Origin of the sequence: Buttiauxella sp. WJP83 (assembly GCF_027594725.1) — a bacterium.
Classification (GTDB): domain Bacteria; phylum Pseudomonadota; class Gammaproteobacteria; order Enterobacterales; family Enterobacteriaceae; genus Buttiauxella; species Buttiauxella selenatireducens.
On sequence record NZ_CP110080.1, the window covers coordinates 2,991,641 to 3,453,013 of the forward strand.

At 50.5% G+C, this 461,373-nt stretch carries 390 protein-coding genes, 9 tRNA genes, 3 pseudogenes and 1 riboswitch (1 of these 403 running past the window's edge); of the genes and pseudogenes, 196 read left to right on the top strand and 206 right to left on the bottom strand.

The genetic code is table 11. The annotated features are described in order from the left end of the window. A protein-coding gene (locus OH773_RS14010; RefSeq protein WP_270139412.1) for a lysozyme inhibitor LprI family protein crosses the window boundary here: on the top strand, nt 1-322 show its 3' portion. The gene continues 71 nt to the left of window position 1, outside the view; only the last 322 of its 393 coding nucleotides appear in the window; the start codon falls outside the window, past its left edge; it ends in the stop codon at nt 320-322. Here the strand turns inward: OH773_RS14010 and rutR are convergent, their stop codons facing one another. From rutR to OH773_RS14025, 3 genes are all read right to left on the bottom strand, one after another. Further along, nucleotides 323-961, bottom strand: a complete 639-nt coding sequence (rutR, locus tag OH773_RS14015) for an HTH-type transcriptional regulator RutR (protein WP_270139413.1) — start codon at nt 959-961, stop codon at nt 323-325. A gap of 1 nt (nt 962) precedes the next feature. Continuing rightward, nucleotides 963-1,889, bottom strand: coding sequence for a DMT family transporter (locus OH773_RS14020; RefSeq protein ID WP_270139414.1), 927 nt, complete (start codon nt 1,887-1,889; stop codon nt 963-965). A 179-nt stretch (nt 1,890-2,068) separates the two neighbouring features. Continuing rightward, on the bottom strand, nt 2,069-2,245 hold the full coding sequence (locus tag OH773_RS14025) for a general stress protein (RefSeq protein WP_034456279.1): 177 nt from the start codon (nt 2,243-2,245) through the stop codon (nt 2,069-2,071). Nucleotides 2,246-2,636: 391 nt separating this feature from the next. On the opposite strand from OH773_RS14025, the gene wrbA reads away from it, so the two are divergent. After that, nucleotides 2,637-3,233 carry an NAD(P)H:quinone oxidoreductase gene (gene wrbA, locus OH773_RS14030; protein ID WP_270139415.1) on the top strand — a complete coding sequence of 199 codons (597 nt, stop codon included), beginning with the start codon at nt 2,637-2,639 and terminating at the stop codon, nt 3,231-3,233. Nucleotides 3,234-3,244: 11 nt separating this feature from the next. Continuing rightward, nucleotides 3,245-3,472 (top strand): YccJ family protein, encoded by a 228-nt coding sequence (locus tag OH773_RS14035; protein ID WP_183273188.1) that lies wholly within the window; start codon nt 3,245-3,247, stop codon nt 3,470-3,472. A 318-nt stretch (nt 3,473-3,790) separates the two neighbouring features. Here the strand turns inward: OH773_RS14035 and OH773_RS14040 are convergent, their stop codons facing one another. The 4 genes from OH773_RS14040 to agp all read right to left on the bottom strand — a co-directional run bounded on the left by OH773_RS14040 (nt 3,791) and on the right by agp (nt 8,857). Then, nucleotides 3,791-4,318: a hypothetical protein gene (locus OH773_RS14040; RefSeq protein ID WP_270139416.1), complete on the bottom strand. Its 528-nt coding sequence runs from the start codon at nt 4,316-4,318 to the stop codon at nt 3,791-3,793. Then, a complete protein-coding gene (locus tag OH773_RS14045) occupies nt 4,315-4,830 on the bottom strand; it encodes a transglycosylase SLT domain-containing protein (RefSeq protein WP_270139417.1) in 516 nt (171 codons plus the stop codon). Before OH773_RS14045 ends, OH773_RS14040 begins: the two co-directional genes overlap by 4 nt. 50 nt (nt 4,831-4,880) lie before the next feature. Beyond that, nucleotides 4,881-7,301 (bottom strand): type VI secretion system Vgr family protein, encoded by a 2,421-nt coding sequence (locus OH773_RS14050; protein ID WP_270139418.1) that lies wholly within the window; start codon nt 7,299-7,301, stop codon nt 4,881-4,883. Between the two features lie 305 nt (nt 7,302-7,606). After that, nucleotides 7,607-8,857: a bifunctional glucose-1-phosphatase/inositol phosphatase gene (gene agp / locus OH773_RS14055; RefSeq protein WP_270139419.1), complete on the bottom strand. Its 1,251-nt coding sequence runs from the start codon at nt 8,855-8,857 to the stop codon at nt 7,607-7,609. Between the two features lie 173 nt (nt 8,858-9,030). Here agp and OH773_RS14060 point away from each other — a divergent pair, with 173 nt between their 5' ends. Together OH773_RS14060 and OH773_RS14065 are read left to right on the top strand one after the other, a co-directional pair. After that, the gene (locus tag OH773_RS14060) at nt 9,031-9,486 is read left to right on the top strand and encodes a winged helix-turn-helix transcriptional regulator (RefSeq protein ID WP_270139420.1); all 456 of its coding nucleotides are present in this window, start codon (nt 9,031-9,033) and stop codon (nt 9,484-9,486) included. Between the two features lie 201 nt (nt 9,487-9,687). Continuing rightward, nucleotides 9,688-10,479, top strand: a complete 792-nt coding sequence (locus OH773_RS14065) for an SDR family NAD(P)-dependent oxidoreductase (protein ID WP_270139421.1) — start codon at nt 9,688-9,690, stop codon at nt 10,477-10,479. An 80-nt stretch (nt 10,480-10,559) separates the two neighbouring features. Here the strand turns inward: OH773_RS14065 and OH773_RS14070 are convergent, their stop codons facing one another. Then, nucleotides 10,560-10,841, bottom strand: a complete 282-nt coding sequence (locus OH773_RS14070) for a SemiSWEET family sugar transporter (protein ID WP_270139422.1) — start codon at nt 10,839-10,841, stop codon at nt 10,560-10,562. Between the two features lie 573 nt (nt 10,842-11,414). Here OH773_RS14070 and OH773_RS14075 point away from each other — a divergent pair. From OH773_RS14075 to OH773_RS14120, 10 genes are all read left to right on the top strand, one after another. Beyond that, nucleotides 11,415-12,833: an MFS transporter gene (locus OH773_RS14075; protein ID WP_270139424.1), complete on the top strand. Its 1,419-nt coding sequence runs from the start codon at nt 11,415-11,417 to the stop codon at nt 12,831-12,833. 28 nt (nt 12,834-12,861) lie between these two features. Continuing rightward, nucleotides 12,862-14,166, top strand: a complete 1,305-nt coding sequence (locus tag OH773_RS14080) for a glycoside hydrolase family 28 protein (protein WP_270139426.1) — start codon at nt 12,862-12,864, stop codon at nt 14,164-14,166. Between the two features lie 332 nt (nt 14,167-14,498). Further along, nucleotides 14,499-15,263: a bestrophin-like domain gene (locus tag OH773_RS14085; protein ID WP_270139428.1), complete on the top strand. Its 765-nt coding sequence runs from the start codon at nt 14,499-14,501 to the stop codon at nt 15,261-15,263. A 95-nt stretch (nt 15,264-15,358) separates the two neighbouring features. Next, nucleotides 15,359-25,009 carry an autotransporter outer membrane beta-barrel domain-containing protein gene (locus tag OH773_RS14090; RefSeq protein ID WP_270139430.1) on the top strand — a complete coding sequence of 3,217 codons (9,651 nt, stop codon included), beginning with the start codon at nt 15,359-15,361 and terminating at the stop codon, nt 25,007-25,009. A gap of 245 nt (nt 25,010-25,254) precedes the next feature. Then, the gene (locus OH773_RS14095) at nt 25,255-25,731 is read left to right on the top strand and encodes a WbuC family cupin fold metalloprotein (protein ID WP_270139431.1); all 477 of its coding nucleotides are present in this window, start codon (nt 25,255-25,257) and stop codon (nt 25,729-25,731) included. A gap of 77 nt (nt 25,732-25,808) precedes the next feature. After that, entirely contained in the window at nt 25,809-27,461 is a 1,653-nt protein-coding gene (locus OH773_RS14100) for an ATP-binding protein (RefSeq protein WP_270139432.1), read from the top strand. Beyond that, the gene (locus OH773_RS14105) at nt 27,454-28,152 is read left to right on the top strand and encodes a response regulator (RefSeq protein WP_270139433.1); all 699 of its coding nucleotides are present in this window, start codon (nt 27,454-27,456) and stop codon (nt 28,150-28,152) included. Before OH773_RS14100 ends, OH773_RS14105 begins: the two co-directional genes overlap by 8 nt. 176 nt (nt 28,153-28,328) lie before the next feature. Then, complete coding sequence (locus OH773_RS14110) at nt 28,329-29,417, top strand: ABC transporter substrate-binding protein (RefSeq protein WP_270139434.1); 1,089 nt, start codon at nt 28,329-28,331, stop codon at nt 29,415-29,417. A gap of 91 nt (nt 29,418-29,508) precedes the next feature. Then, nucleotides 29,509-31,278, top strand: coding sequence for an ABC transporter permease (locus tag OH773_RS14115; protein WP_270139435.1), 1,770 nt, complete (start codon nt 29,509-29,511; stop codon nt 31,276-31,278). After that, nucleotides 31,271-32,341 carry an ABC transporter ATP-binding protein gene (locus OH773_RS14120; RefSeq protein WP_270139436.1) on the top strand — a complete coding sequence of 357 codons (1,071 nt, stop codon included), beginning with the start codon at nt 31,271-31,273 and terminating at the stop codon, nt 32,339-32,341. The genes OH773_RS14115 and OH773_RS14120 overlap by 8 nt, the downstream gene beginning before the upstream one ends. 48 nt (nt 32,342-32,389) lie before the next feature. On the opposite strand, the gene arnF is transcribed toward OH773_RS14120, so the two are convergent. The 17 genes from arnF to OH773_RS14205 form a co-directional block, all read right to left on the bottom strand. Beyond that, the gene (arnF, locus tag OH773_RS14125; RefSeq protein ID WP_270139437.1) at nt 32,390-32,770 is read right to left on the bottom strand and encodes a 4-amino-4-deoxy-L-arabinose-phosphoundecaprenol flippase subunit ArnF; all 381 of its coding nucleotides are present in this window, start codon (nt 32,768-32,770) and stop codon (nt 32,390-32,392) included. Beyond that, nucleotides 32,770-33,093 (bottom strand): 4-amino-4-deoxy-L-arabinose-phosphoundecaprenol flippase subunit ArnE, encoded by a 324-nt coding sequence (arnE, locus tag OH773_RS14130; RefSeq protein ID WP_270139438.1) that lies wholly within the window; start codon nt 33,091-33,093, stop codon nt 32,770-32,772. Before arnE ends, arnF begins: the two co-directional genes overlap by 1 nt. Next, nucleotides 33,090-34,751, bottom strand: coding sequence for a lipid IV(A) 4-amino-4-deoxy-L-arabinosyltransferase (arnT, locus tag OH773_RS14135; RefSeq protein WP_270139440.1), 1,662 nt, complete (start codon nt 34,749-34,751; stop codon nt 33,090-33,092). The genes arnE and arnT overlap by 4 nt, the downstream gene beginning before the upstream one ends. A 4-nt stretch (nt 34,752-34,755) precedes the next feature. Beyond that, nucleotides 34,756-35,652 carry a 4-deoxy-4-formamido-L-arabinose-phosphoundecaprenol deformylase gene (gene arnD, locus OH773_RS14140; RefSeq protein WP_270139441.1) on the bottom strand — a complete coding sequence of 299 codons (897 nt, stop codon included), beginning with the start codon at nt 35,650-35,652 and terminating at the stop codon, nt 34,756-34,758. Next, nucleotides 35,649-37,631, bottom strand: coding sequence for a bifunctional UDP-4-amino-4-deoxy-L-arabinose formyltransferase/UDP-glucuronic acid oxidase ArnA (gene arnA / locus OH773_RS14145; protein ID WP_270139442.1), 1,983 nt, complete (start codon nt 37,629-37,631; stop codon nt 35,649-35,651). The genes arnD and arnA overlap by 4 nt, the downstream gene beginning before the upstream one ends. Further along, nucleotides 37,631-38,626 (bottom strand): undecaprenyl-phosphate 4-deoxy-4-formamido-L-arabinose transferase, encoded by a 996-nt coding sequence (gene arnC / locus OH773_RS14150; RefSeq protein WP_270139443.1) that lies wholly within the window; start codon nt 38,624-38,626, stop codon nt 37,631-37,633. Before arnC ends, arnA begins: the two co-directional genes overlap by 1 nt. 1 nt (nt 38,627) lies before the next feature. After that, nucleotides 38,628-39,767, bottom strand: coding sequence for a UDP-4-amino-4-deoxy-L-arabinose aminotransferase (gene arnB, locus OH773_RS14155; RefSeq protein WP_270139444.1), 1,140 nt, complete (start codon nt 39,765-39,767; stop codon nt 38,628-38,630). Between the two features lie 1,206 nt (nt 39,768-40,973). Further along, on the bottom strand, nt 40,974-41,789 hold the full coding sequence (iolB, locus tag OH773_RS14160; RefSeq protein ID WP_270139445.1) for a 5-deoxy-glucuronate isomerase: 816 nt from the start codon (nt 41,787-41,789) through the stop codon (nt 40,974-40,976). A 9-nt stretch (nt 41,790-41,798) separates the two neighbouring features. Beyond that, entirely contained in the window at nt 41,799-42,689 is an 891-nt protein-coding gene (iolE, locus tag OH773_RS14165; RefSeq protein ID WP_270139446.1) for a myo-inosose-2 dehydratase, read from the bottom strand. A gap of 14 nt (nt 42,690-42,703) precedes the next feature. Beyond that, the gene (locus OH773_RS14170) at nt 42,704-44,608 is read right to left on the bottom strand and encodes a bifunctional 5-dehydro-2-deoxygluconokinase/5-dehydro-2-deoxyphosphogluconate aldolase (protein ID WP_270139447.1); all 1,905 of its coding nucleotides are present in this window, start codon (nt 44,606-44,608) and stop codon (nt 42,704-42,706) included. Between the two features lie 12 nt (nt 44,609-44,620). Continuing rightward, the gene (locus OH773_RS14175) at nt 44,621-45,754 is read right to left on the bottom strand and encodes a Gfo/Idh/MocA family protein (RefSeq protein ID WP_270139448.1); all 1,134 of its coding nucleotides are present in this window, start codon (nt 45,752-45,754) and stop codon (nt 44,621-44,623) included. An 11-nt stretch (nt 45,755-45,765) separates the two neighbouring features. Then, nucleotides 45,766-46,794, bottom strand: a complete 1,029-nt coding sequence (locus OH773_RS14180; RefSeq protein WP_270139449.1) for an ABC transporter permease — start codon at nt 46,792-46,794, stop codon at nt 45,766-45,768. A 10-nt stretch (nt 46,795-46,804) separates the two neighbouring features. Next, nucleotides 46,805-48,352, bottom strand: coding sequence for a sugar ABC transporter ATP-binding protein (locus tag OH773_RS14185; protein ID WP_270139450.1), 1,548 nt, complete (start codon nt 48,350-48,352; stop codon nt 46,805-46,807). Between the two features lie 52 nt (nt 48,353-48,404). Next, a complete protein-coding gene (locus OH773_RS14190) occupies nt 48,405-49,334 on the bottom strand; it encodes a substrate-binding domain-containing protein (protein WP_270139451.1) in 930 nt (309 codons plus the stop codon). Nucleotides 49,335-49,372: 38 nt separating this feature from the next. Further along, nucleotides 49,373-50,359, bottom strand: coding sequence for an inositol 2-dehydrogenase (iolG, locus tag OH773_RS14195; protein WP_270139452.1), 987 nt, complete (start codon nt 50,357-50,359; stop codon nt 49,373-49,375). A gap of 277 nt (nt 50,360-50,636) precedes the next feature. After that, nucleotides 50,637-52,562: a 3D-(3,5/4)-trihydroxycyclohexane-1,2-dione acylhydrolase (decyclizing) gene (gene iolD / locus OH773_RS14200; RefSeq protein ID WP_270139453.1), complete on the bottom strand. Its 1,926-nt coding sequence runs from the start codon at nt 52,560-52,562 to the stop codon at nt 50,637-50,639. Nucleotides 52,563-52,573: 11 nt separating this feature from the next. Then, nucleotides 52,574-54,079 carry a CoA-acylating methylmalonate-semialdehyde dehydrogenase gene (locus OH773_RS14205; RefSeq protein WP_270139454.1) on the bottom strand — a complete coding sequence of 502 codons (1,506 nt, stop codon included), beginning with the start codon at nt 54,077-54,079 and terminating at the stop codon, nt 52,574-52,576. 275 nt (nt 54,080-54,354) lie between these two features. Here OH773_RS14205 and OH773_RS14210 point away from each other — a divergent pair, with 275 nt between their 5' ends. Further along, the gene (locus tag OH773_RS14210; RefSeq protein ID WP_270139455.1) at nt 54,355-55,197 is read left to right on the top strand and encodes a MurR/RpiR family transcriptional regulator; all 843 of its coding nucleotides are present in this window, start codon (nt 54,355-54,357) and stop codon (nt 55,195-55,197) included. A gap of 33 nt (nt 55,198-55,230) precedes the next feature. Here OH773_RS14210 and OH773_RS14215 read toward each other — a convergent pair whose 3' ends face one another. From OH773_RS14215 to OH773_RS14265, 11 genes are all read right to left on the bottom strand, one after another. Beyond that, nucleotides 55,231-55,587, bottom strand: coding sequence for a DUF1937 family protein (locus OH773_RS14215; protein WP_270139456.1), 357 nt, complete (start codon nt 55,585-55,587; stop codon nt 55,231-55,233). Between the two features lie 16 nt (nt 55,588-55,603). Further along, entirely contained in the window at nt 55,604-57,115 is a 1,512-nt protein-coding gene (locus OH773_RS14220; protein WP_270139457.1) for a M81 family metallopeptidase, read from the bottom strand. Next, nucleotides 57,115-58,551 carry a xylulokinase gene (locus OH773_RS14225; RefSeq protein ID WP_270139458.1) on the bottom strand — a complete coding sequence of 479 codons (1,437 nt, stop codon included), beginning with the start codon at nt 58,549-58,551 and terminating at the stop codon, nt 57,115-57,117. The genes OH773_RS14220 and OH773_RS14225 overlap by 1 nt, the downstream gene beginning before the upstream one ends. A gap of 183 nt (nt 58,552-58,734) precedes the next feature. Then, on the bottom strand, nt 58,735-59,517 hold the full coding sequence (locus OH773_RS14230) for a DeoR/GlpR family DNA-binding transcription regulator (RefSeq protein ID WP_270139459.1): 783 nt from the start codon (nt 59,515-59,517) through the stop codon (nt 58,735-58,737). Between the two features lie 185 nt (nt 59,518-59,702). Next, nucleotides 59,703-60,938 carry an NAD(P)/FAD-dependent oxidoreductase gene (locus OH773_RS14235; protein WP_270139460.1) on the bottom strand — a complete coding sequence of 412 codons (1,236 nt, stop codon included), beginning with the start codon at nt 60,936-60,938 and terminating at the stop codon, nt 59,703-59,705. Beyond that, nucleotides 60,931-62,322 (bottom strand): NAD(P)/FAD-dependent oxidoreductase, encoded by a 1,392-nt coding sequence (locus OH773_RS14240; protein WP_270139461.1) that lies wholly within the window; start codon nt 62,320-62,322, stop codon nt 60,931-60,933. The genes OH773_RS14235 and OH773_RS14240 overlap by 8 nt, the downstream gene beginning before the upstream one ends. Continuing rightward, the gene (locus OH773_RS14245; RefSeq protein WP_270139462.1) at nt 62,319-63,293 is read right to left on the bottom strand and encodes an ABC transporter permease; all 975 of its coding nucleotides are present in this window, start codon (nt 63,291-63,293) and stop codon (nt 62,319-62,321) included. The genes OH773_RS14240 and OH773_RS14245 overlap by 4 nt, the downstream gene beginning before the upstream one ends. 16 nt (nt 63,294-63,309) lie before the next feature. Further along, the gene (locus OH773_RS14250; protein WP_270139463.1) at nt 63,310-65,772 is read right to left on the bottom strand and encodes an ATP-binding cassette domain-containing protein; all 2,463 of its coding nucleotides are present in this window, start codon (nt 65,770-65,772) and stop codon (nt 63,310-63,312) included. Nucleotides 65,773-65,884: 112 nt separating this feature from the next. Then, nucleotides 65,885-66,919 (bottom strand): sugar ABC transporter substrate-binding protein, encoded by a 1,035-nt coding sequence (locus OH773_RS14255; protein ID WP_183273014.1) that lies wholly within the window; start codon nt 66,917-66,919, stop codon nt 65,885-65,887. A gap of 591 nt (nt 66,920-67,510) precedes the next feature. After that, complete coding sequence (locus OH773_RS14260; RefSeq protein ID WP_270139464.1) at nt 67,511-70,354, bottom strand: CHAT domain-containing protein; 2,844 nt, start codon at nt 70,352-70,354, stop codon at nt 67,511-67,513. 107 nt (nt 70,355-70,461) lie between these two features. After that, a complete protein-coding gene (locus tag OH773_RS14265; protein WP_270139465.1) occupies nt 70,462-71,778 on the bottom strand; it encodes a DUF4384 domain-containing protein in 1,317 nt (438 codons plus the stop codon). Between the two features lie 123 nt (nt 71,779-71,901). On the opposite strand from OH773_RS14265, the pseudogene OH773_RS14270 reads away from it, so the two are divergent. Further along, a pseudogene (locus OH773_RS14270) lies at nt 71,902-72,045 on the top strand (Fe-S cluster assembly protein HesB); the annotation flags it as partial. Nucleotides 72,046-72,181: 136 nt separating this feature from the next. Here OH773_RS14270 and OH773_RS14275 read toward each other — a convergent pair. From OH773_RS14275 to OH773_RS14290, 4 genes are all read right to left on the bottom strand, one after another. Further along, entirely contained in the window at nt 72,182-75,784 is a 3,603-nt protein-coding gene (locus OH773_RS14275) for a peroxidase family protein (protein WP_270139466.1), read from the bottom strand. 452 nt (nt 75,785-76,236) lie between these two features. Continuing rightward, nucleotides 76,237-76,324, bottom strand: a tRNA-Ser gene (locus OH773_RS14280). A 152-nt stretch (nt 76,325-76,476) separates the two neighbouring features. Next, nucleotides 76,477-76,564 (bottom strand) — tRNA-Ser (locus OH773_RS14285). 151 nt (nt 76,565-76,715) lie between these two features. After that, nucleotides 76,716-78,344 (bottom strand): ABC transporter substrate-binding protein, encoded by a 1,629-nt coding sequence (locus OH773_RS14290; RefSeq protein WP_442865612.1) that lies wholly within the window; start codon nt 78,342-78,344, stop codon nt 76,716-76,718. A gap of 226 nt (nt 78,345-78,570) precedes the next feature. Between OH773_RS14290 and yccA the strand changes: the two genes are divergently transcribed. Further along, entirely contained in the window at nt 78,571-79,230 is a 660-nt protein-coding gene (yccA, locus tag OH773_RS14295; protein WP_183273017.1) for an FtsH protease modulator YccA, read from the top strand. Between the two features lie 107 nt (nt 79,231-79,337). After that, the gene (tusE, locus tag OH773_RS14300) at nt 79,338-79,670 is read left to right on the top strand and encodes a sulfurtransferase TusE (protein ID WP_270139467.1); all 333 of its coding nucleotides are present in this window, start codon (nt 79,338-79,340) and stop codon (nt 79,668-79,670) included. Here the strand turns inward: tusE and yccX are convergent. Further along, the gene (yccX, locus tag OH773_RS14305; protein WP_183273019.1) at nt 79,667-79,948 is read right to left on the bottom strand and encodes an acylphosphatase; all 282 of its coding nucleotides are present in this window, start codon (nt 79,946-79,948) and stop codon (nt 79,667-79,669) included. The genes tusE and yccX overlap by 4 nt on opposite strands. 90 nt (nt 79,949-80,038) lie before the next feature. On the opposite strand from yccX, the gene rlmI reads away from it, so the two are divergent. Both rlmI and hspQ read left to right on the top strand, forming a co-directional pair. After that, nucleotides 80,039-81,229, top strand: a complete 1,191-nt coding sequence (gene rlmI / locus OH773_RS14310) for a 23S rRNA (cytosine(1962)-C(5))-methyltransferase RlmI (protein WP_270139468.1) — start codon at nt 80,039-80,041, stop codon at nt 81,227-81,229. A 60-nt stretch (nt 81,230-81,289) separates the two neighbouring features. Next, on the top strand, nt 81,290-81,607 hold the full coding sequence (gene hspQ / locus OH773_RS14315; protein WP_270139469.1) for a heat shock protein HspQ: 318 nt from the start codon (nt 81,290-81,292) through the stop codon (nt 81,605-81,607). Nucleotides 81,608-81,636: 29 nt separating this feature from the next. Here hspQ and OH773_RS14320 read toward each other — a convergent pair whose 3' ends face one another. Continuing rightward, a complete protein-coding gene (locus OH773_RS14320) occupies nt 81,637-82,050 on the bottom strand; it encodes a CoA-binding protein (RefSeq protein WP_183273022.1) in 414 nt (137 codons plus the stop codon). Nucleotides 82,051-82,235: 185 nt separating this feature from the next. Between OH773_RS14320 and csgI the strand changes: the two genes are divergently transcribed. Then, nucleotides 82,236-82,898, top strand: a complete 663-nt coding sequence (gene csgI, locus OH773_RS14325; protein ID WP_270139470.1) for a curli synthesis inhibitor — start codon at nt 82,236-82,238, stop codon at nt 82,896-82,898. A 109-nt stretch (nt 82,899-83,007) separates the two neighbouring features. Continuing rightward, nucleotides 83,008-83,466 (top strand): methylglyoxal synthase, encoded by a 459-nt coding sequence (mgsA, locus tag OH773_RS14330; protein WP_270139471.1) that lies wholly within the window; start codon nt 83,008-83,010, stop codon nt 83,464-83,466. Here the strand turns inward: mgsA and helD are convergent, their stop codons facing one another. Beyond that, complete coding sequence (helD, locus tag OH773_RS14335; RefSeq protein ID WP_270139472.1) at nt 83,467-85,521, bottom strand: DNA helicase IV; 2,055 nt, start codon at nt 85,519-85,521, stop codon at nt 83,467-83,469. Between the two features lie 132 nt (nt 85,522-85,653). Between helD and OH773_RS14340 the strand changes: the two genes are divergently transcribed. Both OH773_RS14340 and yccS read left to right on the top strand, forming a co-directional pair. Beyond that, nucleotides 85,654-86,100, top strand: a complete 447-nt coding sequence (locus tag OH773_RS14340; RefSeq protein ID WP_270139473.1) for a YccF domain-containing protein — start codon at nt 85,654-85,656, stop codon at nt 86,098-86,100. 24 nt (nt 86,101-86,124) lie between these two features. After that, nucleotides 86,125-88,260, top strand: a complete 2,136-nt coding sequence (gene yccS, locus OH773_RS14345; RefSeq protein WP_270139474.1) for a YccS family putative transporter — start codon at nt 86,125-86,127, stop codon at nt 88,258-88,260. Here yccS and OH773_RS14350 read toward each other — a convergent pair. After that, entirely contained in the window at nt 88,257-88,871 is a 615-nt protein-coding gene (locus OH773_RS14350; RefSeq protein WP_183273028.1) for a TfoX/Sxy family DNA transformation protein, read from the bottom strand. The two genes, yccS and OH773_RS14350, sit on opposite strands and share 4 nt — an antisense overlap. A gap of 304 nt (nt 88,872-89,175) precedes the next feature. Here OH773_RS14350 and sulA point away from each other — a divergent pair. Together sulA and ompA are read left to right on the top strand one after the other, a co-directional pair. Next, nucleotides 89,176-89,601: pseudogene (sulA, locus tag OH773_RS14355) on the top strand (SOS-induced cell division inhibitor SulA); the annotation flags it as partial. A 360-nt stretch (nt 89,602-89,961) separates the two neighbouring features. Continuing rightward, nucleotides 89,962-91,032, top strand: coding sequence for a porin OmpA (gene ompA, locus OH773_RS14360; RefSeq protein WP_183273030.1), 1,071 nt, complete (start codon nt 89,962-89,964; stop codon nt 91,030-91,032). Between the two features lie 106 nt (nt 91,033-91,138). Here the strand turns inward: ompA and matP are convergent, their stop codons facing one another. Next, nucleotides 91,139-91,591: a macrodomain Ter protein MatP gene (gene matP, locus OH773_RS14365; RefSeq protein ID WP_270139475.1), complete on the bottom strand. Its 453-nt coding sequence runs from the start codon at nt 91,589-91,591 to the stop codon at nt 91,139-91,141. A 175-nt stretch (nt 91,592-91,766) separates the two neighbouring features. On the opposite strand from matP, the gene OH773_RS14370 reads away from it, so the two are divergent. Then, nucleotides 91,767-93,521 carry a Lon protease family protein gene (locus tag OH773_RS14370; protein WP_270139476.1) on the top strand — a complete coding sequence of 585 codons (1,755 nt, stop codon included), beginning with the start codon at nt 91,767-91,769 and terminating at the stop codon, nt 93,519-93,521. A 68-nt stretch (nt 93,522-93,589) separates the two neighbouring features. Then, a complete protein-coding gene (fabA, locus tag OH773_RS14375) occupies nt 93,590-94,108 on the top strand; it encodes a bifunctional 3-hydroxydecanoyl-ACP dehydratase/trans-2-decenoyl-ACP isomerase (protein WP_034456318.1) in 519 nt (172 codons plus the stop codon). A 71-nt stretch (nt 94,109-94,179) separates the two neighbouring features. Here fabA and rmf read toward each other — a convergent pair whose 3' ends face one another. The 6 genes from rmf to rlmKL all read right to left on the bottom strand — a co-directional run bounded on the left by rmf (nt 94,180) and on the right by rlmKL (nt 102,112). Next, nucleotides 94,180-94,347, bottom strand: a complete 168-nt coding sequence (gene rmf / locus OH773_RS14380) for a ribosome modulation factor (RefSeq protein ID WP_183273033.1) — start codon at nt 94,345-94,347, stop codon at nt 94,180-94,182. Nucleotides 94,348-94,603: 256 nt separating this feature from the next. Next, nucleotides 94,604-95,170, bottom strand: a complete 567-nt coding sequence (pqiC, locus tag OH773_RS14385; RefSeq protein WP_270139477.1) for a membrane integrity-associated transporter subunit PqiC — start codon at nt 95,168-95,170, stop codon at nt 94,604-94,606. Continuing rightward, on the bottom strand, nt 95,170-96,807 hold the full coding sequence (gene pqiB / locus OH773_RS14390; protein WP_270139478.1) for an intermembrane transport protein PqiB: 1,638 nt from the start codon (nt 96,805-96,807) through the stop codon (nt 95,170-95,172). Before pqiB ends, pqiC begins: the two co-directional genes overlap by 1 nt. After that, on the bottom strand, nt 96,797-98,065 hold the full coding sequence (gene pqiA, locus OH773_RS14395) for a membrane integrity-associated transporter subunit PqiA (protein ID WP_270139479.1): 1,269 nt from the start codon (nt 98,063-98,065) through the stop codon (nt 96,797-96,799). The genes pqiB and pqiA overlap by 11 nt, the downstream gene beginning before the upstream one ends. Nucleotides 98,066-98,081: 16 nt before the next feature. Continuing rightward, the gene (locus OH773_RS14400; RefSeq protein WP_183273037.1) at nt 98,082-99,989 is read right to left on the bottom strand and encodes an ABC transporter ATP-binding protein; all 1,908 of its coding nucleotides are present in this window, start codon (nt 99,987-99,989) and stop codon (nt 98,082-98,084) included. A gap of 5 nt (nt 99,990-99,994) precedes the next feature. Further along, complete coding sequence (rlmKL, locus tag OH773_RS14405; protein ID WP_270139480.1) at nt 99,995-102,112, bottom strand: bifunctional 23S rRNA (guanine(2069)-N(7))-methyltransferase RlmK/23S rRNA (guanine(2445)-N(2))-methyltransferase RlmL; 2,118 nt, start codon at nt 102,110-102,112, stop codon at nt 99,995-99,997. A 114-nt stretch (nt 102,113-102,226) separates the two neighbouring features. On the opposite strand from rlmKL, the gene OH773_RS14410 reads away from it, so the two are divergent. Beyond that, nucleotides 102,227-103,339: a YcbX family protein gene (locus OH773_RS14410; protein ID WP_270139481.1), complete on the top strand. Its 1,113-nt coding sequence runs from the start codon at nt 102,227-102,229 to the stop codon at nt 103,337-103,339. Here the strand turns inward: OH773_RS14410 and zapC are convergent. Next, nucleotides 103,336-103,878: a cell division protein ZapC gene (zapC, locus tag OH773_RS14415; protein WP_270139482.1), complete on the bottom strand. Its 543-nt coding sequence runs from the start codon at nt 103,876-103,878 to the stop codon at nt 103,336-103,338. The genes OH773_RS14410 and zapC overlap by 4 nt on opposite strands. A 294-nt stretch (nt 103,879-104,172) precedes the next feature. Continuing rightward, nucleotides 104,173-105,183, bottom strand: a complete 1,011-nt coding sequence (gene pyrD, locus OH773_RS14420) for a quinone-dependent dihydroorotate dehydrogenase (protein WP_183273041.1) — start codon at nt 105,181-105,183, stop codon at nt 104,173-104,175. Between the two features lie 247 nt (nt 105,184-105,430). On the opposite strand from pyrD, the gene ssuE reads away from it, so the two are divergent. Genes ssuE through ssuB form a run of 5 tightly spaced genes read left to right on the top strand, consistent with a single transcriptional unit; the run spans nt 105,431 to nt 109,681 of the window. After that, nucleotides 105,431-106,006, top strand: a complete 576-nt coding sequence (ssuE, locus tag OH773_RS14425; protein WP_183273042.1) for an NADPH-dependent FMN reductase — start codon at nt 105,431-105,433, stop codon at nt 106,004-106,006. After that, nucleotides 105,999-106,967 (top strand): sulfonate ABC transporter substrate-binding protein, encoded by a 969-nt coding sequence (locus OH773_RS14430; protein ID WP_270139483.1) that lies wholly within the window; start codon nt 105,999-106,001, stop codon nt 106,965-106,967. Before ssuE ends, OH773_RS14430 begins: the two co-directional genes overlap by 8 nt. After that, a complete protein-coding gene (gene ssuD, locus OH773_RS14435) occupies nt 106,964-108,109 on the top strand; it encodes an FMNH2-dependent alkanesulfonate monooxygenase (RefSeq protein ID WP_270139484.1) in 1,146 nt (381 codons plus the stop codon). Before OH773_RS14430 ends, ssuD begins: the two co-directional genes overlap by 4 nt. 10 nt (nt 108,110-108,119) lie before the next feature. After that, the gene (ssuC, locus tag OH773_RS14440) at nt 108,120-108,911 is read left to right on the top strand and encodes an aliphatic sulfonate ABC transporter permease SsuC (protein WP_270139485.1); all 792 of its coding nucleotides are present in this window, start codon (nt 108,120-108,122) and stop codon (nt 108,909-108,911) included. Then, on the top strand, nt 108,908-109,681 hold the full coding sequence (gene ssuB / locus OH773_RS14445) for an aliphatic sulfonates ABC transporter ATP-binding protein (protein ID WP_270139486.1): 774 nt from the start codon (nt 108,908-108,910) through the stop codon (nt 109,679-109,681). Before ssuC ends, ssuB begins: the two co-directional genes overlap by 4 nt. A gap of 92 nt (nt 109,682-109,773) precedes the next feature. On the opposite strand, the gene pepN is transcribed toward ssuB, so the two are convergent. Then, complete coding sequence (gene pepN, locus OH773_RS14450) at nt 109,774-112,386, bottom strand: aminopeptidase N (protein ID WP_270139487.1); 2,613 nt, start codon at nt 112,384-112,386, stop codon at nt 109,774-109,776. Nucleotides 112,387-112,652: 266 nt separating this feature from the next. On the opposite strand from pepN, the gene pncB reads away from it, so the two are divergent. From pncB to OH773_RS14470, 4 genes are all read left to right on the top strand, one after another. Beyond that, nucleotides 112,653-113,855, top strand: coding sequence for a nicotinate phosphoribosyltransferase (gene pncB, locus OH773_RS14455; RefSeq protein WP_270139488.1), 1,203 nt, complete (start codon nt 112,653-112,655; stop codon nt 113,853-113,855). Nucleotides 113,856-114,050: 195 nt separating this feature from the next. Then, entirely contained in the window at nt 114,051-115,451 is a 1,401-nt protein-coding gene (gene asnS, locus OH773_RS14460; RefSeq protein WP_270139489.1) for an asparagine--tRNA ligase, read from the top strand. A 602-nt stretch (nt 115,452-116,053) separates the two neighbouring features. Then, nucleotides 116,054-117,208, top strand: coding sequence for a porin OmpC (ompC, locus tag OH773_RS14465; RefSeq protein WP_442865687.1), 1,155 nt, complete (start codon nt 116,054-116,056; stop codon nt 117,206-117,208). Between the two features lie 189 nt (nt 117,209-117,397). After that, nucleotides 117,398-118,588: an amino acid aminotransferase gene (locus OH773_RS14470; RefSeq protein ID WP_183273050.1), complete on the top strand. Its 1,191-nt coding sequence runs from the start codon at nt 117,398-117,400 to the stop codon at nt 118,586-118,588. Nucleotides 118,589-118,646: 58 nt separating this feature from the next. On the opposite strand, the gene OH773_RS14475 is transcribed toward OH773_RS14470, so the two are convergent. The 7 genes from OH773_RS14475 to cmoM form a co-directional block, all read right to left on the bottom strand. Continuing rightward, a complete protein-coding gene (locus tag OH773_RS14475; RefSeq protein ID WP_270139491.1) occupies nt 118,647-119,294 on the bottom strand; it encodes an MBL fold metallo-hydrolase in 648 nt (215 codons plus the stop codon). A 40-nt stretch (nt 119,295-119,334) separates the two neighbouring features. After that, nucleotides 119,335-119,883, bottom strand: a complete 549-nt coding sequence (locus OH773_RS14480; RefSeq protein WP_270139492.1) for a YcbK family protein — start codon at nt 119,881-119,883, stop codon at nt 119,335-119,337. 182 nt (nt 119,884-120,065) lie between these two features. After that, nucleotides 120,066-121,946 (bottom strand): L,D-transpeptidase, encoded by a 1,881-nt coding sequence (gene ldtD / locus OH773_RS14485; RefSeq protein ID WP_270139493.1) that lies wholly within the window; start codon nt 121,944-121,946, stop codon nt 120,066-120,068. A gap of 161 nt (nt 121,947-122,107) precedes the next feature. Then, nucleotides 122,108-126,556, bottom strand: coding sequence for a chromosome partition protein MukB (gene mukB / locus OH773_RS14490; RefSeq protein WP_270139494.1), 4,449 nt, complete (start codon nt 126,554-126,556; stop codon nt 122,108-122,110). Continuing rightward, nucleotides 126,553-127,269 (bottom strand): chromosome partition protein MukE, encoded by a 717-nt coding sequence (gene mukE / locus OH773_RS14495; RefSeq protein ID WP_183273055.1) that lies wholly within the window; start codon nt 127,267-127,269, stop codon nt 126,553-126,555. The genes mukB and mukE overlap by 4 nt, the downstream gene beginning before the upstream one ends. Continuing rightward, on the bottom strand, nt 127,250-128,572 hold the full coding sequence (gene mukF / locus OH773_RS14500) for a chromosome partition protein MukF (RefSeq protein ID WP_270139495.1): 1,323 nt from the start codon (nt 128,570-128,572) through the stop codon (nt 127,250-127,252). The genes mukE and mukF overlap by 20 nt, the downstream gene beginning before the upstream one ends. Then, a complete protein-coding gene (cmoM, locus tag OH773_RS14505) occupies nt 128,565-129,353 on the bottom strand; it encodes a tRNA uridine 5-oxyacetic acid(34) methyltransferase CmoM (RefSeq protein ID WP_270139496.1) in 789 nt (262 codons plus the stop codon). The genes mukF and cmoM overlap by 8 nt, the downstream gene beginning before the upstream one ends. Nucleotides 129,354-129,486: 133 nt before the next feature. Between cmoM and elyC the strand changes: the two genes are divergently transcribed. Then, complete coding sequence (elyC, locus tag OH773_RS14510; protein ID WP_270139497.1) at nt 129,487-130,263, top strand: envelope biogenesis factor ElyC; 777 nt, start codon at nt 129,487-129,489, stop codon at nt 130,261-130,263. Here the strand turns inward: elyC and OH773_RS14515 are convergent. The 14 genes from OH773_RS14515 to OH773_RS14580 all read right to left on the bottom strand — a co-directional run bounded on the left by OH773_RS14515 (nt 130,243) and on the right by OH773_RS14580 (nt 146,153). After that, nucleotides 130,243-131,136, bottom strand: a complete 894-nt coding sequence (locus OH773_RS14515) for a YcbJ family phosphotransferase (protein WP_270139498.1) — start codon at nt 131,134-131,136, stop codon at nt 130,243-130,245. The two genes, elyC and OH773_RS14515, sit on opposite strands and share 21 nt — an antisense overlap. 156 nt (nt 131,137-131,292) lie before the next feature. After that, nucleotides 131,293-132,039, bottom strand: a complete 747-nt coding sequence (kdsB, locus tag OH773_RS14520) for a 3-deoxy-manno-octulosonate cytidylyltransferase (protein WP_270139499.1) — start codon at nt 132,037-132,039, stop codon at nt 131,293-131,295. Then, on the bottom strand, nt 132,036-132,218 hold the full coding sequence (ycaR, locus tag OH773_RS14525; protein WP_034494329.1) for a protein YcaR: 183 nt from the start codon (nt 132,216-132,218) through the stop codon (nt 132,036-132,038). The genes kdsB and ycaR overlap by 4 nt, the downstream gene beginning before the upstream one ends. Nucleotides 132,219-132,264: 46 nt before the next feature. Continuing rightward, the gene (locus OH773_RS14530) at nt 132,265-133,500 is read right to left on the bottom strand and encodes a winged helix-turn-helix domain-containing protein (RefSeq protein WP_270139500.1); all 1,236 of its coding nucleotides are present in this window, start codon (nt 133,498-133,500) and stop codon (nt 132,265-132,267) included. A 50-nt stretch (nt 133,501-133,550) separates the two neighbouring features. Next, complete coding sequence (lpxK, locus tag OH773_RS14535; protein WP_270139501.1) at nt 133,551-134,534, bottom strand: tetraacyldisaccharide 4'-kinase; 984 nt, start codon at nt 134,532-134,534, stop codon at nt 133,551-133,553. Further along, nucleotides 134,531-136,279 carry a lipid A ABC transporter ATP-binding protein/permease MsbA gene (gene msbA / locus OH773_RS14540; RefSeq protein ID WP_270139502.1) on the bottom strand — a complete coding sequence of 583 codons (1,749 nt, stop codon included), beginning with the start codon at nt 136,277-136,279 and terminating at the stop codon, nt 134,531-134,533. Before msbA ends, lpxK begins: the two co-directional genes overlap by 4 nt. Before the next feature lie 36 nt (nt 136,280-136,315). After that, the gene (locus OH773_RS14545; protein ID WP_270139503.1) at nt 136,316-138,586 is read right to left on the bottom strand and encodes a ComEC family protein; all 2,271 of its coding nucleotides are present in this window, start codon (nt 138,584-138,586) and stop codon (nt 136,316-136,318) included. 202 nt (nt 138,587-138,788) lie between these two features. After that, the gene (gene ihfB, locus OH773_RS14550; RefSeq protein ID WP_034494322.1) at nt 138,789-139,076 is read right to left on the bottom strand and encodes an integration host factor subunit beta; all 288 of its coding nucleotides are present in this window, start codon (nt 139,074-139,076) and stop codon (nt 138,789-138,791) included. 90 nt (nt 139,077-139,166) lie between these two features. Further along, nucleotides 139,167-140,843, bottom strand: a complete 1,677-nt coding sequence (rpsA, locus tag OH773_RS14555) for a 30S ribosomal protein S1 (RefSeq protein WP_183273283.1) — start codon at nt 140,841-140,843, stop codon at nt 139,167-139,169. A 195-nt stretch (nt 140,844-141,038) separates the two neighbouring features. Continuing rightward, a complete protein-coding gene (gene cmk, locus OH773_RS14560; RefSeq protein WP_183273284.1) occupies nt 141,039-141,725 on the bottom strand; it encodes a (d)CMP kinase in 687 nt (228 codons plus the stop codon). A gap of 179 nt (nt 141,726-141,904) precedes the next feature. Beyond that, nucleotides 141,905-142,663 (bottom strand): M48 family metallopeptidase, encoded by a 759-nt coding sequence (locus tag OH773_RS14565; protein ID WP_270139504.1) that lies wholly within the window; start codon nt 142,661-142,663, stop codon nt 141,905-141,907. A gap of 188 nt (nt 142,664-142,851) precedes the next feature. Continuing rightward, a complete protein-coding gene (aroA, locus tag OH773_RS14570) occupies nt 142,852-144,135 on the bottom strand; it encodes a 3-phosphoshikimate 1-carboxyvinyltransferase (RefSeq protein WP_270145880.1) in 1,284 nt (427 codons plus the stop codon). Nucleotides 144,136-144,214: 79 nt separating this feature from the next. After that, nucleotides 144,215-145,300: a 3-phosphoserine/phosphohydroxythreonine transaminase gene (gene serC, locus OH773_RS14575; protein WP_270139505.1), complete on the bottom strand. Its 1,086-nt coding sequence runs from the start codon at nt 145,298-145,300 to the stop codon at nt 144,215-144,217. A 160-nt stretch (nt 145,301-145,460) separates the two neighbouring features. Further along, on the bottom strand, nt 145,461-146,153 hold the full coding sequence (locus OH773_RS14580; RefSeq protein ID WP_183273287.1) for a DUF421 domain-containing protein: 693 nt from the start codon (nt 146,151-146,153) through the stop codon (nt 145,461-145,463). A 138-nt stretch (nt 146,154-146,291) separates the two neighbouring features. Between OH773_RS14580 and ycaO the strand changes: the two genes are divergently transcribed. The 4 genes from ycaO (at nt 146,292) to pflA (ending at nt 152,586) form a co-directional block, all read left to right on the top strand. Next, nucleotides 146,292-148,049 (top strand): 30S ribosomal protein S12 methylthiotransferase accessory factor YcaO, encoded by a 1,758-nt coding sequence (gene ycaO / locus OH773_RS14585; protein ID WP_270139506.1) that lies wholly within the window; start codon nt 146,292-146,294, stop codon nt 148,047-148,049. A 406-nt stretch (nt 148,050-148,455) separates the two neighbouring features. Beyond that, nucleotides 148,456-149,313, top strand: coding sequence for a formate transporter FocA (gene focA / locus OH773_RS14590; RefSeq protein WP_270139507.1), 858 nt, complete (start codon nt 148,456-148,458; stop codon nt 149,311-149,313). Between the two features lie 53 nt (nt 149,314-149,366). Further along, entirely contained in the window at nt 149,367-151,649 is a 2,283-nt protein-coding gene (gene pflB / locus OH773_RS14595) for a formate C-acetyltransferase (RefSeq protein WP_183273290.1), read from the top strand. 196 nt (nt 151,650-151,845) lie between these two features. Beyond that, complete coding sequence (gene pflA, locus OH773_RS14600) at nt 151,846-152,586, top strand: pyruvate formate lyase 1-activating protein (protein ID WP_270139508.1); 741 nt, start codon at nt 151,846-151,848, stop codon at nt 152,584-152,586. Between the two features lie 33 nt (nt 152,587-152,619). Here pflA and OH773_RS14605 read toward each other — a convergent pair whose 3' ends face one another. From OH773_RS14605 to lrp, 9 genes are all read right to left on the bottom strand, one after another. Beyond that, nucleotides 152,620-153,768 (bottom strand): MFS transporter, encoded by a 1,149-nt coding sequence (locus OH773_RS14605; protein ID WP_270139509.1) that lies wholly within the window; start codon nt 153,766-153,768, stop codon nt 152,620-152,622. A gap of 289 nt (nt 153,769-154,057) precedes the next feature. Then, nucleotides 154,058-154,918 (bottom strand): dimethyl sulfoxide reductase anchor subunit family protein, encoded by an 861-nt coding sequence (locus tag OH773_RS14610; RefSeq protein WP_270139510.1) that lies wholly within the window; start codon nt 154,916-154,918, stop codon nt 154,058-154,060. A gap of 1 nt (nt 154,919) precedes the next feature. Further along, entirely contained in the window at nt 154,920-155,537 is a 618-nt protein-coding gene (locus tag OH773_RS14615) for a DMSO/selenate family reductase complex B subunit (protein WP_034494312.1), read from the bottom strand. A 10-nt stretch (nt 155,538-155,547) separates the two neighbouring features. Continuing rightward, complete coding sequence (gene dmsA / locus OH773_RS14620) at nt 155,548-157,992, bottom strand: dimethylsulfoxide reductase subunit A (protein WP_270139511.1); 2,445 nt, start codon at nt 157,990-157,992, stop codon at nt 155,548-155,550. Nucleotides 157,993-158,348: 356 nt separating this feature from the next. Beyond that, entirely contained in the window at nt 158,349-159,641 is a 1,293-nt protein-coding gene (serS, locus tag OH773_RS14625; protein WP_270139512.1) for a serine--tRNA ligase, read from the bottom strand. 92 nt (nt 159,642-159,733) lie between these two features. After that, a complete protein-coding gene (locus OH773_RS14630) occupies nt 159,734-161,077 on the bottom strand; it encodes a replication-associated recombination protein A (RefSeq protein WP_270139513.1) in 1,344 nt (447 codons plus the stop codon). Between the two features lie 8 nt (nt 161,078-161,085). Next, entirely contained in the window at nt 161,086-161,697 is a 612-nt protein-coding gene (gene lolA / locus OH773_RS14635) for an outer membrane lipoprotein chaperone LolA (protein ID WP_183270889.1), read from the bottom strand. A 163-nt stretch (nt 161,698-161,860) separates the two neighbouring features. Next, nucleotides 161,861-165,613 carry a DNA translocase FtsK 4TM domain-containing protein gene (locus tag OH773_RS14640; RefSeq protein WP_270139514.1) on the bottom strand — a complete coding sequence of 1,251 codons (3,753 nt, stop codon included), beginning with the start codon at nt 165,611-165,613 and terminating at the stop codon, nt 161,861-161,863. Between the two features lie 121 nt (nt 165,614-165,734). After that, nucleotides 165,735-166,229: a leucine-responsive transcriptional regulator Lrp gene (gene lrp / locus OH773_RS14645; RefSeq protein ID WP_000228469.1), complete on the bottom strand. Its 495-nt coding sequence runs from the start codon at nt 166,227-166,229 to the stop codon at nt 165,735-165,737. Between the two features lie 501 nt (nt 166,230-166,730). Between lrp and trxB the strand changes: the two genes are divergently transcribed. The 5 genes from trxB to infA all read left to right on the top strand — a co-directional run bounded on the left by trxB (nt 166,731) and on the right by infA (nt 172,651). Next, entirely contained in the window at nt 166,731-167,699 is a 969-nt protein-coding gene (gene trxB, locus OH773_RS14650) for a thioredoxin-disulfide reductase (RefSeq protein ID WP_183270891.1), read from the top strand. 208 nt (nt 167,700-167,907) lie between these two features. Continuing rightward, complete coding sequence (gene cydD / locus OH773_RS14655; protein WP_270139517.1) at nt 167,908-169,674, top strand: heme ABC transporter permease/ATP-binding protein CydD; 1,767 nt, start codon at nt 167,908-167,910, stop codon at nt 169,672-169,674. Further along, nucleotides 169,674-171,395 (top strand): heme ABC transporter ATP-binding protein/permease CydC, encoded by a 1,722-nt coding sequence (gene cydC, locus OH773_RS14660; protein ID WP_270139518.1) that lies wholly within the window; start codon nt 169,674-169,676, stop codon nt 171,393-171,395. The genes cydD and cydC overlap by 1 nt, the downstream gene beginning before the upstream one ends. 53 nt (nt 171,396-171,448) lie before the next feature. Continuing rightward, a complete protein-coding gene (gene aat, locus OH773_RS14665) occupies nt 171,449-172,141 on the top strand; it encodes a leucyl/phenylalanyl-tRNA--protein transferase (RefSeq protein WP_270139519.1) in 693 nt (230 codons plus the stop codon). 291 nt (nt 172,142-172,432) lie between these two features. After that, entirely contained in the window at nt 172,433-172,651 is a 219-nt protein-coding gene (gene infA / locus OH773_RS14675) for a translation initiation factor IF-1 (protein WP_002211347.1), read from the top strand. Nucleotides 172,652-172,750: 99 nt separating this feature from the next. Here the strand turns inward: infA and clpA are convergent, their stop codons facing one another. After that, entirely contained in the window at nt 172,751-175,024 is a 2,274-nt protein-coding gene (gene clpA, locus OH773_RS14680) for an ATP-dependent Clp protease ATP-binding subunit ClpA (RefSeq protein WP_270139520.1), read from the bottom strand. A 27-nt stretch (nt 175,025-175,051) separates the two neighbouring features. Then, a complete protein-coding gene (clpS, locus tag OH773_RS14685; protein ID WP_034456405.1) occupies nt 175,052-175,372 on the bottom strand; it encodes an ATP-dependent Clp protease adapter ClpS in 321 nt (106 codons plus the stop codon). 324 nt (nt 175,373-175,696) lie between these two features. On the opposite strand from clpS, the gene cspD reads away from it, so the two are divergent. Continuing rightward, nucleotides 175,697-175,924: a cold shock-like protein CspD gene (cspD, locus tag OH773_RS14690; RefSeq protein WP_183270896.1), complete on the top strand. Its 228-nt coding sequence runs from the start codon at nt 175,697-175,699 to the stop codon at nt 175,922-175,924. Nucleotides 175,925-176,014: 90 nt separating this feature from the next. Here cspD and macB read toward each other — a convergent pair whose 3' ends face one another. Beyond that, nucleotides 176,015-177,961, bottom strand: coding sequence for a macrolide ABC transporter ATP-binding protein/permease MacB (gene macB, locus OH773_RS14695; protein WP_270139521.1), 1,947 nt, complete (start codon nt 177,959-177,961; stop codon nt 176,015-176,017). Then, the gene (gene macA, locus OH773_RS14700) at nt 177,958-179,073 is read right to left on the bottom strand and encodes a macrolide transporter subunit MacA (protein WP_270139522.1); all 1,116 of its coding nucleotides are present in this window, start codon (nt 179,071-179,073) and stop codon (nt 177,958-177,960) included. Before macA ends, macB begins: the two co-directional genes overlap by 4 nt. A gap of 140 nt (nt 179,074-179,213) precedes the next feature. Between macA and OH773_RS14705 the strand changes: the two genes are divergently transcribed. Further along, the gene (locus OH773_RS14705; protein ID WP_270139523.1) at nt 179,214-180,161 is read left to right on the top strand and encodes a VirK/YbjX family protein; all 948 of its coding nucleotides are present in this window, start codon (nt 179,214-179,216) and stop codon (nt 180,159-180,161) included. Between the two features lie 13 nt (nt 180,162-180,174). Here the strand turns inward: OH773_RS14705 and OH773_RS14710 are convergent, their stop codons facing one another. After that, nucleotides 180,175-181,830, bottom strand: a complete 1,656-nt coding sequence (locus tag OH773_RS14710) for an ATP-dependent endonuclease (RefSeq protein WP_270139524.1) — start codon at nt 181,828-181,830, stop codon at nt 180,175-180,177. A gap of 483 nt (nt 181,831-182,313) precedes the next feature. On the opposite strand from OH773_RS14710, the gene aqpZ reads away from it, so the two are divergent. The 8 genes from aqpZ (at nt 182,314) to OH773_RS14750 (ending at nt 192,318) form a co-directional block, all read left to right on the top strand. Continuing rightward, on the top strand, nt 182,314-183,009 hold the full coding sequence (gene aqpZ, locus OH773_RS14715; protein ID WP_270139525.1) for an aquaporin Z: 696 nt from the start codon (nt 182,314-182,316) through the stop codon (nt 183,007-183,009). 159 nt (nt 183,010-183,168) lie between these two features. Continuing rightward, nucleotides 183,169-184,068 (top strand): lysine exporter LysO family protein, encoded by a 900-nt coding sequence (locus OH773_RS14720; protein ID WP_183270902.1) that lies wholly within the window; start codon nt 183,169-183,171, stop codon nt 184,066-184,068. Between the two features lie 143 nt (nt 184,069-184,211). Continuing rightward, nucleotides 184,212-185,864 carry a hydroxylamine reductase gene (gene hcp / locus OH773_RS14725; protein WP_270139526.1) on the top strand — a complete coding sequence of 551 codons (1,653 nt, stop codon included), beginning with the start codon at nt 184,212-184,214 and terminating at the stop codon, nt 185,862-185,864. Nucleotides 185,865-185,873: 9 nt separating this feature from the next. Continuing rightward, entirely contained in the window at nt 185,874-186,842 is a 969-nt protein-coding gene (gene hcr, locus OH773_RS14730; RefSeq protein WP_270139527.1) for an NADH oxidoreductase, read from the top strand. Nucleotides 186,843-186,944: 102 nt separating this feature from the next. Then, entirely contained in the window at nt 186,945-188,666 is a 1,722-nt protein-coding gene (poxB, locus tag OH773_RS14735; RefSeq protein ID WP_270139528.1) for a ubiquinone-dependent pyruvate dehydrogenase, read from the top strand. Between the two features lie 81 nt (nt 188,667-188,747). Continuing rightward, nucleotides 188,748-189,749 carry a low-specificity L-threonine aldolase gene (gene ltaE, locus OH773_RS14740; protein ID WP_270139529.1) on the top strand — a complete coding sequence of 334 codons (1,002 nt, stop codon included), beginning with the start codon at nt 188,748-188,750 and terminating at the stop codon, nt 189,747-189,749. Nucleotides 189,750-189,766: 17 nt separating this feature from the next. Continuing rightward, nucleotides 189,767-191,215 carry an SDR family oxidoreductase gene (locus OH773_RS14745; protein ID WP_270139530.1) on the top strand — a complete coding sequence of 483 codons (1,449 nt, stop codon included), beginning with the start codon at nt 189,767-189,769 and terminating at the stop codon, nt 191,213-191,215. A 92-nt stretch (nt 191,216-191,307) separates the two neighbouring features. Then, a complete protein-coding gene (locus tag OH773_RS14750; RefSeq protein WP_270139531.1) occupies nt 191,308-192,318 on the top strand; it encodes an NAD-dependent epimerase/dehydratase family protein in 1,011 nt (336 codons plus the stop codon). 37 nt (nt 192,319-192,355) lie between these two features. Here the strand turns inward: OH773_RS14750 and OH773_RS14755 are convergent, their stop codons facing one another. Together OH773_RS14755 and OH773_RS14760 are read right to left on the bottom strand one after the other, a co-directional pair. Continuing rightward, the gene (locus OH773_RS14755; RefSeq protein ID WP_270139532.1) at nt 192,356-193,201 is read right to left on the bottom strand and encodes an N-acetylmuramoyl-L-alanine amidase; all 846 of its coding nucleotides are present in this window, start codon (nt 193,199-193,201) and stop codon (nt 192,356-192,358) included. Continuing rightward, nucleotides 193,198-193,521 carry a heavy metal-binding domain-containing protein gene (locus OH773_RS14760; protein ID WP_183270910.1) on the bottom strand — a complete coding sequence of 108 codons (324 nt, stop codon included), beginning with the start codon at nt 193,519-193,521 and terminating at the stop codon, nt 193,198-193,200. Before OH773_RS14760 ends, OH773_RS14755 begins: the two co-directional genes overlap by 4 nt. 107 nt (nt 193,522-193,628) lie before the next feature. Between OH773_RS14760 and OH773_RS14765 the strand changes: the two genes are divergently transcribed. From OH773_RS14765 to artJ (OH773_RS14790), 6 genes are all read left to right on the top strand, one after another. After that, nucleotides 193,629-194,156 (top strand): lipoprotein, encoded by a 528-nt coding sequence (locus OH773_RS14765; RefSeq protein ID WP_270139533.1) that lies wholly within the window; start codon nt 193,629-193,631, stop codon nt 194,154-194,156. A 212-nt stretch (nt 194,157-194,368) separates the two neighbouring features. Beyond that, on the top strand, nt 194,369-195,097 hold the full coding sequence (gene artP, locus OH773_RS14770) for an arginine ABC transporter ATP-binding protein ArtP (protein ID WP_064557670.1): 729 nt from the start codon (nt 194,369-194,371) through the stop codon (nt 195,095-195,097). A gap of 19 nt (nt 195,098-195,116) precedes the next feature. After that, on the top strand, nt 195,117-195,848 hold the full coding sequence (gene artJ / locus OH773_RS14775; protein WP_064557457.1) for an arginine ABC transporter substrate-binding protein: 732 nt from the start codon (nt 195,117-195,119) through the stop codon (nt 195,846-195,848). A gap of 5 nt (nt 195,849-195,853) precedes the next feature. Then, nucleotides 195,854-196,570, top strand: coding sequence for an arginine ABC transporter permease ArtQ (gene artQ / locus OH773_RS14780; RefSeq protein WP_270139535.1), 717 nt, complete (start codon nt 195,854-195,856; stop codon nt 196,568-196,570). After that, nucleotides 196,570-197,238, top strand: coding sequence for an arginine ABC transporter permease ArtM (gene artM, locus OH773_RS14785; protein WP_270139536.1), 669 nt, complete (start codon nt 196,570-196,572; stop codon nt 197,236-197,238). Before artQ ends, artM begins: the two co-directional genes overlap by 1 nt. A gap of 163 nt (nt 197,239-197,401) precedes the next feature. Beyond that, the gene (gene artJ / locus OH773_RS14790) at nt 197,402-198,133 is read left to right on the top strand and encodes an arginine ABC transporter substrate-binding protein ArtJ (protein ID WP_183270914.1); all 732 of its coding nucleotides are present in this window, start codon (nt 197,402-197,404) and stop codon (nt 198,131-198,133) included. Between the two features lie 194 nt (nt 198,134-198,327). Here artJ (OH773_RS14790) and rlmC read toward each other — a convergent pair whose 3' ends face one another. From rlmC to OH773_RS14855, 13 genes are all read right to left on the bottom strand, one after another. After that, a complete protein-coding gene (gene rlmC / locus OH773_RS14795; RefSeq protein ID WP_270139537.1) occupies nt 198,328-199,455 on the bottom strand; it encodes a 23S rRNA (uracil(747)-C(5))-methyltransferase RlmC in 1,128 nt (375 codons plus the stop codon). A 45-nt stretch (nt 199,456-199,500) separates the two neighbouring features. Continuing rightward, nucleotides 199,501-199,935, bottom strand: a complete 435-nt coding sequence (locus OH773_RS14800) for a YbjO family protein (protein WP_255459255.1) — start codon at nt 199,933-199,935, stop codon at nt 199,501-199,503. 111 nt (nt 199,936-200,046) lie between these two features. Then, a complete protein-coding gene (gene potI, locus OH773_RS14805) occupies nt 200,047-200,892 on the bottom strand; it encodes a putrescine ABC transporter permease PotI (protein WP_270139538.1) in 846 nt (281 codons plus the stop codon). Further along, complete coding sequence (gene potH / locus OH773_RS14810; RefSeq protein WP_270139539.1) at nt 200,889-201,842, bottom strand: putrescine ABC transporter permease PotH; 954 nt, start codon at nt 201,840-201,842, stop codon at nt 200,889-200,891. Before potH ends, potI begins: the two co-directional genes overlap by 4 nt. 9 nt (nt 201,843-201,851) lie before the next feature. Next, nucleotides 201,852-202,985 carry a putrescine ABC transporter ATP-binding subunit PotG gene (potG, locus tag OH773_RS14815; protein ID WP_270139540.1) on the bottom strand — a complete coding sequence of 378 codons (1,134 nt, stop codon included), beginning with the start codon at nt 202,983-202,985 and terminating at the stop codon, nt 201,852-201,854. Nucleotides 202,986-203,155: 170 nt separating this feature from the next. Continuing rightward, the gene (gene potF / locus OH773_RS14820; protein WP_270139541.1) at nt 203,156-204,268 is read right to left on the bottom strand and encodes a spermidine/putrescine ABC transporter substrate-binding protein PotF; all 1,113 of its coding nucleotides are present in this window, start codon (nt 204,266-204,268) and stop codon (nt 203,156-203,158) included. 391 nt (nt 204,269-204,659) lie between these two features. Further along, entirely contained in the window at nt 204,660-205,142 is a 483-nt protein-coding gene (locus tag OH773_RS14825) for a YbjN domain-containing protein (protein WP_270139542.1), read from the bottom strand. A gap of 117 nt (nt 205,143-205,259) precedes the next feature. Next, on the bottom strand, nt 205,260-206,162 hold the full coding sequence (rimK, locus tag OH773_RS14830; RefSeq protein ID WP_270139543.1) for a 30S ribosomal protein S6--L-glutamate ligase: 903 nt from the start codon (nt 206,160-206,162) through the stop codon (nt 205,260-205,262). A 64-nt stretch (nt 206,163-206,226) separates the two neighbouring features. Continuing rightward, nucleotides 206,227-207,144, bottom strand: coding sequence for a LysR family transcriptional regulator (locus tag OH773_RS14835; protein WP_270139544.1), 918 nt, complete (start codon nt 207,142-207,144; stop codon nt 206,227-206,229). 68 nt (nt 207,145-207,212) lie between these two features. Continuing rightward, a complete protein-coding gene (locus OH773_RS14840) occupies nt 207,213-208,469 on the bottom strand; it encodes a nucleoside permease (protein ID WP_270145883.1) in 1,257 nt (418 codons plus the stop codon). A 43-nt stretch (nt 208,470-208,512) separates the two neighbouring features. Beyond that, nucleotides 208,513-209,346 (bottom strand): xanthosine phosphorylase, encoded by an 834-nt coding sequence (gene xapA / locus OH773_RS14845; protein ID WP_270139545.1) that lies wholly within the window; start codon nt 209,344-209,346, stop codon nt 208,513-208,515. Between the two features lie 152 nt (nt 209,347-209,498). Further along, entirely contained in the window at nt 209,499-210,221 is a 723-nt protein-coding gene (nfsA, locus tag OH773_RS14850) for an oxygen-insensitive NADPH nitroreductase (protein WP_270139546.1), read from the bottom strand. After that, a complete protein-coding gene (locus tag OH773_RS14855; protein WP_270139547.1) occupies nt 210,205-210,504 on the bottom strand; it encodes a YbjC family protein in 300 nt (99 codons plus the stop codon). Before OH773_RS14855 ends, nfsA begins: the two co-directional genes overlap by 17 nt. A gap of 242 nt (nt 210,505-210,746) precedes the next feature. On the opposite strand from OH773_RS14855, the gene OH773_RS14860 reads away from it, so the two are divergent. Then, nucleotides 210,747-211,019, top strand: coding sequence for a GrxA family glutaredoxin (locus OH773_RS14860; protein ID WP_034456459.1), 273 nt, complete (start codon nt 210,747-210,749; stop codon nt 211,017-211,019). A gap of 39 nt (nt 211,020-211,058) precedes the next feature. Here the strand turns inward: OH773_RS14860 and OH773_RS14865 are convergent, their stop codons facing one another. Next, nucleotides 211,059-211,421 (bottom strand): inner membrane protein YbjM, encoded by a 363-nt coding sequence (locus tag OH773_RS14865; protein WP_270139548.1) that lies wholly within the window; start codon nt 211,419-211,421, stop codon nt 211,059-211,061. 299 nt (nt 211,422-211,720) lie between these two features. Here OH773_RS14865 and OH773_RS14870 point away from each other — a divergent pair, with 299 nt between their 5' ends. Together OH773_RS14870 and OH773_RS14875 are read left to right on the top strand one after the other, a co-directional pair. Then, nucleotides 211,721-213,403 carry an aspartate:alanine antiporter gene (locus OH773_RS14870; protein WP_270139549.1) on the top strand — a complete coding sequence of 561 codons (1,683 nt, stop codon included), beginning with the start codon at nt 211,721-211,723 and terminating at the stop codon, nt 213,401-213,403. 292 nt (nt 213,404-213,695) lie between these two features. Continuing rightward, entirely contained in the window at nt 213,696-214,493 is a 798-nt protein-coding gene (locus OH773_RS14875) for an SDR family NAD(P)-dependent oxidoreductase (RefSeq protein WP_270139550.1), read from the top strand. Nucleotides 214,494-214,600: 107 nt separating this feature from the next. Here the strand turns inward: OH773_RS14875 and OH773_RS14880 are convergent, their stop codons facing one another. Both OH773_RS14880 and OH773_RS14885 read right to left on the bottom strand, forming a co-directional pair. Continuing rightward, on the bottom strand, nt 214,601-215,836 hold the full coding sequence (locus OH773_RS14880; RefSeq protein ID WP_270139551.1) for an MFS transporter: 1,236 nt from the start codon (nt 215,834-215,836) through the stop codon (nt 214,601-214,603). Nucleotides 215,837-215,994: 158 nt separating this feature from the next. Further along, nucleotides 215,995-216,540, bottom strand: coding sequence for a TetR/AcrR family transcriptional regulator (locus OH773_RS14885; RefSeq protein ID WP_270139552.1), 546 nt, complete (start codon nt 216,538-216,540; stop codon nt 215,995-215,997). A 106-nt stretch (nt 216,541-216,646) separates the two neighbouring features. Here OH773_RS14885 and OH773_RS14890 point away from each other — a divergent pair, with 106 nt between their 5' ends. Continuing rightward, nucleotides 216,647-217,870 carry an MFS transporter gene (locus OH773_RS14890; RefSeq protein WP_183270933.1) on the top strand — a complete coding sequence of 408 codons (1,224 nt, stop codon included), beginning with the start codon at nt 216,647-216,649 and terminating at the stop codon, nt 217,868-217,870. After that, nucleotides 217,867-218,682, top strand: a complete 816-nt coding sequence (locus OH773_RS14895; protein WP_270139553.1) for a Cof-type HAD-IIB family hydrolase — start codon at nt 217,867-217,869, stop codon at nt 218,680-218,682. Before OH773_RS14890 ends, OH773_RS14895 begins: the two co-directional genes overlap by 4 nt. A gap of 37 nt (nt 218,683-218,719) precedes the next feature. On the opposite strand, the gene OH773_RS14900 is transcribed toward OH773_RS14895, so the two are convergent. After that, nucleotides 218,720-219,838 carry an SLC13 family permease gene (locus tag OH773_RS14900; protein ID WP_270139554.1) on the bottom strand — a complete coding sequence of 373 codons (1,119 nt, stop codon included), beginning with the start codon at nt 219,836-219,838 and terminating at the stop codon, nt 218,720-218,722. 2 nt (nt 219,839-219,840) lie between these two features. After that, a complete protein-coding gene (gene mntR / locus OH773_RS14905; protein ID WP_064548362.1) occupies nt 219,841-220,308 on the bottom strand; it encodes a manganese-binding transcriptional regulator MntR in 468 nt (155 codons plus the stop codon). Nucleotides 220,309-220,498: 190 nt separating this feature from the next. Between mntR and mntS the strand changes: the two genes are divergently transcribed. Beyond that, nucleotides 220,499-220,627, top strand: coding sequence for a manganase accumulation protein MntS (gene mntS / locus OH773_RS14910; protein WP_183270983.1), 129 nt, complete (start codon nt 220,499-220,501; stop codon nt 220,625-220,627). 319 nt (nt 220,628-220,946) lie between these two features. After that, entirely contained in the window at nt 220,947-222,533 is a 1,587-nt protein-coding gene (locus OH773_RS14915; protein WP_270139555.1) for a sulfatase-like hydrolase/transferase, read from the top strand. Between the two features lie 68 nt (nt 222,534-222,601). On the opposite strand, the gene ompX is transcribed toward OH773_RS14915, so the two are convergent. After that, complete coding sequence (gene ompX, locus OH773_RS14920) at nt 222,602-223,108, bottom strand: outer membrane protein OmpX (RefSeq protein ID WP_183270985.1); 507 nt, start codon at nt 223,106-223,108, stop codon at nt 222,602-222,604. A 369-nt stretch (nt 223,109-223,477) separates the two neighbouring features. On the opposite strand from ompX, the gene rhtA reads away from it, so the two are divergent. From rhtA to glnQ, 5 genes are all read left to right on the top strand, one after another. Next, on the top strand, nt 223,478-224,365 hold the full coding sequence (gene rhtA, locus OH773_RS14925) for a threonine/homoserine exporter RhtA (RefSeq protein WP_270139556.1): 888 nt from the start codon (nt 223,478-223,480) through the stop codon (nt 224,363-224,365). A gap of 400 nt (nt 224,366-224,765) precedes the next feature. Beyond that, complete coding sequence (gene dps / locus OH773_RS14930) at nt 224,766-225,269, top strand: DNA starvation/stationary phase protection protein Dps (RefSeq protein WP_270139558.1); 504 nt, start codon at nt 224,766-224,768, stop codon at nt 225,267-225,269. Nucleotides 225,270-225,633: 364 nt separating this feature from the next. After that, a complete protein-coding gene (gene glnH / locus OH773_RS14935) occupies nt 225,634-226,380 on the top strand; it encodes a glutamine ABC transporter substrate-binding protein GlnH (protein WP_183270988.1) in 747 nt (248 codons plus the stop codon). Between the two features lie 85 nt (nt 226,381-226,465). Continuing rightward, the gene (gene glnP, locus OH773_RS14940; RefSeq protein ID WP_183270989.1) at nt 226,466-227,125 is read left to right on the top strand and encodes a glutamine ABC transporter permease GlnP; all 660 of its coding nucleotides are present in this window, start codon (nt 226,466-226,468) and stop codon (nt 227,123-227,125) included. Then, the gene (gene glnQ, locus OH773_RS14945; RefSeq protein WP_183270990.1) at nt 227,122-227,844 is read left to right on the top strand and encodes a glutamine ABC transporter ATP-binding protein GlnQ; all 723 of its coding nucleotides are present in this window, start codon (nt 227,122-227,124) and stop codon (nt 227,842-227,844) included. The genes glnP and glnQ overlap by 4 nt, the downstream gene beginning before the upstream one ends. A 97-nt stretch (nt 227,845-227,941) precedes the next feature. Here glnQ and rlmF read toward each other — a convergent pair whose 3' ends face one another. Beyond that, complete coding sequence (rlmF, locus tag OH773_RS14950) at nt 227,942-228,883, bottom strand: 23S rRNA (adenine(1618)-N(6))-methyltransferase RlmF (protein WP_270139559.1); 942 nt, start codon at nt 228,881-228,883, stop codon at nt 227,942-227,944. A gap of 90 nt (nt 228,884-228,973) precedes the next feature. On the opposite strand from rlmF, the gene OH773_RS14955 reads away from it, so the two are divergent. From OH773_RS14955 to ybiJ, 3 genes are all read left to right on the top strand, one after another. Next, nucleotides 228,974-229,600, top strand: coding sequence for a flavin reductase family protein (locus OH773_RS14955; RefSeq protein ID WP_270139560.1), 627 nt, complete (start codon nt 228,974-228,976; stop codon nt 229,598-229,600). A 178-nt stretch (nt 229,601-229,778) separates the two neighbouring features. Beyond that, entirely contained in the window at nt 229,779-230,039 is a 261-nt protein-coding gene (mcbA, locus tag OH773_RS14960) for a DUF1471 family periplasmic protein McbA (protein WP_270139561.1), read from the top strand. Between the two features lie 430 nt (nt 230,040-230,469). Further along, complete coding sequence (gene ybiJ / locus OH773_RS14965; protein WP_270139562.1) at nt 230,470-230,730, top strand: DUF1471 family protein YbiJ; 261 nt, start codon at nt 230,470-230,472, stop codon at nt 230,728-230,730. Nucleotides 230,731-230,828: 98 nt separating this feature from the next. On the opposite strand, the gene ybiB is transcribed toward ybiJ, so the two are convergent. After that, the gene (ybiB, locus tag OH773_RS14970) at nt 230,829-231,797 is read right to left on the bottom strand and encodes a DNA-binding protein YbiB (RefSeq protein WP_270139563.1); all 969 of its coding nucleotides are present in this window, start codon (nt 231,795-231,797) and stop codon (nt 230,829-230,831) included. A 14-nt stretch (nt 231,798-231,811) separates the two neighbouring features. Then, nucleotides 231,812-233,974 (bottom strand): ATP-dependent DNA helicase DinG, encoded by a 2,163-nt coding sequence (dinG, locus tag OH773_RS14975; protein ID WP_270145886.1) that lies wholly within the window; start codon nt 233,972-233,974, stop codon nt 231,812-231,814. 166 nt (nt 233,975-234,140) lie between these two features. Between dinG and OH773_RS14980 the strand changes: the two genes are divergently transcribed. The 3 genes from OH773_RS14980 (at nt 234,141) to OH773_RS14990 (ending at nt 236,402) form a co-directional block, all read left to right on the top strand. Further along, nucleotides 234,141-235,262, top strand: a complete 1,122-nt coding sequence (locus OH773_RS14980; protein ID WP_270139564.1) for a ribosomal protein uL16 3-hydroxylase — start codon at nt 234,141-234,143, stop codon at nt 235,260-235,262. A gap of 202 nt (nt 235,263-235,464) precedes the next feature. Beyond that, a complete protein-coding gene (locus tag OH773_RS14985) occupies nt 235,465-236,220 on the top strand; it encodes a MerR family transcriptional regulator (protein ID WP_270139565.1) in 756 nt (251 codons plus the stop codon). A 74-nt stretch (nt 236,221-236,294) separates the two neighbouring features. After that, nucleotides 236,295-236,402 carry a membrane protein gene (locus OH773_RS14990; RefSeq protein ID WP_034494204.1) on the top strand — a complete coding sequence of 36 codons (108 nt, stop codon included), beginning with the start codon at nt 236,295-236,297 and terminating at the stop codon, nt 236,400-236,402. On the opposite strand, the gene OH773_RS14995 is transcribed toward OH773_RS14990, so the two are convergent. From OH773_RS14995 to bglX, 5 genes are all read right to left on the bottom strand, one after another. After that, nucleotides 236,383-237,114, bottom strand: coding sequence for an ABC transporter permease (locus tag OH773_RS14995; RefSeq protein ID WP_270139566.1), 732 nt, complete (start codon nt 237,112-237,114; stop codon nt 236,383-236,385). The two genes, OH773_RS14990 and OH773_RS14995, sit on opposite strands and share 20 nt — an antisense overlap. Next, on the bottom strand, nt 237,098-238,057 hold the full coding sequence (locus OH773_RS15000) for an ABC transporter ATP-binding protein (RefSeq protein WP_270139567.1): 960 nt from the start codon (nt 238,055-238,057) through the stop codon (nt 237,098-237,100). Before OH773_RS15000 ends, OH773_RS14995 begins: the two co-directional genes overlap by 17 nt. Continuing rightward, nucleotides 238,054-239,211: an ABC transporter permease gene (locus OH773_RS15005; RefSeq protein ID WP_270139569.1), complete on the bottom strand. Its 1,158-nt coding sequence runs from the start codon at nt 239,209-239,211 to the stop codon at nt 238,054-238,056. The genes OH773_RS15000 and OH773_RS15005 overlap by 4 nt, the downstream gene beginning before the upstream one ends. A gap of 13 nt (nt 239,212-239,224) precedes the next feature. Then, a complete protein-coding gene (gene osmF / locus OH773_RS15010) occupies nt 239,225-240,136 on the bottom strand; it encodes a glycine betaine ABC transporter substrate-binding protein OsmF (RefSeq protein WP_270139571.1) in 912 nt (303 codons plus the stop codon). A gap of 145 nt (nt 240,137-240,281) precedes the next feature. Continuing rightward, complete coding sequence (bglX, locus tag OH773_RS15015) at nt 240,282-242,579, bottom strand: beta-glucosidase BglX (RefSeq protein ID WP_270145888.1); 2,298 nt, start codon at nt 242,577-242,579, stop codon at nt 240,282-240,284. Nucleotides 242,580-242,772: 193 nt separating this feature from the next. On the opposite strand from bglX, the gene dld reads away from it, so the two are divergent. Beyond that, nucleotides 242,773-244,497, top strand: coding sequence for a D-lactate dehydrogenase (gene dld / locus OH773_RS15020; RefSeq protein ID WP_270139573.1), 1,725 nt, complete (start codon nt 242,773-242,775; stop codon nt 244,495-244,497). Nucleotides 244,498-244,616: 119 nt separating this feature from the next. Next, on the top strand, nt 244,617-245,168 hold the full coding sequence (locus tag OH773_RS15025; RefSeq protein ID WP_270139575.1) for a GNAT family N-acetyltransferase: 552 nt from the start codon (nt 244,617-244,619) through the stop codon (nt 245,166-245,168). Nucleotides 245,169-245,174: 6 nt separating this feature from the next. Here the strand turns inward: OH773_RS15025 and pbpG are convergent, their stop codons facing one another. Then, the gene (gene pbpG, locus OH773_RS15030; RefSeq protein ID WP_270139577.1) at nt 245,175-246,116 is read right to left on the bottom strand and encodes a D-alanyl-D-alanine endopeptidase; all 942 of its coding nucleotides are present in this window, start codon (nt 246,114-246,116) and stop codon (nt 245,175-245,177) included. A 141-nt stretch (nt 246,117-246,257) separates the two neighbouring features. Further along, nucleotides 246,258-246,845 carry a Yip1 family protein gene (locus tag OH773_RS15035; RefSeq protein WP_183271014.1) on the bottom strand — a complete coding sequence of 196 codons (588 nt, stop codon included), beginning with the start codon at nt 246,843-246,845 and terminating at the stop codon, nt 246,258-246,260. Between the two features lie 107 nt (nt 246,846-246,952). On the opposite strand from OH773_RS15035, the gene OH773_RS15040 reads away from it, so the two are divergent. Next, entirely contained in the window at nt 246,953-247,516 is a 564-nt protein-coding gene (locus tag OH773_RS15040; protein WP_270139579.1) for a DedA family protein, read from the top strand. A gap of 2 nt (nt 247,517-247,518) precedes the next feature. Here OH773_RS15040 and OH773_RS15045 read toward each other — a convergent pair whose 3' ends face one another. The 3 genes from OH773_RS15045 to OH773_RS15055 form a co-directional block, all read right to left on the bottom strand. After that, a complete protein-coding gene (locus OH773_RS15045; RefSeq protein ID WP_270139581.1) occupies nt 247,519-248,292 on the bottom strand; it encodes an SDR family oxidoreductase in 774 nt (257 codons plus the stop codon). Between the two features lie 64 nt (nt 248,293-248,356). Beyond that, the gene (gene mdtQ / locus OH773_RS15050) at nt 248,357-249,802 is read right to left on the bottom strand and encodes a multidrug resistance outer membrane protein MdtQ (protein WP_270139583.1); all 1,446 of its coding nucleotides are present in this window, start codon (nt 249,800-249,802) and stop codon (nt 248,357-248,359) included. 156 nt (nt 249,803-249,958) lie between these two features. Then, on the bottom strand, nt 249,959-250,792 hold the full coding sequence (locus tag OH773_RS15055) for a helix-turn-helix domain-containing protein (protein WP_270145890.1): 834 nt from the start codon (nt 250,790-250,792) through the stop codon (nt 249,959-249,961). Between the two features lie 202 nt (nt 250,793-250,994). Between OH773_RS15055 and OH773_RS15060 the strand changes: the two genes are divergently transcribed. The 5 genes from OH773_RS15060 to OH773_RS15080 all read left to right on the top strand — a co-directional run bounded on the left by OH773_RS15060 (nt 250,995) and on the right by OH773_RS15080 (nt 255,916). Beyond that, nucleotides 250,995-252,569 carry an alpha-L-rhamnosidase-related protein gene (locus OH773_RS15060; RefSeq protein ID WP_270139585.1) on the top strand — a complete coding sequence of 525 codons (1,575 nt, stop codon included), beginning with the start codon at nt 250,995-250,997 and terminating at the stop codon, nt 252,567-252,569. A 24-nt stretch (nt 252,570-252,593) separates the two neighbouring features. Further along, a complete protein-coding gene (locus tag OH773_RS15065; RefSeq protein ID WP_270139587.1) occupies nt 252,594-253,934 on the top strand; it encodes a glycoside-pentoside-hexuronide (GPH):cation symporter in 1,341 nt (446 codons plus the stop codon). Beyond that, on the top strand, nt 253,934-254,671 hold the full coding sequence (locus OH773_RS15070; RefSeq protein WP_270139589.1) for a class I SAM-dependent methyltransferase: 738 nt from the start codon (nt 253,934-253,936) through the stop codon (nt 254,669-254,671). Before OH773_RS15065 ends, OH773_RS15070 begins: the two co-directional genes overlap by 1 nt. 106 nt (nt 254,672-254,777) lie before the next feature. Then, nucleotides 254,778-254,861, top strand: a complete 84-nt coding sequence (gene yohP / locus OH773_RS15075) for a small membrane protein YohP (protein ID WP_072009412.1) — start codon at nt 254,778-254,780, stop codon at nt 254,859-254,861. A gap of 140 nt (nt 254,862-255,001) precedes the next feature. Continuing rightward, the gene (locus OH773_RS15080; RefSeq protein ID WP_270139591.1) at nt 255,002-255,916 is read left to right on the top strand and encodes a LysR family transcriptional regulator; all 915 of its coding nucleotides are present in this window, start codon (nt 255,002-255,004) and stop codon (nt 255,914-255,916) included. A gap of 102 nt (nt 255,917-256,018) precedes the next feature. Here OH773_RS15080 and OH773_RS15085 read toward each other — a convergent pair whose 3' ends face one another. The 7 genes from OH773_RS15085 to rhlE form a co-directional block, all read right to left on the bottom strand. Beyond that, the gene (locus OH773_RS15085) at nt 256,019-257,413 is read right to left on the bottom strand and encodes a glycoside hydrolase family 1 protein (protein ID WP_270139593.1); all 1,395 of its coding nucleotides are present in this window, start codon (nt 257,411-257,413) and stop codon (nt 256,019-256,021) included. A 15-nt stretch (nt 257,414-257,428) separates the two neighbouring features. Next, entirely contained in the window at nt 257,429-259,288 is a 1,860-nt protein-coding gene (gene bglF, locus OH773_RS15090) for a PTS beta-glucoside transporter subunit IIABC (protein WP_270139595.1), read from the bottom strand. 246 nt (nt 259,289-259,534) lie between these two features. Further along, nucleotides 259,535-260,383: a BglG family transcription antiterminator LicT gene (gene licT, locus OH773_RS15095; protein ID WP_270139597.1), complete on the bottom strand. Its 849-nt coding sequence runs from the start codon at nt 260,381-260,383 to the stop codon at nt 259,535-259,537. A 152-nt stretch (nt 260,384-260,535) separates the two neighbouring features. Next, nucleotides 260,536-261,420 (bottom strand): 5'/3'-nucleotidase SurE, encoded by an 885-nt coding sequence (gene surE, locus OH773_RS15100; protein ID WP_270139599.1) that lies wholly within the window; start codon nt 261,418-261,420, stop codon nt 260,536-260,538. 26 nt (nt 261,421-261,446) lie between these two features. Then, nucleotides 261,447-262,772, bottom strand: a complete 1,326-nt coding sequence (locus OH773_RS15105; protein WP_270139602.1) for an OprD family outer membrane porin — start codon at nt 262,770-262,772, stop codon at nt 261,447-261,449. Between the two features lie 313 nt (nt 262,773-263,085). Beyond that, a complete protein-coding gene (dusC, locus tag OH773_RS15110; RefSeq protein WP_270139604.1) occupies nt 263,086-264,018 on the bottom strand; it encodes a tRNA dihydrouridine(16) synthase DusC in 933 nt (310 codons plus the stop codon). A 152-nt stretch (nt 264,019-264,170) separates the two neighbouring features. Beyond that, nucleotides 264,171-265,541 (bottom strand): ATP-dependent RNA helicase RhlE, encoded by a 1,371-nt coding sequence (rhlE, locus tag OH773_RS15115; RefSeq protein WP_270139606.1) that lies wholly within the window; start codon nt 265,539-265,541, stop codon nt 264,171-264,173. 252 nt (nt 265,542-265,793) lie between these two features. On the opposite strand from rhlE, the gene cecR reads away from it, so the two are divergent. From cecR to OH773_RS15140, 5 genes are read left to right on the top strand one after another with little or no spacing between them, the layout of a single operon-like run. After that, nucleotides 265,794-266,489, top strand: coding sequence for a transcriptional regulator CecR (gene cecR, locus OH773_RS15120; protein ID WP_270139608.1), 696 nt, complete (start codon nt 265,794-265,796; stop codon nt 266,487-266,489). Continuing rightward, complete coding sequence (gene hlyD / locus OH773_RS15125; RefSeq protein ID WP_270139610.1) at nt 266,479-267,477, top strand: secretion protein HlyD; 999 nt, start codon at nt 266,479-266,481, stop codon at nt 267,475-267,477. Before cecR ends, hlyD begins: the two co-directional genes overlap by 11 nt. Then, entirely contained in the window at nt 267,470-269,218 is a 1,749-nt protein-coding gene (locus OH773_RS15130; protein ID WP_270139612.1) for an ATP-binding cassette domain-containing protein, read from the top strand. The genes hlyD and OH773_RS15130 overlap by 8 nt, the downstream gene beginning before the upstream one ends. After that, nucleotides 269,205-270,344: an ABC transporter permease gene (locus OH773_RS15135; protein ID WP_270139614.1), complete on the top strand. Its 1,140-nt coding sequence runs from the start codon at nt 269,205-269,207 to the stop codon at nt 270,342-270,344. Before OH773_RS15130 ends, OH773_RS15135 begins: the two co-directional genes overlap by 14 nt. Nucleotides 270,345-270,352: 8 nt before the next feature. Then, nucleotides 270,353-271,459: an ABC transporter permease gene (locus OH773_RS15140; RefSeq protein WP_270139616.1), complete on the top strand. Its 1,107-nt coding sequence runs from the start codon at nt 270,353-270,355 to the stop codon at nt 271,457-271,459. Nucleotides 271,460-271,547: 88 nt separating this feature from the next. On the opposite strand, the gene OH773_RS15145 is transcribed toward OH773_RS15140, so the two are convergent. Next, entirely contained in the window at nt 271,548-271,949 is a 402-nt protein-coding gene (locus OH773_RS15145) for a YbhQ family protein (RefSeq protein WP_270139618.1), read from the bottom strand. Between the two features lie 132 nt (nt 271,950-272,081). On the opposite strand from OH773_RS15145, the gene OH773_RS15150 reads away from it, so the two are divergent. From OH773_RS15150 to OH773_RS15160, 3 genes are read left to right on the top strand one after another with little or no spacing between them, the layout of a single operon-like run. Continuing rightward, nucleotides 272,082-272,840 carry an endonuclease/exonuclease/phosphatase family protein gene (locus OH773_RS15150; RefSeq protein ID WP_270139620.1) on the top strand — a complete coding sequence of 253 codons (759 nt, stop codon included), beginning with the start codon at nt 272,082-272,084 and terminating at the stop codon, nt 272,838-272,840. Further along, complete coding sequence (clsB, locus tag OH773_RS15155; RefSeq protein WP_270139622.1) at nt 272,837-274,081, top strand: cardiolipin synthase ClsB; 1,245 nt, start codon at nt 272,837-272,839, stop codon at nt 274,079-274,081. Before OH773_RS15150 ends, clsB begins: the two co-directional genes overlap by 4 nt. Then, complete coding sequence (locus OH773_RS15160) at nt 274,081-275,040, top strand: lysylphosphatidylglycerol synthase domain-containing protein (RefSeq protein WP_270139624.1); 960 nt, start codon at nt 274,081-274,083, stop codon at nt 275,038-275,040. The genes clsB and OH773_RS15160 overlap by 1 nt, the downstream gene beginning before the upstream one ends. Nucleotides 275,041-275,170: 130 nt before the next feature. Here OH773_RS15160 and OH773_RS15165 read toward each other — a convergent pair whose 3' ends face one another. The 6 genes from OH773_RS15165 to moaA all read right to left on the bottom strand — a co-directional run bounded on the left by OH773_RS15165 (nt 275,171) and on the right by moaA (nt 278,707). Further along, on the bottom strand, nt 275,171-275,881 hold the full coding sequence (locus OH773_RS15165) for a Bax inhibitor-1/YccA family protein (RefSeq protein ID WP_270139626.1): 711 nt from the start codon (nt 275,879-275,881) through the stop codon (nt 275,171-275,173). Between the two features lie 88 nt (nt 275,882-275,969). Further along, nucleotides 275,970-276,422 (bottom strand): molybdopterin synthase catalytic subunit MoaE, encoded by a 453-nt coding sequence (moaE, locus tag OH773_RS15170; RefSeq protein ID WP_270139628.1) that lies wholly within the window; start codon nt 276,420-276,422, stop codon nt 275,970-275,972. Nucleotide 276,423: 1 nt separating this feature from the next. Beyond that, nucleotides 276,424-276,669: a molybdopterin synthase sulfur carrier subunit gene (gene moaD, locus OH773_RS15175; protein WP_270139630.1), complete on the bottom strand. Its 246-nt coding sequence runs from the start codon at nt 276,667-276,669 to the stop codon at nt 276,424-276,426. After that, a complete protein-coding gene (moaC, locus tag OH773_RS15180; RefSeq protein WP_270139632.1) occupies nt 276,662-277,147 on the bottom strand; it encodes a cyclic pyranopterin monophosphate synthase MoaC in 486 nt (161 codons plus the stop codon). Before moaC ends, moaD begins: the two co-directional genes overlap by 8 nt. A 3-nt stretch (nt 277,148-277,150) precedes the next feature. Then, the gene (moaB, locus tag OH773_RS15185; RefSeq protein ID WP_183271037.1) at nt 277,151-277,663 is read right to left on the bottom strand and encodes a molybdenum cofactor biosynthesis protein B; all 513 of its coding nucleotides are present in this window, start codon (nt 277,661-277,663) and stop codon (nt 277,151-277,153) included. Between the two features lie 54 nt (nt 277,664-277,717). Next, nucleotides 277,718-278,707, bottom strand: coding sequence for a GTP 3',8-cyclase MoaA (moaA, locus tag OH773_RS15190; protein WP_270139635.1), 990 nt, complete (start codon nt 278,705-278,707; stop codon nt 277,718-277,720). Beyond that, a riboswitch (molybdenum cofactor riboswitch) is annotated at nt 278,695-278,823 on the bottom strand. (Overlaps the previous gene by 13 nt.) Before the next feature lie 205 nt (nt 278,824-279,028). Between moaA and yvcK the strand changes: the two genes are divergently transcribed. Then, entirely contained in the window at nt 279,029-279,937 is a 909-nt protein-coding gene (yvcK, locus tag OH773_RS15195; RefSeq protein WP_270139637.1) for a uridine diphosphate-N-acetylglucosamine-binding protein YvcK, read from the top strand. A 56-nt stretch (nt 279,938-279,993) separates the two neighbouring features. On the opposite strand, the gene uvrB is transcribed toward yvcK, so the two are convergent. After that, a complete protein-coding gene (uvrB, locus tag OH773_RS15200) occupies nt 279,994-282,009 on the bottom strand; it encodes an excinuclease ABC subunit UvrB (RefSeq protein ID WP_270139639.1) in 2,016 nt (671 codons plus the stop codon). 816 nt (nt 282,010-282,825) lie between these two features. On the opposite strand from uvrB, the gene OH773_RS15205 reads away from it, so the two are divergent. Then, entirely contained in the window at nt 282,826-283,536 is a 711-nt protein-coding gene (locus tag OH773_RS15205) for an ABC transporter ATP-binding protein (protein WP_270139641.1), read from the top strand. A 44-nt stretch (nt 283,537-283,580) separates the two neighbouring features. Here OH773_RS15205 and OH773_RS15210 read toward each other — a convergent pair whose 3' ends face one another. From OH773_RS15210 to bioB, 6 genes are all read right to left on the bottom strand, one after another. After that, a complete protein-coding gene (locus OH773_RS15210) occupies nt 283,581-284,099 on the bottom strand; it encodes a helix-turn-helix transcriptional regulator (RefSeq protein ID WP_270139643.1) in 519 nt (172 codons plus the stop codon). A gap of 17 nt (nt 284,100-284,116) precedes the next feature. Next, a complete protein-coding gene (locus OH773_RS15215; protein ID WP_270139645.1) occupies nt 284,117-284,380 on the bottom strand; it encodes a hypothetical protein in 264 nt (87 codons plus the stop codon). 171 nt (nt 284,381-284,551) lie between these two features. Continuing rightward, the gene (gene bioD / locus OH773_RS15220; protein WP_270139647.1) at nt 284,552-285,235 is read right to left on the bottom strand and encodes a dethiobiotin synthase; all 684 of its coding nucleotides are present in this window, start codon (nt 285,233-285,235) and stop codon (nt 284,552-284,554) included. After that, entirely contained in the window at nt 285,228-285,986 is a 759-nt protein-coding gene (gene bioC / locus OH773_RS15225) for a malonyl-ACP O-methyltransferase BioC (protein ID WP_270139649.1), read from the bottom strand. The genes bioD and bioC overlap by 8 nt, the downstream gene beginning before the upstream one ends. Continuing rightward, nucleotides 285,970-287,121, bottom strand: coding sequence for an 8-amino-7-oxononanoate synthase (gene bioF / locus OH773_RS15230; protein WP_270139651.1), 1,152 nt, complete (start codon nt 287,119-287,121; stop codon nt 285,970-285,972). The genes bioC and bioF overlap by 17 nt, the downstream gene beginning before the upstream one ends. Next, a complete protein-coding gene (gene bioB / locus OH773_RS15235; protein ID WP_270139653.1) occupies nt 287,118-288,158 on the bottom strand; it encodes a biotin synthase BioB in 1,041 nt (346 codons plus the stop codon). Before bioB ends, bioF begins: the two co-directional genes overlap by 4 nt. Nucleotides 288,159-288,246: 88 nt before the next feature. Between bioB and bioA the strand changes: the two genes are divergently transcribed. The 4 genes from bioA to OH773_RS15255 all read left to right on the top strand — a co-directional run bounded on the left by bioA (nt 288,247) and on the right by OH773_RS15255 (nt 292,181). Further along, nucleotides 288,247-289,536, top strand: a complete 1,290-nt coding sequence (bioA, locus tag OH773_RS15240; RefSeq protein WP_270139655.1) for an adenosylmethionine--8-amino-7-oxononanoate transaminase — start codon at nt 288,247-288,249, stop codon at nt 289,534-289,536. Nucleotides 289,537-289,604: 68 nt separating this feature from the next. Next, on the top strand, nt 289,605-290,285 hold the full coding sequence (locus tag OH773_RS15245) for a type 1 glutamine amidotransferase domain-containing protein (protein ID WP_270139657.1): 681 nt from the start codon (nt 289,605-289,607) through the stop codon (nt 290,283-290,285). Between the two features lie 15 nt (nt 290,286-290,300). Continuing rightward, complete coding sequence (locus tag OH773_RS15250) at nt 290,301-290,777, top strand: kinase inhibitor (RefSeq protein WP_183271050.1); 477 nt, start codon at nt 290,301-290,303, stop codon at nt 290,775-290,777. Nucleotides 290,778-290,888: 111 nt separating this feature from the next. Beyond that, nucleotides 290,889-292,181 carry a putative acyl-CoA thioester hydrolase gene (locus tag OH773_RS15255; RefSeq protein WP_270139660.1) on the top strand — a complete coding sequence of 431 codons (1,293 nt, stop codon included), beginning with the start codon at nt 290,889-290,891 and terminating at the stop codon, nt 292,179-292,181. A gap of 69 nt (nt 292,182-292,250) precedes the next feature. On the opposite strand, the gene pgl is transcribed toward OH773_RS15255, so the two are convergent. Beyond that, complete coding sequence (pgl, locus tag OH773_RS15260) at nt 292,251-293,249, bottom strand: 6-phosphogluconolactonase (RefSeq protein ID WP_270139662.1); 999 nt, start codon at nt 293,247-293,249, stop codon at nt 292,251-292,253. A 142-nt stretch (nt 293,250-293,391) separates the two neighbouring features. On the opposite strand from pgl, the gene OH773_RS15265 reads away from it, so the two are divergent. Further along, nucleotides 293,392-294,210 carry a pyridoxal phosphatase gene (locus OH773_RS15265; protein ID WP_270139664.1) on the top strand — a complete coding sequence of 273 codons (819 nt, stop codon included), beginning with the start codon at nt 293,392-293,394 and terminating at the stop codon, nt 294,208-294,210. A gap of 48 nt (nt 294,211-294,258) precedes the next feature. On the opposite strand, the gene modC is transcribed toward OH773_RS15265, so the two are convergent. The 9 genes from modC to OH773_RS15310 form a co-directional block, all read right to left on the bottom strand. Further along, on the bottom strand, nt 294,259-295,317 hold the full coding sequence (gene modC, locus OH773_RS15270) for a molybdenum ABC transporter ATP-binding protein ModC (protein WP_183271054.1): 1,059 nt from the start codon (nt 295,315-295,317) through the stop codon (nt 294,259-294,261). Further along, nucleotides 295,317-296,009, bottom strand: coding sequence for a molybdate ABC transporter permease subunit (modB, locus tag OH773_RS15275; RefSeq protein ID WP_270139667.1), 693 nt, complete (start codon nt 296,007-296,009; stop codon nt 295,317-295,319). Before modB ends, modC begins: the two co-directional genes overlap by 1 nt. After that, the gene (gene modA, locus OH773_RS15280) at nt 296,009-296,788 is read right to left on the bottom strand and encodes a molybdate ABC transporter substrate-binding protein (RefSeq protein ID WP_270139669.1); all 780 of its coding nucleotides are present in this window, start codon (nt 296,786-296,788) and stop codon (nt 296,009-296,011) included. Before modA ends, modB begins: the two co-directional genes overlap by 1 nt. Nucleotides 296,789-296,910: 122 nt before the next feature. Then, the gene (mgtE, locus tag OH773_RS15285) at nt 296,911-298,338 is read right to left on the bottom strand and encodes a magnesium transporter (protein ID WP_270139671.1); all 1,428 of its coding nucleotides are present in this window, start codon (nt 298,336-298,338) and stop codon (nt 296,911-296,913) included. 97 nt (nt 298,339-298,435) lie between these two features. Continuing rightward, nucleotides 298,436-300,082 (bottom strand): multidrug ABC transporter permease/ATP-binding protein, encoded by a 1,647-nt coding sequence (locus OH773_RS15290; protein WP_270139673.1) that lies wholly within the window; start codon nt 300,080-300,082, stop codon nt 298,436-298,438. Between the two features lie 204 nt (nt 300,083-300,286). Further along, nucleotides 300,287-300,928, bottom strand: coding sequence for a DNA oxidative demethylase AlkB (gene alkB / locus OH773_RS15295; protein WP_270139675.1), 642 nt, complete (start codon nt 300,926-300,928; stop codon nt 300,287-300,289). Continuing rightward, a complete protein-coding gene (gene ada, locus OH773_RS15300) occupies nt 300,928-301,998 on the bottom strand; it encodes a bifunctional DNA-binding transcriptional regulator/O6-methylguanine-DNA methyltransferase Ada (RefSeq protein WP_270139677.1) in 1,071 nt (356 codons plus the stop codon). Before ada ends, alkB begins: the two co-directional genes overlap by 1 nt. 82 nt (nt 301,999-302,080) lie before the next feature. Then, on the bottom strand, nt 302,081-303,121 hold the full coding sequence (gene apbE, locus OH773_RS15305) for an FAD:protein FMN transferase ApbE (RefSeq protein WP_270139679.1): 1,041 nt from the start codon (nt 303,119-303,121) through the stop codon (nt 302,081-302,083). A gap of 138 nt (nt 303,122-303,259) precedes the next feature. Continuing rightward, complete coding sequence (locus OH773_RS15310; protein WP_270139681.1) at nt 303,260-304,351, bottom strand: porin OmpC; 1,092 nt, start codon at nt 304,349-304,351, stop codon at nt 303,260-303,262. Between the two features lie 703 nt (nt 304,352-305,054). On the opposite strand from OH773_RS15310, the gene OH773_RS15315 reads away from it, so the two are divergent. The 3 genes from OH773_RS15315 to rcsB are packed head-to-tail and all read left to right on the top strand — an operon-like array spanning nt 305,055 to nt 308,540. Next, a complete protein-coding gene (locus OH773_RS15315) occupies nt 305,055-305,213 on the top strand; it encodes a hypothetical protein (protein WP_183271063.1) in 159 nt (52 codons plus the stop codon). Between the two features lie 2 nt (nt 305,214-305,215). Further along, complete coding sequence (gene rcsD, locus OH773_RS15320) at nt 305,216-307,873, top strand: phosphotransferase RcsD (protein ID WP_270139684.1); 2,658 nt, start codon at nt 305,216-305,218, stop codon at nt 307,871-307,873. A gap of 16 nt (nt 307,874-307,889) precedes the next feature. Further along, entirely contained in the window at nt 307,890-308,540 is a 651-nt protein-coding gene (rcsB, locus tag OH773_RS15325) for a response regulator transcription factor RcsB (RefSeq protein WP_270139686.1), read from the top strand. 85 nt (nt 308,541-308,625) lie between these two features. On the opposite strand, the gene rcsC is transcribed toward rcsB, so the two are convergent. From rcsC to gyrA, 3 genes are all read right to left on the bottom strand, one after another. Next, on the bottom strand, nt 308,626-311,475 hold the full coding sequence (gene rcsC / locus OH773_RS15330; protein WP_270139688.1) for a two-component system sensor histidine kinase RcsC: 2,850 nt from the start codon (nt 311,473-311,475) through the stop codon (nt 308,626-308,628). Nucleotides 311,476-311,598: 123 nt separating this feature from the next. Continuing rightward, nucleotides 311,599-311,985 (bottom strand): ASCH domain-containing protein, encoded by a 387-nt coding sequence (locus tag OH773_RS15335; protein WP_183271075.1) that lies wholly within the window; start codon nt 311,983-311,985, stop codon nt 311,599-311,601. A gap of 114 nt (nt 311,986-312,099) precedes the next feature. Further along, nucleotides 312,100-314,748 carry a DNA topoisomerase (ATP-hydrolyzing) subunit A gene (gene gyrA / locus OH773_RS15340; protein ID WP_183271076.1) on the bottom strand — a complete coding sequence of 883 codons (2,649 nt, stop codon included), beginning with the start codon at nt 314,746-314,748 and terminating at the stop codon, nt 312,100-312,102. Between the two features lie 159 nt (nt 314,749-314,907). Here gyrA and ubiG point away from each other — a divergent pair, with 159 nt between their 5' ends. From ubiG to OH773_RS15365, 5 genes are all read left to right on the top strand, one after another. After that, nucleotides 314,908-315,627 (top strand): bifunctional 2-polyprenyl-6-hydroxyphenol methylase/3-demethylubiquinol 3-O-methyltransferase UbiG, encoded by a 720-nt coding sequence (ubiG, locus tag OH773_RS15345; RefSeq protein ID WP_270139691.1) that lies wholly within the window; start codon nt 314,908-314,910, stop codon nt 315,625-315,627. A gap of 354 nt (nt 315,628-315,981) precedes the next feature. After that, complete coding sequence (gene nrdA / locus OH773_RS15350) at nt 315,982-318,267, top strand: class 1a ribonucleoside-diphosphate reductase subunit alpha (RefSeq protein WP_270139693.1); 2,286 nt, start codon at nt 315,982-315,984, stop codon at nt 318,265-318,267. 95 nt (nt 318,268-318,362) lie between these two features. Further along, nucleotides 318,363-319,493, top strand: a complete 1,131-nt coding sequence (nrdB, locus tag OH773_RS15355) for a class Ia ribonucleoside-diphosphate reductase subunit beta (protein ID WP_183271079.1) — start codon at nt 318,363-318,365, stop codon at nt 319,491-319,493. Between the two features lie 3 nt (nt 319,494-319,496). Continuing rightward, the gene (gene yfaE / locus OH773_RS15360; protein WP_270139696.1) at nt 319,497-319,751 is read left to right on the top strand and encodes a class I ribonucleotide reductase maintenance protein YfaE; all 255 of its coding nucleotides are present in this window, start codon (nt 319,497-319,499) and stop codon (nt 319,749-319,751) included. Between the two features lie 24 nt (nt 319,752-319,775). After that, nucleotides 319,776-320,675 (top strand): LysR family transcriptional regulator, encoded by a 900-nt coding sequence (locus OH773_RS15365; RefSeq protein WP_270139698.1) that lies wholly within the window; start codon nt 319,776-319,778, stop codon nt 320,673-320,675. On the opposite strand, the gene OH773_RS15370 is transcribed toward OH773_RS15365, so the two are convergent. The 3 genes from OH773_RS15370 to glpT all read right to left on the bottom strand — a co-directional run bounded on the left by OH773_RS15370 (nt 320,667) and on the right by glpT (nt 324,461). Further along, the gene (locus tag OH773_RS15370) at nt 320,667-321,896 is read right to left on the bottom strand and encodes an MFS transporter (protein WP_270139700.1); all 1,230 of its coding nucleotides are present in this window, start codon (nt 321,894-321,896) and stop codon (nt 320,667-320,669) included. The genes OH773_RS15365 and OH773_RS15370 overlap by 9 nt on opposite strands. A 45-nt stretch (nt 321,897-321,941) precedes the next feature. Continuing rightward, complete coding sequence (locus tag OH773_RS15375; protein WP_270139702.1) at nt 321,942-322,940, bottom strand: aldo/keto reductase; 999 nt, start codon at nt 322,938-322,940, stop codon at nt 321,942-321,944. Between the two features lie 168 nt (nt 322,941-323,108). Continuing rightward, a complete protein-coding gene (glpT, locus tag OH773_RS15380) occupies nt 323,109-324,461 on the bottom strand; it encodes a glycerol-3-phosphate transporter (protein WP_270139704.1) in 1,353 nt (450 codons plus the stop codon). Nucleotides 324,462-324,814: 353 nt separating this feature from the next. Between glpT and glpA the strand changes: the two genes are divergently transcribed. From glpA to glpC, 3 genes are read left to right on the top strand one after another with little or no spacing between them, the layout of a single operon-like run. Then, nucleotides 324,815-326,446: an anaerobic glycerol-3-phosphate dehydrogenase subunit A gene (gene glpA / locus OH773_RS15385; protein WP_270139706.1), complete on the top strand. Its 1,632-nt coding sequence runs from the start codon at nt 324,815-324,817 to the stop codon at nt 326,444-326,446. Further along, nucleotides 326,443-327,702 (top strand): glycerol-3-phosphate dehydrogenase subunit GlpB, encoded by a 1,260-nt coding sequence (gene glpB, locus OH773_RS15390; RefSeq protein WP_270139708.1) that lies wholly within the window; start codon nt 326,443-326,445, stop codon nt 327,700-327,702. Before glpA ends, glpB begins: the two co-directional genes overlap by 4 nt. Further along, a complete protein-coding gene (gene glpC / locus OH773_RS15395; protein ID WP_270139710.1) occupies nt 327,699-328,898 on the top strand; it encodes an anaerobic glycerol-3-phosphate dehydrogenase subunit GlpC in 1,200 nt (399 codons plus the stop codon). The genes glpB and glpC overlap by 4 nt, the downstream gene beginning before the upstream one ends. A 3-nt stretch (nt 328,899-328,901) precedes the next feature. Here glpC and OH773_RS15400 read toward each other — a convergent pair whose 3' ends face one another. The 4 genes from OH773_RS15400 to tctD all read right to left on the bottom strand — a co-directional run bounded on the left by OH773_RS15400 (nt 328,902) and on the right by tctD (nt 332,971). Beyond that, a complete protein-coding gene (locus OH773_RS15400; protein ID WP_270139713.1) occupies nt 328,902-330,098 on the bottom strand; it encodes a nicotinamide mononucleotide deamidase-related protein YfaY in 1,197 nt (398 codons plus the stop codon). A gap of 89 nt (nt 330,099-330,187) precedes the next feature. Continuing rightward, the gene (locus OH773_RS15405; RefSeq protein WP_270139715.1) at nt 330,188-330,730 is read right to left on the bottom strand and encodes a YfaZ family outer membrane protein; all 543 of its coding nucleotides are present in this window, start codon (nt 330,728-330,730) and stop codon (nt 330,188-330,190) included. A gap of 173 nt (nt 330,731-330,903) precedes the next feature. After that, nucleotides 330,904-332,310 carry a sensor histidine kinase gene (locus OH773_RS15410; protein WP_270139717.1) on the bottom strand — a complete coding sequence of 469 codons (1,407 nt, stop codon included), beginning with the start codon at nt 332,308-332,310 and terminating at the stop codon, nt 330,904-330,906. After that, a complete protein-coding gene (gene tctD / locus OH773_RS15415; RefSeq protein WP_183271089.1) occupies nt 332,297-332,971 on the bottom strand; it encodes a transcriptional regulator TctD in 675 nt (224 codons plus the stop codon). The genes OH773_RS15410 and tctD overlap by 14 nt, the downstream gene beginning before the upstream one ends. Nucleotides 332,972-333,092: 121 nt before the next feature. Between tctD and OH773_RS15420 the strand changes: the two genes are divergently transcribed. The 3 genes from OH773_RS15420 to OH773_RS15430 are packed head-to-tail and all read left to right on the top strand — an operon-like array spanning nt 333,093 to nt 336,053. Beyond that, complete coding sequence (locus tag OH773_RS15420; protein ID WP_270139719.1) at nt 333,093-334,073, top strand: Bug family tripartite tricarboxylate transporter substrate binding protein; 981 nt, start codon at nt 333,093-333,095, stop codon at nt 334,071-334,073. Between the two features lie 12 nt (nt 334,074-334,085). After that, nucleotides 334,086-334,517, top strand: a complete 432-nt coding sequence (locus OH773_RS15425) for a tripartite tricarboxylate transporter TctB family protein (RefSeq protein WP_270139721.1) — start codon at nt 334,086-334,088, stop codon at nt 334,515-334,517. 24 nt (nt 334,518-334,541) lie between these two features. Beyond that, entirely contained in the window at nt 334,542-336,053 is a 1,512-nt protein-coding gene (locus OH773_RS15430; protein ID WP_270139723.1) for a tripartite tricarboxylate transporter permease, read from the top strand. Between the two features lie 16 nt (nt 336,054-336,069). Here OH773_RS15430 and menE read toward each other — a convergent pair whose 3' ends face one another. The 9 genes from menE to OH773_RS15475 form a co-directional block, all read right to left on the bottom strand. Next, nucleotides 336,070-337,443 (bottom strand): o-succinylbenzoate--CoA ligase, encoded by a 1,374-nt coding sequence (menE, locus tag OH773_RS15435; protein WP_270145892.1) that lies wholly within the window; start codon nt 337,441-337,443, stop codon nt 336,070-336,072. A gap of 10 nt (nt 337,444-337,453) precedes the next feature. After that, complete coding sequence (gene menC / locus OH773_RS15440) at nt 337,454-338,419, bottom strand: o-succinylbenzoate synthase (protein ID WP_270139725.1); 966 nt, start codon at nt 338,417-338,419, stop codon at nt 337,454-337,456. Continuing rightward, entirely contained in the window at nt 338,419-339,276 is an 858-nt protein-coding gene (gene menB, locus OH773_RS15445) for a 1,4-dihydroxy-2-naphthoyl-CoA synthase (protein ID WP_270139727.1), read from the bottom strand. Before menB ends, menC begins: the two co-directional genes overlap by 1 nt. Then, on the bottom strand, nt 339,273-340,055 hold the full coding sequence (gene menH, locus OH773_RS15450) for a 2-succinyl-6-hydroxy-2,4-cyclohexadiene-1-carboxylate synthase (protein WP_270139734.1): 783 nt from the start codon (nt 340,053-340,055) through the stop codon (nt 339,273-339,275). Before menH ends, menB begins: the two co-directional genes overlap by 4 nt. Continuing rightward, nucleotides 340,052-341,722: a 2-succinyl-5-enolpyruvyl-6-hydroxy-3-cyclohexene-1-carboxylic-acid synthase gene (gene menD, locus OH773_RS15455; RefSeq protein ID WP_270139736.1), complete on the bottom strand. Its 1,671-nt coding sequence runs from the start codon at nt 341,720-341,722 to the stop codon at nt 340,052-340,054. Before menD ends, menH begins: the two co-directional genes overlap by 4 nt. Before the next feature lie 80 nt (nt 341,723-341,802). Further along, entirely contained in the window at nt 341,803-343,104 is a 1,302-nt protein-coding gene (gene menF, locus OH773_RS15460; RefSeq protein ID WP_442865613.1) for an isochorismate synthase MenF, read from the bottom strand. A gap of 122 nt (nt 343,105-343,226) precedes the next feature. After that, nucleotides 343,227-343,526: a stress response protein ElaB gene (gene elaB, locus OH773_RS15465; protein WP_183271099.1), complete on the bottom strand. Its 300-nt coding sequence runs from the start codon at nt 343,524-343,526 to the stop codon at nt 343,227-343,229. Nucleotides 343,527-343,596: 70 nt separating this feature from the next. Next, nucleotides 343,597-344,046 carry a GNAT family N-acetyltransferase gene (locus OH773_RS15470; protein ID WP_270139739.1) on the bottom strand — a complete coding sequence of 150 codons (450 nt, stop codon included), beginning with the start codon at nt 344,044-344,046 and terminating at the stop codon, nt 343,597-343,599. Nucleotides 344,047-344,133: 87 nt separating this feature from the next. Beyond that, on the bottom strand, nt 344,134-344,340 hold the full coding sequence (locus OH773_RS15475) for a YbfA family protein (RefSeq protein ID WP_270139741.1): 207 nt from the start codon (nt 344,338-344,340) through the stop codon (nt 344,134-344,136). Nucleotides 344,341-344,648: 308 nt separating this feature from the next. Here OH773_RS15475 and kdpF point away from each other — a divergent pair, with 308 nt between their 5' ends. The 7 genes from kdpF to OH773_RS15510 all read left to right on the top strand — a co-directional run bounded on the left by kdpF (nt 344,649) and on the right by OH773_RS15510 (nt 353,038). Next, on the top strand, nt 344,649-344,738 hold the full coding sequence (gene kdpF / locus OH773_RS15480) for a K(+)-transporting ATPase subunit F (protein ID WP_183271101.1): 90 nt from the start codon (nt 344,649-344,651) through the stop codon (nt 344,736-344,738). Continuing rightward, nucleotides 344,738-346,426, top strand: coding sequence for a potassium-transporting ATPase subunit KdpA (gene kdpA / locus OH773_RS15485; RefSeq protein ID WP_270139744.1), 1,689 nt, complete (start codon nt 344,738-344,740; stop codon nt 346,424-346,426). The genes kdpF and kdpA overlap by 1 nt, the downstream gene beginning before the upstream one ends. A 13-nt stretch (nt 346,427-346,439) precedes the next feature. Beyond that, nucleotides 346,440-348,488: a potassium-transporting ATPase subunit KdpB gene (gene kdpB, locus OH773_RS15490; protein WP_270139746.1), complete on the top strand. Its 2,049-nt coding sequence runs from the start codon at nt 346,440-346,442 to the stop codon at nt 348,486-348,488. A 10-nt stretch (nt 348,489-348,498) separates the two neighbouring features. Beyond that, a complete protein-coding gene (kdpC, locus tag OH773_RS15495; RefSeq protein WP_183271104.1) occupies nt 348,499-349,083 on the top strand; it encodes a potassium-transporting ATPase subunit KdpC in 585 nt (194 codons plus the stop codon). A 128-nt stretch (nt 349,084-349,211) separates the two neighbouring features. Then, complete coding sequence (kdpD, locus tag OH773_RS15500) at nt 349,212-351,899, top strand: two-component system sensor histidine kinase KdpD (RefSeq protein ID WP_270139749.1); 2,688 nt, start codon at nt 349,212-349,214, stop codon at nt 351,897-351,899. After that, on the top strand, nt 351,896-352,573 hold the full coding sequence (kdpE, locus tag OH773_RS15505; RefSeq protein WP_183271106.1) for a two-component system response regulator KdpE: 678 nt from the start codon (nt 351,896-351,898) through the stop codon (nt 352,571-352,573). The genes kdpD and kdpE overlap by 4 nt, the downstream gene beginning before the upstream one ends. Nucleotides 352,574-352,609: 36 nt before the next feature. Continuing rightward, nucleotides 352,610-353,038 (top strand): EamA family transporter, encoded by a 429-nt coding sequence (locus OH773_RS15510; protein WP_270139752.1) that lies wholly within the window; start codon nt 352,610-352,612, stop codon nt 353,036-353,038. Between the two features lie 42 nt (nt 353,039-353,080). On the opposite strand, the gene pgm is transcribed toward OH773_RS15510, so the two are convergent. Then, nucleotides 353,081-354,724, bottom strand: coding sequence for a phosphoglucomutase (alpha-D-glucose-1,6-bisphosphate-dependent) (gene pgm, locus OH773_RS15515; RefSeq protein ID WP_270139754.1), 1,644 nt, complete (start codon nt 354,722-354,724; stop codon nt 353,081-353,083). A 25-nt stretch (nt 354,725-354,749) separates the two neighbouring features. Beyond that, nucleotides 354,750-355,295, bottom strand: a complete 546-nt coding sequence (gene seqA / locus OH773_RS15520; protein ID WP_270139756.1) for a replication initiation negative regulator SeqA — start codon at nt 355,293-355,295, stop codon at nt 354,750-354,752. A 184-nt stretch (nt 355,296-355,479) separates the two neighbouring features. Between seqA and ybfF the strand changes: the two genes are divergently transcribed. The 4 genes from ybfF to fur all read left to right on the top strand — a co-directional run bounded on the left by ybfF (nt 355,480) and on the right by fur (nt 358,090). Further along, nucleotides 355,480-356,256: an esterase gene (gene ybfF / locus OH773_RS15525; RefSeq protein ID WP_270139758.1), complete on the top strand. Its 777-nt coding sequence runs from the start codon at nt 355,480-355,482 to the stop codon at nt 356,254-356,256. A 135-nt stretch (nt 356,257-356,391) separates the two neighbouring features. Next, nucleotides 356,392-356,673: a LexA regulated protein gene (gene ybfE, locus OH773_RS15530; RefSeq protein WP_121814107.1), complete on the top strand. Its 282-nt coding sequence runs from the start codon at nt 356,392-356,394 to the stop codon at nt 356,671-356,673. A gap of 151 nt (nt 356,674-356,824) precedes the next feature. After that, the gene (gene fldA / locus OH773_RS15535) at nt 356,825-357,355 is read left to right on the top strand and encodes a flavodoxin FldA (RefSeq protein WP_183271111.1); all 531 of its coding nucleotides are present in this window, start codon (nt 356,825-356,827) and stop codon (nt 357,353-357,355) included. 282 nt (nt 357,356-357,637) lie between these two features. Next, the gene (gene fur, locus OH773_RS15540) at nt 357,638-358,090 is read left to right on the top strand and encodes a ferric iron uptake transcriptional regulator (protein WP_034456677.1); all 453 of its coding nucleotides are present in this window, start codon (nt 357,638-357,640) and stop codon (nt 358,088-358,090) included. Between the two features lie 90 nt (nt 358,091-358,180). Here fur and chiQ read toward each other — a convergent pair whose 3' ends face one another. From chiQ to nagE, 4 genes are all read right to left on the bottom strand, one after another. Then, a complete protein-coding gene (gene chiQ / locus OH773_RS15545; protein ID WP_270139763.1) occupies nt 358,181-358,507 on the bottom strand; it encodes a ChiQ/YbfN family lipoprotein in 327 nt (108 codons plus the stop codon). 47 nt (nt 358,508-358,554) lie between these two features. After that, the gene (chiP, locus tag OH773_RS15550; RefSeq protein ID WP_270139765.1) at nt 358,555-359,952 is read right to left on the bottom strand and encodes a chitoporin ChiP; all 1,398 of its coding nucleotides are present in this window, start codon (nt 359,950-359,952) and stop codon (nt 358,555-358,557) included. Nucleotides 359,953-360,412: 460 nt separating this feature from the next. Further along, complete coding sequence (glnS, locus tag OH773_RS15555; protein WP_270139767.1) at nt 360,413-362,080, bottom strand: glutamine--tRNA ligase; 1,668 nt, start codon at nt 362,078-362,080, stop codon at nt 360,413-360,415. A gap of 197 nt (nt 362,081-362,277) precedes the next feature. Beyond that, nucleotides 362,278-364,299 (bottom strand): N-acetylglucosamine-specific PTS transporter subunit IIBC, encoded by a 2,022-nt coding sequence (gene nagE / locus OH773_RS15560; protein ID WP_183271115.1) that lies wholly within the window; start codon nt 364,297-364,299, stop codon nt 362,278-362,280. A gap of 334 nt (nt 364,300-364,633) precedes the next feature. Here nagE and nagB point away from each other — a divergent pair, with 334 nt between their 5' ends. The 11 genes from nagB (at nt 364,634) to OH773_RS15615 (ending at nt 371,616) form a co-directional block, all read left to right on the top strand. Then, entirely contained in the window at nt 364,634-365,434 is an 801-nt protein-coding gene (gene nagB, locus OH773_RS15565) for a glucosamine-6-phosphate deaminase (RefSeq protein WP_270145896.1), read from the top strand. 150 nt (nt 365,435-365,584) lie between these two features. Beyond that, complete coding sequence (gene nagA / locus OH773_RS15570) at nt 365,585-366,733, top strand: N-acetylglucosamine-6-phosphate deacetylase (RefSeq protein ID WP_270139770.1); 1,149 nt, start codon at nt 365,585-365,587, stop codon at nt 366,731-366,733. 7 nt (nt 366,734-366,740) lie between these two features. Beyond that, complete coding sequence (gene nagC / locus OH773_RS15575) at nt 366,741-367,961, top strand: DNA-binding transcriptional regulator NagC (protein WP_270139772.1); 1,221 nt, start codon at nt 366,741-366,743, stop codon at nt 367,959-367,961. Between the two features lie 62 nt (nt 367,962-368,023). Then, nucleotides 368,024-368,776, top strand: coding sequence for an HAD-IIA family hydrolase (locus tag OH773_RS15580; protein ID WP_270139774.1), 753 nt, complete (start codon nt 368,024-368,026; stop codon nt 368,774-368,776). 338 nt (nt 368,777-369,114) lie between these two features. After that, nucleotides 369,115-370,779 (top strand): asparagine synthase B, encoded by a 1,665-nt coding sequence (gene asnB, locus OH773_RS15585; RefSeq protein ID WP_270139776.1) that lies wholly within the window; start codon nt 369,115-369,117, stop codon nt 370,777-370,779. A gap of 250 nt (nt 370,780-371,029) precedes the next feature. Continuing rightward, nucleotides 371,030-371,106: transfer RNA gene (locus OH773_RS15590), tRNA-Met, on the top strand. Nucleotides 371,107-371,123: 17 nt separating this feature from the next. Beyond that, nucleotides 371,124-371,208, top strand: a tRNA-Leu gene (locus OH773_RS15595). Nucleotides 371,209-371,230: 22 nt separating this feature from the next. Further along, a tRNA-Gln gene (locus tag OH773_RS15600) sits at nt 371,231-371,305 on the top strand. Between the two features lie 54 nt (nt 371,306-371,359). Then, nucleotides 371,360-371,434: transfer RNA gene (locus tag OH773_RS15605), tRNA-Gln, on the top strand. Between the two features lie 24 nt (nt 371,435-371,458). After that, nucleotides 371,459-371,535 (top strand) — tRNA-Met (locus OH773_RS15610). A 6-nt stretch (nt 371,536-371,541) separates the two neighbouring features. Beyond that, nucleotides 371,542-371,616: transfer RNA gene (locus OH773_RS15615), tRNA-Gln, on the top strand. Between the two features lie 99 nt (nt 371,617-371,715). Here the strand turns inward: OH773_RS15615 and ubiF are convergent. Continuing rightward, a complete protein-coding gene (gene ubiF / locus OH773_RS15620; protein ID WP_270139778.1) occupies nt 371,716-372,891 on the bottom strand; it encodes a 3-demethoxyubiquinol 3-hydroxylase in 1,176 nt (391 codons plus the stop codon). Nucleotides 372,892-373,026: 135 nt separating this feature from the next. Between ubiF and miaB the strand changes: the two genes are divergently transcribed. From miaB to OH773_RS15665, 9 genes are all read left to right on the top strand, one after another. Continuing rightward, nucleotides 373,027-374,454, top strand: coding sequence for a tRNA (N6-isopentenyl adenosine(37)-C2)-methylthiotransferase MiaB (miaB, locus tag OH773_RS15625; protein ID WP_270139780.1), 1,428 nt, complete (start codon nt 373,027-373,029; stop codon nt 374,452-374,454). A 200-nt stretch (nt 374,455-374,654) separates the two neighbouring features. After that, nucleotides 374,655-375,716, top strand: a complete 1,062-nt coding sequence (locus OH773_RS15630) for a PhoH family protein (protein ID WP_270139782.1) — start codon at nt 374,655-374,657, stop codon at nt 375,714-375,716. Next, on the top strand, nt 375,713-376,180 hold the full coding sequence (gene ybeY / locus OH773_RS15635; RefSeq protein WP_183271123.1) for an rRNA maturation RNase YbeY: 468 nt from the start codon (nt 375,713-375,715) through the stop codon (nt 376,178-376,180). The genes OH773_RS15630 and ybeY overlap by 4 nt, the downstream gene beginning before the upstream one ends. 100 nt (nt 376,181-376,280) lie before the next feature. After that, nucleotides 376,281-377,159, top strand: a complete 879-nt coding sequence (corC, locus tag OH773_RS15640; RefSeq protein ID WP_064548673.1) for a CNNM family magnesium/cobalt transport protein CorC — start codon at nt 376,281-376,283, stop codon at nt 377,157-377,159. A gap of 7 nt (nt 377,160-377,166) precedes the next feature. Then, nucleotides 377,167-378,708, top strand: coding sequence for an apolipoprotein N-acyltransferase (gene lnt / locus OH773_RS15645; RefSeq protein ID WP_270139788.1), 1,542 nt, complete (start codon nt 377,167-377,169; stop codon nt 378,706-378,708). A 365-nt stretch (nt 378,709-379,073) separates the two neighbouring features. Then, complete coding sequence (locus OH773_RS15650; protein WP_270139790.1) at nt 379,074-379,985, top strand: amino acid ABC transporter substrate-binding protein; 912 nt, start codon at nt 379,074-379,076, stop codon at nt 379,983-379,985. A gap of 202 nt (nt 379,986-380,187) precedes the next feature. Beyond that, the gene (locus OH773_RS15655) at nt 380,188-380,928 is read left to right on the top strand and encodes an amino acid ABC transporter permease (protein ID WP_270139792.1); all 741 of its coding nucleotides are present in this window, start codon (nt 380,188-380,190) and stop codon (nt 380,926-380,928) included. Continuing rightward, nucleotides 380,928-381,602, top strand: a complete 675-nt coding sequence (gene gltK / locus OH773_RS15660; RefSeq protein ID WP_270145898.1) for a glutamate/aspartate ABC transporter permease GltK — start codon at nt 380,928-380,930, stop codon at nt 381,600-381,602. Before OH773_RS15655 ends, gltK begins: the two co-directional genes overlap by 1 nt. Continuing rightward, complete coding sequence (locus OH773_RS15665; protein ID WP_183271128.1) at nt 381,602-382,327, top strand: amino acid ABC transporter ATP-binding protein; 726 nt, start codon at nt 381,602-381,604, stop codon at nt 382,325-382,327. Before gltK ends, OH773_RS15665 begins: the two co-directional genes overlap by 1 nt. 37 nt (nt 382,328-382,364) lie before the next feature. On the opposite strand, the gene OH773_RS15670 is transcribed toward OH773_RS15665, so the two are convergent. Then, the gene (locus OH773_RS15670) at nt 382,365-382,847 is read right to left on the bottom strand and encodes a zinc ribbon-containing protein (protein WP_183271129.1); all 483 of its coding nucleotides are present in this window, start codon (nt 382,845-382,847) and stop codon (nt 382,365-382,367) included. Nucleotides 382,848-383,099: 252 nt separating this feature from the next. Here OH773_RS15670 and leuS point away from each other — a divergent pair, with 252 nt between their 5' ends. From leuS to nadD, 4 genes are read left to right on the top strand one after another with little or no spacing between them, the layout of a single operon-like run. Beyond that, on the top strand, nt 383,100-385,682 hold the full coding sequence (gene leuS, locus OH773_RS15675) for a leucine--tRNA ligase (protein WP_270139795.1): 2,583 nt from the start codon (nt 383,100-383,102) through the stop codon (nt 385,680-385,682). A gap of 14 nt (nt 385,683-385,696) precedes the next feature. Beyond that, nucleotides 385,697-386,314 (top strand): LPS assembly lipoprotein LptE, encoded by a 618-nt coding sequence (gene lptE / locus OH773_RS15680; protein ID WP_270139798.1) that lies wholly within the window; start codon nt 385,697-385,699, stop codon nt 386,312-386,314. Then, nucleotides 386,311-387,342, top strand: a complete 1,032-nt coding sequence (gene holA / locus OH773_RS15685) for a DNA polymerase III subunit delta (protein WP_270139800.1) — start codon at nt 386,311-386,313, stop codon at nt 387,340-387,342. Before lptE ends, holA begins: the two co-directional genes overlap by 4 nt. Next, nucleotides 387,335-387,988, top strand: coding sequence for a nicotinate-nucleotide adenylyltransferase (gene nadD / locus OH773_RS15690; RefSeq protein ID WP_270139802.1), 654 nt, complete (start codon nt 387,335-387,337; stop codon nt 387,986-387,988). The genes holA and nadD overlap by 8 nt, the downstream gene beginning before the upstream one ends. Here nadD and cobD read toward each other — a convergent pair. Further along, nucleotides 387,960-389,054 carry a threonine-phosphate decarboxylase CobD gene (gene cobD / locus OH773_RS15695; protein WP_270139804.1) on the bottom strand — a complete coding sequence of 365 codons (1,095 nt, stop codon included), beginning with the start codon at nt 389,052-389,054 and terminating at the stop codon, nt 387,960-387,962. The genes nadD and cobD overlap by 29 nt on opposite strands. Before the next feature lie 91 nt (nt 389,055-389,145). Between cobD and OH773_RS15700 the strand changes: the two genes are divergently transcribed. The 11 genes from OH773_RS15700 (at nt 389,146) to lipA (ending at nt 399,955) form a co-directional block, all read left to right on the top strand. Next, the gene (locus OH773_RS15700) at nt 389,146-389,757 is read left to right on the top strand and encodes an adenosylcobalamin/alpha-ribazole phosphatase (protein WP_270139806.1); all 612 of its coding nucleotides are present in this window, start codon (nt 389,146-389,148) and stop codon (nt 389,755-389,757) included. A gap of 253 nt (nt 389,758-390,010) precedes the next feature. Then, entirely contained in the window at nt 390,011-390,328 is a 318-nt protein-coding gene (gene rsfS, locus OH773_RS15705; RefSeq protein ID WP_183271136.1) for a ribosome silencing factor, read from the top strand. Nucleotides 390,329-390,331: 3 nt separating this feature from the next. Beyond that, nucleotides 390,332-390,802: a 23S rRNA (pseudouridine(1915)-N(3))-methyltransferase RlmH gene (gene rlmH / locus OH773_RS15710; RefSeq protein ID WP_034456714.1), complete on the top strand. Its 471-nt coding sequence runs from the start codon at nt 390,332-390,334 to the stop codon at nt 390,800-390,802. 27 nt (nt 390,803-390,829) lie between these two features. Continuing rightward, the gene (gene mrdA / locus OH773_RS15715) at nt 390,830-392,731 is read left to right on the top strand and encodes a peptidoglycan DD-transpeptidase MrdA (RefSeq protein WP_270139810.1); all 1,902 of its coding nucleotides are present in this window, start codon (nt 390,830-390,832) and stop codon (nt 392,729-392,731) included. Between the two features lie 2 nt (nt 392,732-392,733). Then, nucleotides 392,734-393,846: a peptidoglycan glycosyltransferase MrdB gene (gene mrdB, locus OH773_RS15720; protein ID WP_183271138.1), complete on the top strand. Its 1,113-nt coding sequence runs from the start codon at nt 392,734-392,736 to the stop codon at nt 393,844-393,846. Between the two features lie 16 nt (nt 393,847-393,862). Beyond that, nucleotides 393,863-394,990, top strand: a complete 1,128-nt coding sequence (gene rlpA / locus OH773_RS15725) for an endolytic peptidoglycan transglycosylase RlpA (protein ID WP_270139812.1) — start codon at nt 393,863-393,865, stop codon at nt 394,988-394,990. Between the two features lie 143 nt (nt 394,991-395,133). After that, entirely contained in the window at nt 395,134-396,345 is a 1,212-nt protein-coding gene (gene dacA, locus OH773_RS15730) for a D-alanyl-D-alanine carboxypeptidase DacA (RefSeq protein ID WP_270139814.1), read from the top strand. A 110-nt stretch (nt 396,346-396,455) separates the two neighbouring features. Beyond that, complete coding sequence (gene ybeD, locus OH773_RS15735; protein ID WP_183271141.1) at nt 396,456-396,719, top strand: DUF493 family protein YbeD; 264 nt, start codon at nt 396,456-396,458, stop codon at nt 396,717-396,719. Between the two features lie 84 nt (nt 396,720-396,803). Further along, nucleotides 396,804-397,445, top strand: coding sequence for a lipoyl(octanoyl) transferase LipB (gene lipB, locus OH773_RS15740; protein ID WP_270139817.1), 642 nt, complete (start codon nt 396,804-396,806; stop codon nt 397,443-397,445). A 322-nt stretch (nt 397,446-397,767) separates the two neighbouring features. Then, a complete protein-coding gene (locus tag OH773_RS15745; RefSeq protein ID WP_270139819.1) occupies nt 397,768-398,688 on the top strand; it encodes a YbeF family transcriptional regulator in 921 nt (306 codons plus the stop codon). 301 nt (nt 398,689-398,989) lie between these two features. Continuing rightward, entirely contained in the window at nt 398,990-399,955 is a 966-nt protein-coding gene (lipA, locus tag OH773_RS15750) for a lipoyl synthase (RefSeq protein WP_183271144.1), read from the top strand. 100 nt (nt 399,956-400,055) lie between these two features. Here the strand turns inward: lipA and tatE are convergent, their stop codons facing one another. Beyond that, a complete protein-coding gene (gene tatE / locus OH773_RS15755; RefSeq protein WP_183271145.1) occupies nt 400,056-400,259 on the bottom strand; it encodes a twin-arginine translocase subunit TatE in 204 nt (67 codons plus the stop codon). Nucleotides 400,260-400,387: 128 nt separating this feature from the next. Beyond that, entirely contained in the window at nt 400,388-401,176 is a 789-nt protein-coding gene (locus OH773_RS15760) for a deaminated glutathione amidase (protein WP_270139822.1), read from the bottom strand. A gap of 107 nt (nt 401,177-401,283) precedes the next feature. Here OH773_RS15760 and crcB point away from each other — a divergent pair, with 107 nt between their 5' ends. After that, a complete protein-coding gene (crcB, locus tag OH773_RS15765; RefSeq protein ID WP_183271147.1) occupies nt 401,284-401,667 on the top strand; it encodes a fluoride efflux transporter CrcB in 384 nt (127 codons plus the stop codon). Nucleotides 401,668-401,879: 212 nt separating this feature from the next. Here crcB and cspE read toward each other — a convergent pair whose 3' ends face one another. The 7 genes from cspE to OH773_RS15800 all read right to left on the bottom strand — a co-directional run bounded on the left by cspE (nt 401,880) and on the right by OH773_RS15800 (nt 409,761). Continuing rightward, the gene (gene cspE, locus OH773_RS15770) at nt 401,880-402,089 is read right to left on the bottom strand and encodes a transcription antiterminator/RNA stability regulator CspE (protein WP_004100146.1); all 210 of its coding nucleotides are present in this window, start codon (nt 402,087-402,089) and stop codon (nt 401,880-401,882) included. A gap of 200 nt (nt 402,090-402,289) precedes the next feature. After that, the gene (pagP, locus tag OH773_RS15775; protein WP_442865689.1) at nt 402,290-402,811 is read right to left on the bottom strand and encodes a lipid IV(A) palmitoyltransferase PagP; all 522 of its coding nucleotides are present in this window, start codon (nt 402,809-402,811) and stop codon (nt 402,290-402,292) included. Nucleotides 402,812-403,034: 223 nt separating this feature from the next. Continuing rightward, nucleotides 403,035-406,154, bottom strand: a complete 3,120-nt coding sequence (locus OH773_RS15780) for an efflux RND transporter permease subunit (protein ID WP_270139825.1) — start codon at nt 406,152-406,154, stop codon at nt 403,035-403,037. Beyond that, a complete protein-coding gene (locus OH773_RS15785; protein WP_270139827.1) occupies nt 406,151-407,605 on the bottom strand; it encodes an efflux RND transporter periplasmic adaptor subunit in 1,455 nt (484 codons plus the stop codon). Before OH773_RS15785 ends, OH773_RS15780 begins: the two co-directional genes overlap by 4 nt. Continuing rightward, a complete protein-coding gene (locus OH773_RS15790; protein WP_270139829.1) occupies nt 407,602-408,861 on the bottom strand; it encodes a TolC family protein in 1,260 nt (419 codons plus the stop codon). Before OH773_RS15790 ends, OH773_RS15785 begins: the two co-directional genes overlap by 4 nt. A gap of 11 nt (nt 408,862-408,872) precedes the next feature. After that, nucleotides 408,873-409,226 (bottom strand): copper-binding protein, encoded by a 354-nt coding sequence (locus OH773_RS15795; RefSeq protein ID WP_270139831.1) that lies wholly within the window; start codon nt 409,224-409,226, stop codon nt 408,873-408,875. Nucleotides 409,227-409,311: 85 nt separating this feature from the next. Beyond that, nucleotides 409,312-409,761 carry a DUF2946 domain-containing protein gene (locus tag OH773_RS15800; RefSeq protein WP_270139833.1) on the bottom strand — a complete coding sequence of 150 codons (450 nt, stop codon included), beginning with the start codon at nt 409,759-409,761 and terminating at the stop codon, nt 409,312-409,314. Nucleotides 409,762-410,251: 490 nt separating this feature from the next. Here OH773_RS15800 and dcuC point away from each other — a divergent pair, with 490 nt between their 5' ends. Continuing rightward, nucleotides 410,252-411,634 (top strand): anaerobic C4-dicarboxylate transporter DcuC, encoded by a 1,383-nt coding sequence (gene dcuC / locus OH773_RS15805; protein WP_270139836.1) that lies wholly within the window; start codon nt 410,252-410,254, stop codon nt 411,632-411,634. 13 nt (nt 411,635-411,647) lie between these two features. On the opposite strand, the gene dpiA is transcribed toward dcuC, so the two are convergent. Both dpiA and dpiB read right to left on the bottom strand, forming a co-directional pair. Continuing rightward, the gene (dpiA, locus tag OH773_RS15810; protein WP_270139838.1) at nt 411,648-412,331 is read right to left on the bottom strand and encodes a two-component response regulator DpiA; all 684 of its coding nucleotides are present in this window, start codon (nt 412,329-412,331) and stop codon (nt 411,648-411,650) included. After that, entirely contained in the window at nt 412,300-413,937 is a 1,638-nt protein-coding gene (dpiB, locus tag OH773_RS15815) for a sensor histidine kinase DpiB (protein ID WP_270139840.1), read from the bottom strand. Before dpiB ends, dpiA begins: the two co-directional genes overlap by 32 nt. Before the next feature lie 376 nt (nt 413,938-414,313). On the opposite strand from dpiB, the gene citC reads away from it, so the two are divergent. The 8 genes from citC to rna all read left to right on the top strand — a co-directional run bounded on the left by citC (nt 414,314) and on the right by rna (nt 421,911). Further along, the gene (gene citC / locus OH773_RS15820) at nt 414,314-415,387 is read left to right on the top strand and encodes a [citrate (pro-3S)-lyase] ligase (RefSeq protein WP_270139842.1); all 1,074 of its coding nucleotides are present in this window, start codon (nt 414,314-414,316) and stop codon (nt 415,385-415,387) included. After that, complete coding sequence (citD, locus tag OH773_RS15825; RefSeq protein ID WP_270139844.1) at nt 415,384-415,680, top strand: citrate lyase acyl carrier protein; 297 nt, start codon at nt 415,384-415,386, stop codon at nt 415,678-415,680. Before citC ends, citD begins: the two co-directional genes overlap by 4 nt. Beyond that, nucleotides 415,677-416,573, top strand: coding sequence for an aldolase/citrate lyase family protein (locus tag OH773_RS15830; RefSeq protein WP_270139846.1), 897 nt, complete (start codon nt 415,677-415,679; stop codon nt 416,571-416,573). Before citD ends, OH773_RS15830 begins: the two co-directional genes overlap by 4 nt. A 9-nt stretch (nt 416,574-416,582) precedes the next feature. Beyond that, complete coding sequence (citF, locus tag OH773_RS15835) at nt 416,583-418,097, top strand: citrate lyase subunit alpha (protein WP_270139848.1); 1,515 nt, start codon at nt 416,583-416,585, stop codon at nt 418,095-418,097. A gap of 3 nt (nt 418,098-418,100) precedes the next feature. Next, a complete protein-coding gene (gene citX, locus OH773_RS15840) occupies nt 418,101-418,652 on the top strand; it encodes a citrate lyase holo-[acyl-carrier protein] synthase (protein WP_270139850.1) in 552 nt (183 codons plus the stop codon). Then, nucleotides 418,624-419,520: a triphosphoribosyl-dephospho-CoA synthase CitG gene (gene citG / locus OH773_RS15845; RefSeq protein WP_442865614.1), complete on the top strand. Its 897-nt coding sequence runs from the start codon at nt 418,624-418,626 to the stop codon at nt 419,518-419,520. Before citX ends, citG begins: the two co-directional genes overlap by 29 nt. Before the next feature lie 36 nt (nt 419,521-419,556). Then, entirely contained in the window at nt 419,557-421,020 is a 1,464-nt protein-coding gene (locus tag OH773_RS15850; protein WP_270139852.1) for an anion permease, read from the top strand. 87 nt (nt 421,021-421,107) lie between these two features. Beyond that, nucleotides 421,108-421,911, top strand: a complete 804-nt coding sequence (gene rna / locus OH773_RS15855) for a ribonuclease I (RefSeq protein ID WP_442865615.1) — start codon at nt 421,108-421,110, stop codon at nt 421,909-421,911. Nucleotides 421,912-421,969: 58 nt separating this feature from the next. Here the strand turns inward: rna and OH773_RS15860 are convergent, their stop codons facing one another. Next, complete coding sequence (locus OH773_RS15860) at nt 421,970-422,260, bottom strand: hypothetical protein (protein ID WP_270139854.1); 291 nt, start codon at nt 422,258-422,260, stop codon at nt 421,970-421,972. 301 nt (nt 422,261-422,561) lie between these two features. Here OH773_RS15860 and OH773_RS15865 point away from each other — a divergent pair, with 301 nt between their 5' ends. Genes OH773_RS15865 through ptsP form a run of 5 tightly spaced genes read left to right on the top strand, consistent with a single transcriptional unit; the run spans nt 422,562 to nt 428,820 of the window. After that, nucleotides 422,562-422,891: a PTS fructose transporter subunit IIB gene (locus tag OH773_RS15865; RefSeq protein ID WP_270139856.1), complete on the top strand. Its 330-nt coding sequence runs from the start codon at nt 422,562-422,564 to the stop codon at nt 422,889-422,891. Nucleotides 422,892-422,915: 24 nt separating this feature from the next. Continuing rightward, nucleotides 422,916-424,163 carry a PTS fructose transporter subunit IIC gene (locus tag OH773_RS15870; protein WP_270139858.1) on the top strand — a complete coding sequence of 416 codons (1,248 nt, stop codon included), beginning with the start codon at nt 422,916-422,918 and terminating at the stop codon, nt 424,161-424,163. Nucleotides 424,164-424,175: 12 nt separating this feature from the next. Further along, on the top strand, nt 424,176-425,261 hold the full coding sequence (gene ypdF, locus OH773_RS15875) for an aminopeptidase (RefSeq protein WP_270139860.1): 1,086 nt from the start codon (nt 424,176-424,178) through the stop codon (nt 425,259-425,261). After that, nucleotides 425,261-426,301, top strand: a complete 1,041-nt coding sequence (gene ypdE / locus OH773_RS15880; protein ID WP_270139862.1) for an aminopeptidase — start codon at nt 425,261-425,263, stop codon at nt 426,299-426,301. Before ypdF ends, ypdE begins: the two co-directional genes overlap by 1 nt. Nucleotides 426,302-426,324: 23 nt before the next feature. Further along, entirely contained in the window at nt 426,325-428,820 is a 2,496-nt protein-coding gene (gene ptsP, locus OH773_RS15885; RefSeq protein ID WP_270139865.1) for a phosphoenolpyruvate--protein phosphotransferase, read from the top strand. Here ptsP and OH773_RS15890 read toward each other — a convergent pair. Next, nucleotides 428,817-429,674 carry an AraC family transcriptional regulator gene (locus OH773_RS15890; RefSeq protein WP_270139867.1) on the bottom strand — a complete coding sequence of 286 codons (858 nt, stop codon included), beginning with the start codon at nt 429,672-429,674 and terminating at the stop codon, nt 428,817-428,819. The two genes, ptsP and OH773_RS15890, sit on opposite strands and share 4 nt — an antisense overlap. Before the next feature lie 150 nt (nt 429,675-429,824). Between OH773_RS15890 and OH773_RS15895 the strand changes: the two genes are divergently transcribed. Next, nucleotides 429,825-429,974, top strand: a complete 150-nt coding sequence (locus OH773_RS15895) for a hypothetical protein (protein WP_270139869.1) — start codon at nt 429,825-429,827, stop codon at nt 429,972-429,974. A gap of 43 nt (nt 429,975-430,017) precedes the next feature. Here the strand turns inward: OH773_RS15895 and OH773_RS15900 are convergent, their stop codons facing one another. Next, nucleotides 430,018-430,848: an alpha/beta fold hydrolase gene (locus OH773_RS15900; protein WP_270139871.1), complete on the bottom strand. Its 831-nt coding sequence runs from the start codon at nt 430,846-430,848 to the stop codon at nt 430,018-430,020. 370 nt (nt 430,849-431,218) lie between these two features. On the opposite strand from OH773_RS15900, the gene OH773_RS15905 reads away from it, so the two are divergent. Both OH773_RS15905 and rnk read left to right on the top strand, forming a co-directional pair. Continuing rightward, nucleotides 431,219-432,595, top strand: a complete 1,377-nt coding sequence (locus OH773_RS15905; protein WP_270139874.1) for a GntP family permease — start codon at nt 431,219-431,221, stop codon at nt 432,593-432,595. Nucleotides 432,596-432,755: 160 nt separating this feature from the next. Further along, nucleotides 432,756-433,166 (top strand): nucleoside diphosphate kinase regulator, encoded by a 411-nt coding sequence (gene rnk, locus OH773_RS15910; RefSeq protein WP_270139876.1) that lies wholly within the window; start codon nt 432,756-432,758, stop codon nt 433,164-433,166. Between the two features lie 30 nt (nt 433,167-433,196). Here the strand turns inward: rnk and malI are convergent, their stop codons facing one another. The 4 genes from malI to OH773_RS15930 form a co-directional block, all read right to left on the bottom strand. Beyond that, nucleotides 433,197-434,213 (bottom strand): Mal regulon transcriptional regulator MalI, encoded by a 1,017-nt coding sequence (gene malI / locus OH773_RS15915; RefSeq protein WP_270139878.1) that lies wholly within the window; start codon nt 434,211-434,213, stop codon nt 433,197-433,199. A gap of 91 nt (nt 434,214-434,304) precedes the next feature. After that, entirely contained in the window at nt 434,305-435,804 is a 1,500-nt protein-coding gene (locus tag OH773_RS15920; protein WP_270139880.1) for a PTS transporter subunit EIIC, read from the bottom strand. Between the two features lie 326 nt (nt 435,805-436,130). After that, complete coding sequence (locus tag OH773_RS15925; protein WP_270139882.1) at nt 436,131-438,188, bottom strand: beta-galactosidase; 2,058 nt, start codon at nt 438,186-438,188, stop codon at nt 436,131-436,133. A gap of 11 nt (nt 438,189-438,199) precedes the next feature. Beyond that, on the bottom strand, nt 438,200-439,432 hold the full coding sequence (locus OH773_RS15930) for an oligosaccharide MFS transporter (RefSeq protein WP_270139885.1): 1,233 nt from the start codon (nt 439,430-439,432) through the stop codon (nt 438,200-438,202). A 346-nt stretch (nt 439,433-439,778) separates the two neighbouring features. Here OH773_RS15930 and OH773_RS15935 point away from each other — a divergent pair. Continuing rightward, nucleotides 439,779-440,768, top strand: a pseudogene (locus OH773_RS15935) (LacI family DNA-binding transcriptional regulator); the annotation flags it as partial. Nucleotides 440,769-440,830: 62 nt separating this feature from the next. On the opposite strand, the gene ybcJ reads toward OH773_RS15935, so the two are convergent. Further along, on the bottom strand, nt 440,831-441,043 hold the full coding sequence (ybcJ, locus tag OH773_RS15940; RefSeq protein ID WP_121265615.1) for a ribosome-associated protein YbcJ: 213 nt from the start codon (nt 441,041-441,043) through the stop codon (nt 440,831-440,833). A 1-nt stretch (nt 441,044) separates the two neighbouring features. Continuing rightward, nucleotides 441,045-441,911, bottom strand: coding sequence for a bifunctional methylenetetrahydrofolate dehydrogenase/methenyltetrahydrofolate cyclohydrolase FolD (gene folD, locus OH773_RS15945; protein ID WP_183271170.1), 867 nt, complete (start codon nt 441,909-441,911; stop codon nt 441,045-441,047). A gap of 198 nt (nt 441,912-442,109) precedes the next feature. On the opposite strand from folD, the gene OH773_RS15950 reads away from it, so the two are divergent. Next, nucleotides 442,110-442,186, top strand: a tRNA-Arg gene (locus OH773_RS15950). Nucleotides 442,187-442,347: 161 nt separating this feature from the next. Continuing rightward, a complete protein-coding gene (locus OH773_RS22455) occupies nt 442,348-442,401 on the top strand; it encodes a hypothetical protein (RefSeq protein ID WP_442865690.1) in 54 nt (17 codons plus the stop codon). Between the two features lie 20 nt (nt 442,402-442,421). Here the strand turns inward: OH773_RS22455 and OH773_RS15955 are convergent, their stop codons facing one another. Together OH773_RS15955 and OH773_RS15960 are read right to left on the bottom strand one after the other, a co-directional pair. Beyond that, the gene (locus OH773_RS15955; protein WP_270139893.1) at nt 442,422-443,861 is read right to left on the bottom strand and encodes a capsule assembly Wzi family protein; all 1,440 of its coding nucleotides are present in this window, start codon (nt 443,859-443,861) and stop codon (nt 442,422-442,424) included. Between the two features lie 29 nt (nt 443,862-443,890). Then, nucleotides 443,891-444,532, bottom strand: coding sequence for a helix-turn-helix transcriptional regulator (locus OH773_RS15960; RefSeq protein ID WP_270139895.1), 642 nt, complete (start codon nt 444,530-444,532; stop codon nt 443,891-443,893). 1,013 nt (nt 444,533-445,545) lie between these two features. Between OH773_RS15960 and OH773_RS15965 the strand changes: the two genes are divergently transcribed. From OH773_RS15965 to OH773_RS16005, 9 genes are all read left to right on the top strand, one after another. After that, nucleotides 445,546-446,007: a multidrug/biocide efflux PACE transporter gene (locus OH773_RS15965; protein WP_270139897.1), complete on the top strand. Its 462-nt coding sequence runs from the start codon at nt 445,546-445,548 to the stop codon at nt 446,005-446,007. A gap of 119 nt (nt 446,008-446,126) precedes the next feature. Beyond that, nucleotides 446,127-447,356, top strand: a complete 1,230-nt coding sequence (locus OH773_RS15970; RefSeq protein ID WP_270139899.1) for an amino acid permease — start codon at nt 446,127-446,129, stop codon at nt 447,354-447,356. Between the two features lie 211 nt (nt 447,357-447,567). Continuing rightward, complete coding sequence (locus tag OH773_RS15975) at nt 447,568-450,306, top strand: 2-oxoglutarate dehydrogenase E1 component (protein WP_270139901.1); 2,739 nt, start codon at nt 447,568-447,570, stop codon at nt 450,304-450,306. A 22-nt stretch (nt 450,307-450,328) separates the two neighbouring features. Continuing rightward, entirely contained in the window at nt 450,329-451,492 is a 1,164-nt protein-coding gene (gene odhB / locus OH773_RS15980; RefSeq protein ID WP_270139903.1) for a 2-oxoglutarate dehydrogenase complex dihydrolipoyllysine-residue succinyltransferase, read from the top strand. Nucleotides 451,493-451,503: 11 nt separating this feature from the next. After that, nucleotides 451,504-452,922 carry a dihydrolipoyl dehydrogenase gene (gene lpdA, locus OH773_RS15985; protein WP_270139905.1) on the top strand — a complete coding sequence of 473 codons (1,419 nt, stop codon included), beginning with the start codon at nt 451,504-451,506 and terminating at the stop codon, nt 452,920-452,922. A gap of 24 nt (nt 452,923-452,946) precedes the next feature. Further along, complete coding sequence (sucC, locus tag OH773_RS15990) at nt 452,947-454,116, top strand: ADP-forming succinate--CoA ligase subunit beta (protein ID WP_270139907.1); 1,170 nt, start codon at nt 452,947-452,949, stop codon at nt 454,114-454,116. A 12-nt stretch (nt 454,117-454,128) separates the two neighbouring features. Then, the gene (gene sucD, locus OH773_RS15995; RefSeq protein WP_270139909.1) at nt 454,129-455,001 is read left to right on the top strand and encodes a succinate--CoA ligase subunit alpha; all 873 of its coding nucleotides are present in this window, start codon (nt 454,129-454,131) and stop codon (nt 454,999-455,001) included. 217 nt (nt 455,002-455,218) lie between these two features. Beyond that, nucleotides 455,219-456,718, top strand: a complete 1,500-nt coding sequence (locus OH773_RS16000; protein ID WP_270139911.1) for a DASS family sodium-coupled anion symporter — start codon at nt 455,219-455,221, stop codon at nt 456,716-456,718. 11 nt (nt 456,719-456,729) lie between these two features. After that, nucleotides 456,730-457,803 carry an Ldh family oxidoreductase gene (locus OH773_RS16005; RefSeq protein WP_270139913.1) on the top strand — a complete coding sequence of 358 codons (1,074 nt, stop codon included), beginning with the start codon at nt 456,730-456,732 and terminating at the stop codon, nt 457,801-457,803. Here OH773_RS16005 and OH773_RS16010 read toward each other — a convergent pair. Together OH773_RS16010 and OH773_RS16015 are read right to left on the bottom strand one after the other, a co-directional pair. Then, nucleotides 457,792-459,150: a sigma-54-dependent transcriptional regulator gene (locus OH773_RS16010; protein WP_270139915.1), complete on the bottom strand. Its 1,359-nt coding sequence runs from the start codon at nt 459,148-459,150 to the stop codon at nt 457,792-457,794. The genes OH773_RS16005 and OH773_RS16010 overlap by 12 nt on opposite strands. Beyond that, nucleotides 459,140-460,888 carry an ATP-binding protein gene (locus OH773_RS16015; protein ID WP_270145906.1) on the bottom strand — a complete coding sequence of 583 codons (1,749 nt, stop codon included), beginning with the start codon at nt 460,886-460,888 and terminating at the stop codon, nt 459,140-459,142. The genes OH773_RS16010 and OH773_RS16015 overlap by 11 nt, the downstream gene beginning before the upstream one ends. Between the last annotated feature and the right edge of the window lie 485 nt (nt 460,889-461,373).

Sequence of the window (461,373 nt, forward strand, 5' to 3'; positions counted from 1 at the left end):
CGCCACTTCGCAGGCTGGACTCAACGAGTGCTACGGCAACGAATATAAAAAGCAGGATGATTTGCTCAATCAGACATACCAGGAGGCGATGAAACTCGCCACCGACACACAAAAACCCCTGTTAAAAGCAGCGCAAAATGCGTGGATTGCCTTTCGCGACGCTGATTGCGCATTGATGGCATCCGGGGCTGACGGTGCATCCGTTGCGCCGATGGTTCATGCCCAGTGCATGGCAGACAAAACCCGCGAACGCACGGAACTGTTGAAAAGCACACTGCATTGTGAAGAAGGCGATGTCAGCTGCGTGTTCCCACAGCACTAGTTAACGCACCCGAATCCCCTCAATAATCATCCGCTGCACGTTTTCTACTGTGCGGCGGAAAAATTCTTCATTTTGTAAATTACTGCCTGTCACGGCCTCGACCTGGCTTGCAAAATCGGCGTAGTGCTGCGTCGTCGCCCAAAGCATGAAAATCAGATGATGCGGATCAACCGCCGCCAGTTTGCCACTTTCGACCCAACCCGCAATGATTGCCGATTTATCATCAATCAGAGATTTCAAATCCCCGGTCAACTCCTCTTTAAGCAGAGGCGCACCTTGTAGCATTTCCAGGCAGAACAAGCGTGAGGCCTGCGGATAATCACGGGACACTTCGAGCTTCAGGCGGATGTATTCGCTGATGGCCACCAGCGGCTGTAAATCCTCGCGAAACGCGCGTAGTGGCGCAAGCCAGATATCCAGGATCTGTTTAAGCACCGCAATATAGAGCGCTTCTTTTGACGGAAAATAATAGAGAAGGTTCGTTTTAGACACTTCTGCGCGTTCCGCCACCTTTTCGATACTTGTACCGTGAATGCCGTATTGCGAGAAATACTCCAGTCCTGCTGCAAGAATAGCCTGCTTTTTTGCCGCTACGGCGCGGACACGCCGTCCGGTTTCTTTCGTTACTGCCGCACACATATCAGGACTCCTGCCCGTTGAGTTCATCATCCGATATCGGTGCCTTTTTCATACGTTTAAGTTTTAGCTCGCTCACCAGAACGCCCAACACAATCAGTGCGCCACCTAGTAACGCCAGCATCGGTAAGCGTTCACCCGCTAGTCGGCCAAAGATCCCCGCCCACACCGGCTCGCCGGTATAAATCACTGTCGCACGGGTGGGTGAAACGCTGCGCTGCGCCCAGTTCATTGTGACCTGAATAATGGCGCTAAAAATGCCGAGTCCCAGCGCGATGCCCCACAAACCAGGCGTCAACGCAGGGGTACTTTCACCCGCCGGAATCATAGTGGCAAACGCCACTATCGAGGCGGTGGCAAGCTGCACAATGGTCACGCGCTTGATATCGACTTTACCGGCCCAGGCGCTAATCAGGATAATTTCTGCGGCAATGGCCAACGCGCTGATAAGCGTGATGATTTCACCGGCCCCCAGCGTTAGCGACGTCCCATCTGGCCCCGCGAGGAATATAAGGCCGATAAATGCAAGCAGAACACCAATCCAGGACATGATCCCCGGCATTTTGCCCAGACAAATCCATTGCAGCACCGGCACCAGTGGAACATACATCGCCGTGATAAAGGCCGATTTGCTGCTCGGGATGGTCTGCAAACCCCAGGTTTGCAAGCTGTAACCGATAGCAATCGAAATACCGATAAACACACCGGCTTTGACTTCAAGCCAGGTCAGGCCGCGTAACGTTTTAAGCGAAAGGAGCGCCACCGCTAACGCCGCAGTAGCAAAGCGTAAGCCAACGAAGAAGAACGGCCCGCTCATCGTCATGGCATATTGCACCGCAAGGAAAGTCCCACCCCAAAACATGGTGATGAGGATCAAAATGGCTTCCTGGGGTTTAACGGTAAATGAGTAACGACGCAAAAAGGCAGACATGGAAGTACCAGCACAAATTCAAATGTAACAAAGAGGTCATTAGTTTGCGTTCAGGCGAACGGTGCTGCAATGGGCGAGTGAAAATAAAAACCGCCGGTCAAAACCGGCGGTGGGGATGGCAATCAGCTATCTAAAAAGGGAAAACAGATAACTTAGCGAATTGCGAAAGCTTGGCTGGCTTACTTACTGCTGCCTTTGCCGTGACTATTTTTGCCCCCTTTTTGGCCTGCTTCCGAGGCGCGTTGCGGGTCATTCTTGAAATTCCCGCCACTATGCTGGCCACCTTTTCGACCTGCTTCTGATGCTCTCTCACGGTCTTCAGCGAAATTACCTGAACCACCACGATGGTTTGCCATTTCTAACCTCCAGATTAGTGAAATACTTAAGTCATCATATTGCATTCAGTCAAAGAGAACTCTTTCACTGCGCGGCTTAGATAGGCTTCATTTCACAACACCGCGTGGAACTAAGCTTAGTGCAGACAGGGTAATTGACCAGTTAATCGTAATATTTAGCAACATGTAATCGCCGGAATGGGTGATTTTTTCACCCCCTAATCCATAAGACATTCTTATTTTTAATGAAATAGTCACTCAATGAAAATGTGACGTAATGCGACATTTGCTCAGCCTCTCCTTTCTATTGTGAAGGATCAAGGAATCGGCACTCTAAGTTGCACTCTGGGCCACAGCACATATCTTTAGTTCAGTGCAGCAAAACGCTGCGTCAAGGTAGGAGTGATGCGAAATGGCTAAAGTTCTGGTGCTTTATTACTCAATGTACGGACACATCGAAACCATGGCACACGCTGTGGCAGAGGGTGCGCAGAAAGTTGATGGTGTAGAAGTCACGGTGAAACGCGTCCCGGAAACCATGTCAGCAGAGGCTTTCTTAAAAGCGGGAGGGAAAACGCAAAATGCTCCACAAGCGACTCCGCAAGAGCTTGGCGATTACGACGCAATCATTTTTGGCACCCCCACTCGCTTTGGCAATATGTCCGGGCAAATGCGCACCTTCCTCGATCAGACAGGTGGCCTTTGGGTTGCAGGCGGCCTGCACGGCAAACTTGCCAGCGTGTTTAGTTCTACCGGCACGGGCGGCGGCCAGGAACACACAATTTCATCCACGTGGACAACGCTTGCGCATCACGGAATGGTGATTGTCCCTATCGGTTATGCGGCGCAAGAGTTGTTTGATGTTTCACAAGTTCGCGGCGGGACGCCATACGGTGCCACAACGATTGCCGGTGCTGATGGTTCGCGCCAGCCAAGCCAGGAAGAGCTGTCTATCGCTCGTTACCAGGGTGAGTACGTGGCGAGTTTAGCAGTCAAATTAAACGGTTAATGGAGGAGAACATGCAGAATCAACAATCCAAAATTCATCATGTTGGTGAATGGGCGAGTTTGAGAAACACCTCTCCTGAAATAGCAGAAGCTATTTTTGAAGTCGCAAAATTCGACGAAAAAATGGCGGAGAAAATTTGGGAAAATGGTAGCGATGAGGTGCTGTCGTTAGCATTTGAAAAAACCGATAAAGACTCGCTGTTTTGGGGCGAGCAGACGATAGAACGGAGAAACGTGTAGATATATTTATCATTTCCCCCGCTATATGCGGGGGAATTCCCGTAATATACCTATCGATGTTGTAGGCATTATCGAGAATATTAGCATCCTCTCTTAAAATCATTTTCTATTCTTCAGACTTGCACTTTCATCTCTCTTTGAATCTATAAGTTCCCTTATTTCATTCTGTGTAATTTCATTTACATTCATTCGAATTTATAGTCAACATTTTCAATTCAACAATCCACCAGCCTTTAGAACCAGATATTTTATAAAAATCCACCACCCATGCACCTTCAGCATTAAAGGAACTCGCACACAAAATTAATCATTAAAAAATCACGATGCTAATTTGATATAAGAATAAAATTTAGCATCCGGCAATAAATCACTGCCTTTATATTCGATTAGCGAGTTTTTATATTTGTATATTATATACTCACCTTCTACCTCATTTCCCAAGTTAGGAATAACTATACCTACCTCATCTTTATTTTGAAAAATATAAACAGGAATTTCTTTTTCGGAAAAATCAATTCTCTGTATGTTTGACTTATATTCCCTCAGCAAAAAACCAACCTGGTATGGCGGCCCATAATTTATTACAAATACAAACACTCCTCTTATGCATTTACTCATAACAATGCTGACAGGTTCAGGAAATCCTTGATATGATGCAACAGGAAAAGCACTTCCCTCTACTCCATTGATAATTAATCTAAAACTTACACCACCGTCAACACTATGAACAGAGTTTATTTTTACCAATGTATCATTGCTAATCTTACATTCCTGTATATTTTTAGCATATAATGAAGAACAAAATGTGCTACATGCAAGCAATATAAAAACATACATATGTTTCATTTTGTTTTCACCATATCCAATAGAGATTGCATTGAGTTAGGTTCTTTAACTAATTTATCGGCACAACTTTTAATTTTTTTATAATAAACCCCCTCCCCACGACCATAAAGCCCACGATACTTTATATATGCTTGTTCTACCGAACCACTTACATCTAACCAATACTGCATATATTCAGTACCAATTTGAATATTTATTCCCTCATCAAACATTTTTTCGCTGTCATGAAAACTCTTTCCCTTTGAAAACTCATCATCCTGCTCGATCTTATTTACCTTCCTACCTATTTCTTTTTCCTTCCGATATTGAAAAACTTGTTTTACAGCATTAGTTTGCATTTGCATTAAGCCTTTGGCATTGTGCGCAACTTCGGCATGAGCATCAAAACGTGATTCCATATAAATTTGGCAAATAACAAGATTACTATCAAGTGTAGACTTATTATTCTTTTCAACTAACAATCTTATTTCTCGAAGACGTGCAGAATCGTCAACTTTTACTTTTTCTGACAATGAATCCTTCGCTGGTTGCAACGTTGCAACATGAGATTTGTTTATTTTTTTTACCCATGATAGCTATCCCACTTTGGATCGATAGGTGTAACTTTAGATTCGTATACTCTGATAGTTGCGAAAATAGGCTGCTCAGATGTAATCACTTCGGTTTTTCCTTCATTATTCGTCCGACCAGTAATTACAGTTCCATCAGCCAACTCAATTTCATATTTTCTATCTACTAATATTTCATCACTGAACTCATCAGTAACGATGAAATATAAACTATACAGTTCAGATTCATCTTTTCCATCTACTGAATCATCGCATCCATCATCTCCCCCAGAACCCCCGTTACCTGAGTTTCCGTTATCCCTACCGGAATCGCCGCTATCCGAGCCACCATCACCCTCATCCGCCAACGCCTTCAGAACCGCTGGTTTCAACGTCGCCACCGGACTTCCCGCACTGCCACCCCCGTTGAGATTGATCATCGGCCCCATGATGTCCACGCCACCGGCATGTATCGTCACAAACGAAGCGCCCACCTTCAGGCTGATCTGACTGCGGCTTTCCAGCACGATAGCGCCGTTAACTTTAATGCCCAGCGCACCGCTGACTTTCTGAGCCTGGTCGCCTTTTACCTCAAGGCTGTGTTTCCCTTCCACCAGACTGGCGTGATTACCGGTCGTTTTATGGTGCTGACTGCCCTCCACGGTCACTTTCCGATCATTCGCCACATACAGACCGTCGTCGTGACTGATGTTGGCGCTGCGGTCGTTTGTCACTTTCACGGTCTGGTCGTTGCCGACGTTCACCTTCCTGTCATGAGTGACGGTAATTTTCTGGTCATGGCCGCCCGCATTCTCTTTTCCCACCGTCACCGTTTGCCCCAGCCCTACGACTATCTTCTGGTTGTTGCCGATGGTTTCGCTGTGATCGACTTTCAGATCTGTGGTGCGGTTGTTCAGCACTTCCGTATCCATGTTTTTCTGCGCATGGATATAGACCTGCTCCTTGCCGGTTGCATCATCGAATTTCAGTTCGTTAAACCCACTACCTTTGTAGGTTTTCGAACGAATGGTCATCTGGGTTTTGGTACCCGGTAGATCGCCTGGCGAACGGTTGTCTTCGTGATAGGCCCGCCCCATGACGATCGGCTGGTCAGGGTCGCCATGGAGAAAATCAACAATCACTTCCTGGCCGACGCGTGGGATGGCGAGATTGCCAAACCCAGCACCCGCCCATGCCTGCGAGACGCGTATCCAGCAGGAGCTGTCTTCGGTGGTGCCGTGATAACGGTCCCAGATGAATTTGGCCCGAATGCGTCCGTATTCGTCGCAGAATATTTCTTCTCCCGGAGGGCCGGTGACGACAGCGCTCTGCGGGCCATCCACTTTCGGCTTCGGCAGGGGCGTGGAGCGCCAGGTCCGGTCGGCAGGTATCACCTCAAACTGGTTGCTGAGCGTGGTGCCTTTTCGCTGGCTGCCGTGCAGCGCCTGCGGTTGTTCTCCCCTGAGCAGACTGCGCACCACCTGCCATTTGCGGTTCATGTTTTCCTGCGGATGTCTGGTCAGCGTAAAGCGTACGCCGGGCCACAATTTTGGCGTATTAGCCGAGCCGCTGGCTTTTTCTGCATCATTGCGCAGGCCGTCCATGCGGTAGCGGGTAAAATCTTTGCCGTGTTGCTCGTCTTTATAGCGCCCCGGATAATTAAAGATTTTATATTGCGAACGCTGGCCGTTGAGATGTCTGGCATCGTGGTCATAGAGACCCGGCCAGTCCGGTATTTTAAAGGTGTAGTCCCGGCTTATTACCGATGAGGGGCTGATGCAGGCTTCATAACGAAATACGCTGACGCATTCATCGGTGACTTCTCGGGTGTTCGGGTTAAACGGGAAGGAGGATTCAGCCCGGGCCAGACCCGCCTTATCATCACACAGCGTTAATGTCTGGCTCGCACCGTCCGGAGAGTGCTTGTCAAAGAAGAAAATCCCCTCTTCAGCCCACAGGCGTGACAAAAATGCCAGGTCGCTTTCGCCGTACTGGACGCAGAACTCGCGATCGGCATGGTCTTCATAAAAGTAAGGCTGCCAGTCGGTGATGCCGTTTTCCTGCAGCAGGAGAGCTGAAATAGTCTGAATATCCTGCTGCTGGAAAATACGGAAATTTTGCCGCAAACCTGCGCGCCACAGCGGCGGGTGAATCGTGAAGCGATACAACATCTGCCAGCCGGTGTTTTCTTTCATTCCGAAGGTGGTGATTACACCCGTGACATAACGTTGAGGCGTATCGCCCTGCCAGATGGTCAGAGTGGCGTTTTTCTCCAGCACCCTTTCCGCTGTCAGCCGGAAAACGTCGCTGGCAACATCAACCTCGAGCACAAACGGGAAGGAATAATGCTGGGCCAGACTAAAGTTCACAACCGCGAAGCTCTCGGGCGACAGGCCGTCAACATCGAGGGTGAAACGTAATCCATTGAGTGACATAAAACTATCCTTGTTACAGAGAAAACGGGTGAAATAAAAAGCAGCACAAAATGCGAGGGAAAGAAATATGCGGTTTTAGGATTTGGTTCTGTGACAGGTGTCAGTATTGCGGAGGAATAGCTGAAATAAGTACGGAATAAACAGTTATTTATCAAATAATTAATAGCCGAATCGTATGCCGAGGATATTCAAATTCACGGCGTAAATACGATAGTCTCCATTCGGGCTGCCCCACCGCTTAAGCGGCTACGTGAACGCAGCCAGCGAAGAGGCAGCTCGAATTATTTAGGGAAATCCTTCTTCTATTATTTCCCCTGATTTACGGTCTGCGTTAACACTTCAGTAAATTTATCCCACGGACAAAAACCATTCGCATCAGTCGGGCAACCATTGAGTTGTAGCGTCACTCTCTGCGGTGGCTGTTGCAGACTGAGTACATCCGCTTTGCGCAGTTGGTCGCTACTTTGATAAACGTACTCCACTTTCATCAAATCATGGTTGGTATTGGCATCATGCCAGCGCTGGAACATGATTTTCCCACCGATGGGTGTGCGTTCATATTGGCCAGGCAATTGATAAGGCTTGAAGTCCAGTGCCGTCAGCAATGACGCAATGTTGGAGTCATGCCCCACCAGCAAGGTAATTTTTGGCCCTTTAGCGTCATTTCCGACCAGTGCTTTCTGAATATATTTAATCAGCGGTGCCGCCACATTTCGCGCAACTTGTGGCGAGGTAAACAGCGTATCCTGATAGCCATTTTTCAGCTCCGATAACACCTTCCACTGCTGGTCAGTTTTGATTTGTCCCCATGCAACATTGTCCAGCGGGAAACCTTCGTAATATTGCAAGGTAAAGGCATCAACCAGCGAGTTCCCCACTTTAAGCGGGCCGCTAACACCCGGTTCTTCCCTGGCATTAGCGCTAAATTTATCTTTCTCGGCGGTCAAATCGCACTTCTGTTTTTCTTTACAGCTCGGAGAGTCTTTGAAAGCAACGATTTGTTCAAGAAGCTGATAGCTGTCATCGAGTTTGTAGTGCTCGCGTTGCGTTTCCATCGCCTTCAACGCGGCTTCTTTGAATTCCGGCGAGTCATTAGTGATCACCGGATTAAAGGTCGGGTCCATGGTGCCCATTTTTTCCTGATGATGGACAGGAATATCACATCCAGGAAACGCGCCCGTGATAAAGAACTGCGCTGTGGCCACCGTACGCTGCAAGCTGTTGGCGTAGGCATAAACGCTTTGTGGTGTTGGGCATTCGCCACTTTTCACCATCCCCTGCTCGGCCAGCCACTCGCGCAGGTAATGCCCCATGTAAACTTCCAGCACGCCACCTTTAGTGGTGAGTTGGCCACCGGGAACATCCCACTCCGGCCAGGATTGCGCCGTGGATTGTTCCAGCACGCTGCCATTATTCGCCAGCGGTGCGCGCAAGTTATGGCGACTCATTAACAAAACTTGTTGGAGCTGATAACCCTGCGGTGTGGTTTCGGCTTGCGCCAGAGCAGGAGCGAAGTAAGCCATTGCCAGTAAAACTGCGATCGTCTTTTTATTCATCTCTTAATCCTCAAGATGTTATTGCACAAAAGTGCAGGATCCATTCTGGCAGAAAATATCAATGCCGCCTTTTGGGCCGATCGCAAAACGAAGCAGAGAAGGCAGGAAAACTACTCAATCCTGGCAATAGGTTTTATAATAAAACTATCTGGCTATATGCCCATGGAGGATCAATGAAACGCAAAAGTATGCAAGGTAGTGTCTGCCCGGTCGCCCGTTCGCTGGATATCATCGGTGACTGGTGGTCGTTGCTTATCGTGCGCGATGCGTTAAATGGCCTGACACGTTTTGGTGAGTTCCAAAAAAACCTCGGTATTGCCAAAAACATGCTCACTCAGCGACTAAAACAACTCGTGGAGCAAAATATTATGACCGTGCGTCCGGCAACTGACGGCAGCGCGTGGCATGAATATGTGCTGACTGAAAAGGGGCGCGCTCTGCAAACCGTTCTGGTCGCCCTGGCGCAATGGGGTGGCGATCATTTGTATGCCAGCCATGAAAAATGCAGTGTGCTGGTCGATGATGAAGGCCATCAGCCGCTGCGAAAACTGATGCTGCAAGCGCAGGATGGCCGTGTGCTTACACCAGACGAAGTTGTTGCCCAACGCCCTGATGTCCCTGTGGAGTAACGTGATTATCGGATGGATGAGCGCCGCGACATCCATCCATTCCCTTTCATTTTTAATCTGTTAGCCATTCAACAAGCCTTCCGTTCATTGCAGAATTAAAAAAAGACGCGCGATTTGGTTGCATTATAAAACCATGACATCTATTTTTAATTAAGTTTCATTATGAAACCATAATTCATCTTTCATCGACGAGGCTTTACCATGACCACATCCCCTTCAGTTGCAGTAATTACCGGCGCATCTTCCGGCATTGGCGCGGTTTATGCAGAGCGTTTCGCCGCGCGTGGCTACGATTTGTTGTTGGTTGCACGCCGCGAAGAGCGCCTGCGCGACCTGGCCGCGAAGCTTGAATCGGCATACGGTATTTCAGTGCAGACGTTGCCTGCGGATCTGGCTCGTGATGAAGGGATTCAAATCGTAGAAGAAGCGTTACGCAGCAATGATCGGATAAGTGTATTGGTGAATAATGCGGGCACCGCACACCTCGCCCCTTTCACTGCAGGCAGTGCTGAGTTACATCAAGCAGACATTATGTTGAATATCACGGCGCTGACTCGCCTGAGCCTTGCCGCCCTCACCCGTTTCCAGGCACATAACAGCGGCACCATTATTAATATCGCTTCAGTTGTTTCCCTTCATGCCATCGCCGGTAGCGCCGTGTATAGCGGTACAAAAGGATATGTGCTGAACTTCACCCGTGGGTTGCAACAAGAGATTACTGGCAGCAATATCCGCATTCAGGCGGTTTTGCCTGCGGTTACGGCAACGGAAATTTGGGAAGTATCGGGTGTATCAATGGATCATTTACCACCTGAATCCATCATGACTACAGAAAACATGGTAGATGCTGCACTTGCAGGGTTAGATCAGGGTGAAGAGGTCACCGTGCCACCGCTGCATGATCTGACGCTTTGGGAGGCTTATGAATCGGCGAGGCTGGCGATTTTCGATGCTTCACGTACAGGTATTCCTGCACCGCGTTATCAGAAATAACCGGCATCAAAGCCGGTAACTGTTATCGGTTCGTTTTATCCATTCAGGATGTCAACGAACCGATATACATCTTTTCTTATTTATCCCCTCACCTGTTTCCCTGTGAGAATATCGTTTTTTATTTTCATGAAAAGAATCGAACCAGCAAGAATAAAGGTAATGAGATTTGGAATAAGAACGGGCAGCGCATTAGACATAAATCCATACGCCAACCATAAGAAAACCCCAAATACAAAAACGGAATACATTGTTAAAGATATGTCTTTTGTTGACTTATTTTTTATAACCAAAACCACCTGGGGAATAAATGAAACAGTGGTACAAGCACCACCAATAAACCCCACCATGTCAATCGTATTCATAGTGTAAACTCGTGTAGACCCTCGTTAGAATAAGGTGGAAACCAATCACGTTGTCAGACCAATTCCTCATCCTGCCTGACAATTATCAGGCACACCTCTTCATTCAACCTTTCTTTCTCACAAAATATCAACAAATCATTCATAATTAATCTTATAAAAAAATCATAACTCAATGATCAAACTGACATTTTGCATTACACCAACAGATAAACCATCATAAAAACCAAGACTTACAGCAATTTTATGATTTATTAACTTTCGAAAACAATAAGAAATTCATTCCAGAAAAACAATAACAGATTCGTTTAATAATAAATTATTGGTGAACCACCATCCCTTTATTTTGCAAAGACAAAATGAAACACGGACAGATATACATCAATCGTGTGAATGAAATCACAATTATTAAAATAATCACGTTCAGTTATTAATTGTGTGACAGCGAGCAATAAACAATGATGTCATACCAATTATTCTTTCCACCACTTACATGTATGACACCAATACAAACTGGTCTACACATTCACATGTTTTATTAAATTTTTAGCACATGAGATTAAAGGGGTTAACTCTATGGGTTCCAATGTTTTGATTGATGAAAAAACAAAAGCAGCAATAATAAGGCCTTTTGGCATAAGAGATAAAATTGGTTACTTATGCGGTGATTTAGGTACCTGCTTTATTCTAGGTCTGGTTAATAGCTTCCTTATGATCTATTACACCAACGTATTAGGTGTTTCAGGAATAATTGTTGGTTCACTGTACTTTGGCACAAAACTGTTTGATGCATTTGTTGATGTCACTGTCGGTCGCATGTGTGACACGTCAAAATTGACAGCAACAGGTCGTTTTAACCCGTGGATTCGGAGAATGAAGTATCCGTTTTGTGCCATTGCTGTCATGTTATTTTTGCCATTTGCACAAGAGCTCTCCTATACAGGCAAAATAATTTATATCTGCGTTTCGTATTTTTTATACGGCGCCCTGTTATCGACCATCAACATCCCATACGGCGCAATGTCAGCGGCGATCAGTTCAAGCCCTGACGATCGCGTGTCACTCTCTACATACAGAAGCGTAGGGTCGGCAATCGGTGGTGGTGCAACAGGCTTCTTTATCCCTATCCTGATGTACAAAACCCTTGTTGATGGCAGCCAGGTTATTTCTGGGCAGCACTTCTTCTGGATCTCTATTGGTTGCGCATGTCTTGCTTTCATCTTCCTGACATTGACCTGCAAATTAACAACCGAGCGTGTCCGTGTTGAAGCGAAAGAGAGCGTACCCGTTTCACAACTGGTTAAAGGCTTGCTGAAAAATAAAGCACTGATCGTTCTGGTCGTGGTTGACCTGCTCATTGTCATCAACCAGGGCTTATCCGGTACCAACATGACTTACCTGTTCAATGATTATTTCCATGATAAACAGGCTATGTCCGTCGCACTCTTGTTTACCTTTGGTTCTCTCGTATTACTGGCACCTTCTGCCTCTTATTTAACCAAGCGATTTGGGAAGAAAGAAGCCAGCGTTTGTGCACTGATGTTCTCCGTCGGCATGTATCTGCTGATGTATTTCTGCCACATCACCGATCCGAAGATCTATTTGGTGCTTCTGTTCCTGGCCACACTGGGTGCAGGCCTGTTTAACCTGATGATCTGGGCATTTATGACAGATGTGTGTGACTACCATCAGTATGTCACTGGCACTCGTGAAGACGGCACCGTGTACGGCGTCAATTTCTTCGCCAGAAAAATTGGACAAGCGTGTGCAGGTGGAATTGGTGGTTTCATGTTGGCATTAATTAACTATCAGTCTTCTTCTACCGGTGGATCAGTACAAAGCCTCGAGGTTCAAGAAAGTATTTATACCATGGCAAACCTTCTTCCAGCATTTTGCTTGTTCGCTTCAGCAGTCATTTTGATTTACTTCTATCCATTGAACAAGAAAACCACTCTGGATATGGAAAAAACTTTGAATAAGATCAACGGCATTTAACCGTTTAATTGATTAAGGGAGAATTAGCATGACAACTCAACTCGATATTAAAGACTTTGGTGCAATCGGAGACGGGATCGAAAAAGATACCTTCGCTATTCAGCAAGCGATTAACCAGGGTGCAGAACAAGGTGTGACTGTTTATATTTCAAAAGGGATTTATTTGGTTGGTGCGCTATTCTTAAAAGAAGGAAGTAAATTAAAATTTGAGAAGGGAGCAACGCTGTTAGGTTCAACCGATATCTCTGATTATCCGGAAATTAATACCCGCGTGGCCGGTGTTGAAATGCTATGGCCTGCCGCCATTCTGAATGCTATCTCTGCAAATAATGTCGAGATTTCAGGTGAAGGGTTGATTGATGGGCAAGGCCAACACTGGTGGGATATCTATTGTGGTGCCGACAAAAACAGCGGATTGCGCGTTGACTACGATAAGAAAGGCCTGCGCTGGATCGCCGACTATCTCGTTAAACGCCCGCGCTCTTGCTTGATTTATGAAGCTGAAAATATCAAGATTTCTGATCTTACATTTGAGCGTGCTGGCTTCTGGAATTTGCAGATTACCTACGCAAACAATGTCCTGGTTCGTAAAGTAAAAATTGGTGATAACCACGGCCCAAGTACTGATGGCATTGACATTGACTCCTCCACAAATGTGCGTGTCACCGAATGCGAAGCCTCATGTGGTGATGATTGCATCGTTATCAAATCCGGTCGTGATGGCGACGGTCACCGTGTAGGCAGAATCGCTGAAAACATTGAAGTGGATAAGTGCAAAATCAAATCTGGCTACGGTATTACGCTGGGCAGTGAAGTCAGCGGCGGTATTCGTGGTGTACATATTCATGATATCGAATTTGAAAATTCGGATTGTGGATTCAGAATGAAATCATCCAAAGAACGCGGTGGTTTTATTGAAGATGTCATTGTAGAAAACCTCCATATGAAGAATGTTCAATTCCCATTCTCATGGATTATGGACTGGCATAACTCGTATAACAGAAAGCTCTTTGAAAATATTGAGCAGTTACCGACTATGTGGCAAGCCGTGGCTTTACAAATACCAGAAGACATGCAAATGACTAAGGTCAGAAATATTAGTATCTCTAATGTTAATGCCACCTTAGATTCTGATTATGCTTTACCTGCAAGGGCATTTGATCTGGTCGCATTCCCAGAAAAACCAATGGAGAATATTCGATTCAGCCAATGCAACATTGAGGCAAAAGAATTCGGACGCATCGTGGCGGTTAATGGCCTTCAATTTAATGACGTCACCGTCTCCGTTGCAGAAGAAAATGATTACTCTAACGATACATTTGATAATCGATAGTCGTCATTAAATTCAAAATACACATATTATCGAGGCTAGCGTCAGGCCATATGATGGTTTTACGTTTCTCGGTAATATGATGTATTTATTATGATGTCACCTTCTTAATGTTTATTACAGGAGGGTGACATGCTAACCATACCACCAAAATATAACCCCACTCGCACTGAGCCATTAGAAGTAACCCATCCCCTCTCTTGTAATAATTTCCAACTAAAACAGTTAGCGCCTGATTTACATAAATATTCTATGTATTTACTACCTTTTTTTTAGAACTGTGCAACGCTTAAGAAACCTGTACAACTTTCTCTGCAGCCAGGGGATAAGAAGTAATGCTAAGCACTATAATCAACCATCCGCTTTATTTATTTGTTGCAATGCTTGTTATCTTGCCACTGGCATCAGGAATTGGTGTTTACTGTTTGAATCGTAAAGGGAATCTTGATGAGGAAACGCTGAAAGATTTCAGTATTGTGCAAGCCGCCACGCTGACTCTGCTTGCCTTATTGATTGGCTTTAGCTTTTCCGTTGCGGTTAATCGCTACGACCAGCGAAAAGATTGTGAATCAGAAGAAGCCAATGCCATAGGGACAGAATATTTACGCACTGACTTGCTTTCTTCTGCAAATGCGTCTAATGCCCGAGAACAATTAAAAAAATATCTCGATTTACGTATCAGCTGGTATCAATTAGCGGACCGTGAAGAACTTGCGCAGGTAGACAAAAAAACCGCCGCTATTCAAAACGATCTATGGCAAACCATGAAAAATGAGGCCGGTCTATCAACCACACCTGTTACCGCGCTGGCGATTTCCGGAATGAACGATGTTATTAACACCCAGGGCTATACTCAAGCAGCATGGATTAAACGTTTCCCCGTTTCGGCCTGGGTGTTACTTATTACGATAGCCGTATTTTGCAACATTCTCATTGGTTATGGCTCGCATAGCCGCAAAAGTAATAAGGTTTATTTGTTTATTCTTCCGGTAATGATTGCCACCTCTCTGACGCTTGTCGCTGATATATCAAGCCCGCGAGGAGGATTAATCCTTATCGAACCGCAGAACCTCATATTACTAAAGCAATCACTGCAATAAAAAACTCAGGCAGTTCAAAGAGTAATAAATACCGAATGGCTCAGCATTAATAAAAATCATCATAACAGTATTGATTTGCGTCGGGAGCTCTGGATATGAACCGTATTTATCGTCTCGTATGGAACGAGAGCCAACAGGCGCTCGTTGTGGCTTCAGAAACCACCAAAAGCCGTAAGAAAGGCCGGGGTAAAGTGCGCCATGCTGTCGCCTTAAGCGTTTCGCTATTAATGGCCGCTCCGGTTTACGCAGATGAAGTCAATTGGTCGACGGCATACCCTTCCTATTTATTCCCACCGTTGGTGAATTACGATCAGGTCAGGGACACGGGTATCGCGTTTACCATTGATAACAATACCGCCACGGCCAACCATTATGCGGCAGGCACCACGCTGGATATTCTGGGCCCTATTCCACAAATCGCACCGGGTGTGAACGGCAGTGCGACGTCGGTACTGGTTCGTGATGCCCTTACAGATAGCGGTGGCCCGGAAGCCGGGCGCATTACGTCAATCGTCGCCACGGATTCGCAGGGCAATACCACCCCAATCACCTCGGCCAACATTGATACGTTTAGCTACTCCACTAACCCTTCTACCCCGCTACAAAACCAGGAACTCAATGTTGAGGTGCCGGGCCTTGAAGGCAGTTTTTCGGTGATTAAAGTCTATGACTCCGGGACTTTTGCCGCACCGGGGACGTCGCTGGTTGGCGATCTTTCCCTCAACGTTTACGATCCCAACTCTTTTCGCATTTATAACAACTTTGGCATTGCGGCGGTCACCGACGTAGGCGGCATAGCCAATATTAATATCGGCGATGACACCAACGGCACGAGCCCTATTGCCGCACCGACCAACACCATTGAGCTGTTGGCAAAAAACTCGATTCTTGCTCAGGCATCCGCAACTGGCACGCCAACCAGTAGCACAAACTGGATCTCTGATAACTATATTCATTTTGCCCCCGCGGCGGTTATCTCAAGCGATATTTCAGGATTGCAGGCCGTGAGTTCGGAGTACAGCGACAGCATTACGCTGCCGAATTATATCCAGGTTGGGCCTCAGGTTATTTTGGATCCCCTCCAACCCTCAATTACCTTCACGATTAATTCCGCCCAGGATATTGCCACCGTCAACGACTTTTTACTGGGCCAGGGGGCGTATGCGGGTCGACAAAGCCAGCTTCAACTGTGGTTAACCGGCGGAGTACAGCTCCCGCCTGCATATGGCAGTGTGGTGATTGATTCCAGCACCATCGCGCAAAACACTTACAACGGCATCATTGCAGAGTTGCTGGGCGATGAGCAGCAGAACCGCGTCAACCTGACTTACCACGTCTGGAATGACCAACTGGCGCATACCAATAACGCCACGCTCTCCACAGGCGAGCTGAATGTCATCTACGCCACGGGAGCCAACGCCTCCGGCACCGTGACCACACAAGGCAGCCTGGGTGTTGACGGCGCTTCAGCCGTGATGCGCGGCGACAACAACGCAGTGCTGACCAATAACGGCGCAATTAATGCCTGGAGCAGCAGCGGCTCCAGCCCGACGGCGATTGCGATGAAGGTCACTGACGCCACCGCATTGAACACCGGAACGATAAACGCAGGCCTGTTTATTGAAAAGGATGAGACCAACCAGAATGTCCATAATCAGGGCAGCATCGGTATTCAGGGTCTGGGAGCCAGTACTGTCAACAACCAGGGGTTTATCAACATCGCATTGACCGATGGCAGTTCCGCCAGCGCGGTTGGGCTTCAGGCGCGTGGAACCACAACGGCAACCAATAGCGGCACCATTACCTTAACCGGAAACAGTTTTAACGCCGATGGGCGGGCGTCGGGACATGCCGTGGATATTGGCGATGACGCAACCTTCACCAACGCGGCTTCAGGGAATATTTTTATTGGCAGCACGCCCATTACCGCAACCAAAATTTATACGCCGGTCTTAATGGTGGGTGGGCAGGAGCAATCAGCGGGTATTGTGACCAGCAGCACGGGAGACGTCACCAACGACGGCACCATTACGCTCGGCGCACAAACCCGCAATGCGGTCGGGATGCTGGTTAACGGCGCAACAGGCCAGGTCACCAACAACGGCATCATTAATGTGTTGGGGCAACTGGCGGGCGGGGCCGCTGCGCCTAACTATGGGCTTTCCGTTATTGATACCCAAAATGTCACCAATAACGGGTTCATTAACGTGTTTGGTGATAACAATGCCGCCATCAGTATTCTGGCCTCCACTCAGGCTGCCACCGCTGTTTCTACAAACACCGGGGTAATCACCGTGGGCGCCGCCGGAGACGCAGGCGGCTCCGATAACAACCCACTGACCTACCGTAATTACGCGGTCTATGCCGAAGGGCTAAAAGGCATCCAGGCCACCGCGAATATTGATTCAACGATGAATCTCCTCGCCGCGGGTGCCATTGGCGCTCATGCCCGTGGAAGTGCCACGATTAACGTTGGGCCTGATGCGGCGTTGAATTTCAATAACAATGACCAGATTGGCTATTACGCCTACGGGCAAGCCGCTCAGATAAACCTCGCCAATGCAGTCATTGATGATAACGACCAGACACACGCGTTTTTGTTCCTTATCGACCACGGTGCCACTTTCGACGGCGATAGCGGCACGTCGGCGGGAGCTTATCAACTCACCCTGACGGGCGATCGCTCCATTGGGGTGTTTGCGCATGGTCTGGACGATGGCCCGGACGGGCAAGTCGGTACGGGCGATGATGTGCTCTCAACCCTCAATACCGGCGCTGCCACCATCAATGTGAATGGTGAAAATGCGGTTGGCGTAAAAGTCGCCGGTGGTGCGCAAGGCACGATCAACGACGGCGGGATCATCCTCAGCCACGACAATACGACAGGCGTCGTGGTTGACGGGCGTATCTACACCATTGATGGAAACGTCAGCAACGCAAACGATGCCCGCAGCACGCTGGTCAGTTCAGATGTTGCCATCACCACCAGTGCCGCACAAAGCGGCATTACCGGTTATGACGTGTCTTACAAAGGCCAGGTTACGCTGGGCGGTGCGGGCATAAATCTGAATGGCGACAACAGCACCGGCCTGCGGTTGCATGACGGCGGTATCGGTATTAATAACGCGCCGATCAGCGTCTCAGGCGCTAACAATATTGGCGTCCATATTCAGAACCAGGGCACGCTGACAAACACCGGCGCTATTGCGGTGAGCGGTGCTCCCGGCAGTGGCAATGTGGGTGTGAAGGTCCAGGGTGTGGGTGCACAGGTGACACAATTGGGGATTGTCACCGCCAATGGCGGGCTTGCCGCCGTTCAGCTTATCGATAACGGTGCAACGCTGACTATCAACGGTACAGGCAATCACATCACCGCCAGCGGTGGCGCGGACGGTATCCGTATGGATGCGGGCGCGGCGTCCCTCACCGCCAGCAATACAGTGATTGATATCTCAGGTTCGGGCGCGGGCATCAACAACAACGCTTCCACCTCAAACATTAACCTGAATACCGTGACGATTAACGCCTCAGACGGGCCAGCCATTCGCACCGCCGTGACGTTTAACGCCGAAGGGACAGGAAATATTCTCAACGTTTCTGGCAGCGGCGCGGGCTTTGCGTTTGAACAGGCCGATGGCAGTAATACCACCGGCAATCTCAGCATCGGCACCGGTTACACGATTAACGTTCCAGGAACAACGGGCGCAAATGGCAACGGTATTCTGGCAAAAACCAACGGCTCCGTGACGTCCAGCGCCAATATCACTATGGGGGCAAGCAGCGGCTCGGCAATCTCAGCCATTGACGCCAGCGCAGTGACCAATGGTGGGAATATTCAAACCACCAGCGACGTGAACAGTAGCGTGCGAGCAGACAACGCCGCATCGTTTACCAACACCGGCACGATTAATTCCACCAGCACGGCAAACACCCAGGCACTGGTGCGTGTGAACGGCACCGCTTCAGCGCGCACGATTTTGAACAGCGGGACGATTACCGATAGCAGCCAGAATTCAGTGGCTATCGACGCCAGTGGAGCCGCCAATAACACCATCACGAACCAGGGAACGCTGAGTGCGGCAAGCAACACGGCAACCGCCATTTTAAGCGGCAGCGGCAACGATCTGATTACCCTTAACGGCGGGTCGACGCTCGGCCTGATTACCGCTGGCAGCGGTACAGATACCTTCACCTGGAACAGCGGCACCTTTAACGGCGCGGTAGATTTTACCGAGGCCGATGGCAACGATAAGGCACTGATTGGCAATGTCGATTTAGGCAACACGCGCCATATCCTGAGCGAGGGCGGCACCAATAATCAGCTCACGCTCACCGATACACATCTGTGGAACGGCGGCGCAGGCCCAGCGTTAATTGGCACGCTGGCGGCGGATGACGTGGCCACAGCAACCAACATCGGCACTGGCTGGAGCACACTTTCAGTTAACGGTACACAAGGTCATGTACGCGTGGTCAACGACCTTGTGCTCTCCGGAACGCCATCAATTAGTATCACGGGTGGATCCAGACTGCGCACCGGCGACAACGCGGTGACCGCCAATAATGCCACCATCAATAACTACAACGTGAACATTGACGGCCTGGAAAGCCGTATCGTTTTCGATGGAACATCAGCCGCTCAACTGTACTCAGGCATTATCAGCGGAACGGGTCAGTTGAATCGCGCAACCGGTGGCACCACGATCCTGACCGGTGAAAACAGTTATACCGGCAATACGATTATCGACACGGGCGGCACCTTACAATTGGGTGTGGGTGGCGTCGAAGGCGCACTTTCCCCGGCCACTGACATTATTGATAACGGCATTTTGATCATTAACCAATCTGATGTCGTGAACCTCGGCGGTGTGATTATCGGTACTGGCGCATTTCATCAGGTTGGCACTGGCGTCACCCGTTTGACGGGTGCTAACACCTACGCCGGCGTCACCCTGGTGAATGCGGGCACATTGCTGGTCAATGGCAATCAATCGGCTGCAACGGGTGATACGACCGTAGCAGGAACCCTGGGCGGTACAGGCATTATCGGCGGCAACGTTCTCTTTACCGGCTCGACCCTGGCGCCAGGCGACGGCGGCGCAGGCACGCTGACCATCAACGGCAATTTGACGCTGGCCCCCACCACCAACAACCAGTTTGAGCTGGGGGAGCGTTTTGTACCCGGTGGTACTTTAAACGACCTGGTAAACGTGGGCGGCAATCTGACGTTGGATGGTGACCTCAACGTCACCACGTCGGCGGGTGGGATATTCGCGCCAGGCGTCTATCGCCTGTTTAACTACAATGGCTCACTCGTCAACAACGGGCTGAGTATTGTGTCGCTGCCCCCGAACAACTCCGCTATTTATAATGTCCAGACCACGCTACCCAATCAGGTTAACTTAATTTTAGGCTTTGCGCCGGATACCACGAACCTCCAGTTCTGGGATGGGGATGACGTGGCAAACCACGGCCCGACAGGCATTGAAGGGAATAGCGTGGTTAACGGTGGGAATGGGATATGGAGCTCAAGCGCAGGCGTCAATGACAATAAATGGACGCTTTCCGATGGTGTCGGTAACGCACCGTGGCAGCAGCAAGCATTTGCTATATTCCAGGGCGATGCGGGTACGGTTGTGGTCAGCAATGCCAATGGCCCGGTGGTGACTTCCGGTATGCAATTTGATACCGATGGCTATTTGCTAACGGGCGGCACGCTGGATATTGCCCGCAGCATCAGCCAGGTCCCGACGACACTCTATGCTTCCCAGGGCGAAACGCCGGCAGATGCCTTTTTTGCAATCCGAGTCGGGGCTGGCGGTGCGGGTGCTGACGTGACCACCACCATTAATACCACCCTGCATCAGACCAGCCTGTTAGATACGCTCAAGCTGATTAAACTCGACCCAGGCCGCTTAATTCTGACCGGTAGTAACGATTACCGGGGTGGCACCGTGGTTTACGATGGCACACTTAACGTGTCCTCCGACGCCAACCTCGGCCTTGCGGGCACGTCGATTCTGATTAACAACAATTCCACGCTACAAATCGGCGCAGATTACGCCACCGCGCGCCCAATATTCCTGAGTGCGACTGGCGGCGGGCAGTTCGACCTGTTCGGACACACCTTCACGCCAACCTTGATTGGCGGGGATGGCGGGCTGACCGTGCGGGACTCATCAGCGGGAACCGATGCCAGTAATCTGGAGCTCAATAACGCCAATACGTATCAAGGCGCCACCACTATCACCGGTAAAAATGGCACCGCTGACGTGAACGTCAACGCCAATATCACCGGCGCACTTGGCCCAGCGGCCAGCGTGCTGACGGTCAACAACCAGGCGACATTGAATTTCAATAACAGTGCATCGGCGCAAACGCATACCGTCAACCTCGACAATTCAACACTGAACTTCAATGACAGTGCGAATGCAGAAGGCAGCGTGATTAACGCGGCAAACGGTGCCGATGTTAATTTCGCAAGCTCTGCTAACGGCGGCAATTCAGCCATTACGTTGGCGGCAGGCACATCGCTAAACCTGAATGACACGGCTAACGCGGGTTCTGCGACCGTCGCGAATAGCGGTCTGGTGACTTTCGCCGGTAATGCGCAGGCGCAGAATGCGAAAATCGCCAACAACACCGGCGGCGTGGTGAATATCGCCAGTTCCACCAGTGGTACCACGGTCGGCTCGCTCTCAGGTGCTGGGAACGTTGAGCTGGGCGCACAAACGCTGAGCGAGGGTTCGCTTAACCTGAGCGATATCATCAGCGGCGTGATTTCGGGTGTGAATGGCGGGCTCGCCAAAATCGGTAGCGGCACCTTAACGCTGACCGGCGATAACACCTACACCGGCAGTACCGCCGTGCAGCAAGGCGTTTTACTGGTGAACGGTAATCAACAGGCGGCAACCGGGGATGTGACCGTCGATGCCCTTTCCACTCTCGGCGGCGCGGGAACATCAGGCGGCAAAGTCACCGTGGCAGATAACGCGCATCTTGCCGCAGGTGCCGATTTGGCAAGCGTTGGCGTATTGACGCTTGGCGGCCTGACGCTGGCTAACAATGCCCAGGTCGATTTCCAGTTCGGCCAGGCGTTTACGCCCGGCGGCACGCTTAACGATCTGATTAATATTAACGGCGACCTTAACCTCGACGGTAAGCTCAATATCACCCAAACGCCAGGCGGCGTCTTCAATGTGGGGCTTTACCGCGTGTTTAATTACACGGGTAATTTGATTAACAACATTATGGATATCGGCACCGCTCCAGACGCGGCCGACGATTTGTATGTCCAGACGTCGATTGCAGGCCAGGTCAACCTGGTGAACAGAACGGGCGTGGTCCTGCGCTTCTGGGACGGCGACCTTATGGCCTCCAAAAATAACGGCGGAATCGACGGCGGTAACGGCATCTGGCAAAACAGCCGCGGCAACGACAACTGGTCAACCGATGCCACTGACCCGGATGGGCTGTTTAACGCCCCCTTCAGCGACGGTTCGTTTGCGGTATTTGGCGGCGAAAAAGGCACGGTCACGGTGGATAACAGCCTGGGTGAAGTGCTGATCAGCGGCGCGCAATTTGCCACAGACGGCTATGTGATTAACGACGGAACGATTACCACCAACACCGCCGACACGTTGATTCGCGTCGGCGATGGCACCGCACCGAGTGCCAACTACACCGCGACCATCAACTCTGTCATCGCGGGCACGGGCGGTATTGATAAAGCCGACGTAGGGACGTTACTGCTCAACGGCAATAACACCTACAGCGGCGGCACGACGGTTTCTGGCGGTACGTTGCAGGTTTCGCAAGACGCGAATCTGGGCCAGGCGGGAACAAGCATTACGCTTAACGGCGGGACGTTCCGTTATGGTGCGGCATTCAATACCGACCGCAACCTGACCGTGGCCGCAAACGGCGGCACACTCGATACCAACGGGTATAACGTGTCGCTGCTCGGCGCAGCTTCCGGCAGCGGCGCATTGACCAAAGCCGGTGCAGGCACGTTAACCCTGACTCAGGACAGCTCTTACACGGGTGGCACCACCATCAGCGAAGGGAACCTGCAACTGGGTACCGGCGGTGAACAGGGTAGCGTTATCGGCAATATCGTCGATAACGGCGTACTCCAGGTTAACCGTTCTAATGAGCTTGCACTGACAGGCAATATCTCCGGAACCGGTCAGCTGTGGCAGCAGGGTTCTGGCACCACCGTTTTGGGCGGAACGAACACTTATTCGGGTATTACGCTGGTGGAACGCGGCACGTTGCAGGCGCAAGGGGCGAACCGGTTTAGCGCCGCTTCAAGCCATATCGTCAGTAGCGGTGCAACACTGGATACCGGTGGAGAAAACCAGACCGTCAACTCGTTGGTGAACCAGGGCACAGTGAATCTGCGCGGCGGCGATGTTGGTTCTACGCTGACGGTCAACGGCGATTATGTTGGTCTTAACGGCGTACTGAAAATCGCCGCCCAGCAGCATAGCCCAGGCGTGGCTGACCATCTGGTGATTAACGGCGGCACGGCGACAGGCAAAACGTTACTCGATATCGACGTCAGCCAGTTGGGTGAACAAACCGAGGGCGACGGTATTCTGGTGGTTGACGCAGTCAACGGTGCTACCACCACCGCGCAGACCACCAAAGACGCGTTTACCATTGGCGCGGATCACCTGGAAGCGGGCGCGTGGGAATACCGCCTGTTTGCTGGCAACGGGCTGGGAGAAGGCGAAGACTGGTTCCTGCGCACCTCGTATCGCCCGGAAGTGCCGATCTTCGTAACCATTCCATCAACGATTCGTCAGGGCGATCTGGCGGTGCTTGGCACCCTGCACCAGCGCGTCGGTGACGAACAACCGTGGAATACCAGCGTCAGCCAGGATAACGACCAGCGCTTCTGGGCGCGTTATATTTCTCAATCCACCCATCAAGCGTTTAATGATGCCACCGCGTCACAAACAGACAGCAATATCAACGGCATGCAGATTGGTTTCGATTTGTACGTCGATGAAAACTGGCGCGCCGGGATGTACACCGCCATTGTGGATAACGACACCAGCATCCAGGGCGCGAACTCTGGCGGCTATGGCACTGCGGGGTACAACTCCACCCTCTCCACTTATGTTGCCGGTTATGCGACATACACCGCACAAAGCGGTTTCTACGTCGACAACGTGTTGCAGTATGGCAACCACAGTATCGACCTGAAAAACGCGCAAAATCGCAACAGCTACAGTCCGGACGGCAACAGCTTTGTGGCCTCGGTCGAGACGGGTTACCCAATTCGCTTTGGTGACACCAACTGGGCATTTGAGCCGCAGGCGCAGCTCATCTGGCAGCACAGCGATTTCGACAGCGTGATTTTGCAGGGCGACGCCAAAACGCGCGCTTCGGTGGATGCCGACGACGCCATCATCGGGCGTATCGGCGCACGCCTCACGGCGGAATATGAAACCGGCGTCGGCAAAGTCAAACCGTACGTGCGGGTTAACCTGTGGCAACAGCTTTCCAACGGACAGGACACCGCTACATTTGAAAACACCACCAATAACGCAGGTAAATCAGTGATTACCGCAGACCAGAAATACAGCACCACTGAAGCCGCCGTAGGCGCAACATGGACCATTTATAAAAACGCCGAAGCCTATACGGAGGTGGGTAAAATGTGGAGCAACGGCGGCAGCGATACCAGCATCAGCAGCGATATCAATGCATCAGTGGGGATGAAAATTCGTTTCTGAGGCCGCTAAAAACGCAAAGGCCTGCGGCGTTGTCTATACCGCAGGCTTTTTTATTTGGTGAGTCTGGTCCTGGTGGGTTTAGCATTCCTCTTACTCCCCCCATCAAAGCTTTAATAAGTTGCTGGATTAATGAACGCTCCAAAGAAAAGCGATAACGAAATTAAGCAATCTGCCGTACAAATCCCGGAAAAGCTTCCATATCAATGACATTATCCAGTGACAGTCCAACGAACCAGGCAACTAACATGAAATCAATCACCCTGAATGACATGCAAAAACAGAGCGAAGCCGCAGCAAACTCTCCACGCCTGCGCGCACACCGAAATTTTCACCCTGAATTAAGCGACCCTGTACAGCGACTGGCTGTCGCCATGGAACCGGGTACTTATGTTCGACCGCATCGCCACCCACATACTTTTGAGCTGTTGTTTGCACTCCGTGGGCGCTTCCTGGTGTTGAATTTTGATGACAATGGGACGGTGACTCATCGCGTGGTGTTGGGCGAAGAATGCAAAGCGCTGGAGATGGATGCCGGAACCTGGCATACGGTTCTGTCTTTGGATCATGGAGGCGTGATTTTTGAAGTGAAGCAAGGTGGCTATCAACCCGTTGCGGAAAAAGACTATGTCTCCTGGGCACCTGCCGAGGGTGATAAAGGAACAACTGAGATGATGAAGTGGTACGCGCTGGCACAGGTTGGTGACGGAGGTTTTACTTTGTAAGACTGGCTGTGCATTCATGCAGGTGTCGCGTGTTACGCTCATTCCACGTGACTAAATGTGTGCCCACAGCAGGTTGTATGAAACGCAGATTACCTTTTCAGGTGAAACTCTTTTTATCTTTGGTAGGGTTTTCCTGCCTGCTGTTAGCCCTGTTGGGGGCGATCTTGTTTCATGTTCTTGACCGCCAGCTTCATCGAGATCTTGGCCAGCGCGCACGGGTTCAGGCCACTCAGATTGCATTGATGCCAGGGCTTGCTGAGAAAGTCGCCGCCAGGGATGTGTCAGAGATTGCACGTTTGATTCAACCCCTGCGCAATCAAAGTGATGCCAGTTATATCGTGATTGGCGATGTGCGTGAACAGCATCTCTATCACTCCGAATCACCGGAGCGGCTACATCTGCCGATGATTGGCGGTGATAACGCAGAGGTTTTGCAGGGGAAAACCATTATCTCCATGCGTAAGGGGGGAATCGGTGTTTCATTGCGCAGCAAAGCCCCTATTCTCGATGCCAACCATCAGGTCATTGGTATTGTTTCAGTCGGCTACCTCACCTCTTACATCGCCAATATTAATGCGCGTCTGCTCTGGCAAGCCGGTTTATACGGCCTGTTGCTTTTAATACTGCTGTTTATTTTTTCGTGGATGTTTACCCGCAACGTGAAAAGACAGATGTTTTGGCTGGAACCCAAAGAGATCGCATCACTGGTGCTACAACAAAAAGCGCTGCTGGAAGCGATGTATGAAGGGATATTTGCGGTTAACGCCGAGAAACAGCTGATCTTAATTAACCGTGCCGCACGGGAATTACTGGATATTCGCCAGCCCGAAAATGAACTCATTGGCAAACCCATTGAGAAAATCGTGCAAACCCCGCTGACTTTTTTTGACCCAACCAGCGCGGTAGATAACCGTAGTCTCCACGATCAAATCACGGTATTGAATCAACGCGAAGTTATCGTCAACCGCGTGCCTATCGAAGTGGAACCCGGCGCTGAAAGGGGTTGGGTGTTTAGCTTTCGCGACAAAAATGACATCAACACCTTGAGCAGCCAGTTGAGCCAGGTGAAGCGCTATGCCGACAACCTGCGGATCATGCGCCATGAACAACTGAACTGGACCGCAACACTGGCCGGTCTGCTGCAAATGCAGCGTTATGACGATGCAATGCGCTACATTCAGGCGCAATCCGAGGGCGCACAGGCGGTGCTGGATTTTGTCTCCACGCGCATTACTTCCCCCTGTTTGTGCGGTCTGTTATTGGGAAAATTCGTCAGCGCGCGGGAAAAAGGGATTGAGCTGGCGTTCGATCCCGCCTGCCAGCTCACCCGCATTCCTTCGAGTATCAGCGAAACGGCACTGATGTCGGTGATTGGCAATTTGCTGGATAACGCGGTCGACGCCACGCTAAAAGCCCACAATAGTGCAGCGCCTGTAGAGCTTTATATTTCGGACAGAAATCAGGAATTGTTGATTGAAGTCGCCGACCAGGGGGTCGGTATTGATGATGCATTAAAACCCCATATCTTTGAGCAAGGGGTGTCGAGCAAACCTTCAGACGTTCATGAGATGGCAGGCTCGGATCATGGCATCGGCCTGTATCTGGCTGCGGGATATATCAATCAGGCCGGCGGCAGTATCGAAGTCACAGACAATTCGCCACAAGGTACGATATTTTCTGTTTTTATTCCGTTCCCCGCTCCCGTTTCAACAGGACAACACCATGAGTAACAGCAGCGCGTTTGATGTCGTCATCGTGGAAGATGAACCCTACCTCGCCAGTTTGCATCGTGACTTTATCGAGCAAAATTTCAAACTGCGCGTGGTGGGGATTGCCGCAACGCTTGAACAGGCTCGTGCCCTGGTGGAATTACATCAACCCCCGTTGCTGTTGCTCGATAACTTTTTACCTGACGGACAAGGCGTGGAGTTAATTGATAGCCCCTTACTGAAAAGCTTCGATTGCTCCGTGATTTTCATTACGGCCGCAAGCGACATGCAAACGTGCAGCCTGGCCATGCGCAGCGGCGCGTTTGACTACATCATCAAGCCCGTCTCTTTCCACCGTCTGCGCAGTTCACTTGAACGGTTTATGCAACTGGTAGAAACAAAGCGCCATGTGAAAGTGGTGGATCAAACCGCGTTGGACCGGCTTTTTAATCTTCCTGCCATTAATATCCCGTCAGCCTCGTCAACCAAAGGGATTGAACCCAATACGCTTGAGCGAGTACAGGCTGTTTTTACCTGTAAGCCTGATATCTCCTGGTCCGTAGAACAGGTCGTGCAGGAGGTGGGGATCAGCAAAACGACCGGTCGCCGCTATCTGGAGTATTGCGTCGAAATGGGGTTTATCGTGGTGGAGATGCAGTATGGAAATATCGGCCATCCGCGACGGCTTTACCGCAAAAAAATCGGGGTGTAAAAGCCCCCTTTTGGGGTCTGATTGAAACCACTTTCCGTGGTGTTAATGGTGTTAATTGCCTGGAAAAAGCCCCGAATCACAATTCAGGAAGATATAAAAATCCCCCCATTGCCTGAAAGATGGCTTGCGTTATGTTTACCTTTAGTTTTTCAAATGTAACTAGAAGGTTAAAAATAATGTCGAATAAATTACGCATCTCTCTGATTACTGCCGCTGTCCTTATGTCTTCATCTGCAATGTCTGCTCTACCGCAAGGCTACCCGGCCGACTATCAAAAAATCGTCGATGCCGCGACCAAAGAAGGGAAAGTGGTTATCTATTCCACGACCGACACAAAAGCCGCAGGCCCGCTTATTCAGGGGTTTGAAGCCGCTTATCCGGGAATAAAAGTTGAATATAACGACATGAACAGTACCGAACTGTACAACCGTTATATCAGCGAACAAGCCGCGGGTGGCAACAGCGGTGACGTGGTCTGGAGCTCTTCAATGGACACCGCGCTGAAACTGGCGGTGGACTATGCGCAAGAATATAAATCCCCTGAGCAGAGCCAGTTGCCGAAATGGGCAATGTGGAAGGATAAAGCCTACGGTACAACCTACGAACCGGTGGTGTTTATCTATAACAAACGTTTAATCCCGGCGGGTGAAGTGCCTGATTCCCATAGCGCACTGGCGAAGCTGATTGCCAGCCAGACCGACAAGTTCAGCAAAAAAGTCACCACCTACGATATCGAGAAATCGGGTCTGGGCTTTATGCTTTCCGTTCAGGACTCCAAAACCGATCCCAATTATTTCAAAACTCTGGCTGACGTCGCCAAAGGTGGGTTAGCGGTGCAGTCTTCAACCGGCACCATGATGGAACGCGTGTCATCCGGCGAAAACCTGATTGGTTTTAACATCCTCGGCTCATACGCAGAAGCCCGAGCGAAAACCGATCCTTCGCTCGGCATCTCTTATCCAAAGGATTACACGCTGGTGTTGTCACGCGTGTCTTTCATCAGTCAGCAAGCGCAAAACGGCAACGCCGCGAAACTGTGGCTGGACTATGTGCTGTCTGAAAAAGGGCAGAGTATTCTGGCAAATCAGGGTGATATCCCGTCCATCCGCAACGATATCGAAGGCAAAAACGATATTGATGGCATGACCAAAATGTTAGGCAGTGCGCTCAAACCTATCCCGGTCGATGAAAGCCTGCTTGAGTATCTGCAACCTAAAAAGCGTCTCGATTACATCAAGCAGTGGCGTGAAGCTGCTCAAAAATAATTTACCCGTCATCCTTCAAGCTGCGAGTGCGTTGACCGCACTCGCTCAACCGAATCACTGACCTGTGGATTCCTAACCGAAGGGAAGTTGTATGAGTGCATTACTCAGAAAGTGGCAGAGCCTGCCGCGCGGTATTGTGGTGTTGCTAACCGCGCTGGTTATCTACATCCCACTCTCGTTTATCGTTATCCAAAGCTTTCTTTCCGCGCCCTTCTTTGCGCCGTCAAAAGAGTGGAGCCTCGAATCCTTCGGGTTCATTTTTACCGATCCTGATTTCTACAAAGCGCTGAAAAGTGGTTTTATTCTGGCATTCGGACTGGTGATTATTGCCATTCCGCTTGGCGGGATTCTGGCGTTTCTGATGGTGCGCACCGATTTACCCGGCAGACGTTTGATTGAGCCGCTGATCCTGGTGCCCATTTTTGTCTCACCAATGGTTCTGGGGTTTGGCTATGTGGTCGCCGCCGGTCCCGTGGGTTTCTTCTCGCTGTGGGCGCAGTCGGTTCTCGGTTTCGTGCCGTGGAACATCTACGACATGTCGAGCATCGTGGTTATCGCGGGCCTGACACACGTTCCGCACGCCTATCTATACATCTCCTCTGCGCTACGCAGTGTGGGTTCCGATGTTGAAGAAGCGGCACGAATCGCTGGGGCATCACCGTTACAGGTGATGACGGCAGTCAGTTTGCCTATGGTGCGCCCGTCGATTCTCTATGCTTCGGTTTTGCTGTTCTTCCTCGGTCTGGAAGTGTTCGGGCTGATGCTGGTACTCGGTGATCCGGAAGGCAACATGGTGCTGGCGACTTATTTGTATCAGTTAACCAATAAGCTCGGCACGCCGTCATATCACTTGATGGCTGCGGTTGCTGTGGTGCTGATTTGCATCACGATTCCGCTTGTGATGCTACAACGCCGCCTGATGCGTACCGCCAACCGCTTCGTCACGGTCAAAGGTAAAGCGTCGCAGGCGCGTGCATTGCCGCTGGGGAAATGGCGCTGGGTGGCGGGTGCGGTGGTCGCATTCTGGCTGACGGTGACCATTGGCGTTCCATTGATGGGTGTCGTGCTGCGCGCTTTTATCTCCAACTGGGGCGTTGGGGTTTCCCTTTGGGATGAGCTGTCGCTCAACACATTCCGCAATATCTGGGAACAACCCAATCTGCTGCGCGCCATCATCAACTCCATGGCGATTGGTGTTATCGGCGGCGCACTCGCCGTGGCCTGTTATCTGTTTATCGGTATCGCCATGCATCGCAAACCTGACAACGTGACGCGTTTTCTGGATTACAGCGTGCTCGTGCCTCGTGCGGTTCCAGGTCTGTTGGCCGGTCTGGCATTCTTGTGGGTGTTCCTGTTCCTGCCAATGTGGCTCGATAGCGCGCTTAAATCTGGCTGGCTTTCCGGAATGCCGTGGTCGCAATGGCTGCGGGATAACCTGGTGGTCTGGTTACGTTCACTGCGCAGCACTATTTTCAGCGTCTGGCTGGCCTACACCGTGGTGTGGATGGCGTACGGCTTACGACTCATCTCCTCAACGTTATTGCAAGTTGGGCCAGAGCTTGAAGAGGCCGCACGCAGCACCGGGGCGACTCGCGGGCAAATCACTCGCCACGTCACGATCCCGTTATCACGCTACGGTCTGATTGGTTCATGGCTGCTGATGTTCCTGATTTTCGAACGTGAATATTCAACGGGTGTGTACCTGCTTTCACCGGGGACTGAAACCATCGGCTCAATGCTGGTGTCCCTATGGGCTGCGGGTGCCATTGATATTGTCGCGGCACTTTCGTTTATTAACATCCTGCTGGTGGTGGTAGGTCTGGGTATTGCCCTTCGTTTTGGAGTCAAATTACATGATTGAATTATCGGTCGACAATCTTCATTTAACCTACGGCGACAACCCGGTGCTAAAAGGCGTTTCGATGAATTTGAAACGCGGCGAAGTGGTGTCTTTGCTCGGGCCTTCCGGTAGCGGAAAAACCACGTTGCTGCGGGCCGTAGCCGGCCTTGAAAAGCCGACGCAGGGCGCTATTACCATTGGCAACAACAAAGTGTATGACGGCACACCGCGCAGTGAAATTCCTGCCGAAGAACGTAACCTCGGGCTGGTGTTTCAGTCGTACGCGTTATGGCCGCACAAAACCGTGTTTGAGAATGTCGCCTACCCGCTGAAACTGCGCAAAGTGTCGGCCGCTGAAATCTCCCAGCGAGTGCAGGCGGTGCTGGATCAACTTGGCCTCGGGCATCTTGGCAAGCGCCATCCGTATCAGCTTTCGGGTGGGCAGCAACAGCGCGTGGCGATTGGCCGGGCACTGGTATACAACCCACCGGTTATCCTGCTTGATGAGCCGCTGTCGAATCTCGATGCTAAGTTACGCGAGGAAGCCCGTGTCTTCCTGCGCGAACTGATTATCAAACTCGGTTTATCGGCGTTGATGGTGACGCACGACCAGAACGAAGCCATGGCGATTTCCGACCGCATTCTGCTGCTTAACAACGGCAAAATTGAGCAGCAAGGCACGCCGCAGGAAATGTACGGCTCACCAAAAACCCTGTTTACCGCTGAGTTCATGGGGAGCAACAACCGCTTGCACGGCAAAGTGACTGAGGTTCGTGACGGCAAAGCCCGCATTGAAGGAAAAGGTTGGAGTCTTTGGGGGCAGGCAGGAGAAGGCGTACAGGTCAGCCAGGAAGCGACCGCTGTTATCCGCGTGGAGCGAGTGGAACTGGTGGACGGCCCGGGAGAAAATCAACTTGAATTGCCGCTGTTGACCAGCATGTATCTCGGCGACCGCTGGGAATATCTGTTCCGTACTTCAGGCGACGATTTTGTCATCCGGGCTTACGGCCGCGAGGTTCGTGACCCGCAACATTGCCATCTGGCGTTACCCGAGCAACATGTCTGGATTTTCCCTAAAGTCTGACCTTTTCAGGGGCGGTCATTTGCCGCCCCTGAAATTCATAAACTCATCTCAGCGTTTTCTCTGTGGCAGGCATACCAGCAGAAGTCCGACAAAAATGACGCCCACCCCAACCAATTTCCCCATACTAAAACCTTCATGTAACCAGGGCAGCCAGATCGCGGCAGCCCACACCAGCACGTAGCTTAAACTGAGCAACGGATAGGCTTTACTCAACGCCACTCGGCGCAAAGCCAGAAACCAGCAGCCCATCGAACAGACATAAGCAAACAGGCCAACCATCAGCGCCACAGCACCGGGGCTAAGGGCTAAAAATGCCGTCAGCAGTTCATAGGGATGATTAACCAGAGGCAACGTCATCATCGCCCATTTCATAATGAGCTGAGCGCAACTGACTAACAGCACGCTCATCAATGCCCAGAAGTAGCCCATCAGGCAGCCCCTCCGAGGATGGAGATCCCGGCAATGATCAGCACCACGCCCAACCAATGCCGCAGAGAAATTTTTTCACGCCAGATAAAACGGGCAGCCAGCGTAATCAGGATAAAATTAAGGCTGAGCATCGGATAAGCCACGCTGACCGGTACACGCTGTAAAACCAGTAGCCACAGCAGCATGGCGCAGCCGAGCAGCACAACACTGAACGCCAGCCAGCCCAATAAATGCCGACGACCGCGCCTGTAAGTGGCCTGTTTCTGGCAAAGCTGGCCGCCACAACTCAGCAGGCTGGCCAGCATAATGAACAGATAACTCATGGTGTTTTTTCGTAGAAGAAGAGCACGAAGCGCCCTTTGCGATAAAGCTGATCGGGCTCTGGTACAGAGTGGTCTTCCGGCAGTTTATCTTTCGACAGTAGCATCACCAGCGAGACATTCCCCTCTTTTCGATGAACCGACAGCCAACGGGCAAAATCCTCACGGGAAACCAGGTTGTCTTTTGCATCATCAAAATTTGTCAGGCCATAATTCAGCTCACCGGGTTTGGCATACATCGTGATATCGCTACGCTTTAATTCCCAGGCAATACCTGCGCCCACACCTACGCTATCGGCAAGAATGTAGCGGCTGCTTTCGAGCTCCGGACGTACCACGTCGATAAAGACCTGCGGGTGTTTGGAATCGATAACTTTGTCAGGGATAACGCCGCCCACTAACAACGCCAGACCCAGTGGACATAACGCCGCCCACTGCCAGAGCCTGTTGTTATTACGCAAGGTGAGATAGCCCACCAGCGCCCACACCAGAAACGCAACGCTCGCCTGAATCACCTTCAGAACTTCATGATTGGCATAGACCGGATGCTTTGCCACGCCCCATGGTGCCAGTCCCACCAGCACGACCAGCGTACAAACCCCACCAAAAACGATGTTTATCCAGCTATTGATTTTTAGCGTACGAGACGATGAAACCAACTGCGTAGCATGGCGTGCCAGCAAAATAGCCAGAGGAGCAAAACACGGCAGAATGTAGGTCGGCAGCTTTCCTTTCGCGATGCTAAAGAACAGCAACGGCATCACCACCCAACCCAACAGATAAAGCGAACCGCTTTCAATTTTGCGCTCCTGCCAGCCGCGTTTTAATGCGCCAGGCAGCAGTGCCAGCCACGGCAAACACCCGGCAATCAGGAACGGTATGTAGTACCAGAATGGTGCTTTATGCTGAGCATCTTTTTCCGCGAAACGCTGAATATGCTCAACCCAGAAGAAGTAGTGCCAGAAATCAGGTTCCGCTTTGGCGATAGCCAGCGCCCACGGCAACGTAATGAGCGTGGCGCTGATGACCGCCAGCGGCCCAAACAGCAGAACCTCTTTCCAGCGTTTCTGAGCGATTACCCACGGCAACACACCCAGCACAGGCACAGCCAGCGCAAGGAAACCTTTGGTCATTACGCCCATTCCGCAGGCAAGCCCCAGCAGAATATAGCCGCCCGCCTTTCCCGCTGTCGTTTGCGCATTCGCCCCAAGCCAAAAACTGCACATTGCGGCCACCAGCCACAGCGTGATCATCGGGTCGAGTACGGCGTAAGAGCCCACACCATAAACCAGCAGACAGGTCAGGAAAATCACACCCGACATGACGGCGACGGTTTTATCGCGCCACAAACGAAACGCCAGCCACGACACCATCAGCGCGCTTAACGTAATAGAAAAGACCGAACCAAACCGCACCGCGAAGTTGTTATGGCCAAAAATTAACTGACTGATGTTGTTTATCCAGTAGCCCGCCACCGGCTTTTCGAAATAACGCACATCCAGAAAGTGCGGCACTATCCAGTTTCCTGCCGCCAGCATCTCACGGCTAATTTCCGCATAGCGGGTTTCATCCGGCTGCCACAGGGCGCGAAACTCGAGGGGGAGCAGGTAAAGCAGTGCAAAACCGAATAACAGAAGCGCCCAGTATTTTGTTGATTTCATCCGTTTAACTCTTAATGTGCTGTTGGCAGCCTAACCACCCTTCACGGCCAGGGATCACATCGCGCACCACTTTACCTAGCGGTAAAGTGGATAAATCTTCCGGTAACAATTCGCTTAACGGGCAGAACTGAATACCTTCCTGCGCGGCCAGGGTCAGCAATTGACTAAAGTCCCGACGCATGACAATCCCCTCCACTTCTGCGTGAATGGTGTACACCGGAGTTCCCGTATCTTGCTTGATGCGATCCAGGATAAAACGGTTGTAACCTTCACGGCTGACGTCTGGGCCAATCACTTCATCCCAGGTGGGAAGCGTCACCGGAATTTGCACCGTCCCGGTACTGCCGTCGGGTAATAACGGACGAAACGGCGTGGTGCCCCGGCAATCGCTATTGTAGGTAAAACCAAACGACTCCTTCGCCCGCACCACACGCTGATCGGCACGCCATCCGGCAACGGCTGAGCACGTCACCGGTTGTTCGATAATCGCGCTTAACATATCAAGCCCGAGGCGGATTTGTTTTTCCAGATGCGAGTTGTCCCAGACACCCGCCCAGGTTTGCCAGGCAAAATGGTCCCAGGCGTGCAAGCCCACTTCGTGGTGATCCGCCGCGGCAGAGATGATCTCCGCGTTTCCCTCACCGATTTTACGGCCCGGCCATGCGGTGCCGGCCAGTAAAATATCCCAACCGTAGAGCGATGCTGCTTTTGAGCGCAGCATCTTCCACAGAAACTGTGGCTTCACCAGCCGCCACAAATGGCGGCCCATATTATCCGGGCCGACACTGAAGAAAAATGTGGCCTGAATACTGTGCAAACTTAAGATCTCAAGAAGATGCGGAACCCCTTGCTGGGTGCCCCGCCATGTATCTACATCAATGCGCAGGCCAACTTTTCTCATGCCTGAGGTTCCGTCAGTTCAACTGTTTTCAGGAAGAAATCCAGCGTTTCGTCGATGGTTTTTTCCATCTCGACCCCTGGAGTCCAGTTTAGCAAGCGCTGGGCATTACGAATGCTCGGTTTACGGTGTTCCACGTCCTGATAACCTTTGCCGTAATAGGTGCTGCTTTCTACTTCGCGGAAGCCAGCAAACGGTGGGAAGTGGCTGCGCAATGGGTGCTTCTCAAAGCTTGCCAACAGCATTTCAGCCAGTTCTTTAATGCTCGCTTCGTTATCGGGGTTGCCGATATTGATGATTTGCCCGTCGCAGTTGCTGTTTTTGTTTTCGATGATGCGGAACAGCGCTTCGATACCGTCGCTGATATCAGTGAAGCAACGTTTTTGGCGACCACCGTCAATCAGCTTAATCGGTGATCCTTCTACCAGGTTGAGGATTAACTGAGTGATAGCGCGCGAGCTACCGATACGCGCCGCATTCAGGTTATCCAGGCGTGGCCCCATCCAGTTAAACGGACGGAACAGCGTAAAGCGTAAACCTTCTTTCTCACCGTATGCCCAAATCACGCGGTCAAGAAGCTGCTTGGAAACCGAGTAGATCCAGCGTTGCTTGTTGATCGGCCCAACAATCAGGTTCGAGTTATCTTCATCGAAAACTTTGTCGGTGCACATGCCGTACACTTCAGAAGTAGACGGGAAGATAATGCGTTTTTGATACTTCACGCAGTCACGAATAATCTTCAGGTTTTCCTCGAAATCCAGCTCAAACACGCGCAGCGGATTACGGGTATATTCAATTGGCGTGGCAATCGCCACCAGCGGCAGAACCACGTCACATTTCTTGATGTGATATTCAATCCACTCGGAGTGAATACTGATGTCCCCTTCCACAAAGTGGAATCGCGCATTGCCAATGAAACGGCTGATCGCATCAGAACTAATATCCAGCCCGAAAACTTCAAAGTTATCGTCCTGCAACAGGCGCTCGGTCAGGTGGTTACCGATAAACCCGTTCACGCCGAGGATTAACACCCGGGTGCGGCGTTTGATGACAGACGCAGGCTGGCTGCTAAGCAATGCGCCCGCCACCAGACCGAGGCTTTGCGCCAGTTGTGAACCCTGCATATAAACGCCATTTTCGGTTTGCCCGGTCAGGATTTCCAGCGCACCGCCGCCGGTGGCAATCACTAACGGACTCGCAGACAGCACGGTTCCCGCTTTCGCTGCCTGTAAACCTTCCAGCACGCGCGCTTTCCAGACGATGAATTTGCTGCCGCCGACATAGCTAAAAGCACCAGGCCACGGGTCAGTGACCGCGCGTACCAGGTTATTAATTTCACTGGCGGTTGATTGCCAGCTGATGCAGCCATCCTGCGGTGTCCTGCGGCCAACCACGGTGGCTTTCGTGTGATCTTGCTCGAACTGCGGGAAATGCCCGGTTTTGATAACGGGCAGAATGTCTTCCAGTAAGTCAGACGCCGTCTTAGTCAGTTTATGGTGCAGCGTTAATGCCGTGTCTTCCGGGGTAATCTGCACCCGGTTTTGTGCCACGATCGCACCTGCATCGGCACGTTTAACCATGCGGTGCAACGTGACACCGGTTTCAGTTTCGCCATTCACCAGTACCCAGTTCAGCGGGGCACGGCCACGATATTCAGGCAACAGTGAACCGTGCAAATTAAATGCGCCAACGGATGCGCTATTTAAAATTTCATCACACAGCAAGTTGCGGTAGTAGAAAGAGAAAATCACATCAGGCTGAGCCGACTGAATGCGGTCAACCCACAGCGGATGATTCACGTCATCCGGGGCATACACCGGGATGCCGTGTTCGGCAGCCGTTCGCGCCACTGAGCCAAAGAAATGGTTTTCAGCAGGTGAATCAGGATGGGTATAAATCGCGGCAATGTCATAACCGGCGGCGACCAGTGCGTTAACGCCCGCGCACCCCATGTCGTGATAAGCAAAAACGACAGCTTTCATTAATGATTTTCCTCTGAAGAAGTTGAAACGGGATCGCGGCTAACATCATGGCTAACGACGCGTTGAATAAAGTAACGAGGGCGGGCTCGGACATCGGTGTAAATACGGCCAATGTATTCACCGAGCAGCCCCATGCCGACAAACTGCGCACCGATAAACATAAACAGGACGGCAAAGAGCATGAACACCCCTTCCGCTGCCCACTGCGGCCCGAAGGCAAGGCGTAAAACCACCAGCAGTACCGAAAGCGCAAATCCCATTACCGCGATGATGCTGCCGAATACGCTAAGCATGCGCAGCGGCGTGGTCGTCAGGCAGGTGACCAGGTCGTACATCAGATTGATAAGGCGCATAAAGCTGTATTTCGAATCACCAAACTCGCGTTCGGCGTGATGCACTGGGATCTCAGTGGCTTTACGGGCAAATGTGTTGGCAAGGATCGGGATAAACGTGCTGCGTTCGTGGCAATTGAGCATCGCGTCGATAATATGGCGGCGATAGGCGCGCAACATGCAGCCGTAGTCGCCCATCGCTTTACCGGTGGTGCTCTGGATCAGGCGGTTAATCAGGCGTGAAGCGCGTTTTCGGAACCAGGTATCCTGACGGTTCTGACGCACGGTGCCGACCACGTCGTAGCCCTCATCGGCTTTTGCCACCAGGCGTGCTATTTCTTCTGGTGGGTTTTGCAAATCCGCATCGAGCGTGACGATTAAATCTCCGGTGACGTGGCTAAAGCCCGCCATAATCGCGTTGTGTTGCCCATAATTTCGGTTGAGCAAGACGGCAACAATATGGCTGCCTGGCGCTTCGGCCGCATCGCTTAACATGTCCGCAGAATTGTCACTGCTGCCATCATCTACCAGCAGAATTTCATAATCTTTTCCCAGGGTTTCGCAGGCAGCCGTTGTCCGTCTGATAAGTTCAGGCAAACTTTCCTGCTCGTTATAAACCGGGATCACCACAGACACTTTGTGAATGGCTTCGGGTTTGGTCATATTATTTTCCTGCCACTTCGCGTAAGGCGGTAATCACGCGAGTAACATCGTCATCCGTCATCGTTGGGAATAAAGGAATGGAACAAATACGTTCACTGTTCCATTCAGTTTCAGGTAAAGAGAGTGCCGGGTAGCGTTCACGGTAATATTTCTGGGTGTGGGCGGCGCGGAAATGCAAACCGGTGCCAATCCCTTTTGCTTTCAAAGCATCCATAAGATCATTGCGGGAAATACCGCAGCGGGCTTCATCAACACGAATAATAAAAAGATGCCAGGCGTGTTTGTGCGCCCAGTTTGGGTGGATAAGGGGTAAATAAGGCGTGTTCACCAGTTCAGCCAGATAACGCTCGGCTATTTCGGTGCGGCGTGCATTATTTTGTTCCAGTTTTTTTAACTGCACCAACGCGATGGCCGCGTTAATATCGGCAAGATTGTATTTATAACCTGGGCTAATCACTTCAGCCTGTGGCGCACGTCCGAGCGTTTGTCTGTCAAATGCATCAACACCTAAACCATGAAACTTCAGGCTCCGCATCTTGTTTGCGAACGACTCATCGTCAGTGACAATCAATCCACCTTCGGCACAGGTCATGTTTTTAATGGCGTGGAACGAGAATATTGCCGTCCCACGGTCGCCCACATGTTTGCCTTTATACCCGGTTCCAGCAGCATGTGCCGCGTCTTCAATCACTGGAATACCGTGGCGTTCACCTACCGCGCGGATAGCGTCAATGTCCACTGGCGCACCGGCATAATGGACCGGAATAATCGCGCGAGTACGCGGGGTTATCGCGGCCTCAATACTTTCTGCGGTCACCATCAGCGTGTCGCGGTCAACGTCGATCATCACCGGCTCAGCGCCCAGCAGCACAATCATATTCAGGGTCGAAACCCAGGTCAGCGAAGGTGTTATCACCTCATCACCCGCCTGTATTCCCAACGCCATCAACGCGACGTGCATCCCCGCCGTGGCGGAACTGACGGCTATCGCGTGTTTATTCCCGGTCAGTTCGCAAAATGCTTGTTCAAGCAGCTGATTTTTTGGCCCTGTGGTAATCCAGCCTGATTGCAAAACTTCACTGACAGCGGACAGCTCTTCTGGCCCCATAGCGGGACGCGAGAACGGTAGAAATTCACTCATTAGATAATCCCATCATTGGCAAGCACAGCATAAACGTTGTCCACATCGTGATTCGCCCATTAGAAAACGCATGAAGGCATTCATCATGTAATAAATAATATAAATAAAAGTACAACATGACTGATTCAACAAGCTGCTATCTAAACCGCAGCTAAATTAAAAACAACCTAACAGAGTTTTCTTAGCTCAATATTAAGAATGGGGAGGCTGGAATAAATAAATTTGCGTGATTAAAATAAGTGACGGGCATCTCAAATTTGTCACAAATTCACATAACTGCAAGAATCCTTTCATCTTTCAGTCATCTGCGGGGAGTGAGGAGAAGTTAACTGTTTTAAGTGAATAAATTAAGGTTAAATTAAGGTTGGTGGGGAGTAACTAAAATTTCTGTTATTTACCTCCGGTTGCGAATTACCGATTGCACGGTTAAAAAGCGGGCAGCATTGGAAACACAGCAATAAAGTAAGTGTCGAATTTTGAGGGGCAATCTGAGCAATCGCCTTTTTTCTCTTAGTCACATATTTGAGATGAGAGTGAAGGGTTTATATTGGAATTTGTGATGGTTCCGTTCACTCGAAGTCTTCCGTTTTATGTGGCCACCGAACCGGTGAACGTATCAAGGGTGCCGCCGCGGCACCCTTGATAATCCCGGCTCCCGGCTCTAAATCGCCGCTGCGCGGGGACCTCCATTTTTCCTTCACCGTCCTGGGTCGGTTGTGATTCGCTCCCGGCGATCACAACCTCACGTCGTTCCCGACGACGTGACCCGTCCGTTAAAGTAAAAATGAAGGCGATTTATGCCGGACTCAAAGGTCAACATCAAAACACACAGTCAAAAGCCCAACCGGTGTTGACTTTGTTCCCGGTATAAATTGCCCCAGCGTTCCCCATAAGTCAGGGTGGCGTGGTCGGGAACCACGCCAGTGAGCGATCGTCGGACAAAAATGTCAGGAACATTTTTGAACAACGTTTACGTTGGCCACGAAGTGGTTCGTCACAGGGATGTGACGAATAAACGAGTCGCGAACGACCCTGAACGTTGGGGATAAGCTGGGGTTTACCGCGTAGCGGCAATTTAAAACCGGGCGCCGAGGTTGCCAGGAGGATGGCGTAATCCTCCTGGCACGTTCACCGTGAGCTGTGGTGACAGAGATAACCAGTCGTACGGGTGAACGGAAAACCTGAGAGGCTTACCGATCCCACGGTTTACTCTCGCGGATAGTCATGATTAATCCACGCGTGATCCGCTTCCCACGTAAACATCCATTTGCGTACCGGCCCGGCCATCACGTTGAGGTAGTAACTGTCGTACCCCGCCATCGTTGCCACCGGGTGATACCCTTTCGGCACCATCACCACATCACGATTGTAGACAGCCATACATTCATCGAGCGTCCGGTCATCGGTATACACGCGCTGCATGCAGAACCCCTGCTCCGGATTGAGACGATGATAATAGGTCTCCTCAAGGTAGGTTTCCTGCGGCGGATTGTCGGTGTCGTGTTTATGGCTGGGATACGAACTGGTGCATCCTTCGTTGGTCCAGACCTCCACGACAAGCAGGCTATCGGCGGCTTTATCCTCCGGCAGAATATTGTGTACATAGCGCTGGTTATGCCCCTTACCGCGGGCTTGCGCGTTAATGTCCTGCGGTGCGATAAGCCGGGTCGGCCAGGTTCCTTTGCCAGGGGCTGCGCACACAGCCAACTCCAGTCGGGTCAGCGCCTGTATATGCACGGTTTCACCAGACGTAACGTAGACCGCCCACGGTTTTTTACGCTCAAACGGGCTCATCCTTTCACCGATATCGGCAAAGTCTGCCGTCGGCGTGCTGATGGACGCACGTCCGGCGACCAACACCAGACAGCGCTCTTCACCCACCGCAGGCAAGTTCAGTTGCTGACCTTCTGTGAGCTCAAAAACCTCAAAGCCAACATAGCCCCAGCCCGCGCGCTCCGGCGTGACACATTGCGTGCGTCCTTGTGCATCCGGGGACTGCCAGCGCGATAATAAACGCGACATACAACCTCCTTAGATAAGCCCGGCGTTACGCGCAAAGCGGCTCAGATTGTTATAACCGAGCGTTGCATACGTCAGTGGATGCGCTATGGCCGGATCCTGCTCGGCTTCCACCACTAACCAGCCCTGATAGTGGTGCTCTTTGAGCAGTGCCATGATCGGCGCGTAATCCACACAGCCGTCGCCGGGCACGGTGAAGACACCGTTGAGCACCGCATCGAGGAAGCTGGTTTTACGGTTTTTGACTTCTGCCAGCACATCGGCACGCACGTCTTTGCAATGGACATGGTTAATACGCGAAGCCCAACGCTGTGCGACCTGTAGCGGGTCAGCCCCGGCAAATGTCAGGTGGCCGGTATCCAGCAACAGCCCCACTTCTTCGCCCGTGTGGGTCATCAGGTTATCGACATCCTCTGCGGACTCAATCACCGTACCCATATGGTGATGATAGGCAATCTGCACCCCCTGCTTCTGGGTGTATCGCGCGAACTCGGTCAGCTTTTCGCCATACTCCGCCCAACGTTCGTGCGGAAAACGCGGGCGCAGATGTACGGGGGTTTGCTGCTCGCCGTGGATACATTGGCTAACCTCAGCAAACACCAGCACCTTAGCCCCCAGTTCACGCAGTAGCGTCAGATGCGGCTGTACGGCGGCAATCTCCTCTTCCACGCTGCGCTCCAGCAAGCGGCCCGAGTACCAGCCAGAGACCAGTTGCAGGTTATGGCTTTGCAGAATCGGCCCCAGCAGGCGCGCTTCACGTGGGAATTTGTTACCCAATTCAAAACCCGCAAAACCGGCTTGTTTACCTTCGCTCAAACAGGTTTCAAGGGAGGTTTCCGCGCCAAGTGATGGCAGGTCGTCGTTGGTCCATGTCAGTGGATTAATGCCTAATTGCACAGTCATAGTCTTCTCCTGAATTATGCTTGCCCACGCTCGCGCCACCAGGCGATAAGCTGTAAGTAGTTGTCCCGAATACGCTCGACGAGCTGCGCATCGTTAATGTCATGTTTCAGCCATGCGAGGGAAGCCTCGCCAAACAGTGTGCGACCGACGGCAAACCCTTTCACCAGCGGGTGTTCGGCGACCGCTTTAAACCCGATGCGCAGCTGTTCCGCCGGTGCATCCAACCCGAGGATAACCACACCGCGGCAGTGCGGATCCCTGCGTTCGATGATGTCACTCAGCGCCGACCAACTCTCAGAGGCAAGCGGCGGCAGTTTCCACCAGTCGGGGTAAATGCCCAGGTTGTAGAAACGGGAGACGGCTCGCAGATAGAGATCGTCACTGGCAGGCATCCCGGCAGGCAAAATCACCTCCAACAACAGCTCATGCCCTGACTGGCAACAGGCATGATAGACCTCTGCCACCTTTTGCTCTTGCTCGAGGCGCAAACCGTGCGCATCTTCCGGATGGAAGAAAACCAGGCATTTCACCACATGTTCCTGCGGCCAGCTGATCAGCTGAGTGCCGATGTTGCCGTGTTCCATTTCCAGCGGACGTGAACCTGGCAGTTCAATAGGCCGCCCAATCCACCAGCCCTCCCCAGTTATCGAATTCAATGCTTCCTGACCGAAGGTGCCGTCGCATAGCAGCCCTGCTTTCCCTTCAAGGCTTGCGCGTTCAGCCGCTTCACGGCTGGCTTTCAGGATGAGTGTTTTCAGCGTCGGTATACGTTTCAGGCTGGCACCACACTGCAGTGCCATCTCTTCAAGTTGGCTGCGATGGTCGAAAGCCATCACGCACAGTTCCGGCCACTCGCGGCGGCGGGTAGTGACCCGGTGCAGGTGGTTAAGACGCGCGTCGAGATCCGGGCGCGGCACCTCGCTTGCGCGGGAGAGATAATCATCGAGTTCGATTTTGCTCGGCATGGCAGGCGCACAGCCATGACGTGATACCACCAGCGCACCGCAGGCATTAGCGTAGCGGCAAGCCTGCTCCCAGCCTTCGTCATTCAGATAGCCGCGCAGCAGCCCGGAGATAAAGGCATCCCCGGCCCCCAGCACATTGAGCACGTCCACCCGCACGCCAGTGACGGTCAGGCCATCATCCAGCTGTGAAGGAATGTCCCCGGTATAGACCGAGCAGCCCAGCGCCCCGCGTTTGCACACCAGTACCGCCTGGCTGACCTGCCGTACACGGCCAAGCGCCTGCAAGGTATCGGTGTGGCCACCGGCAATATGAAATTCTTCTTCGGTGCCGACAATAACGTCAAAAAGATGCAGCACTTCTTGCAGTTCGTGAGTCACCTGTTCGGCGGCGATAAAACGCGTCTCGCCATCACCGAGCGAAGTCAGCCCCCACAGTACCGGGCGATAATCAATATCCAGTACCGTGCGCACACCGTGACGGCGGGCATATTTCAACGCCGTCAGCACCGCATTGCGGGTTTGCGGGTGTGAAAGATGCGTCCCGGTGATGGCAAGGCATCGTGAAGAGGCGATGTAGGCCTCGTCCACGTCGCTTGCGACAATCGCCATATCAGCGCAATTTTCACGGTAGAAAATCAGCGGAAAGGTGTCCTGATCTTTAATTCCGAGCAACACCAGCGCCGTCAGGCGATCTTTATCAGTGATCAGATGACTGGTGTCGCAGCCCACCTGGTTTAGTTCTTCGCGCAGGAAGCGCCCCATGTGCTCGTCACCGACACGCGCCAGCATGGAGGAACGCAATCCCTGGCGTGCCGTACCGTAAGCCACGTTACCCGACGAGCCGCCAAGGTATTTGGCAAAACTCGACGCATCCTCAAGTCGCGCACCTATTTGCTGGCTGTATAGGTCAACCGCGACCCGCCCCATGCATATCACATCAAACTTTTTTTCCACGTTGGATCCTCGTCAGACAATGTCAGTCACGTTCAGCCAGCGGCCTTCACGGTGAGAAAGAGCGATAGCGTCCAGCACGCGCGACACCTTCCAGCCCTCTTCGAAGTCCGGCCACAGTGGCGCATCGGCAGCGATGCCATCCACCAGGTCGCGCACTTCCACCGTTTTCTGATCGTTAAAGCCAATGCCATGCCCTGCCCCGAGGCAAAACGCGGCGTATTCAGGATGCGCTGGCCCCACCAGCAGCGTGCGAAAACCCTGACGATTCACCGGGTCGTCGTGCAGATACAGCTTGAGTTCAGCCATTCGCTCCTGGGTAAAACTGATGGTCCCTTTGGTGCCGGTTATCACATACGACAGCCCCATTTTGCGCCCGCAGGCGACTCGGGAGGTTTCAATCACCCCTTGCGCACCGCCCGTAAAACGCACCATCGCGTGCGCCTGGTCTTCATTCTCTACCGGGACCATGCGCAAGGTACCGGCGTGCGCCGGGCGTTCAGGGACGACGATTTTTAAATCGCCGCACACCTGCTCAATCTCGCCGACCAGGTAGTGCGCCATATTGACGATATGCGCGGCTAAATCCCCCAGAGCCCCCAGCCCGGCCGTTTCCTTGAAGCAGTGCCAGTGAATGGGGGAAAGAGGGTCGGCCATGTAATCTTCGTTGTGCGTGCCGTAAAAATGGATGACCTCACCGATTTCACCTCGGGCGATAATCTCTTTGGCTAACGTGGCCGTCGGGTTTTTCATATAGTTAAACCCCACCAGCGTTTTTACACCGGCGTGTTTTGCGGCTTCCACCATTTCACGCGCGTCATGGGCATTAAGAGCCAGCGGTTTTTCCGAATAGACATGTTTGCCATGAGCGATGGCCGCCAGCGCCATCTCTTTGTGCAGATGGTTCGGCGAGCAGATATCCACGACATCAATGTTCGGATCGGCCACCAGTTCGCGCCAGTCACCGGTTGAACGGTTAAAACCAAAGGCCTGCGCCCGCTGCTCTGCAAGTTCTGGCGTCACTTCCGCCACCATTTCGCGCACCAGTTTCCCGCGCAGGTTGAATACGGTTGGTGCCTGGGCATAAGCAATGGCATGTGCTCTGCCGATGTACCCGGTACCGATGAGTCCAATGCGTACGTCTTTCATGTTCAGTTCCCTCACAATGCACCACGACGGCTCTTGGCATAGGTGTCAAAAGCAACAGCCAGCACGATAATCAGCCCCGTTATAATTTGTTGGTAGTACGCCGACACGTTCATCAGCACCAGGCCGTTAATCAGAACGCCCATGATGATGGAGCCGATAACGGTACCGGCAATGCGGCCATAGCCACCCATTAGCGATGTCCCGCCAATCACCACTGACGCGATCACACGCAGCTCAAACGAGATCCCGGCGACCGCTTCAGCACTCCCCAGACGGGCGCTGAGGATAAAGCCCGCAAGCCCAGCGAGGCAGCCAATCAGGACATAAACACTGACCAGCACACGCTTGACGTTCACTCCGGCAAGACGTGCCGCTTCCGGGTTGCCGCCAATGGCGTAGACAAAACGTCCCCAGCGCGTTTTGTGCAGCGCCAGATACCCGCCAATGGCCACCAGGGCGAAGATCCAGATAGGAATCGAGATCCCCAATAGTTCCCCGCGCCCCCACCAACGGTAACCGGCGTCGAAACCGGCTATCGGTGCGCCGTCGTTCACCACTAATGTCAGGCCGCGCCAGATGGTCATCCCACCGAGGGTGACGATAAACGGTGGCAGACGCAGGCGGGTCACACCAAGACCGTGCAGAAAACCAATCACCGTCCCCATGCCAAGGCAAATACCCAGACCAATCAGCCAGCTCATTCCGCCCCAGGCGTCAGGGTCAACGGTGGTGAAGTTATCCCCTTTAATGACATAAGCCGCCGTCATGGCGCACACCGCCAGAATGGAGCCGACGGAGAGGTCTATCCCGGCGGTCAGAATGACGAAGGTCATTCCCACCGCGATGATCCCGTAGATGGATACCTCGGTCAGAATATTGAAAATATTGCGTTCAGACAGGAAGTTGCTGTTCTGCAACTGGAAGAAAATCAGCAGCAGGAACAAGAAAATCAGTACCCCAAAGCGCTCGAAAAAAGCGATCAGGTCGAGACGTCCGGCGCGTTTCACCGGTGTCTGGGTTTTGGAATCTATCTGCGTCATGGAAACTCCGTTATGCCGCGTTCAGGGCGTTGTGGTTGATGGCCATCATCATCATGAGACGTTCTTCGGTAGCGTCATCCCCGTGAATTTCGCCAGTCACCCGGCCTTCGCTTAGGGTGATAATTCGGTCAGACACGGCCATGACTTCCGGCAGGTCGGATGAAATCACGATCACCGCCACGCCCTGTTTCGCCATATCAAAGAGCACCTGATGCACTTCTGATTTGGTGCCGACATCAATACCGCGGGTCGGCTCATCAACGATAAGCACACGCGGGTTGAGCGCCATGCAGCGCGCGAGGATCACTTTTTGCTGATTGCCACCCGAGAGCTTGCGCACTTCCTGGTCGCTATTGACCATTTTTATCTGCAACGCCTTGCGGTAAGACTCGATCAGGTCATTCTCTTTGCGGGGATTAACAAAGTAGCGCCAGTGCAATAGCGAGGAGAGACAGGAGAGCGAGAGGTTGTCGCGAATGGACAGCCCGAGAACCGCGCCTTCTTTTTTGCGATCTTCGGGGACCAGCGCGATGCCCATGTCCAGCGCGTGCATCGGATCGCGCGGTTGGTACGCCACGCCATCAAGTTCAAACGCACCGGAGGTGAAGCCGTCTGCACCAAACAGGCAACGAGCGACTTCGGTACGTCCGGCACCCACCAGCCCGGCGATACCCAGCACCTCACCCGTATGAACGTGGAAGCTGATATCGTGAAGCGCGATACCATGCGGATCCATCGGGGGTTTTACGCGGCTCAGGCCTTTCACCGCAAGGCGTACCGGTTTGTCCTGATGATGTGTTTCACTCGCCGGACGGCGGTTAAATGCCACATCACGCCCGACCATCAGGCGAATCAGTTGTTCGACGGTCGTCTCCTCCACCAACCCTGTGCCCGTGAAGCGACCGTCCTGGAATACGGTGAATTTATCGCAAAGCTGGAACACTTCATGCAGACGGTGGGTCACATAAATAATGCTGACCCCACGGCCTTTGAGTTCACGCACCACCCGGTGAAGGCTTTCCACTTCGCTATCGCTAAGGGCTGCGGACGGTTCATCCATAATGATGAGTTTTGCATTGAGCGTCAGTGCGCGGGCGATTTCTACCATCTGCTGCTGCGCCACACTCAGCCGGGCCACCGCAGTGGTCGGTGCAACGTTCAGCTGCAGGTAATCCAGAATCACCTGCGCTTCCCGGTTAACGGCATTTTCATCGACGATCAGATTGCGTTTACGTGGCTCACGCCCGAGAAACATGTTCTCGGCAATGGTCATATTGGGCAGCAGGTTAAATTCCTGATAAATATTAATAATGCCCTTGTTTTGCCGGTCTATTGGCGAGTCTTCCACCGACAGTGTTTCGCCGTTGAACCAGATTTCACCGCTTGTTTGCGGCTGCGCGCCAGCCAGGGCTTTGAGCAACGTGGATTTCCCCGCGCCGTTTTCCCCCAGCAGTGCATGAATTTCGCCCACGCCTACATCAAGCTGTGCGCTACTCAGCGCCCAGACGCCAGAAAAGCTTTTCGCCAGATTGCTTACGTTGAGTAAAGGTTGCGGCATTGACCTGCTCCTTCTTCAAGATGGGCCGCCACAACGGGCGGCCCAGGACAAATCAGTTACCGACCTCATTAATGCGCTCGGCCTGCTGTAGATTTTCTTTGGTGATAAGCGTTGGCTGGTAGTCAGCACCGGTGATCGCTTTCTTCTCACGCACGCTGGCAACCAACTGGCTCATCGCCGTCTGTACAGCAAAACCCGGGCGTTGATCCGCAGTCGCCGCCATCCAGCCGTCACGTACACGGGCCAGCGCTTCCGGCACCGCGTCAAAACCCGTCACCAGGACTTCACCCGGTTTCAGCCCCTGCCCCTGTAATGCTTCGATAGCCCCTAACGCCATATCGTCGTTAGCCGAGAGGATCACCTGCGGACGCTTTTGCAGCGACGGTAGAACGCTCTCAACGATGCGCATCCCTTCAGAACGCATCCAGTTGCCTGTCTGATCGGCGACGATCTTATATTTCTCGCCACCGGCCTTCAGGCTGTCGCGGATACCTTTAGTACGTTCAATGTTGGAAGAGGAGCCTGGTTGCCCGGTCAGCAAAATAATGTCCGCGCCATTGGGGAATTTGGTTTTCACAAAGTCACCAATCGCCTGGCCGCCTTTGTAGTTGTTAGCACCGAAGTGCGGCACTTTCTTCTGGCTGTCGACGGAACGATCGAGGGTAACGACCGGCAGCTTCGCATCCTGAATTTCATCTACCGCGCTGGAGATGGCATTGACATCATTTGGCGAGACGATAAACCCCTGAGCGCCACGGGTGATGGCATTTTCCAGGTCGGCAACTTGCTTGGGTGAACTACCCTGCCCGTCCAGCACCTGCAAATTCACTCCCATCTCTTTCGCGGCTTTCACCGCTGTGCGCTGCATGTGCACTTCAAACGGCATCGCCAGGTTCGGCGTACTGAAAACAATCTGCTCGTTCTCGGCAATGGCCGCCCCAGATGTCACGGCGATGAGGGCAGCTAAGATCAGTTTTTTCATTTTTATGTCTCTCTGTGTAGGGGAAGCTATCAAACTTATTAGAGGGAGACTTCTCGCTTGCTGTGCAGCGACTCCAGCGCTTTATCTGCCAGGTAGAGCGCCCGTTCACCATCATCACCACTGCATTGAGGAACGGCATCACCGCGCATAACGGCAACAAAGTGTTCCCATTCCGCGGCGTAGGCAGATTTGTAACGTTGCAGGAAGAAATGCTCAGGCAGAGCGCTGGTGCAGCCCTGCTGACCGTAGTGCTGAACCTGGTTTTCCAGAATATTGCCCGCACACAGCAGCCCTTCAGAACCGTGCAGCTCAAGGCGCTGGTCGTATCCGTAGGCAGAGCGGCGGCTGTTGACGATTGTCGCCATTGCGCCAGATGCATATTTGAGGACGATAAATGCAGTATCGATGTCGCCCGCTTCACCAATCGCCGGGTCCACCAGATTGCTGCCCTGGGCGTACACCGAGACCGGTTCTTCACCCATGATAAAGCGCGCCATGTCGAAGTCGTGGATGGTCATATCGCGGAACATACCGCCGGACACGCGGACGTATTCAGCCGGTGGAGGTGACGGGTCACGGGAGATAATCATCAGCGATTCAGGTTTACCGATACGCCCGGCCAGGACTTCATTTTTCATCTTGCGGAACTGCGGGTCGAAGCGGCGGTTAAAACCGATAAACAACGGTACGTCATACTCTTTAACCACTTTCAGGCAATCACGTACGCGCGCCAAATCCAGGTGGACCGGCTTTTCGCAGAAGATAGCCTTGCCATGGCGGGCAGCAAGTTCAATCAAATCAGCGTGAGTATCAGTCGCCGAGGCGATCAGCACAGCGTGCACGTTGGGATCGGTCATCGCTTCGTCGATGGTCTGCAAACGGGCCTGATATTGCGTCGCAAGACGCGCAGCGAATTCCTGGTTTGGGTCAACGACGGACCACAGCGTCGTCTCGCTGTGGGTGGCGATGTTAGCGGCATGTACCTGGCCAATTCGGCCTGCGCCCAGTAAAGCAATGTTAAACATAACGGCTCCCGGTGTTGGTGGATGCGGTGAACTTGCTACCCTTCAAATAAAACATTTATTTCGTTTTTATAAATAGCGGAATATTATTTTTGAGTTGAAGTTAACACTTTTGAGACAAATGAGGTTATTTTTGTTATCAACATCACAACATTAAAGAAGCATTTTGGCGGTAAAAGCGTTCAGGGATGGGGAAGAAACTTACCCCATCCCTTGTGGGAGTGAGGTAAGTTGAAAGGACAGGAGAGAATGAAATGAATATTTCGTTATGCAGACAGACTTAGTACTGACGAGCGTTCTTCACCTGCGCTCGTGTGTGTTCCGCCGCTTCACAGACAGCGGAAGATGCCGCTATTTGTGCATCACCGGTGCGCCACCAGGCGTCGTAATCATGCGTCATGGTCTTAGGTAACACTTTAATATCGAGTAGCGTTGGTCCTGGATGCGCGCGTGCTGCGGTGAGTGCGGCCAACAGGCTTTGTTCATCATTCACCCGCCACGCACGACAGCCATAACTCTCGGCATTTTGCGCGAAATCGACCTTCACCAGTGGGCCGTCAAGCTGCCCGGTACGCGAGTTTCGATGACGGTTTTCGGTGCCGAAACTGCCCATGCCGTGCCCCATCTGCAGGTTATTGATGCAGCCGAATCCGGCGTTATCAAACAGCAAGATGGTGATTTTTATCCCCTCCTGCACCGCGGTTTGCAACTCGGAATGAAGCATCATGTACGAGCCATCCCCCACCATGGCGTAGACCGGTTGCTCTGGCATCGCAAGCTTTGCCCCGAGAGCGGCGGCAATCTCGTAGCCCATGCAGGAATATCCATATTCCAGATGATAGCTATCGGGGGTTTTGACCTGCCAGATGCGTTGTAAATCCCCCGGCAGCGATCCCGCCGCGCCCACCACAATAGCGTTATCTTCGACATGTTGATTGATAAGCCCCAGCACCCGCGTCTGAGTCAAATGGGTGTTGAGCGTCTCGCTGTACTCGGTCAGTTTTTCATCAAAATGACCGGCTATTTCCGGCGAGCCATCGGGCTGCCACTCGCGCGCCCACAGGCGGTGACACTCGTCTCGCCAGACAGATTTGGCTTCAGCCACTTCATTACCCCACTCACTACGGTAGTGAGCAAGCGACGCGGTCAGCATCGTTAATCCGACACGGGCATCGGCCACCAGCGCGGTGGCGTCGAGTTTTAAGGCATCAAATTCGGCGACGTTCAGTAATAAAAACTCGACATCCGGGTGTGAAAACAGCGCTTTCGAACCGGTGGTAAAATCGGTCAGACGTGTGCCGATGCCGATCACCAGATCAGCCTGCGGTGCCAGCTGATTTGCCGCTAATCCCCCCGTGACGCCGATGCCTCCCATGTTCAGCGGATGATCGCTTGCCAGCGCACCTTTCCCGGCCTGAGTTTCAGCAAAAGGCAGTTGCAGCGTTTCAACAAACTCACTGAACGCCTCATGAGCACCCGAGTAGCGCACCCCGCCGCCACACACCACCAGCGGCTTGCGCTTGCGGGCAATCAATTCCCGCGCCATCTCCAGGCGTCGGGCGTCCGGTGGACGACGTTCGATGAGGTGTACCCGGCGGGCAAAGAAGCTTTCCGGGTAATCCCAGGCTTCGCCTTGCACGTCCTGCGGCAAGCAAATCGTCACGGCACCGGTATTCGCCGGGTCGGTGAGCGTGCGCATCGCACTTAGCATCGCGCTCATCAACTGTTCCGGGCGGTTGATCCTGTCCCAGTAGCGGGAAACCGGACGGAAGCAGTCATTGGTGCTGATGCTGAGATCGTGATACTGCTCGATTTGCTGTAATACCGGGTCCGGCTGGCGGCTGGCGTAGATGTCGCCTGGCAGCAGCAACAGAGGGATGCGGTTCGCCGTGGCGGTGGCCGCAGCCGTCACCATGTTGGCCGCACCTGGTCCCACGGATGAGGTCACGGCGTAAATTCGCAGGCGGCGGTGCTGCTTGGCGAATCCCGTCGCCATGTGCGCCATTCCTTGTTCGTTACAGCCCTGCATTACCTTTAAATGGCCGGCATCTTGTTCCAGCGCCTGGCCGATGCCGAGCACGTTTCCGTGGCCAAAGATGGTCACCACGCCCTCCACGAAGGGTGTTTCCTGTCCGTCGACACAGACATATTGTTGATTAAGGAATTTGACCAGCGCCTGTGCCATGGTCATGCGTTCGGTTTTCATAACTACTCCTGTCAGCCTAGCGTTGGCATGGAGAATGCGGCACCTGTATCTTGTTGCATTTCGGGCCAGCGGGCGGTCACTGTTTTCATCCGGGTGTAGAAACGTACGCCGTCGCTGCCGTGAACGTTGAGCGGACCGAAAATGGAACGCTTCCAGCCACCAAAACTATGGAACGCCATCGGCACCGGGATCGGTACGTTGATGCCGACCATACCGGCCTGAATCTCTTCGCTAAAGCGACGCGCGCAGCCTCCATCCCGGGTGAAGATAGCGGTGCCATTACCATATTCATGACGGTTAATCAGTTCCACTGCACTGTGGTAATCTGCAACGCGCACCACAGAAAGCACCGGCCCAAAAATCTCTTCTTTATAGATGGTCATCTCAGGGGTGACGTTATCGAACAGTGTCGGACCAACGAAGTAGCCCTGTTCGTGATTTTTAACCTGATAACCCCGACCGTCGACGCGCAGTTTCGCGCCCTGAGCCTCGCCGCTATCGATGTAACTAAGCACTTTGCTGCGATGCGCGGCAGAAATAAGCGGCCCCATCTCATTTTCCGGTACCTGGTCAAGACCCGGCCCTACGCGTAAACGGGCAATTTGTTCTTCCAGCCGCGCACAAAGGTCATCGGCCGTTTCATCACCCACCGCCAGCACGACGGAGAGCGCCATGCAACGTTCGCCAGCTGCACCGTACGCCGCACCCATAATGGCGTTTGTCGCCATGTCCATATCCGCATCCGGCATCAGAATGCAGTGGTTTTTAGCTCCACCCAGTGCCTGGCAGCGTTTGCCGTGCGCCGAGGCGGTCTGATAGATGTATTCGGCGATCGGTGTCGAGCCGACAAAGCTGACCGCCTGTACCCGTGGGTCGGTCAACAGAACATCTACTGCCTCTTTGTCACCCTGCACCACGTTGAAAACACCGTCTGGCAAACCAGACTCTTTCAGCAGTTTTGCCAGCTCCAGCGCAAGCGAAGGGTCCTTTTCCGACGGTTTGAGCACGAAGGTATTACCGGTTGCCAGCGCTATCGGGAACATCCACATTGGCACCATCGCCGGGAAGTTAAACGGGGTGATCCCAACACAAACCCCCAGCGGCTGCATTAGCGAGTGGCTGTCAACACCGGTTCCCACATTGGCTGAGTGCTCCCCTTTTTGCAGATGCGGGATCCCGCAGGCAAATTCCACAACTTCAAGGCCGCGCGTCACTTCCCCCACGGCATCAGAGTACACTTTGCCGTGTTCTTCGCTGATAACCCGGGCCAGTGCATCCATGTTTTGCTCAAGCAAGGCTTTAAAACGGAACATCACTCGTGAACGTTTTAGAGGCGACTGGCGAGCCCAGCCAGGGAATGCCTGTTCAGCGGCGGTGATCGCTTGCTGCGTTTCCTGCACGGTGCTCATCACCACCTGACGAATTTGCTCGCCCGTGGCGGGGTTGAAAATGCCCTGAACGCGCTGACCTGAACCGGTGGTACATTTGCCGTGAATAAAATTCGCTACCGTCTCCATCCTGAACCTCTCGCTGTTGATGTGTGTTTGTGACCAGAACACTGTATACGAAATAAACGTTCCATTTTTATAAAAAATAAAACATAAATTAATTATTGTGATCAATAGTTGGTTTTTATGTTACAGCTATGAATCAGGGACGCAGAGGCCGCTACCTTCAATTTCAGGTGAACCGTTACTGAAGTTGTTGTTTCATTTAGACGTGTTTTGAATCGTCGACATTTAAAAAGTGCGGTCTAATGTTTAGAATGAAGGAATAACACCATGGGGGTAAAATGACGACAGCATCCAGCCTGAATGAGCTACAGCAACAAATTCGCGACCGCTACGATAACCTGAGCAAAAGGTTGCAGCAGGTTTCCCATTATGTGCTGGACAATACCAACAGCGTGGCCTTCGATACGGTTGCCGTCATCGCCGAACGCGCAGGGGTTCCTCCGTCGACGCTAATCCGCTTTGCCAACGCCTTCGACTTCACCGGTTTTAACGAGATGAAACAGTTGTTCCGTATGAATCTGGTTGAGGAGACCGCAAGTTACAGCGACCGCGCGCGAATGTTTCGTGAAATGGAAAACGAAGCCATACCGGAAACACCCCTGGATATTCTGCAGGAGTTCGCCCGCTCCAACGCCCAGGCGTTGCAGCAACTTGCTGCCCGCACCGAACCGGAGATGCTTCAACGTGCGGTCGATTTGTTGGCGCAGGCCGACACCATTTACATCGTTGGGTTACGTCGTTCGTTTAGCGTCGCCACCTACTTAACCTACTCGTTAAGCCACCTCGAGTGTCGACCGATTTTGCTTGATGGTATGGGCGGCATGCTGTCTGAGCAAATTAACCGCATCAAGGCACAGGATATTGTGGTTTCAATCAGCTTCTCACCCTATGCAGAAGAGACGTTAAAGGTGAGTGAAACTGCCGCCAACGCAGGCGCACGGCAGATTGTCATTACTGACAGCCAGATTAGCCCGCTCGCGACCTTCAGTGATTTGTGCTTTGTGGTGAAGGAAGCGCAGGTGGATGCCTTCCGTTCTCAGTCCGCTACGCTGTGCCTGGTGCAGTCACTGGTCGTCGCACTGGCGTATCAGTTGGGGAATGTGAATAATCCGCCGTCATAAATGATGAGGGCGCTTTACGCGCCCCTCTTTGTATCAGTCAAATTCTTTAGCGGCATCAGACCATAAACTCACCCGCTGATTTCGTCCCTGGTAAAATTCAATTTCTCTTTTGATTCCCGCACTCTTATCCCAGCCTTCAAGGTCCAGAATAATAAGCTCTTCCATGGCATCAAGAAAAACAGCATCAACAGGAGCCCACATTTTACCCACGTTTGCTTTTTCCGTTTTTTCCAGCGCCAGGTTTATTGGATGTGACATCGTTACCTGGCTAAAGACGGTATTACCTGACTCTACAATTTTGGCGGCTACTTTATTACATGCCAGGAATCGATGGTGGATAACATTTTCGTCGGTATGGCTGTAGGGGCAAGCAAGAAATATTTTACGCATAATGACCTCATCGTGTTTATTCAGCAATCGGTGCAAATACCACAGACCAATCCAAAATATTCTCATCCGTCCAGGGATAGATATTTTTTGGCAACCGTTCGAAAGGTAAAGACTTCAGATCAGAACTGGCCGACCCTGGCGTATTTGCTTCACAAATAACACCCGCTAGTTTTTCGTACGCAACCCGGAACGAGGTTGATGCTTTGACCACCACCAGGTCATATAACGTCGGTTCAATACCGTGGGCGCGATAAAGTTGCGGATCGCCATTACCAGCCATCCACTCACAAACTACGATATCCAGATTACCTACGCTTAGGACTGCCGTGAGCCCGATCCGCTGCGTCATGCCCCTTCCGGCAGGCCCTTCTTGTCTGAAGACGCCATCATGGAGTGATTTTACATAGGCCTGCACCGTGACGGCCTGCGAGCGCTTGTCGCGAGAGGCCCCTAAGGTAAACTCAGCGCGAGCCCCCACACCTAATTGATGTGCTTTCTGCGCCGCCTTTTCATCATTTACCACCGTTGCGGCACGAAACTCGCAGCCTGACGCAAGAATTTCTGCCGCGACCGCCATATTGTCTCCGGCAGCCCCTGCATTACAGGAATCAGCGGAGTCCACTAATATTACAGGCTTCGTTACATGTGGATCATTGGCACGTTTAATCACCTCAGCAATGGGCATGAGTTGCAAACTAAATTCGTGACGTTTGGCATACAGTAATTCTGCCAATTGTTGTGCATATTTTGCTGCGTCTTCTTGTGAGTACGCCGCAACAACGACTGACGAATTAGGTGTGGATATATCCAGCCACGGCTGCATTTGATAGACCGAGAAATCAATAATTTTTCGCTGCTGCTTAAGGTTATTTCCAAAATCAATAATCTCTTTAAACGCACCTTTAAGCGTATTATAAGCCGCGGCAGGAACAATCATCGGCACAGGCACCCAAGCCGTTACCGGTTTAACCGCGCTGGTAATACACTCAAGCCCTAACTTTGCCACGCGATAACCCGTTTCAAAGTAGTCCACATGCGGGTAAGTAAGATATGCCAGCACAACATTAGTATTACGGACTAATGTTTCTGAAATATAAGCATGCAGATCCGTCGCGACGGCAATTACAGCAGAATGGCCGACCAGTTCACGCACTCGCCGGGTTATTTCACCTTCTGGATCATCATATTCCGTGGTGACCAGCGCGCCATGATAAGAAATGAAAACTCCGTCAAGTGGGAGGTTTGCGGTTATTTGTGGTATCAGTTTCGACATATAATGATCCATCACCGATTGCTCGGCAACCCCACCACTTTGACAGGCCATCACTGTCCCGCAGATAACTTCTGGTTTATGCTCCGACTCATCAAGAGCGTGTAAGAATCCGCCTATCGCGCAGGGATATCCGTCAAATTGTGCACGGACATCGGCACCTTCATACTCGCCAGTTTGCATCCAGAATTCTAAAGTAGAGTTTGTAGGGTTAAATGAATTACTTTCCTGGCGGAATTCAGTAATAAGAATTTTCATTAATATTCACCATTAAGTTCATTATATATTTCTTTCAGAGCCGGATGGATTTTCATATAAACACGGTAGTTTCTGTCATAGATTTCACGATGCGCTGGATTCGGAGTAAACACTTTTCCGATATTGACCTCGCGGCCCATGGCATCATCGTTATTAAGCCAGCCTAATCCTCGTGCAGCACAGTAATACGCGCCAAGCGTTCCGCTATATCGCGGGGATTCAGGAACCTGAACACTGATATTCAAAATATCCGCCAGCATCTGCATCCACATATCGCTTACTGCGCCCCCACCCACAACGCGAATATGGCTCAATTGCGTGTTGCTATGCTCTTGTAAGGTGGAAATATTCCGACGATGCGTAAAGCACACACTCTCCATCATGGCCCTGACCATATGGCGGCGGTCATGATTTGTCGTGAGATTAAAGAACGATCCTTTCGCATTTTTAGATAAAGGCGCCAGTTCCCCGCTCAGCCAATGGGTGGCAATAACGCCGTCGCTTCCCGGTGAAATCTGGCTGACTTCATTGCCAATGAAGCGATAGATGTCTGGACCCAAAGCCGTGCGTTCAGTGCGATAAACCTGATCTATCACCCAGTCTAGTGCCAGGCATCCCGTCTGCAGAGCGTATACCGCACCTTCTTTATCCTGGTTAATAGAGAAATAGAGTGGCGCCTCTAATTCTGAACGGTTTTTTATAATGCTCACCAGCCAGGAAGAGGTGCCAAAATAAAGATGTGCATCGCCCCGTTGCGCTTTGCCAGCACCCCAGGTAATGGCGACTAAATCTCCAAACCCTCCAATAACCGGCGTACCCACAGCCATACCGAGTTGCTGCGCTGCCGTTTCGGTCAGATTCCCGACTATGTCGGTTGCGTCTTTGGCTGTGGGAAATTTTTCTGTATCCGTTAATAGATCTGCGGCTTTCAATATAGTCTGATAATAATCATTTAATTCTGGATTGGCTGAGCGAATAAAATCATCCGAGGGTTCGGTATAGACCTCACCCGTCGCCCTAAATTTAAAATAGGTATTAAGACCGATAATATGACGAGCCCGATGCCATAATTCAGGTTCTTGCTCTTTCATCCACATCAAACGCGGCCAATATTCTTGCCCGCTACCAACAAACTTACCGACGGATTGATTCAAACGTTCTGCTTGCTCGGCCGCGCGTGCGTCCATCCAAATAATGCTATCTCGTAATACTTTGCCTTGGTCATCAAGCGCAATAATATTTTTCCATGGCGCAACAAATACCACCGCGCTAATTTCATTCGTACTGACTGCGCTTTGGCTAATAACATCCTGACTTGTTGCACAAATATGGTTCCAGATTTCTTCAGGATCTTGTTCGGCCCAACCTGGTTTTGGATGAGAAACGGTATAACTTGTCCCACCTCCAGCCACCACCTTTCCCGATTGATCAATCAATGCGGCTTTCAGGGAAGATGTCCCTATATCAAACGTCATGATGTGCATGGGCATAAGACCTCCGGTATAAGGTGGGTTATATATTGTTTTGATAATTCTTTTTATTATTACTATTAATAATGACTAAATTGAGGGTGTACGGTACCGCAACTTATTTGCAGGCACAGCCACCACCCTCTCAGTTCAGGATTTTCCGTTAATCGCGTTGGTCGTCAAAACTTCAACACCCGCTTCTTTAAGCGCCGCCAGTAAGTCATCATCCGGCACGGCATCCGTGATGAGCCGATCAACCTGATTGAGTGAACAAACAGAAAACAGTGCTGAGCGCCCCAGTTTACTGTTATCCGCCAGAACGGTGACTTTTTTTGCCATGGAAATCATAGCCTTGGCAATTTCCGTTTCTTCCAGGTCATAGTCCATTACACCATTGGTATCAAGCGCCCCAATCGTCATAACGACATGAGCGGCCTGGAACTGCTTAATTTGAGCGACGGCTATCGGGCCAATATTCTCAGCCGCATCATCACGATATTGCCCGCCAATCAAGAACACACGATGATTGCCACCACTGGATGCAAGTATCTGGGTAATGGAGACAGAATTAGTAAAAATCGTGAGCTCTTTTGCGCTGACTGCCAGTTCTCGGGCAAAGGCTAATGTCGTGGTTCCGGTATCAATAAATAGAGAGTCACCTGTCTGAAATAACGTTGCAGCCAGCTGAGAAATAGCTTTCTTTTCATGTGATTGCTCACTCAGTCGGGTACTGAATTTACCTTCATGAAAGTTATCCAGTACCGTTGCCCCACCATGAAATTTGCGCAGCTGCCCATTGATGGCCAGATCGGTTAAATCACGGCGGATAGTCTCCCTTGATGCACTGAAATTTTCCGACAAAAAGTCAACCGTCACTTTTCGTTTCTCATTGACCAGTGTGAGGATCTCTGCACGTCGTTGCTCAGGTCGCATGACCACTTACCTCCCAAAAACATGTCGCGATATTATTAGCAAGCGTAACAAATAACCCAAGCTACCCCAGCTTCATTTGAAATGTTTTTCAGGCGAAAATCCCGCCTGAACCACTATCATCCGAAGATAATGCATTTATTCTGTGTAATAGTCAGCATCATTAATATGATATTGCTTCCTGTTTATCAGTTGTTTTTCAGTGAGATGCTTATCTTGCTGAATGAATCCGTTAACGGAATTTGCTGCAACGGGATTAAAATTCGCCGCTCTGGTAATAACTTCATTTCTTTGCTCCAGATAACGCGGCCATTCTGGATGAGCTGTAATTCTCCTTGCGCCGATTGCAGTGCCCGAAGTTGTAGATTATCCATGCCTCTGTCTTTTTCAGTCGCCACAATACGTTGTGGGACTATCCATTTAATCTGCTTATCCGCCACCACCAGCTGTACATATTCCTGAGATGATTTCCTTTCACCCGCTAAATCACTGGCTACCATTTCACCTACACGATTGCCTTCACGGAAAGACCAGCCTGCGGTTTCCAGTGCTCTGAGCATATTTCCGGTAGCGTAGTAAGAGGGGTCGCTGCAACGCCCAAACTGATCGATTTCAGGGCCACCACTGGACGGATCCAATTGTAGATGACTCCCCCGGATAAGGGCCGAATCGGGAATAAAACGCCCGGTAAACAGCACACCATCACAGACTATTTCACGCTCTTTCCCTTCCTGACGAATCAGCACTGACTCCACACGCTTCATCCCATTAATGCGTGCAATCTCGCAGTTATAATGCAACGGCACGCCCAGCAAACGGGGTAATAACATCATCGGGCGTCTGGCTGTTGGCCGTTGATTGGCTTCCACCATGGCAGCCGGTTTGATACCGGCCTTGCGACAGGTCAGCAAGGCGGACAGTGAAACCAGCTCAGTGCCGACAATTAAGGGCCGTTTGAACGGGAGCAGACCACGTAAATAAACCCAGGACTGCAAAGCACCCGTATTGAGTACGCCCGTAGGGCGATCACCAGAAACCAGCAACGCGGAGCGTGGCGATTCACGAACACCGGTTGCCATAATCACACGCAGGCCTGTAAGACGGCGCAGGCCTTCATGGTTACTCACCAGAAGTGTCGCATTAGGTTCCACATTGATAACCGTGGTATTTGTCATTATTTCAATTTGATGTTCTCTGGCTAATTGCACCAAACGGCGCGCATAGTCAGGCCCGGACAGAATGCGCCCAAATTCCCGCATACCAAAAGGAGGATGGCCACAATGACGCGGAATACCGCCAGCTTCTGGCTCGCGTTCAATAATAATCACGCGTTTTATCCCTTTGCGTCGCAATGCGACTGCAGCGGAAATGCCAGCAGGCCCTCCCCCGATGACCAACACATCAGCATCAAATTCGTTATTCATTGACGTCTCCTACAATGAGGGATTCACCCCATTTTTCCCGGCTCAACTCAGCAACCCGACTACTGCAATAGAACCCCTGGCAGCGCCCCATACAGACGCGAGTTCTTCGTTTCAGCCCCCCAAGATCCCTGGCAGGCACCGGGCCATTGAGTGCTGCGTCTATTTCGCGCCGTGTGACACGTTCGCAATGGCAAACCATTTCGTGACTGCCTGGCATCTGCCAGTCACGAGGTAAATGTTCAGCCAGGTTAGGGACTGCGTTCGCTACTGGATCGAATAAGGGAGTTAATGTCGTTGAAGGTTGAGTGCTGTAGAGGTCAAACAAATGTGCTGCCAGCCCAAGTGAAGCCGTCAGACCGGTGGAGCGAATTCCCCCCGCCGCCAGATAACCGACATCGGCGTCATGATAGATACGATACTCTTTACGCTCCGTTGCAGGGCGTAACCCCGCATAAACCGCGGTAACCGGCACACCCGACAGCGCAGGGATCAGGGAAACTGCTTTAGCGATTAGCTGCTCAAGCATCGGCTTTTCAACCGCCGCATGCAGACGATCGTCTTGCTCCTCGGCAGTTGGCCCAACCAGTAGATTGCCAAATATGGTTCTGACGAGCACCACACCTTTGGTGCGCTCATTCGGGACCGGCAATAAAATGGTGTTAAGCAAGCTTGAGGCGACTTTATCGAATACCACGAACTGGCCTTTACGCGGTTTAATCGTAAAGCGCGATGTCCCCAGCAGAATTGATTCCACCTTATCCCCCCAAACACCGGCGCAATTGATAACCGTTGAGGCGCGAATCTCTCCCTGATTCGTTGTGAGAACCCATTCGTTCCCCTCTCTTATGGCGGAGAGGAGCTCGGTGTCACACATCACCTGGCCACCGTTCTCGACGGCCTGCCGTAAATAGGCCAGCGGCGCACTCCATGGGTCAATCACATGTTCTTCAGGGACTAACAATCCACCCAATACTTCAGGAGACAGAAAAGGTTCGCGTTTTAGTAAGCTTGCGCGATCCAGCATTTGCACATCTGCAACACCATTTTGTTTGGCCTGCGCCATTATGCCTGGCAGCCTTTCCATCTCATCCTGATTCCAGGCGGCCACCACTGCGCCCGTTTTTAATATCGGCAGATTCAGCTGACCGGAAATTTCCAGATACTCGCGGTAGCCTCGTTGCATACAGGATAATTCGGTGCTGTCTGGCGGAGCATCAAACCCGGTGTGCAAGATGGCGCTGTTGGCTTTGCTGGCACCCGACAGAATATCGCTGCTTTTTTCAATCAGCAGAACGCGTGCCCCCTCGAGGACAAAGCGGCGAGTGACCGCGCAACCGACAACACCGGCACCAATCACGACGACATCAACGTTCAATTTCTTCATTGCGTCACCTGCTTACGGTGGTTGCGAGCAAAGTTAATGCTCTGATCGAGAAGAAGAATGCAAATAATGATTGCACCTTTATAGAGGTCCAGACTGGAAGGTTCGACACCTAAGATACGCAGTGCAGCAGTGAGTAAACTGATAATAAGCGCACCGCAAATCACGCCGCCAACGCTCCCACGACCACCGAATAAACTCGTACCGCCAATGACCGCCGCCGCTATCGCATCCAGCAGCAGACTGACACCGCCAACGTTCGGATTGACGACAGGGATACGTGAAATGAACACGGTTGCCGTCAGGAAAACAAACACGGAAGATAGAACAAAAACGCCAATCTTCTGTTTTTTCACAGAAATACCTGCCAACTCGGCGCGTTCAGCTGACGAACCGACCGCGTAGGTCTTCAAACCGAAAGCAGTACGGCGTGAAATCCACCAGCACAGGAGCGCCATTAAACAGACAAACACGACGGTTGGTGGAAACCATAGTGAAGAAGTAAATGCCCCAAAGCTGCGCAGCAGTGGGTTAAACACGAGAATGGTGCCGGTTTTCGCTACCATCAATGTTGCGCCCTGCAGGAACAACATTGTGACTAAAGTGGCAATAAATGACGGCAATTTGAGTACAGTCACCATCAGACCGTTTAGAAAACCAAAGGTCAGACACGCAAAGAAGCCAATCGCTAACGCGGGTACCAAACCCGTCCCGGATGAGAGCAACGTACCCATGGTGACGGCGCAAAATGAAACCAGGTGACCGGCTGATAAGTCAATTTCGCCTGTCAGTAGGATCCAAAATAATCCCAATCCCATCAGCGCAACTGACGTTGCCTGTAACATGATGATGTTTAAATTATTTAATGAAACAATTCTGTTATCCACCACTCCGAACACCAGCAGCAGAATGATTAACAGCAGTATCGGAGCCAGGTCCAACACCAGATTTACTCGCGAACGCGATGACTTCATGATGGTTTTTCCTTGTTTAAACATATTTAAAGGCCAGACTCATCACCTGTTCTTCTGTAGCCCCACGGGGTAATTCCCCGGCAATACGCCCTTTGCTAAGAACGATTATTCTGTCGGCTACCCCCAGAGCTTCCGGCAGTTCGCTGGAAACCATCAAAATGCCCATGCCCTGCTGTTTCAATTCGGCAATTAAATTGTGAATTTCAAATTTTGCGCCCACATCAACACCGTTGGTCGGTTCGTCGAGCAGCAGTAATCGGGGTTTGGTTGCCAGCCATTTACCGATGACAATTTTTTGTTGGTTGCCACCGGACAAACTGGCAACAAGGTTTTCAGGATTGGATGGACGCACACCTAATTGCGTAATGATATTTTTGGCTAATTTGGCAATGGCTTGCCTGCGCAGGATTCCGACAAAGCTGTTATGCAAAATCCAGCGTAAGGAAATGTTATCTTTCAGGGACATGCTGCCAATAAAGCCTTCTTTGTGACGGTCCTCTGGCACATAAGCAACGCCTAACTGACTGGCCCGGCGGGCATGCCCGGACGTCATCTTCTGGGCATCAAGCGTGATAGTGCCGTGATTAAAGTGACCCAGCCCGGCGATGCATCTCATCAACTCAGTACGGCCACTGCCCATCAAGCCGGTCAATGCCACCAGTTCACCATGACGAACAGAGAGGCTGATGTTTTGTAGCAATCCACCCGCTGAAAGCTCTTTCACCTCGAGCAATGTCTCTCCCGGAACGGTTTCACGCCATGGGAAAACATTGCCGATATCGCGCCCAACCATCATATTGATCAGCTCAGATTCTGAGGTTTCAGGTAAAGGGGCCTCGCCCACTTTTTGCCCATCACGTAGCACCACGGCGCGACTGGCCAGGGTATAAATTTCCTGCATTTTGTGCGAGATATAGAGGACGCTGCAGTTTCTTTTCAGCAGACGATCAATCAGTAAATAGAGTTGATCGCGTTCAGGGTTAGTTAACGCACTGGTCGGTTCATCCATCACAATCAGCCAGGCATCAGCCATCATTGCCTTGGCAACTTCCACCATCTGGCATTGCCCGATGGTCAGTTCTGCAACTTTCGCATCCGGATCGACATCAAGCTGTAATTCGTTAATTAATGTTCGTGCATGCTGGCGCATTTTTTTCCGGTTAAGCGCAATACCGAAATACCGTGGAAGTTTTGTCTGCGCCAGTGCCAGATTCTCTGCCACTGTTAATTCTGGGATCAGGCTGAAATGCTGGTGAATAATCGAAATACCCGCCCGACGGCTTTCTGCCGGTGATGTTAATTTGATTTCGTTATCATCGAGCCATATTCCACCCTCTTCCGGGTGATATATCCCTGACAATACTTTTACCAGTGTGGATTTACCCGCACCGTTTTCCCCCATTAACGCTACCACTTCTCCACGATTCAGGCGCAATGAAACGTTAGATAAGGCCTTCACCCCAGGGAAGATTTTAGAAATACCCTTTAATTCAATGCTATTAACCGACTGGGTAATATTTTCACCTGAAGACAAACTGACGTTTTTTGGCGGAAATAACGCTTTAAAGCTCATTCCTTGCAGGAGGCCACGCTGGCTGAGCAATACTGCGACCAGCACAAATCCCCCGGTGACGAAGTAATTGACCTGTTGGGAAACTTGCAAAAAGGAGAGCCCGGTATTCACCACGCCCAGTAACAGTGCGCCCAGCGCCGTACCTAAAATAGAACCCTGCCCACCTGCCAGTCTCGCACCACCGATAATGGCAGCAGTAATGGCAGAAAACTCCAGGCCAAACCCAGCCAGTGGCTGTGCTGAACCGACTCGCCCCGTGGTGAGCAATGCGCCAATCCCGGCGCTGGCACCTGCAAATACATAAATTAGCGTACAGGTGACTCGCACCGGTATTAATGATGCATGAGCAGCCTCTGTATTTCCGCCAGTGGCGTACACCCAGCGGCCAAATATGGTTCGATTAAGCAAAAACATCCATAATACAGCTAATAAAACGGCAATAAGTAAACTGACTGGAATACCTGCAATATCGGTATGACCAAACCATAAATATAATGGCGATTCGACAGCAACTGACTGTGAGCCAGAAAAACTCAGCGCGACACCGCGGGCAAAAGCATAAACAGCAAGAGTCGTAACAAAAGGACTGATACCAATGACACTAATGAGTGTGCCATTTAACAGGCCAAATCCTGCACCTATCATTATCACAACGATGATACCCAGCCAGCCCGGTATGCCTGTATTCTGCATCACCAATGCTGCAAGAATTCCGCTTGCTGCAAGAACGCTGCCGACGGAAATATCAATACCTTTACAGATGATGACCGCCGTTATCGCATAGGCAACAGTCGCAATCACTGAGGTTTGCTGGCCGATATTAAGCAGATTTTCCGGGGATAAATAATCGGGCGTAGCAATACCAAACACCGCCACGGCAATAAGGATAATGACAAATAAAACCATTTCCTGATTGAGTCTCAGGCCCTTTAACCCCGGGGAGATGGGGGTACTCTCACTGTTTTGCGACATCGTGGGATACTCCAAAGCCCGGTTATTCACCGGGCAACAGTTTTTATTACTGTTCAGCGACTGTCATGGCTGAGTCAGGTTTCGAAGGTGACATTTCTGTACGGTATTCCTTCGCAACCAATTCGGCCTTAGACGGAGTGATATAGGGGAAGCTCAGACCATTAGCTTTTAATTCAGCCGCCGTTTTATCTGATGTAACAAAATAGGTAGGCATAAACAGATCTGTTGGGTATTTCGCCCCTTTGGCGAGACGAGCAGCAACGGCAATATTCCAGTAACCCACTCGAGATGCACCGTTTAATACATCAACGACATTCGAGCCATCGCTGACATGAGGGAACATTTCAGGGTCGCCTTCATAGCTGGCAAATGAAATAGGACGGCCATTAGCATCCGCAATGGCTTTTGCCGCAACGCAGATTGAATCGGCGAAACAACCCACGCCTTTTAAATTTGGATAGGTTGATAACCATGTTTGCATGGCATCAGAAGAGCGCGTGCTATCCCAGTTGGTGGCTTCGACGCCCACCAGTTTGATACCAGGGAACTCTTTTGACATCACATCGCGAAACGCTTTTTCGCGAGTGTCAGAGACATAGTTGCCTTTTCCGCCAACCAGTAGAGCCACCTCACCTTTGCCGTCGAGCTTCTTAGCTAATGCACGGGCGACCGTACTCATATTGGAATAGTCGGGATAAAGCGTGTTGTAATTCCAGTTACCATCAACTTTATTACCCATGGCAACCACAGGAATATTTTTTGCTTTCGCTTTTTGAACCGCATTGGCAATAGCAGCACGATCAAGTGGGTCAACTAAAATGACATCGACGCCCTGGTTAACAAAGTTTTCAATATTTGAGATTTCTTTCTCAAGGCTACCTTCAGAACCCTGCCATATAACCTTAACGCCATAATCTTTTGCCGCCTCATCACCCGCCTGTCTCATCCGTACAAAAAATGAGTTTTGCAGATCAATGGCAACCACACCGATTACCGGTACTTTTTCCGCAGCAAAGGTTGAAGCCGAAGCAACTAACGCCAACATCACAGCACTGGCAACACCTGTCTTGTTTATGAACATGTTTACCCCTTGATTGAAATCCCAACGTTACTGAAATGAAGCCTCATACCTGGCTACTGGTATTAAACGGCTATAAAAAAAGCACCTCACGACTGAAAGGTACATCTTGAATTACCAAACGGTCAATTACGATGTTATGAAAAAGTGATCAATACGTAATATTTTTACTACTAATGGGTAAACAACATCTTAAAACAAGCTCTGAGTCGCATAAATGCGCATAATTTTGGCGAGAATTGTTTTTAGATAGAAATGACCGAACGGTCATTAAGGAATGGTGTTTCTAGCCAGGTGATTACCGGTATCGGGTTTGTCGGAAAGAAAGGTCAACATCCGGTGAAGTCATCTTCACAGGGTTTTTAGACGAGGAAGTTTCAGATGCCGAGGTACATAGCACCCCGACGAGTTATTGCTTTACCAGAGAGTTAGGTTATGTATGTTGGCTTAGGGGTAAACTGATTTGTAATCAGTTGGCAATCTTCCCCGCGTATTCGTGACCCACATAAAGATGAAATGCTGACAGCAATCCAGTCTGGATGTGAGGGTGCCATCTCAGCATGGTGGTGTCACGGGGTAGCTATCTCCTGAGTATCATTTTCCCCTGTGCATTGACACCGTGGAACTGAAAGACGTTTTTTTGGACGCACTCAGCGGTTCAATAGCTGGATCACCGATGATGACATAGGGTGCCCAATAGTAGGGATGTTTCTCCCGTCCATGGCCGTTTTTCAGTGCCATCAGCATGGTTTGCTGTAATAGCGATGCTATCGACGCCTGCTTTTTCCTGGAAGATTGCCCAATTACTGTAACTCCCATCGTTGTCGCCGCATGATCGTTAACTGACCACAATGAAGCAATCACCGATCGGGCACCAGAGAAGAAAAACGCATTCGTCATTCCTGTTAAGGATTCAGCACCCGGCATTCCATCACTACCGGCTGTATTGCAGGCGTTGAGCAATACCAGATTGGCATCAATACGCATCGAGGCAATATCATTAACTGTCAGAAAAGCGGGTTTACTTTCCTGAGAAGTGGTGGACATCAGCAGCGCTGGCTCGCCAATTTCTGATAAATCTGATGCAAGATAACCATGCGTTGCAAATAAAAGAATTTTATAGTTTTCAGGCTTGGCCTTATAAAAATTAATATTGGTTGCATCCGGGCCAATGAGTATTTTCCGCTTCGCTGGTGCGAAAAATTTTTCCACTTGCTCAAGTTCCCCAACAGCAACTGCTCCGGTCAAATTTTGTATGTCTGGCTGAGGGAGCAAAGAAGCAACAAAAGCCCCCCGTGTGGGAGACCTAGGAACCAGACCGACGGGGCTGCCAATACCCAAAATATCATCAGGAGCCTTAGAGAGAGAACGGGTCCTTAACCTAGCCAGAGAGGCAGGCGAAGGTAAGTAAGCAATCTCATAGCGGCGTATCAGCCAATCGACCTTGTCATAATCGTTAATCTCTATTGACTGCTCATGACGGCCTTCAACCAGCACACTAAACGGGAACCCATCCCAGACGTCATCGGCGACTAGTAGTAAGCGTTTTGCCTGCGGAAATTTACTGAGTACATTAGCAAGCGATTGCTCATACAGCGTGTTGGCAATATTCAGGGAAAATTTCATGGTATCACTTGGTAAATGAGATACCTCATACAGCAAAGTTTCTACGTCTTTTCGAAATGCCATCCGCCCTCTTTTAATAATAGCAATGTGCTGTTGCTGGCGTGTCGTAGCCAGCACATAACCATGTACGTTATTGAAGGCAAATTGTAACAAGACCTCCCCAGGTAATAACTTCTTTTGGAATTCCATGAAGTTATTGTGACTCGTTGTATCAGTGGTGCTCAGGACCCCCGCCTTATTGAGTTTATTCCTGAGACGAATCACTTCACCTTGCTGAATTTGGAGTTGTTGAAGAAGATTAATAGCTTCGATCTGCTTGGTATCAACGTTTAACGAATTTGACTCCAGACGTGCATACCAACTACGAGTAGTTGCTAGTTTACGCGTCGCCGTCTGGTAATCATCCAGTAATTTCCGATGTTCGAGGTTTGTTTGGTTCAAGTGCAAACTTGCCGAGGATATGGATGACGCAGTGAATTGTCTGTGCAGGCATTGAAATGCTTCAAACAGAACCTGCATGCGCAGGGATTCTGGTAGAAGCTGCGGCGACGAGTACAATAAATCGATTATTTCAAGTGCAATCTTATTTCTGTTTCCCATCAGCTCTATAGCATTACCACTGGGCAACAAGGCCGCATCCTCAGCATTGGCAATAACCATCGCGAGCGCCTTACGTAACAGAGCTAAAGAAACTGTTAGCTTACCCTCTTGCCGTTCAGTTAACGCCAGTTCATAAATGATATTGGCTGTCTCGTTGCTGTCCTCACCGGATGTAAATTGCGTGCCTTTTAGTGCTGTATTGAGGAAGCGCCGAGCTTGAATAACATTCCCCTCGACACGATAAACGCGCCCAAGACTCATTATGGCACTCGCAATAACACCGCTGTGACTGGCGTCACCAAATAATGCCACCGCGCCAGGATTATTAAACGTCGTGGGCAATGGGTCCGGAGCATCAAAGGAATAACCAATATCTAATTTTGCAGTCCCTTTTGCCAGGGTTAAATACTTTGTAGCCTCTTCAGGTCCCCCTTTATTCACCAGATAATAGTAACCCGCTAATGCCTCGGATGAATTCATAAATTTTCCATTATATTTAGCTGATAAAATGGCTATTGCCCGAAGTAATGAGAATGCTTTGTCAGCATCTCCTGATATATTAGCAATATGCCAACGTTTTCTGACAATACTCAAATGTAATTCCAGGGTGGACTGGTCATAGTTTCTGCTGAGAAAACGTGTTACCACTTTTTGAAATTCATCATTAATCTTTTGTAGTTGATGATTCTTTTCTTCATCATCAACACCAGCAGAAATCAACTGCTGAATTTCTTTTTCCAGTTTGTTCATATAAGGCTGCTCTTCCTGATTGAGGCGGGAGGCCTGCTGGTGATCTTGGGTGCTTTCTGGTATCAGTGGAATGACGTCGCTTTCAAGTGCGTCTTCGGCCTTTTGCAGGACTTTATCAGCAATTAAGAAATAACCTCTTTCCTGGTAAAGATTGGCAAGAACCAGGAGTTTACTCGCATATTTACTGCGTTCCTTCCCGGTCAGATGCTCAGAATCAGCCACCGACCTAATAATGATAGTTTCAGCCCGGTCAAAATGACCTGACATCAGGCTGCTTAGTGAAATGCATTGAAGTGCACCATCTTTTACACTTTCTGAGTCACTTCCCTGATACAGGGCTGTGCAAATTCTATAGGCCTCCTCGCTGCGGCCGGAAGCGAGGTATCGATAAACAAATAACAATATAGGTACTGACTGAAAAGATGAAAATTTATCACCCGGTTGGATTAGTTTGCCAAACATTTTAATTTCATCTTGTTCTATGGTTGGCAAGTTCGAAGCATGGGAAGATTCGAAAATAATACCGACTATAGCCACACAGAGTACTAGCAACCGACATAGCATCTTTATCATGGTTTATGCTCAAAAATTAGTATATCTGTTGCGGAGTCACCTTTTGAAGAAAGTATGGTCTCACCTGAGGTTGATATTTTTTGCGGGGATACATAAGCTCCTCGAGTTTTTGTAGTTATGGCGTTATCAAGAGCTACTCTGGCCGTAATACCTACAGCATGGTGTTCTTTTTCGAGCTGTTGATCTGCATTTTCCAGAACAAAAAAGTACAAACGTTCAATGCCCGTATTGTTATCCAATGTCATGAATTTTTGGGGATCGCCGGGAACACGAAGAGACGTTACGGGTTCATATTGTAAACCCGCAACATCACCGTTGGGGAAATATCTTTCTCTATAACCTGTACTGTCAATATTAAAAACATAAAACCATGCTGGTTTACGAGTATGAATTTCAATCGCATATTGATCTCCACTACGCACATTATCTCCCGCCTTTATTAATGACCCATCGGGTTTAACCAGTTTGATTACCACTCGCTGAGGTATTTTGTCATCAGTGGAAAGGCTTTCCAAAATGCGAGCACGTAAATATTTGTGTATTTCATCATCGGCAGACAAAGGCTTGACAATCGTAGAGTGATTGCGAGCAAACGCCACTGGCGTTTCATCACACCCCCGTTCAGAACCAGAGCGAGGAACAACAATCACTGGCCATAAGGCTTCTGTTTCGTAGGCGCAATAGCTTTTTGGGAAGGGGGCATCGACGGTTCGAGCACGGAGCAAACTATTCCAGTCATTATCCAAAACCTGAAGGAAGGGATTGAAGTCTGACGGTTTCATATTTTCAAATTGTGGATTGTTGCTGATCCATTTTGCCATTGCTGCTAAATCTGCGCCCTGGGCAGGGGTCGAGAAAAAAATCACACTTTTCACTTTATGAAAACTTTCGGGAGTGTTCACCTGCAACATGCGAAGCATTCTCTTGGTAATTAATCCCCCCATGCTATGCACCACAAACACAACATTGTCGTATCGCTTAAAGATCTGTTCATCTTCAATGGATCGCAACATACTTACCGCAATTTCTTCAATGTTGGACGTTCTTGCTAATGGCCCCGATTTGTAACCTACTGCATATACGTCCACTGGTTGCAACTGTTTGTCGTTAAATACAATATCTGGCCATTCAGGTTTTCCCGTACCAGTAGCCCAAGTCTCATGTGAATCACCGAGAACTCCATGAATAAAAATAATAACTGTCTTAGATCTATCACCAGGCTGTTTAAGCCAATATGAATCAGAACTAACATCAGTACCATGGCAGCCAAGCAGTGAGAGCGCTATCATCACGATTATTATAAGAGATTTCATGAAAATAACTCCAAGTATGTTTATTGGAACATAGTTTAATACTTTGGAAAACTCACTCATATAAACTGATGAATTGGAGATAATAATTCGTTGGTATTAAAAAATTTTTAATTTTATAGCAAAGCAAGTTTCAGTGATTTGTGCTTTGTGGTGAAGGAAGCGCAGGTGGATGCCTTCCGTTCTCAGTCTGCTACGCTGTGCCTGGTGCAGTCACTGGTCGTCGCACTGGCGTATCAGTTGGGGAATGTGAATAATCCGCCGTCATAAATGCTTTGAATACCTGACCCTGGCGCCAGCATATTGATAACAAAACTATAAAGAACAGCATTATAAAGGTGAATTTCGTTCCCTTTAATAAATCCTTTAGTTCTGTTGGCCTATGCTGGCGCACATGGTCTTCTCCTTATCCGATTAGAATAAAATCATGAATATCGATACTTTTCGCGTTTACGTTTTCTAAAGTAATGACATTGTCATTAACAGGATTGCCGATGCTAATAACGGTGCTGTTACCGGCTCCCCCAGCAATCGTGACGTTACTGGCAAAATTGGCCACACTGATGCCTAATAAACTCAGATCGAGGTAGTCCTGTCCGCCGCTGGGATTGCTATCGAAACCGCTGGTAATACGGTCTCGCCCAAAGCCTTCGCTAAAGACGAAGGTGTCATTTCCGGCACCACCTGACATGATATCAGCGCCCTGGCCACCATCGAGTCTATCGTCACCCGCTCCGCCTATCATGTTATCGTTGCCAGCCCCGCCCTGAAGGCTATCGGCACCGACACCCCCATCAAGGGTGTCATTTCCTGCCCCACCGTTCAGTTGGTCGTTTCCTCCCATCCCATACAAAAAGTCATTACCGCTGCCACCGCTGATGGTGTTGGCAATGGCATTCCCTCTTCCGGTGAAAGAACCTGTCCCGGTGAATACCAGTGTTTCAACGTTATTGGTCAACGTGTAATTTTGGAGGGTGGTCTGGACAACATCCATCCCGCCATCAAGACCTTCTTTGACAATATCCAATGCATTATCAACCAGATAAACATCATCTCCTGAACCACCTGTCATGCTATCGGCTCCCTGGCCACCATCGAGTCTGTCGTTACCCGCTCCGCCTATCATGTTATCGTTGCCGGTCCCGCCCTGAAGGTTATCGGCACCGTCACCCCCATCAAGGGTGTCATTTCCTGCCCCACCGTTCAGTTGGTCGTTTCCTCCCATCCCATACAAAGAGTCATTACCGCTGCCACCGCTGATGGTGTTGGCAATGGCATTCCCTCTGCCGGTGAAATTGCCTGTCCCGGTGAACACCAGTGTTTCAACGTTATCGGTCAACGTGTAATTGTTGAGAGTGGTCTGGACGACATCCGTCCCGCCATTAAGACCTTCCGTGACAACATCACCCTTATTATCAACGATATAGGTGTCATTGCCGTGGCCACCCGCCATCGCATCGGCACCAAGGCCGCCGTTGAGGGTATCGTTGCCGGCCCCACCGTTGAGTGTGTCGTTGCCGCCTCCTCCATTGAGGGTGTCGTTGCCGAGACCCCCATTGAGGACATCAATGCCGTTCCCACCATTGAGGACGACGTTGAGGTTGACAACGACCGGTGGATTATCGAGCTGACTCGTCCCGAAGATATTCTCGGGAAGATTGGTTAGGCCCGTGTTGCGTGCCACGATCCCGGCAAAGCCTTGCTCCTCAATGGCCTCGTAGAGGTCCAGATGCTCCACGCGGTCGAGATAATAGAGCCGGTCACCTTCCTGGATCCGGTCAAGTTGCTCGTGGATGATGACCCAGAAGGTCTGGCCCACCACACCGCCATTGATGTGCTTCTCGGCGAGTCCGCCAACGAACAGATCCACTCTGTCGATGCCTTTGACGGTGTTTCCGTTGACCAATTTATAGCCAGGGTTAGCCGCCAGGAAGTCTGCAATTTGAGCATCCTCCAGCACGAGGTCTGGATAGGCCTGCTTGAATTGCGCAATGACGGTGTCACTGAGATTGTTCCGTGCCTGGAAGTCCTCCCATGAACTGTATGGTGTGAGATCGCCGGCAAAGCTGACCGCCTCCTTCACATACGGATCGAGAGAGGCCATCAGGTCGGCCCGGATCTGGTTCATCGAACCCAGACCGACATCCCACTCGCGGGCAACGTCGAAGGCGAACACGTCAGCACTGATACGAATGAGGTCATTTCGGACAGCATCGACGATATTGACGTCGACTTCTTCCGCAGGCTGGACAACACCACCGGCAATGATCCCGGCGACGCCCAGTTGCTCGAAGCCTGGTTGTGGAGAGTACGGCAATTGCGCTTTGGGGAAGGTGAACGCGCTCGTATCGTTGGTCGGGTTGAGGAACGCGTCGAACAGCGGCACCTGTGTTGCATTGCCCTGAGCATCGAGCACCGTCAGCGTCTGCCCTATCAGCGAATGACCGAACCGGTAAGCTGCAGTCGCGAACTCGTGCGAGACTCGTGCATCCACTTCCGGATTGTACCCAGCGAAGCCGTGATCGCCCTCACCTCTCATGCCGCCAAGCAACTTGTTGGCAAAGTCGGTGTAAATAACCCGCTGATACTCAGCTTCGTTGATGATCTTGGCAGCCTGGAACAGCTCTTCAGCTGTTCCATTAAATCCGGCTTCGAGCAATCCGTTGACATGGAAGTTATGATTCCGCTCCCAGATGTTGTGGATCGCAGTGAGTGCGATATTCTCGTTCGCCCGTCCATCACCCGCTACGTAGTGGTCAAGCAGATTGATAAAGGGGTTGGTGTCGAGCAGCAGCGCAAAGCCACTTCCCATGAAATTAGAAGTCATGGCAGGGAGCATCGATTGATTAATAACGCCATTGCTGTCGACCAGTCCGGCGAAGTACTCCCGGAAGGTCACACTGTGGTCGCCCGGCAGTGAGCTGTCGGTGAACAGCGTGTTGTTGTTCCAGTGATGCTGGATCAGTTCCCTCAGCGTGGGCAGCAGCTTGAAATTCGGATTTGATGGATCCAATCCGCCCTCCAACAGCTTGCCCGTAAACCCGCCCTGTCCGTCGCCTTCACGCAGGAACTGGCCGACGAGTTCGTTCGAGCCATACGTTTGGTTCTGGTCAACAAATGGCGATGTCTTATTGAGATGCTGCGGGATGCCATTGGCATCAATGCTGTCAACGGTGCCGCGAGTCAGGTCCGCGGGATTTGGAACCGTGCCAGGAGCGCCAATCTGGATCGTTCCGTTACCTCCCTTACCGAGGAAATCGAGACCGTGATCGAAGTACTGACCGAAGGCCGTGAACAAGCTGTTCACGCCAGCGGCGTTGCCGGAAAGGTTTGCTTCCTGTGCGCCAAGGACGTTGCTGATGGCACGCGGATCCAGCCCGGAGAACAGGGGATTGATGTCGCGGTTGTGAGTCGTCTCATTGTAAGCGCCGTAGTGCGCGTCGGTGAGTCGTATGAACGGTTGATCGGCCGAACCATAGTCAAGGTGAACACGGTTATTGCCGGTGCCTTCGAGATCGCGGATCCCGAGCGCATCGTTGTCTTCACCGCCTTCAAGCCCGTTGACGAGATTCTTCAGATTGGCAACATCACTGGCGTTGAGCGGGAAAGCACCGTCGCCGCCGACATCGTCATTGTCATCGTCATCCTTCGACGTTGCCTTGCTCGCTAAGAGAGTGGGCTCGGTGCCTTTGTTCACTTCAACTGTGGATAAGATGTTGGCGGGCTGGTTACTGATAATCCTTGACGGCGGATCTATAACCGACCATATCCCATCGTATCCCGCATTAAACGTGGAATCATAAAAGCGCAGAAAGGAATGGTCGGTAGCCCCAAACTTGCCTTGTCCTGTGACCAGGTGGTTAAAGCTACCCTCGAAGGTGCGCATACCGAATGGCAGCAGATGGTTGGAGAATATATTGACGTTGACATCGTCGACATCCGTTTGTGTTAAAGAGACTTGCTTGAGGATATATTTCAGGTCAGACTTTTTGGCATCGGTCATTTTCATTTCTCTCAATAATGATTATGAAAAGGCACGAAAAGCCGAAGCCGGTACGCGGCACTCGAATTACGCGCCTGGAATTGTTAAATGAGCGAATAGACAGAGCAGCTCAGCCCCCACAGGACAATCGCGACGACTGACTTTGCCAAAGTGATAGCAGGCTTCAGACAAGCGATCCCCTAACATTTAATAAAGCCAAAAAGTTAACAACCGTCAATTATTTGTAATTACCCTCAACAACTTTCAATTTTTCAAACGAATATTGAACCAATTTTAAAGATATTAATTATTAATATAGCCACGCTAAAATCAATAATATAAAAGTTTATAAAACAAATCTGAAAATAATACTTTATTAGTACCGCTTCGTTGATATACCGAAACTAACTTATATTTACCTGTCATCAACCTCAGAAACGAAAAAGCCCCAACTCATTACTGAGCTAGGGCTTGAATGTTGGTGGAAGCGTAGAGATTCGAACTCTAGAACCCTTTCGGATCGCCGGTTTTCAAGACCGGTGCCTTCAACCACTCGGCCACGCTTCCAACGAGGCGAACTATAAACATCCCTTTAACTCTTGTAAAGCCTGACTTTGTTCGTTCGCCTGAAAAAACACCAAATCGGTGTTTTTTGTTTGAAACAGCAACAATCGAAAACGAAAAAGCCCCAGCTCATTACTGAGCTAGGGCTTGAATGTTGGTGGAAGCGTAGAGATTCGAACTCTAGAACCCTTTCGGATCGCCGGTTTTCAAGACCGGTGCCTTCAACCACTCGGCCACGCTTCCAACGAGGCGAACTATAAACATACCCATACTTCATGTAAAGCAAGATTTTGTTCGTTCGCCTGATAAATCACCAATCCTGTATTGTTTGAATGAAACATCAGCAATTTGATTGGTTTAACACCAGAATCATTGTGGGCTCCGCTTCCCAGCTTTAGTGTTTTTTGATGTACATATCTTTGGTGTAATAGAACGCGAGGTTATTTGGCGCATATCCACCGACATAAGGTTTCACCAGCTGGGCTGAAACATAGTGATAAACCGGAATGGCTGGCACATCCTCCGCCAGTTTGTCCTCGGCTTGTTGGTAGAACTTACCGCGTTCTGCCACAGTTTTCGCTTTCGATGCGTTTTTCAGCGCCTGATCGAAATCTGCATTGCTGTATTTCGTGGTATTTCCGCTATCTCCGGTGCGGAAATTATTCAGGAAGGTGGATGCGTCGTCGTAATCAGCAACCCATGCATAGCGAACGGCCTCAAAATTGCCGTTGTGCATCGTGTCGAGCATGGTTTTCCATTCCTGGTTTTGCAGTTTCGCTTCAACACCCAGATTTTTCTTCCACATTGAACTGGCGGCAATCGCGATGCGCTGATGGGATTCAGAAGTGTTGTACAGTAGATTAAAGCTCAAAGGATGAGCGGCATTGTATCCCGCTTCTTCAAGCAGCTTTTTGGCTTCTGCTATACGCTTCTCCTGGCTCCAGCTTGCATAATCAGGGGATTTTAGTTCAACGCCGCCAATTTTCCTCTGACTGATAACCCACGCAGGAAGCTGGCCCTGGCCCAGCACTTTTTCAGCGATGATGTCTTTATCCAGCCCCATATTCAGCGCCCGGCGCACACGTGCATCATTGAATGGAGGTTTGCTGGTATTAAATTCGTAGTAGTAGGTCGCCAGTTTTGGGGTCACGTGGACCTGGTCTGGAATCGATTTTTTCAATGCCGCAAAGAGGGTTTGCGGCACAGTCAGAACAATGTCGATTTCCCCCGCTTTATAGCGGTTGATGTCTGCCGTTTCGGAAGCAATAGGAAGATAAGTCACTTTATTAATAACCGTATGGCTGTCGTCCCAATATTGCTTGTTACGCACACCAACGACTTTTTCGTTCACCACCCATTGCGAAAGAGTGTATGGACCACTGCTGACAAAATTGCCCGGCTGCGTCCATTTATCACCAAACTTCTCAACAACCGCTCTTGCAACTGGCACCAGTGAGGTGTGCCCCAGCATTGAAAGAAATTCGGCCGTTGGCTGAGTCAGCGTGATTTGCAGCGTCGAATCATCCAGCGCTTTGATGCCTAATGTGTCTGGTGCTTTTTTGCCATCAGCAATTTCTATGGCATTTTCTACATGCATATTGCCGAGATAAGTGCCATACGGCGACACGGTTTTCGGGTCAACCAGTCGCTGCCAGCTCCAGACGACATCCAGTGCCGTAACAGGAGCGCCGTTTGACCATTTAACACCGGGGCGAAGATGGAACGTCCAGACGGTATTGCCCTTTTCTTCCCATTTTTCCGCAAGCCTTGGTTCGATAGAACCATCGTTACGCACGGCCACCAGCCCTTCAAAAAAGTCACTGATAATGGCCGATTCAACGGTACTCTCTGCTTTATTAGGGTCAAGAGTGGCGGGTTCACTACCATTATTTCGTACAAGTTCTTGAGTATCAGCCAGTTCAGTCCCTGCTGGCACATTTGCCGCCCAGGCGCCCGAGATGGCACTCGCCAATCCAATAGCAATAAAAGATTTCATCACTGTGTTGTGGTTGTTTGCTTTCATTACACACGCCTTATTTGAGTTATTAACGACGGTACGGTTAATACTCTTAGCACCCGAATGAATTTAAGCAATAATTTTCAGTTACATATAAGTGAGTTTTATGACGTATGTCTTGTCTGTTATTTTCATTCGAGCAAGGTAAAGATGGGTAAAATGACTTCCTTGCAATAAAGGAGGCCATTATTCTCAGTCACTATAACCACCTGCTATAAGAGAGAGATTCTGAATGGATCGCATAATTACTTCCTCGCGTGACCGTTCGTCACTGCTGAGTACCCACAAGGTACTGCGTAATACTTATTTTCTACTCAGCCTGACGCTGGCGTTTTCTGCGATTACCGCAACTGCCAGCACCGTGTTGATGCTGCCGTCTCCTGGCCTGATTTTGACGCTGGTTGGCATGTATGGCCTGATGTTTTTAACCCACCGTCTGGCGGATAAACCAACGGGCATTCTTGCTGCTTTTGCTTTCACCGGTTTCCTGGGGTACATCCTCGGCCCAATGCTTAACTCCTTTATTTCGGCAGGTATGGGTGATGTGATTGGAATGGCGTTAGGCGGTACGGCGCTGGTGTTCTTTAGCTGCTCCGCATATGTGCTGACTACCCGCAAGGACATGTCCTTCCTGGGCGGTATGCTGATGGCGGGTGTTGTCGTCGTGCTGGTCGGTATGGTTGCTAACATCTTCCTGCAACTGCCTGCTCTGCACCTGGCAATTAGCGCAGTGTTCATTCTGATCTCTTCTGGCGCCATTTTGTTTGAGACCAGCAACATCATCCGTGGTGGTGAAACTAACTATATTCGCGCAACAGTGAGCCTGTACGTTTCTCTGTACAACATCTTCATCAGCCTGTTGAGCATTCTGGGCTTCGCAAGCCGCGATTAAACGCGAGCCAGCCGAAACCTTACAAAGCCTCGCGAATGCGGGGCTTTGTTTTTTCTGACTCGACAAAATTTGCTACACTGCGCCCAGTTTGTCTGGAGCAAAGAATAATGACGTTGATGTTTGAAGGCACAGAAATAGAAACCGATGCCGATGGTTATTTGAAAAATAGCCAGGAATGGAGCGAGCCGCTTGCGGAAGTTATTGCGGCAAAAGAAGGTATTACGCTTTCAGTAGAGCATTGGGAAGTGGTGCGATTTGTACGCGAATTTTACCTGGAGTTTAATACCTCTCCGGCAATTCGTATGTTGGTCAAAGCGATGGCGGCTAAATTTGGCGAAGAGAAAGGCAATAGCCGCTACTTATATCGTTTGTTCCCCAAAGGGCCGGCCAAGCAGGCAACAAAAATTGCCGGTCTGCCAAAGCCGGTGAAGTGTATTTAGTAACGGATACTAAAATCTGCCCATTGACGGTCGGGTTGATGAGGTTCAGTCAGCACTTTATCAACCCGGGCACTGCGCGGCCCGCCGGCTTTTAGCCACGCGATAAGTTTTTCCACCTGCGGTGCATCACCGCAGGCTAATACCTCAACGCTTCCATCATCCATGTTACGGGCGTAACCGGTTAAACCCAGTTTTAACGCCTCACGCTGTGTGCTGTAGCGAAAACCAACCCCCTGAACCAGGCCGTGGACCCAGGCAAGTGTGCATACTGTGGTCATAACTTCCTCCGTTTCGGGTTCTTACGTTGCATTTACCCGGTGTTAACCGGAAAATGACGCCAAATTCTTAGCAAGAAAGCATAGCAAATTATGAGTGTACGTTTAGTGTTAACCAAAGGGCGTGAAAAGTCGTTATTGCGCCGTCATCCGTGGGTGTTTTCTGGTGCTGTCGCACGCATGGAAGGCAAAGCCAATCTCGGCGAAACAATTGATGTTGTCGATAGCCAGGGCAAATGGTTGGCACGTGCCGCCTACTCCCCTTCATCGCAAATCCGTGCTCGCGTCTGGACTTTCGATGCCAATGAAAGCATCGATATCGAATTCTTCACGCGTCGTTTGCAGCAGGCACAACAGTGGCGCAACTGGCTGGCCGCTCGTGATGGATTGGACAGCTATCGCCTGATCGCTGGCGAATCTGATGGTCTGCCCGGTGTGACAATTGATCGCTTCGGTAACTTCCTGGTTCTGCAACTGCTTTCTGCTGGCGCTGAATATCAACGCCCGGCGTTGGTCGCCGCACTGCAAAATCTCTATCCAGAATGCGCGATCTATGACCGTTCGGACGTGGCAGTGCGTAAGAAAGAAGGAATGGAATTGACGCAAGGTCCGGTGAGCGGCGATTTGCCACCTGATCTGCTGCCAATCGAAGAGCACGGCATGAAGTTATTGGTTGATATCAAGGGTGGCCACAAAACAGGTTATTACCTTGACCAACGCGACAGTCGTTTTGCAACTCGCCAGTATGTGAAAGATAAGCGTGTGTTGAATTGCTTCTCCTACACCGGTGGTTTTGCGGTTTCTGCTCTGATGGGCGGCTGTCGCCAGGTGGTCAGCGTCGATACCTCTCAGGACGCTTTGGATGTCGCTCAGAAAAACGTCGAGCTGAACAAACTCGATTTGAGCAAAGCGGAATTCCTGCGTGACGACGTGTTCAAACTGCTGCGAAAATATCGCGACCAGGGTGAGAAATTCGACGTTATCGTGATGGACCCACCGAAATTTGTCGAGAATAAGAACCAGCTGATGGGCGCATGTCGTGGCTATAAAGATATCAATATGCTGGCAATCCAGTTATTGAATCCGGGTGGCATTTTGATGACGTACTCATGTTCAGGATTAATGACGACAGATTTATTCCAGAAAATCATCGCCGATGCCGCCGTAGATGCTGGGCGTGATGTACAATTTATAGAGCAGTTCCGTCAGGCCGCCGACCACCCAGTGATCGCGACCTACCCGGAAGGCCTGTATCTGAAAGGGTTTGCCTGTCGCGTCATGTAACTTGAAAAATGGAATGTTGCCCGCACATTAATGGCAGGTAATGTTTCTCAGGAGGTGACTATGATTGCCAGCAAATTCGGCATCGGCCAGCAAGTACGACATTCTTTGCTGGGCTATCTGGGAGTCGTGGTCGATATCGACCCGGAATACTCTCTGGATGAACCCGCAGAAGATGATCTGGCCGTTAACGATGCCCTCCGGAGTGCCCCCTGGTATCATGTAGTGATGGAAGATGATGATGGCCAGGCGGTGCATACTTATCTTGCTGAAGCCCAGTTAAGTGGGGAGTCACAAGACGAGCATCCCGAACAACCGTCGATGGATGAATTGGCGGCTTCGATACGGCAGCAGCTTCAGGCACCTCGCCTGCGTAATTAGCAAAAACCCCGCAACGCGGGGTTTTTTTATTATTTCGCCAGGCCCAGCCGAGGAATTTCAATCGCCGGGCATTTGTCCATCACCACGTTTAAACCGGCATCCTGTGCCAGCACCGCGGCCTGTTCATTGATGACACCTAGCTGCATCCACAACGTTTTTGCACCGATGGCGATAGCTTCTCTCGCCACTTCCCATGCCGCTTCTGAGTTTCGAAACACGTCGACCATATCCACTTTTTGCGGAATATCTGCAAGCGATCCATAGCCTTGCTGACCCAACAGGGTTTTACCAGCCACTTTTGGTGACACGGGAATCACTTCATATCCTTGATCCAGCAAATAAGCCATCACCCGATAGCTTGGGCGATCCGGTTTATCACTGGCTCCCACAAGGGCAATTGTTCGGGTGTTTTTTAAAATAGTTTGAATATCTGCCTGTTTCATCACACTCTCCGCTGGGACTTCGTAATCAAAATTGTATGCCATCCCTTACTGACTCACCATCTTTCCCATACACAGGTAGTAGAGCAATTTTATGAAATATGTCTATATGTTAATGAACTGTCCTTGTGAAAAATTTTGATACATTAAGTCAAGGATAGTCCCATTTACCCTGGCAGGAGAAATTGATGAGAACAGTGTTCTTTATCGCGATATGTTGGTTACTTCTTTTGCCGCTTGAATCGTGGGCGACAACGTTACGTCTGTCCACGGATGTCGATTTGCTGGTGCTTGATGGGAAAAAGGTTTCCAGTTCTTTATTAAGAGGGGCTGATAGCCTCGAACTGGATAACGGCCCACATCAATTGGTGTTTCGCGTTGAAAAAAATATTCGTGCCAACGCCCGCGAGCAGCGTCTTTATATTTCCCCTCCTTTAATAGTCAGTTTCGATACTAAGGAGGTCAGCCAGGTCAATTTTAATTTACCCCGCATTGAAAACGATAAAGAGAGCGAAGAGTTTGACCAGGCACCGCATCTTCAGTTGCTGGACGGTAATGCCGCAGTCATTCCTGTGAAAGTTGATGTTTTGCCGGTAAAAGTGACACCGCAAGGAATTGATTACGAACAAGACACCCAGCTTTACAACAAATCTGGCAAGGTCGCGTCGATAAAAGGCTTCGCCACGATGATGGCAGATGATAGTACGTTACTGTCACGGACGTCCGAACTTGATGCACCGCCCCAGTCAGAAACATTGACCGAACAACGGCTCAAGTATTGGTTCTTACAAGCAGACAAACCCACTCGCGAGCGTTTCTTACAATGGGTGAAGGACAACCCCGGCCAATAATTGCCTTTCAATTCCCGCATTTTTGACACCCTTCTCTTGCAGCATCAGTGGCTTCCAGTAAGCTGTAGACATTATTAATCAATCAATATTAATCAATCAGGATTAACCAATGGAATTAACAACCCGCACCCTGGCGGAAAAAAAGCATATTGCACTGGTTGCGCACGATCACTGCAAAGATGCGTTGTTGAAATGGGTGGAACGCCACAAGTCGATTTTGGCCCAACATGTGTTGTACGCCACCGGGACCACCGGGAATCTCATTCAGCGCGGCAGCGGTCTTGATGTCAATGCCATGCTAAGCGGCCCAATGGGCGGTGATCAGCAAGTTGGCGCGTTGATTTCTGAAGGGAAAATTGATGTGCTCATTTTCTTCTGGGACCCGTTGAATGCCGTTCCACACGACCCAGATGTTAAAGCATTACTGCGTCTGGCGACGGTGTGGAACATTCCTGTAGCGACCAATTTATCCACCGCCGATTTTATTATTCAATCGCCGGGCTTTAATCAATCAGTAGAAATTCTGATCCCCGATTACGCACGTTACCTTGCAGAACGACTGAAATAATTACGGTCGATTCGCAGCGGGCACGCCAAGGTGTTTCAGGATATCGACAAAACTGGACGGTTCTTTTTTGTTGAATAGCAGCCAGACACGATGACGGGCCCGCGTCATTGCCACATATAACAATCTCCGCTCCTCAGCATCCGGATAATCTTCTGGCTGCGGCAGTAATGCTTCTTCCATGACAGATTCACGCGCCACCGCAGGGAAACCATCTTTCCCTTCTTGTAAGCCCAATATCACAACATAATCAGCTTGTTGCCCTTTACTGGCGTGAATGGTCATGAACTCAATCGCCAGTTTTGGCCAACGTGTCGCAGCCTTTTCCAGAATGGCCGGGCGTAAATGATGATAACGCGCCAACACCAGAATTCGCTGCTGTGGCTGCACATAGCCGCTCATCTTATCGAGCAATGCTTCAAGCTGATCATCGGCTAATAACGTGACGGCTTTTTTATCACCTTTAGACAGGCTGTTTAACGGCTTGGCAAGTTGATGTGGGTTCTGCTGCACGAATCGGTTCGCGATTTCACCGATGCGGTCGTTGAAACGGTACGTGGTATCCAGCGCGCACTGATCTGCATCGCCAAAGTGGTGAGCGAAGGCGGTCGTCAGCGACATTTCTGCTCCGCTGAAACGATAAATCGCCTGCCAGTCATCGCCGACGGCATAGAGCGATGTGTGCGAGTTTTGCTTTCTCAATGCTGCCAGTAGTGCTGCGCGTTGAGGTGAAAGGTCCTGAAATTCATCCACCAGAATATGTTTCCATGGGCTGATAAATCGCCCCTTTTCCAGCACATTGACAGCCTGATGAATCAAGCCTGAAAAATCGACGGCTTCTTCGGACTTCAGCGCCGTTTTCCAGGTTTTTAATAACGGAGCCATAAGTTTGACGCGTTTCGCAAATACATCCCGGATTTCCTCTGGTGCGGAGGCAATCATTTCAGCCTGAGATCCCCCATGCATACGCATTAATCCCAACCAACGATCTAAGCGGCTGGCAAGGCGTTTGGCTAAACGTTCATCTTTCCAGTATTCGCCTTCTGGCACTTCCCATTGCAACTCTTCGCTTAGCCACTCACGCCACCCTTTTGCCTGCGCTTTTTTCTCACGACATTGTTGCTGCCAGCTTTCAATGAGCAGTTGATGGCGTGCATGGGTATCAGATTCCAGTTCACTAACGCGCGGTACTTTTTTGCTGCCTTGCTGAATAATATGCAATGCTAACGCATGAAATGTGCGGGCTGAGATCGCATCCGTATGCAGGCGTTCAGCGATGCGCTGATCCATTTCTTGCGCGGCTTTGCGGCCAAATGCCAGCAATAAAATTTGATCTTCACTGGCCTCGCCGCGTTGTAACAACCAGCCGGCACGCGCAACCAGGACTGAAGTTTTGCCACTCCCGGCTCCCGCCAGCACTAACAACGAATCTTCACCATTTACTACAGCGCGAGCCTGGGAAGGGTTCAGTGGCGAGCTTTCTATTTTCTGGAAGAAATCAGCATACTTTTCAAGCATGTGTTTGGTAAAAGCAGTATTGCGTTGACTGCGGCGTTGCTCGCCTTGTTCAAGCCACGCTTTGCACTGTAGCCAGACTTCACGGCAATTCTCGAACTCTTCTAATCGCGCCTGAGGCAGTGGCAATCCAGTAAATGCAGCACGAACATTTTGTTGTAATGCCTGCATATCGCTGCGTTTAAACCACTTTTCCTGCTGAATTCGTCGCGTAATTTCAGCGTACTGCTGATGGAGAACCTGAGCCGCAACGTCACTCATCTCAGCGCTCCAACTCTGCCATAGCGCATCGAGATGATGATAAAAGCGCTGCGTTTCACTCCATTCTGTCCCATGGAGACGCACGACTTTGTCATCTGGCAGGACAAACTCAAGCTCCCCCCATACCAGGCCGCGCTTGCAATTAACCGCAATTAACTGATTGAATGGAATAAGGTATTCATGACGGTCGCCCTTTACCTCGACACCAGCAGTCAACAATCTCACCCGATTGTAGGGATGTTGTGCTAAATGTTTGCCTAAAGAGGTCGCTTTCAGTTCCATTACGCTTTGCCTGATCCAATATAAGGGTTGTGGTTAAGTTTACCCGCCGAAGGAATGACGCTCCAGGGTAAAAACGCGTTACAATTGTTGTGGTTATTCATTTATCTATATTCAGACCAACGAAGAGTAAGTATGCGTACAGTCCTGAACGTTTTGAATTTTGTACTGGGTGGCTTTTTGACCACCCTGGCCTGGTTGCTGGCAACGGTTGTCAGTATCATTTTTATCTTCACGTTGCCGCTGACCCGCTCCTGCTGGGAGATAACCAAACTCTCATTTGTACCGTACGGTAACGAAGCCATTCATGTTGATGAACTCAATCCACAGAGCAAAAGTGCCCTGATGAATACCGGTGGTACATTGCTGAATATTGTCTGGCTGGTGTTTTTCGGCTGGTGGCTCTGTGTGCTACATATCTGCACCGGTATCGCACAATGCATCACTATTATTGGTATTCCTGTTGGAATCGCTAACTTCAAAATAGCGGCTATCGCGCTTTGGCCTGTTGGCCGTCGCGTGGTTTCTGTTGAAACTGCGCAAGCTGCACGTGAAGCCAATGCCCGACGTCGTTTCCAGTAAATCAGAAAAGAATAGTGAGTATTAATGCTTAGTCCAATTCTGCGCCGTTATACCTGGAACAGCACCTGGCTCTATAACTTGCGCATCTTCATCGCGCTAACGGGGACTGCCGCCCTCCCCTGGTGGCTGGGTGACGTTAAGTTGACTATCCCATTAACACTCGGTGTCGTTGCCGCAGCGCTCGCAGATCTGGATGACCGGCTGGCTGGGCGCTTGCGCAATCTTCTGATTACCTTAGTGAGCTTTTTTATTGCGTCAGCATCAGTAGAGTTATTGTTCCCGTGGCCGATATTTTTTGGCATCGGGCTAATGGTTTCCACCAGTGGCTTTATTCTGCTGGGTGGATTAGGTCAACGTTACGCCACCATTGCCTTCGGGGCATTGCTTATCGCCATTTATACCATGCTAGGTATTTCTTTATACGAGCACTGGTATCAACAACCGATTCTGCTGTTGGCAGGTGCGATCTGGTACAACGTGCTGACGCTCGCCGGGCATCTCGTCTTCCCGATTCGGCCGCTTCAGGATAACCTGGCGAGATGTTATGAAAGTCTCGCGCATTATCTTGAAGTTAAAGCGATGATGTTCGACCCCGACATTGAAGACGAAAACCAGGCGCCAATGCTGGAACTTGCGATGGCTAACAGCCAACTGGTCACCACGCTGAATCAGACGAAAGGGTCATTATTGACGCGTTTGCGTGGAGATCGTGGGCAACGAGGCACGCGTCGTACTTTGCACTACTATTTTGTCGCGCAGGATATTCACGAACGCGCCAGTTCTTCGCATATCCAGTACCAGGCATTACGCGATACGTTCCGCTACAGCGATATTATGTTCCGCTTTCAACGCCTTCTGACCATGCAGTCACAGGCCTGTTTACAACTATCGCGTTCAATTTTATTGCGCGAGAAGTATCAGCATGACCTGCGTTTTGAACGTGCGTTTACGCATCTTGATGCCGCGATCGAAAGACTGAAAGCCGACCAATATCTGGCAAGTGAATTTAAAGCGATCGGCTTCCTGGTCAGTAACTTACGCGCCATTGACGCCCAACTGGCGACAATTGAATCCGAGCAAGCGCTTGCCGCTCCACAAAGTGATATCGAAAACCGCCTGGCTGATGATCATATAACTGGGTTTGGCGATGTCTGGCAGCGATTGAAACGCAACTTAACACCGGAGTCGGCGTTATTTCGCCACGCGGTGCGGATGTCGCTGGTGTTGTGTGTCGGCTACGCATTCATTCAGTTTACCGGGCTAAAACATGGCTATTGGATCCTGCTGACCAGCCTGTTTGTTTGTCAGCCAAACTACAACGCCACTCGCCGCCGTTTGGCATTGCGTATCATCGGCACGTTAGTGGGGGTAGCGATAGGGCTCCCGGTGCTGTACTTCGTGCCCTCAATTGAAGGCCAGTTGGTTTTAATCGTGATTACTGGTGTACTCTTCTTTGCGTTTCGCAACGTGCAGTACGCGCATGCCACGATGTTTATCACCTTACTGGTATTGCTGTGCTTCAACTTACTCGGTGAAGGGTTCGAAGTCGCCATGCCGCGTATATTCGATACTCTGTTGGGCTGTGCCATTGCATGGGCAGCGGTAAGTTTCGTTTGGCCTGACTGGCGCTTTCGCAGATTACCGTTGGTCGTTGAGCGTGCTTTTAACGCGAACTGCCGCTATCTGGATGCGATTCTTGAGCAGTACCATCAAGGGCGAGATAACCGCGTTGAGTACCGAATCGCACGACGCGATGCACATAACAAAGATGCGGAGCTGGCATCAGTAGTGTCCAATATGTCATCTGAGCCGCGCGTTTCGCCAGAGATGCAGGAAACTGCGTTTCGCTTATTGTGCCTCAATCACACGTTTAACAGCTATATTTCGGCGTTAGGTGCACACCGCGAACAGTTAACCAACGAGGATATCTTGTTATTACTTGATGACGCTGTGTGTTACGTAGATGACGCACTGCATCATCTGCCTGCCGATGAAGAGCGGGTTCAAAAGGCGCTACGGGGGCTTTCAGAACGTATCAACTTGCTTGAGCCGCAACCAGATACCAAAGAGCCATTGGTGCTTCAACAAATTGGCCTGCTGGTTGCGCTGCTGCCAGAAATATCACGCCTTCAGCAACTTGTTTCGCAGCAACACGTTTAACGAGGCTGCCGTTTCGCGTAAAGATGCCCCCACTCGACTAACTCCCGGCGCGTTGCTGCCGGGAGTGCCGCTTCATGAACACCGCAGATTGCACCTGCTAACGCCAACAATACTCGTACACCCAGCCCTTTCTTCAAATGTCTCAATTTTATCCATGACCGTTTTGCGCCATAGGCGTGAAGTGTCCGCACATCAGCAATTCCCACTTCCCATAACATCATTTCCAGACTGTGGGTTAAATTGGGTAAATCTTTGAGCCGTTGCTGCGCTTTCAGGCGCGATTTTTCTCGTCGTGCGCTATACAAAGCATCGGTTGAAAGCTGCAATAGTTTTTCCCGATCGGACCACAGTGCTTCGTCAACATGATAATAATTGAGCGCGATTGCTCGTCCGCGCTTTTGATAAACCAGGGACTCTGATGCTTTTTCAACGAAGTAAACTTCCGATTGTTCACTTGCCCGGAGATAAAGTTCCCCCTCAGAAACCATGGCAAACACCACATTCTCGACGGTCAAACTATATCCACCAAATAGCGAGCGATAACTGATATCGCCTAACGGAGATAGACATTCCTTTGATTGATGAATCCTTGCATAAGACCGCTTCTTCATGAATATATCCTTAAATATCAATCTATAGCGCAACGTAACGATTTATTACCGCATCCAGTAACACGAAAATAAGTAACATGATGACCGACGGCAATCACATTCTCTCTTTCCGACGATTTACATGTTGAAATTGCGATATGCTTTCCGAAATTTAGATTGATCTTTGTCCGAACTGGTATTACTGTATATTCATACAGTAACCCATCAGGCGGGATTAACTATGCAATCACATAACGTTCTAACTCACGTTGCCAATGTTCCAGATTCTGCGTCTTCATTGACTCAGCCATCAGCGGGTAACAACATAAAAGGGTTGATCAGTGAAGTGATCTACAGTGAAGATCAGCCGTGGATTACGCAGTTGGTACTCCTGCCCCTGCTCCAACAGCTTGGTCAGCAGTCGCGCTGGCAGTTGTGGCTAACGCCGCAGCAAAAATTGAGTCGTAAGTGGGTACAATCTGCGGGTCTTCCGCTGACAAAAGTGATGCAGGTAAGCCAGTTAGATCCACTTTTCACCGTAGATGCTATGGTAAAAGCACTGCAGACAGGAAATTACAGCGTTGTGATCGGTTGGTTACCTGAAGAATTGACTGACGAGGAGCATATTCAGTTGTCATCTGCAGCTGAAATGGGTAACGCAATTGGCTTTATTATGCGTCCAACACGTACTTCGAAAACAGGTGATCGACCACGAAGTGGCTTAAAAATTCATTCTAGTTTGTATCATTAAGTAAATTTAAGAGAATTCCTGGAACTTTTTCTTTCCTGCTGACAATTCATTGTGAATTATCAAGAATCCGCGCTACAAGCCGCTCCAGGCGGCCTTCCGCCCTATTCGCATAGTCCATTTTTTACACAAATCTGTTAGAAAGTGTGAACGTAAATCGTTTTTTTTCATATGCCTGAGGGACTTCACACTTGTAAGTTTTCAACTACGTTGTAGACTTTAGCTCGCCAGGGTTGCTCTTCCATAACACCGATTGATCGGTAGAGTAACAAGTGAGCATAAACTCGGGCGAAGGATTTAACCCTGGGCTTTAGAGCGATTTTAAAGCTCATGGCCTTTTTGGATGATAATGAGGCGCAAAAAATGAAAAAGACAGCTATCGCGATTGCAGTGGCACTGGCTGGCTTCGCTACCGTAGCGCAGGCCGCACCGAAAGATAACACCTGGTATGCAGGTGGTAAGTTGGGTTGGTCCCAGTTCCACGATACCGGTTTCTACGGTAACGGTTACCAGAACAACAACGGCCCTACTCACAGCAGCCAATTGGGTGCTGGTGCGTTCGGTGGTTACCAGGTTAACCCGTACGTTGGTTTCGAAATGGGTTACGACTGGTTAGGTCGTATGCCTTATAAAGGCAGCGTTGATAACGGTGCTTTCAAAGCGCAAGGCGTTCAACTGGCTGCTAAACTGAGCTACCCAATCAATGACGACCTGGACATCTACACTCGTCTGGGTGGTATGGTATGGCGTGCAGACTCTAAAGGTAACTACGCTTCTACTGGCGTTACCCGTAGCGAACACGACACAGGCGTTTCCCCACTGGCAGCAGTTGGTCTGGAATACGCAATCACCCGTGATATCGCAACTCGCCTGGATTACCAGTGGGTTAACAACATCGGTGACGCGAATACCGTAGGTACTCGTCCAGACAACGGCATGCTGAGCCTGGGTGTTTCTTACCGTTTCGGTCAGACCGAAGCAGCTCCAGTTGTAGCTCCAGCTCCAGCTCCAGCTCCAGAAGTACAGACCAAGCACTTCACTCTGAAGTCTGATGTTCTGTTCAACTTCAACAAAGCAACTCTGAAACCAGAAGGTCAGCAGGCACTGGATCAACTGTATACTCAGTTGAGCAACCTCGACCCGAAAGATGGTTCTGTTGTAGTTCTGGGCTTCACCGACCGTATCGGTTCCGACCAGTACAACCAGAAACTGTCTGACAAACGTGCACAGTCTGTTGTTGATTACCTGATCTCTAAAGGTATCCCAGCTAACAAGATCTCCCCACGCGGTATGGGCGAATCTAACCCAGTTACTGGCAACACCTGTGATAACGTAGCTCCTAAAGCTAAACTGATTGATTGCCTGGCTCCAGATCGTCGCGTAGAGATCGAAGTTAAAGGTATCAAAGACGTTGTAACTCAGCCTGCTGCATAAGCTAGTTTAAGTTACCGTTATAAAAAAACCCGCTTCGGCGGGTTTTTTGTTTTTAAAATTTCGGAACATAACAACACAATAAAGCCCAGTAACAATTCACTGCGCGCTACTCTTTGCCAAGCATCGCCTGAAGATCTTGTTTCAGTGATGACATCTGATTAGCGTACTGTTCTTTACGCTCAGCATCTTCAATCAGCTGCACAATAGTTTCTGAGAGTGTGCATCCTCGTCGATGAGCAAGCCCTGCTAACCGCTGCCAGACCAGATACTCAAGGTCAATGGACTTTTTACGCGTATGCTGGTGTTCGGCATTAAAGTGCCGTTTACGACGCGCGCGGATAGTTTGCTTCATGCGGTTGTGAAGTTCTGGATTCATATGCTTCTCTATCCAGCTCAACACGTGCACAGGCTCATTTTCAAAGCGTAACAGCTCATCAACAGCTTCTTTCGCAGCGCTCGCCTCGATATAACGCGTGATAAGCTCGCCTTCACGGTGTTTTTTAACCAGATACTTCCACTTCCAGCCGCTCTCGAGATTTTCCAACTGTTGATATTTCATTGTTGTCTCAGTGTGACCGTGTAACTCATTTCAGGATAACAGTTTTTTTTATTTTCGCTTACCTGAAAAATGAAAGCTGTGAGCTAAGTAAACTTGCCGCTCCGCATAAACCGTGTGCTGCTCGGCCTATTCTTGTATAATCGCGCCTTTGACATCTAATTAATAAATAGCGACTTTGACGACTAATCGACTTGAATGGCGTGCACTTGTACCTGATACCGAAAGCTATCAGGAAATTTTCGCACAGCCTTATGATTCCGAAACTGCCCCTTTCTCCGCTGTGCAACCCCGTCTGACTTATGGACTGGTGCAACTCAGCCAACCGGTAGCCTCGGCCGGTCTGATGCTGGTAAAAGCCGCTGAAGAAGCCGAATACCTTAATCTTATTGCGAGCGCTGCGCGCGATTGCTGGTCCCCGGATAACACATTAACCGGCGGACATTATCTGATAGAAGGCTCGCGAGTCACGTTACGCCCAGCCGAGACGGCTGAAGACAATTTTGCTGGTCAATCCGAAGTCGTCGTGGCTGACTGGATTGAAGCCGAGCAACTGTTTGGTTGCGTTCGTCAGTTCGCCGGTGAAATTAGCCTGACGCCTGGTTTAGTTCACAAGGCTAATGGTGGCATTCTGGTACTGTCATTGCGTAGCGTGTTGGCACAACCGCTGCTCTGGCTACGTCTGAAGCAAATGGTGATTCAGGGCCGCTTTGACTGGATTTCGCCTGACGAAACGCGTCCGTTGCCAGTTAGCATCCCGTCATTACCGCTGAATCTCAAACTGATTCTGGTTGGCGAACGCGAGTCGCTGGCTGACTTCCAGGAGATGGAACCTGAACTGGCAACCTCCGCTATTTACAGCGAGTTTGAAGAAAATCTGCAAATTGCCTCCGCCGATGATATGGCTTTGTGGTGCCAGTGGATTTACGCCGTCGCGAAATCTAAAGCGCTCCCTGCGCCTGCAACTGATGCCTGGACTGCTTTCATTCGTGAAGCCGTGCGTTACACGGGTGATCAGGAAACGCTGCCGCTGTGCCCATCGTGGATTGGCCGTCAACTGCGTGAAGTGGCCGCTTTTACTGAAGAAGAAACCTTCGGCGCGGCTGAACTGATCCAAATGCTGACCCAGCGTGAATGGCGTGAAGGTTATCTGGCGGAGCGCATGCAGGACGAAATTCTGCTTGAGCAAATCCTGATTGAAACTGAAGGTGAGATGGTTGGCCAAATCAACGCGTTGTCGGTGATTGAATTCCCAGGCCATCCACGCGCATTCGGTGAACCTTCCCGAATAAGTTGCGTCGTCCATGTAGGTGATGGTGAATTTACTGACGTTGAGCGCAAAGCAGAGTTGGGCGGCAATATTCATGCGAAAGGCATGATGATCATGCAGGCATTTTTGATGTCTGAATTGCAGCTTGAGCAGCAAATCCCCTTCTCAGCATCACTGACTTTTGAACAGTCCTACAGCGAAGTTGATGGCGACAGCGCGTCAATGGCTGAACTGTGCGCATTGATAAGCGCGCTGGCGAATGTGCCGATTTTTCAGCATATCGCGGTGACAGGGTCAGTCGACCAGTTCGGGCGTGTGCAGCCTGTTGGAGGACTCAATGAGAAGATTGAAGGTTTCTTCCGCATCTGCCAGGAACGCGAATTTACCGGCAAGCAAGGCGTGATAATCCCCCTGTCCAACGTCCGCCACCTGTGCCTGCATCAGGATGTTCTGGATGCCGTTGAGCAAGGACAATTCACGATTTGGGCCATCGACGACGTCACAGATGCGCTACCATTATTAACAAATCTGCCCTGGGATGGTGAAGGGCAAAATACGCTCATGCGTGCGGTACAAGAGCGAATTGCTCAGGCATCGGCGCAAGACATTCGGCACCGTTATCCATGGCCACTGCGTTGGCTCAGCTGGTTCAGTCCAAACTGATCGGACTTGTTGAGCGTACACGTGTTAGCTAACATGCGTGCTTCATTATAAAAAGGCTTACTGTAAACATGGTAGATAAACGCGAATCCTATACAAAAGAAGATCTTCTTGCCTCTGGTCGTGGCGAACTGTTTGGCGCTGAAGGCCCACGGTTACCTGCGCCATCCATGCTGATGATGGACCGCGTGGTCAAAATGACCGAAGACGGCGGTAACTTCGATAAAGGTTACGTTGAAGCAGAATTAGATATTAATCCTGATCTGTGGTTCTTTGGCTGCCACTTTATCGGCGACCCGGTAATGCCTGGTTGTCTGGGCCTGGACGCGATGTGGCAGTTGGTTGGTTTCTACCTCGGCTGGCTCGGTGGCGAAGGTAAAGGTCGTGCTCTGGGCGTGGGTGAAGTTAAACTCGCAGGTCAGATTCTACCAACCGCGAAAAAAGTTACCTATCGTATCCATTTCAAACGCGTCATCAATCGCCGCCTGATCATGGGCCTGGCAGATGGTGAAGTGCTGGTTGATGGTCGTGTCATTTACACGGCTACCGATCTGAAAGTAGGTCTGTTCAAAGACACAACTGCTTTCTAAGCCCTGTTTTCACAGTGATGAAATGCGAAACCTCCGCAGTGCGGAGGTTTCTTTTTCTAAAGAGACAGTGATTACGCGGTAATCGCCCTGTCCTCCATGGCTTCTCGCCAGCCTCCCATCCAGTACGACCTCTGGTTCAGTGTCTGATAAGGACACATCTCTTTAGAGCGTCCGACGATTCCTGCTTGATAACCACGTTGATGAGCCCGTTCCAGGCGATCTCGTTTTTGTCTCTTCATGCCTCGTTTCCCTCATTTTTTGAGTCTGGTGGAAAAGAAAACAGTGGCCACAAAACGTGCAACCACATATAACGAATACCCTCAAAAACCGTTATCGTCAATGCGCAAAATTCACGCCAATGTCATAAATGTGAGCTACGTGGGATATGATTTTTACAAAAAACGTGAGCCAGGAGAGATAACAAATTCATGCCAAAAGAAAAGCTGCGCTTCGCTTGATTGCGAATGACGCAGCTTTTTTGTGCTATTGAACGGATTAATTAAAGCGGGTTAACTGGCTGGCAATGCTTTGGGACTCTTGCTGCCAGGCCTGAGCTAACGATTTCACCATCGCATCATAACCATCAGCTTCCTGCTTCAACTCAACATGGAACGGGCGCTTTATCAGTTGCCCCTGATGATTGAGCAGCCATTCACCGCTCACAATCACTTTCCCATCGTAGCGTCCATGGAAACCCGTCACGTTAACACTCAACGTATCCTGAACACTGCCAAGCGGCTGTGATGCCACCACCCAACCCGGAAGCGCGCTACTTAAATTGCTCACCAGGGTATTGCGCAGTTGCTGATCCAATGGGCTCGCCCACAAATTGTTGTTGGCAATGACGTATTGCACATCGCTGGTTTGATAAACCACGCCGTTTCCGGCGAGGTAATCAGGAACCGCAACCTGCTCTACCCATAACAAATGGGTACCAGGCTGGCTCACAGCCTGCATAGCAGGCGCGGAGCTTTGAGGCAGTTGGTAATACGTTTTTCCATTATCGGTGCTGCTACAAGCCGTTAAAACCAAAGCAGCAATTATCGGAAGCCATTTTTTCATTATTGTGCCCTCTTCGGCTGGGGATCTTTTTTATCCTTCGATTCAAAGATCAGCGAATTGCTCTTATCGTTCAACGTGCGCAGGACAGGCTGCAACTCGCGCAGAACTTGATCAAGCCGCTGCATATCGGCAACCATCTTGTTGTAAGCCGCAGAGCCTGGCTGGAAGCCCTGCATGCTACGATTGAGCTCACGCAATGTTGTTTGCATATCCTCTGGCAACGACTGCATAGATTTATTCGACGTAATCTTGTTCAGATTATCCAGTGTCTGCTGCAAGCGCTTCATGGTGCGTTGGCTTTCAGCAAGCGAATTGGTTGTCTCCTGAATCATTGGATTCAATGGCAAGTTGTTAATCTTATCCAGAGTCTCCAGCAAACGTTGTTGGATTTGCGCCAAACCACCACTCATCGTTGGAATGATCGGGTAACCCCCAAAGGTCGGCAAATCAGTGACCGCCGGTGCTTTAGGATTGAAATCAAGATCGATAAACAGTGCACCGGTGACCAGGCTGCCCGTTTTCATCGTAGCCCGCAAACCACGTTTAATCAGCGACTGCATGTTGTCCTGGATACGGATGTCGTCGCCAACGAGATTCTGCAAGCGTTCAGGTTCAAGACGGATCAGTACCGGAATACGGAAGTCATCATTAATTTTCTGACGCATTTCCGTCGTAAAGAATGGCACCTGAGCGACTGTGCCTAGGCGAATACCGCGGAATTCAACCGGAGCCCCAGGCTGCAAGCCACGTACAGAATCTTTGAAGAACATCAGGTAATCAATGTGATCGGTATAGAGGGAATCCTGAATGCTTTTCTGATCGTCAAACAGTCGATATTCGCTGCCAGGTAGTGCAGGTTTACCGAGATCCCACCCTTCAGGGATATCAAAACTTACGCCGCCACTAAACAGCGTCGTAAGCGATCCCATTTCGACACGCATGCCCTGGGAGGATAAATCCACTGCGATCCCACTGTCCTTCCAGAAACGCACGTTGCTGGTCACCAGGCGATCGTTTGGTGCCGCGATAAACAGTTGATAGCTGATACTACGTTTAGCCGGATCGAAGTTACTGGTTTCAACCGAGCCTACCCGATAACCACGGAACAGGACCGGGTCGCCAGGGGAGAGTTGACCGGCTTTTTTACTATCGAGAGTAATACGGATCCCTTTTGCGTCAGGCGGAGCCAGTGGAGGAGAATCCAGCAAATCATACTTCCCTTGTTTCGAGCCTTTTGTTCCCGGTTGCAATTCGATATAAGCCCCGGAGAGCAGCGTTCCCAGCCCGGAAATACCTTCACGCCCGACCTGCGGTTTCACGACCCAAAAAACCGAATCTTTATGAAGCAGCTTTTCCATGCCGGCATTCAGACGGGCTGTAATTTCGACATGCAGCAAGTCATCAGACAACACCGCACGTTCCACAACACCCACATTAACGCTGCGGCTTTTGATGGTGGTTTTCCCGCCTTCAATACCTTCGGCATTGGTGGTGATTAGCGTAACTTCAGGGCCCTGATGACTATAGTGGTAGAATAAAATCCACGCGCCAATGAGCAGCGTAACAATAGGGAAAATCCAAACTGGGGACCAGTTTTTAACCTTTGTTACTTTTGCTTCCCCGCTTTTATTTTCCATGCTCAGACGACTCCTCATGAGTTGAATCAGGTGCGCGATCCCAGGACAAGCGAGGGTCAAAGGTCATCGCCGCAAACATTGTCAAAATAACTACTAATGCAAACATAACTGCGCCAATTGCCGGGTAGATACTCATCAATCCCCCCATCCGCACCAGCGCCGATAAAACGGCAATAACGAATACATCGATCATCGACCAGCGTCCGACAAACTCGACGACCTCGTAGATCAAATGCATCCTTTCACTGTCACGACGACCGTGGCCCTTGGCATCCCAACACAACCACGCAATCGCCAACATTTTTAGCGTTGGGACCATGATACTGGCGATGAATATCACCCCAGCCACTGGATAAGATCCTTCACTCCACAACAAGATAACCCCGGCAATAATTGTCGAGGGAATTGGGCTTCCCAGGACTTCGGTTATCATGATGGGTAATATGTTCGCAGGCAGATAAAGCATAATTGAAGTCAGCAACAGAGCGAGCGTCCATTGCAGACTATGGCGACGACGGATGTATCCTTTCGTTTCGCAACGCGGGCAGATTTCCTGAGCTTCCGGCACGATCGCCGTGCAGCACGGACAAGAACGCAGCCCTTGACGAATCCCCGGCACTCCAACTTTAAGCGGTGCATCTATAACCGGTTCAGGGGCAATATCATCCCAAAGCCAACGTCTGTCTACACACTGGAAGGCCCGTAACTGCAACACACAAAATAAACACCACGGAATAAAGCTACTGCCGACGCCAAGATCGCCATACGCCATCAGTTTGACGAAACTCACCAGTATCCCAGCAAGGAAGATCTCGGCCATGCCCCAGGACTTTAACTGAAACAGAATACGAGCAAGGCGCTTTTTGAGCGATAGCGGCAATTTAACCCGGTTAACCAACAACAAAATTGTGATTAAACAGAAGGCCGGCACCACCTGCACAAAGGCGATGAAAAAGGTGCCCAGGCTTGCGTAATCTTCATTAAAGAGAACGCCGGGTATTTCAAGCAGTGAAACTTCGCTGTTAATACCCGCGACTTTCATACTGATGAAAGGAAAAAGGTTGGCGAGCACCAGCATAAACAGGGCTGCCAGAGAATAGGCTGTAGGCCGTTGTCGCGGCGACGCCCACTGGGTGAGTAGCGTGGTGGCGCAACGCGGACAGACGGCCTTATGGCCGTCTTCTAATACTGGTAGAGCGACCAGTAAGTCACATTGTGAACACAATATGTGTGAACGATGGTGATGCGTGGCACACATATCGTGTCTCCTTGCGTTATGCGCCGTTTTTCAGAGCTTCAAGATATTCCCAGCGCTCAAAAGCATCTTCCAATGCTTTCTCAGCTGCAGACAGGTCGCCCAAGGTTTTTTGCGTGACATCATGCGGTTGGTTGAAAAACTCTGCGTCGCCGACTTTCGCTTGTAGCGCTTCCAGCTCGGTCTCAAGCTGCTCAAGACGTTGCGGCAATTGCTCTAATTCGCGTTGCAAGTTATAGCTTAGCTTGCTGCTTGCACGTTTAACAACTTCAGCTTTAGCTGCAGTGGTGTTTTGAGCTTTATCTGCTACAGACTGGCGCAAAGATTGAGCAGAAGCCTGTTGGCCTTTAGCATCATGGTAGCCACCCACGTAGCGACCAATTTTGCCTTCACCTTCGAAAATCCAGCACTCGGTAACGGTGTTATCGACAAATTGACGATCGTGGCTCACCAACATTACAGTGCCCTGATAACCATCAATCAGCTCTTCCAGCAATTCAAGCGTTTCGACATCCAGGTCGTTTGTTGGTTCATCGAGAATCAACAGGTTACTTGGTTTCAGGAATAAGCGGGCCAGCAACAGACGGTTACGCTCACCCCCTGACAATGCACGAACTGGCGTCATCGCACGCTTTGGATGGAACAAGAAGTCCTGCAAATAACCCAGAACATGGCGCGGCTTACCGTTCACCATCACTTCTTGTTTACCTTCCGCGAGGTTGTCCATCACGGTACGATCCGGATCCAGCTCAGCACGGTGCTGGTCGAAGTACGCGACTTCCAGTTTAGTACCGCAATGCACACGGCCGCTATCAGCCTGCAATTGGTCGAGCATCAGTTTCAGCAGCGTCGTTTTACCGCAGCCGTTTGGCCCCACCAGCGCGATTTTATCGCTGCGTTGAACCTGGGCCGAGAAGTCTTTCACCAGCGCACGTTCGCCAATGGAGTAGCAAACGTCTTCCATTTCAAAGACGATTTTTCCTGAACGAGCCGCTTCTTCAACCTGCATTTTGGCACTGCCCAGCACTTCACGACGCGCACTACGTTCGTTACGCATGGCTTTTAATGCACGGACGCGACCTTCGTTACGGGTACGACGGGCTTTAATGCCCTGGCGAATCCAGACTTCTTCCTGCGCAAGTTTGCGATCGAACTCGGCATTTTGCAGATCTTCAACGCGCAACGCTTCTTCTTTCGCCAGCAAATACTGATCGTAATCGCCAGGGTAAGAAACCAGTTTCCCACGGTCAAGATCGACAATACGGGTTGCCATATTGCGGATGAATGAACGGTCATGGGAAATAAATACGATGCTGCCCTGGAACTCTTTCAGGAAGCCTTCCAGCCAGTCGATCGCTTCAATATCCAGGTGGTTCGTCGGTTCATCAAGCAGCAATACCCTAGGGGAGCTGACCAGTGCACGCCCAAGTGCCGCTTTACGCAACCAGCCACCAGACAATGCTGACAGTTCGGTATCCGCATCCAGGCCGAGTTGTAGCAGCACTTCATTGATACGGCTTTCCAGTTGCCAGAGATTCTGGTTATCCAGAATTTCCTGAATACGCGCCATCTCGTTGAGATTTTTCTCGCTCGGGTCGGTCATCACTTTATGAGAAATATCGTGATACGCCTTGAGATGTTCAGCCTGTTCTTCAACGCCTTCAGCAACGAAATCGTAAACGGTTCCCGCAACATTACGCGGAGGATCTTGCTGTAAACGCGCCACGATCAAGTCTTGTTCATAAATCATGCGCCCATCATCTAACGGGATTTCACGATTCAGGATCTTCATCAGCGTGGATTTACCCGCACCGTTACGACCGACCAGACAAACGCGTTCGTTTTCTTCAATGTGGAGTTCAGTGTTATCTAATAACGGTGCGTCACTAAAGGACAACCAGGCACCGTGCATACTAATTAATGACATGACAATTAATCCTTGGCTACGTGAGTAACGAGCCAGCAGTTATGAATTTGGCGATTACGGGCAAAGTCTTGCGACTGGGTTTTCTGAGTGATTTCCTGAGCGCTCAAGCCCAGTTTATCCAGCCCGTCAAAGTCCATTTTGAAGCCACGTTTATTGTTGGAGAACATAATGGTGCCGCCCTGACGCAGCAGGCGCTTCAGGTCTTTCATCAGCAACAGATGGTCACGCTGGACATCAAAAGATTCTTCCATACGTTTTGAGTTCGAGAACGTCGGTGGATCGATGAAAATCAGATCAAACTGTTCATCCGTTTCACGCAACCAACCCAGGCAGTCCGCCTGAATCAGACGGTGAGCGCGGCCACTCAAGCCATTAAGGCGCAAGTTACGCTCTGCCCACTCCAGATAAGTACGGGACATATCAACGGTAGTCGTGGTTTTCGCACCACCTAAACCCGCGTGAACCGTCGCAGTGCCGGTATAAGCAAACAGGTTAAGGAAGTCCTTCCCTTTGCTCATTTTGCCCAGCATATGGCGCGCAATTCGGTGATCGAGGAATAAACCGGTATCCAGATAATCCGTCAGGTTAACCCACAGACGAGCGTTATATTCGCTCACTTCCATGAAGTCGCCTTTCTCGTCCATTTTCTGATACTGACTTTTGCCCTTCTGACGCTCACGGGTTTTCAGAATCAGTCGGTTGGACGGTAATTCAAGAACAGACAGCGTTGCGGCAATCACGTCAAACAGACGCTGGCGCGCTTTGTTAGCATCAACCGTTTTAGGCGGCGCGTATTCCTGCACCACAACCCATTCACCATAACGGTCAACGGCAACGTTATATTCCGGCAGATCCGCGTCGTAAATTCGGTAGCATTCGATACCTTCCTGACGCGCCCATTTGTCGAGTTTTTTAATATTTTTGCGCAGACGGTTCGCGTAATCGTCAGCAATTTGGCCAGATGCCGCGCCAGTGCTGTTTTCGGCTAACTGGTAGTTTTTCTGCACGCAATCCAGCGGGCCGTTCTTCGCTTTAAACTGGCGCTCTGCGCGCAACTGCAAGCAGCTGAGCAGATCTGGCGAGGCGCTAAACAGTGACAGATTCCAGCCGCCGAAATGGTTTTTCATGTTGCGGCCTAACAGGCTGTGTAATGCAATCAGCGCAGGCTCACTGTCAAGACGCTCACCGTAAGGCGGGTTGCTAATTACCGTACCCACTGGCCCTTCCGGCAGAGGATTGCTCAGTTTAGCAACGTCTTTCACTTCGTAACTGATGATATCGGCCAGGCCCGCACGGCGGGTGTTGGCGCGAGCGCGTTCGATAACGCGTGAATCATTATCTGAGCCATAGAAACGAGAGGTATATTCGCCCAGGCCTTTACGGGCACGAACCTGCGCTTCGGTGGTGACTTCTTTCCACAATTCCACATCGTGGTTCGCCCAGCCGAGGAAACCCCAGTGCTTGCGATGCAGACCAGGTGCACGATCGGTCGCGATCATCGCGGCTTCAATCAGCAACGTACCAGAACCACACATTGGATCGAGCAGCGGTGTACCCGGCTGCCAGCCTGAACGCATCACAATAGCGGATGCCAGGGTTTCTTTAATCGGAGCCGCACCGGTGCTGTCACGGTAGCCACGCTGATGCAGGCCATCACCACTTAAATCCAGCGCAATGCTGGCGGTGTCTTTATTCAGCCAGACGTTAATGCGCAGATCCGTCTGTTCTTTATCGACGTTTGGACGTGGCAGATTTTTACGGGTGAAGGAGTCAACGATCGCATCCTTCACTTTTAATGCGCCGTACTGGCTGTTACGAATAACGTCGTTCAGGCCGCTGAAATGCACAGCGAAAGTGGCATCCGGTCCAAAGAGCGCTGGCCAGTCGATGGTTTGTACTCCAAGGTACAAATCCAGATCGCTATACACTTTGCATTCGTTTAATGGCAGCAGAATGCGGGACGCAAGGCGGCTCCACATCAGGCTTTGATAGAGCAGACGTGAGTCCCCCTGGTAATGTACGCCGCCCTGAACCACCTGGCATGCTTGCGCACCAAGGCCCTCCAGTTCAGTTTTTAATAGCTCTTCAAGCCCACGCGCCGTACTGGCAAACAGAGAATTCATATCGTCACTTAATCAGGTGTAAAAAGAAAATTGTGGCGCATTATAGCCAATCTGCCACGCATGTCATAAAGTTGGCTTCCTTTATTGCCTATTTATTTCTGCCAAGGGAATGCGATGATCACCTTATCCCAACTTTATATTCACCCGGTGAAATCGATGCGTGGGTTGGCGCTTTCTCATGCACAAGCCACCACCAGCGGTTTAGCTTTTGATCGCATTTTTATGGTAACGGAACCTGACGGCACGTTTATTACCGCGCGCCAATATCCGCAAATGGTGCTGTTCACTCCCGCTATCATTCACGATGGTTTGTTTCTGAGTGCACCGGACGGCAGTTCCGCCACCGTGCGCTTCGCTGATTTTCAATCTGAATCCGAGCCGACTGAAGTCTGGGGAAATCATTTCACCGCGCAAATAGCACCAGATGAAATCAACCAGTGGTTAAGCGGCTTCTTTTCGCGACCGGTGCAATTGCGCTGGCTGGGTGAAACATTAACCCGCCGAGTGAAACGTCATGAAGAAGTGCCATTATCGTTTGCCGATGGTTTCCCCTTCTTGCTGGCCAACGAAGCCTCTTTACGCTCTCTGCAAAACCGTTGTCCGGCAAGCGTGAAAATGACGCAGTTTCGCCCGAATATTGTCGTGACAGGCGCACAAGCCTGGGCGGAAGACACCTGGCAAGTGGTGCGGATTGGTGGCGTGACGTTTGATGTCGCCAAACCTTGCAGCCGTTGTATTTTCACGACCGTCAGTCCAGAAAAAGGCCGCAAACATCCTTCAGGTGAACCGTTGGCCACACTGCAAAGTTTCCGCACAGCGCTTGATAATGGTGATGTCGACTTCGGGCAGAATTTGATTGCCCGCAACAGCGGCGTGATTCGCGTCGGTGATGAGCTCGAAGTATTAGCCAGCAAACCGGCGAGGGTTTATGGCGCGGGCCTGGTTACGCAGAGCATTGAACCTGAAGTACAGCCTGAAAGTACGGTTGAGATTAACTGGCAGGGTCAACAATTTCGCGGAAACAACCAGCAAATACTGCTTGAACAGCTCGAACAACAAGGCATCCGTGTGCCCTACTCTTGCCGTGCCGGGATCTGCGGTAGTTGCCGAATTACCTTAGTCAGTGGGGAAGTCAAAGCGTTGAAGAAAAGCGCTATCAACAATGATGGCACCATCTTGTGTTGTAGCTGTATTCCGGCGGGTGATGTCAAGCTCGAAGAAATTTAAACGGCCTGGTCGAGACTCAAGTCGCTACTCATTGGTTGCGGCCTTAATCTGTCGTTCATCACTTTAATGGCATCACCAAGTTGCATGGTTCGGCCTGCAAGTTGTAAACCCGGTTGTGCCAGCAAACACAGTGCAGCGTTATCACCGGTTTCAACCACCAGCAAGTTAACCTGCTGCATATCATCACTCAACCAGACACAAGCAGAATCGCCAGGGCCAGGCTGCCAGCACTCTCCATGAGAGACGAAATGCCAGCTTTTTGGCATTTGCGGCTTGAGATAACGAATCGCAACCAGTGCATTTAATACCAGCTCAGCACGCTGTTCTTTACTTAATATCAGGTCGCGGCATTTCTCTTCAAAGGAGAAGAATAGAGCTGCATCATCGACACAAAAACCAGTGTTTTCAAAGGCATCGGGGGTGAGCATTTTACGAGGGAAACGTGAACGGAATAGCATGCCATTGGCCAAATCGAGCATCATACGATCATGCTCTTCATCAAAATACCAACGCCAATTATCGTCAGGTTTTATCCGCATAACTATTTGCCCTTTCGTTTATTCCCACGATATACCCGTCATACTTCAAGCTGCTTATGCGTTGACTGCACCCGCTCACCCCAGTCACTTACTTGAGTAAGCTCCTGGAGATTTACGGCCTTGCCGCCTTCAAGCAACTCGAATTATTTAGGGTATATAAAAATCCTTATCGCCGCTTCGTTAAAGACCATATTAATAAAAGACCAATATGTATAATTTAGCAACAGTGGTGAAATATAAAACAACCGGGGCTGAAAATAAAGCCCCGGTTGTCTGAAAGGTAAAATGTGAGAACTAGATTCCTGAGACGATTTCTTTTATCAAAGGTGGGCCTTTAAATATGAAACCAGAATATATTTGAACCAGTGAGGCACCTGCTGCCATCTTCTCGCGAGCAGCAATCACCGAATCAATACCGCCGACACCAATAATCGGTAAACGACCATTTAATTCTTGCGACAATCGGCGAATAATTTCTGTGCTCTTCAGTTGCACTGGGCGGCCACTTAATCCCCCCATTTCATCGCAATATTTCATCCCCTGAACCAGGCTACGATCCAACGTTGTATTGGTCGCAATGACCCCATCAATATTATGACGAACTAAACTATCGGCAACCTGGATCAATTCTTCTTCAGAAAGATCCGGCGCGATCTTCACCGCAACTGGCACATATTTATGGTGCAATTCCTGAAGCGTTTGCTGCTTATTTTTAATCGCGACTAACAGATCATCTAACGCTTCGCCGTATTGCAAGGTGCGTAATCCAGGGGTATTTGGCGAGGAAATATTGATCGCGATATAACCGGCATAAGGATAAATTTTATCCATGCAGATCAAATAGTCGTCTTTACCCTGCTCAACTGGAGTGTCTTTATTCTTACCAATATTGATACCCAGCACCCCATCAAAATGGGATTTTTTGACGTTCTCAACCAGGTTATCTACACCCAGATTATTGAAGCCCATGCGGTTAATCAAACCTTCTGCTTCTACCAGACGGAAGATTCGCGGCTTATCATTTCCTGGTTGTGGACGAGGCGTTACGGTACCAATTTCAATGGAGCCAAAGCCCATGGCACCCAGTGCATCAATACACTCACCGTTTTTATCCAGGCCGGCAGCAAGCCCTAAAGGATTCTTAAACGTCAGACCCATGCAGGTCACAGGTTTAGAGGGCACATTTTGCCGCACCAGCCATTCGAGTGGTGTACCTGTTACACGACGCAATTGCTGAAATGTCACTTCATGAGCGCGCTCTGGATCGAGCTTGAAAAGGGCTTTACGAACGAAGGGGTAGTACATGAACACTCCAGAATTCCCAGTATGCAAACTGGGGCAGTATTATTAACGATAACGTCAATGAATGGAATTGACCTGCAACAAAAAAGGCCGAATCAGCGCAAACGTTTTCTTCTCAACGTTGTTTATTCGTTTTTTGGCATTCCAAACCCAAAAAAATCATTTAGCGGAATAACACTTCTGCGCGACTATCACACTCAATTGTTATTAATGTTACCTAAAAGCAAACATTTAGTTATAAGGAAACAATATGCGTGTGATAACCCTGGCTGGAAGCCCGCGCTTCCCCTCTCGTTCCAGTGCGCTGCTGGAATATGCCCGCGAAAAATTAAGCGCTTTGGATATCGAAGTGTGTCACTGGCATCTACAGAATTTCGCTCCTGAAGATTTACTCTACGCCCGGTTTGATAGCCCCGCACTGCTGGCCTTAAACGAGCAATTACAGCAGGCCGATGGCGTGATTATCGCGACACCTGTTTATAAGGCTTCATTTTCTGGCGCACTGAAAACGCTGCTCGATCTGCTTCCTGAACGAGCACTGGATAAGAAAGTCGTTCTGCCATTGGCTACCGGTGGCACCGTGGCACATATGCTGGCGGTCGATTACGCCCTGAAGCCGGTACTTAATGCGCTGAAAGCACAAGAAATCCTGCATGGCGTATTTGCGGATGATAGCCAAATAGCCGATTACCAGCACAAACCCGTGTTCAGCAACAACCTACAACAGCGTCTCGATGGTGCACTGGAGACCTTCTGGCAGGCGCTGCATCGCCGGGACTTTATCGTCTCTTCTCCGTTTAAAACTCAAGGAGTTGCTCATGTTTAATCTGTTAAAACGTACCGCTCCCTGGCTGATGCTAACAGGCGCTTTGAGTCTGAGCGCCACGCTCCACGCCGCAGAAACCGGGCCAGACCAACTGCGTATTGGCTATCAAAAAGGGTCGGTCAGTATGGTGCTGGCAAAAAGCCACCAGCTTCTGGAAAAAGAGTACCCGCAAACTAAGTTTCAGTGGATTGAATTCCCCGCAGGCCCGCAAATGCTGGAAGCACTGAATATTGGCAGTATTGATCTCGGCAGTACCGGAGATATTCCACCCATCTTCGCTCAGGCGGCGGGAGCGGATCTGGTTTATGTCGGTTCAGAACCACCAAAACCAAAAGCCGAAGTGATTCTGGTACCGGAGAACAGCCCGCTGAAAACCGTGGCCGATCTTAAAGGGCATAAAATTGCTTTCCAGAAAGGCTCCAGTTCTCACAACCTCGTCCTGCGCGCATTACAAAAAGCCGGGCTGAAATTTACCGATGTCCAGGCCGCCTATTTAACCCCTGCTGATGCGCGCGCTGCATTCCAGCAAGGCAATGTTGATGCCTGGGCAATTTGGGACCCGTACTACTCCGCAGTCCTGTTAAACGGCGGTGTTCGCGTGTTAACCGACGGCAGTGAATTAGTTCAAACCGGTTCGTTCTATCTCGCCTCGCGCCCTTACGCTGAGAAAAATGGCCCGTTCTTGCAACACGTTCTCAAAACATTTAGCGACGCTGATGCGTTAACCCGAAGCCAGCGTGAAGCAAGCGTTGCGTTACTGGCAAAAACTATGGGGCTACCTGAAAACGTTATTGCCACCTATTTCGACCACCGTCCACCGACAGTCATTACCCCAGTCAGTGCAGAAACGGCTGCCAAACAGCAGCAAACCGCTGACCTGTTTTACGACAACCATTTAGTGCCTAAAAAAGTCGATATTCGCACCCGTATCTGGCAACCCACTTCAGGAGACAAGTCATGAGCCTTAACTTATTCTGGTTTTTGCCCACCCACGGCGATGGACACTATTTGGGTAGTAACGATGCAGCACGTCCGGTTGACCACGGTTACCTACAACAAATCGCTCAGGCGGCGGACAGACTGGGCTTTACCGGTGTACTGATCCCGACGGGCCGTTCATGCGAAGACGCGTGGCTGGTTGCTGCATCCATGATTCCGGTCACGCAGCGCTTAAAATTTCTGGTCGCCCTTCGCCCAAGCGTGACATCTCCTACGGTGGCTGCACGCCAGGCCGCCACGCTCGACAGACTTTCTAACGGGCGCGCTTTGTTCAACCTGGTGACAGGCAGCGACCCGGAAGAGTTAGCCGCAGACGGCGTGTTCCTGAATCATCAGGAACGCTACGAAGCCTCCGCTGAATTTACTAACATCTGGCGACGCCTGCTGGAAGGCGAAACGGTGGATCACGAAGGTAAACACATTCAGGTTAAAGGCGCGAAACTGCTGTTCCCACCGGTGCAGCAACCGCGTCCCCCCCTCTACTTTGGCGGCTCGTCAGATGTGGCACAAGACCTAGCCGCCGAGCAGGTTGATCTCTATCTCACCTGGGGAGAACCACCGCAACTAGTGAAAGAGAAAATCGAGCAGGTTCGAGCCAAAGCCGCCGCCCACGGGCGCACCGTGCGTTTCGGTATTCGCTTGCACGTGATTGTGCGTGAAACCAATGAAGAAGCCTGGAACGCCGCTAATCGCCTGATATCCCAATTAGATGATGAAACCATTGCCAAGGCGCAGGCCGCTTTTGCCCGCACCGACTCTGTTGGCCAACACCGCATGGCGGCGTTGCACGGTGGCAAACGCGATAATCTGGAAATCAGCCCAAACTTGTGGGCGGGCGTAGGTCTGGTGCGTGGCGGTGCGGGAACGGCGTTAGTGGGTGATGGTCCAACGGTCGCAGAACGCATTAACGAATACGCCGCATTGGGCATCGACAGCTTTATTCTTTCCGGTTATCCGCATCTGGAAGAAGCTTATCGCGTCGGCGAACTGCTGTTCCCGCATCTTGATGTTGCCATTCCACAAATACCACAGCCACGCCAGATTCATGAGAAAGGCGAAGTGGTGGCGAATGACTTTATCCCACGCAAAGTCGCGCAAAGTTAAGGAGCCGCTAATGACCCCTTCAACGCACAAATTGTTGTTGAAACTTGCCCCGTGGGCGTTGCCGGTTGCCATTATTGCAATCTGGCAACTCTCTTCGAGTGCAGGCTGGCTCTCTAATCGCATCCTCCCTTCGCCAGAAGGGGTGGTTGTCGCATTCTGGAACCTCTCAGCCAGCGGCGAATTGTGGCAGCACCTGGCGATCAGTTCGTGGCGTGCGGTGATTGGTTTCAGTATCGGCGGCTCTCTGGGGTTAACTCTCGGGCTAATCAGTGGGCTCTCACGTTGGGGAGAGCGTTTGTTGGATAGCTCAATTCAAATGTTACGTAACGTCCCACATCTGGCGCTGATCCCGCTAGTGATTCTGTGGTTCGGCATCGACGAGTCAGCAAAGATTTTCCTTGTGGCACTCGGCACCCTGTTCCCGATTTACATTAATACCTGGCACGGTATCCGCAATATCGACCCCGGTTTGCTGGAGATGGCGCGCAGCTATGGGTTATCCGGCTTTAGCCTGTTCGCCCAGGTGATTTTACCCGGCGCGCTGCCTTCTATTATGGTCGGGATTCGTTTCGCCCTCGGTCTGATGTGGCTGACTTTAATTGTGGCGGAAACCATTTCAGCCAACTCAGGGATTGGCTATCTGGCGATGAATGCTCGGGAATTCCTGCAAACCGATGTGGTCGTTGTCGCCATCATCCTTTATGCCTTGCTCGGCAAACTCGCTGATATCAGCGCGCAATTACTCGAACGTGTCTGGCTTCGCTGGCACCCGGCTTATCAGTTGCAGGAGGAGAACGCATGAATACCGCTCGTTTAAATCAGGGGACTCCCCTACTCCTTAACAACGTGACCAAACGCTACGGCAACAAAACGATTCTGGATGAACTGGAATTACGCATTCCTGCGGGGCAGTTTGTCGCAGTGGTTGGGCGCAGCGGCGGTGGCAAAAGTACGTTGTTGCGCCTGCTTGCAGGGCTGGAAAATCCCTATGGCGGATCGCTGATTGCCGGAAATGCGCCGCTACGTGAAAGCCAGGATGAAACACGCTTGATGTTTCAGGATGCGCGTTTGTTGCCATGGAAATCCGTCATTAATAACGTTGGGCTGGGGCTCAAAGGAAACTGGAAAGAAGCGGCAACCAAAGCGCTGGAGTCCGTTGGGCTAGCCAACCGCGCAACCGAATGGCCTGCTGCACTTTCGGGTGGACAAAAGCAGCGTGTGGCACTGGCTCGTGCGCTAATTCACCGCCCACGTCTGTTGTTGCTTGATGAGCCGCTGGGTGCGCTGGATGCCCTGACGCGTATCGAAATGCAGGAGTTAATCGTTTCTCTGTGGCAGGAACACGGCTTTACCGTGTTATTGGTGACACACGATGTCAGCGAAGCGGTTGCCATGGCCGACAGGGTTTTATTGATTGAAGAAGGGAAGATTGGCCTCGATTTGACCATTGATTTACCTCGCCCACGTAAGCTCGGTGTGGTCCGGCTGGCTGAACTGGAAGCGCAGGTATTAGAACGTGTGATGAAACGGCAGGTGGTTGAAGAGCCGGCGCGCGTGGTGCGCACCGGTTAGCAATAGAAGCCCTCACCCCGGCCCTCTCCCCCAGGAGAGGGGGAAAAACGGACAATCCCCTCTCCCAAAGGAGAGGGGAAAACGATGAAATCCTAAGCCAACGCTTTAGTGATTTTCTCGAACAAATCACCGGACAGGTTTTCCAGCCCTTTCAGTTGTACCAGTGCCGCACGCATCATTTCCTGACGTTTCGCATCATAACGTTTCAGTCGAATTAACGGCTCAATCAGGCGCGACGCTACCTGCGGGTTACGGTGGTTTAGCTCGCTGAGCATTTCCACCATAAATTGATAACCACTGCCATCAGGTGCATGGAAGGCAGAAGGGTTAGCAGCCGCGAATGCGCCAATCAGCGAACGCACGCGGTTCGGGTTACCCATGCTAAACGAACGGTGCTTCAGTAATTCACGCACGGTGTTCAATGTGCCTGCCGCTGGGCTTGTGGCCTGCAATACGAACCACTTGTCCATCACCAGACCATCCTGATGCCACTTCTCATCAAATGCTGCCAGCAGTTCACCACGGCAAGGTAATTGCGCCGCAACGCTTGCTGACAAGGCCGCGATAGAATCGGTCATGTTATCGGCGCTTTGATACTGATGACGCACCAATTGTTCAGCTAACTGTTGTTCACCAAACGCCAGATAACGCAGACAAGTATTACGCAACGCTCGTTTGCCAATATCCGAATGTTCCACACGATAAGTATCGAGTTTATTGGCGTTGTAAACCGCAAGGAATTCATCCGCCAGTTCGTTTGCCAGAGTACGCATCAATGCTTCATGCACTGCGGCAATCGCATGGGGATCGATTATCTGGAACAGTTCGGCAATTTCGTTTTGCGAAGGCAGCGTCAGAATTTCTGCCGCCAGTGCCGGGTCAATTTTCTCGTCCAACAAAATGGCGCGGAACGCATCGGCCACATGCAGCGGCAGTGAAAGCGGCTGCCCCTGCTGGCAACGGTTTACGTTGAGCTTAATGTAAGTCGCCAGCAGACTTTGCGCGGCATCCCAACGGGAGAAATCGTTGCGAGCATGGCGCATCAGGAACGTCAGTTGCTGGTCGCTCCATTTGTATTCCAGTTTTACTGACGCCGAGAACTCACGCAGTAAGGAAGGAACCGGCTGGAAATAAACATTATCAAAGACAAATGTCTGCTCTGCCTGCGTCACATTCAGCACGTGGTGAATCGGATGGCCATTTTTTTGCAGCGGAATGACTTTGCCTTCGTTGTCATACAGTTCGATGTCGAACGGAATATGTAACGGCTGTTTTTCTTGTTGTTCAGCAGTTGGCGGCGTTGTCTGGCTGATAGTCAGCGTATAGAGCTCTTTTTCCGGATCGTAGTCATCACGCACAGTGACGACTGGCGTGCCTGCCTGGCTATACCAACGGCGGAAATGGGACAGGTCAACGTTTGACGCATCTTCCATCGCTTGTACGAAATCATCACAGGTTGCAGCACTACCGTCATGACGTTCAAAGTAAAGCTGCATGCCTTTCTGGAAGTTTGCCTCGCCCAGCAAAGTATGCAGCATACGGATAACTTCTGAACCCTTTTCATACACGGTCAGCGTGTAGAAGTTGTTCATTTCAATCACTTTATCCGGGCGAATCGGGTGCGCCATCGGGCTTGCGTCTTCGGCAAACTGCATTGCGCGCATGGTGCGCACGTTTTGAATGCGGTTTACCGCACGTGATCCCAGATCAGAGCTAAATTCTTGATCGCGGAATACGGTCAGCCCTTCTTTCAGGCTTAACTGGAACCAGTCGCGGCAGGTCACACGGTTGCCAGTCCAGTTATGGAAGTATTCATGGCCGATCACGCGCTCAATATCGAGGTAATCTTTATCGGTCGCCGTTTCTGCCCGCGCCAGCACATATTTGGAGTTAAAGACGTTCAGGCCTTTGTTTTCCATGGCGCCCATGTTGAAGAAGTCGACGGCGACAATCATATAAATGTCGAGGTCATATTCGAGGCCGAAGCGGGTTTCATCCCATTTCATTGATGCTTTCAGCGACGTCATCGCCCAGCTTGCACGGTCCAGGTTGCCACGGTCGACAAACAGCTCCAGTGCGACATCACGGCCAGAACGCGTTTTATAGGTATCTCGTAGAACGTCGAAATCACCAGCCACCAGCGCAAACAGGTAACACGGTTTTGGGAACGGATCTTGCCATTGCACCCAATGACGACCATTTTCCAGTTCACCTTCGGCAATACGGTTGCCGTTAGATAGCAGGAATGGGTACTGTTTTTTATCGGCAATGATTTTAGTGGTGAAGCGCGCCAGAACGTCTGGTCGGTCGAGATACCAGGTAATGTGGCGGAAACCTTCGGCTTCACACTGGGTGCAAAGCGCGTCGCCTGAAAGGTAAAGCCCTTCCAGCGCGGTATTGGTCGCAGGGCTAATTTCATTAACGATGGTCAGGGTGAAGGCGTCTGGCAGTGATTCGATAATCAATGCACCTTCTTCCAGGCGGTAATCTTCCCAGGCAGCCCCGTTTACAGCAACAGACACCAGCGTCAGGTCTTCGCCATCAAGACGCAATGGCGCACCTACTGTACCCTGGCGGGTTATCTGGCTAATGGCTGTGACCAGGGTTTTTGCGGCATCAAGGTCAAAGGTCAAATCGATATCGGTAATCGTGTAATCCGGCGCACGGTAGTCGTGGCGATATTTGGCTTGTGGCTGTTGTGTCATAAAAAACCTTATACATCATCCGTAAGTTTGCGGAGTTCAGTCTATTCCTGTTGCCCGAATGTTGCCACGCAGAATCTTCAACTTTTCTGGGCTTCTCACGCGAATTGCTACATTTATGTAACAGAGGCACGAATTGCCATCGACCATTAACTGCTCGTATGTTGTGATCCAGGTTTAATAAACAGATAATCAGGGTATACTCCTGCGTCTTTTATCTGCTTAGCCCTTGATGGAAACGCTCCTGTGAGAGGATGCTGCAACGCGCCATGACACGACACGCTTCCCCTATTTTGCAAACGCTACTGGATACTGACGCCTATAAGCTTCATATGCAGCAGGCGGTATTCCACCGTTATCACGACGTGAGCGTCGCTGCCGAGTTCCGTTGCCGCGGTGATGATCTGCTGGGCGTCTATGCAGATGCCATCCGTGAGCAGGTTGATTTAATGCAGCACCTCGCACTGACCGACGAGGAGTTCGCCTTTTTGGAAACTCTGCCGTTCTTTAAGGCAGATTATCTCTCGTGGCTGCGTACTTTCCGCTACGACCCCTCCCAGGTGCATATCAGCAATAACAACGGTCATTTAGATATTCGTCTAACCGGCTCTTGGCTGGAAGTGATTATGTGGGAAGTCCCTTTGCTGGCTGTGATCAGCGAAGTGGTGCATCAACACCGCTCGCCGGGTGTGACCCCGCAAATGGCACTGGAGAGTCTGGAAAGCAAATTGATTCAGTTCAATGAATTGACGGCTGATATCAATCTTGACGCCTTCCGCCTGATGGATTTTGGCACCCGCCGCCGTTTCTCGCGTGAGGTTCAGGAGGCTATCGTTAGCCGTCTGCAACAAGAATCGTGGTTTGTTGGCACCAGTAATTACGACCTGGCGCGTCGCCTGAATTTAACCCCGATGGGCACGCAAGCTCACGAGTGGTTCCAGGCGCATCAGCAAATCAGCCCGACGCTTGCGAACAGCCAACGTGCTGCACTTCAGGCGTGGCTTGACGAATACCCCGATAAGTTAGGTATCGCGCTGACTGACTGCATCACCATGGATGCCTTCTTACGTGACTTTGACCTCGCGTTTGCCAGCCGTTATCAAGGGCTGCGACACGACTCAGGGGATCCCGTTGAATGGGGCGAGAAAGCTATCGCTCATTATCAGAAACTGGGTATCGACCCTAAAACCAAAGTACTGGTGTTCTCTGATAACCTGGATTTACCTAAAGCCATTGAGCTGTATCGCCATTTCTGCGACCGGGTCAATCTGAGTTTTGGTATTGGAACTCGCCTGACCTGCGATATTCCACACGTTAAGCCGCTGAATATTGTGATTAAGCTGGTGGAGTGCAATGGCAAACCGGTCGCCAAACTTTCTGACAGCCCAGGCAAAACCATTTGCCACGATAAAGCCTTTGTTCGCGCGCTGCGTAAGGCCTTCGATTTACCGCAGGTAAAGAAAGCAAGTTGACTCAATAAACCTGAAGGGCGCTGTCCACCTCCCTTCAGGTTTTCCTCTTTATATCCCAGACTTCCCTCTTTATTGTATTTCTTCATCTCCTTTGATTTTTCTGCTTGTCTGTAATCTCGTGGCAGGTAACATAGATAACCCCCCATTGTGGGTAATTATTTTTTATGTCACTGACCATTTAATAGAGAGAAAATTATGAGCGTTGTGCCTGTAGCCGACGTACTCCAGGGCCGCGTAGCCGTTGACCAAGAAGTCACCGTGCGCGGATGGGTGCGTACTCGTAGAGATTCAAAAGCTGGTATCTCCTTCCTCGCCGTCTATGACGGTTCCTGCTTCTCTCCTGTACAGGCCGTCATTAATAATTCTCTGCCTAATTACAATGATGACGTTCTGCGCCTGACAACCGGCTGTTCCGTTGTCGTGACGGGTAAAGTTGTGGAGTCTCTTGGTCAGGGCCAGAGCTTTGAAATCCAGGCCACCGAAGTGGAAGTGACCGGCTGGGTTGATGATCCTGACACTTACCCAATGGCGGCAAAACGCCATAGCATTGAGTACCTGCGTGAAGTCGCGCACCTACGCCCGCGCACCAATATGATTGGCGCTGTAGCTCGTGTGCGTCATACCCTTGCTCAGGCACTGCACCGTTTCTTCCATGAAAATGGTTATTTCTGGGTATCCACTCCGCTGATTACTGCGTCAGATACTGAAGGAGCAGGTGAGATGTTCCGCGTTTCTACGCTTGATCTCGAAAACCTTCCGCGTACAGATGCAGGTAAAATTGATTTCGATAAAGACTTCTTTGGTAAAGAAGCGTTCCTGACCGTATCCGGCCAGTTGAACGGCGAAACTTATGCGTGTGCGTTGTCCAAGGTTTATACCTTTGGCCCAACCTTCCGTGCTGAAAACTCGAACACCAGCCGTCACCTGGCCGAGTTCTGGATGCTGGAGCCTGAAGTCGCTTTCGCAAATCTTGACGATGTCGCAGGTTTGGCTGAAGCCATGCTGAAGTATGTCTTCAAAGCTGTGCTTGACGAGCGTATGGATGACATGGAGTTCTTCGCTGAGCGCGTTGACAAAGATGCAGTGGAACGTTTACAGCGCTTCATCGACGCTGACTTTGCGCAGGTTGATTACACCGACGCTGTTACAATTCTCGAGAATTGTGGTCAGAAATTCGAGAACCCAGTTTACTGGGGCGTAGACCTTTCTTCAGAGCATGAACGTTACCTTGCTGAGCAGCACTTCAAAGCACCGGTGGTTGTGAAAAACTATCCGAAAGACATTAAGGCCTTCTATATGCGCCTTAACGAAGACGGTAAAACCGTTGCCGCAATGGATGTGTTAGCGCCGGGAATTGGTGAAATCATCGGTGGTTCTCAGCGTGAAGAGCGTCTGGATGTGCTGGATGCGCGCATGGCCGAGATGGGTCTGAATAAAGAAGACTACTGGTGGTACCGCGATCTGCGTCGTTACGGCACTGTTCCGCACTCCGGTTTTGGTCTTGGTTTTGAACGCCTGATTGCCTATGTAACCGGCGTGCAAAACGTTCGTGACGTGATTCCATTCCCACGTACTCCACGTAACGCGAACTTCTAAAACCACATTTTTTTTCTAAGGCCAGCACTGCTGGCCTTTTTTACATCTGCGGGTCAAACGTCTTTTTTCTTCAACGAAAGTTAAACAAACGTCAATTTCAACCCCATTCCACAACTCCCCCGTTACGAAGTGTGTCTGCGAAACAGATAAACATAAAATATCCACACTTTCCGCTCGCGCTCTTACTCTTAGCGTTGACTTAGCACATTTGGCCAAAATTCACACAGATGTCTGGACATCCAAAAATCACTCAAAGAATGTACAAATGTAAGGGGAAAATTCACTCTTCATTTCATTATGCAAATTAAACATAAGTAATTCATATATATAGGATAGGAAAGGTGTTTTTTTAGGCGAAGCGGCAAAGAAGTTTGAGTTAGTTCACAAAGTTCCACAAAATACACATTTGGTTACACATAGTTTCTTTTTGTAACTCACTCTCGATGTTTGTAGCACTTTCTGGCTAGCGAAACGGTTTCATGGATGGAAAGATGCCTGACAGATACAGAAAGACACCAAACTCTCATCAATAGTTCCGTACAGAATTATTGACGGCAGTGGCAGGTGTTCACAAAAAAAACCAATGAGGGTAATAAATAATGATGAAGCGCAATATTCTGGCAGTGGTAATCCCTGCTCTGCTGGTAGCCGGTGCAGCTAACGCTGCAGAAATCTATAACAAAAACGGCAACAAACTTGATTTCTACGGTAAAGCTGTAGGCGAGCACGTATGGACAACTAACGGTGACACTGATAGCAATGACACCACTTACGCTCGTATCGGTTTCAAAGGCGAAACTCAAATCAATGACCAACTGACCGGTTACGGCCAGTGGGAATACAACATGAACGCCTCCAACGCGGAAGGTGGTCAGGGTACAGCTACTCGTCTGGCATTTGCTGGTCTGAAATTTGGTGATGCAGGCTCCCTGGATTACGGCCGTAACTACGGTGCAATCTACGACGTAGCTGCTTATACCGATATGCTGGTTGAGTGGGGCGGCGATACTTGGGCTGCAACCGACAACTTCATGAACGGTCGTTCTAATGGCCTTCTGACTTACCGTAACAGCAACTTCTTCGGTCTGGTTGATGGCCTGGCATTTGCTCTGCAATACCAGGGCAAAAACGAGCGTAGCAACGCTGTTGGTAACTTTGTAGATGACAACGGTGTTCCACAATTAGGTCGTGCTGGTAACGGCGCTAAAGCTAACGGCGACGGCGTAAGCACTGCTGTAACTTATGACATCGGCGAAGGCTTCAGCCTTGCTGCAGGTTATGAGTCTGCAAACCGTACTTTCGAACAGCGTGAAGCTGCAACTAACCCATCATGGGCAAGTGCTGGCGGCGACCGCGCTGAAGCATGGTCTACTGCGGCTAAATACGATGCGAACAACATCTACGCAGCAGTGATGTATGCAGAAACTCTGAACATGACTCGTGAAGCTGACAGCAACTTCGCTAACAAAACTCAGAACTTCGAAGCTGTAGCTCAGTACCAGTTCGACTTCGGTCTGCGTCCATCCATCGCTTACGTGCAGTCTAAAGGTAAAGACCTGATCGCACGTGGCACCTTCAACGGTGGCGATGCTGACCTGGTTAAATACGTAGAAGTGGGTACCTGGTACTACTTCAACAAAAACATGAACGTATACGCTGCGTATAAGTTCAACCTGCTGGACGACAACAACTACAGCGAATCTGCTAAACTGGCAACAGACGACCAGGCTGCAGTGGGTATCGTTTACCAGTTCTAATTATCCAGCAACATTGTTGCAAGGATGGTTCAAAAGACAGGGCTTCGGCCCTGTTTTTTTATGCCTGAAAAGTTAAAAAAAATAACTTGTGACCAGGGTGGTTTCTTTTTGTTGCAAACGGTTGGCATTTACTAAAACAGCAGTTAACCTGAGAGCGTTACTCCCTCGATATCACAATGGAAACTCGTCATGTTTGAGAACATTACCGCTGCTCCAGCTGATCCAATTCTTGGTTTGGCCGATCTGTTTCGCGCCGATGACCGTCCGACTAAAATTAACCTCGGCATTGGTGTTTATAAGGATGAAACGGGTAAAACTCCGGTTTTGACCTGCGTTAAAAAAGCAGAGCTTTATCTGCTGGAAAATGAGAACACCAAGAATTACCTCGGTATTGACGGTATTCCAGAATTCGGTAGCTGCACCCAGGAATTACTGTTTGGGAAAAATAATGCTCTGAGTGCAAATAAACGTGCTCGCACTGCACAAACCCCAGGTGGTACAGGTGCGCTGCGTGTTGCCGCTGATTTCCTCGCGAAAAACACCACCACTAAACGCGTCTGGGTGAGTAATCCAAGCTGGCCGAACCACAAGAGCGTGTTTAACTCTGCTGGGCTGGAAGTGTGCGAGTATGACTACTATGACGCACAGAACCACTCTCTTAATTTCGATGGCCTGATTAACAGCCTGCAAGCCGCACAAGCGGGTGATGTGGTGTTGTTCCACGGTTGCTGCCATAACCCAACCGGTATCGACCCAACGGCTGAGCAGTGGAAAACGTTGGCAGAAATGTCCCTGGCAAAAGGCTGGCTGCCACTGTTTGACTTCGCCTATCAGGGCTTTGCTCGTGGTCTGGAAGAAGATGCTGAAGGCCTGCGTATCTTTGCTGCAAGCCACAAAGAACTGATTGTTGCCAGCTCTTACTCTAAGAACTTTGGCCTCTACAATGAGCGCGTAGGTGCTTGTACGCTGGTTGCTGCTGATGCAGATACCGTAGATCGCGCGTTCAGCCAGATGAAATCTGTTATTCGTGCCAACTACTCTAACCCACCAGCACACGGTGCATCTGTTGTTGCAACTATTCTGAGCAACGACGCGCTGCGTACTATTTGGGAACAAGAGCTGTCTGACATGCGTCAGCGTATTCACCGTATGCGCCAGCTGTTCGTGAATACCCTACAAGAGAAAGGCGCTAACCGCGACTTTAGCTTTATCATCAACCAGAACGGCATGTTCTCGTTCAGCGGCTTAACCAAAGAGCAGGTGCTGCGTTTACGTGAAGAGTTTGGTGTGTATGCCGTTGCTTCCGGACGTGTGAACGTTGCGGGGATGACGCCAGACAATATGGCTCCGCTGTGCGAAGCCATTGTCGCTGTGCTGTAAGAGCAAAGCAGATACAAAAAGAGCCGCACAATGCGGCTCTTTTATTTTTAAGACTACCTTACCAGACTGGTAATTCGTCTTGCAGGAAGGGATTATGCAAGCGCTCGTAGCCCAGAGTCGACAACGGACCATGGCCTGGAATAAACGTCACATCATCGCCAAGTGGCAACAGTTTACGTTTAATCGAGTCAATCAGTGCGGCGTGGTCGCCACGCGGGAAATCACTTCGCCCTACTCCGCCTTTGAAAATCACATCGCCGGAAATCAGTAACTGAGATTGCGCATCAAAGAAAACGACATGACCTGGAGTATGACCCGGGCAATGCAGCACTTGTAAGGCCACATTTCCCACCGATACGCTATCACCCTCATTCAGCCAACGATCTGGCGTCAGTGGCAAACACTCTTCAAGCCCAAACATTTGGCTTTGCGCCGGTAGGCCTTGTAGCCAGAATTCGTCTTCTTTTTCCGGCCCAATAACAGGAACACCGTAATGCTTTGCCAGTTCAGCTGCGGCTCCAACATGATCAAGATGGCCATGCGTTAACAGGACCTGCGTGACCGTCACGCCTTTCGCCGTGACTTGCTGGATGATTTTTTCAGCTTCGCCGCCCGGATCAATCACTGCTGCTTGCAGCGTTTCTTCACACCAAACTAATGAACAGTTTTGGGCAAACGCAGTGACCGGAATAATGTGATAGTTCATGACACTCCAATACCGGCAACAATCGCCGGATTCCGTTGTTTTACCAGTGCCTTAGTGGCCCGGTATCAATATGCACAAAGTTGCTGCTGGGGTAGTATCCTACACCACCTGCGCGCATAGATAATGCTGCTTTGCGAACATTGCTCAACGAAATCCCTTCAATATGGAAATCCATTGCCTGCCCTTTTGTGTGATAGCTTTTTTTCGCCACCCCACGACTACGGGCTCGAAGTTCATTATTAGTGTCTAAAGAGCGATAACCTGATACCAGTTGCACGGGTTTGTTGGTCCCCAACAAGCCTTGCAGGCGATAAAGCTGGTCGAATAATTTAGGGTCGATGGATTTAATTTTATTCGCGCGATAATCACGGAAGAAATGATTAAGTCTTGCTAATTCATCCTGAATATAGCCTTTACCATCGAAAAATTCGGCTTTTAATGACTCACCGGTATGCAAATTATTGAGAGTCAGAATGCGCGGGCGCGGTGTTGATAGCATAGCAAATGCTTGTGTTGGCAACAGCGAGGCACCTAAAGCCACGCCGCCCAACGCCAGCAACTTGCGGCGGTTTGCGTCAAATTTGTCCATGATGTCCAGGTCTACATGTAAAAAACGATCGAATAATATGCACTTCAGGCGCACTGCCCGCACCTTAACTGCCAAAACAATATGAGTCAAGGCACGCTAAAACCCATATAAACCGGGCCCTGTAGAGGGCCCGGATGAGTTTCACAATTATTACGACCGCTAATTCATTAGAATTACTGCATTTACCGTATCAATAATTCAGCTTTCGACAGGATTTGTGCGCCAGATCGCGCGGCGAGATCATAATTGTAAATGTCTGTCCGATATTGCGTGCGGCCATCATCACCGACAAACGCAGTCAGATAGTAGAGATTGACCGGGATGGTCTGCCGAATGTTCACATACTTGGTGTTGCCATCTTTGAGCTGGCTGGAAATCCGCGCATCGTTCCAACCCGCATCTTGCAACAGCATGTTTGCCAGTTCAGAGGCTTTATTGACCCTTACGCATCCAGAGCTCAGCGCACGCGCATCTTTCTGGAACAGGTTGTGATTCGGCGTGTCATGCAAATAGATAGCTTCAGAACTCGGCATATTAAACTTGTAGCGCCCTAACGAGTTCTGCACCCCAGGTTTTTGCTGGAAGCGGAAAGGCAAGTTGCTGGCGGTGATGGTTCCCCAATCGACACGCCACGGGTCGATTGACTCCGCATTGTTGCTCCAGCCGCGTAGCACGCTATAACCATGCTTATCGAGGTAGCCTGGGTCCTGACGCACCTTTGGCAGAATATCGTTACGCGCCAACGTTGGCGGAACATTCCACGGCGGGTTAACCACCACATTGTTAAGCGCGCTGCTCATCATTGGCGTTTTGCGGTCAGGTCGCCCAACAATCACACGTGAAGCCAATACTTCACTGCCGTTAAGGTAATAGCTCAGCGAATAGTTAGGGATGTTTACCATAATGCCGGTATCGAGTTTATTCGGCAGTAATCGCAAACGTTGAATATTTAACGCCACCAGTGAAGCTCGCTGTTGTGGCGTCATATTCAGCCAGTCACGTGTTAATTGCCCAATTGAGCCATCTACGCCCAGCCCCTGCCATTTCTGGAAGCGTTTCACCCCTTCCACCAGCTCTTTGCTGTATACACTTCGGACCGCTGGAGTTGATTTCTTTTTCTTCCCGGCAACCGCAGCAGGTACCTGTTGAGCGATTTGCTCACTGTCTTGCTGAATGGCTGAAGGACTGACTGCAACATCGGCAATAGCCGTACTTGAGCGTGACGGAAGCGGTTTCGCAGACTCAGCTTGCAGCATGCCGGTGCGAGCCAGAATCTCTCTTAGCGCTGGAATATCATTACTCCACTGGCCAGGGCGGAGCGTTTCGCTGCCAGTCAGCTGTGGCCAGGGCCGCGAATCACTTAACAAATGCACCAATGATTGACGCAGCTTGGCGTATTGCGGATGTGATGGCGCAAGTGTTTCGACAAAATTCACCAGCGTTCCTTGATCAACTGCCACTTGCCATTGGTTAATCACAGAAATTGGCGGTGTTTGCATCTTGTAAGGCTTGGTGCCGTACAACCAGCGATTACCTTCCGTTGGGATGCCATAAACAAATTGCAGATAACCCATCATCGCATCGGACAACACAATATCGCGGGTTAAACCCGTTACGGACGGATCGGTGAGCAGCTCAACCCAAGTCGTGAATTGTGGTTGAATACCCGCAATCGCCAGTTCCGCGAGCTGTTGCTGGAAAGCCTTAACGGCATCGCGGTTCTCCCACATAGGCTTCATTTCGCGCGCAGCATAGAACGCTGAGAGGGCATTCAGGTAAACGGGTGTGTAACCCGTCGGCAAATGGGCGATCAGTTGAGAACGACTTTGCGCAGCAGACATGCCTGTCGAATTGAGTGGTAATACGCCCACCATCGTAGCGGTAGCGGTAGATTGTGGTAGCGGCTGGTTTGGTGAATTTGCGGGTTCAATGCTCACCGCAGAACTGTCAGATTGAACGACTGCTGGCTCATCTGCATGCGCCATAAACAGTGGAGCGAAACTGAGCGCCAGCCCAAACGTAAGCGCTGACAGTCGAAAACCGTGCAATTTTGTAAGCAACATCCCTTGCCCCCTGTTTAAAACTTCATTTTTCGCCCAGATTTTCGCGCTGGGTTTTAATATCAGTATATAAACAGCGAATACTAATTGCCCGTATAAATGTAAATAAAATTAAAGATTAAGAACTTTCAAAAGAGAAAACGCGGGCCGTAGCCCGCGTTTCTTTATGATGCATCTAATGTGTCAGCAACTGGCTCGGGAAGCGGTGGCGCAAAGCCTCGCAGCCCTACAACGTGAACGTGTTCATGGTTCTGAACAACCTTACGTACCAGCTTATAAGTGGTGCCTTTTTCTGGACTGATGTTCTCAGGTGCTGCAATGATCAGTTGCATTTCAAGGCGTTCGCACAATTCAAAGAGCGTAGCAATCGACTTCGCATCCAGTCGTGCCGCCTCATCGAGGAACAGCAAACGGCATGGGGAAATGTCTTTACCACGCAGTCGACGTGACTCTTCTTCCCAGCTCTGAACCACCATCACCAGAATAGACATCCCGGTACCGATAGCTTCACCGGTGGACAACGCACCACTTTCCGCACGCAGCCAACCATCCGAGCCACGGTTAACCTCAACTTCCATTTCGAGGTAGTTACGGTAATCCAGCAGTTCCTCACCGATCGTCTGCGGCGTGCGCTGGCCCATGTCAATTTGCGGATTCAGGCGTTGATACAGTTTCGCTAATGCTTCAGAGAAGCTCAGGCGATTGCTGTTAAACAGATCCTGATGCTGCTCATGTTGTTCTGAAAGCACATCCAACAACATCGCATGAGTTTCACGCACGTTGACATTCAAGCGCACACTGTTCACCTGGCCGAAGGAGACACTTTGCAGACCCTGGTTCAGCATGCGGATACGGTTTTGCTCACGCTGAATCGTCTTACGAATGATATTCGCCACACTGCGTGAACTGATCGCTAGTTTTTGCTCGCGTGAAGTCAACTCTTCCGTCAGGCGGCTCAGTTCAATCTCCATCTGCTCGATAGCTTCAACAGGATCATCGGTACGAATAATATCCTGACGAATACGTTCGCGAAGATGCTGATATACCGCAACAAAGAATTGAATCTTACGTTCAGGTCGCTTTGGATCTTCAGACATGCGCAGTACATCGCGCAGGTGTTCGTTATCCGCAACAGCTAAACGCAACGCACCCAATGCTTTATCCGAGATAGAACGTAGCTCGTCACCAGTGACATAAGCCAGTTCACGGCGATGCAGACGGCGCTCAACACCATTTTCTTTCACCATACGCATCACGGCACACCAGCCCGCTTTTGCGGTGACAACTTGTTCACGCATTTCAAAATAGCTGCGTTCCAGCTGTTTGAGTTTGCGGGTTAAGTTGTTCATTTCCGCTTCGCAATACGTCAGCGCTTTTTCGAGCTGATTACGACGGCTACGGTTGGTGCTCAATGCGGTGTGTAATTCATCACGACGTGAGCGGGCACGCTCTTCAGCACCAATATCGGCACGAACACCGATGTCCTGGAGCTCTTTGTGCAGATCGGTTAACAGCTCTTTTTTGGTATCAAAGGAGCTTTTCAGTGACGCCATCAACTGGCTGAACTGACTTAATTGCTGTGCATGGCTGCGTAATGCTTCACGTGAACGCGTACGTTCAGCTTCAGCTTGTTCCAGACGACTGCGCAATTTTTCATTTAAATCGCTGTTGCCGTCGAGCATGGCTGCGGAGTCAGAGTAGCTGAAGTGTGCACGACGCTGCACCACTTCAGTTAAGGCAAACGCCTGCTGACGAGCATCACGCTGCACTTGCTGCGCGTACTGATAATCTTCTTTTAGCTGCTCAAACTGCTCAGGGTCACTTTGCAGCACCGACGCCACCGCTTCGAGTTTTGCAAGTGGGTTACCAAACTGATGCAGGAAGCGCGCGGCTTCTTCCGCTTCGTCGAGACGTTCACGGATTTCATCGCAGCGGTCAGCCAGCGTTTCATCATTGAGTAAACTGATACGTGGCAACAGGCGGTTAAGTTGGTCAACCCCTTCTTTCGCCTGATCGTATTGCTGACGCTGCTGCTGATTGTCGTTTTCATGGCTGCTGATAGCGCGTTCAACTTCGCCACGACGGGTGTTGAGCTGGCGAATCTCCGCTTCCGGATCGTCATCAAATGCCACACCCAAATGCTGGCCAATAAAACGACTGAATGCCTGGTGTAAACGCTGTGATTTCTGCACATCGAACGACAGTGTCGCAAAACGCTCTGCCAGGGTTTCACGTTCTGCATGCAGATTTTCAAGGCGATTTTCACGTGCAGCGCGGCCAAATATTGGCAACTCAGGCAGACGAGAATAACGCCACTGGCGTTCGGCGGTTTTCACCAGGACGGCTGCGTTTAACTCTTCAACCGTAAAGACGTTGTCATCAAAGGAAGACGGGTCACCTTCGATTAAATAAAGGTCTTCCGGGCAATCTTCCAGGTTGTCTAATTGCTCGCGAACCAGCGATAAATCTGGCACCACGATGGCGTGACGCGACGGGCCATACAAAGCCGAGAAATAAGGGGCATCATCGAGGCTGATGTCGTCATAAATTTCGGACAGCAGCACACCACCAAAGCGTTCAGCCAACGCATTTAAGCGAGGGTCTTCGGCACCGCCAGGTTGGCTAAGGCGTTCGATCTCTTCGTCAATGGCACGTTTACGCGCACCGACTTCATCACGTTCAACCGTAACGTCACGCTCACGCTCCAGCAATTGCTGCATGTATTCGGTTACATGCTGGCTGCTTTCAAATTGCTCATGAGTCTGCTCGCAAAGCTGAGTGAGGCTGGTTTGTGCTGCTAACCAAATCGGCGCACGCAGTGACAGACGTTTAATACGAGCCTGGATCTGCTCTTGTTCCTGGCGCAGATTTGCACGTTGATCGCTGGCATCAGACACGCGTTGCTGCAAGGTCTCGATACGTTCGGTGAGCTCTTCATGCAACACTTCCAGATCTTCAGGATCAAAGTGTTTACCTTGACGCTTACAGAATTCAGCGAACATGCGTTCAGCTTCTTGCTGCTCGCGTAAGCGTTGCTCAAGTTCGTTGAGGCGCGCTCTGAGAGGCTGAACTTGCTCCATCAAATGGCGTTGGTTATTGCTGTCACGCAGTAATTCACGTGCAACACTCCACGCTTCACTACGACTCACAGGGCCATTAATAGCGGTAACAAGCTGATAAGCATGTTCAAACTGGCTATGTGCCGTTTGAGCCACACTCATTTTCTGCTCAAGCGTCAGCAGTTTTTCTGTCGTTTCCTGCTCTTTTGCCTGGAAAGTCTCTAACCATTCTTCCGCGCTTTCGGCGGTCAGGTCTGGCAGATGGCAGAGCGAACGCGCACGTTCCAGAGCCTGTAGCGCTTGTTGATACTGAATGGCTCGCGTTTGCTGAACATCAAGCGCTTGCTGGTAATCGGCAAGCTGGCTTTTCAGCTCATCCACTTCCAGCTCAGCAGCTTCTGCACGGGCTTCATTCTCTTCTTGCTGCTCGGAGGCTTCGGCAACAATTTCATTTTGTTCTTCGAGGCGCATTTGCAGTTCGTCGAGGTCAGCTTCATAACGCTCGATTTTTTCCTGCTGGCGAATCGCCGTTTGCACCAGGTTCAGGTGGTCGCTGGCCGCCTGATAATCCGTTTCCAGATCCCCTTCCGCACCGCTATGTTCAGCCAGTTCACGTGCCATTTCGACATGTTTATATTGTTCAGCAGCCAGTTGCTTACGGCTGGTGAATAATTCACGGCGGAACTCGAGCGCTTTATCCAGGTGGATGCGACGTTCATTGGCGTGACGCATGTAGTCCGCTGCCACATAGTTGGTGGCCTCAGTAATCAAATGCTTAAACAGATCACGATCCGACTGAGTAACGCGAATCGCTTCCAGCGTCATGCGGTTTTCGCGCAGTGCGGCTTCCATATCCTGGAAGGCCTTACGCACACCACCGTTTTCAGGCAACAGATAGTCACGCAGCGAGCGAGTGATGGCGCTGGAAATCCCGCCGTACAGCGAAGCTTCGATCAGTCGATAGTACTTGCTACGATCCGAGGCACTGCGCAGACGACGCGCAACAATGCCCAAATCGAACATCAGTGAGTGGTAATCGGTAATCGAGTTGAACTGTTTAAATTGAACGCCTTCGATGGCTTCCACTTTATCTTTCAGTTCTTGCAGGCTCAGTACGCGAGCCTGACGTTCATTAAGTGTTTCCGTCAGCAGTTGCGTCGGCTGAATGGAAGTAGGTAAACCCTGAATCGCGAACGGTTTGATATCGACTTTACGATCGCGGCCCGCCACTTGTTGCAGACGCACACCGACGACAACCCGCTGGTGGCGCGAGTTAACGACATCAAGCAGTGAGTAACAGACGCCTGCTTTTAACTTACCGTGCAGACCCTTGTCGCGCGAACCGGATGTCGCCCCCGCTTCCGTGGTATTACGGAAGTGCAGCAGCGTTAAATCGGGAATAAGCGCCGTAACAAATGCTGCCATGGTGGTGGATTTACCAGCACCGTTACCGCCAGAAAGTGTTGTTACCAGTTCATCTAAATCAAAAGTACGCGCGAAGAAACCATTCCAGTTAATCAGCGTTAGCGAGCGAAACTTTCCGCGTTCAATCATTCCTGTTCATCCTCCGCGTTATCCTGAACAGCTTGCGACTCTTCAGTTTCATCATTGAGTTGCAAACGAGTTTCTACCGGCATCGCTTCACCATCGCGGATCATGCGTAATTGCGCTTCACGCGCGTCGTCACCGGCGCGCACATCGGCGCCAAAGCGGAATACAGATTCAGAGATACGGAATTTGCTGCTGTCGTGTCCCATAAACCAGATCATGCCGAGGCGGCGTAAACGGGTTAACGAAGCACGGACTTTTTCTTGCAGTTTTTGGCGATCCAGATCCGAGCCTGTAGAACGGTTATTCACAAGTTTGAGTAACTTGTTTTCATCCGCAAGTGTTAACAGCTCATCGTACAGTTCTGCCTGCGTGAAGATACCTTCGTTCGCGAGGCGTTCCGGGCTGAGGTAGAGGTAGCAAAGAATTTTACCGACCATCATATCCAGTTCGGACAGCACAGAACGTGGAATCAGCGTAGTGGAGCGCGGGCGCAAATAGAAGAAACCTTCCGGGGCGCGAATCAACTCCACGTTATAGCGGGTGTAAAACTCTTCCAGTTCATCCTGGAAGTCCATCAAATAAGCATGATTATCGAGCTCATCAAGCCCAACGTGCCTACCTGCGCGTAACTGGCTATCGAGTGCCGGAAATAACGGATTGGCCAACGCCTGTGCCAGTTTTACCGGCATCACTTTTTCAATATTTGTTGATGACATGCGCCTGTACCTTGGCTCCGTAATCGTTAATTGCCTGCCACTGTGGCGGCAAGCCAGTAAAATCTGCTTCAGCCACACCCAGACGTACCGCCTGGTCGACTACGATTCTCGCCACATCAAAATGGCGGGCGCGTGGGTATTGCGCCAGATAGTCCCGCATTACTACGCCTAAATCTAGCGGCACTTGTCTGGTTTTGTAGACCTGAAGAGCAGCTTCGATGAGCGCGGCGAGTTGTTCGCGGATCTCATTAAACTCTTCGAATTCCAGATCGCTTGGCAGTTCACCCGTCACTTCATCATCACGTAATGCCATTTCTTCATCGCGCATATCGAGTAAGCGGTCAGCATTGGCATACGTCAACGCCCAAGGCGCATCGAAATAGTTCTGTACCGAAACACGCAAACGCTGTGCAAAGACACGGTTTTTATCCATGTCGATGGCGGTACGAATGAATTTATGAACGTGGCGGTCATAACCAATCCACAAGTCGATTGCCTGTTGGCCCCAACTGACGATACGGTCGAGTTTGCTTTGCAGATCAAACACCAGCCGGTCAACAAAGTGCAGATCGTCACGTCCCAGTATCGCATCCTGAATACGCAGCAAGTTTGCCTGTAATTTATCGCCTGCCGCTTCGAGTGTGTCTTGCAATTCGCGTAATGTGCCAGAGGTTTCCGATAACAGCATTTCACAACTGGAAATGGCGGCACGCCAGTCTTTGTTAAGGAGTTGCGCGATATCATCCTTAACCTGTTGCTGGTGCTCATCCATGATGCGTTGGGTGAGATCGATGCTGTCGAAAATCTCAGCAACCGAGTATTTCAGAGGGGCAAAGACGTTACGGTGCCAGTGGAATTCATCACCACCTTCGTCGGCCGAATCGGCGGCACGTTTAAGTTCACCCGCCACAATCGATAGCTGCATGGATAAACGCAGCGTGGAAAACTCACGTTGGCGAATGTAGTAATCTGTAATGCCAATGCCGAGCGGAGTCAGGCGATAAATCGCATTGCCTTCATTGATTTCGCTGACAAAACGGTTAATCAAACGCTGGCGCACCATGTCATTGATAGCGTTGTTGGCACGAACACTAATAGTTTCGCTGGTTTGATCAAAACCTTCGCTGACATGGCGGAAAGCGTCAATCAATTCGCCTTCACTCATTTCACCGTCGAGCCGCTCACCATTTAACGTGGCGATCGCCAACAGAAACGTCAAACGCTCTGTGGGCAGCGAAATCGAATAGTCATTTTTCCTGGCCCAGGCAACCAGTTCCGGCACTGTCTGGGAAACATCACTCATAATTTGTCCTTGGCTCAAGCGGCTTGATAGCTGTCACGTGGATATAGCGGCCGAGGCTCACAAAAGGCTCCTGCCGGCAATAACGCGTTTCAAGTTCAAGCAAATCGTCAAAACCATCGCGTTGTTTGTGCTTATCGCGCAAGTAGTCGTGGAACACTCGCACACCGGTTTTACCGGTAATCTGCCAGCCAATTTGCTCCAGCCAGTGATAAACCTGTTCTGGCTGCAGCGGATTGTCAGGCGAAAGTGTTTTTCTCTTATTCTTTTTCATACCCTGAAGAACATATTCGAAGTTGCCGACAAACATGTTTCGCATCAGTAGGCCGTTAGCATTGTAGAACATCAGGGATAAAGCACCGCCAGGTACAAGGTTGTCCCACAAAGTTTTAAGCACAGCTTGCGGGTCGACGACCCATTCCAACACAGCGTGAAACAATATCAGATCAACCGGTTTTTCCAAATGTTGACCAATATCCTGGGCTGCAGAATGTATGAATTGCATGTTGCTGCTCACACCTTTTTCGTGGGCCAAAGCCTGAGCGCGGGAGATCATCTCAGCAGAAACATCACAAAGCAGCACGTCATGGCCACGTTCAGCGAGACCACACGCGGTTTGCCCTTCGCCGCCGCCCGCATCCAACACGCGTAATTTTTCAGGTAACGTGGCAAGCAAAGCATCAAGATCTTGCCACAAGATGGCCTGGCGGAGCTGTCCTTTAGTTGTACCGTAGATGTTGCGTGAGAACTTCTCAGCAATGTCGTCAAAATTGCGGTCACGCACGGGTACGGCTCCATGGGGAAAGGGTTCATCTAAGAAAGTCGCTATTTTGGCACAGCCGAGCCAAGAATGAACCCGTCTGGTGTAATATCACCCGCGTTTACCTGCTGTATGGCTAAAAAAGGACCCATAATTCATGCTTTTTATCCTGAAAAAATATATCGGCGGGCTGCTGCTCCCCTTACCCTTTTTGTTATTGCTGATGGGTCTTGCACTTTGCCTGCTTTGGTTCAGCCGCTGGCAAAAAAGCGCAAAAGCATTGTTGAGTGTGAGTTGGTTAGTTTTGCTGCTGATTAGCCTACAGCCTGTCGCTGACAAAATGCTCAAACCCATCGAAGACAGCTATCCAACCTGGCGCGGTAGCGAAAAAGTGGATTACATCGTGGTGCTTGGCGGTGGCTATACATGGAACCCGGAATGGGCACCAAGCTCTAATCTCATGAACAATAGCTTGCCGCGCGTGACCGAAGCGATTCGTCTATGGCAGGCAAATCCCAGCGCAAAAATGATCTTTACTGGTGCGCGAGCGACAACAAATCCGGTCAGCACTGCGGAAGCAGGAGCGCGGGTAGCGGAGAGTTTAGGTGTACCACGTTCGCAGATAATCACCCTGGATTCGCCAAAAGATACCGAAGAAGAAGCGGCTGCGGTGGCAAAAACTATCGGTCAGCAGCCATTCTTGTTGGTGACTTCCGCATCTCACTTGCCACGAGCGATGATTTTCTTCCGCCATGCTGGGTTGAATCCGATCCCCGCTCCTGCCAATCAATTGGCCATTGCGTCGCCACTTAACCCATGGGAGCGAATTATCCCAGCACCGGTTTGGTTAATGCACAGCGATCGCGCCATTTACGAAAGTGTGGGGCGTGTCTGGCAATGGTTAAAAGGATCGTCAGGAGAGCCAGGGCAGTAAGTTTTTCGACGCAATATCAAAAGCGGGTCGATTAAGTCGGCCCGACTGCAACAGCTGTGCGACGCAATCCCACAAGACGTACATCCACCGCCGCCACAAGAACGACTCAGCTACCGGGGCTCGTTGTAAATAATGCCAAAGCAGGCTTTCCGCTTGCCCTTGTTCATACAGGCGGAATATTTCATATTCACGCGGTGCCCAAAGCATCATACCAGGATTGACCATTGCCAGTAATTGGTCGCTGCGCCCGTCTTTCAGCATGCTGCTGAGCGTAAAGTTGCCATGTATCAGCACGCAATTATCGTTAAAATCTTCGAACAAGCGCGGCAAACATTCTCGAGTACGAAACAGGATCCGGCGATCCTGCATGGTCAGGCCATTATTGGGGTACTGATTGAGAGTTGCCCACAGCGTTTCGACACGCTGTCGATACCATGAAGGCCAGATATTCTCTTGAGTGCTGTCGACGTTACCGACACAACCCCGGCTATCGACGCGATGCCAGGCGAGTAATCCTTCTACGATTTGATCTTTAAGAGGCTCCCAGCGATCAGGCGTGCGGGTGGGCGCTTCGACCGGTACACCACGCAAACGCTCCATCAAAAGGACGTCTGGCCCCGGTGTGTCATCATGCGTCACCACACCGTAAACCACAGGCAAACGCACCGTGCCGGACCGTGCAAGCAGGGACATTTTCCAGGCAAGCTGCGCAGCAATACCTCGGATACTAAAGCTTTTTGCCAACAACGACATCGCATTCCCGTCGCTGTCATATAGCGACCAAAGCGAGGTGTTTGGCTGTTCGTTGATACATTCGATCCGGCTTAGTTTCTCACCCAGCAGATGACTCAATTCCTTGCGTAGCAACTCCATGACTCATTACCCCTTACAACACTGGTGTTTTTATAATGAGCTTGCTGGCACAGGATGTCATCACCTCAGATCAATATGCCTTGAGATAATAAAAAAACCGGCGCTGAGCGAACCGCGCCGGTTTTTCAAAGTAAGAGAGCTCACCTAAGGCTATGGCTACTTCATCGCCTGGCGTACACGCTCTAAATCCTCCGGTGTATCAACGCCAATACTCGGGATTTCTTTCGCGACGGCAACATGGATTTTTTCGCCATTCCACAGCACGCGCAATTGTTCGAGCATTTCGATCTGCTCGAGCTGACTTGGTTCCCAGGTCACATAGCGACGAATAAAACCTGCGCGGTAGCCGTAGATACCAATGTGACGCAGCAGGGAATCACCAATCGTTTCACGAGACTGTACAAAACGGTCTCTGTCCCATGGAATCGTCGCACGGGAGAAATAAAGCGCATAGCCCTGCGCATCCATCACCACTTTTACCGCGTTCGGATTGAAGGCTTCTTCCGCAGAGTCGATTGGCACTGCAAGAGTCGCCATGCCTGCCTGGCTATTGGCCAGATTGCTGGCTACCTGACGAATGATAACCGGAGGGATCATCGGCTCATCACCCTGCACATTCACAATCACGGTATCATCGCTAAAATTATATTTTTCAATAACTTCAGCAAGTCTTTCCGTGCCTGACTGGTGATCAGCCCGCGTCATGCACACTTCGCCACCCGCCGCTTCAACGGCGCGAGCTACTTCTTCATGATCGGTTGCTACGATGATACGTTCTGCGCCCGATTCGCGGGCACGTTCCATCACGTGAACGACCATCGGTTTACCGTTAATGTCTTTTAACGGCTTGCCCGGCAAGCGAGTGGAAGCGAAGCGCGCTGGAATGATTGCCACAAAACTCATGGGTTAGTCTCGTCAGAAGTCAGTACTCGGGCTTCAGTTTCCAGCAGCACTGGAATGCCATCGCGCAGAGGAAACGCCAGATGATCAGGTTTGCAGATAAGCTCCTGCTTTTCCTGATTAAAGTAGAGCTTACCGTTACAAACCGGGCAAGCGATGATTTCAAGTAATCGATGATCCATGGTTACTCCAGAATGGCCGCCATCAAAAGCGAAAGAATAACATATCTCACGCACTCTCCTGGCTAATTTCCCAACCTTCACCCCACGATGTAGCGAATGCCGCTGGAATATTGCCCAGACGAATCTGCTTAGCACCTTGCCAATGAGCAAATTCAGTAAACGCTGTGCGCAAGCTCTTTATCAAAGACAGGCTGGAATTAACTCCATCCTCAAGATACAGACTGATAATTTCAAGCTCTTCGATTTTACGATGCATCTTTGCATCGATTCGCCCCACAATTTCCCCTTGATGCAGCAACGGCAGAACAAAATATCCGTACTTACGTTTTGGTGCGGGGGTATAGCATTCAAGGCGATAAGAGAAGTTAAAAAGAGTTTCAGCACGCTTACGATCCCATACAACAGGATCAAAGGGTGATAACACTGCTGTGTGAGTGGCTCGCAACGTGTTTTGTTCTGCTTTCGCCAGCAAAGGGAACAGGTCGCCGTGCAGCCACATTTCGCCAATACCCTCAACGTTAACCTGCATAGCGTTGCCATTTTCCAGCCATTTGGCAAGCAACGGCTTGAGGGATATTTTCTTCAACCGGTAATAATCAGCCAACCATTCAGGGCGAAAAATACCGAGACTGCGCGCACTGTTTTCCAGCATCTGCTGTTCGGCATCATGCTGATGAATAAGATGCAAATCATCATTCCAGTGCGGCAATACACGCGAGGTCAGATCATAAACACGCTGAAAATTGCGCCGTTCAATCACCATGACTTTTCCGGCCGTGAATAACCCCTCAAGATGTTTCTTATGAGGCTTCCACTCCCACCACCCGCTCGCGCCTTTACGTGGATGTTCAAAGTCAGCAGAACGTACTGGGCCATTGTGCTCAATATAAGCCAGGAGTTTTTCTATCTCTTCGGCATGTTCGATCATCCATTCAGGACGATATTTCCAACCCATATTTTCGGGATTAAGCATCCGATGACGAATCAGCGAAAAATCTTTTCTCGGTAAAAAACAGGCTTCGTGTGCCCAATACTCCATTAAATCGCCGTTAAGCAAAGCATCATCCAGCCAGTTTTGCGGATATTGACCTAAGCGACTGAATAACACCAGATAGGGGCTTCGAGCGACAATGTTGATAGTATCGATCTGGAGTAACGACATGCGGTTAATGGCCGCGACAACATCGGTAGATTTTGTGCAGCGTCGAGGCTTGAGGAGCAAACCCTGCGCCGAGAGATGGAGGTTACGAGCAGCACGTAAAGTCAGTTGCGGTACGGACATAAAAGAGTCCTGTATTTAGCAAACTCGAATTCTGGCGCAGTAAATAAAGTTTATCGCACCAGCGCCAATAATGACTGCAATAACGCATCGGCTTGAGGCTCTGCAAGATGAGCATCCACCGGCAAAAACCACCAGTTATCGTGGCCGTTAACGAAGACACGGCATTTGACTGCGTCTTTTTCCGTCATTAACAGAGTTTGCCCCGGTTGCACTAACTTCACGACATCGCTTTCACTCAAGGCCTGATGGTCTGCGAGACTGACGGTTTTCATCGGGGTCAAACCACATTGCTGTAAAGTAGCGAAAAAACGCGGAGGATGGCCAATTCCAGCCATAGCGACCACATTTTCCAGCGTATGCACTGGACGGCGTTCGCCAGTCAACAAATTAACTGCGTTGTCTGGCTGCAATGTCATGCTAATTTCCCCAGGCTTTGCTTCACCACCATTGGTGATGACTGCATCAACGGAGGCCAGACGAGTCGTTCGTTCGCGCATCGGCCCGGCAGGAAGCCACCAGCCATTGCCAAAGCGTCGAATCCCATCAACAACCACGATTTCTTTGTCACGCGCTAACGCATAGTGCTGCAAACCATCATCAGTGATGATCAGTTGCGGTTGTGCTTTTTCCACTAACATTTGCACGGCTTCACTGCGGCGCGGGGCTACGGCAACAGCAGCGCCAGTACGCAGATAGATCAGTACTGGCTCATCGCCTGCCTGGGAGGTAGTGGTATTATCATCGAGCAACAAGGGATAGTGTTCAGCTTTACCGCCGTAACCACGGGAGACCACCCCAACACGGATACCACGCTGCTGAAGTTGTTCAACCAACCATATCACAACAGGTGTTTTTCCATTGCCACCGGCCGTCAAATTGCCCACCACCACTACCGGCACCGGAGCACGCCAGGACTTTTTTAATCCTAACCGGTAACAAAGACGTATTGCACCGCTCACCAGGCCATACAGCCAGGCGAGCGGCAAGAGCAAAAGGTAGAGGGGAGATTTTCCCGACCAAATGCGTTCGATCATGAGCCGAATTGCATTCTGTGCAGTTGCGCGTAAACCCCACGATGCTCAATCAACTCTGCGTGAGGACCGCGTTCCACGATACGTCCATCTTCCACCACCACAATTTCATCAGCCTGTTCAATGGTTGATAAACGGTGAGCAATGACCAGCGAAGTACGGTTTTTCTGCAGTTCATCCAACGCAGCCTGAATGGCACGTTCTGACTCTGTATCTAAAGCGGAGGTCGCTTCATCAAGAATCAGAATTGGGCTATCACGCAATAATGCACGCGCAATCGCAATACGCTGGCGTTGACCACCCGAGAGCAACACACCATTTTCACCAATAATGGTATCCAGACCATTTTCCATCTTGCTGATGAAGTCCATGGCATACGCCATACGCGCAGCATTCTCAATGTCGGCTCGGCTGTACTGTTGAGTACGCGCGTAGGCAATATTGTTAGCAATGGTGTCATTGAACAAGTGAACGTTTTGCGAAACGAGAGCAACCTGATTACGCAGAGAAGATAAGGTGTATTCACGAATATCCACCCCATCAATCGTAATGCTACCTTCCTGAATATCGTAAAAACGCGTCATCAGGCTGGCGATTGTTGACTTACCGGAACCAGAACGTCCAACCAATGCCACCGTCTTACCGGCAGGTATATTGAGGTTGATCTTACGCAGTGCCGGTACTTCGCGACCAGGATAGGTAAAGGTCACGTCACGGAATTCAACATCGCCTTTAGCACGTTCAATCACACGCGTCCCTTCGTCTTTCTCTTTTTCTGAATCAAGAATAGAGAACAGAGTCTGGCACGCAGCCATTCCGCGCTGGAATTGGGCGTTGACGTTAGTCAGTGATTTCAGTGGACGCATCAATGCAATCATTGAAGAGAACACCACGGTAATCGTACCGGCGGTCAACGTTTCCATCACACTCGGGAAACTCGCAGCATAAATCACGAAGGCCAGAGCCAGAGAAGCAATAAGCTGAATGATTGGGTCAGATATGGACGAAGCAGAAACCAGTTTCATCCCCTGGCGACGCATACGGTTACTGACGTTATTGAAACGTTCAGTTTCCACTTCCTGGCCACCGAAGATCAGGACTTCTTTATGGCCTTTCAGCATTTGCTCAGCACTGGTGGTGACTTGCCCCATCGTGTTTTGCATATTTTTACTGATATTGCGGAAACGTTTGGAAACCATACGAATCGCAAACGAAACGATGGGTGCCAGTACAATCAGGATTAACGAAAGCTGCCAGCTATACCAGAACATCAGCACAAACAGGCCGATGATGGACGCGCCTTCACGTACAACGGTGATTAACGCGCTCGAAGATGAGGAAGCAACCTGTTCAGAATCGTAGGTAATACGTGAGAGCAGCGTGCCCGTGGATTGTTGGTCAAAGAACGCAACTGGCATCCCCATCATGTGGCTGAACAAACGACGGCGCATGTTCATGACAACCTGCCCGGAAACCCAGGAGATGCAATAGCTGGAGACGTAACTCGTCGCACCGCGAAGCACCATTAGCCCGATAACAACCAGCGGCATCCATAGCAGCACTGATTTATCCGTTTTTCCAAAACCATCATCAAGTAACGGCTTAAGCAAAGACAACATATAGGTATCACTGGCAGCGTTCAGGATTAACGCAATACCTGCCACAATCAGACCCGGCTTGAAAGGAGCAATCATCGGCCAGAGGCGGCGGAAGGTCTGCCATGTGGAAAGATCTTTATCGTTATGCATTCAGTAAACCAGCATTAGATGAAATAGCCGCATATTCTACCCATTATCCTGGGATACACCAAACCACTGATGATACCAACGGGGTGAAATTTGCTCTCTGAAGCTATTGATTTGCCATTTATCACTATTTATATCGATAGTGAGCTGGCCTGATTGCGCTGTGCTGTACCATTTATACCCTTGAGATTTGTAGCGTTGAACCACTTTTCCTGAGGGCAAATGCCATGCGTTGTAGCGCGATGTTGATGCAAGCGCCGCACTTGCGGAAACGGCACGCAACAGCGGCGCGCTAGATGATGTACGGCTTCCATGATGTGGGACCTGAATAATATCAGCATGTAAGATACCCCACCGCCCCTTGAGCATAGCCAATTCAGCCTCAGCTTCCATATCACCGGTCAATAAAATCCGAAAGTGCCCGTCACTGACCATCACTACACATGAACCATTATTACCCGTCATTACCGGCTGAGTTGGGGGCCATAACGCGGTAAACTGCAATCCCCGCCATTGCCACATCTGCCCTTGAAAACAGGGATGATGCCCTGCCCATCGCAGCGGGCTGAGAATTTTTAACGTGGGCCATTCGCTCTGCAAACTGTTTAATCCACCGCGATGATCAAGATGCTCGTGGCTAATGACAACTTGCTCAGGGGTAAGATTGTGCCAGCGCAACCATGGAATGATCACTTGCTGAGCCGCATCGCCAGCAGGCCAGGCATTCCCTGTATCGTAGAGTAAAACTTTTCCCTGCCGAATAAAGGCAATAGCCAGCCCGTGCCCAACATCCAGCATCGTGATTTGCCATGCACCGTCTTTTTTCTCCGTCCGTATTGTGGAAGCAACCAGAGATATCAGTAGAGCTAACACTGATAGTGAAGAACTGCGCCATAACGATAACCGATGGATGATGACTGCAATCCAGCCACTCAGGCTCAAAAGCTGGAAACGTTTATCCACTTCCCTCCAGCCGTCAGGAAGCAGTGACAATGAAGTAAAAAGCAGCGCCAGCAGACGATCAACACCCCACCACAAATGCTCACCTAACCACGGAATAGTGGTTAGCACTAACCCCGCTAACAGTAATGGAACAACAGCGAAAGTAATCAGCGGTACTGCGAGTAAATTCGCGATTAATGCACTGAGGCTAACGCCGTGGAAAATGAAAATTTGGAGAGGCATCAGCAAAAGCATGATGCCAATTTGTAAGTGCAGTAATGAGAGCAGGTAGCGGTATAAGCCTTTTGCTTCAGCAACAAACCCAGGAAGCGGCATCCATTGATACCAGAAAATCAGTGATGCAACAGCCAGCACCGATAGCCAAAAGCTGTCAGACAACACAGTAAGAGGGTCATAAATCAGAATGCCCGAGATACAACAAAGCCAGACTTCCCACCCGGACCAGCATCGGCCCTGAAGCCGCAAAAAAAGCCAGATAACGACCCCAATCAGCGCTCTTGCAGCCGGAGGATTTCCACCAGCGAGCCAGGTATAAACGCCCGCTGCGATAACACTGGCGAGTAAAGGCATTCTGAAATGAATTCGATGTGCAGGAAAACTCAGCTGTATCACGCGGGCTATTAGCCAGCCAACCATCGCAGCCAGCGAGATATGCATCCCTGAAATGGCCATAAGGTGTGCCGTTCCGCTCTGGCGAAGTAAGTTTTTCTGCTCATCGCTCACTCCTGAGCGGTCGCCAAACGCTAATGCCATAATTACGCCTTGATATGGCAGCGATTGAGACGCAAATTGAACGGCAGCCATCCATTGCGCGCGTAAACTGCATTGCTGAGTGACAGGCTCAGCCGAGATAATTCGTGCGCTCAAAGGTTGGTGCTGTGCAAGAGCATATCTTTGACTATCAAATCCCCCGTCGTTCAATTGACCATGTACTGGTCGCAGTTGCAGTTTCATGCGCCAGCGTTGTCCAGCACAGACGCTGCCGGGTAAGTAGCTACCCCGACTCTTGACACCGACAGGGGGAAATATGAGCCTCCCCTCTACCGAAGCCATTTCCCAATCGTGGTTTTGCTTGCCATCAGTACTCGTGATTACCGCATCAACCGTAACAGGTTTGGCGATCCATTGCTCAAATGGCGCCAGGCTTTCCCTTGCGTTGAATAGCGCCCAGCAAAAACACAACAGACCAAAAGCAACATAGCGTGCAAACAGGCGTGGAATGAGCCCCAAACAGAATGCCGCAAAGAAAATTGCTGTGATAATTGGCAGTCCAGGAATACAGGGCAACCACAACAGCGGCTGGATACCAATAATTGCACTGAAACCTAATCTGATTGTATTTCTCACGCCACTCTCCTTGTTGAAGTGAGTGTGGAGTATCAAAAAGATGTCGTCAGCTACGGATAACTTGTTCTACGAGGAGGGTTCCAGGCTTTCGGCGCCGAATGTAATACGGCCGAGAAATTTGCGGGCAACATCGAAAACTGTGATTTTGAGCATAAAAAAACGGCACCCGTAGGTGCCGTTTTTGAGGATCAAATCCGAAGATTTAATTACCGTAAATATTGGCGCGGTCACGCAATTCTTTACCTGGTTTAAAATGTGGAACGTACTTACCTTCCAGATCAACTTTATCGCCAGTTTTTGGATTACGTCCGGTGCGAGGTGCGCGATAGTGTAAGGAAAAACTGCCGAAACCCCGGATTTCAATACGCTCACCTTGGGCGAGTGTAGAGGCCATATGCTCCAGCATCTCTTTCACTGCATCTTCTACAGCTTTCGCCGGGATGTGAGATTGCGAAGTTGCAAGTCTTTCTATCAATTCTGACTTGGTCATGATTCCTCCGGTTTCCTTTCAGGAAAATTAACTTACAGCTATCAATCGAACAAGGGCGGCCGTAGCCGCCCTGATTTAGTGCTCAGACGATTACTCGCCTTTAGCTGCTTTGAATGCTTCAGCCATAGCGTTAGAGAAGTTCGGTGCATCTTCCTGTTTGTTGTTAACAGAAGCGATTGCATCTTTCTCGTCAGCTTCGTCCTTAGCACGAACAGACAGGCTTACAACACGGTTTTTACGGTCAACGCCAGTGAATTTAGCTTCAACGTCGTCGCCTACGCTCAGAACCAGAGTTGCATCTTCAACGCGGTCACGGGAAGCTTCAGAAGCACGCAGGTAGCCTTCTACGCCATCTGCTAATTCAACTGTAGCACCTTTCGCGTCAACTGCTGTTACTTTACCAGTAACGATAGTACCTTTCTTGTTCAGTGCAACGTAGTTGTTGAACGGATCTTCTGCGAGTTGTTTAACACCCAGGGAGATACGCTCACGCTCTGCGTCAACTTGCAGAACCACAGCCGCGATTTCGTCGCCTTTCTTGTATTCACGAACTGCTTCTTCGCCTGTAACGTTCCAGGAGATATCAGACAGGTGAACCAGGCCGTCGATGCCACCGTCCAGGCCGATGAAGATACCGAAGTCAGTGATAGACTTGATTTTACCTTCAACGCGGTCGCCCTTGTTGTGGGTTTCAGCGAACAGCTGCCATGGGTTAGATTTGCACTGCTTCAGACCCAGGGAGATACGACGACGTTCTTCGTCGATATCCAGAACCATAACTTCCACTACATCACCAACGTTAACAACTTTGGATGGGTGGATGTTTTTGTTGGTCCAATCCATTTCGGAAACGTGAACCAGGCCTTCAACGCCTTCTTCGATTTCTACGAAGCAGCCGTAATCAGTCAGGTTAGTCACGCGACCAGTCAGTTTGGTACCTTCTGGATAACGCTTAGCGATAGCGACCCATGGATCTTCGCCCAGTTGTTTCAGACCCAGAGACACACGAGTACGCTCACGGTCGAACTTCAGTACTTTAACGGTAATTTCATCGCCAACATTCACGATTTCGCTTGGATGCTTAACGCGTTTCCATGCCATATCAGTGATGTGCAGCAGGCCGTCAACGCCGCCCAGATCAACGAATGCACCGTAGTCAGTGAGGTTCTTAACGATACCTTTAACTTCCATGCCTTCTTGCAGGTTTTCCAGCAGTTGATCACGTTCTGCGCTGTTTTCAGATTCGATAACTGCACGACGAGAAACAACAACGTTGTTACGCTTCTGGTCCAGCTTGATGACTTTGAACTCAAGCTCTTTGCCTTCCAGGTGCAGAGTGTCACGTACCGGACGAACATCAACCAGGGAACCTGGCAGGAACGCACGAATACCGTTCAGCTCTACAGTGAAGCCACCCTTAACTTTGCCGTTGATAACACCGACCACAGTCTCAGCTTCTTCGTAAGCTTTTTCCAGCGTGATCCAAGCTTCGTGACGCTTAGCTTTTTCACGGGACAGCAGAGTTTCGCCAAAGCCATCTTCAACAGCGTCCAGAGCAACATCAACTTCGTCACCAACCTGGATTTCCAGTTCGCCAGCAGCATTTTTAAACTGCTCGGCTGGAATTGCAGACTCAGATTTCAGACCGGCGTCAACCAGTACTACGTCTTTGTCGATAGCAACTACAACGCCACGAACGATGGAACCCGGACGGGTTTCGATTGTTTTCAGGGATTCTTCAAAGAGTTGAGCGAAAGATTCAGTCATGTTGTTAATCTTCAAGGTTCTTTAGTTTAACGTCCATTTAGCATCCCGCCGAATGGGGTTGTTTCACATACCCCGCCATTGGCTCCATGCCGACAGGGTTTAGGTTACAGGGGTAAAAAACTACCCGATATGTCAGGATACCACTATGGCAATATCATGACAAATATGACAAAACTTCCACCAGCGCAATAATCTCTATTGCGCTGGTGTTAAAATTTTCTGCGCATATGTCAGCGCTTGTTTGATGACATCGTCAATGGACATACTGGTAGAATCCAGCACCAGCGCATCAGCAGCTGGGACTAACGGTGCTATTGCACGGTTGCGGTCACGGTCATCACGTTCTTTAATTTCTGCCAAAAGGCGCTCAAAGTTAACACTAAAGCCCTTCTCCTGCAACTGTAGCATACGTCTGTGAGCACGCTCTTCAGAAGATGCATCAAGGAAGATTTTTACTGGTGCATCAGGGAAAACGACGGTCCCCATATCTCGACCATCAGCAATCAGGCCTGGCGCATCTCTGAATGCACGTTGACGGCGCAATAACGCTTCACGCACGCGAGGAAAAGCTGCAACTTGAGAGGCAGCATTAGCCACTTCCTGTGTACGGATTTCGGCGCTAACATCTTCCCCTTCGAGGATAACTTCCAGATTGCCATTGTTGGCAACAAAGCGCACATCAAGGTGTGCTGCCAGGGGAACCAACGCGTCCTCAGAAGTCACATCAACCTGGTGATGCAAAGCCGCTAATGCCAGAACTCGATAAATTGCTCCAGAATCAAGCAGATGCCATTGCAACGCTTCCGCCATGGCTTTACACAGCGTGCCTTTACCTGCGCCGCTTGGGCCATCAATCGTTATTACCGGGGCGGGTGCCGTCATCGTACTCTCCTCTCGCTGGAATTGCGGACCTAAAATAGAAACGCCGCATATTATACGCCGCCACAATCCTGACCGTTATCTTTCCTGCCAATTATCGTCGTTAATGAGGCTAAGTGTAGAATAATTGTGCGACTGGAGGCAGGGCTGGTAAAAACCAGCCCCAAAATCAGAGAGGGTGATTATTTTTTATCAGCTGCTATACGATCGCGAATATGCTGAGCTCGTTCAGTTGAAGGTGGGTGTGAATTAAACATCGATTTTGATTCTCCACCACTGAGCGTTGCCAGTTTGTCAAAACTGGTAGCGAGGCCTTGGGTATTAATTTTGCGTTTTTTAAGCAAATCGTAAGAGAAGTCATCAGCTTCCGACTCTTCACTACGTGAGAATGTGGCATTAATGACACCTTCCGCCAAATCACCGAGCTGCGACTGGGATAGCTGTGAAGCAACACCACTGGTTGCAGAAATGGCGTCACGGGCAGCCATTGTGGCATAAGCCGTTTGCATTTTTTCAAGCGAATGACCCAGAGCAACATGCCCCATTTCATGCCCTAATACGCCTTCAACCTCGTTGTCAGACATCATGTCCATCAGGCCGCTGTAAACGCGTACGCAGCCGTTTGCCATGGCCCAGGCATTCACATCACTGGTCAAATACACTTTGTAATTGACTGGGGTGCCATTTATTTGATTACCCAGTGATTTGGCGATTTTATTAAGACGCTTCGTGTACTTGCTTGACTTGCCTGCAATCTGGCTTTCGCTATCCATCTCTTTGCAGGAATTATTTGATATAGCTCTAACGTCTGCGTCACTCAATGTTACCGCTTTATAAGCTGACATGGTCGAACTTGCCAGTTTGTCGCCGTTCATGTTCTTACATCCTGCCAGAACACCCGCTATCAGAGTAATCAGCAATACTGCTTTAACATTCTTCATAATTATCTTCCGTTGACTAATCATAATCAAAACAACTCAGTGATTTATAAAATAAATCTTAAAGAGGTTAACAGCGGAATAGACTGATGCAATACAAGAGGGGGATTCGAATTCGGAGTTGCACAACGGTGGTATTACACATAGAACACGCTCCGACTGTTAATCTGGCCGGAGCGTGAATTAAAACATTATGCGAGGGTACTAATGCGCGCTAACTGCTCGAAATAGTCCGGGAAGGTTTTTGCGGTACATTTCGGGTCGAGGATCGTGACCGGAGTCTCTGACAACGCCACCAGGGAGAAGCACATCGCCATGCGGTGATCGTTATAAGTTCCGATTTCAGCAACTTGTAACTGGGCTGGCGGAGTCACAGTGATGTAATCCTCCCCCTCCTCCACTATGGCTCCCACTTTACGCAATTCAGTCGCCATCGCGCTCAGTCGGTCAGTCTCTTTTACACGCCAGTTATAAATATTACGCAGCGTGGTGGTGCCTTTGGCAAATAAGGCAGCAGTAGCGATAGTCATTGCCGCATCAGGGATATGGTTCATGTCCATATCGATAGCATTGAGTTCGCCACGTTCGCAGGAGATAAAATCATCGCCCCAGGTCACTTTAGCGCCCATTTTTTCCAGTACATCGGCAAAGCGAATGTCGCCCTGGACACTGTTGCGACCGATACCCGTTACTTTTACCGTACCGCCTTTAATTGCACCGGCAGCCAGGAAGTAAGAAGCCGAAGAGGCATCACCTTCAACCAAATAAGCACCTGGGGAGACATACTGCTGACTACCGCGAATGACAAAACTACGGTAGTCGCGGTTTTCCACATCAACACCGAAGGTTTTCATCAGATGTAAAGTGATGTCGATATACGGTTTTGATACCAACTCACCTTTGATAGTGATTTCAGTGTAGTTTTTCGCCAACGGAGCCGTCATTAAAAGCGCCGTCAAGAACTGGCTGGAAACACTGCCATCGACGGCCACCTGACCACCGCTAAAACCGCCGCGTAAACGCAACGGTGGATAATTTTCTTGTTCCAGATAGTCAATCTGAGCGCCACCCTGGCGCAAAGCATCAACAAGATGGCCAATCGGACGCTCTTTCATGCGTGGTTCACCGGTCAGCACAATATTATTGCTACCGAGGCATAATGCCGCCGCAAGCGGGCGCATTGCTGTTCCTGCATTACCTAAGAACAATTCCAACTCACCTGTCGCATGCAATGGGCCGCCCATGCCAGTGACTTCGCAACGCGTACGATCGGCTGAAAGTGTATAGCTGACCCCCAATGCTTTCAGCGCGTTGAGCATATGACGCACATCGTCGCTATCGAGCAAATTAGTCAATTCAGTAGTGCCATGCGCCAGTGCAGCAAGTAGCAGCGCGCGGTTGGACACACTTTTTGAACCAGGAAGGTTAATCGTGCCGTCGACCAGTGCGATGGGTTGTAACGTCAGGGATTCCAGCATGGGGAAAATACTCTCAACTCAAACAGAATAAAAACCCCGCGCACTCTGTCGCGGGGAGAATAACAACGAGCAACGATTAACCGTGGCGACGTTCGAAGTCGACCATGAAAGCGGTTAACGCTTTAACGCCTTCTAATGGCATCGCATTGTAGATAGAAGCTCGCATCCCACCCACAACGCGGTGGCCTTTCAATGCATGCAAACCAGCAGCAAACGAGTCTTCGAGGAAGACTTTATCCAGCGCGCTATCGGCCAACTGGAACGGTACGTTCATACGCGAACGGTTGGCAGGTGCAACATCGTTACGATAGAAATCGCTTTTATCGATAACGCTGTACAACAGGCTGGCTTTCTCACGGTTGATTCTGTCCATAACTTCCACACCACCTTGCTCTTTCAGCCATTTAAAGACCAAACCTGACAGATACCAGGCAAAGGTAGGCGGAGTGTTGAACATGGATTCGTTTTCATTTAGCACGGTGTAGTCAAGAATTGACGGGCACGCTTTGTGCGCCTTGCCGAGCAAATCTTCACGCACGATAACCAGCGTTAAACCTGCCGGGCCGATGTTTTTCTGTGCGCCCGCGTAAATTACGCCAAAACGGCTAATGTCCAGAGAGTGCGACAAAATGGAGGATGAGAAGTCCGCAACTACAACTTTATCGCCAAAATCTGGCGTTTCGTGAGTGGCAATGCCATCGATGGTTTCATTCGGGCAGTAATGCAGGTAAGCACTATCTTCAGAAACCTGCCATTCGCTCATCGGCTTAAGTGCGCGCAAGCCGTCAACCGTCACTTTCGCATCAATAACATTTGGGGTGCAGTATTTATGCGCTTCTTTTACTGCACTGCTCGCCCAGTAACCACCATCCACATAATCAGCGGTCGTTTTGTCACCCAGCAAATTTAAAGGTACGCCAGCGAATTGACCGCGGCCGCCACCGTGACAGAACAAAACTTTGTAGTTCGAGGGGATTTGTAGCAGATCACGAAAATCTTTTTCAGCTTCAACAGCCACCTGAATAAACTCTTTACCACGGTGGCTTATCTCCATCACGGAGGTGCCTAAACCTTGCCAGTCGCAGAGTTCACTTTGCGCACGACGAAGCACATCAGCCGGTAGCATCGCCGGGCCGGAACTAAAATTGTATACCTGAGTCATTTCCCCTCACCACGCTTAGAGCAATAAGATTTTTCACGATATCGGTTTTATCACTCAGATGAAGAGGCTGCAATGGTTAATCAGGCAAGACCGAGTAATGTGCGCAAAATCACACAACAGAATCAACCAGTCGCTGATTGAAACACCCGATATATTCCCGTCAGGTCACTCTCGAGGCGGTACTGGCCTTTACCCAAACTTTATGAGTACAGCGCGGGCAAGTGGATTCATCCCCGGCCTTCAACGTAATGACTTCACTGCAATGAATACAGGCATAATCAGCATCTTCTGGCATTTTGATGAACCGTTCACAGCAATGCTCGGGCAAAATAGGTAAACCCGGTCTGACGAGTTTATCAGGGAAGAAATAGACGCTTATTTGGCCATTGGTTTCCAGTATCGCCAGACGGACTTGCCCAAGATGCTCGACGCCCAGCAAGCGAAGTTCCATAAAAAACTCAAATTCCGTCATGTTTTGCGACTTCATTTTTTCCCAGGAAAACTCCCCTTCCTCAATAATGACTGAAGGTTTGCCCTCAAACAGGTTTTCGAGTTTTTCGCTGTGACTCATCAGCCACATCACCAAACGATATAGCAGGCCTAACGTGACGAAAACAATCAGTACCGGTAGCATCGGTACGTCATGATAAAACGCCACATCCCCCGCCGCTGAGCCAAGGGTTAAGATTATCAACACTTCAAACAAAGACATCTGCCGAACGCCGCGCCGTCCCGTTATCTTTAAAAACAGAAACACCAATATAAAGGTGTAGAGGCTGCGAAAAGCGACTTCCCAAAGGAAATCGAGTGGGACGTCGTTTAAAGCCATCCGCTGGAGATCAAAGGTCTTCATTTTTACCGCCATAACAGTAGGTTACTGACAGTAAGCATAGCCTGTTATGCTATTGCCGCCTGCTTGCTGCTGACAATGGCGTCAGTCTGCTAAAACCCGTATCATTGCGCGCTTTGCGTACGACAAAAGTGAAACCTCATGACTCAAACCTTTATTCCTGGCAAAGATGCCGCACTGGAAGATTCCATCGCTCGCTTCCAGACCAAGCTCGCCGACCTTGGCTTTAATATTGAAGAAGCCTCCTGGTTAAACCCGGTCCCTAACGTCTGGTCGGTTCATATCCGTGATAAAGACAGCGCGTTGTGCTTTACCAATGGTAAAGGTGCAACTAAAAAAGCTGCGTTAGCTTCCGCTCTGGGTGAATATTTCGAACGCTTGTCGACGAACTATTTCTTCGCTGATTTCTGGTTGGGCAAGACCATCGCCAATGGCCCGTTCGTGCATTATCCAAACGAGAAGTGGTTCCCGATCCCAGAAGATGAGCAACTGCCAGAAGGCATTCTGGACTCTCGCCTGCGCGCATTTTACGATCCAGAAAATGAAGTCACTGCGGGTATGCTTATCGATCTGCAGTCAGGTAATGAAGAACGTGGTATCTGCGCCCTGCCATTTACTCGCCAGTCCGATCAAGAAACCGTCTATATTCCGATGAACATTATCGGAAACCTGTATGTTTCAAACGGGATGTCTGCAGGGAACACCGCTAATGAAGCCCGTGTACAGGCACTTTCTGAAGTCTTCGAGCGCCATATCAAGAATCGTATTATTGCTGAAAGCATCAGCCTGCCAGAAATCCCGCAAGAAGTGCTGGCTCGCTACCCAGGCGTTGTTGAGTCAATTGCGACACTGGAAGCTGAAGGTTTCCCTATCTTTGCGTACGACGGTTCATTAGGCGGAAAATACCCGGTAATCTGCGTGGTGTTGTTCAACCCAGCCAATGGCACTTGCTTTGCCTCATTCGGCGCACATCCAGACTTTGGTGTGGCACTGGAGCGTACAGTTACAGAACTGCTTCAGGGTCGTGGCCTGAAGGATCTTGACGTGTTCACCCCACCAACGTTTGACGACGAAGAAGTGGCTGAACATGCCAACCTCGAAACTCACTTTATCGACTCCAGCGGTCTGATCTCCTGGGATATGTTCAAGCAAGATGCTGACTATCCATTTGTTGACTGGAGCTTCTCCGGGACGACTGAAGAAGAGTTCGCCACGTTAATGGCAATCTTTGACGCTGAAGATCAAGAAGTCTACATCGCCGACTACCAACATTTAGACGTTTACGCTTGCCGTATCATCGTGCCAGGCATGTCTGATATTTACCCTGCAGAAGACCTGCTGCTGGCAAACAATAATATGGGCTATCACCTGCGTGACACTATTCTGGCGCTGCCTGGAAGTGAGTGGGAAAAACAAGATTATCTGGATCTCATCTCTCAGTTGGATGATGAAGGCCACGATGATTTTACCCGCGTACGTGAGTTGCTTGGCCTGGCAACAGGTAAAGACAATGGCTGGTACACTTTACGTATCGGTGAATTGAAAGCGATGCTGGCACTGGCCGGCGGTGACACTGAACAGGCACTGATCTGGACAGAATGGACGATGGAGTTCAACGCGTCTATTTTCAGCGCCGAACGGGCTAACTACTATCGTTGCCTGCAAACGCTATTGCTGCTTGCAATGGAAGAAGATCGCCAGCCGCTGCAGTATCTGAATGCCTTCATTCGTATGTATGGAGCAGAAACAGTAGAAGCTGCGAGTGCAGCATTGAGTGGTGAAGCACCATTCTATGGCCTGCAAGCCGTTGACAGCGATTTGAAAGCCTTCCCAGCCCATCAGGCTTTGTTAGCGGCATATGAAAAACTGCAACGCGCAAAAGCGGCTTTCTGGAAATAAAGCAACAAACTAAAACTCAAGCTGCGTAAACCTTAAGATTTACGCTATATTACGGGGCAATTTTTTATTGCCCCGTGTTTTTATTGGCCGCGTTATAATTTCACTTGTGACTCAATAGTTAAATATTGGTGAAATATTATTATTTTAAGCTACAAATAATGTTGCGAAATTACTGAAATACTCCATTCTAATTAACCTGACACAGGAGCTTAAAGGCTAAATATCAAATTACATTATAAATTTTAAACTTTATTTTCACCATTAAAATCAACAATTTAAACTGAAATCCAGGTAATCACCTGCTTTTTTCAGGCCTATAAGCTTGGCGAGATATGATCCATATCAAATTTTACTCTATAATGCTTTGTTAGTATCTCGTCGCCGAATTAAATAAGAGAGAGTTAGTGTGAAAGCTGACAACCCTTTTGATCTATTGCTCCCAGCCGCTATGGCTAAAGTCGCCGAAGATGTTGGCGTCTATAAAGCAACTAAACACCCACTGACTACGTTTTATTTAGCGATTACAGCGGGCATGTTCATCTCGATTGCCTTTGTCTTTTACATCACTGCTACAACCGGCACTGCAACTATCCCGTTCGGGATTGCAAAGCTGATTGGCGGTACTTGCTTCTCCCTGGGGCTTATCCTCTGCGTTATCTGCGGCGCCGACCTGTTCACCTCTACGGTGTTAATTGTGGTCGCTAAAGCCAGTGGACGTATCACATGGGGTCAACTCGCGAAGAACTGGATTAACGTTTATGTCGGTAACCTGTTTGGCGCGTTGATGTTCGTCGCATTGATTTGGTTGTCAGGTATGTATATGACTGCCAACGGTGCGTGGGGTCTGAATGTGTTACAAACCGCAGACCACAAAATGCATCACACTTTTATTGAAGCTGTGTGCCTCGGTATTTTAGCTAACCTGATGGTCTGTCTGGCTGTCTGGATGAGCTACTCTGGCCGCACTTTGATGGACAAGATGTTTGCTATGATTCTCCCGGTCGCCATGTTTGTTGCTTGTGGTTTTGAGCACAGTATCGCAAACATGTTCATGATCCCTTTGGGTATCGTAGTACGCAACTTTGCAAGCCCGGAGTTCTGGACTGCAGTAGGGTCGTCTCCGGACAATTTCTCTCACTTGACCGTGTTGAACTTCATCACCGACAACCTGATTCCAGTCACTATTGGGAACATTATCGGTGGCGGCGTACTGGTTGGGTTGACGTACTGGGTAATTTATCTGCGCGGTGGTGATAAGCACTAAGTGCTCACCAACGTGTAGGGAATAAGAAATCCACATTAGAAGGTAGGTGTTAAATGTCCGAGCTTAATGAGAAGTTAGCCACAGCCTGGGAAGGTTTTGCCAAAGGTGAATGGCAGAATGAAGTCAACGTGCGTGACTTTATTCAGAAAAACTACACCCCTTACGAGGGTGACGAATCCTTCCTGGCAGGTGCTACTGAAGCAACTACCACGCTGTGGGACAACGTCATGGAAGGTGTTAAACAGGAAAACCGCACTCACGCGCCTGTTGATTTCGACACTGACCTCGCTTCCACCATCACCTCTCATGATGCTGGTTACATCAACAAGTCCCTCGAAACTATCGTCGGCCTGCAAACTGATGCTCCACTGAAACGTGCAATTATTCCGTTTGGTGGCATCAAAATGGTTGAAGGTTCTTGCAAAGTATACGGTCGTGAACTTGACCCAATGCTGAAGAAGATCTTCACCGAATACCGCAAAACCCACAACCAGGGTGTGTTTGACGTTTATACCAAAGACATCCTGAACTGCCGTAAATCAGGCGTAATCACCGGTCTGCCGGATGCTTATGGCCGTGGTCGTATCATCGGTGACTACCGTCGCGTTGCGCTGTACGGCATCGACTTCCTGATGAAAGACAAATTCGCTCAGTTCAATTCTCTGCAATCCAAACTGGAAAACGGCGAAGACCTGGAAGCGACAATTCGTCTGCGTGAAGAAATCTCCGAGCAACACCGTGCACTGGGTCAGATCAAAGAAATGGCTGCTAAATATGGCTGCGATATCTCTGGTCCTGCTAAAAACGCTCAAGAAGCTATTCAGTGGACTTACTTCGGCTACCTGGCTGCGGTTAAATCTCAGAACGGCGCTGCAATGTCCTTCGGTCGTGTATCCACCTTCCTGGATGCATACATCGAACGTGACCTGAAAGCAGGCAAAATCACTGAAGTTGAAGCACAGGAAATGATTGACCACCTGGTCATGAAACTGCGTATGGTTCGCTTCCTGCGTACCCCTGAGTATGATGAGCTGTTCTCTGGTGACCCAATCTGGGCAACAGAATCTATCGCTGGTATGGGCGTAGATGGCCGTACTCTGGTTACCAAATCTAGCTTCCGCTTCCTGAACACCCTGTACACCATGGGTCCTTCTCCGGAGCCGAACATCACAATTCTGTGGTCTGAAAAACTGCCACTGAACTTCAAGAAATTCGCTGCTAAAGTGTCCATCGATACCTCTTCTCTGCAATACGAGAACGATGATCTGATGCGTCCTGACTTCAACAACGATGACTACGCAATTGCTTGCTGCGTAAGCCCAATGATCGTTGGTAAACAAATGCAGTTCTTCGGTGCTCGTGCAAACCTTGCGAAAACCATGCTGTATGCAATCAACGGCGGCGTTGATGAAAAACTGAAACTGCAGATCGGTCCTAAAGAAGCACCAATCATGGCTGATGTTCTGGACTACGATAACGTCCTGGATCGCCTTGATCACTTCATGGACTGGTTGGCTAAACAGTACGTCACCGCGCTGAACATCATTCACTACATGCATGATAAATACAGCTACGAAGCGTCGCTGATGGCTCTGCATGACCGTGACGTTGTTCGCACCATGGCTTGTGGTATCGCAGGTCTGTCTGTTGCAGCTGACTCCCTGTCTGCAATCAAGTACGCGAAAGTTAAACCAATTCGTGACGAAGATGGTCTGGCTGTAGACTTCGAAATCGAAGGCGAATACCCGCAGTTCGGTAACAACGATTCTCGCGTAGATGACATCGCTGTTGACCTGGTAGAACGTTTCATGAAGAAAATTCAGAAACTGACTACTTACCGTAACGCTATCCCGACTCAGTCTGTTCTGACCATCACTTCTAACGTGGTTTATGGTAAGAAAACCGGTAACACCCCAGACGGTCGTCGCGCTGGCGCTCCATTCGGTCCAGGTGCTAACCCAATGCACGGTCGTGACCAGAAAGGTGCTGTTGCCTCTCTGACTTCCGTTGCTAAACTGCCGTTTGCTTACGCTAAAGATGGTATCTCTTACACCTTCTCTATCGTTCCTAACGCACTGGGTAAAGACGACGAAGTTCGTAAAACTAACCTCGCGGGTCTGATGGATGGTTACTTCCACCACGAAGCGTCCATCGAAGGTGGTCAACACCTGAACGTGAACGTTATGAACCGTGAAATGCTGCTGGATGCGATGGAACACCCTGAGAAATATCCTCAGCTGACCATTCGTGTTTCTGGTTACGCTGTACGTTTTAACTCCCTGACTAAAGAACAACAGCAGGACGTTATTACCCGTACCTTCACTCAAACCATGTAATTCACGGTTTGTCTGAAAAGGCGTAGAATATAAGGCTCCACTTAGGTGGGGCCTTTTTAATACCCTCTTTACGCCAGTCTCTTTTGCCCGTTATCTATATACTTAATGGATAACCGTCAAAACAGTCTCGACATAGCCGAATGAGCTATGCATATAAACAGACCCCGGACGGGTCAAATCTGGAGATATCACCGCAATGTCAACTATTGGCCGAATTCATTCCTTTGAATCCTGCGGTACCGTGGATGGTCCCGGTATTCGTTTTATCACCTTTTTCCAGGGCTGCCTGATGCGCTGCCTGTATTGTCATAACCGTGATACATGGGACACGCACGGCGGCAAAGAGATTACTGTTGAAGAGCTGATGAAAGAAGTGGTGACCTATCGCCACTTTATGAACGCTTCTGGCGGCGGAGTTACAGCTTCAGGTGGCGAAGCTATTCTGCAAGCAGAATTTGTGCGTGACTGGTTCCGCGCCTGCCGCAAAGAAGGCATTCATACCTGCCTTGATACTAACGGTTTTGTCCGCCGCTACGATCCAGTGATTGATGAGTTACTGGAAGTGACCGATTTAGTCATGCTGGATTTGAAACAGATGAACGACGAGATCCACCAGAACCTGGTCGGCGTGTCGAATCATCGTACACTTGAGTTTGCACGCTACCTTTCTGATAAAAACATCAACGTCTGGATTCGCTACGTTGTTGTTCCTGGCTGGTCAGACGATGATGATTCTGCGCATCGTCTTGGTGAGTTCACGCGTGATATGGGCAATGTAGAAAAAATTGAATTGTTGCCGTACCACGAGTTGGGCAAGCACAAATGGGTAGCCATGGGCGAAGAGTACAAACTTGATGGTGTACATCCACCGAAGAAAGAGACTATGGAACGCGTAAAAGGCATTCTGGAACAATATGGTCACAAAGTAATGTACTAAACAAAGCCCCTCTCAAGAGGGGCTTTTTGCTTATCAGGCGTGTGCGACAGGCGTAGTGTGGTGTCCGGCTTTGCGCAGCAGCATCAGTAAGTAAACAAATGCCACACCAGCAATCATGACAAACAATAAACTGTCTGAGTAGCTTTGCATCAACATCGATGTAAACGTCGGCCCCAGCAAGCTGCCAACGGTGTAACTTAGCAGCAGAGCCTGGTTCATCGCGACCAGTTGGTGATGTTCAACTTTCTCGCAGGCCCATGCCATCGCCACCGGGTAGAGTGTAAAACCTGCCGCACCCAGAACAAATAATGTCGGCCCCATGGCGGCGTGACTTAGCATCGCCATGCAACCCAGAATCACAATAAACACCTGAACACGCAGCACTAATAGACGACCAAATCGATCGGCCAGGCGACCTACCGGCCACTGCCCAACAATCCCTGCACTCACCATCACCGCCATCCAGAAACCAATTCCGGCATCACTGACGCCCTGATGGTTTAAATACAGTGGCATTAATCCATACAGCGAACCGAGAACAATCCCTGAAATGATGCAACCGTTCACCCCCAGGCGCGCGTGACGCAGACGCAGCATAGGCCATACGGGTGTCGCTTCCTGGTTTTCATTGCGATCGTTCACAATACGAGTGAACAGCAATGGAAGAATAGCCACCAGGGTTAAGGCGGTAACCCATGGTAAGACACTGGCTAAATCGGTCGGCATTTTGCTAATCATCAATTGGCCAAGTACCGTGCCAACGTAATAAACCATCATGTATGCTGCCAGCAGGCGTCCACGGTTACGCGACGTACCACTGCACATCAGTCCGCTCTCGACAACCACCCAGATCATCGCGCAACCAATACCCGCGATGAATCGCCACATCATCCAGCTCCAGAACCCGGTCATTAAGCCCAGACCTGCGCACCCTGCCGCGAAAATCAACGATGCAAGATAGTAGCTGCGGTTGAATCCCTGGCGCTTAATCAGCCACCCGGTCATCAGTGTCCCCACCAGATTTCCAGTAAAGTACGAAGATCCCACCATCCCGACTTGCCAGGTTGGAAGATTTTCGTGAGCTAACCAAAGTGGAACCAGCGTGTTTAGCACCGCAATCGCCAGGGTCAAAAGCATCAGACCGCAGAGCAAAAGCATTACTGGCTTTGTATAGGTGGACATGTAAAAAACCGAGAGGAAGAGAGTAAATTTGTGCGCATCATGCCACTGGAAAAATGATTGTCAATCCAGCGCTGACGGGGCTTTTCGCAATTTGTCAGGTGTCGATTTGTAAAACTAATCTAACGGGTAAGCGAAGCACGATGCGTCAAAGCTATCTCTCTGTTTTTGATGAGATCACGGATTGTGAACCGAAGCGGATTGGATGAAATATTTCATGGAGAATGGGATGATATTTTCTTATGCGAAGATAAAAAATGCGCCCGATGGCGCATTTCATTTTGATGGTTTGTTAGCTAGCAATCGCCATGCCGACGGTCATATGCAAGCCGTAGAACACACCACGCCCAATCAGTTCGCCAGCAATCACCAGCACAAAGGCCAAAGCCAGCACCGCAGCACTTGCCTGCCCGCCTTTAAGTTGCGGAATGATCCAGCACACCAGAGCGGCGGCCAGCGCCAGCAAACGCCACGACATTAATGCTCCATACTGCGGTACCAATGCTGAAGCCTGCGCAATAGAGCTTTGAATCGTTGCAAGCTCCATGCCTTGAAGCATGACAACCATGCTACTAACCAGCACTGCAAGCAGCGAGATTGCCGGCAGGATACGCATTCCCCAACCCGTTACCCCCGCGATACGCAGCAACAGATATCCCAAAAGCGGCCCACCGATAAACATCGTCAGGAAGAAGCTCAGCGGTGTGTAAGCGCTATACCAGGTGGGTACGGTATCAATCAGGTAAACTTTGCACATCATCCAGACAAAGACAACGCCCAGAATCATAGTCAAAACCATCCAGATCTTTCCCAACGCCTGGGGCATTTTGCCCAGCACGGTAACCAGCCACCAGAAACCGCCGGCAGCGAAGAACACCGAACCACTGGCAATTTCATTACTCAACGCTGAATCACCAATGCGATTGAGTGAATTGAAGGCGCGCAACGGGGAGCCTAAGTGCAAAACTGAGGCTATAAAACCAATGCCCATGAGAACCCAAAGTACAATCATTGCCCAATGGACTCGTTTTTGTTGCGCGCGTTCTGAAATACCCGTCATTAATGCCAGTGCCATGACGATAAAACCACCCGCAACGCACTGCCCCAAAACTGTAAAGACCATTAACGGCCATTCATGCCATCCGTTTCCCATCTCACACCTCCTTTGGGTTTGCCAAATAGCCGGTTTTATCCCCACAAGGACGGCTGTTGGCGTTGGGTTTAATGACAATATTTGGCTTCGTGAAATGTGCTGATGGTAGAGGAGCAATCGCTGCTTGCTCGCCATACTTTTCACGCAGTTCCGCTATTGGCGCCATATCCAGAGCACGCAATGGGCAAGATTCCACACAAATAGGTTTCTTTCCTTCAGCAATGCGCGAATAACAGCCATCACACTTCGTCATGTGTCCTTTTTCTGCGTTGTACTGTGGTGCACCATATGGGCAAGCCATATGGCAATAGCGGCAACCGATACACACGTCTTCGTTTACCACCACAAAACCGTCTTCACGTTTATGCATCGCACCGCTTGGGCAAACCTTGGTACAGGCAGGGTCTTCGCAATGGTTACAGGCAATCGACAAATAGTAGGCAAACACATTTTGCTGCCAGACACCGTTATCTTCTTGCCAGTCACCGCCAGCATATTCATAGATGCGGCGGAAGCTGACATCCGGCCCTAAGTTTTTGTAGTCTTTACAAGCCAGCTCACAGGTCTTACACCCTGTGCAGCGGCTGGAATCTATATAAAATCCGTATTGAGTTGTCATCAGCTATTCCTTACGCCTTCTCGACCTGGACGAGGTTACTGTGGGATGGGTTACCTTTCGCCAGAGGCGACGGACGTTGGGTGGTTAACACGTTAATGCAGCCCGCGTGATCCACTTTGTTGGCATCCGGGCTGTACCATGCCCCTTCCCCCATCGCGACAACACCAGGAATAATGCGCGGCGTGACTTTAGCGTTAATATTGACTTCGCCACGTCCGTTGAAAACGCGCACTATATCGCCGTTTTTAATCCCACGATGCTGTGCATCGATTGGGTTGATCCACATTTCCTGACGACAAGCAGCCTTAAGTACTTCCACGTTGCCGTAAGTTGAGTGCGTACGCGCTTTATAATGGAAACCGGTCATCTGCAATGGCCATTTCTCTGCGAGCGGATCGCCATAGTTTTCAAAACCGGCGCTGTATACCGGCAGAGGATCGATGACATCCCCTTCGTTGAGTTGCCACGTCGCGGCAATCTCTGCCAGTTGCTCAGAATAGATTTCAATTTTCCCGGACGGCGTCGTCAGCGGGTTAGAGGCAGGATCTTCACGGAAGGCTTTATACGCCACGTGATGCCCTTCTGGATCACGCTGCTTGAAGATGCCTTGTTTGCGGAATTCATCGAAGCTTGGTAATTCTGGAATTGCTTCCTGAGATTGTTGATACAAGTGACGCATCCAGCCTTCTTGTGTGCGGCCTTCAGTAAACTTATCCTCAACGCCCATACGTTTTGCCAGTTCACTGGTCATCTCGTAGATAGTTTTGCATTCGAAGCGCGGTTTAATCGCCTGATCTGCAAAAATCACATAGGACATATTGCCGCACGACGCATCGAGACAGAAGTCCATCTGTTCAGAGGCAGTGCAGTCTGGCAGCAGAATATCTGCGTATTTAGCGGAAGACGTCATGTGATTATCGATGACCACAATCATTTCGCATTTCTTGTCGTCTTGCAGAATGTCATGGGTACGATTGATCTCTGAATGCTGGTTAATCAGACAGTTACTGGCGTAGTTCCAGACCATCTTGATCGGTACATCAAGTTTATCTTTGCCACGCACACCATCACGAGTTGCCGTCATTTCCGGGCCACGCTCGATGGCATCAGTCCACAGGAACATAGAAATGCTGGTCTGTACTGGGTTTTCTAACGTAGGCATACGAACGAACGGTAAATCGTAAGAGCCTTCGCGTGCGCCACTGTTACCACCGTGAATACCCACGTTACCCGTGAGGATCGACAGCATCGCGATAGCGCGAGAAACCAACTCACCGTTTGAGTGACGCTGTGGTCCCCAACCCTGGCTGATAAATGCCGGTTTTGCTGTAGCGATTTCGCGGGCCAATTGTGTAATGCGTTCCGCAGGAATACTGGTGATTTTCGCTGCCCATTGCGGCGTTTTCGCCACCCCATCCGCACCATTCCCAAGAATATAGGCTTTATAGTGACCGTTAGCAGGCGCAGTTTTTGGCAGCGTTTTTTCGTCGTAACCGACGCAATATTTATCGAGGAAAGGCTGATCAACGAGGTTTTCTGTGATCATTACCCACGCTAATGCAGAGATAAGGGCGGTGTCAGTCCCAGGGCGAATCGGAATCCATTCGTCTTCACGTCCTGCACCCGTATCGGTATAACGCGGGTCAATGATAATCATGCGAGCGTTAGATTTTTCGCGCGCTTGCTCAAGGTAATAAGTCACCCCGCCGCCACTCATACGTGTTTCGCCTGGGTTATTGCCAAACAACACCACAAGTTTGCTATTTTCAATGTCTGAAGGGCTGTTGCCATCCGCCCAGCCACCGTAGGTGTAATTCAGGCCAGCGGCAATCTGAGCGGTTGAATAGTCACCATAGTGATTCAGGTAGCCACCGCAACAGTTCATGAGACGGGCAATCAGGGTTGAACCCGGCGGCCACGAACGCGTCATCGTGCCACCCAGCGTACCGGTACCGTAGTTCAAATAGATGGCTTCGTTGCCATGCTCTTTGATGATGTCTTTCATGCTATTCGCGATGGTATCGTAGGCTTCATCCCAGCTGATTCGCTCAAACTTACCTTCACCACGCGCACCAACACGCTTCATTGGATATTTCAGGCGATCGGCATTGTAGACACGGCGACGCATCGAACGGCCACGTAAACAAGCACGAACCTGATGCAGTCCTTCGTAATCATCGTTACCGGTATTATCTGTCTCAACGTATTTTATTTCACCGTCCACAACATGCATGCGCAGTGGGCAACGGCTACCACAGTTGACGGTACAGGCACTCCAGATAACTTTTTCGGATGTGTTGACGGCTTCAGTCACGTTTTGCGCTAAAGCCAGGCGGCTAAAGGGAAGTGTTAATGCACCACTCGCAGCAGCAAGCCCACCAATAGCCGTGGTTTTCACCAGCTTACGGCGGCTCACATGGGCGGTCAGAACCGCATTAGAAATTTTCTCTTTCATAGGACCCACTTGTTTCGTGCTCACATTTAAACAAGCCGGCAAGGGTTATTCAGGTAGTTACGGCCTGCGTTTCCGTTGCTCAGCCAAAAAGAGAAAGGAGTGTCATAATCTTTGCCAGTATCACGACTGACGGCCCGGTTAAGTCATTTAACCTCTGGCCACCAAATGATAAGAATACTGAATGAGTTGTTGTAGTAATCATCACTCGCTTTCTGGAGCCGATAATACTCATTTGGGGGTATTTGGTATTGTTTGGTGTCAATAAAGTCAGATTGACTCTGGGAATGAGAATATTTACGGCAAAAAAAAAGCGCCCGTAGGCGCTTTATAGAATTAAATCGAACTTACACATTACATTAGCCGATGTACTCAAGCCCTTTCATGTAAGGACGCAGTACTTCAGGCACTTCGATACGACCGTCTGCTTGCTGGTAGTTTTCCAGCACCGCAACCAGAGTACGGCCTACAGCCAAACCAGAACCGTTCAGTGTATGTACCAGACGGGTTTTCTTATCTGATTTACTGCGGCAACGAGCTTGCATACGACGAGCCTGGAAATCCCCACAGTTAGAGCAAGAGGAAATTTCACGGTAAGTGTCCTGCGCTGGCAGCCACACTTCCAGATCGTAAGTTTTTACCGCACCAAAGCCCATATCACCGGAGCACAGCAGTACTTTACGGTACGGCAGATTCAGCAATTGCAGTACTTTCTCAGCATGGCCAGTCAGTTCTTCCAGAGCATCCATAGAATTCTCAGGAGGCACTATCTGAACCATTTCGACTTTGTCAAACTGGTGCATACGAATCAGACCACGGGTATCACGGCCATAAGAACCCGCTTCAGAACGGAAGCATGGGGTATGAGCAGTCATTTTCAGTGGCAGAGATTCATCATCCAGAATTTCGTCACGCACCAGGTTGGTCAACGGAACTTCAGCCGTAGGGATCAACGCATAGTTGCTGGCACCGGCTTCTTCTTCCAGTGGGCGCGTATGGAACAGATCCCCTGCAAATTTAGGCAACTGCCCTGTACCGTACAACGTGTCGTGGTTCACCAGATACGGAACATAGTTTTCAATGTAACCATGTTGTTCGGTGTGCAGATCAAGCATGAACTGGCTAAGAGCACGATGCATACGAGCGATTTGCCCTTGCATCACAACAAAGCGAGAACCGGTCAGTTTAACTGCGGAGGCAAAATCCAGGCCTTTAGCCATTTCGCCCAGCGTCACGTGGTCACGCACTTCAAAATCGAATTTACGCGGCTCACCCCAGCGGCTGACTTCAACGTTTTCGCTGTCGTCTTTACCCATCGGCACGCAATCGTCCGGAATGTTCGGCAGGGTCAGCGAGATGTCGCGGATTTCTGCCAGCAGGGCGTCAAGCTCAGTTTTCGCTGCATCCAGGTCTTCACCCAGCTGGTTAACCTGCAAACGCAGTGGCTCGATGTCTTCCCCGCGCGCTTTCGCCTGGCCAATGGATTTCGATCGCGAGTTACGTTCAGCCTGCAGATTTTCAGTTTTGACCTGCAATACTTTACGACGCTCTTCTAAAGAGCGCAGCGTTTCTACATCCAGCTTAAAGCCTCGGCGTGCCAGTTTTTCAGCGACTGCGTCTGGCTCTGTACGCAGCAGATTGGGATCGAGCATGCTTATCCTGTGCTTATCGAATTAATGGAGGGGATACGGTCACAGCCTGCAACCGCATTGATATTCTTGCTAACCTTACCGCAACGTCTGCATTAGCGGTAGCGTTTTGTCGGGCTATTTTGATCCTGTTCAGCAAGCCAGGCGAGCTTTTCACCAATCTTGCCCTCAAGACCTCTGTTTGTGGGTTGATAATAGCGTGTTTGTGCCATTTCCTGCGGGAAGTAGACCTCACCGGATGCGTAAGCGTTGGGTTCATCATGAGCATAGCGATACTCCTGACCATACCCCATTTCTTTCATCAGTTTAGTTGGCGCATTGCGTAAATGGACGGGAACATCGTAATCGGGGCGCTCGCGGGCATCGGCCATTGCCGCTTTAAAAGCCGTATAGACCGCATTACTTTTTGGAGCACATGCAAGATAAACGATAGCCTGAGCAATCGCGCGCTCACCTTCCGCAGGGCCCACGCGTGTAAAGCAGTCCCACGCTGCGAGAGCGACCTGCATACCACGCGGATCGGCATTTCCCACATCTTCGGATGCAATAGCCAGCAAACGGCGGGCAACATACAACGGATCACCACCAGCCGTGATAATGCGTGCATACCAATACAATGCAGCATCAGGGGATGAGCCACGCACCGATTTATGCAATGCTGATATCAAATCGTAGAAACGGTCGCCTTTATTATCAAAACGCGCGCTGCGTTCACCTGCAATTTCTGTCAGCAAGGCAATATGCAACTCGCGATGACCACTGGAATTGGTTTCGGCCATATCAGCCATCATTTCCAGCGTATTCAGGGCACGACGGGCATCGCCATTAACCAGTTCCGCTATCGCACGGCGAGTCTCATTTGGCAGGACAATATTCTGCCCGCCATAACCACGAGCAGCATCGCTCATCGCCTGGTCGAGTACTTTTTCGATATCTTCCGTGGTAAGCGATTTGAGCAAGTAAACGCGTGCACGTGATAGCAGTGCAGAGTTGAGCTCGAAAGAGGGATTTTCGGTCGTAGCACCAATAAACGTAATTGTGCCGTCTTCAATATGAGGTAAAAAAGCGTCTTGTTGGCTTTTGTTGAAGCGATGGACTTCATCGACAAACAGAATAGTGCGACGCCCGGCGTTGCGATTCTGACGCGCGCGCTCTATGGCTTCGCGGATCTCTTTGACACCGGAAGTTACCGCTGAGATACGTTCAACATCCGCGTCAGCATAATGCGCAATCACTTCCGCAAGCGTGGTTTTACCCGTACCCGGTGGCCCCCATAAAATCATTGAATGGAGATGCCCCGCTTCGATAGCCTTAGGAAGCGGTTTGCCAGGGGCGAGCAGATGTTGTTGACCGATATACTGCGCGAGGTTCTCCGGCCGCATACGCGCGGCCAGAGGTTGGAAGGTATTCTCAGAAAAATCGAGCGACAGGTTGCTCACTCATACCTCTACTTACGTTGATCGTCCACCGTCACGCCTTTAGGCGGGGTAAACGTAAACTTGCTCATGTCCACAGCCCCATTTTGCTGGGTTTTCAGCGCATAGCTGCTGCGTTGATCGTCTTGCTCAATAGCACTGAACTGATGAATAGTCCCGTCGCGGCCAACATTAATGGTGAACTGTTTAAGGTTACCCGCGCTGGTTTTTGGCGTCAGTATGAAGTCATCACCGCTTTGTTTAATGTTGTACTGCTGCCAGTCGCTGCTTTGGTTACGCGCAATCAACATAAACGGTGTATTGCCAGTCGCATCTTTCAACCATGTTGCGCTAACTTGCTCAACAAACGGGTTATAGAACCACAGCGTTTTGCCATCAGAAACCAGAATGCTTTCATCGGGCTGAGTCATATGCCAGTTGAACAGGTTTGGACGCTTAACCCACAAATCACCCTGACCTTCTTGCACAGCGGCACCACTACCGTCCGTCACTTTCTGGGTAAAGCTGGCGTGGAAACTGCTGACTTTATCTAAACGGTCTTTCAAGTCGCCAGCGGCATCAGCCCAGGCAGCGGTTGCGGTCAAAGCAGTCAACAAAGCACAAGTAATAGCGATTTTTTTCATTATGATCCCTTAAAATTCATGCGCCACAAAGCGACTGCGCTGTGGCATTTCTGTTGCCCACTTTAGTCGAGTGCTATTCATGAGCAACAGAAGAAAAAGCTGATTTTCCGGTAATTTACCCTTCTTTGCACAAGAGCCGCAACATCGACTCTTGCGCACAAGGTTACTCGAATGGCGGTGGAGCCAGCACTTCGCGGTTACCATTATGCCCTTGCGGGCTCACGATCCCCTGCGCTTCCATTTGTTCAACAATTCGAGCGGCTCGGTTGTAGCCGATACGGAACTGGCGCTGAACACCGGAAATAGAGGCTTTACGTTTTTCGACAACAAAAGCAACGGCCTGATCAAATAACGGATCAAGTTCTTCATCTCCGTCAAGACCACCACCAGCCCCTCCTTCACTCTCGTTATCCGAGGTAATTCCGGTGATATATTGTGGGCGACCACGCGCTTTCCAGTCCTGAACCACAGCATGGACTTCCTGGTCACGGACAAACGCACCGTGAACACGCACAGGCAGCGTCGAGTTTGGCCCGGAATAAAGCATGTCCCCCATCCCCAGCAGTGACTCAGCGCCACCCTGATCAAGAATGGTGCGGGAGTCGATTTTACTCGATACGGTAAACGCAACGCGCGTCGGGATGTTGGCTTTAATCAGGCCGGTAATCACATCAACTGATGGACGTTGAGTGGCCAGTACAAGGTGAATACCCGCAGCACGCGCTTTTTGCGCCAGACGCGCAATCAACTCTTCAACTTTCTTGCCAACCGTCATCATCAGGTCAGCAAACTCGTCCACCAATACAACGATATACGGCAATTTCTCAAGCATTGGATGAGAGACTTCCATGCTGTCACCCGGTTTCCAGAATGGATCTGGAATCGGACGACCCATGCGCTCTGCTTCCAGCACACGTTCGTTGTAGCCCGCCAGATTTCGCACGCCTAACGCTGACATCAGTTTGTAGCGACGTTCCATTTCATTAACGCTCCAACGCAAGGCGTTTGCGGCGTCTTTCATATCTGTAACGACTTCGGTCAACAGATGCGGAATCCCTTCGTACACTGACAGCTCAAGCATTTTCGGGTCGATCATGATAAAGCGGACTTCTTCCGGTGTCGCTTTATACAACATGCTGAGGATCATGGCGTTGACACCAACGGACTTACCGGAGCCCGTTGTACCTGCAACCAGCAAGTGCGGCATTTTCGCCAGATCGGCAATCACCGGCTCACCACCGATATCTTTGCCCAGCACCACCGTTAACGGTGAAGCACTGTCACGGAACTTGGCGCAATCCAGCACTTCGCGTAGGTATACGGTCTGACGTTTTTTGTTCGGCAACTCCAGACCAACATAAGGTTTACCCGGAATAACCTCAACCACACGCACCGCTACCGTCGACAACGAACGCGCAAGGTCGCGAGACAAGTTAGAGATTCGTGCAGCTTTCACGCCTGGCGCTAAGTCAAGCTCAAAGCGAGTGATGACGGGGCCTGGAGAGTAATCTACAACGTCTGCTTTAATACGGTAATCCGCAAGGCGAGCTTCCACCAGTCGCGCCATTTGCTCCAAAGCAAAGGTATCCACTGGCTCAACTTCTACTGGCGGAGACGTCAGCAAATCTAGCGACGGTAAAGGCGTGGTAGGACGCTGCAACGGACGATCATCACCATTTCGCATTAGGAATGGATGGATCAGACTTTCCTGCATTTGCGGTGCTGTAACCGGTGCATTGGACTGTGGCGGCGTCCTGTGCGGCTGTGCAGTTTGCCAGCTTTGCTCAGGCTTAACCGGCGCGGGTTCTTCAACCGGGCTCGGGGTAAACAATGGTTCACCAGGCCCATCGTTAACGAGCGTTTTCATTGGCGAGAAATCAAAATCATCCAGCGAGAACGGCACATTATTTGGCTGTTGCTGATGAGATTGCGCCCCTGGCGCCGAGTAACGCTGTTGCTGTTGCGCCGCAAATTGGCGTGCTAATTCAGCCTGCTCAGCCTCATCTTCATCTTGTTGCGAAACGTCGTCTTCATATTCTTCGCCATAACGTTGCTGTTGTTGAGCAGCGAACTGGCGAGCAAGCTCTTGCTGTTCCAGATCTTCAGCATCATCAGCAAAGTCATCTTCGATATCCATGCCGTTCTGACGACGAGCTTCCTCTTCAGCCATTCTCTGGGAAGGCAACTTGATTCCGTAGGAAGCAAGTTCGCGTCGAGTCGGTACCCGCACGCGATTTGGGCGTGGTAGCTGCGGGCCGATCCCCTCTTTGGTTTGAGGGCGCGGCGCATCACTGGCAATACTAAACACGGGGCTAAAGGCAGACGCTGCAGCCACAACTTTTGCTGCGTCTTTTAATTCCTGTGGAATAGCAGCACCAGGTGCTGGCACCACGGAGGTCGTATCGAATACACCTTGTGGCATTGCGGGTGTTTCAATCCGCGGCGCGGAAGTCGACGTAGTTTGAGTAAATGCAGGGCTTTGATCATAGCCATAAGGATCAGGTTTTGGTTCATTAACCGGCTGATACCAGGCCGCGAGTTGCTCCCGTTCACGAGCACGTCGCTCTTCGACCTCTTCGAAATGGTAGATCGGTGGGCGAACTGCCGGTTTTACTTCTTCAACCGGTTCAGGTTGAAGTGTTGGCTCGACGGGAGCTGGCTCATAGTAAGCGGATTCAGGCGGCGCTTGTTCAACGACCGGTTCTGACCAATGGTTTGTCACCTGCTGCGGAATGTATTGCTCAGCCTCGCGCGGGGCGTGGAAACTTTCAGGCGCAGGCGCAATCACGGGATCAGGCGTCACGGTGGTTGGCGCAGGTTCCCAGGCAATAGCAGGCGTATGTTCTACTTCTGGAGCATGAGCTGTAACGGGAGGTACCGTTGCCATTGGCATAACCGGGGCGGCATAGTCTGGATTATTTGCCATCGCCGTGGCCGCTGTAGCTGCTACAGGTGCGACAATCGACTGCCCGTGTAAAAGCGGATCGTATTCTTCGCTTTCCGGCAAAGTGGCTTTATTCCCAGAAAACAGTACGTCATCTTCTGGCGGCGTCGCTTTGTTGTTTGAGAACAAAACGTCATCTTCGTCGTCATCCATACGCTTACCAGAAAACAGCGCTGAGTCTGTTTTACGTGCGTTAGGGTTGGCAAATTTTTCGGAGATGCGCTGCTTACGGGCTAACGCGCCACGTAAAATGCGCGCACGACGAGACTCGCGTTTTTCGACTTCTGGTGCGTGCTCTTCGTCATGTTTTTCATCTTCGTCGTCGTAATCATCATCCTGCCAGGTGTTATCCCGACGAGTACGGTTGCTGGCAAAAGTGAGCACGCTCAAGGTCGCGCCACCAATTTTTTCAGCGATACTCACCCACGACCAGCCGGTAAACAGGGTCAAACCTGCTGCCCATACGCATAACAACGCGATAGTACCGCCGCTACTGTTAAGCAGAGGCATCATGGCCGTGCTCAGCAGACTCCCGATAACGCCACCCGAGGCGAAATACCAGATGTCATCTGCGTTAATTGCCGCAAGTCCGCAAGCCGTCAGCACCATTGCCAGTACGCCGATAAGACGTAAAGAAACGGCGAAATAATCGACAAACTCTTCGCTATCCCGATTGCGGAACGTGAACCAACACGCACCGATAATAATCACCGGAATGGTGTAGGCCATTACGCCAAAGATGAAAAATAGCGTGTCGGCCAACCACGCACCGGGCATCCCTCCCAAATTATGGATAGGTTCATGCCATGCGGTTTGTGACCAACTGGGATCTGAAGGATTAAAACTAAGCAACGCCGCCATCAAATAGACGGCAAAAATGGCAACAAGAAGCAGTAACGCCTCTAATAGCCGACGCCCGCTGCTGAGTTTCCTCAATGTAACTTCTTTTTCTTCGGTGTATTCCTGGCTCAAGTAAGACTCTCCAGGTCCTTAATAAATATGGAGAGCAACAGTGCCGGGCATTCCCGGCACTGTTGCTGTATGAATTACCAGGAGTGTAACCAAAATACGCAGATTTTGCACCTGGCCCGTGTTAACGGGTCTTAATAACCAGACGATTACTCTGTTTGACCTCTTCCATGACCACATAGGTACGGGTATCGTTCACACCCGGCAGTCGTAACAAGGTTTCGCCCAATAATTTGCGGTACGCTGACATATCCGGTACACGGGTTTTCAACAGATAGTCGAAATCACCGGATACCAAATGACACTCTTGAATTTCTTCAAGTTTTTGAACTGCAGCATTAAATTGCTCAAACACATCCGGGGCGCCACGATTCAGAGTAATCTCAACAAAAACCAGAAGTGATGCATCCAGATAATGCGGGTTCAGCAGAGCGGTGTAGCCCTGGATGAAACCCTGTCGTTCCAGACGACGCACGCGCTCGAGGCACGGGGTCGGTGAAAGCCCTACTCGCTTTGAAAGCTCGACGTTGGAAATACGCCCATCCTTCTGTAGTTCATTAAGGATGTTACGATCGATGCGGTCGAGATCTTTGCCAGGGCGCTTCTTGCTATCTACCATTATTATAGTCTCTCTGTGTTCCTTCCTTCACCTGCCATAACCCGGTCAACGTCAATGTTCCGGGTGTACGTGAGAAGACCGGTGCCCAATGGCTGCTAACGACATCACTTATGGCGTCTGTCCACGCCATGAGTAGATTTCAATAACCCGGTAAAATTGCATCAGGTATGCGCGATTATTTTACAATTCTCGCCCCAAATGTTTTTCTTCCTCGAATGTTTTCGCAAATGCTTAGCGGATTGTCAAAGCAAAACATCTAAATTTAGTGGAACGTGCCGGATATCTGGGCTACTTGACGATTATTCATCACTTTACCCGGGTGAGTATTTAGACTGTTTGGATGGATTTTTATGCGCTTTGCCAGCACTCGCTGCGGCTGATTGAACACAGCTATTGCACATATAGTTAACATATTCGCCAACACAGCCCCTCTACCCTTTTTTTAGCCCGCCAAATTCCCTACAATCCCTCGATTGTCTGCCAACGAACAATGAGGATCTCATGGGCACCGCTAAACACAGTAAATTGCTAATTCTTGGCTCCGGCCCTGCGGGCTACACCGCTGCAGTCTACGCGGCACGCGCCAACCTCAAGCCCGTTTTGATTACCGGGATGGAAAAAGGTGGCCAGTTGACCACTACGACCGAAGTTGAGAACTGGCCTGGTGATCCTAACGACCTGACTGGCCCTGCGTTAATGGAACGCATGCACGAACATGCGACCAAGTTCGAAACAGAAATTCTGTTCGACCACATCTCGAAGGTTGATCTACAGAATCGTCCATTCCGTCTGACGGGCGACAGTGGCGAATACACTTGTGATGCGTTGATCATCGCGACCGGGGCTTCTGCACGTTATCTGGGTTTGCCTTCTGAAGAAGCGTTTAAAGGCCGCGGCGTTTCTGCCTGTGCAACATGTGATGGTTTCTTCTATCGCAATCAAAAGGTCGCGGTCATTGGTGGCGGTAATACCGCAGTTGAAGAAGCACTTTATCTGGCAAACATTGCCTCTGAAGTGCATTTGATTCACCGCCGCGACAGCTTCCGTGCCGAGAAAATTCTGATCAATCGTTTGATGGATAAAGTGAAGAACGGCAACATCGTGCTGCACACCAACCGTACTCTGGATGAAGTCACAGGCGATCAGATGGGTGTGAGTGGACTGCGTCTGCGCGATGTACACAACACGGACACCACTGAAGAGCTGGAAGTCGCAGGCCTGTTTGTGGCTATCGGCCACAGTCCAAATACCGGAATCTTCGCCGATCAGCTTGAGCTGGAAAATGGCTACATCAAAGTACAGTCCGGTATTCACGGTAATGCCACACAAACCAGCATCCCTGGCGTATTTGCTGCAGGTGATGTGATGGACCATATCTATCGTCAGGCAATCACCTCTGCGGGCACGGGCTGCATGGCTGCACTTGATGCTGAGCGCTACCTGGATGGATTAGCCGAACAGAATAAGTAACTTCCTCAGTCCTGAGCGGCAGTTTGAAGATACGTAAAGGCGACTGAATTGGTCGCCTTTCTTTTGCCTGCGTTGTAACATTGCCCGCAATTTTTGCCTGATAATTCATACCCAAAATAATTCGAGTTGCAAGAATGTGGCAAATAAGTGAAGCCAACGCACCTGCTGCTTGAAGTATGAAGGGGATATCAACCTGCACTGGCAACCCATGAATAAAACCCGTCAACAAGAACTTAGCCGCTGGCTAAAACAACAAAGCATTATCTCCCGCCGCTGGTTAGGGCTTTCCCGTGTTTTGGGACTGGTCAGTGGGCTTTTGATTGTTGCTCAAGCCTGGCTGTTAGCCAGAATGTTGCAGCACATGATCATGGATAATATCCCCCGTGAAGCCCTGCTATTGCTTTTCATTATCCTGATTCTGATTTTTGTCTTGCGCGCGTGGGTCGTGTGGCTACGTGAAAAAGTCGGTTTTTACGCAGGATTGCACATTCGCCAGGAAATTCGCCGAAAAGTGCTCGATCGCGTGCATCAAGCGGGCCCAGCCTGGATTCAGGGAAAACCTGTCGGCAGTTGGGCAACACTTGTGCTGGAACAAATCGAGGATATGCACGATTACTACGCTCGCTATCTACCGCAAATGTCGCTTGCGGTAATCGTACCCGTGCTGGTTCTCATCGCTATTTTCCCGTCTAACTGGGTTGCAGCCCTGATTTTGCTCTGCACCGCACCGCTGATCCCGCTGTTTATGGCGATGGTGGGTATGGGCGCGGCAGATGCTAACCGTCGTAACTTCCAGGCGCTTGCGCGTCTGAGCGGGCATTTCCTTGACCGTCTTCGTGGCATGGAAACATTGCGTTTGTTTAACCGAGGCGCTGCTGAAACGGAGAATATCCGTGCCGCTTCCCAGGACTTCCGCCAGCGCACGATGGAAGTGCTACGCCTTGCGTTCCTGTCTTCCGGCGTACTGGAGTTCTTCGCCTCTTTATCCATCGCACTGGTCGCGGTTTACTTCGGTTTCTCTTATCTTGGCGAGCTAAACTTTGGCCACTACAGCACCGGCGTGACGCTTTTTGCCGGTTTCCTCGCCCTGATCCTGGCCCCTGAGTTTTTCCAACCTCTGCGCGATCTGGGCACCTTTTATCATGCAAAAGCGCAGGCGGTAGGTGCTGCCGATAGCCTGATGACATTCCTTGACTCGCCATTGCAGCAACGTACGCAAGGCACAGCAAAATTCAACAATAACGAGCCAATCTGCATTGAAGCCCGTGATTTAGTCATTCTTTCAACCGAAGATAAAATTCTTGCGGGACCACTGAACTTCACCCTTTCAGCCGGAAGACGCGTAGTGCTGGTCGGGCAAAGCGGGGCAGGTAAAAGTTCGCTACTCAATGTGTTGTCTGGTTTTTTACCGTATCAAGGTCAGGTGCTGATCAACGGTGTTGAGCTTTCAGCGCTGGATTCGAAATGGTGGCGTGAGCAGTTGAGCTGGGTTGGGCAAAACCCGCAGCTCCCTGCCCCGACAATCCGCGAAAATGTGCTATTAGCCGCACCAGATGCCAGTGCTGACCAGCTGAATGCCGCACTGGCCAAAGCCTCTGTCAATGAGTTCCTCCCGTTGTTACCACAAGGGGTTGATACACCGCTGGGCGAAGCCGCTGCACGTTTGTCCGTCGGCCAGGCACAACGGGTTGCCGTTGCGCGTGCGTTGTTGGTGCCATGCGGATTGCTGCTGCTGGATGAGCCCGCGGCAAGTCTGGACGCTCACAGTGAACAGCGTGTCATGGATGCGTTGAGCAGCGCGTCCCGTCTGCAAACGACATTAATGGTGACCCATCAATTGGATTACATCAACGACTGGGACGAGGTTTGGGTAATGCGCGAAGGTCGTATCGTGCAACAAGGGGATTTCGCCACGCTTGCCGCACAGGAAGGCCCGTTTGCTACGTTACTGGCTCACCGCCAGGAGGAGATCTGATGCGTGCTTTACTCCCGTATCTGGCACTTTATTGCCGTCATAAATGGCTTCTGATGCTTGGCGTAGTGTTAGCGATTATTACCCTGCTGGCCAGCATTGGGCTGCTGACTTTATCTGGCTGGTTCCTCTCGGCTTCGGCGGTTGTCGGCGTTGCTGGCATTTATAGTTTCAACTATATGCTTCCCGCTGCAGGTGTACGTGGCGGGGCAATTACCCGTACTGCGGGACGTTATTTTGAGCGTCTGGTCAGCCACGATGCGACATTCCGTGTCCTTCAGCATTTACGTGTTTCCACATTTAGCAAACTGCTCCCCCTCTCCCCTGCTGGTCTGGCACGTTTTCGCCAGGGCGAATTACTCAACCGTCTGGTTGCGGATGTCGATACTCTGGATCACCTTTATCTGCGCGTGATTTCACCGATGGTTGGCGCGTTTGTGGTGATTGTGGTGGTGACATTGGGTCTGAGCTGGCTGGATGTGCGATTGGCTCTCACACTCGGTGCCGTTTTACTGGCGACTTTAGTATTGCTTCCACCCATTTTTTATTACGCTGGAAAATCAACCGGTGAGGCGATTACTGTTCAACGTGGGCAATATCGTCAGCAACTCACCGCCTGGCTGCAAGGCCATGCAGAGCTCACCATTTTCGGCGCCTCCCAACGTTATCGTGAGCAACTGGATAAAACGGAAGATCACTGGCAAGAAGGACAGCGTCGCCAGGCCGAGCTCACCGCTCTGTCGCAAGCCATAATGCTACTGATCAGCGGTATGGCCGTCATACTGATGTTATGGATGGCAGCCGAAAGCGTAGGTGGAAATACCACGCCGGGCGCGCTCATTGCACTGTTCGTGTTCTGTGCGCTGGCCGCGTTCGAAGCGCTAGCACCTGTCACTGGAGCTTTTCAGCATCTTGGCCAGGTTATCGCCTCCGCACTGCGCGTAACTGAAATCACCAGCCAAAAACCAGAAGTCATTTTCACTCATCAACCTCATGCCGTACCTGAGAGCGTGGCTCTGGAAATTAACAATCTTAGCTTCGCCTATCCTGAGCAATCTCAAATGGCGCTAAGCGGTATCTCACTCAAGGTTGAGGCGGGCCAACACGTTGCTATTTTGGGGCGTACCGGCTGTGGGAAATCGACATTACTTCAGTTGTTAACCCGCGCGTGGGAATGCCAGCAAGGCGAGATCCGTCTCAATGGTGAAACGCTAAGCCAGTTTGATGAAACTGCGTTACGCTCCGCCACCAGTGTGGTATCGCAACGCGTACATTTGTTCAGTGCCACATTACGCGACAACTTGCTGCTTGCCGCGCCACAGGCCAGCGATGAAGATTTGAGTCGCGTCCTGACACGAGTTGGCCTTGAGAAGTTGCTGGACGATGCCGGACTGAATAGCTGGTTGGGTGAAGGTGGCCGCCAACTTTCAGGTGGGGAACTGCGCCGTTTAGCTATTGCGCGTGCTTTACTGCATGACGCCCCGCTGTTCTTACTGGACGAACCAACCGAAGGTTTAGATGCGGAAACTGAGCGCCAGATTCTTGATTTACTGACTGAAGTCACCAAAGAGAAAACGGTATTGATGGTGACCCATCGCCTGCGCGGATTGGCTAATTTCGACAGCATAATTGTGATGGACAATGGACAAATTATTGAGCATGGTACTCACGCCGATTTAATGGCGAGCGGTGGGCGTTATTATCATTTCCATCAGCGTTTGTAGGCTGTGTAATTGGTCTATTATCAATATTTATTGCTCCCTGGAGTTAAGAAGTCATGCGCCTTATTCAGCTTTCTCGTGACTCAATTGCCTTTCCTTCACCGGAAGGTGCGTTGCGTGAGCCTAATGGGTTACTGGCGCTAGGGGGCGATTTAAGTCCCGCCCGTTTGTTGATGGCCTATCAGCGCGGCATCTTTCCGTGGTTCTCTCCTGGCGACCCCATTTTATGGTGGTCGCCCGATCCGCGAGCGGTTCTTTATCCTGAGCGCTTTCACCTAAGCCGCAGCATGAAGAGATTCCATCGAAACTCCCCGTATCGGGTGACGCTAAACCATACTTTCGAACGTGTTATTAGCGAATGTGCTGACGATCGCGATGAAGGTACCTGGATTACCCCTGACATCATTGACGCCTATAAACGGCTTCATGAACTAGGACACGCCCATTCGGTTGAAGTTTGGGAAGATAATGAACTGGTAGGGGGAATGTACGGCGTGGCGCAAGGCGCATTGTTTTGCGGCGAATCCATGTTTAGCCGCCGAGAAAACGCCTCTAAAACTGCCCTGCTGGTATTCTGCCAACACTTTTTGAGTTATAGCGGCAAGCTCATTGATTGCCAGGTGCTTAACGCCCATACCGCATCTCTGGGGGCGATAGAAATTCCCCGCCGGGAATATCTGGAGCACCTGTCTAAATTTCGCGCACTTCAGCTCGCATCCTATTGCTGGGTACCACAAATCCTGTCGTGACGATAATGTTTACGGCACATTACGGTTAAGAGTGTTATAATTAGCCGCGCAGAGTGAGCTCTGCTCATTACCCCGCCGTTGTATGGGATTAGCTTTAACAGGGACAACCCATCGTTTATCTCTTCGCAGCCTTCTTCGTAAGCACCAATTGTGCGAATTTCGAGTGGGTCTTGGGTAATGCGCAAATTGCACTTTCGCTGGTGATTTCACCAACAATTCTTTACATGATACGTGAACTTGGGCATTATCTTGCCGGTTCAAAACTATGGTAGTGATACCCTCGAGGATTAGATGGCCAAAGAAGACAATATTGAAATGCAGGGTACCGTTCTAGATACGTTACCTAACACCATGTTCCGCGTTGAGCTGGAAAACGGGCACGTGGTAACCGCTCATATCTCCGGTAAAATGCGTAAAAACTATATCCGCATCCTGACGGGTGACAAAGTCACTGTAGAGCTGACCCCGTACGACCTGAGCAAAGGCCGCATTGTCTTCCGTAGTCGTTAATAGTTTTTAGTTCCGCAGCTCTCAGGCTGCGATGAAAAGCCTTATAAAATAAAAGGCCAGGTTATTAACCTGGCCTTTTTTTATGGCAACACGAATGAATTAATGTGCCGTTTCCGGTTTATGTTTCTGAGCGCCATGGAAGTTATAAATCAGTTTCTGATTTTCTTTATCCAGTGCGACCGTCACTTGCCCACCATCGACCAGTGAACCAAACAGCAGTTCGTTAGCGAGCGGTTTCTTCAGGTTATCCTGAATAACACGAGTCATTGGACGCGCGCCCATTGCACGGTCGTAGCCTTTTTCTGCCAGCCAATCGCGGGCTTCCTGGCTCACTTCAAGTGACACACCTTTTTGATCCAACTGCACCTGAAGCTCGACAATAAACTTGTCGACCACCTGGTGGATCACCTCTGTAGACAGATGGTTGAACCAAATGATGTTGTCCAGACGGTTGCGGAATTCTGGAGTAAAGATCTTCTTGATCTCTTCCATCGCATCAGTGCTGTTGTCCTGACGAATCAGGCCAATAGACTTACGCTCAGTTTCACGCACACCGGCGTTGGTGGTCATCACCAGAATCACGTTACGGAAATCAGCCTTGCGCCCGTTGTTATCGGTCAGCGTGCCGTTGTCCATCACCTGCAATAACAGGTTAAAGACATCCGGGTGAGCTTTCTCGATTTCATCAAGCAGCAGCACGGAGTGAGGATGTTTAATCACTGCATCCGTCAACAGGCCGCCCTGGTCGAACCCAACGTAACCCGGAGGTGCACCAATCAAACGGCTCACCGTATGGCGTTCCATGTATTCCGACATATCAAAACGTAACAACTCAATGCCTAGCGATTTAGCCAGCTGCACGGTGACTTCTGTTTTACCCACGCCCGTTGGCCCGGCAAACAGGAATGAGCCTACAGGTTTGTGATCGTGTCCCAATCCAGCACGGCTCATTTTGATGGCTTCGGTTAAGGCCTCAATGGCTTTATCCTGACCAAACACCAGCATTTTCAGACGATCATCAAGGCTTCTCAGCGTATCGCGATCGCTTGCTGAAACACTCTTTTCTGGGATGCGCGCAATACGTGCAACCACAGTTTCAATATCGGAGACATTGACCGTTTTCTTACGTTTGCTCACCGGCATCAGGCGGCTACGCGCACCCGCTTCGTCGATAACATCAATCGCTTTATCTGGCAGATGACGATCGTTGATATATTTCACCGCCAGTTCTACCGCCGCACGAATCGCTTTCGCGGTATACCGCACGTCATGGTGCGCTTCGTATTTCGGTTTCAGGCCGTTAATAATCTGAACCGTTTCTTCGACGCTTGGCTCAGTAATATCAATCTTCTGGAAGCGACGTGCCAGAGCACGGTCTTTTTCGAAGATATTGCTGAACTCCTGGTACGTCGTTGAACCGATCACACGGATCTTGCCACTCGACAGCAGCGGTTTAATCAAGTTTGCAGCATCAACCTGACCACCAGATGCAGCACCGGCACCAATAATGGTATGAATTTCATCAATAAACAGGATGCTATTTTGATCCTGCTCGAGTTGTTTGAGCAGCGCTTTGAAACGTTTTTCAAAGTCACCACGGTATTTCGTGCCCGCCAGCAACGAGCCGATATCCAGCGAGTAAATGGTGCAATCAGCAATCACTTCAGGAACATCGCCCTGCACAATACGCCAGGCCAGCCCTTCAGCAATAGCCGTTTTACCTACACCGGATTCCCCCACTAACAGCGGGTTGTTTTTACGGCGACGGCACAGAACCTGAATGGCGCGCTCAAGCTCTTTCTCGCGGCCAATCAGCGGATCTATCCCTCCCACACGTGCAAGCTGGTTGAGATTGGTGGTGAAGTTTTCCATACGTTCCTCCCCGCCTGCTTGCTCTTCATTGACCGGATTTTCTGCACCCGGTGCCTGGTTAGGTTCGTCTTTACGTGTACCGTGAGAGATGAAGTTGACCACGTCAAGGCGGCTGACTTCATGTTTACGTAGCAGATACGCTGCCTGAGATTCCTGCTCGCTGAAGATGGCGACCAGCACGTTTGCGCCAGTCACTTCACTGCGACCAGAAGACTGGACGTGGAACACCGCACGTTGCAGCACGCGCTGGAAGCTGAGCGTAGGTTGAGTATCACGCTCTTCTTCACTGGCTGGCAGAACCGGTGTGGTTTGTTCGATGAAGGCCTCGAGTTCCTGCCGTAGCGCCACCAGATCTACGCTACACGCTTCCAGCGCTTCGCGAGCTGACGGGTTGCTGAGCAAAGCCAGCAACAGGTGCTCGACAGTCATAAACTCATGTCGGTGCTCGCGCGCTCTGGCGAAAGCCATGTTTAAACTGAGTTCCAGTTCTTGATTGAGCATAGGCACCTCCCCCAAATTTTGCCTTCTTCAGGCTTTTTCTAGCGTACACAGCAACGGATGCTCATGCTCCCTTGCATACTGGTTCACTAACGCGACTTTGGTTTCCGCTACTTCTGCAGTAAAAATGCCACAGATAGCTTTACCCTGATAGTGCACAGTGAGCATCAATTGCGTTGCACGTTCTACATCATAAGAAAAGAACTTTTGCAGCACGTCAATAACAAATTCCATCGGCGTGTAGTCATCGTTCATTAACATAACTTTATACATCGAGGGTGGTTTCAGCGCTTCGCGCAGTTTGTCACCCACCAGCTGGTCAAAATCCAACCAATCGTTCGTCTTACCCATTGCAAATCGTCATCATGTTTAATCGCCCATTGTCATTAAGGCGAAGCCCATAGGTTGAGTGTAATACGCTTTCAGTTAACGTGACTCATCGTGTTCAAAAGGGACAGCTATTCGCAATCGAGAGTTCTGTCACATTAATCACAATAGCGTTAACTGCTTCAAATTTTTGATTCATTTTCGCTCGTGCCCCCCCGTGCAACGCTTGACGACATGGTTAAATTATCTACATTGTACAAGCGTGAGTTGGTGAGGTTTTGAACAGCCCACCCTCATCCCACCGGTTCATTCCATCTCACTTATAAGATTTACGAAGGATGTAGAAGCATGGAGACGGGTACTGTTAAATGGTTCAATAACGCCAAAGGGTTCGGTTTTATCTGCCCTGAAGGCGGCGGCGAAGATATATTCGCACATTACTCCACCATTCAGATGGATGGTTACAGAACGCTAAAAGCCGGACAAATTGTCAGGTTTGATGTACATCAGGGGCCAAAAGGTAATCACGCTAGTTTGATCGTGCCTCTGGAACTCGAAGCAGCAGCGGTCGCCTGACCCTTTTGTTTCATTGTGTACATCCCAAGGTCAAAATGCCAGCCCATCAGCTGGCATTTTTATAACCAAAAGTAATACCTCAGATGAAAATTATTCACGCGCAAGCGCATCAATAGGGTTCAGTCTTGCGGCATTTCTCGCGGGTAGCCAACCAAAAATAATTCCCGTCGCGGTCGAACAGGCAAAAGCCGTGAGCAACGCCATGGGTGAAAAACCAATTTCCCAGCCGGGCAATACCAATTGTAGAGTGAAGGCAATTAATAGCGAAAGCGATATCCCTAACGCGCCTCCTACCAAACATACCAATACCGCCTCTATCAAAAACTGTTGCAGGACATCACCAGCTCTTGCCCCAACCGCCATGCGGATACCGATCTCTTTGGTGCGTTCCGTGACCGACACCAGCATGATATTCATCACGCCAATACCGCCGACCAGTAACGAGATGACCGCCACCAATGTCAGGAACAGCTGAAGAGTACGTGTGGTCTTTTCTGCCGTTTTCAACAGGCCATCCATATTGTAGGTGAAGAAATCTTTCTTACCGTGACGTAGCTGCAACAAACGATTGAGCTGCAACTCGGCTTCATGGCTGTTATAGCCCTCGTTAACACGCACCGTGATGGAGTTCAGCCAGCTTTGCCCCATCACCCGGCTAGCCATGGTGTTATACGGCAACCAGACCCGCAGGATCTTACTGCTACCAAACATCGACTGCTTCTCTTGCGCCACACCAATCACGGTTGCAGGCATATTACCGACCAACACAATTTCACCGACCACATTGGCTTTATCAGGGAACAGTTGACGTTTGGTATTGCTGTCGAGCACCACCACTTGCGCACGGCCAGCCAGTTGCTCCTCGTTAAAGGTGTTACCTTCGCTAAAAGTCATACCGTAAACGTTGAAATACTGGCTGCTGACCCCGTTTACACTCGCGGCAGCATCTACGTTGCCATAGCGCACACGCAAATTGCTTGAAAGTGAAGGTGTAGCTGAACGGACCCACGGTTGCTGGCTGATTGCCACCAGATCGTCGTATTTCAGTGCCTGCTGATACTGAGGATCGTCATCGCCGAAATCTTTGCCAGGGTAGACATCAATGGTGTTGGTACCAATGGAGCGAATGTCCTGCAACACCATCTGTTTTGCCGCATCGCCAACGATCACTATCGACACTACCGACGCGATACCAATGATTATCCCCAACATGGTCAACAGCGTACGCATTTTATTCGCCGCCAAAGCCAACCACGCCATGGTAAAGGCTTCACGAAAACTGCTTATGGTTTGCTGAAATGCCGAGTAAGTCGGCTGGATTTTCACCTCTTTTTGCGCAGCGGATTGCAGCGCGATCGGCGGAGGATTACTGATTATTTCGCCGTCACGAATTTCAATCACGCGCTGTGCCTGCGCGGCAATAGAAGGATCGTGCGTCACAATGATGACCGTATGGCCCTGCTTGCACAGTTGCTTAAGCGTTGCCATCACCTCTTCACCTGAATGGCTATCCAGCGCACCGGTCGGTTCATCGGCAAGAATCACCTGCCCGCCATTCATCAGCGCACGTGCGATACTCACCCGCTGTTGCTGACCCCCGGAAAGTTGTGAAGGCAGATAATCGACGCGTTCAGCAAGCCCCAGACGCATCAACAAAGCACGTGCACGCTGTTGACGGTAAACGCGCGCCGTTCCGGCATAGACGGCTGGCACTTCCACGTTTTGCGTGGCATTGAGATGCGAGAGCAAATGATAGCGCTGGAAGATAAAACCAAAGTGTTCACGGCGCAAAGTGGCAAGAGCGTCGCTATCGAGCAACGCCACATCTTGCCCGGCGACTTTATAGCTGCCGCTGCTGGGTTTATCGAGGCAGCCGAGAATATTCATCAGCGTTGATTTGCCTGAGCCTGAGGCTCCAACAATCGCCACCATTTCACCAACTTCAATGGTGATGTTAATGCCTTTTAGCACCTCAACTTGCTCGTCTCCGGACGGATAGCTACGGCGAATATCCCGCAGCTCAAGCAGTGCCGTCATGGTGCGCTCCCGGCAGTGGTCTTACCGATAACCACTTCTTCACCCTCGGTAAGACCCGTTGCAATTTGCACCTGAGTGTCGTTACGCATGCCGATAGTAATTTCACGATCACGGGTTTCGCCGTTGCGTAACACCGACACTTTGTAACGGTTATCGCCAACCGGCTCGCCCAGCGCCGCCAGGGGAATAGTCAGCACATCTTTCACGCCCCCCAACTGGATATGAACTTGCGCGGTCATTTCCAGTCGCAACACCCCTTGTGGGTTCGGGACTTCAAAACGTGCGTTATAGAAAATCGCATCGTTCACTTTTACCGGCGTGGGCAAAATATCGATGAGCAACCCTTCATAACGTGTTAACGGATCACCCAGCACCGTGAACCAGGCTTTTTGGCCGGGTTTAAGATGAATCACATCCGCTTCAGAAACTTGCGCCTTCACCAGCATCGTCCCCAGATCGGCAAGCGTCAGAATGTTTGGCGCTTGCTGCGCGGCAATCACCGTCTGGCCTTGTTTGGTCGTGATTTCGGTGACTTCCCCCGCCATTGGCGCAACAATCTGCGTGTAATCGAGGTTGGTTTTGGCGGTATCTAAAGAGGCCTGATTGCGTTTAATTTGCGCATCAATAGTGCCGATCTGTGCCTGCCGGACTTCAAGATCGGTCACCGCAGTGTCAAGGTCTTGTTGCGATACAGCCTGGGTTTTTGCCAGTGCACGTTGGCGATTTAACGTCACTTGAGCGAGTTTAGCCTGCGCCACGGCCTGGCGACGCTGAGCACGTAGCTCCATTAACGTCGCTTCAACTTCTTTGATTTGGTTTTGTGCCTGTTCGGGGTCAATAACCCCCAACAGTTGGTCTTTTTTCACTTTATCGCCGATATTCACCGACAGCGTTTTCAACTGCCCACTGACCTGCGCGCCGACATCGACCTTACGCAGCGCATCCAACTTCCCGGTCGCCAGCACGCTTTGCTGCAGCTCACCTTTGCGCACAATCATGGTCTGATAAACCGGCGCTGGCGTGTTCATAAATTTCCATAACCAGGCGGCCAACAGCACTACCAGCAGGCCCAGAATCCAGTAACGTTTTTTTATTTTTCCCTTGAATCTCATAAGTATCCTGCAAGCAGACGGACTATTTAAATAAAGTATCAACAAAAGTCGCAAACCCTTTTCAGCCTGGTCGCGATTGAACGTTCGTTGAATGAACACATGGTGAAATTAACCCACTGTTTCTCAACCCGGTTTCAATCATGACATCAATTGCCGAAAACGAATTCAGATCAACACCTCAACTCAATGGCTGGCAGTTGTTTCTTTCTTTAGCAAAGGGACAATGGGCGCCAGGAAGCGCATGGCGGAACCCGACATACCGCCGGAAATTTGTCCTACGGTCACTGGCTAACCCGCTTTCCACCGCACGCTTATTGAGCGAATTATCGCATCAGCCGCTGTTAGAAAAGCTGCTGACGGCGCAACCAGGCTTACCTTGCCGGGTTCATCGTCCCTATTTAACGGCAAACTTTAACGGTAAGGCAGCGGTTGATGCATTGTCTTTCCACTATGACGCCCTGACACACGCACTACCGGAACGCTTGTTAATACAACATTACTCACTTGAAGGCGCACGTTTGGCAACAATAACGGGTAAAGATGAGAACTTCTACCATCTTGATTTATGCTCGATTGCCAATCTTGATAAAGAAGGTGAAGCGACGGTCGTATTTACCGACCATGAAGGAAAAGTCCTCGCAGAATTAACCTTCACGCTGTGCCAGTTGCAGAGTCAATCCACCTTGTTTATTGGGGGGTTGCAGGGAGCAAAATCATGGGTGCCTCATGAGGCTATTCAGTGTGCCACCAAGGCATGCCATGGATTATTCCCAAAACGGTTGGTGCTGGAAGCAACCTGCCTGCTGGCTCGTCATTTCGGGGTCAGCCAAATTCTGGCAGTGAGTAACAGCGCACATATCTATCGCTCATGGCGTTATGCCAAAAAGAAAAAAGGCAAAATCCATGCCGATTACGATAGTTTCTGGGAGTCGATGAGCGGCGAATTAATGCCTGAAGGTTACTATGAACTGCCACTGGGCATAGCTCGTAAACCTATCGAAGAGATCGCCAGCAAAAAACGCGCTGAGTATCGCCGCCGCTATAGTTTATTAGATGAGATGATGGAACAAATTGAGAGCCATCTTTAAGCCAACAGCCGGGCTAATCCGCCCGGCCACGCGCCAGCCATAATACCCTCGAAAACATTTTCCGCAGCAGCGAGGGTATAGCGTCTACTCCCCGTCTTCCCGCTTCCATTGCCACTTCAATGGCTAAATCGGGTTTGGATGAGCGATGGATGGCTTTCACAATAATCCGGCGCATATTCATTGGCACGTTTTCGGGGATTTGAGCCACCCGATGGAAAACATCCGAAAACCCCTGACGATACATAAAATGTTCCATATCCATCGCAGGCAATGCGGTGAGATGTTCGCGTTCCTGATCGCGGTCGTTTTCCAGAATGCCACGCACGACAGAGGCATATTTCTTTCCCGCTTCATCACCATCCACCAGCACATGCCATTCGATCCCCATTCGCCTGGCGAACTTAATCAATGGGCGCAGACCCGATTGTGCAAACTCGATAACCTTCACCCCTTCAGCGTCGAAATGGTGCCCACACTGCCGTGCCAGCTCGTTCATGACCCAGACTTCTGTTTCCCCCTCAACTAACAGCCAACAACGCGCAAACAGCGATGAAGCACGGTTAAAGCGGATATGAAACGCAATGCGACGGCTATCTTCTGCATTCATCCCACCAGGGCCAAGCCGCCAGGCGGCAACTTTTGAAGATTCACGCACCAGCCGGCAAACGTTCTCCACGGGCGTAAGCGATAGCAACTCGCCAGAATTAGTCGTGGTGATTTTTTGCAGCGGCAGCAGGTTTAGCAAATGCCAGGCCACCGATAACATGATCGGGTGCAGACGTGTTTCCGGATCTTCCACCAGCAAAAGCGGACGGGCGTCTTTGTCCAGCGCTACGCTGCCTTTTGCCTGCAATAGCGTAGAGAACATCCCCAACAAAATCATGCGATGGGCACGGCTGTTGGGTTTGTCTATCATGCGGTTAATGATATCCAGGTAGCGCCAGCTTCGTTGTTCATCGTGCGAGCGACGACGCAACAAACGTTGATGCGCAGGAGCTCCTTGCTCAGAAAAATAGTGCTCAAGCAGCTGCACCATAGCCGATAACCCTTGCCGCAACTGCGCATCAGTGAGATTTTGCGGGCGCGAGACAAGTTCACGCGCCAGGAAATCGAGCTGGCGAGCGGTCATTTCGGTTTCTGGCATGGTGGGAATCGTGTCGTTACGTAAGCGGCGCATAAAACGCGCATCGCGCAGACGTAACACGGGATTAAGGCGGATAATTTGCTGCGCTAAATTGTCGATGTCATCCAGTTCGATAACATGACCTTTTTCATCGAGGAAGCTTCGCAGCGTCAGAATAGAGCCATCTTGCGCGAGTTCGCCGACCAGGCGATACATAATGCGATGAAAACCACCCTCACCTTCAATCCAGACCGGCGCAAGCGAGCGGTAACGTCGCCCAAGATGATGGCCTGGTGCCGTTTCCCGAAAGGTCAGAACAATATGTAAATGATGCTCCCGGCCCTGAACATCACCTGGCGGGAAATAGAAATCATCTCGCTGGAAGTGATAGAGCGTTTGGTGTGGAGACAACAATAGCGTCAATGCATCTAACAGACTGGATTTACCCCATGCGTTTTCACCAATCAGCACATTGTTTTGCTCAAGCATTAGCGAAAGACGGTTAATCCCTCTGAATCCGACAATTTCCACCTGTTCTAGAAACATAATCCCTCCAGATTGTTGATGCTTTCCTTAATCTGTCTGCACCCGGCTATATCACTCGAGTATAGCGGGAGTTAGGGCTAGAGCGCACTTCCCATTCTAAGCTCACGAATAATAAAAATGACTCAAGCTGTATTTTCTCTCAATTATTTGTCTGATTAACATAAAATGCTATCAATGCGAGAAGATTCTTAATTATTTAAAAAACCCATCTACATAAAAGTGCGCACACCCTTGTAAATAAGGGCATCTCAATGCCTCAAATCAATTTATGCGAATTTAATGGACTGGTTATTTTTAACTGAAATTATTAACATTGCAGCTCTTTTATTTATAGCCTTATTTACTTGATGGCTGTAACAAAAAATAATCAGGCAAGTATTAAAAGCATCCAGAAATAACGTGAGTGGCAGTCGCGTATCTGCACCTTGACGATGGAAGGATATTGCTTGCCCGATATTTGTTTTTTTGAAAGCTGAGGTGGTTATGTTCAGGAAGTTAGCAGCAGAGTTCTTTGGTACATTTTGGTTGGTATTTGGCGGGTGTGGGAGTGCGGTGCTCGCGGCGGCTTATCCAGAATTAGGGATTGGTTTTGTCGGTGTTGCATTAGCCTTTGGTTTAACCGTATTAACCATGGCTTATGCCGTCGGTCATATTTCCGGTGGCCATTTTAACCCTGCCGTCACGTTGGGTTTATGGGCAGGCGGTCGTTTCCCGGCAAAAGAAGTGATTGGCTATATTGTTGCGCAGGTCATCGGCGGTATCGTTGCGGCAGGTATTCTCTATTTAGTTGCCAGTGGTAAAAGCGGTTTTGATGCAGCGGCAAGTGGCTTTGCTTCAAATGGCTACGGTGAACATTCGCCAGACCATTATTCCATGATGTCAGCCATTATTATTGAAATCGTATTAACCTGCGGCTTCTTGATTGTTATTCATGGTGCAACAGACAAATTTGCCCCAGCCGGTTTTGCTCCGATTGCAATCGGCCTGGCACTGACGTTGATTCACCTGATCAGTATTCCCGTCACCAACACCTCTGTGAACCCGGCGCGCAGCACTGCTGTGGCGATTTTCCAGGGCGGCTGGGCCTTAGAACAGTTGTGGTTATTCTGGGTCATGCCAATCGTTGGCGGTATCCTCGGTGGCGTTATTTACCGCACTTTGCTGGAAAAACGTAACTAATAGACTCGCGCAGGGTGGATCCCTCTACCCTGCGCAAATAACCTTATCCCGCCAAGGGTATCCTGCATAAAAATCCTCTTTTCTCGTAGCTTTACTCATTCCCTTTCTTTGGGTAGTGTGACATATGCCGTTACTTTTTTTGTAAGGATTGTCCGCGCCATGTTTTCGGGATTGTTAATTATCTTAGTACCGCTGATCGTCGGTTATCTCATTCCTTTAAAACAAACCAGCCTGCTCAAGCTTATTAATCGCCTGCTGAGCTGGATTGTTTACGTCATTTTATTTTTCATGGGCATCAGCCTCGCATTTCTCGATAACCTGGCCAGCAATCTGTTGGCGATTTTTCAATATGCAGCAGTTAGCGTTGTCGTATTACTGCTCTGTAATGCAGCGGCGCTGCTTTGGCTGGAGCGCTCCATGCCTTGGCGGCACAGTCACCAGCAAGAACAACTCCCATCGCGTATTGCCATGGCGCTGGAATCGCTAAAACTCTGCGGTGTCGTCGTGGCAGGATTTGCGCTCGGGCTAACCGGATGGCCGATCTTTCACCACGCCACCGCGGCCAGCGAATACACGCTCATCTTCCTGCTGTTGCTGGTGGGCATCCAGTTGCGTAATAGCGGCATGACATTAAAGCAGATCGTATTAAATCGGCGCGGCATGATTGTCGCGGTGGTCGTGGCACTCAGCTCCCTGGCGGGTGGCGTTATCAACGCCTTTATACTCGACCTGCCGATTAAAACCGGTTTAGCCATGGCTTCAGGTTTCGGTTGGTACTCACTTTCCGGAATTTTGATGACGGAATCTTACGGCCCGGTGATTGGCAGTGCCGCGTTCTTCAACGATCTTGCGCGGGAACTGATTGCCATCATGTTGATTCCAGGTCTGGTACGCCGTAGCCGCTCCACGGCTCTTGGGTTGTCTGGCGCAACATCAATGGATTTCACGCTACCGGTACTGCAACGCAGTGGAGGCCTGGAAATTGTCCCCGCGGCGATTGTCCACGGTTTTATCCTTAGCTTGCTGACACCTCTGCTGATGGCATTTTTCGCCTCCTGATACCTCGTTGGCGGTAGGTTTCTGCCGCCAAATTTGCGCTAAATCAATCTCCCTCTAAGTTGCATAAAAAATCCCTTTTCCCTGCCACGCACTGAGCATAACCTTAAAGATGTATATCAAATATAACTTTAAAAGGTACGATTATGTTTTGTGTGCAATGTGAACAAACAATCCGCACCCCTGCGGGTAACGGCTGCTCTTACGCTCAGGGTATGTGTGGCAAAACAGCGGAGACATCTGATCTCCAGGATCTGTTGATTGCCACGCTGCAGGGGCTGTCTGCATGGGCCATTGCCGCACGTGAAGTCGGCATTATCGACCATGAAATCGACAACTTTGCGCCTCGCGCTTTCTTCTCTACCCTCACCAACGTTAACTTCGACTCCCCACGCATTGTCGGTTATGCGCAAGACGCTATCGCACTGCGTGAAAGCCTGAAGGCACGAAGCCTGGCAATTAACCCTAATATCACTGTCGCCAACCCAATGGCAGAGCTGCAATTGGTCAGCAACGATCTGGGCGACCTGCAACGTCAGGCCGCTGATTTCGCGCCAAACCGCGATAAAGCAGAAATTGGTGAAGATATTCTGGGTCTGCGTCTGCTGTGCCTGTACGGTCTGAAAGGCGCTGCGGCGTATATGGAACACGCTCACGTACTCGGCCAGTACGACAACGATATCTATGCCCAATACCATAAAATCATGGCGTGGCTTGGCACCTGGCCTGCGGACATGGGCGCACTGCTTGAGTGTTCCATGGAAATCGGCCAGATGAACTTCAAAGTGATGAGCATCCTGGATCATGGCGAAACCGAGAAATACGGCCATCCAACGCCAACGCAAGTTAACGTCCGTCCGGTTGCAGGCAAATGTATTTTGATTTCTGGTCACGACCTGAAAGATCTTTATAACTTGCTGGAACAAACCGAAGGGACTGGCGTAAACGTCTATACCCACGGCGAAATGTTGCCAGCACACGGCTACCCGGAACTGCGTAAATTCAAGCACCTGGTCGGTAACTACGGCAGCGGCTGGCAGAACCAGCAGACCGAATTCGCTCGCTTCCCTGGCCCTGTAGTGATGACTTCAAACTGCATCATCAACCCGGAAGTGGGTTCTTACACCGACCGCATCTGGACACGCAGCATCGTCGGCTGGCCGGGTGTGAGTCACCTCGAAGGCGATGATTTTGCACCTGTGATTACTCAGGCGCAGCAAATGGCGGGCTTCCCGTACAGCGAGATCGAACACCTGATCACCGTCGGTTTTGGCCGCCAGACTCTGTTGGGCGCTGCCGACACGCTGATTGATTTAGTCAGCCGCGAAAAACTACGCCACATCTTCCTGGTAGGTGGTTGTGACGGTGAACGTGGCGAACGCAGCTACTTCACAGATTTCGCGACCAGCGTGCCGAAAGACTGCCTGATCCTGACCCTGGCCTGCGGTAAATATCGCTTCAACAAACTGGACTTCGGCGACATCGAAGGCCTGCCACGTCTGGTGGATGCGGGTCAGTGTAACGATGCTTACTCTGCCATCATCCTTGCCGTGACTCTTGCTGAGAAACTCGGTTGTGGCGTGAACGACCTGCCGCTGAGCCTGGTGCTTTCCTGGTTCGAGCAAAAAGCGATTGTTATTCTGTTGACCCTGCTGTCGCTGGGCGTGACTAACATCGTTACCGGCCCAACCGCTCCAGGTTTCCTGACGCCAAATCTGCTGGCTGTTCTGAACGAGAAGTTTGGCCTGCGCGCCATTACTACCGTTGAAGAAGACATCAAACAGCTGATGAGCGCATAAGGAGCCGCCATGACTATGCCAACGCCACTGTGCCCGCATCGCATGCAGGTACATCATATTCACCAGGAAACGCCTGACGTCTGGACGCTGTCGCTGATTAATCACGACTTTTATCCTTACAAGGCTGGGCAATACGCACTGGTGAGTATTCGTAATAGTGACGAAACACTACGCGCTTACACGATCTCTTCGACACCCGGACTCAGCCCATTCATTACGCTGACCGTCCGTGGTATCGAGAATGGCGTTGGCTCTCAATGGCTGACGCAGGAAGTGAAAGTCGGTGATTACCTGTGGCTTTCAGAAGGCCAGGGGGAATTTACTTGCCAGGATTTCACTTCCGAACGTTTCCTGTTTTTAGCAGCCGGTTGCGGTGTGACGCCGATTATGTCGATGCGCCGCTGGTTAGCGAAACATCGTCCACAGGCTGACGTGCAGATTATTTATAACGTTCGCTCGCCGGAAGATGTGATTTTCGCGGATGAATGGCGCAATGCTCCGGTAACACTGGTCGCCGAGAATAACGCAACGCATGGCTTCATCGCCGGGCGTCTGACGCGCGATATTCTGACGACGGTTCCGGATATTGCTTCACGCACCGTCATGACCTGCGGGCCTGCGCCTTATATGGAAATGGTAGAAAAAGAAGTCAAAGCGCTTGGCGTGACAGATTTTTACTGTGAAAAATTCTTTACACCCGTTGCGGCCCCCGTAAACAGTGGTTTGAAATTCACGACACTAAAACCGCTGCGTGAGTTCTACGCCCCGGTGGGCAGTACTTTGCTGGCTGCGCTGGAAAGCAACAAAGTTCCAGTGAACGCGGCCTGCCGTGCCGGTGTTTGTGGCAGCTGTAAAACCAAAATCGACTCCGGTGATTACACGGTCAGCAGCACCATGACACTGACTCCGGCAGAAATCGCTAACGGCTATGTCCTGGCCTGCTGTTGCCACCCGCAGGGTGATTTAGTTCTCGCTTAAACCCTCTCGTGCCACTCAATCAGAGTGGCACTTTCTGCCCCGCCTCTTCTGTTTCCTTGACTAAGCTTGTTTACGTTAACTGAATCGTGACAAGGAGAAGTAATGAAACAGACTGTAGCCGCATATCTGGCAAAAACTCTTGAAAATGCAGGCGTCAAACGCATCTGGGGCGTCACGGGTGATTCTCTCAATGGCCTGAGCGACAGCCTGAACCGCATGGGTACGATTCAATGGATGCCCACACGCCATGAGGAAGTGGCCGCTTTTGCCGCAGGAGCAGAAGCCCATCTTTCAGGTGAACTGGCGGTATGCGCGGGTTCATGCGGGCCAGGTAACCTGCACTTAATCAATGGTTTATTCGACTGCCATCGCAACCGCGTGCCGGTGCTGGCGATCGCCGCACATATTCCCTCCAGCGAAATTGGCAGTGGTTATTTCCAGGAAACCCATCCCGAAGAGTTATTCCGCGAATGCAGCCATTATTGTGAACTGGTGTCATCCCCGGAACAAATTCCACAAATTTTAGCGATTGCCATGCGCAAAGCGGTGCTTAATCGTGGCGTGTCAGTGGTTGTTTTACCGGGTGACGTGGCGCTGAAACCCGCCCCTGAAACGGCTAGCACGCACTGGTATCCCGCCCCACAGCCTGTCATTGTTCCCGCACATGAAGAGCTTAAAAAGCTTGCCCAGCTACTGCGCTATAACGACAACATCGCCCTGATGTGCGGTAGCGGTTGTGCAGGAGCGCATGAGGAGCTGGTGCAATTTGCCGCGACCCTTAAAGCGCCGATTGTTCACGCTCTGCGTGGGAAGGAGCATGTCGAATATGATAATCCTTATGACGTAGGCATGACCGGGCTGATTGGCTTCTCGTCCGGGTTCCACACCATGATGAATGCCGACACGTTAATTCTGCTCGGCACCCAATTCCCCTATCGCGCCTTCTACCCGACAGACGCGAAAATCATTCAAATTGATATCAATCCGGGCAGCATCGGCGCACACAGTAAAGTTGATATGGCGCTGATCGGGGATATTAAATCCACGCTTGCGGCCCTTATTCCGCTACTGGAAGAAAAAACTGACCGCAGTTTCCTTGATAAAGCGCTGGATAATTATCGCGAAGCGCGTGAAAGCCTTGATGAACTGGCACAGCCAGGCGATGGCAACGTAATCCATCCACAATATGTCGCTCAACAAATCAGTCATTACGCCGATGATGACGCCATTTTTACCTGCGACGTAGGCACCCCGACCGTGTGGGCCGCGCGATATTTGAAAATGAACGGGAAACGTCGCCTTTTAGGTTCGTTCACTCACGGTTCAATGGCCAACGCCATGCCGCAAGCGCTGGGCGCAAAAGCCACCGAGCCGAATCGGCAGGTTGTTGCCATGTGCGGCGATGGTGGTTTCAGCATGTTGATGGGCGATTTTCTTTCGGTAGTACAAATGAAATTACCGATCAAGATTGTGGTGTTTAACAACAGCGTACTGGGTTTTGTGGCGATGGAAATGAAAGCCGGTGGCTATCTGACTGACGGCACAGAACTGCACGACACCAACTTCGCTAATATCGCCACCGCCTGCGGCATCACCGGTATTCGTGTTGAAAAAGCTGATGACCTGGATAGCGCATTGCAACGAGCTTTCAGCATTGACGGTCCGGTGCTGGTGGACGTGGTGGTGGCGAAAGAAGAATTAGCCATTCCACCGCAAATCAAACTGGAACAAGCCAAAGGATTCAGCCTCTATATGTTGCGAGCCATTATCAGTGGGCGAGGTGATGAAGTGATCGAACTGGCGAAAACGAACTGGTTCCGGTAAAACGGAGGTTTATCCCCTTCATACTTCAAGTTGCAACTTGAAGTATGAAGGGGGAACAATTCTGGATAATAAGGACCCACCGTGATTGATTTGCGCAGCGATACCGTAACCCGCCCGAGTGATGAAATGCTCAAACGTATGATGGCCGCACCGACCGGTGATGACGTCTACGGTGATGATCCTACCGTCAATGAACTACAAGATTACGCCGCTAAAATCAGTGGTAAAGAAGCCGCACTATTTCTGCCAACCGGCACTCAGGCAAACCTGGTCGCGCTGCTTAGCCACTGCGAACGCGGAGAAGAATATATTGTCGGGCAGTTGGCCCATAACTATCTGTACGAAGCCGGTGGTGCCGCAGTATTAGGCAGTATTCAACCGCAGCCCATCGATGCCAATCCAGACGGTTCATTGCCGCTCGATAAAGTCGCCGCGAAAATCAAACCTGACGATATCCACTTTGCGCGCACCAAACTGCTCAGCCTTGAAAATACCCATAACGGCAAAGTTCTGCCGCGCGAGTATCTTCAACAAGCCTGGGTCTTTAGCCGCAACCACAATCTGGCGCTGCACGTTGATGGCGCGCGTATCTTCAACGCTGTGGTGGAATATGGCTGCACGCTTGAAGAAGTGGTGCGCTACTGCGATACCTTTACCATTTGCCTCTCTAAAGGCCTGGGAACGCCGGTTGGCTCGCTGTTAGTCGGCAGCCGTGAATACATTAAGCGTGCTACTCGCTGGCGTAAAATGGTCGGCGGCGGTATGCGCCAGGCAGGTATTCTGGCAGCAGCAGGTTTGTACGCACTTGAAAACAACGTGCAGCGCCTGAAAACCGACCACGACAACGCCCACTGGCTGGCGGGCGAATTGCGCGAAATCGGCGTTGATGTCACCCGTCAGGACACCAATATGGTGTTTGTGCGCGTCCCGGTAGAGCAAGCTGAAAGCCTCGGCAAATTCATGAAAGAGCGCGGCGTTTTAATGAGTGCCGGGCCAATCACACGCCTGGTGATGCACCTTGATGTGAATCGTCAGCAGTTAGCTGAAGTGGTTTCCCACTGGCAGGCTTTTTTACAGCGCTAAGCTGAGGATCAGGGACGATGACACAGCCACAAAACATTCTGGTGCTCGGCGCAAGCGGCTATATAGGCCAACATTTGGTGCCGCAACTTGCCGCGGCCGGGCATCACGTTACGGCTGCCGCAAGGCGAGTTGAGTGGCTGGAGAAACAACCCTGGCCTGACGTGGTTTGTCGCCATGTCGATTTACAGTGGCCGGAAACCCTTCCGGCACTGCTGGAAAATGTCGATACGCTTTATTATCTGGTGCATAGCATGGGCGACGGTGCAGATTTCGTTGCCCATGAACGCCAGACCGCACTCAATTTACGCGATGCGTTGCGGGCACATCCGGTAAAACAGCTGATCTTTCTCAGTTCGCTTCAAGCTGCAGAAGGTGACGGGGATTCAGAGCATCTGCGCGCACGCCAGCTTACGGCCGATATTTTGCGTGATTCAGGCGTTCCAGTGACGGAGATCCGCGCTGGTATTATCGTCGGTGCCGGTTCCGCCGCTTTCGAAGTGATGCGCGATATGGTTTATAACTTACCGGTGCTTACACCACCGCGCTGGGTTCGTTCACGCACCACGCCCATTGCACTGGAAAATTTGCTGTATTATTTAATCGAATTACTCAACCATCCCTCACAAGAAAACCGACTTTTTGAGGCCGCTGGGCCGGAAGTGCTGAGCTATCAACAGCAATTTGAGCGCTTCATGGCGGTCAGTGGCAAACATCGCCCACTCATCCCCATTCCGCTGCCAACTCGTTGGATCTCGGTATGGTTTCTCAACATGATAACGTCCGTGCCGCCAACCATTGCCAAAGCTCTGATCCAGGGGTTGAAACACGATCTTCTGGCTGACGATCGGGCATTACGCGCGTTGATCCCTCAGCCACTCCTGAACTTTGACGATGCGGTACGCGCAACGCTTGAAGACGAGAACAAACTCGCGAACTCGCAGGACTGGGGTTATGACGCACAGGCGTTTGCCCGTTGGCGTCCAGAATACGGTTATTTCCCGAAACAAGCGGGCTGTACACTCAATACTTCTGCTGAACGGGAAGATTTATGGCGCGTGGTTAATCAGATCGGCGGTAAAGAGGGGTATTTCTTTGGCAATATTCTGTGGAAAACCCGTGGCTTAATGGATTTGCTCGTCGGTCATAAACTGGCAAAAGGCCGCCCGGCACGCGATATGCTCGAGGTGGGGGATCAGGTCGATAGCTGGAAAGTGATTATTGTCGAACCGCAAAAAGAGCTGACGTTGTTATTTGGTATGAAAGCCCCGGGACTTGGCCGACTTTCATTCACGATACGTGACAACGGTAAACATCGCTCGCTTGATGTTCGCGCATGGTGGCATCCACATGGAACAGCAGGATTATTCTACTGGTTGGTCATGATACCCGCGCATCTGTTCATTTTCCGGGGTATGGCCCGACGGATTTGTCAACTTTCCGAGCAAATGTCACATAAAGTCCGTTAACTTCTCCTAATCTTTGGTCTTCCCCATTGCAAGCGCTGCCATTTCACGGAAAAATGCGCAGCGTAAATCTCAATTAGCATGAGTTGGTCTAAATGAAGGTACTGGTAACGGGCGCAACCAGCGGTTTAGGCCGAAACGCGGTCGAATTTCTTCGCGCAAAAGGCATCAGTGTTCGGGCAACCGGGCGCAACGAAGCCATGGGAAAACTGCTGGAAAAAATGGGTGCGGAGTTTATTCGCGCTGACCTTACCGAATTGGTTTCCTCGCAGGCCAAGGTGATGCTGGCCGATGTCGATACACTCTGGCATTGCTCAAGCTTTACTTCGCCGTGGGGGACTCAGGAAGCGTTCGATCTTGCAAATGTCCGTGCCACCCGTCGCTTAGGTGAATGGGCCGTGGCCTGGGGCGTACGTAACTTCGTACACATCTCCTCACCTTCGCTCTACTTTGATTATCACCACCATCGCAACATCAGCGAAGAATTTCGCCCTGTCCGCTTTGCCAATGAATTTGCCCGCAGCAAAGCCGCCAGCGAAGAAGTGATTCAACTGCTCGCGCAATCAAACCCGCACACACGCTTTACCATTTTGCGCCCGCAAAGTCTGTTTGGCCCACATGACAAAGTCTTTTTCCCGCGCCTGGTTCAGATGATGCGCCACTACGGCAGTGTATTGTTGCCACGCGGCGGCGACGCGATGGTTGATATGACTTATATCGAGAATGCGGTGCATGCGATGTGGCTCGCAACAGAGCGTTGCGAAACGTTGCCTTCAGGGCGCGCATATAACATCACTAATATGGAAGCTCGCCCGCTGCGCGTGATCGTGCAAAAGCTGATTGATGACTTAGAGATCAAATGCCGTATTCGTTCCGTTCCTTATCCGATGCTGGATATGATCGCCCGCAGCATGGAGCGTTTTGGCAATAAATCGGCCAAAGAACCTGTGCTAACGCATTATGGGGTATCAAAACTTAATTTTGATCTCACCCTGGATACGACGCGAGCCGAAACGGAATTAGGTTATCAACCGATTGTGACGCTGGATGAAGGTATACGCCGTACCGCGCTCTGGTTGCGTGACCACGGTACGTTGCTTCGTTAAGTAAACCCTCCTGGTTGCAATTCGCAAGCCAGAGGGTTTAGCTCTGACCGTACTTTTCGAGTAGCGCTTCAGCAATGGCTAGAGTTTGTGCATCCGCATCACCGGAATATTTTGTTGGGCGGAAATGCATCTGGAAGGCCTGAATCACTCTCTTTTGTTGCTCCCACGTCATTTCAGGCGTCACTTGATAACCGTATCGCGATAACACATCGAGCAAGCCTCGCCTGTCCACGGGTTGGTAAGGCCCACGGCCATTCAGATAAAAGGCGACTCTGTTTGCATCCGGCCAGGCACCGATGCCCTGTTGTGCCAGTTGCTGCCATGGAAATAATGGGCCTGGGTCAACTTTACGTTGTGGAGCAATATCCGCATGGGCGACCACGTTTTGCGGCTGGATTTGATAACGAGCGATAATCACTTTCGCCAGTTTTTCCAGTACCGAAATTTGCGCCTCGTTGAACGGGTAAAATTGATTAACCCGTTCAACGCGCGTAAAGCCTTTATTTTCCAGCTCAATGCCAATTGATGTGTCATTGATTCGCGTCGCACCGCGCCAGAAGCTCACGCCAGCATGCCACGCCAATTCACTTTCCGGCACCAGTTGCCAGATAACCGGCTTGCCGCCAGACATCGGTGGCGTATCGGGTATCAGGTAATGAGAACTGACATTTTTGTCAGTTAAAGTGGATAACGAACCGGTGAAATCATCGGCTGTGTAGTGAATAACTAACACTTTCACGCGCGGATAGGCAGCCTGCGCAGTGTGGCTCGTGTCGACCTTAAAATCGCCCTGATCGACGACCTTTTTATCGCTAACCTCGGGCTTGCTGGAACACCCAGCAAGCACAAGCGCGATTAAAAGCATTACCAGACGACCTTTCATCGACGCGTTTTAACCGCAGTACCGGTGACGCTCACCATCAACATACTTCCTTCTTTGCCTACGGTTTCGTAATCAATATCGATGCCGACTACCGCATTGGCACCCAAACCTTCAGCTTGTTCCTGCAATTCTCTAAACGCTATCTCACGCGCTTTACGTAACTCTTTTTCGTATGCACCGGAACGGCCACCGACGATATCGCGCACTCCAGCAAAAAAGTCGCGAAAAATATTGGCGCCCAGAATCGCCTCTCCAGTTACCACGCCACAATATTCTGTAATGCTCTGCCCCTCGAGCGTTGGGGTAGTTGTAAATTGCATAAGCTTCTCCTCTCTTTGTATCAACATCTTAGCGCATTACCTGCCACGCATTTTGACAACGATACGCTATGCTAAGTTAGTCCTCCTGAGAAGATAAGGAAATAAAAATGCGCAGCTCAGTTTTGGTTCTTCTTCCGTGCGCGATGTTACTCACGGCCTGTACTACTCCCGTAACGCCCGCTTTTAAAGACATTGGCACCCACAGCGGCCCTTGCATTGACGGTGGCCCGGATAGCGTGGCGCAGAAATTTTACGATTATCAAATAAGCCATAAAGCCCAGGGCAGCAGCGCGATTACCGCCTTACGCCCCTATATGAGTGACAGTCTGGCGCAGCAAATGCAAAAAGCCAGCGCGTCGCCTAATGCGCAAAATGACTTTATGCGCAGCAACATGTTTACCAGCAACGCAGATGGCGCAGACAGTGCCGCAGTCGCCTCCGCGTCTACCATTCCTAACACCGATGCACGCAATATCCCGCTGCGTGTAAATCTCACTAAAGGCAGTCAAAGCTGGCAAGATGAAGTGCTGATGATTCGCGAAGGCCAGTGTTGGGCAGTCGATGACGTGCGTTATCTTGGTGTAAACAACCATGCGCCTTCTGGCAGCCTGCGTCAGGCCATAGAAACCGAGTAATTTCCCCTGCGGGAGAGGGAAGGTAACCCTTGTAAATAGTCTGGAATTTTTCAATAACTCCGACATTTATTCTTACCTCCCTCCCGCCTCGCTATTTTGTGCTACCTTTAATGCACGCGAGTAGTTATTTTTAGGTTTTAACGCACAAAGATTGCATAACTATTCTGTTAAAGGTACCCTTTGCGGCTTCAATTGCTATTCAACTTATGCGCATGAGTATTCAACTAAACGGCATTAATTGTTTTTACGGCGCACATCAAGCGCTGTTCGATATCACTCTTAGTTGCCCACAGGGCGAAACGCTGGTGCTGCTTGGTCCAAGCGGCGCAGGCAAAAGCTCGCTTCTGCGCGTACTCAATCTGCTTGAGATGCCGCGTTCAGGGCAACTCACTATTGCAGACAACCATTTCGATTTTGCAAAAGCGCCTGGCGATAAAGCCATCCGTGAACTGCGTCGCAACGTGGGTATGGTGTTCCAGCAATACAATCTTTGGCCACATCTCACCGTGCTGCAAAACCTGATGGAAGCACCTTGCCGCGTCCTTGGGATCAGCAAAGATGAAGCACGCCTTCGCGCCGATAAACTGCTTGAGCGTTTACGCCTGAAACCTTATATGGACAGGTATCCGCTCCACCTTTCCGGTGGTCAGCAGCAGCGTGTCGCGATTGCTCGTGCATTGATGATGGAACCACAGATCCTGCTGTTCGATGAACCGACCGCAGCACTGGACCCAGAAATCACCGCGCAAATCGTCAGCATCATTCGTGAGTTGGCTGAAACCAACATCACTCAGGTCATCGTTACCCACGAAGTCGAAGTTGCGCGTAAAACCGCAAGCCGCGTGGTTTACATGGAAAATGGCCACATCGTTGAACAAGGTGATGCGAGTTGCTTCGCAAAACCACAGACCGAAGCGTTTAAATTCTATCTGTCACACTGATGTATCCGGGAAAATAACCATGAAAAAAGTTCTGCTTGCCACATTATTAGCCAGCCTGAGCCTTTCCGCGACGGCTGCACAAACTATTCGTTTCGCTATGGAAGCGTCTTACCCTCCGTTTGAATCTATGGATGCCAGCAACAAGATCGTTGGTTTTGATGTCGATTTAGCGAACGCGCTGTGTAAAGAGATCGATGCAACCTGTACTTTCAGCAACCAGGCTTTTGACAGCCTAATCCCAAGCCTGAAATTCCGCCGTATCGACGCGGTTATCTCGGGTATGGATATCACTCCAGAGCGTGAAAAACAGGTTCTGTTCAGCAGCCCGTATTATGAAAACTCTGCTTTGTTTGTCGGCCAGAAAGGCAAAATTGCTGATATTAGTGCGCTGAAAGGCAAAAAAGTGGGTATGCAGAACGGCTCCACGCATCAAAAATTCATCATGGATAAACATCCAGAAATTACCACCGTTCCTTATGACAGCTACATGAACGCCAAGCTGGATATGGAAAGCGGCCGTATTGACGCCGTATTTGGTGACACAGCTGTGGTCACCGAATGGCTGAAAGCCGATCCTAAACTGGCCGCTATTGGCGATAAAGTCACGGATAAAGACTACTTCGGTACCGGTTTGGGTATCGCTGTTCGTCAGGGCAACACTGACCTGCAAGCGAAATTCAACACCGCGCTGGAAAAAGTGAAGCAAGATGGGACGTACAAAACCATCTACGAAAAATGGTTCCAGAAGTAATCTGAATGAACGAAATGTTTACTTTAGCGAGCGCCGCCGGGATGACCGTCGGCCTTGCCGTTTGTGCGCTGATCATCGGTCTGGCTCTGGCGATGATTTTTGCCGTGTGGGAGTCTGCAAAATGGCGTCCGATTGCCTGGCTGGGTTCAGCTTGGGTAACGGTGCTGCGCGGCTTGCCTGAAATTCTGGTGGTGCTGTTTATTTATTTCGGCTCCTCACAGTTGCTGCTGATCCTCTCAGATGGTTTTGTGCTCAACCTCGGTTTGGCGCAAATCCCTATCCAATTACAGATTGAGAATTTCGATGTCAGCCCGTTCCTGTGCGGCGTGATCGCACTTTCCCTGCTCTACTCGGCTTATGCTTCGCAGACTTTGCGTGGTGCACTCAAAGCCGTGCCCATTGGGCAATGGGAGTCCGGCCAGGCGTTAGGTTTATCGAAAGCCGCCATTTTCTTCCGTCTGGTGATGCCGCAAATGTGGCGTCATGCGCTACCAGGATTAGGTAATCAGTGGCTGGTATTGCTAAAAGATACTGCACTGGTTTCGCTGATTAGCGTCAACGATTTGATGTTACAGACTAAAAGTATCGCCACCCGTACTCAGGAGCCGTTTACCTGGTATGTGGTTGCTGCCGCGATCTACCTCGTGATCACCCTCATCAGCCAGTACGTTCTTAAGCGTATTGACCAACGAGCGACACGTTTTGAACGGAGACCCGGCTGATGCTTGAGTATTTACCGGAACTGTTGAAAGGTCTGCACACCAGCCTGACACTCACTGCGGCATCCATTGTTGTCGCGCTGATTTTAGCGCTATTTTTCACCATCGTTTTGACGCTGAAAACCCCGGTGCTGGTGTGGATTGTCCGTGGCTATATCACGCTGTTCACCGGCACTCCGCTGCTGGTGCAAATCTTCCTGATTTACTACGGCCCAGGTCAATTTCCGTCGATTCAAAACTACCCTGTTTTATGGCACCTGCTTTCTGAACCGTGGCTGTGCGCATTGATTGCGCTGTCTTTAAACAGTGCAGCCTACACCACGCAACTGTTTTACGGTGCTATTCGCGCTATTCCTGATGGCCAGTGGCAGTCGTGCGACGCTTTGGGTATGAGCAAGAAAGATACCCTCGCGATTTTGCTGCCATATGCATTTAAACGTGCACTTTCTTCTTACTCGAACGAAGTGGTTTTAGTGTTTAAAAGTACTTCTCTGGCGTACACCATTACGCTGATGGAAGTCATGGGCCACGGGCAACTTCTGTACGGTCGCACTTACGATGTGATGGTATTCGGTGCCGCAGGTTTGGTTTATCTGGTCGTTAACGGATTACTCACGCTGTTAATGCGAGTGATAGAGCGCCGGGCGCTGGCGTTTGAACGCCGTAATTAAGATATCGTTAATCACTCAAAAAGGCGGGGGCTTCCCCGCCTTTTTTGTATCTCAATAAATATAATTATACATTTTATTTGCATATAAATTCATTTGCTGGCATGATTTTTTTACGCCGAGAAACGGTGAAAACAATAAAACACGACAGACGGGAGCAACACAAATGAAGAAGTTTATTTTGGCCGCCATGTTCGCTACAGCCGCATTCAACGTGGCCGCAGCCGACAAAATCAACTTTGGTTCTTCTGCCACTTATCCGCCATTTGAATCACTTGATGCTAATAATCAGATCGTCGGTTTTGATATCGACCTGGCTAAAGCTTTATGCAAACAAATGCAGGCAGAGTGCACGTTCACAAACCACGCATTTGACAGTTTGATCCCGTCACTTAAATTCCGCAAATATGACGCGGTGATTTCAGGTATGGATATTACGCCTGAACGTAGCAAGCAAGTTTCCTTTACCACACCCTACTACGCCAACTCGGCGGTAGTAATTGCCAAAAAAGGTGCGTTTAACTCTTTTGATGAACTGAAAGGTAAGCGTATCGGTATGGAAAATGGCACCACACACCAGAAATATCTCCAGGAAAAGCATCCGGAGATTAAAACAGTTTCTTACGATAGCTACCAGAATGCGATTATCGACCTGAAAAATGGCCGTATTGATGGGGTATTTGGTGACACGGCGGTGGTAAATGAGTGGCTGAAAACCAACCCGCAATTAGGAACTGTTGGCAGTCACGTTACCGATGCAGAATATTTTGGAACTGGGCTGGGTATTGCAGTACGCCCGGATAACCCGGCACTATTAACGAAATTGAATACGGCGTTGGCAGCAATTAAAGCTGACGGGACATATCAGAAGATCAGTGCCCAGTGGTTCCCTCAGTAAAAGATGCCCTCACCCCGCCCCTCTCCCACAGGAGAGGGTGAAAAGAAAAGTGAAAAAGAAGATCCCCTCTCCCATGGAAGAGGGTGAAAAGAAAAGTGAAAAAGAAGATCCCCTCTCCCATGGAAGAGGGTGAAAAGAAAAGTGGAAAAGAAGATCCCCTCTCCTTTGGGAGAGGGTTAGGGTGAGGGGAAAAACTAAGCTCGCACCAACAGCGTCAACACTTCGTAATGCGCCGTGTGCGGGAACATATCGAACAATTGCACACGTTCTACCCGATATTCCGTCAACGACGCAATATCCCGCGCCATCGTCTGCGCATTGCAGCTTGAATAGATAATGTATTTCGGGGCCATGTTATTCAAAAAATAACAGAGTGCCTGGCCAATTCCACGCCGTGGAGGATTCACTAAGACCAGATCGGGTACATCGTGCTGTTCAGTGGCAAATTTCGTTGAATCCAATGCCTGGAAGTGAATATCCGTTAATCCAAGTTTTTCCGCTGACTGACGTGCACAGGCAATCGCCTCAGGGGCAATTTCAATTCCGGTCAGTTTCATTTCTGGCGTTGCACAGTGCAGGCCAAACCCGCCAACCCCGCAGAACAAATCCCACATATGTTTGACGGGCAGACCACGTACCCAGTCACGAGCCGTGGCGTACAAAGATGCCGCAACGGTTGGGTTCGTCTGGAAGAAGCTTTGCGGACGAATATACAGCGGCACACCGTTAAACTGTTCTTCCAGCGCTTGCTGTTCGGTTAATGGGATTTCCTGCTCGCCTTCCATAATCGCCATATGCACCGGCTGAATGTTGGCAGAAATCACTTTTAGCTGCGGGAGCTGTTGCTGCAACCACGGGAGTGCAGCACGGAGCTGTTCCAGTTTTGCTTCTGAACGCAGGACAAAACGCAGCATCATGCCGCCGTCTAACTGACTTTCCGTTAACAGCAGATATTTCAATTCACCGCGTTTACGCGCCACGTTATACGGCGTAAGTCCCGCACGTGCGATAAACGGTTTTAGTACAGTAAACACAGCCTGAAATGAAGCCGGATACAGCGGGCATTCGGTTAAATCTTCAGGTCTACCATCGCGATGCAGCATTCCCAACAGAGGTTTCTCTACGCTGCCGCTGACTACCATTTTGGCTTTATTGCGGAATGCCTGCTCAGGGCCACTGGCTGGCGCGCACCACTCTTGCACCGCAATACCCTCCAGCAAATGCTGAAGTTCCTTCATCTTGGCGGTGAGTTGTTCGGAAATCGGCTGTTCAATCCACTGACAAGAGCGGCAGCGATTAGCCTGATAGAGTGCGCAATGCATAATGACATCCTGAAACCGGGGGGCGTAGATTGTAGCACTACGCATTCATTGAAGTTTAAAAAAAAGCCGACTCCGAGAAGGGATAAATAGCAAAAATAGCACCAACAAATCGGGTAGTTTCTGCGTCATGAGTGAACGGAATATTTCTCGTTTTGACTCACCAGGGATACTGAATAGTTCAGGATACCCCCAGCCGAGTGACGCGGCCCATAAATAGCTAACGGTAATTACCTGCGTGGCAAGAAACAGCCAGCGTCCCCAATTACGCCCTTTCATGATGACAAACGCACAGCGTAATTCGATACACAGCATCACCAGGCTACCGAGGAAAATCAGCGTCAGGCTCCAGGTTTGCACGCTACGATGAATAAAATCAAGCACTCCACTCACACCGAGCATGTTGAAAATCAACATCAAATCGAGGATTCGTGTAGTAAGAATAGCAATCGCCGCCACCAGCACTAATGTGGGAGCGTTCAATTTTGCTTGTGTTTGACTTCGTTTCCTGAAAATTTCCGCAAACCTCGTGTTCCATACGACACAGTGCCGCGACAAGCGCGGCACTGTGGGTTTTACCAGATTTTAAACCTTTCAGCTATGCCTTGCACGTTGGATGTCGCGCAGACGTTGCTTTTCTGCTCGCGCCATAAACCACCAGGCAATCAATCCGATAATCCCAACAACGCCTAAAATTATAGACGCCAATGCGTTTATTTCAGGATTCACCCCCATTCGCACACTTGAGAATACCAGCATCGGTAACGTTGTCGCACCCGGCCCTGAGACAAAACTTGCGATGACAAGATCATCAAGCGAGAGGGTGAACGCCAGCAGCCAACCGGAGACAATCGCTGGCGCAATCATCGGAACGGTGATGACAAAGAAGACCTTCAACGGGGTTGCGCCAAGGTCCATAGCGGCTTCTTCGATTGAGTGATCCAACTCCCGCAAGCGCGAGCTGATGACCACAGAAACGTAAGCCGTACAAAACGTCACATGCGCCAGCCAAATCGTCAGCATGCCACGGTCACTTGGCCAGCCAATCGCGTGTCCCAACGCCACAAACAGCAACAACAGTGAAAGACCGGTGATGACATCAGGCATAACCAGCGGCGCGGTAAGCATGAAGGCAAAACCCGTGGAGCCACGGAATTTACCAAAACGCACCATAACGACGGCGGCAATAGTCCCAAGGATCACCGCGGCCGTCGCCGCTGCTGCCGCGATAGTTAAACTTAGTCCCACGGCGTTCATCATCGCGGAGTCCTGGAACAATTCGACATACCAGCGTGTCGACCACCCCGCCCAGACAGTCACCAGTTTTGAGCTGTTAAATGAATAGATAACCAGCATCAGCATCGGTGCATAGAGGAAGGTGAATCCAATGACTAAAATCACAATGCGCCACGGTGAACGCACTACCGGTAAATTGTTCATGCGTGGTCCTCCGCAGCTTTGTTTTGATATTTGTGGAACCACATGATCGGCACTATCAACAGGATAAGCATGGTTATCGCTACCGCTGATGCAACAGGCCAATCCCGGTTGTTGAAGAACTCCTGCCACAGGACACGACCAATCATGATGCTATCTGGCCCGCCAAGCAGTTCCGGTATAACAAACTCCCCCACCGCCGGAATAAACACCAGCATGGAGCCCGCGACAATGCCGCCTTTGGTCAGTGGCACGATTACGCTGAAGAAGGTTTTCAGCGGACGAGCCCCCAAATCTAAGGACGCTTCCACTAACGAGTAATCGAGTCGCGTCAGCGCGGTATAAATTGGCAACACCATAAACGGCAAATAGGCATAAACAATACCGATATAGACCGCAAGATTGGTATGTAGAATCACCAATGGCTGGTCAATCACGCCCAGCCACATCAATACGTTGTTCAGTACACCGTTATTTTTCAGTATTCCCATCCATGCATAAACGCGGATCAGGAAGGAGGTCCAGGAAGGTAAAATCACCAGCAACAACAGAATGTTACGCGTTGATGATTTGCTATGTGCCACCGCCCAAGCCAGCGGATATCCCAGCAGTAGACAGCATAGAGTAGATATCCCAGCGACTTGCAGCGACTGCAAATAGGCTTCTGCATATAACGGATCGTCGGTTAACTGGAGATAGTTCGCCAGATTCAACGCCAGTGAAATCTGATCGTCAGCCCAGGTGATGAGATCGGTATAAGGCGGAATCGATCGTGCGATATCAGCAAAACTTATCTTGAATACAATCAAGAACGGCAGCATAAACAGCAAAATCAGCCACAAATACGGCAATGCAATCACAACCTTACGGCCATGGAGCATTTGCATTTTTGCCAGCCACATTTTAAAACTGTTGGCCGGTGGCTCGGCCGGGCGTTCAGTAATCGTGCTCATTTCGCCCCCTTAAACGGTCAAGACCACACAACTCTCGGCATCCCAACACAGACGAACTTCGTCGCCCCAAGTTGGCATCCCCTTGCGGTTCCGGTTCTCATTTTGCAACTGCGCGCTAATCATCTGCCCACTCACCAGACGCACGTGATAAATCGACAGGTCGCCAAGATAGGCAATATGCACCACTTCACCGACCGCGAAGTTGTAACGGTCTTCTGGGGGTTCTTCGCAAAGCATGATTTTTTCAGGACGCAGTGCGACGTACACCGGCACACCGTCAACCACCGAAACATCCGGATCAACTTTAAGCGAATGAATCAGCCCAGGGCTTTCAATGATCAGTCCATCTTCATGGCGCTCTTTCAACAGCCCTTCAAAGACGTTCACCGAACCGATAAATTCCGCGCTGTAGCGCGTAGCCGGATATTCGTAGACCTCTTCCGGCTCGCCAATTTGCTCGAACTTGCCACGATTCATAATGGCGATACGTCCCGCCATGGTCATCGCTTCTTCCTGGTCGTGCGTCACCATTACGCAGGTCGCGCCCACGCGCTCGAGTATATCCACCACTTCAAGCTGCATACGGTCACGCAATTTTTTATCCAAAGCGCCCATCGGCTCATCGAGCAGCAATAGTTTTGGCCGTTTCGCAAGGCTTCGTGCCAGCGCGACACGCTGACGCTGTCCGCCGGAAAGCTGGTGCGGTTTACGTTTGGCGTACTCTTGCATATGAACCAGCGTCAGCATTTCCTGTACACGCTGCGCGATTTCATTTTTCGGCAGCTTGTCTTGCTTGAGTCCAAACGCAATATTTTGCTCGACCGTCATATGCGGAAATAGTGCATAGGACTGGAACATCATATTGATGGGCCGCTGATAGGGGGGCACAAGCGATAAATCCACGCCATCCAGTACAATCTGGCCCGCGCTGGGTTGCTCAAAACCCGCCAGCATGCGTAATAGCGTTGATTTACCACAGCCAGATGGCCCGAGCAGCGCAAAAATTTCGCCTTTATAAATAGTCAGATTGACATCGTCAACGGCATGTTGCCCGTCAAAGGACTTAGTGAGGTTGCGAACTTCAAGCAGCGGCGTAAGCGCCTTGCGAGTTTTCGCGTGCGGACGAGGGATTACATCGGTCAATTGTGTGCTCTCCGGCAAAAGCAAAATTCTACCTTTCATCTTTCAAATCGCAGGGGTGTTGGCTGCTTTCGTTCACCCCAGTCACTTACGTATGTAAGCTCCTGGGGATTGTCTCTTGCCGCCTACCTGCAACTTGAAATCTAAAAGTTATAACCAACTAAGATATCTAACTATTTCCCTGTTTTAACTTTAGTCCAGGCACGCGTAATGACACGGTCAACTTTTGGTGATTGCACACCTTGAGTGAACAGTTTGCTGCGAACATCAGCCGGTGGATAAATCCCCGGATTATCACGAATCTCAGCATTTAACAGCGGAGTCGACTCTTTATTCGCATTAGCGTAATAAACGTGATTACTGATATTCGCGACGACATCCGGTCGCATCAGATAGTTAAGGAACTGATAGGCTTCATCTTTATTTTTCGCGTCATTGGTTATTGCGAACATATCGAAGTACACCATCGCCCCTTCTTTAGGAATGGTATAAGCAATATTCACGCCATTTTTGGCTTCTTTAGCGCGGTTTGCCGCCTGGAGAATATCGCCAGACCAACCGATCGCCACGCAGATGTCGCCGTTAGCCAAATCGTTGATGTATTGGGAAGAGTGGAAATAACGGATAGACGGACGCAATTTCAGCAGCAGATCGTTCGCCGCACCGGTGTAATCACTCGGATTGGTGCTGTTAGGATCTTTGCCCAGATAGTGCAATACGCTGGCGTAAACCTCGCTCGGCGCATCAAGGAACGAAACGCCACAGCTTTTCAGTTTCTCAAGGTTTTCTGGTTTCAGGATGAGATCCCAGCTGTCCACCGGCGCATCTTTGCCCAATACCGCTTTGACTTTATCGACGTTATAGCCAATGCCTGTCGTAACCATCATGTACGGAATGCCGTATTTATTGTCATGGTCATTATGGGCGACCAGTTTAAGCATTTCCGGATCGAGGTTTTTGTAGTTCGGTAATTTGCTCTTATCAAGAGGCTGGAAAATACCGGCCTGAGCCTGGCGCTCTAGGAATTGCGAAGAAGGCACGACAAGATCATAACCCGTACTGCCCGCCATTAACTTCCCTTCCAGAACTTCGTTGGAATCGAAGACGTCGTACACCACTTTAATGCCAGTTTCTTTGGTAAAGTTTGCCAACGTATCTGGAGCAATATAATCAGACCAGTTATAAACGTGCAGCGTCTTTTGTTCAGCGGAAAATGTCGTGGCAGAGACTGCCATCAACAAACCCGTCACCATCCCCGACAACAATTTTTTACGTTGGGCGAACATATGTCATTCCTTCTGAATAAAGGGTAAATCTCGCTTTCACGAGCAGAATTTACTCAATCAAACTTTTATGCATTTAGTTAATGCTTTGGGAACATGCAAGAACCATGCATCTCTATTCAAACTACGGTGAAAAAAGCTGGCGCCTTCCCACAGACGTTGCATATTTTAAGTGTCACGCAAGAATAACTGTAGCCAGGGTTAGTGACTATAGCGCGACTAAAAAAGCGCCTTATATCAATTTTTTAACAAAAAAATGCCTACACCGTCGCGTGATACTGGCAACAATGGCGAGAATAATGCTTAGGAATAGCGGGTAAGGCAGGATAAAAAATGTGGGGCGCAGCGGACATAACAGCCGCTGCGTTCAGAAAAGAAACGATCAGTGCAGAAGTTAGTGTAAAAAGTGGGTTTGAACAAGGGCGCCGTCTTGCTCTTCTTCCCCGTCAGAGATGTAGAGCAATTGATTCGCGCACGCTTCCAGAATCACCATCGAGATTTGCTCTTCGCTTTGTTTAACAAAATGAGCAAATTGATCGCGAGTAATTCCAACCGCCGCTTGTAGCGACTGGCAAACCACGAGTTTAGGTAAATTGTCGTCCTGGATATCTAAAAACGCTTTCACCGTCAGTGAACTGGCATTAATAGACGAGAGATCGGATGCCAGGGGCAATAGCGCTGAGGGCTTTACCTCGGCCAGGGCTGAAAACAAGACGATATTATCGACAAGATCGATTTTCGCATCGTAGACACCATCAAAATTCTGCATATGGGGCAGATGGAGCGCCTGGCAGGTATCGCACTCGAAAATGGTCACGCCGATTTCGTCAAGCCAGCGGCGTAAGATGTCCAGAGTAGGGACAACGAGTGAATCCATAAATGCCGTAGCCTCTTTTAAAGGGGTGATTAATAGCCTATCTAAGTCGCGCCATAGCTTACGCAAAAATAGCGCTTCATACTATTATTATGCGTCCAATGGTACCGATGCTCGAATTTAACCGCCCGTTTTCAGGCAATAACCAGGATGGGCCTGTTGCTCAATCCACTTGATCATTAAGGTCGCAATATCGACACCGCTCGTCTTTTCAATGCCTTCCAAACCCGGCGACGCATTAACCTCCATCACCAGCGGGCCACGCTTCGCGCGTAAAATATCGACACCTGCGACATCCAGCCCCAACGTGGCGGCAGCATGAAGGGCAATTTCGCGCTCACGTTCGGTAATTTCGACCTGATTCGCCACGCCCCCGCGGTGTAAATTGGAGCGGAAGTCCCCTGGTTTTGCCTGGCGTTCGATAGCCGCCACCACTTTATTCCCTACCACCAAACAACGAATATCCCTGCCCTGCGCTTCTTTTATATATTCTTGCACCAGTATGTGAGCATTCAGACCGCGGAATGCGTCAATCACGCTTTCCGCGGCCTGCCGCGTTTCCGCTAACACCACGCCGATCCCTTGTGTCCCTTCAACCAACTTCACCACCAGCGGCGCACCACCGACCATGTCGATTAAATCACTGGTGTCATCGGGCGAGTGAGCAAAACCGGTCACGGGTAAATCAATGCCCTGGCGCGCCATGAGCTGCAATGACCGCAGTTTGTCGCGAGCACGAGTGATGGCTACGGATTCGTTAAGGGGATAGCTCCCTAACATTTCAAACTGGCGCAGAACGGCGGTGCCGTAGAAAGTAATTGCGGACCCGATACGTGGGATCACCGCATCATAATGAGGCAACTGGCGGCCTTTATAGTGCACTGACGGAGCCGCCGGATTGATATTCATATAGCAAGATAGGGGATCGATGATTTCAACGACGTGGCCACGGCGAGATGCCGCTTCACGAAGCCGTTTACAAGAATAAAGCGTTCCATCCCGGGATAAAATGGCGATTTTCACCCTGCACCTCAGCGTTTCCAGTCCGATAATAACAGCGCGGTTATCATAGCACCGCCATGGTGTTTCAACGAACGGGCAATGTGTCTGGCGACTGTTTTAACACGTCAATTAAATGACGCGTGGTAGAAGACAGATGATGCGGGTCGTACACCACATAAAGATCGGCTGGGATCGCTTTAGTCAGCGGGCGGAAAGTCACTCCTGGCCAGTTCATTTGCGCATAGCTGTCTGCCATGATCGTCAACCCCATTCCAATACTGACCAGCGCCAGTACAGTCTGCGGCTCAACCGCCTCTCTTACCACTCGCGGCGAAAACCCAGCTTCCCGGCAAACACCTTGCAAAAAAGTCCAGTCAGAATGCACTGCGGTCATCGTGACAAAGGCTTCATGGCGTAACTGTTCAATATCAATAGCTGTTTGTTTTGTTAGCGGGTGCTTTTCCGGCAACGCGACTAAAAACGTCGCGTCATGAAGTTTTTCACTACGCAATCCCGGCGGTGGATTGGTTTCCATGCGCCAGATTCCGGCATCAATGTCGTGACTTCCAAGTAAAGCAAGCTGGTCACCCGGTGATTTCTCGCGGAACAAGATATCAATGGCAGGATTATCCGCGATAAACCTCTGCAACCCCAAACGCAGCCCACCCCAAATTGCCGTACCGACAATTCCCAGATGAATTCGCCCACCTTCCCCACGCCCAATTTGCTCAACGCGCGCCAATGCCTGGTTCGCGCTATCCAGTAGCAGCCGGGTTTCTTCCAGTAAGACTTCACCCGCATAAGTCAGGGCGACGCTTCGAGAATGACGAATAAACAGCACCGTGCCGAGCTGGGATTCTAACTCTTTGATGTGGAAGCTTAGCGGCGGTTGCGACATGTTGAGCCGCGCTGCGGCTTTACCAAAATGCAGCTCTTCCGCTACGGCTTGAAAATAGCGCAGTAGTTTTAAATCGGTACGGTAAGTTCGCTGTGAATGACTCATGAGGCTCCCTATGCTCTGGCAGCCCCATAAGTTATCACTCCTGTCGCTCGCTGTAATCCAGGCGACGATTAATGTGCGACCGGTGCCGAAGCTTTAAGCGATGGCGTGTGACGATACTGGAAACTGAAGTGGAAAATAATCGCCAGCACCAACGCATATCCAGCGAAGACTAACCAAATGGTCGTCCAGTCTTTTACGCCGTCAACACTGAAGTAATCCACAACATAGCCGCTAAGAATTGCGCCAACATACGCACCAATCCCATTAACCATGGTCATGAACAGCCCTTGAGCACTGGCCCGAATACGCGAATCGACTTCTTGTTCTACAAAGACTGAACCGGAAATATTAAAGAAATCGAAGGCGCAACCGTAGACCACCATTGAGAGCAGCAATAACACAAAGCCAAAGGCTGATGGGTCGCCCCAGGCAAACAAAGCAAAGCGCAACACCCACGCCACCATACTCATCAACATCACTTGTTTGATGCCAAAGCGGCGCAAAAAGAATGGGATGGTGAGGATGAACGCCACTTCGGACATTTGAGAAACCGACAGCAAAATTGAGGGATATTGCACCACGAAGCTGTCTGCAAACTCAGGATTACGTGCAAAATCGTGCAGGAACGGGTTGCCAAAAGTATTGGTTATCTGCAAGACCGCACCCAGCAACATAGCGAATAAGAAGAAAACCGCCATGCGAGGGTTTTTGAACAAGACAAATGCATCCAATCCCAGGCGACTCACCCAGCTACGGGACACACCACCTTTAATCACCGCAATAGTCGGTAAGGTGAGTGAATAGAGCGCCAATCCCAGAGAAGCCCCCGCCGCAATGTACAATTGAAGATTACTGAGTTCGAAGCGCATCAGGCTGACAGTCCACATCGCAGCAATAAAACCGATGGTGCCAAACACGCGGATCGGAGGGAAATGGCTGACAGTATCCAGTCCCGCCTTTTCGAGACTGGCATAAGAGATGGTATTTGACAGCGCAATTGTTGGCATAAACGCCATCGCATTACCCAGCATGACCCAAAACATCAGCCCCGGCTGGTTGATGCTCGCAGCCCAGGTAAGCATTGCCGCACACACCAGGTGACACAGTGCATAAACACGATTCGCAGGCAGCCATTTGTCGGCAATAATACCGACGATCCCCGGCATTAATAACGCAGCAATGCCTTTGGTGCTATAGACCATGCCCACGTCAGCCCCTCGGAATCCGAGGGTATTAATCATGTATGAGCCCAGCGTGACCAGCCAAGCCCCCCAAATGAAATACTGCAAAAACAACATGATTTTCAAGCGTGATTTAATCGCTATGGAGTTAATCGCCATGTGTTTTACCCGGTGTGTTGGTAGTGTCTCAGGCGAGCTTGCCCAGGAAACCGCAGATCAGATTGATAAAGTTCTGACGCGAAAGTGCCGCAGCCGCCAGGGTTTGTGCGTGGGAAAGCTGCACGCTGCCCAGGCCTTCGGCCAGGTTTGTAATCGCAGAAACAGCAACCACTTTAAGACCGCAATGGCGAGCACTGATCACTTCAGGCACCACAGACATACCCACAACATCGCCACCAATGATTTGCATCATGCGAATTTCTGCAGCGGTTTCAAAGTTTGGCCCTGGATAGGAGACAAACACCCCTTCCGTGAGCGGGAAGCCCTGCTCTTTCGCTACATTCTGCAAAATGCCGCGGTAGTCGGCATCATAAGCATTTGCCAGAGAGAAGAAACGCTCACCGAAACGCTCATCGTTAGGGCCAACGGTCGGCGTACCCGGCATAGTATTAATGTGATCGTTAAGTGCAACCAGGCTTCCTGGGCCAACTTCAGGGCGCAGTGAACCCGCCGCATTCGTCGAGAACAGGATTTCGCATCCCAGTAATTTGAAGGTGCGAATGGCATTCGTCATCACAGACATGCCGCGTCCTTCATAAAAATGGCCTCGCCCCTTCATACACGCGACGGGAATACCGGCGAGAGTCCCTACCACCAGCTCGCCTGCATGACCGTGAACCGTGCTAACCGGGAATCCAGGCAACTCGTCATAGGGGAAAACGACAGGCTGCTCGATTTTCTCAGCCAGTTCGCCAAGCCCGGAACCCAGAATGAAAGCCACGCGCGGAACCAGGCCATTAATGCGTGAACGGATAATATCTGCGGCGTAAAACGGGGAATTATCAAGTGTAGTCATCGGCATCGGTTGCTCCTTGTCTTGGTGTCGAAATAGCAGAGAAAAATTACTTGCTCTGTTATACCGACTGACAACGATACAAAACCAATACCGTTTGGGCGGGTGATTGATAGTAAAAATGTATTGATTGGCAGCGACCACAGCCGCCGCGAGGCTCATTATCGAGTGATCCAACCTTGCTTATGCAAATAATCGAGAATGAAAGGACGGTTTTCTTTAATGATGGTGCGACGAATATGGTCACTCCATGTGTCACGGCGAGCATTGCTGCCGCGAGAGAGATAATACTGCGCCATATCTTCGTCATACTGTGCCAATACATCTGCATCAACGGGCTTATAGCTATTCTCATGCACCACCATCGCCGCAGGCATGCGTGGTTTGATGTCATGGTCTTCATCAGGCCAACCCAGACACAAACCAAACAATGGCAGAACGTGTTTCGGCAAGGCCAATAATTCAGTCACTTCCTCGATACTATTGCGAATGCCCCCGATGTACACACCGCCTAATCCTAACGATTCCGCAGCCGTAAAAGCATTTTGCGCAAGCAGTGCGGTATCAACAACGCCCAACAATAATTGTTCCGCCAGGCCAAGCTGTGCCTCCGGGCAGATTTGTAGATGCCGATTAAAGTCGGCACAAAACACCCAAAACTCTGCCGCTTGCGCAACATGTCGCTGGCCACCTGTCAGTGGAACAAGCTGCTCACGCAATGATTTATCGGTGATGCGAATAATCGAGCTGCACTGCAAAAAACTGGAACTGGAGGCCGCCTGGGCACTGGCAACAATCTCTGCACGCTGTTCATCTGTAATAGGCGCGTCGGTAAATCGACGAATGGAACGGTGTGAACGCAGCAGATCAATGGTCGGCGTCATCGCGTTTATCCTTTGGCTTGTTTGTAAGAGATTTATCAACGGGTGGCTGGCCTTTGGTCAGCAGCGGCGCAACATTTTGCGCCATTGCCCATACCATGAAGGCTGCCGCGGGAAGCATCAGGGCAATACCCAAAAATACCATGACAATAGCCGCTGTGGCACTTCCAACGGGCGCTGGCAATGTCACGTAACCGTTCAGGGAAAGATATGAAAGAAGCAAAAAAGCAATACCGATAACTTCGAGGACTAACACAGGTTTCGGCAAGGCACCGAGTGAACGCATCCGCTTGTCTCCAGAGGCAATTATCGGCTCAGTATACGACCGCATATGACTTCCCCAAAATATTTCAAGTTGCATCGCGGCGGCAAGAGAACTCACCCGACAATGAGGCAGCTTGAAGTATGAAGGGGATAGGTAGGGAATATCAAACTAACAGGTAATACCTTCTTCCCATTCGTAACCGTTAGCGGCATTATAGTTGCCATTCGCCGGTTCGTTCGGCCACAAAAAATGAAGGAGATACCATGTTTGCAGTGATTTTTGGCCGCCCAGGTTGCCCATATTGCGTTCGTGCTAAAGAGTTGGCTGAGAAACTGACCGCTGAGCGTGACGACTTCAACTTCCGTTATGTTGATATCCATGCAGAAGGCATCAGCAAAGCCGATCTGGAAAAAACTGTCGGTAAGCCTGTTGAAACCGTTCCACAGATCTTCCTCGATCAGAAACACATCGGTGGTTGCACAGATTTCGAAGCTTACGCGAAAGAACACCTGAGTTTGTTCCAGAATGCGGAATAAGCAACAGACAAAAAAACCGGCTCAATGAGCCGGTTTTTTTCACCGCTGACGGCGGAGCACGCTACGTAAAAACAGATAGCACAATGCCCCAAGCGCACACCAAAACACAGCACTAAACATCCAGGCCATTTCTTGCCAGAATGTTCGCGTTGGCGACATCCAAAACTGAATGATGAGCAGACAAAGCGGTGAAGCCAGTACTGCGCCTATCAGCGGTTTGATCACTCGGCCATGGCGGGAAAACACGCTAGCGATAATACCTGGCAGGATAAAAAACAGCATCCCCCACTCAGCGTGTTTATCACCCGGGTAGCTGTTGGCGGCCATTAATTTCTGCGAAAGAAACACGCCAACAAACAACACGAAGCAGCAAACGACCCCAAACCAACGTTGTCCACGCATGAACACACATCCTCCTGACAATCGCCTATATCGAACTTAAAATTACAGTTCTGCATGAGAACCGGCCCGATTGAGATAAGTTTCAGCAATCCTTGCTAAAAAATAGATAGCGCAATTAGCACAATATTCTTACTAGCCGTTAATCTTTATAAAGATTAAACTAAAGGCCATTATCAGGTCTGCGCACTGGATATTTTAATGCAAAGAAAATACATCAAATTGCGTCGTTAATAGTAGAAACCTTAAACCAAAAAACCATCTCTTTCAACAAGTTACTAGTAAACAAGAAGTTAGCCTTCGTGAATATAAACGTCGCAGATTTGTTAAGCGGGAATTACATCCTGTTATTATTTGTTGTTCTGACCTTGGGCTTATGCCTGGGGAAATTACGCCTTGGGCCCGTCCAACTGGGTAATTCCATTGGTGTTTTGGTGGTCTCTTTAATACTCGGCCAACAACATTTTTCGATTAACACTGACGCCCTAAATTTGGGTTTCATGCTGTTCATTTTTTGTGTCGGCGTAGAAGCTGGGCCAAACTTTTTTTCAATTTTCTTCCGCGATGGCAAAAATTATCTGATGTTGGCCCTGGTCATGGTCGGCACTGCCATGTTGCTGGCATTAGGCTTGGGGAAACTCTTTGGCTGGGATATCGGCCTTACCGCCGGGATGCTCGCGGGTTCGATGACCTCCACCCCGGTACTGGTGGGTGCGGGTGATACATTGCGCCATTCGGGGGTCGCTGGAACCCAGCTTGCCGCGTCCCTGGATAACCTTAGCCTCGGTTACGCGCTGACTTATCTTATCGGCCTGGTTAGCCTGATTGTTGGCGCACGCTACTTACCTAAACTTCAGCATCAGGATTTACAAACCAGCGCGCAACAAATTGCTCGGGAGCGCGGGCTGGATACTGACGCCGCTCGCAAGGTGTATTTGCCGGTTATTCGTGCTTACCGCGTAGGTTCTGAGCTGGTCGCCTGGGCTGATGGTAAAAATCTGCGTGAACTCGGTATTTATCGTCAGACCGGTTGCTACATCGAACGTATTCGCCGCAATGGCATTCTGGCAAACCCAGATGGCGACGCAGTGCTGCAAAAAGGTGACGAAATCGCGCTTGTGGGTTATCCTGATGCCCATTCCCGGCTCGACCCAAGTTTCCGTAACGGTAAAGAAGTTTTCGACCGCGACCTGCTGGACATGCGTATTGTCACCGAAGAAATTGTGGTGAAGAATCACAATGCAGTGGGCCGCCGCCTCGGGCAATTAAAGCTGACCGATCATGGCTGCTTCCTCAACCGTGTTATCCGTAGCCAGATTGAAATGCCTATCGACGATAATATCGTGCTCAACAAAGGTGACGTTTTACAAGTCAGCGGTGATGCTCGTCGCGTGAAAACCGTTGCAGAGCGCATCGGCTTTATCTCCATTCACAGCCAAATTACCGACTTACTCGCCTTCTGCGCCTTCTTTATTATTGGCTTGATGATCGGCATGATCACCTTCCAGTTCAGCTCGTTTAGTTTTGGCGTGGGTAATGCGGCAGGTTTACTGTTCGCCGGGATTTTGTTGGGCTTCCTGCGAGCCAACCACCCTACCTTCGGCTATATCCCGCAAGGGGCGCTGAATATGGTGAAAGAGTTCGGTTTGATGGTATTTATGGCAGGCGTTGGTTTAAGCGCTGGCAGCGGCATTGGTAACGGCTTAGGTGCGGTTGGCGGGCAAATGTTGATCGCTGGGCTCATCGTCAGCCTGGTTCCGGTCGTGATCTGCTTCTTGTTTGGTGCATACGTTTTACGCATGAACCGCGCATTACTGTTTGGCGCAATGATGGGCGCACGAACCTGCGCACCAGCAATGGAAATCATCAGCGACACTGCGCGCAGCAACATTCCGGCACTGGGCTACGCCGGGACCTACGCTATCGCTAACGTGTTGCTAACCCTCGCGGGGACGCTAATCGTAATCATATGGCCGGGTTTGTGACCCCTGTAGCAAACAAAGAAAAAAGATTTTTTATGACAGAGCGAACTTTTTGATTGGGGCAAAGTCTTAATTAGTGCCACTGCTTTTCTTTGATGTCCCCAATTTGTGGAGCCCATCAACCCCGCCTCTTTGGTTCAAGGTTGATGGGTTTTTTATTGCCCGAAATTCGTGTTCTTTTTTAAATCAGAAAGTTAGCTCCCCTCCCCTGACTCTGACATGCGATAGCCTGCGCCAAATCTCAAGACTTCATCCATAATTTTGACTCATGCTTTCTGACGAAAGGAAAAACGCTATGTTGGTTAAAGGCAAAGTAGCCGTGATCTTCGGTGGCAGTGGTGCTATCGGCAGCGCAGTTGCACATACTCTGGCGCGCGAGGGGGCGCATGTGATTCTTGGGGCTCGCAACCAGGAAAAGTTGGAGCGAGTTGCCAGCAAAATCCGCGCTGCGGGTGGTAAGGCCGAGACATTTACTATCGACGTACTCAACGAGCATTCAACTCTCGAGGAGACGGATCATCTGGCCCGGCAGGTCGGCGGCTTTGACGTGGTCATAAACACAACCGGTTTTATGCATGTTCAGGGCAAAGGCATTGCGGAGTTGTCCCTCGCCGAGTTCAGGCAAGGAATTGACCCGTTTCTGACAGCACAATTCAACATAGCAAAAGCAGTCTCCCCGCACATGGGCGATGAACGCGCAGGCGTAATCATAACGGTCGTCGCCCCCGCAAGCACAATGGCGATTCCGGGCCACCTTGGTCACGTCGTCGGTTGTGCGGGTACAGAAGCTTTCGTTAAGGCCCTTGCCAGCGAATTTGCACCGAGGAATATTCGAGTTATCTGCGTGCGTTCGCATGCGATAGACGGCGCTGTGCAGGCTGGTTCTTATACCGGTGAGGTGTTCGCACCCAAGGCCCAAGCAATGGGATTGACGGTTGAACAGTGGGTCGGTGGCGCTGTGCAAAGTACCATGCTTAAACGTCTGCCCACGCTTTCTCAAGTGGCCGAGTTAATGACATTTTTGGCATCAGATCATGCCGGTGCAATGACGGCAACAGTAGTCAACATGACTGCGGGTACGACGACCCACTGACAGTCAGGACAGGTAGATGACGGCAGAGGTTGGTCATTTCCCTGTGCCGTCTTCCCACAATTCGAATGAATTTAGGTATGAGTATCCTATTAATTTACTGCCAAGAATTACCCACTCTTTTTAAAATTCAGAGTATTACCTCCATTTCGCCCCACTCTCTGATTTGCGACCAGCATACAAATCATTACTGCAAAACCACCGCCCGAGCTGAGATACAACACCCATGCGGGGTCATACGTGTCAGCGGCAAAGCCTGCTATCACGGGTAAAATCAAGGTGATAACCAGTTGGAAGCGCCAGGCCTTCGCCATCGCTCTGCCGGTTATTGAAGCAGGAAAAGTCTGCATGATGTTTAACGTTGCCAGCACGTACACGATGTTAGTAAAGATATGCGCCATGACGATCAATAACATCGCCACCCATTGCTTATCAGTGATTGAGACCAGCGCGTAGCAGCAAATGAACAGAGCAAGCGAAATGATAAGCACATTGAGTTTCCCTGTATGGCGCTGCAACTGTGCTTCAGACAACAGCAACGGGCCGATGAGCTGTCCCACACTGCGAGCCAGTAACAACATCAATCCAGATTCAGAAGATGTGCCGCCAAAGTTTGGCGCCAATGCAGGTAACAGGGCCATTGCGGGTGCACCAACGAATGCGATTGCCGGTAGAAATAGCAAGCTGCGACGCTGCATTTGTGTGAGTTCCCGCCAGTTGAGGTTGGGTAAAACCTCAACATGTCCCGGAGTACAAACTGGGCGATACGCCCTGTGTGCGGCGAACAGCAGAACTATCCCGAGAATAAAACTCATCGCATCCAGTGCGAGAATTGCCGATGTCGCAATATGTCCATAAAGCAATGTGCCGATGCCGATACCAAGAATGACGTTTGCCGCGAAGATAAACGTTTCCAGGCCAGACGCGGCGGGTAATTCTGCGGATTTAAGGCCGTTTTTTAACGTCTGGCTAAGTACCGGAACCATCATGCCACCCGCAAAAGCCGCTACAGCCTGGCTTGAAAGTAACAAGATCTGGCTATCACTAAATAATGACCATACAGGCAATCCCAGCCCCATCAACCCAATGATTTCACACACAATCATTACTGGAATAGGCGCCATTTTGGTGAGCAATTTTTCGGCCAGATAGCTTCCCGGAAACCCCGGAGCCAGCGCAAGAATATAAGCAAGAGTGAGTACCGAAGGTTTCGCCTCAAGAGCGAGGAGTTTTCCAAAAACGATGACGTAAGTCAGCCCGTTTCCAACTGAAGAGAGGAGTAATGCCGCCCCAAGCAGGGCAAACCAGCGGTGCTGGCGAAGCGTACGCAGAATGAGAAAAAACATGAGTTATCCCTTATCAACAAGCACAAAGTAGTCGCCGACGATTCGTCGGTTTTAAAACTGTGTTTATCGCGAAGGGAAAAACTACATTGGTAACAGACTCACATTAAGAAACTGCTTCAAACTCTAGCTAACAATATGCAGAAAATCACCTGCCAAATTTATCCCACAATTTTTGCCAGCATTCTGCTGAGATCTTCGCGGCTCAGCGGATGCCTGTCAGTCACATAATGCAGTGTCATGCCTTCGATAAAGGCATCCAGCGTTCGGGCGGTTATCGGGTCAAAGAAGGCTTCCAGCACTTGCTGGCTACGACACATCCAGTCTTGCATGATGATTTTTAAGGCGGGGTTGCGGTTAGCGTAGGCATAAAGTTGATACATCACTTGCAGGTTGTAGGAGGAAGCAATTTTCTCGCCGCAAATCATATCGACGATAGCTTCGCAAGCCTCGGTGCGATTGCGGGCTTGCTCCATGCGACTGCGGTACTCATCTGACATCTGAAGAGCGAATTTCGTGAATGCTTCGCTCAGCAATGATTCTATGCCGTCGAAATAATAGGTCATCGACCCTAACGAAACGTCTGCTGCCTCAGCAATTTTGCGGTGTGTAATATGGCTAATTCCATGCTCTACCAGCATATCCAGTGTCGCTTGCAGAATGCGTTCACGTCGTGAAGGATCGTTACGGCGCGGGGCTTTGCTCATTATTTTCGCTCGTTTAAACCGGACTCAAAAGAGTTTACCAGGCTATGTGTACATATGTACACAATCTTGCTAGTGTAATTCGCATTCATCGCCAACCGGTATCTCCATGTCTGCCGCTATTAGCCAACGTAAAGCGACACAACGTCGCACCTGGGCATTATTCGCCTTCTTCTTTCTGCCGGGCCTGGTTATGGCCTCCTGGGCTACACGCACCCCTGCGATTCGGGACACGCTCAGCGTGTCGACTGCGGGTATGGGCATCGTGCTGTTTGGCCTGTCGATTGGCTCGATGAGCGGTATTCTTTGCTCCGGTTGGTTGGTTAAACGTTTTGGTACGCGCAATATTATCCGTAGCGGCATGACGCTAATGGTAACCGGCATGTTGGTGATGGGGGTTGCGCTGTTCCTTTCGTCACCATGGTTGTTTGCTCTCGGGCTTGCGATTTTAGGCGCTGGGCTTGGCTCGTCTGAAGTCGCGATGAACGTTGAAGGTGCCATTGTGGAAGGCCTGCTGAAAAAAACGGTGCTTCCGATGATGCATGGTTTTTACAGTCTCGGAACACTGGCTGGCGCGGGTATTGGCATGAGTCTGACGGCCTTTAACGTCACTGCTTATGGGCATCTGTTGGTGATTGGCCTAATCGTAATTGCGCCGATTATTATCGCGATTACCGCAATTCCTCATGGCGTAGGAAAGGACAATACCGATGCGAACTCTGTTGATGCGCACGAACCGCACCCGCCGTTTTATAAAGATCTTCAACTGATACTGATTGGCACTATTGTGCTGGCGATGGCGTTTGCAGAAGGTTCCGCCAATGACTGGTTACCCCTGCTGATGGTCGACGGCCATGGTTTTAGCCCCACATCCGGCTCAATGATTTATGTCGGGTTTACGCTTGGAATGACCGTTGGGCGCTTTACCGGCGGTTGGTTTATCGACCGCTACAGCCGCGTGACGGTAGTTCGTGCCTGTGCAGTGATGGGGATTTTAGGTATTGGCCTTATCATCTTTGTTGATAATGCCTTTGTGGCAGGCATTTCCGTGATTCTATGGGGATTGGGAACCTCGCTCGGCTTCCCGCTCACCATCTCTGCCGCAGGTGATACCGGGCCTGACCCGGCAACGCGCGTCAGTGTTGTAGCAGCGTCAGGCTATATTGCATTCCTTGTAGGCCCGCCTTTGCTGGGCTTCCTCGGCGAACATTACGGCCTGCGTCTGGCCATGCTGGTCGTGCTGAGTTTGATGGTGGTTGCAGCCCTGGTTGCGAAAGCCGTCGCTAAACCTACTGACCTTGTACCTGAGTTAATTCAACGGAGAAATCGATGAGTGTGAAACTAATTGCCGTCGACATGGATGGAACGTTCCTGGACGATAATAAAGAGTACAACCGCGCACGTTTTGCTGAACTATATGCGCAGATGAAAGAGCAAGGTATTCGGTTTGTGGTCGCCAGTGGCAACCAGTATTACCAGTTAATTTCGTTTTTCCCGGAGATTGCCCACGAGATTTCTTTCGTTGCCGACAACGGGGGATGGGTCGTTAACGAGGGCAAAGATACGTTCAACGGTGAGTTGACACAACAGCAGTTCAACACCGTTATCGACCATCTGCTGACATTACCGCATGTGGAGATCATTGCCTGTGGTAAACGCAGTGGTTATATCCTGAAAAGTTATGACGAGGCATTCAAAAAACTGGCTCGCATGTACTATCACCGTCTTGAACTCGTCGACAACTTCTCACATCTCGACGATATCTTCTTCAAATTCGCGCTGAATCTGCCCGACAGTTTATTAGAAGACACCATGAATTCACTGGCTGAGCAATTCGAAGGTATCATGGTGCCGGTGACCAGCGGTCATGGCTCGATTGACCTTATTATTCCAGGCATTCACAAAGCTAACGGCTTGCGGATACTGCAAGAAAAATGGGGTATCGATGACAGCGAAGTCGTCACGTTTGGCGATGGCGGCAACGATATAGAGATGCTGCGTCAGGCCAGGTTCGGCTTTGCTATGGCCAATGCTCCTGAAAAAATTAAACACGTTGCATCTTATCAGGCTGGACATTGCAATCAGCAAGGTGTGTTGGATGTGATTGAAAAAGTCCTGAAGAAAGAATCACCGTTTGACGAGTGATTCGAAAAGAGGGGCAAATATGCCCCTCTTTTTTACTTTACAACGCTTTAAGCCACAACAATAAACCGTACCCCACCGCCGCCGCCCACAATAACATCGGCAATGAATAGTAGTGGAAACGTACCCAAATACGGCGATCGTTGGCCATACGTAAGGCAATCAGATTCGCCAGTGAACCGGGCAGCAGACCAAAACCGCCAATATTTACCGCGAAAGCGAGCAACATCGACGCGGGCACGTAATTCAGCAGCAAAATCGTCGAGGGAACATTACTAATCACCTGCGACAAACCGATTCCCAGAGCGAATATCCCCCCAGTAGAAAGCTGATTAATGCCTGCTAATGCGTGCTGTAACACCGGAAGCTGCGTTATCAGATACACATCGATAAACATCACCATAAATACCAACAGCAAACTCCAGTCGATATTCAGCAATACTCTGCGGGCCAGCACAAGAAACCCCGCGGCCACGACGACCAGTCCCCAGATCTCTTGTTTTAGCTCCAGCGCGACAATAAATACCCCATACAACGCAACACAACTCAGCACCAGTTTTGGCTGCCAGTCATGTTTTTTATCATGACTCTGGTAAATGAGTTTTTTATTGGGAAAACAGAACCAACTAAGCGCCAACAGGCTGAGCATGATAGCCAGCGCCAGCGGGGCCATTTGCCAGCTAAATTCCCCGAACGATAAGCCCGTACGCCCCCACAGCAAAATGTTCTGCGGATTACCAATTGGCGTAAGCATTGAGCCAGCATTCACCGCTAACGCTTCAAAAATAATCAGTCGGTTAATGGGGATCGCGCACATTTTTTTCAGCGTGATGGTTAACGGCACGATAATAAACAGTGCAACGTCGTTGGTCAGAAACGTTGAGAGCAATGCCGCCGCGCTGATTAAAAACAGGGCAAGCGTTCGCTCATTATCAAAACGTTTCACCATCCGACGGCCCAGCACATCGAAATAGCCACTCAACTCCACGCCTTTGGTCAACATCATTAAGCCAGCAAGCGTAATAATGGTGTGCCAATCAATGGCATTCGCCCAAAGGGTTGGATGAAAAGGCGCGATAAAACTCAGAACCACACCAATAAGTAGCAATAGATGAAGGAATCGATCGCGAGCAAAAGGGCGAATCAGGGTTAACAACATTCCTACTTGAACCCTCGCTGCTCACTAAACAAGCGAAAGGCTGCCAGGGTCTCTTCACTGACGTGATGCTCTACCCCTTCAGCGTCAATCCTTGCGGTTTCCGGGCTAATACCCAATGCGAGGAAAAAATTCTCGACGATCTGATGACGCTCACGACTGATTTGCGCCAGTTTTTCACCTTCAGCAGTCAGAAACACACCCCGCCACGGTATTTGCTCAATAAGGCCTACCGAGGCAAGTCTTTTTAACATTTTTGCAACTGTCGGCTGAGAAACACCGAGTCGCGCCGCCATGTCTACCTGGCGCACTTCCCCTACTTCGCGAATCAAATCTGAAATCAACTCAACGTAGTCATCAATTAATTCACGACGGTGCGCTTCCCGCACCTGCCGAAAGCCTTCGACATGCTCTTCAACATTTACCAACTGCGTCACTTTCTGTTTATTTTTTTGGCCAGGCGTACGGCTCATGATGCTTCCTCATGCAGTGGCGCGGCATCGTCCAATGACGACGTTTGGCCCCATTGTAAACCAGCATCACGTAAGCACAAAAATTTAACGAATTAGCAATAGCTATACAATATAGCCTGTGCTATATCTGTATGTAATGCAATCAGCCCTAAAGGGAATCAAGGGCAGCAGAAGTGAACGGGAGGAAATAATGAGCGAATTTAAAAGGTGCATGAAAGTGTTTACACATTCCCCATTTCAAGTGCGGCTGATGCTGCTGAACATGTTATGTGATTGGGTTTCCGGGAAACCAGAGCAGGGCGAAAAACCTAAGTCGTAGGCAGCCGCCCTGCCTTCTTCTGCTTTAGTCTCTCAGGAATCTAACCACAGCTTGTTTGTAACAGTTCATTTCAATAGATTCAGTGAATACCTCGCGCTAAGGCGCTTAAACCCTACCATTTGTCGGATTTGCTACCTGTTTCGCAAAACACACTTCTCTTATCAGTTGATCTTCTTATCGTACCGCTCTATCTTCTTGCAGCCCTGCACATGAAACGGCTCGCAGATGCGGTCCAGTCTCCCTTCTTTTCCGTCTGTCAGGCAGGTTCTTACCCTCGTCGCCAGGGTTTTCGCATGGCGTTTAGTAGATCTCGATAAACATGAATTTAACGGTTAAAGATACCCTGACGATTCGCGCAGTTGCGCTTAATCCGTGGACTGGTTTTTATTTCCTTCAGTCTTTATTGATTAACTTTGCTCTCGGTTACGAATTTAGCATTCTGTATGCAGTGGCATTCAGTTGTGTCTTACTGCTGCTGTGGCGCAGTGCACCCAAATTACAAAAAGGTTTACTGGCGATTTGCAGCCTGATTGCTGCTATGTATTTCCCCTTTGGCCAGGCCTACGGTTCGCCGAACTTTAATACCCTACTTGCCCTGCACTCGACTAATTTCGAAGAATCCACGGAATTGATGACCATCTTCCCGTGGTACAGCTATTTAGTGTCGCTATTTATTCTTGCGCTCGGTGTTATTGCTTTGCGCCGCAAAATTGCGCCGAAAAAACGCCTGTGGTGCCATTTTGATAGTTTATGTCTGGTCGTTAGCGTGGTGTGTTTCTTTGTCGCTCCGGTACAAAACCTGGCCTATGGCGGCGTATTTAAAATCAAAGATTCCGGCTACCCGGTATTCCGCTTCGTTAAAGATGTTGTCGTCAACAATCAGGAAGTTATTGATGAGCAAACGCGCATGCAGGCCTTCGCGCAAATGAAGGACACCTGGAATGTGCTGGCAGTTAAACCAAAATATCAAACTTACGTGGTAGTAATTGGCGAAAGCGCGCGCCGCGACGTATTAGGTGCATTTGGCGGCCATTGGGACAACACCCCGTTTGCCAGCCAGGTCAACGGCAATCTGTTTATGGATTATGTGGCCGCCAGCGGCTCAACTCAGAAATCACTGGGCATGACGCTTAACCGAGTCATTGATGGCAAACCGCAATATCAGGACAACATCATTACGCTTGCTAACCGCGCTGGTTTCCAGACCTGGTGGTTCTCAAATCAGGGACAAATTGGTGAGTACGATACCGCTATCGCCAGCATCGCTAAACGTGCTGATGAAGTGCAGTTCCTGAAAAGCGGAGATTTTGAAGCAGATAAAAATACCCGTGATGAAGCCTTGCTCAAAATGACGGCTCAGGTATTTGCGACACCACGCACCACGCCGCAATTAATCGTTCTGCATTTGATGGGGTCACATCCTCAAGCATGCGACCGGACGCAAGGTAAGTATAAAGATTTCGTCCAGTCGAAAGAGACGTCTTGTTATATCTATAGCATGACGCAAACCGACGATTTGCTAAAACAACTCTACCAACAGCTACAAAATAGCGGCGAGAGTTTCTCGATGGTTTACTTCTCCGACCATGGTCTGGCAGTCAAAGAACGCGGTACAGATGTGCAGTATCTGGCGCATGATGATGCGTTCCAACAAAACTTCCAGGTACCATTTATGGTGCTGTCCAGTGACGATAAAGTGCATCGCCAGATAAAAGCGCGCCGTTCAGCAAATGATTTCCTGAATTTCTTCTCTGCGTGGACGGGGATTAAAACCAAAGAGTTAACGCCGAAGTACAAATTCATCTCTGAGCAAAATGCCGGGCCAATCTACATCACCAACTTTAAGCTCAAGAAGGTGGACTATACTCATCTTCAGACGGATGTGTTTGAAACCAAAACACGGTAACTCAAATTGTAGATATAAAAAATCCGCCACTAAGGGCGGATTTTTTTTCACTCGATAAAAGAGTGAAATTAGAAGCGGTAACCCACGCCTGCGATCCAGGTGCCAACATCAACGTTACGGATGCGGCTCTGCTCGTAGGAAACGTCCAGAGCAACGTTTTCGATTGGGTTAAACTGCATACCTGCGCCGTAAGAGAAACCGTAGTCGCTGGTGTCAGATTTGTTAGGGAAAGCGGTGTTCTGGAATTTACCGTAGCCCACACCCACTACACCGTAGATGCTTGCCCAATCGTTGATGCGGTAAGCAGGACCAGCAGTGATACCGTAGTATTGGCCTTTGTTATAAACGCCATCTTCAGTACGGTTTTTCTCGGTGTAAGTGAAAGAACCGATGTAACCCAGTGGGGTGTCGTTTTCGTAACGGTATTTCAGGTTAAAACCGCTAGCTTTGTTAGCAACGCCCTGCATATCGCTCTGTGCGTAGCCACCGGTTACGGTGCTAGTTGCTGCAGATGCGGTACCAACGGAAACGGCCAGAACACAAGCCAGTGCTGAAAGACATGCAATTTTTTTCATAATCCACCTCAAATGTGCTTCAAGTAACTTCTAAGTTTTTAATATATCAAAATTGTGTCAGAAACTCTTCGACATTTACGTTGTCTAATGAACCCTTTCATGTAACAGATCATTTCCATTACATCCTACTACCTTAAATTCATAGACTTTTTGTCAGAAAGCGACGTAATTGTTGGCATAAAATGCAACATAGTCATCCAGATAATTCTTAAACAATTTCGAACAAATCTTATGCATTCACACAGTTATCTTACTGCATCGGGCCATTATTTTTTTCAATGAAATCTCAACCAGCCATAACTTAATCATTTACACTGGGGTCACTTTTACTTTCTTGACCAAAATAGACACTGACTGACAGGATGCTGGATGCCGTTATCGCCACGTAAAACCCCCATATGGTTACCTATTGTTGTTCTTTTGATTGCCATGACGTCGATTCAAAGTGGTGCATCACTTGCAAAATCGCTTTTCCCACTAGTCGGTGCGCCTGGAGTGACGGCGTTACGCCTGGCGCTGGGAACATTGATTCTGGTGGTTGTCTTTAAGCCGTGGAGACTCCGATTCAAAGCTGAGCAACGCATCCCTTTATTGATGTACGGGCTGGCGCTCGGGGGCATGAACTACCTGTTTTATTTATCTATCCAAACCGTGCCGCTCGGGATTGCAGTCGCGCTTGAGTTCACCGGCCCGCTCGCCGTGGCTCTGTTTTCATCACGCCGAGCAGTGGATTTTATCTGGGTGATATTGGCGGTATTAGGTCTTTGGTTCTTGTTACCACTCGGGCAATCAATTTCGCATGTCGATCTCGCGGGTGCCGCCTATGCTCTGGGTGCCGGGGCTTGTTGGGCGATTTACATCCTGTTTGGACAGAAAGCGGGGGCCGATCATGGGCCAGCAACGGTGGCATTCGGTTCGCTTATTGCGGCAATGGTCTTTGTGCCGATTGGCGCATGGCAATCAGGGGAACTCCTCTGGCATTGGTCACTTTTACCGCTAGGCCTTGGCGTTGCGGTGTTATCGACGGCTCTGCCCTACTCGCTGGAAATGATTGCGCTCACGCGATTACCGACTCGCACCTTTGGCACGCTGATGAGTATGGAACCCGGGCTCGCAGCACTGTCAGGGATGTTGTTCCTTGGTGAACATCTGACGTTGGTTCAATGGCTGGCGCTGCTCTCAATTATTGCCGCATCCATCGGCTCGACGCTGACACTCAAGCGCGAAACACAGATTACTAGCGTCGATGTAAATTAAGCCTTTCTATTATTTACCGTGGTAATTGTAATCACGGTAAATAACTTCACCCATGCGAAAACAATAATAATTACTATTCAATATTCATGTTTGTTTTATTTCTCTTACCGCCTGCAACATAATATTAAAAATCATTTATTAACAATGAGTTAATAAATTCCATTAATTAATCTCTATTTATCTGATAGGTATTAACGACTCCGGTGAAATCAAAATCCGGTGCTATACTTATTTCCGGTAATTCATTGGACATACCCGTCATACTTCGAGCTGCAGGGGTGTTGTCTGCACTCACTCACCCCAGTCACTTACTAAAGTAAGCTCCTGGGGATTCCTGAGTTTGCCGCCTACCTGCAACTCGAATTATTTAGGGTATATAACATCAAGAGGATGAAAGATTATGACTACCGCTAAACTGGTAAAAACCAAATCTACCAATCTGCTGTATACCCGTAACGATGTTGCAGACAGCGAAAAGAAAGCGACCATTGAGCTGCTCAATCGCCAGGTCATCCAGTTCATTGATTTGTCGTTGATTACCAAGCAAGCGCACTGGAATATGCGTGGTGCCAACTTTATTGCAGTACATGAAATGCTTGACGGTTTCCGCACCGCCCTCACAGACCATCTTGACACTATGGCTGAACGCGCCGTTCAACTGGGTGGAGTCGCTCTGGGTACAACTCAAGTCATTAACAGTAAAACACCGCTGAAAAGTTATCCGCTGGATATCCACTCGGTTCAGGATCATCTGAAAGAGTTAGCCGATCGTTATGCCATTGTGGCTAACGATGTGCGTAAAGCAATCAGTGAAGCCAAAGACGAGGATACTGCTGATATCCTGACCGCAGCTTCACGCGATCTGGACAAATTCTTGTGGTTTATCGAGTCGAATATCGATTAATTGCGAGCGATTTGTGACTTCATCCTCCCGTCTTCGGGGGGATGCTTGCACTGTTTTAGCGCATTGTTTTGTTATCTCCCTCTACAAAAGTTACTCATTTGTAATAATCACTTCACACAATCGTTAACAGATGATTGTTTTGCCGCCTTAATCTGCGGTAAAAATAGGCTTCAACATTTCTCCCCACTTTACGCACCAAAATTGGGCACCATAACAGTGCATCGTAACTGGCTTGCAACCATTATTGTGCAATGTTACATATTCACATCCTTGCAAAAACAGTAAGTTGAAAACCTGGCACGATTTTTCCATGTTACGGTTTGCTGATGCAGGGGATTGCCCCATGGATAAACAAGGAAATGCTATGAAGTCGATTTTGAAAGTTTCACTGGCTGCACTCACCCTGGCTTTTGCGGTTTCTTCCCACGCCGCTGATAAGAAACTGGTCGTTGCGACCGACACCGCATTCGTTCCTTTCGAATTTAAACAAGGCGACAAATACGTCGGTTTTGATATCGATTTGTGGGATGCCGTAGCAAAAGAATTAAAACTGGATTACACCCTCAAACCTATGGATTTCAGCGGCATTATTCCTGCGCTGCAAACCAAAAACATTGACCTGGCGTTGGCGGGTATCACCATTACTCCTGAGCGTCAAAAGGCTATCGAATTCTCTGACGGTTACTACAAAAGCGGCCTGTTGGTGATGGTTAAAGCCGACAACGACACCGTTAAAAGCGTCAAAGATCTCGACGGCAAAGTGGTTGCGGTGAAGAGCGGCACCGGCTCTGTTGATTACGCGAAAGCAAATATCAAAACTAAAGACCTGCGTCAGTTCCCGAACATCGATAACGCTTACATGGAACTGGGCACAAACCGTGCTGACGCAGTATTGCATGACACACCAAACATCCTGTACTTCATCAAAACTGCAGGCCAGGGCAAGTTCAAAGCTGTAGGTGATTCTCTGGAAGCACAGCAATACGGCATCGCCTTCCCTAAAGGAAGCGATGAACTGCGTACTAAAGTTAACGGCGCGCTGAAAACACTGAAAGAGAACGGAAAGTACAACGAAATCTACAAAAAATGGTTCGGTACTGAACCAAAATAATAATTCTAAAGTTTTATGAGTCACTCAGGGGCGACCATTTCCGCCCCTGTTATTTTTGAACCACGGTATACAACAGGAATTAATCATGGAGTTCGACTGGAGTGCCATTTGGCCTGCAATCCCGCTTTTGATTGAAGGCGCCAAAATGACTTTGCTGATTTCGGTCATCGGGTTGTTTGGCGGTCTGATCATTGGCCTGGTGGCCGGTTTCGCCCGTACCTACGGCGGCTGGATTGCCAACCACATCGCATTAGTTTTCATTGAAGTCATCCGCGGTACGCCAATCGTCGTACAGGTGATGTTCATCTACTTCGCGCTGCCTATGGCAGTCCCTGACTTGCGTATCGACCCGTTCACAGCGGCTGTCGTGACCATTATGATCAACTCCGGTGCCTATATTGCGGAAATTACCCGTGGTGCGGTGCTGTCGATTCATAAAGGTTTTCAGGAAGCCGGGCTTGCACTCGGTCTGTCCAAGCGTGAAACCATTCGCCACGTCATTATGCCGCTGGCTCTGCGCCGTATGCTGCCGCCGTTGGGTAACCAGTGGATTATCAGCATCAAAGATACGTCGCTGTTTATTGTTATCGGCGTCGCTGAGCTGACCCGCCAGGGGCAAGAAATTATTGCAGGAAACTTCCGTGCGCTAGAGATTTGGAGCGCCGTTGCAGTCTTCTATCTGATTATTACTTTGGTGCTGAGCTTCGTGCTGCGTCGCCTTGAAAGAAGGATGAAAATCCTGTGATTGAATTTAAAAACGTCTCTAAGCACTTTGGCAAAACCCAGGTGCTGCATAACATCGACCTCAACATTAAACAGGGCGAAGTGGTGGTGATTATCGGGCCGTCAGGCTCTGGTAAATCTACGTTGCTGCGTTGCATTAACAAACTGGAAGACATCACCAGTGGCGACCTGTTTGTTGACGGTCTGAAAGTGAATGATCCTAAAGTGGATGAGCGCCTGATTCGTCAGGAAGCCGGCATGGTGTTCCAACAGTTCTATCTGTTCCCACATCTGACAGCGCTGGAAAACGTCGCTTTTGGTCCGATTCGTGTGCGTGGTCTGAAAAAAGACGCGGCCGATAAACTGGCTAAAGAGCTATTGGCAAAAGTGGGCCTTGCTGAACGCGCACATCACTATCCGTCAGAGCTTTCCGGTGGCCAACAACAGCGTGTGGCGATTGCCCGTGCGTTGGCTGTGAAGCCGAAAATGATGCTGTTTGATGAGCCTACTTCAGCACTTGACCCGGAACTGCGTCACGAAGTGTTGAAAGTTATGCAGGATCTGGCAGAGGAAGGCATGACGATGGTTATCGTCACTCACGAAGTGGGATTTGCCGCCAAAGTCGCTTCGCGCCTGATCTTCATTGATAAAGGGCGCATTGCTGAAGATGGTAATCCGCAAGAGCTGATTGATAACCCACCAAGCCAGCGTTTGCAGGAATTCTTGCAGCACGTGTCTTGATTTCCCCCCTCACCCTAGCCCTCTCCCTCAAGGGAGAGGGGATAGTTCGGTCTTCTCCCTCTCCTGGGGGAGAGGGCCGGGGTGAGGGTGTTTATCACTATTTGTAACGCGTAGCGGCCCAACGAGCGCGTTGTGCGTCATTCATAAAGGTCCAGGCAATGAATCGGCTCTGTTTCTGCCCCTGAGCCATCTCTTTTTTCACCACTTTTTCGACACCCGCTTCCTGCAATACGCGGTAAATCAGCGGCAGATTTTCGCCACGGGACACCAACGAAGTGAACCACTGTACCTGGCGGCCAAATGCTTTGCTCTCGTTAATCATCTGGCTGACGAATGCCACTTCGCCACCTTCACACCACAGTTCTTGCTCACGACCGCCAAAATTCAATGCGGCGTCTTTATCCTGTCCGAGGTTTACGCGTTTACGCTCACTACCGCTGCGAGCCGCTTGTGCAGAGTCGTGGAACGGAGGATTGCAGAGTGTGGCATCAAACATTTCATTCTTATGAATCACGCCGGGCAAAATCGCCGTTGGCGTTTTCTGACGACGCACACGAATAAGACGCGACAGCCCTGGGTTTGCATCAATAATCGCCGTCGCATTACGCACAGCTTCAGCATCCACATCTGTCCCAGTGAAGCGCCAGCCGTACTCGTGCTGGCCGATAAGTGGATAAATACAGTTCGCACCCACGCCCACATCCAACACCGAAGCCTGTGAAGGCACCACCCCGCCGTTACCTTCAGCCAGTAAATCGGCCAGATGGTGAATATAGTCGGCACGTCCTGGCACCGGAGGGCAAAGAAAACCTTCTGGAATGTCCCACTGTTTCACCCCGTAGAAATGCGCCAATAACGCCTGATTGAGCGCTTTAACTGCCAGTGGGTCGGCAAAATCAACTGTCGTATCGCCATGTGGGCCTGGGCGTAAAAATGCGCTCAGAGCTGGGCTACTTTGCGTCAGCGCCGGGAAATCATAACGGTTACGGTGGCGGTTACGTGGGTGCAAACCTGGTTTAGTGGTGGCGGGGGTTTTCATTGCGGCTTCTCCTTGTGTGGTCGCGTAAGATACTCTGTGAAACCTGCGGGGTAAATACGCCACGCCAATTTCATCACTGAATGAGGTCTTATGTCCGCGAAACGCTATTACTACGAACCTGCCGACGGCCACGGTTTGCCCCACGACCCATTGAACGCCATTATCGGTCCCCGCCCTATTGGCTGGATTGCCTCCTACAATCAGCAAGGGCAACGAAATCTGGCACCGTACAGTTTCTTTAACTGTTTTAATTATCGACCACCGATTATTGGGTTCGCCAGCAGCGGCTGGAAAGACAGCGTACAAAATATTCTTGAGACCAAAGAGTTTGTCTGGAACCTGACCACGCGTGAACTGGCCGAACAGATGAATGAAACCTCCGCCTCCATCCCGCACGGTGAAGATGAGTTTACTCGCGCCGGATTAACCGCTGTTGCAGGACGAAAAGTCAAAGCCAGTCTGGTGGCAGAAAGTCCGGTCAATTTCGAGTGCCGCTTGTCTCAGTGCATTCAGCTAACGGGTGCTGACGGGACGGCTATCAATACCTGGCTTGTCCTGGGTGAAGTCGTCGCGGTACATATCGATGAATCCCTGCTGATCGAGGGCATTTACCAAACAGCATTGGCAAAACCGGTGCTGCGCGCGGGCGGTCCCTCTGCTTATTACACCATTGATGAATCCCATCGCTTTGACTTAATTCGCCCTGATGTGAGATAAAACCAACGAAATCATGATCCTGTATCCGCATGATTTGTAAGTATTTCGTCAAGTTATGTTGTTCAAAAAATGAGCATAAGTTAATCAATTTTTTGCGTCTTTTATTTACCGCATTGCACCTACACTTCAAGTGCTGGTTGTTTTTTTATCAGCACCCCTAAAGCGAGAGGATGTGATTATGAAAAAATTGCTGTATTTTTCTGCGGTTGTCACCCTTGCGACATTACCGTTTGCTACCATCGCCGCCGATCAGCTTTCTAAAGACAACATAGGTCAACTGCGTCCGGCAGGGACCGTCTCTGTCTCTGGCGCAGCTAATCTTGACGATCTACAAGCCAAATTGGGTGAGAAAGCGAAAGAAGAAGGTGCAAAAGGTTTTATTGTTAACTCTGCCAGTGGTGACGAACGCATGTTTGGCACCGCGACTATTTATAAATAGTCTGAATAGTTTGTCCCCGGGGTATATGTAATAACGGCTTCTTTAATCAGGAGGCCGTTTTTTATTGCCTGTAAAGTCAGGATCATTTGCATCCGTTCAGTGTTGAAATCACTCATAAAGACCTCGTGACCGATCCAGAGCGGCGGCATTGCTGGCCAATATGCGCGCAAGCGATTGCAGATCAGAGCGGGGCAACGCTGACAAAAAAAAGTAGCAAAAGATGCGGTAAACGAAGCGGATGTAAAGATATATAAAGTGAAATGATAATTCGCACGCTAATCATTTTTTATATCAATGATTTAACATAAATTCAAATTATTTGAACAAGCCAGTCAATTCTATTCGATTTATTATTCTGCTTAAAAGTGTGACCATAATCACATCGACGGACATCGTCACCCTAAACAGAATAACCTGCGAGAAATTAACTATGAAAACCATCAAATATGCTGTAGCCGCCATCGCCCTTTCAACTCTTTCTTTCGGCGCATTCGCTGCACAATCTATCAATCTTGCTGAAGCTCAGAATTTAAACAAAGTAGGCGTGGTATCTGCAGACGGCGCATCAACTCTGGATGGACTGGAAGCAAAACTGGCTGATAAAGCAGAAGCAGCAGGCGCAAAAGCGTACTCCATCACTTCAGCTAACACCAACGGCAAGATGAGTGGCACTGCGGTTATTTATAAATAACCCTGAGCAACACCTGATACACCCTCATTTTGAAGCACTTAATACTCTGTTATACCCTTGTTGCCCGCGCCAATAACGCGGGCTTTTTTTCGTCTGAACTAAAATGTCTGACTCACTCGAGTATAAGCATCCTCAAGGGTAGCAACTTCACCCGTCGCAACCAGGCAGCAGGCCATTTGCGTTTTTAAGGATTGCGGAATCGGCTCAACACCGGCAACGCAGCGTTCTATCCATCGAGCGGTCACTTCCGGATCTTTCCCGGCAGGCAGCACCACGTCCTCGTCACTGAATTCCGTTTGACGCTCGCTGACGACGCGTGCGCCCAACGAGTCGATAAGCGTAATTTGCGGGCAGCGTTGCGGATTGGCATACACCTCCCCTTCCGTACCGTGCATCAACAGGCCACGCCCACCAATGTCTGCAAAGAATTTTGCCACTTTCGGGACATATTCAGGATGTGAAACGCTTGCCAGACGCAGTGCGGCATCTTCTTCAAACGGTGTCGCCAGTTTAGCAAGGGTATGCGCACTGTTACGCACGCCCATCCGCCAGCGCATCGCCAGTTGATTTTCCATTGGCGGACATAGCGCGCTGATGGGGATATAGACCGGATGATGCGAATCCAGCCGGGCTTGCGCCTGACCGGCATGCTCCGTCGGCTCAATGCCCATCAGCTTAAAAATAGTTTCTGTTAACACGCGCGTTGGATCGTGGCTTACGCCATGCACCACTACCGGGAAACCAAGACGATTGAGTAGCATAGCCAGCAATGGCGTGAGGTTGGCTTGTTTGCGTGCACCGTTATAAGAAGGAATAACAATGGGCATCGGCTTGTTAACCGGTGGCGTCAGGGAGATCAGATGATGTTTCATCGCGTCATAAAAGCCGAGCATCTCCGCCTCGCCTTCACCTTTGATACGCAGCGCAATCAGCACGCCGCCGAGCTCCAGTTCCGGCACCTCACCTCTGAGCATATGGGCATATAAGCCGCGAGCGGTGTCAAAATCCAGATCGCGTGCGTGGTTCTTACCCCGGCCGACTTCTTTAATGATCTTACGGTAATCCACTCACAGTCTCCTTTCTATTTCTTACTCGTACGTTTGCGCCGCAGCGTGGTCTTTTTCGGTTTGGTATCAATCAGTTTAGCTGCTGGCGCTTCAGGCTGGCTAATTGGGAATACCGGCAACGCCCCCAGTAGACGCTGGCCATAATTTTTGGTCAACAGGCGTCTGTCGTAAATCACCACCTCACCATAACAGCCGTGGCTACGAATTAAACGCCCGACTTGTTGAATAAGATTAAATGAAGCGCTCGGTAAACTCTGTACTTCAAAAGGATAGCGTTTCAGTGTTTTTAACCATTCACCTTCCGTCACAACCACCGGGCTGTCGATAGGCGGGAAGGCAATTTTATGGATATGCACCTGGCTGAGTAAATCGCCCTTTAAATCCAGACCTTCTGCAAAGGATTGCAGGCCAACCAGTACACTGGTTTCACCTTGTTCAACGCGTTTACGGTGCGTTTCCACAAGTCGATAACGTGGTTGGTCGCCTTGCACTAACAGGGTCAGGCGCAGATCGGTGACATGAGTCAGAAACACCTGCATCGCTCGGTTACTGGCAAACAGCACCAGCATCCCTTTATGCTCACCTTTAGCCAATTCAGCACGGAAAAACGCTGCCATTTCAGCCAGATGCTGAGCTTCGTTTTCCATCGTCGGTTCTACGGTCAACTGTGGAATAACCAGTTTTCCCTGTTCGACATGATTAAACGGTGAATCCAGCGCAACAAAACGATCGCCCGCTTTTTCGCTTAAACCGCTCATCTCTTGCAGACGGTCGAATTTATTGAGCGAACGCAGCGTTGCCGATGTGACGATAACGTGCGGTACATTGCGCCACACCAGTTTTTCGAGCTGGTCGCAGACGCGGATCCCCACACAATGGAAGAAAAGATGCGGCTGCCCTTCACGAATTTCACGCGTCACCCATTTTGAAACGGGGGCACCCGATGCCTGCTCCATCGCTGAAAGCCGCCACAGTTTGCTTTGCGTTTCGAAATACCCCAACGCACGGTTCATATGCAATAACGAGCGGTGCAAACGTACGATATCGTGGGTACCCGTTTTTTCACTCAGATCGTTAAGCAGCGCTTCTGCGAGGCTGCGCAGCCCTTCCATGAGCTTTGCCAGACGCTTACAAATCGCCATGATTTCATCTGGCAAAATGCCCATTTCAAAACGATGTTCGGCTTCTTGCTCGCCCGGCAACCACAGTGACACAATGCTGTTAAACGAACTCAGCAGCTCGTAGATTTCATCGCAATGATTGGTCAGGCGCTCCGGGTTTGTCAGCGGCGGCGGGCTTTTCGGGCGGAACTGCGCCATGCAGGTTTCCACCAGCTTGGTGAATAAATCGAACTGCAAACGGCTATAACCTGGGGTGATTTCCGCGCTCATTTCCAGCGCGTCGCGCGCGACATCCGGTAAATGGTGGCCTTCATCTAAAATCAGCAGCAGGTTTTTCGCTTCTGGCAATACCGCATCACTTTCCATGGCGGCCATCACCAGTGCGTGATTTGCCACCACGACTTCGGCATCGTCAATTTCACGCCGCGCCACAAAGAACGGGCATTCCCGATACCAGTGGCAATTGCGGCCGAGGCAACTGGCTTTGTCGGTGCTCAGACGTCGCCACAAATCGTCATCAATGGATTGCGATGTGTGGTCGCGCAATCCGTCCCATTTGTAACCATCAAGATCGGTTTTCAGCTTTGCGCAGCGCTGCTGTTCGTCTTTGCTGGTTGGGGACAGTTCGTCTTCAAGAAAAGCCAGCAAATCGCCCTGCGCCAGGTTATCCGTCGCAAGTGCTGCCAGGTTTCGTGGGCAAACATAGCGCCCGCGCCCGAAGGCTGCGGTAAATTTCAGGTCAGGAATAATTTTGCGTAGCAGCGGTAAATCTTTGCTAAATATTTGATCCTGTAGAGCAACGTTAGCGGTGCTGACGACTAACGTTTTCTGCTCGCCACGCGCGATGGCGATGCCAGGGATCAGGTAAGAAAGGGTTTTCCCTACACCGGTAGGTGCCTCAATCGCCAGATGACGCCCTTCTTCACCCGCGAGCGTTTTCGCCACTTCGGCAATCATTTGCCGTTGCGGTGGGCGCGGAATAAAGTCCGGGATCTGTTGCTGTAGCGCCTTATACCAGGCGGCGATTTGCGCTTTTTGCGCAGAGGACAAGGCCATAAAAACCACTTCTACTGTATAAACAGCCACTATTGTCCCACTTTTTGAAGGTGGGCTGTATTGTTTTTTCTGATCCGGTGTTACAGCAAGGCTTGACGCATGACAAGGCGACCGGCGAGCGACCCTCTCTATAATTAAGCCCGTTTATCCTCCACTGGTGTCAAAAATGGATTATCAACTTAATTTAGACTGGCCTGAGTTTATGGCGAAATACTGGCAGAAAAAGCCGGTTATTTTGAAAAATGCGTTTCCTAATTTTGTCGATCCGATTACGCCGGATGAATTAGCCGGTCTTGCTATGGAAGCAGAGGTGGATAGCCGACTGGTCAGCCACACCAATGGTCAATGGCAGGCCGCCAACGGGCCTTTCGAACACTTTGATAACCTGGGCGAAACAGGCTGGTCCCTGCTGGCACAAGCCGTTAACCACTGGCATGCCCCGTCTGCTGAACTGGTGCGCCCGTTCCGCGTGTTGCCTGACTGGCGTCTGGACGATCTGATGATCTCCTTCTCCGTACCGGGTGGTGGCGTTGGCCCGCATATCGATCAATATGATGTGTTTATTATTCAGGGCATGGGCAGCCGTCGCTGGCGTGTCGGTGACAAACTGCCAATGCGTCAGTTCTGTCCACATCCGGCGTTGCTGCACGTTGACCCGTTTGAACCGATCATTGATGAAGATCTGGAGCCTGGCGATATTCTGTATATTCCACCGGGTTTCCCACACGATGGCTTCACCCATGAAACCGCACTTAACTACTCCGTAGGTTTCCGTGGGCCAAATGGCCGCGACTTAATCAGCAGCTTTGCGGACTACGCGCTGGAAAACGATTTGGGCGGCGAGCATTACAGCGACCCTGATTTAACCTGCCGTGAGCATCCGGGCAAAGTGGAAGGCTATGAGCTTAACCGCCTGCGCGACATGATGATGGATGTCATCAACCAGCCGGAAGATTTCAAGCAGTGGTTTGGCCGCTTTATCACCACCCCACGCCATGAACTGGACGTTGCTCCAGCAGAGCCGCCATATCAGCAAGATGAAATCCTCGATGCACTACTGGGTGGTGAAAGCCTGACCCGTCTGAGCGGATTGCGCGTGCTGAACGTCGATGGAAAGTTCTTCGTCAATAGTGAACCGATGGAAGCACCGGTTCCAGAAGCCGCTGACGCGCTGTGCCGTTACACGACACTAAGCCAGACAGAGCTGGGTGACGCACTGCAGAACCCGGAATTTGTCAATGTTTTGACTGAACTGGTTAACCAGGGTTACTGGTACTTCGACGACTAACGCTATTAATTTCAGTTATCGCTACGCTAATCCGCCCTACGTTATCTTTTCGTAGGGCGGATTAACGCAAGAAACACTCCCCATATCCCCTCAATACGCCAATAAAATACTTTTAGTTGCGCACTGAAACTAAAAATTACGCAGAGTCTTTGCCACTGACTACAGTTAAACGGGGGCTTCCCGGGAAGACTTTGGGGATAACATGGCACTTTATACTATCGGTGAAGTGGCTGTGCTTTGTGATATCAATCCCGTCACGTTGCGAGCCTGGCAACGGCGTTACGGGCTACTGAAACCGCAGCGTACCGATGGCGGCCATCGATTATTTGACGATGCCGACATCGAACGCATCCGCGAAATCAAACACTGGATCGAGAACGGCGTTCAGGTAAGTAAAGTGAAAGCCTTATTGAGCGGTGAGCTTCAGGATCTGGAAAGCGGCTGGCGAGAGCGCCAGGAGCTTTTACTCCAACATTTACAAAGTGGCAGCCCTAACCGGTTACGAAGCTGGATTGCTGATATTGGCCGCGATTATCCGGCAGAAACCCTCGTGAATCAGCTCTACATCCCTTTGCGTCGCCGCCTGCAATGCCAACAAGTCACCCTCAACACTCTGCTCAGTCTGCTCGATGGCGCGCTGATCAATTACATTGCGCTATGCCTGGCATCAGCACGTAAACGCAGTGGTAAAGATGCATTACTGGTGGGATGGGACACGCCGGATACCACGCGTTTGTGGATGGCTGCGTGGATGGCGATACAACAGGGTTGGCGTGTGGATGTCCTCGCCCATCCGCTGCATCAGCTGCGCCCTGAACTTTTCGCCCAGCAAACCTTATTGGTCTGGTGTGGCGATACGCCGACACATAATCAGCTCGATCAACTGGAGCTCTGGCGCTGTGAAGGCTTACAAATCTTCCCGTTGATGGGTAACGGGCATACGACGCAACGCGCATAAGACAAACTTAATAGTTCATTAACAACCCTGCTTCGTCTTATAATCGCCCCTGTAACATTTGGAGCGAACTGAAAATGAAATTAAGTAAAATTGCCCTGGTGGGCGGTATGCTGGTGATGGCAATCGGTGGGATTGGCGGCGTAATGCTGGTTGGTTATATCGTCATTCTTCATGGCGCGTGATGTAACGTAACAGGCGCTCAAACAGGCGGTCGATCACCACTGCCGCCAGCGCAACCAGTAAAGCCCCCTGAATCACATAGGCGGTGTTAAAACCGCTCAACCCGATGATTATCGGCGACCCCAGAGTGCTGGCACCAACGGTTGAGGCGATCGCTGCGGTACCGATATTAATGATGACCGAGGTGCGGACACCCGCCAGAATCACCGGCGCGGCAAGAGGTAATTCTACTTTTCGCAGCATTTGCCAGCGGCTCATCCCGGCACCCAACGCAATCTCTTTTGTCGATTCTGGCACTGCCCCTAATCCGGCCAACGTCCCCTGCAAAATCGGCAGCAAACCGTACAGCACCAGCGCAATAATCGCAGGCTGTTGACCAAACCCCATCACCGGAACGGCAATTGCCAATACCGCGACGGGCGGGAAAGTTTGCCCAGCCGCCGCAATGGTTTCAACCAGCGAGCGAAATTCAAGCCCTGCCGGTCGAGTGACCGCAATGCCCAGCCCCATCCCAATCACCACGGCGACCAGACTGGAGATCCCCACCAGCATGAAGTGTTTTAACGCCAGCGCCACAAAACTGTCTTGCTGATACAACGGCCTTTCAAGATCAGGGAAAAGCCAACTGAACAAGGGGCTGCTGTAAGGCATCACGACTAACAGCCCGATAAAGAGCGCAATTAACCACAGCAAGGGATCACGGAGCAGACGCATGGTCACCTCGCATTTTTTCCCCCTGAACCAGATCGCTAAAATGCAAAACACCGGAAGGTTCACCCTGCTGATTCACTACCGGTAACTGCTCGCACTGGCGGAAGACAAATAACGACAACGCCTCGCGTAGACTTAATGTTTCACTGATCGGTTCGCCTGCCATTCGCTCCTCGACTCGCACACGATCGGCGACCTGGCGAAGTGACAATAGCCGCACGCCAAGCTCGCTGCGACCAAAGAAATCACGCACGAAATCTGTCGCCGGGCGCGTTAATAACTCCAGCGGCGTGCCTTGCTGAATCACCTGCCCGCTATCCATCAGTACAATTCGGTCGGCAAGCGTCAGTGCTTCGTCGATGTCGTGCGTCACCAACACAATCGTGCGCCCAAAAAGTTGGTGAATGCGGATAATTTCTTGTTGCAGCGCGCCGCGTGTCACCGGGTCCAGCGCGCCAAAAGGCTCATCCATCAGCAACACCTCCGGATCGGCCGCCAGCGCACGCGCCACGCCGACACGTTGCTGTTGCCCACCTGAAAGTTGATGCGGGTAACGGTCGCGAAATTGTTCCGCTTCAAGCCCGAGCAACTGCAGTAATTCGTCAATGCGCGCACTGATTCGCGCTTTCGGCCATTTCAGCAATTGCGGTACGGTGGCGATATTCTGGGCCACGCTCCAGTGGGGAAACAGGCCGATAGACTGAATCGCATATCCCATGCGACGGCGCAGGGCTTTTGCATCAAAATTGCGGATCTCTTCTCCGGCAAAACGAATGCGCCCGCTATCGTGTTCGATCAGGCGGTTTATCATTTTTAGCGTGGTGGACTTTCCGGAACCGGAAGTCCCAATCAGCACCGTAAACTCCCCTTCCTTGATATTCAGCGATAAATTGCTGACTGCCGCCTTACCCTGGAAAGACTTGCTGACATTCTCAAATTCAATCATGGCTGTTTTTCCTCAAGCAATGAGATAAACAGTTTAAAAAATGCGTCCAGAATGACCGCCAGCGCGATCACCGGGATCACGCCGAGCAACACCAGGTCGAGCGCGCTACTGAGTAATCCCTGGAAAATAATCGCCCCGAAACCGCCCGCACCAATCAGGGCTGCGATCACCGTCATACCAATGGTTTGTACGCACACGACGCGCAGGCTGCGTAATAAAACCGGCAGTGCGAGCGGCACTTCGGCCTGCCAGAACACCTGCCAACGCGACATGCCCATGCCTTCAGCGCTTTCAATGATATTGCGGGGAACTTGCTGCAATCCTGACACCACGCCACGCACCAACGGCAGCAGCGCGTACAGCACGAGCGCGATTAGCGCAGGCGCGACACCAATTCCACTTACGCCGAGGGTGCCTAACCAGGGAGCCAGTTTGACCAGCCCTGCCAACGGTGCGATTAACAAACCGAACAGCGCCACCGAAGGCACCGTTTGAATCACATTGAGCACCGAAAATACCGATGATTGCCAGCCAGGGCGGTTGTAACACAGTACGCCCAACGGCACGCCAATCAACAATGCGGGCAATAACGTCCCCAATAGCAGAGCCAGATGGCGCGACAGTGAGTCATCAAACACGTCCTGACGATTGGCGTACTCTTTTAGCAACGATAGTGAATCAAAATACCCGCTCACCAGCAGCGCGACCGGTACAATCCAGATTTGCAGATTCAGTAGCAATCGCCAGAGTGCATTTGGCGTCAGGCGGCTAATCGCATCGGCGCACAGTAACAAGCAGAGTGTTAATGAAAGCCACAGCCCGCTGCCGGGAGACGTGCGCGCAAGCGTGCTGCCATGCGCGGCGAATTGCGATGCGGTACGCCCCATCACCAACAAGATGGCAATAAACAACAGTTCGCCCACCAGCAACGTCGACACCAGGGAGGTTGGCCGACACGGCAAAAGCGCAAGACATAGCAGAATGAAAACCGGAATGGAAAGAATCAACCAGGCATGGGCGGGGAGTTGGTGAAGCGCAATAGATTCCCCGGAAACCAGGCGGTTGGGTGCATAGTTGATAAACGGCAGTACCGCGCCCGCCACCACCAGTAAAATCACCAGCAACAGCAGGACGCGGTTATGAATCTTTAGCAAACGCACATCCTGTCTATTTAACGAAACCTTTCTGTTTCAGGTAATCAGCAGCCACTTTCTTCGCATCCAGGCCTTCCACCGCAATGCTGGCATTCAGCTGTTGCAGCGTTTTCTCATCAAGTGAGGCAAATACCGGTTTTAACCATTCGCCCATTTCCGGGTACGCTTTCAGCACACTTTCACGTACCACAGGCGTTGGGGCATAAATTGGCTGCACACCTTTTGGGTCGCTCAGGGTTTGCAAACCGAGTGCGGCCACAGGACCATCGGTACCATAGGCCATTGCGGCATTCACACCCGAAGTTTGCTGCGCGGCAGCTTTAATGGTTACGGCAGTATCGCCCCCAGCCAGTGACAACAATTGCGGTTGTTCGAGCTTAAAGCCATAGGCTTTTTCAAAGGCAGGAAGTGCGTCGGAACGTTCGATAAATTCAGCGGACGCCGCAAGTTTGAACTCACCACCCTTTTTCAGATACGCGCTGAGATCGTCAAGCGAGCTAAGTTTGTTTTTCTCAGCGAGGTCTTTGCGAACGGCGATGGTCCAGGTATTGTTCGCCGGAGCGGGGGTTAACCACACCAGATGATTTTTCTCAGCATCCAGTTTTTTGACTTTCTCATAGCCAAGCTGCGCATTTTTCCAGGCTGGGTCGTTTTCATCTTTAAAGAAAAACGCCCCGTTGCCGGTATATTCCGGGTAGATATCCAGTTCACCTGCGGTAATGGCCCCACGCACCACCGGAGTGGTTCCTAACTGAACTTTATTAACGGTTTTGACGCCGTGGCTATCGAGCACCTGCAAAATAATATTGCCGAGCAATGAACCTTCGGTATCGATTTTAGAACCCACTTTCACAGGTTCTGCAGCCTGCACTCCTGCGGCCAACAACACTAATCCCGCCACACCCCAACGCGCTGATAAATTCATTGTGCTTCCTCGTTGTTGTTCTCTCTTAAAAATCATGGAGTCGCAAAAGTTTAGCCGAAAATTAAATGGTTGTGGGTGCATGGGGGGCAGAATAAGAAAAGGGCCGGTAAACCGGCCCTTTATTTGGAAACGTGAATTGCGCGAATTACTTCAGCTCAAACTCGCCCTGCTTCACGCGAGCAGAATCCAGCCCAATAAACACATTGAATTTGCCTGGTTCCGCAACATGCTTCATCTGCGCGTTCCAGAACTTCAGTGCTTCAACGTCAATCGGGAAACTCACCGTCTGAGTTTCACCCGGTTTCAGCGACACTTTCTTAAAGCCTTTCAGCTCTTTGACCGGGCGGCTCATTGACGCGGTGACATCTCGCAGATACATCTGCACAACGGTTTCCCCTTCGCGGTCGCCGGTGTTTTTCACTTCAACACTTGCTTCCAGTTTGCCGTCAGCATTCATCGTCGCTGCTGACATTTTCACATCAGAAACAGTGAAAGTGGTGTAGCTCAGGCCATAACCGAATGGGAACAGCGGGCCGTTAGCTTCGTCGAAGTAACGGGACGTGTATTTGTTCGGTTTTTCCGGGTTGTACGGACGCCCGGTATTTAAATGGCTGTAGTACGTTGGGATCTGCCCGACAGAACGCGGGAAGGACATCGGCAATTTGCCTGACGGGTTGTAATCGCCAAACAAGATATCAGCAACAGCGTTACCGCCTTCGGTGCCGCTATACCAGGCTTCCAGCAGCGCATCAGCCTGTTGATTTTCTTTGACCAGTGCCAGTGGGCGACCATTCATTAATACCAGGACTAACGGTTTGCCGGTCGTTTTCAGGGCGGCAATTAAATCGCGCTGGCTCTGCGGCAGAACCAGATCGGTGCGGCTGGAGGCTTCGTGCGCCATACCTTGCGCCTCGCCTACCACGGCAACCACCACATCCGCCGATTTCGCGGTATTAACGGCTTCGTCAATCATCGCTTTGGCAGAACGAGTGTCAACACTCACTGCCGGCTCGTACTGGTTCAGAAATGCAACAATGTCTTTTTCATCGGTGACGTTAGCGCCTTTGGCGACCACGATCTTAGCGCTGTCACCCACCGCATTTTTGATGCCCTGCAACACGGTAATGGTTTGATCGGCCACACCCGCAGCAGACCAGCTTCCCATCATGTCGCGTTTGCTATCGGCCAGCGGCCCGACCACGGCAATGGTGCCTGATTTTTTCAGTGGCAAGGTTTGCAGGCGGTTTTTCAGCAGAACCATACTTTCACGCGCCACTTCGCGGGCTTCTTTACGGTGCAGGCGGCTTTCCGCGTTAGTGTCTTCCGGGTCAGACTCTTTCGGCCCTAAGTGGCTGTAAGGATCGTTAAACAGACCCATATCATATTTCACGTTCAGCACGTGACGCGTTGCGTCATCGAGTTCAGCCATCGGCACCGCACCGCTTTTCACAAGCTCTGGCAAGTATTTGCTGTAATACTCATCACTCATACTCATGTTGATGCCGGAATTCAGTGCGATACGGACTGCATCTTTCGGATCGCTCGCCACACCGTGCTTGATGAGCTCTTTGATTGCACCGTGGTCAGAAATGGTGATGCCTTTGAATTTCCACTCATCGCGCAGCAAATCTTTGAGCAACCAGGTATCCGACGATGCCGGTGTACCGTTCAGCGAGTTCAGCGCCACCATCACGCCACCGCTGCCCGCATCAAGCGCGGCTTTGTATGGCGGCATATAGTCGTTGAACAAGCGTTGGGTGCTCATGTCCACGGTGTTGTACTCTTTGCCGCCCTCAACTGCGCCATAGGCTGCGAAGTGTTTGACGCTGGTCATCACCGAGTAGCGATCTGCCGGGCTTTTGCCTTGCATCGCTTCCACCATGGTGCGGCCCATGATGGAAGTAAGATAAGTATCTTCACCAAAACCTTCTGACACACGGCCCCAACGCGGGTCGCGGGAAACGTCAACCATCGGCGCCCATGTCATGTTCAGGCCATCGTCTGCGGCTTCATAAGCAGAAACGCGCCCTACCGTTTTCACGGCATCCAGATTAAAGGATGAGGCTAAACCCAGGCTTATCGGGAACACGGTACGTTGACCATGCACCACATCGTAGGCGAAGAATAATGGAATGTGCAGACGGCTCAGGCTCATCACCTGGTCTTGCATGGCACGGATATCGTGGCGGGTAACGGTGTTGAAAATCGCCCCAACCTGCCCGTCTTTGATCATCTCGCGAATGGCTTCTTTCGGGTTATCCGGCCCGACGCTGATTAACCGCAGTTGGCCGATTTTCTCGTCAGTGGTCATTTGTTTCAGCAAATCGGTGACGAAGGCGTCACGTGCTTCTGGCGTTAACGGGTGCGGGCCAAACATTTCAGACGCCAGCGCAGGTTGCAGCGCAAGGCTAACTGCGAAACTTACAGAACAGAGCCATTTCATCGACATTACTCTCTTGCTCAAGCCGCCACGCAGGGCAGCACGAAGTGTTAAGAGGTGCAGTGTGCCACAACGTCATGTCGGTAAGAAGAGCGAGTCTGATGTTATATGCTGATTTTTCGAGCGTTTCGGAAGATTCATTACCCATTTTCAGGCTATGCTTGAAGACTTCACTATTTTCACAAGGAGTGGATAGATGTCTAACCCGTTTATTAATGAGCTAAGCCGCCTGGTGGGCAGTCAACATGTGCTAACCGATGCGGCAAAAACGGCGCGTTATCGTAAAGGTTTCCGCTCCGGCCAGGGCGATGCGCTGGCGGTCGTTTTCCCCGGAACTTTGCTTGAGTTATGGAGAGTGCTGAGCGCATGTGTCAGCACCGACAAAATCATTCTGATGCAGGCGGCTAATACCGGTTTGACCGAAGGCTCAACCCCAAATGGCAACGATTACGATCGTGAAATTGTCATCATCAGCACGCTGCGTCTGGATAAATTACAGTTGTTGGATGGCGGAAAGCAGGTTCTCGCGTTTCCAGGCAGCACACTCTATCAACTGGAAAAAGCGCTTAAACCTCTTGGACGTGAACCGCACTCGGTTATTGGTTCGTCTTGTATTGGGGCTTCGGTCATTGGCGGGATTTGTAATAATTCCGGCGGCTCCCTGGTAAAACGTGGGCCTGCTTATACCGAGATGGCGCTGTATGCGCGTATTGATGAGCAAGGCAAATTAACGCTGGTGAACCATCTGGGAATCGATCTTGGCGTCACACCGGAACAAATCCTCGGTAAGCTCGATGACGAGCGAGTGAAGCCAGAAAACGTGCTGCACGACCAGCGCCAGGCATCAGATAAAGACTATGCCGAGCGCGTACGTGACGTTGATGCGGACACACCATCACGCTTTAATGCTGACCCAAGCCGCCTTTTTGAAGCCTCTGGCTGTGCAGGGAAACTCGCCGTCTTTGCTGTACGCCTCGACACCTTTGTTGCCGAAAAGCAAAATGAAGTGTTTTACATCGGCACCAACAAACCTGAAGTACTGACCGAAATCCGCCGCCATATCCTGGCTAATTTTGAAAACCTGCCCGTCGCGGGCGAATACATGCACCGGGATATTTACGATATCGCCGAGGTGTACGGCAAAGACACGTTCATGATGATCGACAAACTCGGCACCGACAAACTGCCGATGTTCTTCACCCTGAAAGGCCGTACGGATGCGTGGCTTGAAAAAGTCCCGTTCGTTAAGTCTCACTTCACCGATCGTGTTTTACAACGCCTGAGTGGCTGGACTCCGGGCCATTTACCGCCGCGGATGAAAGAGTGGCGTGGAAAATACGAACATCATTTGTTGTTGAAGATGTCCGGTGAAGGGATTGCCGAAGCACGCAACTGGCTGGAAAGTTATTTCCAACAGGCGGAAGGTGGCTTTTTCGTCTGTACGCCAACGGAAGGGGCGAAGGCATTTTTGCACCGCTTTGCCGCTGCGGGTGCCGCGATACGCTATCACGCGGTTCATGCTAACGAAGTCGAAGATATCCTGGCGTTGGATATCGCTCTGCGTCGTAACGACCAGGAATGGTTTGAGCATTTACCGCCGGAAATTAGCAGCCAGATAAGCCATAGCCTGTATTACGGCCACTTCATGTGCCATGTCTTCCATCAGGATTACATTGTGAAAAAAGGGGTTGATGTCCATGCGCTGAAAGAGCAGATGCTCGAGCTGCTTCGCGCGCGCGGGGCGCAGTATCCGGCTGAACATAACGTCGGGCATTTGTATGAAGCGCCAGACAGCTTAAAACAGTTTTATCAGGCCAATGACCCAACTAACAGCATGAACCCAGGCATTGGTAAAACCACTAAGCATAAATGGTGGGAGGAAAAGGACTGTAACCACACGCATCACCACGGTCCTCATTAAGTTATACCGCCAAATAACAGGATTGAGTTGTTGCTCGCTTGTTTTTTGTACTAGATTAAGATGCGACCAAAGTGGTGTGACCACATGCCACTTTACTATCTTGCGTACAGGAGCCAGAGATGTCAGTGCTCGAAACCGTGCCGAGTGTACGATTACACGTTCGTGATGCCACCGCCGACGACATTCCCGCCATCGCTGCCATTTATGAATGGCACGTTCTGCATGGCCGCAGTTCTTTCGAGGAAGTCCCGCCCACACTTGCTCAAATGGCCGAACGTCTTACTGCGGTTCATCTCCAGCAGCTTCCATGGCTGGTCGCGGTGTACAGCGGAATTGTGGTGGGTTTTAGCTATGCGACGGCCTATCGCTCACGTTCAGCGTACCGTTTTACCGTTGAAGACTCGGTTTATATTGACGCCAGTATGACGGGAAAAGGCGTAGGGCGAGAGCTATTAAGCACGCTGATTACCCGCTGCGAACAGGGCCCGTGGCGGCAAATGGTGGCGGTGATTGGCGATGGTGAGAACAATTCAGGTTCGTGTCGTCTGCACAAACAGCTCGGTTTCGAAGTGGCTGGGCAACTTCGCAATGTGGGATTCAAGCTTGGCGGCTGGCGAGATACCTTAATTATGCAGCGCCCGCTCAATGATGGAGACAGGACGCTGCCGTAATACCGTTTAATCGTCTATTGCATTGCCTTGATGACTGTTATTCGCCATCTGTGCAGATTTTTGCTTTTTATACGCCAGAGCCGATGAAGGAACAGGCGTCACCTTGCCCGTCTCCATCCAGTTACGTAAACGGTTTGCATCAGCAAAGTGGGTATATTTCCCGAAGGCATCCAGCACCACCAGCGCCACCGGGCGGTTGTTAATCATGGTGCGCATGACCAGGCAGTGACCAGCGTTGTTAGTGAAACCCGTTTTGGTGAGCTGAATATCCCATTTGTTGTTATAAACCAAATGGTTGGTATTGCGGAACGGCAGCGTATAAGCCGGGTTAGCAAAGGTCGCCATATCTTCTTTCGTCGTGCTCAACTGGCCAAGCAGCGGATATTGCCGGGAAGCAATCAGCAGTTTGGATAAGTCACGCGCGGTGGAAACGTTTTGAATCGACAACCCGGTGGGTTCAACGTAACGGGTGTGTGCCATCCCCAGGGATTTAGCTTTCGCATTCATTGCGCGAATAAATGCGTTATACCCACCAGGATAATGATGTGCCAGACTCGCCGCCGCACGGTTTTCTGACGACATTAACGCCAGCAACATCATGTCTTTACGGTTAATTTTACTGTTCAAACGGACGCGCGAATAAACACCTTTCATTTCCGGTGTCTGGCTGATGTCGACACTCAGCATTTCATCCATCGGCAGGTTCGCATCCAGAACCACCATCGCTGTCATCAATTTGGTTATCGAGGCAATGGGGCGCACCAAATCGGGATGGCTGGAATACAAAATTTTATTGGTTTGCAGATCGACGATCATGGCACTGCCGGAAGCGATTTCTTGCCCGGCACTAACCTGTTGTTCAGTGGCTTTTGTCGCAGCCTGAGAAGCGAATGGAACGGCAATCATCAGCGCGAGGCTGAGCAACGAGAGACGAATTTTTGTCGGCATGGTGACACTTCTGTAATGATTCAATTATGTGATGTGTCCATCGAATCTGTTCACAGCACGTATGAATAGAGCGAGGCGCCAGCATAATACTCTGACGCCCCGGAGAACTGCCACAATTGAATCGTAATTGTTTTATACCCCTCAAAACAGCCGGTATCCATAGCCCCACAAAATGACGCTCATGGCTAAAAGCACTTCAAGAACCAGTACACCAATGGCGAGCGTTGAGCTTGAAAAACTCATCCCCTCTTCTTTATTGATACCCAGGAACTCAGGCACACCGACGTACAGCAAATAGCCGGTGTAAATCAGCGCAATAGCACCCACCAAAACACATAACCACACCAGTGGATACAGTGCCACAAGGCCGCTTAGAAACAGCGGAGTCGCAACATATCCGGCAAACACCATGCAACGAGCCAATGACGGACGATGAGGATAGTTACGGGCCATCCACCAAATGACACGTCCCATCACGGCGACACCCGCCAACATCAGTGCATAAAACAGTACGCCTAAATAGAATCCGGTAAACATCGACAATTTAACGAAAGTACCATCACCAAAATTCCAGCCAATTTGGGTTGTGCCAATAAACGCACAGATAACCGGAATGGCCGCCATGATTAACACATGGTGCGTGTAGTGATGTGTTACCGTTTCGTTCTCGCGTTTTATGTTCTGCATTTCACGATTAGGATGGGAAAAAAGCCCCCAGACATGACTCATAACGCCTCCTGAGATGCCAAAAAAATCGATTAAGCACAGATAAAGTATAATGCACAACGGCTGGATTGTTTTTTAATCAGTTATAAATTGGAGTGACCAGATTCACTATGGATATCAATAATCTCATCGCGCATTACGGTTATGCCGCTCTGATTCTGGGGAGTATGGCAGAAGGGGAAACGGTGACGCTGCTGGGCGGCATTGCTGCACACCAGGGGCTGCTGAAGTATCCGCTGGTAGTGCTGTCTGTTGCGCTGGGCGGAATGATTGGCGACCAACTGCTGTACCTGATTGGCAGACGTTTTCGCGGCTCCATTCCGGAACGTTTTAATAAGCACAAAAAGAAAATCACCAAAGCCCAGGATCTGATCAACCGCCATCCCTATTGGTTTGTCATTGGATCGCGCTTTATGTACGGCTTTCGGGTGATAAGCCCTATTTTGATTGGTGCCAGTCACCTGCCTCCCAAAATCTTTCTCCCCCTCAACATTGTAGGCGCACTACTTTGGGCAACCATTTTCACCACCCTGGGGTATTTGGGCGGCGAAGTAGTTGGCCCGTGGCTGCATGACCTGGACCAACATATTAAGCACTGGATTTGGCTGGTCGGCGTGGTTGCGGTGGTGTGGCTGGTACGCTACTGGTTTAAACGACGGGAGAGGGAAAAATAGGCTCACCCTTTCGGTTTAAAATGAGGGTTGGCAAACATAAAACCACCGTCGACGATAAACGATTGTCCGGTGGTGTAGCTGGCGCTGTCAGAACACAACCATGCGACCAGGCTCGCAATTTCTTCGGTTTCACCCGCGCGGCCTAAAGGGATTTCAGGAATTCGGCTGCTGGCTCCGTCGCCTTCACTCATGTTATTCATTGGCGTGGCGATGGCCCCGGGCGCGACGGCATTGACCAGAATTTTATACTGCACCAACTCCATCGCCATGGATTTGGTTAACCCGCCCAACGCATGTTTCGCTGCGGTGTAGGCGCACGCTTCAGGCAGCGGGGTGTGCTCGTGAACCGAGGTGATATTGACAATTCTGCCGCCACTGCCCTGGGCAATCATCGCGCGCGCCACCTTCTGCGAGCAGACAAATGCGCCATCAACATCCACGGTGAACAGATCACGCCACTCCTCCAGAGTGACATCCAGGAAAGGATTTTTGCTCATTGCCCCAGCGTTATTCACCAGCGCGTCCACGCGCCCGAAACGGCAAATCAATTCATCAATACCCGCAGCCCCGTCGGGAAGATGGGCTAAATCGAGTTGCACTGTCTCCGCACGACGACCAAAACCACCGACTAATCGTGCCGTTTCTTGCGCGCCCTGTTCGTCCGAATGCCAGGTAATGCCGATATCGAACCCCTGCTGGGCCAATATCAGCGCACATTTTTTGCCAATACCCGAATCCGACGCCGTGACGATAGCCACTTTGTTAGCCGTACTCATCACCACCTCCATATTGTTTGCGCGCAGAAACTCATTATAGGAGGTGGTGAGTGATTTGCTTTTGCTACGCTTTACCCGCCTGATAACCACCGCCTAATGCGGAGACGAGTTGCACATCTGCGTTAAGCCATTGGCCGTGAAGCTGGATGGCGCGCGCCTGTTCTGACAAGTCCGGCAATGTCGCCGCACTCATCCGCGCACCGGAAATAATCCCTGCGTGGTACTTTGCTTGCGCCAGCGCTTTGAGCTTTTGCGTACCCTGCATGATGGTGAGCTGATGCTCATTTTCCGCTGCAACCGCATTCAACTGGCTGGCCGCTTTCTCAACATCGTTAACCGCGCCAACCACCGCCTTGTTGTAGCTGGCAATCGACAAGTTGCTTTGCGCACGCACGATATCGAGATTGGCATTCAGGCGTCCGCTGTCAAAAATAGGTAACGTGAAGCCCCCGATGACACCCATTTGCTGTGCTGAACCGCGGAACAAATCGCTCAGATGTAACGCATCATTTTGCAAAAAGGCGCTCAGGTTTACATCGGGATAAAACGCCGCTTTAGCCGCGTCGACGCCACTGAGAGAGGATTCGATGTACCAGTGTGCTTCCTGAAGATCAGGGCGACGAGCCAATAGTTCATAACCCATATGGTCTGGCGCACGGCTACTCACCTTAGGCAATGGCACAGCTTTAATCGTCGAGGCTGCATGTGCATCCCCGGTTATTGCTGCCAACTGCGCTTTAGCGATGTTGATGCGCCCATCGATATCATCAATTTGCTGTTGGGTTTTCACGAAATCGATATTGGATTCCACGTCGTCAGTCGAGGCATTTATCCCTCGGGCGTAAAGGCTGGTTTCAACATCAACGATATTTTTCTGAGCCGCCAGCGTTTGTTGTTTCACCTCTTTTAGCGCCAACAGCGTTTGCATATCCCAATACAGGCGCACCACATTGGTAGAAATAACCTGCTTCGCCTGTGCAAGCTCGGCCTGCTTCGCTCGTATCACGCCGACTTTCGCTTCCACTTCTGCGCGATTCTTGCCCCACAAATCCAGATCCCAACTGGCTGTCAGCCCAAAATTACCGTTGGTGTAGTACGGCCCGGTAGTGCCTGCCGCAGGATCCGTCAGCGCAAACGGCCCCATCACCCCTTCCTGAGACATTTTCTGGCGCTCAACGTTGGCTGAGAAATCCATTTGTGGGCCGTCGCTGGCTTCCTGCATTCGAGTTTGCGCTTGTGCCAGCTTGATACGCTGCTGCACAACGGCAAGGTCCGGCGAATCTTTAAGTGAGCGTTCCACCAGACGATCAATTTGGCTGTCGTGATAACCTCGCCACCAGTCGCTGCCCGGCCATCCATGAGCCAGTTCAGGAGGAAGTTGGGTGTCGAGCTTTTGAGGAGGCGTCTTTTGTGCAAGAGGAGCATCGTCATTGTGCATTGGCGCACAGCCGGATAAAGCCAGCATCAGCGCGATGGCTGACGCAGAAAAGTGGAAACGTGAGGAAGTCATAATCAGCCACAGAGTAAAAGAAAGCGCACAGGTTACGCATTCTGGTGCTGAAAATTTTAGGTATCAGTGGGAATACACCGATTGTAAATAAGGGATACAACTTGAAACTAGTTTCACCGAAAACTATAAGCCTGCTAAACATATTACCATGAGAGATTAATCGGGTAGTGACATCGCCCGCTTACGCTCAGCACTTGGCGTCACGCCAAACACTTTCTTATAGGAAGTCGTGAAATGGTTGCTGTTGGCAAAACCACACAAAAACGCCACTTCGGTAATCGTCATATCGGTTTCTTTGAGTTTGACTCGTGCCGACACCAGCCGCAGTCGTTTCAGGTAGTTTTCCGGCGTCAGACCAGTCACTTCTTTTATATGACGAGAAGTGGTGCGCAAAGTGAGATGGAACTGGCTTGCGAGGTGCTGCCAATCAATTTCGTTAAAACAGTTTTCTTGCAAATGGCTGAGTAATTTATGCAGTTTGTAGCGAGTATTGCTGTATTCCGCCTGCGATTGCGCATAAGTAATATGAGTCACTAAGGTAAAAAATAGCGACTCTTTTAATGCCTGATTGTCGGAACTCGATAGCTCCTTGCAGAAAATTTCACCAATCAGCCGTTTGCACTGCGCTTTTGTTTCCGGCGTAAGCCAGCCGTAATTCGCCGCCCTGCTGCCAGTCATTCGGGTTAATAACCCTTCAATTCCGGTTAAAAAAAGAAACTCCAGCTGCGGGTTAATTAAAATATTGATGAGCTTTAACGTGCCCAATTCATCGTAAAAATGAACATCGTTCTCGCAAATAAAAAACACATCACCCTGCTGGATAAAGATCGGCTTGCCATTAATGACATGCAGGCCGTGTCCTTCATCAACAATCACCAGTTCTTGAAAGCTATGGCTATGCTCGCAATTATTGTCTTCCGGGTCGCTGGCATAGAGAGAAAGTTTGCAATGCTCATCGGGAAAATACTGACTGATTTCTAGTTTATTCATCATGCCGTTCACTTAAACCAACCTGGCGAAAAAATAGAACACTCCAGCCCAAATAACGATCCCGATTTTGCAATTTGTGATCGCCCGCATCAGCACCCCACTCAAAATGCCAATTGCTGACAATTACTGGCAGCCAGAGAAGAGATCGCAACGAGCGTTGCCCCCTAAACTCCGGTCATTCCTTCATCACAAAGGGCGCGGTATGTCACAAGCATTGCAGCAAAATGGTCACATTAAGATGGTTCGACATCCATACATGTTGTCCAAAGCGCAGGAACTCATTCCTGACCTCTGGCATCACGATATTCTCCCCCACGCGATGGTCAGCGCACAGCCTGACTCTGGGCAAATTCACGGTTGGCGAGCAAATGTGGTGAATACCACAGCTGAATTCTTTCAACGCGATTTCGCGCAGGGCGAACACGTGATTATTGATTTCGGCCAGCATTGCGTAGGCTATCTTGAGTTTTCCTGCGAAGCGATCGGCAGCCCACCCGATGCCCCGGCACATCTGCAATTTATCTTTGGCGAAACACTGCCGGAAGTGGTTGAGCCTTTTTCTGAATATCACGGCTGGCTGAGCAGCAGTTGGCTCCAGCAACAAGACTGTTATCTGGATGAATTACCGAACCGTACACGCCTGCCACGCCGTTACTGTTGCCGCTATCTGCGCATCAATGTGATGGCATTATCGCGTAAATTCCAGTTGCGCTTTACCTCTCTAAAGCTGGATACCGTCACCTCGGCATCCCTTGCCGATCTTCCCGCTTACCACAGTGCTGACCACCAGTTAACCCGCATTGATGATGTGGCCGTTAAAACATTGAAAAACTGTATGCAGGAAGTATTTGAAGACGGACCAAAACGCGACCGCCGCCTGTGGCTCGGGGATTTACGTCTGCAAGCGTTGGTGAATGATGTCACGGTGAAAAATTATGCCCTGGTGAAACGCTGTCTGTATCTGTTTGCCGCTATGACGCGGGAAGACGGTATGGTTTCGGCCAATATCTTTGTTAAACCACAGGTTATTGCCGACGATACTTTCCTGTTCGATTACGCGCTGTTTTTCGTCGATGTGCTGCAAGAATACGTCGCCGCCACCCACGATAACGCAACGCTTGCCGATCTCTGGCCGGTCGCCTGGCGGCAAATCGAACTGGCGATGGAGCGTGTCGCCGAAAACGGTATCGTGCGTGACAGCAACGACTGGTGGTCATTTATTGACTGGCATGAAGACCTTAACAAACAGGCTGCTTCACAAGGGGTACTGATCTATTGTCTGAACAAAGCGCTAGTGCTGGCACGGGTTTATGACAGCAGCAAAGTCACCTGGCTTGAAGCACAGATTGCGACCTTGAAAAGTGCAGCACTGCGCGAACTTTGGGATCAACAAAGCGGCTTTTTCGTCAGTGGGCCAGCGCGGCAAATTTCCTGCGCCTCGCAAGTCTGGATGGTACTGGCTGAAGTCGGTACCCCGGAAAGCCAGCGCCAATTGTTAGCCAGACTCCTCTCTCATCCCCCTGAAATCCAGATGAACACGCCGTACATGGTGCATCATTACGTCGCGGCGTTGTTGCAGGTAAATGAAAGGGATCAAGCCACTGGGGAAATCAAACGTTACTGGGGAGCCATGGTGGAACACGGAGCCGATACCTTCTGGGAGCTTTTCGACCCGCAGCGGCCCGATTTTTCCCCCTATGGCAGCAAGCTTATCAACAGCTATTGCCACGCCTGGAGCTGTACACCCTCGTGGTTCATTAGAGAATACCAATTATAAAACAGCAATATAGAGAACAATATCATGTCTACCTCAACGGTTTGGCGGCAACGCTTCGGCTACGGCATTGCGGATTTATCCTGCAATCTGGTCTGGCAAATGATCTCCTTGTACCTGATGTACTTTTATACCGATGTAATGGGATTACCCGCCTATTATGTTGGCCTGATGTTCCTGGTGGCGCGTCTGGTGGATGGCGTCGCGGATGTGTTGATGGGGTTAGTTATTGACAACACCCGCACCCGTTGGGGCCGCTGCCGGCCCTATTTGCTGATCGGCGCAGCACCTTTCGGTTTGCTGTGTGTCCTGGCGTTTTATGTACCCGATTTTGGTACCACTGGACGGCTGATTTATGCCTTCATCACCTATTTATGTTTGTCGTTCCTCTACACCATCGTCAACATCCCGTTCTGCGCGATGCTGCCCTTCTTGACCAGTGAATCAAAAGAACGCACTACGCTTTCAACAGTGCGAATTTTGTTGGGATCGCTGGGTTCGACGATTGTCGCCGTTGCCACGTTGCCGCTGGTAAAAACGTTGGGCCAGGGCAATCAAGAACACGGTTTTTTATATACCGCGATAGTGTTCGGCATGATTGCGACTTTCTTTTTGCTGGTTAGTTTTCGCAATGTCGAAGAGAAGATAAACATCACCTCAGAAAAGATGACCTTAAAACGTGCCTGGTTAAGCCTGCGCCACAACCCACCGTGGTTTGTTTTTGCCATCAATATCTTTCTGATGTGGGGCGCTTTTTTCTTCCAGACTGGCGCACTGGTTTACTTCTTTAATTACTACGTCGGGAATAGTGAATTAACAGCGCTGGTGGCGGGTATCTCTACCTTCGTGCCGTTATTAGGCACGCTGACCGTGCCGTTACTGGCAAAGCGCATGAAAAAACGCCACGTTTATCTCGTTGCCTCAGCCATCAATCTTACGGGCATGGCGGTCATGATCTTTGCTGGTGTTAACGTGATGGCCCTGGTCGTGGGGGCGGTAATTTTGTCACTCGGTGCAGGGCAACGTACCGCAATTTATTTCTCAATGCAGGCCGACCCGGTAGATTATGGCGTCTGGAAAACGGGGATTAATACCGCGGGGATTTTAACCTCAATCAACGGTTTTTTGGGCAAAGTCGCGATGGCAGGAGCGGGTGCGATTACTGGGATCATGCTTTCCGCCAGCGGCTATGTGGCGAATCACGCGCAAACTGCCGATGCCTTATTCGCCATTAAATCCTGTTATCTTTATATCCCTGCTGCGTTAATCGTCATATCCATGCTGTGGATAGGGAAGTTTTACCGCCTTGATGATGATTATGAAAAAATACGCGCTGATTTAGATGCTGCAAATGTACAGGAGTGCTAATGACACAAAATATCTATGATAACCCCGCTTTTTTTGAAGGTTACGCCACCCTTGACCGCTCAATTAAAGGATTGGATGGCGCGCCGGAATGGGCGGCCATTCAGTCACTGTTGCCTGATCTTCGCGGCAAGAAGATCGTTGATTTAGGCTGTGGCTATGGGTGGTTTTGCCGCTATGCCCGCGACCAGGGTGCAGCACAGATTGTCGGCCTGGATGTCTCGGTAAAAATGCTGGAAAAGGCACGTGAGATGACCGCGGGCAGCGGTATTGTTTATCGTCGTGAAGATCTCGAACGGTTAGATCTTGATGTACAAAGCGTCGATCTGTTTTACAGCTCACTGGCACTGCATTATCTGGAAAATATAGACACATTATTTGCAACCCTTTACCAGTCTCTGGTTCCCGGGGGCATGTTGGTTTTTTCAGCGGAACATCCGATTTACACCGCACCGCTGCAACAGGGATGGCTTGCCGATCAGTCCGGGCAAAAATCCTGGCCGGTTAATCATTATCAGCAAGAAGGCGAGCGCATCAGTAACTGGTTTGCTGACGGCGTGAAGAAGCAGCATCGCAAACTTTCGAGCTGGCTTAACGCGCTGATTGCCAGCGGCTTTGTTATCGAAAAACTCGATGAGTGGGGGCCGAGTGCGGAGCAAATTGCGCAAAACCCGGCGCTTGCTGAAGAAAAAGAACGCCCGATGATTTTCCTGCTTGCAGCACGCAAACCGCTCAACTGATGACCTACAATTTGTCTTAATTTCCGTTCACGGGGAGGCTTCTCCCCGCGCTTCCCGTCATCCTTGCCTATACTCATTAAACATTAGCCATAACCAGGGAACCTCGATGAAAATTATTCTTTGGGCAGTTTTAATTATCTTTATTATTGGCTTACTGGTCGTAACAGGCGTGTTTAAGATGATTTTCTAGTCACATAAGGTGCCACTTCTGTGGCACCATTTTGCTATTCCCTTCTACGCAATCTCTTTGAGTTTTACTCACATAACGCACTTCAACTTGCAGACACTCCCGGCAAAGCTTTATTATCACTCCAATTGATTGGAGACATAATGACTATCAAAGAAAGTGATTTCCGTAAAATCGACCTCAATTTGTTGATTGCCTTTGCGGTGTTATTTCGCGAACAAAGCGTGTCGCTGGCGGCGGATAAACTGCATCTTGGACAGCCCGCAGTAAGCGGGTCACTCGCCCGTTTGCGCGAAATGTTTGACGATCCGTTGTTTATTCGCAGCGGTCATCGCATGCAGCCTACGGCACGAGCAACAGAGCTGCACACCGAACTGATGCCACTGCTTGAGCAGTTGCAAAGCGCATTGTTCCAGCAGGCAGATTTCAATCCCGCTAACGCCAAAGCGACGGTCACTATCGGTATGACTGATTGGGTAGAAATGTGGCTGATGCCGCGTCTGGTGCCTGCATTGCGTGAACATGCTCCCGGCGTGCGTTTGAATGTGGTTTCAAGCGACCCGTTTACCGATGCACAGCGTCTGGAAGGGGGTGACCTGGATATGGCAATCAGTGTGGCAAATCAGTCAGCGCGCTGGATGGAACGTGAATTATTGGCGTCGATGCCGTTTGTTACGCTCTGGCACCCCGCGCAGTTACAGCTCGATACCCCGCTGTCTGCGGAGGTTTATGCTGCACAACAACACGTGTTAGTCAGTTACCGTGAAGCCGCCAGTAGTCATATCGATACGCTGTTAGCGAAACAAGGTCTGAAGCGTGAAATTAGCTACACCACGCCGCATTTTTCCGCGCTGCCCGGTCTGCTTAGCAAGATGCCAACGCTTGCGACGGTGCCGCAGGGTTTATGTGAGAACTGGCAGCAAATATGGGGGTTACAGAGCAGCCCCGTCCCGCTGGAGATGGCTCCTTTTGAGGTGGCACTGCTGTGGCATCAGCGTCATAACAGTGATGCGGCGCTGATGTGGGTACGCGGATTTATCAAGCGGTTAGTGGGGTAATTCCCCCCCTCATCCCAGCCTTCTCCCCAGGGAGAAGGGGAAAACAGGATAATCCCCTCTCCTGGGGGAGAGGGTTAGGGTGAGGGCGTCCGGACTAAAAACTCAGCGCTTCAAACTCCCGCCGTTGGTCGCAATCACCTCTTTATACCAGTTGAAACTTTTCTTACGCGAACGCGCAAGCGTGCCGTTGCCCTGATCGTCACGATCCACATAGATAAAACCGTAACGCTTCGACAGTTCCGCTTTAGACGCGCTCACCAGGTCAATCGGCCCCCAGCTGGTGTAACCCAACACGTCGACGCCGTCTTCAATCGCTTCGCCAACTTGCACTAAATGGTCGTTGAGATAGCTGATGCGATAGTCGTCATGCACCGTACCGTCAGCCTCGAGTTTGTCCTTCGCCCCTAAACCGTTTTCAACAATAAACAGTGGTTTTTGATAACGGTCCCAAAGCTTATTGAGCAGAATGCGCAGGCCAACAGGGTCAATTTGCCAGCCCCATTCGGAACTCGCCAGATGAGGGTTTGGCACCATGTTCAGAATGTTGCCACGAGCTTTAGCATTGAGCTCTTCATCTGCGGTGACGCAGCCGGTCATGTAATAGCTAAACGAGATAAAATCGATGGTCGATTTCAGCGCGTCGCGGTCGCTATCTGAGATCTCAAGCTTAATGTCATGGTCACGGAAATAACGCAGCATATAGCCCGGATATTCCCCACGGCATTGCATATCACCAAAGAACAACCAGTTGCGGTTTTCCTGCATCGTTTCCAGCACATCTTCCGGCTTACAGCTCAGCGGATACACAAGGCCGCCCAGCAACATGTTGCCAATACGCGCATCAGGAATGATTTCATGGCAGGCTTTTACCGCCAACGCACTCGCTACAAGTTGATGATGAATCGCCTGGTAAATCTCAGCTTCGCTGCTCGTATCTGGCAGCCCAACGCCGGTCATCGGCGCATGCAGTGACATATTAATTTCGTTGAAGGTCAGCCACAGTTTCACTTTGTTTTGGAAATGGGTGAAAACACTACGTGCATAACGCTCAAAGAAAGTGATGACTTCGCGATTACCCCAGCCGCCGTAGTTTTTCACCAGACCCCATGGCATTTCGTAGTGAGACAGCGTCACCATCGGCGTGATGTTATATTTTGCCAGCTCATCAAACAGGCGGTCGTAGTAAGCCAGCCCCGCTTCATTTGGCTGGGCTTCATCACCCTGTGGGAAAATGCGCGTCCATGCGATGGAAACACGCAAGCAGCTAAAGCCCATTTCCGCAAACAGCGCAATGTCTTCCGGGTAGCGGTGATAAAAATCGATAGCCGTGTCTTTGATGCCAAAATCACCGGGCTTACGCTCAACTACGTCACCAAATACGCCATGAGGCTGAACATCGGACGTTGAAATCCCCTTCCCATCTTCACGCCATGCACCTTCGACCTGATTTGCGGCAATCGCACCGCCCCACAGAAATTTCTCAGGAAATGTTTTCATCTGGTTCTCCTTGGTTTAGCGGCTTACCGTCAGGAACGGCGCACCTGAATCAATTGAGTGATCGTTTGTCATGCGCGTCACCGCGCGGTACTCGTCGCTGTTACTGATAATCACAGGCGTTGCCAGGTCGTAACCCGCATCAAGAATCGCCTGCCGGTCGAATTCAATCAGCAAGTCACCCGGCTTAATTTTGTCGCCCACTTTCACATGAGCGGTGAAGAATTGTCCGTCCAACTTCACGGTATCAATGCCGATATGGATCAACATTTCTATGCCGCTATCGCTGAGCAATCCAATGGCATGGCGTGTCTGGAACAGCGAGGCAACTTCACCAGAAAACGGTGCGATAACTTTTCCGGTCCGCGGGATAATCGCTGCCCCATCGCCCAACAAGCCGCTGGCGAAGGTGGAATCCGGCACCTGATCCATCGCCAGCACCGTCCCGCTCATCGGGGAGAGAATGTCGTTTTCAGTGACCTGTGCAATGACGGGCGCATCGGTTTCAGTGCGAGGTAAACCGGCAACCCAGGTCAGCGCACAGGCGATGACGAGCGCGAGAACCGTCCCGATAACAGCCCCCCAGACGCTGGCATCCACGCCGCCAGGAGGGATCATTTGTGCAAGGGTAAAGATATTGGCAAAACCAAACGAATAGACGTTGCTGTGGCTAAATCCAACAATTGCGCCACCAATTCCTCCGGCGATACAGCCGAAAATAAATGGGCGACGATGAGGTAGCGTAACGCCGTAAACCGCAGGTTCAGTAATGCCAAAGATACCGGCGCTGACGGCTGAGCCCGCCAGCATTTTCAAACGGGTATCCCGTGTGCGCAGGAAAATCCCAAGGCACGCGCCGACCTGCCCCATAATCGCCGGAAGCAGCAGCGGTAACAGCGTGTCGTGTCCAAAAACGGAAAGATTGTTGATCATCAACGGCACCATGCCCCAATGCAGGCCGAAGATAACGCACACCTGCCAAATGGCCCCCATCACCCCACCCGCAAGCCACGGTGCAAAGGCATAAATCGCTTCATAACCGTGAGCCAGTAACTGGCTTAACCAGGTTGCCGCCGGGCCAATCAGCAGAAAGGTCAACGGCACGGTGATCGCCAGGCAAAATAGCGGAGTGAAGAAATTGCGAATCGCTGACGGCAGCACTTTGTTACTGCCCTTTTCAATCCAGCAACTGACCCAGGAGGCGAATAAAATCGGGATCACCGATGAGCTGTAGTTGATAAAGGTAATCGGGATACCCAGGAAGTTTTCTGTGACCGCCCCCGCCTGGTTTGCCGCATCAAATGCCTGCATCACCACCGGATGGGTTAACGCTCCACCAATCGCCATGGTAATAAATGGGTTACCGCCAAATTTCTTACCGGCGGTGTAACCCAGCGCCAGAGGGAAGAAGTAAAACAGCGCATCACTGGCGGCGAACCACAGCTTATAGGTACCGGTATCAGTCGATAACCATCCGAAAACCACGGCCATCGCCAACAAGCCTTTGAGGATACCGGAGGCAGCCATGACACCAATAAACGGCGTGAACACCGCCGAAACAAGATCAATCAATCGGCTAAGGATATTGATCTTTTCGGTGGAGCCGTGCGAAGGCTGCTCGCTATCATCGGTGATACCGGCTTCGGCACGCACCGCGTTGTAAACATCATGAACGTGGTTACCAATCACCACCTGGAATTGCCCACCACTTTCAACCACCATAATCACGCCAGGATTTTTTTTGAGCGCCTGGGCATCTGCCTGTTTCGCGTCTTTGAGCTTAAAACGCAAGCGCGTGGCGCAATGGACCAGGCTTGCGATATTCTCCCGCCCACCGACATGGGTCAGAATATCTCTCGCAACCTCTTGATATCCCATAATTGTTTCCTTTCACTTTTCAGCGTATGTGTCTGAGTAAAATAAAAAAACCTGAGACCATCCTCCTGTTAAGGAGGCCGGTGCTCAGGTTTTGCCTGCCGCAGCAGTAACAATCCGTTTTGGGTATTTATTTCAATCAATACCCAAATAATTGACGTTGTATCAAGACGGCAAACTCGGGAATCCCCAGGAGCTTACTTGAGTAAGTGACTGGGGTGAGTGAGTGCAGCCAACGCAGAGACAACTTCAAGTATGACGGGTATTTAAACTATCTTTACGCACCCGCTCTATGTGTATCGCGAGGAACATAATTTCTTCAGTGGTCAGTTCGCGCTGATATTCAGCCACCAAATGACGGTTTAACTTTTCCGCACAACGCCATGCCAGCGGATAGTTGTCTTTCACCGCCACATGTAGCGTGACGTCATCATCAGCCACTACGTTGCGGTTGAGCATACGCTGGGCGAAAAATTTAAGATGCGTAACGAACCGCTGATAGCTCAAACTTTCTTCGTCATAATCCAGCGTTAGCTGGTACTTCACGATATGCAAAATTTCCTGCATCACGCGGGTCACGTGCATCACTTCAGGCATTTCACTGTTCAACTGCGCGGTCACCAGATGCAGTGCGATAAATCCCGCTTCATCTTCCGTCAATTGCACATTCAGCCGTTTTTCTATGATGGCTAGTGCTTCCTGGCCGAGTAAAAACTCTTTCGGGTACAGGCGCTTAATTTCCCACAGCAACACATTGCGGATAGCGACACCCTTTTTTTGCCGCTCGATAGCAAAGTGGCAATGGTCCGTCAGCGTGATGTAGAGGCTGTCCTGTAATTTACCCAGTCGCTGGCGAGAAAGCTCAATAATACGGTCGCAGGTCGTCATCACTTCCAGCGGGATTTGACTTAATAACTCGCCTAAACGCGCCACCAGTTCATCGCTTTGCAGAGCAAAAACTTTCTCAATTTTGTCCTGTTCGAGCAGCGTACCTACCTGTTTCTGAAAGGCCAGTCCGCGCCCCATCACAACTTGCTCACGCCCGTTTTCGTCCAGAATCACCACTACGTTGTTATTGAGTATCTTGGCGATCTTCATCTGTACCCCAGAAACAAAAAAACCTGATCTCCGACCGGGGCCAGAAAATCAGGTTTTGCCTGCAGAAGCAGTAACAATCCAATCCGATAAATCTACCAGCTTCGCTTTGCTCCACAACCCGCCGATGGAAAAAGCGTGATAGGGATCGCTATCTACGGTTTAACGGTGACGATCAGGCTACGGTATTGTTCATCGAACTGCGGCGCATTCCACTGGCCGTCAAACGGTGTCCAGGTAATGTAGCCTTTGTTTAACCAGCCGGTATCGGTGTCGGCGGTAGTAGGCGCTAACGCATCGTCGCTCATCAACTGCTGTGCTTTCCCGTCTTCCAGAATCTTGTATGAGAGCTGTGGTTGCGGATGCTGTTCGTTGCCCACGATTTTCACCCCGTGAATTGCACTTTTTTCAATCGGGGGATAATTGATACTCAGCCCTGAACCCGCGGGCAATAGCGGTTTTCCTGGCTGCCATTTTGCGCCAAGAGAATCCACCAACGTCACCACATAATTCACCGCGTCGGGCCAATAGCGATGTGTTGAAGGCCATTTCGCTTTCATCTCTTCTTCGCTGAAGATGTAGCCGATACTGGCCGCAATAGCCGGGTAGCCATAACGCACGGCGCGCGCTGCGGCTGAAACCGTTCCGGAATTAAGCTGAGCCGCGCCGGTATTCGGCCCATCATTGACGCCGGAAATCACTAAATCAGGCGGGTTATCTTTCAGTACACCAAACAGGCCAAAATCGACGGAATCCGCCGGTGTACCAGGGAAGCAATAACGCTTTTCTGCCACTTTTTTAACATCGAATATTTTATTGGGTTTAAAGGTGATGGCGGAACCGACACCGCTTTGGTTGGTTGCGGGCGCCACCATCCAAACGTCGTAACCATGGGCTGCCAGTTTTTCCTGCAGCGAAGTGGTTCCCACCGATTCACAACCATCATCATTGACAATAAGAATGCGCATTGGGCGCTCGGCCGCATGAGCAATACCACAAATAAATGGCACCAATACGAGGGCAAGAAGATGCTTTTTCATTCGTTAATTCCTTATTATTTTGCTAATTAAAATAAATTAAACTGATATTCCACACGCAATGCGGCACCAATCCCCTTTGCACGATTAAAGGTTCGTTTATCATCGGTCAGCGACGGTGTCTTTTTACTGGTTAGCTTCCATGAATAACTGGGCCCTACACCTGAAAAGATACTGAATCCTTTAATAGCCTCAGGGGACCATAAAAAGAATCCACCATACTCCCACTCTTTCAGCGCAACACTTTCATATTCGACGCCGTAACCGTAGTTCCCATATATCCCGACCATCAATTCGGGTGAGAATTTATATTGGCTATACATATAGACCATATTTTCACCGTCATTGATGTAGTCATTTCCTTCTCCATCTGCCGGGCTATTAAATGCGCCACGACTATTTTTACCGAAATGCCAGTAAAAATTACCCAGCCCTTTATCGAGGGGCGCACGAGTTTTAGACCAACCGATGCCGGATTCCGAGCCTCCGTATTGATAACCTAGTTGTAGATAAAGATGTTCTGCATCATCGTTAAATGAGCGCGTCCCTTCCCAATCGCTTAAGCCTTTGTTGTAGTAAAAGACGCCTTTTGTCAGCAAATTGAGTTTATCGGTCACGGGCAAACGGCCGTTGGCTTCAATACCGTGGCGTAAAAGATAGTCTTTTGCTTCACCCACCACGTAGGTGATTTTTGTCCCCTTTGACGGCGACCAGCTCGCGTCCCCGGTGGCGATATAGTCAATTTGTTGACCACTTGAAAGCGTCATAAAACGCCGTTTTTCCGGCTCATCACGTTCAGAAAAACGCGTCACAATCGCGCCACGAGCGGTGAAATTATTCCACACGGCTTCGGAGCTGATACCTTCCCAGGTGCTCGGCGTGGCGCGGCTATGGGAGGAGGTGAGCGTGCCGAACTTATACATATCTTTCCAGCCCGCCCACAGGTAGAGGTGCTGGGTTTTATCACCCCAGCGTCCTTTACCGTAAATCTGCCCGAGCTTGTTAAAGCCTTCTGCATGACCGTTATTATCGCGTACCAGATCACGGCCGTAGAACGCATCGTTGGCATACAATTTTGCGACGCCGTACCAGGAGGCATCCAGACCTACGCTGTCCCAGATCCAGCCACTTTCCCAGTTCAGATGCACCGCCTGAGCCCAGGCGTTCTGGTCACCCACGCCCTGATCGGCAAGCTGATCGGTGGTGTTCAGCATCCAGACGTTTTGCAGTATGAGATCCATATGGCTGCTTTCAAGGAAACCGCCGGTCGAGAAATCCGCAGCGCTTGCCAGTGGCATATTACTGCCACCCATCGCCAGAATAAGCAGAGGTATTGATTTTTTGAGTAATTGCATAATAAACATCCTGTCATTATTTTTATTCCAGAAAGCGTTAATCCCTTTCCTTTTTAATTAATAACAGGACGGAAATATTATCCCTTTAAATTATTGTGACAAATAAAAAGCAAAAAAAAACCTAATCATCTGGCACCACAGTGGGTACCAGATGATTAGGTTTTGCCTGTTAAACAGTCACAATCCTGTTATCAACTGCTCGCCAAACTAACATTGCCGATGAGATTGTTCCAGCGGCAATGAACACCAATATTATAAAATGTGAGTCACATCTTAAAATAGCGAATTTAGGAAGTGAGCAAAAATAAAAAATTTATAAAGACTGAATGGCCCGTGCAATATCCGTTGAATTCTTCAAAGTACGGATTTCGCTAAAAAGATCCGTCGCCTCAATATATTCTTTACGCAAATAACCCAACCACTGTTTTATACGTGCGACATGATACATCCCGGTATCACCCTTCTTTTCTAGCTGGCTGTACTTTTGCAGTAATTTGATGACGTCAGCCCACGGCATCCGCGGCTCGTTGTATTTAATCACGCGGCTTAAGTTCGGCACATTCAGTGCGCCACGGCCAATCATCACCGCATCGCAGCCGGTTGCCGCCATGCAGTCTTGCGCGCTTTGCCAGTCCCAAATTTCACCGTTAGCAATCACCGGAATCGACAAGCGTTTGCGGATTTCGCCAATTGCGGCCCAGTTTATACGTTCGGCTTTGTAACCATCTTCTTTGGTACGCCCGTGTACCGTCAGTTCCGTAGCCCCCGCTTGTTGCACGGCATCGGCAATTTCAAACTGACGCGCATCGCTATCCCAACCGAGGCGGATTTTAACCGTCACCGGTAAATGCGCTGGCACCGCTTCTCGCATCGCTTTTGCGCCACGGTAAATCAAATCGGGATCTTTCAGCAGCGTCGCTCCGCCCCCGCTCCCATTGACCAGTTTGGACGGGCAACCGCAGTTGAGATCAACGCCCCAGGAGCCCAGTTCCACTGCACGAGCTGCGTTTTCAGCCAGCCATTGCGGATGCTGTCCCAGCAACTGAATACGCACCAGCGTACCTGATGTCGTGCGGCTGTCGTGATGAAGTTCCGGGCAAAGTCTGTGAAAGGATTTTACCGGTAAAAGCTGATCGACCACGCGCAGAAACTCGGTGATACACAAGTCGTAGTCATTAACCTCAGTCAGCAGTTCACGAACCAGTGAGTCGAGAACCCCTTCCATTGGCGCGAGCAGTACACGCATAGTGTTTTCCGGTAAAAAAAAGAGGCGCTATGTTAGCACCTCTTGATTGAGTCTTAAAACACCCCTCACCCCGCCCCTCTCCCTCAGGGAGAGGGAGAAAACCAGTCAGTCCCCTCTCCTTGTGGGAGAGGGTTAGGGTGAGGGCTTAACGATTAGTTAGAAGCCGCTGGCTTGCGCGGTGGACGACGACGTCCATTAGCACCCGCTGGTTTTGGCGCGCCATCACCTTGTGGACGTGATGGACGACGCGGTGCACTGCTGCGATCGGACGATGCGCCGCCATTGCCACCACGACGTTGCCCCTGGCCTTGACCGCCGCCGTTTCCACGACCGCCGCCACGCTGCTGCTGGCGACCGTTAACAATCGGTTCAGCAGGAATGGATGGATCCACTTCATAGCCTGGAAGTGCCATACGCGGAACTTCGCGCTTGAGCAGGCGTTCGATGTCGCGCAACAGTTTGTGTTCATCAACGCAAACCAAAGACAGCGCTTCACCCGTTGCCGCTGCACGACCAGTACGGCCAATACGGTGCACGTAATCTTCTGGTACATTTGGCAACTCGTAGTTCACAACGTGCGGCAGCTCTTCGATATCAAGGCCACGTGCTGCGATATCCGTTGCCACCAGCACACGAATGCCACCGTTTTTGAAATCAGCCAATGCACGCGTACGAGCGCCCTGGCTCTTGTTACCGTGAATTGCCGCCGCGGTGATACCGTCTTTGCCCAGCTGTTCTGCCAGGTGGTTAGCACCATGTTTGGTACGGGTAAACACCAGCACCTGCTGCCAGTTACCTTCGCCAATCATCTGGGACAGCAGTTCTCTTTTACGTTTCTTATCAACGAAATGAACGTGCTGAGTCACTTGCTCAGAAGCCGTGTTGCGACGCGCAACAGACACTTCTTCCGGGTTATGCAGCAGTTTTTCAGCCAGCCCTTTAATGTCGTCCGAGAAGGTCGCAGAGAACAGCAGGTTCTGGCGACGTGCTGGCAGTTTGGCCAGTACGCGACGAATATCGTGGATAAAGCCCATGTCCAGCATGCGGTCAGCTTCATCCAGCACCAGGATTTCTACCTGATCGAGTTTAACGGCGTTCTGGTGTTCCAGATCTAACAGACGGCCAGGTGTTGCCACCAGCACATCCACACCGCTACGCAGTTTCATCATCTGCGGGTTAATGCTCACGCCGCCGAAAACCACCAGCGAACGGATATCTAAATATTTGCTGTAATCACGCACGTTTTCGCCAATCTGAGCGGCAAGCTCACGGGTTGGCGTCAGGATCAGCGCGCGCACCGGGCGGCGGCCTTTGGCGTGCGGTTCTTTATTGACCAGGCGCTGTAACAGCGGCAAGGTAAAACCTGCAGTTTTACCGGTGCCGGTTTGGGCACTGGCCATCAGGTCACGACCTGCTAAGACGACCGGGATCGCCTGGCGTTGAATAGGGGTAGGCTCACGATAGCCCTGCTCTTCCACTGCACGCAGAATATCGGCGTTCAGGCCGAGAGAATCAAAAGACATAGGTACTCCAGAATCGCCCTGACCGCGAGGTGCGGTGTAGTTTCCAGGGGTTCGTATGACGCCAGTCATTCTGGCGCGAGAGAGGGGCACAAACCACGGTGCCGTAAGCCGCGCAGTGTAACAGGTTTTGTGACTTTGCGCACAAATTCTATTTTCCGACGCATTCACAAGATAAATACCACGGACTAGACAGATATGGGCATCAAGCCTACTCTTAATCAATCGATTGATTAACTTTTTTAAGAGGTCGGTATGAATGCGACACCGGCACCTGTCACGACCCGTGGTGAACAGGCAAAAAAGACACTGATTGCTGCGGCTCTCGCGCAATTTGGTGAATACGGATTGCATGCCACCACGCGCGATATCGCCGCGCTGGCCGGGCAGAACATTGCCGCTATCACCTACTATTTTGGCTCGAAAGAAGAGCTGTATATGGCCTGCGCGCAATGGATCGCCGATTTCATCACGCATAATTTTAAGCCTCACGTTGAACGCGCCGAGGCGATTCTCAGCCAACCGCAAGTCGATAAATCACAGATTCGGCAGCTGATTCATACTGCATGCAATCACATGATTATCCTGCTGACTGCCGATGAGACGCTGAATCTCAGCAAATTTATCTCCCGCGAGCAGCTCTCGCCAACGCCTGCTTATCAGCTCATTCACCAACAGGTGATTGCGCCGATGCACACACATCTCACCCGCCTCGTCGGGTGTTATACCCATCGCCACCCGGATGACACCGAAACGATTCTCCATACTCATGCGTTGCTCGGGCAGGTGCTGGCTTTCCGTCTGGGACGAGAAACCATTCTGCTTCGTGCCGGATGGACTGCCTTTGATAGTGAAAACGTTAAAAAAATCAGTGATGTGGTAGGCAGCCATATCGACTTTATTTTACAAGGGTTAGCTTGCCAACAAGGAAACAACGGCAATGAAAAGTAAGAAACCGATCATTATCGTCGCAATTGTGGTGTTGATTGCAGCAGGGATTGCCGGCTGGATGTGGTACCAAAGTCAGCAGGATAAAGGGCTGACGCTGTATGGCAACGTTGATATTCGCACCGTGAATTTAAGCTTCCGCGTCGGCGGGCGTCTTGCGGCTTTGCAGGTGGATGAAGGGGATTCGATTAAAGCCGGTGAAACCCTGGGCGAGCTGGACCAGGGCCCGTATCAAAACGCGCTGCTTCAGGCTCAGGCCAATGTCGCGGCAGCACAGGCCAAGTTTGACCTGATTATTGCTGGCTATCGCGACGAAGAAATCGCACAAGTTGCCGCCCAGGTGAATCAGGCTCAGGCGGCGTACGATTACGCGCAGAATTTCTATCAACGCCAGCAGGGTTTGTGGGCACGACGCGTGATTTCCGCCAACGACCTGGAAAATGCCCGTTCATCCAGCGAGCAGGCCAAAGCCACGCTCAAAGCGGCGCGCGATAAGTTAAGTCAATACCGCACGGGTAACCGCCCGCAGGAAATTGCCCAGGCACAAGCGGCCTTGCAACAGGCAAAAGCCCAGCTTGCCCAGGCGCAACTGGATTTACAGGACACCACGCTCATTGCCCCATCGGATGGCACGTTGCTCACCCGCGCCGTTGAGCCAGGCAGTATGCTCAATGCCGGTAGCACCGTGTTAACGCTCTCACTCACACGCCCGGTTTGGGTACGGGCCTACGTTAACGAAGTGAGTCTGAACCAGGCGAAACCCGGCACCGAGCTGTTGGTTTATACCGATGGCCGTCCTGATAAGCCATATCACGGCAAAATTGGTTTTGTCTCCCCTACCGCTGAATTCACACCGAAAACCGTCGAAACGCCAGATTTGCGCACCGATCTGGTGTATCGCCTGCGGATTATTGTCACGGATGCCGACGACGCGCTACGCCAGGGCATGCCTGTCACCGTGAAATTCAATGATGAGAAAACGCATGAGTAGCCAGGATGGCATCATCCACCTGCAAGGGTTGATGAAACAGTTTCCAGGCCAGGACAAACCGGCGGTGGCCAGTCTGAATTGTGAGATCCTCACTGGCGCCGTGACAGGCTTGGTTGGCCCGGATGGTGCAGGAAAAACCACACTGATGCGCATGCTCGCAGGTCTGTTAAAGCCTAGCGCAGGAAGCGCTACGGTCATTGGCCTGGATCCGGTGAAAGACGACCGCGCCCTGCATGCTGTTCTGGGATATATGCCGCAAAAATTTGGCCTGTATGAAGATTTAACGGTGATGGAAAACCTGAATCTGTATGCCGATTTGCGTAGCGTCACTGGGCAAGAACGAGAAGCGACGTTTAAGCGTTTGCTGGAGTTTACCGCGCTGGGCCCGTTTACCTCGCGCCTTGCGGGGAAGTTATCCGGCGGGATGAAACAAAAACTCGGCCTCGCCTGCACCCTGGTGGGCCAACCTAAAGTCCTGTTACTTGATGAACCCGGTGTTGGCGTCGACCCGATTTCGCGCCGCGAACTGTGGCAAATGGTGCATGAGCTAGCCGGTGACGGCATGTTGATTTTGTGGAGCACCTCGTATCTCGACGAAGCCGAGCAGTGCCGCGACGTTTTACTCATGAACGAAGGCGAACTGCTGTATCACGGCGCGCCGAAGGAGTTAACCCAGCAAATGGCTGGACGCTCGCTGCTGGTCAGTCATCAACAAGAAAATAACCGTAAGCTGCTGCAACGCGCGCTTAAATTGCCGCAGGTCAGCGATGGTGTGATTCAGGGGCGTTCGGTTCGCCTGATCCTGGCAAAAGAGTCGACGGTTGACGAACTCAGCCAGGCGCTCAACCTCACTCCTGAGAGTATTTCGCAAACCGAACCGCGTTTTGAAGATGCGTTTATCGATCTGCTGGGCGGCGCGGCAACTCAAGAATCTCCGCTGGGTAAGATTTTACATACGGTGGATGGCACGCAGGGCGAGACGGTTATCAAAGCGGAAGCGTTGACCAAAAAATTTGGTGATTTCGCGGCCACCGATCACGTGGATTTTACCGTCCAACGCGGTGAAATTTTCGGCCTGCTCGGGCCAAATGGTGCAGGGAAATCCACCACGTTTAAAATGATGTGCGGGCTGCTGGTGCCCACCTCCGGCAAAGCGCTGGTGCTGGATATGGATCTCAAAACCAGTTCCGGGAAAGCCCGCCAGCACCTGGGTTATATGGCGCAGAAGTTTTCGTTGTATGGCAACCTCACCGTCGCGCAAAACCTGCGTTTTTTCTCCGGCGTCTATGGTCTGCGCGGCAAAGCGCAGGAGGAGAAAATTAACCGTATGAGCGAAGCGTTTAGCCTGCAACCGATGATGAACAGTTCTACCGATGCGCTGCCACTTGGGTTTAAGCAACGCCTGGCCCTGGCGTGTTCGTTAATGCATGAGCCCGATATTTTGTTCCTTGATGAACCGACTTCAGGCGTTGACCCCATCACCCGCCGTGAATTTTGGCTGCATATCAATAGCATGGTGGAAAAAGGCGTCACCGTCATGGTGACCACGCACTTTATGGATGAAGCGGAATATTGCGACCGGATTGGGCTGGTTTATCGCGGCAAGCTGATTGCCAGTGGCACGCCGGATGACCTTAAAGAGCAAGCCGCTGACGACGAGCAAACTGACCCGACAATGGAGCAGGCATTTATTACGCTTATCCATCAATGGGATAAGGAGCACGAAGATGAGCGAGCATAATCAGGCCGTTTCCTGGCGACGGGTTCGCGCTCTGTGTGTGAAAGAGACGCGTCAGATTGTGCGTGACCCCAGCAGTTGGTTGATTGCCGTGGTGATCCCGCTGTTACTGCTGTTTATATTTGGTTATGGCATCAACCTCGATTCCAGCCGCCTGCGCGTCGGGGTTTTGCTCGAGCAACAAAGCGAGGAAGCGCTGGATTTCACCCACACGATCACGGCATCCCCCTACATCGAGCCCACAGTCAGTGATGATCGCCAACTTTTAATTCAGCTCATGCAAGCGGGGAAGATTCGCGGCCTGGTGGTGATCCCGACTGATTTTGCACAAAACATGGCGCGTCCGGGTGCGACGGCGCCCGTTCAGGTGATTACCGATGGCAGCGAACCGAATACCGCAAACTTCGTGCAGGGTTACATGGAGGGGATCTGGCAAATCTGGCAGCAACAGCGGGCAGAGGACCGGGGTGAAAAATTTGAACCGCTGATCGACGTGCAGTTGCGCTACTGGTTTAACCCTGCGGCTATCAGCCAGCATTTTATTATCCCCGGCGCTGTGACCATCATCATGACGGTGATCGGCGCGATCCTGACCTCATTGGTGGTGGCGCGGGAATGGGAGCGCGGCACCATGGAGGCACTGCTTTCCACACAGGTGACGCGCACCGAACTGCTACTGTGCAAATTGCTGCCCTATTACGTGCTGGGCATGCTGGCGATGTTGCTGTGTATGCTGGTGTCGGTGTTTATTCTCGGCGTGCCGTACCGCGGTTCACTGCTGATTTTATTCTTCATCACCAGTCTGTTCTTACTCAGCACACTCGGTATGGGTTTATTAATTTCCACGATTACACGCAACCAGTTTAATGCCGCGCAGGTGGCGCTCAATGCCGCATTCTTGCCGTCGATTATGCTGTCCGGTTTTATCTTCCAGATAGACAGTATGCCGGCAATTATCCGCGCGGTGACCTACGTTATCCCGGCGCGTTATTTCGTCAGCACGCTACAAAGCCTGTTTCTGGCGGGGAATATTACGACCGTGCTGGTCATCAACACCCTGTTTTTAATTGCCTCGGCGGTGATGTTTATCGGCCTGACGGCTTTGAAAACCAAACGCCGTCTTGATTAAGGAAGGCTATGTTTTATCGACTCTGGACGCTGATCCGCAAAGAACTGCAATCCCTGTTGCGTGAGCCGCAAACCCGCGCAATTTTAATTTTGCCCGTGGTGTTGCAGGTGGTGTTGTTTCCGTTTGCAGCAACGCTTGAAGTAACGAACGCGACCATCGCCATTTATAACGAAGATAACGGCAGCCATTCCGTAGAACTCACCCAGCGTTTTGCCCGCGCCAAAGCCTTTAGCCATGTGTTGTTGCTGAAAAGCCCACAGGAAATCCAGCCAACAATCGACAACCAGAAAGCACTGTTATTGATTCGCTTCCCGGCGGAGTTTTCTCGCGACATTGCCAGCCAACAGCAGGCTAAGCTGCAAATCATTCTGGATGGGCGAAACTCAAACAGCGCGCAAATTGCCGCAAATTACCTGCAACAGATTGTGAAAAATTACCAACAGGAATTGATGTCTGGCCAACCCAAGCCGAACAATAGCGAGCTGGTGGTGCGTAACTGGTATAACCCGAATCTGGATTACAAATGGTTTGTGGTGCCGTCGCTGATTGCGATGATAACGACGATTGGCGTGATGATTGTCACCTCCCTTTCCGTCGCCCGTGAACGCGAGCAAGGGACGCTCGATCAGCTGCTGGTGTCTCCACTGGCGACCTGGCAAATTTTTGTTGGTAAAGCCGTCCCCGCACAAATCGTGGCCATTGGCCAGGCAACCATTGTGCTGGGGGTCGGGATCTGGGGCTATCACATTCCGTTTTCCGGCTCGCTATTGCTGTTTTACTTCACGATGCTGATTTACGGTTTGTCGTTGGTAGGCTTTGGTTTATTGATTTCGGCGCTCTGCTCAACGCAGCAGCAAGCATTTATCGGGGTGTTTGTCTTTATGATGCCAGCCATTTTGCTCTCGGGTTATGTATCGCCCGTCGAGAACATGCCGGTATGGCTGCAAAACCTGACGTGGGCGAACCCGATTCGGCATTTCACCGATATTACTAAGCAGATTTATTTGAAGAACGCGAGTTTTGATATTGTCTGGGGAAGTGTGTGGCCGCTATTGGTGATAGCAGCCACCACAGGTTCAGCGGCGTATTGGATGTTTCGGCGCAAAATCGCCTGATGCCCGTCACACTTCAAGTTGCATGTGCGTTGGTTTTCCTCGCTCACCCCAGTCACTTACTCAAGTAAGCTCCTGGGGACTCACTGCGTCACCGCCTTCCTGCAACTCGAATTGTTTTGGGCATATCTTTGGCGAGTAGAGAATAGATAATCGGGCCTGCAATCATTGCAAGCCCAGCGCCTGCAATAAGGAATTTATTTTCGACGACGCGTGACAACAGCCACAACGCAATCATCGCTGAACCGAAATACCAGGTGGTCGTCAGCTCTTCAAGAAAATCGCCAATATCACGTAAGCGCCCTGTGCGAACACCTTGCAGGGCGAACATCAGAATAACTGTCGCGATATACAACAAACATAATCCAATGCCGACCGGTATGAGGGTGGCTGTTTTCCAGCCAACGAGCAGCGCACAAAGCACAGAAAGATGCAGCATAATTTGCCAGCAGCTCAGTCCTGTTTTCACTTGTACGCGTTGTTGCCATTTCATTATTTCTCTCCTGGCCTCTATTTCCTATCCTTCAGAGTACCGCAGTATGCGGAAAATTCCGTAACCCGACACCTATTTGTGACAGAGACTACACTTTATTTTCATCGGGATGTTAACAATGCCGGGAGAAGCATGGGTAATAAGACTCAGCACTTTTCTTTTAAAGTGCTCACAATTAACACACACAAAGGCTTCACCGCACTCAACAGGCGTTTCATTTTGCCTGAGCTACGCGATGCGGTTCGCGCCGTTTCCGCCGATATTGTCTGCTTGCAGGAAGTGATGGGTGCCCACGAAGCACACTCCCTGCGGGTAGAGAACTGGCCGAAAAACAGCCATTACGAATTCCTCGCAGATAGCATGTGGAGCGAATTTGCCTATGGCCGCAATGCGGTTTACCCCGAAGGCCATCACGGTAATGCGGTGTTGTCGCGTTTCCCCATCAGCCATTTCGTCAACCGCGATATCTCAGTCGAAGGTCATGAAAAGCGCGGCATGCTGCACTGCCAGATAAACCTTCCCGGCGCGAATATTCGTGCGCATGTCATTTGTGTGCATCTCGGTTTACGTGACGCACACCGCCAGTCGCAACTCAACATGCTTTGCCAACTGGTGAATGAACTCCCGGAAGGAGAGCCCGTGGTGGTGGCCGGTGATTTCAACGACTGGCAACAACGCGCAACCCACCAGCTCAAGCAAACCGGGTTAGATGAAGTCTTTACCCGCGCACAGGGTCGCCCGGCACGTACCTTCCCGGCCCGTTTCCCCGTGCTTCGGCTGGACAGAATTTACGTTAAAAATGCCTCTGCCAGCGCCCCGACAGCCCTCCCGTTACAGCATTGGCGGCATCTTTCCGACCATGCGCCATTAGCCGTGGAGATTCATATATGAAAAATAACTGGCGCGATGGCAACCGTATTTCGTTACTCGAAAACGGCGATCAGTTTTTCCCTGAGGTGTTTGACGCCATCAGCAATGCCCGTAGCAAAGTGATTCTTGAGACATTTATCTGGTTTGAAGATGATGTGGGTCGCAAGCTTCATGACGTGATTTTGCATGCGGCAAACCGGGGTGTGAGCGTGGAAGTGTTGCTCGATGGCTATGGCTCACCCGATTTAAGTGACGAATTTGTCAACCAACTGACCACCGCGGGCGTGATGTTCCGCTACTACGACCCTCGCCCTCTTCTCTTTGGCATGCGCACCAACCTGTTCCGTCGTATGCACCGCAAAATCGTGGTGGTCGATGGCAGCGTTGCCTTTGTTGGCGGCATTAACTACTCCGCAGAACAAATGAGTGATTACGGCCCAGAAGCCAAGCAGGATTATTCGGTAAAAGTCGAAGGCCCTGTGGTAGAGGATATTTATCAGTACGTTATTTCCAACCTGCCTGGACACGACGTTAAGCGCCGCTGGTGGCGGCGTCATCGCAATCCTGCCCAGGAAAACCTCACGCCAGGTGAAGCACAAGCCTTGTTCGTCTGGCGCGACAACAACCAGCATCGCGATGATATCGAACGCTATTACCTGAAAATGCTCAGTAAAGCGAAGCGTGAAGTGATTATCGCCAACGCCTATTTTTTCCCTGGATACCGTCTGCTGCATGCTATGCGCAAGGCTTCACGCCGAGGCGTTTTAGTACAACTGATTGTGCAGGGCGAACCGGATATGCCGATTGTCAAAGTAGGCGCACGCCTGCTGTACAACTATCTGGTGCGTTCGGGCGTGAAGATTTATGAATATCAGCGGCGTCCGCTGCACGGCAAAGTAGCGCTGATGGACGACCACTGGGCGACGGTCGGTTCCAGCAATCTTGATCCATTGAGTTTGTCCCTCAATCTGGAAGCCAACCTGATTATTTATGATCGAAATTTCAATGAGGCGCTCAGTCAAAATCTCAACGGCCTGATTGCACAGGACTGCAAACCGGTTGATGAGTCGATGATCCCCAAACGTACATGGTGGAATTTGGGTAAAAGCGTGCTGGCGTTCCACTTTTTGCGCCACTTCCCGGCAATGGTTGGCTGGCTTCCTGCACATACGGCAAAACTTGCGCAAGTGATGCCGCCCGCACAGCCACAACTCGAAACCCAGGACCAGGTTGAGACGGATAATCCCGGAGTGAAATATTAATGTCGCACTCGCATTCGAAATGGCGCAAAGCGAAAAAGATCCTCACCTGGCTGTTTTTCATCGCCGTCATTGTCTTGCTGGTGGTGTATGCAGCGAAAGTCGACTGGCAGGAGGTTTGGCAGGTTATTCGCAACTACAACCGTACGGCGCTGTTTAGCGCGGTCGGTCTGGTTATTCTGAGTTACCTGATTTATGGCTGCTACGATCTGTTAGCTCGCGCGTACTGCGGGCATAAATTAGCAAAACGGCAAGTCATGCTGGTGTCATTTATCTGTTATGCCTTCAACCTGACGCTCAGTACCTGGGTGGGTGGTATTGGAATGCGCTACCGGCTTTATTCGCGCCTCGGTCTGCCCAGCGCGACCATTACTCGCATCTTTTCGTTAAGTATTTCAACTAACTGGCTGGGTTACATTCTGCTGGCGGGCGTGATTTTTACCGTTGGTGTAGTGCAATTACCGGCTCACTGGTACATCGATGAGACAACGCTGCGGATTTTAGGTGGCGTACTGCTGGCGTTTATTGCGGTTTACTTGTGGTTTTGTGCCTTTGCGAAGCATCGTCACATGACGATAAAAGGCCAGCGTCTGGTGCTGCCGTCGTTTAAATTTGCTCTGTTGCAGATGGCGATTTCCAGCGCCAACTGGATGGTGATGGGCGCGATTATCTGGCTGTTACTGGGCCAGGAAATTCATTATTTCTTTGTTTTAGGCGTGCTTTTGGTGAGCAGTATTGCCGGAGTGATTGTGCATATCCCTGCCGGGATTGGCGTGCTGGAGGCGGTATTTATCGCTTTACTGGCAGGCGAGCATATCAAGAATGGCACTATTATTGCGGCACTTCTGGCTTACCGCCTGCTCTACTATATTGCTCCGCTGCTGCTGGCGTTGGTTTGTTATTTATGGCTTGAGAGTCGGGCGAAGAAGATGCGGGTGAAAAATGAAGAAAGATTCGGATAAAACAACCCTCACCCCAGCCCTCTCCCTGAGGGAGAGGGGGTTGTTCAGTTTTCCCATTATCCTGAGAGATAGGGGCAGTTCAGCATTCCCCTTCTCTTGGGGGAGAAGGCCGGGATGAGGGCGACAAAAACTAACGGCGGTTGCCGAAAATACGCAGCAGCATCAAGAACAGGTTGATGAAGTCGAGATACAGCGTCAGCGCACCAAGAATGGAATATTTGCGCATGGTTTGCGTATCCCGGGTATCAATTTGCTCGCCAATATTTTTCAGCTTCTGCGTGTCATAGGCCGTCAGACCGACAAATACGATTACGCCGATATACGTCACCGCCCACATCAGCGCCGTGCTTTTGAGCCACATGTTCACCAGTGAAGCCAACACAATACCAATCAGCGCCATAAACAGCATGTTGCCAAAGCCGCTCAGGTCTCGCTTAGTGGTGTAGCCATACAGACTCATGGCACCAAACATCCCGCCTGCAACCACAAACGTACTGGCGATGGACGAATACGTATAGACGATAAAAATACTGGAAAGGGTCAGCCCCGTTAATGCCGAATAGAGCATAAACAAGCTGGTTGCCATACCCGCGCTGAGTTTATGCACCATGCCAGAGAGCACAAACACCAACCCCAACTGCACGATGATCAACCCGAAGAAAGTGATTTTGCTGGAAAAGACGAATTCCATCACAGCTGGCGTATTCGCAGCAAACCAGGCGACAAATGCCGTCAGTAACAGGCCGCAGGTCATCCAACCATAAACTTGTGCCATATATGCCTGCAAACCCGTGCGCGCTTGCTGGACAATAGTGTCATTGGAACGTGGGAATCGATCCATGATGCTTCCTCTTTGTATTACGTTAACCTGATTTCAGGCTTTACAGCCTACCATGTTTAAGATTAACACAACTCCAACAGGGTGCCTGTTACCAGCGTTTCGCCGCCTGTTTGTCGGTATCGCGCGCTTCGACCCAACGATCGCCGTCAGTGGTGGCTTCGCGCTTCCAGAATGGGGCTTTGGTTTTCAGATAATCCATAATGAATTGTGCGGATTCAAACGCAGAACTGCGATGCACGCCCGTCACCCCCACAAACACAATTTCATCTCCTGGCCACAATTCGCCAATACGGTGAATGACGCTGACACGTTGCAACGGCCAGCGTTTGCGGGCTTCCTCGACAATTTCTGCCAGCGCTTTTTCTGTCATTCCTGGATAGTGCTCAAGTGTTAATGCACTGACGCTATCGCCAAGATTGTGATTACGCACTTTGCCGGTAAACGTCACAACGGCACCGTCTTCATCGCATTGCGCGAGCCACTGGTACTCATCGCCGACATTAAAGTTTTCATGGCTGACGCGAATTCGGGTGTTTTCCATTTTAGCCTCCGGTGACCGGCGGGAAGAATGCGATTTCATCGCCGTCTTTTAACGGATGGTCGAAACTCACCAACGTCTGATTGACCGCCGCCAGCAGTTTGCCGGACTCCAGTGCCAACGCCCAACGATCACTTTTGGCCGCAAGAGCCTGGCGCAGTTGTTCGACATCACTGAACGTGGCGTCAAGTTGCAGGCGGTCGCAATCAACGAGTTCGCGCACCTGAGCAAAAAACAGGATATCAATCATCGCTTTCCACCTTAAAGTCCCCTGATTTTCCGCCGCTTTTGGCAAGCAAGCGCACCGGGCCTATCACCATATCTTTCTGCACCGCTTTGCACATGTCGTAGATGGTTAACGCCGCCACCGACGCGGCGGTTAGCGCTTCCATCTCAACGCCGGTTTTACCGGTCAGTCGGCAGACAGATTCGATGCGTACGCGATTATGTTCAGGCTCAGCGGCCAAATTCACTTCGACTTTGCTGAGCATCAGCGGGTGGCAAAGTGGAATCAAATCCCAGGTGCGCTTCGCTGCCTGAATCCCGGCGATTCGCGCCGTGGCAAACACATCACCTTTATGATGACTGCCTTCAATAATCATCGCCAACGTTTCGGCTTGCATGGTGATAAACGCTTCGGCACGCGCTTCACGCACGGTTTCAGCTTTGGCGGAGACATCGACCATGTGCGCTTCGCCAGCGGCATTAATATGAGTCAGTTGCGACATAGTTTATTTCTTGAGATGTGGATGGAAATTACAAGGGCGCACGCGGGCATCCAGTTGTGGCTGGATGATATTTTCCCATGCGGTATGACATGCCTTGGTGGAGCCCGGCATGGCGAAAATCAGGGTGCGATTGGCCACACCGGCCAGTGCCCGAGATTGCAGCGTCGATGTACCGATTTCTTCAAAAGAGAGCATGCGGAAGATTTCGCCAAAGCCTTCTATTTCGCGGTCAAACAGTGGTAACAGCGCTTCAGGAGCCTGGTCACCATCGGTAAAACCGGTCCCTCCGTTGATGAGCACCACCTGCACTTCGTCATCAGCAATCCATTGGGAAACTTGCGCGCGAATGGCGTAGCGGTTTTCTTTCACAATCGCTTTGGCGACTACTTTATGACCCGCGTCAGTAGCGGCTTCACGTAAATAGTGACCTGACGTATCGTCGTCTTCACCGCGGCGGCTTGAAACAGTCAGAATGGCGATATGCACCGGAATAAATTCACTGCTCACCTGGCTCATTGGTATTTTCCTTTTTATCTGGTTTTACCCGTTTAATTGGTTCAACCCGCCACTTTACCCACCAATATAGGACAGGTTCTGGGTGATGCCGGTTTCACCGTCATGCAGGAAATGGGTCTGTTTTTTGTGCGTCAATGCTTCGGCAATGCGCGCTTCAAGCTCGTCGATTTGCCCGTCATCTGCCAGCAAATCTCGCAATGAAATACCGTGTTCGCCAAACAAACACAGATGCAGATTACCGACTGATGAAACACGCAGGCGATTACAACTGGCACAAAAGTCTTTCTCATACGGCATGATAAGACCGATCTCGCCCTGATAATCCGGATGGCAAAATACTTGTGCAGGGCCATCGCTGCGGCTGCGAAGCTGATGAACCCAACCACGAGCCAGCAACTGGTCGCGGATGGTTTTTCCTGAAACATGGTGTTTGCGGAACAATTCGCCGCCGTCGCCGGTTTCCATCAGCTCGATGAAACGCAACTGGATAGGACGTGGTTTTATCCACGCAAGGAAGGTATCGAGTTCGTGGTGATTCACCCCACGCATCAGCACAGTATTCACTTTTACGCGCTCAAATCCGGCGGTGAATGCAGCGTCAATGCCGTCCATCACCTGGCGGAATTTATCTTGCCCGGTAATGGCGTGGAACTGGCGAGCATCGAGGCTATCAACGCTGACATTGACCGCGGTAAGACCCGCATCACGCCATTGCTGGATATCACGCGCAAGGCGATAGCCGTTGGTTGTCATGGCAATCTGGCGGATCCCAGGATTTTCACGCACGGCAGCGATGATGTCGGTGAAATCTTTACGTAAAGAGGGTTCGCCTCCCGTCAGGCGTACTTTTTCAGTACCGAGAGCGGCAAATGCTCGCGTGACGCGGCGAATTTCATCGACGTTGAGGAAACTTTTATTTGCCACACCGTGAGGCTTGTAGCCATCCGGCAGACAATAGTTGCAACGAAAATTGCAAACGTCGGTAATAGACAGACGCAGATAAAAAAACTTACGAGCGTAAGCGTCGGTAAGTTGGGTAGCCATGTACACCTTCCAAATACGGGAGATGCAGGCATTTCTTTCTGCACCCTGGTGACTCAAGGTCACGGCCAAAGCACCGTATCTTTCGACTTAGGTCCAGAGGCTTAGTGTGTGTTAGAGCGATAGTAGCGCGTGATGACATTATTCGCCATAGCCGCCTTCGCTGTATAATTATATATATAACGAACTAATTGCTCAATTTCGCAACAGACTACGCGAAAAGTGAACTTTTGCATTGATATACATCATTATCGTTTGAGCCTGAATCGTATTTTCAGATCTTTTACGCTACCTTATTTCGATAGTTCGTCATTAGGAATAGTTATGCGCAATCGTACGTTTGCTGATTTGGACCGAGTGGTTGCTCTCGGCGGTGGACACGGTCTGGGCAGGGTTATGTCATCCCTCTCCTCTTTGGGTTCACGTTTAACTGGCATTGTGACCACCACGGATAATGGCGGTTCTACAGGGCGAATTCGTCGTTCTGAAGGCGGCATTGCCTGGGGTGATATGCGCAACTGTTTAAATCAGTTAATTACTGAACAGAGCGTGGCTTCAGCGATGTTTGAGTACCGTTTTGGCGGTAATGGCGAACTTTCAGGGCATAACCTTGGAAATCTGATGTTAAAGGCGCTAGACCATCTGAGCGTGCGACCTTTGGAAGCCATAAATCTCATTCGTAACTTGCTGAAGGTGGATGCGTTTCTGATCCCGATGTCAGAACAACCGGTAGATTTAATGGCGACGGACGCAGACGGTCATTTTATTTATGGTGAGGTGAATATTGATCAGCTTTCTTCACCCCCGCAGGAATTATCGCTATACCCGAAAGCCCAGGCAACACGCGAAGCAGTACAGGCGATTGCCGAAGCAGATTTGATTCTGATTGGTCCAGGCAGTTTCTATACCAGTTTGATGCCATTACTGTTGCTGGAAGATATGGATCAGGCGTTGCGCCGTACCCCTGCCCCAGTGGTGTTTATCGGTAATCTTGGAAAAGAGTTAAGCACCGCCGCTGCAAGCCTGTCGCTTGGGCAAACGCTGGATATCATGGAGCAGCGTGTCGGTAAGCGCATCATTGATGCCGTGGTGGTTGGCCCGCAGGTGGATGTTTCCGAAATCACCGATCGTGTCGTGATTCAGGAACCTCTGGAAGCTTGCGATATTCGTTATCGCCACGACCGGCACTTGCTGCGCCAGGCGCTGGAAAAAGCCATTCAGCAGCTTGGTTAAACCATTCATACGTGGCGGGTAAACCAGAATTACCCGCTCTCGTCCGGTCGCTGATATTACGACGCCGCAATAAATAACTGTCGTAGTTGATGCAGTTGATCGCGCACCTGCGCGGCTTCTTCAAACTCCAGATTTTGCGCATGCTCCAGCATCTTCTCTTCCAACTGATGAATTTTCTGTTGTAGGGCTTTAGGAGTCAGAATAATTTCATCATCTTCAATCACGCTGCGCGCTTTGCTCTTCATCCGACCTTTGGTTTTCGCCATCCCTTCGCCAAGCTGAAGGATGTCCACCACCTTTTTATTCAGCCCTTGCGGCGTAATGCCATTTTCTTCGTTGTAACGCTGCTGTTTCTCGCGACGGCGTTCCGTTTCACCAATCGCCTTCGCCATAGATGGGGTGATTTTGTCACCATACAAAATAGCTTTACCGTTGATGTTACGTGCCGCACGGCCAATCGTCTGAATCAGTGAACGCTCAGAACGCAGGAAACCTTCTTTATCCGCATCCAGAATCGCCACCAGCGACACTTCAGGCATATCCAACCCCTCACGGAGTAAGTTAATGCCCACCAGCACGTCGAACTCGCCAAGGCGCAAATCACGGATGATTTCCATCCGCTCAACGGTATCTATATCGGAGTGCAGATAGCGCACCCGCTCACCATGCTCTTCCAGATATTCAGTTAAATCCTCGGCCATACGCTTGGTCAGAGTGGTGACCAAAACACGTTCGTTAATTTCAACGCGTTTGCGAATTTCAGAAAGCAGGTCGTCAACCTGAGTCGCAACAGGGCGCACTTCGATAATCGGATCCAGTAAGCCGGTTGGCCTGACAACCTGGTCGACAACATCGCCTCCAGACTTTTCTAGCTCATAATTGCTCGGTGTTGCTGAGACATAAATAGTTTGCGGAGCAAGCGCTTCAAACTCTTCAAATTTCAGCGGGCGGTTATCCAGTGCCGACGGCAAACGGAAGCCATATTCCACCAGCGTCTCTTTACGCGCCCGGTCGCCGCGATACATCCCGCCAATTTGCGGAATGGTGACGTGTGATTCATCGACCACCAACAGGCCATCGGCGGGTAGGTAATCGAAAAGTGTTGGCGGTGGCTCACCAGGGCCACGGCCAGATAAGAACCGCGAGTAGTTTTCCACGCCCGAGCAGTAACCCAACTCATTCATCATCTCTAGATCGAACTGAGTACGCTGTGTGAGTCGCTGTTCTTCGAGTAATTTGTTGTTTGCCAGCAAGACCTTTCTGCGATCTGCCAGTTCAACCTTTATCTCTTCCATGGCTTGCACAATACGTTCACGCGGCGTGACGTAATGCGATTTTGGATAAACGGTGAAACGTTGAATAACCTGGTCGATTTGCCCGGTCAGAGGGTCAAACAGCGAAAGGCGTTCCACCTCTTCATCAAACAGCTCCACACGTAGTGCTAAATCGTCAGACTCTGCCGGGAAGATGTCGATGACTTCACCGCGAACGCGGAAAGTCCCGCGCTGGAAAGCCTGGTCATTACGGGTGTATTGCAGTTCGGTCAAACGGCGCAAAATAGAACGCTGATCGATGATCATCCCTTTGGTGAGATGCAGCATCATCTTCAGATAGAGATCAGGATCGCCCAGGCCGTAAATCGCTGACACCGAAGCGACCACGATCACATCGCGCCTTTCCAGTAACGCTTTAGTCGCAGACAGACGCATCTGTTCAATATGTTCATTCACCGATGAGTCTTTTTCGATAAACGTATCGGAACTCGGAACGTAGGCTTCTGGCTGGTAGTAATCATAGTACGAGACAAAAAACTCGACCGCATTATCCGGGAAGAACTCTTTCATCTCGCCGTACAACTGCGCCGCGAGGGTCTTGTTAGGCGCCAGCACCATCGTAGGGCGTTGCAAATCAGCAATCACATTCGCCACGGTAAAGGTCTTACCGGAGCCCGTTACGCCCAACAACGTCTGATGGGCAAGCCCGTCTTGTAAACCCTCTTCAAGGCGACGAATGGCTTCGGGCTGATCGCCTGAAGGTTTGAATGCTGAATTTAATTTGAACGCTTTACTCATGAAGAGGCTACCTGATGAAGAAACGAGCGGGCCGGAGGATAATTTTACTCGGCACAGGAAATTTTGCCAGAAAAAGATACTGGATGAAAAACCAGTTCCTTGCACTGGTGTTTGTGATATCGCCTGTCTCTGCCGTCTGGTTTGGAGGTGAAATATCTTTCACTTAGAGATTTCAGCTGACCTAAATGGTTATCCCCATATTTTTTTACCTTTTAACAATTGTCAAGCAGTGTCATAAAAGCGTAAGGAACATCTGATGCACTTTCATTGCAGCGATTGATTTTATTCAACTCGTTAATTTTAAACAGCTATTTGCAAAAGTCTGGTTTCGCGCCAATTCATGCGTAACCCGCGCCAGCCCTCGCTTACCGCAAGTTTTCTAACTCTAATGCACATGGTTATCCACAGGAATAGTGGATAACTGCTCTCAGCCCTTTTGCAGCGCAGACCGCAAAAAACCCTAAAATCTCTGTGCCGGCCCCAAAAAATATTTTTCAGCATTATTTTCACCCCTTTTTTACCTGCTAAAGGCACGCAATTTCTTATGATCTTGCTCACGAATTGCGCATTCTCATGGAGCGGCCTGAAGACATTGCACCAAACCTATCGACGATCAGGCACTGACACAGTGCATTCGGCTTTTCGAGTTGTAGATGGCGAAACTTTCCTCAACCTTTTTCATGAGCCTTTTCCCAAAGTTGCAATGTTCGAGCGCGAAAAAAGGTTAGTGGCAAGGGAATTGCACTGTTTTACTCGTCCTGGATCGCATAGCGGATGTTAATGCGCGTTCTTAACCCTGCCCGAAGGAGAGTATCGATGTTGAGTCTGCGAGCTGTTAATCAGTTTTATGGTGAAAGTCATATTCTGTGGAATCTGGATCTTGAGCTGACACCAGGCCAATGCACCTGTGTGCTGGGTGCACCAGGGATGGGTAAAACGACGTTGGTTAACTGCATCACCGGTTACTTGCCTGTTCAGAGTGGCAGTATGACCTGGCTTGAGGCTGGCCACCCTCCACAAGATTTACTGACGCAACCGATTGAAGGCAGAGCGGCGCTCGGGATGAGTTACGTCGCCCAGGACCGGCGGATATTTTCCCAGCTGAGCGTTGAGGAAAACCTGCAAATTGCACTGCTGGCGGCCCGTGAACGGCCACGCGCTATCCCATCCATGATCGATGAACTGTTTCCTGAACTTTACAACTTGCGGCACATGCGCGCAGGCGAGTTGTCAGGCGACCTTCAGCAGCAACTGGCGTTAGCAAGGGCACTAGTGACTGAACCGAAGCTGCTGATTCTCGATGAACCCACTTTCGGTAGCGGTCAGCGTTTTATTCATGATCTCGGTAATACTATTCGGCGGCTAAGCCGTGACTTTGGGCTGACTGTCCTGTTGGTCGAACAACGGTTGCCCTTTATTCGCCGTGTAGCCGACCGTTTCTGCTTGCTCCACCGTGGACGTAACGTCGCTCAAGGTCATGTCGCGCAGTTAGATGACAAACTGGTTTCCAGTTGGATTGACCCATGATGGCGTGCCAACCGACGGCAAGAATGGAAAGTCCAGGTTTGCCGTCACAACTGCCCTAACTGCTTCTGTACAGCTTTATCGAGATCGGCAAGTTCCCGTTGTAAATTGCATTGTCGTGTCACGGCGGAGAGCTCCACCAGCGGCAAAGGGACTTTTGACACCCCAGCTTCGCGCATCCAACGTAACACCGGTTCCAGATGCCAGATAGCGGTTTTCCCGTCATGCACTGGTTGAGGAAATGCCTCCCGGCCGACCATCACTTTACGCATATACTGGCGTGAAAATCCCAGCAGTTCGGCAATATCCGTTAGCCCAACCAAATCGGGCATCACTTCGACCAAAACTGCACCTGGAATAATTCGCTTTACGTCTTTGATGGCCGACACCACGGCCAGCCTTGCCTCTTGCGCTTCACGGGTGAAATTCAGCGCGATGCGCCCGGTCACGCCCACACCAACCAGTGCGTCATCACAGCCTTGTGCGCCTAACGCCTCTACCCATTCGGCAGGATCCTGGCCTTTTTCTGGCAAGGTGAAAATCAATGTGAAACTAAATTCTGACATGTTCTGCTCCTTGAAACTCAATGTCTGATGATGGGTGGAATGCCTTGCTGACTACAGTTATCAACGACACGACGTATTTGCCTGGCGTGGTTATAGGCACTACGAGGTGAGCTCCAGATGCAGCTAATACAAAACTCACCGCAACGACAGGCTTTGTTATTCCAGGGGCAATACATCTTCCCCCAACAGTGCGCTCCGCCGGGGCGCACTTGCCAACCCTGACACTCGGCATAGCTTAATGCGGCTTCGATATCCTTATTCGGGTGCAAACGTCGTGTCATAAAACCTCCTGAGCATACTCGCAAAAAAGTTGTCACGTGACAACATAAATTTAAAAGTAATTTACTCGATTCGGTTTAATGTTCAAGCGGAAGAATGGACAATTGAACGCATCAGGAAGCGCGCCCGAAATCTTTTCCGGGCGTTGCAGAAATGATCAAAAGATCTGCAAGTTATGCAGAAAGAAGAGAAATATCCAGATAGTGACCGAGCGCCGTTTGCTCATTAAGTTGCGGGCAAAACGGAATTTCACCCAACATGGGGGCGGGTAACACATCGCGCAACGTGGCGATGTATTCTGCGTGGCGTTTCCCCGTAGGCTGAACGTCATTGGCAATCCAACCCGCCAGATGCAGGCCTGCATTTTTCACCGCATGAGCTGTAAGCATTGCATGGTTAATGCAGCCCAGTTTCACCCCAACAACCAGAATAACGGGCAACTGCTCCTGGATAACCCAATCAGCGAAGGTAGCGGTCTGTGAAAGTGGCGTAAACCAGCCTCCCGCCCCTTCAACCTGTAACCAGTCAGCGTGTGAAGAGAGCGCTTCGAGCCCTGCTGATAGCTGCGAAAACTCGATGGCTCGATTTTCTAAGGCACTCACAATATGCGGTGATGTCGGCTCCAGAAAGGCAAACGGATTAACCTGTTCATAGCCTAATGTGGCGCTGCTATTGCGCTGCAATGCAAGCGCATCGCTGTTCCGAATACCTGCTGCCGTCATTTCGCTGCCTGAGGCCACCGGTTTATAGCCCGCAGTGCGGTAACCCGCGAGCGTTGCGGCTTGCAGCAATGCACAACTGGCGACAGTTTTACCCACTTCGGTATCGGTTCCGGTCACAAACCATCTTTTAATCACGTTCTATTACTCCACAAACGAGCTGCCAGGTCAGGGGGAATTGCCCCTCTTTTTGTGGCCAGGCGAGACTTAATTTTTGTAATTGTTGGCGGGTCATCAATGACGCTTTGCGTCCGTCATGCAGATGCGTTGCTCCAATGCCTTTTAGCGAGTGCATGGCGCTCATTACGCTTACATAGGACTGGCTAATCTCGTGGACTTGCAAGGAACAACGCCAACCTTCGCAAGCATTCTGAATCTGCTCAAACGAGAGAAACTGATTAGCATGAGAGCGTTCATCCACCGCATGCCACGCGGTATGAAGTTCGCTTAATGAATCCGCAGCAAGTGTGGTAAATGCAACACTTCCGCCAGGGCGAGTGACGCGGTAAAGTTCACTCAAACCACTGCGTAAATCATTGCACCACTGCACAGCCAGATTGCTCCAGGCTAAATCCACTTGCCCATCGGGCAGTGCGATGGCCTCAATATCACCTTCGAGATAACCATCTGCCGACTCCTGCTGTGCCGCATAATTCAGCATGTCAGGTGAGAGATCCAACGCAGTCACATGGCAGCCTTTTTTGCGCCATGCGCGGCTGTACCAGCCCGTGCCACATCCCGCATCCAGCATCGTAGCGATGCGTCGTCCTTCAAGCATGCCGGCAAGCAATTCACCACTTGTGCGTTGCAATTCGGCGTGACTGTCATAGGTGGTTGCCGCGCGTCCAAATGCCGCCGCGACGGCAGCTTTGTTAACGAGTTGCGTCATGCAGCGCCTCCAGAAGCAGGTCGATATCCTCGCGGGTATGGCTTGCAGTAAGCGTCACACGCAACCGTGCCGTGCCGGGTGGCACCGTGGGCGGGCGAATGGCCGTCAGCCACAATCCGCGCGCGCGCAGCGTGGCAGCAAGGTTCACCGCCGCCTGATTCTCACCGACAATCACTGGCTGGATAGCCGTTTGCGAGGCCATTAATTTCAGCGGTAACTTTTCGGCCCCGGCACGGAAATGGGCGATATTGGCCTGCAATTGCCTCCGTCTTGCATCATCACGACGTATCACCTGCAACGCAGCCATTAACGCGCAGGCCTGGGCTGGCGGCATCGAGGTGCTGTAAATGAGATGTCGGGCAAACTGGAGCAGATAATCAGCTAGCGACTCACTGCACAGCACCGCAGCACCACTGATGCCAAAGGCTTTTCCGAAGGTCACGACCAGCAAATCTGGCTTAATCTGTTGCTGGTCACAACTTCCTCGCCCTTCTCTCCCAACTACACCAATGCCATGAGCATCATCAACCATCAACAATGCCCCAGCGTCGCGGCTGGCCCTGGCGATTTCAGCCAACGGTGCAGCATCGCCATCCATGCTGAATACCCCTTCGGTAATGACCAGTTGTTGGCCGTCGCCAGGTTGCGCCAGCAAAGTTTGCAGTGATTGCACATCGTTATGCGCAAAACGCCGCAGTTGCGCCGGGCTATGCATTGCGGCTTCCAGAAGCGAGGCATGGCTGAGCTTATCGGCAATAATTCGGTCTGATTTTTCAGTTAGCGCCGCAATCAACGCCTGATTCGCCGCAAAACCTGAAATGAACAGCAGCGCGCGAGGATAGCCGAGCCAATCCGCAAGCTGCTGTTCACAGTGTTGATGCGCCTGGTGGTAGCCCGTGACATGCCCGGAACCGCCACTGCCGACACCGTAAATCTCAGCCCCTTGCTGCCAGGCTTGAATGACCTCCGCATGGTGGCTCATTCCCAGGTAGTCATTGCTGGAAAAATTCAGGTAACGAATTTCATTTTGAACAAGGTAGCGCCCGCACCCTTGCTCATTCACCTGACGAATACGGAAACTGTCATTCGTGCGACGTTGTTCAAGGGCGCTATCAATTCGTTGCTGCCAACTCATACAGCCGCCGCGTTGTAGTAATTCTCCGTATCTGCTGAAAGCAATTGATCGGTCAGTTGCTGCTGTTGTTCGTTATCGCCCGCATGAGTCGTCGTTTGTTGCGGGTTAAGCCCCAATTTGCGGAACAATTGCAGGTCTTTGTCTTCTTCAGGATTTGGCGTGGTAAGCAGTTTGCAGCCGTAGAAAATCGAGTTGGCACCTGCCATGAAGCACATGGCCTGAGTTTGCTCACTCATCTGTTCGCGCCCGGCAGAAAGACGCACGAATGACGTTGGCATCATGATGCGCGCCACGGCGATAGTACGAATAAAATCAAACGCATCGACGTCTTCATTATCCGCCATCGGTGTGCCTTTCACTTTTACCAACATATTGATTGGCACGCTTTCTGGCGGCGTCGGCAAATTGGCAAGTTGCAGCAGCAATCCGGCACGGTCGGTCACCGTTTCGCCCAAACCAACAATGCCGCCTGAGCACACTTTAATCCCTGCACCGCGTACTTTATCCAGCGTGTCGAGACGCTCCTGATAGGTACGAGTGGTAATAATATTGCCGTAGAATTCTGGCGAGGTATCGAGGTTATGGTTGTAATAATCAAGCCCTGCTGCCGCCAGGCGATCGGCTTGCGCACCGGTTAACGTGCCGAGCGTCATACAGGTTTCCAGCCCCATTTCGCGCACGCCCTGCACCATTTGCTCAAGGTAAGGCATGTCACGATCGTTAGGGTTTTTCCAGGCTGCCCCCATGCAGAAACGGGTAGAACCGGCGTTTAGCGCTTTACGCGCCGAGTCCAGAACCTGTTCAACTTCCATCAAACGTTCGGACGCAAGACCGGTTTTGTATCGCGCGCTTTGTGGGCAATATTTGCAGTCTTCCGGGCAAGCCCCGGTTTTAATCGACAGCAACGTGCTGACCTGAACATGACGGGGATCGAAGTGCTGACGATGTACTTGTTGTGCTTCGAACATCAGTTCGAGGAAAGGTTTCTCAAATAAAGCAGTGACCTGCGACATTGACCAGCGTGCGTGGTGAGCCATTGGCGTCTCCAAAAAGGGTGTTGTTAGCCGTTGATTGACGTTATACTTGTAAACCTAAATCTTTTTTAAATGGTTTACAAGTCACCCTATGACCCCTGCTGATTTAGCGTTCGACCAACAACATATCTGGCACCCGTACACTTCCATGACCCGACCGTTACCGGTTTATCCGGTGGTGGCGGCAACGGGCTGCGAACTGCAACTTGCTGATGGTAAAGCCCTTGTTGATGGGATGTCATCCTGGTGGGCGGCGATCCATGGCTACAATCACCCGCGCCTGAATCAAGCGATGAAAGAGCAGATTGAGCAGATGTCGCATGTGATGTTTGGCGGTATCACACACCCGCCCGCCGTTGCGCTGTGCCGCAAACTGGTCGCCATGACGCCGGAAAATCTTGAATGCGTTTTCCTTGCCGACTCCGGCTCTGTTGCCGTTGAAGTGGCAATGAAAATGGCACTGCAGTACTGGCATGCCAAAGACGAGCCCCGCCAGCGTTTTCTCACCTTCCGCCATGGTTATCATGGAGATACCTTTGGCGCGATGTCGGTTTGCGATCCCGATAATTCGATGCACAGCTTGTGGCAGGGATATCTTCCTGAGCATCTGTTTGCGCCTGCGCCAAACTGCCGCTTTGACGACGAGTGGGATGAGATGGACATTGTGCCTTTCGCACGTTTAATGGCCGCACATCGTCATGAAATCGCGGCCGTTATCCTTGAGCCGATCGTTCAGGGTGCCGGCGGAATGCGTTTTTATCATCCTGAATGGCTCAAGCGCATTCGTCGTATGTGCGACCGCGAAGGGATTTTGCTGATTGCCGATGAGATAGCCACCGGCTTTGGTCGCACTGGCAAGCTGTTTGCTTGCGAACATGCAGGCATTTCACCGGATATTTTATGCCTTGGCAAAGCGCTGACCGGCGGCACCATGACACTCTCCGCCACATTGACCACGCGCCTGGTGGCAGACACCATCAGCAATGGTGAAGCCGGATGCTTTATGCATGGCCCGACGTTTATGGGCAATCCGTTAGCCTGCGCGGTGGCGAGCGAAAGCCTTGCGATACTTGAATCAGGCGAGTGGCAGCAGCAAGTGAATGCGCTGGAAGAGCAGTTACTGGCGGGGCTGAAACCGTTGCAGGATTGCGCACAAGTGGCGGATGTCCGCGTGCTGGGCGCGATTGGTGTTGTGGAAACGCATCATCCGGTGGACATGGCGGCACTTCAGGCGTTCTTTGTCGAACAGGGCGTGTGGATTCGTCCTTTCGGGCGCCTGATTTACCTGATGCCGCCTTACGTCATCACACATGAGCAGTTGGCAAAACTGATTAAAGCCGTGGCGGATGCGGTGGAAAACCCGGCATTTTTCAAAAGCTGAGTACCAGCAAGCCGCTCGCGCATGCACTACACTTCGAGGATCGTTTCACGCCCTAAAGGGAGAATCAGATGAAGATCCTCATGGTTTTAACCTCGCACAATCAACTGGGCAATACCGGCAAACCCACAGGCTTTTGGCTTGAGGAGTTTGCCGCACCCTATTATGTCTTTCACGATGCAGGTCTGAAAATCACCCTCGCCTCACCAAAAGGCGGGCAGCCGCCGCTTGATCCCAAAAGCGATGCGCCAGATGCGCAAACTGATGACACCCGTCGTTTCCGTCATGATTCCGACGCACAACAACTATTAGCCAATACCGTAAAACTCGACAGCGTCCGCGCTGAAGATTTTGATGCGGTGTTTTATCCCGGCGGCCATGGGCCGTTGTGGGATTTGGCAGAAGATAAACACTCGATAACATTGATTGAGCAATTTTGGGCCGCAGGGAAGCCCGTTGCCGCGGTATGTCATGCGCCAGGGGTTTTGCGCAATGTGAAAAAACCGGATGGCTCACCGCTGGTTAAAGGTAAACGGGTGACGGGTTTTACCAACAGTGAAGAAGATGGCGTTGGCCTGACGGCAATCGTGCCATTTTTGGTGGAAGATGAACTGAAAAAAGCCGGTGGGTTGTTTGAGCGCACTGATGATTGGGCCGAATATGCAGTCGTTGACGGGCATCTGGTGACCGGTCAAAACCCAGCGTCGTCGACCATTGCCGCCGAAGAATTGTTGAAGTTACTGAATCTCTAACCTTCAGGAGCGGTTATGAAACTGATAAGTCAGGATTTCAAAGAAGGGGATAAACTTCCCTGGCGCCAGGTATTCAATGGCATGGGATACGATGGCGATAATATTTCCCCGCATTTAGCCTGGGACGATGTCCCGGCGGGAACGAAAAGTTTTGTCGTGACCAGTTACGATCCTGACGCACCAACGGGTTCGGGCTGGTGGCATTGGGTGGTGATCAATCTTCCCGCCGACACCCGTGTTTTGCCGCAAGGTGCTGGCTCAGGGCTTGCTCAATTACCTGAACCAGCAAGAGAAACCTGGACCGATTTTGGCAAACCCGGTTACGGCGGCGCGGCACCACCAAAAGGGGAATCACACCGCTACATTTTCACCGTTTACGCCCTGGACGTTGAAACGTTGGATGTCGGCGACACCGCTTCTGGCGCAATGGTTGGTTTTAACGTCCATTTCCACGCGTTAGGCAGCGCCTCTATTACCGCTATGTTCAATTAATCCTATCTTTACGAAGCCGATTTGCATAATCGGCTTCCCGTTTCGCTCAACTTAGTATAAAAAAGCAGGCTTTAAGATCCCCTTTTAAACTTGCACTGCAAGGAGCAACCCTTGAACACATTCTCTGTTTCTCGCCGGGCAGCCGTGCTCGCATTTGCTGTGGCGCTCTCGGCCTGTAGCTCTACACCGCCAGACGAACGCCCTTCCACACAAGCGGCGCCAGGCACTCAATCTCGTCCGATTTTATCTTCCGATGAAGCTCAGAACTTTGTTCAGGCGCGCTACTTCTCATCAAAGAATAAAGATGAAGCGCCATGGGCACCGTCGTCTATTCGCATTCCTCAGCAGCCTGATTTTGTCGTGGGTGCAGCGGGTGGAGCAGGTGTGACGCACACCTCTATTCAGGCCGCCGTTGATGCCGCCATTATGAAACACAGCAATACCCGTCAGTACATCGCGATTCAGCCAGGCGAATATGTCGGCACTGTTTATATTCCGGCAGGCTCTGGCAGCGTGACGCTGTATGGCACGACCGACAATGCCAGCGATGTAAAAATCACCATGCCGCTGGACTCTGAAATCGACGTAAACACCTGGCGTCGCGCGGTTAACCCAGCAGGCAAATATATGCCGGGTAAACCTGCGTGGTACATGTTTGATAGCTGCCAGAGCAAGCGTAGCGCAACCGTAGGTATCATGTGCTCTGCCGCTGTGTGGTCACAGAACAATGGCTTGCAGCTGCAAAACCTGACTATCGCTAACACACTGGGTGACAGCGTTGATGCCGGTAATCATCAGGCCGTTGCTTTGCGTACCGATGGCGACAAAGTTCAGCTGAACAATGTTCACCTGTTAGGCCGTCAGAACACCTTCTTTGTGACCAACAGCGATGTTCAAAACCGCCTGTTGATTGACCGCCAGCCGCGCACATTCGTCACCAACAGCTACATTGAGGGTGATGTGGATGTGGTTGCAGGCCGCGGTGCGGTGGTGTTTGAGAATACCGATTTCCGTCTGGTTAACAGCCGTACCAAAGAAGGCACCGTGTTCGCTCCGGCTACGCTGCCAAATATTTATTACGGTTTCCTTGCGATTAACAGCCGCTTTACGGCCGCGGGTGACGCGCAGTTGGGTCGCGCCTGGGATGTTGAAGCGACTGAAAACGGTTATACCGCAGGCCAGACGTCAAACGGCCAGGTGGTTATCCGTGATAGCGTGATTAACGAAGGTTTCAATAGCGCGAAACCATGGGGCGATGCCGCCAGTTCTAAACGTCCGTTCACCGGCAACACCGGAACGAAGGGCGAGAAAGACGCCATCCAGCGCGATTTGAACGATGCTAACGCTAACCGCATGTGGGAATTCAACAACCGTGGCGTGGGTAGTCAGGTCGTTGCTGAGTAAACATTAGCGCTTTGCTTAAAACAAAAAACCTCGCCACGGCGAGGTTTTTTTATGCTTTTTTTCAATCAATTAATAGGCGTTAACGACAACCCACATAGGCCCCTGCCCAACGGCATAACGGCCTTTCTCTTCCAGTAAACCTTGCTCACCGGTGATTTGATACACCGCGATATGGTGAGACTTTTGGCCTGCGGCAATCAAATATTTACCTGAGTGATCAACGTTAAAGCCGCGTGGCTGGGTTTCGGTCGGCTGATAGCCCTCTACAGCCAGGACGCTGCCATCTTCAGAGACGCTGAATACCGTGATGATGCTGGCGGTACGGTCGCAGGTATACAGGTGGCGACCATCAGGTGTGATGTGAATATCTGCGGCCCAACGGGTGTCAGAGAAACCAGGAGGCATCATATCCAGCGTTTGCACGCATTCAATTTTGCCGTAGGCATTTTTCAGTTCCCACACGTCTACAGAACCGTTCAATTCGTTAACGCAGTAACCGTATTGTTGATTCGGGTGGAACACCATATGGCGTGGGCCAGCTCCTTCAACGGTAGTCACTTCCGCCGGAGTTTGTGCGACCAGATGACCGTCGTCAGACAGCGTGAACTGGCAGATGCGATCTTGTTTCAACGCCGGAACCCACAAGGTGCGATTGTCCGGGGAAATATTGGCAGAGTGGCAACCTTCTAAACCTTCCACCACTTCAACCACTTCACCTGGTAAACCATCGTTGCTCAAGCTCACCACACTGACGCTGCCCGCATTGTAAGATGCGCTAAACAGGAAGCGGCCTTTATGGTCGGTCGAAATGTGCGTTGGGCTGCCAGGGATCGCCGTTACACCCGCTTCGGTGAGCATGCCGTCGTCCGGTGCAATGCGGTAAGCAATGACGCGAAATTCAGGGCGCACACCCACGTACAGGTAACGTTTGTCGGGGCTGATAACCATCGGCTGAACCTGGCCTGCAACATCCACCACCTGCACCAGAGTTAACTCGCCGCTGGAGTTAAGTTGCCAAACGTGGATTTGCTGGCTTTCCGGGCTAGCGGTATAGACTGTTTGTTTCATGGAATCTCTCTCCTCCCAACGTCTTGAGTAATAGTCACAAGGGTAGTGCCAATTGCTGCTTCGTGTTGGGATTTTGAACAACGCTGCAAGCGGTGTAACATCGGCACAGGCCTTATGATTCTGAATTTGACTGGAACCCTAAATGACTTTTCGCGTAATCGCCCTTGATCTCGACGGCACGCTACTCACGCCGCAAAAAACTATTCTTCCTGAATCACTGACAGCATTACAGCGCGCACGTGACGCTGGTGTGAAAGTTGTCATTGTGACAGGCCGTCATCATGTTGCCATCCATCCTTTTTATCAGGCACTGAACCTGGATACACCTGCAATTTGCTGTAATGGGACCTATTTGTATGATTATCATGCAAAAAAGGTTCTTTCATCTGATCCATTGCAACCTCAGCAAGCCAATCAGTTGATTGACTTGCTTGATACCCACAACGTTCATGGGCTGATGTATGTCGATGATGCCATGCTGTACCAAGAGGCAACCGGGCACGTTTTACGTACCGAAAACTGGGCTAAATCCTTACCGGAAGCGCAGCGCCCGGTGTTCCGCCATGTGAATTCTCTGCGTGAGGCCGCACATGAAGTGGACGCAATCTGGAAATTTGCACTGACTGATGAAGATACCGTGAAATTGCAGAGCTTCGCTGAAGTTGTGGAACATGAGCTTGGCTTGTCGTGCGAATGGTCATGGCATGATCAGGTCGATGTAGCACAACGCGGCAACAGCAAAGGCAATCGATTAGCGCAATGGGTTGAGTCTCAGGGCTTATCAATGAGCCAGGTCATTGCCTTTGGCGATAACTTTAACGACTTGAGTATGCTCGAAAGCGCAGGGTTGGGTGTCGCGATGGGGAATGCCGATGAGGCAATTAAAGCGCGTGCCGATTTGGTGATTGGAACCAACCTGGAAACCGGCATTGCTGAGACGATTTATAAGCATTTGCTGTAATAAGATGATGAGGGGTGGATGGCGATTGCGCTTATCCACCCTAAAAAATCAGGCAGTTATCGACACACTTTTGATTTGCGCATACAGCCACTGACCTGGTTTTATCATTAGCTCGTCCCTTGCCCACGGACTAATCCGCGCCCACAACGTCCTTGAACCCACCTCCAACTGGACTTCCACCTGCCCTTCATCGTCGTAACATTGGGCAACTTTCGCCCGCAACACGTTACGAATACTGCTATTGACCGGTGGCTGGAGAACCAACGAAACATCCGATGCCTGAATGCGAATGCGTAACGCGGACTGTAACGGTTTATCCAGTTTATTGACCCACAGATGCTGGTCGCCAAGCGCCAGAGCGGTCATCGCGTAATGCGGATGGTGTTCCAGCACAGTCACTTTTAACACGCTACTTTGCTGCTCTTTGGGCAACCAAGGGTGCATCACGCTGCTGCCCCACACCTCTTCAAGATGACCAAAGGCTTTTACTGCGCCAGCATCAAGCACCAGGACTTTATCCGCCAAATGCAGGATCTCTTCCAGCGAGTGGCTGACATACAGCATCGGAATATTTATTTCCCGCGCCAGGCGTTGCAGATAAGGCAACAGTTCGCGTTTACGGGGGATATCCAACGAGGCCAGTGGTTCATCGAGCAGTAGCAATTCAGGCGAGGTTAACAACGCACGACCAATCGCCACACGCTGTTTTTCGCCGCCGGACAAACTCCACGGGAATCGGTCCAGAAGCGGTTCAATCCCCAGTAATGCCACCAGTTTATCGAACTGCCCGGCGGCACTTCTCGGCATGCCATATTTCAGGTTTCCACGCACACGGTAATGTGGGAACAGGCGCGCATCCTGGAATACATAACCAATGCGACGTTTTTCCGGTGTCAAAAAACGCTTATTTTCTGCATCACTCAGCACGCGGCCATTAAGGACAATGCGGCCTTGCTGTGGATGAGTCAGACCACTGATCGCGTTGATCAACGAGGTTTTACCCGCGCCTGAAACGCCAAAAATAGCGGTAATTCCCTGGCCCGGTAAGGTTTCATTTATCTCAAGACGATGCTCGCCTAGCGTCTGAACGAAATTGAGCTCCAGCATCAGACTGCCCCTATCCGCTTACGGCTCTGTCGTGCAAGCCATTCCGCAACCAGCAATGACGCCAGCGCCAGCACAATTGAAATCACGCACAAACGTGCCGCCGCATTTTCGCCACCAGGGGTTTGAATCAGTGTGTACATCGCAGAAGGAATGGTGCGTGTTTCACCGGGGATATTAGAAACGAAGGTGATGGTGGCGCCAAACTCGCCCAGCGAGCGCGCAAATGCCAGCACAGTTCCGGCAATAATACCTGGTAACGTCAAGGGTAACGTAATAGTACAAAACACCCGCCAACGTCCCGCGCCGAGCGTGCGAGCGGCCTGTTCGAGTTTCATATCTACGCTTTCGAGTGCCAGACGAATCGCTCGCACCATCAACGGGAAGGACATCACCGCCGCCGCAAGCACCGCGCCGCGCCAACTAAAGGCGAACGTGATACCGAAAACGTCGTAAATCCAGGCACCAATCACGCCCCGCCGCCCCATCGCAATCAGCAATAAGTAACCGACAACAACAGGTGGGAGCACTAACGGAAGATGGATAATACTGTCGAGTAGCGCTTTGCCCGGGAACCGGCAACGCACCAGCACCCAGGCAAAGAAGATCCCAAAAGGAAGGCTAAACAGCACCGCAAGGGTTGAGACTTTCAGGCTCAGCAGTACTGCCTGCCATTCGGGATCAGTGAGTATCATTATTTTGTTATTGTCGTAAATCCGTAACGTTGGAAGATAGCTGCCGCTTCCGGTCCTTTCAGATAGGTGTAAAAGGCGCTCACGGTTGGGGTGTCGTGGCCTTTCACAATGGCAATCGGGTATTCCACTTTCTTATGAGAATCTTCAGGGAAAGTCCCGACCACTTTCACGCCTTTGCTTGCGACCGCATCAGAGCCATACACAATACCAAGCGGTGCTTCATCACGTTCCACCAGCGCCAACGCGCCACGAACATCTTCTGCCGGAGCAAGTTTCGGCGATAGCGTATCCCACGCGCCTAATTTTTGCAGCGCTTCTTTAGCGTAAATACCTGCCGGAACGTGATCAGGGTCACCAACCGCCAGACGGCCGCCTTTCAGCAATGAAGCCCAGTCAGTTTTAGCGTTAATCACAATATCGCCCATTTTACTGGATTTCGGTGCCACAACTACCAGGCTGTTGCCGAGCAGTGTTTCACGAGAATCAGTTTTAATCGCGTCTTTGCTTACCGCGTAATCCATCCATTTCTGGTCTGCAGATATGAATAAATCGGCCGGGGCACCCGCTTCGATTTGACGCGCAAGCGTGGAGGATGAAGCAAATGAAGAGGCGATTTCAACGGTTTTGCCTTTCTGATATTGCGTCGCAATATCCTGCATCGCATTGGTTAACGATGCTGCAGCAAATACCGTGATTTTGCTGTTATCGGCGAAGGCTTGCCCCGCCAGAGTGACGCTTAATGCCGCGCCGAATGCCAGACGTACCCACTGCTTAGCCATGTGTTACTCCATTGAGTTTCGTTATGTACGACATAATATAACGGTGCTAAGACGGAATTTACAGAACTTATCGGCAAGGCGAACGGAAAGTTTACCCGCCGAGGTCGTTCAAGCGGCAGTGATTACAGCAAGAAAATGGTCGCAAGGCCGAGGAAAATAAAGAACCCCCCGGTGTCGGTGATGGCGGTGATCAGCACGCTTGAACCCACTGCTGGGTCTTTCCCCATACGCATCATAATCATTGGGATCAGCACGCCCATCAGCGATGCCACCAGCAAATTGAGCACCATCGCCAGCGTCATAACGCCGCCCAAAGCGAGGTCATCGTAGAGTAACCAGGTCACGCCTCCCATCACGCCTCCCCAGATAATACCGTTAAATAACGCTACCCCCAGTTCGCGCAGCACCAGGAAAGAGAAGTTCCCTGGCTGAATATGTTGCAGCGCCAGTGCTCGCACAATCATGGTGATGGTTTGGTTTCCGGTGTTACCGCCGATGCCCGCAACAATCGGCATTAGCGAAGCTAAAGCCACCAATTGTGAAATCGTATGTTCAAACAGGCCAATTACGCGGGAGGCGACAAATGCGGTGCACAAATTAATGGCAAGCCAGGCCCAACGCGCTTTAACCGCTTTGCTGACCGGTGCAAACACGTCTTCTTCGGCACTTAAACCACCCATCCGGCGCAAATCGTTATCGGTTTCTTCATAAACCACATCGACGATTTCATCGATGGTCAGGCGGCCAATCAGTTTGCCGCTACTGTCGATAACCGCCGCACTGATTAAGTCGTCGCGCTCAAAGGTTCGCGCCGCGGCTTCATCGTCGTCTTCAGGGGCAAAACAGGTGGGGTTATCGTCCATCACATTTAGCACCAACGTTTGCGGCGCATGCAGCAAAATGGTGGTCAATCCTAGCTCCCCAAGCAGCGTTTTATCGCGCGTGGTGACAAAAACTTTATCGGTGTTTTGCGGCACTTTACCGCGGATGCGCAGAAAACGTTGCACTACCGCCAGCGTGACATCGGCTCGCACCGTGATCACTTCGAAATCCATGATCGCGCCGACACTGTGTTTTTCGTAGCGCAGCACTTGCCGGACGCGAGCGCGTTCTTCTTGTGGCAGGGTTGCCAGCAAGCGCCCCATCAAATCACGAGGCAGATATTGTGCAAGGTAGATTTGGTCGTCGATATCCAGCGGGCGAATAATATTAAGCAGAGCTTTATCGCTCATGCCTTCAATCAAGTCGTCCCAGACGGTTTCCGAGGCTTCAATCAATACTTTGCCGCGCTCGTCATCTTTGACCAGGCTCCACAATGCATGACGTTCTTCGGAGGGGAGTGCTTCTAATACGTCGGCCAGATCGCCTGCGGGCAGTCTGGCCACCAGCGCCACGATTTCGGCGATATCTTGCTCTGGAGTATGGGTATCGGGCTGCGGGAATTTACCGAGAATACCGGTGGCAACCGCTTTATTGGTTAATAGAATCTGGAGGATCCGCGCCCGGTCTTGGGCACGCTGCTTAGTGCTGTACTTTTGAGTGACAGACATCTGGCCATTTTCCCTAATTGCGACCCGCTAAGTTATAGCGCTTCGTGGCACAGAAAACAAAAAACCAGCCGATTAAGGCTGGTTTACATGATGGAGATTAGTTTTCCGTTCGGGCGACGGCATCGCGCGACGCATGTTCACGTTCATGTCCCGTTAATTCACTCAGTTGTCCCTGGCGCATTTCCAGCAACCGATCGGCATGAACAAAATAGTGATCGTCATGGCTGATGGCAAAAATGGTTTTGCCCATTTGCTGCATCACCGGTAACAACACCTGATAAAACTCACGGCGGAAATGTGGATCCTGGTCTGCGGCCCACTCATCAAGCAAAATGATGTCGCGTTCTTCAGCCAGCGCCAGCAGCAACGCCACACGTTTGCGCTGCCCTTTTGAGAGTTTCAGATTCAGGATTGTGCCGTTTTCCAGTTCAAGTTTTTCGCTCATTTTCAGGCGTTCAAGCCAACTCGACACTAATTCTGGATTGGCTTGCGCCCCTTGCGGTCCCAGCAGGCGGTCAAACAGCCAAACGTCGGTAAACACCGCAGAAAACAGTTTGCGATAGTCATCCTGATTGCTGGCATCAATCTTTTTGCCATCCAGATAAATTGCGCCGGATACCGGCTGGTAAAGCCCGGTCAACAACATCGCCAGCGTTGATTTACCGCTGCCATTTCCGCCAATCAGGAACAGCAATTCACCGCGTTCAATTTTGAGATTTAACGGCCCAACGGAGAAGGTGTTATCGGCATACTGGAACACCACATCACGCATCTCAAGCGTTTGCCAACGAGTAGGTTCAGCACTGCGCGGGAATTCAGCCTCGTATGGTGCAAGATGGAATTTATTCAGTTTATTGAATGCCACTTGCGCGGTCAGCAACGTGGGCAGAGCGCCAATCGCGGACAACATCGGGGTACGCAGGAACAGCAGCGTCAGGGAAAAAGTGGCCGCGACGTTGGTATCAGACCAACCGAGGCTATTGGCCATCCAGAATACCAGGCCGATAGCACCGAGCATCATGATATTCGACCAGTTTACCGCGCTCAAATGATAGGTATCAGCGCGAATAATATGGCGACGGTAGTCATTGGCATGGGGAATATAAGTATCTTCGTAAACACGTTCCGCACGTTCGCGGTTTAACGCTAACTCCTTGCGGCCTTCGATGACGGTCTGATAATCGTTGTACAACTGGTCTTCGATTTCACGCAGTTGCGCAAGGTGCTTGTACACACGTGCCACCAACACATAGCCGCCATAAATGGTGACCGCGACCCAGAGTGCCGTCACGCCGAGCATTTTCGGTGAGAGCCACGCCAGATAGGCCGCTGAACCCAGGGTCAAAATAATGCCTTGTACCAGTTCAGGTAGGCGCACAAATGCAATCGTAATATTGCGGACATCGCTGGTTAGACCGGCTAATAGCGCGGCACTGCCGAGCTTTTCGATTCGCTCAACATGCGTGTCCATCAGGCGTTTAATAAACTCACTACGCAGACGGTACACAAAGTGGTGGCCGAGTGTGGTCAACGCCCACTGTGAACCGAGTGTCACCACCATGAGCAACAGTAACAGGCCAAGAAATTCGGGTAATACCGATAGAGAAATATCCGGCGTTTCAATCAGTCGCAGATTGATAAAGGCGATTAACCCGATACCCAACGCCGCGCTGAGTAGACTGAGTGTCATCACCATCAAGAAAGGCCAGCGATACTGCCGGTAAACCACACGCAAAAGTTCCATCACTCAAGACCTGTAAAACGAAAACAGCGAGCAGTTTAAACGGCTCGCCATCAACAGCAAGAATAATTCTTATTATTATCCTTCATACTTCACGCTGCCTCTTTGTTGGCTACGTTTACTCACCCGAATCACTTACTCTAGTAAGCTCATCGGGATTCGTTCTCTTGCCGCCTCGATGCAACGTGAATTATTTCGGATAATTATTTAGCGTGTACAGCGGAATGTAAGGTTGAAACGAAACTCGCCGGTGGCTGGATGATCCGCTAGTTTGAGGGGCAAAATACCGTGGTAAAACAGGCGAGACGCCCCGCCCCACACCACGACATCACCGTGTTCGAGCATGACTCTTTTCAGTGGGTCGTTGCGTTTAAGGCCGCCGAACTGAAACACCGCTGGCACCCCGAGTGATACAGAGACAATCGGCTGTTGCAGATTGAGCTCGTCTTTGTCCTGGTGTAGTGACAATTTAGCGCCCGGTGCATATCGGTTAATGAGACAGGCGTCGGGGTTAAACCCGTTATAGCCCGCAGCACGCGATGCGGTATCGGACAACGACCTGAAAAGATCCGGCATTGCAGGCCAGGGCTGCGACGTTAATGGATCAATCGGCGAGTAGAGATAACCGTGTTTATCAGTAGTCCAGCCAGCTTCACCGCAGTTAGTCATCGCCACCGACATCGTATAGCCGCCGGGGGTGACCATCTGACGAAAAGGTGAAATTGCGGCGAGCGCCGATATTTGCGCGAGAAGTGCCTGCGCGTCTGCACAGGCAAATCGGCGCAGGATCACCGCACCTTCCGCCAGTGGCTCCTGCCAGGGCGCTTCATCGGCAAATAAATCGAGCATCACTCCTCCTGCTGTTCGGCTTCAATCTCAAGCAGTTGGCGCTTACGTTCAACGCCCCAACGGTAGCCCGAAATCGCGCCATCGTTACGCACCACCCGGTGACAGGGAATAATCACCGCCAGTTTGTTTGCGGCGCAAGCCCCGGCGACAGCACGAACAGCCTGCGGTTTGCCGATACGCTGCGCAATATCGCGGTAGCTGGCGGTTTGACCGGCAGGGATTTCGCGCAACGCTTGCCACACTTGCTGCTGGAAGGCGGTTCCCTGAATATCGAGCGGCAGAGAAAATTGCTGGTTGGGGTGTTCAAGAACGCTCACGACCTTTGCGACATGCTGAGAAAAAAGCGCGTCGCCAGCCACTAATGCGGAATGCGGGAACAAACTTTCCAATTCATTAACCAGTGCCTGACCATCGCTACCTAATAGTATGGCGCAAATCCCACGCTCACTCTGGGCGACCAGGAATTCACCCAACCGACAAGACCCCACCACAAATTGAATCACGGTGCGTTCACCGCCCTGCCGATATTGCTTCGCCGTCATCCCTAATACCTTATCCGCCTGTTGGTAATAGTTACTGCCCGATTGATAACCGGCGTCGAAAACCGCGCGCGTGACGGGTTCGCCCTGCGCAAGTTGTTCACGCAGTCGTTTTGCGCGCAACGCTTTTTGCCAGGCGTGGGGCGTAAGCCCTGTGACCTGTTTAAAAAGCCGGTGAAAATGAAACGGGCTCATCGCCACAAGCGCGGCGAGTTCTGCAAGAACCATCGGCTCACTGCGGCTTTCTAAGATTCGACAGGCTTGAGTGATGCGAGCGATTTTCTGTTGTTCGGCAGTTTGTTTGTCAGGCTGGCAGCGTTTACAGGGGCGAAAACCGGCCCCCACAGCCGCTTCAACATTTTCGAAGAACAGAACATTTTTGCGTAAGGGATGGCGTACGCGACAAGATGGGCGGCAGCATATCCCGGTGGTTTTCACCGCAAACACAAACTGCCCATCAGCGCGATTATCGCGGGTTTCCACAGCCTGCCAGCGACTTTCCTCGTTGGCTTTGTCAAAAAACACGTTCATGACTGGCTCCTGTATTTTGCTGTCATGGACTCATGCTGACAGCTTACACATGGCGAAAAACCCGCAATCTTGCTTTCTAATTCTACTCGGTTAGCAGAAAAGTTTTGAACTGTGGCGACATCCATGTGGTAAAGCTGTCGCCTTCTTTGGTGATCAGATAGACCGCCAGCCCCTCTTTCTGCGCGACCTGTTTGGCTTTTTCCGTGCCAAGTACCATCAAGCCCGTATCCCAACCATCGGCTTCCAAAGCGGTCGGCGCAATCACGGTCGCGGAAACTAATTTGTGTTGAATGGGTTGTCCGGTTTGCGGATCGATCACGTGCGAAAGGCGTTTGCCATCAAGCTCGTAGTAATTGCGATAGCTTCCGGAAGTGCTGATACCGTGACCGTTGAGATCCACCACCGCCTGCACCGCGTTTTCACGATCGGTCGGTTTTTGAATTGCAACGCGCCAGGCTTTACCTTCGGCATTAGTGCCACGCGTCACAACGGCTCCGCCAACGGAAACCAAATAGCGGCTGATGCCGTTTTGTTCCATTAAACGTGTCAGATGATCGGCGGCGTAACCCTCCCCGACGGTCGAAAGATCAACATACAAGCCGGGGAGATCCTTCTGTAACCATTGTTTCCCTGACTGATTAATCACCGTCAAATGATGTAGGCCAGTTAACGCTTTCGCGGCATCAATTTGCGCCTGAGTGGGTGTTTTGACTGGCTGTTTATCCGGGCCAAATCCCCAGAGGTTCACCAACGGCCCAACGGTAATGTCCATCGCTCCCTCTGTTTTTGCGCCAATGCGCAAAGCCATGGTCACGATATCGCTCATCGCTTCATCAACCGCATAAGGTTCCGTCGAGCGGGATTGGTTGAATCGCGATAATGCGGAGTCCGTTTTATAGGTCGACATCAGGCGATCGTCGCCGTCTAACTGCGCCTGAATTTTTTCACGTAGCTCTGTCTGCCGAGCATTGTCTACGCCTGCGAGGCTTGCACGCCAGTACGTGCCCATGGTTTTGCCTTCCAGCACCATGCCGGAATTGCCTTTCGCTGTTGGGTTATCACAGCCAGCCAAAGCGCCAACGACTATGGCAAACAGGCCATAGCGTAATAAACGTAAATCCATTGTGTCTCTCTCCTGTTTGAGCGCAAAAGGGTACACCAACTGGCTTAGAATGTGGTTAAAAGTGCATGTTTGTTGAGAGTACAGACGTAAAAAAGGCGCCCTGAGGCGCCTTTTAAGCTAATACTGCGAGAGCAGAAATTAGAACTGGTAAACCAGACCAACACCTACGATGTCATCAGTACCGATGCCAGCGTCACGGGTGAAGTTGTTTTCGTCCAGCAGGTTGATTTTGTAATCAACATAGGTGGACATGTTTTTGTTGAAGTAGTAAGTCGCGCCGATATCAACGTATTTAACCAGATCCTGGTCGCCGTAACCTTCCAGGTCCTTACCTTTAGACTGCAGGTAAGCGATGGATGGACGCAGACCGAAATCGAACTGGTACTGAGCTACAACTTCGAAGTTCTGTGCTTTGTTAGCAAAGCCCAGGTCACCCGCGCGAGTTGCGTTGTAAGTCTGGGTGTACTGAGTTGCCAGGTAAACGTTGTTAGCGTCATATTTCAGACCACCGGTGTAAGTTTCAGCGCGATCGCCTTCACCTACAGCCATGTTGTTCTGATCAACAGTACGCTTGGAGCTAGAGATAGCTGAACCCAGGCTGAAACCTTCGCCCAGATCATAAGTTACGGAGCCGCCGAAGCCGTCACCATTCTGTTTCAGAGGTTTACGACCGTTTTGGGTAGCGCCTTCACCCTGAGTACCGCCGTTTTCGCCTTGATATTGCAGAGCAAAGTTCAGGCCATCAACCAGACCGAAGAAGTCGGTGTTACGGTAAGTAGCAACGCCGTTAGCACGGGATTGCAGGAAGTTATCAGAACCGTAGGTGTCGCCGCCAAATTCTGGCAGAACGTCAGTCCATGAAGTTACATCGTAAACTACGCCGTAGTTACGACCGTAATCGAATGAACCGTAATCAGCAAAGCGAACACCAGCAAACGCAAGACGAGTCCACGCTTGATCGCTGCTACCTTCAACGTTGTTTGCTTGAACGTTGTATTCCCACTGGCCGTAACCGGTCAGTTGGTCATTAATCTGAGTTTCGCCTTTGATGCCTACACGGAAGTAAGACTGGTCACCGTCAGCGCCTTTGTCGTCAGAAAAGTAATGTAAGCCATCTACTTTACCGTACAGATCTAATTTATTGCCGTCTTTGTTGTAAATTTCGGCCGCATGAGCGGTGCCTGCTACCAGCAATGCTGGAACCAGGAGGGACAGTGCTTTAACTTTCATGTTATTAACCCTCTGTTATATGCCTTTTTATATGCCACTGCTTACTGATTAAATTACTAATCAGTCGGCGAACCCATTGTCCAAAACAAATACAGATTAATCCAACCCGAATATGATACTAAAACCATAGAGATGTTTCATTTATCCATATAGGTGTTTCAAAATGTAAATATGAGGGAACTTTTTTCAGCACAAAAAGACCATAACGTAAGCACTAATAATCAAAAAAAATATAATTTATATATAAATCAAACAAATAACCAATATTTATAACTGTAGCACTGAATGTTAAAACATAGCTCTGATTTATATATAAAATATATCTCGCTATCATCATTAACTTTATTTATTACCGTCATTCAGCTTTGAATGTCTGTTTTACCCCTATTTTGGACCGGATGCTTGCATCCGGTTTTTTTTACGCTTCTTTACGTAACTTTAAACATTCTGTGCTATCCACGCAAAAAAGTAATGACTATTAAGAAAACGCTCACTTTTCTGTCATGAAATCCTACCGTCAAAACGGGAATTTTCCTAAAAAGACAAACCCGACAATCAATCATTCCAGAAAAAACAGTTGTACAGCCAGCATTTCCTTGTACAAAAATAACCCGACTCTCTGCCTAAAATATCCTCCATTTAACGCCGTTATTTTGGCGAATTATCAACAGCCTGGAAATGTGGCAATTTCGAATTATACTCGTTGAGTTTTAACACACAGACGATGACGCCAACGCTGGTTGCAGGTATTCTTACCAAGGGCGCGTTGGTTCTATTGCTAACCGCTTTCAACGCCTGCCTGCTGGCCTGGCAGAGCAGTGGATATTTTAAAGTGGCGAATGCTCGCCGGGTTGCGCGCTAACAATGAGTCAGTCAGACAGTATGATCCCTAATAAATTTTCGCTAATCCCCGGCAATATCACGCGCTTCTTCCTGCTATTGATCCTCGTGCTACTGGTCGCTATGGGTGTCATGGTACAAAGCGCCGTCAACACCTGGCTGAAAGATAAAAGTTATCAGATCGTCGATATCACTCATGCGCTGCATAAAAGGGTTGATGTATACCGTTACGCGACCTGGCAAATTTACGACAATATTGCTGTCTCCACCTCTCCGGCCAGTGATGGGCTACAAGAAACCCGTCTGCGCCAGGATGTCTACTATTTAGATAAGCCACGCAGTAAAACTGAAGCCCTGATTTTTGGCTCCCACGACAGTTCTACCCTGGATACCACCCAACGTATCTCGACTTACCTCGATACGTTATGGGGTGCCGAAACCAGCCCGTGGTCGATGTACTATTTAAACGGCCAGGATAACAGCATGATTCTGGTCTCAACGTTGCCACTAAAAGATCTCTCCAGCAGTCTTAAAGACAGTGGCGTCAGTACCATAGTTGATTCCCGCCGCGCTGAAATGCTTCAACAAGCAAACGCACTGGATGAACGAGAAAGTTTTTCTCTGCTGCGCACGCTGACCTGGCAGAACGGCCACTACTTTACGCTGCGCACCACCTTTAACCAGCCAGGCCATCTGGCCACTGTCGTGGCGTTTGATTTACCCATTAATGATTTGATTCCGCCTACGATGTCGCTGGACAGTTTCCGTCTGGAAAATAACGATGCGCAAAAACAGATTAACAGCGCAGAGAAAGATGGCCCGGAAAGCGTGACCATTAATTTTAATGGTACAAAAATTGATATCACCTCCCCTCTTGCCACCACGAATCTTCGTCTGGTGTGGCAAGTGTCGCTCGGCACTTTGCTGATGGACACCTTGCAGAACATTTTATTCCCGCTGTTGCTCAATCTCGGTCTGCTGGCACTGGCGCTGTTCGGTTTCACCAATTTCCGCCAACATACGGCACGTCCTGCCGAAGTGCCGAGTGGCAATGCCGAATTACAAATCTTACGCGCACTAAATGAAGAGATAGTCGCACAGCTGCCACTGGGGTTGTTGGTACATGATCTGGATTCAAACCGTACCGTTATCAGCAATAAAATTGCCGACCACCTGCTCCCGCACCTGAACTTGCAAAACATTATTGCGATGGCCGATCAGCATCAAGGGGTCATTCAGGCGACTATCAATAACGAACTGTATGAAATACGCCAGTTCCGTAGCCAGATTGCCCCGCGCACGCAGATTTTTGTCATTCGCGATCAAGACCGCGAAATCCTGGTCAATAAAAAGCTCAAACAAGCTCAACGCCTGTATGAGAAAAATCAGCAGGGGCGGATTATGTTCATGCAGCATATTGGCGAAGCGCTTCAGCTGCCGGTGAAGAACATTGCCGAACAAGCAAGCGCACTCAGTACGCCAGAAGCGCGTGGCATAGCCAATGAAGCGCAAAAGATTGTGCGTTTGGTGGATGAGATTCAGCTACTCAATATGCTTGAGTCCGACACATGGAAAACCAATGCGACGCAATTTGCTATTCAGCCATTGATTGATGAAGTCGCGCTGGAAATGCTGCCGATAATCAAACGCAAAGGCTTACAACTGCTTATTAACAACCAGCTTGCTGCGGATGAAGAACGCCACGGCGACCGGGAAGCGCTGCGTAAAGTGCTACAATTGCTACTGCACTATTCCGTGACCACGACGCAAATTGGCAAAATCACCCTTGATATCAGCGAGGAAGAATCCAACCCTGATCGATTGTTATTCCGTATTCTGGATACTGGCGAAGGGATTAGTAGCGGTGAAGTCGATAATCTCCACTTCCCGTTCCTGAACGAAACGCATGAAGATCGTTATGGGCGAGCCAACGGATTAACCTTCTATTTGTGCGATCAGTTGTCTCGCAAAATGGGCGGGCATTTGAATATCAAAACCCGTGAGGACATTGGGACTCGCTACAATCTACATATCAAAATGACCGCAGAACCGCAGCCAGAAGAGCAAGAAGAGAAATTGCTTGATGACGTGGTGGCGATGATTGATATCACCTCAAATGAAGTGCGGAGTATCGTCACGCGTTTGCTGGAAAACTGGGGAGCCCGGTGCATCACCCCGGATGAAAGACTGGCAAGTCAAGAGTTTGATATCTTCCTGACAGATAATCCGTCTAATCTTACATCTTCGGGATTACTTTTAAGCGATGATGAGAACGGAATGCGTAAACTCGGCCCTGGTCAGTTCCGGGTTAATTTTAATATCAGCAATGCGATGCAAGACGCGGTGCTACAACTGATTGAAGAACAATTGGCGCAGGAAGGAATTTCTGAGTCACCGCTAGGCGGCGATGAAAATGCGCAGCTTCATGCCAGCGGTTATTACGCGCTGTTTGTTGACACAGTACCGGAAGATGTTAGGAGATTGTATACTGAATCTGCAGCGCACGATTTCGTGGCGTTAGCGCAGACAGCTCACCGCCTGAAAGGGGTGTTTGCAATGCTCAACCTGGTACCCGGCAAGCAGTTATGTGAAACGTTAGAGCATCACATTCGTGAAAGTGATGCTGCCAACATACAAAAATACACCAGCGATATTGACGCTTACGTCAAGAGTTTGCTGTAGCAAGGTAGCCTATTACATGAACAGTATGAACGTAATTATTGCCGACGACCATCCGATTGTCCTGTTCGGCATTCGTAAATCTCTCGAGCAGATCGAGTGGGTGAATGTTGTCGGTGAGTTTGAAGATTCCACAGCGCTTATCAATAACCTTCCAAAACTTGATGCTCATGTTTTGATAACCGATCTCTCAATGCCTGGCGACAAGTACGGCGACGGCATCACGCTTATCAAGTACATCAAGCGTCACTTCCCTGGCCTGTCGATCATCGTTCTGACGATGAACAACAACCCTGCTATTTTAAGCGCGGTATTAGAACTTGATATCGAAGGGATTGTGCTGAAGCAAGGCGCGCCAACTGACTTACCAAAAGCACTGGCCGCATTGCAGAAAGGCAAAAAATTTACACCAGAAAGCGTGTCTCGCCTGCTGGAAAAAATCAGTGCGGGTGGTTATGGCGACAAACGTTTGTCTCCAAAAGAGAGTGAAGTTTTGCGTCTGTTCGCAGAAGGTTTCCTGGTTACCGAAATTGCTCGCAAATTGAATCGCAGCATCAAAACTATCAGTAGCCAGAAAAAATCAGCAATGATGAAACTGGGTGTGGAAAATGATATCGCCCTGCTGAACTACCTTTCTTCAGTCAGCTTGTCTCCAGCCGACAAAGAGTAACTCTCCCCTTCAGACTTCAAGCTGCAGGACTAAAATGCCCCTGGCGTTTTAGTCCTGCAACTCGAATTATTTAGCTGTAGGGTTTCTAATCTCGATGCTCACGAACCCTTGCCGCATAAAGCTCAACTGTCGTTTTGAGAATATCCAGCGTCACCGGCTTCGACAGGCAGCTATCCATTCCAGACTCAAGACAACGTTGTTTCTCTTCGGCCAGCGCATTGGCTGTCACGCCCACTACTGGCAGCGTCAAACCGAGCTGACGGATACGCTGTGTCAGACGATAACCATCCATATTCGGCATGTTGACGTCGCTGAGTACAATATCAATGTGATTTTTACTCAGTACATTGAGCGCATCCACGCCATCATTCGCCGTTTTACACTGATAACCCAGTGATCCCAGCTGATCCGCCAGCAAACGTCGGTTGATAGGATGATCATCGACGACGAGGATCATCATGTCATCGTTACGTTCATTGTTACCCGAAGGCGTAGGTGCATCCGTATTAACACCAGGCAGGTTTACCGTAACGCTGAAAATCCGCCCCAATAGCAGCAGCAAATCATGAGGTGCGGCAAGGCTGTGAAGCCAGCATCCCGGGGTCGCTTCAATAGGAATACCGATATGGCGGCGGCAGAAAATAATCGCGGCTCGCCCTTCCCAGGCATTTCCCAGTTCATCATCGGTAATTAATACATCGTCGCTATCCGGCGTTTGGCCCTGATACTGCCGTACTTCAAAGTGGTTTCTTATCAGTATCGACTCGAGGAATTTACTCAGCGAAGCATTCCGTACCGCCAGCCAGCATCGCTTATTCACCAACCCTTCAACCTGCGCAGGCTCAGCGTAACTCGCACTGTATAAAGGAATGCGAATCGTAAACTGGCTCCCCATTCCCACTTCGGTATCAACAGAAATATCGCCATCCATCATGCTGATAAGCTTTTCACAGATAGCCAGGCCGAGGCCGGTTCCCTGGAAATTGTGCTGTACGCCCGTGCCCGCCTGGAAGAAGGGATCAAATAACTTCGTGACTTCTTTGGCTGGAATACCCACGCCGGTGTCGCGCACGCGCAGCGAGAGATAATCCCCTTCCACACTGACATGCAGAACAATGCAGCCAATATCGGTGAATTTAATGGCGTTACTCAGCAAGTTGGAAATCACTTGCTGCAAGCGCATCGGGTCACCTTGCAGCGTCAACGGCACATCTGGCTCGATAAAACAGTACAGTCCCAGCTGTTTGCGCACCACCAGCGGTAAATAGTTGGCAGTTATATGGCTCATCACTTCACGCGGTGAGAAGACTCGCGGCTCTATTTTTAACTGTTCTGACTCGATTTTTGAAAAGTCGAGAATGTCGCTGATGATTTTCAGCAACAGGCTTGAAGAGTTGCTCATCGCCGTCACCAGGCGATCGACACCTTTCGGCAACTCTTTGGTTTGCAATAAATCCAGGTTACCGATAATGCCATACAACGGCGTACGCAATTCATGGCTAACCGTTGCGAGGAACATCGATTTTGACTGGCTCGCCTGCTCCGAGGCTTGCGCCATTTCCTGCAGCGATTCTTCCATTTTGACGCGCGCACTGACATCCACCAGCACACAAATCGCGACGTTTTCATTACGATAACGGGAATGGACAAAGCTTATCTGCAGGTTGGTATGGCTGCTGGTTAACACATCAACAAAGTTAACCTGCTGACCACAAATAATTTGCGTTAACCGCTGCCGGTCTTCATGCGTCAACATGTTGAGATAATTGTGCGCCAGCTCGTTACTCAGGATGTTTGTCCCATCCTGAGTACGAAGAATGCAGATCCCGACAGGAGCGGAAGCGACTATTTTACGGTTGAACTGCTCGTGTTCTTCCAGGCGCAGAGCGTCATTTTCTGCAGGAATAAACACCCGTTTTTCATACATCCGCGCCAGGGTAAACAACACTGCCCCGACAAGAATATTCAGCAACACCGCGTTCAGGATCAGCATGCGGATGCGCTCAAGCACCATATCCACAGGGACTGAATACACCACGCTCATTGAAGAAGGCGGTAAGTTTTTCTTGAGAATGAAGTGCTTAAAGCCCGATGTATAGCCAAACCATGAGCGTTCCTGAAGCCATTTTTCTTCAGGCTGAATACGCATTTCCGGGCCGTTAAGTGTGATAAGCGGGCGACTATTTTCATCGAGAATAGTGACGCCAATCGGCATGGAGCCCGGCGAAAGGAAGTTTTCCATGCGGATGGTTTGCTCAACACCCAGCAGTGCCTGAAGGCGGTTCGCCAGATAAACAGGCGTCAGCGTATAGAAGTATCCAACGCCCGGGCGTGCGCCTGGGCCAATCCAGTAGATACTGTTGCTGTGTTCATCCTGCGGCGCGGTGCGATATTTCATGATGCGTTCATGCAAGTTTTTCAGCGCTTTTTCGCGCTCAAGAGGCATTTCACGCAGGCCGAAATCCGCCATACACAGGTTATCGCCACCAATCAAAAAGACGCGGTTGAGGTCATAGGCTGCCGAGAAATTATCCCGCCAGTAACGTAAAAACCACGCCAGAGATTGCAACGAGGTACGCCACGAAGCGCTGACGGCGGTGCAGTCAGAGTCCGGGAACAAGGGCATGAAGCTGGGTGGGTCAATTTTGTTGTCGTCATTATCCATTACCGGCAATACGCCATTGGTCGCGGTAAGACGATTTTCTGCAATGTATTTGAGCTCTTTCACCACATCAGACGTACGCTGAATGTAACGCTGCGCCTGGTCGAAGCTGATATTAAATTCCTGACGAATTTCTGACTCTTTCTCGTGTAACGCATTCACGATATAGAACACGGAAAAGAGTGCAATCAACAGCCAAAGCAATAAAGCCAGAGCCCGGAACAGGTAGCGGGAGACTTTGAGTGTGGTGCGAAAAGAGACAAGATATTTCAAATTGAGCCAGGTCCGGGAAATTGCAAAACGTTGGATGCCGTTAAGGTAGCCGCAAAAATCGCAGCCCGCAACGGCAAAGCAAGAAGGTTTATCGCGTTCGGTACACCCAGACCGGCGTTAAGATCAGAACTTTTCGATAACCTTAAAGTGCATTAACACCAGTGTCATATCCGGTGAGAACAGGTCGTACTCTTCAAAAAAGCGTTTATGCTCGTTGCGCCAGTAAGCCAGGGTTTTATCACCTTCCCCTTCAGCCAGTGCATGGGCTTCGCCCACCTGATCAAAAGTGGTCATTTCCGTGGTAGTCAGTTCTATCGCGCAAACCGGCTTATTCTTGCCATCCACGACCACAAAGATATCACCAGGCTGCGCGATACCCTCGCCATCCAGGTTAGCGCAGGTGGCTGTTTTCACGCCATCCAGCACCAGTTTGGCCAGTTCATCCGCCTGACGCTCAGTGTCACCGAATGCCCAGCGTTCTACATCTTCATACTTTTCAGGAATAGACATTGTTACCGTACCTTTTATTCGAACCATCAACTGATAATAAAATATAAAACGCCCGATGCAATTTCTTGCACCAGGCGTTTAAGAGACAAAACACTTCAACCAACAAAATTCAGATTATTCGTCCGCTTCGTCGTCGGTATTATCGTCGGCTGCGTCTTCACTTTCTGCTTCTGGTGCGATGTCGTCATCACCTTCAGCAACGGTGCCGTCGATTGCGTCCAGCTCTTCTTCGTCGACCGGTTCTGCAACACGTTGCAGACCCACTACGTTTTCATCATCCGCAGTACGGATAAGGATAACGCCCTGGGTGTTACGGCCAACGACACTGACTTCAGAAACGCGAGTACGAACCAGAGTACCTGCATCGGTAATCATCATAATCTGGTCGGTATCTTCAACCTGTACCGCGCCAACGACGCTGCCGTTGCGCTCGGTCACTTTGATGGAGATAACGCCCTGAGTCGCACGTGACTTGGTCGGATACTCATCAGCAGCAGTACGCTTACCGTAACCATTCTGCGTCACGGTCAGGATAGAACCTTCACCGCGTGGAATGATCAGGGAAACGACTTTGTCTTCGCCTGCAAGTTTGATACCGCGTACACCTGTTGCCGTACGGCCCATGGTACGAACGGCGTCTTCTTTGAAGCGCACCACTTTACCCGCAGCCGAGAACAACATCGCTTCATTGCTACCGTCAGTCAGATCAACACCAATCAGTTCGTCACCTTCGTTCAGGTTAACGGCGATGATGCCCGCAGAACGTGGACGGCTGAAGTCGGTCAACGCAGTTTTCTTCACGGTGCCGCTCGCGGTCGCCATAAATACGTTAACGCCTTCGGCATACTCACGTACTGGCAAGATAGCAGTGATACGTTCGTTCGGTTCCAGCGGTAACAGGTTCACAATTGGACGGCCACGCGCACCACGGCTCGCTTCCGGCAACTGATAAACCTTCATCCAATACAGACGGCCACGGCTGGAGAACAGCAGAATGGTATCGTGCGTATTGGCAACCAACAGACGGTCGATGAAATCTTCTTCTTTAATGCGTGCTGCGGACTTACCTTTACCACCACGACGTTGTGCTTCGTAGTCGGTAAGAGGCTGATACTTCACATAGCCCTGATGGGACAGCGTCACAACCACATCTTCGCGGTTGATCAAATCTTCAATGTTGATATCAGAGGTGTTCGCCGTGATCTCAGTACGACGCTTGTCGCCAAACTGATCGCGCATCGCAACCAGCTCTTCGGTGATCACTTCCATCAAACGTTCAGCGCTGCCCAGAATGTGCAGCAACTCAGCGATCTGCTCCAGCAGCTCTTTGTATTCGTCGAGCAGTTTTTCGTGCTCAAGGCCGGTCAGTTTCTGCAAACGCAGATCCAGAATGGCCTGAGCTTGTTGCTCGGTCAGGAAATATTGACCATCACGAATACCGAACTCTGGCTCCAGCCACTCAGGACGCGCAGCGTCATCACCGGCACGCTCAAGCATCGCGGCAACGTTGCCCAGATCCCAAGAACGCGCGATCAGGCCTGCTTTCGCTTCTGCCGCATTTGGAGAGTGACGAATCAACTCGATAATCGGGTCGATGTTAGCCAGCGCAATCGCCAACCCTTCAAGGATGTGTGCACGGTCACGCGCTTTTCGTAGTTCGAAAATAGTACGACGCGTGACAACTTCACGACGGTGGCGCACGAACGCAGAAAGAATGTCTTTCAGGTTCATGATCTTCGGCTGGCCCTGATGCAGCGCAACCATGTTGATACCGAAGGAAGTCTGAAGTTGAGTCTGGGAATAGAGGTTGTTCAGAACCACTTCGCCCACTGCATCGCGTTTGATTTCGATAACAATGCGCATCCCGTCTTTATCTGACTCATCGCGCAGAGCACTGATGCCCTCAACGCGTTTGTCTTTCACCAGCTCAGCGATTTTCTCAATCAGGCGAGCTTTGTTCACCTGGTATGGAATTTCATGAACGATGATAGTCTCACGGCCGGTTTTGGCGTCCGCTTCTACTTCCGCGCGTGCGCGGATATAAATCTTGCCACGACCTGTGCGGTACGCTTCTTCGATACCACGGCGGCCATTGATGATAGCAGCAGTCGGGAAATCCGGGCCTGGGATGTGTTCCATCAGCCCTTCAACGGAGATGTCTTCGTCTTCAATAAACGCGAGGCAGCCGTTGATCACTTCAGTAATGTTGTGTGGCGGAATATTCGTCGCCATACCTACTGCAATACCGGAAGAACCGTTAACCAACAGGTTAGGGATCTTGGTCGGCATCACATCAGGAATACGTTCGGTACCGTCGTAGTTATCGACAAAATCGACCGTATCTTTTTCCAGATCGGCCATAAGTTCGTGGGCGATTTTCGACATACGGATTTCCGTATAACGCATCGCTGCGGCGGAGTCGCCGTCTACTGAACCGAAGTTACCCTGGCCGTCGACCAGCATGTAACGCAAAGAGAATGGCTGCGCCATACGTACGATGGTGTCATAAACAGCCGTATCACCATGAGGGTGGTATTTACCGATTACGTCACCAACAACACGGGCAGATTTTTTATAGGCTTTATTCCAGTCATTGCCCAATACGTTCATGGCGTAAAGTACGCGACGGTGTACCGGCTTGAGTCCATCGCGGACATCTGGCAGTGCGCGGCCGACAATAACCGACATCGCGTAATCCAGATAGGAGCTCTTAAGCTCTTCCTCAATGTTGACCGGTGTAATTTCTCTGGCAAGGTCGCTCATGTATCCGCTATCCCTCTACTGTGTCCCGGATTCAAAGGTCGCAAATTATAACACAAGCGGCGCTCAGTGGGGAAACCAGAACACATTTGCAGAATGCTTTATTCACAGACGTTGACTGATATACTCCCGCCACGAAACGAGTAAGGAGTGAGTAGCCCTATGAATGCCGAAGACCAACCCGTCATCCACAACGTCGACCATGATGAAATCGCAAAATTCGAAGCCGTTGCCTCGCGCTGGTGGGATTTAGAAGGCGAATTTAAACCGCTGCACCGTATTAACCCGCTGCGTTTGGGCTATATCAACCAACGTTCTGGTGGATTGTTCGGTAAAACGGTGCTTGATGTCGGCTGCGGTGGCGGTATTTTGGCAGAAAGCATGGCTCGTGAAGGCGCAACAGTCACCGGGCTCGATATGGGTTTCGAGCCGCTTCAGGTCGCTAAACTTCATGCGTTAGAAAGCGGCATTCAGGTGGATTACGTTCAGGAAACCGTTGAACAACACGCGGATAAGTTTGCCGGTAAATATGACGTTGTCACCTGTATGGAAATGCTGGAGCATGTGCCCGATCCAAAATCGGTCGTGAGTGCCTGTGCAATATTAGTGAAGCCCGGCGGTCATGTCTTTTTCTCCACGCTTAACCGTAATGGCAAATCCTGGCTGATGGCCGTAGTCGGTGCGGAGTACATTCTGCGCATGGTGCCAAAAGGCACGCATGATGTTAAAAAATTCATCAAACCGGCTGAATTGCTGGCGTGGGTCGATGAAACTCAGCTACGTGAGCGTCACATGACCGGGTTGCACTTTAATCCCCTGACGAACACGTTCAAACTTGCACCAGGTGTTGACGTTAACTACATGTTGCACACCCAGGGTTAATTCAAGTTCAGCAATACGAGAAAACGATAGAAATTGCGTGACATCAAGTTGCGCAATCATCCTAAAGTTTAAGAAATCAGCACTCGATCAAAAATATCATTTTTTTTGCATCCCATTGACAATTGTCACAAGCCTTACGTGACGTGGACTTAGAGAAACATGGGTTGTCACAACACCAATTTTTCCACGAAATCAATACTTGTTCTCAATCGATTAGTTACTAGAATACTCACCATATAGTGATCAAGTAATCCACAACCCCCTACATATAGTATTTATCCACAAGGTTAGCCACAAGCGGCCAACTGTGGATAAACGGGGCATTTTTCATTTCACGGACAGGTACAAACTCACATGAATCAGAGTCTGCTGGTTACAAAACGTGACGGTCGCACTGAGCGCATCGATCTGGATAAAATCCACCGAGTTCTGGATTGGGCCGCTGAAGGTCTGAATAACGTATCCGTATCGCAAGTTGAACTGCGCTCGCACATCCAGTTTTATGACGGCATCAAAACCTCTGACATTCATGAAACGATCATCAAAGCTGCGGCAGATTTGATTTCTCGTGAAGCGCCGGATTATCAGTACCTGGCCGCGCGTCTGGCTGTTTTCCATCTGCGTAAAAAAGCGTACGGCGAGTTCGAGCCGCCAAAACTTTACAACCATGTCGTGAAAATGGTTGAGATGGGCAAATACGATCAACATCTGCTGGAAGACTACACGGAAGAAGAGTTCAAGCAGATGGACGATTATCTCGACCATGATCGCGATATGAGCTTCTCCTACGCCGCTGTTAAACAGCTCGAAGGCAAGTACCTGGTTCAAAACCGTGTTACGGGTGAAATCTACGAGAGCGCACAGTTCCTCTATATCCTGGTTGCCGCGTGTCTATTCTCCGGCTACCCGCGTGAAACTCGCCTGAGCTACGTGAAGCGTTTTTACGACGCCGTTTCCACCTTCAAAATTTCTCTGCCTACGCCGATCATGTCTGGCGTGCGCACCCCGACTCGTCAGTTCAGCTCTTGCGTTCTGATTGAGTGTGGCGACAGCCTGGACTCCATCAACGCCACGTCCAGCGCAATTGTGAAATACGTCTCCCAACGTGCAGGCATCGGCATCAACGCCGGCCGTATTCGTGCGCTGGGTAGCCCAATTCGCGGCGGTGAAGCGTTCCATACCGGTTGTATTCCGTTCTACAAACACTTCCAGACCGCAGTGAAATCCTGCTCTCAGGGCGGTGTGCGTGGTGGTGCTGCAACGTTGTTCTACCCAATGTGGCATCTGGAAGTTGAAAGCCTGCTGGTGCTGAAAAACAACCGTGGCGTTGAAGGCAACCGCGTTCGTCACATGGATTACGGCGTACAAATCAACAAACTGATGTACACCCGTTTGCTGAAAGGCGAAGACATCACCCTGTTCAGCCCGTCTGACGTCCCAGGCCTGTATGACGCCTTCTTTGCCGATCAGGAAAAGTTTGAGCAGCTGTACACTAAATACGAAAAAGACGACAGCATCCGTAAACAACGCGTGAAAGCCGTTGAGCTGTTCTCGCTGATGATGCAGGAACGTGCATCTACTGGCCGTATCTATATCCAGAACGTTGACCACTGCAACACCCACAGCCCGTTTGATCCGGCTATCGCGCCTGTTCGCCAGTCCAACCTGTGTCTGGAAATTGCGCTGCCGACCAAACCAATGAATGACATCAACGACGAAGACGGTGAAATCGCACTGTGTACGTTGTCTGCATTTAACCTTGGCGCTATCGAAAGTCTGGATGAACTGGAAGAGCTGGCTATTCTGGCGGTGCGTGCGTTGGATGCGTTGTTGGACTACCAGGATTACCCAATCATTGCCGCGAAACGTGGTGCAATGGGCCGCCGTACTCTGGGTGTGGGCGTCATCAACTTCGCGTACTACCTGGCGAAACATGGCGTTCGTTACTCCGACGGCAGCGCGAACAACCTGACGCACAAAACCTTCGAAGCGATTCAATATTATCTGTTGAAAGCGTCGAACGAGCTGGCGAAAGAGCAAGGCCCTTGCCTGTGGTTCAACGAAACCACTTACGCTAAAGGCATTCTGCCTATCGACACCTACAAGAAAGACCTGGATGTCATCAGCAACGAACCGCTGCATCTGGACTGGGAATCGCTTCGTGAATCAATTAAAACTCACGGCCTGCGTAACTCCACGCTTTCTGCGTTGATGCCGTCTGAAACCTCGTCGCAAATTTCCAACGCGACCAACGGTATCGAGCCACCACGCGGCCATATCAGCATTAAAGCGTCGAAAGACGGTATCCTGCGCCAGGTTGTGCCAGATTACGAAACGCTGAAAGACAACTATGAGTTGCTGTGGGAACTGCCAAACAATGACGGTTACCTGCAATTAGTCGGTTTGATGCAGAAATTTATCGACCAGTCGATCTCTGCAAATACCAACTACGACCCATCGCGCTTCCCGTCAGGCAAAGTGCCGATGCAACAGTTGCTCAAAGATTTGCTCACCGCCTATAAATTCGGTGTCAAAACGCTTTACTATCAGAACACCCGTGATGGCGCGGAAGATGCGCAAGACGACCTGGCGCCTTCTATCCAGGACGACGGCTGCGAAAGCGGCGCATGTAAGATCTAATCTTATCCCCTCACCCTCTCCAGAATGCTTTCCCCCTCTCCCTCAGGGAGAGGGTCGGGGTGAGGGGAAATTAACACCACAGGACTTCTATATTCATGGCTTACACCACTTTTTCACAGACGAAAAACGATCAGCTCGCGGAACCGATGTTCTTTGGCCAGTCGGTTAACGTTGCGCGCTACGATCAGCAAAAATATGACATCTTCGAAAAGCTGATTGAAAAGCAACTTTCCTTCTTCTGGCGCCCGGAAGAAGTGGACGTCTCCCGTGACCGCATTGACTACCAGGCTCTGCCCGATCACGAAAAGCACATTTTCATCAGCAACCTGAAATACCAGACGCTGCTGGACTCCATTCAGGGCCGCAGCCCGAATGTCGCCTTGCTGCCGCTGATCTCGATTCCTGAGCTGGAAACCTGGGTTGAAACGTGGGCGTTCTCCGAAACCATCCACTCACGATCTTACACCCACATCATCCGTAACATTGTTAACGATCCGGCGATTGTGTTTGACGATATCGTGACCAACGAAGAAATCTTAAAGCGCGCGAAAGATATCTCCGGTTACTACGACACGCTGATTGAGATGACCAGCTACTGGCATTTGCTGGGTGAAGGCACGCATAACGTCAACGGCAAAACCGTGACCGTAAATCTGCGCGCGCTGAAGAAACAGCTTTATATCTGCCTGATGAGCGTTAACGCGCTGGAAGCGATTCGCTTCTACGTGAGCTTCGCCTGTTCTTTCGCTTTCGCCGAGCGCGAACTGATGGAAGGCAACGCGAAAATCATCAAACTGATAGCCCGCGACGAAGCGCTGCACCTGACTGGCACTCAGCACATGCTGAACCTGATGCGCTCCGGTGAAGACGATCCTGAAATGGCCGAAATCGCCCAAGAATGCCGCCAGGAATGCTATGACCTGTTCGTACTGGCCGCTGAGCAAGAAAAAGAGTGGGCCAGCTATCTGTTCCGCGACGGTTCAATGATCGGCCTGAACAAAGATATTCTCTGCCAGTATGTTGATTATATTACGAATATCCGCATGCAGGCTGTCGGTCTGGATCTGCCATTCAAAACGCGTTCAAACCCAATCCCATGGATCAATGCCTGGTTGGTGTCTGACAACGTACAGGTTGCGCCGCAAGAAGTCGAAGTGAGTTCTTATCTTGTTGGTCAGATTGACTCGAATGTCGATGCTGACGACCTGAGCAATTTCCAGCTTTAAGCCATGAGCCGCATTACATTACGCAAATCCGGTACACAACTGTTATGCGGGGAAGAACACCCTTCCCTGCTGGCGACGCTTGAATCTCATCAGGTCACCGTCGAGTATCAGTGCCGTGAAGGTTATTGCGGCTCCTGCCGTACTCGTTTAATTGCCGGGGAAGTGAAGTGGCTCACCGAGCCACTGGCCTTTATCCAACCCGGTGAAATTCTCCCCTGCTGCTGCAAAGCGCAGGGGGATATTGAAATCGAGATGTAGCCAGGGATAAAAGGAAAAAATGCAATGGACCGGCAGAAACTCCCAACCCTCAAGCAGTTACAGTGCTTTCTTGCTGTAGCAGAAGAACTCAATTTTCGCCGCGCTGCGGAAAAAATGAATATGACCCAGCCGCCCCTCACCCGGCAAATTCAATGCCTGGAAGAAACGATCGGCTGTAGCGTATTTTCACGAAGCACTCATGCGGTTCAACTCACTCCTGCCGGAATATTATTAGCCAGTAAAGCTCAGACTCTTATTAGTGAGCTGTCCCAACTGGTGCACAGTTTGCGCAATGGACAACATTCCTTACGCATCGGCATGACGAATATGTTGGATTTTCAGCGCATCAACCGTTTTTCCTCTTCCATAAAACAAATGGAAGAAAACGAACAGGTCGTCATTCACGCTGACGCGTCACGTAAATTACTCATGTCACTAATGAGCGGTGAAATAGATCTGGTCTTTTCCGGTGAAAAAGCGCTAGTCGATTCCTCACTGGTTTATACCAAAATTCACACCGAACCTTTGATGACCGTAATTCCAGAAAGCCATCCGGCAGCCAGCCTGCAAACCGTTGCCATGGAAGATGTTTCCGACATCCCTCTTTTCTGGTTTCCACGCAACTATAATGTGGGCTATTTCGATAAGTGCGACGCTATATTCAAACGCCTGCGCTATGAGCTAAAGAAAATAAAAGAACCCGAAGATCTTCTGATGCTCCTGAACTCGGTGGCTAAAGGTAAAGGGATAGCACTTATGCCGCAATCGATGAGTCATTCAACAATAAACGGTTTATGCTATCGCCCTCTCACTAAAGAATATAATCAAAAATTAAATATCGATGTTTATCTGGTTCATCGTATTAATGAAGACCGAAAACAAGTTGTCGATGCTATTAATCAAATCATAAAATTATCAGATTGAATCTTGCGCTACACTTCCATCTGCCACATCCGAATTCTCTCTAGGTTGGTGCTGAGAGGGTGTCACGGCAACGACCGCAACTGTTGCACTAATCGCAAGCCCCGCCAAAACCATCACCGCATTCAGGTTATAAACGCTAATAACCCATGAACCCATTAAAGACCCACTACCAATTGCCATGTTGAAGATGGAGCAATAAACAGCTGATGCTGGAAATGCATCTTCTGCCGCCAATCGGAGCACCCAAGTTTGAAGACCAACAAACATACCGGATACAGCAATTCCCCAAAGGATGATCAAGCCAGCAATCGCTCCTTCAGACAAAAATTTCGCCGACATGCCAAATATCAGCAAGACTATTGCAGTAACAAGGATTGAAGACAAAACGGTCACTTTCAACCAGCGATCCACTACCACTCCAGTCAAGAAATTTCCGGCAAGACCCGCCAGGCCAAAGATAAACAACAGTACTGGAACCGCGTGTTTAGTCACGCTTTCAGCACCCCGCAACCAAGGTTCAATAAAGGTGAAAGCGGCAAAGTGGGCGGTAATTGCCAGAAGCGCGGCGATATAAACTTTCCACAGAGCCCCGTCTTTCAACACACGTTTGAGGGTACTACGTGCCAGCACACTGTGATTTTTCACTCCAGGTATCAGCAACATAATTCCGAAAAATGCCACCACGCTGAGGAGTGCCATCATCCAGAATGCCATGCGCCAGTCTGTAGATAAGGCAATGTAGTTAGAGACAGGTACACCGAGGATGCTTGCTACGGAAACCCCACCAAAGACAATTGAAGTTGCCAATCCGATATACCGCACTGGCACCAGCGACCCGGCTGTCGCACCAATCATTGCCCAAAATGCGCCATGCCCAAATGCTCCAATAGTTCGTGCGACCAGTAGCAACTGATATTGCTCAAACGTTGCACACATAATATTAGAGACACAAATAATCATCATCAGACCAAGTAGCATCATTTTTCTAGGAATATGCCCCAAGAAAAGAGAAGACAGAAGAGCACTGACGGCCCCAACCCAGGCATAAATCGTTACTAATAATCCGATGGCGGATTCTGAACGATGAAGCCCTTCCGCCATAGGAGTTAATAACCCAATGGGAGCTAACTCTGTCGTGACAATAGCAAATGTTGATAACGAGAGAATTAATAGTGCCAGCCAATTTCTAAGACCCATTCCAGGTTCCTTTTGCTTACTCATAAATAATGTCACCATATAAATTTAATAACCAAAGAAAGTCTCTATTTATACATTAATACCTTTCATACCTTCCTCGGTATAACGAGCACCTTTAACAGAAAATTTATGCCCTGCATTATTAAGATATGAGAGATCACTTTCTTCCAGTTGAATATCCACCGCCGCTGAATTTTCTTTTAAATAAGAGAGCTGCTTTGTTCCAGGAATAGGGACGATATGTGAATCTTGCGCCAATAACCATGCCAGAGAAAGTTGTGCCAGCGAGCAATGGTATTTGTGAGTCAACGGTATCAAAATATCCAACAGACCTGCGTTGTGTGAAATATTTTCTGCCGAAAACCGTGGATTCATTTTTCGGAAATCATGAGGCGAGAATCGGTCGTTGGATAGATACTTACCGCTTAAAAAACCACGCCCCAACGGCGAATAAGGAACAACCCCGATACCCAACGCTTGCGCGGTTGGCAAAATGTCATTTTCAATATCTCGGGTCCAGAAAGAATACTCTGTCTGTAATGCAGTAACAGGATATACGGCATGAGCTTTAATGAGCGTGACTGCGGAAACTTCACACAATCCAACATGTTGGATTTTCCCTTCCTGAACTAATTCTTTCAGGCAAGAAAGGCTTTCTTCGATAGGCGTGTCCAGATTGACGCGGTGTAAATAAAACAAATCAATACTTTCAACCCGAAGGCGCTTCAGAGAGGCTTCACAGCAGCGTCGAATATAATCCACTGAATTATTAATGCTGCGCTCATAACCTATTTCACTGGTACGTTCAATACCGCATTTTGTGGCGATTTTTAAATTATTTCGTTGATAAGAAGAAAGCCCTGAAATAAAACGCCCTAGTAATGCTTCATTATGCCCATTACCGTAAAAATCGGCTGTATCAAAAAAATCAATGCCCATGTCAACGGCATTATTTAATATATCAATGGAGTGTTCATCTTCAGCTTCACCATAAAACTCGCTGAACCCCATAGCACCAAAACCCATACTTGATACAGCTAAATTGTTGCCCAGATTTCTGGATTTCATACTCAATTCTCCACTTTGTGTGCGTTAAAACTAACGCACCGCCATGGAGGAGTTAATTCCAATCTTAGGCATACAAAAAAGGTATCACCAAAATATGACAGCAAAGCGCGGAGGCCAATAATATGGCCTCCGCACGTCACTATTTTTCATACTTTGCTGATGTTTTACTTAGTTGTTTTTCAAAATTTTTTCCTGGTGATGTTTGTTTTCACCCACCATCACCACCAGCAGTAGCACAACAGCCAGCACACTGCCGCCAATCATCACCATAAAGCCACCGTCCCAACCGAAGAAGTCCACGGTGTAGCCAACAATCGCGCTCGCTGCAACCGACCCGCCCAAATAGCCAAACAATCCGGTGAAGCCCGCTGCGGTGCCTGCGGCTTTTTTCGGTGCCAGCTCAAGGGCGTGCAGGCCAATTAACATCACCGGGCCATAAATCAGGAAGCCGATGATGATCATGCAGGCCATATCAACACCTGGATTACCTGGAGGATTGAGCCAGTACACCACCGTGGCGATAGTCACCAGAATCATAAAGAACACACCGGTTGCACCGCGGTTGCCTCTGAAGACTTTGTCCGACATCCAGCCGCAAAGTAGCGTTCCTGGAATCCCTGCATATTCATAAAGGAAGTAGGCCCAGGAGGATTTATCCAGCGCGAAGTGTTTCACTTCTTTCAGATAGGTTGGCGACCAGTCGAGAATGCCGTAACGGAGTAAATAAACGAAAACGTTCGCAATCGCGATGTACCACAGCAGGCGGTTAGGGAAAACGTACTGCATGAAAATCTGTTTGGCAGTCAGTTCTTCTTCCGCGCTTTCGCTGTAGTCGTCCGGATAATCGTTTTTATACTCTTCAATTGGCGGTAATCCGCAAGACTGCGGCGTATCTCGCATTAAAGCAAAAGCAATTAATGCCACCAGAATAGCGGCGAAAGCAGGCATATACAGCGCTGCGTGCCAGTCGTTAAACCACGCCATCCCCAACAAAAACAGCAGCGGAGGTAACCCACCACCGACGTTATGAGCGCAGTTCCAGATGGAAACAATTCCCCCACGTTCTTTCTGGGACCACCAATGCACCATAGTGCGCCCGCACGGAGGCCACCCCATTCCCTGGAACCAACCGCATAAGAACAGCAGTACAAACATCACGGCAATGCTGGATGTCGCCCATGGCACAAAGCCCATAAACAGCATGACGGCGGCGGCAAGAATCAGACCAGCAGGCAAGAAAACGCGCGGATTGGAGCGGTCAGAAACCGACCCCATGATAAATTTTGAGAAACCGTATGCGATGGAGATCCCTGACAGCGCAAAACCCAGGTCGCCACGCGAAAAGCCCTGCTCCACCAAATACGGCATAGCAAGGGTAAAGTTTTTACGCACCAGGTAGTACGCGGCATAACCGAAGAAAATCCCCATGAATATCTGCCAGCGCAGACGACGATAAGTCGGATCGATGTGCTCGCCCTTCAGTCGTGACTGGTGCGGGCTAGGTTTGAAAATGCTTAGCATGAATGCCTCCGTGGCAGATTTTATACCCTAAATAATTCGAGTTGCAGAAAGGCGGCCAGAGAAAGAGTCCCGATGAGCTTACTGAAGTAAGTGATTCGGGCGATTGAACGCAGCCAACGCATATGCAGCTTGAAGTATGAAGGGTATTTTCGTTTTCGAGCGCATGTTAAGGATTATCCCGGTGACTTAGTGTGAAACACCTCGCAACATATTACATTTTTATTACAAATTATCGAAATAGTGCATCACCTCTCATTTTGCTTTCGATTTATGCTCGAATTTGCTCGATATCAAACATTAAAAGAGTTAACTGTGGCTGAATATCACGCAAGAGGATTTTCCAGGAGAAGAGCATGGCGACGGGATGCAAAGAGTGGGATGTGATTATTATTGGTGGAGGTGCAACGGGCGCGGGCATAGCCAGAGATTGCGCTCGGCGTGGCTTACAAACCATGCTGCTGGAAAGACATGATATCGCAACCGGTGCGACAGGCCGTAATCACGGTCTTCTTCATAGCGGCGCACGTTACGCCATGACAGACAGCGAATCAGCCAGAGAATGCATTGAAGAAAACCGCATCCTTAAACGCATTGCTCGCCATTGTATTGAACGCTCAGACGGTTTGTTTATCACCCTTCCTGAAGATGACTTGTCGTTACAAACGACCTTTATTACCGCCTGTCAGAATGCGGGAATCGACGCCGAACGCCTCGAACCTAAAGACGCGTTACGCCTGGAACCTGCTGCAAACCCTGAACTTATTGGTGCCGTACGCGTACCGGATGGCACCGTTGACCCTTTCCGACTGACCGCTGCCAATATGCTGGATGCTCGCGAACACGGAGCCGAAATTTTAACTGGCCAGGAGGTCACCGGCCTCATTCGCCAGGGAGACAGGGTATGCGGGGTGCGCGTTTACAACCACCAAACCCGACAACATCACGATTTATACGCAAGCATGGTCGTGAATGCGGCCGGGATCTGGGGGCAGCACATTGCTGAATATGCTGATTTAAGCATTCGCATGCTCCCGGCAAAAGGTTCGCTGCTGATCCTCGGCCATCGTATTAATAACATGGTGATCAACCGTTGCCGGAAGCCCGCTGATGCCGATATTTTGGTGCCCGGCGATACCATTTCGCTGATTGGCACCACCTCAACGCCTATCGAATATGACCAAATCGACAATATGCGCGTCACGCCGCAAGAGGTCGATATTCTGATACGTGAAGGCTCAAAGCTCTCACCCAAGCTTGCCGCAACCCGCATCTTGCGTGCTTATGCTGGAGTCCGCCCGCTGGTGGCAAGTGATGACGATCCAACTGGGCGAAACGTCAGCCGTGGGATCGTGCTGCTCGATCACGCGAAACGAGATGGGATGGAAGGTTTCATCACCATCACTGGCGGCAAACTGATGACCTATCGCCTGATGGCAGAATGGGCGACAAACGCGGTATGCGAAAAACTCGGTAATAGCAAAATCTGCACTACCGCAACCGCACCTCTTCCGGGTTCAGAAAGTTCATCGGAAGAAACGCTCAGCAAAGTGATTTCGCTGCCGCTAACTATCCGGCGAAGCGCCGTGTGGCGTCACGGCGATCGGGCAGGGAAACTTCTGGCAGGCGACCGCCTGAGTAACAGCCTGGTGTGCGAATGTGAAGCGGTGACAGCGGGCGAAGTTCATTACGCGGTTAATCATCTGTCCGTCAACAATCTTGGCGATTTACGCCGTCGTACTCGTGTGGGCATGGGCACTTGCCAGGGAGAGTTATGCGCCTGCCGTGCGGCGGGGTTATTACAACGCTTTGGCACCTCTTCACCAGCTCAATCACTTGATCAACTCTCTCTTTTCCTCAACGAACGCTGGAAAGGTATTCGCCCCATCGCCTGGGATGATGCGCTGCGGGAAAGCGAATTTACCGCCTGGGTTTACCAGGGATTGTGCGGTCTGAAAAATGGATCGAAAAAGGGAACACCACAATGAGATTCGATAGTCTGATTATTGGCGGTGGTTTAGCCGGGTTGGTATGCGGAATTCGCCTCGCAGAAGAAGGCCTGCGTTGTGCCATCATCAGTCGTGGGCAAAGTGCTTTGCATTTTTCATCCGGCTCGCTGGATTTGCTGGCGGAACTCCCCGACGGTACCCCTGTAACATCCCCTTTAAACGCACTGGAAGCCCTGAATAAACAGGCACCAGAACATCCATACAGTTTGATGGGCGCGGAAAACGTCCGCCGTTTCGCCGCTGAAAGTGAGGCGCTGCTCGCCCGATGCCAGCTCAATCTGCAAGGGTCTTATCAGCAAAACCATCAGCGAATTACCCCGCTGGGAACCCAGCGTGCTACCTGGCTTAGCCCTGAAGAAGTTCCCACCGCAACACTTGGCTGGAAGAGAATTACCGTCGTTGGCATTGCCGGGTTTCTGGATTTCCAGCCGGAACTGGTCGCCGGTTCTCTTGCAGAAAACCATATCGAAGTTCGAACGGCTGAACTCACCCTTCCTGCGCTGGATACGTTGCGAAATAACCCTAGCGAGTTTCGTGCCGCCAATATTGCCCGTGTGCTGGATATACCCGAGCAACAACGCTTGTTGATTGACGAGCTAAAAGCGCTGGCCGTTAACACGGATGGCCTGTTTTTACCTGCGTGCCTTGGGAGCGAAGATCCTCATGCCTGGCAGACAATCAGCCGCCAGTTGCCCTGCCCGCTGCGTTTGTTGCCGACTCTACCGCCATCAGTCCTCGGGATCAGAATGTCTCAACAATTACGCCGCCGCTTCCAGCAACTTGGCGGAATAATGATGCCAGGCGATGCCGTGCTGAGAGCACAAATAGAGCAGCAGAAAGTCACTGCGGTTTTCACGCGCAATCATGCTGAAGTTCCGCTGCAATCAAACAATGTGATTCTTGCCAGCGGCAGTTTTTTCAGCAACGGCCTGGAAGCAAAATTTAGCGGAATACGGGAACCAATTTTCGGTCTGGATATTCGTGCCCCCGAGCAGCGAGACGCGTGGTGCAAAGAAGACTTTTTCTGCCCTCAACCTTATTTAAAGGCAGGCGTTATCGTTGATCAGCATTTCCAGCCACGGCTACAGGGGCGGCGCATCGAAAATCTTTACGCCATGGGTTCAATACTCGCCGGATTCGACCCGATCCAGCAGGGTTGCGGCGCAGGTGTTTCAATGACTGGCGCATTGCATGTCGCGCAACAAATTCTTGATTCTCAGGAGGCAGGCGCATGAATCTGCTCGATGAAACTGGCTTTGAAAACTGTATTAAATGTACCGTGTGCACCACCGTTTGCCCGGTAAGCCGGGTCAATCCCGACTATCCAGGTCCAAAGCAATCTGGCCCTGATGGTGAGCGCCTGCGCCTCAAAGATGCCGCACTTTACGACGACGCGCTTAAATACTGTACCAACTGCAAACGCTGCGAAGTGGCCTGCCCGTCTGACGTCAAAATTGGCGATATCATCCAGCGTGCGAAAGCCCGCCACGGCAAAACACCGTTCAAATTGCGCGATGCCATTCTCAGCCATACCGATTTAATGGGCACGCTCTCTACCCCGTTTGCCCCGCTGGTGAATACCACGACATCTCTCAAACCGGTGAGAAAACTGCTCGATAAAACCCTCGGCATCGACAGCCATCGAGCCTTGCCGAAATACTCATCCGGCACCTTTCGCCAGTGGTATCGCAAGCAGGCAAAGACTCAACAAGACTTTGCTGAACAAGTCGCTTTTTTCCACGGCTGTTATGTCAATTACAACCACTCCCAGCTTGGCAAAGATGTCGTGCGCGTGATGAACGCGATGGGCTTCGGCGTGCAATTGCTGGAGCGCGAGAAATGCTGTGGCGTGCCGTTGATTGCGAACGGTTTTATCGATAAAGCCAAAAAGCAGGCGGCGATTAATGCGGCGTCTTTAAGCAAAGCGGTGCTGGAGCGAGGGCTGCCGGTGATTGCCACCTCATCCACCTGCACATTTACATTGCGCGACGAATACCCGCATGTCCTGGACGTCGATACCCGCCCAATGCGTGATCATATCGAACTGGCAACACGGTTTATCTGGAAACAACTGGAAAAAGGACGCGAGCTAAAACTGAAAGCAATACCGCTGCGTATTGCATACCACACACCTTGTCATATGGAGAAAATGGGCTGGTCGTTATACACACTCGATTTGCTGCGCCGCTTGCCAGGTGTCGAGCTCGTTATACTCGAGTCTCAGTGCTGCGGTATTGCCGGAACCTATGGATTTAAAAAGGAAAACTACTCAACGTCGCAACAAATCGGTGCGCCGTTATTTCAGCAAATCGAAGAAAGTGGGGTCGATTTAGTGGTGACAGATTGTGAAACGTGCAAATGGCAGATTGAGATGTCCACCAGTAAAAAATGCGAGCACCCGATTACGCTGTTAGCGCAGGCGCTCGCATAGTTTTTAAATCTCTATACTCTCTACAACATTCACCCAGCCATGCTCGGCGGCGACATCCCAGCCGTTGAGCCAACGACGTAACATGTTTAATGCCATCATCGCGCAGACTTCCTGACGGGTGCGCAAAGTGTGGCGGGTGACGCTGAATTTCACTTGTAAACCATAAGTGCCGTTTGGTGTATGGAGGGCGAAGTTAAGGCATTCGTCTTCCAGGCTCCCCACCACCAGCGCCAGGGTACTTCCCGCTTGCAGCGCGAAGGTTTTGGCGCGTTCGGTCAGTTGTACCAGCGATTCCGGGCGCGAAGAAAGCACTTCGCTGTTGCCCAACGGTGCCTGGGCACTCGAAAGTTGTAAACATAATAATCCCGCTGTGAATTGCTCACTCACCGCGATATTCAGCGCCTGTGCTCTCAGGCGTTCCGCGAGTTGTGCGGGTAACCCTGCCGTCCCTTCAAAAATGGCACTTTCACCCGCCACACGCTGCACTTGTGGCCAGACGCGCTCCATCGCCTCACGCAGGCTTGCAGGACCGGTTAGCTTCAACTCAATGATGGGCATGGATGAACGGTAGCCCATCACCGCACCTTCAGGCAAAGGCAGTGGTTCGAGGCTTTGCGCTAACTCGCTTTCAGAACGCCCGAAAGTGGTGAGTCGCAGGCACACTGGCGGCTCCGGCAACACAAAACGCTCGCGCAAACGCGGCATGATTTGTTGGTCGACCATCACTTTAAATTCGGAAGGGACGCCTGGGGTGAAAAACATCAGGCAGCGGTTGAGTTGCAGAGCAAATCCGCAGGCGGTACCAACGGGGTTATCGACCATTTCGCTGGTCGCAGGAATCAACGCTTGCTTACGGTTGCTTGGGGCCATTTCACGCCCACGCTCGGCAAAGAATCGCTCCATTTTCTCAAGCCATTCCTGGTGCATCACCAGTTCTACGCCCGCGGCGGTAGCGGCGGCCAGTGCGCTAAGATCATCGCTGGTTGGCCCCAGACCACCATTCACAATCAGAATATCGGCCTGCTCGCTGCGCTCTTTGAGCACCGCGATTAAATCTTCAAGACTGTCGCCCACCGTATTACGGCGCGACATCGGTAAACCCTGGTTAAAAAGGTAATCTGCAAGCCAGGCTGCATTGGTATCAATTATTTGACCATGTAGCACTTCGTCGCCGGTAGACAGCATTTCCACTTTTATCATTTTTTGCTCGTACTCGGAGGGAGGATTACGTTGCACTATAACTTAAGCGGAAGAGATTAAAAGGCCGCAACGAATGCGGCCTGAGGAAATTAAAAACCGGCACTCACACCCACGTATGGACCATCAGCGATCGCATTGTCACGTTCGCCATTTTTATTTTCCATACCGATGTAACGGTAACCCGCTTCAATAGTAATAGGACGAATAATCGTCCAGCGAGCACCCGCGCTGGCTTCCTGGTAGTTTTCTACACCGCTGGAAAGAGAGTCTGGAGAGTAATAGTAATCACCAAACACCGAGAAGCTATCGAAAATCTTCCAGCTCAGACCGCCGCCGACTGCAAGTGCATAACCTTCATCGCCATCATTAGGATTCAGGTAAACCGCACGTCCACCTACCGTTCCCATCAGCGGGCCTAATGGCAGATTCAGGCCTAAACCCAGGCCCGCAGTATCGCCATCATCGTCGTTATGTGCATAGTTACCGTTCATTGTCAGGCCCGGTGTGTCGTTACCAAAACCGACCGCAATATTGGTGTATTTTTCACCCGCCTGGCCACTGATACTAATTGCACTTGCAGATGCAGAAATGAGTGCCAAACCGGCAACGCCAACCTTTAATAATTTGTTCATGCTTTCGATCCTAAGCAAAAAAAGGGATATCCCTGAAAAGAGGCCGATTCTACAGCCACATGTTAGGTAATCAACGGTTAGAAATGCTTTTTGTTATTCGTTTGTAAGAAAATGAAAAAAATTGGCCATGCCGTGACAGGCTAAATGTATGGCAGGGTTACATCCCCGCCTTTTTATACCGCTAACAATTTAATTCTCACCAACAATCCCCCCAAAGCCGAACGCAACAACTCAGGCCGTGTGCGGTGATATCGCGCAATATCATTCACCAGCGCCAGCCCAATCCCTGCCCCACTTTGCTCGGCGCTATTATCTAAGCGATGGAACGGCATCAGCGCGTGACGAATTTGCCCGCTCTCAATACCTGGACCGTTATCTTCAATTTCCAGCTCAATCATTTGAGATTCCCCAGCGGTCACGCGAATGGTGACCATGCCGTTCTCTGGGGTATATTTCAGTGCGTTATCCAACAAGTTGATGCACATTTCCGCCAGCAATAACGGTTCACCCGCAATCCACGCTTCGGGCAACCCTTCATAGCCTAAATCGATATTTTTACTCCGCGCCTGCGCAAGGCTTGAGAAACAGCACGTCTGGGCAATTTTCACCAAATCAACCGGCTCCATGACCTGCCCTTCCGTCTGGTCAAGGCGGCTCAACCGCGAAAGTTGTAATAAACGCTCGGTTAAATGAATGGTGTTATCCAACGTGGATTGCATCGCCACCAGGCTTTCACGCCACTGCATCGGGTCAGAGCTACTCAGCGCGACGGACGCCTGGGTTTTTAGCACTGTGAGCGGCGTGCGCAGTTGATGAGAAGCATCCGCGCTGAAGCGAGATTGCCTGGCGACTAAACCACGCAGCCTGTCGATATACCGGTTAAACGAAACAATCAATAAGCGCGTTTCCGACCAGGGCAGCAAATCGGGCAACGGTGTGAGATCGCCAGGATCGCGGCGCACCATCAACCCCGAAAGCTGGCGCATCGGTTTGAGTACTCGTCTTAACAATAACCAGGCGAGGGTTAACGTCAGCAGCACCAGACCGCCCTGGGTCAGCGTCGCCGAGGCTAACAAACGTACAGCCAGGTAGTGCCGCGATTGCACCGTTTCGGCGACGATAATTTGCGCCATGCCGTTCACCCCACCTTCATTGACGGGCTGGAGCAGGCGCGCCACTCTCAGCGTTTGCCCTCGGTAAGTCGCGTCATAAAACCATGCCAGTGCCGGATAAAGCTCTGTGCCGGGCGTGTTTTTGGGCATATCGGGCAAATCGTCATAACCGGATATCACCTTGCCGTGCGTGTCGGTGACTTTGTAATAAAGCCGGTCGTTCATGTTGCGCTCAAAACTGTCGAGCACCACCCACGGCACCTCCACGACAAGTTTTCCGTCATGCACCACCAATTGTTCGGCAACGGTGCGCGTCGAGGCTAATAAGGTACGATCGTAGGCTTGAGTAGCAGCGTTCATGGCGCTCAGGTAGCCGCTCACCGCAGATAATCCCCACAAAATAAATAACGGCAGCCCGAGAAAAAGCAGCAGTTGCCCGAATAAAGACTGAGGTTTAATGACCCGCATCTCTGCACTCCAGCACGTAGCCCAGCCCGCGTAGCGTGGTGATCTGAACGTTACTGGTGATGAGTTTTTTACGCAGCCGGTGAATATACAGTTCGATACTTTCCGGGCTTGCCTCGTCACTCAAACTAAAAACCTGCTCGAACAGTTGCTGCTTGGGAACCGGGCGCGTACGGCGATACATCAACATCGTCAGAATGGCGTGTTCACGTGGCGTTAAGGCGAGCGGTTTATTTTCCAGTAGAAAATAGCCGTCATCATGAAAAGCGAGTTGCCCTAATTGTTGCTGCTCATGGATTTGCCCTTCGCTGCGCCGCACCAGCGCACGTAATCGTGCATCCAGTTCTTCAAGATCAAAAGGCTTCGGCAAATAATCATCCGCTCCGGTATTCAACCCTTTCACCCGGTCGCTCACGGTGCTGTGCGCCGTCAACAGCAATACGGGCAAGGTCTGCCCGCGTTTACGCAAGCGCTGCAACACTTCAAGGCCATCCATTCGCGGCATGCCGATATCCATCACCGCGACCGCATAACGTTCGTTTTGTAACAGATGGTCGGCAGCCTGGCCGTCAAATACGCAATCCACCGCAAAGCCCGCTTGTATCAAGGCTTTTTCCAGCCAGTGAGCCAGCTCACGGTTATCTTCCGCCAGTAAGAGACGCATATCACATCCTGTAAAGTTTCAACCTGCGTGAAAGGTAAATGAAAGGTTAATGAATTAACAATCACGCAACCGAGCTACTGCAAGGCGGTTCACATAATTTGACGTGAGGATGAAGATAAAAATGAAACGTACTCTACTCTCTGCTTTTACCGCTTCAGCGTTGTTATTAACCGCTTTCAATACACTGGCAGCAGAAGTCCCTTCCCGCACCGAATGTATCGCCCCGGCCAAACCTGGCGGCGGTTTTGATCTGACCTGCAAACTGATTCAGGTCAGCCTGCAAGAAACTGGCGTTATCGAAAAACCGATGCGTGTCACTTACATGCCCGGCGGCGTGGGCGCGGTGGCTTATAACGCAATTGTCGCCCAGCGCCCTGCGGAAGCGGGAACCGTGGTTGCCTTCTCTGGCGGCTCTTTGCTGAACCTTTCACAAGGTAAATTTGGCCGCTATGGCGTGGATGATGTGCGTTGGCTGGCGAGCGTGGGCACTGACTACGGCATGATTGCGGTGCGTGCCGACTCTCCGTGGAAAGATTTGAAATCGCTGCTGGCCGCGATGGAAAAAGATCCGAACAGCGTGGTGATTGGCGCGGGCGCATCCATCGGCAGCCAGGACTGGATGAAGACGGCGTTGCTGGCGCAAAAAGCCCATGTCGACCCACACAAAATGCGTTATGTCGCCTTTGAAGGCGGCGGCGAATCGGTAACCGCACTGATGGGCAACCATGTGCAGGCGGTTTCGGGCGATCTGAGCGAAATGGTGCCGTACCTGAGTGGCGACAAGCTGCGCGTGCTGGCGGTGTTCTCGGACCAACGTTTACCGGGCGAACTGGCAAAAATCCCGACAGCCAAAGAGCAAGGTTTTGACCTGGTGTGGCCAATTATTCGCGGCTTCTATGTTGGCCCTAAAGTCAGCGACGCAGAATACCAATGGTGGGTGGATACCTTCAACACGCTCCAGCAAACCGAAGACTTCAAAAAACAGCGCGATCTGCGAGGCCTGTTCGAGTTCAACATGAGCGGTAAAGAACTGGACGATTACGTGAAGAAACAGGTCACGAGTTATCGTGAGCAAGCCAAAGCCTTCGGCCTGGCTAAGTAACCGGAGGCGATGATGAGCGATCGTATTTTTGCTGGGATCTGGATTGCGCTGTGTGTGGGTGGTCTGTTTATCGGCTGGCAAATTCAGAGCGAATATAGCTACGAACCCGTTGGACCACGTCCGTTCCCGGTGGTGATTATCGGCCTGATGCTGCTGTGTTCGATATTACTGCTGCTGCGCCATCCCGATGTAGTGGAGTGGCCGCATCGCCGGACGCTGCAACGTTTGGTGATTATGGTCATCGCCCTGGCGCTCTACGCCTGGTCGTTTGAATGGCTTGGCTTCCCACTGGCTACGACTCTCCTCACCGCCTGTGTCGGTTTGCTGTTTGGCGCCACCATTCCGGCGGCATTAATTTCCGGCGCGGTGATGGGCGGAGCACTGTTCTGGTCATTTGACCGACTGTTGGATGTGACCCTTCCCCTCGGCGTATGGTTGAGTTAACGGCTTAAACTTAAAGGTGTGGTTATGGATACCTGGTTCTACTTGTCTCAAGGTTTTGCCGTTGCGCTAACGCCGGAAAACCTGATGATTGCCCTGATTGGTTGCTTTGTTGGCACCATTGTTGGGCTGCTGCCTGGCCTCGGCCCAATCAACGGCGTGGCGATTTTGCTGCCGCTGGCTTTCGCCCTGAAATTACCGCCGGAGTCTGCGCTGATCCTGCTGGCAACGGTTTACATCGGCTGCGAATACGGAGGACGCATCTCATCGATACTGCTTAACGTGCCGGGAGATGCGGCGGCGATTATGACCGCACTTGATGGCTACCCCATGGCGAAGGAAGGCCGGGGCGGCGTGGCGCTGTCGATTTCTGCCGTCAGCTCGTTCGTTGGCTCTTTCCTGGCAATCATCGGCATGATCCTTTTTGCACCAGCGCTGGCACAGTGGTCACTGGCATTCGGCCCCGCAGAGTATTTTGCATTGATGGTTTTTGCCATTGCCTGCCTTGGCAGCATGATGGCGCAAAATCCGCTGAAATCGTTCCTTGCAGCATTGATTGGTCTGGGTCTTGCCACCGTCGGAGTGGATGCCAACACCGGGGTATATCGCTTCACATTTGATAGCGTTCACCTCTCCGACGGTGTGCAATTTATTGTCGTGGTTATTGGCCTGTTCTCTGTTTCAGAAATTCTGTTAATGCTGGAAAGCACCAGCAGCGGACAAGTGCTGGTGCGTAAAACCGGGCGCATGATGTTTAACATGAAGGAGGCCGCGCATTGTACCGGAGCCACGCTGCGTTCTTCGGTTATCGGTTTCTTCGTCGGCATTTTGCCGGGCGCAGGTGCCACCATCGCCAGTGCGATTGCCTATATGACGGAGAAGAAATTAAGCGGTAATAGCGACACCTTTGGTAAAGGGGATATTCGTGGCGTGGCAGCACCGGAAGCGGCAAATAATGCCTCGGCGTGTGGGTCATTTATTCCGATGTTAACGCTTGGCGTTCCGGGGTCCGGCACCACGGCGGTGATGATGGGCGCACTCACGCTCTACAACATTACGCCAGGCCCTGCGATGTTTACCGAACAACCGGATATCGTCTGGGGACTCATTGCATCACTGCTGATTGCCAACGTGATGTTGCTGGTGATGAACATTCCGCTGATCGGATTCTTTACCAAGATGTTGAGCATTCCGCTGTGGTTCTTAGTACCGGCTATTGCGGCGGTTTCTGCGGTGGGTGTGTATGCCGTTCACAGCACAACGTTCGATTTGCTGTTGATGGTTGGACTGGGCGTGCTGGGATACATTTTGCGCAAGATGCACTTCCCGATGTCGCCATTAATTCTCGGCTTCGTGTTAGGTGAGATGCTGGAGCAAAACCTACGCCGTGCGCTGTCTATCAGTAACGGAGGATTGAGTATTCTGTGGGAAAGCGGTGTGGCGAAGAGTCTGCTGATTATGGCGATTATTGTGATTGTGGTGCCACCGGTTCTGCGTTTGATTCGCCGCCAACGTAAAGCGGCTGTCGATATCGCGTAAGGTTTAAACGCGCGCCTTACGGCGCGCATTTTGCCAATGAATCGGCAACCCACTGTTTTAACTGGTTTCGTGAAATCTTAATCCCACCCTGCTTGATTTCATCGGGCAGAGGCAACCAGCGTACCGGCTGCTGAAAACGCGCCACTTTTCCCTGGAGCCATTCGTCGAGCTGCGACAAGTCAAAATCGTCATCGGCTTCCACCACGGCAACCGGGCGCTGCCCAAATTCTGCATCATCAATCGGCACCACAAATACCTGTTTCACGGCCGGATGCTGCACAATAATGCTTTCAACTTCTTCAGGCTGTATCCCTTCCCCGCCGCTGAAAAACAGATTGTCGAGGCGGCCAATAATCGTCAGGCGATTTCCGTTAAGCACACCGCGATCGCGTGTGGCAAACCAGCCTTCAGTATTTATCAGCGGCAGCACGCTACCCGCTTTCCAGTAACCCGAAGCCATGCTGTTCGCGCGGATCCACACCTCTTCATCGACGATGGAAACTTCACGTCCCGGTAACGCTGTACCGACATCGGGAAGCCCATCCGCACGTTTTGCGCACACTGTCGAAGCCAGCTCCGTCATGCCGTAACCACACCAGCAGTTGATGCCTTTGGCGATAGCGGCTTGCGTCAGTTCAACGGGAATTGCGGCACCGCCCAGTAACACTTCGCGCAATGCAAGCGACGGCGATTGTTCCAGCAGACGCCAGAGTTGTGTCGGCACCAGCGAAGCGTGAGAGCACCCCTGCAATGCCTCGCTCAATGGGTGTAAATCACACACTTTCATGCCCCCACCCGCCAATAACCAGCGCCACAAAATGCCCTGGCCTGAAACGTGGAACAACGGCAGTGAAAGCAACCAGTTATCATGCGCACCATAGTCCATCACCGCCAACACACCGGCAGCACTGGCAAGATGGGCATCAGCAGTATGAACGACCGCTTTTGGCAAACCCGTCGAACCTGAGGTCAACGTCATCGACGCATAGCGCGACGGCTGCCATTCAACCTGGTAACGTGCACCTTCGTTCATCGTAAGCGGGTTGATGTTAGCCACGCTAAGCGACGAGTCAAAAGCCAGCGCATAGTGAATAGTTAAATCAGGTAGTAATTGTGCTAACAACGACTCGGGTAACTGCGGATTGAGCGGCAACACTCGTGCACCACATTGCAGCAGTGCAAGGAACGAGAAAACCATTTCCGGGCAATTTTTTGCGCGCAGGGCAACACCTTGCCCATCACGCACACCTTGTTGCCGGAAACCGTCAGCCAGTGCATCAACACGCTGGCATAATTCACGCCAGTTCAGGGTTTTACTGCCTAGCGTTAACGCGGTTTCACAACCGCGATGTTGTGCCCAATGTTGCCAGGGAAAGTCCTGGAAAATCATGCTTGATAACTCACAGTACACGCTCAAGGGATTCCAGCGACCAGCAAGGTAACGGGCTGTTTGGCCACTCACGCACCAATTGCGCCTGCATCAATGACAAAGTATCTAAACCGGGAAGCGTTTGTGGTGTTAACCACGCGGCAATCCTCGCCAGTTGTGTCAAGCCAAGGCTTGATTCGATGGAGGAGCTAATGACTGCAGTCAATCCTGACGCATGAGCTAACTCGACTTGTTGGCGGACTTTTTCCAGACTGCCCGTCAGCGTTGGCTTGATAACCAGCGCCGTCACACCGGGCTCGGCGGCAAACTCAAAGCCTGGTTCACGCAAACTCTCATCCCACGCAATGGCAATCCCCGTTTCACGAGCAAATTCACGAGATTGTTCGCGGGTTTTGCACGGTTCTTCGATAAACGCGATACGCGGGCGGTAATCTGGATTGACATATTTAGCGAACTGCTGGGCTTTGAGCGGCGTCCATCCACGGTTTGCATCAAGACGCAAACGTAAATCTGGGATAGCCTCCAGCAACAAATTCACCACCATTCCGTCGCGCACGGCTTCGTACAACCCCACTTTCACCTTCGCGATTTTCTCGCTAGGGATGGCTTCGAGCATGGCAAACAGCTCGTCGGGGTCACCGGTACACAAAGGTGCTGCGCGGTAATCTGCCGCTTGTGGTAATTCACCGCTGATTTCAGCCAGCGCGCAACTGAGGCCAAATGCCACCGAGGGCATGTCAGGCAAATCGCCGCCATCACCCGCTTGCCAATCTTGCAGCCAGCGCAGTGCCTCAGTCTGGGCATCATCGACAGTTTCAGCACTAAAACCCGGCAATGGCGAAATTTCGCCAAAGCCTTGTTTGTCGCCGTCCGTCAGGCGCACCAGTAGCCCATCGCGTGTTTTCAGGCGCTGATTGCGCAGCACCACACCCGCATCCATCGGCACCTGAAAGCGCCAGAGTTCGACCTGACGCATTACGGATTCCGTTTGAATTTGCTGAAGTCCGGCTGGCGTTTTTCATTGAACGCGTTGCGGCCTTCCTGACCTTCTTCGGTCATGTAGAACAGCATGGTGGCGTTACCCGCCAGTTCTTGCAGACCCGCCTGACCGTCACAATCAGCATTCAGCGCGGCTTTCAGGCAACGCAGCGCCATTGGGCTGTTTTGTAGCATTTCACGACACCAGCGCACGGTCTCTTTTTCCAGATCGGCGTTCGGTACCACGGTGTTCACCAGGCCCATATCCAACGCTTCTTTCGCATCGTACTGACGGCACAGGAACCAGATTTCACGCGCTTTTTTCTGGCCGACAATACGCGCCATGTATGATGCACCCCAGCCGCCGTCGAACGAACCGACTTTAGGCCCAGTCTGGCCGAAGACGGCGTTTTCCGCAGCGATAGTCAGGTCGCACATCATATGCAAAACGTGACCTCCACCGATGGAGAACCCAGCAACCATCGCAACAACCGGTTTTGGACTGGTGCGGATCTGGCGCTGGAAATCCAGCACGTTCAGGTGATGGGTGCCGCTGGCATCCTGGTAGCCGCCGTAATCGCCACGCACTTTTTGGTCACCGCCTGCGCAGAAGGCTTTTTCGCCTTCGCCAGTCAGGATGATGGTGCCTATATTGTCGTCATAGCGGGCATCAGACAGCGCGTTAATCATCTCTTTCACGGTCAGCGGGCGGAATGCGTTGCGAACTTCAGGGCGATTGATGGTGATTTTAGCGATGCCATCGGCAGATTTGTGATAACGGATATCAGTGTAACCTTCCGAGCAATCCTGCCATTCAATCGGGGCATAGAGCATTTGTTCATCCGGGTAAATCATGGTGTTTCCTCGCCAGGTTTTTGCAATAAATTGAGCAGACAAGCGCTAAAAGCGATGGGGTTCTCCCGATGCGCGTTGTGGCCTGCGGAAGTAATCAGATGCGGTGTCAGTGCCAGGCTATTTGCCACGGCGCGGAATTTTTCATCCCGTTCACCGCAAAGATAGTAAAAAGGTTGGGGTATTTGCTGAAGCGACGCCCGTAAATCAGGTTGGTTGCCCAGCGACGTGGCCTCAAGCATTGCCGCAAGGCTTGCGGCATTATTCTGACTGCGCAAGGCAATAAGCGCCGCGCGTTGTGGTTCGTTAAGCGACTGAAATACCGGCTGTTGATACCAGTCGTGGAGCACATTTTCTAGCGCTTCGTTACGTAAACGCTGCGCCCAAAGATGGTCACTGGCCTGTCTTTCACGACGGGCGCTTTCATCCGCAAGACCAGGATGGCTTCCCTCGACAACCAGGCCGCACAAACCGGGGTTTTCCCCCTGACAAGCATGGTACATCGCGACGCGCCCGCCAAGGGAATAGCCGATTAACACGTATTTTAGAATGTTGTAACTAAGCAGCGTTTTTCGCAGAAGTTGATCGACCTGTTGAAAGTCGTTCACCGTAATATCGGCTGATTTTCCATGGCCGGGCAAATCTATACGCAGTTGTGGCCAGTCGAGAAAATGCTCGCTCACCGCATCCCACTCACGCAGGCTTCCTAAGAAACCATGCAGCCAGACAAGACACGGTAAACGGGCATCACGCCCTTCGCGATAAACCGCATGCAGGATCATGCCTGGCTAACCTGCGCCAGTAAATTCTGTAAAGTTTGCGCGCCATCGGTTTCAGCTACGGTCGCTTCGATGATGGTGGTTTGCGGACGCAGCCAGGCGTTGTTAATCGCATCCTGCAATTCATCCCAGCTTGTCGGGTTGTGGTAACGAAGGTTAAACATCGCCGCGGCGTGAGCAAAATTGACGTTTTGCGGCATGCAATAAAAACGTTCGCGTTCTTCGGCCGGGGTGGGTAGTAACGAGAAAATCTGTCCACCATTATTATTCACGATCAGCAAAACCAACGGTGCTGAAACCTGGCGTAATAGCGCTAGCGAATTGAGATCGTACAACGCCGAAAGATCCCCCACGATCGCAAGCGTCGAGCGCGCTGTCGCACGTTGCACACCCGCAGCAGTCGAGAGTAATCCGTCAATCCCGCTTGCGCCACGGTTGCTGTAAACCGGATAACCCGCAGGCAGTTGAGCAAAGGAGTCCACGAGCCGAACAATCAGGCTGTTGCCGACAAACAGCTGCCCACCTTCTGGCAATAATTCAGGTAAGCGAGCGGCTATTTGCGCTTCGCCAAACTCAACAGTGCCCTTCTTCACCGCCTGCTGCGCGATTTTTGCCAGGGTCGTTAATTTCTCATCCCATGCGACGCGTTTTTCTGCCGGATGAAGTTCCAGCCATTGAATAATGTCGCAGGCTAAACGGCGACCACGGTGATTCGCAGGGTCAAGCCGATTAGGTAAATTATCCACCAGCCAGTACTCTTCTGGCTCACACGCAGATTGCCACTGCAAAACGCGTTTTCCTGTCAGGCTGCTGCCAAACTGGATAATGATTTGTGCCTCGGCAAGTTCAGTGACGGCCTGGCTGTTGCTCAGCCATAAATCCGCACAGGGCAACGGCTGTCCGGTTTGCGATAACACATCACCAATCAGCGGCCAACCCAATGTTTTCGCCCATGATGCAACCTGTTTTCCCTCATCGGCATTTAAACGCCCGGCGACAACTACGCCGCGTTTTTGCCGCCAGAAGAACCAGTCGCGTTGTTTTATCACTTCCTGAGCACTGCCCATTCGCAACCAGGGTTTATCACTTTGCCACCAGTCGCCAAGCGCCTGTTGCCAACTCATGCCCGTTTCATCTTGCTCACCGTATAGCGGTTCGGCAAAGGGGCAGTTGATATGAACGGCGCCACCCATGAGTTGGCCAAGCGCGTTATCAATGGTCGAAACCAGCCAGCGCGCAGGAATGTCCTGCGTTGGTCGCGGCAAATTAATCGATTGAGTCGGATGGGAACTGAAAATTCCAGGCTGGCGAATTGCCTGATTGGCACCGCAATCAATAAGCTCAGGTGGACGGTCGGCGGTCAATACCACCAGCTTTTCGCCCGTTAAACCGGCCTCAATAATCGCAGGATAGAGATTGGCGACGGCCGTCCCGGATGTCACGATGATCGCAACCGGAGCCTGGCTGGCTTTTGCCAGGCCAAGTGCAAGATGACCTAAACCACGTTCGTCAAAATGCGTATGACAGATGAAAGCCCGATTTTCGGCCGCACCAAGGGTAAGCGGAGTAGAACGCGAACCAGGCGCCACGCACACATGGCGGACACCGTGACGGGTAAGCGCTTCAAGAATTACCGTAGCCCAACGGCGGTTAAACGAGCTTATCGACATGATTAAGTCCTGAGTCAATTTTGCTGACTCATTATAATTATTACTGGAATGAATATTTTGATATGGGTCGGTAATACCATTTAGAACGTTGTTTTCGTCAACAACGTCCGCAACCCCGCGGCTTTATTTTCAATTTCTTGCCATTCTTCTGCCGCGTCAGACCCCGCAACAATGCCGGCTCCGGCATACAGACGAACAATATTGTTGGAGACTTTTGCCGAGCGTAACGCGACGCAAAACTCAGACTGGCGTTGTGACAAATATCCTGCTGATCCCGCGTACCACTCCCGCTCGAAAGGTTCGTTTTTGGCGATAAATTCCCGCGCCACTTCTCGCGGTAAGCCTGCCACGGCCGCCGTGGGCTGTAACATCGCAAGGCACGCGGCGTCGTCAGGTTGTGCGAGTTCGGTCCAAATGCAACGGCGTAAATGCTGTACTTTCCGCAAGCGCACGACTTGTGGTGGCAGTACGTCTATCGCCCCGACCGTTTTATGTAAACGTTGGCAGATGTCTTCAACCACCAGCATATTTTCACGTTGGTTTTTATCATCTTTTAGCAGCCACTGCGCCAGCATCCAGGCGCGGTGATCGTCAGGGTGATTCGCCACGGTTCCGGCTAATGCCTCAGTGCGCAATGCGGTATCGATGCGCCGCCACAAGCGTTCTGGGCTTGAACCGAGGAACGCATTACTGGAATCAAACACGATTAAAAAATGATAACAATTCAGATTCACCCGACGGCTAGCCGCCATAAAACCAGCCGCAGAAACCGCAGCAGTAAATTGCAGATCGGTGGCCCTCGCGAGGACCACTTTGTCGAGTTCGTGTTGTTCAATCGCAGTTATGGCGCTGCCAATAAGCGTCAGCCATTCAGGCTGCGTGGGAATATGTTGTTCACCCACGCAATTCAGGTGCTGTTGCGGTAGTTGTTTGGCAGGCAGGAGTTGCTCAAGGAAGGCTTGTGCTGCACGCGCGTCATCCTTTAAGGATGTTTCGCTGTAAAGATGCAGATGAAGCTGTGCATCTCCCCCGGTCCGCCGCCATTCAAGCCTTGGGATAAATAAAAAACTGCGGTTGGGGTCGAATGCATTGACGCCAGTGATACGAACCGCTGGCTGGTCGGCATAATCATCAAGAAATGATCTCGCCGATTCTAAGGTATTGAACTGACGCACCAGGCCAAGTGCGGCGATTTCGTCATCACCATTGCGCTGTTGCCAGTAAAATTGAGGATAAAGACGCTGGGTGGTCAACCACGCAAGAGCATCTGAGGCATCACTCAGAGTTACGGCAAACGATATTTGCTGTAACCCCGGCGCGTCCGCAAATTCTGCGTTCAATGCAAGCTGTAACTGTTGCAGCGCGACAGAAACTGAATTCACGTTTACCTCACCTTCCCTGAAAACCCCTGATTATACGTGGTCATGGCGGCAAAAAAAAATCCCACCCAATGGGTAAGATTTTCTTTAATCGGCACACGGTGAATTTGTGTACCGATTCTGCTCTAGCGTCTGGCTAATAAAAGGCCTAACACTAAGCCTGCAGCCGCGCCTACACCAATGCCTTGCCATGGTTTGTCATGGACGTAATCATCGGCACGATAAACGACTTTTTTCGCACGATAGTAGTAATTGTCGGACGCACTACTGACCCGAGCTTTGACGTCACTTAACGCCCGTTCGGCGCGCTCTTTCAGCTCAATATACTTTTGGTCAGCAGGGTCGCCAGAGGAACGCAGTACTTCTTCGAGCGTATCACTCAGTAAAGATAAATCATCATCAAGACGAGATTCATACGGTTGCATCACTGTTCTCCGTGTTTAAAAAATACTCGTCCGCTAACTATAGACAATACTAATACTTTTCGCTCAGTGATTAACGGTTCGCCATACCAATGTGCGCAATACCGTCTTCATCGTAGATGTCGGTGACAGGTTTAAAACCAAAATGCGCATAAAACGACTGCAAATGCGCCTGCGCGCCTAAATACACCGCTTTTTCCGGCCAATATTGCTGACAGGAAGCCATTGTTTGTTCCATTAATTGATACCCGAGTTTTTCGCCACGGACACTTTTATCGATAATGACACGGCCAATCACCACCGGCTCAAATTCGTTTTCGCTTATCAGGATACGCGCATAAGCCACCAGCTTACCGTCCTGCCAGCCAAAAATATGGCGGTTTTCACCCACCAAATCGTCGCCATCGATGTCCTGATACGGGCAGTTTTGCTCGACCACAAAGACTTCATTGCGCAGTGCCAAAAGTGTGTAGAGATCGGTCACGCTCAGTTCTGAATGGTGTAGATCTTGCCAAATCAACATGTTCTGCCCCTTTGCATTGTTTGAGCGCTTATCTTCACGCATAAAAAAACCGCCAGCAAGTGGCGGTTTTTTTCAATTTCAGCAAACTCAGTAAAAATCACCGGAAGCGGCTTCGGCTTGTGCCATCCACACCGGTTTCTCACTGGTTTTGGACCACACGCGGTGCAGGTAGCTGTAAAAACGGGCGCGATCTTTCCAGAACAGCATCACCGGCAGCGTCAGAACGCCCGCTAAAATAACGAATGCGCGACGCAGGAAAACCTGATGCACAGGATAGTCTTTATATAAAGTCATAGGTTTCTCCCTCTTTATGTGACCGGTAGCAAACACCGGGAAATTAGAACTTGTTATCTGGTGAAAATATTATCGCATTGGCTGAAAGTTTACTACTCCTCCGACCACTTAAAGCCACTTTTTGCCACTTATTTACAATCCTGCCTGTAATTAAGTTACAAGCATGTTAAATAAATACTAACCATTAGTTAATTAATGGCTTTTCTCATTTTTATACTTTTTTTACACCCCACCCTCAGACTTTTACGACATCTTTGCATCCGAAGTTTCACACTCACTGCAATTCCTAATAACTGCCGAGGTGGATTGTGAGTACAGGCGTAATAGCTGGCGTGGTGCTGGTGTTTGTGCTGTTGGGATATTTAATTTATGCCCTGATTAATGCGGAGGCATTCTGATGGCCGCCTCCGGATTTTTATTAATTGCCAGCTTCTTGCTGGTGCTTTTCGCCCTGGCAAAACCGTTGGGCAGCGTACTGGCTCGCTTGATTGAAGGCGAATCTGTGCCCGTGGTCGGGAAAATGGATGCGCTGTGGTGGAAAGTCTTGGGGAGCGACTCCACCAGAGAAATGAACTGGAAGCACTATCTGGGAGCCATACTGTTGTTTAACGTGTTGGGTTTGCTGGTGCTTTTTGTCATCTTAATGACCCAAGGAAACTTGCCCCTCAACCCGCAGCAATTACCCGCCCTCTCCTGGCATCTGGCGCTCAATACAGCAGTCAGTTTTGTCTCCAACACCAATTGGCAGTCATACAGCGGTGAAACCACGCTGAGTTACTTCAGCCAAATGGTGGGTTTGACAGTACAAAACTTCCTGTCAGCGGCAACAGGGATTGCGGTGGTGTTTGCACTGATTCGCGCCTTCTCTCGCCAAAGTGCTAACACCTTAGGCAACGCGTGGGTCGATTTAACCCGCATCACGCTCTACATCTTGTTGCCGATTGCGTTGCTGATTGCGTTGTTCTTTATCAGCCAGGGAACCTTACAGAACATCGCTCCGTATCAACCGTTCACCTCACTGGAAGGTGTACAGCAGGTGTTGCCGATGGGCCCAGTCGCCTCGCAAGAAGCGATCAAAATGTTGGGCACCAATGGCGGTGGTTTCTTTAATGCTAACTCTTCCCACCCGTTTGAGAACCCAACGGCGCTGACCAACTTCGTACAGATGTTGGCGATCTTCTTGATCCCCGCAGCACTGTGTTTCGCTTTTGGTGAAGCCGTCGGGGACCGACGCCAGGGCCGCGCTATTTTATGGGCGATGGCGGTGATTTTTGTTATCTGCGTGGTGGTGGTGATGTGGGCCGAAACTCGCGGTAATACGCATTTCACTCTGCTCGGCGCTGACAGCAACATCAATATGGAAGGTAAAGAGAGCCGTTTTGGCATTCTGGCCACCAGCTTGTTCTCGGTGATTACCACTGCCGCGTCTTGTGGGGCGGTCAACGCAATGCATGACTCCTTTACCGCGCTAGGCGGCATGATCCCAATGTGGCTGATGCAGATTGGTGAAGTGGTGTTCGGCGGCGTCGGCTCTGGGCTGTACGGCATGTTGCTGTTCGTTCTGCTGACGGTATTTATCGCCGGATTGATGATTGGCCGCACGCCGGAATATCTGGGTAAAAAAATCGACGTGGCAGAGATGAAAATGACCGCGATGGCGATTCTGGTGACGCCAACGCTGGTGCTGCTCGGCACTGCGCTGGCGATGATGACCGATGCGGGTCGTGCAGGGATTTTCAATCCTGGCATTCATGGTTTTAGCGAAGTGCTCTACGCGGTTTCTTCTGCCGCAAACAACAACGGTAGTGCATTTGCCGGGTTAAGCGCCAATACCCCTTTCTGGAACATTCTTCTGGCTGTGTGCATGTGGTTTGGTCGCTTCGCCGTGATTGTGCCCGTGATGGCAATTGCCGGTTCGCTGGTCACCAAAAAATCACAGTCAGCAGGCGTCGGCACTTTACCGACTCACGGCCCGCTGTTTATCGGTTTGCTGATTGGCACCGTGTTGTTAGTGGGTGCACTGACCTTTATTCCCGCCCTCGCATTAGGCCCGGTTGCGGAACACCTTTCCTTAGTGAATTTGTGATTAAGAGGCTTCCATGAGTCGCAAGCAACAGGCGCTATTTGAACCATCGCTGATTCGTCAGGCGCTAATTGATTCCTTTAAAAAACTGGCGCCACAAGTGCAGTGGCGTAACCCGGTGATGTTTATCGTTTGGGTTGGTAGCGTGATGACCACCGTTCTGGCAATCGCCATGTTCAGTGGGAAACTTCAGGGTGACGCACCGTTTACTGCCGCGATCAGCGTCTGGCTGTGGTTTACCGTGCTGTTTGCCAACTTCGCCGAAGCACTGGCGGAAGGCCGCAGTAAAGCACAGGCCAATAGTCTGAAAGGGGTGAAGAAAACCAGTTGGGCTCGCAAATTGCGCGCGCCACAACACGATGCCCCAATGGATCACGTCCCTGCCGCTGACTTGCGTAAAGGCGACATCGTGCTGGTTGAAGCGGGCGATATTATCCCGTGCGATGGTGAAGTGCTGGAAGGCGGCGCGTCGGTAGATGAAAGTGCAATTACTGGCGAGTCAGCACCGGTTATCCGCGAGTCCGGCGGCGACTTCGCCTCGGTCACGGGCGGGACGCGCATTCTTTCCGACTGGCTGGTCATTCAGTGCAGCGTGAACCCTGGTGAAACCTTCCTCGACCGTATGATTGCCATGGTGGAAAGCGCGCAACGCCGCAAAACGCCAAACGAAATCGCGCTGACGATTTTACTGGTGGCGCTGACGATTGTCTTTTTACTGGCAACCGCAACGCTTTGGCCGTTCTCGCAGTATGGCGGCGTGGCGGTCAGTGTCACAGTGCTGATTGCACTGCTGGTCTGTTTGATTCCAACCACCATCGGCGGGTTACTTTCCGCGATTGGTGTCGCCGGGATGAGCCGTATGCTGGGCGCAAACGTCATTGCCACCAGCGGGCGTGCTGTCGAAGCCGCAGGTGATGTTGATGTGTTGCTGTTGGATAAAACCGGCACCATCACACTGGGTAATCGCCAGGCTTCTGAATTTTTACCCGCTCCGGGGATTGAAGAAAAAACCCTGGCCGACGCAGCACAGCTTTCATCACTTGCCGATGAAACGCCGGAAGGCCGCAGCATCGTGGTGCTGGCAAAACAGCGCTTTAACCTGCGCGAGCGCGATGTGCAAAACTTGCATGCCACCTTCGTGCCGTTCACCGCGCAAACGCGGATGAGCGGTATCAACATTCAGGACCGCATGATTCGCAAAGGTTCGGTTGATGCCATTCGTCGCCACGTGGAAGCCAACGGCGGCCATTTCCCTCCACAGATTGATACGCTGGTCGAAGGTGTTGCCCGCACGGGCGGAACGCCGCTGGTGGTGGCTGAAGGCGCAAATGTGCTCGGTGTTATCGCGCTGAAAGATATCGTCAAAGGCGGCATCAAGGAACGTTTCGCTCAACTGCGCCAGATGGGCATTAAAACCGTCATGATCACGGGTGATAACCGTCTGACGGCTGCGGCGATTGCTGCGGAAGCCGGTGTGGATGATTTCCTGTCAGAAGCGACTCCAGAAGCCAAACTGGCGCTGATTCGCCAATATCAGGCCGAAGGTCGTTTAGTCGCGATGACCGGCGACGGTACCAACGATGCGCCAGCCCTGGCACAAGCGGATGTGGCGGTTGCCATGAACTCCGGTACGCAGGCGGCGAAAGAAGCCGGCAACATGGTGGACCTGGATTCCAACCCCACCAAGCTGATTGAAGTGGTGCACATCGGTAAACAGATGCTGATGACCCGGGGTTCGCTGACCACTTTCAGTATTGCCAACGACGTGGCGAAGTATTTCGCGATTATCCCCGCCGCGTTCGCCGCCACTTATCCGCAGCTCAACGCGCTGAACGTGATGCATCTGCACTCACCTGCATCCGCGATTTTAAGCGCGGTGATTTTTAACGCGTTGATCATCATCTTTTTGATTCCGCTGGCCTTGCGCGGTGTGAGCTACAAACCGCTAAGCGCCGCAGCCATGTTACGTCGCAATCTCTGGATTTACGGTCTGGGCGGTTTAATCGTGCCGTTTATTGGTATCAAAGCTATCGATTTGATACTGACCATTTTGGGCCTGGTTTAAGGGGAAAAAAATGACTACCTTACGTCCCGCTATACTGTTACTGATTCTGCTCACCCTGATTACTGGTGGACTTTACCCGTTGCTGACCACACTTTTAGGCCAGTGGTGGTTCCCGGCGCAAGCCAACGGCTCATTAATCCTTGATACCAACGTGGTACGAGGTTCAAGTCTGATTGGACAAAATTTTACCCAGCCAACGTATTTGCAAGGCCGCCCTTCTGCTACGGCAGAAACTCCCTATAATCCCATGGCCTCTGGCGGTAGTAATCTTGCGGGCAGTAACCCCGAGCTCGACAAAGTGATTACCGAGCGTGTCGCGGCGTTACGCGCCGCGAATCCGCAGGCGAACCCGGCAGTTCCCGTTGATTTGATAACGGCTTCGGCCAGCGGTCTGGACGGGCAGATCTCTCCAGAAGCGGCAGCCTGGCAGATTCCACGAATTGCCAAAGCGCGCCATTTACCCGTGGAACAAGTCACGCGTCTGGTGGCGGAAAATACCACGCAGCCGCTGGTTGGTTTCATCGGTAAACCGGTGGTGAATGTGTTATTGGTTAACCGGGCGTTGGATGACTTACAAAGTCACCCAATACCCTAAATAATTCGAGTTTTGGGTAGGCGGCCAGGGAGCAAATCCCCAGGAGCTTACTAAAGTAAGTGACTGGGGTTTGTGAGTGCAGCCAACACCCCCACAACTTGAAGTATGACGGGTATAAAGGAATAGAGATGACAGAAGAACCCCTGCGCCCCGATCCAGATAAACTGCTGGAACAGGTTGGTCGCCCCCCGCGCGGTAAGCTGAAAATATTCTTCGGTGCATGTGCTGGCGTGGGGAAAACCTACGCCATGTTGCAAGAAGCGCAGCGGCTACGGGCGCAAGGTCTGGATATCCTGATTGGCGTGGTGGAAACTCATGGCCGCAAAGAGACCTCCGCACTGCTGAACGGGCTGGCTATCCAGCCCGCAAAACGTATGCACCACCGTGGGCGCTGGGTGCAGGAGTTCGATCTCGACGCGGCACTTGCGCGTAATCCTGCGCTGATCCTGATGGATGAACTGGCGCACAGCAACGCGCCTGGTTCGCGCCACCCCAAGCGCTGGCAGGATGTGGAAGAGTTGCTGGATGCCGGGATCGACGTCTTTACCACCGTCAATGTGCAGCATCTTGAAAGCCTGAATGACATCGTCGGCGGCGTCACGGGTATACAGGTACGCGAAACGGTGCCCGACCCTATTTTTGATGCCGCCGATGAAATCGTGTTGGTCGACCTCCCCCCTGACGATTTACGCCAGCGCCTGCATGAAGGCAAAGTGTATATCTCCGGCCAGGCCGAACGCGCCATCGAGCACTTTTTCCGCAAAGGAAATTTGATTGCCCTGCGCGAACTAGCGCTGCGCCGCACCGCCGACCGCGTTGACGACCAAATGCGGGCCTGGCGCGACAGCCAGGGACAGGAAAAGGTCTGGCATACGCGCGACGCCATTTTACTGTGTATCGGCCATAGTTCTGGCAATGAAAAACTGGTGCGCACAGCTGCACGGCTCGCTGCAAAATTGGGCAGCGCCTGGCATGCTGTGTATGTCGAAACGCCACAACTTCACCGCTTACCGGAACATCAACGTCGCGCTATTCTCAGCGCATTGCGACTGGCTCAAGAATTGGGCGCAGAAACAGCCACGCTTGCCGATCCCGCTGAAGATAAAGCCGTTTTACGCTACGCCCGTGAACATAACCTCGGGAAAATTATTATTGGCCGGAGGACGACACGACGTTGGTGGAGCCGAGAATCTTTTTCTGACCGGCTTGCTCGCCGTGCGCCAGACCTTGATTTAGTGATTGTCGCACTGGACGACAAACCGTCTGTTACTTCACCTTCGACGCCGGACATGCGCAGTTTCACGGAGAAGTGGCGCGTACAAATGCGCGGATGCGCTGTCGCGATTGCGCTTTGCGCCCTGACCACGTTTATCGCAAACCAGTGGTTAATGGCGTTCGACGCCGCAAACCTGGTAATGCTCTATCTGCTCGGCGTCGTCATTGTGGCGCTGTTTTATGGTCGCTGGCCTTCGGTGCTGGCGACAGTGATAAGCGTACTCAGTTTTGATCTGTTTTTTATTGCGCCACACGGCACGCTGGCCGTCTCTGATATCCAGTATTTGTTAACCTTCGCCGTGATGCTCACCGTTGGCCTGGTTATTGGTAATCTCACCGCTGGCGTGCGTTATCAGGCGCGGATTGCTCGTTATCGCGAGCAACGCACTCGTCACTTGTATGAGATGTCGAAAGCCCTCGCCGCTGAACGCACTCCGCAGGATATCGCGGCCACCAGCGAGCTGTTCATTAATAACAGTTTCCATGCCCGCGCCCAGCTATTGTTACCTAACGCGCAGGGTGTGTTAGAGCGAGTTAATTCGCAAGGTGAGCCGCAAAACTGGGATGAAGCCATTGCCCGCTGGAGCTTTGATAAAGGCCAACCCGCCGGTGCAGGCACCGATACGCTGCCAGGTGTGCCCTATCAAATCCTGCCTCTCAAAACGCCGGAAAAAACCCTTGGGTTGCTGATTGTCGAGCCGAGTAATTTGCGCCAGTTGATGATTCCCGAACAACAGCGCTTGTTGGAAACGTTCACGCTGTTGGCGGCCACGGCTCTGGAGCGGTTATTGCTGACCGCAAGTGAAGAGCAAGCCCGGTTATCCAGTGAACGCGAGCAAGTGCGTAACTCGTTGCTTGCGGCGCTGTCTCATGATTTGCGAACCCCGCTGACCGTGCTGTTTGGCCAGGCAGAAATATTAACGCTGGATTTGGCTTCTGAAGGGTCGAAACACGCTCCACAAGCCAACGACATTCGCCAGCATGTTCTCAATACCACGCGCCTGGTGAACAATTTACTGGATATGGCGCGTATTCAGTCCGGTGGTTTTAATCTGCGTAAAGAATGGCTAACCCTTGAAGAAGTGGTCGGTAGCGCATTGAAGATGCTGGAACCGAGCCTCGGCGGGCGGCATATTGCGCTGGCGCTGCCCGACCCACTGATGCTGATTCATGTTGATGGCCCGCTGTTTGAACGTGTGTTGATCAATTTGCTGGAAAATGCCGTGAAATATGCAGGGTTCCAGTCAAACATTGGCATTCGTGCGCAAGCATTGACTGATAAACTGGATCTTGAAGTCTGGGACGATGGTCCGGGAATTCCGGCTGGCAAAGAGCAACTCATTTTTGATAAGTTTTCCCGGGGCAATAAAGAATCGGCCATTCCGGGTGTTGGCCTGGGTCTGGCAATTTGCCAGGCGATCATCGAAGTTCACGACGGGAAGATTTTTGCCGTGAATCGCCCGGAAGGTGGCGCAAGTTTTCATGTTATTTTACCTCTACCACCATCACCTGAGCTGGCTGAGATGAACGAGGCGTTGTGATATCAGTACTGATTGTTGAAGATGAAAAAGAGATCCGCCGCTTCTTGCGTACTGCGCTGGAGGCTGAATCATTACGCGTTCATGAAGCCGAAACATTGCAACGTGGCTTGCTGGAAGCGGCCACGCGTAAACCTGATTTAGTGATCCTCGACCTCGGTTTACCTGACGGTGATGGCATTGATTTTATTCGCGATTTCCGCCAGTGGAGCCAAACACCGATTGTGGTGCTCTCCGCACGTAGCGATGAGCAAGTAAAGATAGATGCGCTGGATGCGGGTGCTGACGATTATCTCAGCAAACCGTTTGGGATTGGTGAGCTACAGGCGCGTCTACGCGTCGTCTTGCGTCGCCATGCTAGCCTCGCGCAACCCGATCCTGTTTATCAGTTTTCAAACATCACCGTTGACCTTGCCACCCGTCGCATCACGCGGGATGGGGCTGAAATCCATCTCACACCGATTGAGTTCCGCTTGCTCGCAACCCTTATCAATAATCACGGAAAAGTGCTGACCCAACGCCAGTTACTCAGCCAGGTTTGGGGGCCCAATGCCGTGGAGCACAGCCACTATCTGCGCATTTATATGGGGCATTTACGCCAGAAACTGGAGACAGATCCGGCGCGACCAAGCCATCTGCTTACCGAAACCGGAATCGGCTACCGTTTTATGCTTTGAATACATGTTTGCCGGTAGATTCAGAGGGAGAGTTCTATGAGCGCTTGGTTGATTTATGCATTACTTTCAGCGGCGACAGCGGCTTTAGTCGCCATTTTCGGCAAAATTGGCTTGCAGCATTTAGACGCAAATACCGCTACAGCGATTCGCGCCGTCGTTATGGCAGCATTTCTGGTTGGCGTGGTGGTCGTACAAGGGAAACTCAATCTTATCGGTACGGTACTGGCGGATAAAAAAGCACTGTTTTTTATATTGCTCAGCGGTATTGCAGGTGCATTATCCTGGCTGTTTTATTTTATGGCGATTAAGAACGGTGATGTTTCCCGCGTAGCTCCCATCGATAAACTCAGCGTAGTGTTCGCCGTAATACTTGCGGTGATTTTATTCGGTGAGAAACTTTCTCTGGTAGCAGGGATTGGCGTGGTGTTGATATCTTGCGGGGCGCTAATGGTGGCACTTGGCTAACTAACAAAAGGCGCCTTGCGGCGCCCTTTTCAAATCAATTTCTTACTTCGCGTTTTTCAGCACTTCGCTGACAATCTCTACCGCTTCTTTCTCAATTTGCAGGCGATGTTCAGCGCCTAAGAAACTTTCACAGTAAATTTTGTATGCATCTTCCGTACCGGAAGGGCGTGCAGCAAACCAGCCGTTGTCAGTCATGACTTTAAGGCCACCGATAGAAGCCCCGTTGCCAGGTGCTGCCGTTAAACGCGCGGTAATCGGGTCGCCCGCCAATGTGCTGGCGCTCACCATTTCTGGAGAGAGTTTGGACAATGCAGCTTTCTGCGCAGATGTCGCGGAAGCTTGCAGACGGTTGTAGCTTGGCGCACCGAAACGGGCAGCCAGTTCATCATAATGCTGTTGCGGGTTCTTACCCGTAACGGCGGTAATTTCCGCTGCCAGCAAGCACATGATGATGCCGTCTTTATCCGTTGACCACGGCGTGCCGTCGAAACGCAGGAAAGATGCCCCAGCACTTTCTTCGCCACCAAAACCGAAGCTGCCATCGAACAGGCCGTCAACAAACCATTTGAAGCCCACCGGTACTTCTACTAGTTTACGACCCAAATCGTTGACCACGCGGTCAATCATTGCCGATGACACCAGAGTTTTACCGACTGCAACATCTTTGCCCCACTGTGGGCGATGCTGGAACAGGTAGTTAATGGCGACGGCCAGGTAATGGTTCGGGTTCATCAGGCCTGCTGGCGTGACGATACCGTGGCGGTCGTAATCCGGGTCATTGGCGAATGCCAGATCGAATTTGTCACGCAGCGCCAGCAAACCTTCCATTGCGCACTCAGACGAGCAATCCATACGGATAGCACCGTCTTTATCCAGATGCATGAAGCGGAAAGTTTGATCTACATGATCGTTAACAATCGTCAGATCGAGATTGTAGTGTTTCGCGATACGCTGCCAGTATTCGATACCGGAACCACCGAGCGGATCAACGCCCAGTTTGAGGCCAGCCTTCTGGATAGCAGCCATATCGACGATATCCACCAGCCCTTCGATAAACGGCTGTACCAGATCTTGTTCCTGCACATGCCCACTGGCCCATGCCTGATCAAGAGAAAGGCGCTTCACGTCTTTCAAACCCGCAGCCATCAATGCGTTAGCACGATCTTCAACCACTTTGGTGACGTTGGTATCAGCCGGGCCACCGTTTGGCGGATTGTATTTGATACCGCCATCGTCTGGTGGGTTGTGCGAAGGGGTGATGACGATACCGTCTGCCTGCGCGCCACCGTTTTTGTTATGCGTCAGAATGGCATGCGAGATTGCAGGCGTAGGCGTGTAGCCGTTTGCCTGCTGCACAATGACGTTCACACCGTTCGCAGCCAACACTTCCAGAACTGAAATAAACGCAGGTTCAGACAACGCATGGGTATCTTTACCAACGTAGCACGGGCCGGTAATGCCATTTTTTGCACGATCTTCGGCAATCGCCTGGGCAATGGCCAAAATGTGAGGTTCGTTGAAGCTATGACGTGCCGCACTACCACGGTGACCGGAGGTTCCGAACTTCACCGCGTGTTCGCTATTCCCTGGTTCCGGCTTCAGCACATAATACTGGGCCGTCAATTGGGCTACGTTAATCAAGTCGCTCTGTTGTGCCGGTTGTCCTGCACGAGGGTGGTTAGCCATTGGCCTTTCCTTCTGACGCGAGGTGTTAGATTGTGCCGCAAACCTTTTCAATCAATTCCGCCGGGAACTGCATTGATTGCATGATGTGTTCGATCATGCTGCATTTACGGCCCGTATTGGTGTTGGTAATAACCCAGTATGGCGTGCCTGGAACATGTTTTGGTTTGGTCTGGTTGCCATTTTGCAATAGCGTTTGCTCGTTACCAGCAAAATAGACCCTCGTACGACCATGCAGCGACTCAGTCGCTTCACCAAAGGCATGTGCATCAAGGGTATACAGAGTAGAAAGCACCATCATGAAACGATTGACGGCTTTCTTCTGCTCTGCGTATTCATCGGAAAGCAGCAACTCACGTACCGCACGGACGCGATCGCGTGCTTTGTTTACGGGTTTGGCTTCCAGAGTTGCAGCAACGGGTGCTGTTTGGCCGGTAGTTGCTGGGGTAGCAGGAGTTTGACCGGCGGTAAATTTCAGCATGCGCCGTAAAATGTCGGACGCGCTTTCACCAATGTGCTGCGTGTGGCTGGCAATATAGCGATAGAGCTCGTCATCAACTTCAATTGTTTTCATCTTAATCCAGTGCGATATCTTTTCTGAATACAAGTTGTTGGGATTATAAGTTCAAATCCCAACCTCGGGTAGCGCCAAACTTTTGTCACACCACAAAGTCAGATTAAACTGGAAATTTGCGGCACAGCGGCAGGATGCCGTTATGATACCCTAACCTCACGAAGTAAAAAAAAAGAACTTTGCCATGAAATTGAATGCTCGCCTGCAAACTGCGCAACAATCGACTAGTAATTCCCCCATCGTCCTGATCCACGGTCTTTTTGGTAGCCTTGATAATCTGGGGGTACTGGCCCGCGATCTTGGACAAGAGCACACCTTGCTGCAAATTGATCTTCGCAATCACGGATTATCCCCACGCAGCCCTGAGATGAACTATGCCGCGATGGCGCAAGATGTGGTGGAAACGCTCGATGAATATGGTTTTGATAAAGCCATTATTATTGGCCATTCCATGGGTGGTAAAGTGGCGATGGCGTTAACCGCAATTGCCCCTGAACGCATCGAAAAATTAGTGCTGATTGATATCGCGCCTGTGGATTACCACGTCCGCCGCCATGATGAAATTTTCGCGGCAATTAATGCCGTCACTGATGCAGAAGCGAAAACTCGTCAACAGGCCGCAGCGGTAATGCGCGAACATATAGATGAAGAAGGCGTGATTCAGTTTTTGCTGAAGTCCTTTGCTGACGGTGAATGGAAATTCAATGTGCCAGTGTTGTGGGAACAATACGAAAATATTGTCGGCTGGCAAACTATCCCAACATGGAATGAACCGGCATTGTTTATCCGGGGCGGCGCGTCTCCTTATGTTGACGAATCGCACCGCGAAACACTGCTTGCACAGTTTCCGCAGGCACGCGCTCATGTGGTTGCCGGTGCCGGGCACTGGGTTCATGCCGAAAAACCTGATGCTGTTTTGCGCGCAATCCATCGTTTTATCGACGGAACAGCAGCAAACTGATTAAAAACAAACCGACTGGCCGTTAGATGCGGCTAACGCGTTGGCGCGCAAGCCATGCTGATGTATGATTGCGCGCTAAAATGCGCCAGAGCACCCCGCTCCGTGCCACCTGAATTCCCTGTCAGTAGTCTAATCATGGCAAAAGAACAAACGGACCGTACTACATTAGATCTGTTCGCGGACGAGCGTCGCCCCGGGCGACCAAAAACTAATCCGCTCACGCGTGATGAGCAACTGCGTATCAACAAACGCAACCAGCTCAAGCGCGATAAAGTACGCGGCCTTAAGCGAGTGGAGTTAAAGCTCAATAACGATGCAGTAGATGCACTTAATCATCTGGCTGAAGCGCGCAATATCAGTCGTAGTGAGTTGATTGAAGAGATTTTACTCGCACAATTGAAGCAGCATCTCAGTTAATTTTTATGCTGTAGCCCAGAATGTGATGTTGCAGTCTGTGCACATCAGGGTGATAGCAATTTCCGCAGCGCTTTGTGTTCTGCTATGATTGCCCTATCTGTGGCCGAATAGCAGCCACCATACCATTAAGTTTCAAGAGGTTATTTTACTCATGGCAATCGTAGGCATTTTTTTCGGCAGCGACACTGGTAACACCGAAAATATCGCAAAGATGATTCAAAAACAGCTCGGTAAAGACGTTGCTGAGGTGCATGACATTGCTAAGAGCAGCAAAGAAGACCTGGAAGGCTTCGATATCCTGCTTCTCGGCATTCCAACGTGGTATTACGGTGAAGCGCAATGCGACTGGGATGATTTCTTCCCGACGTTGGAAGAAGTTGATTTCAATGGCAAATTGGTCGCCCTTTTCGGCTGTGGCGACCAGGAAGACTACGCAGAATACTTCTGTGACGCGTTAGGGACTATCCGCGATATTATTGAACCGCGCGGTGCTGCTATCGTGGGTCACTGGCCAACTGCCGGTTACCATTTTGAAGCGTCTAAAGGTCTTGCTGACGACAATCACTTCGTAGGCCTGGCTATTGATGAAGATCGCCAACCTGAACTGACTGCACAACGCGTTCAACAATGGGTCAAACAGGTTTCTGAAGAACTGAACCTGGCTGATATCCTCAACGCTTGATGCTCGGTGTGACGCAGCGACCTGGCTGCGTCACATTGATAGATTATTCCGATTAAAATAATCGCTACAAATTTTTAACTTTTCAGTTTGTCCCTGTACAATGACCTCCTGACTAAATAGCTAACAAGGCAAATAAATCGCGACTCAGCCGCCATTTTTTAGCTTGATTATGCATAATACTTGCGGTTCCCATTTAGAATTGACAGTTCTATAATGAGACGCATTCATCTTAACGCTCACCCTGAGTCCGAGCGATCCGTTAAGCAACAGGACAATTTCCGCATGACTGACAATAATACCGCATTAAAGAAGGCCGGCCTGAAAGTCACGCTTCCACGATTAAAAATCCTTGAAGTGTTGCAGGGTCCGGTGAACCACCACGTCAGTGCGGAAGACTTATATAAACGTCTGATTGATATGGGCGAAGAGATTGGTCTCGCCACAGTTTATCGTGTACTAAACCAGTTTGATGATGCAGGCATTGTCACTCGTCATAATTTCGAAGGCGGCAAATCCGTATTCGAGCTGACACAACAGCATCACCACGACCATTTGATTTGCCTGGACTGCGGTAAAGTTATTGAATTTAGTGATGATTCAATCGAAGCCCGTCAGCGTGAAATCGCATCACGCCATGGCATTCGTCTGACTAACCACAGCCTGTATCTTTATGGTCACTGCGCTGAAGGTGATTGCCGTACCGACGAAAATGCACACGAAATCAGCGAAAAATAATCCGCACATTTGACCACGCTAACCCGGTGGTCAGATATAAAAAAACCGGTGAGGAAGCTCACCGGTTTTTTTATTGGCTGAACGCGACAATTATTTATTGTTAGCGCGAATTTCTTGCCAGATTTTATCGCATTTGGCTTTAACGGCTTGGTCATTACCGGTACGAGTTGCCTGGATGCAGTTCTGGTAATCCAGGGTACGAACGCTCTCTTTTTGTGCGAACTCCTGGTGTTCCTTCTCTTGACTCAACACATTCAAAACGCTTTGGCATGCCTGAATTTTATCAGGATTCCCTTCGGCGGTATTGATACAGGCGCTATAAGCCTGTTTCAGTTTTGAATCTTCTGGTGCTGTTTTAGGCTGTGCGCAGGCGCTCAAACCTAAAGCCATAACCGTAACCAAAATGATTTTTTTCATGTTCGATATCCTTAACAAAACCGGGCGCGTTAACGCCCGGAATCAAATCAGAAAATGGTAAACGGAGCGATGACTATGAACTTAACATCGCGCTCATCCTGGAAGATGTTGCCGTAACCACCGCCCCAGCTTGGGATGTCGGAGTGGTTGTCGTATTGAGTGAAGTGCAGTTTGAACAGGGTGCCCTTCGCACGACCATCCTGAACGGTGTACAACGCATCAAGGCTATACGCAGATTCTTTCAGACGATTGTCGGCATCGTAGTAGCCGTCAGTTGTTGGTTTAGAGCTTGGTTTAGCATCCCATGCGTAAACATAAGAAGCACCCACAGCCCAACCCGCCAGGTTCCAGTTGCTCAGGTCATACATCGCACCTGCGAACACTGATTTTTCACCGTTGGCGTTGAAGTCAGAACGGTTATCCCACCAGATATCCAGACGACCGTTAGAGGAGGCATAAGTAGGAGTCATACGTTGCAGGAAGTAACCCTGCTGGCCGTCTGCCTTAACAATCGTCCCTTCCAGGCGCAGGTCAACCTGGCCAGCCCGATATCCGAAAGTCAATGCCTGCAACCATGCAGTACCGTCATACAGATCGTTGACACTGCCGTCGGAGACTTTGTCACGTGTGCCGTAGAACTGATAGCTGGTTGACAGCGGGCTGCCAGCCACATCAAATTTGTAACTTGCTTTGGTGAAGTACTGATCGACATACCCTTGGGCCTGGCCGAATGCCGCTTCAAGAATCAGATTATTTTTGAAGTCATACTTCGCACCCAACGAGTGTAGATAATCAACATTGGTGTTTTTATCGTTCTGATAGAACTTGTCCATTTCCAGGTGCCATGGAGCTTTGTACTCGTTGGTCCACATGTAGGAGAAGCTCAGCGCACCGGCATCGGCATAATCAAAGTTTGCCCCAGCTTCAGCACCCTGATAAGTACCAGGCATGAAGCTCCAGTGTGGCGCTAACAGCGTTTGACCGGTTGGCTGGATGTAACCTGCACGAGCCCAAACGGGACCGTACTTGAATTTAGCTGCGGCTTTATAAAGACTCACCCCGCTCTTATCGCCGGAGTAATCTTCATCGTAAGCTTTGTTTGAAGAGGAAAATGCGATTTCGTTCGGGTGGCCGCTGTTGCCATTTTCTGCCATTTCGATAGCAGTAAAGGCCGCGAGATCCAGGCCAAACATGTCTGCGGCATAACCAGACTGGAAGTCCAGGTTGGCGTTCCATGTAGCGTGTGCGAGGTTAGTTTCGTATTTATCTGTGGTGACGTCTTTACGGTCACGCTCACGTTGCCAGTAATAAACACCACCGGTCATCGTTGAGTCATCAATAAAACCTGCTGCACTAGCCTGAGGGATGACAACCAGTCCTGAAAGAGCCGTGACACCTGCGATTGCAAGCGCCAGCGCACTACGTTTGCCACTAAACGTACGCATATAAAATTCCTCTTTGACGTATAAATAATCGCCGGACGTTAAAAGACGTCACATCGCGAAAAAAGTAAAAATGCCTAACGGCTAAAGCGGTTATAAAAATTTTCCCGCATTACTGCTCCCCATAAGACTATTTTTCGCGACGCGAATTATCAACGATTTTGTAAGAGTTCATTCCGATATTATGACAGAGAGCACATAATTTATGAGTATTTGTAACAAATGGCGACTCAAGATGTTTATGCTGAATATTGAGATTATTTACAGACAAAGCTCGACATGAGAGCGCTCACATACCAAAACGAAGAATTTATTATGCTCTCAGATTGACCAAAAGAAAGATTATAAGCGGAGGTCTAAATAACATTAATTCGCATCGCGAATATGGAAAAATGGATGCACCGGTGAATATAACGCAAAAAAAAACGCCGCTAATTGCGACGTTTTTATAAGACGATATCTTTTATTCGCCTATTTTAGCCCAGGTATCACGCAACCCAACGGTACGGTTAAATACCAGTTTTTCAGCGGTTGCATAACGGCTATCCAGGCAGAAATATCCTTCGCGCTCGAACTGATACGCTTTGCCTTTTTCTGCGTTTTGCAGGCTCGGCTCCACGAAACCTTGCTTGATAACCAGAGACTCTGGGTTAATCGTTGCAAGGAAATCTTCCGCGCTACCAGGGTTCGCTACGCTGAACAGACGGTCATAAAGACGAATTTCAACAGGTAAAGCGTGTTCTGCGCTGACCCAATGAATAACACCTTTCACTTTACGGCCATCAGCCGGGTCTTTGCTCAATGTGTCCGGATCGTATGAGCAATGCAGCACGGTGATATTCCCTGCTTCATCTTTCTCTACGCGATCGGCTTTAATCACATATGCATTACGCAGACGGACTTCTTTACCCAGCACCAGACGCTTGTATTGCTTATTCGCTTCTTCGCGGAAATCAGCACGGTCAATGTAAATCTCACGGCTGAATGGCACCTGACGGCTACCCATTTCTGGTTTATTCGGATGGTTAGGCATGGTCACCATTTCAACTTCGCCCTGCGGGAAGTTTTCAATGATCACTTTCACCGGATCGAGCACGGCCATCGCACGCGGGGCGTTCTCGTTCAGGTCATCACGAATACAAGATTCCAAAGACGCCATTTCAACGGTGTTGTCTTGTTTGGTCACACCAATACGCTTGCAGAACTCGCGAATAGAAGCAGCCGTGTAACCACGACGACGCAGACCAGAAATGGTCGGCATACGTGGGTCATCCCACCCTTCAACAACCTTCTCAGTCACCAGCAGGTTCAGCTTACGCTTGGACATGATGGAATATTCGAGATTCAGGCGAGAGAACTCGTACTGACGTGGGTGCGCAGGAATCGTGATGTTATCCAGCACCCAGTCGTACAGACGACGGTTGTCCTGGAACTCCAGCGTACACAAGGAGTGCGTGATACCTTCCAGCGCATCGGAAATGCAGTGTGTGAAGTCGTACATCGGGTAGATGCACCACTTGCTGCCGGTCTGGTGATGGTCGGCAAACTTAATGCGATAAATCACCGGATCGCGCATCACGATAAATGGCGAGGCCATGTCGATTTTGGCGCGCAGGCACGCGGTGCCTTCCGCAAACTCACCGTTACGCATTTTCTCGAACAGCGCGAGGTTTTCTTCAACGGTACGATCGCGGAATGGGCTGTTCTTCCCAGGCGAGGTCAATGAGCCGCGATATTCACGGATTTGCTCTGGAGTCAGTTCATCAACATACGCCAGACCTTTATTGATCAGCTCAACCGCATAGTTGAACAGTTGATCGAAATAATCGGAAGAGTAGCGCACATTGCCTGACCAATGAAAACCAAGCCATTCAACATCTTGTTTAATAGATTCTACGTATTCGATGTCTTCTTTTACCGGGTTAGTGTCATCGAAACGCAGGTTGCACTGACCTTGATAATCTTGGGCGATACCAAAGTTCAGGCAGATAGATTTTGCATGACCGATATGCAGATAGCCGTTTGGCTCTGGCGGAAAACGGGTGCAAATGCTGGTGTGCTTACCATTAGCCAAATCTTCATCAATGATCTGGCGAATAAAGTTAGTTGGGCGGGCTTCAGCCTCACTCATCGCGGGTTCCTCAGTGCATAAACTTTCGTTAACGGCATATGATCTAATAAGCAGGCGTCGGAAACAACCTTTAGTTGCATAAATAAGGATGGGTGACTGGCGGGAAGTGATTGAGTAAGTCAGGAAAAGGGCAATAAAAAAGCGGCTGACGAAAAAGTCGCCAGCCGCTGAAGGCACAATCTAAGACTCAGGAGCGATTATTTGCCTTTAATTTCGTACAGAGGAGTCTGCCCCGCAACCACTGAACCTTGTGCCTGGATAACCAGACCGCTGTAGTCATCAATGTTGCTGCAAACCACTGGGCTAATCATGGAGCGAGCATTTGCGTTCAGGAAATCAAGATCCATTTCCAGAATCGGCTGGCCTGCAACCACTTCAGCACCCTCTTCTACCAGACGGGTAAAGCCCTGGCCGTTCAGTGCTACGGTATCAATGCCCATATGGACAACGATCTCAGCACCTTTTTCGGTTTCCAGACAGAACGCGTGGTTGGTATTAAAGATTTTTACGATAGTACCCGCGGCTGGCGCGACAACAGTTTTCTCTGTTGGCTTAATCGCAACACCGTCACCTACCGCTTTACTTGCAAAGGCTTCATCAGGAACCTGCTCAAGCGCAACAACATCACCCGTTACTGGTGAAACCAGTGCGGCGATAGTGACTGCGTTTGGAACAGCCTGTGGTTTTGTCGCAACGGCCGCTGGAGCAACAGCACTAACCGGTGCCGCAGCAGGGACATCACCGACTGTTTTCATTGCGTTAGCAATTTTCTCAGCCACAAAACCGACGATAATTTGCACGCTAGTTTTGTTCAGACGGATAACACCGGTTGCACCCAGACGTTTTGCCAACGCTTCATTAACCAATGAAGAGTCTTTCACGTTCAGACGCAGACGAGTGATACATGCATCAATACCGGTCAAGTTAGCTGAACCGCCTACCGCCGCAACGTACTGACGAGCCAGTTGAGAAACATCTTGATTGGTGTTGCCGCTAACATTCACGTCCTGACCATCAGTTTCATCACCCGCAACCGCCAGTTCACGTCCTGGGGTTAACAGGTTGAACTTGGTGATAGTGAAACGGAACACAACGTAGTAGATAACGAAGAACACGAGGCCTTGTGGGATCAGCATCCACCAATGAGTCGCCAGTGGGTTACGGGAAGAAAGCACCATATCCACCAGACCCGCACTGAAGCCGAAACCGGCAATCCAATGCATGCTGGCTGCGATAAATACAGAGATACCGGTCAGCACTGCGTGAATCACATACAGTACTGGAGCCACGAACATGAAGGAGAATTCCAACGGTTCGGTGATACCAGTAAAGAAGGCAGCAAATGCACCTGCCATCATGATACCCAGTACTTTTGCTTTGTTTTCAGGACGCGCACAGTGGTAAATCGCCAGTGCAGCACCTGGAAGGCCGAACATCATGATTGGGAAGAAGCCAGCCTGATAACGACCAGTAATACCGACAATACCTGTACCTTCAGCGATAGATTTCGCGCCGCCGAGGAATTTAGGAATATCGTTGATACCCGCAACATCAAACCAGAATACAGAGTTCAGAGCATGATGCAGACCGACTGGAATTAACAGACGGTTGAAGAACGCGTAAACACCCGCGCCAATCGAACCCATCTTCTGAATGTGCTCACCAAAGTTCACCAGGCCGCCGAAGACGATTGGCCAGATAAACATCATGATGAATGCAACAGCGATCATGACAAAAGAGGTGATAATCGGCACCAGGCGACGTCCGCTGAAGAATGACAACGCTTTCGGCAACTCAACGCTGCTGAAGCGGTTGTACAACTCTGCGGAAATAATCCCGACCAGAATACCCACGAATTGGTTTTGAATTTTAGAAAACGCGAATGGAACCTGATCCACCGGAATGTGCTTGATCATGGCAACAGCCGCTGGTGAACACAGCGTTGTCAAAACCAGGAAACCGACAAAGCCGGTTAGTGCAGCAGCACCATCTTTATCTTTGGACATACCGTAAGCCACACCAATGGCAAACAGCACCCCCATATTATCAATAATTGCAGCACCAGATTTGATGAACAACGCAGCTAATGCGCTATCACCACCCCAGCTAACCGGGTCAATCCAGTAACCAACACCCATTAATATGGCTGCGGCTGGTAGTGTGGCTACCGGCACCATCAGCGCACGACCAACCTTTTGCATATAACCTAGAATACTCACGTTAATTCCCCCTATGAGACCCCGTTAAGGCTCGTTCAAAGCAGTTTTATTATTGTGTAACAAACCTTGAAAGCATGACGATGATTCGTCAACTTTATGAGTGTGTGAAAAATTAATTCGTATCGCAAATTAAACACCCTTTTTTTGTGATTAAAATCACCAAATATTGTTATTACACTCCCCTCTGGCTAGCTATCGACTAAAACTTATTTTATCATTCGAAAAATCAAGACAGATTGATCCCGTTATGGCCCGTTTGAAACTGGGTTACCCTTAGAGGGGTCGGACAATCAATCTGGCTAAATTTGTTTTCTATTAACTTATGAGGTGAATGATGAGACTGATTCCCCTGGCTACCCCAGCTCAAGTTGGCAAATGGGCAGCACGCCATATCGTTAAGCGTATCAATGCGTTTAATCCAACTGCGGATCGCCCTTTCGTGCTGGGCCTGCCAACCGGCGGTACTCCTCTTGAAGCGTACAAAGCGCTGGTAGAGATGCACAAAGCGGGCCAGGTTAGCTTTAAAAACGTCGTCACCTTTAATATGGATGAATACGTTGGCCTGCCAAAAGAGCATCCAGAAAGCTATCATACTTTCATGCACCGCAATTTCTTTGATCACGTTGATATCCCAGCAGAAAACATTAACCTGCTGAATGGCAACGCCGAAGATGTTGACGCAGAGTGCCGTCGTTATGAAGAGAAAATTCGCTCTTACGGCAAAATTCACCTGTTTATGGGTGGCGTTGGCAACGATGGTCATATCGCATTCAACGAACCGGCCTCTTCTCTGGCATCTCGTACTCGTATCAAAACGCTGACTCATGACACCCGTGTTGCAAACTCTCGTTTCTTTAATGGCGATGTAACTCAAGTCCCTAAATTTGCGCTGACTGTCGGCGTGGGTACTTTGCTTGATGCTGAAGAAGTGATGATTCTGGTTATCGGTCATTTGAAAGCGCAAGCGCTGCAAGCGGCTGTGGAAGGTAACGTGAATCACATGTGGACTATTAGCTGTCTGCAACTGCACCCTAAAGCAGTCGTGGTTTGTGATGAGCCGTCCACCATGGAGCTCAAAGTGAAGACGCTGAAGTACTTCAATGAGCTCGAAGCCGAAAACATTAAAGATATCTAAACCCAAAATTATTCGAGTTGCAGGAAGGCGGCGACGCAGTGAATCCCCCGGAACTTACTTGAGTAAGTGACTGGGGTGAGCGAGGAAAGCCAACGCACGTGCAGCTCGAAGAATAAAGGGTTTAAGCATTAATTTTCACCGGGGGTAACTATGTTTGCATTAACTCACGGTCGGATTTATACCGGCCATGAAATTCTTGATGATCACGCGGTTATTATCGCGAACGGCCTGATTGAACGCGTTTGTTCGCGCTCAGATCTCCCTGCGGGTATTGAGATTCGCGATGTGGGCGGTGCAATCATCGCCCCCGGTTTTATTGATGTGCAGCTCAACGGCTGTGGCGGTGTGCAATTCAACGATTCCGCCGATGCGGTTACCGTTGAAACGCTGGAAATCATGCAGAAAGCCAATGAACGTTCTGGTTGCACCAACTACCTGCCGACGCTTATCACCAGCAGCGATGAGCTGATGAAGCAAGGCGTGAAAGTGATGCGCGACTATCTGGCTAAGTATCAGCACCAGGCACTCGGTCTGCATCTTGAAGGTCCATGGCTAAACATGGTGAAAAAAGGGACGCATAACCCAGGGTATGTGCGTAAACCTGACGCAGAACTGGTCGATTTCCTTTGTCAAAACGCAGATGTGATCACCAAAGTCACTTTGGCACCAGAAATGGTTGAACCTGAAGTGATTAGTAAACTGGTCGCTGCTGGCATTATCGTTTCTGCCGGCCATTCCAATGCGACAGCAAAAGAAGCCAAAATTGGTTTCCGCGCTGGCATTACCTTCGCAACCCACCTTTTCAACGCAATGCCATACATTACTGGCCGTGAACCGGGGCTTGCAGGTGCAATTTTTGATGAGCCAGATGTTTACTGCGGTATCATTGCCGATGGTTTACATGTGGACTATGCCAACATTCGTACGGCGAAAAAGGTTAAGGGCGATAAACTTTGCCTCGTCACCGATGCAACTGCTCCGGCGGGCGCGAATATCGATGAGTTCATTTTCGCAGGAAAAACAATATACTACCGTGATGGTTTATGTGTAGACGAGAATGGCACACTGAGCGGTTCTGCCCTGACGATGATTGAAGGGGTTCGTAACCTGGTCGAGCATGCAGGCATCGCCTTAGACGAAGTCTTGCGTATGGCCACTCTCTACCCAGCCCGTGCGATGGGTGTTGAGCAACAATTAGGTACTATCGAAGCAGGTAAAGTCGCCAACCTCACGGCCTTTACCCGCGATTTTAAAATCACCAAGACATTCGTTAATGGTAACGAGGTCGTAACTGAGTAATTAAGGCATGACGACTGGCGGACAGGCTCAAATTGGTAATGTCGATCTGGTAAAGCAACTGAATAGTGCGGCGGTGTACCGTCTGATTGACCAACATGGGCCAATCTCACGCATTCAGATTGCTGAGCAAAGCCAGCTTGCACCTGCCAGCGTCACAAAAATTACTCGCCAGCTCATTGATCGCGGCTTGATCAAAGAAGTCGATCAACAGGCTTCCACCGGAGGCCGCCGCGCTATCTCAATTATCACTGAAACCCGAAATTTCCACGCCATTGGTGTTCGTCTTGGTCGCCATGACGCCACCATCACGCTATTTGACCTCAGCGCAAAACCGCTTGCCGAAGAGCATTACGCCCTTCCTGAACGTACTCAGGAAACGCTTGAGCACGCGTTGCTCATGGCTATTTCTCAATTTATCGAGCAAAACCAGCGCAAAATGCGTGAGCTGATCGCCATCTCAGTGATACTGCCGGGCCTTGTCGATCCAGAAAGCGGCGTGATTCGTTATATGCCACATATCCAGGTTAATGACTGGTCGCTGGTCGATAGCCTTGAAAAACATTTCAAAGTGACCTGTTATGTCGGCCATGACATCCGTAGCCTCGCCCTTGCCGAGCACTACTTTGGTGCGACACACGACTGTGATGACTCCATTTTGGTGCGTGTTCACCGCGGGACGGGGGCTGGGATCTTGTCGAATGGGCGAATTTTTATTGGCCGCAACGGGAACGTGGGTGAAATTGGTCATATTCAAGTTGATCCTTTAGGCGAACGCTGCCACTGCGGAAACTTCGGTTGCCTGGAAACAATTGCCGCCAACGCAGCAATTGAACATCGTGTGCGTCATCTCCTTGAACAGGGTTACAACAGCCGCCTGACAATTGAAGATTGCGATATCGCCGCTATATGCAAAGCCGCTAACAAAGGCGATCCTCTGGCCTGCGAGGTGATTGAACACGTTGGCCGTCATTTGGGGAAAGCCATTTCTATTGCGATTAACTTGTTCAACCCGCAAAAAGTGGTGATTGCCGGGGAAATAATCGAAGCCGAGAAAGTGCTTTTACCGGCCATTGAAGGCTGCATCAACACTCAGGTACTGAAAGCGTTTCGTAAAAACCTGCCTGTTGTACGCTCTAAACTCGATGATCGGTCAGCCATTGGCGCGTTTGCTTTAGTAAAACGCTCAATGCTAAATGGCGTACTGCTGCAGCGCTTACTGGAAAGTTAGCCCAATAAGCCCCCTTTTTACGCTATAGTTACGCCTTCTTTTCAGGTGAGCCCGAGTAGTCAATGACCATTCAGAATGTAATTTGTGATATTGACGGCGTGCTAATGCACGACAACGTCGCCGTACCAGGGGCTAATGAATTTTTAGCGCGCATCATGGAAAAAGGGATGCCGCTGGTCCTGCTGACCAATTACCCGTCGCAAACCGGCCAGGACCTGGCCAACCGCTTTTCTTCCGCCGGAATCGATGTTCCTGACAGCGTGTTTTACACCTCTGCTATGGCTACCGCCGATTTCTTGCGTCGCCAGGAAGGGAAAAAAGCCTATGTTGTCGGTGAAGGTGCGTTGATTCACGAGCTATATAAAGCAGGCTTCACCATCACTGACATCAACCCTGATTTTGTTATCGTCGGTGAAACCCGTTCCTTTAACTGGGAAATGATGCACAAGGCCGCCTATTTTGTGGCAAACGGTGCGCGCTTTATTGCCACCAACCCGGACACTCACGGCCGCGGTTACTATCCTGCCTGTGGTGCACTGTGCGCCGGTATCGAAAAAATTTCTGGCCGTAAACCCTTTGTCGTGGGCAAACCAAGTCCGTGGATAATCCGCGCCGCGCTCAACAAGATGCAGGCCCATTCCGAACATACAGTGATTGTTGGCGATAACTTGCGTACGGATATTCTCGCTGGATTCCAGGCGGGTTTAGAAACTATTCTGGTGCTGTCAGGGGTTTCGACTTTAAACGACATTGATGCAATGCCATTCCGTCCTTCCTGGATTTACCCGTCAGTGGCTGAAGTCGATATCATTTAATTCGTCATTCGCCCGGGTTTCGCCGGGCGTTTTACCGATTCAACAATCTTTTCCCCTCTCACTGAATGCCAGCCTGGCGATTTTACTAATAATTACCGATCCGCTAATTATTACGCTCATTTCCTCATCATTTTTCAGTAATCGACAATCGTCATTGAACTATTTACCCCTGAAAGACTAAAGGACTTGCATTCCCGTCAATGATTGCGCATTTTCATATTCATATTCATATTCATATTCATATTCATATTCATATTCATATTCATATTCATATTCATATTCATGCAACGCAACATAACAATTTAATGGCTTAAAGAAGCATTACGGGAGAGAGTTCTATGTGTTCAATTTTTGGTGTTCTGGATATCAAGACCGATGCGGTCGAATTGCGTAAAAAAGCGCTCGAGTTATCTCGCCTGATGCGTCACCGCGGCCCTGACTGGTCAGGTGTTTATGCTAACGAAAAAGCCATCCTTGTTCACGAACGTCTCTCTATTGTTGACGTTAATGCTGGCGCTCAGCCGCTATACAACAAAGCAAAAACTCACGCATTAGCTGTGAACGGTGAAATCTACAACCACCAGGCTCTGCGTGTAGAATACGGTGATCGCTACGAATTCCAGACAGGTTCAGACTGTGAAGTCATCCTCGCGCTGTACCAGGAAAAAGGCCCAGAGTTCCTCGACGACCTGCAAGGCATGTTTGCCTTCATTCTGTATGACGAAACACAGGATGCGTACCTGATTGGCCGTGACCATATCGGCATCATTCCGTTGTATATGGGGTATGACGAGCACGGCAACATGTACATTGCTTCAGAAATGAAAGCCTTGGTTCCTGTCTGCCGCACCATTAAAGAATTTCCAGCGGGTAGCTACCTGTGGAGCAAAGACGGTGAAATCCGCAGCTATTACCAGCGTGATTGGTTCGAATACGATGCAGTAAAAGATAACGTCACCGACAAGAATGAATTGCGTCAGGCGCTGGAAGATTCCGTTAAAAGCCACCTGATGTCTGACGTGCCATACGGCGTATTACTGTCTGGCGGCCTGGATTCATCTGTTATTTCTGCCATCACCAAGAAATTTGCTGCTCGTCGTGTAGAAGATGAAGAGCGTTCTGAAGCCTGGTGGCCACAGCTGCACTCCTTTGCGGTCGGCCTGGTCGGTTCCCCTGACCTGAAAGCGGCACAAGAAGTCGCAAACCATCTGGGTACAGTTCACCACGAAATTCATTTCACGGTGCAAGAAGGCCTGGATGCGATTCGCGATGTTATCTATCACATTGAAACCTACGATGTGACTACTATTCGCGCCTCCACACCAATGTATTTGATGTCACGTAAAATCAAAGCGATGGGCATCAAAATGGTGCTGTCTGGTGAAGGTTCTGATGAAGTGTTTGGCGGCTATCTGTACTTCCATAAAGCGCCAAACGACAAAGAATTGCATGAAGAGACGGTTCGTAAGCTGCAAGCTCTGCACATGTTTGACTGTGCTCGCGCTAACAAAGCGATGTCTGCCTGGGGTGTCGAAGCTCGCGTGCCGTTCCTGGACAAAAAATTCCTGGATGTGGCGATGCGTATTAACCCGAAAGACAAAATGTGCGGCAACGGTAAGATGGAAAAACATATCCTGCGTGAATGTTTTGAATCCTATCTGCCAGCCAGTGTTGCGTGGCGTCAGAAAGAGCAATTCTCCGATGGTGTAGGTTACAGCTGGATTGACACGCTGAAAGAAGTTGCGGCCGGCCAGGTGACCGATCAACAACTGGAAACAGCAAGCTATCGTTTCCCGTACAACACGCCGGGTTCTAAAGAAGCCTATTTGTATCGCGAGATCTTCGAAGAATTGTTCCCGCTGGCAAGTGCTGCTGAATGTGTTCCGGGTGGCCCATCCGTTGCTTGTTCTTCCGCTAAGGCCATTGAATGGGATGAAGCGTTCAAAACAATGAATGATCCATCAGGTCGTGCCGTTGGTGTGCATCAATCTGCTTATAAATAAGCGAACAAATCAACCACACGGGCCTACGGGCCCGTTTTTATTTCCCTACAATTCCTCACCCCCGTTCGGAGTTTTTCACTAAATAAAACCACGAAATAACCGATAATTGACGAATATTGCACCAAGCTGTTCGGAAGCTGGTCAAACAGACAATTTCCGCGACTTTTTGGGAAAAAATTTGTTGACGCTAGAAGTCCAACTACGCATAATGCGCCCCGCAACGCCGATAAGGTGACGCGAAAAAAAAGAAGGCTACTTAGCTCAGCTGGTTAGAGCACATCACTCATAATGATGGGGTCACAGGTTCGATTCCCGTAGTAGCCACCATTATTCTTTTTTTTAGCGCGGGAGTGGCGAAATTGGTAGACGCACCAGATTTAGGTTCTGGCGCCGCAAGGTGTGCGAGTTCAAGTCTCGCCTCCCGCACCATTTCCTTATAACGTTGCACGGATGGGGTATCGCCAAGCGGTAAGGCACCGGTTTTTGATACCGGCATTCCCTGGTTCGAATCCAGGTACCCCAGCCAATTTTTTGACATAGCAGTTTTCGACATAGCACGTTAGTTTTGTGCGCCCTCAGTTGGGGTATCGCCAAGCGGTAAGGCACCGGTTTTTGATACCGGCATTCCCTGGTTCGAATCCAGGTACCCCAGCCAGTCGAAAAAATAGTTTTACAATTTGGCTACTTAGCTCAGCTGGTTAGAGCACATCACTCATAATGATGGGGTCACAGGTTCGATTCCCGTAGTAGCCACCATATTTTTGGGGTATCGCCAAGCGGTAAGGCTCTGGTTTCTGATACCAGCATTCCGAGGTTCGAATCCTCGTACCCCAGCCAAAAAAGAAAAGCTCGCTTCGGCGAGCTTTTTGCTTTTCTGCTTCTGGTAAATATCAGGCAAAAAAAGAGCGGTTACCCGCTCCTCGATATCTCACTCAATCATAAACCTAATGCATACTTCAGCGCCTGACGTTTAAGCACGCCGCCGCGCTCTGCTGCCATCAGCCCCAGGTTACGAATCACTCGCAGCGGCCCTAAATTATTGCTGAAACCCGCATAGAACAGATCCATTCCGCTTTGCATCAGGAAGTTATCCGCCTGCCTGCGTGTCTGATAACGTTTCAGCACTCTCGCATCTGCCCAATTCTCGCCGTAGCTGCGCGCGTTAATCATCACATCCAACAGAGCTTCCACATCGCGATAACCAAGATTCACGCCCTGCCCGGCTAACGGATGAATAGTATGAGCCGCATCGCCAATCAGTGCTAAACCTTGCTGCGTGTAATGCAACGCATGCCGACGAGTCAAAGGGAATGCACCGCTGGCCACGGGCATCACTTTGCCTAAACGTTCAGGGAAACTGGCTTCCAGTGCTTTTTGCAACTGTGGCATCGTCATATTCTGTAGCTGGCGAATCCGTGCAGGAGAGTCATACCAGACCAGCGACGCCCAGTTATCAAACAACGGTAAAAAGGCATGTGGGCCAGCAGGAGTAAAATGCTGCCAGGTGCTGTCGCCGGGTACTTGTTCGCACTTCACTGTGATTAACATGCAGGACTGGCGATATTGCCACGCATGAATGCCTATTCCTGCCCAACGACGAATCTGCGAATTTGCACCATCTGCACCAATCACCATCGGCACAGTTAAGCTCTGCTGTTCAGCAAATTGTAATCTCCACTGCCCTGCTTCACTGTGCAGACTTGTCAATTGCGCGGGGCACATCAGCGTAACGTTTGGATGGGCCTCTAGCGCCTGCCAAAGCGCTAGCTGCAAAACCTGGTTTTCAACCATATAGCCAAGCTCAGGCAATCCGAGTTCTTGCGCATTAAAGCTTACGTGTGCGCTTTCCCACTCCCAGGTTTCAAGCTGGCGATAAGCGTGACTTCGCATTGACCGAATCGCCTGCCACACGCCGAGAGATTTCAGCAGGCCCACTGACGAACTGCTGATGGCCGAGATACGCACATCGGGTTGGCTTGTGGCATCAAAAGCGGCAGGAGCTTGATGTTCAATCACCGCCACCTGAAAACCATTTTGCGCAAGACCCAGAGCGGCTGCCGCTCCGACCATCCCTCCGCCGACTACCGCAACATCTATTGTCTGGTTCAACATGATGATTTTGTCCTTAAATTGTCTATCCTGATTCTACCGGATTTTTACGCAGGTTTCGTAGGCTGGTCACATCAAGGCCAAAGCATTACAATACGCGGCCTGAATTCCTGGCTTTAACTGAGCAATGGCAAGTCGATGACAAAAAAACTCCATATAAAAACCTGGGGCTGTCAGATGAACGAATACGATTCATCGAAGATGGCCGATCTGCTGAATAGCACGCATGGCTATACCCTCACAGATGATCCAAAAGAAGCGGATGTACTGCTGCTTAATACCTGCTCCATCCGTGAAAAAGCCCAGGAAAAAGTTTTCCATCTGCTGGGCCGTTGGAAACTCTTAAAGCGAAAAAATCCCGATCTCATTATCGGTGTCGGCGGTTGTGTGGCTTCCCAGGAAGGAAAGTTGATTCGTAGCCGAGCGCATTATGTTGATATCGTTTTCGGGCCGCAGACACTGCACCGCTTGCCCGAGATGATCAACAAAGTTCGTGGTAATCGCAGCCCGATAGTTGACGTCAGTTTCCCGGAAATCGAAAAGTTTGACCGTCTGCCTGAGCCGAAAGCGGATGGCCCAACCGCTTTCGTTTCTATTATGGAAGGCTGTAACAAGTATTGTACTTACTGCGTGGTGCCTTATACCCGTGGTGAAGAAGTGAACCGCCCAGCCGACGACGTGCTATTCGAAATCGCCCAGCTCGCTGCACAAGGTGTGCGCGAAGTTAACTTGCTCGGCCAGAACGTTAATGCTTATCGTGGTCCTTCTTTCGATGGCGGTATTTGTACTTTTGCTGAATTGCTGCGACTGGTTGCTGCGATTGACGGTATTGACCGTATTCGCTTCACAACCAGCCATCCAATTGAATTTACTGACGATATCATTGAAGTTTACCGTGATACGCCAGAACTTGTGAGCTTCCTGCATCTGCCGATTCAGTGCGGTTCCGACCGCGTGCTGAACCTTATGGGCCGTACGCATACCGCGCTGGAATATAAATCGATTATTCGCAAGCTACGTGCGGTACGCCCTGATATTCAGATTAGTTCTGATTTTATCGTCGGCTTCCCTGGTGAAACCCAGCAGGATTTTGAGCAAACCATGAAAGTCATTGCTGACGTTAACTTTGACGTCAGTTACAGCTTTGTGTTCTCAGCACGCCCAGGCACGCCTGCCGCCGATATGGTTGACGATGTACCAGAATCAGAGAAATTACAGCGTCTGTATATTCTGCAAGACCGCATCAACCAACAGGCGATGGAGTACAGCCGCAAGATGGTCGGCACCGTTCAACGCGTTTTAGTGGAAGGCACCTCGCGCAGAAACGTAATGGAGCTCACCGGGCGTTCCGAACACAACCGTGGGGTCAACTTTGAAGGCACCCCGGATATGGTCGGTAAGTTTGTGGATGTCGAAATTACTGAGGTCGCGACGAACAACTCGCTGCGCGGTAAGGTCGTGCGCACTGAAGATGAGATGGGGCTGCGTATTGCACAGTCTCCGGAATCTGTTATTGCCCGTACCCGTAAAGAGAATGATATCGGCGTTGGGATTTATCAGCCTTAATTTCGCTCTGTTTTGCCCGTCGGTTCGCTAACGCCGTGAACCGACGGGCATTTTCATTGTTTGCACTTGCATTCTGAAGCCGCCACCCAAATATCAAAAACCAGGCTTGCACCATCTGCCCTCGCCGTAAATAATCTTTTTATGGCCTGCGTTATTGCAGCAATTCCTTCAACTGGCCCAGAGTGACCCCGAGGATAAGTTTGAACATCGAAACACGTGAAATTACGCTAGAACCCGCAGACAATGCGCGTCTGCTAAGCCTGTGTGGCCCATTTGATGACAATATCAAGCAGCTTGAACGTCGGCTGGGTATCGAGATCAACCGTCGCGATTATCACTTCAAGCTCACGGGCCGCCCGATTTTAGTGAATGCCGCAGCAGATATTCTACGCAATCTGTACGTGGATACCGCGCCGATGCGTGGCGAAATTCAGGATATTTCACCTGAGCAAATCCACCTTGCCATAAAAGAGATCCGTGTACTGGAGCAGTCTGCGGAAAGCGTTCCAGAGTACGGCAAAGCGGTAAACATCAAAACCAAACGTGGTGTTATCAAGCCGCGCACGCCAAACCAGGCGCAATATATCGCCAATATTCTTGATCACGACATCACTTTTGGCGTCGGCCCTGCGGGTACGGGTAAAACCTATCTGGCGGTTGCTGCAGCCGTTGATGCGCTGGAACGTCAGGATATTCGCCGCATTTTACTGACCCGTCCGGCGGTGGAAGCCGGTGAAAAACTGGGCTTCCTGCCTGGCGATTTAAGCCAAAAAGTCGATCCATATTTACGCCCGTTGTATGACGCGTTGTTTGAGATGCTCGGCTTTGAACGCGTAGAAAAACTGATGGAGCGCAACGTGATTGAGGTCGCTCCGCTCGCGTACATGCGTGGCCGTACTCTCAATGATGCTTTCATCATTCTGGATGAAAGCCAGAACACCACCATCGAACAGATGAAGATGTTCCTGACGCGTATTGGCTTCAACTCCAAAGCCGTGATTACCGGCGACGTCACCCAAATCGACTTACCGAAAAATCTAAAATCTGGCCTGCGCCACGCGATTGAAGTCCTGGCAGAGGTCGATGAAATCAGCTTTAACTTCCTTAATAGCGAAGACGTAGTACGCCACCCGGTTGTGGCTCGCATTGTGAATGCCTATGAAGCGTGGGAAAACGCAGAACAGGTTCGTAAAGATGAACTCGCAGCAGAGCGCAAGCGAGAAGCGATGGCGATTAATGCCGCCGCTCAGGAGAGTAAATGAGTCAGGTTATACTGGATTTACAGGTCGCATGTGAAGACGCAAGCGGCTTACCGACGGAAGTACAATTTCAGACCTGGCTTGATGCGGTCATCCCACAGTTTCAGGAAGAGTCAGAAGTGACGATTCGCCTGGTGGACGACGCTGAGAGCCACGATCTGAATCTCACTTACCGGGGGAAAGATAAATCCACCAATGTGCTTTCGTTCCCGTTTGAAGCCCCTCCAGGCATTGAACTCCCATTATTAGGGGATCTGATTATTTGTCGTCAGGTCGTGGAGAAAGAAGCAAAAGAACAGCAAAAACCGCTAGATGCTCATTGGGCACATATGGTTATCCACGGCAGTCTACATCTGCTTGGCTATGATCATATTGAGGATGAAGAAGCCGAAGAGATGGAATCCCTGGAAACAGAGATAATGCTTGCTCTTGGGTATGCTGATCCGTACATTGCCGAGAAAGAATAGTCTCTGTAGGGGTTTACCCTGCGAAGCAAATAACAGCAGGTAGCGCACCATCAAGCTGCCTGTTTATCAATAACGAACATGAGGCCATAAACCAAACGCCATGAGCGACGACAACTCACAAAACAGTGACACGCCTGCCAGTAAGAAGGGATTTTTCTCCCTGATTCTCAACCAGCTATTCCACGGTGAACCTAAAAACCGTGACGATCTGCTGACACTTATCCGTGATTCTGAGCAAAATGATCTGATCGATCAGGATACCCGCGACATGCTCGAAGGCGTTATGGATATCGCTGACCAACGTGTTCGCGACATCATGATCCCTCGTTCTCAAATGGTCACGCTCAAACACAACCAGACGCTGGACGAATGCCTCGATGTGATCATCGAATCCGCACACTCCCGCTTCCCGGTGATCAGTGAAGACAAAGATCATATCGAAGGGATTCTGATGGCTAAGGATCTGCTGCCGTTTATGCGCAGTGATACCGAGCCATTTAGCATGGAAAAAGTGTTACGTCAGGCAGTTGTTGTGCCAGAAAGTAAGCGTGTTGACCGCATGCTCAAAGAGTTTCGTCAGCAGCGCTACCACATGGCGATTGTGATTGATGAGTTTGGCGGCGTCTCCGGGCTTGTCACCATCGAAGATATTCTCGAACTGATCGTTGGGGAAATTGAAGATGAATACGATGACGAGGAAGACAGCGATTTCCGCCAGCTAAGCCGTCATACCTGGACGGTTCGTGCTTTAGCCTCAATCGAAGATTTCAACGACACCTTTGCTACCCATTTCAATGATGACGAAGTGGATACCATTGGTGGATTAGTCATGCAGGCCTTTGGCCACTTACCTGCCCGTGGCGAAACCATAGAAATTGATGGTTATCAGTTTAAAGTCGCGATGGCAGATAGCCGCCGTGTTATTCAGGTTCATGTCAGAATTCCGGACGACTCGCCACAACCGAAACTGGAAGATTAATTCAAAGATGGCTATAGCCCTACTCCTTCAACGCCAGCGCGTACGCTTGCTGCTGGCGCTGCTTTTTGGTGCCTGCGGAACGCTGGCTTTCTCCCCCTACGATTTTTGGCCTGCCGCGATTATTTCACTGGCAGGGCTTCAGGGACTGACACTGAATCGACGCCCTATTCAGAGCGCCTGGATTGGTTTCTTCTGGGGACTGGGGCTATTTGGCTCAGGCATAAACTGGGTCTATGTCAGCATCGCGCAGTTTGGCGGTATGCCAGGCCCGGTGAATGTCTTTTTGGTGGTGTTACTTGCCGCTTATTTATCTTTGTATACCGGCTTGTTTGGTGGCTTCCTCAGCAAGCTATGCCCGAAAACCACCTGGTGGCGAGTCGCCATTGCCGCTCCCATGCTGTGGCAACTCACTGAGTTTTTGCGCGGTTGGGTATTAACGGGCTTCCCGTGGTTACAGTTTGGTTATAGCCAGATTGATGGCCCACTCAAAGGTATTGCCCCGATCCTCGGCGTCGAAAGTGTCACCTTCTTGCTGATGATTATCAGCGGACTCGTCGTGTATGCCCTGCATGAGCGAAACTGGCGTCCCGCGCTTATTGCCGCCGCATTGCTGCTTTTGCCATGGCCATTACGCTCAATTCAATGGTACCAGGCGGAACCTAAACGCGTTGTTGATGTAGCGATGGTTCAGGGCGATATCCCGCAATCCCTTAAATGGGACGAAAACCAGTTGCTGAATACGTTGAAGATTTATCTTGATAAAACTCAGCCGCAGATGGGGAAATCCCAGCTCATTATCTGGCCTGAGTCCGCGATCCCTGACCTTGAGATAAACCAACAGCAATTCCTGACGATGATGGACGATCTGATGCGCTCTAAGCACAGCTCGCTGATTACCGGTATTGTTGACGCGCGTTTAAATAAGCAAAACCGTTACGATACCTACAACACCATTATCACGCTCGGTGAAGGCAATCAGTACAACTACAACAGCACCGATCGTTACAACAAGAATCACCTGGTGCCGTTTGGTGAGTTTGTGCCTTTGGAGTCCATCCTCCGCCCGCTGGCACCGTTCTTTGATTTACCCATGTCGTCATTTAGCCGTGGGCCGTATATCCAGCCACAGCTCACCTCCAACGGGATTAAGCTCACGCCGGCTATTTGCTACGAGATTATCCTCGGTGAACAAGTCCGCGATAATTTCCGCCCCGACACTGACTTCTTGCTGACTATTTCAAACGATGCGTGGTTCGGTAAGTCGATCGGCCCGTGGCAGCACTTCCAGATGGCGCGCATGCGTTCACTGGAACTGGGCCGTCCGCTGTTACGCAGCACCAACAACGGAATTACCGCCGTGATTAATGCTGATGGCGACGTCGATGCGATGATCCCGCAGTTTACTCGCGAGGTACTGGAAGCGAAGGTCACGCCAACGAGTGGCATCACGCCTTACGCCCGTTTCGGTCATTGGCCACTGTGGTTTGTCACGCTGGTCTTTGGTTTCGCGTCTGTTCTGCTGGCACTGCGTAGTCGCCACAAATCCTGATTCTGCATCACCATAAAAAAGGCCAGCGATTGCTGGCCTTTTTTATTTCTGGCACAACCTTTGCAAACATTTACTCATTAGAAACAAACAAAATGCTGAAGCTAATCCCTATGGGCAGCACGATGCATTGAGTTGCACCAAATAATGACACCGCAAGCACCAAAGTAGTGCAAACAGGTTTTTTTGCCTTTAAACGGTGCGGCATGGTTCGCAAAAATAAACATCTTCTTAGCAAAATCTTTACATTAAGCTAGGTTAAATGTTAACAAAAGACCAAGAATTGAGCTTATTCAATTACACACAACAACAAAACAACACTCACATCAGGTATCAATGCCCTGTGGCATTAAGAAAAGGAGTTGGTAATGCAATTACGTAAAGTAGCCTCGGCTTTGTTGGTTATGGGTTTAGGTGCGGGTATCGCGCACGCCGAAGATGCAAAACCTGCGACCCAGCAAAGCACTCTTGATAAGATTGCCGCTAATGGCGTTATTGTTGTCGGTCACCGTGAATCTTCTGTTCCTTTCTCTTACTACGATAACGAACAAAAAGTTGTAGGTTATTCACAGGCTTATTCCAACGCCATCGTTGATGCAGTGAAGAAGAAACTCAATAAACCTGACCTTCAAGTTAAATTGATCCCTGTCACCTCTCAGAACCGTATTCCATTACTGCAAAACGGCACTTTCGATTTTGAGTGCGGTTCTACGACCAACAACCTGGAACGCCAGAAACAAGCGTCATTCTCCGACACCATCTTCGTCGTAGGTACGCGTTTGCTGGTTAAGAAAGGTGGCGAAATTAAGGACTTTGCTGACCTGAAAGGTAAAGCGGTCGTTGTAACGTCTGGCACCACTTCTGAAGTTCTGCTTAACAAACTGAACGAAGAGAAGAAGATGGATATGCGCATTATCAGCGCCAAGGATCACGGTGACTCCTTCCGTACCCTGGAAAGCGGTCGCGCTGTCGCCTTTATGATGGATGATGCCCTGCTGGCTGGTGAGCGTGCTAAAGCGAAGAAACAGGATAACTGGGAAATCGTTGGCACTCCGCAATCACGTGAAGCGTACGGCTGTATGCTGCGTAAAGACGACCCTGAATTTAAGAAGTTAATGGATGAAACCATCGCTCAGGTGCAAACGTCTGGTTTGGCGGCTAAGTGGTTTGATAAATGGTTTATGAATCCAATTCCACCGAAAAATATCAATATGAACTTCGCTTTGTCTGACGACATGAAAGCCCTGTTCAAAGAACCGAACGATAAAGCACTTAACTAATTAGAATCAGGGGCCGGGATGACCCAGCCCTCCCGATTGACGAACTGAAGCTCGGACAGACTATGCGTTGGATGGCCGTTCCCCATCCGGCGTGAAAGTACCCCATAAATCTCAGGCAACGACCTGAAATACGGGTACAAGCTTCTCATCAATCTTCGAGGGTAGCGCTACTGCTACCCTCATTTTTTTCTCGGAGTATGTTATGTCTATTGACTGGAACTGGGGAATATTTCTACAGCCCGCCCCGTTCGGCAACACCACCTATCTGGGCTGGATTTGGAATGGCTTCCAGGTCACTGTCGCCCTGTCCATCTGCGCATGGATAATCGCCTTCTTTGTCGGCTCACTGTTCGGCATTTTGCGTACGGTTCCTAACAAATGGCTGTCGAGCATTGGCACGCTGTATGTCGAACTATTCCGCAATGTGCCACTGATCGTGCAGTTTTTTACCTGGTATTTAGTGGTGCCAGAATTACTGCCGGAAAACCTCGGCATGTGGTTTAAATCCGAGCTTGATCCGAATATCCAGTTCTTCCTGTCGTCGATGATTTGCCTCGGCTTGTTTACCGCCGCGCGTGTCTGTGAGCAGGTTCGTGCCGCAATTCAATCGCTACCACGCGGGCAGAAAAACGCCGCACTGGCAATGGGGCTCACCCTCCCGCAAGCCTACCGTTATGTCCTGTTGCCAAACGCCTACCGCGTGATTGTGCCGCCAATGACATCTGAGATGATGAACCTGGTGAAGAACTCGGCCATCGCTTCAACCATTGGTCTGGTCGATATGGCAGCTCAGGCAGGTAAACTGCTGGACTATTCAGCTCATGCCTACGAATCCTTCACCGCCATCACGCTCGCTTACGTGCTGATTAACGCGGTGATTATGCTGGTGATGTATGTGGTCGAACGTAAAATTCGCCTGCCTGGCAACATGGGAGGTAAATGATGTACGATTTTGACTGGACTTCGATTCTTCCCGCCATGCCTTATCTGATCCAGGGGTTGATCATCACCCTGAAAATTACAGTTACTGCTGTGATAATCGGTATTGTGTGGGGAACCTTGCTAGCCGTTATGCGCCTGTCGCCAATCAAGCCGATTGCCTGGTTTGCGAGCGCCTATGTCAACGTTTTCCGTTCAATTCCGCTGGTCATGGTACTGCTGTGGTTTTATCTGGTGGTCCCGGGTTTCTTGCAAAAAGTGTTGGGACTTTCACCTCAGACGGACATCCGCCTGATTTCAGCGATGGTCGCGTTCTCCATGTTTGAAGCCGCCTACTATTCCGAAATTATTCGCGCCGGTATTCAAAGCATTTCACGCGGTCAGTCCAATGCAGCACTGGCACTCGGGATGACGCACTGGCAGTCAATGAAACTGATTATCCTGCCGCAAGCCTTCCGCGCCATGGTGCCGTTGCTGTTAACCCAGGGCATCGTATTATTCCAGGATACTTCGCTGGTGTATGTTTTGAGCCTGGCTGACTTCTTCCGTACCGCGACAACCATTGGTGAGCGTGACGGAACCCAGGTTGAGATGATTCTGTTTGCCGGTCTCGTTTATTTCATCATCAGTCTTAGCGCCTCGCTGTTGGTCACATACTTGAAGAAAAGGACAGTGTAATGATTTCCCTGAAAAATGTTTCTAAATGGTATGGTCACTTTCAGGTGCTCGCCGACTGCTCTACAGAAGTGAAGAAAGGCGAAGTGGTCGTGGTATGCGGCCCATCCGGCTCCGGAAAATCGACGCTGATTAAAACCGTAAACGGCCTGGAGCCTGTGCAAAAAGGCGAAATTGTTGTTAATGGCACGCAAGTGAACAGCAAAAAAACCAATCTGGCTGAATTGCGCTCGCACGTCGGTATGGTGTTCCAACACTTTGAGCTTTTCCCGCATCTGTCGATTATTGAAAACCTGACGCTGGCACAAGTGAAAGTGCTCAAACGCAACAAAGAAGAGTCGCGTAAAAAAGGGCTTAAATTGCTTGAGCGGGTGGGGCTGACGGCGCATGCCGATAAATTCCCAGCCCAGCTTTCCGGCGGCCAGCAGCAACGTGTGGCGATCGCGCGCGCGTTGTGTATGGATCCGGTAGCGATGCTGTTTGACGAACCGACCTCTGCACTTGATCCCGAGATGATCAACGAAGTACTGGACGTTATGGTTGAACTGGCAAATGAAGGGATGACCATGATGGTAGTCACGCACGAGATGGGCTTTGCTCGCAAAGTGGCGAATCGCGTCATCTTTATGGATGAAGGGAAAATTGTCGAAGACTCAAACAAAGAGGACTTCTTCAATAATCCGCAATCGGAACGCGCGAAAGACTTCCTGGCAAAAATACTGCATTAAAAATAACGAGCCTTCTCTTCAGAAGGCTCGATCTTTTCTAAGGCTCAAATGGTCGACGACTAAATTGGTTATGCCCACATTTCGGGCAAACAGGCAGCACATCTGGGGTATAAATCGCCAGGTGGAAATGACAGTTCTCACAGACCAGATTCCCAAGCCCCACCACTTCCCCGCTGTGATACACGCCGTGATGATTCAGGTCCTGAAAGACTTCACGCCACTCAAGTTGAGTTTTGTCAGTGATATCCGCCAGTTCCTGCCAGAGACTTTCCTTAATGACGCGCATAAAAACGCTGTCAGTAAATTCGTTCTGGCTTTCGTTGTAGCTACGCGCAAACTCTTCCAGATCACGGCGGACTGCGCGCGTCACTTCATCAACTTCAGTACGCGTCAGCTCCCCGGTTTCGTTCATGCTTTTGCGCGCACTGGCGACCAGTTCATCAATATCACGCTCACCGTTACGTAATCGCTCGGTGAGTGAGGCCACCAGTTCACGGTAAAATTGAGCAACCTTGTTCATCGTCTGCCTGCCTCCATGAAGAGTTTCCTGCATTCTTAGCTCATGTAACCTGCTCTAATAGTAGACCTTAATCCGCCACCACTTTGTTAGTTTGCCCACATGCAGCGTAAATAACTGCAAATGAGAAATGGGCATGACCGCTGTTGAAAGGCTGTTTTGCCGCACTCTTATCGGCTATGCTATGCCGATCTGAAATTAATTCATAAAAGCTACAACCTGTAGCTGTCTTTCATCACAGGACCACTGGCTGCCATGCAAGAGCAATATCGCCCGGAAGAGATAGAATCCAACGTACAGCTTCACTGGCAAGAGAAGCGTACTTTTGAAGTTACCGAAGACGAAGGCAAAGAGAAGTATTACTGCCTCTCGATGCTACCCTATCCTTCTGGCCGACTACACATGGGCCACGTACGTAACTACACCATTGGTGACGTTATCGCGCGTTACCAGCGCATGCTGGGTAAAAACGTGCTTCAGCCAATCGGTTGGGATGCGTTCGGTCTGCCTGCTGAAGGGGCTGCGGTAAAAAACAACACCGCGCCTGCTCCGTGGACTTACGACAATATCAACTACATGAAGAACCAGCTCAAAACGCTGGGCTTTGGCTATGACTGGAGCCGCGAGCTGGCGACCTGTACCCCGGAATATTACCGTTGGGAACAACAGTTCTTCACTCAGTTGTACAACAAAGGCCTGGTTTACAAAAAAACCTCCGCCGTTAACTGGTGTCCGAATGACCAGACTGTTCTGGCAAACGAGCAGGTCATCGACGGTTGCTGCTGGCGTTGTGATTCAAAAGTTGAGCGCAAAGAGATCCCTCAGTGGTTTATCAAAATCACCGCTTACGCTGACGAACTGTTAAACGATCTGGATACGCTGGATCATTGGCCGGATCAGGTCAAAACCATGCAGCGTAACTGGATTGGCCGCTCTGAAGGCGTTGAGATTACTTTCGACGTTGAAAACAGCGCCGAGAAACTGACCGTTTACACCACTCGCCCTGACACCTTTATGGGTGTGACTTATCTGGCAGTTGCCGCAGGTCACCCAATCGCGCAACAAGCCGCAGTGAATAACCCTGAACTGGCTGCATTCGTTGATGAATGTCGCAACACCAAAGTTGCCGAAGCTGAAATGGCGACAATGGAGAAGAAAGGCGTTGCTACTGGCGTTAACGCGATTCACCCACTGACGGGCGAAAGCGTGCCAGTTTGGGTCGCTAACTTCGTCTTGATGGAATACGGCACAGGCGCGGTAATGGCAGTTCCTGGCCACGACCAGCGCGACTGGGAATTTGCCACCAAATACGGCCTGCAAATCAAACCTGTGATTCTTAATGCCGATGGCAGCGAGCCTGACCTGTCTGCATCTGCCATGACAGAAAAAGGCGTGTTGTTTAACTCCGGCGAGTTCGACGGGCTGGACTTCCAGAACGGCTTTAACGCTATTGCGGATAAACTCGCAGCAAAAGGCGTGGGTGAGCGTAAAGTTAACTACCGTCTTCGCGACTGGGGTGTTTCCCGTCAGCGTTACTGGGGCGCACCAATTCCGATGGTCACTCTGGAAGACGGCACGGTGATGCCAACCCCGGAAGACCAACTGCCGGTTATCCTGCCAGAAGATGTGGTCATGGACGGTATCACCAGCCCAATTAAAGCTGATCCTGAGTGGGCAAAAACCACCGTTGATGGCATGCCTGCACTGCGTGAAACCGATACTTTCGACACCTTCATGGAGTCTTCCTGGTACTACGCGCGCTACACCTGCCCGCAGTACGACAAAGGGATGTTGGATTCCAAAGCGGCTAACTACTGGCTGCCCGTTGATATTTACATTGGTGGTATCGAACACGCCATCATGCACCTGCTTTACTTCCGCTTCTTCCACAAACTGATGCGCGATGCGGGCATGGTGACGTCTAACGAGCCTGCCAAACAACTGTTGTGTCAGGGGATGGTTCTGGCGGATGCGTTCTATTACACCGGTGTTAACGGTGAGCGTAACTGGGTTTCCCCAGCTGAAGCGATTGTAGAACGTGACGAGAAAGGCCGTATTATCAAAGCCTCTGACGCACAGGGCAATGAACTGGTCTATGCTGGCATGAGCAAAATGTCGAAGTCGAAAAACAACGGCATCGACCCGCAAGTGATGGTTGAACGCTACGGTGCAGATACCGTTCGCTTGTTTATGATGTTCGCTTCTCCTGCAGACATGACGCTGGAATGGCAGGAATCAGGCGTTGAAGGGGCAAACCGCTTCCTGAAACGTGTCTGGCGACTGGCTTACGAGCACACCAGCCGTGGTGCTGCACCGGCGCTGGATGTTGCCGCGCTGAACGAAGATCAAAAATCATTACGTCGCGATGTTCACAAAACTATCGCGAAAGTGACCGATGATATTGGTCGTCGTCAGACCTTTAACACCGCGATCGCTGCCATCATGGAATTGATGAACAAACTGGCAAAAGCACCGCAGGATGGCGATCAAGACCGCGCTCTGCTGAACGAAGCACTGTTAGCTGTTGTTCGTATGCTTTATCCGTTCACCCCGCACGCTTGCTTCGATATGTGGCAGTCTCTGGGCGGCGAAGGCGATATCGATAACGCACCATGGCCACAGGCTGATGAATCGGCGATGGTCGAAGACTCATTGCTGGTAGTGGTACAGGTGAACGGTAAAGTTCGTGGCAAAATCACTGTTCCAGCTGATGCGACGCAAGAACAAGTGCAAGAACGCGCAGGTCAGGAACATCTGGTTGCGAAATATCTTGAGGGTGTGACCGTGCGTAAAGTGATTTACGTGCCGGGCAAACTGCTCAACCTGGTTGTGGGCTAAGCGCAGGAGGAACCGTGCGACATCCCTTTGTCAGCTTGTTAGTTACTTTGGCGGTGCTTGTCACCGCCGGGTGTGGTTTTCACCTGCGTGGCAGCACGCAGGTTCCGGATCAAATGAAAACCATGATCCTGAACTCCGGTGATCCAAACGGCCCGCTAGCGCGTGAAGTTCGCTCTCAGTTGCGTCTTAACGGCGTCACGCTTGTTGAAGATACGGGTACGGGTGTTCGTAAGGATATTCCATCCCTTCGCTTGTTAGGCAGTGCAATAGGCCAGGATACTGCATCCATCTTCCAGGATGGGCGTACTGCGGAATATCAAATGGTGATGACGGTTTCAGCACAAGTGTTGATTCCAGGTGAAGACATCTACCCGATCAGTGTCAAAGTGTATAAATCATTCTTTGATAACCCTCTGACGGCATTAGCAAAAGATGCCGAGCAAGAGTTACTGGTCAAAGAGATGTACACGGCTGCCGCCCAACAACTTATTCGTAAGTTGATGACGGTGCATGCCGCTGAAGTTAAAGATACTCAAGAAGCCGAGAAACCGGTGACTGGCACGACTTCGACTCAAGCCACATCAACAAGCCGTACGTCGACCACGCTTTCGGCTGCGTCTGGTAGCCAATGATTCGGTTGTACCCTGAACAACTCCGCGCGCAGCTCAATGAAGGGCTGCGCGCGGCGTATCTGCTACTCGGAAACGATCCGCTCTTGCTTCAGGAAAGCCAGGATTCGATTCGCCAGATGGCGAGCACTCAGGGCTTTGAAGAACATCATACCGTCCAGATTGACGCCAGTACTGACTGGCAAGATCTGTTCTCAATTTGCCAGGCGCTAAGCCTGTTCGCCAGCCGCCAGACTCTTCTTCTGTTGTTACCCGAAAACGGTCCGAACGCTGCGATTAATGCACAGTTCGAAACGCTGGTGTCTCTGTTACACGACGATATTCTGCTGTTGGTACGTGGGAACAAATTCACAAAAGCGCAGGAGAATGCCGCATGGCTGGGTAAGCTGGCCGATCGTAGCGTCCTTGTGACCTGCCAGACACCTGAACAGGCTCAACTGCCACGCTGGGTATCACAACGAGCGAAACAGATGAACCTGACGCTTGATGACGCGGCTAATCAATTGCTGTGTTATTGCTACGAAGGTAACCTGTTGGCGCTGTCGCAAGCGCTGGAGCGTTTATCTCTTATATGGCCTGACGGCAAGCTTACGCTCCCCAGGGTCGAGCAAGCAGTAAACGATGCGGCACACTTCACCCCTTTCCATTGGGTTGATGCGATTTTGGCGGGCAAAAGTAAACGCGCACTGCATATCCTTCAACAGTTAAGGCTGGAAGCCAGCGAACCGGTAATTTTATTGCGCACGCTGCAACGCGAGTTACTGCAACTGGTAAACCTCAAACGCCAGTCAGAAAATACACCGCTGCGGACTTTATTTGACCAGCAACGCGTGTGGCAAAATCGCCGCGCACTGGTGACTGAGGCGCTTAATCGTTTGTCTGCCGATCAGCTTTATCAGGCCGTTCGTTTGCTGAGCCAAATCGAACTGACGCTAAAGCAAGATTATGGGCAATCGGTGTGGGCTGATCTGGAAGGACTGTCCCTGCTGCTGTGTCATAAAGCCCTGCCGGAAATTTTCACGCATGGCTAACAGCGCGTCACGTTTAACGGCCCTGTATGGCGGGACCTTCGATCCCATTCATTACGGGCATTTAAAACCGGTCGAAGCATTGGCAAAACAGGTGGCGTTGCAACACGTCACCATCATGCCGAACAACGTCCCTCCGCATCGCCAGCAACCCTTGGCAAACAGTCAGCAACGCAAAGCCATGGTTGAACTCGCCATCGCAGGAAAACCACTGTTTCGTCTGGATGATAGAGAACTGCAACGTGAAACCCCGTCGTACACCGTTGAAACGCTGGAGCAGTTGCGTGCAGAAATCGGCGCTACGCAGCCGTTGGCATTTATTATTGGCCAGGATTCTTTGCTGAATTTGCAACGCTGGCATCGCTGGGAAACGCTGCTGACCTTATGCCATCTGCTGGTTTGCCAGCGACCAGGTTACTCATTGACGATGAACACGCCTGCGGAACAACAATGGCTTGATGCACACCTGACGTCGTCCGTTGAGCAGCTTCATGCGCAGCCTGCGGGTAAAATCTTCCTGGCACAAACGCCGCTGTATGACATTTCGGCAACCAATATTCGCCAGCGCTTAGAGCAGCATCAGCCCTGTGATGACCTGCTCCCCCCTGCTGTGGCTGAATTTATACGCCAGCACCACCTTTATTGCTAATCACTCGCCGCAACGCATCCAGTAATTTGTCGTTATCCGCCGGGCTTTTGATTGCCACCCGATAATACCGCGCATCGAGCCCCGGATAATTGGCGCAATGGCGAATCAAAATATTCTCTTCCAGCAGCAATCGTTGCAGCTCGAAACCGGGAATATCACAACGCATGAAAATATAGTTGGCCCGTGGCCGCCACACCTTAATCCCAGGCAATGCGTTTAAGCCATTAAACAGACGAGGTTGTTCGGTACTCAGCCAGCGGTAGCTTGCCTCAATATACTTATGGTCATTCAGGATAACTTCTCCGGCCAGAGCCGCGAACGCGTTAATCGTCCAGGGTTCTCTCTGCTGCCGAATTCGGTTTACTATTTTCGTATCCGCACTCATCATATAACCCAATCGCAGCCCGGCAATAGCAAAGAACTTGGTGAGCGATCGCAAAACATAGAGTTGCGGGAAGCGTAATAAATCCGGAATTAAGCCTGCCTCTTCCGGCATAAAGTCGAGAAAAGCTTCATCCACTATTAAGGAAATACCGTTTTCGCAACAGCGTTGGGCAATGGCCAGCAGCAACCCGTTGTCCAACATCAGTCCGGTCGGGTTGTTCGGAGTGCACAAAAACAGACAATCAAGATCGGTCGTTAATGCCTGAAGAAATGACTCATCAGGTTGCCAGTCATTTTCTTCAGAAAGATGAAAATCGGTGATTTCACACCCGGCTCGCGTTAATGCACGACGATATTCAGCAAAGCCTGGCGTCAATAACAACGCCCGACGTGGTGCAAGATGCTGTACCAGATTAAATATCAGCTCTGTTTCACCGTTGCCTGCAAGCACCCATTCTTGCGGGACTTGATGATGCCTGGCCAACGACTGGTGCAAAGCGCTGTATTCAACATCGGGGTAGCGTTCTGCGAGTGACAGGTTCTCAACGATCGCACGCTTTAATGAATCAGGCATGCCGAGCGGATTGATATTCGCACTAAAATCGATTAGCGAATTTGCATCGACACCCATCACCGCTGCCGCTTCAATGATATTGCCACCGTGCTGGCTGCTAAACGCCATACTTCCCCCAACAAAACAGACTTCGTAACATGAGGCGCAATGATACACTTATGCTAATGCCTGCCACAGCTAACGTTTTTGTGAGGAACGGATGAAATTATGGTTAGTTCGCCATGGGCAATCCCAGGCAAATGTAGACGGACTGTACAGCGGCATTTCCGAAACTCCGCTCACCGAACAGGGTATCGTCCAGGCACAAGCCGTTGGCAATTTCTTAAATCATGTTGAATTTGAAAAAGTGCTTTGCAGCGAGTTGGGTCGTGCACAGCACACGATGCAGTTGATCCTTCAGCAACGCCGTATCCCGGTGATTACCGAACCACGTCTTAATGAGATGAATTTTGGTGACTGGGAGATGTGCCACCACCGCGATTTACAGCGTGTGGATGCCAAAAACTATGCTGCCTGGTGCGAAGACTGGCAGAACGTAGTGCCGAACAATGGTGAGGGCTTCCAAAGATTCTCTGAGCGGGTCCGTGAATTTGCTGCCTCGATCTCTTCACTACATCAAGAAGAGAATCTTCTGATTGTTAGCCACCAGGGAGTCCTGAGTTTGCTGATTGCTACCCTACTCAACATGCCTCCGGCCTCGCTGTGGCATTTTGTGATAGAGCAAGGTGCATGGAGCTGCGTTGAAATTCACGATGGCTTCACCACGCTTAGAACCCTTAATAATCGGGCTATTTATCACCCTATAACGTAAGTTGAATGCGTTACAGTTATCGTCAACCATTGACACTACAGTCCAGGCTGTTATGCTCCGCTGCCATAATTTCCTGCCCGCAAGCATGACTTTCCAAAATAGTTTTACAAAAATGGCGATGCAAACCAGGCTACTCGGTGGGATGATACCCCGCTTTGAGCGCCGCATTGCTGACTTGTCAGTAAGACTGCCCCATCCATTGGGTTAAATGCGGGCTATTTCGAACACACTCTACTTTTCCCAGGGGGAACACTTGCAGGGTAAAGAATTTCAGAATTTCATCGTCGATAAAATTGACGACCTCAAAGGCCAGGACATCGTTGCTTTGGATGTTCAGGGAAAATCAAGCATCACTGACTGCATGATTATCTGTACCGGCACTTCTAACCGCCACGTAATGTCTATCGCAGAACACGTCGTAGAATCATCCCGCAAAGCAGGTTTTGATGCGCTGGGTGTGAAAGGCATTAACGCAACTGACTGGGTTGTTGTTGATCTCGGCGAAGTTATCGTCCATGTGATGCAAGAAGAAAGCCGTCAGTTGTACGAACTGGAAAAGCTCTGGGGTTAATACGTGAAGCTGCAATTAGTCGCAGTTGGCACCAAAATGCCTGACTGGGTACAAACCGGCTTTACCGAGTACCTGCGTCGTTTCCCAAAGGATATGCCATTTGAACTGGTAGAAATCCCTGCGGGAAAACGCAGTAAAAATGCCGATATCAAACGCATTCTCGAAAAAGAAGGCGAAATGATGTTGGCAGCGGCTGGCAAGGGCAACCGCATTGTCACGTTGGATATCCCAGGGCAACCATGGGATACGCCGCATCTTGCTGTGCAACTTGAACGCTGGAAACAGGATGGTCGAGATGTCAGCTTGCTGATTGGCGGCCCGGAAGGTCTGGCCCCTGCGTGCAAAGCCGCCGCAGAGCAAAGCTGGTCGCTCTCCAATTTGACCATGCCGCATCCTTTGGTACGGGTGTTGGTGGCTGAAAGCCTGTACCGTGCGTGGAGCATTACGACCAACCATCCTTATCACCGTGAGTAGATATCGTCGGGTAGAACTAAGCTTCGGATGAAATTACAGAATTCTTTTCGTGACTATTCAGCTGAGTCTGCGCTCTTTGTGCGCCGGGCGCTGGTCGCGTTTCTCGGTATTTTGGTGCTAAGCGGTGTGCTTGTCGCCAACCTTTATAATTTGCAAATCGTCCGTTTCACCGACTACCAAACTCGCTCCAATGAAAACCGCATAAAACTGGTTCCAATCCCGCCCAGCCGCGGCATTATCTACGATCGCAACGGCACGCCACTGGCGCTCAACCGCACTATTTATCAGGTTGAAATGATGCCGGAGAAAGTGGATGACGTGCAGGCGACGCTTGAAGCACTTCGCTCGGTAGTCGATTTAACCGATGACGATATTGCCAACTTTAAAAAAGAGCGATCCCGCTCGCATCGTTTCACCTCTATTCCGGTCAAAACCAACCTCACCGAAGTGCAGGTTGCGCGTTTTGCCGTTAACCAGTACCGCTTCCCGGGTGTCGAAGTTAAAGGCTATAAACGCCGCTTCTACCCGTATGGCTCAGCGCTGACGCACGTCATAGGCTATGTTTCCAAAATCAACGATAAAGACGTGGAACGCCTCGACAAAGACGGCAAGCTGGCAAACTATGCCTCAACGCATGACATCGGTAAGCTCGGAATCGAACGCTATTACGAGGACGTCCTGCACGGCCAAACGGGTTATGAAGAAGTTGAAGTGAACAACCGTGGTCGTGTGATTCGCCAGCTCAAAGAAGTGCCACCGCAAGCCGGACATGATATTTATCTGACGATTGACCTTAAACTACAGAATTACATTGAAACCTTGCTCGCGGGAAGCCGTGCCGCAGTGGTGGTTACTGACCCACGTACTGGCGGTATTCTGGCGCTGGTTTCAATGCCAAGTTACAACCCGAACCTGTTTGTCGATGGTATCTCGAGCAAAGACTATACCGGTTTGCTAAATGACCCCAATACACCGCTTATCAACCGCGCAACGCAAGGGGTTTACCCTCCAGCCTCTACGGTGAAACCGTATATGGCCGTTTCCGCGTTAAGCGCCGGGGTAATCACTCGTAATACTTCGCTATTTGACCCAGGCTGGTGGCAGTTGCCGGGTTCTGAAAAACGCTATCGTGACTGGAAAAAATGGGGCCACGGCCGCCTGAACGTCACCAAAGCGCTTGAAGAATCTGCTGATACCTATTTCTACCAGGTCGCCTATGACATGGGCATCGACCGCATGGGCGAGTGGATGCGCAAGTTTGGCTATGGGCATTACACGGGTATCGACCTCTCTGAAGAGCGTTCCGGCAACATGCCAACTCGCGAATGGAAGTTGAAGCGCTTTAAAAAACCGTGGTACCAGGGCGATACCATTCCTGTCGGCATCGGCCAGGGTTACTGGACTGCGACGCCTATCCAGATGAGTAAAGCGATGATGATTCTGATTAACGATGGCATCGTTCGCGTTCCGCATTTCTTGATGAGCACCGTCGAAGACGGCAAAAAAGTACCGTGGCAACAACCCGTGCAGCCGCCGGTGGGCGACATCCATTCTGGATTCTGGGAAATTGCCAAAGATGGTATGTATGGCGTTGCCAACCGTCCTAACGGTACAGCCCATAAATACTTCGCTAACGCGCCGTATAAAGTCGCTGCTAAATCAGGGACAGCACAGGTCTTTGGTCTGAAAGCCAATGAAACCTATAACGCCCATAAGATTGCTGAACGCTTACGCGATCATAAATTAATGACCGCGTTTGCTCCTTACGATAATCCACAGGTTTCCGTCACCATGATTCTGGAAAATGGCGGCGCAGGCCCCGCTGTAGGCACCATCATGCGTCAAATCCTCGACCATATTATGCTCGGCGATAACAATACGGTTCTGCCTACTGAAGTACCCGCTGTAGCGAGTGCAGAGGATCAATGACCATGACTGATAATCCAAACAAAAAGTCGTTCTGGGATAAAATCCATATCGACCCGCTCTTCCTTGTGACCATCCTGGCGCTGCTTATCTTTAGTGCGCTGGTTATCTGGAGCGCCAGTGGCCAGGACATGGACATGATGGAGCGTAAGATTGGCCAGATCCTGATGGGGCTGGTGGTGATGATCGTGATGGCACAAATCCCTCCCCGTGTTTACGAGGGTTGGGCACCGTACCTGTATATTGTCTGTATCATCTTGCTGGTTGCGGTAGATGCGTTTGGTGCGATATCTAAAGGGGCGCAGCGCTGGCTGGACCTTGGGGTCGTTCGCTTCCAGCCTTCGGAGATCGCCAAAATCGCGGTGCCGTTGATGGTTGCTCGCTTTATTAACCGTGATGTTTGCCCGCCAACGCTGAAAAACACCGGTATCGCACTGATCCTTATTTTCATGCCGACGTTACTGGTTGCTGCACAGCCCGATCTGGGAACGTCGATTCTTATCGCCGCATCAGGTTTGTTCGTACTGTTCTTATCCGGTATGAGCTGGAAACTGATTGGGGTTGCCGTCCTTCTGCTCGCCGCGTTTATTCCGATTTTGTGGTTCTTCCTGATGCATGATTACCAACGTGCTCGCGTCATGATGCTCCTTGACCCGGAAAGTGACCCACTCGGTGCGGGCTATCACATAATTCAGTCTAAGATTGCTATTGGCTCTGGTGGTTTGCGAGGTAAAGGCTGGTTGCACGGAACCCAGTCTCAGCTTGAGTTTTTACCCGAACGTCATACCGACTTTATCTTCGCGGTACTTGCTGAAGAGTTAGGACTGGTGGGTGTTTTGGTGTTACTGGCGCTCTATCTACTATTAATTATGCGCGGCCTTGTGATTGCGGCTCGCGCTCAAACCACCTTTGGCCGTGTTATGGCCGGTGGACTAATGTTGATTTTATTCGTATATGTGTTTGTTAACATTGGCATGGTTAGTGGTATCTTACCCGTGGTCGGAGTACCTTTGCCGCTGGTAAGTTACGGGGGCTCGGCACTCATTGTTCTGATGGCCGGGTTTGGTATCGTGATGTCGATACATACCCACAGAAAAATGTTATCAAAAAGCGTGTAAGTGGATGAGGTGGGTAATGGTAAAGCGTTGGCTTGGGATCTGTGTAGTAGCTGCATTACTGGCTGGCTGCTCGTCTGATGATGGCGACCAACAGCAAGTGGATCAGCAACCGCAACCGGCTGTATGTAATGGACCGGTTGTTGAAATCAGCGGCGCAGACCCGCACTTCGAACCGTTGAATCCTTCGGTAAATCAGGATTACGAAAACAACGGTAAGAACTACAAGATTGTGCAGAACCCGGCGAATTTCAGCCAGGCCGGCCTTGCTGCCATTTATGACGCAGAACCTGGTAGCAACCTGACCGCATCAGGCGAAACATTTGATCCGTCTGCATTGACCGCAGCACACCCGACACTCCCGATCCCAAGCTACGCGCGAATCACTAACCTCGCGAATGGCCGTATGGTTGTCGTGCGCATCAATGACCGTGGTCCATATGGCAACGACCGTGTAATTTCATTGTCTCGCGCCGCAGCAGACCGTCTGAACACCTCAAACAATACCAAAGTCCGTATCGACCCAATTCTGGTGGCGCAAGACGGCACCATGTCCGGCCCTGGTACGGTTTGTACGACGATCGCTAAACAAACTTACGCCCTACCCGCTCGTCCGGATTTAAACACGGGTATGGGGAGTGCGACCTCTGCTCCGCCTGATGCCCCTCAGGGTGATGTTCGCGCCATTAGTAACTCCACGCTGCAAAGTGAAGATACTACCGGTGCTCCAATCAGCAACAGTGGTTTCCTCGGCGCTGCAACACCACTGGCTGCGGGCGTAATTGAGAATGACCAGCCAGACGCTGCTGTAACACAAACTGTGACAGCCACGCCTGTGCAACAAAGCGCACCTGTTACCGCGCCGGGTTCAGTTCAGGGCAGCGTACAGTCTGCCGCTCCTGCTGCCACAGCCTCCGGGCATTACGTGGTTCAGGTGGGCGCGGTCAGTGACCAGACGCGTGCAACGCAATGGCAGCAAAAACTTAGCCAACAATTTGGCGTACCGGGAAAGGTTTCCAGTAATGGTGCCATGTACCGTGTACAACTTGGGCCGTTTAGTAGTAAAGGCGAAGCTGCTGCACTACAACAACGCTTGATGAGCGAAGCCCAACAGCAATCTTTCATCACTAACGCACCCGCTATGTAAGTGGTTGTGTCTGGCATCCGTCCTGCGTCAGTTAATGTAAATTTCATTAACAATTGATGCGCAAAGACGGATGCCAGCAAAAATCGCTTTTGCTATAGTAAGGCACTTTTTTTATTCCTATCATGGACGTCGTTGTTCTAATCATGAATACAGCCCCTTCTTTTCGTTTTTTTAAACGCCTGGCGCTTAGTACAGCCCTGACTCTTTCGGCGATGGCTGCTGCACACGCTGACGACCTGAACATTAAAACCATGATCCCAGGCGTTCCGCAGATTGATGCTGAAGCCTACATCCTGATTGATTACAACTCCGGGAAAGTTCTGGCTGAATCGAATGCCGATACTCGCCGTGACCCCGCCAGCTTGACCAAAATGATGACCAGCTACGTCATCGGTCAGGCAATGAAAGCCGGTAAATTTAACGAAAGCTCGATTGTGACTGTTGGACAGGACGCATGGGCTACGGGTAATCCCGTCTTCAAAGGTTCATCTTTGATGTTCCTTAAGCCAGGTATGCAAGTGCCTGTCTCACAACTGATTCGTGGGATTAACCTGCAATCAGGTAACGATGCTTGTGTTGCTATGGCCGATTTTGTGGCTGGAAGCCAGGATGCATTCGTCGGTCTGATGAATAGCTATGTTTCAGCTCTGGGCCTGAAAAATACCCATTTCCAGACTGTTCACGGCCTCGATGCGGAAGGTCAGTACAGCTCTGCGCGTGATATGGCGCTGATCGGCCAGGCGCTGATTCGTGATGTGCCAAACGAATACTCTATCTACAAAGAAAAAGAGTTCACCTTCAACAATATCCGCCAGACAAACCGTAACGGCTTGTTGTGGGATACCAGTCTGCAAGTTGATGGCATCAAAACCGGCCATACTGACGCTGCGGGTTACAACCTGGTGGCATCAGCAACTGAAGGCCAGATGCGCCTGATTTCCGCAGTTCTCGGTGGTCGCACCTATAAAGGTCGCGAAACTGAAAGTAAGAAACTGCTGACCTGGGGCTTCCGCTTCTTTGAAACTGTTTCTCCACTGAAAGCAGGCAAAGAATTTGCCTCTGAGCCAGCCTGGTTTGGCGACAATGACCGCGCATCATTGGGTGTTGATAAAGACGTTTACCTGACGATCCCACGTGGCCGCATGAAAGACTTGAAAGCCAGTTATGTGCTTAACACCACCGAACTGCACGCGCCACTGCAAAAAAATCAGGTTGTTGGGACCATCAATTTCCAACTGGATGGCAAAACTATCGAACAGCGTCCTTTAGTGGTGCTGCAGGAAATGCCGGAAGGTAACTTCTTCAGCCGTATCATTGATTACATCAAACTGATGTTCCACCATTGGTTTGGTTAATAATTGAACACTTGAAAGTGTAGAAGTCATCCCCATATACTATGAATCAAAGCAACTCCCGCCCTGCTGGCGGGAGTTATCATTTTTAATGCCGTAACGCTGGAGCTACCATGAAAACCAATCTGAAAGAATTGCTCGAATTCCCGACCTCCTTTACTTATAAAGTGATGGGTCTGGCGAAACCTGAGCTGGTTGATTTGGTCGTTGAGGTGGTGCAGCGCCACGCACCTGGTGACTACACCCCACAGGTTAAACCGAGCAGCAAAGGTAATTACCACTCTGTCTCGATTACCATTAATGCGACCCACATTGAGCAAGTTGAAACTCTGTACGAAGAACTGGGCAATATCGAAATCGTTCGTATGGTGTTGTAATCTGCGCCCGGCCTTCTGGCCGGGTACTGCCCTTTCTCGCTGTGATATACTCCTTCCACTTTTCAACCTGCCGGAGACGATGTTTTGTCTCAAGATACTATTCAAATCCGCCAACTTGGCCTGCAGCCTTACGAACCGATTTCGCAGGCAATGCATGACTTCACAGATACCCGAGATGAATCCACTGCCGATGAAATTTGGCTGGTAGAACACGAGCGCGTATTTACACAGGGTCAGGCAGGAAAAGCTGAACACGTACTGGTTCCCGGCGATATCCCTGTCATCCAAAGCGATCGCGGTGGCCAGGTGACCTATCATGGCCCGGGTCAGCAAGTTATGTATGTGCTGCTTAACCTGAAGCGTCGCAAATTGGGCGTTCGGGAACTTGTCACCATTCTTGAGCAGACCGTGGTTAACACGCTCGCAGAATTGGGAATAGAAGCCTATCCCCGTGCCGACGCGCCAGGTGTCTATGTTGATGGGCGTAAAATATGCTCTCTTGGCCTGCGCATCCGCAAGGGATGTTCCTTTCACGGGTTAGCATTGAATATTGATATGGATCTCAGCCCATTTTTACGCATCAACCCTTGCGGTTATGCCGGACTGGAAATGACTCAGGTGAGTTCACTGCGACCAGGCGTGTTGCCTGAAGATGTTCAACCTTTGCTTATCAATAGCTTTATTGCATTACTCAATAACCCATCAGTTAAATATATAACCGAATAATATTACCTATTTCTATAACTGCACCCCTAACGGTGCGGTTATAACTAATATATTATTCAGCAGCACTTTACTTTATGGTAAGTTTTGTATAATTTCCCTTGATTAAATTCACGTCCTCTGGCCATATTCATTCAGGAAGGCACCCCTCACGCTCAATAATAATGACTGAAACATTTACGCACTGAATAATTAAGTCTCTTCATCACCTCTGCAATATTGTTAGCAATAGCTAAATATATAGTTTAGTCATCATTAAAATATAATTATTGAATTATATAATTTGAATGTATTTCAGTATGGTTACACCAAGGAGAAAAGTTTCATGGAAAGAGATGAGAAAAATCATTATCCAACGTTCAAGGCATTACGCGGTATCGACCTTAACTTATTAACCGTTTTCGAAGCAGTCTACATACATAAAGGGATCGTCAATGCGGCGAAGGTGTTAAATCTAACGCCTTCAGCGATTAGTCAGTCCATACAGAAATTGAGGGCAACATTTCCTGACCCATTGTTTATCCGTAAAGGGCAAGGTGTCACACCGACCGCCTACGCCGCACATTTACATGAGTATATTAGCCAGGGACTTGAGTCAATTCTGTGCGCGTTAGATGTCAATAATAACTATGATAAAGAGCGTATTATTACCGTTGCGAGCGCTCTCTCCTCGGGTGCATTATTGATGCCACGAATCTATTCAGCCATTCAGAAAGTGAATCCAAAATTATCTGTTCGGAATGTGCCAATAGCTGAGAGTCAGCTATCACAATTCCAGGCTGATATTGCGCTCGATACCCGTCCTCATCATGGCCCCGGAATCAGTAGTTATAAACTGTATGATGACCACCTTGTCGCGGTATGTCGTCATGACCATCCGAATGCAGAATTAATTTTCTCCGCTAATAATCATGAGATGAATTATACCTTTTTGATTATGCAGGATGATCTGGTGGTCGATACTCGCCAATTGATTAACGAAATCTTGCCTAACCGCCAGGTCAGGTTTAGCAGCTATAACTTTTTAGCTATCGCTTCAATGCTTAGTCACAGCGACCTGATTGGCTTTATGCCATACAAAATATTTGAAATGTTTTCAGGCCCTTTCCAACTTAAAACGGTGGAGTGTGAGAAGTTTTCAACTGTCTCGCTTGCCACCACCATGCATTTCAACAAACTCAGCTCCCGCGATCCAATATTGCAAGAGGTCATCGAGGCCATCATCCACGAATTTGAAGAAGTGTAGTCATTTCGACCTCGCGGCGCTCGCTACGAGGTCGATTTGCCAATTGTTAACGTAGCAAACCGCACAAACCAACAACTCATTTACAATTCTTTCCCTGTTTTACTGCTCTGTCAGGCAGATTTATCCCCTTCAGTGATGGTATACTTCGCGCGTTATTAAAAAATAGTTGATAAATAAAACATTCTATTAGCCTGAATTCGTTATACCCAAGTGACATCAAGAACCAGGTAGGCGGCAAACGTGAGCAGCCCCCGGCATCCTGAAGAACGACGGGTATATCAGCAACTGGAACACGTACGATATGAGTAAACCCATTGTAATGGAACGCGGCGTCAAGTACCGCGACGCCGATAAGATGGCTCTGATCCCGGTTAAAAACGTGGTGACCGAGCGCCAGGAGCTGTTAAGAAAGCCAGAATGGATGAAGATCAAACTTCCATCTGATTCGACCCGAATTCAGGGTATCAAAGCGGCAATGCGTAAAAATGGTCTGCACTCTGTGTGTGAAGAAGCTTCCTGCCCTAACCTGGCAGAATGTTTCAACCACGGAACGGCAACCTTTATGATCCTTGGCGCAATTTGTACCCGACGCTGCCCGTTCTGTGATGTTGCTCATGGCCGCCCTGTCGCGCCAGACACCAATGAACCGGCTAAACTGGCACAAACCATCGCTGATATGGCGTTGCGCTATGTGGTTATCACCTCTGTTGACCGTGACGATCTCCGTGATGGTGGTGCTCAGCATTTCGCTGATTGCATCAGCGCAATTCGCGAGAAAAATCCAACGATCAAAATTGAAACATTGGTGCCAGATTTCCGCGGACGTATGGACAAGGCTTTAGAGATCCTTACCGCCACACCACCAGATGTCTTCAACCACAACCTGGAAAACGTTCCGCGCATTTATCGTAAGGTTCGCCCAGGCGCTGACTACAATTGGTCACTGAAACTGTTGGAGCGTTTTAAAGAAGCGCACCCAGACATCCCGACCAAGTCAGGTTTGATGGTAGGGTTAGGTGAAACGAACGAAGAGATTGTGGAAGTTATGCGAGATCTTCGCCGCCACGGCGTCACAATGCTGACCTTAGGCCAGTATTTGCAGCCGAGCCGTCATCACTTGCCGGTACAGCGTTATGTCAGTCCAGATGAGTTCGAAGAGATGAAAGCAGAAGCGCTGGCGATGGGCTTTACCCATGCAGCTTGCGGCCCGTTTGTTCGTTCTTCATACCATGCGGATCTGCAAGCCAAAGGCATGGAAGTCAAATAACGATGTAACAGATTGTTACTTTTGATTTGTGCTACAGGCAAAAAAAAACCGGCTTATTAAAGGCCGGTTTTTTTATATCTCGTCGAAAGCTGAGACGCGATCAGTCTTTGTGCGTAATGCGGTCGGTTGTTTCATCCGTATTATTGACAGACTTCGCGCTGGTCTCGTCGTCACTCATGGCTTTCTTGAAGCCTTTGATTGCTGAGCCGAGGTCGCCGCCGAGTGTGCGCAACTTCTTGGTGCCAAATAATAAAACAATCAGCACACCGACTACCAACAACTTTGTAATACTAATCTCACCCATAGCAACCTTCTATAATCATGCGTGCCGTGAATACGGCGAATAATACACTGAGACAATTAACGGTCATTTTCACTTGCGATACAATAGCAACCTGTAACAAGTTGAATCAAGTGATGCTCAAAAATTAATCACAGCAATTGTGGTGAAGCGAAACGCCGGTTTTTCAGCACTGGTAGCATGGCTCGTACATCAGCAAGATGCTGGCTTTCCAGTTCAGCGTAGATCAGTGCCGGGCGCTGATTTGCCGCCGCAACAACAACACCTAGCGGATCAACAACCTGGCTGTGACCAATATTTTTATTCCCGCACTCACCGGCAGCCACAACATAACAGGTGGTATCGAGTGCTCGAGCGGCCAGAAGCGTGGCCCAGTGCATTTCTTTATTGGGACCGCGCAGCCAGGCCGCTGGCAGGACTAAAACGTCTGCACCTGCTAAAGCCAGACTTAAGGCCATTTCTGGAAAACGCACATCGTAACAGGTCATCAATCCGACTTTAAAGCCCGCGACATCTATCAAAGGCGGCATACTTTCTCCCGCATCAACCAACCGGGATTCCTGTACGTTAAACGCATCATAAAGATGGAGCTTCTGATAACGGGCAATGACCTCACCATCACGAATAGCCAGCAAGGTATTGGCCGCCCGTCCAGGTGTGGTTTTGATATGCAGTGTCAGGATCGTGGTCATTTGATCATGGCGACTCTGTTCGCAAAGCGGCTCGATAAACGCTTCATTCACCGTTTGTGCCGATTTTACCGACAAATCCGGATCGTTATCGTCACGCGCCAACACCGCCTCGGGTAGAACCAGCAAATGTGCTCCTGCGTTTTTGGCTCGTTCCATAAGCCCGATACAGGTCTGTACGTTTTCCTGCCAGTCATTACTCACCGCAAACTGCCCTACTGCAACTTTCATTGTAGTTTCCCAAAAGGTCGCGAATATTTTTAGTATACCCGGTGTGAAACACCCGGTGCTGACGTTACACTCATTCTCTTTCGCATTATAAAGAACAGGAAAATATCGTGTTGCAGATGCTATTAGCCGTGTTTATTGGCGGCGGAACGGGGAGTGTTGCGCGCTGGTTGCTCAGTATGAAACTCAATCCCGTGCATGGTGCCATTCCTATGGGGACGTTGACTGCAAACCTGGTGGGCGCATTTATTATCGGTCTGGGTCTGGCGCTGTTCACCAAAATGACACATCTTGATCCCGTCTGGAAATTGCTGATAACCACCGGTTTTTGCGGCGGCCTGACAACGTTTTCGACCTTTTCGGCAGAAGTCGTGTTCCTGCTTCAGGATGGGCGTCTGGCATGGGCGGGATTAAACATGCTATTGAATCTCGCAGGCTCACTGATTATGACCGCCATAGCATTTTGGTTAGTTTCTTCGGCATACGGCCACTGATCCGCAACGCGTTAAGGTTAGCTTAATTTTTGTCTGCCACTCTGTTTGAAAAATCGCGTGAGACAAAACGATGAAAGAACGTGTTGCTGGGTGGACTGCGGTGCTGGTAAGCACGCTGATTGTGGTGTGCTTCGTAAAAATTTACTTATTTTCCTGAATTTAAAGCAAAAAAAACCCGCCTTGGCGGGTTTTTATATTCTACTGGTAATGACTTAGATAGGCATTACGTTTGCAGCAGATGGGCCTTTGGCACCGTTAGTGATTTCAAACTCAACGCGCTGACCTTCAGCCAGGGTTTTGAAACCATTGCTCTGGATTGCAGAGAAGTGTACGAACACGTCTTTGCTACCATCTTCCGGAGTAATGAAGCCAAAGCCTTTTGACTCGTTAAACCACTTAACGTTACCTTTAATCTTAGACATCTAAATTACCTTTACATGAAAAACGACACAAATGCTGTGTCGAACACCAGTACACCAATTGTGATGGATTTTGTCCAGCCTAGAATTGCTAAAAAGTGAGAAAATTTGCTACCTCTTTTAAAAAGTGTGCAGCAGCCCGTATTTTCAAACATCAGTTAGCAAACATCTCGGTTTGGATTGATTCCGGCTTGTGCAGAAAATCAGAATTGGAAGCGTAGCCAGGCGAAGTAAACGTTACCGTTGTTGTAAGTTCCGGGGATATAGGTCATCTGGAAGGTCGCAGGACCATATCCAACCGATGCCAAAGGCAAAATGACGGGTAGAGGTATGTAGCTCCAGTTGTCTCGCGCCGTGACTCCAAGCGTATAACCCAGTCCGAGGCGGAAGTTGTCGTCTGTTAACGGTCGCCAGATTTTTTCCCAGCCGTATCCTCCAATCGGTTCCCATTTATTAAAGGAATCTTTAAACACCATCAGATACAACCCATGCCAGTTCCCACTGTCATCCCAGCGGGTCTGCCCAAACCCAATGCCCCACGGCCTTTCGTTATACTGGTCGGTTTTTTCTTTATCGTAGGCGAAACGGGCATGCCAGGTGATCGCCGGAACATATAAGTCATAATGTTGCGGTTCATTCCAGGTTTGTGAAACATTGTCAGACAAGGTATTCCAGGCGTCACCCAATACCCCATTTTGATTAGCCATCGCAGCAGGCGCAACCATTAAGGGTGAGATGAAAACAATAAACGAAAAGATAATTTTATTTGCTAGTGACACATTGATTTCCATTTCTAAATACAAAGTACAACTTAACAAATTGTATATTAACCAAACCTAAATAAGCGCCGGGTAAAATCCTAAATATGCCCTCGTTTGCTTATGATTAAGGCAAAAAAAATGCCCCAGTTATTTTCTGATAATCAGAAATGACTGGGGCAAGCCTCTCTTATTTATGTCTTTTTAGTAATACATACATCGCAGGAATCACTAACATCGAAAGCAAAGGTGCCGTGATCATGCCGCCAATCATTGGTGCAGCGATACGGCGCATAACTTCTGAGCCGGTACCATCTCCCCACATAATCGGCAACAAACCCGCCATAATCGTCGCTACAGTCATGACTTTTGGCCTGACACGCAATACAGCACCTTCATGAAGCGCACGCATTAGCATTGGTTTTCCTCCCAACGGCTCGAGCGCTTTGTGCCTCGCAATGGCTTGATTTAAATAAAGTACCATTATTACGCCGAATTCAGCCGCCACTCCTGCTAAAGCAATAAACCCTACCGCTCCGGCAACGGATAAATTGTATCCAAGTAGATAGAGCAACCAGACTCCACCTATTAATGAGAACGGCAATGTCCCCATGATTAATAGTGCATCACTCACTCGCGAAAATGTCACGTAGAGTAAGACGAATATAATTACCAGCGTGAAGGGTAAGACTATTCTTAATTTAGCGCTCGCACGTTCCAGATATTCAAATTGACCAGACCACGATAATGAAACGCTTTCCGGTAATTTTACCTGTTGGTTAACCGCTCGTTGCATATCTTCCACGGCCGATTTTAAATCTCTACCGCGCAAATCAACATAAACCCAATTCGATAAACGGGCATTCTCGCTTTTCAGCATCGGTGGGCCATCTGTAATGCTGATATCGGCTAATTCAGAGAGCGTAATCTGGCTGCCATTTGCGGTGATCACCGGCAGATTTTTCAGCTTTTGAACGTTATCGCGAATCTCTCGCGGGTAACGAACATTGATTGAATAGCGCTCACGCCCCTCGATTGTTTCGCCAATGTTTTGCCCCCCTATGAGCGATGCCACCAGCGATTGCAACTCTTTGACCGACACACCATAACGCGCGGCTTTCAGTCTATCGATATTAATATCCACATAACGCCCCCCGCCAAGCCTCTCCGCGAGTGCAGACGTCACACCAGGAACCTGTTTCACCACCCGTTCAATTTGCTCAGCCACTTGTTCGATATCAGCAATATTGCTGCCATTCACTTTGATACCGACCGGGCTTTTGATACCCGTTGCCAGCATATCCAAACGGTTGCGAATCGGCGGTACCCAAACATTAGCGATGCCAGGGACTTTGACTATGCTATCAAGCTCGCTGACCAGCTTGTCCATCGTCATTCCCGGTCGCCACTGATCGCGAGGTTTAAAGCGAATGGTGGTTTCTATCATTGTTAGAGGCGCGGGGTCGGTTGCCGTGTCTGCACGACCTGCCTTACCAAACACCGTCGCCACTTCCGGAACCGTTTTGATGAGACGGTCGGTTTGTTGCAATAAACGACCGGCTTCACGAGCCGAAATTCCCGGCAAAGTGGAAGGCATGTACAGCAAATCGCCTTCATCCAGCGGTGGCATGAACTCACTACCTAGGCGACTTAACGGCCACAATGTCGCCAGTAAAACGGCTCCGGCTATCAGCAGCGTGGTTTTCGGGCGCGCCAGCACTTTATCCAACAGCGGTTCATAAGCGGCAATCAGCCAGCGGTTAATAGGATTGGCTTTTTCGTCAGGTATTTTCCCTCGAATGAAATAGCCCATCAGAACCGGCACCAGTGTAATCCCCAGCCCCGCAGCCACAGCCATCGCGTAGGTTTTGGTGAATGCCAGCGGTGAGAACATCCGCCCTTCCTGCGCTTCAAGGGAAAACACCGGAATAAATGACAACGTGATGATCAATAAACTACAGAACAACGCAGGCCCGACTTCAACGGCTGCTTGTTCCGAAATGCGCCAATAGTCGGCACTCGTTGGCTGTTTGTCTGGATTGTCATGCCGCCATTGTTCCAACACTTTGTGCATGTTTTCGATCATCACAATGGCCGCGTCGACCATCGCACCAATCGCAATCGCAATCCCGCCCAACGACATAATATTCGCGTTCACCCCCTGGTAGTGCATCACAATAAACGCACCCAAAATCCCCAGAGGCAAGGTGATCATCGCCACCATCGCCGAACGGAAATGGAACAAGAACAACGCGCAGATAATGGCCACGACGATGAACTCTTCCAGCAATTTATGGGAAAGCGTTTCTATCGCATTTTCAATGAGGTGCGACCGGTCATAGACCGGGACGATTTCTACCCCGGCCGGTAAGCTCTTCTGAATTTGCTGCAGTTTCGCCTTCACTGCATTAATGGTATCCAGCGCATTTTTCCCATAACGCATAACGATAATGCCGCCAGCGACCTCGCCTTCTCCGTTAAATTCCGCGACTCCACGGCGAATTTCTGGCCCCATTCGTATCGTCGCGACATCGCTGAGCAATACCGGAACACCTTCTCGTGTGGCAATAACCACCTGCTTAAAGTCATCGAGGTTTTTCAGGTAACCGGCAGTGCGCACCATGTATTCGGCCTCACCCATTTCGATTACCGAACCGCCTCCTTCCTGGTTAGCGCTCTGCACTGCACTGATGACTTGCTCGTGGGTTATATTCAGCGCACGCATACGTTGTGGATCGAGCACAATTTGATACTGCCGCACCATGCCGCCAACACTCGCAACTTCCGACACGTTCGGTACCGTTTTGAGCTCAAACTTTAGCGTCCAGTCTTGCAGCGCACGTAAATCCGCAAGGCTGTGTTTGCCCGTTCTGTCCACCAGCGCGTACTCATACACCCAGCCTACGCCTGTCGCATCTGGCCCCAGCGAGGCTTTGGCTTCCACTGGCAGTTGTGACTGAACCTGGCTTAAATATTCAAGAACCCGTGAACGTGCCCAATACGGATCGGTGCCATCTTCAAACAAAATGTAGACATAGGCATCGCCGAACATCGAAAAGCCGCGCACGGTTTTCGCCCCCGGCACTGAAAGCATGGTGGTGGTGAGTGGGTAAGTGACCTGATCTTCAACCACCTGTGGCGCTTTACCAGGATAGTTGATACGAATGATGACCTGTACATCCGAAAGATCCGGCAACGCATCCAGCGGCGCACGCTGAAGAGACCAAATCCCCCAGGCCGCCATCATGATTGCCGCCAGCAGAACCAGCAGCCGATTTTTAAGTGACCAACGAATCACAGCGGCAATCATTTCATCGCCCCCGCCATTGGCATCAGATGAGTAATCACCGCGCCGTGTTCATCATCCAGGGTAAAACTGAACATGACACGGTCGCCGACTTTTACCCCCTGAGCATCGGCTGCCGATTTCAGCGCGAAGTCCATGGTCATCGCCCCCCATTTCAGCGCCGGAATCGGCTTATGCGCAAGGGTGACAGCATCGGCGGTCATCTCTTTCACCACCGCTTCGCCCTGGTATTCAGGAGCCGGAGCAGTAACGGCTTTTTCCGGCGGTAATGCGCTGCGTAGGCTGGCTTCAGAATCAATCAGGAACTGGCCGGAGGTAACGACTTTATCGCCCTCTTTTAATCCTTGTTTAATCTCCACCCACCCGTTTTGAGCCCCACCGACCACGACATTGACAGGGTTAAAATGCCCGTCATCCTCAGTGACTAATACCCGGCTGGCACTCCCGGTTTCAATTAGCGCTTCTTCCGGAATAGCCAGTACGGGTGGCAAATTGAGCGGGTTCGCCAGTTTCACCTTGAGGTACATCCCCGGCTTGAGTTTCATTTGCGGGTTTTCCAGCACGACACGGGCTTTCAGGGTTCGGGTAGTGGTTTCCATATTGGGCAACAATTCACTGACGCGTCCGAGGAAAGCCTCACCTGGCCAGTTATCACTCGATGCCACAATCTCACTTCCTGGCTGCAGCACTTGCGCCTGAGATTGCGGGTAATCAATAACAATCCAGACTTTCTCAAGGCTGGCAATTTCAAACAATGGCGCGGTTGCCACGACCTGCGCACCTTCACGCGTCTCCAGTTTGTTGATGTAGCCGGCCTGTTTGGCGCGTATTGTCACGCGCGTTTGAGGTTTACCACTGCGCTCAACCTGGCGAATGATTTCAGCGGGCATGAACTGGAGTTGTAGCCGTTCACGTGCAGCGGTGGTTAATGCACTGTCTCCCAAACGACGCACGGCGAGATATTCTTGCTGCGCCGCCGTCCATTCAGGGATCCAGAGTTGTGCCAGCGGCTCCCCCGCTTTGACAAATTGCTGGGGCGCATTAACAAACAGCTTCTCCACCACGCCGCTGGCACTGGCGGGAATAATCTGCACGCTACGTTCATCCGTTGAGACGGTAGCAAAAGCGTCAAATTGATAATTAAGCGCTTTTCTCTGCACCGTAGCCGTTTTTATCCCCAGATTTTGCTGCTGCCGAGCGCTGACCGTCACCCCGCCATCTTCGGTGGTTTCATCGGCATAACGAGGGACAAGATCCATATCCATAAACGGGGATTTACCCGGCTTGTCGAAACGCTGGCCTGGTGTCATCGGGTCATACCAATAGAGAACTTTTCGTTCCGACTGAGCTGTCGGCGTTGTAGTGATGGTGCTCTGTTTACCCGCGTAATATCCCACGCCAAGGGCTGCGGCGACCGCAAGGGCTAACAAAGAAATTTGCGTGATGGTTTTCATGATGGGTTGTTTTCCTGTGGCGTCAGGTAGCGTATAGCGGCCCAGGTTTCAGCCACGGTTTTTTCAGCGTTATGCGCGTTCAACTCGGTATCCAGCAGCGTGCGGCGGGCATTGAGTAAGTCGGAGAGGGTCGACTGTCCGGAACGATATTGTGCTTCAATCAGTGAAAGACGCTGGCGCTGCAGAGGTAAAATCTCGTCCTGTTGGCGCAACCAGAGCGTTTGCGCAGCCTGATACTGCGCCACCAGCGTGCGAACCAGCGCAACGCGTTCCCGATTCGCGATGGCGAGTTGGTCGTTGGCTTCCATTGAACGGGACATATCCGCCGCCAGGTCTTTGTCCTGGCGCTGTGATTTGAACAGCGGCATGTCCACGGTAAACATCACACCCGCCATGTCATCGTAATCATCCCCGCGATGCGCGTAATACACCTCAACGCCGACATTCGGTTTCGCCGCCACTGCTGATTGCGCCGAACGTGCTTTGGCAACATCCGCCTCACGCGCTGCCTCAATCACTTCCGGATGCTGGCTAACACCTTGTTCCAGTACCGCAGGGTCAGCAGGCAAACGTTGATAGCGCGGCAAATTACCGCTGATCGCGTCAATATTTTCACCGGTCAGTCGCAGCAAACGCGTCTGCGCCAGAACAACATCGCGCTGCGCGAGTGTCACTTTGTCCTGCATGTCTAAAAGCGTCATGCGGATATCCACCACGCTTGATGCGGGAGTGCTGCCGCTAGCCACCGTTGCCTTTTGCACACCGACCTGGCGTTCGGTTTCGGCCACCAGTTTCTTCGCCGTCGCCAGTACTTTTTCTGACAACGCCAGATCCAACCAGGCCTGCGCGGTGGTTCTAAGCAACTCTGCTCGAATCACTTCCGCTTTCGCCGCACTACTGGCTGATTGCGCCAGAATAGTTTCAGCTTTACGGTCGCGTTTTTCCTCGCTGACATAATCCTGCATGATGCCAATACGTTGCATGGTCATGCCTTCACGGGTGAATCGATGGCTGTTGTTGCCCTCAATCGGGACGTTTTCAATACCAAATTTCAATTTAGGATCGGGTAGCTCGCGTGCAGAATCGGCCATGGCGCTCAGCGCATTGCTCTGATTGCGGTTGGCGGAAAGTTCGGCTGAATAGTGCTCAGCAGCGGCCAGGGTCTGTTGCAGGCTGAACTCTGCCGCATTCGCGGCAACGCCAGACACAGCAAACAGCACCCCACCGAGCCATAAGCTCAGGGAATGTTTTCTCATATTGGCCTCAGTTACTTAGTCGGGGTAACGGAGGAGAGTTGGTAGCCTTCAGCCTGTTGGCTGAAAGTGAAATCCACCGCATCACCGGCTTTAACCACGGGCGATGATCCACTTTCAGGCAGGCTGAATGTCATCGTCATAGCGGGCCAGTTGAGGGCAACGATAGGTTTGTGGGCAATTGAAATGGAGTTGGCAGTGGTTTTCTTCACCACACCCTGGCCATGATAAATTTCAGCCGCCATGTGATTTTCCATGGGCATAGCCATGTCATGAGACATATCAGTCGACGCGGCATGAGCCACTGTGATGAAAGTAAATACGGACAGCACGAAGGCTGAAAAAGAACGAGCAGAAAAAATAGACATAAAAATCTCCAGAACTTAAGTCAAAGGATGGCGAAACGCCGATATGCCCTAAATCAAAAAGGCATAAACCAGGACAGTGCTGGAGTTATTCTCTAAAACGACAAAACCGAATCGTGGCGGGAGGGCCGGTTGCAGGCGGTGTTATTAAGGCAACGGACGATACCGTTTCATTACATTCAGGGACCACTAAAGCCAGAGTATTTGCCGTCGGCAAAGCAGCCAAAGAAGTGTGGCCGTTATCCTTTTGCATCACATCAGGAATACAGTGTTTCTCACACAACATTCCTTTCGTTTTCGCCAAATCTCGTGTGCTGTTCATCAGCATATGATCGCTATGCTGAATGGAAAGTGCCTGCAAACTGATGTTTACCGGGCAGTCATGCGATGCCACTGCGACCTGGCTGTTGACAAACAGCCAGCCGAACGCCATCAGCAGCATCAAAAGATGCTTTCTGAAAAAGCGCAAACGGCTTGTCGACCAGAAAGTGGATTGCAAAATAGTGGCCTCAAATAAACGAAGCGCCAGTATAAGCATCAGGCCTTTCTATTTTAAAGGGATTTTTAATGGCTTTACACATAGGCAATTAATTAACAATTACGTAATATATTTTTAATTAAATAGCCTTCAAATGGTTATTAATAGAACGATCAACTGTGTAAATAAATAACGCATATCAATAAGTAAATGTCATAATTGCAACACTGCCTACAAAAGTATGATGGCAGTCTCACGAAGCTTGCTAAATTTGATGCTTATCAGAAATCGTCGCCTTTGAATCAGGCAGATTGACACCGCTTTCGCAGACGGCTTTATACCCATCATACTTCAAGCTGCTTATGCGTTGGCTGCATCAGCTCACCCCAGTCACTTACTTGAGTAAGCTCCAGGGGATTCACTGCTTTGCCGCCTTCAAGCAACTTGAATTATTTTGGGTATATAACCGTTATTTTTTATTTTTCTGGCATGGCGTTACGTTCAGGTGCGGCCAACAGATGCCGAGTACCAAACGCAACAGGGGGCTTTAATGCTGACAACGATTGAATTACTTATTGGGATTGTGGTGATTGTTGGTGTAGCTCGCTACATCATCAAAGGCTATTCCGCCACCGGCGTATTATTCGTCGGCGGCTTAACATTACTGATTATTAGTGCCCTGATGGGCCATAAAGTATTACCAGGCAGTGCTGAGAGCACCGGTTACACAGCAACCGATATTGTCGAATATGTCAAAATCCTGCTGATGAGTCGCGGCGGCGATCTCGGCATGATGATCATGATGCTGTGTGGTTTCGCCTCTTATATGACGCATATTGGCGCGAACGACATGGTCGTGAAGCTCGCATCAAAACCGCTGAAACTGATTAACTCACCTTACATTCTGATGATTGCCGCGTATTTCGTGGCGTGCCTGATGTCACTGGCAGTCTCTTCTGCGACCGGTCTGGGTGTATTGCTGATGGCAACGTTATTCCCGGTAATGGTGAACGTCGGTATTAGCCGTGGTGCTGCGGCGGCAATTTGTGCCTCCCCTGCTGCAATCATCCTGTCTCCAACCTCTGGCGACGTAGTGCTGGCGGCGAAAGCGGCTGAAATGCCACTGGTTGATTTTGCCTTTAAAACCACCGTGCCAATTTCCATTGCGGCCATCATTGCGATGGCGATTGCCCACTTCTTCTGGCAACGCTATCTGGATAAGAAAGAGAACATCAGCCATGAAATGCTGGATGTCAGCGAAATCCAGACTACCGCGCCTTCTTTCTATGCCATTCTGCCGTTTACGCCAATTATTGGTGTGCTGATTTTCGACGGTAAATGGGGTCCACAGCTGCATATCATTACTATTTTAGTTATCTGTATTCTGATTGCGGCAATTATTGAATTCTTCCGCAGTTTCAATACGCAGAGTGTTTTCTCCGGGCTGGAGGTTTGTTACCGCGGTATGGCTGATGCCTTCGCAAACGTGGTGATGTTGTTGGTAGCAGCGGGCGTGTTCGCTCAGGGTCTGAGCACCATCGGCTTTATCCAGAGCCTGATTTCCATTGCGACGTCGTTTGGCTCCGCAAGTATCATTCTGATGCTGGTGTTAGTCGTACTAACCATGTTGGCGGCAATGACCACCGGTTCAGGTAACGCACCGTTCTACGCTTTTGTTGAGATGATCCCGAAACTGGCTCACTCTTCTGGCATCAACCCTGCGTACCTTGTGATTCCTATGCTGCAAGCGTCCAACCTTGGCCGTACCATTTCTCCGGTTTCCGGCGTCGTTGTGGCGGTTGCGGGTATGGCAAAAATCTCACCATTCGAAGTGGTTAAACGCACTTCAGTGCCTATTGCCGTTGGTCTGATTGTGGTGATTATCGCCACCGAGATCCTCGTGCCAGCGTCTGCAATAGTTGTGGGTGGCTAAACCCACTTTTCACCTAAATGGTCGCCCGATATGTACGTTGCGGGCGACCCACTTTGCCATACACAATTTCCGCCATGATGAGCTGGCAACCCGCACAAAACTCCAGGTAGCGCCTGGCCGTCGTACGACTAAGTTTTAATACCTCAGCCACGGTTTCAGCCGTATGCCGCGCGTCGGGATCGGTAAACAGCAACTGCACTTTCTCAAGCGTCAGTTCATCAATCCCCACCGGCAAAACCGCTTTTTGCTCGCCACGCGCGTAAGCGTTGAACATCTCGTCAATCTGTCGCTGACTGGCGCTGGCGTTGCTCGCCAGCATCTGCATTCTTTGTTTGTAACGCGTCAAGGTTTGTTGGAGGCGTTCATAGGCGATAGGTTTCACCAGATAATCAAATACGCCACCACGCACAGCATCCGAAACCGTGTCCATATCGCTTGCCGCCGTGGTAAACACCACGCCGCCGGGGTAGCGGTTCTGTACAAGTTCATGCAGCAATGTGATCCCTTTTCCATCGGGTAAATAGTTATCCAGTAAAATGAGATCCGGTTTAAACCGTTCAATCATCATTCTTGTTTGTACCAAATTCCCTGCCAGCCACACCTGCCCACAGCCTGGCGTTTGACGAATAAACTCCGCGTGCATTTCTGCCAACGCCGTTTCATCTTCAACAATCAGAATTGTCATTGATTGGTTCATTGCTCTTTTTCACTTTCGGAATAAAAACAGAAAATAAAGAACCACTGGGCTCATTGTCTTCCAGGGTAATTACCCCGCCACAGCGAGTGACATAACTGGCAATCAGATACAATCCAATGCCATGTGCATCCTTGTTATCGGTTTTGGTACTGACACCTTGTTCAAAAATAACTTCACGTAGCGCTTCTGGCACGCCACAACCTTGATCGGCGACTTCAATAATGACGTCGGTGCCTTCATCACTTAAATAGAGGTCAACAATCTTATGTTTCTGGTCATTTTTCAGGCTGGCATCGAACGCATTATCTAATAAATTGCCGACAATCGCCGAAAACTCAGCACTATCCAGCCCCTCCGGAAGCGCCAGTAAACGGCTTCCTGGTACGATATTTAATTCCAGTCCTAATTCATGCGCTCGCTGCGACTTACCAAACAGCAGCCCCGCAACATGCCGGTCATTAAACGAGCCACGCAAAGTGTCGATGAGTGCCTGTTGCGCCTGAGATTCTCCCTTTACCATTTCCAGCGCACGGTCATATTCCTTCATTTGCAACAGCCCGCTGAGCGTCGACATCCAGTTCAGATGTTCATGGCGCAACGTCCGCAGGCTCTCAACATATTGTTTAATCTGCGTAAGCTGCGCATTCAATGTGCTGATTTCATCTTTACTGCGGAAGCTCACAATCGCACCCGCTGGGGATGCATGCCCGGAATGAATGACACCTCGATTGGCAATCACACTCAATCCGTTAAATGTACACATCACATCCTGACGTGCTTCGTCGATCTTCTCGGTAAAAAATCCTGCCGGATGCACAACTTCAGCAATAGGTTTCCCCAACCACTGCCTGCCAGGGGAACGCAAGCCAAGCATTTTACGCGCGTTACGATTAATTGCAGTGATGAAACCCGCGCTATCTACTGCAATCAGCCCTTCATAGACCGAGCCGAACAACGCCTCTTGTTGACGAACCACACGCGCAATTTGGCGAGGCTCCATGCCCAGCATCTGCCTGCGAATATGGGAAGCAAAAATCCAGGACAGCAGCATCAGAATAATCAGGATAACCACGAACACACCAGCCAGCGGCAGCAGGAAATCCAGGCGCCAGCTTTCAATCCGGCTCACCAAATAACCTAGCGATACCACGCCAATCACTTTTCCGCTTTCGTCAAAAACCGGGGTTTTTGCCCGCATCGCCATACCAATGGAGCCTTCTCCAGTAATAAAGTAGCTTTCCCCTCTTTCCAGAGCGCCGGGTTTTGTCCATTGCATGGGATAGCCAATTTTTGCCGGATTTGGGTGATAAAGGCGGATGGAATGGCTATCGCCGATTACCACATAATCAAAATCTGAACCGGTAGAGATTTTACCGACGATCGCGGCCAGACGCTGGCTGTCTCTATTTTTAACCGCGGTAATAAGGCTGTCATTTGACGCGATGATCCGCGCCTGATTCATGGCCATATCACGAACGTGATTAAACAGATAATCTTCAAAACTGGCGGACAAATACTTACCTAAAGCGGCAATCAATAGCGTCGACACCAACAGGAGCAGCAAGAAAATTCTTAATGGAAAGGCTATCTGATGAAAAAACCGCATTACGCTAACCCTTTCCTTATTTAAGCGTCGAAATCAATACAGCGGACTTAGCCAAATGTAATAAATTTGTATCTAAAACAGTTCAGAAAAATAAAATCGATCGTCACAGATTCAGAACATTAAATCAATTAAACAAATAAAAACCACGTCACAAATCGCAAAGAAACTAATTAAACAAATAAAAACCATTAAGTCTATTTAAGTCACGTAACCCTTTGTGAAATAGCTCAAAACCTTCTCAACAAATACCCCTTACGATCTCCCTTGTTGTACTAAAAAAGCCGAAAAGCTCAATTGAAAATAAAACGTTATAAGTTGCAACAAATAACCACAATTGTTTTCAACAAGCCTTCCCAGTATCAGGAAACCAGAATTCATGTTTGGTAATATCGTATTCGCCCAGGTTAAACGTGCCGATAATATAAAAATGGCCGCTATTACACGCTTTCTGCGTGATAACGATCTGAGCATCGATACAACAGTAGACGTGTTTATTACCGTATCCCAAAATGATCGGCTTATCGCTTGCGGAGGAATTGCAGGGAATATCATTAAATGTGTGGCCGTCGATGAAACCGTACGCGGTGAAGGTATCGCTCTCACCCTTGCCACAGAATTAATTAACCTCGCCTATGAGCGGCAATGCCCTCACCTGTTCATTTACACCAAAACGCAGAACGAAGCGCTCTTTAAGCAGTGCGGTTTTTATACCATCACCAGCGTGCCCGGCATGATGGTGTTGATGGAAAATAGCGCGACACGTCTGCAACGCTACGCCAGCTATCTCACCACATTGCGCCAGGCTGGCGATAAAATCGGCTGCATCGTAATGAACGCCAACCCATTTACTCACGGGCATCGCTATTTAATCCAAAAAGCAGCGGAGCAATGTGATTGGTTGCATGTTTTTTTGGTGAAAGAAGACACCTCACGTTTCCCTTATGAAGACCGCCTCGCACTGGTTCGTACCGGCACCGCTGATATTAAAAGACTCACCGTTCATCGCGGATCTGAGTACATCATTTCGCGTGCGACGTTTCCTTGTTATTTCATCAAAGAACAAGGCGTGCTCAACCACTGCCACACCGAAATAGACCTGAAGATTTTCCGCCAGTTTCTGGCTCCCGCTTTAGGGATAACACACCGCTTTGTCGGTACGGAACCCTGGTGCGCTGTCACCGCCGCATACAACGAAGATATGCGCCACTGGCTGCAAACTCCCTCACTGCCTGTTCCCCCCATTGAGCTAGTTGAAATTGAGCGCCTGCAATATCACGGCATGGCGATTTCCGCCTCCTGGGTACGCAAGCTGCTGGTGAAAAAAGACTTTTCGTCGATCGAAAAACTTGTTCCCGAAGTGACGCGCGACTACCTGGAAAGCATGTTCGTCGCTCGCCCTGCCCACTCCGTTAACGGGCAACTTGAATCCACATTAACAGGTGAAAAATGAAAATTACGCATGCAGCCGTCGCCGGCACCCTGGAATCAGGCGATGTGATGATCCGCATCGCCCCGCTAGAGAATCAGGAAATAGACCTGCAAATCAGCAGTAACGTTGAAAAACAGTTTGGCGAAGCCATTCGCGCCACCGTGCTGGAAATCCTCCATCGCCATCATATTCAGGGCGTTCAGTTGATTCTGGATGACAAAGGTGCATTGGACTGTATTCTCCGCGCCCGCCTGGAAACCCTGTTGGTGCGGGCAAGTGATGTAAACGCCCTGCCATGGGAGGAGAAAGCATGACGCCTGAACAAAAAAACCGGACTCGTCGCAGCATGCTATTTGTTCCGGGTGCCAACGCAGCAATGGTGAGTAACGCCTTTATTTATCAGGCCGATGCGCTGATGTTCGACCTGGAAGACTCGGTCATCCTGCGGGAAAAAGATGCGGCGCGTCGCCTGGTTTACCACGCCCTACAACATCCGCTATATCAGGACGTGGAAACCATCGTGCGCGTAAATCCGCTCGATTCTGAATATGGCGTGGCCGATTTGGAAGCGGTGGTACGCGGTGGGGCGAACATTGTACGTCTGCCAAAAACAGACACCGCACAAGACGTTATCGACATCGAAAGCGAAATCGCGCGAATTGAAGCCGAATGTGGCCGCGAACGGGGGTGTACCGGGTTACTGGCGGCAATCGAATCACCAATGGGGATTACTCAAGCGGTTGCCATTGCGCATTCATCATCGCGCTTAATCGGTATCGCGTTGGGCGCGGAAGACTACGTCCGCAACCTGCGCACTGAGCGTTCTCCTGAAGGTACTGAGCTGCTATTCGCCCGTTGTTCCATCCTGCAAGCTGCGCGTTCCGCGGGCATTCAGGCCTTCGACACCGTCTATTCCGACGCCAATAACGAAGCCGGTTTCCTGCACGAAACGGCGCACATCAAACAGCTTGGCTTTGATGGCAAATCGCTTATCAACCCCCGCCAGATTGAGCTGTTGCACAACCTCTACGCCCCGACTCAAAAAGAAGTTGACCATGCAAACGCGGTTGTCGAAGCCGCCGAGGCGTCTGCACGAGAAGGTCGCGGTGTGGTCTCTCTGAACGGAAAAATGGTCGACAGCCCGGTTATCGAACGTGCTCGTCTGGTGTTGTCCCGCGCCGCACTTTCCGGCATTCGTGAAGAATAAGGCTAAAAAATGACGCAGAAACAGCAACGCATTGCCGCCTGGGCCCAACGCTCGGAAAGCGAACTACCCGCTTATAAAAATACCTCAAAACTGAATTTACAGGCGCAAAAGCCACGTAATAAAAAATTATGTACTTCGCTTGAGGAAGCGATTCGTCGTTCCGGCTTACACGACGGCATGACCATCTCTTTCCACCATGCTTTTCGTGGAGGCGATCTGACGCTCAATACTGTCATGGCAACCATCGCCAGTATGGGTTTCAAAAATCTGACGCTGGCGTCGAGTTCACTGAGCGACTGCCACGCCCCATTAGTCGAACACATTCGTAATAACGTCGTCACGCGCATCTATACCTCCGGCTTACGCGGCCCGCTGGCCGAAGAGATCTCCCGCGGCTTGTTGCCGGAACCGGTGCAAATCCACTCACATGGCGGACGCGTTCATCTGGTTAACAGTGGTGAGCTAAAAATTGACGTTGCCTTCCTTGGTGTGCCGTCTTGTGATGAATTTGGCAATGCCAATGGCTACACGGGCAAAGCCTGCTGCGGTTCGCTGGGTTACGCCAAAGTCGATGCGGAAAACGCCCGCCAGGTGGTATTGCTGACTGAAGCATTGCTGCCCTATCCGCATAATCCGGCCAGCATCATGCAAGATCAGGTCGATTTCATTGTGCAAGTTGAACAGGTTGGCGATGCCGATAAAATCGGAGCCGATGCCACACGCATGACATCAAATCCCCGCGAGTTATTAATCGCCCGTAGTGCCGCCGATGTCGTCGTTAACTCAGGTTACTTCAAACAAGGGTTCTCCCTGCAAACCGGCACCGGCGGTGCTTCACTTGCGGTGACGCGTTTTCTGGAAGACAAAATGCGCAGCCGCAATATTCAGGCAGGTTTTGCCCTCGGCGGTATCACCGCAACGATTGTCGATTTGCATGAAAAAGGGCTCATCAAAAAACTACTCGATGTGCAGAGCTTTGACCGCAGCGCAGCGCAGTCGCTGGCTCGCAATCCCAATCACATTGAAATCAGTGCCAACCAGTACGCCAACTGGGGTTCAAAAGGTGCTTCTGTCGACCGTCTTGACGTGGTGGTACTGAGCGCGCTGGAAGTCGACACGCAATTCAACGTCAACGTACTCACCGGTTCTGATGGCGTGTTGCGCGGAGCCTCTGGCGGGCATTGCGATACCGCTGTCGCCGCAGCACTTTCAATCATCGTTGCACCACTGGTGCGCGGCCGTATTCCTACGTTGGTTGATGAGGTGACAACCTGCGTCACACCTGGTTCAAGCGTGGATATTTTGGTAACCGATCATGGTATTGCCGTCAATCCTGCACGCCCTGAATTGGCTGAACGGCTCAAAGAAGCGGGGATGAAAATTGTCTCCATCGAAGGGTTGCGTGAACGTGCGGAAGTGTTAACCGGTAAGCCAAACGCCATCGAGTTTACCGATCGCGTGGTCGCAGTGGTGCGTTACCGCGATGGGTCGGTCATTGATGTCGTTCGTCAGGTGAAGGAGTGAATCATGCCGATGTATATCTCCAACGCCACTCACGCCGTCGTAAATTTGCCGGAGTTGCTGGCCTCCCGTGATGCTAGGCAATCCCGGCAACAGGAGTGGCTGGCGCAGTACGCCATGACGCTTATCTCCCTGACGGTAGTGGCACCTGGCCCGGTAAAAGACAGCGTGCTGACCCGGCGCATTTTTAATTACGCGCTAAGGGCAATACGGCAACTCGCGGAAGATTCTGGCTGGGAAATCAAAAGACAGAGCTGCTTATCACCCACAACGGGACCGGAAGCGTTACTGGCCATCAACGCGCCGGCGAATCTGGTCAAGCAGGCAGCCATTGAACTTGAACAACAGCATGTGCTGGGCCGCCTGTGGGATATCGATATCCTCACGCCACAAGGGAAGATCCTGTCGCGCAGTGATTTTTCGCTTCCCGCACGCCGCTGCTTAGTGTGCCCGCAAACCGCGGCGGTATGCGCAAGGGAACGCGCGCACTCGCAGGCAGAGTTGCTCAATCAAATGGAGGCATTACTGCATGATGCAGATAGCTCAGCCTCACGTTGATTGCGCCGGGATTCCGGAAGAAATCGTCGCTCATTACAGCGAACTCGCGTTCCGCGCGTTACTGGTTGAAGTGAATTTAACGCCCAAGCCCGGCCTGGTCGACCGGCATAACTGCGGTGCGCATAAAGATATGGCGCTGGAGGATTTTTACCGCAGCGCCAGTGCGACTCGCCCATTTTTACCGCGCTTTATTCAAATGGGTGCGGCGATGGCATCACGCCCTGAATGCGAAACCCTGAAAAATTTGCGCCCCATCGGCATCGAGTGTGAAACCGCTATGTTTCGCGCAACGGCAGGCGTCAACACACACAAAGGCAGCATTTTTTCTCTCGGATTACTGTGTGCCGCAATAGGCCGTTTACATCAGCAGCAGCGTGCCACGTCCCCTGCGGCGATTTGCGAAACCGTTGCGGCCTTTTGCCATGGGATAACCCGCCGGGAGCTTCAGCAAAACAACCTTCAAGAGACCGCCGGACAACGGCTTTTCCGACAAGCCGGACTTGCTGGGGCTCGTGGAGAAGCCGAAGCGGGATATCCGTTGGTATTAACGCGTGCACTACCGCATTACCACTCGAAACTGGCCCAAGGAACCGCTCCTGAACTGGCCTTGCTCGACACGCTGCTGGTCTTGATGGCGCACAACGGCGATACCAACGTTGCTTCACGCGGAGGCATCGCTGGCCTGAGCTGGATGCAACAGTATGCCCACATGCTGCTACGCAACGGCGGTATCCAGCAGCCTGAAGACTTACATCATTTGTACGATTTCGACGCCGCCTGCATAACGCGCAATTTAAGTCCTGGAGGCAGCGCCGACCTGCTGATCATTACCTGGTTTTTAGCCCAAATCTCGCCCTACACACCTTAATTATTAATCATAAAATGTCTTACTGGAGAATCAGTTATGTCTGTTTCAAAAGATAAAATATGGAAATTGCTGGCCCCGTTGCTGGTGATGGCAGTGATGCTGCTCATCCCAGTCCCTGACGGCATGCCACCGCAGGCATGGCACTATTTTGCGGTATTTGTCGCGATGATCGTCGGGATGATCCTCGAGCCGATTCCTGCCACCGCCATCAGTTTTATCGCGGTGACTATCTGCGTTATCGGCAGCGATTATCTGCTGTTCGACGCAAAAGAGTTAGCCGATCCGGCTTTCGACTCAGGAAAACAAGCGCTGAAATGGGGGCTTGCGGGCTTCTCCAGTACCACCGTCTGGCTAGTGTTCGGCGCGTTTATCTTTGCGCTGGGATATGAAGTCACTGGGCTTGGCCGCCGTATCGCGTTATTCATGGTGAAATTCATGGGTAAACGCACGCTGACACTGGGCTACGCGATTGTCATCATTGATATTCTGCTCGCCCCGTTTACGCCGTCTAATACCGCGCGTACCGGCGGCACCGTGTTCCCGGTAATCAAAAACCTGCCGCCGCTGTTCCAGTCATTCCCTAACGATCCCTCATCCAAGCGTATCGGCGGTTACCTGATGTGGATGATGGTGATCAGTACCAGCCTTAGCTCGTCGATGTTTATCACCGGAGCCGCGCCCAACGTATTGGGGCTGGAGTTTGTCAGCAAGATTGCGGGTATTCAGATTAGCTGGATGCAATGGTTCCTGAGCTTCCTGCCAGTCGGAATTATTTTGCTTATCGTGGCGCCGTGGCTCTCTTACGTCCTCTACAAACCCGAGGTCACGCACAGTGAAGAAGTTTCAGGCTGGGCAAAAGACGCGCTGCAAGAGATGGGCAGCCTCACACGCAAAGAGATAACGCTGATTTGTCTGGTCCTGCTGAGTCTTGGGCTGTGGGTTTTTGGCGGTGAAATGATTGATGCGACTGCGGTTGGCCTGCTGGCGGTCTCCCTGATGCTGGCGCTGCACGTCGTGCCCTGGAAAGACATCACCAAATACAACAGCGCATGGAACACATTAGTTAACCTCGCCACGCTGGTTGTGATGGCAAGCGGTCTGACCCGCTCCGGTTTCATCGACTGGTTCGCCAATACCATGAGCACCCATCTGGAAGGTTTCTCGCCGAACACCACGGTAATCGTGCTGGTACTGGTGTTCTACTTCGCGCACTACCTGTTTGCCAGCCTGTCCGCGCACACCGCCACCATGCTTCCCGTCATCCTGGCAGTAGGGAAAGGGATTCCGGGCGTGCCGATGGAACACCTGTGCATTCTGCTGGTTCTTTCCATCGGGATCATGGGCTGCCTGACACCTTACGCAACGGGCCCTGGGGTCATTATTTATGGCTGCGGCTACGTCAAATCGAAAGACTACTGGCGGCTGGGTGCAATTTTCGGCGTGATTTTTATCACCATGCTGCTGTGTGTTGGCTGGCCGATTCTGGCGCTGTGGAGTTGATTGATAGAAATGCTGAATACAAGCGCCTCGCGAGGCGCTTTTTTTATGTTTAAATAAGGAATCATCATCTAACAGAATGAGTAAGGCATGAAATTTATCTGCCAAACCACGCTACTGACCCTCGCGTGCGCCACCAGTTTCCACGCCATGGCTGAAGATCTGCAACCTAAACAATATGGCGATTTCGACCGTTATGTCCTGGCGCTGTCATGGCAAACCGGGTTTTGTCAGAGTATGCATGAGCGCAATCGTAACGAACCTGCGGAATGCAAAACTCAGCAAGAACAAAATGATAAACGTGCATTTTTGACCGTGCATGGGCTGTGGCCGGGATTACCGAAATCCGTCGCCTCGCGCGGTGTGGATGAAAAACGCTGGATGCGTTACGGCTGCTCAACCCGCCCAGTGCCCAACATGGCGGAAGTTCGCGGCTCACAAAAGTGCCAGGCACCCGCTCCTGAATTATCCTCCGACATCGCCACTCAACTCGCCGGCGTCATGCCTGGTGCGGGTGGAAAATCGTGCCTCGAACGTTATGAATATGCCAAACATGGAGCCTGTTTCGGCTTTAACCCAAATGCTTATTTCGGCACCATGGTGCGCCTGAACAGTGAATTCAAACAAAGCGCTTTCGGAACCTTCCTCGCAGAAAACTACGGTAGTGTCGTGACGAGAAAAGCGTTCAATAAAGCGCTGGAAAAAAGCTGGGGAACCGAGGCGGTGAAGGCCGTAAAACTGACCTGTAACGGCAATCCGGCCTATCTGACTGAGATGCAAATCTCACTGGATGCAGCAAAAATTAACGGCCCACTGAACGAAAGTGCATTTGCGGCACAAAAAAATCCCGGCAACTGCGCGAAGCAATTCCGCCTGGATGCTGTTGGTTACTAATTAGAAGTTTTTCGTGAGGCGGCCAGGCAAGCCGCCTTCTGCCAGAACCACATCCTATTCATGAAGCATGACTAGCCTGCCACTCCTCAACCATCTCGTCTGTGACCTCTTTTTTATAGCAAATCGGTGCATAGCCACCTTCTTTACTCCATGCGCTGCGGCCGCCGCATTGCCGACCATTACGCATACTGTTATAGGGACATGGGCAATTACCGGGATATGACTCAATAGAAGCGTCAATAATTTGCTGTTTGATTTCGTCTTTGCTTGAGCTGGCATTGGCTGGGTTTACGGCGCTGAAAAGGGTGGCGACTGCAAAAAGCAGCGAAGGGATAGTCTTGAATTTCATGTCAGCACATCCTTGCGAGTTATATTAAGTATGTTTCCGGACAAAACTTTACTCCAGACAGCCCATTCACTTATCCATTCAAGCTCACAAATCAATAAGTTAACAATAAATTTAGCACTGCTAATATTTTAAGTATTCAACTCTCATTATTCCTTCGTCATACGTTTTCACGATAAGCAGACTTCAATCACACTTTGTCATTCATGGATTATTTATCCAGCTATTGCATTATTTGTCTGGTAATCAAGTTGAAATTTTAACCGCCATAATCGCAGCACGAAAATCATTGAGGAGAAAAATCATGGCGAAGAAAAAACTGATTGCACTGTGCGCATGCCCGATGGGACTGGCACACACCTTCATGGCAGCTCAGGCTCTGGAAGATGCCGCAACCGAGGCAGGCTATGAAGTAAAAATTGAAACCCAGGGCGCTGACGGTATCCAGAATCGCCTGACCGCACAAGACATCGCGCAGGCAGACATCATCATCCATGCCATCGCCATCACCCCTGAAGACAACGAACGTTTTGACAGCCGTGATGTATATGAAATTACGCTACAGGACGCGATTAAAAACGCAGCAGGAACGTTGCGTGATATCGAAGAGATGATTGCAGCAGAACAACAATAATAATCAAATCAATGGGGTTATGAGATGGCAATTAAAAAACGGAGTGCGACCATCGCCTCCACACCACAAGGTGATACCCTGGCACTAAATCCTGCTCCTTCCAGCCGTTCAAGTTTCTGGGGGGAGTTACCGCAACATGTCATGTCCGGCATTTCACGCATGGTGCCGACGCTGATTATGGGTGGGGTTATCCTCGCCATCTCACAACTTATCGCCTACGTTTGGCTCGAAATCCCGCCCGACACCGGCATCATGGACGCGCTCAATAGCGGCAAATTTAGCGGTTTTGATCTTTCAGTACTCAAATTTGCCTACCTCACCGAATCGTTTGGCGGGCTGTTATTTAGCTTCGCGATCCCGATGTTTGCGGCATTCGTCGCTAACTCCATCGGTGGAAAACTGGCCTTCCCGGCGGGTTTCATCGGCGGGTTAGTGTCCACCCAGCCAACACTGTTACTCAGTTTCGATAACGCCACTTTGCAGTGGGTAGCGTCTAAGCCGGTTCCCTCAACATTTATCGGCGCTCTGATTATCGCCATTGCCGCCGGGTATCTGGTGAAATGGCTGAATACCAAAATCAATCTGCCACAATATTTACTGGCATTTAAAAGCACCTTCCTGATCCCTATCCTTTCCGCGTTGTTTGTGATGTTAGCGATGTACTACGTGATCACGCCCATTGGCGGTTGGATCAACGCCGGTATGCGCCATGTGTTGCTGGCGGCGGGAAGTGCCGGTTCATTGATGTATGCCATTGGTTTATCCGCTGCTACCGCCATCGATCTCGGTGGGCCTATCAACAAAGCCGCCGGTTTTGTGGCCCTCGGTTTTACCACCGATCACGTGCTGCCGATTACCTCCCGTGCTGTGGCGATTGTGGTACCACCCATTGGCCTCGGGCTTGCCACATTGATTGATAAGCGTCTTACCGGCAAACGTCTGTTTAGCCCGCAGCTTTATCCACAAGGCAAAACCGCTATGTTCCTGGCCTTCATGGGTATCAGCGAAGGGGCGATTCCGTTTTTGCTGGAAAACCCGCTGGCGACGCTGCCCGCGTACATGGTCGGTGCCATTGCCGGTTCCACTACCGCGGTCGCGTTGGGTGCCGTGCAGTGGTTCCCTGAATCCGCCATTTGGGCATGGCCGCTGGTGACCAATCTGGGCGGTTATATCGCAGGTATCGCCGTGGGTGCGATTGTCACCGCATTGTTGGTGGTGTTGATTCGCAACAGCATGTACCGCCGTGGGAAGTTGGCAATCGATTCCTTGTAAGGCAGATGAATCATGACGTTACTTGCAACACTTAAAAGCTGGCTTCAGGAACAAAAACTGGACGCGGTGCTTATCTCATCCAGGCAGAATAAACAGCCTCATTTGGGCATTTCTACCGCATCCGGTTATGTGCTGGTGACCCGCCAGCACGCCCATATTCTGGTCGATTCCCGCTACTACGCGGACATTGCCGGACGGGTTCAGGGTTATCAACTGCACTTGCTGGACGCCACGCACAGCATGACGAGCATCATCAATCATCTGATCAAAGAAGAAGGGTTGAGGCGTATTGGTTTTGAAGGTGACCAGGTCAGTTGGCAAACTGGAAATCAGTGGCGAGAAACGCTGAACACCGAGCTGTGTAGCATCACGCTTGACGGTTTGCGCCAGATTAAAACCGCCGATGAAATTCAGACAATAAAAGTAGCCTGCCGGATAGCCGACCAGGCCTGCGAACATATTCGTCGCTTCATTGAACCCGGCATGCGTGAAAGAGAAGTTGCGGCAGAGCTCGAATGGAAGATGAAGCAACTGGGTGCAGAAAAGGCCTCGTTCGATACTATAGTCGCCAGCGGCACACGCGGCGCGCTGCCGCACGGCAAAGCATCGGAAAAAATAATAGAAAGTGGTGAGTTCGTCACACTGGACTTTGGCGCTCAATACCAGGGCTACTGTTCAGATATGACGCGCACTTTTTTCGTCGCCGGGAAAGCACTTCAGCCTGAGCAACATCCGCTGTTTGATATCTACCAGACTGTACTGGAATCCCAATTGGCCGCGATTGCCGCCGTTCGCCCGGGCGTTCCTTGCCAGGTTGTCGACAACGCCGCACGTAGTGTCATTAATGCATCCGGGCACGGCCACCATTTTGGCCACAATACCGGTCATGCCATCGGCATTGAAGTTCATGAAAACCCGCGATTCTCGCCATCCGATACCACACTGCTTAAACCCGGCATGTTGCTCACCGTAGAGCCCGGTATCTACCTGCCGGGCGAAGGCGGCGTGCGCATTGAAGATGTGATTCTGGTGACCGAAACCGGTTGTGAAGTGCTGTATAGCATGCCAAAAACGCTGCTACTGACTGGAGTCGCCTGATGGATTTGTCACTCTTAAAAGCGTTAAGCGAAGCGGATGCCATCGCCTCCTCAGAGCAAGAAGTGCGCGATATCTTGCTGCAACAGGCGCGCCACTACGATAAAGAAGTCCAGTTTGATGGCCTTGGCTCGACGTTGATTCGCCTTAATCAATCTGCTGGCCCGAAAATCATGATTTGCGCACATATGGACGAAGTCGGGTTTATGGTGCGCAGCGTCAGCCGCGAAGGTGCCATCGACGTCATCCCCATCGGCAATGTCAGAATGACCGCTCGTACATTACAACCGGTGCGCATCACCACCCGGTCAGGCAACAAAATCGCCGGTTTGCTGGACGGTGATAATAACCGGGGAGAAATCAGCAATCTGCGTGTTGATATTGGTGCGATAAGCGCCGCGGAAGTCGAGCTGGCTGGAATTAACCCCGGCGACCCCGTCACATTTAATACGCCATTTAGCCAACAACCCAACGGCCGCGTGATGGGTAAGGCGTTTGATGACCGCCTGGGCTGCTGGCATTTGCTGGAATTACTGCGCGAATTGCACAGTGCAGAACTGGCGTCAGAAATCTGGCTGGTTGCGACCTCCAGCGAAGAAGTGGGGTTACGTGGTGGGCAAACCGCCACCCGCTTGCTCAACCCCGATGTTGCACTGGTGCTGGACACCGCCTGTTGGGCGAAGAATTTTGATTATGGCCCATCCAACCACCGCCAGATGGGTAAAGGCCCGATGCTGGTGATGTATGACAAAACGCTGATCCCTTCCCCCCGGCTGACTCAACTCGTTGAACAGGTCGCGCAGGAACATGCGATCCCGCTACAACGCGATATGTTCAGTAATGGCGGCACCGACGGCGGCAGCGTTCATCTTTCCGGGCACGGTATTCCCACTGTGGTGCTTGGGCCGCCCACCCGCCACGGCCACTGTGCAGCCTCGATTGCTGATGAAAAAGACTTAATGCACACCCATCAACTTCTGGTGGCGCTGATCAATCAGTTAAGCCGCCAGACCGTAGAGCGCCTGAAGGATTTCTCGCGTTGATGTTCTGCGAACTGGAGTAGTTTATGCTCAAAATTGATTTTATTTGTCCGTTGCCAAACGGCCTGCATGCGCGCCCTGCCTGGGAATTAAAAGAGCAATGCGCGCCTTATGCCTGCGAGATAACGTTTATTAATCACCGTTTGAATCAGCAAGCTGACGCGAAAAGCTCACTGGCGCTGATCAGCACCGGCACGCTGTTTAACGACCCATGCAGTCTGGAAATTAAAGGTATTGATGAGGAGAAAGCCTGGCGCAACATCGAGCCTTATATTCAGCAGCGTTTTGCCGATAGCGACAGCGAAATTCAGGCAGAAATCCCGGATCATAGCCGCCCTCTTCCCCGTTCGTTACTGCGCCTCAACCCGACGTTGATTTACGGCAATGGCATCGCTCCGGGGGTTGGAGAAGGCCAGTTATTTATTTTCCGCTCAACCAGCCTTGAAGCCTATCGCAGCCAGCCCGCCAGCGTGCAGGACAGCACGTTACTTGAGCACAGTCTGGCTACTCTTGCCGAGCAGCTTAATCAGCAACTTACGGAACTGGACGGTCAGAGTAAACCGATTATTAACGCCCATTTGTCGCTCATTCAGGATAATGAGTTTGGCGGGAACATTCGCCGCCAAATGGCGCAGCATCGTATGAGTCTGGGCGCGGCTGTGCTCGAAAATATGCATACGGTGTGTCAAAAACTGTCGCAATCAGCCAGTGAATACTTGCGTGAGCGCGTTTCAGATATTCAGGATATTACGGTTCGTCTGCTGCAAATCGCCTATCCACACGTCAGTGTGAGCAAAGGGATTACGCTGGTTGAACCGACCATTCTGGTTGCCGATGACATCACCCCCAGCCAATTTTTAAGCCTCGATAAACAGTTTTTAAAAGGCATGGTACTGGCAAAAACGGGGCGCACCTCGCACACATTAATCCTCGCGCGTGCCGCAGGTATTCCTGTGTTGAGCGGCATAGAGACTGCGCAAGTGCAGTATCTGGCGGAACAATTCGTGATCATCGATGCAAATGGTGGCGTGTTAGTCACACAGCCCGATGACGCCGTGCGCGGGTATTATCACGTCGCGTACAATTTGGCCGAACGGCAACATCAGCTGCAGCTTGAAGCCGCGGGTTTAAAAGCACAAACCGCTGACGGAATGGCAATCGAACTGTCCGCTAATATTGGCAGCGCGCTGGAAGCCCCTGCGGCCTTTGCCAATGGTGCCGAAGGTGTCGGCCTGTTTCGAACCGAAATGCTCTTTATGGATCGCGACAGCGCCCCCGATGAGCAGGAACAGTTCGAAGCCTATCAACAGGTTTTGTTAGACGCGGGCGACAAACCGGTGATTTTCCGCACCATGGATATCGGCGGTGATAAAAAAATCAGTTACCTGAATATTGGCGAAGAAGAAAACCCATTCCTTGGCTACCGCGCCGTGCGTATTTACCCTGAATTTACCGATTTATTCACCCACCAGTTGCGCGCCATTTTACGTGCCGCCGCCTGGGGCAACGCGCGCCTGATGATCCCGATGGTTCATACGCTCGATGAAATCTTGTGGGTAAAACAGCAGCTAAAAAATGCGATTGCCGCGTTAAAAGAAGAAGGCTTACGCCACGCAGCGTCGATTGAGTTAGGGATTATGATCGAAGTGCCTTCGGTCTGTTTTATCATCGACCATTTCTGCGATGAGGTGGATTTCTTCAGCATCGGCTCCAATGATATGACTCAATATCTGTATGCCGTTGACCGCAATAATCCGCGTGTTGCACACCTCTACAACCCGATTACTCCCTCATTTTTGCGAATGCTGCGCCAGGTAATCGAGGTGGCGCATAAGCGCAACCGCTGGGTCGGGATTTGCGGTGAGTTAGGAGGAGAAACTCGCTATCTACCGCTGTTAGTTGGGCTGGGAATCGACGAGTTCAGTATGAGCAGCACGCGTATTCCTGCCGCAAAAGCATTGCTGCGCCAGCTGGATTCGGCCTCCTGCCGCAAACTGGCCGCACAAATTTGCGAGTGCCGCTCTGGCGAACAAATTGAACAACAGCTGGATACCTTTGCTTTACCGCAACACCATAAACCCCTGCTGGCGCTGGAAAATATCATTATCCCTGCCAACTTCACGCGCAAAGAACAGGTGATCCAATATTTGTGTGGCAACCTGGCGATCCAAGGCCGTACCCACAATCCGCAGGAATTAGAAGAAGATATCTGGGCGCGTGAAGAAATTGTAACCACCGCCGTCGGTTTCGGCATCGCCATCCCGCATACCAAATCCACGCATATTCAGCACTCGAGCATCAGCATTGCACGTTTACCGCAGCCTGTTGACTGGGAGTCAGAGATGGGCGAAGTCGAGTTAGTGATTATGCTCACGCTCGGTGCAAACGAAGGGATGAATCACGTGAAAGTCTTTTCGCAACTGGCGCGAAAACTGGTGAATAAAACGTTCCGCCAGGCGTTATTTGCCGCTAACAGTGCGGAAGAGATGTTGGCATTACTGGAAAACGAGCTGCAATTTTAAAGAAATCGATCACGATACTCACCCGGCGTGACGCCAAATTCCCGTTTAAACAGGCGACTAAAATAGTCGCCATCCGGATAACCACAGCGTCGCGCCACTTCATCGATAGTCAGATGATATTTCTGCAAAATCATTTTTGCTTTTCCCATCCGTACCCAACGCAAATAGTCGACAAACCCCATATTTCCCTGCTGTTGAAATAGCCGTGAAACATGATTTGGGGTGATATTAAACAAGGTTGCGGTGTTTTCACGCGTCACGTCGCGGGCGTAATTATCCTGAATCCAGGTGCACATACTCTGGTAAAGAAACGGCCCACGAGCCAGTTTTTCAACGGTCGGTTCGGTCAGAATTTTTCGACAGCATTGTAATAAACTCAGGCACAGCGGCTGAATAATCGCCTGATCGTTCGGGTTGGTACCCAGGCTAGTTAGCGCCTGCAGCAAATGCACCAGTTCACCGCGATTGTGATGTGGGATTTCACATTTTCGCACCCGCTGAAACCCCTGCTGCCCGGCACGTTTATCATGAAACGTCAGGCTTAGATACGCTGGAGCAAACACAATCCCCAGCAGCAGAACATCTTTGTGCCATGCCGGCTGATTTACGCCATTGGCCGGAATAAACAACATATCCCCTTGTGCCAACGCCTTTTGCTCCGCTTCCAGAAAATTACCGTATTCACCGCGCAACACGATTTCCAGACGAGGAAATTTAACGCTGTAGCTGCCTGCGGGCGCACTCACTTGCGTCCGCGCAAACCAGCAGCGCTTCAGTTGACCAGGGTTAAGCACCACACCGCTAAAGAGCTCAGTAAAGAAACGCTGTTCGACGGGGTGAATCGTTGCAGACATGGCGGGAAATCCATTAGCAAATGAAGCTCAAGCCTACCCGAGCATTTTGTACAGTTAAATCATCATAAATACGGAAGTCAAAAAACAATCAGCTCACTATTAGTTCCGTGTTTGTAAACCTATGCTGTGTTTAACAAAAAGGAGGTCATCATGAACACAACAAAACGTTTCTTAACCCAGTTAAAAGATCAATTTGAATGCGAGGGTGAAAAACATAAATTGCTGGGATTTATCTGGCTCTCGCCTCAACAACGCTATGAAATTTTGAAAGAAATCATGTTGCCGGTCTCGGCGAAATGAAAAGACTAAAAGGCGGGTGATACATCGCTCACCCGCCCGGACGTTATCCTTTCAAGAACTCAAGTAAATCCGCATTTACCCGGTCTTTCTCGGTGGTACAAATGCCGTGGGATCCCCCTGCGTACACTTTGAAAATTGAGTTCGGCAATGTCGCCGCCGTGACTTTTCCGCAGGTTTCAAACGGTACAATCTGATCATCATCGCCATGAATAACCAGCGTTGGGATGGTCATTTTCTTCAGGTCTTCGCGCAAGTCAGTTTCAGAAAACGCTTTAATACAATCGTATAGCGCTTTGATCCCTCCCTGCATGCCCTGCTCGACAAAACTCTCCCTTACGCCTTCCGAGATTGTCGCCCCAGGACGGTTATAGCCATAAAACGCCAGGGTCAGCTCTTTGAAAAAGTCAGCCCGATTGGCACGCACACCTTCACGGATCCCGTCAAACACCTCAATGGGCACACCGTCAGGATTGAAATCAGTTTTCACCATGATCGGCGGTACAGCACTGATTAACACCGCTTTTGCGACGCGGCTGGTGCCATGACGGCCGATGTATCGCGCCACTTCACCACCACCAGTGGAGTGGCCGACATGGATGGCCTCTTTCAGATTCAAATGCGCGGTCAACTCCGCCAGATCGTCAGCATATTGATCCATATGATTTCCTTCCCAGGATTGCGATGAGCGACCATGCCCACGCCTGTCGTGAGCAATCACGCGGAATCCTTTCTGGCCCAGGAAAAACATCTGATCTTCAAACGCATCTGCTGTTAGCGGCCAGCCGTGGCTGAAAACCACCGGTTGCCCTTCTCCCCAATCCTTAAAATAAAGAGAACTGCCGTCCTTTAACGTGAGTTTGTCGTAATGGCTCATGGTATCTCCTCTTCAGGTGATGACTGCACAAAACACAAAAGTGATACGTGCATAGCCCCAACAGATTTCAAGAGACAGGTAAGAGGTGAATGAGAGAGCCGCTGACGCACCTGCGCCTTGAAAGATGAGGGGTATATAGAGGGTAATGCAATTTTTTCATCAGGCAGGTTGATTTGGGGCCATCAATTCGTCAGAGAGTGTTAATGAGGGTTTATGTTGATTGTTTGACCTTGCTCCCAAAACACCAATAAACAGCTTCAGCCCATTCCCGAGCAGCCAATGTTACCAGTACCATGTTACCGGTATCAGAAATGTGGTGAATAATGCAAAGGCTTCATTCACCTATAAATTCGGCGTAGAGGAAAAACAAATGACCGAAATAACAGCACATCTCGGCGCAGGGACCCTTCTTGGGATTGCAGCCTGTGCAGTTGTACTCCTACTTATCCTTATCATGCGTTTCAAAGTGCATGCTTTCCTGGCTTTAACTCTTGTGAGCGTCGTCGTCGCCATGGTGACAGGCGTGCCGTTCGATAAAATTGTCCCCACTATTTTGGGCGGTTTTGGTAGCACACTGGCAGGCGTTGCGCTGCTGGTTGGTCTTGGCGCGATGATTGGCCGCTTGCTAGAAATTTCTGGCGGGGCAAAAGTCCTTGCCGACACGCTAATCGGAACGTTTGGTTCACATCGTGCTCCGCTGGCGCTCGGTGTAGCATCGCTGCTGTTCGGCTTCCCCATCTTCTTTGATGCGGGTCTGGTCGTGATGCTGCCGATTATCTTCAGCGTGGCAAAACAATTCGGCGGTTCTACACTGAAGTATGCCTTGCCTGCTGCGGGTGCGTTTGCGGTTATGCACGCCCTGCTGCCACCGCATCCAGGCCCGGTTGCAGCCAGTGAAATACTGGGTGCCAATATCGGTCTGCTGGTGATCGTTGGCCTGATTATCGCGATCCCGACCTGGTATCTCGGCGCGTATCTGTTTGGTCTTTACGCCGGTAAAAAATTCGACGTTAAATTGCCTACTTCTTTCCTGGGCAGCGTAGAAGTCGATGCAAATCATAAGCCACCTGCGTTTGGCACCGTATTAACGATTCTGCTGCTGCCACTGGTGCTGATTTTCCTCGATACTGGCCTGAATACAGCGACCGTGCTCGGTTGGGTTAGCGGCGATAATACCGTGATTCAGTTACTGCGGATGTTGGGTAAAACCCCTATCGCACTGCTGATTACCGTCTTCTTCGCGCTTGCCGTCTTTAGTGGTCGTCACAGCCGCCAGCATCTTGAAAAAGTGTGTGATGGCGCACTTGGCCCAATCTGCGGCATCATTTTGGTGACGGGCGCGGGTGGTATGTTTGGTGGCGTTCTGCGTGCAAGTGGCATTGGTGATGCACTGGCGGGTGTGTTATCCGATACCGGTATGCCAGTCATTGTTGCTGCGTTCGTTATCTCTACCGCACTGCGTGTCGCGCAAGGTTCTGCAACGGTCGCTCTGACTACCACTGCCGCGTTGATTTCTCCAATGGTTGCCGTAACACCGGGTTTGAGCCAGTTCGACCTGTGCTTCATCGTGGTGGCCATTGCGGGTGGTGCGACCGTTCTGTCTCACGTGAACGACTCTGGCTTCTGGTTGGTTGGCCGTTTCCTCGAAATGGACGAGAAAACCACCCTGAAAACCTGGACCGTCATGGAAACATTGATCGGGTCTATCGCCTTCCTGTTCGCGCTGGTAGGTAGCATAATCCTGTAAACTGTGCTGTTATTAAAATGTGACTGAAGTCGCTTTAAACTAAGCGTTAAGCTCAGTATCATCAACACAGACCAAACCCTCGCTCATTGAGTGAGGGTTTTCTTTTGTAAGGTCCGCCATCAGACACAAGAGTGCCTGTTTTTTTTACATGGAGAGAATTATGTCCAGACCAGCCATTATCATTAATGAACTTGATGCCGAGCGTATCGACCGACTGCTGGAGCAACCACAATTTGCTAACCAGCCAGTTGCTCAGGCACTGAATATAGAACTGGACAGAGCAGAAATGCGTAAGCCTGAAGATATGCCGGCAGACGTCGTGACCATGAACAGCCGCGTGAAATTCCGCGATCTGGTCTCAAAAGAAGAGCATGTTCGCACGCTGGTTTACCCGGTAAACCTGACCGATAGCGACAACCAACTTTCTGTGATGGCACCCGTTGGTGCGGCACTGCTGGGTTTGCGTGTCGGTGCAACAATCAACTGGACGTTACCGAACGGTAACCAGACGCATCTGGAAGTGCTGGAGCTGCAATACCAGCCGGAAGCTGCGGGCGAATATCACCGTTAATGATTGCCCCCTTCATCGCGAAGGGGGACGTTATGCAGATTCCCGCAACACCAACTCTCCAGAAATAATAATCTTCTGTGACGGCAAAGCCGGCGTTTTTATCTTATTCACAATCAGCGTTGCGGCTTGTCGCCCGGCTTCTTCGCTGGATGCTGAAACATAGGTAAACCGGGGGGACGTGAGATTGATGTGCATCATATCTTCGAACCCAATCAGTGAAACTTGTTGGGTCAAAAACACATCTTTGCCGACGGTTCGTCCAACCTGCTGAATCCCATTCAGGCAGCCAATAATGGCTGATGGCGAATGGCAAAGCATGGCAGTAATTTTACTATTTTTTTCCAGCAATTGCCGGGTCAGACGCGCGGCAGCCTCAGTGTTATTTTCGCAAACGGGCGCCCACTCTTCGCGAAACGGCAGATCGTATTGCGCGAGTGCGTTGCGATAACCGAGTAAACGTTCTTCGCGTATCAGATTGGTCGCCGTGCCGCCCAAATAGGCGATATTTCGATGACCACGGTCAATCAGATAACGCGTCGCCTGGTGTCCCGCCTGGCGATTATCACGCCCAATCACATCCCGCCCACTGGTTACTGTCGATTCAGCAATGATCACGGTCGGCAGTGGACATTCGGCAATCAGGGCCGGTATGGAAGCTAATCGGTGATTGGCATCAAGATAGATAACCCCCGCTACGCCTTGCTGACTGAACGAGGTTAAACATTGTTGTAACTGCTCGATATCGTTTTGTGGGTGCCCAAGAAAAACCATATAACCTTGTTTTTCCAGATAATTAACCACACTCGCCATGACGTTGACGCAAAAGGAATCATTGAAATCCCTGATAATCAGGCCGATGAGATTTGAAGTGCTGGAACGCAGATTAGCCGCTGCCACATTATGAACATAGCCAAGCTGTTTAATCGCAGCATTGACCTTGTCGATGGTCGCCTCAGAGATCTTTCCTTTTTGACGCAGCACCAGTGAAACCGTGGAGACAGAAACGCCTGCCAGTTGTGCCACATCAATAATATTGACCTTTTTCATCCCGTTCCTGTCACCGATAATCCATAAAATTCAGCCCCCTGAAACATACAGGAGGCTGAGTCCTTTGCCTACATCTCACTCAGTAGTGGAACTACTTTCCAATCATCGTCGACATCGTCTGAGCAATAAACTGAGCGCGAGCGCCGAATATCACCTGGATACCGGAATCGCCGACAAACACCACGCCGCGTGCACCGAGGCTGTTAAGGCCATCTTTATCAACCTGATCGCTCTTCTCCACTTCCAGGCGCAAACGCGTAATACAGGAACCGACAGAGTTGATGTTCTCAGCGCCGCCCAGCAAACCAATGATATCGCCAGCCAGTTCGGTGTCTGTTTTGTCATTCGCATTCGCGGAAATGTCTGCACGGCCCGGCGTTTTTACATCAAAACGGCGAATCACATAGCGGAAAGTGAAGTAGTAAATCAGCGCCATTGGCACGCCGACGATAACTGCCGACAGGAAGTTGGTCTGATAACCGTTGAACGAAGGCAAAATCCCAAATGAAATGTAGTCAATCATCCCCGCTGAAAACGACTTGGCGATATGCGCATGCAGCAAATACATACACATATAAGACAGGCCAGCCATAATCGCGTTAAAGACATACAGGATTGGTGCGACGAAAATAAAGGTAAATTCAACCGGTTCAGTAATGCCCGTCAGGAAACAGGTCAACGCAGCAGAGAACAGAATACCGGCGGCAATCTTCTTATTTTTGGTGTTCGCTTCGTGATACATCGCCAGACACGCCGCAGGCAATGCAAACAGCATCAGCGGGAATTCACCTTGCATGAATTTACCGGCGTTGTGGTAACTGTCACTGCTGAATGATTTCACGCCCTCTTCGAGCATTTTGAACCAGATAGTTTGGTCACCGTGAATCACCTGTCCGGCATTCGTGGTGTATTCACCAAATGAATACCAGAACGAGGGATACCAGATATGGTGCAAGCCAAGCGGTATCAGCGCGCGTTCCACCAGGCCGAAGATAAAGGTTGAAAGCGCCTGGTTATCACCGTTCACAATCACCGACAGCGAATCAATACCGGACTGAATGTAAGACCAGATCCACGGCAACACCATGCCCAGCAGGAAGGATAAGAATGCCGTAGCGATAGCAACAAAACGCTTACCGGAGAAGAAACCGAGGAATTCAGGCAACTGCATGGTGTGGAATTTGTTATAGCACCAGGCCGCGAGAATACCGGAAATCAGGCCGCCAAATACGCCCATCTGCAAGGTCGGAATGCCCACCACCATGGCAAACTTCCCACCTGACGCCGCCATTTCTGGCGTGATATGCATCACCGTGCCAATCGTCATATTAATAATAAACACCGATACCGCCGCCGACAGCGCAGCAATACCTGATTCTGCCGCAAGCCCTACCGCCGAACCGATGGCAAACAGCATTGGCAGGTTGTCGAAAATCACCCCGCCCGCGTTCATCATCAATGGTAAATGGAATTTATCGCCAAAGGCCAGTAACAGACCCGCAGCAGGAAGTAGCGAGATCGGCAGCATTAAAGCACGCCCTATCATCGACAACTTAGATAACGATTTCGTAACGCTCGAAAGCAAACTCATAGACAATCCCCTGGTGTTGACGCCGCCATCGCGTTTTATTGATTTACGCGTTTTTATGCTAGGTAGAACGTTCTACTAGAACGTTCTACCTATACTGACGAAACGAATTTTTCCCGGCAACAAAAATCTGAGTTGTAGCCATACTGTTATCGAATATTTGAAGTCGCGCAGGTTTTAACCTGTTTTTTGTAGGGGATTAAAAACCTAAACTGGGGGGATTCAGACGGTCACTTGCCGGGTAGACTCGCGTCAACCGGCATTCGATGAAAGCACCGTAAACTGGCGCACCATCCCCCTCCGGTATCAGAGAGGGGGATGGTGTTCACTTAGGATTTGGCTAAAAAGACTTCCACGCCGAAAGCTGGAAGGGAATATTGGTGCCCGTTAATCCCCTCGCCATTTAACAACGGTTCCAGCAAACGGTTTCTTTCTGCCAACTCGAGAGTCAGCGCCTGGTCGCTAAAGTTTTGGACAAAAAGATACTCGTATCCGTCACCCTGCCTTGCGGTCGCCACAGCGCCCACAGGGAGTGACATCGACGTACAGGCATTCACCCCGTGTTGGCTTGCAATATGCTGGTAAAAATCATGCAGGAAATCACCGTCGGTTCTTGCGGCTACATACCAGGCTTGCCCTTTGCCATACTGGTTACGGGTGATTGCTGGCCTGCCCTGGTAAAAATCATGTTGATAAACCCCCAACACTTCCGCCGTTTCTGCATGAATCAAATCGCAAAGCTCTACACATTGGTATTCGCGAACCTGGCTACTCCACCCCGATGTGGTGATGCTGATTTGATTCGTTTCACCGTCATACAGACTGTCAATTTCTTCTGACCAGATGCCTAAAACTTCGCGCAGCGGTCCAGGGAAACCATTGGTGTAGCAAAGATCGTCTGGGTTAACGATCCCCGACCAGTAAGTCGAAATAAACACGCCGCCAGCCGCAACGAACGCATTCACTCGCTCGGCAAACTCTTCATTGACCATATAAAGCATCGGCGCAACCAGCACCCGATAGCGGCTGATATCGGACTGCTGAGAAACAATATCGACCGGAATGTTTTGCCGCCACAATGCCTGATAGTGCTGTTGTACGGTTTCTTCAAACTTGATGCCGCAGTTTCGCGGGCCTGCAGAATCGTTCACTGCCCAACGGTTATCCCAGTCGTAAACCATGGCCACATCAGCTTGATAGCCGGTTCCCGCCGCACCCGCCAGTTTCTCCAGCGCAATGCCTACCTGCTTCACATCCCGCCCGACACGCGTATTAACATGCCCAACGTGATCGACCACTGCACCGTGGAATTTTTCAATAGAGCCACGGCTTTTCCGCCACTGGAAATATTGAACAGAATCAGAACCATGAGCCACGGCTTGTAGCGCCGAAAGCTGATGCATCCCTGGCTTTTTTAACTTACTGACGGCTTGCCAGCTGGTTGTGCCAGGCGTGGACTCCATCAGTAAAAACGGCAGCCCAGGTTTAAGGCTTCTCATCAGATCAAAAGTGAAAGCCGTGTAAGAAGCCAGCTCCTGCTGATCCCGCGTCTGATGCCATTCGGGATAACTGTCCCAGGAGATAAAATCGACCTCCTCCGCCAGACGCCAATAATCGTAATCGTAAAACACGCCATGGAAATTCGTGGTCGCGGGCAACGACGGATTAAAAGGCTTAACGGCCTGAATCTCATGGCGGCAGAACAGGGCAACCTGTTCGCTCACAAAGCGCCGCCAGTCAACATTCAGCGCATGAACCGACTGCTCACCCAGCGGTCCTGGCGAATGAATCTGGTTCCAGCTTGAATATTCATGGCTCCAGAATGAGCTCCACCAGCGCTGGTTTAAGTTATCCAGCGTCTGATACTTATTCTTCAACCAGTCACGGAAACTCTGCTGGCAAATCTCGCAATGGCAATCCCCGCCATATTCATTGGAGATATGCCAGGCCAACACGGCCGGATGGTGCGAATAACGTCTTGCGAGCTGTTCGTTAATATTCTTTGTCAAACGCAAATACGCGGGTGACGAATAACAATGATTGTGCCGCTCGCCGTGCAAGTTTTTAGTCAGATCTTTATTGGTCCGCAAAACTTCTGGATATTTTTCACTGACCCACGCGGGCCTGGCACCGCTTGGGGTTGCCAGAAAAACAGAGATCCCGTTGGCATACAGTTTATCCAATATATTATCCAGCCAGGTGAACTGGTAATTCCCTTCTTCGGGCTCAAGTTTTGACCAACTAAATATCCCCACCGACATCACGTTGCATTTCGTTTCTTTCATCATCGCGATATCTTTTTCTAAAATATCAGGCTGATTCAGCCACTGGTCGGGATTGTAATCTGCACCGTGTAAAAAATTTAGTTTCGGAAATAACTTACTCATGACTGCCTCCGTTATGCTAACGACTCTCTCTCCTGAGAAAGGGTAATGACCGGGTCTTTTCTATTGCGTAGAGAGAACACTGAGAACAGCGTAAAGAGCCCTGAAATAATGCCAAGAATGATATAGGCGTTGGCAAAACCAATGGTGTCGTACAAATAGCCGACAACAGGTGAATAAACCGTGGTTGCAATGGATGCAGCAAACAGCACGAGCAAATAGATGGTGGATGATAATTTATGGTCGAAGTTCTGCGAGATAAATTTAAATACCGAAATTAAAATCAGTGGTTTTTCAATCGCATGCATCATTTTAACGGCAGCAATCCACACCGGACCAAGCGGTACCGCAGAACCCAGAATGCGCACTGACATTATCGTCCCGGCAATCACCAGTGCCCATTTTGCCCCGACGCGATTGACGAACCATGGCATCAGACCGAGGAATAATGTTTCGAAACAGACCTGAACCGAGGCCAGCGTGCCATACCATTTATTCCCTTCATCAACACTTGAGAACTGTAAGGAGAAATACTGGGCAAATTGCTGATCATAGGTGTCATAAATTTGCGTAACGAACAGCGTAAATATGATAAGCATCCAGAACTGTTTGTTTTTTGCCAGTTCAAAAACGTGCACCGCTTTTAATGACGAAGTCATTTTCTCTTCTTCAAGCGTGACTTCAATTTTGGTCATCATGAAACATACAGCGGCTAATACAATCGCAATACTCACCAACCAGAATGAGAGATTTGGGTTATCGTTAATATTGCGCCCCACAATATACGCTGCGGCAGCCCAACCTAAAGATCCCCACATTCTCACCCGCCCATATTCGAATGAATAACGACGGGAAATTTTATCGATATAAGAGTCAATCACGCCGCAGCCAGAGTTAAAAATAATCCCGAGATAGATGCCACCTAATACAGCACCTAACCAGAAAGAACTCACCAGAAGCGGTGCATAAACATAAATAAAGAACGGCCCAATTGGCAGCAGCAACGCGATGATCAGGAAGATTAACGATTTTTTAGTACCGAACTTGTCTGAGATAAAGCCAAAAAACGGCTGCATCGTCAGTGCGATAAAGGCGTTAATCGCATACAACCAGCCCGTTTTGGTGGCACTGATCCCCAGGTGCTGTGTCGTCCAGATAACAAAAAAGGCCATCGTCGACGACCAGGCAAACAAGTAAAGAAAATCGAAAATGCTTAAAAGAATGTAGTTCCTTTTGCCGGTAACCATCTTTTTCTTCCTCATGAAGGAACAGAGTCGGTGCTTCACTGAATACACAGTGAATAGCGTTCTTTTTTAGGGTTTAGTTTACGCTGCTGTGTTGGGTTAATGTGGTTAACCCAAAAATGTATGACGTTCACATCAGTGAGTTACATAAAATACCTGGCAAATCGTTCAAACAACCACCAGAGATGTAAACTGCAATCAACATCACATAACAAAATTTTAAACATGGCAAAAGGTGAAGCAGATCTCAAAATTCGGCCATGTGAACGTATGACATTTTGATATAGTGGAGATTCCGGGCAGGAAGAAACGGACCCGATTAGGCCGGATGATAACGTAAGGATTAAGGGTGAATAAAAATAGAAATGCAACGCTGGAAGATGTTGCCCGCCATGCCGGTGTCTCCTACCAGACGGTTTCTCGGGTACTCAACAAATCTGTGAATGTCGCCGAGAAAACGCGTATTCGCGTTGAGCAAGCCATCGAAGAATTGCGCTATGTGCCTAACCGCTTGGCGCAACAGTTAGTCGGTAAGCGCACGCTGACGTTAGGGCTTATCACCACGTCACTGGCCCTGCACGCACCTTCGCAAATCGCCGCCTCCGTTAAAATGCACGCCCGTGAAGCGGGTTATCAGGTGCTGATTTCGATGATTGATGAGAACGACGAGACGGCGATTCAGCAATCCATCAATGACTTCAAATCTCAATTTGTCGAAAAAATCGTTATCAACGTTCCACTTGAAACCCCATTTGCCAGAGCGATAGCCCGACAGAATAAAGATGTCACCTGCCTGTTTCTTGACGTCGCTCCAGACAGCGGCGTGTTTCACGTTATCTTCGACCCGGCGAATGGCACTCAGGAAAGTGTTAAGCGCTTAAGCGAACTCGGCCACAAAAACATCGCGCTACTGCCTGGCCCGCAATACTCGATTTCTGCACAGCTGCGTCTGGCGAGCTGGTTAAAAAGCCTCGAGGAATTCGGCTTAACGCCCTCGGCAGTCATTTTCGGCACATGGGATGCACAAAGCGGGTATGACGGCGCGCAGCAACTGATCAACGATAAGGTTGAATTCAGTGCCCTGCTGGCAGGAAACGATCAGATGGCACTGGGCGTGCTGAGCGCGCTACATAAGGCTCAGATCGAGGTACCGCAGCAGGTTTCTGTCATTGGCTACGATGATAGCTACGAAAGCGCATTCTTCACCCCTTCACTCACCACGGTGCGGCTGGATTTGGATACTCAGGGAAAAGAAGCGGTTGCCAGAGTGCTGGCCGCCACGCAGGGAAAGACGCCTGACAATTGCATTCTGCCAGCAGAATTTGTCTTACGCGATTCGATTACAGGACGATAACGCAGAAGGAAAACCCTCGCCCAAAAGCGAGGGTTTCGGCGGGAAGCTTACGCTTGAACGGTAATGCTCAGGCTTTCGAAGCTCACCGTCTGACCTGCAACAATTTTGCAGCGTTTGCGAGTTTCGACTTCGCCATCTACCTTCACCAGCCCTTCGGCAATCACCGCTTTCGCCTGTGCGCCGCTTTCACACCAGCCTTCCAGCTTCAGCAGATCGCATAATTCAACGTGTGGGTGTTTACCTAATGAGAAGGTCGCCATTTTACTCTCCATCGACATCATGATATTCCTCGCAAGCCTGCAAGGTATTCTGGATAAGAGTGGCGACGGTCATTGGGCCAACGCCACCCGGAACCGGCGTAATATACGAGGCTTTGGCTGCGGCTTCATCATAATTTACGTCGCCGACCACTTTGCCGCTCTCCAGACGGTTAATTCCCACGTCCACCACAATCGCCCCTTCCTTGATCCACTCGCCTGGAATAAAACCAGGTTTACCGACCGCGACAATCACCAGATCGGCGTTCTCGACGTGTTGGCGCAAGTTTTTGGTGAAGCGATGGGTCACGGTGGTGGTGCAACCCGCCAGCAGTAATTCCATACTCATTGGACGACCAACAATGTTAGATGCGCCAATCACCACGGCGTTCAGGCCATAGGTATCAATGCCGTAACGCTCAAGCAGCGTGACGATACCGCGCGGTGTGCAAGGGCGCAGACGCGGCGCACGCTGGCACAGGCGGCCAACGTTGTAGGGATGGAAACCATCCACATCTTTGTCCGGGTCGATACGTTCCAGAACTTTTACGTTATCGATGCCCGCAGGCAGTGGCAACTGCACCAAAATACCGTCGATTTCGTTATCTGCGTTGAGCGTATCAATCAGCTCCAGCAGTTCTGCTTCAGAGGTGGTGTCAGGCAAATCGTAGGAGCGAGAAATAAAACCAACTTCCTCACAAGCTTTACGTTTGCTACCGACATAAATCTGCGATGCGGGGTTCTCGCCAACCAGCACAACTGCCAGTCCTGGAGCACGTTTTCCAGCGGCAATTCGGGCTTTCACTTTTTCAGCAACTTCAAGCCGTACCTGCTGCGCAATCGTTTTACCGTCAATAATCTTTGCTGCCATCAGTCAGATGATTCCGTCTGTAATCAAAAAGGGAGGGGATTGTTTCTATTTTGTCAGAAGCGCGGCTCGCTGTCAGGCATTGTTAAGCGTTTATGCTCAATAGTCGCGCAGGCAGTTGAAAAGCCATTGACTAGAAAGGTACTGACCGTATAATCCGAGCGTTCCAAACGTAGTACGATACAAAACTGCACTTTCAGTGCGCCCTTAGCTCAGTTGGATAGAGCAACGGCCTTCTAAGCCGTAGGTCACAGGTTCGAGCCCTGTAGGGCGTACCACCCTCACTTATTTTAACGTATCCCTACGTCTGCTAAACCCAAAAAAATCAGCATACATAGCTGTATCCCCGTATCCCGAGGTCTACTCGTATCTATTGAAATCTAAAAGCAAGTGAATACATTTAGGGGTTCTGTCCGCCCTCAATAAAGGCGGATATATCGTGATTAAAAGAGGGCTTCTGATCCGGATTAATCATTTACCCGAACAATATTAGCACTTTTGAGCGTTGCATTTTTACTCAACCCACGGGAAAAACTCGAGTGTCAATCCAATGCCCGCATCATCAGATTGCTGGCTATCGTGGCGGACATACCAACTTTCCATTCCTATCGTCACATTATTCATTGGTGGAGAAGCCCAGCCCAGCGCCACACCTTTCATCGTGTCAGCCTCAGGATAAGAGTGATTAATCGCCTGCGAAGTTCGGTTGACCCTGGCCCACATCATTTTGGCACTCAGACGCTGTTCATTTTCCAGTACAACTTCTGTCTTCATTGAAAAACGCGTTCCATCCCCGCCCATCGCATCACCTAGTGAAGCGCCCTGCTGGTAATACCCTTCTTGATAACAGTAATGATAATAAACAATACCCGTATCTTTCATTCCGGAGCGAGTGTCAGCCCCTTCAAAATACCAGTTTACCTGCCGATTTCCCCACAGATGGTTCCCTTCAATTCCGCCAAGAAAGGTATTATGTGAGGGGAGAATGCCCGCCTGATCTTCGCCAATAACCTGCCCGTAAATCGATAGCGGAATTCCGCTAAGCGAGAACAACTTCCAGTTAAAGTCCGCTCCGGCCATTTGGTTACCGGGGTCACGAGTCTGGCTGCCAGTGTTATCCCGTCCCATAAACGCATCCCGAAACGAGGCCATATCGTTCGGACGGCCCTTCCCACCCCACATCATCACCCTTGAAAAGCCGATGTCGAAAGAATCCACTGGCGAGAGTGTGATTCGACCGCCGATGAGTTTGGGCTCTTCCGGGCGTTGATACTGACGCAATTGTCCGGCAGAAAGCTGATACTGCCAGTTCCCCATCCACGCAAGCCACGGGGATTCAAACGGTGACTGTTCGGCGCGCTGCATCAGAAATCCCGTGACCGGACGAGCCGCATCCGAGCGTATAAGACTGCCATCATGGCCGGGTCCCCACCACTGAGGGATCTCTCCGAAAGCGACCCACTGATTGAACACTTTCACCCCAGCAAAAGCGCCATTGAGATTTCCCTGCGTCACATCCTCAATATACTGATCGTGCTCCCGCTGTCCCTGGAGATTGATATCCCAGGATTCTCCACTGACTTCCACAGCCATGCTTAATCCAGAACCACTGGTACTGGAAGCGCCAAAGCCCGGCGGTAACGCTGATCTCGCCGATTGCGACCAGGCCACAGCTCTGAGAGGAGCTTTGATTTCACTGAGGCGACGTTCAACTCGCTGAATAACATTCTGCGCTCCCGGCTCCTTCTCAATACGAGCAGCGGCAAGTGCCCTTGTTATCTCCTCCTGACTGAGTGGCCAGGTGGAAAGATTTATGGCGATAACATGATGGTTATTAAGCCAGCCAAGATCGCTACTGAGCTGATTATCACTGGCAACCAGTCCGGCCGCATTAACCTGTACAGCCGCCCCCATCAGGGCTATTCCGAGTAATGAACAGGATGAAAGCTTCATCCCCTTCCTCTGTGTTTCGCTATAATTTTTCATTCCATGTGATTCACAAGAAAGTCTGGGGCATTATTTTTCAGTTTCTTCATCACATTCAGTAAACTGAGTAACTCATAGTCGGTATGCACATTAAACTTGCTCATGATCATTCTTTTATGAGCGAATACTGTTTTGGAGTTGATACTCAAAATCTGTGCAATTTGCTGTACGCTGACACCCTCAAAATAATGGGATGCAACCTTTACCTGTTGCGGTGACAGAGTTTTATGTCCACAGTCCTGGCAACTCCAGGGGCCAAAATCTAAAAACTCTTCACGACAACACTCCCATCCATAGCTAATCTTTTTAGCTATCCGGGTAATTGACTCATGACGATTGATTAAAATAATATTTCCAAAACAGAGCGGAAGGTCGTCAAATTGTGATTTTTGAGCTCCTTTATATATGCCAATGAGCAGGCTATTTTTCTTCCGAGCATAGAGCGTCGGGTGGCAGACAAAACATTCCCCCGGCAAAAGCCCCATAATAATGACATCCGCCTGGGCCACGTTTTTCTTATTTATACCGTTTATTAAGGAGATATTTTCATTAAACTGCTCGAGAAATATTTTACTCAACAGGGTGTGTATGCCGAGACGGTAAAAGCCATCGTCGCTATCAACAATAATTTTAATCATAAAATCCCATTAGTCATGGCAACTTACATTAACCCGGCTAAGCAATGAGGAGGTGTGTGGTCTGGATTGACTTGCTGAAACTACATAAAAGGGAAGGCTTCAGCTTCAGGCATAAAACTCCAGACAACTGTGCTAATAAGAACGCAAACAATCAACAATTTGATTATTATTTTAAAGTAATACATGGTGCCACCTGGGTATTTTATTTATAAAACACAGTGAAAAATCAAACGCATTGAATATAAATGGATATGAAGTACATACATGCAATTTTTATATAAAGAACATCTTCCAGTCAACATCTTTCGGGTCTACTGTTAGACCTACAGATTGCAATTATTCTGAATTTCTTTTTTAGCAATTAAATCATGGAGTAATAGAACCTTCCATTTCGCCCAACAATTCAAAGTTAAATCACCAGTCTACATATGGACTCACGGCATTATTACACCCCAAAAAAAATATTTAACCTCATTTTCATCTGGGGAGAATGTGTTTCATCAGAGATGAATAGCCTTAACAAGAAAAAATAAATCAACTATTTATCATGAGCAATGCGGTTATTACATTTCTATGCTTAAGACTTTCTGTATAACGCATATGATATTCGACATAAAAAAACCAGAGAAAATAATCCATTCATAAATGGATGCGGGACAGTCATGTGCTACTTATCTGGAAATCACATTAATACTCAAGGAATTATGCTATGAAAAAAAATATTATCGCTGCTGTTTCCATCATGTCTGCATTTTCTGTTTTCACATCTGAAAGCCTCTGATCGCCTGCAGACTGGTAAAGGTAACTGGCTTTTTTTTTCATCGCCAATGATGCCTGTATCGCCCCTACTTTAAAGGCGTGAAGTTAATCATTGACAAACGTCGTTAATGCTGACGTTGAGCAGCACTGATGTATCTGCTTTATCGATGGAATCTAACTTTTACATATCAGTTTAACCGATAACAATAGCGACCTGATCACGCCTATTCTGGCTTGCAACGAGGTTTCAGGTTATGCAGCACAACGATATTCAACGTAGGAAACTGCCGGAACGCATCTTCCACGCCGTCTGTTTCGAGGGTATTGCCACGGCGATCCTCGCCCCGACGACCGCCTGGCTAATGCAGCGCCCGGTGCTGGAGATGGGAGGATTAACCATTATCCTCGCCACCACAGCGATGATCTGGAACATCATCTATAACGCCGTTTTCGACAGATTGTGGCCGAGAAATAAAGTGATCCGCACTGCCAAAGTCCGCGCCCTGCACGCCCTCGGCTTTGAAGTCGGGTTTATTTTTATCGGCGTTGGCATTGTGTCGATGGTGCTGGGGGTGAGTCTGCTTCAGGCATTCACCCTGGAAATAGGCTTCTTTATTTTCTTCCTGCCGTACACCATGCTTTATAACTGGGCGTACGACACTCTGCGCGATCGTGTGATGACGCGACGCCAGCAGCAGCGAGCTATCACTGACTAACCCTCCCCGGCCGGAAATGCTTTCCGGCCTTCTTTCCCTGGCATCAACTGCGACCACAACGCATCAATATGGTAAAATAATCTTTGTTTCGTTGGTTTTATAGTTGATACATTTATCTCATGTTGAAAATCTGGTCTAAAGAAGAAACCCTCTGGAGCTTTGCCCTGTACGGCACTGCCGTGGGCGCAGGAACTTTGTTTCTGCCCATCCAACTGGGCTCCGCAGGCGCTATCGTTCTGCTCATCACCGCCCTCGTGGCATACCCACTCACCTATTGGCCGCACAGAGCCTTATGCCAGTTCATTCTCTCTGCCAGGACAAAAGGCAATGAAGGGATTACCGGTGCGGTCACCCATTACTATGGCAAGACCATCGGTAATCTGATCACCACGCTCTATTTTGTTGCGTTTTTTGTGGTGGTATTAATTTATGCCGTGGCAATTACTAATTCGCTCACCGAACAGCTGGCAAAACGCATGACGGTAGATTTGACCGTGCGGGTGCTGGTCAGTCTTGGCGTAGTGCTGGCGTTAAATCTGATCTTTCTGATGGGACGTCAGGCTACCATCCGGGTGATGGGTTTTCTGGTCTTCCCGCTAATCGCTTACTTCCTGTTGGTATCGTTGTATCTCACCGGCAGCTGGCAGCCCTCGCTGCTCACCAGCCAGGTGAACCTCGATCAGCACACGTTACACCAGGTGTGGATCTCCATTCCGGTGATGGTGTTCGCCTTTAGTCATACCCCGATTATTTCGACTTTTGCCGTCGACCGCCGTGAGAAGTATGGCGAAGCCGCAATGGGCAAATGCACCCGCATCATGAAGGTGACGTACCTGATTATCTGCCTGAGCGTGCTGTTCTTTGTCTTTAGTTGTCTGCTGTCGATCCCACCGTCGTACATCATCGCTGCAAAAGAAGAAGGGGTTACCATTCTCTCTGCGCTCTCTATGATGCCCTCCTCCCCTGCCTGGCTTGGGATTTCCGGTATCGTGGTGGCAATTGTCGCGATGTCGAAGTCCTTTCTCGGCACCTATTTTGGTGTGATTGAGGGGGCAACAGAGATAGTGAAATCCTCTTTAAATCAGGTAGGCGTGAAGAAGAGCCGGGCTTTTAACCGGGCCGTGTCGATTATCGGGGTATCTGTGATCACCTTTGTGGTGTGCTGCATTAATCCAAACGCCATCTCGATGATTTATGCCATCAGCGGACCTCTGATCGCCATCATCCTGTTCATTATGCCAACCTTATCGACGTATCTGATTCCGACGCTGAAGCCTTACCGCTCAATCGGCAGTTTGCTGACGCTGATTGTCGGTGTGCTGTGCGTGTCGGTGATGTTCATCGCCTGACCATAAATATGCAGCACGCGCGTTAAAAACGGCGTGCTGCAACCTCCTCTTCTCCCTGTGTCTCTAACCCCAGCCACTCCTCGCCATACTGTTCCTGTTTCCACTCACCTTTTCGCCCCCTTTAACTTATAACACATTGATTAATAACATTTCTCATTGTTGGTACGAATACTGCAATACAGCAGCAGTCTACGACCATCAGGAGAACAACATGGAAAACATGACCTCGCCCGGAACGCTGCTCAATGGAGACAATGCGACCTGGCTTGAAGAGTATTACCAGACCTGGTTGCACTCACCCGAACAGCTCCCCGAAGACTGGCGACATTTTTTTATTTCTCAGGAATTGTCTTCCACTGAACCCTGTTCATCGGTAATGGCGTCTGGTCCGGCATTAAAAAAACAGGCTGCCGTAACGCAGCTGATTCATGCCTGGCGAAATTTCGGACACCTCAGAGCGAAGCTGGACCCGCTGTCATTGGTGGAACTCCCCGACGTGCCACAGCTGACGCCCGTATTCTGGGGCTTAACGGAGGACGATTTACTTCAGGAATTTAACGTCACCTTCGGCGAACACAGTACCCAGATGCCTCTTAAGCAGATTATCTCCATGCTGGAACAGGCCTGGGCGGGAAGTCGCGCATATGAACTGGCGCATCTGGATAACCGTGAAGAAATTGCGTGGCTGCTGGCGCGTATTGAGCGCAGTAATGCGCCGCAGGCGGATGCACAAACCTGTCTGGAGCGATTCGAAAACCTGGTGGCCGCAGAAACGCTGGAACGCTACCTGCATACCCGTTACGTCGGTCAAAAACGCTTCTCGCTGGAAGGCGGGGAAAGCGCGATCCCAGCGCTGAATACGCTGGCGAAACGCGTACGTGAGCAAGGCGTAGATGAACTGGTCATTGGTATGGCGCATCGTGGGCGTCTGAACGTACTGGTCAATTTACTGGGTAAAGATCCGGCGCAGCTGTTTGCGGAATTCGAAGGAAAACAGACGATTGGCGCGGGCTCCGGCGATGTGAAATACCATATGGGGTATTCCTGCAATATGCAGACGCCAGCAGGGTTGCTGCACATTGCGCTGGCTTATAACCCGTCGCACCTGGAAATTGTTAACCCGGTGGTGCTTGGGCAGGTACGCGCGCGGCAGAATCGGCGTGGCGAAAATGGCCAGGCTTGCGTCATGGGCGTATTGATTCATGGCGATTCCGCGCTCGGTGGGCTTGGCGTAAACCAGACCACCTTTAACCTGTCGCAAACCACGGGCTACGGTACGGGTGGCACCGTTCATCTGGTGATCAACAACCAGGTCGGTTTTACCACTGCCTGTTTACAGGACATGCGCTCCTCACGTTACTGCACGGATATCGCCAAAATGGTGGCGGCACCGGTGATCCACGTTAACAGCGATGATGTGGACGCCGTATGTCAGGCGATTGAGCTCGCCTGCGACTGGCGCAATACCTTCCACCGCGACATCGTCCTCGATCTGGTCTGTTTCCGTAAGCACGGTCATAACGAAAGTGATGAACCTCGTCTGACGCAACCGCAGATGTATCAAGCGGTAGACACTCATCCGGGCACGCGCACCCGCTACGGCGACATGCTTTCCCGCCGCGGTGTTCTGACGCAAGCGTTGCAGGATGAAAAAGTCAGTGCGTACCGCGACTGGCTGGACGCCTGTCAGAAACGCGATCCGCTGCCAGCGCCGGATGCCACACATCCGTTCAGCGCTAACTGGGAAGGTTTAAGCAACCCACAGTGGAGCGCGCAGCCAGAAACCGCGCTGTCGGGTGAAGAGTTGACCCGTTACGGTGACCTCCTCACCACACTTCCACAAGACGTCGTCGCCCATCCCACCATTAAACGCCAGCTTGCTTTGCGCAAAGAGATGGCGGAAGGCGCTCAACCGGTGGATTGGGGGATGGCAGAAATGCTGGCTTATGCCTCGCTGGTCGATCAAGGCATCGGCGTACGTTTATCCGGCGAAGATTCTGGTCGCGGAACTTTCAGCCATCGCCATGCCGTTGTGCATAACCAGACGCAGGCAGGTCGCTATCTGCCGTTACAGCATATCCGCAAGGGACAAGCGTCTTTCGAGGTCTTTGACTCCGTATTGAACGAAGAAGCGCTACTGGCCTGGGAATACGGCTATTCCACCTCTGCACCACAGCAGCTGGTGATTTGGGAAGCGCAATTTGGCGATTTCGCCAATGGCGCCCAGGTCGCCATCGACCAGTTTATCTGCTCCGGTGAAACCAAATGGGGACGCTACAGCGGGTTAACCATTCTGCTGCCGCACGGCTACGACGGACAGGGGCCGGAGCACTCTTCTGGTCGCCCTGAGCGCTGGTTACAACTCTGCGCAGAACAAAACATGCATGTGGTGATGCCTGGAGATTCAGCGCAAATGTTCCACCTGTTGCGCGGGCAAGCGCTACGCCCAATGCGCAAACCGCTGGTGGTGTTTATGAGTAAGCGCCTGCTTCGCTTTAAAGGCGCGATGAGCGAGCTTTCAGCGTTTAGCTCAGGGAGTTTCAAACCAGTCATTACCGATACCTGGCCGCGGGATCCAGCGCAGGTTAAGCAGGTCATTCTGTGCAGTGGTCAGGTCTCTTACGACGCCCTGGAAGCCCGCAAACAGCGCGGTCTTGATGAGAGCGTGGCGATTGTACGCGTGGAGCAACTCTATCCATTCCCGACGGACGAGATCAACGCCGCACTGGCGCAATGGCCGCAGTGTTCACGCGGGGTCTGGCTACAGGAAGAACCAGAGAATCAGGGGGCGTGGCGACAAATTCATCATGAACTGACGGCGCTGAATAACCCGGTCTGGCATTACGCAGGCCGCCCGGCCGCGGCTGCACCGGCAACGGGTTATGGCCGCGTGCATAAACAACAAATTGACGATTTTCTTGCGGATGCGTTCGCGCACATCCAGCCATAAAAAATAATAAGGAAACTATCTGATGATTGAAATTACTGTCCCTCAATTACCGGAGTCTGTGGCGGAAGGCACGTTGACTACGTGGTGTAAAAAAGAAGGTGATTTCGTACGCCGTGATGAAGTCGTCGCGGAGCTTGAAACAGACAAGGTCATCCTCGAAATCCCCGCGCCACAGGATGGCATATTGACGCGCATTCTGGTCGAGGAAGGCCACGAGGTGACTTCCACTCAACTATTGGCGTATCTGGAACCGCAGGCGGCCGCCGCAGAAGTTGCCATCGCGAAGGTCGAACCGACCGCCATGCCGGCTGCACGTCTTGAAGCCCAGCGTAGCGATGTAAACCTTGCAGAAGTTGCAGGGAGCGGACGCCAGGGACGCGTCCTGAAAGAAGATGTGTTGCAGCATGCGCAATCTGCCGCCCCCGCGCCGGTGCCTGCGCCGACGATGGCACCGGCTATCCCGCGTTCTGTCGCACCAGCCGGTTCTCGCGAGGAACGTCGCGAGCCCATGTCACGTCTGCGCGCACGTATCGCCGAACGTCTGCTGGCCTCGCAACGGGATAACGCCATTCTGACCACGTTCAACGAAGTGAATATGCAGAACGTCATGGATTTGCGCGCCCGCTGGAAAGACCGCTTTGCCGAAAAACACGGGGTGAAGCTGGGCTTTATGTCGTTCTTCGTTAAAGCCGTAACCCGCGCGCTTGAACGCTTCCCGATAGTGAATGCCAGCGTTGAGGGCAATGACATTATCTGGCGTGACTATTGCGACATCGGTATTGCGGTCAGCAGCAACCGTGGGCTGGTGGTGCCTGTGCTGCGCAACGCGCAAACCCTCTCTCTTGTCGATATCGAACGGCAAATTGCCGAATACGCCGCGTTGGCGCGTGCAGGGAAACTGCCGCTGGAAGCGTTACAGGGCGGCTCATTCTCCATCACCAACGGCGGCACGTTTGGCTCGATGATGTCCACGCCAATCATCAACCCGCCACAGTCAGCCATTCTCGGTATGCACGCGATTACCCCGCGTCCGGTCGCCGAAAACGGCCAGGTCGTTATTCGCCCAATGATGTACCTCGCCCTCAGCTATGACCATCGCATTATCGATGGACAAGAAGCGGTGCAAACGTTGGTGGCGATCCGCGAACTGCTGGAAGCGCCAGAACAACTGTTGCTGGATTTGTAAGGAGAAGAGTGATGAATCCATTTTTTGACGTTGCGGTCATCGGCGGCGGCCCCGGCGGATATGTGGCGGCGCTACGGGCGGCGCAGCGCGGGCTAAACGTGGTCTGTATTGATGATGGGGTCAATCCGCAAGGCGAACCGTCACCGGGCGGCACCTGCCTGAATGTCGGCTGTATACCGTCAAAATCGCTGCTGCAATCGTCTGAACTGTTTGCACAGATCCAGCATGAAGCGGCGATCCACGGCATTAAGGTCAAGGAGGTGTCATTTGACGTTCCCTCCATGATCCAACGTAAAGACGCCATCGTGCATCGTCTGACGCAGGGGATTCGCCTGCTGTTTGACAAAAATAAGGTGACGCATATTTCCGGCCTGGCAACGCTGCGGGAACAACATGAGGGACTTTGGCAGTTGCTGGTCAATGAGCAGACGGTGAGCGCCAAAAATGTGGTGATTGCGACCGGTTCACAACCGCGCCAGCTTGCGGACGTGGCGACGGACAACACGCACATTCTGGATAATCGCGGGGCACTTTCATTAAGCCAATGTCCGGCGCGTCTGGGAGTGATTGGCGCGGGGGTGATTGGTCTTGAGCTCGGTTCTGTCTGGAATCGTGTGGGGGCACAGGTCACGCTGCTGGAAATGGCGGAAACCTTCTTGCCCGCACTGGAGCCGAGAATGGCTAACGATGTGCGTAAAGCGATGGTTGCCAGCGGTCTGGAGATGCAGTTCGGCGTCAGTATTGATGCGGTCGAACGCAAGGATGACGAAGTGGTGATTCGCTGGCGGCAAGGCGAGAACGCGCAGGAAACGCGTGTCGATAAGCTGATTGTCGCCATTGGCCGTGAGCCACGTTTGTCCGGTATTGATCTGGCGGCGCTGGGGCTGGCATCGAATGGTCGCGGCGGCATTGAAGTTGATGCGCTGTGCCGCACGGGAAAACCCGGTCTGTGGGCGATTGGCGATGTCGTACGTGGGCCGATGCTGGCGCATAAAGCGATGGAAGAAGGCCTGAACGTCGCCGATCAAATTGCCGGGCTACCCGTCGAGCCCGTCAACTTCTCGTTGATCCCTTCCGTGATTTACACCCAGCCGGAAGTGGCATGGGTTGGCGAGAGCGAATCGACGTTGAAAGCCTCTGGAATCGACTTCACCAAAGGTCATTCACTGTTTGCAGGCAACGGGCGCGCGCTGGCACTGGGGCAGGATGGCGGACGCTGTACGCTTTATGCCGATAAACGCACCGACCGGGTGCTGGGCGGGGCAATTACCGGCCCGCAGGCTTCTGAATTAATTAACGAAATTGCATTGGCGATGACGTTTAGCGCCTCGGGTGAAGATATCGCCTGTGCGGTACATGCTCATCCCACGTTGAGTGAAGTCATACACGAAGCGGCAATGGCGCTGAATAAACAGGCGCTCCACGGATAACGTTCAATACCACTGAGAGACATTATGAATTTACATGAGTATCAGGCCAAATCCTTACTGGCCGGCATGGGAATGCCATGTCCGAAAGAAGTTGCGATTCAACATATTACGGAATTACCTGACGCGTGGAGCCGCATTGCCAGCGAAAGCAAAGGAGCCGTGCTAAAAGCGCAGGTTCATGCCGGAGGACGAGGTAAAGCGGGCGGCGTGAAGGTATTGACGCAATACCCGCAGGCTGAAGCCTTTGTTGAGCAAATGCTCGGTTCGCAGCTGGTTACGTATCAGACCGGGCAAGAAGGTCAGTTTGTCAGCAGCATTCTGGTCTGTGAAAACATCTACCCGGTACGCCAGGAGCTTTACTTTGGCATGGTGGTGGATCGTGAAAGCCAGCGTGTGACGTTTATTGTCAGCCCGGAAGGTGGAGTCGAAATCGAAAAAGTCGCTCATGAAACGCCTGAGAAAATCGGCAGCGTGAGTGTGGATCCGCTGACGGGCATTCAACCCTGCCATATTCGGGAAATGTTCACGGTTTTGAACCTCGAAAATGCGTTGTTCCCGGCGTTTAGTCGTTTAGCGAATCAGGCATGGAAAGCCTTTAACGAACTGGACTTCGCCCTGCTGGAAATTAACCCACTGGTTCTGCGTGAAGACGGCGGATTTATGTGCGCTGACGCGAAAGTGTCGTTAGATGACAACGCACTGTATCGCCACCCGGAATTGCAGGCGATGCGCGATGAAACGCAGGAAGACCCACGGGAAAGCCAGGCGGCAAAACTCGATCTCAACTATGTCTCGCTGGACGGCAATATTGGCTGCATGGTCAATGGCGCAGGGCTTGCGATGGCAACCATGGACATCATTAAACTGTATGGCGAGCAACCCGCGAACTTCCTCGATGTGGGCGGCGGCGCAACGCAGGAACGCGTGAGCGAAGCGTTCAGGCTGATTGTCTCTGACGACAAAGTGCAGGCCATTCTGGTCAATATTTTCGGTGGGATTGTGCGTTGCGACATGATTGCCTGCGCCATTATTCACTCTCTGCGTGAAACGGAAATTAGCTTACCGGTCGTTGTACGTCTGTCTGGCAATAATGCGGCTGAAGGGCAACGTTTGCTGGCGGAAAGCGGCCTCGCGGTGGAAGCCGTTGGCTCTCTGGATGATGCCGCTAAGCGCATTATCGCATTATTGAATTAACAGGAGGTTAGCGTGAGCGTTTTGATTGATAAGCATACCCGAGTTCTGGTGCAAGGTATTACCGGTAAAAATGGGACGTTTCATACTGAGCAGGCGATCGCTTATGGCACACAAATCGTCGGTGGCATTACGCCGGGCAAAGGGGGGCAACTGCACCTGGATCGCCCCGTTTTCAATTCGATGAAAGAGGCGATGAAACAGACAGAAGCGGATGCCAGCGTGATTTATGTGCCTGCGCCGTTTGTTCTGGATTCTGTCGTTGAGGCCATTGAAGCTGGCGTTAAATTGATTGTGGTGATTACCGAAGGTGTTCCTACGCTGGATATGGTGAAAGTCCGCCGCCTGCTGGATTACCACCCGGATGTCCGTTTAATCGGACCGAATTGCCCGGGCATTATTACGCCAGGGGCATGTAAGATTGGTATTATGCCGGGCGATATTCACCGTCCAGGACGTATCGGCATTATTTCCCGTTCAGGTACATTAACTTATGAAGCCGTTGCACAGACGACGGCGCTGGGGTTAGGCCAATCGACCTGTATTGGTATTGGCGGCGATCCCGTGCCAGGAACGAACTTTATTGATGCTCTGCGTTTATTTGCTGATGATCCGCAAACCGATGCGGTCATTATGATTGGAGAAATTGGTGGGAATGCGGAAGAACGCGCCGCAGAATTTATTCGTCACGAAATGAACAAGCCGGTCATTGGATATATTGCGGGTGTCACAGCACCGAAAGGAAAACGTATGGGGCATGCTGGCGCCATTATTTCTGGTGGAAGTGGCAGCGCCGAAGATAAATTCCGTGCATTTGATCAAGCAGGTATGGCATGGACAAGAAATCCGGCCTTAATTGGTGACACATTGTGGAATGCCATTAAGTAATTCATAGCAGGGTAACGGAGGGAGGCTTATAAGCCTCCCTTTTTTTATGTGTGCGGTTTTATATTCACGTTTCTTTACCTGTGCGGAATTTCACGCATATCTCCGATACCTTATTTTAATAAAAATCTTAAATAACAATTAGTTATATAATTAATAAAAGATGGCATAACACCTGCATTAGAGAAGCAGGTCTTTTATCTTTCACATTGAGGTGATTATGTCATCAGTCCCAAATAATGTTGCGCAAAAGCGTAGCTTCATCCCTAACCCCGGTTTATGGTTCGCCATTATTGCCGGTCTTATAATTATGTTCCTGCCGCTAGGTGACTCATTACCGGTCGCCGGGCAACATATGATTGCTATTTTGGTTTTTGCAATCATTGTCTGGATAAGCGAAGCGATGGATTATACCGCCAGCGCAATTGTGATTTCGGCGCTGATTATTTTCATGGTCGGCTTTGCGCCGGATATGAACCATCCGGAAACCATTCTGGGTACCGAGAAAGCCCTGAAAATGACGCTTTCAGGATTCTCTAACTCTGCGCTCGCGCTGGTCGCAGCGGCGATGTTTATTGCTGCGGCAATGACGATAACCGGTCTGGATAAGCGGATCGCGTTATTTACCATGTCAAAAATAGGCGCCAGTAGCCGAAGTATTCTTATTGGCGCTATCGTCGTCACCATCGTATTGAGCCTGGTCGTTCCCAGCGCCACGGCCCGTACGGCCTGCGTAGTGCCTATCATGATGGGGGTTATTGCGGCATTTAAGGTCGATAAACACTCCCGTCTTGCGGCATCGATGATGATTGTTATCGCTCAGGCAACCAGTATCTGGAACGTGGGTATTCAGACTTCCGCCGCGCAGAACCTGCTGTCCATTGGATTTATCAATAAAACCTTTGGTGCGGGCCACTCGGTCAGCTGGCTCGACTGGCTGTTAGCTGGAGCGCCCTGGAGCCTGACGATGTCAGTCATTCTCTACTTCCTTGCCCGAAAACTGCTGCCGCCGGAAACAGAAGAGGTTGAAGGAGGAAGCGATGCGATTAAAAAAGCGCTGGTGGAATTGGGGCCAACAACAGGTAAAGAAAAACGCCTGATTGCTATCTCGTTATTGTTACTGGTGTTCTGGTCGACTGGCGGAAAACTGCACAGCATTGACACCACCTCCGTTACGCTGGCCGGACTGGCGATCATGCTGATGCCTGGCATTGGTGTGATGCACTGGAAAGAAGTCGAGAAACGCGTGCAATGGGGAACGTTGCTGATGTTTGGTATCGGGATCAGCCTCGGTTCTACTCTGCTTGATACCCAGGCGGCATCCTGGATGGCGAATTACGTCGTGCAAGGTTTTGGTCTGGACGCGTTACCTCCACTGGCGATCTTCGCCATCCTCGCCGCTTTCCTGATCGTCATCCACCTTGGATTTGCCAGTGCCACCGCGTTAACCGCTGCCCTACTCCCGATTCTTATCAGCCTGTTGAGCAGCCTGCCACCGGAACTGGGCGTTAACCCTGTCGGTATGACCATCCTGTTAGCCTTTAGCGTCAGTTTTGGCTTCATTCTGCCGATTAATGCACCGCAAAACATGGTGTGCCTGGGCACAGATACCTTCTCTCCGCGCCAGTTCACTCGCGTGGGGATTTGGCTCTCTGTGATTGGCTATTTGCTGCTGGTGTTCTTTGCTGCCACCTGGTGGAAAGTTTTGGGTCTGATGTAAGGAGATACGCCATGTCATTACAAATTGCGCTGGAAAAAGTTCGGTGGTTAACGGCCGGATTACTTGAGTTGAACGGCTGTGATGCGGATATTGCCCAGGATGTCGCCGAACATATGATTGAGGCTGAACGTTATGGCTTCCCTAGCCACGGCGTGACGCTGTTGCCCAAATATCTTGAGAACATTGCCAGAGGCGACGTTACGCCCAATGCCCGACCCGAAGCACTGGTCAGCGAAGGCCACCTGCTGCGTTTTCATGCCCATAATGGTTTTGGCCAGCATGCGGCAAAAGTGGCGGTGAATGCGGCTATTGAACGAGCGAAGGAGAACGGATTTTGTCTGCTTACCCTGTGTCACGCGCACCATTTAGGGCGTATGGGGCACTTCGGCCAAATGGTGAGCGATAAAGGCCTGGCTCTGCTGGCGATGAGCAATGTCACCGGAAGACCGGCGCTCGTCGCTCCATGGGGAGGAGCGCAGGCGCGCATGACGACTAATCCGTTCTGTTTTGCCTGGCCGTTTAACGATGACCGGCCGCCGATGCTGGTTGATTTTGCGACCAGCAGCATGGCGCTGAACAAAGCGCGGGTGATGTCCGTCGAGGGTAAGCAAACAGCTCCGGGTCAGGTGATTGATGCTCAAGGCAATCCCAGCACCGATCCGGGGGTGCTGTTTACCTCGCCATCAGGAGCGCTGTTGCCGTTTGGTGAACATAAAGGGTTTGGTTTGGCATTGATGATTGAAATGATGGCGGGGATTTTGTCCGGTGGGGATACCATCGCCGAGGATCATCAGGCCGATGGTTCTGCGCATAACCACCTTTTCGCCCTGGTCATTGATCCCGCAAAATTCAGCGACCAGGCAGAGGCGAAAGGACAGTTCTTTGCGGACTACCTGCTGGCAACCCTCCCGCAGCCGGGAGGGCGACCAGTGATTTACCCAGGAATGCCGGAGGCCGAAACACGGGAACGCAACAGTAAAACGATCGCGATCCCGGAGGAGTTCTGGTCATGGGTGGTGGAACGCTACGCCCGCAAAGGCATTGATTTGGGTCTGCATCCCCAGACACCTGCACTAGCTAGTTGATTCCAGCCGGTAGAGCTGGGGCTGGATCTGGTGCTTGTTCAGTTTGTCATATAACGTCTTGCGCGGCAGTTGTAGTAGCCGCGCAGTCAAACTGACCTGCCCTTCCGTTTGCCGCAGCATATCCTCAATGAGCTTTTTCTCGAACGCATCAATACAGGCGGTCAGGCCACGTTCTTCTTGCTGGGTCATGGGCACAGGCTGGTGCTGGGTCAGTAGTCCTAAGACAAATCGCTCGGCATTGTGTTTAAGTTCTCGTACATTGCCAGGCCAACTTTGTGATTGCAGCCAGGCAAGCAGCATCGGCGAAATATCGGGGAGGGGGCGATTGTATTTTTGCGCAGCCTGACTGGCGAACCAGTAAAAAAGCTCCGGAATATCTTCCCGTCGCTGGCGTAGAGGAGGAATACTCAGGCTAACGACGTTCAGGCGGTAATAAAGGTCAGCACGAAAATTATTTTCTTCACTCTGGCGCAACAGATCTTCTTTCGTCGCAGCGATGACGCGGCAGTTCACCGGAATTAACTGGTTGGCGCCGAGCCGTTCAATTGTTCGTTCTTGCAGTACACGTAAAAGTTTCACCTGCATACCAGGCGGCATGCCTTCGATTTCATCCAGAAGTAATGTGCCGCCGTTAGCGTGTTCTATTTTTCCTATCCGTTTTTTCAGCGCGCCAGTAAAAGCACCCGATTCATGACCGAAAATTTCACTTTCAAAGAGTGTTTCAGGCAATCCCGCGCAGTTTAATGCGACAAACTGGCCTGTATGGCGGGTACTCCAGTGGTGCAACATGCGGGCGACAACTTCTTTGCCACACCCAGTTTCACCGTAAATAAGCACATCGACATCAGTGTCGGCGACATTCATGATCATTTTTCGCAGCTGCTGCATTTGCGGGCTACGGCCTATCAGAATTGGGCCATTCTCTTGTTGCAGGCGTGTGAGTAGTTGCTTGTTCTCTAATACCAGCCGGCGTTTTTCCACGGCCCTTGCAATAATGCTGAGCAATTTTTCGGAGCTACAAGGTTTCTCGATAAAATCGCTGGCACCATTGCGCATAGCCTCAACGGCCATTTCAACATCGCCATGACCTGTGATTAAAATCACGGGGATTTTGGCATCGATTTCAATAATACGACTTAATAACTCTAAACCAGATATTCCCGGAAGCCTGACATCCGTGAGCACTATAATATTCGTTTGGCTCTGAATGACGGGTAAACTCTGTTCAGCATTAGAGCACGATATAACACGATAGCCTGCGAGCATCAGCGTTTGCTCACAGGCAAAACGCACATCATCGCTGTCCTCAATATAAATAATGGTAATGTCACCTTCATTATTTATCATTATCTTCTCCCCATTCTGGCCATGATAAAGTCATCATCGCGCCACCTTCCGGATGATTACTGGCGTGGATTGTTCCACTAGAATTCCTGACTATCTCGCTAACAATAGCAAGACCGAGCCCAATACCTCGACGTTTGGTGGTAAAAAACGCTTCAAAGATGCGCTCAATAATTTCGGGTGAGAACCCGGAGCCATTATCTTTCAGTGTGATAATAACTTTATGATCTTCCTTATATATTGAAATATCCAGACGCTTATTTTGTTGACCTTCCATTGAATCCAACGCATTGGTGATCAGATTACTAAATATCTGCTCAAGGCCTAATTCATCACAACCGACGAAGAGCGGCCTGGACGGTGCTTTAATCCGACGTTCAAGGTTATTTTTTTCCATGCTGTGGTTCAGAAGCGCTACCGCGGTGTACATCACTTTAACCACATCCGCAGAGCCTTTTGGCACCCGATGGCGAGATGCGAACGTTTTCAGCTCAGACATTAACTGAGTCATTCTCTCGACAACGGAAATAGTGTACTTAAGATTCTGATCTGCCTGAGTATACATCTTTTTAGCCAGCATCGTGCGGGTGTTGTCCGTCAGGGCATGAATCGCAGCCAAAGGTTGGTTTTGTTCATGGGCAATTTCTGTCGCCATTTGCCCTAAGGCGGCAAGCTTATTGGATTCTGCAAGTTCGCTGCGCGTTAGCTGAATAATGTGCTCGGCCTGGCTGCGTTCTTTCATCTCCAGAAGCAGCTTTTGGTTCATTGATTCAAGATCATGAGTACGTTCTTTTACCTGCTTCTCAAGAGTTTCATTTGCCTGTGTTAATAACTGTTGAGCGCGCGAGCGCATGCGCCAGTACTTGATAATAACCAGTACCAGTAAATACAAAATAAGGGTGATAATTAATGATATTGCCCATGTCCAGTACAAATTATCTAATGGTACAATAATCGTCATTTTCCAGTTAAACTCTGGAATGGAAATTTGCTGAGTGTAAAACCGTGGCAACAAACACAATTGATTGGCTTTTTCTTTTAAAAAAACAAAGCCATTAAATGTAAAACATGGGTAGTAATCAGCAGGTAAAATATTGCTTAAGCTGTATTGTCGTGTTAATTGTAATTTTTCTTTTATTTGAGAAGGTAATGGCTCTAAGGTTTTCATTCGCCATTGTGACTTTGAACTTAAAAATATAATACTATGTTCATCACTCACGATGATATTTTCTGGACCTTCCGCCCATACATTCTCAATGTCATTAAGGCTAATTTTGACGATAACAACGCCGACTACCTTCCCATTATTCTTTATACCAGTAGACAGAAAAAAACCTGGGATATTGGTCGTACTGCCGATTCCATAGAATCGGCCATTCATTCCCATCATCGCTTGTTTATAGTAGGGGCGATAGCTGTAGTCTTGACCCACATAGCTTCCGGGTTCTCTCCAGTTGCTGGAAGCAATTGTTTTCCCTTGCGCATTAAGAATAAATATTGCTGCTGTTTTTAATTGTGTATTGAAATATTCAACGTACCTATTAAGATTTTCGGTAACATTATCGCCCGGTTGATTCATGGATTGTTTTATTACATTGTCCATCGATAGCATATAGGGCAGGATGTAATATTGATCTATTGTTGAATATAATGTTGACTTATACATCTCTAAACGCATTTTATCCGTGCCCACTAATGTCATAAAACGCATGTGCAGAAATAAGACAGAGATAGTTAACATTAACAACAGCAGAAAAAAACTTATGATATGAAATTTCCATTTATTATTTTTTGTAAAATAGTATGGTTTTTTCATTCAGTATCCAGGGTGGTGTAATGATAAAGACTGCGAGTATATTCCTTAGGCATAGATGATGAACAATGGAATAATACAATTGTGTGAGTAAGTAAACATAATGCATTTATCTTTGTGTGGTTTTTCACACAGATAGTAATGCCAATGAGAATGACATTCAGTAATTTAAGTTCAGATTCTTCTTACATTTGATTTTGTCAGAACTTAGTACAGGCCTGGTTGCTAAACAGGTCAGCATATAACGCTATTATCCCTATTTAGTGATCTTATCCGCATAAAGAATACAACCACGATACAAATCAGCCATGGTGCCGGGATCTGACCCACACCTTCCCCCCTTTTCAATTGCCCGATAAGCAGCCAATAGCCCGGCGAGTACAGATGCCCTCGCCCGTTGCTGCACTACCCTG

Excerpts from the sequence above, each read along its gene's own strand:
- OH773_RS15665 (WP_183271128.1), top strand. The coding sequence starts at position 381,602 with ATGATTTCCCTGAAAAATGTTTCTAAATGGTATGGTCACTTTCAGGTG.
- OH773_RS15920 (WP_270139880.1), bottom strand. The coding sequence starts at position 435,804 with ATGAGTTTGCTTTCGAGCGTTACGAAATCGTTATCTAAGTTGTCGATG.
- aat (WP_270139519.1), top strand. The coding sequence starts at position 171,449 with ATGCGCCTTATTCAGCTTTCTCGTGACTCAATTGCCTTTCCTTCACCG.
- OH773_RS14090 (WP_270139430.1), top strand. The coding sequence starts at position 15,359 with ATGAACCGTATTTATCGTCTCGTATGGAACGAGAGCCAACAGGCGCTC.
- pqiC (WP_270139477.1), bottom strand. The coding sequence starts at position 95,170 with ATGAAAAAATGGCTTCCGATAATTGCTGCTTTGGTTTTAACGGCTTGT.
- OH773_RS15860 (WP_270139854.1), bottom strand. The coding sequence starts at position 422,260 with ATGAAATTCAAGACTATCCCTTCGCTGCTTTTTGCAGTCGCCACCCTT.
- yfaE (WP_270139696.1), top strand. The coding sequence starts at position 319,497 with ATGAGCCGCATTACATTACGCAAATCCGGTACACAACTGTTATGCGGG.
- OH773_RS14610 (WP_270139510.1), bottom strand. The coding sequence starts at position 154,918 with ATGGGAAACGGATGGCATGAATGGCCGTTAATGGTCTTTACAGTTTTG.
- OH773_RS15830 (WP_270139846.1), top strand. The coding sequence starts at position 415,677 with ATGACGCCTGAACAAAAAAACCGGACTCGTCGCAGCATGCTATTTGTT.
- OH773_RS15080 (WP_270139591.1), top strand. The coding sequence starts at position 255,002 with ATGACTATCAAAGAAAGTGATTTCCGTAAAATCGACCTCAATTTGTTG.
- mgsA (WP_270139471.1), top strand. The coding sequence starts at position 83,008 with ATGGAATTAACAACCCGCACCCTGGCGGAAAAAAAGCATATTGCACTG.
- odhB (WP_270139903.1), top strand. The coding sequence starts at position 450,329 with ATGATTGAAATTACTGTCCCTCAATTACCGGAGTCTGTGGCGGAAGGC.
- yohP (WP_072009412.1), top strand. The coding sequence starts at position 254,778 with ATGAAAATTATTCTTTGGGCAGTTTTAATTATCTTTATTATTGGCTTA.
- rhlE (WP_270139606.1), bottom strand. The coding sequence starts at position 265,541 with ATGTCTTTTGATTCTCTCGGCCTGAACGCCGATATTCTGCGTGCAGTG.
- OH773_RS15215 (WP_270139645.1), bottom strand. The coding sequence starts at position 284,380 with ATGACACGACGTTTGCACCCGAATAAGGATATCGAAGCCGCATTAAGC.
- OH773_RS15140 (WP_270139616.1), top strand. The coding sequence starts at position 270,353 with ATGTTTTATCGACTCTGGACGCTGATCCGCAAAGAACTGCAATCCCTG.
- OH773_RS14075 (WP_270139424.1), top strand. The coding sequence starts at position 11,415 with ATGGGTTCCAATGTTTTGATTGATGAAAAAACAAAAGCAGCAATAATA.
- ybiJ (WP_270139562.1), top strand. The coding sequence starts at position 230,470 with ATGAAAACCATCAAATATGCTGTAGCCGCCATCGCCCTTTCAACTCTT.
- OH773_RS15130 (WP_270139612.1), top strand. The coding sequence starts at position 267,470 with ATGAGTAGCCAGGATGGCATCATCCACCTGCAAGGGTTGATGAAACAG.
- hlyD (WP_270139610.1), top strand. The coding sequence starts at position 266,479 with ATGAAAAGTAAGAAACCGATCATTATCGTCGCAATTGTGGTGTTGATT.
- mukB (WP_270139494.1), bottom strand. The coding sequence starts at position 126,556 with ATGATTGAACGCGGAAAGTTTCGCTCGCTAACGCTGATTAACTGGAAT.
- OH773_RS15780 (WP_270139825.1), bottom strand. The coding sequence starts at position 406,154 with ATGATTGCCGCTGTGATTCGTTGGTCACTTAAAAATCGGCTGCTGGTT.
- mntS (WP_183270983.1), top strand. The coding sequence starts at position 220,499 with ATGAGCGAATTTAAAAGGTGCATGAAAGTGTTTACACATTCCCCATTT.
- rnk (WP_270139876.1), top strand. The coding sequence starts at position 432,756 with ATGTCCAGACCAGCCATTATCATTAATGAACTTGATGCCGAGCGTATC.
- OH773_RS15245 (WP_270139657.1), top strand. The coding sequence starts at position 289,605 with ATGAAGATCCTCATGGTTTTAACCTCGCACAATCAACTGGGCAATACC.
- yvcK (WP_270139637.1), top strand. The coding sequence starts at position 279,029 with ATGCGCAATCGTACGTTTGCTGATTTGGACCGAGTGGTTGCTCTCGGC.
- OH773_RS14215 (WP_270139456.1), bottom strand. The coding sequence starts at position 55,587 with ATGCGTAAAATATTTCTTGCTTGCCCCTACAGCCATACCGACGAAAAT.
- citD (WP_270139844.1), top strand. The coding sequence starts at position 415,384 with ATGAAAATTACGCATGCAGCCGTCGCCGGCACCCTGGAATCAGGCGAT.
- lnt (WP_270139788.1), top strand. The coding sequence starts at position 377,167 with ATGGCTATAGCCCTACTCCTTCAACGCCAGCGCGTACGCTTGCTGCTG.
- iolB (WP_270139445.1), bottom strand. The coding sequence starts at position 41,789 with ATGTCGCGTTTATTATCGCGCTGGCAGTCCCCGGATGCACAAGGACGC.
- OH773_RS15205 (WP_270139641.1), top strand. The coding sequence starts at position 282,826 with ATGTTGAGTCTGCGAGCTGTTAATCAGTTTTATGGTGAAAGTCATATT.
- OH773_RS14825 (WP_270139542.1), bottom strand. The coding sequence starts at position 205,142 with ATGGATTCACTCGTTGTCCCTACTCTGGACATCTTACGCCGCTGGCTT.
- ybeY (WP_183271123.1), top strand. The coding sequence starts at position 375,713 with ATGAGTCAGGTTATACTGGATTTACAGGTCGCATGTGAAGACGCAAGC.
- OH773_RS15670 (WP_183271129.1), bottom strand. The coding sequence starts at position 382,847 with ATGAACAAGGTTGCTCAATTTTACCGTGAACTGGTGGCCTCACTCACC.
- macB (WP_270139521.1), bottom strand. The coding sequence starts at position 177,961 with ATGACGGCACTGCTTGAGCTGCGGGATATTCGCCGTAGCTATCCGTCC.
- OH773_RS14900 (WP_270139554.1), bottom strand. The coding sequence starts at position 219,838 with ATGTTGTTAACCCTGATTCGCCCTTTTGCTCGCGATCGATTCCTTCAT.
- mukF (WP_270139495.1), bottom strand. The coding sequence starts at position 128,572 with ATGAGTGATGTTTCCCAGACAGTGCCGGAACTGGTTGCCTGGGCCAGG.
- tctD (WP_183271089.1), bottom strand. The coding sequence starts at position 332,971 with ATGCGTCTCTTACTGGCGGAAGATAACCGTGAGCTGGCTCACTGGCTG.
- tusE (WP_270139467.1), top strand. The coding sequence starts at position 79,338 with ATGACGTTGATGTTTGAAGGCACAGAAATAGAAACCGATGCCGATGGT.
- OH773_RS16005 (WP_270139913.1), top strand. The coding sequence starts at position 456,730 with ATGTCATTACAAATTGCGCTGGAAAAAGTTCGGTGGTTAACGGCCGGA.
- OH773_RS15655 (WP_270139792.1), top strand. The coding sequence starts at position 380,188 with ATGTCTATTGACTGGAACTGGGGAATATTTCTACAGCCCGCCCCGTTC.
- OH773_RS15800 (WP_270139833.1), bottom strand. The coding sequence starts at position 409,761 with ATGCTTATACTGGCGCTTCGTTTATTTGAGGCCACTATTTTGCAATCC.
- nfsA (WP_270139546.1), bottom strand. The coding sequence starts at position 210,221 with ATGACGCCGACCATTGATCTGCTGCGTTCACACCGTTCCATTCGTCGA.
- pflA (WP_270139508.1), top strand. The coding sequence starts at position 151,846 with ATGTCAACTATTGGCCGAATTCATTCCTTTGAATCCTGCGGTACCGTG.
- pagP (WP_442865689.1), bottom strand. The coding sequence starts at position 402,811 with ATGGTTGCGCCTGCTGCGATGGCTAATCAAAATGGGGTATTGGGTGAC.
- cydD (WP_270139517.1), top strand. The coding sequence starts at position 167,908 with ATGAATAAAACCCGTCAACAAGAACTTAGCCGCTGGCTAAAACAACAA.
- glpA (WP_270139706.1), top strand. The coding sequence starts at position 324,815 with ATGGCGACGGGATGCAAAGAGTGGGATGTGATTATTATTGGTGGAGGT.
- dcuC (WP_270139836.1), top strand. The coding sequence starts at position 410,252 with ATGCTGACAACGATTGAATTACTTATTGGGATTGTGGTGATTGTTGGT.
- rlmF (WP_270139559.1), bottom strand. The coding sequence starts at position 228,883 with ATGAAAACCCCCGCCACCACTAAACCAGGTTTGCACCCACGTAACCGC.
- zapC (WP_270139482.1), bottom strand. The coding sequence starts at position 103,878 with ATGCGGATAAAACCTGACGATAATTGGCGTTGGTATTTTGATGAAGAG.
- pyrD (WP_183273041.1), bottom strand. The coding sequence starts at position 105,183 with ATGTACTACCCCTTCGTTCGTAAAGCCCTTTTCAAGCTCGATCCAGAG.
- OH773_RS14350 (WP_183273028.1), bottom strand. The coding sequence starts at position 88,871 with ATGAAGAAGCGGTCTTATGCAAGGATTCATCAATCAAAGGAATGTCTA.
- pgl (WP_270139662.1), bottom strand. The coding sequence starts at position 293,249 with ATGAAACAAACAGTCTATACCGCTAGCCCGGAAAGCCAGCAAATCCAC.
- OH773_RS15905 (WP_270139874.1), top strand. The coding sequence starts at position 431,219 with ATGACCGAAATAACAGCACATCTCGGCGCAGGGACCCTTCTTGGGATT.
- ycaO (WP_270139506.1), top strand. The coding sequence starts at position 146,292 with ATGACTCAAACCTTTATTCCTGGCAAAGATGCCGCACTGGAAGATTCC.
- OH773_RS15970 (WP_270139899.1), top strand. The coding sequence starts at position 446,127 with ATGTTGAAAATCTGGTCTAAAGAAGAAACCCTCTGGAGCTTTGCCCTG.
- OH773_RS15425 (WP_270139721.1), top strand. The coding sequence starts at position 334,086 with ATGAGCGATCGTATTTTTGCTGGGATCTGGATTGCGCTGTGTGTGGGT.
- hcr (WP_270139527.1), top strand. The coding sequence starts at position 185,874 with ATGACTATGCCAACGCCACTGTGCCCGCATCGCATGCAGGTACATCAT.
- asnS (WP_270139489.1), top strand. The coding sequence starts at position 114,051 with ATGAGCGTTGTGCCTGTAGCCGACGTACTCCAGGGCCGCGTAGCCGTT.
- nagB (WP_270145896.1), top strand. The coding sequence starts at position 364,634 with ATGAGACTGATTCCCCTGGCTACCCCAGCTCAAGTTGGCAAATGGGCA.
- OH773_RS15105 (WP_270139602.1), bottom strand. The coding sequence starts at position 262,772 with ATGCAATTACTCAAAAAATCAATACCTCTGCTTATTCTGGCGATGGGT.
- clpA (WP_270139520.1), bottom strand. The coding sequence starts at position 175,024 with ATGCTCAATCAAGAACTGGAACTCAGTTTAAACATGGCTTTCGCCAGA.
- OH773_RS15865 (WP_270139856.1), top strand. The coding sequence starts at position 422,562 with ATGGCGAAGAAAAAACTGATTGCACTGTGCGCATGCCCGATGGGACTG.
- citF (WP_270139848.1), top strand. The coding sequence starts at position 416,583 with ATGACGCAGAAACAGCAACGCATTGCCGCCTGGGCCCAACGCTCGGAA.
- mntR (WP_064548362.1), bottom strand. The coding sequence starts at position 220,308 with ATGAGCCGTACGCCTGGCCAAAAAAATAAACAGAAAGTGACGCAGTTG.
- OH773_RS15025 (WP_270139575.1), top strand. The coding sequence starts at position 244,617 with ATGTCAGTGCTCGAAACCGTGCCGAGTGTACGATTACACGTTCGTGAT.
- ybfF (WP_270139758.1), top strand. The coding sequence starts at position 355,480 with ATGAAATTGAATGCTCGCCTGCAAACTGCGCAACAATCGACTAGTAAT.
- fldA (WP_183271111.1), top strand. The coding sequence starts at position 356,825 with ATGGCAATCGTAGGCATTTTTTTCGGCAGCGACACTGGTAACACCGAA.
- lrp (WP_000228469.1), bottom strand. The coding sequence starts at position 166,229 with ATGGTAGATAGCAAGAAGCGCCCTGGCAAAGATCTCGACCGCATCGAT.
- bioF (WP_270139651.1), bottom strand. The coding sequence starts at position 287,121 with ATGAGTTGGCAGCAACGAATTGATAGCGCCCTTGAACAACGTCGCACG.
- OH773_RS15960 (WP_270139895.1), bottom strand. The coding sequence starts at position 444,532 with ATGATTAAAATTATTGTTGATAGCGACGATGGCTTTTACCGTCTCGGC.
- serC (WP_270139505.1), bottom strand. The coding sequence starts at position 145,300 with ATGACTCAGGTATACAATTTTAGTTCCGGCCCGGCGATGCTACCGGCT.
- elyC (WP_270139497.1), top strand. The coding sequence starts at position 129,487 with ATGCTTTTTATCCTGAAAAAATATATCGGCGGGCTGCTGCTCCCCTTA.
- dacA (WP_270139814.1), top strand. The coding sequence starts at position 395,134 with ATGAATACAGCCCCTTCTTTTCGTTTTTTTAAACGCCTGGCGCTTAGT.
- artM (WP_270139536.1), top strand. The coding sequence starts at position 196,570 with ATGCTTGAGTATTTACCGGAACTGTTGAAAGGTCTGCACACCAGCCTG.
- kdpA (WP_270139744.1), top strand. The coding sequence starts at position 344,738 with ATGGCCGCCTCCGGATTTTTATTAATTGCCAGCTTCTTGCTGGTGCTT.
- OH773_RS16010 (WP_270139915.1), bottom strand. The coding sequence starts at position 459,150 with ATGATAAATAATGAAGGTGACATTACCATTATTTATATTGAGGACAGC.
- OH773_RS15135 (WP_270139614.1), top strand. The coding sequence starts at position 269,205 with ATGAGCGAGCATAATCAGGCCGTTTCCTGGCGACGGGTTCGCGCTCTG.
- fur (WP_034456677.1), top strand. The coding sequence starts at position 357,638 with ATGACTGACAATAATACCGCATTAAAGAAGGCCGGCCTGAAAGTCACG.
- clpS (WP_034456405.1), bottom strand. The coding sequence starts at position 175,372 with ATGGGTAAGACGAACGATTGGTTGGATTTTGACCAGCTGGTGGGTGAC.
- OH773_RS14205 (WP_270139454.1), bottom strand. The coding sequence starts at position 54,079 with ATGGAGACGGTAGCGAATTTTATTCACGGCAAATGTACCACCGGTTCA.
- OH773_RS15160 (WP_270139624.1), top strand. The coding sequence starts at position 274,081 with ATGTCGCACTCGCATTCGAAATGGCGCAAAGCGAAAAAGATCCTCACC.
- OH773_RS14210 (WP_270139455.1), top strand. The coding sequence starts at position 54,355 with ATGACGACAGCATCCAGCCTGAATGAGCTACAGCAACAAATTCGCGAC.
- iolE (WP_270139446.1), bottom strand. The coding sequence starts at position 42,689 with ATGACTGTGCAATTAGGCATTAATCCACTGACATGGACCAACGACGAC.
- ycaR (WP_034494329.1), bottom strand. The coding sequence starts at position 132,218 with ATGGATCATCGATTACTTGAAATCATCGCTTGCCCGGTTTGTAACGGT.
- arnF (WP_270139437.1), bottom strand. The coding sequence starts at position 32,770 with ATGGGCTACTTCTGGGCATTGATGAGCGTGCTGTTAGTCAGTTGCGCT.
- OH773_RS14985 (WP_270139565.1), top strand. The coding sequence starts at position 235,465 with ATGGCACTTTATACTATCGGTGAAGTGGCTGTGCTTTGTGATATCAAT.
- rlpA (WP_270139812.1), top strand. The coding sequence starts at position 393,863 with ATGGTAAAGCGTTGGCTTGGGATCTGTGTAGTAGCTGCATTACTGGCT.
- iolD (WP_270139453.1), bottom strand. The coding sequence starts at position 52,562 with ATGAAAACCGAACGCATGACCATGGCACAGGCGCTGGTCAAATTCCTT.
- menH (WP_270139734.1), bottom strand. The coding sequence starts at position 340,055 with ATGATCCTGCATGCGGTTTATCGCGAAGGGCGTGATGCCCGTTTACCG.
- ybeD (WP_183271141.1), top strand. The coding sequence starts at position 396,456 with ATGAAAACCAATCTGAAAGAATTGCTCGAATTCCCGACCTCCTTTACT.
- OH773_RS14955 (WP_270139560.1), top strand. The coding sequence starts at position 228,974 with ATGTCCGCGAAACGCTATTACTACGAACCTGCCGACGGCCACGGTTTG.
- OH773_RS15955 (WP_270139893.1), bottom strand. The coding sequence starts at position 443,861 with ATGAAGCTTTCATCCTGTTCATTACTCGGAATAGCCCTGATGGGGGCG.
- dps (WP_270139558.1), top strand. The coding sequence starts at position 224,766 with ATGACTACCGCTAAACTGGTAAAAACCAAATCTACCAATCTGCTGTAT.
- glnH (WP_183270988.1), top strand. The coding sequence starts at position 225,634 with ATGAAGTCGATTTTGAAAGTTTCACTGGCTGCACTCACCCTGGCTTTT.
- asnB (WP_270139776.1), top strand. The coding sequence starts at position 369,115 with ATGTGTTCAATTTTTGGTGTTCTGGATATCAAGACCGATGCGGTCGAA.
- dld (WP_270139573.1), top strand. The coding sequence starts at position 242,773 with ATGTCTAACCCGTTTATTAATGAGCTAAGCCGCCTGGTGGGCAGTCAA.
- rpsA (WP_183273283.1), bottom strand. The coding sequence starts at position 140,843 with ATGACTGAATCTTTCGCTCAACTCTTTGAAGAATCCCTGAAAACAATC.
- OH773_RS15405 (WP_270139715.1), bottom strand. The coding sequence starts at position 330,730 with ATGAACAAATTATTAAAGGTTGGCGTTGCCGGTTTGGCACTCATTTCT.
- matP (WP_270139475.1), bottom strand. The coding sequence starts at position 91,591 with ATGAAATATCAACAGTTGGAAAATCTCGAGAGCGGCTGGAAGTGGAAG.
- moaD (WP_270139630.1), bottom strand. The coding sequence starts at position 276,669 with ATGATTGATATCCTGTTTTTTGCTCAGGTGCGCGAACTCGTTGATTGC.
- cydC (WP_270139518.1), top strand. The coding sequence starts at position 169,674 with ATGCGTGCTTTACTCCCGTATCTGGCACTTTATTGCCGTCATAAATGG.
- ybcJ (WP_121265615.1), bottom strand. The coding sequence starts at position 441,043 with ATGGCGACCTTCTCATTAGGTAAACACCCACACGTTGAATTATGCGAT.
- OH773_RS15265 (WP_270139664.1), top strand. The coding sequence starts at position 293,392 with ATGACTTTTCGCGTAATCGCCCTTGATCTCGACGGCACGCTACTCACG.
- moaB (WP_183271037.1), bottom strand. The coding sequence starts at position 277,663 with ATGAGCCAGGTGAGCAGTGAATTTATTCCGGTGCATATCGCCATTCTG.
- OH773_RS14230 (WP_270139459.1), bottom strand. The coding sequence starts at position 59,517 with ATGCGACCTGAGCAACGACGTGCAGAGATCCTCACACTGGTCAATGAG.
- OH773_RS14750 (WP_270139531.1), top strand. The coding sequence starts at position 191,308 with ATGAAGGTACTGGTAACGGGCGCAACCAGCGGTTTAGGCCGAAACGCG.
- OH773_RS14235 (WP_270139460.1), bottom strand. The coding sequence starts at position 60,938 with ATGAATAACGAATTTGATGCTGATGTGTTGGTCATCGGGGGAGGGCCT.
- pepN (WP_270139487.1), bottom strand. The coding sequence starts at position 112,386 with ATGACACAACAGCCACAAGCCAAATATCGCCACGACTACCGTGCGCCG.
- OH773_RS15870 (WP_270139858.1), top strand. The coding sequence starts at position 422,916 with ATGGCAATTAAAAAACGGAGTGCGACCATCGCCTCCACACCACAAGGT.
- OH773_RS15085 (WP_270139593.1), bottom strand. The coding sequence starts at position 257,413 with ATGAAAACATTTCCTGAGAAATTTCTGTGGGGCGGTGCGATTGCCGCA.
- ssuD (WP_270139484.1), top strand. The coding sequence starts at position 106,964 with ATGAGCCTTAACTTATTCTGGTTTTTGCCCACCCACGGCGATGGACAC.
- OH773_RS16000 (WP_270139911.1), top strand. The coding sequence starts at position 455,219 with ATGTCATCAGTCCCAAATAATGTTGCGCAAAAGCGTAGCTTCATCCCT.
- helD (WP_270139472.1), bottom strand. The coding sequence starts at position 85,521 with ATGGAACTGAAAGCGACCTCTTTAGGCAAACATTTAGCACAACATCCC.
- OH773_RS15895 (WP_270139869.1), top strand. The coding sequence starts at position 429,825 with ATGAACACAACAAAACGTTTCTTAACCCAGTTAAAAGATCAATTTGAA.
- alkB (WP_270139675.1), bottom strand. The coding sequence starts at position 300,928 with ATGCTCGATTTATTTGCCGATGAAGCGCCCTGGCAGGAGCCACTGGCG.
- ypdE (WP_270139862.1), top strand. The coding sequence starts at position 425,261 with ATGGATTTGTCACTCTTAAAAGCGTTAAGCGAAGCGGATGCCATCGCC.
- OH773_RS15290 (WP_270139673.1), bottom strand. The coding sequence starts at position 300,082 with ATGGAACTTTTGCGTGTGGTTTACCGGCAGTATCGCTGGCCTTTCTTG.
- menE (WP_270145892.1), bottom strand. The coding sequence starts at position 337,443 with ATGATTTTCCAGGACTTTCCCTGGCAACATTGGGCACAACATCGCGGT.
- bioC (WP_270139649.1), bottom strand. The coding sequence starts at position 285,986 with ATGACGCAACTCGTTAACAAAGCTGCCGTCGCGGCGGCATTTGGACGC.
- pncB (WP_270139488.1), top strand. The coding sequence starts at position 112,653 with ATGACACGACACGCTTCCCCTATTTTGCAAACGCTACTGGATACTGAC.
- gltK (WP_270145898.1), top strand. The coding sequence starts at position 380,928 with ATGTACGATTTTGACTGGACTTCGATTCTTCCCGCCATGCCTTATCTG.
- uvrB (WP_270139639.1), bottom strand. The coding sequence starts at position 282,009 with ATGAGTAAAGCGTTCAAATTAAATTCAGCATTCAAACCTTCAGGCGAT.
- OH773_RS14040 (WP_270139416.1), bottom strand. The coding sequence starts at position 4,318 with ATGAAACATATGTATGTTTTTATATTGCTTGCATGTAGCACATTTTGT.
- OH773_RS14915 (WP_270139555.1), top strand. The coding sequence starts at position 220,947 with ATGAATTTAACGGTTAAAGATACCCTGACGATTCGCGCAGTTGCGCTT.
- OH773_RS15900 (WP_270139871.1), bottom strand. The coding sequence starts at position 430,848 with ATGAGCCATTACGACAAACTCACGTTAAAGGACGGCAGTTCTCTTTAT.
- OH773_RS15650 (WP_270139790.1), top strand. The coding sequence starts at position 379,074 with ATGCAATTACGTAAAGTAGCCTCGGCTTTGTTGGTTATGGGTTTAGGT.
- OH773_RS15930 (WP_270139885.1), bottom strand. The coding sequence starts at position 439,432 with ATGGTTACCGGCAAAAGGAACTACATTCTTTTAAGCATTTTCGATTTT.
- cobD (WP_270139804.1), bottom strand. The coding sequence starts at position 389,054 with ATGGCGTTTAGCAGCCAGCACGGTGGCAATATCATTGAAGCGGCAGCG.
- xapA (WP_270139545.1), bottom strand. The coding sequence starts at position 209,346 with ATGCCGATGACTACACTTGATAATTCCCCGTTTTACGCCGCAGATATT.
- OH773_RS14990 (WP_034494204.1), top strand. The coding sequence starts at position 236,295 with ATGAAATTAAGTAAAATTGCCCTGGTGGGCGGTATGCTGGTGATGGCA.
- artQ (WP_270139535.1), top strand. The coding sequence starts at position 195,854 with ATGAACGAAATGTTTACTTTAGCGAGCGCCGCCGGGATGACCGTCGGC.
- OH773_RS15365 (WP_270139698.1), top strand. The coding sequence starts at position 319,776 with ATGGACCGGCAGAAACTCCCAACCCTCAAGCAGTTACAGTGCTTTCTT.
- rhtA (WP_270139556.1), top strand. The coding sequence starts at position 223,478 with ATGCCGTTATCGCCACGTAAAACCCCCATATGGTTACCTATTGTTGTT.
- ubiG (WP_270139691.1), top strand. The coding sequence starts at position 314,908 with ATGAATGCCGAAGACCAACCCGTCATCCACAACGTCGACCATGATGAA.
- dusC (WP_270139604.1), bottom strand. The coding sequence starts at position 264,018 with ATGCGTGTACTGCTCGCGCCAATGGAAGGGGTTCTCGACTCACTGGTT.
- OH773_RS16015 (WP_270145906.1), bottom strand. The coding sequence starts at position 460,888 with ATGTTAACTATCTCTGTCTTATTTCTGCACATGCGTTTTATGACATTA.
- msbA (WP_270139502.1), bottom strand. The coding sequence starts at position 136,279 with ATGCATAACGATAAAGATCTTTCCACATGGCAGACCTTCCGCCGCCTC.
- holA (WP_270139800.1), top strand. The coding sequence starts at position 386,311 with ATGATTCGGTTGTACCCTGAACAACTCCGCGCGCAGCTCAATGAAGGG.
- ybfE (WP_121814107.1), top strand. The coding sequence starts at position 356,392 with ATGGCAAAAGAACAAACGGACCGTACTACATTAGATCTGTTCGCGGAC.
- clsB (WP_270139622.1), top strand. The coding sequence starts at position 272,837 with ATGAAAAATAACTGGCGCGATGGCAACCGTATTTCGTTACTCGAAAAC.
- OH773_RS14060 (WP_270139420.1), top strand. The coding sequence starts at position 9,031 with ATGAAACGCAAAAGTATGCAAGGTAGTGTCTGCCCGGTCGCCCGTTCG.
- iolG (WP_270139452.1), bottom strand. The coding sequence starts at position 50,359 with ATGTTTAACATTGCTTTACTGGGCGCAGGCCGAATTGGCCAGGTACAT.
- ompA (WP_183273030.1), top strand. The coding sequence starts at position 89,962 with ATGAAAAAGACAGCTATCGCGATTGCAGTGGCACTGGCTGGCTTCGCT.
- OH773_RS15060 (WP_270139585.1), top strand. The coding sequence starts at position 250,995 with ATGTCACAAGCATTGCAGCAAAATGGTCACATTAAGATGGTTCGACAT.
- OH773_RS14995 (WP_270139566.1), bottom strand. The coding sequence starts at position 237,114 with ATGCGTCTGCTCCGTGATCCCTTGCTGTGGTTAATTGCGCTCTTTATC.
- rmf (WP_183273033.1), bottom strand. The coding sequence starts at position 94,347 with ATGAAGAGACAAAAACGAGATCGCCTGGAACGGGCTCATCAACGTGGT.
- bglX (WP_270145888.1), bottom strand. The coding sequence starts at position 242,579 with ATGAAATGGCTCTGTTCTGTAAGTTTCGCAGTTAGCCTTGCGCTGCAA.
- OH773_RS15890 (WP_270139867.1), bottom strand. The coding sequence starts at position 429,674 with ATGTCTGCAACGATTCACCCCGTCGAACAGCGTTTCTTTACTGAGCTC.
- OH773_RS15250 (WP_183271050.1), top strand. The coding sequence starts at position 290,301 with ATGAAACTGATAAGTCAGGATTTCAAAGAAGGGGATAAACTTCCCTGG.
- modA (WP_270139669.1), bottom strand. The coding sequence starts at position 296,788 with ATGGCTAAGCAGTGGGTACGTCTGGCATTCGGCGCGGCATTAAGCGTC.
- OH773_RS14615 (WP_034494312.1), bottom strand. The coding sequence starts at position 155,537 with ATGACAACTCAATACGGATTTTATATAGATTCCAGCCGCTGCACAGGG.
- OH773_RS14890 (WP_183270933.1), top strand. The coding sequence starts at position 216,647 with ATGTCTGCCGCTATTAGCCAACGTAAAGCGACACAACGTCGCACCTGG.
- yccS (WP_270139474.1), top strand. The coding sequence starts at position 86,125 with ATGCTTAGTCCAATTCTGCGCCGTTATACCTGGAACAGCACCTGGCTC.
- OH773_RS14050 (WP_270139418.1), bottom strand. The coding sequence starts at position 7,301 with ATGTCACTCAATGGATTACGTTTCACCCTCGATGTTGACGGCCTGTCG.
- OH773_RS14865 (WP_270139548.1), bottom strand. The coding sequence starts at position 211,421 with ATGCGTGGACAACGTTGGTTTGGGGTCGTTTGCTGCTTCGTGTTGTTT.
- mcbA (WP_270139561.1), top strand. The coding sequence starts at position 229,779 with ATGAAAAAATTGCTGTATTTTTCTGCGGTTGTCACCCTTGCGACATTA.
- OH773_RS15795 (WP_270139831.1), bottom strand. The coding sequence starts at position 409,226 with ATGTCTATTTTTTCTGCTCGTTCTTTTTCAGCCTTCGTGCTGTCCGTA.
- OH773_RS14180 (WP_270139449.1), bottom strand. The coding sequence starts at position 46,794 with ATGACGCAGATAGATTCCAAAACCCAGACACCGGTGAAACGCGCCGGA.
- OH773_RS15145 (WP_270139618.1), bottom strand. The coding sequence starts at position 271,949 with ATGAAATGGCAACAACGCGTACAAGTGAAAACAGGACTGAGCTGCTGG.
- yccX (WP_183273019.1), bottom strand. The coding sequence starts at position 79,948 with ATGACCACAGTATGCACACTTGCCTGGGTCCACGGCCTGGTTCAGGGG.
- arnT (WP_270139440.1), bottom strand. The coding sequence starts at position 34,751 with ATGAAATCAACAAAATACTGGGCGCTTCTGTTATTCGGTTTTGCACTG.
- cecR (WP_270139608.1), top strand. The coding sequence starts at position 265,794 with ATGAATGCGACACCGGCACCTGTCACGACCCGTGGTGAACAGGCAAAA.
- OH773_RS14070 (WP_270139422.1), bottom strand. The coding sequence starts at position 10,841 with ATGAATACGATTGACATGGTGGGGTTTATTGGTGGTGCTTGTACCACT.
- OH773_RS14855 (WP_270139547.1), bottom strand. The coding sequence starts at position 210,504 with ATGCGTTCACTCGGTGCCTTGCCGAAACCTGTGTTAGTCCTCGAAGTT.
- ihfB (WP_034494322.1), bottom strand. The coding sequence starts at position 139,076 with ATGACCAAGTCAGAATTGATAGAAAGACTTGCAACTTCGCAATCTCAC.
- OH773_RS15370 (WP_270139700.1), bottom strand. The coding sequence starts at position 321,896 with ATGAGTAAGCAAAAGGAACCTGGAATGGGTCTTAGAAATTGGCTGGCA.
- OH773_RS14580 (WP_183273287.1), bottom strand. The coding sequence starts at position 146,153 with ATGAAGACCTTTGATCTCCAGCGGATGGCTTTAAACGACGTCCCACTC.
- OH773_RS15475 (WP_270139741.1), bottom strand. The coding sequence starts at position 344,340 with ATGACTTTATATAAAGACTATCCTGTGCATCAGGTTTTCCTGCGTCGC.
- OH773_RS14080 (WP_270139426.1), top strand. The coding sequence starts at position 12,862 with ATGACAACTCAACTCGATATTAAAGACTTTGGTGCAATCGGAGACGGG.
- OH773_RS15850 (WP_270139852.1), top strand. The coding sequence starts at position 419,557 with ATGTCTGTTTCAAAAGATAAAATATGGAAATTGCTGGCCCCGTTGCTG.
- OH773_RS15975 (WP_270139901.1), top strand. The coding sequence starts at position 447,568 with ATGGAAAACATGACCTCGCCCGGAACGCTGCTCAATGGAGACAATGCG.
- moaE (WP_270139628.1), bottom strand. The coding sequence starts at position 276,422 with ATGGAAAACACCCGAATTCGCGTCAGCCATGAAAACTTTAATGTCGGC.
- OH773_RS14720 (WP_183270902.1), top strand. The coding sequence starts at position 183,169 with ATGTTTTCGGGATTGTTAATTATCTTAGTACCGCTGATCGTCGGTTAT.
- ypdF (WP_270139860.1), top strand. The coding sequence starts at position 424,176 with ATGACGTTACTTGCAACACTTAAAAGCTGGCTTCAGGAACAAAAACTG.
- OH773_RS15785 (WP_270139827.1), bottom strand. The coding sequence starts at position 407,605 with ATGAAAACCATCACGCAAATTTCTTTGTTAGCCCTTGCGGTCGCCGCA.
- OH773_RS14895 (WP_270139553.1), top strand. The coding sequence starts at position 217,867 with ATGAGTGTGAAACTAATTGCCGTCGACATGGATGGAACGTTCCTGGAC.
- rlmI (WP_270139468.1), top strand. The coding sequence starts at position 80,039 with ATGAGTGTACGTTTAGTGTTAACCAAAGGGCGTGAAAAGTCGTTATTG.
- wrbA (WP_270139415.1), top strand. The coding sequence starts at position 2,637 with ATGGCTAAAGTTCTGGTGCTTTATTACTCAATGTACGGACACATCGAA.
- macA (WP_270139522.1), bottom strand. The coding sequence starts at position 179,073 with ATGAGATTCAAGGGAAAAATAAAAAAACGTTACTGGATTCTGGGCCTG.
- OH773_RS15070 (WP_270139589.1), top strand. The coding sequence starts at position 253,934 with ATGACACAAAATATCTATGATAACCCCGCTTTTTTTGAAGGTTACGCC.
- dpiB (WP_270139840.1), bottom strand. The coding sequence starts at position 413,937 with ATGCGGTTTTTTCATCAGATAGCCTTTCCATTAAGAATTTTCTTGCTG.
- dpiA (WP_270139838.1), bottom strand. The coding sequence starts at position 412,331 with ATGAACCAATCAATGACAATTCTGATTGTTGAAGATGAAACGGCGTTG.
- glnS (WP_270139767.1), bottom strand. The coding sequence starts at position 362,080 with ATGAGTGAGGCTGAAGCCCGCCCAACTAACTTTATTCGCCAGATCATT.
- ompC (WP_442865687.1), top strand. The coding sequence starts at position 116,054 with ATGAAGCGCAATATTCTGGCAGTGGTAATCCCTGCTCTGCTGGTAGCC.
- OH773_RS14110 (WP_270139434.1), top strand. The coding sequence starts at position 28,329 with ATGTCGAATAAATTACGCATCTCTCTGATTACTGCCGCTGTCCTTATG.
- glpB (WP_270139708.1), top strand. The coding sequence starts at position 326,443 with ATGAGATTCGATAGTCTGATTATTGGCGGTGGTTTAGCCGGGTTGGTA.
- OH773_RS14255 (WP_183273014.1), bottom strand. The coding sequence starts at position 66,919 with ATGTTCATAAACAAGACAGGTGTTGCCAGTGCTGTGATGTTGGCGTTA.
- arnB (WP_270139444.1), bottom strand. The coding sequence starts at position 39,767 with ATGAGTGAATTTCTACCGTTCTCGCGTCCCGCTATGGGGCCAGAAGAG.
- glnP (WP_183270989.1), top strand. The coding sequence starts at position 226,466 with ATGGAGTTCGACTGGAGTGCCATTTGGCCTGCAATCCCGCTTTTGATT.
- licT (WP_270139597.1), bottom strand. The coding sequence starts at position 260,383 with ATGAAGATCGCCAAGATACTCAATAACAACGTAGTGGTGATTCTGGAC.
- OH773_RS14025 (WP_034456279.1), bottom strand. The coding sequence starts at position 2,245 with ATGGCAAACCATCGTGGTGGTTCAGGTAATTTCGCTGAAGACCGTGAG.
- OH773_RS14410 (WP_270139481.1), top strand. The coding sequence starts at position 102,227 with ATGATCACCTTATCCCAACTTTATATTCACCCGGTGAAATCGATGCGT.
- OH773_RS15700 (WP_270139806.1), top strand. The coding sequence starts at position 389,146 with ATGAAATTATGGTTAGTTCGCCATGGGCAATCCCAGGCAAATGTAGAC.
- OH773_RS14265 (WP_270139465.1), bottom strand. The coding sequence starts at position 71,778 with ATGAAATCTCTTATAATAATCGTGATGATAGCGCTCTCACTGCTTGGC.
- OH773_RS15790 (WP_270139829.1), bottom strand. The coding sequence starts at position 408,861 with ATGAGAAAACATTCCCTGAGCTTATGGCTCGGTGGGGTGCTGTTTGCT.
- potF (WP_270139541.1), bottom strand. The coding sequence starts at position 204,268 with ATGTTCGCCCAACGTAAAAAATTGTTGTCGGGGATGGTGACGGGTTTG.
- osmF (WP_270139571.1), bottom strand. The coding sequence starts at position 240,136 with ATGAATTTATCAGCGCGTTGGGGTGTGGCGGGATTAGTGTTGTTGGCC.
- menB (WP_270139727.1), bottom strand. The coding sequence starts at position 339,276 with ATGATTTACCCGGATGAACAAATGCTCTATGCCCCGATTGAATGGCAG.
- OH773_RS14035 (WP_183273188.1), top strand. The coding sequence starts at position 3,245 with ATGCAGAATCAACAATCCAAAATTCATCATGTTGGTGAATGGGCGAGT.
- nadD (WP_270139802.1), top strand. The coding sequence starts at position 387,335 with ATGGCTAACAGCGCGTCACGTTTAACGGCCCTGTATGGCGGGACCTTC.
- artJ (WP_064557457.1), top strand. The coding sequence starts at position 195,117 with ATGAAAAAAGTTCTGCTTGCCACATTATTAGCCAGCCTGAGCCTTTCC.
- rna (WP_442865615.1), top strand. The coding sequence starts at position 421,108 with ATGAAATTTATCTGCCAAACCACGCTACTGACCCTCGCGTGCGCCACC.
- ldtD (WP_270139493.1), bottom strand. The coding sequence starts at position 121,946 with ATGTTGCTTACAAAATTGCACGGTTTTCGACTGTCAGCGCTTACGTTT.
- OH773_RS14245 (WP_270139462.1), bottom strand. The coding sequence starts at position 63,293 with ATGAAGTCATCGCGTTCGCGAGTAAATCTGGTGTTGGACCTGGCTCCG.
- OH773_RS14085 (WP_270139428.1), top strand. The coding sequence starts at position 14,499 with ATGCTAAGCACTATAATCAACCATCCGCTTTATTTATTTGTTGCAATG.
- potI (WP_270139538.1), bottom strand. The coding sequence starts at position 200,892 with ATGAACAATTTACCGGTAGTGCGTTCACCGTGGCGCATTGTGATTTTA.
- trxB (WP_183270891.1), top strand. The coding sequence starts at position 166,731 with ATGGGCACCGCTAAACACAGTAAATTGCTAATTCTTGGCTCCGGCCCT.
- agp (WP_270139419.1), bottom strand. The coding sequence starts at position 8,857 with ATGAATAAAAAGACGATCGCAGTTTTACTGGCAATGGCTTACTTCGCT.
- OH773_RS14565 (WP_270139504.1), bottom strand. The coding sequence starts at position 142,663 with ATGAAGAATGTTAAAGCAGTATTGCTGATTACTCTGATAGCGGGTGTT.
- rutR (WP_270139413.1), bottom strand. The coding sequence starts at position 961 with ATGTGTGCGGCAGTAACGAAAGAAACCGGACGGCGTGTCCGCGCCGTA.
- OH773_RS15400 (WP_270139713.1), bottom strand. The coding sequence starts at position 330,098 with ATGATAAAAGTGGAAATGCTGTCTACCGGCGACGAAGTGCTACATGGT.
- lpxK (WP_270139501.1), bottom strand. The coding sequence starts at position 134,534 with ATGATCGAACGCATTTGGTCGGGAAAATCTCCCCTCTACCTTTTGCTC.
- rlmC (WP_270139537.1), bottom strand. The coding sequence starts at position 199,455 with ATGCATTGCGCACTCTATCAGGCTAATCGCTGCCGCTCTTGTCAGTGG.
- menD (WP_270139736.1), bottom strand. The coding sequence starts at position 341,722 with ATGTCGATAAGCTCGTTTAACCGCCGTTGGGCTACGGTAATTCTTGAA.
- mdtQ (WP_270139583.1), bottom strand. The coding sequence starts at position 249,802 with ATGACTTCCTCACGTTTCCACTTTTCTGCGTCAGCCATCGCGCTGATG.
- infA (WP_002211347.1), top strand. The coding sequence starts at position 172,433 with ATGGCCAAAGAAGACAATATTGAAATGCAGGGTACCGTTCTAGATACG.
- OH773_RS14835 (WP_270139544.1), bottom strand. The coding sequence starts at position 207,144 with ATGAGTCATTCACAGCGAACTTACCGTACCGATTTAAAACTACTGCGC.
- glpC (WP_270139710.1), top strand. The coding sequence starts at position 327,699 with ATGAATCTGCTCGATGAAACTGGCTTTGAAAACTGTATTAAATGTACC.
- OH773_RS14290 (WP_442865612.1), bottom strand. The coding sequence starts at position 78,344 with ATGAAAGCAAACAACCACAACACAGTGATGAAATCTTTTATTGCTATT.
- OH773_RS14980 (WP_270139564.1), top strand. The coding sequence starts at position 234,141 with ATGGATTATCAACTTAATTTAGACTGGCCTGAGTTTATGGCGAAATAC.
- citX (WP_270139850.1), top strand. The coding sequence starts at position 418,101 with ATGCCGATGTATATCTCCAACGCCACTCACGCCGTCGTAAATTTGCCG.
- OH773_RS14120 (WP_270139436.1), top strand. The coding sequence starts at position 31,271 with ATGATTGAATTATCGGTCGACAATCTTCATTTAACCTACGGCGACAAC.
- lolA (WP_183270889.1), bottom strand. The coding sequence starts at position 161,697 with ATGAAAAAAATCGCTATTACTTGTGCTTTGTTGACTGCTTTGACCGCA.
- pqiA (WP_270139479.1), bottom strand. The coding sequence starts at position 98,065 with ATGTGTGCCACGCATCACCATCGTTCACACATATTGTGTTCACAATGT.
- miaB (WP_270139780.1), top strand. The coding sequence starts at position 373,027 with ATGACAAAAAAACTCCATATAAAAACCTGGGGCTGTCAGATGAACGAA.
- mrdA (WP_270139810.1), top strand. The coding sequence starts at position 390,830 with ATGAAATTACAGAATTCTTTTCGTGACTATTCAGCTGAGTCTGCGCTC.
- OH773_RS15430 (WP_270139723.1), top strand. The coding sequence starts at position 334,542 with ATGGATACCTGGTTCTACTTGTCTCAAGGTTTTGCCGTTGCGCTAACG.
- mukE (WP_183273055.1), bottom strand. The coding sequence starts at position 127,269 with ATGTCATCAACAAATATTGAAAAAGTGATGCCGGTAAAACTGGCACAG.
- OH773_RS14220 (WP_270139457.1), bottom strand. The coding sequence starts at position 57,115 with ATGAAAATTCTTATTACTGAATTCCGCCAGGAAAGTAATTCATTTAAC.
- OH773_RS14760 (WP_183270910.1), bottom strand. The coding sequence starts at position 193,521 with ATGCAATTTACAACTACCCCAACGCTCGAGGGGCAGAGCATTACAGAA.
- kdpD (WP_270139749.1), top strand. The coding sequence starts at position 349,212 with ATGACAGAAGAACCCCTGCGCCCCGATCCAGATAAACTGCTGGAACAG.
- OH773_RS14705 (WP_270139523.1), top strand. The coding sequence starts at position 179,214 with ATGACATCAATTGCCGAAAACGAATTCAGATCAACACCTCAACTCAAT.
- OH773_RS15165 (WP_270139626.1), bottom strand. The coding sequence starts at position 275,881 with ATGGATCGATTCCCACGTTCCAATGACACTATTGTCCAGCAAGCGCGC.
- mrdB (WP_183271138.1), top strand. The coding sequence starts at position 392,734 with ATGACTGATAATCCAAACAAAAAGTCGTTCTGGGATAAAATCCATATC.
- nagC (WP_270139772.1), top strand. The coding sequence starts at position 366,741 with ATGACGACTGGCGGACAGGCTCAAATTGGTAATGTCGATCTGGTAAAG.
- glpT (WP_270139704.1), bottom strand. The coding sequence starts at position 324,461 with ATGCTAAGCATTTTCAAACCTAGCCCGCACCAGTCACGACTGAAGGGC.
- ubiF (WP_270139778.1), bottom strand. The coding sequence starts at position 372,891 with ATGTTGAACCAGACAATAGATGTTGCGGTAGTCGGCGGAGGGATGGTC.
- OH773_RS15000 (WP_270139567.1), bottom strand. The coding sequence starts at position 238,057 with ATGATTGAATTTGAGAATGTCAGCAAGTCTTTCCAGGGTAAGGCGGCA.
- OH773_RS14320 (WP_183273022.1), bottom strand. The coding sequence starts at position 82,050 with ATGAAACAGGCAGATATTCAAACTATTTTAAAAAACACCCGAACAATT.
- nrdB (WP_183271079.1), top strand. The coding sequence starts at position 318,363 with ATGGCTTACACCACTTTTTCACAGACGAAAAACGATCAGCTCGCGGAA.
- citC (WP_270139842.1), top strand. The coding sequence starts at position 414,314 with ATGTTTGGTAATATCGTATTCGCCCAGGTTAAACGTGCCGATAATATA.
- apbE (WP_270139679.1), bottom strand. The coding sequence starts at position 303,121 with ATGGATTTACGTTTATTACGCTATGGCCTGTTTGCCATAGTCGTTGGC.
- arnE (WP_270139438.1), bottom strand. The coding sequence starts at position 33,093 with ATGAGTTATCTGTTCATTATGCTGGCCAGCCTGCTGAGTTGTGGCGGC.
- OH773_RS15580 (WP_270139774.1), top strand. The coding sequence starts at position 368,024 with ATGACCATTCAGAATGTAATTTGTGATATTGACGGCGTGCTAATGCAC.
- OH773_RS14240 (WP_270139461.1), bottom strand. The coding sequence starts at position 62,322 with ATGAAGAAATTGAACGTTGATGTCGTCGTGATTGGTGCCGGTGTTGTC.
- OH773_RS14515 (WP_270139498.1), bottom strand. The coding sequence starts at position 131,136 with ATGGAGTTGCTACGCAAGGAATTGAGTCATCTGCTGGGTGAGAAACTA.
- modB (WP_270139667.1), bottom strand. The coding sequence starts at position 296,009 with ATGATACTCACTGATCCCGAATGGCAGGCAGTACTGCTGAGCCTGAAA.
- arnD (WP_270139441.1), bottom strand. The coding sequence starts at position 35,652 with ATGAGAAAAGTTGGCCTGCGCATTGATGTAGATACATGGCGGGGCACC.
- artP (WP_064557670.1), top strand. The coding sequence starts at position 194,369 with ATGAGTATTCAACTAAACGGCATTAATTGTTTTTACGGCGCACATCAA.
- OH773_RS15035 (WP_183271014.1), bottom strand. The coding sequence starts at position 246,845 with ATGAGTCATGTCTGGGGGCTTTTTTCCCATCCTAATCGTGAAATGCAG.
- yccA (WP_183273017.1), top strand. The coding sequence starts at position 78,571 with ATGGATCGCATAATTACTTCCTCGCGTGACCGTTCGTCACTGCTGAGT.
- nagA (WP_270139770.1), top strand. The coding sequence starts at position 365,585 with ATGTTTGCATTAACTCACGGTCGGATTTATACCGGCCATGAAATTCTT.
- OH773_RS15745 (WP_270139819.1), top strand. The coding sequence starts at position 397,768 with ATGGAAAGAGATGAGAAAAATCATTATCCAACGTTCAAGGCATTACGC.
- OH773_RS15375 (WP_270139702.1), bottom strand. The coding sequence starts at position 322,940 with ATGAAATCCAGAAATCTGGGCAACAATTTAGCTGTATCAAGTATGGGT.
- OH773_RS14185 (WP_270139450.1), bottom strand. The coding sequence starts at position 48,352 with ATGCCGCAACCTTTACTCAACGTAAGCAATCTGGCGAAAAGCTTTTCT.
- pqiB (WP_270139478.1), bottom strand. The coding sequence starts at position 96,807 with ATGGAAAATAAAAGCGGGGAAGCAAAAGTAACAAAGGTTAAAAACTGG.
- OH773_RS14400 (WP_183273037.1), bottom strand. The coding sequence starts at position 99,989 with ATGTCATTAATTAGTATGCACGGTGCCTGGTTGTCCTTTAGTGACGCA.
- ssuE (WP_183273042.1), top strand. The coding sequence starts at position 105,431 with ATGCGTGTGATAACCCTGGCTGGAAGCCCGCGCTTCCCCTCTCGTTCC.
- menC (WP_270139725.1), bottom strand. The coding sequence starts at position 338,419 with ATGCGTCAGGTCGAACTCTGGCGCTTTCAGGTGCCGATGGATGCGGGT.
- csgI (WP_270139470.1), top strand. The coding sequence starts at position 82,236 with ATGAGAACAGTGTTCTTTATCGCGATATGTTGGTTACTTCTTTTGCCG.
- surE (WP_270139599.1), bottom strand. The coding sequence starts at position 261,420 with ATGAAAAAGCATCTTCTTGCCCTCGTATTGGTGCCATTTATTTGTGGT.
- seqA (WP_270139756.1), bottom strand. The coding sequence starts at position 355,295 with ATGAAAACAATTGAAGTTGATGACGAGCTCTATCGCTATATTGCCAGC.
- OH773_RS15510 (WP_270139752.1), top strand. The coding sequence starts at position 352,610 with ATGAGCGCTTGGTTGATTTATGCATTACTTTCAGCGGCGACAGCGGCT.
- lipA (WP_183271144.1), top strand. The coding sequence starts at position 398,990 with ATGAGTAAACCCATTGTAATGGAACGCGGCGTCAAGTACCGCGACGCC.
- OH773_RS14470 (WP_183273050.1), top strand. The coding sequence starts at position 117,398 with ATGTTTGAGAACATTACCGCTGCTCCAGCTGATCCAATTCTTGGTTTG.
- OH773_RS14605 (WP_270139509.1), bottom strand. The coding sequence starts at position 153,768 with ATGTCCACCTATACAAAGCCAGTAATGCTTTTGCTCTGCGGTCTGATG.
- OH773_RS14095 (WP_270139431.1), top strand. The coding sequence starts at position 25,255 with ATGAAATCAATCACCCTGAATGACATGCAAAAACAGAGCGAAGCCGCA.
- hspQ (WP_270139469.1), top strand. The coding sequence starts at position 81,290 with ATGATTGCCAGCAAATTCGGCATCGGCCAGCAAGTACGACATTCTTTG.
- modC (WP_183271054.1), bottom strand. The coding sequence starts at position 295,317 with ATGCTGGAGCTCAATTTCGTTCAGACGCTAGGCGAGCATCGTCTTGAG.
- aqpZ (WP_270139525.1), top strand. The coding sequence starts at position 182,314 with ATGTTCAGGAAGTTAGCAGCAGAGTTCTTTGGTACATTTTGGTTGGTA.
- OH773_RS14065 (WP_270139421.1), top strand. The coding sequence starts at position 9,688 with ATGACCACATCCCCTTCAGTTGCAGTAATTACCGGCGCATCTTCCGGC.
- pbpG (WP_270139577.1), bottom strand. The coding sequence starts at position 246,116 with ATGCCGACAAAAATTCGTCTCTCGTTGCTCAGCCTCGCGCTGATGATT.
- kdsB (WP_270139499.1), bottom strand. The coding sequence starts at position 132,039 with ATGAGTTTTGTGGCAATCATTCCAGCGCGCTTCGCTTCCACTCGCTTG.
- OH773_RS15065 (WP_270139587.1), top strand. The coding sequence starts at position 252,594 with ATGTCTACCTCAACGGTTTGGCGGCAACGCTTCGGCTACGGCATTGCG.
- ssuB (WP_270139486.1), top strand. The coding sequence starts at position 108,908 with ATGAATACCGCTCGTTTAAATCAGGGGACTCCCCTACTCCTTAACAAC.
- bioB (WP_270139653.1), bottom strand. The coding sequence starts at position 288,158 with ATGGCTCACCACGCACGCTGGTCAATGTCGCAGGTCACTGCTTTATTT.
- chiP (WP_270139765.1), bottom strand. The coding sequence starts at position 359,952 with ATGCGTACGTTTAGTGGCAAACGTAGTGCGCTGGCGCTTGCAATCGCA.
- OH773_RS14340 (WP_270139473.1), top strand. The coding sequence starts at position 85,654 with ATGCGTACAGTCCTGAACGTTTTGAATTTTGTACTGGGTGGCTTTTTG.
- citG (WP_442865614.1), top strand. The coding sequence starts at position 418,624 with ATGATGCAGATAGCTCAGCCTCACGTTGATTGCGCCGGGATTCCGGAA.
- cmk (WP_183273284.1), bottom strand. The coding sequence starts at position 141,725 with ATGACGGCACCCGCCCCGGTAATAACGATTGATGGCCCAAGCGGCGCA.
- pgm (WP_270139754.1), bottom strand. The coding sequence starts at position 354,724 with ATGGCTAACCACCCTCGTGCAGGACAACCGGCACAACAGAGCGACTTG.
- OH773_RS14275 (WP_270139466.1), bottom strand. The coding sequence starts at position 75,784 with ATGAAAATGACCGATGCCAAAAAGTCTGACCTGAAATATATCCTCAAG.
- rlmKL (WP_270139480.1), bottom strand. The coding sequence starts at position 102,112 with ATGAATTCTCTGTTTGCCAGTACGGCGCGTGGGCTTGAAGAGCTATTA.
- cspE (WP_004100146.1), bottom strand. The coding sequence starts at position 402,089 with ATGTCTAAGATTAAAGGTAACGTTAAGTGGTTTAACGAGTCAAAAGGC.
- OH773_RS15040 (WP_270139579.1), top strand. The coding sequence starts at position 246,953 with ATGGATATCAATAATCTCATCGCGCATTACGGTTATGCCGCTCTGATT.
- OH773_RS14885 (WP_270139552.1), bottom strand. The coding sequence starts at position 216,540 with ATGAGCAAAGCCCCGCGCCGTAACGATCCTTCACGACGTGAACGCATT.
- OH773_RS15410 (WP_270139717.1), bottom strand. The coding sequence starts at position 332,310 with ATGCGGGTCATTAAACCTCAGTCTTTATTCGGGCAACTGCTGCTTTTT.
- OH773_RS15965 (WP_270139897.1), top strand. The coding sequence starts at position 445,546 with ATGCAGCACAACGATATTCAACGTAGGAAACTGCCGGAACGCATCTTC.
- OH773_RS14100 (WP_270139432.1), top strand. The coding sequence starts at position 25,809 with ATGAAACGCAGATTACCTTTTCAGGTGAAACTCTTTTTATCTTTGGTA.
- kdpC (WP_183271104.1), top strand. The coding sequence starts at position 348,499 with ATGACTACCTTACGTCCCGCTATACTGTTACTGATTCTGCTCACCCTG.
- ssuC (WP_270139485.1), top strand. The coding sequence starts at position 108,120 with ATGACCCCTTCAACGCACAAATTGTTGTTGAAACTTGCCCCGTGGGCG.
- OH773_RS15150 (WP_270139620.1), top strand. The coding sequence starts at position 272,082 with ATGGGTAATAAGACTCAGCACTTTTCTTTTAAAGTGCTCACAATTAAC.
- nrdA (WP_270139693.1), top strand. The coding sequence starts at position 315,982 with ATGAATCAGAGTCTGCTGGTTACAAAACGTGACGGTCGCACTGAGCGC.
- OH773_RS14260 (WP_270139464.1), bottom strand. The coding sequence starts at position 70,354 with ATGTTTGGCAAACTAATCCAACCGGGTGATAAATTTTCATCTTTTCAG.
- folD (WP_183271170.1), bottom strand. The coding sequence starts at position 441,911 with ATGGCAGCAAAGATTATTGACGGTAAAACGATTGCGCAGCAGGTACGG.
- moaA (WP_270139635.1), bottom strand. The coding sequence starts at position 278,707 with ATGGCTACCCAACTTACCGACGCTTACGCTCGTAAGTTTTTTTATCTG.
- OH773_RS14430 (WP_270139483.1), top strand. The coding sequence starts at position 105,999 with ATGTTTAATCTGTTAAAACGTACCGCTCCCTGGCTGATGCTAACAGGC.
- corC (WP_064548673.1), top strand. The coding sequence starts at position 376,281 with ATGAGCGACGACAACTCACAAAACAGTGACACGCCTGCCAGTAAGAAG.
- dinG (WP_270145886.1), bottom strand. The coding sequence starts at position 233,974 with ATGGCCTTGTCCTCTGCGCAAAAAGCGCAAATCGCCGCCTGGTATAAG.
- lpdA (WP_270139905.1), top strand. The coding sequence starts at position 451,504 with ATGAATCCATTTTTTGACGTTGCGGTCATCGGCGGCGGCCCCGGCGGA.
- OH773_RS14175 (WP_270139448.1), bottom strand. The coding sequence starts at position 45,754 with ATGAAAGACGTACGCATTGGACTCATCGGTACCGGGTACATCGGCAGA.
- ompX (WP_183270985.1), bottom strand. The coding sequence starts at position 223,108 with ATGAAAAAAATTGCATGTCTTTCAGCACTGGCTTGTGTTCTGGCCGTT.
- mgtE (WP_270139671.1), bottom strand. The coding sequence starts at position 298,338 with ATGTCTGTCACTCAAAAGTACAGCACTAAGCAGCGTGCCCAAGACCGG.
- moaC (WP_270139632.1), bottom strand. The coding sequence starts at position 277,147 with ATGTCGCAACTGACTCATATTAATGCCGCTGGCGAAGCGCACATGGTC.
- hcp (WP_270139526.1), top strand. The coding sequence starts at position 184,212 with ATGTTTTGTGTGCAATGTGAACAAACAATCCGCACCCCTGCGGGTAAC.
- OH773_RS15925 (WP_270139882.1), bottom strand. The coding sequence starts at position 438,188 with ATGAGTAAGTTATTTCCGAAACTAAATTTTTTACACGGTGCAGATTAC.
- OH773_RS14875 (WP_270139550.1), top strand. The coding sequence starts at position 213,696 with ATGTTGGTTAAAGGCAAAGTAGCCGTGATCTTCGGTGGCAGTGGTGCT.
- potH (WP_270139539.1), bottom strand. The coding sequence starts at position 201,842 with ATGAGCACGATTACTGAACGCCCGGCCGAGCCACCGGCCAACAGTTTT.
- arnA (WP_270139442.1), bottom strand. The coding sequence starts at position 37,631 with ATGAAAGCTGTCGTTTTTGCTTATCACGACATGGGGTGCGCGGGCGTT.
- OH773_RS15420 (WP_270139719.1), top strand. The coding sequence starts at position 333,093 with ATGAAACGTACTCTACTCTCTGCTTTTACCGCTTCAGCGTTGTTATTA.
- OH773_RS14755 (WP_270139532.1), bottom strand. The coding sequence starts at position 193,201 with ATGAAAGGTCGTCTGGTAATGCTTTTAATCGCGCTTGTGCTTGCTGGG.
- OH773_RS14880 (WP_270139551.1), bottom strand. The coding sequence starts at position 215,836 with ATGTTTTTTCTCATTCTGCGTACGCTTCGCCAGCACCGCTGGTTTGCC.
- elaB (WP_183271099.1), bottom strand. The coding sequence starts at position 343,526 with ATGCAACCGTATGAATCTCGTCTTGATGATGATTTATCTTTACTGAGT.
- dmsA (WP_270139511.1), bottom strand. The coding sequence starts at position 157,992 with ATGAAAGAGAAAATTTCTAATGCGGTTCTGACCGCCCATGTGAGCCGC.
- bglF (WP_270139595.1), bottom strand. The coding sequence starts at position 259,288 with ATGGGATATCAAGAGGTTGCGAGAGATATTCTGACCCATGTCGGTGGG.
- OH773_RS14115 (WP_270139435.1), top strand. The coding sequence starts at position 29,509 with ATGAGTGCATTACTCAGAAAGTGGCAGAGCCTGCCGCGCGGTATTGTG.
- OH773_RS14480 (WP_270139492.1), bottom strand. The coding sequence starts at position 119,883 with ATGGACAAATTTGACGCAAACCGCCGCAAGTTGCTGGCGTTGGGCGGC.
- OH773_RS15310 (WP_270139681.1), bottom strand. The coding sequence starts at position 304,351 with ATGAAAGTTAAAGCACTGTCCCTCCTGGTTCCAGCATTGCTGGTAGCA.
- OH773_RS14105 (WP_270139433.1), top strand. The coding sequence starts at position 27,454 with ATGAGTAACAGCAGCGCGTTTGATGTCGTCATCGTGGAAGATGAACCC.
- OH773_RS15760 (WP_270139822.1), bottom strand. The coding sequence starts at position 401,176 with ATGAAAGTTGCAGTAGGGCAGTTTGCGGTGAGTAATGACTGGCAGGAA.
- OH773_RS14765 (WP_270139533.1), top strand. The coding sequence starts at position 193,629 with ATGCGCAGCTCAGTTTTGGTTCTTCTTCCGTGCGCGATGTTACTCACG.
- OH773_RS15335 (WP_183271075.1), bottom strand. The coding sequence starts at position 311,985 with ATGTCTATTCCTGAAAAGTATGAAGATGTAGAACGCTGGGCATTCGGT.
- serS (WP_270139512.1), bottom strand. The coding sequence starts at position 159,641 with ATGCTCGATCCCAATCTGCTGCGTACAGAGCCAGACGCAGTCGCTGAA.
- OH773_RS14250 (WP_270139463.1), bottom strand. The coding sequence starts at position 65,772 with ATGGTTTTATTTGTCATTATCCTTATTGCCGTGGCGGTGTTTGGTATT.
- gyrA (WP_183271076.1), bottom strand. The coding sequence starts at position 314,748 with ATGAGCGACCTTGCCAGAGAAATTACACCGGTCAACATTGAGGAAGAG.
- sucC (WP_270139907.1), top strand. The coding sequence starts at position 452,947 with ATGAATTTACATGAGTATCAGGCCAAATCCTTACTGGCCGGCATGGGA.
- tatE (WP_183271145.1), bottom strand. The coding sequence starts at position 400,259 with ATGGGTGAGATTAGTATTACAAAGTTGTTGGTAGTCGGTGTGCTGATT.
- leuS (WP_270139795.1), top strand. The coding sequence starts at position 383,100 with ATGCAAGAGCAATATCGCCCGGAAGAGATAGAATCCAACGTACAGCTT.
- OH773_RS15210 (WP_270139643.1), bottom strand. The coding sequence starts at position 284,099 with ATGTCAGAATTTAGTTTCACATTGATTTTCACCTTGCCAGAAAAAGGC.
- OH773_RS14530 (WP_270139500.1), bottom strand. The coding sequence starts at position 133,500 with ATGTCCGTACCGCAACTGACTTTACGTGCTGCTCGTAACCTCCATCTC.
- malI (WP_270139878.1), bottom strand. The coding sequence starts at position 434,213 with ATGAAAAAGGTCAATATTATTGATGTGGCACAACTGGCAGGCGTTTCT.
- rcsD (WP_270139684.1), top strand. The coding sequence starts at position 305,216 with ATGAGTCAGTCAGACAGTATGATCCCTAATAAATTTTCGCTAATCCCC.
- OH773_RS14020 (WP_270139414.1), bottom strand. The coding sequence starts at position 1,889 with ATGTCTGCCTTTTTGCGTCGTTACTCATTTACCGTTAAACCCCAGGAA.
- ptsP (WP_270139865.1), top strand. The coding sequence starts at position 426,325 with ATGCTCAAAATTGATTTTATTTGTCCGTTGCCAAACGGCCTGCATGCG.
- cspD (WP_183270896.1), top strand. The coding sequence starts at position 175,697 with ATGGAGACGGGTACTGTTAAATGGTTCAATAACGCCAAAGGGTTCGGT.
- OH773_RS14475 (WP_270139491.1), bottom strand. The coding sequence starts at position 119,294 with ATGAACTATCACATTATTCCGGTCACTGCGTTTGCCCAAAACTGTTCA.
- ada (WP_270139677.1), bottom strand. The coding sequence starts at position 301,998 with ATGAACGTGTTTTTTGACAAAGCCAACGAGGAAAGTCGCTGGCAGGCT.
- chiQ (WP_270139763.1), bottom strand. The coding sequence starts at position 358,507 with ATGAAAAAAATCATTTTGGTTACGGTTATGGCTTTAGGTTTGAGCGCC.
- OH773_RS15045 (WP_270139581.1), bottom strand. The coding sequence starts at position 248,292 with ATGAGTACGGCTAACAAAGTGGCTATCGTCACGGCGTCGGATTCGGGT.
- artJ (WP_183270914.1), top strand. The coding sequence starts at position 197,402 with ATGAAGAAGTTTATTTTGGCCGCCATGTTCGCTACAGCCGCATTCAAC.
- bioA (WP_270139655.1), top strand. The coding sequence starts at position 288,247 with ATGACCCCTGCTGATTTAGCGTTCGACCAACAACATATCTGGCACCCG.
- fabA (WP_034456318.1), top strand. The coding sequence starts at position 93,590 with ATGGTAGATAAACGCGAATCCTATACAAAAGAAGATCTTCTTGCCTCT.
- kdpB (WP_270139746.1), top strand. The coding sequence starts at position 346,440 with ATGAGTCGCAAGCAACAGGCGCTATTTGAACCATCGCTGATTCGTCAG.
- pflB (WP_183273290.1), top strand. The coding sequence starts at position 149,367 with ATGTCCGAGCTTAATGAGAAGTTAGCCACAGCCTGGGAAGGTTTTGCC.
- OH773_RS15055 (WP_270145890.1), bottom strand. The coding sequence starts at position 250,792 with ATGAATAAACTAGAAATCAGTCAGTATTTTCCCGATGAGCATTGCAAA.
- OH773_RS14745 (WP_270139530.1), top strand. The coding sequence starts at position 189,767 with ATGACACAGCCACAAAACATTCTGGTGCTCGGCGCAAGCGGCTATATA.
- OH773_RS15470 (WP_270139739.1), bottom strand. The coding sequence starts at position 344,046 with ATGTTGATTTGGCAAGATCTACACCATTCAGAACTGAGCGTGACCGAT.
- OH773_RS14710 (WP_270139524.1), bottom strand. The coding sequence starts at position 181,830 with ATGTTTCTAGAACAGGTGGAAATTGTCGGATTCAGAGGGATTAACCGT.
- arnC (WP_270139443.1), bottom strand. The coding sequence starts at position 38,626 with ATGACCAAACCCGAAGCCATTCACAAAGTGTCTGTGGTGATCCCGGTT.
- poxB (WP_270139528.1), top strand. The coding sequence starts at position 186,945 with ATGAAACAGACTGTAGCCGCATATCTGGCAAAAACTCTTGAAAATGCA.
- rcsB (WP_270139686.1), top strand. The coding sequence starts at position 307,890 with ATGAACAGTATGAACGTAATTATTGCCGACGACCATCCGATTGTCCTG.
- OH773_RS14190 (WP_270139451.1), bottom strand. The coding sequence starts at position 49,334 with ATGAAAAAACTGATCTTAGCTGCCCTCATCGCCGTGACATCTGGGGCG.
- OH773_RS14860 (WP_034456459.1), top strand. The coding sequence starts at position 210,747 with ATGTTTGCAGTGATTTTTGGCCGCCCAGGTTGCCCATATTGCGTTCGT.